Annotated in this window: 419 protein-coding genes, 2 tRNA genes and 2 riboswitches (1 of these 423 cut by a window edge); of the genes, 220 read left to right on the top strand and 201 right to left on the bottom strand. The window is 59.6% G+C overall.

The features are described from left to right. Window positions 1-218: 218 nt before the first annotated feature. Complete coding sequence (locus tag Q666_RS60950) at window positions 219-977, bottom strand: IclR family transcriptional regulator C-terminal domain-containing protein (protein ID WP_023002270.1); 759 nt, start codon at window positions 975-977, stop codon at window positions 219-221. A 205-nt stretch (window positions 978-1,182) separates the two neighbouring features. Here Q666_RS60950 and Q666_RS60960 point away from each other — a divergent pair, with 205 nt between their 5' ends. The 3 genes from Q666_RS60960 to pcaF are packed head-to-tail and all read left to right on the top strand — an operon-like array spanning window position 1,183 to window position 3,788. After that, window positions 1,183-1,914, top strand: coding sequence for a 3-oxoacid CoA-transferase subunit A (locus tag Q666_RS60960; RefSeq protein ID WP_031269848.1), 732 nt, complete (start codon window positions 1,183-1,185; stop codon window positions 1,912-1,914). 1 nt (window position 1,915) lies between these two features. Further along, the gene (locus Q666_RS60965; RefSeq protein ID WP_023002267.1) at window positions 1,916-2,584 is read left to right on the top strand and encodes a 3-oxoacid CoA-transferase subunit B; all 669 of its coding nucleotides are present in this window, start codon (window positions 1,916-1,918) and stop codon (window positions 2,582-2,584) included. 1 nt (window position 2,585) lies between these two features. Continuing rightward, the gene (pcaF, locus tag Q666_RS60970) at window positions 2,586-3,788 is read left to right on the top strand and encodes a 3-oxoadipyl-CoA thiolase (RefSeq protein ID WP_023002266.1); all 1,203 of its coding nucleotides are present in this window, start codon (window positions 2,586-2,588) and stop codon (window positions 3,786-3,788) included. A gap of 66 nt (window positions 3,789-3,854) precedes the next feature. Here pcaF and Q666_RS60975 read toward each other — a convergent pair whose 3' ends face one another. The 12 genes from Q666_RS60975 to rpmH all read right to left on the bottom strand — a co-directional run bounded on the left by Q666_RS60975 (window position 3,855) and on the right by rpmH (window position 14,523). Then, entirely contained in the window at window positions 3,855-4,235 is a 381-nt protein-coding gene (locus Q666_RS60975) for a hypothetical protein (RefSeq protein ID WP_023002265.1), read from the bottom strand. 130 nt (window positions 4,236-4,365) lie between these two features. After that, on the bottom strand, window positions 4,366-5,229 hold the full coding sequence (locus tag Q666_RS60980; RefSeq protein ID WP_023002264.1) for a LysR substrate-binding domain-containing protein: 864 nt from the start codon (window positions 5,227-5,229) through the stop codon (window positions 4,366-4,368). 63 nt (window positions 5,230-5,292) lie between these two features. Then, window positions 5,293-6,195, bottom strand: a complete 903-nt coding sequence (locus Q666_RS60985; protein ID WP_023002263.1) for a DUF817 domain-containing protein — start codon at window positions 6,193-6,195, stop codon at window positions 5,293-5,295. 133 nt (window positions 6,196-6,328) lie between these two features. Then, window positions 6,329-7,072 (bottom strand): pyrimidine 5'-nucleotidase, encoded by a 744-nt coding sequence (locus Q666_RS60990; protein ID WP_023002262.1) that lies wholly within the window; start codon window positions 7,070-7,072, stop codon window positions 6,329-6,331. Then, entirely contained in the window at window positions 7,069-7,956 is an 888-nt protein-coding gene (gene argB, locus Q666_RS60995) for an acetylglutamate kinase (protein ID WP_023002261.1), read from the bottom strand. The genes Q666_RS60990 and argB overlap by 4 nt, the downstream gene beginning before the upstream one ends. Before the next feature lie 98 nt (window positions 7,957-8,054). Next, a complete protein-coding gene (yihA, locus tag Q666_RS61000) occupies window positions 8,055-8,702 on the bottom strand; it encodes a ribosome biogenesis GTP-binding protein YihA/YsxC (protein WP_023002260.1) in 648 nt (215 codons plus the stop codon). 136 nt (window positions 8,703-8,838) lie between these two features. Beyond that, a complete protein-coding gene (locus Q666_RS61005) occupies window positions 8,839-9,519 on the bottom strand; it encodes a CatB-related O-acetyltransferase (RefSeq protein WP_023002259.1) in 681 nt (226 codons plus the stop codon). A 228-nt stretch (window positions 9,520-9,747) separates the two neighbouring features. Next, complete coding sequence (locus Q666_RS0134225; protein ID WP_228866689.1) at window positions 9,748-10,401, bottom strand: transglycosylase domain-containing protein; 654 nt, start codon at window positions 10,399-10,401, stop codon at window positions 9,748-9,750. A 233-nt stretch (window positions 10,402-10,634) separates the two neighbouring features. After that, entirely contained in the window at window positions 10,635-11,639 is a 1,005-nt protein-coding gene (locus tag Q666_RS61010) for a hypothetical protein (protein WP_023002257.1), read from the bottom strand. A gap of 462 nt (window positions 11,640-12,101) precedes the next feature. Continuing rightward, on the bottom strand, window positions 12,102-13,919 hold the full coding sequence (yidC, locus tag Q666_RS61015; protein WP_031269843.1) for a membrane protein insertase YidC: 1,818 nt from the start codon (window positions 13,917-13,919) through the stop codon (window positions 12,102-12,104). Next, the gene (gene rnpA, locus Q666_RS61020; protein ID WP_023002254.1) at window positions 13,919-14,329 is read right to left on the bottom strand and encodes a ribonuclease P protein component; all 411 of its coding nucleotides are present in this window, start codon (window positions 14,327-14,329) and stop codon (window positions 13,919-13,921) included. The genes yidC and rnpA overlap by 1 nt, the downstream gene beginning before the upstream one ends. Window positions 14,330-14,388: 59 nt before the next feature. Next, window positions 14,389-14,523, bottom strand: a complete 135-nt coding sequence (rpmH, locus tag Q666_RS65780) for a 50S ribosomal protein L34 (RefSeq protein ID WP_006934271.1) — start codon at window positions 14,521-14,523, stop codon at window positions 14,389-14,391. 325 nt (window positions 14,524-14,848) lie between these two features. Between rpmH and Q666_RS61025 the strand changes: the two genes are divergently transcribed. From Q666_RS61025 to Q666_RS65265, 6 genes are all read left to right on the top strand, one after another. Further along, window positions 14,849-15,670 (top strand): TVP38/TMEM64 family protein, encoded by an 822-nt coding sequence (locus Q666_RS61025; RefSeq protein ID WP_023002253.1) that lies wholly within the window; start codon window positions 14,849-14,851, stop codon window positions 15,668-15,670. A gap of 36 nt (window positions 15,671-15,706) precedes the next feature. Continuing rightward, window positions 15,707-17,137 (top strand): FAD-dependent oxidoreductase, encoded by a 1,431-nt coding sequence (locus tag Q666_RS61030; RefSeq protein WP_023002252.1) that lies wholly within the window; start codon window positions 15,707-15,709, stop codon window positions 17,135-17,137. An 82-nt stretch (window positions 17,138-17,219) separates the two neighbouring features. Then, window positions 17,220-18,692, top strand: coding sequence for a HAMP domain-containing sensor histidine kinase (locus Q666_RS61035; RefSeq protein WP_023002251.1), 1,473 nt, complete (start codon window positions 17,220-17,222; stop codon window positions 18,690-18,692). A gap of 215 nt (window positions 18,693-18,907) precedes the next feature. Beyond that, window positions 18,908-18,984: transfer RNA gene (locus Q666_RS61040), tRNA-Arg, on the top strand. Window positions 18,985-19,749: 765 nt separating this feature from the next. Then, window positions 19,750-20,058 (top strand): hypothetical protein, encoded by a 309-nt coding sequence (locus Q666_RS0134230; protein ID WP_023002250.1) that lies wholly within the window; start codon window positions 19,750-19,752, stop codon window positions 20,056-20,058. An 82-nt stretch (window positions 20,059-20,140) separates the two neighbouring features. Next, window positions 20,141-20,647 (top strand): GNAT family N-acetyltransferase, encoded by a 507-nt coding sequence (locus Q666_RS65265; protein ID WP_023002249.1) that lies wholly within the window; start codon window positions 20,141-20,143, stop codon window positions 20,645-20,647. Window positions 20,648-20,797: 150 nt separating this feature from the next. Here the strand turns inward: Q666_RS65265 and Q666_RS66480 are convergent, their stop codons facing one another. Beyond that, the gene (locus tag Q666_RS66480) at window positions 20,798-21,049 is read right to left on the bottom strand and encodes a hypothetical protein (RefSeq protein ID WP_023002247.1); all 252 of its coding nucleotides are present in this window, start codon (window positions 21,047-21,049) and stop codon (window positions 20,798-20,800) included. Between the two features lie 127 nt (window positions 21,050-21,176). Then, complete coding sequence (locus tag Q666_RS61050) at window positions 21,177-21,386, bottom strand: cold-shock protein (protein ID WP_023002246.1); 210 nt, start codon at window positions 21,384-21,386, stop codon at window positions 21,177-21,179. A 449-nt stretch (window positions 21,387-21,835) separates the two neighbouring features. Here Q666_RS61050 and Q666_RS61055 point away from each other — a divergent pair, with 449 nt between their 5' ends. Continuing rightward, window positions 21,836-23,407 carry an alpha/beta hydrolase gene (locus Q666_RS61055; protein ID WP_023002245.1) on the top strand — a complete coding sequence of 524 codons (1,572 nt, stop codon included), beginning with the start codon at window positions 21,836-21,838 and terminating at the stop codon, window positions 23,405-23,407. Window positions 23,408-23,508: 101 nt separating this feature from the next. Here the strand turns inward: Q666_RS61055 and Q666_RS66980 are convergent, their stop codons facing one another. After that, the gene (locus tag Q666_RS66980) at window positions 23,509-23,775 is read right to left on the bottom strand and encodes a BA14K family protein (protein WP_023002244.1); all 267 of its coding nucleotides are present in this window, start codon (window positions 23,773-23,775) and stop codon (window positions 23,509-23,511) included. Window positions 23,776-23,940: 165 nt separating this feature from the next. Beyond that, entirely contained in the window at window positions 23,941-24,642 is a 702-nt protein-coding gene (locus tag Q666_RS61065) for a Crp/Fnr family transcriptional regulator (protein WP_023002243.1), read from the bottom strand. 124 nt (window positions 24,643-24,766) lie between these two features. Between Q666_RS61065 and Q666_RS61070 the strand changes: the two genes are divergently transcribed. The 5 genes from Q666_RS61070 (at window position 24,767) to Q666_RS61090 (ending at window position 30,723) form a co-directional block, all read left to right on the top strand. Continuing rightward, window positions 24,767-25,285 (top strand): FecR family protein, encoded by a 519-nt coding sequence (locus tag Q666_RS61070; RefSeq protein WP_031269834.1) that lies wholly within the window; start codon window positions 24,767-24,769, stop codon window positions 25,283-25,285. Beyond that, a complete protein-coding gene (locus tag Q666_RS61075; RefSeq protein WP_023002241.1) occupies window positions 25,282-27,153 on the top strand; it encodes an adenylate/guanylate cyclase domain-containing protein in 1,872 nt (623 codons plus the stop codon). The genes Q666_RS61070 and Q666_RS61075 overlap by 4 nt, the downstream gene beginning before the upstream one ends. A gap of 381 nt (window positions 27,154-27,534) precedes the next feature. Then, the gene (locus tag Q666_RS61080) at window positions 27,535-28,887 is read left to right on the top strand and encodes an aspartate aminotransferase family protein (RefSeq protein WP_023002240.1); all 1,353 of its coding nucleotides are present in this window, start codon (window positions 27,535-27,537) and stop codon (window positions 28,885-28,887) included. Continuing rightward, window positions 28,884-29,972 (top strand): anhydro-N-acetylmuramic acid kinase, encoded by a 1,089-nt coding sequence (locus Q666_RS61085; RefSeq protein WP_023002239.1) that lies wholly within the window; start codon window positions 28,884-28,886, stop codon window positions 29,970-29,972. Before Q666_RS61080 ends, Q666_RS61085 begins: the two co-directional genes overlap by 4 nt. A 133-nt stretch (window positions 29,973-30,105) precedes the next feature. Beyond that, window positions 30,106-30,723, top strand: a complete 618-nt coding sequence (locus Q666_RS61090) for a GntR family transcriptional regulator (RefSeq protein WP_023002238.1) — start codon at window positions 30,106-30,108, stop codon at window positions 30,721-30,723. On the opposite strand, the gene Q666_RS61095 is transcribed toward Q666_RS61090, so the two are convergent. Then, window positions 30,724-31,128 carry an MAPEG family protein gene (locus tag Q666_RS61095; RefSeq protein WP_023002237.1) on the bottom strand — a complete coding sequence of 135 codons (405 nt, stop codon included), beginning with the start codon at window positions 31,126-31,128 and terminating at the stop codon, window positions 30,724-30,726. Between the two features lie 83 nt (window positions 31,129-31,211). Then, a complete protein-coding gene (locus tag Q666_RS61100) occupies window positions 31,212-32,606 on the bottom strand; it encodes an L-serine ammonia-lyase (protein WP_031269831.1) in 1,395 nt (464 codons plus the stop codon). A 249-nt stretch (window positions 32,607-32,855) separates the two neighbouring features. Between Q666_RS61100 and kynU the strand changes: the two genes are divergently transcribed. Beyond that, window positions 32,856-34,076 (top strand): kynureninase, encoded by a 1,221-nt coding sequence (kynU, locus tag Q666_RS61105; protein ID WP_023002235.1) that lies wholly within the window; start codon window positions 32,856-32,858, stop codon window positions 34,074-34,076. On the opposite strand, the gene Q666_RS61110 is transcribed toward kynU, so the two are convergent. After that, the gene (locus Q666_RS61110; protein WP_023002234.1) at window positions 34,069-36,147 is read right to left on the bottom strand and encodes a bifunctional diguanylate cyclase/phosphodiesterase; all 2,079 of its coding nucleotides are present in this window, start codon (window positions 36,145-36,147) and stop codon (window positions 34,069-34,071) included. The genes kynU and Q666_RS61110 overlap by 8 nt on opposite strands. 427 nt (window positions 36,148-36,574) lie before the next feature. Between Q666_RS61110 and kynB the strand changes: the two genes are divergently transcribed. The 10 genes from kynB (at window position 36,575) to Q666_RS61160 (ending at window position 45,901) form a co-directional block, all read left to right on the top strand. Next, window positions 36,575-37,204 carry an arylformamidase gene (gene kynB, locus Q666_RS61115; RefSeq protein WP_031269828.1) on the top strand — a complete coding sequence of 210 codons (630 nt, stop codon included), beginning with the start codon at window positions 36,575-36,577 and terminating at the stop codon, window positions 37,202-37,204. Between the two features lie 69 nt (window positions 37,205-37,273). Then, the gene (locus tag Q666_RS61120; protein ID WP_023002232.1) at window positions 37,274-38,044 is read left to right on the top strand and encodes an ABC transporter ATP-binding protein; all 771 of its coding nucleotides are present in this window, start codon (window positions 37,274-37,276) and stop codon (window positions 38,042-38,044) included. Beyond that, window positions 38,041-38,748 carry an ABC transporter ATP-binding protein gene (locus Q666_RS61125; RefSeq protein ID WP_023002231.1) on the top strand — a complete coding sequence of 236 codons (708 nt, stop codon included), beginning with the start codon at window positions 38,041-38,043 and terminating at the stop codon, window positions 38,746-38,748. Before Q666_RS61120 ends, Q666_RS61125 begins: the two co-directional genes overlap by 4 nt. Window positions 38,749-38,753: 5 nt before the next feature. Continuing rightward, a complete protein-coding gene (locus Q666_RS61130; RefSeq protein ID WP_023002230.1) occupies window positions 38,754-39,626 on the top strand; it encodes a branched-chain amino acid ABC transporter permease in 873 nt (290 codons plus the stop codon). 15 nt (window positions 39,627-39,641) lie between these two features. Continuing rightward, window positions 39,642-40,628, top strand: coding sequence for a branched-chain amino acid ABC transporter permease (locus Q666_RS61135; RefSeq protein WP_023002229.1), 987 nt, complete (start codon window positions 39,642-39,644; stop codon window positions 40,626-40,628). A gap of 93 nt (window positions 40,629-40,721) precedes the next feature. Continuing rightward, the gene (locus Q666_RS61140) at window positions 40,722-41,927 is read left to right on the top strand and encodes an ABC transporter substrate-binding protein (RefSeq protein ID WP_023002228.1); all 1,206 of its coding nucleotides are present in this window, start codon (window positions 40,722-40,724) and stop codon (window positions 41,925-41,927) included. 320 nt (window positions 41,928-42,247) lie between these two features. Further along, entirely contained in the window at window positions 42,248-43,426 is a 1,179-nt protein-coding gene (locus tag Q666_RS61145) for an NAD(P)/FAD-dependent oxidoreductase (RefSeq protein ID WP_023002227.1), read from the top strand. Window positions 43,427-43,626: 200 nt separating this feature from the next. Next, window positions 43,627-44,694: a LacI family DNA-binding transcriptional regulator gene (locus Q666_RS61150; RefSeq protein WP_023002226.1), complete on the top strand. Its 1,068-nt coding sequence runs from the start codon at window positions 43,627-43,629 to the stop codon at window positions 44,692-44,694. A gap of 101 nt (window positions 44,695-44,795) precedes the next feature. After that, on the top strand, window positions 44,796-45,260 hold the full coding sequence (locus tag Q666_RS61155) for an Rrf2 family transcriptional regulator (RefSeq protein WP_023002225.1): 465 nt from the start codon (window positions 44,796-44,798) through the stop codon (window positions 45,258-45,260). Window positions 45,261-45,685: 425 nt separating this feature from the next. Further along, window positions 45,686-45,901, top strand: a complete 216-nt coding sequence (locus Q666_RS61160) for a hemin uptake protein HemP (protein ID WP_031269825.1) — start codon at window positions 45,686-45,688, stop codon at window positions 45,899-45,901. A 117-nt stretch (window positions 45,902-46,018) separates the two neighbouring features. On the opposite strand, the gene Q666_RS61165 is transcribed toward Q666_RS61160, so the two are convergent. Beyond that, window positions 46,019-47,212, bottom strand: coding sequence for an HD domain-containing phosphohydrolase (locus Q666_RS61165; protein ID WP_023002223.1), 1,194 nt, complete (start codon window positions 47,210-47,212; stop codon window positions 46,019-46,021). 176 nt (window positions 47,213-47,388) lie between these two features. Between Q666_RS61165 and Q666_RS61170 the strand changes: the two genes are divergently transcribed. Together Q666_RS61170 and Q666_RS61175 are read left to right on the top strand one after the other, a co-directional pair. Continuing rightward, window positions 47,389-48,642, top strand: a complete 1,254-nt coding sequence (locus Q666_RS61170) for a TIGR03862 family flavoprotein (protein WP_023002222.1) — start codon at window positions 47,389-47,391, stop codon at window positions 48,640-48,642. Continuing rightward, complete coding sequence (locus Q666_RS61175; RefSeq protein WP_023002221.1) at window positions 48,639-49,094, top strand: YaiI/YqxD family protein; 456 nt, start codon at window positions 48,639-48,641, stop codon at window positions 49,092-49,094. The genes Q666_RS61170 and Q666_RS61175 overlap by 4 nt, the downstream gene beginning before the upstream one ends. Window positions 49,095-49,128: 34 nt before the next feature. Here the strand turns inward: Q666_RS61175 and Q666_RS66485 are convergent, their stop codons facing one another. Together Q666_RS66485 and Q666_RS61185 are read right to left on the bottom strand one after the other, a co-directional pair. Next, window positions 49,129-50,019 (bottom strand): hypothetical protein, encoded by an 891-nt coding sequence (locus Q666_RS66485; RefSeq protein WP_023002220.1) that lies wholly within the window; start codon window positions 50,017-50,019, stop codon window positions 49,129-49,131. A 309-nt stretch (window positions 50,020-50,328) separates the two neighbouring features. After that, window positions 50,329-50,694 carry a BA14K family protein gene (locus Q666_RS61185; RefSeq protein WP_023002219.1) on the bottom strand — a complete coding sequence of 122 codons (366 nt, stop codon included), beginning with the start codon at window positions 50,692-50,694 and terminating at the stop codon, window positions 50,329-50,331. Between the two features lie 383 nt (window positions 50,695-51,077). On the opposite strand from Q666_RS61185, the gene Q666_RS61190 reads away from it, so the two are divergent. Continuing rightward, window positions 51,078-51,290, top strand: coding sequence for a cold-shock protein (locus Q666_RS61190; RefSeq protein ID WP_006934329.1), 213 nt, complete (start codon window positions 51,078-51,080; stop codon window positions 51,288-51,290). Window positions 51,291-51,580: 290 nt separating this feature from the next. Here the strand turns inward: Q666_RS61190 and choV are convergent, their stop codons facing one another. From choV to Q666_RS61205, 3 genes are all read right to left on the bottom strand, one after another. After that, window positions 51,581-52,624: a choline ABC transporter ATP-binding protein gene (choV, locus tag Q666_RS61195; RefSeq protein WP_023002218.1), complete on the bottom strand. Its 1,044-nt coding sequence runs from the start codon at window positions 52,622-52,624 to the stop codon at window positions 51,581-51,583. Next, window positions 52,621-53,463, bottom strand: a complete 843-nt coding sequence (gene choW / locus Q666_RS61200; RefSeq protein ID WP_023002217.1) for a choline ABC transporter permease subunit — start codon at window positions 53,461-53,463, stop codon at window positions 52,621-52,623. The genes choV and choW overlap by 4 nt, the downstream gene beginning before the upstream one ends. Window positions 53,464-53,546: 83 nt before the next feature. Further along, entirely contained in the window at window positions 53,547-54,491 is a 945-nt protein-coding gene (locus Q666_RS61205) for a choline ABC transporter substrate-binding protein (RefSeq protein ID WP_023002216.1), read from the bottom strand. Between the two features lie 364 nt (window positions 54,492-54,855). On the opposite strand from Q666_RS61205, the gene betI reads away from it, so the two are divergent. The 4 genes from betI to Q666_RS61225 all read left to right on the top strand — a co-directional run bounded on the left by betI (window position 54,856) and on the right by Q666_RS61225 (window position 60,231). Further along, a complete protein-coding gene (gene betI, locus Q666_RS61210) occupies window positions 54,856-55,458 on the top strand; it encodes a transcriptional regulator BetI (RefSeq protein WP_023002215.1) in 603 nt (200 codons plus the stop codon). Between the two features lie 15 nt (window positions 55,459-55,473). Beyond that, the gene (betA, locus tag Q666_RS61215; RefSeq protein WP_023002214.1) at window positions 55,474-57,132 is read left to right on the top strand and encodes a choline dehydrogenase; all 1,659 of its coding nucleotides are present in this window, start codon (window positions 55,474-55,476) and stop codon (window positions 57,130-57,132) included. Between the two features lie 45 nt (window positions 57,133-57,177). Next, complete coding sequence (gene betB / locus Q666_RS61220; protein ID WP_023002213.1) at window positions 57,178-58,641, top strand: betaine-aldehyde dehydrogenase; 1,464 nt, start codon at window positions 57,178-57,180, stop codon at window positions 58,639-58,641. Between the two features lie 306 nt (window positions 58,642-58,947). Next, window positions 58,948-60,231, top strand: coding sequence for an adenylate/guanylate cyclase domain-containing protein (locus Q666_RS61225; protein ID WP_023002212.1), 1,284 nt, complete (start codon window positions 58,948-58,950; stop codon window positions 60,229-60,231). Window positions 60,232-60,304: 73 nt separating this feature from the next. Here the strand turns inward: Q666_RS61225 and Q666_RS61230 are convergent, their stop codons facing one another. Together Q666_RS61230 and Q666_RS61235 are read right to left on the bottom strand one after the other, a co-directional pair. Beyond that, window positions 60,305-61,093 carry a glycosyltransferase family 2 protein gene (locus tag Q666_RS61230; protein WP_023002211.1) on the bottom strand — a complete coding sequence of 263 codons (789 nt, stop codon included), beginning with the start codon at window positions 61,091-61,093 and terminating at the stop codon, window positions 60,305-60,307. Window positions 61,094-61,178: 85 nt separating this feature from the next. After that, window positions 61,179-62,849: an alpha-glucosidase family protein gene (locus Q666_RS61235; RefSeq protein ID WP_031269821.1), complete on the bottom strand. Its 1,671-nt coding sequence runs from the start codon at window positions 62,847-62,849 to the stop codon at window positions 61,179-61,181. A 584-nt stretch (window positions 62,850-63,433) separates the two neighbouring features. Between Q666_RS61235 and Q666_RS61240 the strand changes: the two genes are divergently transcribed. The 3 genes from Q666_RS61240 (at window position 63,434) to Q666_RS65270 (ending at window position 67,706) form a co-directional block, all read left to right on the top strand. Further along, window positions 63,434-64,600: an acetyl-CoA acetyltransferase gene (locus Q666_RS61240; RefSeq protein WP_023002209.1), complete on the top strand. Its 1,167-nt coding sequence runs from the start codon at window positions 63,434-63,436 to the stop codon at window positions 64,598-64,600. Window positions 64,601-64,693: 93 nt separating this feature from the next. Further along, window positions 64,694-65,146 carry a hypothetical protein gene (locus tag Q666_RS61245; RefSeq protein WP_023002208.1) on the top strand — a complete coding sequence of 151 codons (453 nt, stop codon included), beginning with the start codon at window positions 64,694-64,696 and terminating at the stop codon, window positions 65,144-65,146. An 832-nt stretch (window positions 65,147-65,978) separates the two neighbouring features. Continuing rightward, window positions 65,979-67,706 (top strand): HAMP domain-containing methyl-accepting chemotaxis protein, encoded by a 1,728-nt coding sequence (locus Q666_RS65270; RefSeq protein WP_081713387.1) that lies wholly within the window; start codon window positions 65,979-65,981, stop codon window positions 67,704-67,706. A 167-nt stretch (window positions 67,707-67,873) separates the two neighbouring features. Here Q666_RS65270 and Q666_RS61250 read toward each other — a convergent pair whose 3' ends face one another. After that, a complete protein-coding gene (locus tag Q666_RS61250; protein ID WP_023002206.1) occupies window positions 67,874-68,980 on the bottom strand; it encodes a hypothetical protein in 1,107 nt (368 codons plus the stop codon). A 362-nt stretch (window positions 68,981-69,342) separates the two neighbouring features. On the opposite strand from Q666_RS61250, the gene cysG reads away from it, so the two are divergent. From cysG to Q666_RS61280, 7 genes are all read left to right on the top strand, one after another. Then, window positions 69,343-70,806 (top strand): siroheme synthase CysG, encoded by a 1,464-nt coding sequence (cysG, locus tag Q666_RS61255; protein WP_023002205.1) that lies wholly within the window; start codon window positions 69,343-69,345, stop codon window positions 70,804-70,806. 21 nt (window positions 70,807-70,827) lie between these two features. Then, on the top strand, window positions 70,828-71,127 hold the full coding sequence (locus tag Q666_RS61260; RefSeq protein WP_023002204.1) for a DUF2849 domain-containing protein: 300 nt from the start codon (window positions 70,828-70,830) through the stop codon (window positions 71,125-71,127). A gap of 62 nt (window positions 71,128-71,189) precedes the next feature. Next, on the top strand, window positions 71,190-72,848 hold the full coding sequence (locus Q666_RS61265; RefSeq protein WP_023002203.1) for a nitrite/sulfite reductase: 1,659 nt from the start codon (window positions 71,190-71,192) through the stop codon (window positions 72,846-72,848). Beyond that, window positions 72,835-73,596, top strand: coding sequence for a phosphoadenylyl-sulfate reductase (locus Q666_RS61270; RefSeq protein WP_023002202.1), 762 nt, complete (start codon window positions 72,835-72,837; stop codon window positions 73,594-73,596). Before Q666_RS61265 ends, Q666_RS61270 begins: the two co-directional genes overlap by 14 nt. A gap of 34 nt (window positions 73,597-73,630) precedes the next feature. Further along, window positions 73,631-74,164, top strand: a complete 534-nt coding sequence (locus tag Q666_RS61275) for a DUF934 domain-containing protein (RefSeq protein WP_023002201.1) — start codon at window positions 73,631-73,633, stop codon at window positions 74,162-74,164. A gap of 472 nt (window positions 74,165-74,636) precedes the next feature. Then, window positions 74,637-75,410: an SDR family oxidoreductase gene (locus tag Q666_RS0134245; protein ID WP_023002200.1), complete on the top strand. Its 774-nt coding sequence runs from the start codon at window positions 74,637-74,639 to the stop codon at window positions 75,408-75,410. Between the two features lie 299 nt (window positions 75,411-75,709). Continuing rightward, on the top strand, window positions 75,710-77,137 hold the full coding sequence (locus Q666_RS61280) for a sensor domain-containing diguanylate cyclase (protein ID WP_161633270.1): 1,428 nt from the start codon (window positions 75,710-75,712) through the stop codon (window positions 77,135-77,137). 20 nt (window positions 77,138-77,157) lie between these two features. Here the strand turns inward: Q666_RS61280 and Q666_RS61285 are convergent, their stop codons facing one another. Beyond that, window positions 77,158-77,784 carry a TetR/AcrR family transcriptional regulator gene (locus tag Q666_RS61285; RefSeq protein ID WP_023002198.1) on the bottom strand — a complete coding sequence of 209 codons (627 nt, stop codon included), beginning with the start codon at window positions 77,782-77,784 and terminating at the stop codon, window positions 77,158-77,160. A 94-nt stretch (window positions 77,785-77,878) separates the two neighbouring features. Here Q666_RS61285 and Q666_RS61290 point away from each other — a divergent pair, with 94 nt between their 5' ends. Continuing rightward, complete coding sequence (locus tag Q666_RS61290; protein WP_161633269.1) at window positions 77,879-78,673, top strand: MipA/OmpV family protein; 795 nt, start codon at window positions 77,879-77,881, stop codon at window positions 78,671-78,673. Between the two features lie 213 nt (window positions 78,674-78,886). Here the strand turns inward: Q666_RS61290 and Q666_RS61295 are convergent, their stop codons facing one another. The 7 genes from Q666_RS61295 to Q666_RS61325 all read right to left on the bottom strand — a co-directional run bounded on the left by Q666_RS61295 (window position 78,887) and on the right by Q666_RS61325 (window position 86,014). Beyond that, window positions 78,887-79,270 (bottom strand): VOC family protein, encoded by a 384-nt coding sequence (locus tag Q666_RS61295; protein ID WP_031269808.1) that lies wholly within the window; start codon window positions 79,268-79,270, stop codon window positions 78,887-78,889. Between the two features lie 140 nt (window positions 79,271-79,410). Beyond that, complete coding sequence (locus Q666_RS61300; RefSeq protein WP_023002195.1) at window positions 79,411-80,655, bottom strand: RNA polymerase sigma factor; 1,245 nt, start codon at window positions 80,653-80,655, stop codon at window positions 79,411-79,413. After that, complete coding sequence (locus Q666_RS65275) at window positions 80,624-81,016, bottom strand: YciI family protein (protein ID WP_023002194.1); 393 nt, start codon at window positions 81,014-81,016, stop codon at window positions 80,624-80,626. The genes Q666_RS61300 and Q666_RS65275 overlap by 32 nt, the downstream gene beginning before the upstream one ends. Window positions 81,017-81,183: 167 nt before the next feature. Continuing rightward, window positions 81,184-82,167 carry an iron exporter MbfA gene (gene mbfA, locus Q666_RS61310; protein WP_023002193.1) on the bottom strand — a complete coding sequence of 328 codons (984 nt, stop codon included), beginning with the start codon at window positions 82,165-82,167 and terminating at the stop codon, window positions 81,184-81,186. A gap of 184 nt (window positions 82,168-82,351) precedes the next feature. Then, a complete protein-coding gene (locus Q666_RS61315; RefSeq protein ID WP_023002192.1) occupies window positions 82,352-83,746 on the bottom strand; it encodes an aspartate aminotransferase family protein in 1,395 nt (464 codons plus the stop codon). Between the two features lie 31 nt (window positions 83,747-83,777). Beyond that, complete coding sequence (locus Q666_RS61320; protein WP_031269805.1) at window positions 83,778-85,184, bottom strand: glutamine synthetase family protein; 1,407 nt, start codon at window positions 85,182-85,184, stop codon at window positions 83,778-83,780. A 152-nt stretch (window positions 85,185-85,336) separates the two neighbouring features. Beyond that, a complete protein-coding gene (locus Q666_RS61325) occupies window positions 85,337-86,014 on the bottom strand; it encodes a GntR family transcriptional regulator (RefSeq protein ID WP_023002190.1) in 678 nt (225 codons plus the stop codon). 200 nt (window positions 86,015-86,214) lie between these two features. Here Q666_RS61325 and Q666_RS61330 point away from each other — a divergent pair, with 200 nt between their 5' ends. From Q666_RS61330 to Q666_RS61360, 7 genes are all read left to right on the top strand, one after another. Continuing rightward, window positions 86,215-87,603, top strand: a complete 1,389-nt coding sequence (locus tag Q666_RS61330; RefSeq protein ID WP_023002189.1) for a glutamine synthetase family protein — start codon at window positions 86,215-86,217, stop codon at window positions 87,601-87,603. A gap of 150 nt (window positions 87,604-87,753) precedes the next feature. Beyond that, a complete protein-coding gene (locus tag Q666_RS61335) occupies window positions 87,754-88,848 on the top strand; it encodes a polyamine ABC transporter substrate-binding protein (protein ID WP_031269801.1) in 1,095 nt (364 codons plus the stop codon). 81 nt (window positions 88,849-88,929) lie between these two features. Further along, window positions 88,930-90,087, top strand: coding sequence for an ABC transporter ATP-binding protein (locus tag Q666_RS61340; RefSeq protein ID WP_023002187.1), 1,158 nt, complete (start codon window positions 88,930-88,932; stop codon window positions 90,085-90,087). A gap of 9 nt (window positions 90,088-90,096) precedes the next feature. Then, window positions 90,097-91,026 carry an ABC transporter permease subunit gene (locus Q666_RS61345; RefSeq protein ID WP_023002186.1) on the top strand — a complete coding sequence of 310 codons (930 nt, stop codon included), beginning with the start codon at window positions 90,097-90,099 and terminating at the stop codon, window positions 91,024-91,026. After that, on the top strand, window positions 91,023-91,847 hold the full coding sequence (locus Q666_RS61350) for an ABC transporter permease subunit (RefSeq protein ID WP_023002185.1): 825 nt from the start codon (window positions 91,023-91,025) through the stop codon (window positions 91,845-91,847). Before Q666_RS61345 ends, Q666_RS61350 begins: the two co-directional genes overlap by 4 nt. A 139-nt stretch (window positions 91,848-91,986) precedes the next feature. Continuing rightward, window positions 91,987-93,141 (top strand): GNAT family N-acetyltransferase, encoded by a 1,155-nt coding sequence (locus Q666_RS61355; RefSeq protein ID WP_023002184.1) that lies wholly within the window; start codon window positions 91,987-91,989, stop codon window positions 93,139-93,141. A 14-nt stretch (window positions 93,142-93,155) separates the two neighbouring features. Continuing rightward, on the top strand, window positions 93,156-94,301 hold the full coding sequence (locus Q666_RS61360; protein ID WP_161633268.1) for a GNAT family N-acetyltransferase: 1,146 nt from the start codon (window positions 93,156-93,158) through the stop codon (window positions 94,299-94,301). Window positions 94,302-94,311: 10 nt separating this feature from the next. On the opposite strand, the gene Q666_RS61365 is transcribed toward Q666_RS61360, so the two are convergent. Continuing rightward, window positions 94,312-94,557: a DUF6460 domain-containing protein gene (locus tag Q666_RS61365; RefSeq protein ID WP_006940008.1), complete on the bottom strand. Its 246-nt coding sequence runs from the start codon at window positions 94,555-94,557 to the stop codon at window positions 94,312-94,314. A gap of 298 nt (window positions 94,558-94,855) precedes the next feature. Here Q666_RS61365 and Q666_RS61370 point away from each other — a divergent pair, with 298 nt between their 5' ends. The 3 genes from Q666_RS61370 (at window position 94,856) to Q666_RS61385 (ending at window position 98,749) form a co-directional block, all read left to right on the top strand. Continuing rightward, the gene (locus Q666_RS61370; RefSeq protein WP_023002182.1) at window positions 94,856-95,551 is read left to right on the top strand and encodes a CoA transferase subunit A; all 696 of its coding nucleotides are present in this window, start codon (window positions 94,856-94,858) and stop codon (window positions 95,549-95,551) included. Window positions 95,552-95,564: 13 nt separating this feature from the next. Next, window positions 95,565-96,194 carry a CoA transferase subunit B gene (locus tag Q666_RS61375; protein WP_023002181.1) on the top strand — a complete coding sequence of 210 codons (630 nt, stop codon included), beginning with the start codon at window positions 95,565-95,567 and terminating at the stop codon, window positions 96,192-96,194. A 386-nt stretch (window positions 96,195-96,580) separates the two neighbouring features. Beyond that, a complete protein-coding gene (locus Q666_RS61385; RefSeq protein ID WP_031269795.1) occupies window positions 96,581-98,749 on the top strand; it encodes an EAL domain-containing protein in 2,169 nt (722 codons plus the stop codon). 28 nt (window positions 98,750-98,777) lie between these two features. Here the strand turns inward: Q666_RS61385 and ftsH are convergent, their stop codons facing one another. From ftsH to Q666_RS61410, 5 genes are all read right to left on the bottom strand, one after another. Next, a complete protein-coding gene (gene ftsH, locus Q666_RS61390; protein ID WP_023002178.1) occupies window positions 98,778-100,604 on the bottom strand; it encodes an ATP-dependent zinc metalloprotease FtsH in 1,827 nt (608 codons plus the stop codon). Between the two features lie 105 nt (window positions 100,605-100,709). After that, window positions 100,710-102,398 carry an iron ABC transporter permease gene (locus tag Q666_RS61395; RefSeq protein ID WP_023002177.1) on the bottom strand — a complete coding sequence of 563 codons (1,689 nt, stop codon included), beginning with the start codon at window positions 102,396-102,398 and terminating at the stop codon, window positions 100,710-100,712. Window positions 102,399-102,717: 319 nt separating this feature from the next. After that, window positions 102,718-103,761, bottom strand: coding sequence for a Fe(3+) ABC transporter substrate-binding protein (locus tag Q666_RS61400; protein WP_023002175.1), 1,044 nt, complete (start codon window positions 103,759-103,761; stop codon window positions 102,718-102,720). A 269-nt stretch (window positions 103,762-104,030) separates the two neighbouring features. After that, the gene (locus Q666_RS61405) at window positions 104,031-104,723 is read right to left on the bottom strand and encodes a DUF4336 domain-containing protein (protein ID WP_081713402.1); all 693 of its coding nucleotides are present in this window, start codon (window positions 104,721-104,723) and stop codon (window positions 104,031-104,033) included. 26 nt (window positions 104,724-104,749) lie between these two features. After that, entirely contained in the window at window positions 104,750-109,468 is a 4,719-nt protein-coding gene (locus tag Q666_RS61410) for an ATP-binding protein (protein ID WP_023002173.1), read from the bottom strand. Between the two features lie 261 nt (window positions 109,469-109,729). On the opposite strand from Q666_RS61410, the gene Q666_RS61415 reads away from it, so the two are divergent. From Q666_RS61415 to Q666_RS61440, 6 genes are all read left to right on the top strand, one after another. Continuing rightward, window positions 109,730-110,116 carry a phasin gene (locus Q666_RS61415; RefSeq protein WP_031269792.1) on the top strand — a complete coding sequence of 129 codons (387 nt, stop codon included), beginning with the start codon at window positions 109,730-109,732 and terminating at the stop codon, window positions 110,114-110,116. 366 nt (window positions 110,117-110,482) lie between these two features. Next, complete coding sequence (locus Q666_RS61420) at window positions 110,483-111,001, top strand: phasin (RefSeq protein ID WP_023002171.1); 519 nt, start codon at window positions 110,483-110,485, stop codon at window positions 110,999-111,001. Window positions 111,002-111,227: 226 nt separating this feature from the next. Next, window positions 111,228-111,304 (top strand) — tRNA-His (locus Q666_RS61425). Window positions 111,305-111,654: 350 nt separating this feature from the next. Further along, a complete protein-coding gene (locus Q666_RS61430; protein ID WP_023002170.1) occupies window positions 111,655-112,413 on the top strand; it encodes an SDR family oxidoreductase in 759 nt (252 codons plus the stop codon). A 254-nt stretch (window positions 112,414-112,667) separates the two neighbouring features. After that, window positions 112,668-113,744: a bifunctional DNA-binding transcriptional regulator/O6-methylguanine-DNA methyltransferase Ada gene (ada, locus tag Q666_RS61435; RefSeq protein ID WP_023002168.1), complete on the top strand. Its 1,077-nt coding sequence runs from the start codon at window positions 112,668-112,670 to the stop codon at window positions 113,742-113,744. After that, complete coding sequence (locus Q666_RS61440; protein WP_023002167.1) at window positions 113,741-114,493, top strand: 2OG-Fe(II) oxygenase; 753 nt, start codon at window positions 113,741-113,743, stop codon at window positions 114,491-114,493. Before ada ends, Q666_RS61440 begins: the two co-directional genes overlap by 4 nt. 77 nt (window positions 114,494-114,570) lie before the next feature. Here Q666_RS61440 and Q666_RS61445 read toward each other — a convergent pair whose 3' ends face one another. Continuing rightward, window positions 114,571-114,765, bottom strand: coding sequence for a hypothetical protein (locus Q666_RS61445; protein WP_023002166.1), 195 nt, complete (start codon window positions 114,763-114,765; stop codon window positions 114,571-114,573). A gap of 248 nt (window positions 114,766-115,013) precedes the next feature. Here Q666_RS61445 and Q666_RS61450 point away from each other — a divergent pair, with 248 nt between their 5' ends. Further along, on the top strand, window positions 115,014-115,502 hold the full coding sequence (locus Q666_RS61450) for a hypothetical protein (protein ID WP_023002165.1): 489 nt from the start codon (window positions 115,014-115,016) through the stop codon (window positions 115,500-115,502). Between the two features lie 16 nt (window positions 115,503-115,518). Here the strand turns inward: Q666_RS61450 and Q666_RS61455 are convergent, their stop codons facing one another. The 3 genes from Q666_RS61455 to Q666_RS61465 all read right to left on the bottom strand — a co-directional run bounded on the left by Q666_RS61455 (window position 115,519) and on the right by Q666_RS61465 (window position 117,338). Next, on the bottom strand, window positions 115,519-115,824 hold the full coding sequence (locus Q666_RS61455; RefSeq protein ID WP_023002164.1) for a GNAT family N-acetyltransferase: 306 nt from the start codon (window positions 115,822-115,824) through the stop codon (window positions 115,519-115,521). A gap of 114 nt (window positions 115,825-115,938) precedes the next feature. Continuing rightward, window positions 115,939-116,643, bottom strand: a complete 705-nt coding sequence (locus tag Q666_RS61460; protein ID WP_023002163.1) for a pirin family protein — start codon at window positions 116,641-116,643, stop codon at window positions 115,939-115,941. A 128-nt stretch (window positions 116,644-116,771) separates the two neighbouring features. Further along, the gene (locus Q666_RS61465) at window positions 116,772-117,338 is read right to left on the bottom strand and encodes a DUF3291 domain-containing protein (RefSeq protein ID WP_023002162.1); all 567 of its coding nucleotides are present in this window, start codon (window positions 117,336-117,338) and stop codon (window positions 116,772-116,774) included. Between the two features lie 187 nt (window positions 117,339-117,525). Here Q666_RS61465 and Q666_RS61470 point away from each other — a divergent pair, with 187 nt between their 5' ends. The 3 genes from Q666_RS61470 to Q666_RS61480 all read left to right on the top strand — a co-directional run bounded on the left by Q666_RS61470 (window position 117,526) and on the right by Q666_RS61480 (window position 119,500). Next, entirely contained in the window at window positions 117,526-118,353 is an 828-nt protein-coding gene (locus Q666_RS61470) for a sulfite exporter TauE/SafE family protein (protein ID WP_023002161.1), read from the top strand. A 132-nt stretch (window positions 118,354-118,485) separates the two neighbouring features. Continuing rightward, entirely contained in the window at window positions 118,486-119,187 is a 702-nt protein-coding gene (locus Q666_RS61475) for an AzlC family ABC transporter permease (protein WP_023002160.1), read from the top strand. Next, a complete protein-coding gene (locus tag Q666_RS61480) occupies window positions 119,180-119,500 on the top strand; it encodes an AzlD domain-containing protein (RefSeq protein ID WP_023002159.1) in 321 nt (106 codons plus the stop codon). Before Q666_RS61475 ends, Q666_RS61480 begins: the two co-directional genes overlap by 8 nt. Before the next feature lies 1 nt (window position 119,501). Here Q666_RS61480 and Q666_RS61485 read toward each other — a convergent pair whose 3' ends face one another. Then, window positions 119,502-121,052 (bottom strand): bifunctional aminoglycoside phosphotransferase/ATP-binding protein, encoded by a 1,551-nt coding sequence (locus Q666_RS61485; RefSeq protein WP_023002158.1) that lies wholly within the window; start codon window positions 121,050-121,052, stop codon window positions 119,502-119,504. A 128-nt stretch (window positions 121,053-121,180) separates the two neighbouring features. Here Q666_RS61485 and Q666_RS61490 point away from each other — a divergent pair, with 128 nt between their 5' ends. Further along, window positions 121,181-121,561 (top strand): hypothetical protein, encoded by a 381-nt coding sequence (locus Q666_RS61490; RefSeq protein ID WP_023002157.1) that lies wholly within the window; start codon window positions 121,181-121,183, stop codon window positions 121,559-121,561. A gap of 381 nt (window positions 121,562-121,942) precedes the next feature. Continuing rightward, the gene (locus Q666_RS61500; protein WP_023002156.1) at window positions 121,943-123,607 is read left to right on the top strand and encodes a thiamine pyrophosphate-binding protein; all 1,665 of its coding nucleotides are present in this window, start codon (window positions 121,943-121,945) and stop codon (window positions 123,605-123,607) included. A 73-nt stretch (window positions 123,608-123,680) separates the two neighbouring features. Here Q666_RS61500 and Q666_RS61505 read toward each other — a convergent pair whose 3' ends face one another. Genes Q666_RS61505 through Q666_RS61515 form a run of 3 tightly spaced genes read right to left on the bottom strand, consistent with a single transcriptional unit; the run spans window position 123,681 to window position 126,587 of the window. Continuing rightward, window positions 123,681-125,036, bottom strand: coding sequence for a TRAP transporter large permease subunit (locus Q666_RS61505; RefSeq protein ID WP_023002155.1), 1,356 nt, complete (start codon window positions 125,034-125,036; stop codon window positions 123,681-123,683). A 1-nt stretch (window position 125,037) separates the two neighbouring features. Continuing rightward, window positions 125,038-125,553 carry a TRAP transporter small permease subunit gene (locus Q666_RS61510; RefSeq protein WP_023002154.1) on the bottom strand — a complete coding sequence of 172 codons (516 nt, stop codon included), beginning with the start codon at window positions 125,551-125,553 and terminating at the stop codon, window positions 125,038-125,040. After that, window positions 125,553-126,587 (bottom strand): TRAP transporter substrate-binding protein, encoded by a 1,035-nt coding sequence (locus Q666_RS61515; RefSeq protein ID WP_031269788.1) that lies wholly within the window; start codon window positions 126,585-126,587, stop codon window positions 125,553-125,555. The genes Q666_RS61510 and Q666_RS61515 overlap by 1 nt, the downstream gene beginning before the upstream one ends. Before the next feature lie 384 nt (window positions 126,588-126,971). Here Q666_RS61515 and Q666_RS61520 point away from each other — a divergent pair, with 384 nt between their 5' ends. Further along, the gene (locus Q666_RS61520) at window positions 126,972-128,687 is read left to right on the top strand and encodes a thiamine pyrophosphate-requiring protein (protein ID WP_023014626.1); all 1,716 of its coding nucleotides are present in this window, start codon (window positions 126,972-126,974) and stop codon (window positions 128,685-128,687) included. 164 nt (window positions 128,688-128,851) lie between these two features. Beyond that, window positions 128,852-129,727: a bifunctional allantoicase/(S)-ureidoglycine aminohydrolase gene (locus Q666_RS61525; RefSeq protein WP_023002151.1), complete on the top strand. Its 876-nt coding sequence runs from the start codon at window positions 128,852-128,854 to the stop codon at window positions 129,725-129,727. A gap of 148 nt (window positions 129,728-129,875) precedes the next feature. On the opposite strand, the gene bhcR is transcribed toward Q666_RS61525, so the two are convergent. Next, entirely contained in the window at window positions 129,876-130,736 is an 861-nt protein-coding gene (gene bhcR / locus Q666_RS61530) for an HTH-type transcriptional regulator BhcR (protein WP_023002150.1), read from the bottom strand. 170 nt (window positions 130,737-130,906) lie between these two features. Between bhcR and bhcA the strand changes: the two genes are divergently transcribed. From bhcA to Q666_RS61555, 5 genes are all read left to right on the top strand, one after another. Next, window positions 130,907-132,097, top strand: coding sequence for an L-aspartate--glyoxylate aminotransferase BhcA (gene bhcA / locus Q666_RS61535; RefSeq protein WP_023002149.1), 1,191 nt, complete (start codon window positions 130,907-130,909; stop codon window positions 132,095-132,097). Continuing rightward, window positions 132,094-133,086, top strand: a complete 993-nt coding sequence (gene bhcB, locus Q666_RS61540) for a beta-hydroxyaspartate dehydratase BhcB (RefSeq protein WP_023002148.1) — start codon at window positions 132,094-132,096, stop codon at window positions 133,084-133,086. Before bhcA ends, bhcB begins: the two co-directional genes overlap by 4 nt. 97 nt (window positions 133,087-133,183) lie before the next feature. Beyond that, window positions 133,184-134,347 (top strand): 3-hydroxy-D-aspartate aldolase BhcC, encoded by a 1,164-nt coding sequence (bhcC, locus tag Q666_RS61545; RefSeq protein WP_023002147.1) that lies wholly within the window; start codon window positions 133,184-133,186, stop codon window positions 134,345-134,347. 307 nt (window positions 134,348-134,654) lie between these two features. After that, window positions 134,655-135,620: an iminosuccinate reductase BhcD gene (gene bhcD, locus Q666_RS61550; RefSeq protein ID WP_023002146.1), complete on the top strand. Its 966-nt coding sequence runs from the start codon at window positions 134,655-134,657 to the stop codon at window positions 135,618-135,620. Window positions 135,621-135,634: 14 nt separating this feature from the next. After that, window positions 135,635-136,630 carry a glyceraldehyde 3-phosphate dehydrogenase NAD-binding domain-containing protein gene (locus tag Q666_RS61555; RefSeq protein WP_023002145.1) on the top strand — a complete coding sequence of 332 codons (996 nt, stop codon included), beginning with the start codon at window positions 135,635-135,637 and terminating at the stop codon, window positions 136,628-136,630. A gap of 418 nt (window positions 136,631-137,048) precedes the next feature. On the opposite strand, the gene Q666_RS61560 is transcribed toward Q666_RS61555, so the two are convergent. The 3 genes from Q666_RS61560 to puuE all read right to left on the bottom strand — a co-directional run bounded on the left by Q666_RS61560 (window position 137,049) and on the right by puuE (window position 140,446). After that, a complete protein-coding gene (locus Q666_RS61560; protein WP_023002143.1) occupies window positions 137,049-138,485 on the bottom strand; it encodes a nucleobase:cation symporter-2 family protein in 1,437 nt (478 codons plus the stop codon). 72 nt (window positions 138,486-138,557) lie between these two features. Beyond that, window positions 138,558-139,055 carry an ureidoglycolate lyase gene (locus Q666_RS61565; RefSeq protein WP_023002142.1) on the bottom strand — a complete coding sequence of 166 codons (498 nt, stop codon included), beginning with the start codon at window positions 139,053-139,055 and terminating at the stop codon, window positions 138,558-138,560. Continuing rightward, entirely contained in the window at window positions 139,052-140,446 is a 1,395-nt protein-coding gene (gene puuE, locus Q666_RS61570) for an allantoinase PuuE (RefSeq protein WP_023002141.1), read from the bottom strand. Before puuE ends, Q666_RS61565 begins: the two co-directional genes overlap by 4 nt. 226 nt (window positions 140,447-140,672) lie before the next feature. On the opposite strand from puuE, the gene uraH reads away from it, so the two are divergent. After that, complete coding sequence (gene uraH / locus Q666_RS61575) at window positions 140,673-141,026, top strand: hydroxyisourate hydrolase (RefSeq protein WP_023002140.1); 354 nt, start codon at window positions 140,673-140,675, stop codon at window positions 141,024-141,026. A 62-nt stretch (window positions 141,027-141,088) separates the two neighbouring features. Here the strand turns inward: uraH and Q666_RS61580 are convergent, their stop codons facing one another. The 10 genes from Q666_RS61580 to Q666_RS61625 form a co-directional block, all read right to left on the bottom strand. Next, window positions 141,089-142,852 carry an AAA family ATPase gene (locus Q666_RS61580; RefSeq protein WP_023002139.1) on the bottom strand — a complete coding sequence of 588 codons (1,764 nt, stop codon included), beginning with the start codon at window positions 142,850-142,852 and terminating at the stop codon, window positions 141,089-141,091. 95 nt (window positions 142,853-142,947) lie between these two features. After that, window positions 142,948-144,255 (bottom strand): mechanosensitive ion channel domain-containing protein, encoded by a 1,308-nt coding sequence (locus tag Q666_RS61585; protein ID WP_023002138.1) that lies wholly within the window; start codon window positions 144,253-144,255, stop codon window positions 142,948-142,950. A 140-nt stretch (window positions 144,256-144,395) separates the two neighbouring features. After that, window positions 144,396-145,166 (bottom strand): Stf0 family sulfotransferase, encoded by a 771-nt coding sequence (locus Q666_RS61590; RefSeq protein ID WP_023002137.1) that lies wholly within the window; start codon window positions 145,164-145,166, stop codon window positions 144,396-144,398. A gap of 598 nt (window positions 145,167-145,764) precedes the next feature. Beyond that, window positions 145,765-146,106, bottom strand: coding sequence for a RidA family protein (locus Q666_RS61595; RefSeq protein ID WP_023002136.1), 342 nt, complete (start codon window positions 146,104-146,106; stop codon window positions 145,765-145,767). Next, the gene (locus Q666_RS61600) at window positions 146,103-147,506 is read right to left on the bottom strand and encodes an NAD(P)/FAD-dependent oxidoreductase (protein WP_081713404.1); all 1,404 of its coding nucleotides are present in this window, start codon (window positions 147,504-147,506) and stop codon (window positions 146,103-146,105) included. The genes Q666_RS61595 and Q666_RS61600 overlap by 4 nt, the downstream gene beginning before the upstream one ends. After that, on the bottom strand, window positions 147,499-147,804 hold the full coding sequence (locus Q666_RS61605) for a (2Fe-2S)-binding protein (protein WP_023002134.1): 306 nt from the start codon (window positions 147,802-147,804) through the stop codon (window positions 147,499-147,501). The genes Q666_RS61600 and Q666_RS61605 overlap by 8 nt, the downstream gene beginning before the upstream one ends. Beyond that, window positions 147,779-148,879, bottom strand: a complete 1,101-nt coding sequence (locus Q666_RS61610) for an FAD-dependent oxidoreductase (RefSeq protein ID WP_023002133.1) — start codon at window positions 148,877-148,879, stop codon at window positions 147,779-147,781. The genes Q666_RS61605 and Q666_RS61610 overlap by 26 nt, the downstream gene beginning before the upstream one ends. Before the next feature lie 60 nt (window positions 148,880-148,939). Continuing rightward, a complete protein-coding gene (dctP, locus tag Q666_RS61615) occupies window positions 148,940-149,953 on the bottom strand; it encodes a TRAP transporter substrate-binding protein DctP (RefSeq protein ID WP_023002132.1) in 1,014 nt (337 codons plus the stop codon). Between the two features lie 48 nt (window positions 149,954-150,001). Beyond that, the gene (locus Q666_RS61620) at window positions 150,002-151,300 is read right to left on the bottom strand and encodes a TRAP transporter large permease (protein ID WP_023002131.1); all 1,299 of its coding nucleotides are present in this window, start codon (window positions 151,298-151,300) and stop codon (window positions 150,002-150,004) included. Next, window positions 151,297-151,773 carry a TRAP transporter small permease subunit gene (locus Q666_RS61625; protein WP_031269776.1) on the bottom strand — a complete coding sequence of 159 codons (477 nt, stop codon included), beginning with the start codon at window positions 151,771-151,773 and terminating at the stop codon, window positions 151,297-151,299. The genes Q666_RS61620 and Q666_RS61625 overlap by 4 nt, the downstream gene beginning before the upstream one ends. Window positions 151,774-151,910: 137 nt before the next feature. Here Q666_RS61625 and Q666_RS61630 point away from each other — a divergent pair, with 137 nt between their 5' ends. Continuing rightward, the gene (locus Q666_RS61630; protein ID WP_023002129.1) at window positions 151,911-152,846 is read left to right on the top strand and encodes a LysR substrate-binding domain-containing protein; all 936 of its coding nucleotides are present in this window, start codon (window positions 151,911-151,913) and stop codon (window positions 152,844-152,846) included. 31 nt (window positions 152,847-152,877) lie between these two features. Here the strand turns inward: Q666_RS61630 and Q666_RS61635 are convergent, their stop codons facing one another. After that, window positions 152,878-153,798: a LysR family transcriptional regulator gene (locus Q666_RS61635; RefSeq protein ID WP_031269774.1), complete on the bottom strand. Its 921-nt coding sequence runs from the start codon at window positions 153,796-153,798 to the stop codon at window positions 152,878-152,880. Between the two features lie 122 nt (window positions 153,799-153,920). Here Q666_RS61635 and Q666_RS61640 point away from each other — a divergent pair, with 122 nt between their 5' ends. After that, window positions 153,921-155,183 carry a urate hydroxylase PuuD gene (locus Q666_RS61640; protein ID WP_023002127.1) on the top strand — a complete coding sequence of 421 codons (1,263 nt, stop codon included), beginning with the start codon at window positions 153,921-153,923 and terminating at the stop codon, window positions 155,181-155,183. Between the two features lie 125 nt (window positions 155,184-155,308). On the opposite strand, the gene Q666_RS61645 is transcribed toward Q666_RS61640, so the two are convergent. Next, the gene (locus Q666_RS61645; protein ID WP_023002126.1) at window positions 155,309-158,038 is read right to left on the bottom strand and encodes a GNAT family N-acetyltransferase; all 2,730 of its coding nucleotides are present in this window, start codon (window positions 158,036-158,038) and stop codon (window positions 155,309-155,311) included. 251 nt (window positions 158,039-158,289) lie between these two features. Then, complete coding sequence (locus Q666_RS61650; protein ID WP_023002125.1) at window positions 158,290-159,123, bottom strand: universal stress protein; 834 nt, start codon at window positions 159,121-159,123, stop codon at window positions 158,290-158,292. Window positions 159,124-159,278: 155 nt separating this feature from the next. On the opposite strand from Q666_RS61650, the gene Q666_RS61655 reads away from it, so the two are divergent. The 5 genes from Q666_RS61655 (at window position 159,279) to Q666_RS61675 (ending at window position 166,035) form a co-directional block, all read left to right on the top strand. Further along, a complete protein-coding gene (locus tag Q666_RS61655) occupies window positions 159,279-161,099 on the top strand; it encodes an ATP-binding protein (RefSeq protein ID WP_023002124.1) in 1,821 nt (606 codons plus the stop codon). Beyond that, window positions 161,096-162,490 carry a sigma-54 dependent transcriptional regulator gene (locus tag Q666_RS61660; protein WP_023002123.1) on the top strand — a complete coding sequence of 465 codons (1,395 nt, stop codon included), beginning with the start codon at window positions 161,096-161,098 and terminating at the stop codon, window positions 162,488-162,490. Before Q666_RS61655 ends, Q666_RS61660 begins: the two co-directional genes overlap by 4 nt. A 440-nt stretch (window positions 162,491-162,930) precedes the next feature. After that, entirely contained in the window at window positions 162,931-163,947 is a 1,017-nt protein-coding gene (locus Q666_RS61665) for a C4-dicarboxylate TRAP transporter substrate-binding protein (protein ID WP_023002122.1), read from the top strand. 76 nt (window positions 163,948-164,023) lie between these two features. Then, window positions 164,024-164,668 carry a TRAP transporter small permease gene (locus Q666_RS61670; RefSeq protein WP_023002121.1) on the top strand — a complete coding sequence of 215 codons (645 nt, stop codon included), beginning with the start codon at window positions 164,024-164,026 and terminating at the stop codon, window positions 164,666-164,668. Then, the gene (locus Q666_RS61675) at window positions 164,665-166,035 is read left to right on the top strand and encodes a TRAP transporter large permease (RefSeq protein WP_023002120.1); all 1,371 of its coding nucleotides are present in this window, start codon (window positions 164,665-164,667) and stop codon (window positions 166,033-166,035) included. Before Q666_RS61670 ends, Q666_RS61675 begins: the two co-directional genes overlap by 4 nt. A 93-nt stretch (window positions 166,036-166,128) precedes the next feature. Here Q666_RS61675 and Q666_RS65280 read toward each other — a convergent pair whose 3' ends face one another. After that, complete coding sequence (locus Q666_RS65280; RefSeq protein ID WP_023002119.1) at window positions 166,129-166,725, bottom strand: DUF805 domain-containing protein; 597 nt, start codon at window positions 166,723-166,725, stop codon at window positions 166,129-166,131. 121 nt (window positions 166,726-166,846) lie between these two features. Then, window positions 166,847-168,409: an exodeoxyribonuclease VII large subunit gene (xseA, locus tag Q666_RS61680; protein ID WP_023002118.1), complete on the bottom strand. Its 1,563-nt coding sequence runs from the start codon at window positions 168,407-168,409 to the stop codon at window positions 166,847-166,849. 198 nt (window positions 168,410-168,607) lie between these two features. Here xseA and Q666_RS61685 point away from each other — a divergent pair, with 198 nt between their 5' ends. The 3 genes from Q666_RS61685 (at window position 168,608) to Q666_RS61695 (ending at window position 172,010) form a co-directional block, all read left to right on the top strand. After that, window positions 168,608-169,366, top strand: a complete 759-nt coding sequence (locus Q666_RS61685; protein WP_023002116.1) for a 16S rRNA (uracil(1498)-N(3))-methyltransferase — start codon at window positions 168,608-168,610, stop codon at window positions 169,364-169,366. 350 nt (window positions 169,367-169,716) lie between these two features. After that, window positions 169,717-171,090, top strand: coding sequence for a glutamate--cysteine ligase (locus Q666_RS61690; protein ID WP_023002115.1), 1,374 nt, complete (start codon window positions 169,717-169,719; stop codon window positions 171,088-171,090). A gap of 146 nt (window positions 171,091-171,236) precedes the next feature. Continuing rightward, entirely contained in the window at window positions 171,237-172,010 is a 774-nt protein-coding gene (locus tag Q666_RS61695; protein WP_023002114.1) for a DUF937 domain-containing protein, read from the top strand. 126 nt (window positions 172,011-172,136) lie between these two features. Here Q666_RS61695 and Q666_RS65285 read toward each other — a convergent pair whose 3' ends face one another. Next, window positions 172,137-172,451: a DUF1127 domain-containing protein gene (locus Q666_RS65285; protein WP_023002113.1), complete on the bottom strand. Its 315-nt coding sequence runs from the start codon at window positions 172,449-172,451 to the stop codon at window positions 172,137-172,139. A 263-nt stretch (window positions 172,452-172,714) separates the two neighbouring features. Between Q666_RS65285 and Q666_RS61700 the strand changes: the two genes are divergently transcribed. Further along, window positions 172,715-173,590, top strand: a complete 876-nt coding sequence (locus Q666_RS61700) for a LysR substrate-binding domain-containing protein (protein ID WP_006935582.1) — start codon at window positions 172,715-172,717, stop codon at window positions 173,588-173,590. Window positions 173,591-173,761: 171 nt separating this feature from the next. Further along, window positions 173,762-174,652 carry a LysR substrate-binding domain-containing protein gene (locus Q666_RS61705; RefSeq protein WP_023002112.1) on the top strand — a complete coding sequence of 297 codons (891 nt, stop codon included), beginning with the start codon at window positions 173,762-173,764 and terminating at the stop codon, window positions 174,650-174,652. A gap of 39 nt (window positions 174,653-174,691) precedes the next feature. Here the strand turns inward: Q666_RS61705 and Q666_RS61710 are convergent, their stop codons facing one another. Then, complete coding sequence (locus Q666_RS61710) at window positions 174,692-175,609, bottom strand: DMT family transporter (protein ID WP_023002111.1); 918 nt, start codon at window positions 175,607-175,609, stop codon at window positions 174,692-174,694. 155 nt (window positions 175,610-175,764) lie between these two features. On the opposite strand from Q666_RS61710, the gene Q666_RS61715 reads away from it, so the two are divergent. Further along, the gene (locus tag Q666_RS61715; RefSeq protein WP_023002110.1) at window positions 175,765-176,463 is read left to right on the top strand and encodes a type 1 glutamine amidotransferase; all 699 of its coding nucleotides are present in this window, start codon (window positions 175,765-175,767) and stop codon (window positions 176,461-176,463) included. 56 nt (window positions 176,464-176,519) lie between these two features. Here the strand turns inward: Q666_RS61715 and Q666_RS61720 are convergent, their stop codons facing one another. Further along, the gene (locus tag Q666_RS61720) at window positions 176,520-177,497 is read right to left on the bottom strand and encodes a threonine dehydratase (RefSeq protein WP_023002109.1); all 978 of its coding nucleotides are present in this window, start codon (window positions 177,495-177,497) and stop codon (window positions 176,520-176,522) included. A 129-nt stretch (window positions 177,498-177,626) separates the two neighbouring features. Here Q666_RS61720 and Q666_RS61725 point away from each other — a divergent pair, with 129 nt between their 5' ends. Continuing rightward, a complete protein-coding gene (locus tag Q666_RS61725) occupies window positions 177,627-178,427 on the top strand; it encodes a helix-turn-helix transcriptional regulator (protein ID WP_023002108.1) in 801 nt (266 codons plus the stop codon). A gap of 4 nt (window positions 178,428-178,431) precedes the next feature. Here Q666_RS61725 and Q666_RS61730 read toward each other — a convergent pair whose 3' ends face one another. Together Q666_RS61730 and Q666_RS61735 are read right to left on the bottom strand one after the other, a co-directional pair. After that, window positions 178,432-179,568: an alpha-hydroxy acid oxidase gene (locus tag Q666_RS61730; protein ID WP_023002107.1), complete on the bottom strand. Its 1,137-nt coding sequence runs from the start codon at window positions 179,566-179,568 to the stop codon at window positions 178,432-178,434. A gap of 17 nt (window positions 179,569-179,585) precedes the next feature. Further along, entirely contained in the window at window positions 179,586-180,410 is an 825-nt protein-coding gene (locus tag Q666_RS61735; protein WP_023014628.1) for a FadR/GntR family transcriptional regulator, read from the bottom strand. Window positions 180,411-180,549: 139 nt separating this feature from the next. On the opposite strand from Q666_RS61735, the gene Q666_RS61740 reads away from it, so the two are divergent. Next, entirely contained in the window at window positions 180,550-181,848 is a 1,299-nt protein-coding gene (locus Q666_RS61740) for a DUF3422 domain-containing protein (RefSeq protein WP_023002105.1), read from the top strand. Between the two features lie 112 nt (window positions 181,849-181,960). On the opposite strand, the gene Q666_RS61745 is transcribed toward Q666_RS61740, so the two are convergent. Together Q666_RS61745 and Q666_RS61750 are read right to left on the bottom strand one after the other, a co-directional pair. Next, the gene (locus Q666_RS61745; RefSeq protein ID WP_023002104.1) at window positions 181,961-182,356 is read right to left on the bottom strand and encodes a cytochrome c family protein; all 396 of its coding nucleotides are present in this window, start codon (window positions 182,354-182,356) and stop codon (window positions 181,961-181,963) included. Window positions 182,357-182,496: 140 nt separating this feature from the next. Continuing rightward, complete coding sequence (locus tag Q666_RS61750; protein WP_023002103.1) at window positions 182,497-183,441, bottom strand: LysR family transcriptional regulator; 945 nt, start codon at window positions 183,439-183,441, stop codon at window positions 182,497-182,499. A gap of 155 nt (window positions 183,442-183,596) precedes the next feature. Between Q666_RS61750 and Q666_RS61755 the strand changes: the two genes are divergently transcribed. The 3 genes from Q666_RS61755 to Q666_RS61765 are packed head-to-tail and all read left to right on the top strand — an operon-like array spanning window position 183,597 to window position 186,698. Continuing rightward, the gene (locus Q666_RS61755) at window positions 183,597-185,093 is read left to right on the top strand and encodes an FAD-linked oxidase C-terminal domain-containing protein (protein WP_031269770.1); all 1,497 of its coding nucleotides are present in this window, start codon (window positions 183,597-183,599) and stop codon (window positions 185,091-185,093) included. A gap of 22 nt (window positions 185,094-185,115) precedes the next feature. Next, entirely contained in the window at window positions 185,116-186,294 is a 1,179-nt protein-coding gene (gene glcE / locus Q666_RS61760) for a glycolate oxidase subunit GlcE (protein WP_208993953.1), read from the top strand. A 44-nt stretch (window positions 186,295-186,338) separates the two neighbouring features. Continuing rightward, a complete protein-coding gene (locus Q666_RS61765; protein WP_023002100.1) occupies window positions 186,339-186,698 on the top strand; it encodes a DUF4870 domain-containing protein in 360 nt (119 codons plus the stop codon). A 73-nt stretch (window positions 186,699-186,771) separates the two neighbouring features. Here Q666_RS61765 and Q666_RS61770 read toward each other — a convergent pair whose 3' ends face one another. After that, on the bottom strand, window positions 186,772-187,401 hold the full coding sequence (locus Q666_RS61770; protein ID WP_023002099.1) for a hypothetical protein: 630 nt from the start codon (window positions 187,399-187,401) through the stop codon (window positions 186,772-186,774). 268 nt (window positions 187,402-187,669) lie between these two features. Between Q666_RS61770 and glcF the strand changes: the two genes are divergently transcribed. Further along, the gene (gene glcF, locus Q666_RS61775; RefSeq protein ID WP_023002098.1) at window positions 187,670-189,007 is read left to right on the top strand and encodes a glycolate oxidase subunit GlcF; all 1,338 of its coding nucleotides are present in this window, start codon (window positions 187,670-187,672) and stop codon (window positions 189,005-189,007) included. Between the two features lie 43 nt (window positions 189,008-189,050). Here the strand turns inward: glcF and clcA are convergent, their stop codons facing one another. The 3 genes from clcA to Q666_RS61790 form a co-directional block, all read right to left on the bottom strand. Beyond that, window positions 189,051-190,412, bottom strand: a complete 1,362-nt coding sequence (clcA, locus tag Q666_RS61780) for a H(+)/Cl(-) exchange transporter ClcA (protein WP_023002097.1) — start codon at window positions 190,410-190,412, stop codon at window positions 189,051-189,053. A 155-nt stretch (window positions 190,413-190,567) separates the two neighbouring features. After that, window positions 190,568-191,365, bottom strand: coding sequence for a L,D-transpeptidase (locus Q666_RS61785; protein ID WP_062491914.1), 798 nt, complete (start codon window positions 191,363-191,365; stop codon window positions 190,568-190,570). Between the two features lie 239 nt (window positions 191,366-191,604). Further along, window positions 191,605-192,330, bottom strand: coding sequence for a DUF2927 domain-containing protein (locus Q666_RS61790; RefSeq protein WP_023002095.1), 726 nt, complete (start codon window positions 192,328-192,330; stop codon window positions 191,605-191,607). Between the two features lie 253 nt (window positions 192,331-192,583). Between Q666_RS61790 and Q666_RS61795 the strand changes: the two genes are divergently transcribed. Further along, a complete protein-coding gene (locus Q666_RS61795) occupies window positions 192,584-193,333 on the top strand; it encodes a protein phosphatase CheZ (RefSeq protein ID WP_031269767.1) in 750 nt (249 codons plus the stop codon). 144 nt (window positions 193,334-193,477) lie between these two features. After that, the gene (locus Q666_RS61800) at window positions 193,478-194,158 is read left to right on the top strand and encodes a DNA-3-methyladenine glycosylase I (RefSeq protein WP_023002093.1); all 681 of its coding nucleotides are present in this window, start codon (window positions 193,478-193,480) and stop codon (window positions 194,156-194,158) included. 152 nt (window positions 194,159-194,310) lie between these two features. On the opposite strand, the gene hisG is transcribed toward Q666_RS61800, so the two are convergent. From hisG to hisS, 3 genes are read right to left on the bottom strand one after another with little or no spacing between them, the layout of a single operon-like run. Next, on the bottom strand, window positions 194,311-195,279 hold the full coding sequence (hisG, locus tag Q666_RS61805; protein WP_023002092.1) for an ATP phosphoribosyltransferase: 969 nt from the start codon (window positions 195,277-195,279) through the stop codon (window positions 194,311-194,313). Continuing rightward, window positions 195,276-196,430, bottom strand: a complete 1,155-nt coding sequence (locus tag Q666_RS61810; RefSeq protein WP_023002091.1) for an ATP phosphoribosyltransferase regulatory subunit — start codon at window positions 196,428-196,430, stop codon at window positions 195,276-195,278. The genes hisG and Q666_RS61810 overlap by 4 nt, the downstream gene beginning before the upstream one ends. A gap of 2 nt (window positions 196,431-196,432) precedes the next feature. Beyond that, on the bottom strand, window positions 196,433-197,899 hold the full coding sequence (hisS, locus tag Q666_RS61815; protein WP_023002090.1) for a histidine--tRNA ligase: 1,467 nt from the start codon (window positions 197,897-197,899) through the stop codon (window positions 196,433-196,435). A gap of 473 nt (window positions 197,900-198,372) precedes the next feature. Between hisS and Q666_RS61820 the strand changes: the two genes are divergently transcribed. The 4 genes from Q666_RS61820 (at window position 198,373) to Q666_RS61835 (ending at window position 202,898) form a co-directional block, all read left to right on the top strand. Then, window positions 198,373-199,509 carry a glycosyltransferase family 2 protein gene (locus Q666_RS61820; protein ID WP_051990217.1) on the top strand — a complete coding sequence of 379 codons (1,137 nt, stop codon included), beginning with the start codon at window positions 198,373-198,375 and terminating at the stop codon, window positions 199,507-199,509. A 9-nt stretch (window positions 199,510-199,518) separates the two neighbouring features. Beyond that, complete coding sequence (locus tag Q666_RS61825; RefSeq protein ID WP_023002088.1) at window positions 199,519-201,018, top strand: glycosyltransferase family 39 protein; 1,500 nt, start codon at window positions 199,519-199,521, stop codon at window positions 201,016-201,018. A gap of 108 nt (window positions 201,019-201,126) precedes the next feature. After that, the gene (locus Q666_RS61830; protein ID WP_031269764.1) at window positions 201,127-201,924 is read left to right on the top strand and encodes a ChbG/HpnK family deacetylase; all 798 of its coding nucleotides are present in this window, start codon (window positions 201,127-201,129) and stop codon (window positions 201,922-201,924) included. A gap of 284 nt (window positions 201,925-202,208) precedes the next feature. After that, a complete protein-coding gene (locus Q666_RS61835; RefSeq protein WP_023002086.1) occupies window positions 202,209-202,898 on the top strand; it encodes a Crp/Fnr family transcriptional regulator in 690 nt (229 codons plus the stop codon). A 54-nt stretch (window positions 202,899-202,952) separates the two neighbouring features. On the opposite strand, the gene Q666_RS61840 is transcribed toward Q666_RS61835, so the two are convergent. Beyond that, window positions 202,953-203,384 carry an Rrf2 family transcriptional regulator gene (locus tag Q666_RS61840; RefSeq protein WP_023002085.1) on the bottom strand — a complete coding sequence of 144 codons (432 nt, stop codon included), beginning with the start codon at window positions 203,382-203,384 and terminating at the stop codon, window positions 202,953-202,955. A gap of 97 nt (window positions 203,385-203,481) precedes the next feature. Here Q666_RS61840 and Q666_RS61845 point away from each other — a divergent pair, with 97 nt between their 5' ends. From Q666_RS61845 to Q666_RS61855, 3 genes are all read left to right on the top strand, one after another. Further along, window positions 203,482-203,985 carry a group III truncated hemoglobin gene (locus Q666_RS61845; protein WP_208993952.1) on the top strand — a complete coding sequence of 168 codons (504 nt, stop codon included), beginning with the start codon at window positions 203,482-203,484 and terminating at the stop codon, window positions 203,983-203,985. Further along, window positions 203,976-204,197, top strand: a complete 222-nt coding sequence (locus Q666_RS61850) for a hypothetical protein (RefSeq protein ID WP_031269763.1) — start codon at window positions 203,976-203,978, stop codon at window positions 204,195-204,197. Before Q666_RS61845 ends, Q666_RS61850 begins: the two co-directional genes overlap by 10 nt. Window positions 204,198-204,462: 265 nt before the next feature. Beyond that, window positions 204,463-204,807: an acyl-CoA thioesterase gene (locus tag Q666_RS61855; protein WP_051990218.1), complete on the top strand. Its 345-nt coding sequence runs from the start codon at window positions 204,463-204,465 to the stop codon at window positions 204,805-204,807. Between the two features lie 218 nt (window positions 204,808-205,025). On the opposite strand, the gene Q666_RS61860 is transcribed toward Q666_RS61855, so the two are convergent. Continuing rightward, window positions 205,026-205,325, bottom strand: a complete 300-nt coding sequence (locus tag Q666_RS61860; RefSeq protein ID WP_139314296.1) for a hypothetical protein — start codon at window positions 205,323-205,325, stop codon at window positions 205,026-205,028. 41 nt (window positions 205,326-205,366) lie between these two features. Further along, window positions 205,367-205,491, bottom strand: a riboswitch (SAM-I-IV-variant riboswitch). Between the two features lie 97 nt (window positions 205,492-205,588). Between Q666_RS61860 and Q666_RS61865 the strand changes: the two genes are divergently transcribed. Further along, window positions 205,589-206,278: a YoaK family protein gene (locus tag Q666_RS61865; protein WP_158514212.1), complete on the top strand. Its 690-nt coding sequence runs from the start codon at window positions 205,589-205,591 to the stop codon at window positions 206,276-206,278. A gap of 28 nt (window positions 206,279-206,306) precedes the next feature. Here Q666_RS61865 and Q666_RS61870 read toward each other — a convergent pair whose 3' ends face one another. From Q666_RS61870 to Q666_RS61885, 4 genes are all read right to left on the bottom strand, one after another. Next, window positions 206,307-207,056 carry an ABC transporter ATP-binding protein gene (locus Q666_RS61870; RefSeq protein ID WP_023002078.1) on the bottom strand — a complete coding sequence of 250 codons (750 nt, stop codon included), beginning with the start codon at window positions 207,054-207,056 and terminating at the stop codon, window positions 206,307-206,309. Then, window positions 207,053-208,291: an ABC transporter permease gene (locus tag Q666_RS61875; RefSeq protein WP_031269760.1), complete on the bottom strand. Its 1,239-nt coding sequence runs from the start codon at window positions 208,289-208,291 to the stop codon at window positions 207,053-207,055. Before Q666_RS61875 ends, Q666_RS61870 begins: the two co-directional genes overlap by 4 nt. Beyond that, window positions 208,288-209,301, bottom strand: coding sequence for an efflux RND transporter periplasmic adaptor subunit (locus Q666_RS61880; protein WP_023002076.1), 1,014 nt, complete (start codon window positions 209,299-209,301; stop codon window positions 208,288-208,290). The genes Q666_RS61875 and Q666_RS61880 overlap by 4 nt, the downstream gene beginning before the upstream one ends. Window positions 209,302-209,443: 142 nt before the next feature. Then, window positions 209,444-209,656, bottom strand: a complete 213-nt coding sequence (locus Q666_RS61885; RefSeq protein WP_023002075.1) for a SlyX family protein — start codon at window positions 209,654-209,656, stop codon at window positions 209,444-209,446. 199 nt (window positions 209,657-209,855) lie between these two features. On the opposite strand from Q666_RS61885, the gene Q666_RS61890 reads away from it, so the two are divergent. Beyond that, window positions 209,856-210,560: a glutathione S-transferase N-terminal domain-containing protein gene (locus tag Q666_RS61890; RefSeq protein WP_023002074.1), complete on the top strand. Its 705-nt coding sequence runs from the start codon at window positions 209,856-209,858 to the stop codon at window positions 210,558-210,560. Window positions 210,561-210,576: 16 nt separating this feature from the next. On the opposite strand, the gene Q666_RS61895 is transcribed toward Q666_RS61890, so the two are convergent. From Q666_RS61895 to Q666_RS65290, 8 genes are all read right to left on the bottom strand, one after another. Further along, the gene (locus Q666_RS61895; RefSeq protein ID WP_023002073.1) at window positions 210,577-210,780 is read right to left on the bottom strand and encodes a hypothetical protein; all 204 of its coding nucleotides are present in this window, start codon (window positions 210,778-210,780) and stop codon (window positions 210,577-210,579) included. Between the two features lie 103 nt (window positions 210,781-210,883). Continuing rightward, window positions 210,884-211,558, bottom strand: coding sequence for a YceI family protein (locus Q666_RS61900; protein ID WP_023002072.1), 675 nt, complete (start codon window positions 211,556-211,558; stop codon window positions 210,884-210,886). 205 nt (window positions 211,559-211,763) lie between these two features. After that, on the bottom strand, window positions 211,764-212,555 hold the full coding sequence (locus tag Q666_RS61905) for an isocitrate lyase/phosphoenolpyruvate mutase family protein (RefSeq protein ID WP_023002071.1): 792 nt from the start codon (window positions 212,553-212,555) through the stop codon (window positions 211,764-211,766). A gap of 340 nt (window positions 212,556-212,895) precedes the next feature. Then, window positions 212,896-214,536: a chaperonin GroEL gene (gene groL, locus Q666_RS61910; RefSeq protein ID WP_031269757.1), complete on the bottom strand. Its 1,641-nt coding sequence runs from the start codon at window positions 214,534-214,536 to the stop codon at window positions 212,896-212,898. Between the two features lie 54 nt (window positions 214,537-214,590). Further along, window positions 214,591-214,878, bottom strand: coding sequence for a co-chaperone GroES (gene groES, locus Q666_RS61915; protein ID WP_006935644.1), 288 nt, complete (start codon window positions 214,876-214,878; stop codon window positions 214,591-214,593). Between the two features lie 278 nt (window positions 214,879-215,156). Beyond that, complete coding sequence (locus tag Q666_RS0134265; protein ID WP_023002069.1) at window positions 215,157-215,723, bottom strand: hypothetical protein; 567 nt, start codon at window positions 215,721-215,723, stop codon at window positions 215,157-215,159. 181 nt (window positions 215,724-215,904) lie between these two features. Beyond that, window positions 215,905-217,395: a sigma-54 dependent transcriptional regulator gene (locus Q666_RS61920; protein ID WP_023002068.1), complete on the bottom strand. Its 1,491-nt coding sequence runs from the start codon at window positions 217,393-217,395 to the stop codon at window positions 215,905-215,907. A gap of 214 nt (window positions 217,396-217,609) precedes the next feature. Next, a complete protein-coding gene (locus tag Q666_RS65290) occupies window positions 217,610-218,416 on the bottom strand; it encodes a hypothetical protein (protein WP_023002067.1) in 807 nt (268 codons plus the stop codon). A gap of 376 nt (window positions 218,417-218,792) precedes the next feature. Between Q666_RS65290 and Q666_RS61930 the strand changes: the two genes are divergently transcribed. Further along, window positions 218,793-220,355, top strand: coding sequence for an EAL domain-containing protein (locus Q666_RS61930; RefSeq protein ID WP_023002066.1), 1,563 nt, complete (start codon window positions 218,793-218,795; stop codon window positions 220,353-220,355). Window positions 220,356-220,702: 347 nt separating this feature from the next. Here Q666_RS61930 and Q666_RS61935 read toward each other — a convergent pair whose 3' ends face one another. From Q666_RS61935 to ileS, 5 genes are all read right to left on the bottom strand, one after another. Next, window positions 220,703-222,031 (bottom strand): pitrilysin family protein, encoded by a 1,329-nt coding sequence (locus tag Q666_RS61935; RefSeq protein ID WP_023002065.1) that lies wholly within the window; start codon window positions 222,029-222,031, stop codon window positions 220,703-220,705. A gap of 2 nt (window positions 222,032-222,033) precedes the next feature. Further along, the gene (locus Q666_RS61940; protein ID WP_235814919.1) at window positions 222,034-223,509 is read right to left on the bottom strand and encodes a pitrilysin family protein; all 1,476 of its coding nucleotides are present in this window, start codon (window positions 223,507-223,509) and stop codon (window positions 222,034-222,036) included. A 196-nt stretch (window positions 223,510-223,705) separates the two neighbouring features. Continuing rightward, entirely contained in the window at window positions 223,706-224,377 is a 672-nt protein-coding gene (locus Q666_RS61945) for a hypothetical protein (RefSeq protein WP_023002063.1), read from the bottom strand. A gap of 114 nt (window positions 224,378-224,491) precedes the next feature. Beyond that, complete coding sequence (gene lspA, locus Q666_RS61950; RefSeq protein WP_023002062.1) at window positions 224,492-225,025, bottom strand: signal peptidase II; 534 nt, start codon at window positions 225,023-225,025, stop codon at window positions 224,492-224,494. Window positions 225,026-225,046: 21 nt separating this feature from the next. Beyond that, a complete protein-coding gene (ileS, locus tag Q666_RS61955) occupies window positions 225,047-228,007 on the bottom strand; it encodes an isoleucine--tRNA ligase (RefSeq protein ID WP_031269751.1) in 2,961 nt (986 codons plus the stop codon). A gap of 380 nt (window positions 228,008-228,387) precedes the next feature. On the opposite strand from ileS, the gene Q666_RS61960 reads away from it, so the two are divergent. Then, window positions 228,388-229,671: a glycosyltransferase family 87 protein gene (locus Q666_RS61960; RefSeq protein WP_023002060.1), complete on the top strand. Its 1,284-nt coding sequence runs from the start codon at window positions 228,388-228,390 to the stop codon at window positions 229,669-229,671. Here Q666_RS61960 and Q666_RS61965 read toward each other — a convergent pair. From Q666_RS61965 to Q666_RS61975, 3 genes are all read right to left on the bottom strand, one after another. Beyond that, window positions 229,663-230,598 (bottom strand): DMT family transporter, encoded by a 936-nt coding sequence (locus tag Q666_RS61965; RefSeq protein ID WP_023002059.1) that lies wholly within the window; start codon window positions 230,596-230,598, stop codon window positions 229,663-229,665. The genes Q666_RS61960 and Q666_RS61965 overlap by 9 nt on opposite strands. 248 nt (window positions 230,599-230,846) lie before the next feature. Next, on the bottom strand, window positions 230,847-231,845 hold the full coding sequence (locus Q666_RS61970) for a bifunctional riboflavin kinase/FAD synthetase (RefSeq protein ID WP_023002058.1): 999 nt from the start codon (window positions 231,843-231,845) through the stop codon (window positions 230,847-230,849). Between the two features lie 185 nt (window positions 231,846-232,030). Continuing rightward, window positions 232,031-232,477: a MaoC family dehydratase gene (locus Q666_RS61975; protein WP_023002057.1), complete on the bottom strand. Its 447-nt coding sequence runs from the start codon at window positions 232,475-232,477 to the stop codon at window positions 232,031-232,033. A 250-nt stretch (window positions 232,478-232,727) separates the two neighbouring features. Between Q666_RS61975 and Q666_RS61980 the strand changes: the two genes are divergently transcribed. Continuing rightward, on the top strand, window positions 232,728-233,111 hold the full coding sequence (locus tag Q666_RS61980) for a response regulator (protein WP_006935666.1): 384 nt from the start codon (window positions 232,728-232,730) through the stop codon (window positions 233,109-233,111). Window positions 233,112-233,284: 173 nt separating this feature from the next. Next, window positions 233,285-233,977 carry a protein phosphatase CheZ gene (locus Q666_RS61985; RefSeq protein WP_023002056.1) on the top strand — a complete coding sequence of 231 codons (693 nt, stop codon included), beginning with the start codon at window positions 233,285-233,287 and terminating at the stop codon, window positions 233,975-233,977. Between the two features lie 171 nt (window positions 233,978-234,148). Here the strand turns inward: Q666_RS61985 and Q666_RS61990 are convergent, their stop codons facing one another. Then, a complete protein-coding gene (locus Q666_RS61990) occupies window positions 234,149-237,274 on the bottom strand; it encodes an efflux RND transporter permease subunit (RefSeq protein ID WP_023002055.1) in 3,126 nt (1,041 codons plus the stop codon). Next, the gene (locus Q666_RS61995) at window positions 237,271-238,644 is read right to left on the bottom strand and encodes a hemolysin D (RefSeq protein WP_023002054.1); all 1,374 of its coding nucleotides are present in this window, start codon (window positions 238,642-238,644) and stop codon (window positions 237,271-237,273) included. Before Q666_RS61995 ends, Q666_RS61990 begins: the two co-directional genes overlap by 4 nt. A gap of 201 nt (window positions 238,645-238,845) precedes the next feature. Here Q666_RS61995 and Q666_RS0134270 point away from each other — a divergent pair, with 201 nt between their 5' ends. Continuing rightward, window positions 238,846-239,418, top strand: a complete 573-nt coding sequence (locus Q666_RS0134270) for a TetR/AcrR family transcriptional regulator (RefSeq protein WP_158514211.1) — start codon at window positions 238,846-238,848, stop codon at window positions 239,416-239,418. Window positions 239,419-239,446: 28 nt separating this feature from the next. On the opposite strand, the gene Q666_RS62000 is transcribed toward Q666_RS0134270, so the two are convergent. After that, window positions 239,447-240,322, bottom strand: a complete 876-nt coding sequence (locus Q666_RS62000; RefSeq protein WP_023002052.1) for a TIGR01459 family HAD-type hydrolase — start codon at window positions 240,320-240,322, stop codon at window positions 239,447-239,449. 114 nt (window positions 240,323-240,436) lie between these two features. Between Q666_RS62000 and mutL the strand changes: the two genes are divergently transcribed. Further along, on the top strand, window positions 240,437-242,329 hold the full coding sequence (gene mutL, locus Q666_RS62005) for a DNA mismatch repair endonuclease MutL (protein ID WP_023002051.1): 1,893 nt from the start codon (window positions 240,437-240,439) through the stop codon (window positions 242,327-242,329). A gap of 63 nt (window positions 242,330-242,392) precedes the next feature. Continuing rightward, a complete protein-coding gene (locus Q666_RS62010; RefSeq protein WP_208993951.1) occupies window positions 242,393-243,271 on the top strand; it encodes an alpha/beta hydrolase in 879 nt (292 codons plus the stop codon). Between the two features lie 77 nt (window positions 243,272-243,348). On the opposite strand, the gene Q666_RS62015 is transcribed toward Q666_RS62010, so the two are convergent. Beyond that, window positions 243,349-244,533 carry a porin gene (locus tag Q666_RS62015; RefSeq protein ID WP_023002049.1) on the bottom strand — a complete coding sequence of 395 codons (1,185 nt, stop codon included), beginning with the start codon at window positions 244,531-244,533 and terminating at the stop codon, window positions 243,349-243,351. Between the two features lie 162 nt (window positions 244,534-244,695). Then, window positions 244,696-245,157: a nucleoside deaminase gene (locus Q666_RS62020; RefSeq protein ID WP_031269746.1), complete on the bottom strand. Its 462-nt coding sequence runs from the start codon at window positions 245,155-245,157 to the stop codon at window positions 244,696-244,698. A gap of 218 nt (window positions 245,158-245,375) precedes the next feature. Between Q666_RS62020 and Q666_RS62025 the strand changes: the two genes are divergently transcribed. Continuing rightward, window positions 245,376-246,779: a pseudouridine synthase gene (locus tag Q666_RS62025; RefSeq protein ID WP_023002047.1), complete on the top strand. Its 1,404-nt coding sequence runs from the start codon at window positions 245,376-245,378 to the stop codon at window positions 246,777-246,779. Continuing rightward, complete coding sequence (rsmD, locus tag Q666_RS62030; RefSeq protein ID WP_023002046.1) at window positions 246,776-247,333, top strand: 16S rRNA (guanine(966)-N(2))-methyltransferase RsmD; 558 nt, start codon at window positions 246,776-246,778, stop codon at window positions 247,331-247,333. The genes Q666_RS62025 and rsmD overlap by 4 nt, the downstream gene beginning before the upstream one ends. Before the next feature lie 57 nt (window positions 247,334-247,390). On the opposite strand, the gene Q666_RS62035 is transcribed toward rsmD, so the two are convergent. The 6 genes from Q666_RS62035 to purD form a co-directional block, all read right to left on the bottom strand. Next, the gene (locus Q666_RS62035) at window positions 247,391-248,200 is read right to left on the bottom strand and encodes an MBL fold metallo-hydrolase (protein ID WP_208993950.1); all 810 of its coding nucleotides are present in this window, start codon (window positions 248,198-248,200) and stop codon (window positions 247,391-247,393) included. A gap of 268 nt (window positions 248,201-248,468) precedes the next feature. Further along, the gene (locus tag Q666_RS62040) at window positions 248,469-248,813 is read right to left on the bottom strand and encodes a hypothetical protein (protein WP_023002044.1); all 345 of its coding nucleotides are present in this window, start codon (window positions 248,811-248,813) and stop codon (window positions 248,469-248,471) included. A gap of 115 nt (window positions 248,814-248,928) precedes the next feature. Further along, window positions 248,929-249,777 carry a patatin-like phospholipase family protein gene (locus Q666_RS62045; RefSeq protein WP_023002043.1) on the bottom strand — a complete coding sequence of 283 codons (849 nt, stop codon included), beginning with the start codon at window positions 249,775-249,777 and terminating at the stop codon, window positions 248,929-248,931. A gap of 123 nt (window positions 249,778-249,900) precedes the next feature. Further along, a complete protein-coding gene (locus Q666_RS62050; protein ID WP_023002042.1) occupies window positions 249,901-253,050 on the bottom strand; it encodes an EAL domain-containing protein in 3,150 nt (1,049 codons plus the stop codon). Between the two features lie 427 nt (window positions 253,051-253,477). Then, entirely contained in the window at window positions 253,478-254,395 is a 918-nt protein-coding gene (locus tag Q666_RS62055; RefSeq protein ID WP_031269739.1) for an alpha/beta hydrolase, read from the bottom strand. Between the two features lie 110 nt (window positions 254,396-254,505). Next, window positions 254,506-255,777, bottom strand: a complete 1,272-nt coding sequence (gene purD, locus Q666_RS62060) for a phosphoribosylamine--glycine ligase (RefSeq protein WP_023002040.1) — start codon at window positions 255,775-255,777, stop codon at window positions 254,506-254,508. A 368-nt stretch (window positions 255,778-256,145) separates the two neighbouring features. On the opposite strand from purD, the gene ubiA reads away from it, so the two are divergent. Next, window positions 256,146-257,102: a 4-hydroxybenzoate octaprenyltransferase gene (gene ubiA, locus Q666_RS62065; RefSeq protein ID WP_023002039.1), complete on the top strand. Its 957-nt coding sequence runs from the start codon at window positions 256,146-256,148 to the stop codon at window positions 257,100-257,102. Window positions 257,103-257,154: 52 nt separating this feature from the next. Here the strand turns inward: ubiA and Q666_RS62070 are convergent, their stop codons facing one another. Next, complete coding sequence (locus Q666_RS62070; RefSeq protein WP_208984425.1) at window positions 257,155-257,745, bottom strand: DUF6101 family protein; 591 nt, start codon at window positions 257,743-257,745, stop codon at window positions 257,155-257,157. Between the two features lie 443 nt (window positions 257,746-258,188). On the opposite strand from Q666_RS62070, the gene Q666_RS62075 reads away from it, so the two are divergent. The 6 genes from Q666_RS62075 to lpxK are packed head-to-tail and all read left to right on the top strand — an operon-like array spanning window position 258,189 to window position 263,700. After that, window positions 258,189-259,532: a TldD/PmbA family protein gene (locus tag Q666_RS62075; RefSeq protein WP_023002037.1), complete on the top strand. Its 1,344-nt coding sequence runs from the start codon at window positions 258,189-258,191 to the stop codon at window positions 259,530-259,532. Then, window positions 259,519-260,367 carry a 3'(2'),5'-bisphosphate nucleotidase CysQ gene (locus Q666_RS62080; protein WP_197923128.1) on the top strand — a complete coding sequence of 283 codons (849 nt, stop codon included), beginning with the start codon at window positions 259,519-259,521 and terminating at the stop codon, window positions 260,365-260,367. The genes Q666_RS62075 and Q666_RS62080 overlap by 14 nt, the downstream gene beginning before the upstream one ends. Before the next feature lie 34 nt (window positions 260,368-260,401). Beyond that, window positions 260,402-260,641: a DUF4170 domain-containing protein gene (locus Q666_RS62085; RefSeq protein ID WP_023002035.1), complete on the top strand. Its 240-nt coding sequence runs from the start codon at window positions 260,402-260,404 to the stop codon at window positions 260,639-260,641. Window positions 260,642-260,673: 32 nt separating this feature from the next. After that, entirely contained in the window at window positions 260,674-261,372 is a 699-nt protein-coding gene (locus tag Q666_RS62090) for a lysophospholipid acyltransferase family protein (RefSeq protein WP_023002034.1), read from the top strand. Continuing rightward, the gene (locus Q666_RS62095; RefSeq protein WP_023002033.1) at window positions 261,365-262,681 is read left to right on the top strand and encodes a 3-deoxy-D-manno-octulosonic acid transferase; all 1,317 of its coding nucleotides are present in this window, start codon (window positions 261,365-261,367) and stop codon (window positions 262,679-262,681) included. The genes Q666_RS62090 and Q666_RS62095 overlap by 8 nt, the downstream gene beginning before the upstream one ends. Continuing rightward, the gene (lpxK, locus tag Q666_RS62100; RefSeq protein ID WP_023002032.1) at window positions 262,678-263,700 is read left to right on the top strand and encodes a tetraacyldisaccharide 4'-kinase; all 1,023 of its coding nucleotides are present in this window, start codon (window positions 262,678-262,680) and stop codon (window positions 263,698-263,700) included. The genes Q666_RS62095 and lpxK overlap by 4 nt, the downstream gene beginning before the upstream one ends. A gap of 26 nt (window positions 263,701-263,726) precedes the next feature. Here the strand turns inward: lpxK and Q666_RS62105 are convergent, their stop codons facing one another. Continuing rightward, window positions 263,727-263,939: a DUF2093 domain-containing protein gene (locus Q666_RS62105; protein WP_023002031.1), complete on the bottom strand. Its 213-nt coding sequence runs from the start codon at window positions 263,937-263,939 to the stop codon at window positions 263,727-263,729. Window positions 263,940-264,251: 312 nt separating this feature from the next. Here Q666_RS62105 and tldD point away from each other — a divergent pair, with 312 nt between their 5' ends. Then, entirely contained in the window at window positions 264,252-265,676 is a 1,425-nt protein-coding gene (tldD, locus tag Q666_RS62110; RefSeq protein WP_023002030.1) for a metalloprotease TldD, read from the top strand. Window positions 265,677-265,697: 21 nt separating this feature from the next. Continuing rightward, complete coding sequence (locus tag Q666_RS62115) at window positions 265,698-266,312, top strand: HAD-IA family hydrolase (RefSeq protein WP_023002029.1); 615 nt, start codon at window positions 265,698-265,700, stop codon at window positions 266,310-266,312. A 36-nt stretch (window positions 266,313-266,348) separates the two neighbouring features. Here Q666_RS62115 and Q666_RS62120 read toward each other — a convergent pair whose 3' ends face one another. After that, the gene (locus tag Q666_RS62120; RefSeq protein WP_031269736.1) at window positions 266,349-266,963 is read right to left on the bottom strand and encodes a hypothetical protein; all 615 of its coding nucleotides are present in this window, start codon (window positions 266,961-266,963) and stop codon (window positions 266,349-266,351) included. Window positions 266,964-267,263: 300 nt separating this feature from the next. Between Q666_RS62120 and Q666_RS62125 the strand changes: the two genes are divergently transcribed. Next, on the top strand, window positions 267,264-269,057 hold the full coding sequence (locus Q666_RS62125; RefSeq protein WP_023002027.1) for a monovalent cation:proton antiporter-2 (CPA2) family protein: 1,794 nt from the start codon (window positions 267,264-267,266) through the stop codon (window positions 269,055-269,057). 90 nt (window positions 269,058-269,147) lie between these two features. Here Q666_RS62125 and Q666_RS62130 read toward each other — a convergent pair whose 3' ends face one another. Then, the gene (locus Q666_RS62130; RefSeq protein WP_051990219.1) at window positions 269,148-269,621 is read right to left on the bottom strand and encodes an invasion associated locus B family protein; all 474 of its coding nucleotides are present in this window, start codon (window positions 269,619-269,621) and stop codon (window positions 269,148-269,150) included. Window positions 269,622-270,253: 632 nt separating this feature from the next. Here Q666_RS62130 and coxB point away from each other — a divergent pair. The 8 genes from coxB to Q666_RS62165 all read left to right on the top strand — a co-directional run bounded on the left by coxB (window position 270,254) and on the right by Q666_RS62165 (window position 276,883). Continuing rightward, complete coding sequence (coxB, locus tag Q666_RS62135) at window positions 270,254-271,156, top strand: cytochrome c oxidase subunit II (RefSeq protein WP_031285188.1); 903 nt, start codon at window positions 270,254-270,256, stop codon at window positions 271,154-271,156. Window positions 271,157-271,233: 77 nt separating this feature from the next. Further along, the gene (gene ctaD, locus Q666_RS62140; protein ID WP_023002023.1) at window positions 271,234-272,829 is read left to right on the top strand and encodes a cytochrome c oxidase subunit I; all 1,596 of its coding nucleotides are present in this window, start codon (window positions 271,234-271,236) and stop codon (window positions 272,827-272,829) included. Between the two features lie 150 nt (window positions 272,830-272,979). After that, entirely contained in the window at window positions 272,980-273,915 is a 936-nt protein-coding gene (locus Q666_RS62145) for a heme o synthase (protein WP_031269734.1), read from the top strand. A 4-nt stretch (window positions 273,916-273,919) separates the two neighbouring features. Continuing rightward, window positions 273,920-274,081, top strand: coding sequence for a hypothetical protein (locus tag Q666_RS66490; RefSeq protein ID WP_023002021.1), 162 nt, complete (start codon window positions 273,920-273,922; stop codon window positions 274,079-274,081). A gap of 10 nt (window positions 274,082-274,091) precedes the next feature. Continuing rightward, complete coding sequence (locus Q666_RS62150; protein WP_023002020.1) at window positions 274,092-274,700, top strand: cytochrome c oxidase assembly protein; 609 nt, start codon at window positions 274,092-274,094, stop codon at window positions 274,698-274,700. Between the two features lie 45 nt (window positions 274,701-274,745). Next, window positions 274,746-275,618 (top strand): cytochrome c oxidase subunit 3, encoded by an 873-nt coding sequence (locus tag Q666_RS62155; RefSeq protein WP_023002019.1) that lies wholly within the window; start codon window positions 274,746-274,748, stop codon window positions 275,616-275,618. An 80-nt stretch (window positions 275,619-275,698) separates the two neighbouring features. Beyond that, on the top strand, window positions 275,699-276,094 hold the full coding sequence (locus Q666_RS62160) for a DUF983 domain-containing protein (protein ID WP_031269732.1): 396 nt from the start codon (window positions 275,699-275,701) through the stop codon (window positions 276,092-276,094). A gap of 27 nt (window positions 276,095-276,121) precedes the next feature. Next, window positions 276,122-276,883, top strand: a complete 762-nt coding sequence (locus tag Q666_RS62165; protein ID WP_023002017.1) for an SURF1 family protein — start codon at window positions 276,122-276,124, stop codon at window positions 276,881-276,883. A 269-nt stretch (window positions 276,884-277,152) separates the two neighbouring features. On the opposite strand, the gene Q666_RS62170 is transcribed toward Q666_RS62165, so the two are convergent. Both Q666_RS62170 and Q666_RS62175 read right to left on the bottom strand, forming a co-directional pair. Then, window positions 277,153-277,641, bottom strand: a complete 489-nt coding sequence (locus Q666_RS62170; RefSeq protein WP_023002016.1) for a peroxiredoxin — start codon at window positions 277,639-277,641, stop codon at window positions 277,153-277,155. 131 nt (window positions 277,642-277,772) lie between these two features. Then, window positions 277,773-278,594, bottom strand: a complete 822-nt coding sequence (locus Q666_RS62175; protein WP_023002015.1) for a protein-disulfide reductase DsbD domain-containing protein — start codon at window positions 278,592-278,594, stop codon at window positions 277,773-277,775. 184 nt (window positions 278,595-278,778) lie between these two features. Between Q666_RS62175 and Q666_RS62180 the strand changes: the two genes are divergently transcribed. From Q666_RS62180 to Q666_RS62200, 5 genes are all read left to right on the top strand, one after another. Then, window positions 278,779-279,375, top strand: a complete 597-nt coding sequence (locus Q666_RS62180; protein WP_023002014.1) for a YqgE/AlgH family protein — start codon at window positions 278,779-278,781, stop codon at window positions 279,373-279,375. Between the two features lie 229 nt (window positions 279,376-279,604). Next, window positions 279,605-281,011 carry a threonine synthase gene (thrC, locus tag Q666_RS62185; protein WP_023002013.1) on the top strand — a complete coding sequence of 469 codons (1,407 nt, stop codon included), beginning with the start codon at window positions 279,605-279,607 and terminating at the stop codon, window positions 281,009-281,011. Window positions 281,012-281,015: 4 nt separating this feature from the next. Beyond that, complete coding sequence (locus tag Q666_RS62190; RefSeq protein WP_031269731.1) at window positions 281,016-282,305, top strand: pitrilysin family protein; 1,290 nt, start codon at window positions 281,016-281,018, stop codon at window positions 282,303-282,305. Between the two features lie 29 nt (window positions 282,306-282,334). Next, window positions 282,335-282,973, top strand: coding sequence for a GNAT family protein (locus tag Q666_RS62195; protein ID WP_023002011.1), 639 nt, complete (start codon window positions 282,335-282,337; stop codon window positions 282,971-282,973). A 31-nt stretch (window positions 282,974-283,004) separates the two neighbouring features. Beyond that, window positions 283,005-285,914 carry an EAL domain-containing protein gene (locus Q666_RS62200; RefSeq protein WP_023002010.1) on the top strand — a complete coding sequence of 970 codons (2,910 nt, stop codon included), beginning with the start codon at window positions 283,005-283,007 and terminating at the stop codon, window positions 285,912-285,914. A 239-nt stretch (window positions 285,915-286,153) separates the two neighbouring features. On the opposite strand, the gene Q666_RS62205 is transcribed toward Q666_RS62200, so the two are convergent. From Q666_RS62205 to ispH, 4 genes are read right to left on the bottom strand one after another with little or no spacing between them, the layout of a single operon-like run. Then, the gene (locus Q666_RS62205; protein ID WP_208993949.1) at window positions 286,154-287,077 is read right to left on the bottom strand and encodes a diacylglycerol kinase family protein; all 924 of its coding nucleotides are present in this window, start codon (window positions 287,075-287,077) and stop codon (window positions 286,154-286,156) included. A gap of 17 nt (window positions 287,078-287,094) precedes the next feature. Then, window positions 287,095-287,565 (bottom strand): ribonuclease HI, encoded by a 471-nt coding sequence (gene rnhA / locus Q666_RS62210; protein WP_023002008.1) that lies wholly within the window; start codon window positions 287,563-287,565, stop codon window positions 287,095-287,097. Further along, a complete protein-coding gene (gene thrB, locus Q666_RS62215) occupies window positions 287,562-288,527 on the bottom strand; it encodes a homoserine kinase (protein WP_023002007.1) in 966 nt (321 codons plus the stop codon). Before thrB ends, rnhA begins: the two co-directional genes overlap by 4 nt. A gap of 4 nt (window positions 288,528-288,531) precedes the next feature. Next, window positions 288,532-289,533 (bottom strand): 4-hydroxy-3-methylbut-2-enyl diphosphate reductase, encoded by a 1,002-nt coding sequence (gene ispH / locus Q666_RS62220; protein WP_023002006.1) that lies wholly within the window; start codon window positions 289,531-289,533, stop codon window positions 288,532-288,534. A gap of 189 nt (window positions 289,534-289,722) precedes the next feature. Between ispH and Q666_RS62225 the strand changes: the two genes are divergently transcribed. From Q666_RS62225 to gcvPB, 6 genes are all read left to right on the top strand, one after another. Further along, a complete protein-coding gene (locus tag Q666_RS62225) occupies window positions 289,723-290,307 on the top strand; it encodes a hypothetical protein (protein WP_031269728.1) in 585 nt (194 codons plus the stop codon). 224 nt (window positions 290,308-290,531) lie between these two features. Continuing rightward, a riboswitch (glycine riboswitch) is annotated at window positions 290,532-290,624 on the top strand. 182 nt (window positions 290,625-290,806) lie between these two features. Then, window positions 290,807-291,958, top strand: coding sequence for a glycine cleavage system aminomethyltransferase GcvT (gene gcvT, locus Q666_RS62230; RefSeq protein ID WP_023002004.1), 1,152 nt, complete (start codon window positions 290,807-290,809; stop codon window positions 291,956-291,958). A gap of 26 nt (window positions 291,959-291,984) precedes the next feature. After that, window positions 291,985-292,356 carry a glycine cleavage system protein GcvH gene (gene gcvH, locus Q666_RS62235; protein ID WP_023002003.1) on the top strand — a complete coding sequence of 124 codons (372 nt, stop codon included), beginning with the start codon at window positions 291,985-291,987 and terminating at the stop codon, window positions 292,354-292,356. Between the two features lie 3 nt (window positions 292,357-292,359). Continuing rightward, on the top strand, window positions 292,360-292,845 hold the full coding sequence (locus tag Q666_RS62240; RefSeq protein ID WP_023002002.1) for an OsmC family protein: 486 nt from the start codon (window positions 292,360-292,362) through the stop codon (window positions 292,843-292,845). 213 nt (window positions 292,846-293,058) lie between these two features. After that, window positions 293,059-294,405, top strand: coding sequence for an aminomethyl-transferring glycine dehydrogenase subunit GcvPA (gene gcvPA / locus Q666_RS62245; RefSeq protein ID WP_031269726.1), 1,347 nt, complete (start codon window positions 293,059-293,061; stop codon window positions 294,403-294,405). Next, on the top strand, window positions 294,402-295,994 hold the full coding sequence (gene gcvPB, locus Q666_RS62250; protein ID WP_023002000.1) for an aminomethyl-transferring glycine dehydrogenase subunit GcvPB: 1,593 nt from the start codon (window positions 294,402-294,404) through the stop codon (window positions 295,992-295,994). Before gcvPA ends, gcvPB begins: the two co-directional genes overlap by 4 nt. Window positions 295,995-296,058: 64 nt before the next feature. Here gcvPB and Q666_RS0134275 read toward each other — a convergent pair whose 3' ends face one another. After that, complete coding sequence (locus Q666_RS0134275) at window positions 296,059-296,874, bottom strand: methyltransferase domain-containing protein (protein WP_023001999.1); 816 nt, start codon at window positions 296,872-296,874, stop codon at window positions 296,059-296,061. 196 nt (window positions 296,875-297,070) lie between these two features. On the opposite strand from Q666_RS0134275, the gene Q666_RS62255 reads away from it, so the two are divergent. Together Q666_RS62255 and Q666_RS62260 are read left to right on the top strand one after the other, a co-directional pair. Next, entirely contained in the window at window positions 297,071-297,538 is a 468-nt protein-coding gene (locus tag Q666_RS62255) for a MarR family winged helix-turn-helix transcriptional regulator (protein WP_023001998.1), read from the top strand. 22 nt (window positions 297,539-297,560) lie between these two features. Then, the gene (locus tag Q666_RS62260; RefSeq protein WP_023001997.1) at window positions 297,561-298,205 is read left to right on the top strand and encodes a cysteine hydrolase; all 645 of its coding nucleotides are present in this window, start codon (window positions 297,561-297,563) and stop codon (window positions 298,203-298,205) included. 42 nt (window positions 298,206-298,247) lie between these two features. Here Q666_RS62260 and Q666_RS62265 read toward each other — a convergent pair whose 3' ends face one another. Further along, on the bottom strand, window positions 298,248-298,952 hold the full coding sequence (locus tag Q666_RS62265) for a glutathione S-transferase family protein (protein ID WP_023001996.1): 705 nt from the start codon (window positions 298,950-298,952) through the stop codon (window positions 298,248-298,250). A 95-nt stretch (window positions 298,953-299,047) separates the two neighbouring features. On the opposite strand from Q666_RS62265, the gene Q666_RS62270 reads away from it, so the two are divergent. The 3 genes from Q666_RS62270 (at window position 299,048) to tyrS (ending at window position 301,779) form a co-directional block, all read left to right on the top strand. After that, window positions 299,048-299,491, top strand: a complete 444-nt coding sequence (locus Q666_RS62270; protein WP_023001995.1) for a MarR family winged helix-turn-helix transcriptional regulator — start codon at window positions 299,048-299,050, stop codon at window positions 299,489-299,491. A 97-nt stretch (window positions 299,492-299,588) separates the two neighbouring features. After that, a complete protein-coding gene (locus Q666_RS62275; RefSeq protein WP_023001994.1) occupies window positions 299,589-300,173 on the top strand; it encodes a hemerythrin domain-containing protein in 585 nt (194 codons plus the stop codon). 328 nt (window positions 300,174-300,501) lie between these two features. Further along, the gene (tyrS, locus tag Q666_RS62280; protein WP_023001993.1) at window positions 300,502-301,779 is read left to right on the top strand and encodes a tyrosine--tRNA ligase; all 1,278 of its coding nucleotides are present in this window, start codon (window positions 300,502-300,504) and stop codon (window positions 301,777-301,779) included. 6 nt (window positions 301,780-301,785) lie between these two features. On the opposite strand, the gene Q666_RS62285 is transcribed toward tyrS, so the two are convergent. From Q666_RS62285 to Q666_RS62300, 4 genes are all read right to left on the bottom strand, one after another. After that, window positions 301,786-302,346, bottom strand: coding sequence for a DUF4166 domain-containing protein (locus Q666_RS62285; protein ID WP_023001992.1), 561 nt, complete (start codon window positions 302,344-302,346; stop codon window positions 301,786-301,788). Window positions 302,347-302,721: 375 nt separating this feature from the next. Next, a complete protein-coding gene (locus tag Q666_RS62290) occupies window positions 302,722-302,937 on the bottom strand; it encodes a 4-oxalocrotonate tautomerase family protein (protein WP_023001991.1) in 216 nt (71 codons plus the stop codon). Window position 302,938: 1 nt separating this feature from the next. Further along, window positions 302,939-303,325, bottom strand: coding sequence for a nuclear transport factor 2 family protein (locus tag Q666_RS62295; RefSeq protein ID WP_023001990.1), 387 nt, complete (start codon window positions 303,323-303,325; stop codon window positions 302,939-302,941). Beyond that, window positions 303,322-303,936, bottom strand: a complete 615-nt coding sequence (locus Q666_RS62300) for a glutathione binding-like protein (RefSeq protein ID WP_023001989.1) — start codon at window positions 303,934-303,936, stop codon at window positions 303,322-303,324. The genes Q666_RS62295 and Q666_RS62300 overlap by 4 nt, the downstream gene beginning before the upstream one ends. 222 nt (window positions 303,937-304,158) lie before the next feature. Between Q666_RS62300 and Q666_RS0134280 the strand changes: the two genes are divergently transcribed. Both Q666_RS0134280 and Q666_RS62305 read left to right on the top strand, forming a co-directional pair. Beyond that, window positions 304,159-304,467, top strand: coding sequence for a helix-turn-helix domain-containing protein (locus tag Q666_RS0134280; protein ID WP_023001988.1), 309 nt, complete (start codon window positions 304,159-304,161; stop codon window positions 304,465-304,467). A gap of 22 nt (window positions 304,468-304,489) precedes the next feature. Then, on the top strand, window positions 304,490-305,212 hold the full coding sequence (locus tag Q666_RS62305; protein WP_023014631.1) for an alpha/beta fold hydrolase: 723 nt from the start codon (window positions 304,490-304,492) through the stop codon (window positions 305,210-305,212). A gap of 108 nt (window positions 305,213-305,320) precedes the next feature. Here Q666_RS62305 and adh read toward each other — a convergent pair whose 3' ends face one another. Further along, a complete protein-coding gene (gene adh / locus Q666_RS62310) occupies window positions 305,321-306,841 on the bottom strand; it encodes an aldehyde dehydrogenase (protein WP_023001986.1) in 1,521 nt (506 codons plus the stop codon). 173 nt (window positions 306,842-307,014) lie between these two features. Beyond that, a complete protein-coding gene (locus tag Q666_RS62315; RefSeq protein ID WP_023001985.1) occupies window positions 307,015-307,959 on the bottom strand; it encodes a helix-turn-helix domain-containing protein in 945 nt (314 codons plus the stop codon). Window positions 307,960-308,066: 107 nt separating this feature from the next. Between Q666_RS62315 and Q666_RS66125 the strand changes: the two genes are divergently transcribed. From Q666_RS66125 to Q666_RS62325, 3 genes are read left to right on the top strand one after another with little or no spacing between them, the layout of a single operon-like run. Continuing rightward, on the top strand, window positions 308,067-308,330 hold the full coding sequence (locus tag Q666_RS66125; protein ID WP_152533461.1) for a hypothetical protein: 264 nt from the start codon (window positions 308,067-308,069) through the stop codon (window positions 308,328-308,330). Window positions 308,331-308,383: 53 nt separating this feature from the next. Then, window positions 308,384-308,989: a heme NO-binding domain-containing protein gene (locus tag Q666_RS62320; RefSeq protein WP_023001984.1), complete on the top strand. Its 606-nt coding sequence runs from the start codon at window positions 308,384-308,386 to the stop codon at window positions 308,987-308,989. Window positions 308,990-309,006: 17 nt separating this feature from the next. Further along, complete coding sequence (locus Q666_RS62325) at window positions 309,007-310,770, top strand: EAL domain-containing protein (protein WP_031269720.1); 1,764 nt, start codon at window positions 309,007-309,009, stop codon at window positions 310,768-310,770. Window positions 310,771-310,878: 108 nt separating this feature from the next. Here Q666_RS62325 and Q666_RS62330 read toward each other — a convergent pair whose 3' ends face one another. The 4 genes from Q666_RS62330 to Q666_RS62345 form a co-directional block, all read right to left on the bottom strand. Then, a complete protein-coding gene (locus Q666_RS62330) occupies window positions 310,879-312,018 on the bottom strand; it encodes a site-specific DNA-methyltransferase (RefSeq protein ID WP_023001982.1) in 1,140 nt (379 codons plus the stop codon). Window positions 312,019-312,149: 131 nt separating this feature from the next. Next, the gene (locus Q666_RS62335) at window positions 312,150-312,836 is read right to left on the bottom strand and encodes a DNA-3-methyladenine glycosylase I (RefSeq protein WP_023001981.1); all 687 of its coding nucleotides are present in this window, start codon (window positions 312,834-312,836) and stop codon (window positions 312,150-312,152) included. Window positions 312,837-312,924: 88 nt separating this feature from the next. Then, entirely contained in the window at window positions 312,925-313,731 is an 807-nt protein-coding gene (locus Q666_RS62340) for an amino acid ABC transporter permease (protein WP_023001980.1), read from the bottom strand. A gap of 123 nt (window positions 313,732-313,854) precedes the next feature. Continuing rightward, window positions 313,855-314,655: a transporter substrate-binding domain-containing protein gene (locus Q666_RS62345; protein ID WP_023001979.1), complete on the bottom strand. Its 801-nt coding sequence runs from the start codon at window positions 314,653-314,655 to the stop codon at window positions 313,855-313,857. A gap of 198 nt (window positions 314,656-314,853) precedes the next feature. Between Q666_RS62345 and Q666_RS62350 the strand changes: the two genes are divergently transcribed. Continuing rightward, window positions 314,854-316,362 (top strand): AMP nucleosidase, encoded by a 1,509-nt coding sequence (locus Q666_RS62350; RefSeq protein ID WP_023001978.1) that lies wholly within the window; start codon window positions 314,854-314,856, stop codon window positions 316,360-316,362. 225 nt (window positions 316,363-316,587) lie between these two features. Here the strand turns inward: Q666_RS62350 and Q666_RS62355 are convergent, their stop codons facing one another. From Q666_RS62355 to mutY, 4 genes are all read right to left on the bottom strand, one after another. Further along, window positions 316,588-317,694: a Gfo/Idh/MocA family oxidoreductase gene (locus Q666_RS62355; RefSeq protein ID WP_023001977.1), complete on the bottom strand. Its 1,107-nt coding sequence runs from the start codon at window positions 317,692-317,694 to the stop codon at window positions 316,588-316,590. 83 nt (window positions 317,695-317,777) lie between these two features. Beyond that, on the bottom strand, window positions 317,778-318,263 hold the full coding sequence (gene bfr, locus Q666_RS62360; RefSeq protein ID WP_023001976.1) for a bacterioferritin: 486 nt from the start codon (window positions 318,261-318,263) through the stop codon (window positions 317,778-317,780). A 208-nt stretch (window positions 318,264-318,471) separates the two neighbouring features. After that, window positions 318,472-319,020: a 2OG-Fe(II) oxygenase gene (locus tag Q666_RS62365; RefSeq protein WP_023001975.1), complete on the bottom strand. Its 549-nt coding sequence runs from the start codon at window positions 319,018-319,020 to the stop codon at window positions 318,472-318,474. Window positions 319,021-319,103: 83 nt separating this feature from the next. Then, complete coding sequence (gene mutY, locus Q666_RS62370) at window positions 319,104-320,183, bottom strand: A/G-specific adenine glycosylase (protein ID WP_023001974.1); 1,080 nt, start codon at window positions 320,181-320,183, stop codon at window positions 319,104-319,106. A gap of 224 nt (window positions 320,184-320,407) precedes the next feature. On the opposite strand from mutY, the gene Q666_RS62375 reads away from it, so the two are divergent. The 8 genes from Q666_RS62375 (at window position 320,408) to Q666_RS62410 (ending at window position 328,292) form a co-directional block, all read left to right on the top strand. Next, window positions 320,408-320,917, top strand: coding sequence for a DciA family protein (locus Q666_RS62375; protein WP_031269719.1), 510 nt, complete (start codon window positions 320,408-320,410; stop codon window positions 320,915-320,917). A gap of 364 nt (window positions 320,918-321,281) precedes the next feature. Further along, on the top strand, window positions 321,282-321,917 hold the full coding sequence (locus Q666_RS62380; RefSeq protein ID WP_023001972.1) for a thioredoxin domain-containing protein: 636 nt from the start codon (window positions 321,282-321,284) through the stop codon (window positions 321,915-321,917). 87 nt (window positions 321,918-322,004) lie between these two features. Beyond that, the gene (locus tag Q666_RS62385) at window positions 322,005-325,463 is read left to right on the top strand and encodes an AAA family ATPase (protein WP_023001971.1); all 3,459 of its coding nucleotides are present in this window, start codon (window positions 322,005-322,007) and stop codon (window positions 325,461-325,463) included. Between the two features lie 212 nt (window positions 325,464-325,675). Continuing rightward, a complete protein-coding gene (locus tag Q666_RS62390; protein ID WP_023001970.1) occupies window positions 325,676-326,062 on the top strand; it encodes an AtpZ/AtpI family protein in 387 nt (128 codons plus the stop codon). A 53-nt stretch (window positions 326,063-326,115) separates the two neighbouring features. Beyond that, the gene (locus Q666_RS62395; RefSeq protein ID WP_023001969.1) at window positions 326,116-326,865 is read left to right on the top strand and encodes a F0F1 ATP synthase subunit A; all 750 of its coding nucleotides are present in this window, start codon (window positions 326,116-326,118) and stop codon (window positions 326,863-326,865) included. A gap of 70 nt (window positions 326,866-326,935) precedes the next feature. Beyond that, complete coding sequence (locus Q666_RS62400; protein ID WP_006935776.1) at window positions 326,936-327,160, top strand: F0F1 ATP synthase subunit C; 225 nt, start codon at window positions 326,936-326,938, stop codon at window positions 327,158-327,160. Between the two features lie 81 nt (window positions 327,161-327,241). Further along, window positions 327,242-327,802, top strand: coding sequence for a F0F1 ATP synthase subunit B (locus tag Q666_RS62405; protein ID WP_023001968.1), 561 nt, complete (start codon window positions 327,242-327,244; stop codon window positions 327,800-327,802). Window positions 327,803-327,812: 10 nt separating this feature from the next. After that, window positions 327,813-328,292, top strand: coding sequence for a F0F1 ATP synthase subunit B (locus tag Q666_RS62410; RefSeq protein ID WP_023001967.1), 480 nt, complete (start codon window positions 327,813-327,815; stop codon window positions 328,290-328,292). A gap of 203 nt (window positions 328,293-328,495) precedes the next feature. Here Q666_RS62410 and Q666_RS62415 read toward each other — a convergent pair whose 3' ends face one another. From Q666_RS62415 to Q666_RS62425, 3 genes are all read right to left on the bottom strand, one after another. Beyond that, window positions 328,496-329,146 (bottom strand): ribonuclease HII, encoded by a 651-nt coding sequence (locus tag Q666_RS62415; RefSeq protein WP_031269716.1) that lies wholly within the window; start codon window positions 329,144-329,146, stop codon window positions 328,496-328,498. A gap of 45 nt (window positions 329,147-329,191) precedes the next feature. Beyond that, entirely contained in the window at window positions 329,192-330,304 is a 1,113-nt protein-coding gene (locus tag Q666_RS62420; RefSeq protein WP_051990221.1) for a PA0069 family radical SAM protein, read from the bottom strand. Between the two features lie 155 nt (window positions 330,305-330,459). Next, window positions 330,460-331,302 (bottom strand): transporter substrate-binding domain-containing protein, encoded by an 843-nt coding sequence (locus Q666_RS62425; protein WP_081713407.1) that lies wholly within the window; start codon window positions 331,300-331,302, stop codon window positions 330,460-330,462. 369 nt (window positions 331,303-331,671) lie between these two features. Between Q666_RS62425 and Q666_RS62430 the strand changes: the two genes are divergently transcribed. Beyond that, window positions 331,672-332,367 (top strand): glycosyltransferase, encoded by a 696-nt coding sequence (locus Q666_RS62430; protein ID WP_023001963.1) that lies wholly within the window; start codon window positions 331,672-331,674, stop codon window positions 332,365-332,367. Between the two features lie 53 nt (window positions 332,368-332,420). Here Q666_RS62430 and moaB read toward each other — a convergent pair whose 3' ends face one another. Next, window positions 332,421-332,978 carry a molybdenum cofactor biosynthesis protein B gene (gene moaB, locus Q666_RS62435; protein ID WP_031269714.1) on the bottom strand — a complete coding sequence of 186 codons (558 nt, stop codon included), beginning with the start codon at window positions 332,976-332,978 and terminating at the stop codon, window positions 332,421-332,423. Window positions 332,979-333,165: 187 nt separating this feature from the next. On the opposite strand from moaB, the gene Q666_RS62440 reads away from it, so the two are divergent. The 6 genes from Q666_RS62440 to Q666_RS62460 all read left to right on the top strand — a co-directional run bounded on the left by Q666_RS62440 (window position 333,166) and on the right by Q666_RS62460 (window position 340,739). Next, the gene (locus Q666_RS62440) at window positions 333,166-334,392 is read left to right on the top strand and encodes a PLP-dependent aminotransferase family protein (RefSeq protein ID WP_023001961.1); all 1,227 of its coding nucleotides are present in this window, start codon (window positions 333,166-333,168) and stop codon (window positions 334,390-334,392) included. Between the two features lie 27 nt (window positions 334,393-334,419). Continuing rightward, window positions 334,420-335,076 (top strand): ceramidase domain-containing protein, encoded by a 657-nt coding sequence (locus Q666_RS62445; RefSeq protein ID WP_353608727.1) that lies wholly within the window; start codon window positions 334,420-334,422, stop codon window positions 335,074-335,076. A gap of 107 nt (window positions 335,077-335,183) precedes the next feature. Continuing rightward, window positions 335,184-337,478 carry an NADP-dependent malic enzyme gene (locus tag Q666_RS62450; RefSeq protein ID WP_023001959.1) on the top strand — a complete coding sequence of 765 codons (2,295 nt, stop codon included), beginning with the start codon at window positions 335,184-335,186 and terminating at the stop codon, window positions 337,476-337,478. Between the two features lie 81 nt (window positions 337,479-337,559). Beyond that, window positions 337,560-337,907, top strand: coding sequence for a chorismate mutase (locus Q666_RS0134285; protein ID WP_031269713.1), 348 nt, complete (start codon window positions 337,560-337,562; stop codon window positions 337,905-337,907). Window positions 337,908-337,978: 71 nt separating this feature from the next. Then, complete coding sequence (locus Q666_RS62455; protein ID WP_023001957.1) at window positions 337,979-339,103, top strand: PQQ-dependent sugar dehydrogenase; 1,125 nt, start codon at window positions 337,979-337,981, stop codon at window positions 339,101-339,103. Window positions 339,104-339,434: 331 nt separating this feature from the next. Next, window positions 339,435-340,739, top strand: coding sequence for a DEAD/DEAH box helicase (locus Q666_RS62460; RefSeq protein ID WP_023001956.1), 1,305 nt, complete (start codon window positions 339,435-339,437; stop codon window positions 340,737-340,739). Between the two features lie 1,197 nt (window positions 340,740-341,936). Here the strand turns inward: Q666_RS62460 and Q666_RS62470 are convergent. Then, window positions 341,937-343,613, bottom strand: coding sequence for an electron transfer flavoprotein-ubiquinone oxidoreductase (locus tag Q666_RS62470; RefSeq protein ID WP_023001953.1), 1,677 nt, complete (start codon window positions 343,611-343,613; stop codon window positions 341,937-341,939). A 381-nt stretch (window positions 343,614-343,994) separates the two neighbouring features. Here Q666_RS62470 and Q666_RS62475 point away from each other — a divergent pair, with 381 nt between their 5' ends. The 4 genes from Q666_RS62475 (at window position 343,995) to Q666_RS62490 (ending at window position 346,959) form a co-directional block, all read left to right on the top strand. Then, window positions 343,995-344,954 carry a uracil-DNA glycosylase gene (locus Q666_RS62475; RefSeq protein WP_031269711.1) on the top strand — a complete coding sequence of 320 codons (960 nt, stop codon included), beginning with the start codon at window positions 343,995-343,997 and terminating at the stop codon, window positions 344,952-344,954. A gap of 199 nt (window positions 344,955-345,153) precedes the next feature. After that, window positions 345,154-345,750: a PilZ domain-containing protein gene (locus Q666_RS62480; RefSeq protein WP_161633266.1), complete on the top strand. Its 597-nt coding sequence runs from the start codon at window positions 345,154-345,156 to the stop codon at window positions 345,748-345,750. A 118-nt stretch (window positions 345,751-345,868) separates the two neighbouring features. Beyond that, the gene (locus Q666_RS62485; protein ID WP_031269710.1) at window positions 345,869-346,726 is read left to right on the top strand and encodes a S49 family peptidase; all 858 of its coding nucleotides are present in this window, start codon (window positions 345,869-345,871) and stop codon (window positions 346,724-346,726) included. 47 nt (window positions 346,727-346,773) lie between these two features. Further along, window positions 346,774-346,959 (top strand): hypothetical protein, encoded by a 186-nt coding sequence (locus Q666_RS62490; protein WP_023001949.1) that lies wholly within the window; start codon window positions 346,774-346,776, stop codon window positions 346,957-346,959. Window positions 346,960-347,012: 53 nt separating this feature from the next. On the opposite strand, the gene Q666_RS62495 is transcribed toward Q666_RS62490, so the two are convergent. After that, window positions 347,013-348,404: an MATE family efflux transporter gene (locus Q666_RS62495; RefSeq protein ID WP_031269709.1), complete on the bottom strand. Its 1,392-nt coding sequence runs from the start codon at window positions 348,402-348,404 to the stop codon at window positions 347,013-347,015. A gap of 289 nt (window positions 348,405-348,693) precedes the next feature. On the opposite strand from Q666_RS62495, the gene Q666_RS62500 reads away from it, so the two are divergent. After that, on the top strand, window positions 348,694-349,662 hold the full coding sequence (locus Q666_RS62500) for a glycine--tRNA ligase subunit alpha (RefSeq protein ID WP_023001947.1): 969 nt from the start codon (window positions 348,694-348,696) through the stop codon (window positions 349,660-349,662). Between the two features lie 118 nt (window positions 349,663-349,780). On the opposite strand, the gene Q666_RS62505 is transcribed toward Q666_RS62500, so the two are convergent. Further along, window positions 349,781-350,110: a hypothetical protein gene (locus tag Q666_RS62505; protein ID WP_023001946.1), complete on the bottom strand. Its 330-nt coding sequence runs from the start codon at window positions 350,108-350,110 to the stop codon at window positions 349,781-349,783. Between the two features lie 189 nt (window positions 350,111-350,299). On the opposite strand from Q666_RS62505, the gene Q666_RS62510 reads away from it, so the two are divergent. From Q666_RS62510 to gltS, 3 genes are all read left to right on the top strand, one after another. After that, complete coding sequence (locus Q666_RS62510) at window positions 350,300-350,860, top strand: LemA family protein (RefSeq protein WP_031269708.1); 561 nt, start codon at window positions 350,300-350,302, stop codon at window positions 350,858-350,860. Window positions 350,861-350,870: 10 nt separating this feature from the next. After that, entirely contained in the window at window positions 350,871-352,817 is a 1,947-nt protein-coding gene (locus Q666_RS62515) for a DUF2207 domain-containing protein (RefSeq protein ID WP_023001944.1), read from the top strand. An 82-nt stretch (window positions 352,818-352,899) separates the two neighbouring features. Then, window positions 352,900-354,120 carry a sodium/glutamate symporter gene (gene gltS / locus Q666_RS62520; RefSeq protein ID WP_023001943.1) on the top strand — a complete coding sequence of 407 codons (1,221 nt, stop codon included), beginning with the start codon at window positions 352,900-352,902 and terminating at the stop codon, window positions 354,118-354,120. Window positions 354,121-354,129: 9 nt separating this feature from the next. Here gltS and Q666_RS62525 read toward each other — a convergent pair whose 3' ends face one another. Continuing rightward, window positions 354,130-355,572: an EAL domain-containing protein gene (locus Q666_RS62525; RefSeq protein WP_023001942.1), complete on the bottom strand. Its 1,443-nt coding sequence runs from the start codon at window positions 355,570-355,572 to the stop codon at window positions 354,130-354,132. A gap of 355 nt (window positions 355,573-355,927) precedes the next feature. Here Q666_RS62525 and glyS point away from each other — a divergent pair, with 355 nt between their 5' ends. Beyond that, window positions 355,928-358,015 (top strand): glycine--tRNA ligase subunit beta, encoded by a 2,088-nt coding sequence (gene glyS / locus Q666_RS62530; RefSeq protein WP_023001941.1) that lies wholly within the window; start codon window positions 355,928-355,930, stop codon window positions 358,013-358,015. Between the two features lie 109 nt (window positions 358,016-358,124). Here glyS and Q666_RS62535 read toward each other — a convergent pair whose 3' ends face one another. Then, the gene (locus tag Q666_RS62535) at window positions 358,125-359,360 is read right to left on the bottom strand and encodes an MFS transporter (protein WP_023001940.1); all 1,236 of its coding nucleotides are present in this window, start codon (window positions 359,358-359,360) and stop codon (window positions 358,125-358,127) included. A 463-nt stretch (window positions 359,361-359,823) separates the two neighbouring features. On the opposite strand from Q666_RS62535, the gene nadA reads away from it, so the two are divergent. The 3 genes from nadA to nadC all read left to right on the top strand — a co-directional run bounded on the left by nadA (window position 359,824) and on the right by nadC (window position 363,483). Continuing rightward, window positions 359,824-360,906, top strand: a complete 1,083-nt coding sequence (nadA, locus tag Q666_RS62540; RefSeq protein ID WP_023001939.1) for a quinolinate synthase NadA — start codon at window positions 359,824-359,826, stop codon at window positions 360,904-360,906. A 99-nt stretch (window positions 360,907-361,005) separates the two neighbouring features. Continuing rightward, window positions 361,006-362,607 (top strand): L-aspartate oxidase, encoded by a 1,602-nt coding sequence (locus Q666_RS62545; protein WP_023001938.1) that lies wholly within the window; start codon window positions 361,006-361,008, stop codon window positions 362,605-362,607. A gap of 12 nt (window positions 362,608-362,619) precedes the next feature. After that, on the top strand, window positions 362,620-363,483 hold the full coding sequence (gene nadC / locus Q666_RS62550; protein WP_031269705.1) for a carboxylating nicotinate-nucleotide diphosphorylase: 864 nt from the start codon (window positions 362,620-362,622) through the stop codon (window positions 363,481-363,483). A gap of 128 nt (window positions 363,484-363,611) precedes the next feature. Here nadC and Q666_RS62555 read toward each other — a convergent pair whose 3' ends face one another. Further along, a complete protein-coding gene (locus tag Q666_RS62555) occupies window positions 363,612-364,205 on the bottom strand; it encodes a HupE/UreJ family protein (RefSeq protein WP_023001936.1) in 594 nt (197 codons plus the stop codon). 402 nt (window positions 364,206-364,607) lie between these two features. Here Q666_RS62555 and Q666_RS62560 point away from each other — a divergent pair, with 402 nt between their 5' ends. Beyond that, window positions 364,608-365,543: a GlxA family transcriptional regulator gene (locus Q666_RS62560; RefSeq protein ID WP_023001935.1), complete on the top strand. Its 936-nt coding sequence runs from the start codon at window positions 364,608-364,610 to the stop codon at window positions 365,541-365,543. Between the two features lie 6 nt (window positions 365,544-365,549). Here the strand turns inward: Q666_RS62560 and Q666_RS62565 are convergent, their stop codons facing one another. Continuing rightward, the gene (locus Q666_RS62565) at window positions 365,550-366,206 is read right to left on the bottom strand and encodes a GntR family transcriptional regulator (RefSeq protein WP_023001934.1); all 657 of its coding nucleotides are present in this window, start codon (window positions 366,204-366,206) and stop codon (window positions 365,550-365,552) included. Between the two features lie 133 nt (window positions 366,207-366,339). Here Q666_RS62565 and dctP (Q666_RS62570) point away from each other — a divergent pair, with 133 nt between their 5' ends. The 6 genes from dctP (Q666_RS62570) (at window position 366,340) to Q666_RS62595 (ending at window position 372,770) form a co-directional block, all read left to right on the top strand. Then, on the top strand, window positions 366,340-367,326 hold the full coding sequence (dctP, locus tag Q666_RS62570) for a TRAP transporter substrate-binding protein DctP (protein WP_023001933.1): 987 nt from the start codon (window positions 366,340-366,342) through the stop codon (window positions 367,324-367,326). Window positions 367,327-367,401: 75 nt separating this feature from the next. Next, window positions 367,402-367,950: a TRAP transporter small permease gene (locus Q666_RS62575; protein WP_023001932.1), complete on the top strand. Its 549-nt coding sequence runs from the start codon at window positions 367,402-367,404 to the stop codon at window positions 367,948-367,950. Then, window positions 367,950-369,266 (top strand): TRAP transporter large permease, encoded by a 1,317-nt coding sequence (locus Q666_RS62580; RefSeq protein WP_023001931.1) that lies wholly within the window; start codon window positions 367,950-367,952, stop codon window positions 369,264-369,266. The genes Q666_RS62575 and Q666_RS62580 overlap by 1 nt, the downstream gene beginning before the upstream one ends. Further along, window positions 369,266-370,531, top strand: coding sequence for a malonyl-CoA decarboxylase (locus Q666_RS62585; protein ID WP_023001930.1), 1,266 nt, complete (start codon window positions 369,266-369,268; stop codon window positions 370,529-370,531). Before Q666_RS62580 ends, Q666_RS62585 begins: the two co-directional genes overlap by 1 nt. A 92-nt stretch (window positions 370,532-370,623) precedes the next feature. Beyond that, window positions 370,624-372,141, top strand: coding sequence for a malonyl-CoA synthase (locus tag Q666_RS62590; protein WP_023001929.1), 1,518 nt, complete (start codon window positions 370,624-370,626; stop codon window positions 372,139-372,141). Window positions 372,142-372,266: 125 nt separating this feature from the next. Then, window positions 372,267-372,770, top strand: a complete 504-nt coding sequence (locus tag Q666_RS62595) for a YqhA family protein (protein ID WP_031269702.1) — start codon at window positions 372,267-372,269, stop codon at window positions 372,768-372,770. Window positions 372,771-372,857: 87 nt separating this feature from the next. Here the strand turns inward: Q666_RS62595 and Q666_RS62600 are convergent, their stop codons facing one another. The 5 genes from Q666_RS62600 to Q666_RS62620 all read right to left on the bottom strand — a co-directional run bounded on the left by Q666_RS62600 (window position 372,858) and on the right by Q666_RS62620 (window position 377,566). Beyond that, complete coding sequence (locus tag Q666_RS62600) at window positions 372,858-374,027, bottom strand: cell wall hydrolase (RefSeq protein ID WP_023001927.1); 1,170 nt, start codon at window positions 374,025-374,027, stop codon at window positions 372,858-372,860. A 313-nt stretch (window positions 374,028-374,340) separates the two neighbouring features. Continuing rightward, on the bottom strand, window positions 374,341-375,384 hold the full coding sequence (locus Q666_RS62605) for an NAD regulator (protein ID WP_023001926.1): 1,044 nt from the start codon (window positions 375,382-375,384) through the stop codon (window positions 374,341-374,343). 20 nt (window positions 375,385-375,404) lie between these two features. After that, window positions 375,405-375,911, bottom strand: coding sequence for a tyrosine phosphatase family protein (locus Q666_RS62610; protein ID WP_023001925.1), 507 nt, complete (start codon window positions 375,909-375,911; stop codon window positions 375,405-375,407). A 54-nt stretch (window positions 375,912-375,965) separates the two neighbouring features. Further along, entirely contained in the window at window positions 375,966-376,628 is a 663-nt protein-coding gene (locus Q666_RS62615; RefSeq protein WP_023001924.1) for an HD family hydrolase, read from the bottom strand. 23 nt (window positions 376,629-376,651) lie between these two features. Beyond that, window positions 376,652-377,566: a folate-binding protein YgfZ gene (locus tag Q666_RS62620; protein ID WP_035910098.1), complete on the bottom strand. Its 915-nt coding sequence runs from the start codon at window positions 377,564-377,566 to the stop codon at window positions 376,652-376,654. A 195-nt stretch (window positions 377,567-377,761) separates the two neighbouring features. Between Q666_RS62620 and Q666_RS62625 the strand changes: the two genes are divergently transcribed. The 4 genes from Q666_RS62625 (at window position 377,762) to Q666_RS62640 (ending at window position 382,761) form a co-directional block, all read left to right on the top strand. Continuing rightward, entirely contained in the window at window positions 377,762-379,093 is a 1,332-nt protein-coding gene (locus Q666_RS62625) for a dihydroorotase (RefSeq protein WP_023001922.1), read from the top strand. A gap of 249 nt (window positions 379,094-379,342) precedes the next feature. Then, window positions 379,343-380,566 carry a L,D-transpeptidase gene (locus Q666_RS62630; protein ID WP_031269699.1) on the top strand — a complete coding sequence of 408 codons (1,224 nt, stop codon included), beginning with the start codon at window positions 379,343-379,345 and terminating at the stop codon, window positions 380,564-380,566. A gap of 243 nt (window positions 380,567-380,809) precedes the next feature. Further along, window positions 380,810-382,072 (top strand): DUF3419 family protein, encoded by a 1,263-nt coding sequence (locus Q666_RS62635; RefSeq protein ID WP_023001920.1) that lies wholly within the window; start codon window positions 380,810-380,812, stop codon window positions 382,070-382,072. A 32-nt stretch (window positions 382,073-382,104) separates the two neighbouring features. Next, the gene (locus Q666_RS62640; RefSeq protein ID WP_023001919.1) at window positions 382,105-382,761 is read left to right on the top strand and encodes a class I SAM-dependent methyltransferase; all 657 of its coding nucleotides are present in this window, start codon (window positions 382,105-382,107) and stop codon (window positions 382,759-382,761) included. 48 nt (window positions 382,762-382,809) lie between these two features. On the opposite strand, the gene Q666_RS62645 is transcribed toward Q666_RS62640, so the two are convergent. The 3 genes from Q666_RS62645 to Q666_RS62655 form a co-directional block, all read right to left on the bottom strand. Further along, the gene (locus Q666_RS62645) at window positions 382,810-384,315 is read right to left on the bottom strand and encodes a caspase family protein (protein WP_023001918.1); all 1,506 of its coding nucleotides are present in this window, start codon (window positions 384,313-384,315) and stop codon (window positions 382,810-382,812) included. A 7-nt stretch (window positions 384,316-384,322) separates the two neighbouring features. Next, window positions 384,323-385,405, bottom strand: coding sequence for an OmpA family protein (locus tag Q666_RS62650; protein WP_023001917.1), 1,083 nt, complete (start codon window positions 385,403-385,405; stop codon window positions 384,323-384,325). A gap of 162 nt (window positions 385,406-385,567) precedes the next feature. Continuing rightward, complete coding sequence (locus Q666_RS62655) at window positions 385,568-386,536, bottom strand: LysR family transcriptional regulator (RefSeq protein ID WP_023001916.1); 969 nt, start codon at window positions 386,534-386,536, stop codon at window positions 385,568-385,570. Window positions 386,537-386,644: 108 nt separating this feature from the next. On the opposite strand from Q666_RS62655, the gene Q666_RS62660 reads away from it, so the two are divergent. From Q666_RS62660 to Q666_RS62705, 10 genes are all read left to right on the top strand, one after another. Then, entirely contained in the window at window positions 386,645-387,511 is an 867-nt protein-coding gene (locus Q666_RS62660) for an ABC transporter permease (RefSeq protein ID WP_031269698.1), read from the top strand. After that, window positions 387,511-388,296: an ABC transporter permease gene (locus tag Q666_RS62665; RefSeq protein ID WP_023001914.1), complete on the top strand. Its 786-nt coding sequence runs from the start codon at window positions 387,511-387,513 to the stop codon at window positions 388,294-388,296. Before Q666_RS62660 ends, Q666_RS62665 begins: the two co-directional genes overlap by 1 nt. 52 nt (window positions 388,297-388,348) lie before the next feature. Beyond that, window positions 388,349-389,488: an extracellular solute-binding protein gene (locus Q666_RS62670; protein ID WP_031269697.1), complete on the top strand. Its 1,140-nt coding sequence runs from the start codon at window positions 388,349-388,351 to the stop codon at window positions 389,486-389,488. 86 nt (window positions 389,489-389,574) lie between these two features. Then, window positions 389,575-390,660 (top strand): ABC transporter ATP-binding protein, encoded by a 1,086-nt coding sequence (locus tag Q666_RS62675; protein ID WP_023001912.1) that lies wholly within the window; start codon window positions 389,575-389,577, stop codon window positions 390,658-390,660. Further along, window positions 390,657-392,012: an aspartate aminotransferase family protein gene (locus tag Q666_RS62680; RefSeq protein ID WP_023001911.1), complete on the top strand. Its 1,356-nt coding sequence runs from the start codon at window positions 390,657-390,659 to the stop codon at window positions 392,010-392,012. The genes Q666_RS62675 and Q666_RS62680 overlap by 4 nt, the downstream gene beginning before the upstream one ends. A gap of 10 nt (window positions 392,013-392,022) precedes the next feature. Beyond that, window positions 392,023-392,952: a 3-keto-5-aminohexanoate cleavage protein gene (locus Q666_RS62685; protein WP_023001910.1), complete on the top strand. Its 930-nt coding sequence runs from the start codon at window positions 392,023-392,025 to the stop codon at window positions 392,950-392,952. Window positions 392,953-392,954: 2 nt separating this feature from the next. Next, complete coding sequence (locus Q666_RS62690) at window positions 392,955-393,443, top strand: N-acetyltransferase (RefSeq protein ID WP_023001909.1); 489 nt, start codon at window positions 392,955-392,957, stop codon at window positions 393,441-393,443. Then, window positions 393,440-394,462 carry a histone deacetylase family protein gene (locus Q666_RS62695; RefSeq protein ID WP_023001908.1) on the top strand — a complete coding sequence of 341 codons (1,023 nt, stop codon included), beginning with the start codon at window positions 393,440-393,442 and terminating at the stop codon, window positions 394,460-394,462. Before Q666_RS62690 ends, Q666_RS62695 begins: the two co-directional genes overlap by 4 nt. Continuing rightward, window positions 394,459-395,559 (top strand): FAD-binding oxidoreductase, encoded by a 1,101-nt coding sequence (locus tag Q666_RS62700; RefSeq protein ID WP_023001907.1) that lies wholly within the window; start codon window positions 394,459-394,461, stop codon window positions 395,557-395,559. Before Q666_RS62695 ends, Q666_RS62700 begins: the two co-directional genes overlap by 4 nt. A 36-nt stretch (window positions 395,560-395,595) precedes the next feature. Beyond that, entirely contained in the window at window positions 395,596-395,946 is a 351-nt protein-coding gene (locus Q666_RS62705) for a RidA family protein (protein WP_023001906.1), read from the top strand. Window positions 395,947-396,269: 323 nt separating this feature from the next. Here the strand turns inward: Q666_RS62705 and Q666_RS62710 are convergent, their stop codons facing one another. Both Q666_RS62710 and Q666_RS62715 read right to left on the bottom strand, forming a co-directional pair. Next, entirely contained in the window at window positions 396,270-396,449 is a 180-nt protein-coding gene (locus Q666_RS62710) for a hypothetical protein (RefSeq protein ID WP_023001905.1), read from the bottom strand. Next, on the bottom strand, window positions 396,446-398,053 hold the full coding sequence (locus tag Q666_RS62715; RefSeq protein WP_023001904.1) for an FAD-dependent monooxygenase: 1,608 nt from the start codon (window positions 398,051-398,053) through the stop codon (window positions 396,446-396,448). Before Q666_RS62715 ends, Q666_RS62710 begins: the two co-directional genes overlap by 4 nt. A gap of 91 nt (window positions 398,054-398,144) precedes the next feature. Here Q666_RS62715 and Q666_RS62720 point away from each other — a divergent pair, with 91 nt between their 5' ends. Continuing rightward, the gene (locus Q666_RS62720; protein WP_023001903.1) at window positions 398,145-398,855 is read left to right on the top strand and encodes a helix-turn-helix transcriptional regulator; all 711 of its coding nucleotides are present in this window, start codon (window positions 398,145-398,147) and stop codon (window positions 398,853-398,855) included. A gap of 257 nt (window positions 398,856-399,112) precedes the next feature. Beyond that, window positions 399,113-399,838 (top strand): class I SAM-dependent methyltransferase, encoded by a 726-nt coding sequence (locus Q666_RS62730; RefSeq protein ID WP_023001902.1) that lies wholly within the window; start codon window positions 399,113-399,115, stop codon window positions 399,836-399,838. Between the two features lie 18 nt (window positions 399,839-399,856). Here Q666_RS62730 and Q666_RS62735 read toward each other — a convergent pair whose 3' ends face one another. Next, the gene (locus Q666_RS62735) at window positions 399,857-400,675 is read right to left on the bottom strand and encodes a helix-turn-helix transcriptional regulator (RefSeq protein ID WP_031269694.1); all 819 of its coding nucleotides are present in this window, start codon (window positions 400,673-400,675) and stop codon (window positions 399,857-399,859) included. 133 nt (window positions 400,676-400,808) lie between these two features. Here Q666_RS62735 and Q666_RS62740 point away from each other — a divergent pair, with 133 nt between their 5' ends. Both Q666_RS62740 and Q666_RS62745 read left to right on the top strand, forming a co-directional pair. Next, window positions 400,809-401,219, top strand: a complete 411-nt coding sequence (locus tag Q666_RS62740) for a hypothetical protein (protein ID WP_035910102.1) — start codon at window positions 400,809-400,811, stop codon at window positions 401,217-401,219. Between the two features lie 12 nt (window positions 401,220-401,231). Next, the gene (locus Q666_RS62745; RefSeq protein WP_023001899.1) at window positions 401,232-401,552 is read left to right on the top strand and encodes a DUF1330 domain-containing protein; all 321 of its coding nucleotides are present in this window, start codon (window positions 401,232-401,234) and stop codon (window positions 401,550-401,552) included. Window positions 401,553-401,636: 84 nt separating this feature from the next. Here Q666_RS62745 and Q666_RS65295 read toward each other — a convergent pair whose 3' ends face one another. The 8 genes from Q666_RS65295 to Q666_RS62785 all read right to left on the bottom strand — a co-directional run bounded on the left by Q666_RS65295 (window position 401,637) and on the right by Q666_RS62785 (window position 409,351). Further along, entirely contained in the window at window positions 401,637-402,437 is an 801-nt protein-coding gene (locus Q666_RS65295) for a hypothetical protein (protein ID WP_023001898.1), read from the bottom strand. Window positions 402,438-402,460: 23 nt separating this feature from the next. Next, entirely contained in the window at window positions 402,461-403,252 is a 792-nt protein-coding gene (locus Q666_RS62755) for a hypothetical protein (RefSeq protein ID WP_023001897.1), read from the bottom strand. 134 nt (window positions 403,253-403,386) lie between these two features. Then, window positions 403,387-405,342, bottom strand: coding sequence for a multiheme c-type cytochrome (locus tag Q666_RS62760; RefSeq protein WP_023001896.1), 1,956 nt, complete (start codon window positions 405,340-405,342; stop codon window positions 403,387-403,389). Window positions 405,343-405,488: 146 nt separating this feature from the next. Continuing rightward, window positions 405,489-405,857 carry a hypothetical protein gene (locus Q666_RS66495; protein ID WP_023001895.1) on the bottom strand — a complete coding sequence of 123 codons (369 nt, stop codon included), beginning with the start codon at window positions 405,855-405,857 and terminating at the stop codon, window positions 405,489-405,491. Then, the gene (locus tag Q666_RS62770) at window positions 405,854-406,207 is read right to left on the bottom strand and encodes a hypothetical protein (protein WP_145915829.1); all 354 of its coding nucleotides are present in this window, start codon (window positions 406,205-406,207) and stop codon (window positions 405,854-405,856) included. Before Q666_RS62770 ends, Q666_RS66495 begins: the two co-directional genes overlap by 4 nt. 107 nt (window positions 406,208-406,314) lie before the next feature. Beyond that, a complete protein-coding gene (locus Q666_RS62775; protein ID WP_081713408.1) occupies window positions 406,315-407,283 on the bottom strand; it encodes an HAD family hydrolase in 969 nt (322 codons plus the stop codon). A gap of 110 nt (window positions 407,284-407,393) precedes the next feature. Next, window positions 407,394-409,001, bottom strand: coding sequence for an arylsulfatase (locus tag Q666_RS62780; protein ID WP_023001892.1), 1,608 nt, complete (start codon window positions 408,999-409,001; stop codon window positions 407,394-407,396). A 41-nt stretch (window positions 409,002-409,042) separates the two neighbouring features. Beyond that, the gene (locus Q666_RS62785) at window positions 409,043-409,351 is read right to left on the bottom strand and encodes a hypothetical protein (RefSeq protein ID WP_152533462.1); all 309 of its coding nucleotides are present in this window, start codon (window positions 409,349-409,351) and stop codon (window positions 409,043-409,045) included. A gap of 185 nt (window positions 409,352-409,536) precedes the next feature. Here Q666_RS62785 and Q666_RS62790 point away from each other — a divergent pair, with 185 nt between their 5' ends. Next, entirely contained in the window at window positions 409,537-411,342 is a 1,806-nt protein-coding gene (locus Q666_RS62790) for a tetratricopeptide repeat protein (RefSeq protein WP_031269691.1), read from the top strand. Between the two features lie 92 nt (window positions 411,343-411,434). Here Q666_RS62790 and Q666_RS62795 read toward each other — a convergent pair whose 3' ends face one another. Both Q666_RS62795 and Q666_RS62800 read right to left on the bottom strand, forming a co-directional pair. Beyond that, complete coding sequence (locus Q666_RS62795) at window positions 411,435-411,647, bottom strand: hypothetical protein (protein WP_077290667.1); 213 nt, start codon at window positions 411,645-411,647, stop codon at window positions 411,435-411,437. A gap of 182 nt (window positions 411,648-411,829) precedes the next feature. After that, window positions 411,830-412,519 (bottom strand): hypothetical protein, encoded by a 690-nt coding sequence (locus Q666_RS62800; RefSeq protein WP_023001888.1) that lies wholly within the window; start codon window positions 412,517-412,519, stop codon window positions 411,830-411,832. Window positions 412,520-412,730: 211 nt separating this feature from the next. Here Q666_RS62800 and Q666_RS62805 point away from each other — a divergent pair, with 211 nt between their 5' ends. After that, window positions 412,731-413,384: a LysE family transporter gene (locus Q666_RS62805; protein ID WP_023001887.1), complete on the top strand. Its 654-nt coding sequence runs from the start codon at window positions 412,731-412,733 to the stop codon at window positions 413,382-413,384. A gap of 80 nt (window positions 413,385-413,464) precedes the next feature. Here the strand turns inward: Q666_RS62805 and Q666_RS62810 are convergent, their stop codons facing one another. From Q666_RS62810 to Q666_RS62825, 4 genes are all read right to left on the bottom strand, one after another. Beyond that, a complete protein-coding gene (locus Q666_RS62810; RefSeq protein ID WP_006933467.1) occupies window positions 413,465-413,737 on the bottom strand; it encodes a hypothetical protein in 273 nt (90 codons plus the stop codon). Window positions 413,738-413,928: 191 nt separating this feature from the next. Continuing rightward, window positions 413,929-414,339 (bottom strand): TIGR02301 family protein, encoded by a 411-nt coding sequence (locus Q666_RS62815; protein ID WP_077290665.1) that lies wholly within the window; start codon window positions 414,337-414,339, stop codon window positions 413,929-413,931. Between the two features lie 60 nt (window positions 414,340-414,399). Further along, the gene (locus Q666_RS62820; protein ID WP_023001885.1) at window positions 414,400-414,846 is read right to left on the bottom strand and encodes an NUDIX hydrolase; all 447 of its coding nucleotides are present in this window, start codon (window positions 414,844-414,846) and stop codon (window positions 414,400-414,402) included. Between the two features lie 59 nt (window positions 414,847-414,905). After that, the gene (locus Q666_RS62825) at window positions 414,906-415,418 is read right to left on the bottom strand and encodes a hypothetical protein (protein ID WP_031269690.1); all 513 of its coding nucleotides are present in this window, start codon (window positions 415,416-415,418) and stop codon (window positions 414,906-414,908) included. Window positions 415,419-415,532: 114 nt separating this feature from the next. On the opposite strand from Q666_RS62825, the gene Q666_RS62830 reads away from it, so the two are divergent. Together Q666_RS62830 and Q666_RS62835 are read left to right on the top strand one after the other, a co-directional pair. Further along, window positions 415,533-416,291, top strand: coding sequence for an SOS response-associated peptidase (locus Q666_RS62830; protein ID WP_023001883.1), 759 nt, complete (start codon window positions 415,533-415,535; stop codon window positions 416,289-416,291). Window positions 416,292-416,369: 78 nt separating this feature from the next. After that, on the top strand, window positions 416,370-417,245 hold the full coding sequence (locus Q666_RS62835) for a methyltransferase (protein WP_023001882.1): 876 nt from the start codon (window positions 416,370-416,372) through the stop codon (window positions 417,243-417,245). A 107-nt stretch (window positions 417,246-417,352) separates the two neighbouring features. Here the strand turns inward: Q666_RS62835 and Q666_RS62840 are convergent, their stop codons facing one another. From Q666_RS62840 to Q666_RS62860, 4 genes are all read right to left on the bottom strand, one after another. Further along, a complete protein-coding gene (locus Q666_RS62840) occupies window positions 417,353-417,784 on the bottom strand; it encodes a glyoxalase superfamily protein (protein WP_023001881.1) in 432 nt (143 codons plus the stop codon). A 418-nt stretch (window positions 417,785-418,202) separates the two neighbouring features. Then, on the bottom strand, window positions 418,203-419,666 hold the full coding sequence (dnaA, locus tag Q666_RS62850) for a chromosomal replication initiator protein DnaA (RefSeq protein ID WP_031269688.1): 1,464 nt from the start codon (window positions 419,664-419,666) through the stop codon (window positions 418,203-418,205). Between the two features lie 947 nt (window positions 419,667-420,613). Further along, a complete protein-coding gene (locus Q666_RS62855; protein ID WP_023001878.1) occupies window positions 420,614-421,894 on the bottom strand; it encodes a hypothetical protein in 1,281 nt (426 codons plus the stop codon). Window positions 421,895-422,197: 303 nt separating this feature from the next. Further along, the gene (locus Q666_RS62860; protein ID WP_023001877.1) at window positions 422,198-423,610 is read right to left on the bottom strand and encodes an FAD-binding oxidoreductase; all 1,413 of its coding nucleotides are present in this window, start codon (window positions 423,608-423,610) and stop codon (window positions 422,198-422,200) included. A gap of 169 nt (window positions 423,611-423,779) precedes the next feature. On the opposite strand from Q666_RS62860, the gene fabI reads away from it, so the two are divergent. Further along, window positions 423,780-424,598, top strand: a complete 819-nt coding sequence (gene fabI, locus Q666_RS62865; protein ID WP_023001876.1) for an enoyl-ACP reductase FabI — start codon at window positions 423,780-423,782, stop codon at window positions 424,596-424,598. A gap of 87 nt (window positions 424,599-424,685) precedes the next feature. Next, entirely contained in the window at window positions 424,686-425,330 is a 645-nt protein-coding gene (locus tag Q666_RS62870) for a histidine phosphatase family protein (RefSeq protein ID WP_023001875.1), read from the top strand. Window positions 425,331-425,482: 152 nt separating this feature from the next. Here the strand turns inward: Q666_RS62870 and Q666_RS62875 are convergent, their stop codons facing one another. Further along, complete coding sequence (locus Q666_RS62875; protein ID WP_023001874.1) at window positions 425,483-426,136, bottom strand: hypothetical protein; 654 nt, start codon at window positions 426,134-426,136, stop codon at window positions 425,483-425,485. Window positions 426,137-426,349: 213 nt separating this feature from the next. On the opposite strand from Q666_RS62875, the gene Q666_RS62880 reads away from it, so the two are divergent. Next, a complete protein-coding gene (locus Q666_RS62880) occupies window positions 426,350-427,534 on the top strand; it encodes a DUF3095 domain-containing protein (protein WP_023001873.1) in 1,185 nt (394 codons plus the stop codon). On the opposite strand, the gene Q666_RS62885 is transcribed toward Q666_RS62880, so the two are convergent. After that, entirely contained in the window at window positions 427,525-429,798 is a 2,274-nt protein-coding gene (locus tag Q666_RS62885) for a bifunctional diguanylate cyclase/phosphodiesterase (RefSeq protein ID WP_023001872.1), read from the bottom strand. The two genes, Q666_RS62880 and Q666_RS62885, sit on opposite strands and share 10 nt — an antisense overlap. A gap of 312 nt (window positions 429,799-430,110) precedes the next feature. On the opposite strand from Q666_RS62885, the gene aroC reads away from it, so the two are divergent. After that, complete coding sequence (gene aroC / locus Q666_RS62890) at window positions 430,111-431,196, top strand: chorismate synthase (protein WP_023001871.1); 1,086 nt, start codon at window positions 430,111-430,113, stop codon at window positions 431,194-431,196. A gap of 140 nt (window positions 431,197-431,336) precedes the next feature. Continuing rightward, the gene (gene yghX, locus Q666_RS62895; RefSeq protein WP_031269684.1) at window positions 431,337-432,224 is read left to right on the top strand and encodes a YghX family hydrolase; all 888 of its coding nucleotides are present in this window, start codon (window positions 431,337-431,339) and stop codon (window positions 432,222-432,224) included. Between the two features lie 133 nt (window positions 432,225-432,357). Here yghX and Q666_RS62900 read toward each other — a convergent pair whose 3' ends face one another. The 15 genes from Q666_RS62900 to Q666_RS62965 all read right to left on the bottom strand — a co-directional run bounded on the left by Q666_RS62900 (window position 432,358) and on the right by Q666_RS62965 (window position 448,208). Continuing rightward, entirely contained in the window at window positions 432,358-432,912 is a 555-nt protein-coding gene (locus tag Q666_RS62900; RefSeq protein ID WP_023001869.1) for a hypothetical protein, read from the bottom strand. 23 nt (window positions 432,913-432,935) lie between these two features. Beyond that, the gene (gene ribB, locus Q666_RS62905) at window positions 432,936-434,255 is read right to left on the bottom strand and encodes a 3,4-dihydroxy-2-butanone-4-phosphate synthase (RefSeq protein ID WP_031269683.1); all 1,320 of its coding nucleotides are present in this window, start codon (window positions 434,253-434,255) and stop codon (window positions 432,936-432,938) included. Window positions 434,256-434,326: 71 nt separating this feature from the next. Further along, complete coding sequence (locus Q666_RS62910) at window positions 434,327-435,436, bottom strand: class I SAM-dependent methyltransferase (protein ID WP_023001867.1); 1,110 nt, start codon at window positions 435,434-435,436, stop codon at window positions 434,327-434,329. Between the two features lie 14 nt (window positions 435,437-435,450). Then, entirely contained in the window at window positions 435,451-436,683 is a 1,233-nt protein-coding gene (locus tag Q666_RS62915; protein ID WP_023001866.1) for a class I SAM-dependent RNA methyltransferase, read from the bottom strand. A gap of 127 nt (window positions 436,684-436,810) precedes the next feature. Next, entirely contained in the window at window positions 436,811-437,551 is a 741-nt protein-coding gene (locus tag Q666_RS62920) for a TlyA family RNA methyltransferase (RefSeq protein WP_023001865.1), read from the bottom strand. Window positions 437,552-437,558: 7 nt separating this feature from the next. Beyond that, entirely contained in the window at window positions 437,559-437,687 is a 129-nt protein-coding gene (locus tag Q666_RS66885) for a hypothetical protein (RefSeq protein WP_267479109.1), read from the bottom strand. Between the two features lie 33 nt (window positions 437,688-437,720). Then, the gene (locus tag Q666_RS62925; RefSeq protein WP_031269681.1) at window positions 437,721-438,347 is read right to left on the bottom strand and encodes an SCO family protein; all 627 of its coding nucleotides are present in this window, start codon (window positions 438,345-438,347) and stop codon (window positions 437,721-437,723) included. A gap of 124 nt (window positions 438,348-438,471) precedes the next feature. Then, window positions 438,472-438,990, bottom strand: a complete 519-nt coding sequence (locus Q666_RS62930; protein ID WP_023001863.1) for a copper chaperone PCu(A)C — start codon at window positions 438,988-438,990, stop codon at window positions 438,472-438,474. A 38-nt stretch (window positions 438,991-439,028) separates the two neighbouring features. Beyond that, window positions 439,029-439,367 carry a hypothetical protein gene (locus Q666_RS62935; protein ID WP_152533463.1) on the bottom strand — a complete coding sequence of 113 codons (339 nt, stop codon included), beginning with the start codon at window positions 439,365-439,367 and terminating at the stop codon, window positions 439,029-439,031. A gap of 146 nt (window positions 439,368-439,513) precedes the next feature. Continuing rightward, complete coding sequence (locus tag Q666_RS62940) at window positions 439,514-440,911, bottom strand: MFS transporter (protein ID WP_023001861.1); 1,398 nt, start codon at window positions 440,909-440,911, stop codon at window positions 439,514-439,516. 225 nt (window positions 440,912-441,136) lie between these two features. Then, the gene (dxs, locus tag Q666_RS62945; RefSeq protein WP_023001860.1) at window positions 441,137-443,056 is read right to left on the bottom strand and encodes a 1-deoxy-D-xylulose-5-phosphate synthase; all 1,920 of its coding nucleotides are present in this window, start codon (window positions 443,054-443,056) and stop codon (window positions 441,137-441,139) included. A gap of 387 nt (window positions 443,057-443,443) precedes the next feature. Beyond that, the gene (locus Q666_RS62950) at window positions 443,444-444,610 is read right to left on the bottom strand and encodes a hypothetical protein (protein ID WP_152533464.1); all 1,167 of its coding nucleotides are present in this window, start codon (window positions 444,608-444,610) and stop codon (window positions 443,444-443,446) included. Between the two features lie 452 nt (window positions 444,611-445,062). After that, complete coding sequence (locus tag Q666_RS62955; protein WP_006933521.1) at window positions 445,063-445,311, bottom strand: exodeoxyribonuclease VII small subunit; 249 nt, start codon at window positions 445,309-445,311, stop codon at window positions 445,063-445,065. Between the two features lie 139 nt (window positions 445,312-445,450). Further along, complete coding sequence (locus tag Q666_RS62960; protein ID WP_031269678.1) at window positions 445,451-446,380, bottom strand: histone deacetylase family protein; 930 nt, start codon at window positions 446,378-446,380, stop codon at window positions 445,451-445,453. An 832-nt stretch (window positions 446,381-447,212) separates the two neighbouring features. After that, on the bottom strand, window positions 447,213-448,208 hold the full coding sequence (locus tag Q666_RS62965) for an L-threonylcarbamoyladenylate synthase (RefSeq protein ID WP_023001857.1): 996 nt from the start codon (window positions 448,206-448,208) through the stop codon (window positions 447,213-447,215). 314 nt (window positions 448,209-448,522) lie between these two features. Here Q666_RS62965 and Q666_RS62970 point away from each other — a divergent pair, with 314 nt between their 5' ends. From Q666_RS62970 to Q666_RS62980, 3 genes are all read left to right on the top strand, one after another. After that, window positions 448,523-450,304, top strand: coding sequence for an acyl-CoA dehydrogenase (locus Q666_RS62970; RefSeq protein ID WP_023001856.1), 1,782 nt, complete (start codon window positions 448,523-448,525; stop codon window positions 450,302-450,304). Window positions 450,305-450,325: 21 nt separating this feature from the next. After that, entirely contained in the window at window positions 450,326-451,069 is a 744-nt protein-coding gene (locus Q666_RS62975; RefSeq protein WP_200863796.1) for a crotonase/enoyl-CoA hydratase family protein, read from the top strand. Window positions 451,070-451,142: 73 nt separating this feature from the next. Then, on the top strand, window positions 451,143-452,006 hold the full coding sequence (locus Q666_RS62980) for an NAD(P)-dependent oxidoreductase (RefSeq protein ID WP_023001854.1): 864 nt from the start codon (window positions 451,143-451,145) through the stop codon (window positions 452,004-452,006). 67 nt (window positions 452,007-452,073) lie between these two features. On the opposite strand, the gene Q666_RS62985 is transcribed toward Q666_RS62980, so the two are convergent. Then, the gene (locus Q666_RS62985) at window positions 452,074-452,640 is read right to left on the bottom strand and encodes an NADPH-dependent FMN reductase (RefSeq protein WP_023001853.1); all 567 of its coding nucleotides are present in this window, start codon (window positions 452,638-452,640) and stop codon (window positions 452,074-452,076) included. Between the two features lie 135 nt (window positions 452,641-452,775). Between Q666_RS62985 and Q666_RS62990 the strand changes: the two genes are divergently transcribed. From Q666_RS62990 to Q666_RS63000, 3 genes are all read left to right on the top strand, one after another. Continuing rightward, window positions 452,776-453,186, top strand: a complete 411-nt coding sequence (locus Q666_RS62990) for a helix-turn-helix domain-containing protein (protein ID WP_023001852.1) — start codon at window positions 452,776-452,778, stop codon at window positions 453,184-453,186. 170 nt (window positions 453,187-453,356) lie between these two features. Further along, window positions 453,357-454,904, top strand: a complete 1,548-nt coding sequence (locus tag Q666_RS62995) for an ankyrin repeat domain-containing protein (RefSeq protein ID WP_023001851.1) — start codon at window positions 453,357-453,359, stop codon at window positions 454,902-454,904. 96 nt (window positions 454,905-455,000) lie between these two features. Then, window positions 455,001-455,266: the 5' portion of a mechanosensitive ion channel domain-containing protein gene (locus tag Q666_RS63000; RefSeq protein ID WP_023001850.1), read on the top strand. It continues 541 nt past the right edge of the window; the window shows 266 of its 807 coding nt (coding positions 1-266); the start codon lies at window positions 455,001-455,003; its stop codon lies beyond the right edge, outside the window.

Raw genomic sequence — 455,266 nt, forward strand, 5'->3', positions numbered from 1 at the left:
CCCGGACGAAGCGCAGCGAAGATCCGGGATCGGGGCGCGGAGACCGTTCGTTTTGCGGACAAAGAAGTAATCGCAGGGGCTCCCCGATCCCGGCTCGCGCTTCACTTGGCCGGGATGACGACGGAGAGGGTGAGGGGTAAGTGCCAAGCTCGGGGACAGTCCGACAGGGAGGGGGAGGTTTCGCAGACACACTCCCATGTCCTGCACTCAAATACACCTCACGTCAGCAGCGGGCGCAGCTCCGTCTGGATGTTCAGCAGGGCAGGGAGGAACTTTGTTTTTGCCGTTTCCGGTGTGGCTGACGTGCTGGCGTAACCGACATTGAGCGCGGCAATCGTGTGGCCGTGGGAATTCAGGACCGGAACCGCGATGGAACACAGTCCTGGTTCGACCTCCTGATCGATCGTCGCGAAGCCCTGGCTGCGGATGTTGGCAAGTTCGGCCAGAATGGCGTCCACCCGGGTGAGGGTCTTTGGCGTCAGTGCTGTCAGGGTCATGGCTTCCAGCCTTGCCCGCGCCTCGCTCTCCGGCAGGGCGGCCAGCATGACGCGGCCCATGGAGGAGCAATGAGCCGGCAACCGCGAGCCCGGCATCAGCGCGATCGACATGACTTTCGTTCGGGCGGCCCGTGCCACATAGACAATCTCGTCACCGTCCAGGATCGACACCGACGAGCTTTCCCCGATCTGTTCCGACAGGCGGTCGAGCAGGGGTTGCACCACACGTGGCAAGGGCATGGTGGCAAGGCAGGCAGTCCCCAGCCGCAGCACCTGCGGCGTCAGGGTGAAATACTTGCCGTCCCAGTTTGCATACCCGAGATGGGCCAATGTCAGAAGGCACCGGCGGGAGGTTGCCCGGTCGAGGCCGGACGCGTTCGAGACCTCGGAGATCGATTGGCGAGGACGGTCTGCGGTGAAGGTTTCGATAACCTGCAAGCCCTTGGCCAGGCCCCCCATGATGTCCCGCTCTGCAATCATTCGCCGGTCTCTTGCTGATATTGATTTGTGCGATATGTAAACAAATGAAACATATCGCACAAATCAATTGGACGAAAGACACCCGCCGTCGCTATCTCCATGGACACGACAAGGGGCGAATTCCGGTCGGCCTTGAGGTGTTGGAACCTTCCGCACTCAAGGCGCAAGCAGGAAGCTCCGGGCATTGCCCGAAAAGGAGACAAAGATGGACAAGACGGTTTCCGACCTTGCCACCGCCGTGGCGGGGGTCGAGGACGGCATGACGGTGATGATCGGCGGCTTCGGCGGTTCCGGATCTCCCATCGAGCTGATCCATGCGCTGATCGACCGCTATCGCGAAACGGGGCATCCGAAGGACCTCGTCATCATCAACAACAATGCCGGCAACGGCCATGTCGGCCTGGCTGCGCTCATCGAGGCGGGCATGGTCCGCAAGCTGATCTGCTCCTTCCCGCGCTCTGCCGATCCGGTGGTCTTCACCGAGATGTACCTGGCAGGCGGCATCGAGCTGGAGCTGGTGCCCCAGGGCACGCTCGCGGAGCGGATCCGCGCGGGCGGTGCGGGTATTCCCGCCTTCTACACGCCGTCGTCCTACGGAACGGATCTGGCAAAGGACAAGCCGGTCGGCGAATTCGACGGCCGCATGTATGTGCAGGAACGCTGGCTGAAGGCGGATGTTGCGCTGGTGAAAGCCGACACAGCGGACACCTTTGGCAACCTGACCTATCGCATGGCAGCCCGTAACTTCAATCCGCTGATGTGCATGGCTGCCGCGGAGGCCATCGTGCAGGCAAGCCGGATCGTCGAAGCGGGCGGGATCGACCCCGAGGTCGTCGTCACGCCGGGTATCTTCGTACAAAAGATCGTTGAGGTGGCAAATCCGCTGCAGGAAGAAGACCTCAACCGCGCCAATGCCGCCTATCCGCTGGAGGCCTGAGATGGAAAAGCTTTCAAACAACCAGATTGCCTGGCGCGCGGCACAGGATATTGCCGACGGCGCCTATGTGAACCTCGGCATCGGCTTCCCGGAAAAGGTCGCCCAGTTTCAGCCAGAGGGACGCGAGGCGATCTTTCACACCGAGAACGGACTTCTCGGCTTCGGCCAGGCCCCGGAGCCGGGTTCGGAGGACTGGGACCTGATCAACGCCGGCAAGAAAGCCGTCACGCTGAAGCCAGGCGCGGCCTTTTTCCACCATGCCGACAGCTTCGCGATGGTGCGCGGCGGTCATCTGGATGTGGCCATTCTGGGCGCTTATGAAATTGCCGAAAACGGCGACCTCGCCAACTGGTCGACCGGCCCCAAGGGTGTGCCTGCAGTCGGCGGGGCGATGGATCTCGTGCATGGTGCCAAGCGGGTTGCCGTCATCACCGACCACGTCACCAAGAACGGCCAGCCGAAACTGGTCAAGCGCTGTTCGCTGCCGCTCACCGGTGTCGGCTGCGTGACTCGTGTCTATACCAGCCTTGCGGTGATCGATATCGAGAACGGCCGCTTCGTGTTGCGTGAAAAACTGCCCGGCTTGTCGCTTGAAGATCTTCAGGCGGTGACCGGTGCTGAGCTTCTTGTTCCCGGCGCTGTCGCCGATCTTGTTGTTCCCGAGGTGTGAAATGGCTGAAGCCTTTATCTGCGACTATATCCGTACGCCCATCGGCCGCTTCGGCGGGGCGCTGTCCTCCGTCCGCGCCGATGACCTTGGCGCCATTCCGCTGAAAGCGCTGATGGAGCGTAATCAGGGCATGGACTGGGCGGCGGTCGAGGAAGTCTTTTTCGGCTGCGCCAACCAGGCTGGTGAAGACAACCGCAACGTGGCGCGCATGAGCCTGCTGCTTGCCGGGCTGCCGGAAACCGTGCCCGGCACCACGTTGAACCGCCTGTGCGGTTCGGGCATGGATGCGGTCATCAGTGCGGCTCGGGCCATCAAGGCGGGTGAAATGGAGCTGGCGATTGCCGGCGGCGTGGAATCCATGTCCCGCGCTCCCTTCGTCATGCCCAAGGCGGAAACAGCGTTTTCACGCCAGAACGAGATTTTCGACACCACCATCGGCTGGCGTTTCGTCAACCCGCTGATGAAGAAGCAATACGGCATCGATTCCATGCCTGAAACCGGCGAGAATGTTGCCGAAGATTATGCCGTCTCCCGCGAAGACCAGGACGCCTTTGCCCTGCGCTCGCAAGAAAAGGCGGCGGCAGCACAGGAAAACGGACGTCTGGCACGGGAAATCACGCCGGTGACCATCCCCCAGCGCAAGGGCGATCCGATTGTCGTCGACAGGGACGAACATCCGCGCGCAACCTCGCTGGAAGCTCTGGCCAAACTGCGGGCACCCTTCCGCGAAGGCGGCAGCGTCACCGCTGGTAACGCGTCCGGCGTCAATGACGGTGCGGCAGCCCTGATCGTTGCGTCCGAGGCAGCGGTCCGCAAGTATGGTCTGACGCCGATCGCCCGCATTTCCGGCGGTGCGACGGCAGGTGTCGAACCGCGCATCATGGGTATCGGCCCGGCACCGGCAACCAAAAAGCTGTGCGAACGGCTTGGCATCAAGCCGACTGATTTCGATGTTGTCGAACTCAACGAAGCCTTCGCAAGCCAGGGCATTGCCGTCCTGCGCCAGCTCGGAATTGCCGAGGATGCACCCCACGTCAATCCGAACGGCGGCGCCATCGCACTCGGGCACCCGCTCGGCATGTCGGGCGCACGTATTGCCGGCACGGCCGCTCTGGAGCTGCAGCAGCGCGGCGAAAAGCGCGCTCTTGCAACCATGTGCATCGGTGTCGGCCAGGGTATCGCGATCGCGCTCGAAGGCGTCTGATCGTCGGTCGGCAATTGTCAGGTGGAACGGCCGGGCATCACGCCCGGCCGTTTCGCTTTCAGTTCCTCAGGGATTGAGGACGATCACCTTGGTCTGACCGCCATTGCAGGTGTAGCAGCAGTTGGAACAGCGATTGCGGTTCTTGTAGCCCACGCCCCAGTAGAGATTGTTGCGATTTCGCACCCAGGCGCCATAGCAGACCTTTTCGCCGCGCTGGCAGGATATGTTGATCGTCTTCGTCGAAAAGTCGTCGAGCACGTAGATCTTCTTGTTGCCCGGCCAGACGTGTCCGCGGCGGGTATCGGAATAGAGTTCCACATCGACAATGTTCGGGTGTTTGCTTTCGAACCGCCAGTGCAGTGTTTCCGCTGATGCCGGCAAGGCAGCGGCGGCAAAATAAACAAATGAGAACGCCAACAAGATGGCGCTCAAAAGCCCCTTACGCATAATACTTCCCCCAAAGTATCCCCATGAAAAGCTGCGCCGGACCATTGTGCTGAATGGATATCTGGCAGCTCGCGCAAATAATGGGGCCTTTTTGAAGAAGATGGCAAGCAGGCGTTGCCAATTGCAGTGTTCAGACAGTGGTTTGCAGCCAGTCCCGAAAGGCGGCCACGGGGCGGGTCAAGGTGCGGGCGGGCGAGCGCACAAACCAGTATCCGGTCTCCAGTTCAACCAGTTTCCAGTCCGGCATGATCAGGTGCCCCGCCTCCAGTTCCTGGGAGACGAAGCGTCTGTCGATCACGATCGCGCCCATGCCTGCTATGGCAGCCTGGATGGCAAGATCCCGGCTCTGCAGCACGGTTCCCGATTTCGTGTCCGAATGGCTGAGCCCGGCCTCCTCCAGCCAACGCACCCAGTCGCCACGCCGCGAGGCGCTGTGCAGAAGTCTGAGGCCGCTCAGAACGGATGTGTCGGTGGCATCCTTGCCACGCAGCAGACCGGGTGCCAGGGCCACCGCCAGGTGTTCCTTCCACAAGAGGTGGCTCTCGACACTCGGCCAGTTGCCGGTGCCCAGCCGTATGGCGCAATCGTAGTTTTCGCGATCGAGATCAACCATGCGAGTGGAGGCGGACAACAGCAGTTCCACATCCGGCTGGCTCGCCTGGAAATCCGGCAAGCGGGGGATCAGCCAGCGGGTGGCAAAGGTCGAGACGGTGCTGATCCTCAGCTCCGTCCGGCCGCGCCGGCGGAAGCTGTCGACAGCCTCTTCGATGCGGTCGAAGGCATCGCCCATGCTCAGGGCCAGGCGCTGTCCTTCTTCTGTCAGGGTGAGCCCGCGACCATCCCGGTTGACCAGCGTCGCACCAAGCTCGTTTTCCAGCTTGCGCATCAGGTGGGACAGCGCCGAAGGCGAAACCCCGAGCTTTTCGGCCGCAAGCGACGCACGCCCGTGGCGGGCCAGCAGGGAAAAGGCATGTAGCGCACGCAGGGACGCCATGGTCGATCTCCGGAAAGTTGAATATTCTTCAATAATGAACCCCGGAGACCCTGTCGAGATCGGTCAGGCTTTTTCGGCGGAACTTTCCCTTTTCGGCCTGTTCACAAGCGTGACCAGTACAAAGGAAATGATCATCAGAAGCACCCATGCATTCAACTTTGCGATTGAAACCAGTGTCCATGCATCGGCCTGGTCCGGATACTGCCAGGCACGGGCGAAAGTGCCGATATTCTCCGCAATCCAGATGAACAGGGCGACCAGAAAAAAGCCCAGCACCAGCGGCATCTTGTGCCTATAGCGGAACACCGAATAATGGACCCAGGTTCGTCCAAAGAGCAAAAACAAGAAGACGAAAAGGCCAAGCCGCAGGTCGATGATGAAATGGTGGCTGAAGAAATTCACGTAGATCGCGAGCGCGAACAGCCATGTGGTCCACAACGGCGGATAACCGCTATAGGCGAAGTGGAAGATCCGGGAAACGCGGGCGAGATAGCTGCCGACGGAGGCATACATGAACCCGGTGAACAGGGGCACGTCACCGATGCGGAACAGGCTTTCCTCCGGATAGACCCAGGACCCGGCGGAGGTCTTGAAAATCTCCATGACCGTGCCGACCACATGAAAGATCAGGATGATCCTGGCTTCGTCCAGCGTTTCCAGACGCGTGGCCAGCATTGCGATCTGAAGACCGAGGGCCGCGAGAAACAGGAAGTCGTAGCGACTGAGCGCGGCGTCTTCCGGATAGACGAACCGCGTCAGAAGGATGATTGCGAGCAACAGGCCGCCGAAGATGCAGGCATAGGCCTGCTTCAGGCCGAAGGCGAGAAACTCCGTCGCCGCCAGACCGAACAGGCCCTTGCCGAAGACCGGACGCAGCCTGTGCAGGAGGTGATTTATGAGCCTTTCTGTTCCGGAGCCTGGACGGGAGGGGGCTTGTAGCGGTTGGACGATCCCGGTGGGTAACATGTAACGCCTCAGCTGAAGATACCGGCCGGTCCGCAAGCGGCCGGCAGGTCTTCTATGCATCTGGCGATGTGCAGGAACTGTGCAGTGCCTTCACAGTTTTCTGCAATATTGCGGGCTGACCTGCGGTCGGGCGCTAGCTGATGGCGCCAAGAACCGCCTTCAGGAACCCGGTCAGTTCGTCGGTGACGAAATCCACATGCGGATAGGGTTCGCCTTCCATGTCCCAGGTTTCCTGGAACACATCCCGCGTGCCGGTCGGCAGGATCAACGTCGTGCACATGCCAAGCGCATGCGGCACGCTCAGGTTCTTGGCCAGGTCTTCAAACATGGCAGCACGTGCCGGCGCGACGCCGGTATGTGCCAGGAAACGTTCGTAGGTGACCTTGTTGGGCTTGGGCACAAGATCCGCCGAGACGATGTCGAAGATATCCTCGAAATGATCCGCGATGCCGAGCGCAGCCGCCGTGCGTTCCGCATGTGGGCGGTCGCCGTTGGTGAAGATGAACTTTCGGCCCGGCAAGGCCTCGATCGCGGCTGCAAGGTCCGGATCGGGTTTCAGGGTCGAGTAGTCGATATCATGGACGAAGCGCAGGTAATCGTCCGGGTCGATGGCGTGGTTGGTCATCAGCCCGCGCAGGGTCGTGCCGAACTCGTGGTAGAGCTCCTTCTGATGCGCCATTGCCTCATCGGGCGGCAGGTTCAGGATCTTCTGCACATAGCGCGAGATCTGTTCGTTGATCTGCGGGAACAGGTCGCTCTCGTGCGGGTAGAGCGTATTGTCCAGATCGAAGACCCAGGCTTCGACGCCTTTGAAGATCCTCAGGTCGCGGCGATGAGCCTGCGGGCCCTCGTGGGGCAGGGGGCGTTTTCCTGTCACGGGCGGATCAACGTCCCTGCGCCGCCGTCGGTGAACAGTTCCAGCAGCACCGCGTGCGGCACCTTGCCGTTCAGGATGACAACGCCTTCAACGCCGCGGTCCAAAGCTTCGATACAGGTTTCGACCTTGGGGATCATGCCGCCGGAAATGGTACCGTCGGCAATCAGCTCATGCGCCTTGGCAACGGTGAGCTGCTTGATCAGGTTGCCGTCCTTGTCCAGAACGCCGGGCACGTCCGTCAGGAACAGCAGCCGTTTGGCGTTGAGCGAGCCTGCAATGGCGCCGGCAGCGGTGTCGGCGTTGATGTTGTAGGTCTCGCCGTCTTCGCCCGGGGCGACCGGGGCGACAACCGGAATGATGTCTTCCTTGAGCACCAGCTTCAAAACGGTCGGGTCGACCTTGTCCGGTTCGCCGACGAAGCCGAGATCGAGAACGCTTTCGATGTTGCTGTCCGGATCAACCACGGTCCGGGTCAGCTTGCGGGCGGTCACCAGGTTGCCGTCCTTGCCGCACAGTCCGACCGCGCGGCCGCCTTCGGCATTGATCAGCTGGACGATTTCCTTGTTGATCGAACCGGCAAGAACCATCTCGACCACCTCGACGGTGGCCCTGTCGGTCACGCGCAGACCGCCCTTGAACTCGCTGACGATGTTCAGCCGCTGCAGCATCTTGCCGATCTGCGGCCCACCGCCATGAACCACCACCGGATTGACCCCGGACTGGCGCAGCAGCGTGATGTCGCGCGCGAAGGCCTGGCCGAGTTCCGGATCACCCATGGCATGGCCGCCGTATTTCACGACAACGGTCTTGTTGTCGTAGCGCTGCATGTAAGGCAGGGCATGGGCAATGATGTTGGCGCGTGTGGCGGTGTCAGGCGTGGTCATGGAACGGAAATACTCACCGTGGCTGGGAAAACGTCTCGCGAAAGTCCCCTGCTATAGCCGGTTTGAAGTGGCTTCACAATCGGCGCAGGAGTGACGGGTCACTGGGTGGCCAGAAGAAACAGCTCCGCCCGCAGTTCGTCGACACCGCGGTTCTTTTCCGAGGACGTGGCCAGAATCTCCGGATGGGCGGCGACCCGTTTGCGCAGGATTGCCTTGGTGTCCTCGATGAGGCGAACGAGTTGCGGCGGTTTGATCTTGTCGGCTTTGGTCAGCACGACCTGATAGACGACGGCTGCCTTGTCGAGCAGTTCCATCGCTTCGAGATCGTTCTTCTTGATGCCGTGACGGCTGTCGATCAGAAGGATCACGCGGCGCAGGTTCGGCCGACCGCGCAGATAGGAAAACACCAGCTGGGTCCAGGCTTCCACCAGTTCCTTGGGCGCCTGCGCATAGCCATATCCCGGCATGTCAACGATCGTCAGCGGCGTCTCGGGAGCAATGAAGAAGTTCAGCATCTGTGTCCGGCCCGGGGTTGCCGAAGTCCGGGCAAGGTCCTTGCGGCCGGTCAGCGCGTTGATCAGGCTGGACTTGCCGACGTTCGACCGCCCCGCAAAGGCGATCTCCGCTCCGGCCGCTTCCGGCAGGTTGGCCATGTCGGTGACGCTGGTGAGAAAATCCCACGGACGGCAGAACATCAGCCGGCCGGCTTCGAGGTCTTCATCGGAATATTTTTGTTCTTCGCTCATAAGCGCCTTCTACCCTGCCTGAAAGCAACCGTCACTAGTTTTGGCGTGCCGGTTCAAGCCTGCAACCCCGCAAGGCGCACCCTCTTGAAAGGGATGCCTTGCAGGTCTTTTGGTCCGCACGGCCGGTCCGTTCGGATCAGGCGCGGTTTCGTTTGGCATCACACTCACCGCCCAACCCTGTCGCGACGGCCTCAAGGGCCTCGATATCCGCGCCGCGGATCGCATCGAGGTTCCGGGAGATCGTCTCGGCCGGCCAATCCCACCAGGCGATTTCAAGCAGCCGTTCGATAGTGGCTTCATCAAACCGGAGTTTTACCACCCGGGCAGGATTGCCGACCACCACCGCATAGGGCGGGACGTCGGACGCGACCACCGCGTGCGCGCCGATGATTGCCCCGGAGCAGATGGTGACACCGGGCATCACCGTTGCATTGGTTCCGAACCAGACATCATGACCGACAACGGTATCTCCCTTCAGGTGGTCGAAAATGGTCGCAGGATCGAAGCCCTGTTCCCAACCGTTTTGGAAGATGTTGAAAGGGTAGGTCGAAAAACCCGTCATGGCATGGTTGGCACCACTCATGATGAACGTCGTTCCTTGCGCCAGCGCGCAGAACTTCCCGATCTTCAGCCGGTCGCCGACAAAGTCGAAGTGATAGCGCACATTGCGGCTTTCAAACTCCGCCGCGTGGTTTTCATCGTTGTAATAGGTGAAGTCGCCCACTTCGATGGTAGGGCGGGTGATCACGTTTTTCAGGTAAACCGTGTGCGGTTCGCCATTGAAGGGATAGAGCGTGTCGGGGGACGGGCCGTGCATGAGGCCTCCTTAAAAGCAAGAAAACAAGGGAAATTGGAAAACGCGTGTTGGACGCGGTTGACCTGCCGGTGAGCGGCTTCGCCTTGCGGATCAGGTCTTGCTTTATCGGATCATTGGGCCGGGCACTCCAAACGGGATCGGTTGAAAGACGCGAGAGCCTCGCGTCAAGGTGCCGGATAAAAACACGAGGTTCCGGCGCCGGTCAAGGTGGAACCTTTTAGGGCTTGTCTATTTGTCCCTGCAGCCTTCCAGCCAGACGTCGCCATTGTCCAGCGGTGTGCAACTGCCGGCAACCAGGCGTTCGATCCGCGCAACTCGGTCTTCAAGTTTCGGATCGTCTTTTCCAAGATGGTATGTGGACGGGGCTATAAGGACCGCGACAAGGGAGAGAAATTCCCTCTCGGAAAGCTCTGCCGGAGCTTTCCCGTAGATGGCATTGCTTGCCCTGAAGAACCCGGTCATCCAACCGTCGGGCCCATGGCCCATTTCCAGGGTGTCGAGCCAGAGAGCCAGAATTTCCTGCTTTGTAAGCTCATGTTCCAGCCCGATTGCGTAACCAGTCTGCCGGATCTTGGCGATACCGGGCTGGAATGTTTCGAAACCGACGCGTTTGGCAAGCGATTGGGTAATTGTGGTGAGACCGCCTCCGGCACTGGATAGATCAACACCGGAATGGTCCACAAAGCCGGGATCCTCGACCTGCAGCAATTTCGCAAGTTGCCTTGGCCCGAGATCGACACCGCCTCGGCCGCCGGCAATCAGCCTGTCGGCGCGCGCGGACAGGCGAAAGGCATCGGCTCGGGCATCGAGATAACCGGCAAATCCGTAAACAAAGGCGGCGGCAGTCAGAAGCAGGACGAGGGCGGAAAGGATTTTGAGCACGCGCAAGGGACACCTCCGGAAATATATCTCGAACCGTGTCGGGCAAAGCGGGCACTGTCATGATGGAAACGAGGCCTAAAGACGGCACTTGCCTGCGTTTTTCACATCGAGGGCTGCGGGGATGTGTGGTAGGCGACGACTTGAAAAGACCTGCTTGAGTGGGGTTCTTCGGGTCGGTCAAGAACCCCGTCGAAAGTGGACCGGACAGGTGGTGCCGGTTTCTGGAGTCGTGTTCAGGTGGGAATGCGAACCCGGGCGTCGACACGCCTTTCACCATAAGCCCTGTCCTGCGGCATTTGGACTGCCCTCGGGTCGTTGAACAGGAATTCGGAGATTCTCGACATCAACCTGATGCGTGTGTGTCTGTTGCCTTCGTGAAATCCGATATCATTAAGCCCTCTCACATAGGCTTGGAATGTCGGGTCCGGGGCGTTGTCCTGCGGTGGCTTGAAATAGAGCTCACCTTGTCCGAACGCAGGCTGATAGCCGAAAAACGCCAGGCCAAGCAGTTCGCGCGCCAGCACACGCGGGTTCTGGAATGATGCTTTCCTGTTGGTTTGTCTGTCCGTGTACTGTCCGAAGGTCCAGAACATGCCGGCGTTCCGGTTCATGAACTCCTTCCAGTGGTTCTTTTGATAGTCCACGGTTCCCTTCACAAGGTGCTCTGCATTTCTCCGGTTGGTCACATGCGGCAGAATCTTCTGCAGTTTCGGGACCTCTTCGTCCAGCAAATCCTCGCCGCATTGGCGAAAAAGGCCGGCCTCAGCGGTTTCCAGCGTCAGACTAAAGGTCTTGTGGGCAGTGATCGCACCGATGATGAGTGCATCGTTGAGAAGAGGCGTCCACTTCTTTTCACTCAGGATGGCGCCTCCTGTGACGGGCACGGGAGGGATGATATTGTTGTCCGCGTCCGTGTGCGTGCCTTTGCCATCGTTGCGGGCTCTTTGTTCCGTCCGGACATGCTTCCTGGTTACGTCTTCCTGGATGCCGCTGGCAGCCGTCACACCGAAGTTTGCGATCAGGTTTTTGCACATCCGGATACCGGTGCCGCCAAGCAAGGTATATGGCATTCGGTTATTTGCGGCAGCCCTGTACAGATTGTAAGCAGCCCGGCAAAACTGGTCCATTTTGTCCCGATCCTGCCAGTTGGACCAGTTTTGAACCCACGCGTTGTCGTCCCAGTAACGCTGCCAGTGAGGTTCAACCGCTGCTTTGAAGGCGTCATAGTCTGCGTACATGTTCACGGTCTCCACGATGTGGCAATGCTTGCGGCCGCACAAAAGGGATCGGGCGCACGCTTTGCTGTGTGCCGGTTTCTGTTTCAGGTGTTGGCTGGCTTGCTTGTGTCACCGGGTATTGAGCAGGCGCTTTCGGCTGCGAGCACCCGGCTGCACAAGCTGTTGCATCTCTGGCAGACAATTTGATGGAAGAAGGGCCAAATGGCCAGTGACGCCCGTCACTGCGCTCGCATGGGCCTTGAAGTGGTCAACGCTGGGTCTTGTCGAGAAATGGCGAACTCTTGCCGGTCATTTCCATACCGAACATTCACTCGACAGGCGGAGCGGGACAAAGTCGGCAATGTCCTGCCGACGGAAGCCAGGGGGCGTCATAAGAACATCAAAAGGTTCGATGACCGGCCTCTCAATGAATAAGCCCCGCCGGTTGGCGGGGCTTATCGTTTTCAGGCAACTGCCAGAGGACTAACTCTTGTCGTCGGGAGCTGGCTTCTTGCGTTTGAAGAGCGCCCCCAGATTGTCCCAGAGCTCCACCTTGGCTCCCTGACGGCGCATGATCACATACTGCTGCGTCACGGACAGGGTGTTGTTCCATGCCCAGTAGATCACCAGACCAGCCGGGAAAGAGGCCAGCATGAAGGTGAAGATCACGGGCATCCAGGTGAAGATCATCTGCTGGGTCGGATCGGGCGGAGCCGGGTTCATCTTCATCTGGATGAACATGGTGATCCCCATGATCAGCGGCCAGACGCCCAGCATCAGCATCTGCGGCGGATCCCAGGGGATCAGGCCGAACAGGTTGAAGATGGTGGTCGGGTCCGGTGCCGAAAGATCCTGGATCCAGCCGAAGAACGGTGCGTGGCGCATTTCGATGGTGACGTACAGCACCTTGTAGAGTGCGAAGAACACCGGGATCTGCACCAGGATCGGCAGACAGCCGGCCAGCGGGTTGATCTTCTCTTTCTTGTAGAGCTCCATCAACGCCTGTTGCTGCTTCTGCCGGTCGTCGGAATATTTCTCCCGAATTTCCGTCATTTGCGGCTGCACGAGCTTCATCTTGCTCATGGAGACGTAGGACTTGTTGGCCAGCGGGAAGAAGATCAGCTTGACGATAACGGTGACGACCAGGATGGCGACACCGAAGTTGCCGAACAGGTGGAAGAACCAGTCGATCGCGAAGAACATCGGTTTGGTGAGGAAGTAGAACCAGCCCCAGTCGATGAGGAGTTCGAACCGTTCGATGCCGAGCGCTTCCTCGTAACCGTCGAGAACCTTGGTTTCCTTGGCGCCGGCAAACAGATACGAGCTGCTTTCGCCGGTCGAACCGCCTGCAATGGTCACACCGTTGCCGAGATAGTCGGCCTGAAAGACGTCGGTGGTGGCGGAGTGGCTGAAGCCCGGCTGGAATTCCTGACCCGGGGTCGGGATAAGCGTCGCGGCCCAGTACTTGTCGGTGATGCCGAGCCAGCCCTGGTCGACCTTGGCCGGCCGGATGGAGCTTTCTTCCATCAGATCGTCGTAATCGACTTCCTTGAGGCCTTCCGCGCCGAAGACGCCGAGCAGACCTTCATGGAGAATGTAGATACCCTTGGTTTCCGGCATGCCCTTTCGAGCGATCAGGCCGTAGGGATAGAGCGTTACCGCGTCGGCGCCAGTGTTTTCGACCGCCTGATTGACGGTGAACATGTAGTTGTCGTCGACAGAGAAGGTGCGCTTGAAGGTGAGGCCCGCACCATTGTCCCAGGACAGTGTCACGGGGGTTGACGGGGTCAGTGTCGTCTCGCCGTCGATGGACCAGATGGTATCCGGGCCGGGCAGGGCGATGTTCGAACCCGGATCGCCGACCCAGCCGTAATCAGCGTAGTAGGGCTTGGGGCTGCCGGACGGTGAGAACAGCACGATGGTCGGGCTGCTCTTGTCGACGGTCTCGTGATAGTCCTTCAGCCGGATATCGTCGAGGCGGCCGCCTTTCAGATTGAGCGACCCTTCAAGGCTGGGCGTATCGATGATCACGCGCTGGGAAGCGGCAAGCGCAGTATCCCGGTTGGCAAAGGCGGCCTGTTGCCCGGCTGCCGGTGCCGCGGTGTTGGCGCCCTGCGAACCGGTTGGTTGCGGTGCATCCGGGTTTGTTGTGCCGGTCGCGGCCTTTTGAGCGGCCTCCTGCTGGGCCTGAAGTTCGGCCTGCTGGCGTTCCAACTGAGGCGCGGCAACGAAATATTGCCAGCCGAGCAGAACAATCAGGGACAGAACGATCGCGAGAATCGTGTTGCGGTTTTCAGAAATCAACTGGATTTACCCCTGTTTCCTGCGCTGTTTCGATTGGGCTGCGAGCCCTGCCGGCGCGGTTTTCCCCGTCCGCGCGGCGTTTGCGGATCCAGCACCTGGCTCAGGCCAGACTTAAGGTCTGCAACGATTTTTTCAAAGGGAAGAGTGAGTGCGCTGTCGCGAGCGACAAGCACGAAATCCGCCTTTTGCGGGATATCTTCGGGCGCAAGTTCGGCCACGGCGGCTCGAAGCCTCCGCTTTATGCGGCTGCGCATAACCGAATTGCCGGTTTTCTTGGTAACCGTGTAGCCAACCCGCGACGCGTCGTCGCTGTCGCGGTTCAAGCCCTGAACGACAAAAGCGCGCCGGCCCAGCCGGCCGCCTTTGGCGACCGCCAGGAATTCGGAGCGCTTTTTCAAAGTGTCCATAGCGGCGGATTGGTGTTGGCAGTCGCCGCCAACCCGGCGCACTGCGGGCTGGTCGCCGATTAGGCGCTGAGGCTCTTGCGACCCTTCGCGCGGCGACGAGCAAGCACCTGACGGCCATTCTTGGTGGCCATACGTGCGCGGAAGCCGTGGCGACGCTTGCGGACAAGACGGCTCGGTTGATACGTACGCTTCATTGTTCTTCCCCGCGCGGCTAAGAGCGCGGCCCTTGTTCATTTTTTAAATTCTTTGGAGGAAGCACCCGAAGCGCCATGAAGAGCGCGGCTTTTCCAGCCTTGGGTCCGAATGCATGTCCCGGTCGAGCGCGCTTATAAGGGCCATGCCGCCTCAAGTCAACTTTGCACGCCTAAGATTCTGCGTTTTCCTTTCGATCACGCACAGGTGAACCTGAAACGGGCAAGCGTCACTTATCAGTGAAGCACAGTTCTTTTTACGAGGTTTAAGGTACATCTGCCTATCAGAACAAAAAAGCAGGGCGCCCCTGCGACAAGAAGCGAGCTGATGGAAGAGTGGATGCTGGGTGACGAGGCCAACAGGATGACGCCGCCGAAGGACACGGGGCAGACCGGCGGAAAGACGCAGGAACGCACGGCAGCCGAAAGGCTCAGAAAGTGGCTGCCACTGGCGGTTCTCGCAGGCCTGATGGTGCTCGGATTCGCTCTTGGCCTGCACAAGCAGCTGACCTTGTCGAACCTCATCATGCAGCGGCAGGACCTTGCCGGATACGTCGAGCAGAACCTGGTGCTCGCCATTCTCGCCTATGTGGCCATTTATACGGTGGCGGTCGCTCTGTCGTTTCCCGGGGCATCCTTGCTGACCATCGCGGGCGGTTTTCTGTTTGGCTGGGTAATTGGCGGTGTCGCAACGGTTCTGGGCGCGACGATAGGCGCCTGCGCCGTCTTTCTTGTCGCAAGATCCTCCTTCGGTGAGGTGCTCACCAATCGGGCCGGCCCCTTCCTTGCCCGTCTGGCCGAAGGGTTTCGCAAGGATGCGTTTCACTACCTCCTGTTCCTGCGGCTGACGCCGGTATTCCCTTTCTGGCTGGTCAACATCGCCCCGGCAATCTTCAAGATGCCGTTGCCCTCCTACACGCTCGCCACGTTTGTCGGCATCATTCCGGGCACCTTTGCCTTCACCTTCATCGGTTCCGGCCTCGACAGTGTCATCGCGGCACAGGAAGCTGCCAACCCCGGCTGCGCGGCGTCCGGAACCTGCCAGATCGACGTTGCTGCCCTGGTAACACCACAGCTGCTGGCGGCGTTTTTTGCGCTCGGAATCGCCAGCCTTATTCCGGTGATCTTGAAAAAAGTCCGCAATCGTTAAACTTTCCGCCAGTTTCCTGCCGAATCGGAGCCCGTCATGGCCAATTTGCTGACCCCGGACATTTGCGTGATTGGCGCAGGCTCTGCCGGCCTGTCCGTTGCCGCGGCCGCGGCGGCTTTTGGCGTCGAGGTGGTGCTGATTGAAAAGGGGCTCATGGGCGGCGATTGCCTCAACTACGGCTGTGTGCCCTCCAAGGCGCTTCTGGCCGCCGCCAAGGCCGCGCATACGCAGGAAGCTGCGAGCCGGTTCGGAGTGCATGGTGACAAGCCGGAAGTCGATTTTGCCGAAGCGAACGATCATGTCCGCAAGGTCATCGCCGCCATCGAGCCGCATGATTCCCAGGAACGCTTCGAAGGCCTCGGCGTCACCGTCCTGCGCGAGCCGGCAAGGTTCACCGGATCCGATGAGGTGTTGGCCGGTGCAGTCCGTATCAAGGCCCGGCGTTTTGTCATCGCAACGGGTTCCTCCGCTTTCGTTCCGCCTATTCCAGGCCTCGAGGACGTTCCCTATCTCACCAACGAAACCCTGTTCCAGTTGCGCGATCGACCGGAGCATCTGGCAATTATCGGCGGCGGACCAATCGGTCTTGAAATGGCGCAGGCCCACCGGCGTCTCGGTTCGAAAGTCACCGTGTTCGAAGCCCAGAAGGCTCTTGGCAAGGACGATCCGGAACTGGCGGGGGTGGTGCTGGATACTCTGCGTGCCGAAGGTATCGACATTCTGGAAGAAACGGCGGTCGAAAAGGTTGGGCGATCCGGTGCGGGGCTTTTGATCAGTGCGAAGGGGGCGGATGGAAAGCCGGTCACGGTGGAGGCCTCTCATCTGCTGGTGGCGACCGGCCGTGCGCCCAACGTCGACGGGCTTGGTCTGAAAGAAGCCGGCATCGATCATGACCGCAAAGGCATTGCGGTCGACAAGGGTTTGCGAACGAGCAACCGGCGCGTCTATGCCATTGGCGACGTTGCCGGTGGTCTGCAGTTTACGCATGTCGCCGGCTATCAGGCAGGTCTTGCGATTCGCTCCATCCTGTTCCGGCTGCCGGTCTCCATGACCAGCGACATTGTGCCATGGGTTACCTACACATCGCCGGAACTTGGTCATGTCGGCCTGAGCGAAGCCGAGGCCCGCTCGCGCTATGGCCACAAGGTCAAGGTGCTGACGGCGGACTATGCCGGCAATGACAGGGCGCAGGCAGAAGGCCTCACGAAGGGCCGCCTGAAGCTGATTGCCGGGCCGCGCGGCAGGCTGCTTGGCGCGGATATCGCGGGTGCCCAGGCAGGAGAGGTCATCAATCTTCTGTCGCTCGCCCTGTCGAAGAAGATGACCATGAAGGACCTTGCCGGGTTCATCGCGCCCTATCCGACACTGGGTGAACTCGTGCGCCGTGCGGCAATTTCTTACTATGCGGAAGCGCCCAAAAATGCTTGGCTGCGCAAAGCGATCGGTTTCCTGCGTCTGTTCGGGTGACCGCTGGTGCCGTCTGTTTTAGAGAAGCTGTGGTACCATCGCTGATGCGGGGCCGGGGCCTTGGGATTTGGAAAGACGTGACATGAAACATGAGGGCGCGCCGCAAGGATCGGCTGTCCCGCAAGAACCCGCCGCCACGCCCGCTTCTCCCGGCGATGGCTTCGGGCATTATCGATTTGGCGGCCTGTCGGGCAAACTGCTGTTGATGACGGTGCTTTTCGTGATGCTCGCGGAAATCCTCATCTATGTGCCCTCGATCGCCAACTTTCGAAACACCTGGCTTACCGACCGGCTGACCACGGCAGGTGTCGCGGCTTCTGTGCTTGCGGAAACCAACACCATCGCCCCGCGTCTTCAGGAAGAATTGCTGCGCACGACTGGTGCGCTCGCGATTTCCCTCGACGAAGGCTCGCGGCGCAGCCTGATCGCCATGAGCAATGTGCCTGGCGAGATGGATTTCGTTGTCGACATGGCCGAAGTCACCCCCTGGTCGGCCATCCTGCACAGTTTCGAGATCCTCACCTATCGCGGCGACGGCGCCATGCGCATCATCGGTGTCGGCCAGATGGGCCATACCGAGCATGTCGATGTGGTCCTGCCCGTACGCCTTCTGCAACAGGATATGCTGGCCTTCTCCGGCCGCATTCTTGCACTGTCGCTGGTGATCTCGATCATCACCGCCAGCCTTGTCTACATCACCCTCAGGGCATTGTTCATCCGGCCGCTGCGCCGCCTGACGCGCTCCATGGAACGGTTTGCCGAAAGCCCGGAAGATACCTCGCGCATCATGTCGATTTCCGGCCGCCGCGACGAACTCGGCGACGCCGAAATCCGTCTGGCGGGCATGGAGGAGGCTCTTTCAAGGGCGCTCCATCAAAAGCAGAGGCTTGCTGACCTCGGTCTGGCCGTTTCCAAGATCAATCACGACCTCCGCAACCTGCTGGCCTCTGCACAGCTGTTTCTGGAGCGCCTGGAGCATGTGCCGGACCCGACGGTCAAGCGCCTTGCCCCCAAGATCCTGGCAACGCTCGACAGGGCGGTCGGTTACACGCAGGCGGTGATGTCCTACGGCAAGGCCCAGGAACGGGCACCGCAACGCCGTCTGTTGGCGCTGAAGCGTGTCGGTGACGACGTGGCGGACGTGCTGGGTCTCGTGGATCATGCCACGGTGCGTTTCGACAACAAGGTCCCGGTGGAAATCGAGATCGACGCCGATCCGGAACAGATCTTCCGTGTGATGCTCAATCTCGTCCGCAATGCCTTTCAGGCGCTGGAAGCGGAAAAGGACGAAACGCTGGTCCGGCGGATCACCATCGAGGCCGAGCGTGAGGGCACCTGCGTCCGCGTCCGGGTTTCCGACACGGGGCCGGGCATTCCGGAGAATATCCGCAAGGCACTGTTCAGGGCTTTTCACAGCGGTTCGAAAAACGGCGGCGTCGGTCTCGGGCTGGCGATTGTCGCCGAATTGCTCAAGGCGCATGGCGGATCGGTGCGGCTGGAAGACAACCGGACCGGCACGTGTTTCTGTTTCGAGGTTCCCGACCGCAAGCCGTGAGCGGGAAGGGCGATCTTATTCACTGCTAAGTCTCGAGGAGTTCTGCGGCTTTCCGAACTGTGTGACAGTTCTTTGAAAAAAAGTTCAAAAAGGTTCTTGCAATCCCCATCGGACCGCAGTAGGTAAGCGCCCTGTCCGGGGTACACGACACGCCCCGCAGCGCCAAGACCGGTCATCTCCAGGTTCAACCGAGATGACAAGATCTTCGCAAATACGCACCGGTAGCTCAGCTGGATAGAGCACCAGACTACGAATCTGGGGGTCGGGGGTTCGAATCCTCCCCGGTGCGCCACTTTTCCTGCACCATCAGTATTTGATCCGTTTGCACCTGTTTGCATTGCGCTGAAGCGTTGTCGGCCTGTCCGGACAGTTTCCAGGAAGCAACTTCAACATTTGCCGTCTTTGAAATGGCTACATTCGTGCATTGGGTTCCTGCTTTCCATGCGATGGACCGAACAGGTTCTCGGGGGCGTCAATCTCGTGTGAAGGCCAGCTTGTCAGCGGGTGATTTGCCGAATCCCAACGTGCCTGATCCGGAAAATCGGATCTTGTTTCCGATGACACATGCCGCATGTTCTTGGGCAGGTGATTACGGTCGCCCGGCTTGGATGGTCCCTATAAGAAGGGGCCGTTTCGGGTCGTTCCAAAAGAATTGTAAGAAATAAAATCTCAAAATATTTTGTTGTTTGATTATTATTGTAAAATGTGTATGCTGAAAATTAGAAAAATAAGCGCGGAACAAAATAAAAATCAATCTTACCGCCTATTTTTGAATGAAAATTCAAAGTACATGAGTGTATTTTTCCTTGTCAGGGTGCTGCTTAGGCCTGCGCCCTCCCTGGACAAGTGTGCCCGCGAAACCGGTCATGACACGTTTGGTGGCGCAGATGTTTACCGCTTGCCGTCACGCATTTGACCTCGTTGGATCAAGAACAGTTTACGGAAGCGGCCACCGTATGCCGGTTGAACAGGCCGATACGCGTATCTGTCGATAGCATAGCGTCACTTGGCGGATCTCAGCCGGCGAATTCTTCAAATCAAAGGATACCCAGTTATCATGACCAGGAAAACGGTCACAAATACCAGCCAGGGCAGAGTCTCGGGTGGCTCTTCGGACCACAGTTTCAGGATAGGGCAGGCCGTACGCCTGAAAAACGTATTCGGTGGCAAGGGCATGTCCGGCCTGACATATCGTGTGACAGGAAGGTTGCCTGCTCGCGATGGCATGCCGCAGTATCGCATACAGTCCGATGGGGAAGCGTACGAGCGCATGACCACGCAGGATCAACTTGAAGCGGTTGGCGAAGCTGCTTCTGGTTCCAACTCGACGCTGCTTGAACGAACATTCGGTTCAAGCCACCGATAGGCTGCTGGAGAACCTGTTCCGCCCATCAGCGAGAAGAGGTGTTCCTCATCTGTGATTGCCTGATGAACCAGGAACAGGAAACGTGGTGGAGCTGGTCGAACTTGCGTCTGATGGCGATCTATCAGACGGGCTGCCCAGATCCCGTCTCAGGGCTTTTCTTGTAACGTGCTGGCGCGAAACCTACCAGGAGCAATTGGGCAGCGTCACGGCCACTGCGATGGTCGAATCCCTTGCCGGAGACGATCTGGGTGGCATTCTGCCTGCGACGGATGAACGTGTGGTCCTCGCGTTTCATGACGATCGGATCGTCGGAAGCTGCGTCTACGCAGCTCGCGGGGAAACTGTCTATGTCTGGGGCTGTTACATCAGGCGAGCGTTCCAGAGATCGGGGACTGGACGCAGATTGATCCGGCATGTTCAACGTGAAAGTTTGAGCGCAAGTCGGCTTCAGGTCACGGTGCTATGCGCCAGCGTGGGCGCAGTCGCCTTTTACGGATCTTTGGGATTTGCAGTTGTGGAACGCGTAGAATACGAGCTCTTGCCCGGTTGCAGGGAGCCGGCGCTGGTCATGGAACTGGCGACCGCCTGACGGTGTGCCATGGTTCCGAGGTTTTGGGCGGAAAAGCAGAAGCGAACGCCGAACGGCAATCAAGGGCGGTCCATATTGAATGCCCGTTTCAATCGCCTTGCCGACAGTGCCCGCAAGAAGCCCTGGGAAAAAGAGAAATGAAACCCGGCGTCAGGCCTTGGGCACAATGGGTTTGCGGGGTTTTGCCGGGGCTGACTTGCCTTTGGCGGTATTCGTGGCGGCGGCTGCCTGCTTGTCCTGGCTCGCCAGTCTTGCAGCTTTCAGCCGGGCCGTCTTGGCGTCGCGGGCAGATGTCTCGGCCTCATTGATTTCACGCGCGACCCGACGCGTTGTTTCCGCTTTGCTTTCCGCAGTTTCCCGTCGTGTGCGAAGCGGGCTTTCATTATCCTTGGACGAAGTCATCTGCACGTCTCCAACCGTTCACTGGTGGTAGTTGCAAAAAAGGCCGGGAGTTACCCCGGCCTTTTCCATTCATCCTGCTGCCCGGTGCCAGTACATCCGTGGTCACCGAACAGAGTTGGATGCAGAATTAGACTTCCTGAAGGTTGTCAGCAGCGGACTTGCCGGAACGGCGGTCCTGGACAACTTCAAAGCTGACCTTCTGGCCTTCGACCAGGCTGCGCATGCCTGCGCGCTCTACAGCGGAGATGTGCACGAACACGTCGGCAGCGCCATCTTCCGGCTGAATGAAGCCAAAGCCTTTGGTGGTGTTGAAGAATTTTACGGTACCTACTGGCATAACGATTTCCTTTCAATCGGTCATGGTAGTTTGCGCGCCTCACGGTATGCGGGGCGGCGCGGTTAGGTCGACGTTGATGGGAAGATCGTTCAGAACACGGAAAACCGCGCAGTCACAAAGTTCGACAAACAATATCGATGCCCGTTACCTAAGTTGAAACCGTGTCCAAAACAAGGCGCATTTCCTGTTTCTTTGAAAAGAATTTTTGCGGCGATGAAACTTAGCAATAATAATTCGTTTTGATCCGATTTCAGGATCGTTTTGGCGGGGGATGGGGCATCTCGGCCGGATGCAGGCCCAGGGGTAATAACGGAATTCCGGTTAATGGACGTAGAACCTGGCAATCGGCGAAGGCGCAGGCGGTAGTTCTGACAGGTTTGTTTTACCAGCCTTCTTTTAGGTGCTACAAAGACGCGAAGTGTTTTTCCAAAGTGAGTTCAGAGACATACATGTCCCAGGCGCTGGAAATTTCGCTCCTTGGGGAACTGCGCGTCAGGGCCATGGGGCAGGAAATTGTTCTGCCGGCCTCCAAGAAGGCGCGGGCGCTTCTGGCGTTTCTGGTTGCGACGGGGCGGCCGCATCGACGTGAGCGATTGTGTGAGCTGTTCTGGGACCTTCCGGACGATCCGAAAGCGGCGCTGCGCTGGGCGCTCAGCAAGTTGCGGCGGGCGGTGGATACGCCGGACCGGTTGCGCATCATCGCCGACCGCGAGCGCGTCCAGTTCGATGCTGAGGGCATCGGTATCGACATTCTGGATATTCACGCAAGGCTTCGGAACCAGGCAGGGATGCTTGGTGTCATTGAGCTTGAGGACATGGCCACGCGGCTCGGGAACATGTTGCTGGACGGCCTGGACGGTGCCGGCGACGAGGCTTTCGATGCCTGGCTGACGGCTGAACGTGAAGACGTCCATCTGGCGCAGGTGGAAGTTTACAGGCGTCTGGCGACCCACGGGGATATTGGCCCGGCTGCCAGTCGGAAGTGGCAGCGACTGTGGCTGGAAGCCGACCCGGAAGGTGCAGAGGCGCACCAGCGGATGCGAAGTGATACGTCACCGGCAGGCCTTCAGCGGATCACATCACCCCCAGGTCTTTCGTCTGACCACGTCGTGCTTGCCGAGACGAGTTCGGCCGACCCGGCAGACAGGGTTCGCAAGGCCCGTGCCCATGCGCTCAGGGCGCAGAATATCGGATTTTGCGACGTGGCAGACGGCACCAGGATCGCCTATGCCAGCATCGGGTCCGGCCCACCTATTCTGAAGGCGGCCAATTGGCTGAACCACCTGGAGTTCGACTGGTCGAGCCCGATCTGGGGCAGAAGCTTTGCAGAGCTCTCCCGCGGCCGCACGTTGATCCGCTACGACGAGAGAGGCTGCGGTCTGTCAGATTGGGACGTGGACGATCTCGGGTTCGACGCCTTTGTCGAGGATCTTGAGGTCGTTGCCGATACCCTGGGGCTGGAACGGTTTCCGCTGGTGGGTATTTCTCAGGGCTGTGCCGTGTCGGTTGAATACGCCGTGCGTCATCCCGAGCGCGTTTCCGGACTGATCCTGATCAGTGGGTATGCTGCCGGCTGGCGATATCTCGCCTCACCGGAGGAACAGGCCCGCCGCGAAGCGGTGATCACGCTGACGGAACTTGGCTGGGGAACGGATAATCCGGCCTACCGGCATATTTTCACGCAAACCTTCATGCCGGATGCCAGCGCGGAAACCCTGGACTGGTTCGATGATTTTCAGCGTCAGACAACCTCGCCGAAAAACGCGGCGCGGTTTCAGGAAGCCTTCGGCCGTATCGATGTCCGCCACCGTCTTGGTCAGGTAAAGGCGCCGACAATCGTTTTGCACTCCAGATACGATCAGCGCATTCCGCTGGAACTCGGCCAGGCTGTTGCGGCAGGTATCCCGGGGGCGCAATTCGTGGCGCTGGAAAGCCGAAATCACATTCTGGTCGATCAGGAACCTGCCTGGCAGGTATGCCTTGGTGCCATCCATCGCTTTCTTGAAGAGAACGGCATCTGATTTTGGCTATTGCCGGAGGCGCATTCCGGCGGGGCAGAGCCGGGATATGATCTCCGTGCTCTGCCCGCTTTGCCGGCAAATGTCTCCTGTCAGGCGAATGGTCAGCGGCTAATGAACGGAGAGGAGCACTGCAGGCGCGAGCCTTGCCCGGACTGGAACGTGTTGTCGGAAACACGATAGGAGTTGTAGCGGCCAAAGCACCAGTCGATATGCCGCGTCACAACCGCATCACGAGCGCCAAAAGCCCATTGGTGCTGATAGCCCTTGTGGTTGCTTTTTCCATAGCCCCCGGCAAAGGCGGCAGGGGCGAAGGTCGTGGTTGCCAGGGCTGCGGCGGCAACGGCGGTGAAGATGGTTTTCCTGAACATCTGGATCTTCCTTTGGCTTGGTGAAGGCGAAGTGGTGTTCGCCTGTCCCTCTTACCTAGGAGAGATCATTCGCCGGGGCCTGTGACGCGCGACACTGCCCCGACATCGGCTATCTGATGACGGCCAGCGCGTCCTGAGTTGTGGCCAAAACGGCTCTCGTGTTCCTCACACGAAGTCCGCGACGTCCTCTAGGCCTTCCCGGTTTCGGATGATCAGCCAGCCTTCCTTGAGGTCGATCAGGTCTGCTTTCTGGAACTTGCGCAGGCACCGGTTCACTGTCTCTCGCGTATTGCCGATCATCTCTGCGATTTCCGACTGGGAGAGCGACAGTTTGGTCAGTGGCTTCTCTTCAGTGCCGGGAGCGGTCACGGTGATGCGGAGCAGCAGGCGGGCGAGACGTTCCGGCAGACCGAGAAAACCGATTTCCATCATCCGTTCGTCCGACCGGCGAACGCGCTGGCAAAGAAGCTCGATCAGCCGGATGGAAAGAGCCGGATCGCGATTGAGCACTTCAAGCAGAGACCTCCGTTCGACCACGACCAACTTGCAGTTGGTCAAGGCGCGCACGTTTGCTGACCTCTCGCCGCCATCGAGCAGGGCAATTTCGCCGAAGATGTCGCCGGGATGCAGTTCCGACAAGGTAACATCGCGGGCGCTGGGCGTCGGCATGCTGACGCGTACCGAGCCTTCCGCAATTGCCATCATGCTTTGCCCCGGCGTTCCCATGTCGAAAATGATATCGCCTGCGGTGTAGCGTTTGACATGTGCGAAAGCGGCCAGATCCTTGCGGCTCTCGTCATCCAGCGCTTCGAAAATAAAGCTCTGTCCCAGGAGCTTTTCCTTATTCAAACTCTCTTCGGTAGCCATATTCTCTCTTTCTCGTGTGATGCGAGCACCAGTACAACGGTGGTTACAACGGTTGTTGTGTCATACCATGGTGGTATCTCACGGCGATGCCTTACCTAAAATTGACAAGCCTATCGGGATTGCAATGTCAACAAGACGATTGAAATTGGCCGGAACCCTGATCGGGTTGATGCTCGCAGCTTCCTCCACGGCCATGGCGCAAAATGTGAACGGCTGCGAACGCACACAGATCCAGGATCCGCCCAGGACTGTGTTTCAGTGCGCGAACGGTCTCGTGATCGAAGCAGAAGCAGCCAGTGCTTTCAACATCGACACCGCCGCAGGCGCCACGCGCCCGGAAGATGTCGATCTCGAAACCGATGCGATGCTGATCGAGGTCGAGCCGGGCAGTGGCCCGTTCCAGGTGCGAACCCCTCACGCCATTGCCGCCGTTCGTGGCACGATCTACGCAGTGGATGTCGGGCCGGAGCGCACGTCAGTCTTCGTTTTGCGCGGTCACGTGTCGGTATCCCGGCCGGATGGCAGCGATACGGTGCTGCTCGCAGCCGGTGAAGGAGCGGACGTCGCCCCGGGCCTTCCCTTCGCACCGGCCACATGGTCAGCGGAAAGGGCCGCAGGGCTTATGTCCCGTTTCGGTCAATGAAACTGAAGCTCTACGTCTGTCTCGTGGTCCTGGCGATGATCGTCGGGGCCGTCTGGGCAGGCTCCCTGGCGTTGGGCCATGTTGCCGGACGGGCAAGCGTGCTTGACCGGCTGGAGACGGTGCTTCTCGATCTTCGTATCCACATCAAGGGACCGCGCGAAGCGCCGCAGGATGTGGTGATCGTGGCCATCGACGATCAGACGGTGGCCGCAGCCGGTCACTATCCGGTCGACAGGGTGTTTCTGACCGAGCTGGTTGACCGGATCCGGGACGCAGGCGCCAAGGCCCTGGCCATCGATATTCTGCTGATGGGAAAATCGAACGAGGCAGCAGACACCGGCCTTGCGACGGCGCTTGCTTCTCTGCCTACGGTGATTGCGGCCGGTGGCCAGTTCCCGCTTGAAAGGGCTGCGGCGGTACTGGTGCCGGCTCCCGAAACCGAGTTGCGCCCGTTTGAAGCCTTCGCGGAAGCAGCCAGCGTCGGCCTCGTCAATGTCTCGACCGATGCCGGCGGCACACCGCGCCATATCCCTCTCATTTTCAAGACCGACCAGGGACTGGCTCCCTCGTTTGGCATGCTGGCTGTTGCCGGGTTCCTGGGTGCACCCCCATCGGTGACCGCGGAAGGTATCCGGATTTCCGGGCGAGTGCAGTCGCTGGATCTGCAGTGGCAGCAACCGCTGAACTATTATGGCAAGGGCGGCACCATCAGAACCGTCAGCGCGCAATCGCTTCTTCAGGATGCCGCAGCCGCCAAGGCAGCTCTTGGTGGTCGTCTGGTGCTTCTTGGTGTCACCGCTTCGGCTGTCGGCGACCGGTTTTCGTCTCCGTTCGACCCTATCCTGCCTGGGGTGGAAGTCCTGTCGACGGGGATTGCCAACCTGCTGGACGGATCGGTTCTGCTACGCGACAGCCGGGTCCGCAGTTTCGATGCACTCGCTGCCGTCTCCATTACGCTACTGGGCATGGCCGTTGTCGTGTTCCTGCCGCTGGCCAGCGCAACCATCGTTTATCTGCTGCTATTGCTGGGCTGGCTGACCGTCGTCGTCATCTGTTTCAACCAGGGCATCTGGCTCAACGCGGCATTGCCGATTGCGGCAAGTGTGCCGCCGGTTGTCGCGCTTGCTGTGCTGAGGGAAGGTTTCGAGTGGTTCAGGGTACGCCGACTGGTGGCGGCCCGTGAGGCTCTCAGCCGGTTTCAGGCGCCGGATCTTGCCCGGCGCATTGCCGATGACCCCGGCTTTCTGCTGGTCCCGCGGGAGCAGCCGGTTGCGATCCTGTTCATTGATCTGGCCGGATACACCGCCCTTTCGGAAAAACTGGGTCCTGCGCGAACCCGGGATGTTCTGAAGGCCTTTCATACGCTGGTCGTCAATGAGGCCGCGCGCAACAAGGGGCTGGTACTGGATTTCATGGGAGACGGGGCGATGATCGGATTCGGCATTCCGGACGCCGGACCAAAGGATGCCGCTGACGCCTGTCGCTGTGCCTTTGATCTCGTCGTTGCCGTGCGTGGCTGGATCCTTGCCTCCGGGCTCGACGCCGAAATTCGCGACGTACGCCTTGGCGGCCATTTCGGTCCGGTGGTGCTGTCGCGTCTGGGGCATGAGAACCAGCAGCAGATCGCGGCAACCGGCGACTGCGTGAATGTGGCCAGCAGGCTGATGGAAGTCGGCAAGTCACGTGGCGCTTCGATCGTCCTTTCCACCGCCCTGACGAAAGCCGCCGAGGTTGGTGGTGAGATGTTGGGAATGCCGCCACGTAGGGAAGCCGTCGCAATCAGGGGGCGCGTGCAGGAGCTCGAAGTTGCGCTCTGGACAGCGGACGAAGCCATGCCGGAGCGGCGCGCACTTTCTGCGACAAATTGAATGTGTGCTAGGCGATCCCGGGTTGGCCGAAAAGCGGACGGGCGGAAGCTTTCTGCCTCCGCCCGTTTGCTCCACCGGCCATCTGCTTGAGGGTTGCTCCTGCCAGTGGTGTGTCCGTTTCTGCGGACAAGATGTAAGTAGCCCGACTGAGCCCCGGAGACATGTGACGGCCCTCACAGGCAAACGGTCTTCAGCCAAAGATCGCCACTTGCGATACTTCGCATGTGGCTCCGGCCTTTCGAGGTTCGTTTGCAGGAAAAATCGTCCCAAGCAATCTCTTCAATTTTGTAAGGCTATGGCCTACCGTGTGCTCCACCGCGCAGGAACCTTTGAGTCGCCTGCGGCCGGATCTTTCCAACCGCATTTGAGACGAGACCCTTCATGGCACAGCTGCCGAATTCCCTTGAAGCCCGCGACACGGCATTCCAGCTCCATTCCTACGCCGACGCCCGCCGTCAGGAAGAGACAGGCGCATTGGTGATCGAGAAGGGCGAGGGCATCTATGTGGAGGATATCAACGGCAAGCGTTACATCGAAGGTATGGCCGGTCTCTGGAGCGTTGCCGTCGGCTTCGGTGAAAAGCGCCTGGTCGATGCGGCCGCCCGGCAGATGGAGAAGCTGCCCTACTACCACACCTTCACCTACAAGAGCCATGGACCGTCGATCGAGCTGGCGGAAAAGCTGGTCGAGATGGCTCCCGTGCCGATGTCGAAGGCCTATTTCACCAACTCCGGGTCTGAGGCCAACGACACCGCAATCAAGCTGATCTGGTACCGGTCGAATGCGCTTGGCCAGCCGGAGCGCAAGAAGATCATTTCGCGCGTGCGCGGCTACCACGGTGTCACCATCGCCTCGGCCAGTCTCACGGGCCTGCCCAACAACCACCGCTCGTTCGACCTGCCGCTGCCGCAGATCCTGCACACCACCTGCCCGCACTACCGGACCATGAAAAAGGACGGTGAAAGCGAGGCGGATTTCGCAAAGCGCTGTGCGCAGGATCTGGAAGACCTGATCCTGGCCGAAGGCCCGGAAACGATCGCGGCCTTCTTTGCCGAGCCGGTGATGGGGGCCGGTGGCGTGGTCGTGCCGCCGGACGGATACTGGGAAGCAGTTCAGCCGGTTCTGAAGAAATATGACATTCTCTTCGTCGCCGATGAGGTGATCTGTGGATTTGGCCGGACCGGCAACATGTTCGGCACGGAAACCTACAATCTGCAGCCGGACATGATGACCCTCTCCAAGGCCTTGTCGTCGTCCTACCAGCCGATTTCCGCGCTGCTGATCAACGACACGGTCTATCAGCCGATCGCGGACGAAAGCCACAAGATCGGCGTGCTTGGTCATGGTTACACCGGCAGCGGGCACCCGGTTGCAGCAGCTGTTGCGCTTGAAAATCTGAAGATCATCGAGGAGCGCGATCTGGTTGGCCATGTCAGAGCCATTGCGCCGACTTTCCAGAAACGCCTTGCCGGTCTTGCGGAAAATCCGCTGGTAATCGAAACGCGCGGCATCGGGCTGATTGGTGCCGCGGAACTGTCGCATGAGGCGCTTGCGGCAACGCCCGGCGCGCTCGGCGCGAAAACCAATGCAATGTTCCACGACAAGGGCCTGATTTCGCGCAACATGCTGGACGCCATGGCCTTCTGTCCGCCGCTGATCATTACCGAAGCCCAGGTGAACGAGTTGTTCGACATCGCAGAAGCCGGTCTCAAGGCAGTTCAGGAAAGCCTGTGAGCGATCACTACTCCATCCTTGGAACAATCTCGGGCACTTCGGCCGACGGTATCGATCTGGCGTGGATCGAAACCGACGGCCGGACGGTTGCCCGGTTCGGCCCTGCGGAAACGGCAAGCTACCGGCCAGAGACAAAGCGCCGGGTGCTGGAAGCTGCTGCGCGCAAGGGAACCGGACGCGACGACTGGCCGGAAATCGCCGCTGCGGTAACGCGCGACCATGCCGAGGCGATCCTGGGGTTTCTGGCAACGCACGGTCTCGCGCCGGATGCCGTGGTTTTTCACGGCCAAACGGTCTGGCACGATCCGGCCAAGGGCGAAACAGTCCAACTCGGTGATCCGCAGTCTCTTGCAACGGATCTCAATGTTCCGGTGATCGGCGACGTTCGCCTTGCGGATATGGTGGCAGGCGGGCAGGGAGCTCCTTTGGTCCCTGTCTATCATCAGGCGCTCGCCAAGACACTGGTTGGCGAAGACAAGGAGCCCTTGTGTTTCCTCAATATCGGTGGGGTTTCCAATCTTACCTATATTGAAGGCGACAAGCTGCTGGCGTTCGATATCGGACCGGGCAATGCTTTCCTGGACGATTGGGTCCGCAAGCACGGTGCCGGCGACTATGACGCGGGCGGGGCGATCGCGGCAAAGGGCACGGTCGATGAAGGTCGTCTTCAGGCAGCGCTCACCCATCCGTTCCTGGCCGAGCCGGGTCCGAAGTCCCTCGACCGCTACAGTTTCTCCGGCGAATTTGCTGAAGGTCTTGGCCTGGAGGATGGCGCTGCTACCTTGCTCGCTTTCACGGCAGCCGCCATTGCCAGCGCGGAAAAGCTTTTGCCGCGGGTTCCTCGGCTTTGGCTGGTCTGTGGCGGCGGACGGCACAATCCGGTTCTGATGAAAGCCTTGGCGAAGCTTCTTGCGGGAGATGTCGTGTCGGCTGACGACTACCGGATCGACGGCGATGCCCTGGAAGCCCAGGCAATGGCTTTCCTGGGCGCGCGTTTGAATGCCGGTCTGCCAACCACCTTTCCCGGCACGACCGGTGTCAGCAAGCCGGTTGTCGGCGGCAAACTGTTTACGCCCGGCACCTGAGCGTGCGTAGCGAGGTGCTTCTCCCGGTAATCGCAAAAACGCTTCTCTTCCGGAAGACAGTGTTTCGGAAGGTCAAGCGACCCGAAAGCTGCAATTGCTTGCGCGAACCCCAGCTTGCCGCTAACCAGACATCATGAACGGATCTGAAATCTACCACCGGCTGATCGGCCTCATTGAAGAGCGGGTCTTGAAACCCGGAGACCGATTGCGCGAGGCAGACCTGGCGGAAGAATTCGGCGTCTCCAGAACGCCGATCCGCGAAGGCCTGAAACGGCTTGAGGCACAGGGTCTCGCCGTGCACGAGCCCAACCGTGGCATGGTGGTGCCGACACTTGATCATGGCCAGATCAACGAAGTCTACTTCATGCGGGAAGTTCTGGAAGGAACGGCCGCCGGACTTGCCGCCAAGCATGCGTCAAAGCCGGAAGTGGAGATCCTGCAGGATCTGGTCAGCGCCGATCGCAAGCGCATTGCGGACAAGGACAGCCTGGTGCGCTCAAACCGGGAGTTTCACCGCCGCCTGTGCCTGGCCTCGCACAATCGCTATCTGGTCGACCAGATCGACCACCTGCGCCTGTCGCTCATCCTGATGGCTGGCACGACGCTGGATACGCCGGAACGGCGGGAAACGGCGGTCGAGGAACATGCCGCAATCGTTGACGCGATTTCACGGGGCGACTGTGCCGCAGCAGAAGCTGCTGCCCGGCTTCACATTGCGCACGCACACAAAACTAGGCTGCAGCAGATCTGATCAGCCGGTCAGCAGACCGTTTGCCGAGCGCGTTAACAACATCAGTGCCGCGACAACCAGAACGGTGAATGTGAGAGCCATGCCTGCAATCCGGAACCTGAGCGGTTCCGGTTCCTGGCTGACGCTGTAGGCGTGCAGGGCCCTGCCGGTGAAAAGACCCACCCCAAGAGCCCAGAGCAGCCAGGGCGTGGCACCCGTCAGCTCCAGAAGCAGCATGAGTATCAGCCCCAGCGGGGTATATTCTGCAAAGTTGCCGTGGGCGCGCATGCGTCTTTGCAAACCGCCATGGCCGCCATCGCCGAGGCCGATGCGTTCGCTCTTGCGCACGCCGATCACCCGAACACTCAGGAAAATGTAAAGCAGCGTCAGCAGGCCCGCGAAAAGCGGGGTGATGTAAAGCGCCATGTCGGCCCCTTGAAAGAGAGAGCCGGCGGCGCAGGTTCTGGCCGCCGGGGATGATCAGCTTACGACGGGCGGGCAAAGGAGGATCAGCATTCCACGATATTGACGGCCAGCCCGCCCTTCGAGGTTTCCTTGTACTGCTCCATCATGTCCATGCCGGTCTGGCGCATGGTCTCGATGCAGCCGTCCAGCGGCACGAAATGCGAACCGTCGCCACGAAGCGCCAGAGAGGCAGCAGTAACAGCCTTGACCGCACCAAGGGCATTACGCTCGATGCAAGGGACCTGCACCAGGCCTGCAATCGGGTCGCAGGTCATGCCGAGATGGTGTTCCAGGGCGATTTCCGCCGCATTCTCGATCTGCTCGTTGGTGCCGCCAAGCGCTGCGCACAAACCGGCAGCCGCCATGGCAGAGGCCGAGCCGACTTCGCCCTGACAGCCAACTTCGGCACCTGAGATCGAGGCATTTGCCTTGATGATGCCGCCAACAGCTGCCGCCGTCAGCAGGAAGGTCCTGATGCCGGCCTGGTCCGCGCCGGGGCAGTGATCGAGGTAATAGCGGGTCACGGCCGGAATGACCCCGGCAGCACCATTGGTCGGGGCCGTCACGACACGGCCTCCGGCAGCGTTTTCCTCGTTGACGGCCATGGCGTAAACGCCGAGCCAGTCGACCACGTTGTGCTCGAAAGGCGGGTTCGTGCGGCCTTCACGAATGAGCTTTTGGTAGATATCTGCGGCGCGGCGTTTCACTTTCAGGCCGCCGGGCAGAATGCCGGTCTGGGAAATGCCGCGGTTGATACAGGAATCCATTGCCGACCAAAGGCGGTCGATGCCTTCTTCCACTTCAGCCTGAGGTTTGTCGCTGCATTCGTTGCGAAGCTTCATCTCGGCAATGGAAAGCTCGGCTTCCCGGCCCATCTCCAGCATCTGTTTGGCGTTTGCAAAGGGAAATGGCACATCCTGCTTGGCAAGCTCGTTGACCGGTTCGTTGCTGGTCTTGCGCAATTCGGATTCGCTGACCACGAAACCGCCGCCGATGGAATAATAGACAAAGGTGTCGATGACGGCGCCGGCAGCATCCAGCAGATGGAAGGTCATGCCATTGGCGTGGAGCGCCAGCGGAGGGCCATAGTCGAAGATGACATCCCGGGACGGTTCGAAATGCAGCTCCGGCAGGCCGTCTATTTTCAGCTTCCTGGTCTGCTCCAGCTCTTCCAGCATCGGGTCGACCTTGTCCGGATCGATGGAATCGGGCCTGGCTCCCAGCAGGCCGAGACACACGGCCTTGTCCGTGGCGTGGCCCTTGCCGGTGAAGGCAAGTGAGCCATGCAGGGTGACGGTCAGCCGAGTCGCGCGGTTTTCCGCGCCGGACAGGCCCCGCACCCGGTCAAGGTAACGGTGAACGGCTACCATCGGGCCAACCGTGTGAGAACTGGACGGCCCGATGCCGATTTTGAAAATGTCGAAGACGCTGATGAACATCTCTTGAACCGCATATGTCAGATGCACCGGCCCTGCCGGCGCTTTGAGGTCACGCTAACAGATAGCGCCCGGATGTCCTCCATTCAAACGGGCATTTTTGTGTTATTTGCGACATGCGGCTGAAACAGACGTTTTCCCGTGCGGGTTGGAACCGGATGAAACGGTTCGCGGAAACAGTTGTTTGCGAAATGCCCCTTTGATAGCGTGCCGCTTCCTTTCAAATGCAACTATCCGACACAAGAGCTACTCATGACCTCGCAGCACCCGGCCGACACGGCAGATGTTCTGGCTTCCAAAAAACAGGCGTTTCAAATCCCCGACGGGGTCATCTATCTGGATGGCAATTCGCTTGGTGTGCTGCCGAAACACGTGCCTGCCCGCATTGCGCAGGTAATCAACGAGGAATGGGGCAACAGCCTGATCCGGGCCTGGAACACCCACAGCTGGATCGACCTTCCCGCCCGCACAGGTGACCGCATCGGCAAGTTGATCGGCGCACCGGCCGGGACGGTCGTCGCCTGCGACAGCACCTCTGTCAATGTGTTCAAGGTCCTTTCCGCAGCCCTGGCGTTGCGGCCGGAGCGCAAGGTCATCCTTTCCGACAATGGCAACTTCCCGACCGATCTATATGTCGCCTCCGGCCTGAAGCAATTGCTCGACAAAGGCCACGTACTGAAGGTTGTCGATCCGGAAGCGGTGAAGGACGCCATTGGTAAAGACGTGGCGGTGGTGATGCTTACGCAGGTCGACTACCGCACCGGCCGGGTTCATGACATGGCGGATATCACCCGCGCGGCCCATGACGCAGGTGCCCTGGCGATGTGGGACCTCGCCCACTCTGCCGGCGCGATCCCGGTCGATCTTCACGGGGCTGGAGCGGATTTTGCCGTTGGTTGCGGATACAAGTATCTGAATGGAGGCCCGGGTGCTCCGGCATTTCTGTATGTCGCCCCCGAGCACCAGGACAAGGTCACCTCGCCTCTGACCGGCTGGATGGGGCATGAGGCCCCCTTCGCGTTCGATCTCGACTACAGGCCGGTTTCCGGCATCAGCCGGATGACGGTCGGCACGCCCGCCATTCTTGCGCTTTCGAGCCTTCATGCGGCCCTTGACGTCTTCGAGGACGTCGACATGGCGGACATCCGCCGCAAGTCCGTTTCACTCAGCGAGTTGTTCATCGCTGAAGTCGAGGCCAAGTGCCCGCAACTGGAACTGGCCAGCCCGCGGGATCCGAATGCCCGCGGCAGCCAGGTCTCGTTCCGCTTCAAGGAAGGTTACGCCGTCATGCAGGCGCTGATCGACCGCGGCGTGATCGGTGATTTCCGGGCACCTGACGTGATGCGCTTCGGCTTCACGCCGCTGTACCTGTCGCATCAGGACATTGTCGACGCGGTTGAGATCCTGAAGGATATTCTGGATACGGAAAGCTGGAACCGGCCGGAGTTCAAGACCCGCGCAAAGGTCACATAGCCGCGACGCGAACCTGGGCCTGCAGCATGTCGATAAACTGCTGTTCGGGCACCGGTTTGGAATAGAGGAAGCCCTGGAAACGGTTGCAACCGTTTTCAGACAGCCAGGCCCGCTGTTCAACGGTTTCCACCCCTTCGGCGACAACGCTGGCATCAAGCGCTGATGCCAGCGACAGGATCAGCTTCACGATGGCGCCGCCGGTGGCAATGTCGTTCATGAACATCCGGTCGATCTTGATACCGTCGATTGGATAGTTGTGCAGATAGGCCAGGTTGGAATAGCCGGTGCCGAAATCGTCGATAACGATCCGGTAGCCGGCGGCTTTCAGCTTCGTCAGGGATTCGTAGGCATGCGGAATATCGCCAAGCAGAACGCTTTCGGTGATTTCCAGCGAGATGTCGTTCGCATTGCAGCCGGTTTCCTTCGGCAGGCTCTGCATGCGTGCAACAAACGTGGGGTCCGAAAGCTGCTTGGGTGAGACATTCATCGACAGCGGTACGGAAACGTTCAGCAGCTTGAGCCCGGACTGCATGTAGGCAACATTCCGGCTGACCCAGGTGCCGATCTCGTTGATGAGGCCCGTTTCCTCGGCAACCGGCACGAAGTCGTCGGGACTGACCAGGCCTTTTTCGGGGTGCTGCCAACGCAACAGGGCCTCCGCGCCGACAACACGTTGGGTACGGGTGCAGGCAATCGGCTGGTAATACAGCAGGAATTCATTCTCGCGGATTGCCCGTTCGAGATCCTTCTTCAGGGACATGTGCTTGTCCCGGAGTTTGCGCATGAATTCCTTGTAGCGGACGCATTTGTTCTTCCGCTCCGACTTGGCCTGGTAAAGCGCAAGGTCCGCATGACGCATGAGCTGGTCGATGTCCGTACCGTCGGCCGGATAATGGGCATAGCCGATGCTCAGCCCGACATGACGAGGCTTGCCCTCAATCAGATGCGGACTGGTAAAGGCCTGCAGCAGCGCCTGTCCGAACCAGTCCGGTCGCGGGCTTTCGGGCGAGGACAGGTGGCAGATCAGAAATTCGTCGCCGCCAAGACGGGCGACAATGTCGTTGTTTCCGGCCAGATCCTTCAGTTTGGATGCAACAAGCTGCAGAAGATGGTCGCCTGCAGCATGGCCAAGCGTGTCGTTGACCATCTTGAAGTCGTCCAGATCCACGAGATAAAGCGTTGCGATCAGGTTGTTGTCCTTCGCAGTCTGCCTCACATGCGACAGGCGTTCCTTCAGATAGGTCCGGTTCGACAGTCCTGTCAGCGCATCATGGCTCGCAAGATACTGGGCGCGTTCCTTGGTCTGGTGAAGCTCCGTGACATCGATCTCGCTCAGCAGAAAGGCAGGCTTTCCTGTTACGGCGTCATGGCAGCGGCGGATGGTGATTTCGTGCCAGCGTAGGCCGTCGCTCGTCCGGACCTCCGCCACGAACTTGGTCGTGGCTTTTTCCGTGAGGACGCCCATCACGTTCTTGGCGAGCACCTGATCGATGAAATGATCCCACAAGGTGCACGCGAGATCGGTGCAAGCTGCCCTCGCGGCCGTGTTGCGGTAAAGAGGTTGTCCGTCTTCGGAAAACAGCGAGATCATCACCGTGGTGTGCATCAGCGCTTCGGCGCTTCGGAGCGTTTCCGGCTGTTGCTCGTGATGCGGACGGCCTTCGCACAGCAGCGCCATACGACCGTCATTCAGCCGGATGCCGCTCATGACAACCTGCAGGACCTGAGCCTTGCCATTCGGATAGAGTGTCCAGATCTCCGAAAAGCTCACGTCGTGCTTGGTGAAATCCTGCTGGTACTGCCGCAGGCGCTGTTCCACCGAATGGGACATGTCCGAGCCCATGTCGCGTGCCCGCAGCTCTTCCAGCGATTCGGCATCGGTAATCTCAAGCGCCTTGCGATTGGCCCACACAATGCATTTCTCGTCGAAATCGAAAATCCAGATACCGGTGTCGAGACGATCGTAAATCGAAAAGATCAGGTCCTGATCCACCCTGCCGTCATCGAGTGTAAAAGGCAGGGACGCTTTCCTTTTTTCGGTTGCCCGCTGCGTCTGGGAAAGATCGGACATGTGTGACAGGGTCGTTCTCCGGGATGAACGCATTCGAAATCAAAAATCATGACGGACGAAGCCGCCAGTTCGTGTCTGGCAACGCAAATTTGCAACTTTGCAGAAGTGTAAGGAACGTGAATATATCATTCAATTTAAAATCGGGAAAACCGCTGACAAACTTAACGAGATCTGGTGATACTTTCAGTTTCTGAATTTAGAATAGTGCCGATAGATAAAACTTGCATCAAACGCCAACAGATTGTTGTGCGACACCTTGGATGCCGGATTTGAGCTTTCCCCGATTGCAAAAGGCCGTATCGCGCTGGTTTTGCGCCAGCTGACTGCCTGTCGCCGGCGTGTCTGCTCAGCTTTACAACACTTGCCAGCCATGGTTGTTTCAAACTGTCTGAAACGCGGCAATTGCCCTTCAGCAGGATATTTCAAGATGACGGATCTGTTCGACATCACGCCGCCCGTGCGGCCGGGTATAGCGGTCTATCCCGGCGACGCGCCTTATCGCAGCTCCTGGACGGCGGCTATCTCAGAAGACTGCCCGGTGAATGTCGGCGAGTTTTCCATGTCGAGCCATTGCGGAGCCCATGCCGATGCACCCCTGCACTACGACCCGGACGGTCTGACGGTCGATCAGCTTGATCTGCATGATTTCGTCGGACCGGCCCGGCTGATCGATGCACGCGGTACCGGTCCGCTTTGCCAGCCCGAAGAGCTGGAAGCGTTCCTTGAAGGCTGCCCGCCTCGAGTGCTTGTGCGGCTTGCCGAAGAACGAGACGTTACGGTCTGGCCGGCAGGCTACAGGGCTCTGGCACCGGAAACGATGAGCCTGCTGGCGGACGCCGGTGTCAAATTGATCGGCGTGGATGTGCCCTCCGTCGACCCGGATCCTTCCGAAACCCTGCCCAGTCACGGGATCGCCCGTTCCCGTGACATGCTGATTCTGGAAAATCTTGCTCTTTCTGCGGTGGAACCCGGTGATTATGAGTTGATTGCGCTGCCAATGAAGTTAGAAGGGCTGGACGCCGCGCCGGTTCGGGCCATTTTGCGCCCGCTCCGCTAATTCCGGGAAACGGGAAAGCGCGGCCGGAATAAGAAAAAGACTGACCGTTGGGAGCGGCAAGGAGCGTGAATGCTGGAGCTTGATCAGCTCGTTATGGATTTCAGCGGATTCCGGGCGGTGAATGGCTGCTCGTTCCGCGTCGAGGAAGGCAGTATCACCGGATTGATCGGCCCGAACGGGGCTGGCAAGACGACGCTTTTCAACCTGATCGCAGGGGCACTGCAACCGACAAGCGGACGCATCCGGTTTCTGGGCGAGGACGTCACCAGCCTGGCCAGCCATGAGCTGTTTCACAAGGGACTGGTGCGGACATTCCAGATCCCGCATGAATTTCACAAGCTGACGGCGCTGGAAAACCTGATGATGGTGCCGCCGTCTCAGCCGGGCGAAAGCCTGTTTTCCAATTGGCTCGCCTGGGGGCGGGTGAAGGCTGCCGAGGCCGAGGTCGAGAAAAAGGCCTATGAGACCCTGGCATTCCTGGAGCTGACCCACGTGGCGCACGAGCCGGCCGGCAACCTTTCCGGTGGCCAGAAGAAGCTTCTGGAACTGGGCCGCACCATGATGACCGATGCCAGACTTGTGCTGCTCGACGAACCGGCGGCAGGCGTCAATCGCACCCTGCTGCGCAAGCTCGAGACCAAGATCGAGATCCTGAACAAGGAGCGCGGCTACACGTTCATCCTGATCGAGCATGACATGGAAATGATCGAGAAACTCTGCGATCCCGTTGTGTGCATGGCCGAGGGCAGGGTGTTGATCCAGGGCGATTTCCAGACCGTGCGGTCCAATCCTCAGGTGCTGGAAGCCTATTTGGGCGAAACCACGGGAGATGCCGCATGACAGCGCTTCTTTCCATGGACGGCATCACCGGAGGCTATGGTGACGCCGACATCCTTCAGGACGTCTCCATGCATGTGGATGCGGACGAGATCGTCGTCATCGTCGGCCCGAATGGTGCCGGCAAGTCCACAGCCATGAAATCCGTTTTCGGTCTCCTGACCATCCGCGGCGGTCGCATGCTGTTCGACGGCGACGACATCACCAGTTGGGCTCCCAACCGCATCGTCCAGCGCGGCATCTGCTATGTCCCGCAGGTCGACAACATTTTCCGCGAGATGTCGATCCACGAGAACCTGGAGATGGGCGGCTTCCTGAAGAAGGGTGACCTCAGCGCTGCCTATGACCGGGTCTACACCCTGTTTCCGGACCTGAAGGAACGTCGCAAGACGCTTGCAGGGTCCCTGTCGGGCGGGCAGCGGCAGATGGTGGCGATGGGCCGGGCGCTGATGCTCGATCCGAAGCTTCTGCTTCTCGACGAACCGACCGCCGGGCTTTCGCCCAAATACATGGAACAGATCTTCCAGATCTGCCGGGACGTGCGCGACACCGGTGTCGCCATTCTCCTGGTGGAGCAGCACGCCAAGCAGGCGCTTGCCTTTGCCGACCGGGGCTATGTCCTGGCCGCCGGCAAGAACCGCCACGAAGGCAGCGGTGCCGACCTCTTGGCCGACCGTGAAGTCGCTGAAATGTTCCTGGGGGGCTGAGCGGTATGGATTTTCTCGAGCTCATCAATTTCTACGTCATTCCGGGCATCGTGCTCGGCTCGATCTATGCACTTGGCGCCGTTGGCATCACGCTGATCTTCGCCATCCTGCGCTACGCGCATCTGGCGCATGGTGATCTGGCGACGCTTGGTGCCTTCATTGCGCTGGCGGTTGTCACCGGTCTTGGCGTCTCGCCACTGCTGGCCCTGCCGATCGCCATCATCGCGACCGCCGCCGTTGCCGTCGGCATCGACAAGGTGTTCTATGAACATCTGCGCGAGCGGCCGAAAATCGTCACCGTGATGGCCTCGCTCGGCATAGCGCTTATGATCCGCGCCGTGGTGCAGGTGGTCTGGGGTGTCGATACGGAAACCTATTCCCGCGGCATCGTCCGTCCGGAAAATTATTTCGGCCTGCGCATCCGTGACCGCGAAATCCTGACGGTCATCGCCATGCTCGCGCTTGTCGGCGGACTGCAGCTGTTCCTGACCCGCTCCAAGTGGGGCAAGGCCATGCGCGCCATGTCGGACAACCCCAATCTGGCTTTGCTCTCTGGCATCGACAACAAGAAGGTCGTGATGCTGACCTGGGTGATCGCAGGTGGTCTGTGTGCCGCCTCCGGTGTCTTCCTCGGCCTCAACACGGAACTGAAGTCGCTGATGGGCTGGCAGATGCTGCTGCCGATGTTCGCTGCCGCCATCCTGGGCGGGGTCGGCCGGATCGAGGGGGCCGTGCTTGGCGGGTTGATCGTCGGCATTGCCGAGGAGTTGTCGGTTCTGGTGATCCCGAGCGAATACAAGGCCGCAATGGCCTTCGCCATCCTGTTGTTCATGCTGCTTGTGCGCCCGACCGGGCTGCTCAAGGGCAAAGTGCTATAAGGGGAGGGAGAGAAAATGGAATATCTCGGTCTTCTCAACTACGCCCTCTTCATGGCGATCTTCATCGGCATCTACGCGCTGCTGGCGCTGGGGCTCAACATTCAGTGGGGCTTTGCCGGTCTGTTCAACGCCGGCATCGCCGGGTTCTTCGCAGTTGGCGCTTATACCTCCGCGATTCTGACGACAGAACATGCCGACGGCCGTATCGGCGGCTTTGACATGCCGTTCTTCGTCGGCTGGATCGGAGCGATGCTTGCCGCAGCTCTGGTGGCCTGGCCTATCGGCAAGATCTGTCTGCGGTTCCGGTCCGACTATCTGGCGATTGCCTCCATCGGGATTGCGGAAATCATTCGACTTGTGGTCAAGTCCGAACCCGTGCTGACCAATGGTGCCCGCGGCATTTCCGGTATTCCGCGCCCGGCGGCGGAGTTTCCGTCGCTGGCGCAGGAAAGCGCCTACATGGCGTCTCAGGCTGCCTATCTTGCCATTGTCATTGTCGTTCTGATTGCGGCTTACCTGCTGGTCGAGCGTCAGTTCAACGCGCCCTGGGGCCGCATGATGCGCGCCATCCGCGACAATGAAGGCGCCGCCAAGGCCATGGGCAAGGATGTCGAGTTCCGCCGCCTGCAAGCCTTCATTTTCGGCTCGGCCCTGATGGGGCTGGGCGGCGCGCTGTTCGCGCATTTCAATCGCTCGATCACCCCGGAAGCCATCGACCCGATGGTCGCGACCTTCCTGGTCTGGATCATGCTGATCCTTGGAGGCTCCGGCAACAACCGCGGCGCCATTCTGGGAGCTGCGGTGGTCTGGATCATCTGGTCGATGTCGGAAATCGCAACTGACCGCCTGCCGACGGAATATGCCATCCAGGCCAAATATATTCGCCTGTTCCTGATCGGCCTGATGCTGCAGCTGGTGCTGCGCTTCCGGCCGGAAGGCCTGCTGCCGGAACCGCTGAGAGGCGACCGGCGTGCAACAAGATCCGGTGCGGATCACACTTAGATCCGTTCCTCAGGCTAGCTTCCCGGTATCGGGAGGCGGAGCCTCGAAAATCCAAAGTCCCGGCGAAGACCGGAATAATGAGGAGGTACTTTGATGAAAACCAAGATTCTCGCGCTTGCAGCCGGTCTGATGACCGCAACCGCGCTGGCATCCGTGCCGGCAAAGGCCGATGTCAAGATCGGCTTGCTCGGTGGCATCTCCGGCCCGATCGCAGCCATGGCTCCGGCCATGATCGACGCCGCGCAGCTGGCCTTTCAGCAGGTCAACGAGCAGGGCGGCATCGGCGACGGCGAAAAGCTGGTCGGTGTTGTCGGCGACAGCGCCTGCAACCCGCAGAACGGCACTGACGCCGCAACCAAGGCCGTGAACATCGAAGGCGTCATCGGCGTCGTCGGTCCGCATTGCTCGGGCGCGGTTCTGGCTGCAGCCGGTTCCGTTACCATTCCGGCTGGTATCACCATGATCACGCCGTCCGGCACCTCGCCGGAAATCTCCACCCTCGACGACAAGGGCACCGTATTCCGCACCGTGCCGTCCGACGACTATCAGGGCCGTGCACTGGCACGTACTCTGAAGGAGCAGGGCTACGAGAAGGTCGCCGTCGCTTACCTCAACAACGACTACGGCACCGGTCTTGCCAACGCGTTCAAGGCGGAATTCGTCGATGAACTCAGCGGTGAAATCACCCAGTTCGCAGCGCATGAGGAAGGCAAGGCCTCCTACCGTTCCAACCTTGCCGAACTCGCCAAGGGCGGCGCGGACACGCTGGTGATCTTCGACTACGGCGACGGTACCGGCCTCACCATCCTGCGTCAGGCTCTCGAAAACGGCTTCTTCGACAAGTTCGTCGGCGGCGACGGCATGAAGTCCGAGGCAGTCATCAACGAGCTGGGTGCCGAAAACCTGGCCACCTTCGTTTCGTCCTCGCCGGTTGGCGAACAGTCCGAATCCCTCGACATCTTCAACCAAGCCTTCAAGGGCATCGGCGGCGATCCCGATGCGATCTTTGCCACCACGTCCTATGACGCGGCGTTCCTGCTGGCACTGGCGGTCGAAAAGGCCGGCGGCAAGAAGGAAGACGTTGCAGCGGCAATGGCCGAAGTCTCCAACGGCGAAGGTGAAGCGATCCGTCCGGGCGAGTGGAAGAAGGCCAAGGAACTGATCGCAGCCGGCACGGCCATCGACTACAAGGGCGCAGCCGGCGACCACAACTTCGATGAAAAGGGCGACGTCCCGGGCACCTACGCCCTTTGGGAAGTCGGTGCGAATGGCTTCGAAGTCCTGACCGAAATGAAATAAGCGACTTCGCAAGAAACGTTTTTAAGAGACCGGCGACCTGAAAGGGCCGCCGGTTTTTCTGTTTCCATCGCTTCGGTTCCCCGTCATTCCGGACAAGTAAGGCAAAGCCGAACGCAGATCCGGAAACCAGACTTATTTCGCGCGCACGGGGGGCGGCTTCCTTTTCTGTCAAATAAGTGTTCGCTCATGTTCACGCTTACGCACTGGGTTCCGGATCGGCGCGCAGCATTGGCTGCGCTTGTCCGGAAAGACGGAGGGGCAGAGAAAACAAGCTCACATCTCCCTTACCCCCTCCCGAAATTCCCGCTATACACCCCGCCATGCGTGATCTGGATGTTCTTGTGCTTGGTGGCGGTGCCGCGGGGCTGATGTGTGCGATTGAGGCGGCAAAGCGCGGGCGCAAGGTGCTCGTGATCGACCATGCCAGAAACCCGGCGGAGAAAATTCGCATTTCCGGCGGGGGGCGCTGTAACTTCACGAATATTCATTGTTCGCCGGCTAATTTCCTCTCCCGGAACCCGAGGTTCTGCGTCTCCGCGCTGAAGCGCTATACCCAGCAGGACTTCCTGAAACTGGTCGAAAAACACCGCATTTCCTGGCACGAGAAGACACTCGGCCAGCTCTTTTGCGACAACAGCGCCAAGGACATCATCCGGATGCTGCTGGCCGAGCTAGAAGCGGCCGGAGGCACGTTGCAGCTGGAAACGGACATCAAGGCGATTGAAAAACCCGACGACCGGTTTTCCGTGTCAACGTCCAAGGGGCCGTTGCGGGCGGCATCGCTTGTTGTGGCGACAGGCGGGCCTTCGATCCCCAAGATGGGCGCGACCGGCTTCGGCTATGATCTGGCCAAGCGCTTCGGCCACAACGTAATTGCCCCGCGCGCGGCGCTGGTGCCGCTGACCTTTTCCGATACCAACAAGGAACTGTGCGGCCGGCTTGCCGGTGTTTCGGTGGATGCGGTCGTTTCGTTCCAGAAGACGTCGTTTCGCGAAGGCCTGCTCTTCACGCATCGGGGTCTGTCCGGGCCGTCGGTGCTGCAGATTTCGTCCTACTGGCAGGAAGGCAAGCCCATCTCGGTGAACCTGTCTCCCGAGGCCGACGTCTTCGAAGCCCTGCGGCAAGCCCGCCAGGACAACCCGAAACAGGATTTGAAGACCGCACTGGGGGGACTGCTGCCCAACAGGCTGGCTGACGAACTTTCGCAGGCGTTTGCCCTGAAAGGCCGTCTGGCCGACCAGTCGGACAAGGTCCTGCGCCGGGCGGCAGAACAGTTGAACCGCTGGCAGCTGACGCCGGTCGGCACGGAAGGCTACCGCACGGCGGAAGTCACGCTTGGTGGCGTGGACACGAAGGAACTCTCCTCCAAGACCATGGAAAGCACGAAGGTGCCGGGCCTCTATTTCATCGGTGAGGTGGTCGATGTCACCGGCCATCTCGGCGGCTTCAATTTCCAGTGGGCCTGGTCGTCCGGTCATGCCGCCGGGCAGGTGGCCTGAGTTTCGTAATCATCAATTGGTAGAAGACTTTGCGCGGCGCAGCATTTTTTGATGATCGCCCCTCAAAGCTGGTTATAGTGGCTTGAAAGAAGGCTTGGAACCAAGCCGCTCTTTCACCGTTGCCTTGAGTGTCCTCTTCCCGCGGAAAAGGTCTGTGCCGGTGCGAAGTAACGGCAAATGGCTGACGTCCGGGGGGATGAATGAAGCGCGTAACGATCCACGATGTGGCCGAAACAGCGGGTGTCAGCCTGGCAACGGTTGATCGTGTCCTCAACGGGCGGCCGGGTGTCCGGAAGGTCACCATCGAAAAGGTCAAGCAGGCCGTCGAGGCGCTGAACTACAAACCGGATGTCTTTGCCGCCGGCCTTGCCAAGAAACGGGTCTACCGCCTGCACTTCCTCATTCCAAATGGCCCCAACGCCTTCATGGAAGACCTGACCCGCGAGGCGCTGTCTCACGCCGAAACCATGAGCGGTGACCGCATGCATGTGCATGTCGAGCCCATCGACGCCTTCGACGGGCACAGGGTGGCCGGTACACTTGCGATCCTCGACCGCTCGCAGTGCGACGGTGTCGCGGTCGTCGCGCCCGCGTTCCCGGAGGTTCAGGCAGCCATCGACCGGCTGCAGGACAGGGGGGTGCCCGTCGTAACGCTGGTCTCCGATCATCCTTCCTCCAGCCGCCAGCATTTTGTCGGCATCGACAACGTCGCCGCCGGGCGCACCGCCGGACGTTTGCTCGGTCGCTTCCTGCCCAGAACTCCGGCCAAAGTCGCCATTATTGCCGGATCGCTCGGCCTTCGCGACCATGCGGAGCGCTATCAGGGCTGCCGGGCAGTCATCGAGCAGGACTATCCCCATCTGGAATTGCTGAAGGTGCGTGAGGGGAGGGACGACAACGCCCGCAATGCGGACCTGATGCGAAAGCTTCTTGCGGAACATCCCGATCTTGCCGGGCTCTACAATATCGGCGCGGGCAACCGCGGCACGATTGCGGCCCTGAAGGAAAGCGGCCGCAGCCAGGGCATCGTCTTTGTCGGACACGAACTGACGCCCTATACGCGCGAAGCGCTTCAGGACGATGTGCTGGATGCGGTGATTGCGCAGGACCCGGGTCACGAGATCCGCAGCGCCATCCGCGTCCTGAAAGCGCTTTGTGATGGTGTGCCGATCATCGAAGGGCAGGAGCGTATCGGCATCGATGTGTTCCTGAAGGACAATCTGCCCGGGGATCTGGAGCCATCAGACACCGCCGGACGACCTGTCTGATCCCGGAAACTGGGCGTCTTTCCGGCATTCCTGCCAAAAAGTCGCCTCTCACACTCAAATTTTGAATTGACCTTTCAGATCGCGCACCTCATATCTATGGCATGCGTTTGACACAACAGACAAACTATGCCGTGCGCGCGCTGATGTACTGCGCCGTCAACCCGGACAAACCAAGCAAGGTCGCTGATATCGCGGCCAGCTTCGACATGTCCGAAACCCACCTGTTCAAGATCATGAAGGTTCTGGTCGATGCAAATCTGATCAAGACCATTCGTGGCCGGAACGGCGGGGTCATGCTGGCGCGTCCGGCAGAGAGTATTTCGGTTGGCGAAGTTGTCCGCGCCGCCGAGGAAAGCTTCCTTCTTGCCGAATGTTTCGACAGTGGCCGCAAGGATTGCCCGCTCATCATGTCCTGCGGCTTCAATGGCCTGCTGCATGAAGCGCTCGAGGCGTTCATGGAAGTTCTGGACGGCAAGTCGATTGCCGACCTTTCGGAAGACCGCTTCGGCATGCGCGATCTCCTGAAGATCGAAATGACCAAGGCTCCGATCGCGGCCAACGCGTAAGGTTTTGTCGACATAAAAAGTTTCGAAGGCGCCACCATCCGGTCGGCGCCTTTTTCGTTTCGTATGTCTCGAACATGTGACGATTGGTCGGGAAAAGGAAAGGCATGCCACGCGACTTGCGCGGGCGCTCTCAAAGAAAAGGCCGGGCTGGCTTGCCGCTGAGGGAGAGGAGAGGGCGGTTGGCTGGCCTGGCATTTGTCACTCCGGTTGCCCGGAGGTCCTGTCTAATCCGAAACCAGAGGACGCGATTTCCGGTTCCGTTTCGATCAGGCATTGCCTTGATAGGAAAACTTGAGTATGAGTGTCAAGTATAAAGTTGAGTTTGAAACTCATCTTTTGATTCCGATGTCCCACCGCTCCGCTAAGAAACTGATTTTTTGAACAGTTTCAGGAGCAACACAAAGGCCAAGGACCGATTGCGCGCAATGACACCGACCGCCAACAGCCAGAAGCACCGCCTCTCCCTGGGTTCCAGCAGCCGCGCTACGCGCGCCTTTGCGGCAACACCGCCGCGTGAGCATAAATCGGAGCTCGACACGCGCGACCTGTTCAGCGGCCAGCGCCAGATCCAGATCCGCCACAACGACGAAACCTACCGTCTGTCGATCACCAAACAGGGCAAGCTGATCCTGACGAAATGATATTGCCGGGCTGACATCCCTTCCCTTTTGCGGGGAAGGGGTGCGGCAAAGGGAACGCCCTCTCTATAGACTGCGATATGCCCGGGCGCTCTCACCACAGCCTTTCGTTCTCCACCTTCAAGCCGTATCGATCAGAGCTTCTTCGGGTGCCGAATGGCGTTCGACGCGGATGGGTTGGCGCACGCCTGCGGCCTGGTGGAAATGTTCCAGCCGGCGGATGGTGGTGGGTGTCAGCATATGGCCGCGGGACAGAACCAGTTCGTGACCGGTTTCGGTCAAGGCGTCGTCAATCAGCACATCACCCGGCCGCAGAGAACGGATGTAGCATTCGGCAACAAGTTTCTTGCGCTCCTCCGGCACGTCGTCCATCAGCGTTTCCTTGGCCAGCTCCAGCAGCATCGGATCATATTTGCGCTTGTTGATGGTAAGCGCCTCGAAGGCCGCTGCATCCGGTCCGCTTTCCGGGCTTGCGTACCACAGATCCGTCAAGAGTTTGAGGATCCGGGCAATCATCGGGATTTCCTTGCCCGTCGGCCCGTCCTTGGGGAAACCCGAGCCGTCGAAACCGCGGCCGGATAGAAACAGGTATTCGGAGACTTTCTCCAGTTGCGGTATGTTCTTCAAAAGATCCCGGGTCTGGTCCGGTGCCCGATCCAGGATATTCCGCTCCTGCTCGGTCAGGCCGCGTGCGGCCCGGTAGCGAGCCAGGATCTGTTTGGGCAGCAACGCCTCGCCAAGCGGTGACAACATCACCGACATTTCCAGTTCCCAGGTTTTCTTCATGCCCAGGCGTTTGGCCAGCCGCAGGGCCTGTTTGCGAACCGTACTCGTGCGCCGGAACGCTTCCGGGTGGAAGAGCGCCAGCATGTCGATCAACAACTTGACGGATCCGGCAAGTGTCCGCTCCAGCAGCGCGCGGTCCTTGGCGAGCTGAAAATGATGGGAAAGAGCTGTTTCCATGGCGCTGGCCAGATCTGTCGATTGACAGGGCTTTTCCAGATACATGAAGGCATGGGCCTCATTGAGCGTCTTCTTGATCGCATCTGCCGAGGTTTCCCGGGTCAGCATGACCCGCGCGGCTTGAGGCGCAATGGTCTCCGCTGCTCGCAGAAAGGCCGTTCCGCCACGGCCCGGCAGATTGAAACAGGAAAAAATGACGGCTGTGCCATGGTTCTGCTTCAGAAACTGCAATGCAGCTTCCGTTTCGGAAAAGCAGGCAACCCTCATGTGACTGCCGAACAGGCGTTCAAAGCCTGCCTGAACGTCCTTGTCCGGATCGGCAACGACTACCAGGTCCGTGCCTTTTTCCATTCACGGCTCCTTTCACAGGAAGCAGACCCGCCGGGAAAACTTCCGCAGGTACACCCCCTGGATGATATTCTCATGAGACTGATAACAAATACTTGCAATAATTCTCGACATACCAACACCGGCTCTGATGAAAATCGATGGTGGTCTTTGCAGCCCGCCTTGAACTATAAGGCCGCATGTTCGACGTCCTGATTGCCGGTGCCGGTCCGGCCGGTCTCTTTGCCGCGGAGCGCCTGTCCGAAAACGGGTATAGCGTTGTGGTTATCGACCGCATGCCTTCGCCCGCGCGCAAGTTCCTGATGGCTGGCCGCGGCGGCCTGAACCTGACCCACAGCGAAGACCTGACCGCGTTCCTCGCGCGCTACCGGCAGGCCGAACCCTTTTTGGCGCCCTTGATCCAGGAATTTCCGCCCGAAACGCTGCGGCGCTGGTGCGAAGACCTTGGCGAAGAAACCTTTGTCGGCAGTAGCGGACGTGTCTTCCCGAAATCCATGAAGGCCTCCCCCTTGCTGCGAGCTTGGCTGCGCCGGCTGGATGCCAATGGCGTCCGCCTCCTGACCCGGCACGCACTTTGTGCCATTGAAGGAGACGGACCGCTTCAACTCAGGACACGGGATGAAACTGCCGCCGAAGACACTGCAGGTGAAGGCGCCCTGCAATCCCTCACCGCACGTGCCTGCCTTCTGACCATGGGTGGTGCAAGCTGGCCGAAGCTCGGTTCCAACGCCGCGTGGGTGCCGATGCTGGAAGAACGCGGTGTTCGCATCAACCGGTTCCAGCCGGCAAATTGCGGCTTTCAGACCGGCTGGAGCGATTTCCTGAAAGAGCGGTTTGCCGGTACGCCGCTCAAACGTATAGCCCTGTCCCATGGCGGGAAAAGGGTGCAGGGGGAGGCGGTCTTGACGGCTCAGGGCCTTGAAGGTGGTGCCGTCTACGCCTTGTCCGCCGAACTGCGCGAAACAATCAACGAAACCGGTTCGGCGACACTGCACATCGATCTGCGGCCGCAGGCCGGAGTTGACGAGCTGGCAGCGAAACTCTCAAGACCCCGAGGCAAGCAGTCTGCAGCCACGTTTCTCAAGAAGGTCCTTCGGCTGAGCCCCGTTGAAATGGCGCTGCTGCGCGAAGCCGGCGATGTCCCTTCCGATCCGGAAAGCCTCGCGCGCTGCATCAAGGCCGTTCCCGTTGTTCTGGACGCGCCCTATTCCATCGACCGGGCGATCTCTTCCGCCGGAGGCATCGCGCTGGACGAACTGGACGAAGGCATGATGCTCAAGAAGATGCCGGGCATCTTTGCCGCGGGTGAAATGCTGGACTGGGAAGCGCCGACAGGCGGCTATTTGCTGCAGGCGTGTTTTGCGACAGGTGCCCGGGCAGCAACCGGCATCGCGGCCTTTCTCCAAAGCTCGAAAGGAGAGCAAACAACATGACCGTGCTCTACATCGACGCCGATGCCTGTCCGGTCAAGGACGAAGCCGTTCGCGTGGGCGAGCGCCACAATGTTGAGATCAAGTTCGTTTCCAACAGCTGGATGCGGCTTCCCGAAGGCGATCTGATCGAGCGGGTTGTCGTTCCTGAAGGGCCGGACGAAGCCGACAACTGGATCGCGGAACGTGCAGTGGCGGGTGATGTGGTGGTGACCGCCGATGTGCCGCTCGCGGCACGCTGTGTGAAGGCGGGCGCTCTTGTCATCGGTCCGACAGGCAAGCCGTTTCGCGAGGATGCCATCGGCATGCGCCTTGCCATGCGGGATCTTAACACGCATCTTCGTGAAATCGGGGAGATCCGCGAAAGCGGGCCTGGCTTCACGAAGGCCGACAGATCGCGCTTTCTGAACCAGCTTGAGACCACCATGCGCGCGGCAAAGCGAATGTTGACCTGATGCCGGCCGTGCCGGTTTTTGCTTGCCGGAGGCCCTATTGAGGTAAACTAAGTATTTGCAGAGACGGAGGCGTCCCGTTAGGTTGCTGTGTCGGATTGTCCTTGTGCTGTTTGAACTTCATGATCGCACCCAGGGAAAAACCGAGACCTCCCAGTGTCATCACATTAGCGATCGGGGGATCATCCTCCCGGTGGCGACGGATAAGGGACTTGGACTTGCCGCCGAAATAGATGCTGACGCCTGCAAGTGCGTAGGCTTCGCCGCCTTCGCGCAGGGCCGCGCGTGCAAACAGGCTGGGTTGAAGCTGCGTATCACGTAGAGGTGCCCATTCGACGCCGAGCCCCCCGGATGCATCACCACCCGACACCCTGCCAGACACAGACAGAGCCAGGTTCTCGTCAGGATACCAGGTGAGTTTCGAGCCGGCCACGAACGTGGCATCGAGATCATATCTGAATTGACTGCGTCCGTTGGTTTCGATCGCGCGGCTGCCATCGGTCACCCCGACGACGCCCCCGAGTGTGATTGGACCCCAGTATCGCTCGGCCTCGATGCCAGCGGAAAACACGTCGACACCCTGGTAAGCGTCGAGATGGGAATACGAACCTTCAAGGCCGATCATGCCGGTTGACGGATCTCGCCAGAACAGATGTGCCCCGGCGCCGTAATAGGCGGATTGTCCTGCAAAGGGTTCATCGTAGCCACCGACACCGGCATCAAGCTGCAGGCCGAATCTGTGTCCAAGCGGCATCGTGATTGCGCCTTCCACACCTCCAACCGCGCTTCCGTCGGAACTGCCGCCATTGACGGACATCTTGCCGCTGATCCCGTCTACGGCAGGTAGCGTTTGTTGTGAGTTTGCGGGCGTAATCGTCATGCACAGCGCAGTGAGCGGCAGCAGCACACCAAGGTATTTTGCAATCATGTGGTTCCCCCAGCCCGATCGGAAGAGATGTAGCGGAAGCGCCGAGGACATCTGGATGATCGGAAGGTATTTCTCCGTTCTAGGAAGATGGAGAAGACTTACAAAGCACAAGTAATTGCAATTTAAGGTGATGTAAAACGCTCAATTCTGACCAATTCTTTCAGAGGGTCGGCGTTCCAGCAAATAAGGATTCTAGTTATTGATCGTATTCAAACAAAAAACTCCCTGCAAGGAGGGGAGGAAACCCTTGCAGGGAGTGGCCGGTGGCCTTTTCAGGCCGGTTATGGCCCGGCGAAGTTGGAAACTGCCTTACTGGCAGAAGCGGTACTGTCCGGAATAGGACAGGAAGTAGCCGGTGTTCGGATTGAACGAACGATACTTGCGGCTGCAGTAGTTGTACCAGGCGGGGCTCCACGGAGCCGGACGGTAGATGACCGGGGCCGGAGCCGGTGCCGGATAGTAGGCTGGCGGAGCCGGATAGTAGGCCGGGGGCGGAGCGACATAACGCGGCTGGGAAAGTGCTGACCCGAGGATCGCGCCGGCGGCAAGGCCGCTGGCGACGCCGACACCGACCTGCCAGCCCTTGGCGGCATGTGCGGGTGTGGCCTGAGAGGTCAGTGTGACGCCGGCAACAAGAGCCAGCGCAGAGGCGGTAACTGCAAACTTCTTGAACATGACGGTGTCCCTTCCAGTGTCGTGAGGCCCTGCTGTCCGCCTCAACTCATGAGACGAAACTAACCCGCCCCCCGGTCGGGCTCTGTGACTGGTGTCACAAGCTGTCACTTTGTAACCGGAACAGGATTTATCGGCTTTGTGGCCTCGGTTTGACCACTGCAAAAATCTTTCGCTTGCCGTAAGCGCCACCTAGACCTACATTATTCTCCATCGGTACGCGTTGTGCCGTACGGGACTGACGAAAGACCCGGTGAGACTGACTTCGGCAGGGCTCCATCAAGCGCTGCTCTGAATTTCCAAGCTTTCCGTTTCTTGTTGACTTCTCGTTTATCCGCGCCTGCCGGAAACGGGATGGCGCATCCAACCAGCGGAAAGGTTTCTCCATGCGCGAGAACGGCACCATTAAATTCTTCAACCATGACCGTGGCTTTGGCTTCATCACTCCGGAAAACGGTTCCAAGGACGTTTTCGTCCACATCACCGCATTCGAGCAGGCCGGTATCGGAACGCCTGTCGAAGGCGCGAAGATCTCCTTCGTTGCTGAAGACGACCGTCGCGGTCGCGGCAAGCAGGCTGCTCAGCTCGAGCTGCTCTAAGGTTTCAGGCTGCAGCCTCCGTCCGGGGACGGCTGGCGCGGATTGAACAACGAAAAACGGGACCGAAAGGTCCCGTTTTTTGTTTGTTTTTGAGGATGAAACCAAGCCTCGTATCTTCACCCACTCAGCGCGGCCGATTTGTTCATCCTCATCCTGAGGAAGCGCAAGAGCGCTGTCTCGAGGGATGGGCGGCAACCTCTTGAACAAGTGGCCCATCCTTCGAGACGGACCTGGCGGTCCTCCTCAGGATGAGGCTCAATGTGCGGAAAAACTCCAGGTCGCCACACGCCTTACGCCATGCAGTCCAGCAGTTCCTTCTCGCCAATGACACCGACGATGGAGCCGCTTGCTTTCACGACGACCGGATCCTTGCTGGACTTTTTCAGCTGGGCGACTTCACGCACCGAAGCGTCGGCATCGCAGGTCAGGGCGCTGGCGAGCGAGCCCGGCAAGCTGCCCGGAGGCACCATGATGTCGCGCGCGCGCAGCACGTTCAGCGGGTTCATGTGGCTGACGAATTCAGCCACATAGTCGGTTGCCGGCGACTTGACGATTTCCTGCGACGTACCCAGCTGGATCACCCGTCCTCCTTCCATGATTGCGATGCGCGAGCCGATCTTGGCGGCTTCATCGAGATCGTGGCTGACGAAGATGATGGTCCGGTTGAGTTCCTTCTGCAGGTCGAGCAACTCGTCCTGCAGCTTGTCGCGGATGAGCGGGTCGAGAGCCGAGAACGGTTCGTCCATCAGCAGAAGCGGCGCGTCGGTCGCAAAGGCGCGAGCGAGGCCAACACGCTGCTGCATGCCGCCCGATAGCTCGTGTACGTGCTTTTCGCCCCAGCCGTTCAGGCCAACCAGCTTGAGCTGCGCCTCGACCTTTGCGGCTCGCTCCTTTGCGGGCATGCCGGCAAGCTCCAGGCCAAAGCCGACGTTTTCGGCCACCGTACGCCAGGGCAGAAGACCGAACTGCTGGAACACCATGCCGATCCGGTGCCGGCGCAATTCCCTCAGATCGTTTTCAGAGCAGGTTTCCGGATTGACGTAACGCTTGCCGTCATGAACCTGCACTTCACCCCGGATGACCGGGTTAAGACCGTTGACGGCCCGGAGCAGCGTCGACTTGCCGGAGCCGGAAAGCCCCATCAGCACGATGACTTCGCCTTCGTAGATGTCGAAGGTCGCACCGGCGACACCGAGGATCTGGCCGGTTTCTGCCTGGATTTCCTGCCGGGTCTTGCCGGCATCGATCATGGGCAGAGCCGTGTGAGGCTTTTCGCCGAAAACGATGTCGACGTCCTTGAAGGAAACGACGGCCGATTTGTTGGTCTCGCTCATCGTTTGCCTCCCTCTTCGGCGCGGAAGAAGCGGTCAAGCACGATGGCGATCAGGACGATACAGACACCAACTTCGAAACCTTGGGCGATATTCACCGTGTTCAGGGCGCGCAACGTCGGCACGCCGAGGCCGTCCGCACCGACAAGGGCGGCAATCACGACCATCGACAGCGACAGCATGATCGTCTGCGTCAGGCCAGCCATGATCTGTGGCAGGGCGTAGGGCAGCTCGATTTTCCAGAGCAGCTGCGATTTGGTTGCTCCAAAGGCCTTTCCGGCTTCGATCAGCGCGGTCGGCGTCGAGGAAACGCCGAGCTGCGTCAAACGGATCGGAGCGGGAATGGCAAAGATGACCGTCGCGATGAGACCGGGCACCATGCCGAGACCGAATAGGATCAGTGCCGGGATCAGGTAAACGAAGGTCGGGATGGTTTGCATCAGGTCCAGCACGGGACGAAGTGCGGCGTAGAACCGGGGGCGATGCGCGGCCAGCACACCGACAGGCACGCCGACCAACATACAGACCACGGACGCGGCAACCACCAGCGCCAGGGTTTCCGTCGTTTCTTCCCAGTAGCCCTGGTTGATAATCAGCAGCAGGGAAATTGCCACGAAAGCCGCAAAGGATATGGTCCTGTGGACCAGGTAGCCGATGGCGACGGCGACAACAACGATGACCAATGGATGCGGCGTCTGCAGCAACCAGAGGATTCCGTCTATCAGCGTTTCGAGAATTGCCGAGATTCCGTCAAACACCCAATAGGCGTTGTCGGTAAGCCAATCGACCAAGGTGCGCGCCCACGGCCCGATCGGCAGCTTGTGTTCTGTGAGCCAGTCCACGCCACTGCTCCGGTATTATTGTTCTTGGAAAACCAGTGGCGCCGGGCAGGAGACCCGCACCGGCGCCAGATTTTGGTCAGCGATCAGAGACCGAGAGCCCCTTTGACGGCCGCGAAACTGTCGCCGCCATCAAAAGTCTTCACGCCGACGAGCCAGTTTTCGAAGGTTGCCGGATGCTCCTTCAACCAAGCGGCTGCCGCCTTGTTGGGATCCTCACCCTCGATCAGGATGGCACCCATGATCTCGTTTTCCATGGGCAGCGAGAATTCCAGGTTTTCAAGCAGCTTGCCGACGTTCGGGCATTCCTTGACATAGCCGGCACGCACGTTGGTGTAGACGGTGGCTCCGCCATAGTTCGGGCCGAAAATGTCGTCGCCGCCTTCAAGATACTTCATCTTGAAATTGGCGTTCATCGGGTGCGGTTCCCAGCCGAGGAAGACGATGTCCGCCTCGCGGCGGTTTGCACGGGCGACCTGCGCAAGCATGCCCTGCTCGGAGGACTCCACCACTTCGAAGCCTTCCAGTTCGAAGAGGTTTTCATCGATCATGCCGATGATCAGGCGGTTGCCGTCATTGCCCGGCTCGATGCCGTAGATCTTGCCGTCGAGATCGTCCTTGAACTTGGCGATGTCCTGGAAGCTCTTCAGGCCTTTTTCGTAGGTGTATTCCGGAACGGCAAGCGTGTACTTCGCGCCTTCCAGGTTGGCCCGGACCGTTTCCACGGAGCCGTCTTCGCGATAGGCCTTGATGTCACCTTCCATGGTCGGCATCCAGTTGCCGAGGAAGATGTCGATGTCCTTGTTCTTCAGCGACGCATAGGTCACCGGAACGGACAGGATTTTGACTTCCGGCTTGTAGCCGAGCGCTTCCAGGACGACCGAGGTTGCGGCGGTGGTTGCCGTGATGTCAGTCCAGCCGACGTCGGAGAAGCGAACCGTCTGGCAGCTTTCCGGATCGTTTGCCAGGGCGGTTCCCGTGAGCATCAGCCCGAGCGCCAGGCCTCCAGCGAGTTTCGCTGCTACTTTCATATGTATACCTCCTATGGAAAGTCTGTTTTCTTGTTTTTCTGCAGGGCATGGGGTGTCAGTGTGGTTCTAACGCCCTCAGTTTCCTCTGCCCACAGCCTGCCTAACCTAGATCCAAACATCCACGGGAAAAAATTGCAAGTTTTCATTGATTGACTGATCAATTAAAAATAAAACTTGGATGTGAGACGAACGCGGCAAGGCGCATTCAGAGGCTCTTGGGATGGCTTTTCCTTCTCCTTGACGCTGCTGCACCATGATCGTGACGATCGGTAACCGGACTTGTTCTTGTCCGGATGTGCCGCCGTCTGATCATCGCCAGAAACGCTGAACCGAATTCTTCTCTCGCCCTGTGTCGGAGGTTGAAATGCCCAAGGTCGGAATGGAAGCGGAACGGCGGCGCAGTCTGATTGACGCGACGGTCGATGCCATACACGAACGCGGCTACAGCGACGTGACCATGGCGCAGATCGCAAAGCGCGCAGGCGTTTCCGGCGGTCTTGTGCATCACTATTTCGGCTCCAAGGACCAGTTGCTTGCCGCAACCATGCGCCATCTCCTGACCGAACTCGGCCGGGCGATCCGCGAGAGCCTGGAAAAGGCGGAGACCCCGCGCGAGCGTATTTCGGCAATCATTGCCGGCAACTTTGCAGTCGACCAGTTTCAGCCCGCCGTGATCGCGGCCTGGCTCGCCTTCTACGTTCAGTCGCGTACCACCGACAGCAACAATCGTCTTTTGAATATCTATTCGGCAAGGCTTGCCTCGAACCTGACCCACAACCTGAGGGCCTTCATGCCTCAGGACGAAGCACGCCGGATTGCCGAAGGCACGGCGTCGATGATTGACGGCGTCTGGATCCGGCAAGCCCTGCGCGACGGCAAGACCGACCGGCCGGCCGCGATCGAGCTGGTCGAGGACTATGTGGAAACCCAGATTGCCGTCCACCTGGCGCGCAATACCAAGAATTGAGCAGCTAGGATCAACATGAGCGACCAGTTCGACTTCATCATCGTCGGAGCCGGATCCGCCGGCTGTGCGATGGCCTACCGCCTGTCGGAAGACCCGAGCAACAGGGTGCTTGTGCTGGAATTCGGCGGCACCGATGTCGGTCCGCTGATCCAGATGCCGGCTGCCCTGTCCTACCCGATGAACATGCCGCTGTATGACTGGGGGTACACCAGCGAACCGGAACCGCATCTGGAGGGCCGGCGCCTGGCCACACCGCGTGGTAAGGTGATCGGTGGATCATCCTCCATCAACGGCATGGTTTATGTGCGTGGCCATGCCTGTGATTTCGACACCTGGGAAGAGATGGGTGCGAGCGGCTGGGGATATCGCCATGTGCTGCCGTACTACAAGCGCCAGGAGCATAGCCATGGCGGCCAGGACGGCTGGCGCGGCACCAACGGCCCGCTGCATGTCCAGCGCGGAACGAAGTGGAACCCGCTGTTCGACGCCTTCAAGACAGCCGGCGAGCAGGCGGGCTATGGCGTGACCGCCGACTACAATGGCGAGCGTCAGGAAGGCTTCGGCGACATGGAAATGACGGTCCATCGGGGCCGTCGCTGGTCTGCCGCAAACGCCTACCTGAAGCCGGCACTGAAGCGCGGTAACCTGACCCTGATCAAGGGGGCTCTCGTGCGCCGGATCCTGATCGAGGACAAGCGCGCGGTCGGTGTGGAATTCGAAACCGGCGGCGAGGTCCGCGAGGCAAAAGCTGCCCGCGAAGTGATCCTGTCGGCGTCTTCCATCAATTCGCCGAAGATCCTGATGCAGTCCGGCATCGGCCCGGCGGCGCATCTTGCCGAAATGGGAATTGACGTCGTGGCCGACCGGCCGGGCGTCGGTGCCAACCTGCAGGATCATCTGGAGCTATATCTTCAGCAGGCCTGCACCCAGCCCATCACGCTCTACAAGCACTGGAACCTGTTCTCCAAAGCGGTGATCGGGGCCCAGTGGCTGTTCCTGAAGCAGGGTCTCGGTGCATCGAACCAGTTCGAAAGCTGCGCTTTCATTCGCTCCAAGGCGGGCGTGAAATATCCTGATATCCAGTATCACTTCCTGCCTTTCGCCGTGCGTTACGACGGACAGGCAGCAGCCGAAGGTCATGGCTTCCAGGCCCATGTCGGACCAATGCGCTCCAAATCGCGCGGCCGTATCAAGCTGACCTCCAGCGATCCGAAGGCCAAGCCGTCGATCCTGTTCAACTACATGTCCCACGAAGACGACTGGGAAGACTTCCGCACCTGTATCCGCCTGACCCGCGAGATCTTCGGCCAGGAGGCGTTTGCCCCCTATCGCGGCAAGGAGATCCAGCCGGGAGACAGTGTGCAGAGCGACGAGGACCTGAACGGCTTCATCCGCGAACACGTGGAAAGCGCCTATCACCCATGCGGCACTTGCCGGATGGGGGCGAAGGATGATGCCATGGCCGTGGTCGACCCTGAATGCCGGGTGATCGGCGTTGACGGGCTTCGTGTTGCCGACAGTTCCATCTTTCCGCAAATCACCAATGGCAATCTGAATGCCCCCTCGATTATGGTCGGGGAGAAGGCGTCGGACCATATTCTCGGCAAGACCCCGCTGCCCGCGGCCAACCAGGAACCGTGGATCCACCCGGACTGGCAATCCAGCCAGCGATGATCCCCGGCAGTCCAACGGCAGACACACAGACCAAGGAGCCAACCCATGCGCGCCCAACCGCAAGCGTCCCACTATGTCGGCGGCTCATATGTCGAGAGCCAGAGCGGCACTCCCTTTGACTCGCTGTACCCCGCAACCGGTGAAGTCATCGCGCAGATCCGCGCGGCCGACGATGCCGTGATCGAGGCGGCAATCCGTTCTGCCCAGGAAGGTCAGAAGGTCTGGGCGGCAACACCAGCAGCCGAACGCGGCCGGGTGCTGCGCCGGGCGGCCGAGATCCTGCGTGAAAAGAACCGGGAACTCTCCATTCTGGAAACGCTCGACACCGGCAAGCCCTTGCAGGAAACCCTGATTGCCGATGCTGCGTCCGGCGCCGACTGCCTGGAATACTTCGGTGGTCTGGCCGCAACGCTTACCGGCGAACATATCGATTTGGGCGGCTCCTTCGCCTACACCAAGCGCGAACCGCTCGGCATCTGTTTCGGCATCGGCGCCTGGAACTATCCGATCCAGATCGCCTGCTGGAAGTCTGCTCCCGCACTCGTTTGCGGCAATGCCATGATCTTCAAACCCTCGGAAGTCACCCCGCTGAGCGCCTTGAAACTGGCGGAGGCCTTTACCGAGGCCGGTCTGCCCGCTGGTGTCTTCAACGTGCTTCAGGGCTTTGGTGATGTCGGTGCAAAGCTGGTCGCTCATCCGGCCATTGCCAAGGTTTCGCTAACCGGCTCTGTCCCGACCGGCGCCAAAGTGGCGGCCCTTGCGGGTGAGCATCTGAAAAAGACAACGCTGGAACTCGGCGGCAAATCCCCGCTGATCGTGTTCGAGGACGCTGACATTGAAAACGCGGTGTCCGCCGCGATCAATGCCAACTTCTATTCCACCGGGCAGATCTGCTCCAACGGGACGCGCGTGTTCGTTCATGAAGCGATCAAGGAAGCCTTTGTGGCACGGCTCGCCGAACGCACCGCCAAGGCCGTTCTCGGTGATCCGCTGGACGAGGCAACCAATATTGGTCCGCTGGTGTCCAAACAGCAGCTCGACAAGGTGCTCCACTACATGCAGATCGGTCAGGATGAGGGCGCCCGGCTGGTGTGCGGCGGTGGTTCAGCCTCTGTCGCCAGCTTCCCGGACGGCTATTTCGTGCAGCCGACCGTCTTTGCCGACGTGAAGGACGACATGCGCATTGCCCGCGAGGAAATCTTCGGCCCGGTGCTGAGCGTGCTCGACTTCACCGATGAGGACGACGTCATCGCCCGCGCCAACGACACCGACTTCGGCCTTGCCGCGGGCGTTTTCACAAGGGACATTCAGCGGGCGCACCGGGTGATCGATCAGTTGCAGGCCGGCACCTGCTGGATCAACACCTACAATCTGACCCCGATCGAAATGCCATTTGGCGGCTACAAGAAGTCGGGCATCGGCCGCGAGAACGGCCATGCCGCGATCGAGTACTATAGCCAGACCAAAAGCGTTTACGTGGAAATGGGCGGTGTAGAGGCGGCGTTTTAAGGCGCTGCTTCTCGTTCCACCTAGAACAGCTTGGCCCAACCTTCGAGGCGACGTTTCCTGCTTCTTCAGGACAGGGCTGGCGTGTGTGGTACGTTCAAGCTACCTGTCAACACATGCGTCTTTATCCTGAAAAGCCGCGCAAGCGGCGTCTCGAGGGTTGGGCCGGTTGTCCTCGATGCCCAGTTGCCCTTGGGTCGATGTTTCCCTTGGGCCAATTGAGGGCATTTCCTACCATTCGGTTTTTTGCCGATTGAAGTTTGATCTCCGGCGCCCGAGATATTAGCCAGAGCGTTTCACGGAGCCCCGATGAACAAAGCCTTTCTTGACCCAGCCCCGCGCACATACGCGCCTCATGTCTATCTGCTTGCCCGTTCCAGCAGAGGCCCTTCCTGTGCGCCGGAGACACTCAGCATCGACCAGCTGAATTCGTGGCTCTTGCATGAAGCGACGCGGATCGATGATGTCATGCTGATGTTCGAGGAGTTCATGTGGCGCTGCAAGGCTGCCGGCCTCGCCATCGACCGGGCAACGCTGCATATCGGTACCCTGCATCCGCGCGTCATCGGTTTTTCCTGGGTCTGGAACAGTCAGGACTATTTCTGCGACGAGGTTGCCGCAGATGCCAACGCCACCAAATCGGAAGCCTTTACCCGCAATCCGCTTTTCCACGTCATCAACGAAGGCCAGACCATCAAGGTCGATCTGGAAAGCGAGGAAGGCGCCAATTCCGCTCCGCTGATGCGCGAACTTGCCGATCAGGGATACACGACCTATGTCGCCCTGCCGCTCAGTTCCTCGCACGAAAAGCGGAATGCCATGACCTTGGCAACCCGCAAACCCGGTGGGTTCCCTCCGGCGGAAAAAGACCTGATCCGCAATCTGATCGACCTTTTGGCGCTGCACATCGAGCGCCACATCGTTCAGCGGATTGCCCGCAACGTTGCCGACACCTATCTCGGGCCGATCGCCGGACAGCGCGTGCTGGACGGCGAGATCAAGCGCGGTGATGGCGAGGCCATCAAGGCAGTGGTCTTCATGGCCGACATGCGCGGCTTCACTCAACTTGCCGACAGGCTGAGCGGACCGGAAGTGACGGCTATCCTCAACGCCTATTTCGACAGGATCTCCGATGCCGTGCTCAACCACGGCGGCGATATCCTGAAGTTCATGGGCGACGGCATTCTGGCCGTGTTCGATCAGAAGACATTTGGTGAAACAGCGGCGGCGAACGCCGCCGTGAAGGCCGCCAAGGCTGCACTGGAAGCCATTGACGAGCTGAACCGCAATCCACCCGAGGATCTTCCCGACCCGATCCACTGGCACCCCCTGAAGATCGGTATCGGGCTTCACCGGGGTGAAGTCTTCTTCGGCAATGTCGGTGGTGAGGAACGGCTCGACTTCACCGTGATCGGACGCGCCGTCAACGAGACCAGCCGGGTGGAATCCCTGTGCAAACCCCTCGGCCGCGCCTTGCTCCTGACAGAACCGGTACGCGCTGCTCTTTCCGGCGACCTCCAGACTGGCCTCAATGCCATGGGCGAACATGCCCTACGCGGCGTCGGCAAACCGGTTGCCATTTTTGCGGCCTAGTATGGAACGGCTCAGCAAGACCGATGCAGGTCCGGTGAGGGGGGCGCGACAACGGTAATGCGCAGCTCTTGCCTCAGTCCGTTTTGGTCCTGTCCAGCAACTCGGCCTCATAGGCCTTGGCGACGCGCAGGAAGCGGGCGTGGGCGTAATTCATGGCCAGGATAAAGCCCCACCAGCCGTATTTGCGGTACTTGCGCACGAAATAGGCCTTGAAGAAGCTCACCGGGAATTCGGTCAGGAGGCGGCTTTTCGGCAGCTTGCGGCCGCGGGCGCGCATGTCGTCCACTTGCATGCCGGAATAGCGATTGTATTTGCCGACCTGAAAATCCAGTGACCGGATGGACCGGTGCGCCATGATGCCGGAAAGGTTCGAGATGCGCGCACCTTCCTCGGGCCGGACCGTGTCATGAACCGTCGAGGCAGAGAACCGGCCCTTGCGCCGGTCATAGAGGCGGATCTGATGATACCCGTAGGCCCAGGGGGCAGGGGCGGTTTCATGGGCGTAAAGATCGCGGATCATGATGCGCCAGCCATCAGCATCCGCGTAACTGCCGTCTGCGAATTTGGTTTTGATTTCCGCGGCGAGGCCCGGCGTCACCTCTTCGTCGGCATCCAGATTGAGCAGCCAGTCGTTGCGGCACTGATCTTCGCCGAAACGCTTTTGCGGACCGTAGCCAGGCCAATCGTTGCGGATGACCCGCGCGCCAAGTTGTTCGGCCACGGAGACAGTCTCGTCCGTTGATCCGCTGTCGATGACGATGACCTCATCCACCCAGCCAATGACACTTTCGATCGGTCGGGCGATCCGGTCGGCCTCGTCACGGGCGATGATGAAAACGGAAAGAGGCAGGCGGTCGGTCATGAAAGGTCCGGCGTTGGGTTGCTCGGCCGGAAATGCTCCGGCGCGACTATTTAGCCGTGCCGGAGCCTGAATTGAAGGCGCGAAATCAGGATTTCACGCGAGCAAACAGCGCGTCGAGACCCTGGAGGACAATCGTGGCGCCCTCCAGCGTGCCGTTGAAGCCGGGCGCATTGAGGTTTTCCAGCTCAAGTCCGTTCAAGGTGACGGTGGCCGGTTCGGTGCCAAGGTTGAAGGCACACAGCACGGTCTCACCCTGATGGCTGCGGGTGAAGACCAGCGTGTTGGCCTGGCTGTCCAGAAACACCATGTCGCCCTTCTTCAGGGGCTCCTGAGCCTGCCGCCAGGCATAGAAGGCCCGGTTCCGGTTCAGGATGGAGCTTTCGTCCTTGTCCTGTTCGAAGGCGGCAAGCGCCAGATGATCCTGCGCGACCGGAAGCCAGGGCTCGGCTTCGGAGAAACCGGCGTTGCTGTTGTCTTTCACCCACGGCATTGGTGTCCGGCAGCCGTCGCGGCCCTTGTATTCCGGCCAGAAGCGAATGCCATAGGGATCCTGTAGCTTTTCAAAAGGAACTTCAGCCTGCGGCAGGCCGAGTTCTTCGCCCTGGTAAAGGCAGGGGGTGCCGCGCAGCGAGGCGCAGAGTGCAGTTTCAAGCGGTGCGAACCGGGCAATGTCCAGATCCTCGCCCCAGCGGCTGGCGACCCGCTTCACGTCGTGGTTCGACAACGCCCAGGAAGCCCAGCCGGAGCCGATGCCGGCGTTCATCTCTTCCACGATCTTTCGGATGTAGGGCGCCGAATGTTGGGGTGTCAGCAGGTCGAAGCTGTAGGCCATGTGAATGCGCTTGCCGGCTTCCGTATAGGACGCCGTCAGTTCCACGGCCTGTCCGTCCGCACCGATTTCACCGACGGACGTCGTGCCCGGATATTTGTCCAGGAGCGCGCGCAGCTTCTCAAGAAACAACAGGTTTTCCGGTTGGGTCTTGTCGTAAAGGTGATCCTGATAGCCGTAGGGGTTGGTTGGATCCACGGTGGACGGCATTTCAGTCGCGCTCAGGGGTGGGTTGTCCCGGAGTTGCTTGTCGTGGAAATAGAAGTTCACCGTGTCGAGACGGAACCCGTCGACACCGCGGTCGAGCCAGAACCTGGCGGCACCGAGAACCGCGTCCTGAACCTCCGGGTTATGGAAGTTCAGATCCGGCTGGCTGGTCAGGAAATTGTGCATGTAATACTGGCGCCGGCGGCTGTCCCATTCCCAGGCCGGGCCGCCGAAGATCGAAAGCCAGTTGGTCGGCACCGTGCCGTCCGGCTTGGCGTCGGCCCAAACGAACCAGTCGGCCTTGGCATTGTCGCGTGACGAACGGCTTTCGACAAACCATGGATGTTGGTCGGAGGTGTGCGAAATCACCAGGTCGATGATCACCTTCAGGCCGCGCGCATGAGCGGCAGCCAGCATGCGGTCGAAATCGGCAAGCGTGCCGAACATCGGGTCGACATCTTCATAGTCGGAGACATCGTAACCGAAATCATCCATCGGCGAGGTGAAGAAGGGCGACAGCCAGATGGCATCGACGCCCAGCGAGGCAATGTAGTCCATGCGTTCGCTGACGCCGTTGAGGTCGCCTATGCCATCACCATTGGTGTCGTTGAAGGAGCGCGGATAGATCTGGTAGATCACCGCTCCACGCCACCAATCCGGGTCATTCTTCATGTCTGACGGCACATCAGCCTCCAGGCCCGTTTCGGCTTCTTCGAACATTGCCGGTTGTCTCCGTTCCGCTTCTGAGGCGGTCTTCATGGGTTTCAAAGCGCTTTGAATGGCTATATCCAGCGCCTTGTCAGGTCAAGTGAACAGTGTTGAAAAAGTCGTTCGGCAATTGCTTTCGGTAAGCGATGTGTGAATTGCGTCGCACATATGGAACGGGGAGGATGAGCACATGCAAAAACCGGCCCTGCGAGGCAGGACCGGTGGAGCTACTGAAAAGGAACGAAACACGATTTTGTCCGGAACGCGCTTTTCCTACATGGCTTAAGTGACAGGGGTGTGACCATCTCAATCGGTTTGCCTGCCGCGGACCTCGCCGAAGACGGAAGCCTCCGACATGCTGCGCCTGCGTGGCCAACGCGTGTTATCTCTTTGGACTATATTATTTAAGTAACTGAAATAAAACATGGAAAAATATTGTTATGACGTTTAGGTCAGTTTCTTCTTGCAAAGCAACATGGAAGCTGGAACTGTCCCCGCACACAGAACTTACGTAAGATGGAGGGCCCCTCGCACGGACAAGAGATCCGGCGGAAATCGGGTTTCATCTTGCGGGCAAAAAACCTGGAGGAAGTGTCATGACGGCAGCCATGGTGGGTTGGGCACACATGCCCTTCGGCAAGCATTCGGAAGAGACGGTTGAAAGCATGATCGTCAAGGTGGCGGTCGATGCCATCAAGGACGCAGGTATCGAGCCGGGAGATGTCGACGAGATCCTGCTTGGTCATTTCAATGCCGGTTTCTCGGCACAGGATTTCACCGCTTCGCTGGTGCTGCAGGCCGATCCGGCGCTGCGGTTCAAACCGGCAACCCGTGTCGAAAACGCCTGCGCCACCGGCTCTGCCGCCGTGCATCAGGGTGTGCGCGCCATTGCTTCGGGCGACGCCCGCTTCGTGCTGGTCGTCGGTGTCGAGCAGATGACCACGACGCCCGGTCCGGAAATCGGCAAGAACCTGCTCAAGGCCTCCTACCTGAAGGAAGAAGGCGATATCCCGGCAGGCTTTGCCGGTGTCTTCGGCAAGATCGCCGACGCCTACTTCCAGAAGTACGGCGACCAGTCCGATGCCCTGGCCAAGATTGCGTCGAAGAACCACAAGAATGGTGTCGGCAACCCCTACGCCCAGATGCGCAAAGACCTCGGATTCGACTTCTGCCGCGCGGAATCGGAAAAGAATCCGTTTGTCGCCGGTCCGCTAAAGCGCACCGACTGTTCGCTGGTGTCCGACGGTGCCGCCGCACTCGTCCTGACCGATCCTGCAACGGCGCTCGGCATGAAGAAGGCGGTTGCCTTCCGCGCGCTTGCCCATGTGCAGGATTTCCTGCCGATGTCGAAGCGCGACATCCTGAAGTTTGAAGGCTGTTCCAAGGCCTGGGGTCAGGCACTCGGCGATGCCAATCTGGCGCTGGATGACCTGTCTTTCGTCGAGACCCACGACTGTTTCACCATTGCCGAGCTGATCGAATATGAAGCCATGGGCCTGACCAAGGAAGGCGAGGGTGCTCGCGCCGTGCTGGAAGGCTGGACGGAAATGGGCGGCAAGCTGCCGGTGAACCCGTCCGGTGGTCTGAAGGCCAAGGGCCATCCGATTGGCGCCACAGGTGTCTCCATGCACGTGCTCACTGCGATGCAGCTGACCGGCACTGCCGGCGAAATCCAGGTGAAGAACGCCGAGATCGGCGGCATCTTCAACATGGGTGGTGCCGCGGTGGCCAACTTCGTGTCCGTGATGCAGGCGATGAAGTAATCTTGTAACGGACAGGAAGTGCAATTAGCTTGCGGTGGACGGATCGGCTGTGGCCGATCCGTCCATTCTTGTTTCAGTCTCTAAAAAAATCTCATGACAAAAGACTTATTCATCAGTTTATTTTATGTGGCGGTGTTTTATTTCTTCGGCGGGTTCACAATACTGAATGGTTGTCCTCCATTTTACAAAGAATCCAAGCCGGTTTTCGCCTTCAACTCTCCGACGAAGGACGAAGTTCTGGAGGGAATGCATTTCATGTTGGGTGCCTCTGGAGTTGTTCTAGCCGCAGTTTTTCTCAGTTTGTTGACCGGCTTAAACCTTCATTTGGCCCTCTCCGCCGGCTGCCTATACGGCGGCTGGTCCATTCGCGCAAAATTGAAACGGACGTCTGACGGGCCTCTGCCCTGGGTCGCGGTCTACACGGCATCACCGCTGCTGTTTCGGTTGTTCGATCGCAGGCCAATGCTGCTGTTCGACATCTGGACACTGGCCGTCGCGGGCGTTTTCGGTTTGCCCCTAGTTGCGTTTGCCCTCATGAAAGGGTGAGGTGAGACCGGAGGTTTTTGTGTTTCCGGACTGCCACCCCAATCGAAACGCAGCAAATGGCCGGGATTCGGCATATTGGTTGTTTCACAGGACAGTGACCGATGCAGCTCCTGGGTACCCACTCGCTCGGGGATGGCAACAGTGGAAATACGTTTGCAGCGGCAAACTGTGAGGATTACTCCGCAGCGTTTGCGATTGCCGAGTAGAGATCCGGATCCGTCAGTTCAGGCGGAGAAACCGGTGCGCCACCGCCTTCGCCGACTTAAGTATCGGCCACGCCGTAAATGAAGACCCTGCCCGCCTTGCGTGGAACGATGGCGACACGCTCGATCAGCTGGAAATCGCCTGCTTCGCAAATGGCGTAGCTTGTGTAGATCGCTTTGCCGTTCTCGTTGATCCGCTCCGAACCTGAGGAAAACCGGCCTTCCGCGCACTTTTTTTGGGGCTGTCGGCGACAATCAGCGCCATCAGCTCTTCTTCCGATTGATAGCTGCCTGACGGGAAGATGTGCGCCTCGAGCGTCCGTGCGGAGTCGGCGGCAACCGCATAAAGGCCATTGAGATCTTCCTCGCGCTGCCGTGGCGAACTTCGTCTCTGTACTGCAGGCGATGAAGTAATCGTTATAGTTGTATTTAATGAGTTCTAGAAGAAGGCGAGAAATCGCCCTCTTTGCCTTTTTGTTGAAAATGAAAGTAGTTTTTGTCTAAATACATACTCGTGAAAAGTTCCTAAGTGTTCACCTAAATTAATTTTTTAAAAATCTTATAAAATCAGATTGTTGCCCAGAGTAACGCATCGGCAGGGGGCAGGTGCGACATAAGCTGGGTTAACCATGTCCGTCTTTCAAAGTCTGAAATCCAAAATGATCGCCATGCTGGCTGTACTGTTCGTTGTTGCGACAGCGCTGAGCCTTGGCACGATACGCAATCTTGGCGTGCTCGAAGAAAACGCGGGGCATCTCCGCGAAGGGGCGGAAACCTTTGCCACCGACGGCGTGAACCTGGCCATTTCACTGCAAAAAATGCAGTTCGACATCGTTCAGGTGCAGCAATGGCTGACAGACATTTCCGCAACAAGAGGTCTTGATGGCCTGAACGACGGTTTTGATCTTGCGGTTTCCTTCTCCGACAATTTCAAGAGCGAGAGCACCGCGGCAATCGATCTCGCCGAAAAGCTCGGTTATGCGGATCTTGTTGAAAAGATCAGGAACGTTCAGGCGAAATTCCCGTCATACTACGACACCGGAAAAGCCATGGCGGAGGCCTATGTTGCCGGTGGACCGGAGCAGGGCAACAAGCTCATGGGGGCATTCGACGGCGAAGCTGAAAGCCTGACGACGGCGCTGGAAGCAGCCCTTGATCTTCATCACCAGCATCTGGAAACGGAACGCGCCGAGTTGGCCGTTGAGGTGGCGAGCTATCAGAGTGCGGCCCGGAACGCTGACGTCATGACCTACGCTAACCTCGGGCTCGTCGTCCTTGCCCTGGCAATGGCCGGTTTCTTCATCATGCGTGCGGTCATTCTGCCGCTCGGGTCCTTTGCCGAGGCAGTCGCCCGGCTTTCGAAGGGCGACTATGGCATTCACCTTGCCGAATGCGAACGGGCTGACGAAATCGGACAGCTTGCAAATGCGATCAATGTCCTGCGCGACGGCGCTTCGGAGCGAGAGGAGTTGGTCAAGGCGCAAAAGGCGGAAGACGAAGCGCGCATTCGGCGCATGCGGCAGCGCGAGGAGCTGACTGCTTCCTTCCGCAGCAGCGTATCGTCCCTCATCGTGGATGTGACCGGCACCATGTCGCAGCTGGAAGACACAGCAACTGTGCTGATCGGTGTTGCAGATGACACCACGACACACGCTGAAGGAGCGGCCTATTCATCCAATTCGGCTCTGGGTAATGTCGAGGCTGTCGCTTCCGCCGCTGAAGAGCTTTCGGTTTCCATCGAGGAAATCAACCAGCGTGTGGCTTCCACCTCCGCAGTTGTCTCGGAAGCTGCCGAAACCACCAGCCTGACCAATGAAAAGGTCGCAACCCTTTCCTCTGCGGCCCAGGAAATCGGTGAAGTCGTCCAGCTGATCCAGACCATCGCCGAACAGACCAATCTTCTGGCTCTCAACGCAACTATCGAGGCTGCTCGTGCTGGTGAAGCTGGCAAGGGCTTTGCTGTCGTTGCTGCGGAAGTCAAGGAGTTGGCCAATCAGACAGCGAAAGCCACGGAAAGCATCACCCAGCAGATCATCGCCATTCAGGAAGCGACCACCGATGCAGCCCACTCGATCCAGCAGATAACCGACATCATGGGCAATGTAACGGCGGAAACAACGGCAATCGCATCGGCGGTTACTGAACAGAGCGCAGCGACTGGCGAAATTGCCCGTGGCGTCAACGAGGCCTCCACCAGCACCCAGACGGCAAGCGACAGCGTGTCCGGCATGAAGGAAAACGCGGTCCGCTCCAAGGATGCGGCAGGTGAAGTTCGCCAGGCGGTCAACCTGGTTGCAGAACGCACCCAGACGCTGACCCACCAGATCGAGGACTTCATCAAGTCCTTTGCGGCCTGATGTCAACCGAGACCAGTGACGAAAAGCCGGCGGTTTCCACCGGCTTTTTTGTTTCCCGGTTTTGACAATCCTCCAAGTGACAATGAGGCGGCGAACGGAAAAACGCCGACCTGCGCCTCAGGTGAACAGCCGACTTGTGGTCAGTGATCTGGGCTGCTCGTTTTGCCTTACTCCGCAGCGTTTGCGATTGCCGAGTAGAGATCCGGATCCGTTAGTTCAGGCGGAGAAACCGGTGCGCCACCGCCTTCGCCGACGTAAGTATCCGCCACGCCGTAAATGAAGACCCCGCCCGCCTTGCGCTTTGCGATGGCGACCCGCTCGATCAACTGGAAGTCGCCAGTTTCGCAGTTGGCGTAACTTGTATAGATCGGTTTGCCGTTCTCGTTGATCCGTTCGGAACCTGAGGTGAATTTGCCTTCCGCGCATTTCTTCTGGCTGTCGGCAACAATAAGCGACATCAGTTCTTCTTCCGACTGGTAGCTACCCGCCGGGAAAATGTGCGCCACAATCGTGCGTGCGTCGTTGGTGGCAACGGCATGAAGGCCGTTCAGATCTTCTTCGCGCTGTCCGTCGGGAACAAGCTTTAGCCCGGACAGGCCAGCGCTGCCCATCAGGTTGAACAGGGCCTGGGTCGCTTCGATGGCAAGTTGCGGGTCGGTCGCCGAACTGGACGCCGCCGCTTCGTCCTTGGTGGGGGCGGAATGTCCGAGGCCACCTTGAGAGCTGGCGCCTGCAGTGCCGGCAACGGGCGCCGCACCGTACCGAGCGATGTTCTGCTCCACGCATTTGGCAAGACGTGCCATCAGGCGAGAGGTGCCTGTGAGGCGGAATTCGTAATTGAAGGTGCCATCTCGAACGTAAAGTGTCCGTCCGCGGCGAAATCGGGTGATGATGTAGCCGCCTCTCGGCATTTGCATGCGCGCCAGATTCTTCGACGTCGCCTTGGCAACGCCGCTCTGCCAGGCGCTCCGGTCGATGCGATACTGAAGCGCAATATCTGCGCCGACCTTCATGTTCCACTGAAGCGCCGAAAAGCCGATGGCCCAGTTGTAGTTGGTGTCGAGCTGGACATATAGCGTGATGCCGCTGTGGTAGCTCACGGACGCGACACAGGTCGAAAATGCGCCGGTCTGATCATCAGTGAAGGCACTGCCGTTCCAGCCGCCGCTTTGGAAGTTTTCAACAACGGCTGCATGGCTAGTTCCGAAGCTACCGAAGAGCAAAAGACCTGCGGAAACCCCGGCGGCAACCAATGAATAAACAAGACGCATCATACCCCCTCAGATGCCACTGCGGCCGTGTCCCAGCCGTCTGGAAAGGCTAAGTGATTTCCTTTGCGGCATCAAGAATGACGCACGCTTGCCCGGAAGCTTGAATGCCGTCGCAAACGACGGCTGAACGGGGTGTTCACTGCCCGTTGGAACAGGAGAAAAACTCTTTCAATCGGACCGGGCCCGTTGGAAGTTTTTCCTCGCAAAAATCACTCTGACCGGCCGCCGGGAATTGAAATTGGCCAAATCAGAGGATTGCAAAAAACTATTCCGCTTCTGTTTCCAGCTTTGAAATCCGGTGCCCGGCGCAGGCATGGGCTGCCGATTACATTAGACCCATCAAACTGGGACTGGAGACCCTGACGATGACTAGCCGTGGTGGCGACACTCTGAAAACACTGAAAAAGCCGGAAGACCGGCTCGACGTGTTTCCGGCCTTCATGAAGGTTGCCGGCCGGCGTGTGCTCGTTGTCGGGCACGGCGGTGAAGCTGCTGCAAAGGTTCGTCTCTTGGGGGAAACCAACGCCCGGATCGTCGTCGTATCCAAAATTGTCGAACCGGATCTGCAGGAGGCTATTGACCTCTTCGAGACCGAGCATCTTGCCGAGGATTTCCAGCCTGGTCATCTGAAGGACGCCGCTCTGGTCTTTTCCGCGCGCGAAGACTGGGACCTCGACAAGGCTGTTGTCGATGCGGCACGGGCGCAGGGCGTTCCGGTCAATGCGGTCGACAAGCCGGAACTGTGCGACTTCTACACCGGAGCCCTGGTCAATCGCGCACCGATCGCCGTTGCGATAACCTCGACCGGTGTCGGTCCTGTCCTGTCGCGCCACATCCGCGCGCGCATTGAAGCCATGCTGCCGCGTTCGACCGGCGAGCTGGCGCGTCTTGCCGAAAGTTTCCGCGATGCCGCAACCAAGGTGATCCGCGACGGGGGGCTGCGCCGCAGTTTCTGGGCGCGCTTCTTCTCCGGTTCGGTCGCAACCAATCTCTATGCAGGCAAGGCTGATGTCGCCCGTTCAGAGGCACAGCGGTTGTTGAATTCGATGGCGGACGAGCCCGGTTTTGTCTGGCTTGTCGGTGCCGGGCCGGGCGCGGAAGACCTGTTGACCCTGCGCGCGCAGCGCCTGCTGCAGGAAGCCGACGTCATCGTTCACGATGCGCTGGTGCCGGCAAATGTCGTTGCCATGGGCCGCCGCGATGCGGAGCGCATTTCAGTGGGCAAGCGCAAGGGCGCTCATTCCGTGCCGCAGTCCGAAATTTCCGAGCTCCTGGTCGAGCTTGGCCGCAAGGGCTTGAAAGTCGTGCGTCTGAAAGCTGGAGATCCGATGATCTTTGGCCGTGCGGCAGAAGAAATGGAAGCGCTTCGCGAAGGTGGTATCGGCTTTGAAATTGTTCCAGGCGTCACGGCAGCCTTCGCCGCGGCAGCGTCAGCCCAGATCCCGCTCACGTTGCGCGGTGTCGCCTCCAACCTGGTTTTCGCTACCGGCCACAATGCCAAGTCCGAAACCCTGCCGGATTGGGCTGGGCTGGCACTCAAGGGCGCGACGGTGGCTGTCTACATGGGCCGAACCGTGGCGGCTGCGGTTGCCGAGAAGATGATCGGCGCGGGCCTGAAACCTGAAATACCGGTTGCCGTTATCGAGAATGCGGCACACCCGGACGAACGCCAATTTGCCGGAACCCTGTCCGAACTCGCGGTGCTGTCGAACCGCGCTGAGATCGACGGACCGGTTCTGATCGTGATCGGCGAGGCCGTGGGCCATGCCGCAATGGACAAGGCCGAACCCCTGGCGCCGCAGCTCGCCGCCCGGGTTGTAGCCGCCTGAACTTGAAGAGAGTGGACGCACATGAAAGTCATCACCGCCAACCGCCTTTTGAACGGCGATGTTGTCTGGCTCGCGGAAAACGGTTCCTGGGTCGAGCGCATTACGCTGGCTAAGGTTTATGACGGCAAGGAAGCGGTCGCGGCAGCCCTGGCCGAAGGTCTTGAGGCCGAGAAGAACCAGAAAGTCGTTGGTGTCTACGAGATGGACGTGACCGTGGAAGAGGGCGTCATCGTACCGGTGCGCCTGCGCGAAAAGATCCGGGCAACCGGCCCGACCACCCACCCGGAACTGGGCAAGCAGGCCCAGGCGGTTTCCGCCTGAAACAACAATGAAGGGCAGGGCAGCGCCTTCCATGGCAGCGCCCGCTGAGGAGAGATTGAGACATGTACCGTTACGACGAATTTGACGCGAGCTTCGTGAACCAGCGTACCGAGCAGTTCAAGGACCAAGTCCGCCGCCGTCTGGCTGGCGAACTTTCCGAGGACGAGTTCAAGCCGCTGCGCCTGATGAACGGTCTCTATCTGCAGCTCCATGCCTACATGCTGCGCGTTGCCATTCCCTATGGCACGCTCAACGGCCGGCAGATGCGCAAGCTTGCCCATATCGCCCGCACGTACGACCAGAGCTACGGCCACTTCACCACGCGCCAGAACATCCAGTTCAACTGGCCGAAACTGGAAGATACGCCGAAGATCCTGGAAGAGCTGGCAGAAGTCGAGATGCATGCCATCCAGACGTCGGGCAACTGCATTCGAAACGTGACCGCGGATCACTTCGCCGGTGCTGCCGCCGACGAGATCGCCGACCCGCGCCCCTATGCGGAAATCCTGCGCCAGTGGTCATCGCTGCATCCGGAATTCTCGTTCCTGCCGCGCAAGTTCAAGATCGCCATCACAGGCGCACCGAACGACCGTGCTGCCGTCCAGGTTCACGATATCGGGCTGCAGCTCGCACGCAACGATGCCGGTGAGATCGGGTTCGTGGTCTTCGTTGGTGGCGGACTTGGCCGTACGCCGATGATCGGCCGCAAAGTGCGCGACTTCCTTCCCGAGGAAGATCTGCTTGCCTACTCGGAAGCGATCCTGCGCGTCTATAACCGCTACGGCCGCCGCGACAACAAGTACAAGGCCCGCATCAAGATCCTGGTTCATGAAACCGGGCTGGACGAACTGAAGGCGGATATCGAGGCCGAATTCGAAAAGATCCGCTTCGGGGTCCTGCGTCTGCCGGACGAGGAAGTGCGCCGCATCGAAGCTTATTTTGCTCCGCCTCCGCTGGAAGTGGGCAATGCGACCTCGGCTGCCGTTGAAACACGCAAGGCGGCGGATGCAGCCTTTGCCCAGTTCACGGCGCATAACCTCAACCCGCACCGGGTCCCTGGTTATACCTCCGTCACATTGTCCATGAAGCCGATCGGCGGCATCCCGGGTGATGCGTCGGATGAGCAGATGGACGTGATCGCGAACCTTGCCGAGAAATACGGTCATGACGAGATCCGCATCAGTCACGAGCAGAACGTGATCCTGCCGCATGTAAAGCTGGACGACCTGCCGGCGCTGTTCGACGAGTTGGTGGCCGCGCGTATCGCGGAAGGAAATGCCGGTCTGATCACCGATATCATCGCCTGCCCGGGCATGGACTATTGCGCCCTGGCAACCGCCCGCTCCATTCCGGTTGCGCAGCGGATCTCTGAACGCTTCGGTGCTGCGGAACGGCAGGCCGAGATCGGTGAGCTGAAGATCAAGATCTCCGGCTGCATCAACGCCTGTGGTCACCACCATGTCGGCCACATCGGCATTCTCGGCCTGGAGAAGAAGGGCGAGGAATTCTATCAGGTGACGCTTGGCGGCTCCGCCAACGAAAACGCGTCCATTGGTGAAATCGTCGGCCGCGGCTTCTCGTCTGAAGAAGTGGTCGATGCCATCGAGAAGCTGGTCGATACCTATCTCGGCCTGCGGAACGGCAAAGAAGAGACCTTCCTGGAAGCCTATCGCCGGGTTGGGGAGGATCCCTTCAAGGAGGCCCTTTATGGCGCTGCATGAGACATTCAGCCTAGGTGTTGATCCGGAGCTGGGCTTGCAGGCGGAAGTCGCCGCACTCAACGCCCAGTTCGAGGATGCAACCGCGGACGACGTCCTGAGGGCGGCCATCCGCCACCAGTTCGCCGGTGGCATTGCCATGGTCTCCAGCTTCGGGGCCGATTCCGCAGTGCTCCTGCATATGGTTGCCCAGATCGACCCGTCGACGCCGGTCGTTTTCGTGGACACGGTCAAACTGTTTCCGGCCACGCTGCTCTATCGTGATGAGCTGATCGAGAAGCTCGGCCTGACCGATGTCCGCACCCAGAAGCCGAACAAGGACGATCTCTCCAGGGAAGATCCCGCGGGCATGCTCTGGATGAGCGATACCGACGCCTGCTGTCATATCCGCAAGGTGGTGCCGCTGGCCGAGGCCTTGAACGGTTTCGAAGCCTGGATTTCCGGCCGCAAGCGGTTCCAGAGCGCAAGTCGCTCCAGCCTGGAGTTCTTCGAAATCGACGAAGGCCGGGTGAAGGTCAATCCGCTGGCGGACTGGACGGCTGCCGAAATTCTGGATTATGCCAAGACCCATGATCTGCCGCCGCATCCGCTGGTGGCGCAAGGCTACCCCTCCATCGGCTGCCTGCCCTGCACCAGCAAGGTTGCCCCCGGCGAGGACCCCCGGGCTGGACGTTGGCGTGGCCAGGACAAGACGGAATGCGGCATTCACTGGCCGACCCATGGCAAGGAAGTTGACGGCAGCGGTATCTGACCGCTGTCGATAGAGGATTTTGAGGACGCAAAGAATGGCAACGATTTTCAAGGACGGCGATTTCGTCGAGGAAAGCTGGGCGCGGACAGATGCCGAAACCGGCACTGCTGTCGAAGGCGATGCGCTTGTACCGATGACCGTGTTTCTCATCGACCCGGATGCATATCTGGCACGAGACGGCAAAACCGCCGTCATCGTCGAGGCTGGTGACGATGTCGAGCTGATCGAAAATTATCTCGACCGACTGGCACTGGTTGCCGTCGACTTTCCGAGCTTTTCCGATGGCCGCGGCTTTTCCGCAGCCCGCATCCTGCGTGAGCAGATCGGCTACAAGGGTGATATCCGCGCGCTCGGGAAATACATTCTCGACCAGGTGCCGCTGGCACGCCGCTGCGGTGTGTCGACGTTCGAGATCTCCAAGCCGGAAGTGCTGAAAGCCCTGAAGGCCGGTGAATGGCCCGAAGTAACGAAATATCTGCAGCCGGTCGGCACGGTCGATGAAATCCCGGAAGGAACACGCCCGTGGGCGCGCCGCTCCCACCGGGATCTGGCGGTCGCCGCGGAGTAAGCCGAACAGGTCTGCCCGTCTTGCGACAATGGTCATAGGATGGCGGCACAAAATTCGAACGAGCGTTTCAGGGGACCTCGCAAGGCGGGGTCCCCATTTGTTTGCGGGCGGCGATCCTTGCAAGAGGCCGTCGGCATCGCCAAAGACTACAGGTGCTCGTCCAAGGTCATTTGCTGTCGAAGGAAAAGGTGAAACCGAACCACGGCAAGTGTTTTGCCCGTCCAGTTTGTGTCAGCAACCGGAATGCAGTTCGTCAGTGGATTGAAACATCCGGTTACAGGCTGTGAATCGCATTGTCACAAGACTGACTTATTATACGTCATATGGTCTGGCGGCAAAATGATTTGCCGGCGAACCGGCACTGGCGCACGAGGCAATGTGGCGTCGAAACGGGGATACCGGGGCATTGCCAATTGTTTCCCGAAATCCAATACCGCAGGCCGGTTCCGGTCCTCAGCAGGAATGTCGCTCAATGGCCGTCACTCGCACCCTCGAAACGCTCTTCGATCTGAGGAAGCCCGCAGTAAAGACCAACAAGGTGCTTGTGGTCGGGGTCAGTTCAAAGCGATCGCTCGGCCTGGCAATCGGCGAGCACATGTATCAGAACGGTTGGGAAACCGTGCTGACGTCGCGCCGGCCGGAAAAGCTGTCTGCCAAAACGCCACATCACGACATCCGCTTCCTGGATTATCCGCAGTCCATCGACGCGATTGACGATCTGACCGACCTGACCGGCATGGTGTTCTGCCTGGCCAAGACCGACATCGGCGAAGCCGGACAGAACGGTCTGCTGGGGACGAGCGAAGAGAACTTTCTGAAGACGATCAGCACCAGCTGTTATGCCTTCATCGCCCTGGTGCGGGAGGTGCAGCGGCGCAACCCGAACCTCAGATCCGTTGTCGCCCTGACCTTCCTGGGCGGTGAGCGCGTGGTGCCCGGCTACGAGGTCCTGGGTGTCGCAAAGGCTGCCCTGGAACACTCCGTGCGGGCACTTGCGGCGGAACTTGGCCATGAGAATGTCCGTGTGAACGGTGTTTCCGCCGGCGCGGTCCCGACCACGTCATCGCGCGTCCTGCCCGACTTCCGCAAGGTTCATGAAGTTCTCTCGCGGCAGTCGTTCCTGCGCCGCGGTGTCACCGCAGAGGAAGTTGCCGGAGCTGCTGCCTATTTGCTCAGTGATCTTTCCGGCGGAATGACGGGTGAGATCCTGCAAGTCAACGGCGGTCTGCGGCACACGGTGCTCTAAGCCGGTGGCTGGTACGGCGTCGTGGTCTTTTCGTGATGCCGCACGTCGTTCAGCCTAATCCAAGTCAACGCTCCACGTGAACTTAATGCAAAACATCCGTGCTCCGGAAGTTAATGCATACTTTGTGCTTGTGTTTTTATTGGTTCGTTAGATAAACACCCTCACCATGCCTCAGAGGGATCAACGGATTCGGTTGCCGAAACCTTCCGAAACCAAGGACGCACTTCGGGAAATTGCGGAACGTCCGACGGCGAATGCCTGAATTATCTTAATTCGAGCTGTCGCAGATGGAGAGAAAATTGGTCGCAAATTTATACGGAAAGGGTGGTGTCCTGGACCGGGTCGCAAGGCCTGAAATGCGCGTACCGTTCTTGCTGGGTCTGGTGGTGTTCCTGGCTTGCATCTTCGGCATTCTTACCCGGCCGACCGGGTTCCTGGCAGCAGTCTGGCCGGCCAACGCAATCCTCCTCGGACTGCTGGTCCGCGTGCCTAAGTCGGCTTGTTGGCAGAGCTGGGTTGCTGCTGCCGTAGGCTATCTGGCAGCGGATCTTCTGACAGGAGCGACACTCGAAAAGGCCGTGCTGCTGAATGCGGCCAACATGGTTGGGGTGGCTGCCGGGTATCAGGTCTATAGGTACTTGCCTGCTTCCTCCGTTCGGCTGCAACAACCCTTGGCCCTTCTCCATCTTGCGGTGGCTTCGGCTATCGCCGCTTCCCTGGCAGGGGTTGTCGGCGGCATCGCAAATCCGATCCTCTTCGGCGGGGGTGTCATTCCAGGCTGGATATTCTGGTCGACGACCGAGCTGGTCAACTACATCTCCTTTCTGCCGGTTATCCTGTCGGCACCGAAGCTGGAAGGAACGTTGCCGGACTTTTCCGGTCTGCTGGCCCGGTTGAGGCAGGAAAAACGCGCACCGCTGATCCTGCTGCTGATCTCCTGTATTGCTGGAGCAGTCGTCGGAGGACCTGGCGCCATTGCGTTTCCGGTTCCGGCGCTCTTGTGGTGTGGTGTCGTCTATCCGGTCTTTCCGACAGCGATACTGACGCTGTGCATTGGCGTGTGGGGTCTCGTCATCCTGTCAAACGGGCTTGGCGACAGCAGCTCCCTGCAACTCGACGTGATGACGCTCATTTCCATCCGGCTCGGCATTTCCCTTGTTGCTCTGGCGCCTATCATGTTGTCCTGCGTCACGCAGAGCCGGAATGCGTTGCTGGTCCGTCTGCAATATCTTGCCACGCACGACCAACTGACCGACGTGCTCAACCGCAACGCCTTCCGCGAGGAGGTCTCCCGCAGTCTCTCCCTTGGCATGAACGGCTTTGCCCTGCTGATGGTCGACCTCGATCATTTCAAGTCGGTCAACGACACTTACGGACACGCAGCCGGTGATACCGTGCTGGTCAGCTTCGTGCGGCGCGTGCAAGGCACGTTGCGGCCAGGCAGTCTTCTGGGTCGTATGGGCGGCGAGGAATTCGCCATCATGATTCCGAACAGCCAGATCATGGACGCAGTGGCGGAAGCCGAGAAAATTCGGCAAAGCGTCTGCAGTGAGCCGGTTGCCGCAGGAGACGGAAAACTGGTTCGCGTGACGGCAAGCCTCGGCGTCGTCGCTGTCGAACACGACAATGCAGCCTGTCTTGATACCCTGTTGGCCGAAGCCGACCGGCTTTGCTACCAGGCGAAGGAACGCGGCCGGAACCGCGTGGAGCATTGCGGAGCGGCATAGGGTTTTCGGACAGGCGGCCGTCAGACTTCCTTATTCCTGGTCAGGTAAAGCAGTTGCGGGAAGATTTCTTCCAGCGCCGGGTCTCGTCCGGTTTCCGCATTGGCCGTATAAAACTGCCGATTTGCCTTCAGATTGGCATAGCCGTGAATGAACGCCCACAGCATGGTTTCAACTGAAGTCCGGTGAACGGGGTTCTCGCAATTCTCCGGTGAAAGTCCTTCGGAGACCTCCCTTAGAACCGCATAGGCTTCGCGGCTGGCCGGCTGAAGCTCCGGATAGATGTCGATCTGTCGTTCCATGGAGAACATCAGCCGGAACAGATGCGGGTTCTCTTCAACGAAGGCGATGTAACCGCGGGCGCTTGCGAGTATCTGTTCACGGGCGTCGTTGGACGCATCCGCCATATGCCGGCGCATCGTGCCCGCAAACTGCCGGAAGCCTTCCGTCGCGATGGCTGCCTGCAGGACGGCAAGATTGGCAAAGTGGTTCTTCGGCGCTCCATGGGAAACGCCGGCACGGGCGGCGCACGCCCGCAGCGAAAGGGCCTCAAGTCCATCTTCGCGCAGAATGTCCAGCCCTGCCTGGATCAGGGCCTCTTTCAGATTGCCGTGGTGATATTTCAGGTCGCTCAGGCCTGTTTCCTCCATAAGTAGACACTGTCAACATTTTCGTTGACGGCTGAAAATTCCGCATATAGACAGTGACAACATTGCTGGGGTCGCAATGCAGAAGGGTTGTCTTATGTCGTCTAAGTGTTATGTGCGGGCTACCGTCCTTGCAAGTCTCGCGCTTGTCGCATGTCCTGCCATGGGGGAGGAACAGAAGGACTGGAGCGTACTGGTTGGCGCTGGTCCCTTCTTCGGTCCGGAATATCTGGGCTCCAAGGACTACGGTTTCGTTCCCGGCATCATCGCGTCTGTGCAAAAGGGGCCTTATTTCGTCAAGTTCAACGGATTGACGGCGACCGCCAACGTGCTGCCTTTCGACAGCTTTTACGCCGGGCCGCTTATTGGCTACGGCACGGGCCGCAAGGATGTGTCCGACAATGTTGTCGACAAGCTGCCCGATGTTGACGAGGAGCTCTGGGTTGGTGCCACAGCAGGCGGTGGCTACGCCGGTTTGCTGCTTGATCGCGATTCACTTGGTGCCAGTGTCGAGATTGCCCATGACGTCATCGGCGATAGCGGCACAACGGCCACATTCAGCCTGGGTTACGAAATCAACGCGACCCAGCGTCTGGCTATCGGCCTTGATGTCTCCACGACCTTTGTGGACGGCACCTATGCTGACGCCTACTATTCCGTGACCGCAAAAGGCGCGGCCGCAAGCGGTCTCAAGGAATACAAGGCCGACGCAGGCTTCAGGGACGTGAGCGTGGATGTTTCGTCAAGATTTGCCGTAACCGAAAACTGGGGCGTCGGTGGCCTCGTCGGCGGGTCGGTGCTTCTGGGCGGCATGGCCGATAGCCCGATCGTTGAAGACCGGGGAGAGGCGCTCAACGGCCATGGCGGTCTGTTTCTCTGGTACAAGTTCTGATCGGCGGTCTGCACGAAAAGCTGTTCTGACGCGGAAAAACTGTGCCGGAACCTTTCCCGGGAAAACCACGCAGCGCACCAGCGCCAGAACGGTCATCGGTTGCATCAGTGGCTCCGTCAGCCAGAATTCTTGAAAGATTATCGCGGGCCGCATTCCACCAGGCGTGCCCCGGCACAAGGCCGGGGCTGCTGAAGGTTCAAGCGGCAGGCGCAATCACGCGTCTGTCGGCTCTTCGTATGTGATCATCGCGATCACGCCTCCGAGCGGGTCGACAATCGTTGCCATGCGGCCGACGTTTGGAATGCTCATCGGTTCCATCGCAATCGTCGCGCCAAGCGCACGGGCCTTTTCGACACGCGCATCGACACTGTCGACAGTCACATAGGGCAGCCAACGGGGACTTTCAGTTTCCATGGATGGGAAGCCGCCGATCATGTTTTCATTGTTCATGATCATGGTGTAGGGGCCTACGCCCACATCCACGGTTTTTGTGCCCCAGCCGAGCAGATCGGAATAGAAGGCCTGCGCCTTGGCACCGTCAGCGCAATGAAGTTCCATCCAGCTGAACGCGCCATGTGTTTGCGACGGAGTGCTCATGTCTTTCATCCTCTGTGTTGAAAACAATTGCCTGGCAGTGCCAGGTGATCAGAGGACGGCGGGCGACAGGCAGACCCGACAGGGGGGTAAAAAATATTTTGGTCTGGCAGGATCTGAACAAAACGAGGCTCGAAACAGATCTATTGTCCACCAGAAACCTTCATTTTCCGACGGATATGGTCGCGATCAACATCGGTTCCCGCAAATTCCAGCGCTTTGCGGTAAGCGACCTGAGCCTCTTCAGCCAGGCCCAGTTCTTCCAGAAAGGTAGCGCGGACAACATGAAAGTTCGGGTAGCGCTCCAGAGAGCCAGCCAGTTGCTCCAGGCGGCACAAGCCGGCCTGTGCTCCGTTCAGCTTTGCCTGGACCACGGCGCGGTTGAGCGCCACAACCGGTGAAGGCCGGATATGTTCCAGGGCACGGTAGAGCCGGTCGATCTCTACCCAGTCGGTGGTTGCGTAGGTCGCAGCCTGGGTGTGGGTCGAGGCAATGGCTGCCTCGATCTGAAAGGGGCCGGGCCGCGCCTTGCGCAAGGCGGCCTCAAGCAGAATGTTGCCTTCGGCGATCAGTTTCCGATCCCAAAGCGAACGGTCCTGGTCTTCCAGCGTTACGGCAGCGCCGCTCCGGCTCAGCCGGGCCTTGCGGCGGGAATGCTGGATCAGGCAAAGGGCCAGCAAGCCGCGCAGTTCCGGTTCTTCGGGAAACAGCCGCACGATCAGGCGGGCCAGGCGGATCGCTTCCTCACACAGGGGCTCGCGGATCAGTTCTTCACCCTGTGACGCCGCATAGCCTTCGTTGAAGATCAGATAGATGGCATTGGCTACGGCGGAAAGTCGCTCGGCACGGGCGGTTCTGTCCGGCTCCTCATAGCTCAGTTTGGCCGCCTGCAGCCGTTTCTTCGCACGCGTGATGCGCTGTTCCATGGTCTTGGCCTGTACCAGAAATGCACGGGCAATCTCCTCCACAGCAAGACCAGCGACAATTTTCAGGGAAAGGGCAATCTGCTGGTCCCGGCGCAGCACCGGGTGGCAGCAGGTAAACAGAAGACGCAGGATGTCGTCCCGGTAGACGGCATGATCCAGCGATTGGGTCAGCTCGTCTTCCGGGTGCGGGCCTTCGGGAAGAGGCTCGAGATCATCCGGTGCGGTGAGGGTTTCCTTTTTGCGTTTCCGCAGCGTATCGATGCCGGCATTGCGTCCGGCTATGATCAGCCAGGCAACCGGATCCGCCGGCATCCGGTCGGGTGACCACGCCTTGAGCGCCTTCAACGAGGCGTCCTGAAACGCATCCTCGGCAAGGTCAATGTCGCCGAAGACGCGGTTGAGCGCTGCCAGGACGCGCGGGCGGGCAGCCCTAAGATGCGCTGATAACCAGGCGCTCGGCATTCTTGAAATCGGCTCCCTCGAAGAATTCCACCGGGCGAATTTCGATGCGGCCATGATCCAGCGGCAGGATCTTCACCGCCTCGATGGCGTCCTCCAGTGTCGGGCAGTCGATCACGTAAAAGCCCATGAACTGCTCTTTCGTTTCGGCAAAAGGCCCGTCGGTGACAATAAAGTCGTCCTTGTCCTTGTTGATCGTGACCGACGTTCCCGTCGACATCAACTTGGTTGCAACGGCGAAGGAGTTGTTTGTCTTTGTGTGTTCGTGAAAGGCGCCGTGTTTCTGATAAACGGTGGCAAGCTCTTCCGGTGGCAGAGCATCAATGAAATCTTCGCTGGCGTAAATCAAAACGGAAAAAAGCATGGGGGTCCCTCCGGTTGCTTGGATTGATACCCAAGGAACGTGCAGGCGCGAGCTTATCCGACAGCCGACCGAAAAAAAGTGAAAACTTGCCTGCGATCAGGGCATGGCCTGGCCGAAAGGGAGAGTTGCCGGCCGTTAAGCCGGGCAACTCCGATCCGTGTGATCTTCTAGGCGTTGCCGATGAGAACGCCTGCCGCAAAGACCAGAGAACCGCCGAGGACAACCTGGAAGGCTGCCCGCAGAAACGGTGTTTCCATGTAGCGGTTCTGGATCCATGCGATCGCCCACAATTCGATGAAAACGATGAATGCGGCGACAGTTGTCGCTGTCCAGAATTCGGGAATGAGATAGGGCAGGGCGTGACCAAGGCCGCCGAGGGCGGTCATGATGCCCGAGGCGAGGCCGCGCTTCAGCGGTGATCCGCGTCCCGAGAGCACGCCGTCGTCATGGGCCGCTTCCGTAAAGCCCATGGAAATGCCCGCCCCGACGGAGGCCGACAGGCCGACCAGGAAGGTCTGCCAGGTATCCTGCGTCGCGAAGGCGGCGGCAAAGATCGGGGCCAGCGTTGATACCGAGCCGTCCATCAAACCGGCGAGGCCCGGCTGGACGTAGGTCAGGATGAATTGCCGGCGTTCGGTCTGGCGCTCCTGTTCCTGCACGTCGTCGGGCGTGTGTTTGGCTCCAAGGCGCTGGGCGAGACTCTCGTGGCCTTTCTCGGCAATCGCAAGATCGCCCAGTAGCTTGCGGGTTCCTGCATCCGAGGTGCGCTTGGCAGCTTCGGTGTAGAAGCGATAGGCCTGCGCCTCCATTTCCTCGGCCATAGCACGGACCTTCTCCAGTCCGAGGGGGCGCACCAGCCAGTCGGGCTTGCGGTCGTAATAGCCGCGCACATGTTCCCGGCGTATGAGAGGGATCGTTTCGCCGAACCGCGCCCGGTGCTGTTCGATCAGTCTCCGCCGGTGCTGGTTTTCCTCTGCGGCCATGTCGTCGAAGACCTTGGCCGATTGCGGATACTGGTCACGCAGACCATCGGCATAAGCCTTGTAGATGCGGGCATCGTCCTCCTCGGAGGAAATCGCAAGCGCCAGGATTTCCTGTTCGGAAAGGGATGAGAAATCCCGCTTTCCCAGTCTGAAAACACGTCCGAACATCAATGCCTCTCACCCAGGATTACCATTTTGCAGGTGGACCGCCGTCAGGCAGGCAGCACGCCGGCCCCGAGCCGGTTCAATCACCGATCAGGTTATATTCGGATGTTAGCAAATTAAGAGAAGCCGAACCGATGCCAAGATGACGCATGTTTCATCGTCCCCGCAACCGGTTCGGCTGTCGGTGTCAGCCTATCCAGCCGTCACGCTTCAGGACCTGATAGGTCTCGTCGAGGGTTTTCTCGGCGGTCTTCACCAGAATATCCGCCTCCTCGTGGGTCAGGACCAGCGGCGGCGAAATGATCAGGCTGTCGCGCACCGCGCGCATGACCATGCCGTTGCCGAAGGAAATGTCGCGGCAGATGGTGCCGGCCGTGCCGACATCCTTGAACGGTCGATGCGGGTTTTTCTTGTCCGGCACCAGTTCCAGTGCACCGACAAGGCCGGTCATGCGGGCTTCGCCGATCAGAGGGTGATCGCCCAGCTTCAGCCAGCGTTCCTTGAGATAGGGACCGATATCGGTCTTGACGCGCTCGACCAGGCCTTCGCGCTCGATGATCTCCAGGTTGGCGAGTGCAGCCGCGGCGCAGGCCGGGTGACCGGAATAGGTGTAGCCGTGGTAGAACTCTTCACCCGAAAGCATCAGGCCTTCGGCCACGCGATCGGAAACCATGACACCGCCCATCGGCAGATAGCCGGACGTCAGGCCCTTGGCGATGGGCATCAGGTCCGGCTTCATGCCGTAGTGGGTCGAACCGAACCATTCGCCGAGACGGCCGAAGCCGCAGATGACCTCGTCGGAAACGAAGAGGATATCCCTTTCGTCGAGAATACGGCGGATTTCCGGCCAATAGGTCTCCGGCGGAATGATGACACCACCGGCGCCCTGGATCGGTTCGGCGATGAAGGCCGCAACCTTGTCCTCGCCGATCTCGTCAATGGCTTCTTCCAGTTTGCGCGCGGCAAAGACGCCGAACTCTTCCGGGCTCATTTCATGGCCTTCACCGAACCAGTAGGGCTGGTCGATGTGATGCACGCCCGGAACCGGAAGGCCGCCCTGCTGGTGCATGCCTTTCATGCCGCCGAGGCTGGTGCCGGCAAGCGTCGAGCCGTGATAGCCGTTCCAGCGGCCGATGATCACCTTCTTGTCCGGCTTGCCCATCTTGTCCCAATAGGTGCGGACCATGCGGAACACGGTGTCGTTGGCCTCGGACCCGGACGAGCAGTAGAACACCCTGTTGATGTGATCGGGTGCCAGTTTCGCCAGCTTTTCAGACAAGGCAATTGCGGGCGGATGGGTCGTCTTGAAGAACGTGTTGTAATAGGACAGCTCGTTCATCTGCTTGTAGACCGCATCCGCAATCTCCTTGCGGCCATGGCCAACCTGCACGCACCACAGACCGGCCATGCCGTCGAGGATCCGGTTGCCTTCCGAATCCGTCAGCCAGATACCGTCGGCATGGGTGATCACCCGGCTGCCTTCCTGGTTCAGCGACTTCATGTCGGAAAAAGGATGCCAGTGATGGGCGGCATCGAGCTCCTGAAGGGCCTTGGTCGGATAGATGTTGGAATGGGCCGTCATTGGCGAACGCTCCGGATAGTGACAGACGGGATCAGACGTTGAGCAGCAGGTATTCCCGCTCCCAGGGGCTGATCACGGACATGAAGGTTTCAAATTCCTCGTATTTGATCGCGCGGTAGGTGGCGACGAACTGTTCGCCGAACACCTCGATCATCTCGTCGGATTTTTCGAACTTTGCCAGCGCCTCTGGCAGACCTCGCGGCAGGGACTTGGACCGTTCCGAGCAGTCGTCGGATTTCGGCGAATCCGGCTTGAGCCCGTGGACCATTCCCAGGTACCCGCAGGCAAGGCTTGCGGCGATCGCGAGATACGGGTTGACGTCGGACCCCGGTACCCGGTTTTCCAGACGACGTGCCTGGGCGTTGGAATAAGGCACACGCAAACCCACCGTGCGGTTGTCGTAGCCCCAGTAGACATTCACCGGTGCGGTCGAGGTCTTGGAGAACCGGCGATAGGAATTTACGAAAGGCGCCATGATGCAGGTGACCCGCGGAAGAAACCGCTGGTGACCGGCGATGAACGACAGGAACGCCTGTGTTTCCTCGCCGTTTTCATCCGCGAAGATGTTGAGGCCGGTTTCCTTGTCGACCACCGACTGGTGAATATGCATCGCCGAACCGGGCTGGTTCGACATCGGCTTCGACATGAAGGTGGCATACATTTCGTGACGCAGCGCGGCCTCACGGATGGTGCGCTTGAACAGGAACACCTGGTCGGCCAGGGCCAGCGGTTGGCCATGGCGCAGGTTGATTTCCATCTGCGCTGCGCCTTCCTCGTGAATCATCGTGTCGATCTCGAGGCCCTGCTGTTCCGACAGGTCGTAGATGTCGTCGATCAGGTCGTCGAATTCGTTCAGCGCGGAAATCGAATAGGACTGTCGGCCGACTTCCGGACGGCCGGACCGGCCCCGCGGCGGCTCAAGCGGATAGTCAGGATCCGTGTTCGGACGGACGAGGTAAAACTCGATTTCCGGCGCCACGACAGGCTCCCAGCCCTTGTCCTCGTAGAGTTTGAGAACACGCTTCAAGACATTCCGCGGCGCGGTCTCGACCGGTGCACCCTGCCGGGTGACGGCATCGTGGATCAGCTGCGCGGTCGGGTCGCTTTCCCAGGGCACGGTGGTAAGGGTGCTGTAGTCGGGCTTGAAATAGAGATCGCCGTCGATGGGGTTGTGCTGAAACCAGTCGTCGTCGTCCGGATAATCGCCCGAGATCGTCTGCGCGAAGATCGAAGCAGGCATTGTCATCACCGGGCCGGAGAAAAACTTGCCAGTCGGCATCATCTTGCCGCGGGCAACACCGGCAAGGTCCGGAACGATGCATTCGATATCCTGGATGTTGCGCGCGTTGAGCCAGTCACGGGCCGCATCGACATCCGGAACGCCGCGCAGGCTGTCGATCGGATTTTCGCTTTCGCTGGCAGGCGTTTCAGCAGTCACAAGAAGCTCCAATGGTTTTGGCACTTTGGCCGGGGCAGGGAAGGCCATTTGGACGGCAAACAGGGGCGTTATCAAGTGCCTGTCTGCATGGGGCTGTCCCGGGTCGGAGAAATCATTTTGTGATCACAAAATGACATGGCTTTCAAAAAGGATCAACCGCCTGATGCATTTGACAGGATTTCCTTGCCGAGAAGCCCCATGCCGTCGGCAATATCGGCCGCGATCGCGGCCCGCAGTGCAGGGCCGTCCTGATCTTCGATCGCGCGGATGGCTTCCTTGTGACGGTCCTCAAGACTGGCAGTGCCGACCCGTCCGTAAACCGTACGCATGAATGGTGCGAACTGCAGCCAGAGACTGTCGATCAGCGGCAGCAGAACCTTGGATCCGGAGGCCCTGTAAATGCGGAAGTGAAAGGCGTGGTTGAGCCGCATGTAGGCTTCTGCATCGCCACTTGTGAGCCGCTCGTCGATGTCGTCATCGATCGATTGAAGGTCCTTTGCATCCTTGGATGTCAGGTGCGGCAGGGCCAATTCGGCCAATTCCGGTTCCAGAAGAAGTCTTGCTTTCAGCACCTCGTCGAAGCGGGCCGGGGTCATGTCGGGTATCTGTACCCGGCCGTTCGGTTTCACCTCGAGAGCGTTTTCAGCCGCAAGCCGTTGCAACACTTCGCGCACTGGCATCGGGCTGACGCCAAGTTCCGCGGCAAGCCCCCGGATTGTCACGGCTTTTCCAGGTATGAACCGGCCTGTAAGCAGCCCGGACCGGACGGCATTGTCGACCTGCCCACGGGTTGCACCACGGGACGTGGAAGGGCCGCTGGCCTCCTTCACGGGGCCGGATTGCAAAGCGGATTGCCGAAGGGCCAAAGACGTCCTCCCGAAAAAGTCAAACAGTCAATTTATGCGATCCCGCTTGACAGGGTTTTCCGAAAGTGATCACATTTTTGAAAAGGACGCAAACAAAAGCTGCCGGCTGCCGCAGGAGTGCGGACGGCTTAGTCCAGCAAGACGCAGGGGCGTAAAAACTCTAAATGAACGAGCTTCCCCACCAGATCCTCGAGCATCCGGCGCTGCCCGGCTGGAAGACGGACTTCGAGGCCTTCATGGCCGCCCATCCCGATCTTGATACGCTCGAGGTCATTCTGCCCGATACCAACGGCGTGCTGCGCGGCAAGTGGTTGCCGGGCAAGGCGCTCGAAAAGGTATTCGAGGGCGGCGTGGCCTTTCCCTATTCGCTTTACGGGCTCGATGTCTGGGGGCGTGAGGTCGAGGCCACCGGCATGCATCTGGAAACGGGTGACAAGGACGGTGTCTGCTGGCCGATCCCCGAAACGCTGAAGCTTGTTCCCTGGACCGACCGCAAGACCGCCCAGGTGCTTTTGTCCATGTACGATCGGGACGGCGATCCGTTCCTGGCAGACCCGCGTCACGTTCTGGAAAACATGGTCGACCGACTGAAGGACGAATTCGGCGTGACCGCCACCTGTGCCTTCGAGTTGGAATTCTATCTGTTCGAGGAAAGTGACGGTGACTGGACGGAGCAGCCCAAGCCGCTGTTCTCCACCCATCTCGGCCCTGCCCGCCAGAACATGTACGCGCTGTCCGACCTGGAGGCCTTGCTGCCGGTGGTCGACGATCTGCGGAAGGCCTGCGAGGTTCAGGGCATTCCGGCGGACGCTGCAGTTTCCGAAGCCGCGCCCGGCCAGTTCGAACTCAACCTGCACCATCGCCGCAACCCGCTCCTGGCGGCCGATGACGTTGTCATGCTGCGCCGCCTGGTGGCAGGTGTCGCCCGCAAGCACGAACTCAAGGCGTCCTTCATGGCCAAGCCTTTCGTGGAATGGCCCGGCAACGGCATGCATGTGCACGTGTCCATGGAAGACGATAACGGCAATTTGTTCGCGGATCCGGAAACCGGCGCAGACCGGCTCGGATATGCCATCAACGGTCTTTTGAAGACCATGCCGGAAGCTCTGTTGCTTTTCATTTCCACCTTCAACGGTTTCCGCCGGATGCAGCCGGGCTCCTATGCCCCGGCCTCCATCTGCTGGGGCTACGACAACCGCTCCGTGGCGTTGCGGGTTCCTGCCTCGACACCGGAAGCTGCCCGTGTCGAACACCGGATCGCAGGCGCCGACGCCAACCCCTATCTTGTGCTGACGGGCATTCTCGCCGGCATGATGGAAGGCCTCAGGCTGAAAAAGGATCCGCCTGCGCCAGTGACCGGCAATGCGTATGAGAAACGCAAGAAGCGACTGACCCCCTGGATGGACGAAGCCATTGATGCTTTTGAAGCCTCCAAGCTGATGAAACAGGCGGTCGGAAAGGAAATGCACAAGGTACTTACCGAGATCAAACGGGAGGAACTGAACGAATTTGGGCGGGAGATCTCATCGCTTGAGCGACAGACGTATTTGTGATCGGCTGCTGCCCAAAATCGACGCTGGACAAAAACCGGCGCCATAGCCAATCTGCGGGACAGACAAGACGCAAACAGCGCAAATGTCCATTTGCATTCAGGCACTAGGCCATCAAAGGGCCACTGACAAAACTCTGAGGGGAGTTCTCAAATGACGTTTAAATCCATGTTGACCGGGGTCGCCGTTCTCAGCCTGATGAGCGGTGCTGCATTCGCCCAGGACAAGGTCGTGAATGTCTACAACTGGTCCGACTACATCGACGAGACCATCCTGGAAGACTTCACCAAGGAAACCGGCATCAAGGTTGTCTACGACGTGTTCGACAGCAACGAAGTGCTGGAAACCAAGCTGCTGGCAGGCGGTACCGGCTACGATGTCGTCGTCCCGACCGGAACCTTCCTGGCCCGCCAGATTCAGGCCGGTGTTTTCTCTGAACTCGACAAGTCCAAGCTGACCAACCTGTCCAACATGTGGAAGGACATCGAGGCACGCGTCGACAAGTATGATCCGGGCAACAAGCACTCGATCAACTACATGTGGGGCACCACCGGCTTCGGCTACAATGTCGACAAGGTGAAGGCCGCGCTCGGCGACAACCCGCCGGTGGACAGCTGGGATCTCCTGTTCAAGAAGGAGAACATCGAGAAGCTGAAGGATTGCGGCGTGTTCATCCTGGACGCTCCGACCGAGCTGATCCCGGCTGCTCTCAACTACCTGGGTCTCGATCCGGACAGCAAGGACCCGGCGGAAATCGAAAAGGCCGGTGAGCTCCTGATGTCGGTTCGCCCGTACATCCAGAAGTTCCATTCTTCCGAATACATCAACGCTCTTGCCAATGGCGATATCTGCCTTGCGGTTGGCTGGTCCGGTGACGTTCTGCAGGCGCGCGACCGTGCGGCGGAAGCCGACAACGGAGTGACCGTCGAATATTCGATCCCGAAAGAGGGCGCGCTGATGTGGTTCGACCAGATGGCGATCCCGGCCGATGCTCCGCACAAGGAAGAGGCGCACGAGTTCCTGAACTACATCATGCGTCCTGAAGTGATGGCGAAGGCTTCCAACGTCGTCTACTACGCCAACGGCAACAAGGCGTCGCAGGAATTCCTCAACGAGGACGTGATCGGGGATCCGGCGATCTACCCGACCGAGGAAGCGGTGAAGAACCTCTACACCGTCACCCCCTATCCTCCGAAGGTGAACCGGGTCGTGACCCGCACCTGGACCTCGGTCAAGAGCGGCCAGTAAGCGAACACGAACACCGCCGGGCCCTTTCCAAGGGTCCGGCGATTTAGTCTTGGGAAGGTCTCTTAGGGGTGGGAGATTGTTTTGGCGAAGAAATCGATTGGACCGGTGCGTCGGGCCTACAGCCCGTGGGACGATCCGGACAAGACACCGTTTATCGAATTCCGGAATGTCACTAAGAAGTTCGGTGATTTCACCGCGGTCAAAGACCTGTCCCTGAAAATCTACGAGCGCGAGTTTTTCGCGCTGCTTGGTGGCTCAGGCTGTGGCAAGACCACCTTGATGCGCATGCTGGCGGGTTTCGAGACGCCGACTTCAGGGCAGATCTTTCTGGATGGCCAGGACCTGGCCGGAATTCCGCCCTTCAAGCGTCCCTCCAACATGATGTTCCAGTCCTACGCGCTGTTTCCGCACATGAGCGTCGAGAAGAACATTGCCTTCGGTCTGAAGCAGGACAAGTTGCCGGCCTCGGAAGTTGATGCGCGCGTGTCCGAAATGCTGCGACTGACCAAGCTGGAACAATTTGCCAAACGTCGTCCGCACCAGCTCTCCGGTGGCCAGCGCCAGCGCGTCGCGCTGGCTCGCTCGCTCGCCAAGCGCCCCAAGGTGCTGCTGCTGGATGAACCGCTCGGCGCGCTTGACCGCAAGCTGCGCGAGGAAACCCAGTTCGAGCTGATGAACATTCAGGAAGAACTGAAAATGACCTTCCTGATCGTGACCCACGACCAGGAAGAAGCCATGACAGTGGCCGATCGTATTGCCGTCATGGACAAGGGCGAACTTGTGCAGGTTGCGACCCCGGCCGAAATCTACGAAGCGCCCAATTCCAAGTTCGTTGCCGACTTCATCGGCGACATCAACCTGATCGAAGCCAACGTCATCGAGAAGTCGGACGCCGGTACGAAGCTGCGTTCGGTCGCGGACAACTTCTCCATCGAAAGTGATCAGGTGACCGATGCCGCCGTCGGCGATCGGGTCTGGTATGCCATTCGTCCGGAAAAGGTCCGCATTGCCCAGGGGCGCCGCGAAAAGGGCGTCCCCAACAGGATCGACGGCGTTGTCTGGGACATCGCCTACCTAGGGGACATGTCGATCATCCATTCGAAAGTCGGCGACGACGACGGCGATACGTTGCGCGCGACCTTCGCCAATGTCTCGCGCATGGTCGAAAACCCGATCACCTGGGATGACGAGGTCGTCATGTCCTTCGACCGGGACGCCGGCGTCATTCTAAAAGGGTAGGAGGAAACGATGTCCGACGTACACGTTCCCGCTCAACCCAAACGGACGCTCGGCGGCTGGCTGCTGATTTCAGTGCCATACATCTGGCTGCTGATCTTTTTTCTGGCGCCGTTCCTGATCGTCTTCAAGATTTCCCTTTCGCAGGTGGCCGTCGCCATTCCGCCCTATGTGCCGACCTTCGATCTGGCAGAAGGCTGGAACGGTATCTGGGAAAGCGTCTCGGAATTCTCCTTCGAGAATTATGTCTGGCTGACGGAAGACGATCTCTACTGGAAATCCTATCTGTCGTCGGTTGTCATCGCGGCTATTTCAACGCTTCTGACGCTCATCATTGGCTACCCGATTGCCTATGGCATGGCACGCAGTCCGCAATCCTTGCGTCCGACGCTGCTGATGCTGGTGATCCTGCCGTTCTGGACCAGCTTCCTGATCCGCGTCTACGCCTGGATCGGCATCCTGAAAAACGAAGGCCTGCTCAACCAGCTTCTCCTGATGCTCGGCATCATCGACGAACCGCTGGTGATCATGAATACCAACATCGCGGTCTTTATCGGCATCGTCTATTCCTACCTGCCGTTCCTGGTTCTGCCGCTCTATGCCAGCCTGGAGCGGCTGGACGGCAGCCTTTTGGAAGCCGCTGAAGACCTTGGATGCCCACCCTGGAAGGCCTTCTGGAAAATCACCGTGCCGTTGTCGCTGCCCGGTGTTATCGCGGGGTGTTTCCTGGTGTTCATTCCCGCCGTCGGTGAATTCGTCATCCCGGATCTTCTTGGCGGGTCCAACACCCTGATGATCGGCAAGACGCTCTGGGTCGAGTTCTTCAACAACCGCGACTGGCCGGTGTCTTCTGCGGTTGCCGTGATCCTTCTGATGATCCTGGTGGTTCCGATCGTGCTCTTCCAGAACCAGCAGCAGAAAATGTCGGAGAGAGACAGATGACGCGCGGCCCGACCTGGTTCAACATCACCTCGCTGGTGGTAGGCTTTTCGTTCCTTTACCTGCCCATCGTGCTGCTGGTGATCTACTCCTTCAACGAGAGCCGTCTAGTGACGGTCTGGGGCGGGTTCTCCACCAAGTGGTACGCGTCGCTGCTGCAGAATGATCAGTTGCTCGATGCGGCCTGGGTGACCCTGCGGGTTGCCTTTGCGTCGGCCACACTGGCAACGATCATCGGCACCATTGCTGCACTTGTGCTGGTGCGGTCTGGACGCTTCGTCGGCCGGTCTCTGTTTTCCGGCATGATTTTCGCGCCGCTTGTGATGCCGGAAGTGATCCTCGGCTTGTCGCTGCTGCTGCTGTTCGTGGCCATGGACTATACGCGCGGATTCTGGACCGTGATGCTGGCGCATACCACCTTTGCCAGCTGTTATGTGGCCGTTGTCGTCCAGTCGCGTCTGGTCGGCTTCGACAAGTCGATCGAGGAAGCCGCAGAAGACCTCGGCTGCCCGCCGGTGAAAACCTTCTTCCTGATCACCTTGCCGATCATCCTTCCAGGGGTCATCGCCGGCTGGATGCTGGCCTTCACCTTGTCTCTGGACGACCTGGTGATCGCCAGCTTCACCACGGGACCAGGCGCCACCACGCTGCCAATGAAGATCTACTCACAGGTGCGCCTTGGCGTGACACCGGAAATCAATGCGGTCTGTACCATTCTCGTTGCTCTGGTCACCATGGGCGTGATAGCCGCCTCCATTGCGACCAAGCGGCAACAGGCGCAAAAAGAACGAGACGAAAGGGCGGCCTTTGGCGCGGAAGGGTGATGATTTCCGAAGCTTCCAGAAGTCGGCGATATTCTGTAGACAATACTGAATTTTAACAAAACCATGCCTATTTTACGGCCGGGCGGTACACTTCATTGGTGTGTCCGGGCCGATGGTTTTTATTGGGGTATTGCGAGTGATGGCATTGCGGGAAACAGAGCATCTACTGGCTCTGGAAAGCAGCGCTATTTCCCGGATAAAGGTTCGTGAACTCGAAGCTCCAACGCTTTCGGATATGAGCGGTCTTTGGTCTTCGTTGAAGGGCGGCGTCGTATCGACGCCGTTTCAGACACCGGAGTTTCTTGCAGCTTTGCAGGAAACCAAACTGAAGACAGGTGATTACCGATTTTCAGTGGGCGTTTTCGCGGAGCAAGGCGAGGAAGCCTCTCCCTGTATGCTGTTGCCGCTGGTGCGGTTCCAGCGTGGCCCAATCCGGGTCGTTGGCATGCCGGATTTTGGTCTCGCCGATCAGAATGCACCGGTTCTAGGTGCAGGATGCCGGGCCTCCAGAGAGTGCCGGGTTGCAATGATCCGGGCATTTTTTGAGCGTCTCCACGATGCGGATATCGTCGACATACATAAACTGCATGGCCGGATCGACGCCCGGGAAAACCCATTGAACTTCATGCCGGAAACCATTTCCCAGAACAGTTCCCTTCTCCTCGATCTTCGCGACGGAGAGGGATCGGACAATTGGTGCGGCAAGTCCATCTACAAGAAGACCAGATCCAAATTTCGCAGGCTCGTGAAGGAAGGTGTCAGCCTGGTTGAGGCTGAAACGCCTGAAGAGCGAACTGAATTGTTCAAGACACTTGCGGCGCAGCGCAGCGACAGGTTCCGACAGCTCGGGCGGAAAGACAGTCTGGAACGTGAAGACCGTGCTGACTTCTACATCCGCCTTGCGCAGATGGAAGCTTCATCCTCGCCTTTCAGGGCCATCGCGCTGAAGTGCGGAGAAGAGACCGTTGCGGCCATGGTGTTGATGATGTCTGGTTCCCAGGCGACCGCCGTGCTGGTGTCCATCGGGGATCCGCGGTGGCACGCCTTTTCGCCGGGCATGGTGTTGTTTGCCAAGGCGATACAGCACGCTGCGCAAACCGGTGTTCGCTGGTTCAGCTTCGGCACAGGACAACAGGAATACAAGCAACGGTTCGGTGGGGTTGAGCAACCTTCCCGACGTCTTCTTATGCCACTCAGCACGCGTGGACGGCTCTTCGTCGGTGCCCGTGAAGCGCATCGTGCCGCTCAGGATATGCTTCAGATCGCGTTGCGCAGGAATGGGGTGGATACGTGACGGAGATGTCGGACGTGGCAGGAAAGGAGACCTTCCGCGGGCAGGTGGCTGGGCAGAAGCTTCATGTTGTCTGGCATGAGAAACCCGGCGCGGACCTTTTGCGCTCGCTTTGGGCTTCACTACCCGGCGGAGCCATATGTTCGGCGTTTCAGGCACCGCGGTTCGTCGAGTGCTTTTTTCAGGAAATGGCACCTGCTGCCTGCGACACTTTCGGAGTGCTTGCCGCTTATCGCGCCGGTTTGCAGGACCCACTTGCATTGCTGCCGTTGATCCGTTTCAGGAAAGGTCCGGTTCGCATCGCATCCACTCCCGACCTTGGCGTGGCAGACCAGAACGGCCCGGTATTGAGCGAAGCGCTCGCGAGCGAAGGCGCTGAAACGGTTCAGGCGGTCATGTCCGCAATGATCGAGGCCATCCCGGATGCCGATGTGGTGGACATCAAGAAACTGCACGTATCGATAGGCAGCGCTGATAATCCCTTCTTTGTGCATCCAAATGCGAGCCCGGAAAGCAGCAGCCTCTTTCTGGAAACTGACGCCCTGCTCGCCGCCGGGGCCAGGTCCGGGATAAGTATCTACAAGAAGGCAAGGGTCAACTTTCGCAAGCTTCAAAGCGAAGACGTTCAGTTGGTCGAAGCAACGACCCCTGAAGAGCGTGTGAAAATTCTCGAAGCTCTGATCGTCTCCAAGGAGGAGCGTTTCAAAGCACTCGGCCGCGCCAATTCCATGAAACAGGACAACCGGGAAAACTTCTATCGCGCCCTGGCGGCCCAAGCGGGGCTGGAAAACCCCCTGAAGGTTCTGGCGTTGAGGTCCGGTCACGACGCCATCGCCGTGGTTGCGATGTTGGTGGAAGATGGCTACGCCACCCTTATTCTGATTTCGATCGGGGCAGAGCAATGGCACCGGTTTTCACCTGGCATGGTGGCACTGGTTCAATCGATCTACTGGGCGCGGGACAATAACATTCGGGTCTATGGTTTCGGCACGGGTCACCAGGGTTACAAAAGCAGGTTCGGCGCCACGGAACAGCCGACACGACGCCTGCTTTTGCCGGTTACGGTGAAAGGTCACGCGGCGATCACTGCCCTGAAGGCAAAACGGAGTTTCCAGGAAACCGTTGATCGCTGGAAACATCGGAAAACCGCTCAGACAGCCTGATCGGGAAATGTCATCCCGCTCGCGGTGGCCGGATCAGGTAGATGACCAGCCAGATCGGCACGACGATGAAGGCGCCCAGGATCATGTTGGGAATGGCCCAGTCCCGAAACTCCAGCAGATAGATCCAGAGCTCCAGAGGGCTCATGCCGACCGAGCCCAGAATGTCCTGCGCGGTGATGTTCACGAAGGAAAGACCCGCGCCGACGAGCAGCGAGATGACCGCGATCTTGAAGAATGTCGACAGAAACGGGAACACGGTGCGTAGTGTCTCTCAGTAGGCTCAAGGTATCCGGTGCGCTGGAGAGTGGCGGTAACGCTCCGCGAACGGTGCCCAATTCTTGCCGTTAAGGATTTACAAACCATAAACAACTTGCCGGAAACCGCCCAAACCCGCGCTGCAACGGCAGTTTGGCGCCGGGCAAAGTGACGCAAATCGATTAAGTGACGGGCCATTCATGTTTTTCGCTGCAACGCGGGAAAGAGCTCTTGACCCGGTCGAACCAAGCGGCGAATGTGCGCCTCACGCATGTAGCGGTCTTAAACGGGAGTGAAACATGAACAAAATTTATCCGGACGCAAAGGCCGCCCTCGAGGGGCTGACCTTTGACGGCATGACGGTGATGGCCGGCGGGTTCGGCCTCTGCGGCATTCCGGAAAATCTGATCGTGGCGCTCCGGGATTCCGGAGCCAAGGACATTACGGCCATTTCCAACAATGCCGGTGTCGATGACTTTGGCCTCGGTCTTCTGCTGCAGACCCGCCAGATCAAGAAGATGGTGTCGTCCTACGTGGGTGAAAACGCGACCTTTGAAAAGCAGTACCTGAACGGCGAGCTTGAGCTTGAATTCAACCCTCAGGGCACGCTGGCCGAACGCATTCGCGCTGGTGGCGCGGGCATTCCGGGCTTCTACACCAAGACCGGCGTCGGTACGCTGATTGCCGAAGGCAAGGAGCACAAGGACTTCAACGGCGAGACCTACATCATGGAAACCGGCCTCGTGGCCGATGTGTCGCTGGTCAAGGCCTGGAAGGCCGACAAGGAAGGCAACCTGATCTACCGCAAGACCGCGCGTAACTTCAATCCGATGATGGCAACCGCCGGCAAGACCTGTGTCGTGGAAGTCGAGGAGATTGTCGAGATCGGTGAACTCGATCCGGACAACATCCACACCGCCGGCATCTTCGTCGACCGTATCATCGTCGGCAGCCACGAAAAACGTATCGAAAAGCGCACCACGCGCGCAGCCTGAGGGAGAAAACATCATGGCCTGGACTCGTGATGACATGGCAAAGCGTGCCGCGCAGGAACTGGAAGACGGCTTCTATGTGAACCTGGGCATCGGCATTCCGACGCTGGTATCCAACTACATTCCGGAAGGTGTCCATGTGACCCTCCAGTCGGAAAACGGCATGCTCGGCATGGGCCCGTTCCCGACTGACGACGAGGTTGATGCAGACCTCATCAACGCCGGCAAGCAGACCATCACCGAATTGCCGCAGACCAGCTACTTCTCGTCTGCCGACAGCTTCGGCATGATCCGCGGCGGTCATATCGACCTGTCGATCCTGGGTGCTATGGAAGTGTCCGAGGGCGGCGATCTCGCCAACTGGATGATCCCTGGCAAGATGGTCAAGGGCATGGGCGGCGCGATGGATCTCGTCGCCGGCGTCAAGCGCGTGGTGGTGATCATGGATCACACCTCCAAGGCTGGCGACCCCAAGCTTCTGAAAGAATGCTCGCTACCGCTTACCGGCGTGAAATGCGTTGATCGCGTGATCACCAATTTCGGTGTCTTCGATGTTGTCGAAGGCGGCCTGAAGGTGGTTGAACTCGCTGACGGCGTAACGCTGGATGAGGTCAAGGAAAAGACCCAGGCAACGCTTCAGTCATAAGGCAGGATGCGCGCTTCGGCGTCGTTTTAAATCAAGGTGCCTGCGGTCCCGCAGGCACCTTTTTTCATGGCTGCTTCAGCCAGCTCGTCGATTTTTTCAATAAAAAAAGACTGTTTGAACGTGTCGCAGGCGCAATTTGTCCCGAATTGGAACCAATTCGTAGAATTGCCGAGGAAATTTCCAAATTCGTTAATAGATCGATTTGCGATTAATCCGCATAAATCAAGCATAGATAACCCGTTATCCTTTAAAAGCCGGGAAAGACGATTTCCCGGCTAAAGAACAGATCAGTGTTTACGCGATCTGGTCGTCGGTATTTACCTTCTTCAATCCACCTTCAAGACTTGTTCTGTATGGTGTTCAGGTATTCGCAAGGGGTGTTTGGCGTGCCTGGAACGCATGGGGCTGTCTCAAAGCTGATAAAAGTCCTGTCGACCTGGCTGCCCAGCCTGCGCACCCGCTTTGTCTTGCTGGTGGCCGGCCTGTTTCTGGCGCTCTCGGTCGTGATGATCATGGTGGCGAGCTACCTGGACCTGCGGGACGAGGAGCAAAGGGTGGTCTCGGACGCGCGGGCCATCGGGGCGACCGTCAGCCGACTGGCCGTACCGCATCTGACCAACCACCACTATCTGATCCTTGAACAGGAACTGGAAAGCATTGCCGGCAGCGGCGTGGTCGACCTGGCGCAGGTTCACGATCCTGCGCGTGCGGTCACTATCGACAGCGATCCGGACACGAGCTACTTCGACGAAATGGACCTGCATCCGCTGATCACGTTGTCGCTGCAAACCGGGCTCGATCAGATCCGCCAGACCGGAGACAGGATCGAAATAGCCTTGCCGGTGCGCGAGACGGCAGACAGTCCGGTTCTCGGGGTCGCGCTGGTGTCGGTCAAACGGCTTCAGGCCAACGGCATGCTGTTCGCCATCTGGGGACGGAACATCGTCATCACCCTGGTGCTCCTGATATTCTGTATTCCGGTGACGTTTCATTTTGCGGAAAATTTCGTCCGGCCGATCAAGGCGCTGACCCAGACTGCCCACACGGTCAGTGCCGGCAATTTCGACGCGCCTTTCCCAGTCGAACGAACCGATGAGATCGGTGTTCTCGCCCGCGCCTATCGAGACATGGTCGGAACCATTCGGAACAACATGGCCCGCATTCACGAGCTTGCTTATGTGGATCCGGTCACGCGGCTGCCGAACCGGGAGAGCTTCCGTCAGCATTTCAATTCAAACATGCAGCTTACGGACGGCACGCCGGTCCGGATGGCCGTTCTGTTTATTGACCTTGATCGCTTCAAGCGGGTGAATGACAGCTACGGACACGATCATGGCGACGCACTGTTGAAGGAAGTGGCGGCGCGGCTGCAGCGCTTGCTGAACTCCTCGGACAAGGTTGCGGCAGGCAAGACGGCTTTTTCACCACTTGTCGCCAGGCTCGGCGGTGATGAGTTTGCCATCGTCCTGCCGGCTGAAAAGCCCATGTCCAACGTCTACACACTCGCGGATCAACTGGTGCAATGCGTCGAGCAACCGCTGGAAATCAACGGTCTGACAATGGCCGTTGGGGCCAGCATCGGCGTCTCGACCTATCCGGATGACGGCGAGGACTACACCGCCATCCTGAAGAACGCGGACATTGCCATGTATGCGGCCAAGCGAACCGGCGGCAACCGTGCATGCTTCTTCAACGAGATCGAGCGCGATTCGCGCTCTCACGAACGCATCCGTCTGGAAGCGGAACTGAAACGGGCCCTTCTGTCGGACGAGATCACCATCGCCTTTCAGCCCAAGATCGACTGCGCCACGTTGAGGGTGGTTGGTGCCGAAGTGCTGGCCAGGTGGGACCATCCCGAACGTGGCCTGTTGGCACCGGGATGTTTCATCGATGTTGCCGAAGAAAGCGATCTGATCACGCGCCTGGGTGACAGGGTGCTGGAACTGGCCTGCCGACAGGGTCGGGTCTGGCTCGATCATGGTCAACGTCTGCCACTGGCCGTGAATGTTTCCATTCGCCAACTTGAAAAGCCGGGCTTCACCGCCCGCGTCCTCGATATTCTGGAAATCACGGGCTTTCCGGCCGAGCTGCTGCAGCTCGAGGTGACGGAGACCGTTGCCATGGGGGATCCGGAGCGAATCTCGGAGGCGGCAAAGCCGCTTCTGGAAGCCGGCATTACCTTTGCGATAGACGATTTCGGCACCGGCTATTCAAGTCTGGCGCATCTTCAGCGTCTGCCGTTCAACACCTTCAAGATCGACCGAAGCTTCATCAGCGGTCTTGCCGATGACCATCACAGCCGCTCGATCGTTCAAACCATTCTGGCAATGGCGAAAAGCCTCAATTACGAGGTTGTCGCCGAAGGCGTCGAAACGGAAGAACAACACGTTTTCCTGGCTGAGAACGGCTGCACGACTGCGCAAGGCTTCCTGTTCGCGCGGCCGATGCCGGTAGAACATTTCGAAGCCTGGTCGAAGGCATTTCTGATGGATGGCAACCATCCGCGCCTGGCCGCCGGAGCACAGCCGAAAGATGGCAGCACGTTCGCCGCGTAAGGCAATTGGACGTTGACACGAACCGGCCTCACTCCGCCGCCTCGGTCTTCCGGCGTTCGGCAAGGGGGCGGATCGCGGGGAAGTCCTGATCGGTCAGCGTTTCCTTTGCGAGCAGCAATGAAGCCCCTTCGTCCAGTTCGCCGCGATGGCTGTTCAGGAGCGCCTTGGCGCGCTGGAAGGCAGCTTCCACCCTTTGCTTGATGGCAAGGTCGATCTCCCGCTGGGTCTGTTCGGAAACCTCGGCAACGTCTCCGGCAGGCTGGCCGAGAAAGTTCTGGCGCTGGGTGGCATAGGCGCGATTGCCAAGGTCAGGATCCATGCCGTATCGCATGACCATGTCGCGGGCGACTTCGGTCACTTTCTGCAGGTCGTCGGAAGCGCCGGTAGAGATCTCGTTGAAGACAATCTCTTCTGCCGCCCGGCCGCCCATCAGGACAGCCATGCGGTTTTCCAGGTCGAGAGAGGACAACAGGAAACGATCCTCGGTCGGCCGCTGCATCGTGTAGCCGAGCGCGCCGATGCCGCGCGGGATGATCGAGATCTTGTGCACCGGATCACAGCCTTCCAGGTTGGCGGCAACCAGGGCATGGCCCATTTCGTGGAAAGCGACGGTTTTTCGTTCCTTGTCCGACAGGATCCGGCTGCGCTTTTCCAGTCCCGCAATCACCCTCTCCACTGCCTCGTTGAAGTCCAGCAGGGTAACGGCATCCGCCTGCCGACGTGTTGCCAGAAGGGCCGCCTCGTTGACCAGCGTCGCAAGGTCGGCGCCGGAAAACCCTGCTGTTAGCTGGGCCACCTGATCGAGGTCGATATCTGCGGCCAGCTTGATCTTTTTCACGTGGACATCGAGGATCGCGCGCCGGCCGATCTTGTCCGGCCGGTCGACCAGCACCTGCCGGTCGAAGCGCCCGGCGCGCAGGAGGGCTGGATCGAGGATCTCCGGCCGGTTCGTCGCTGCCAGCAGGATGATGCCGCTGGACGGATCAAACCCGTCGAGCTCGGTCAAAAGCTGGTTGAGCGTCTGTTCTTTCTCGTCGTTGGTGCCCATCGGGCCGGCTGCACGCGCCCGGCCCAGTGCGTCCAGCTCGTCGATGAAGATGATGGCAGGAGCGGCCTTTCGGGCCTGCTCGAAGAGGTCTCGAACCCGCGCGGCGCCGACGCCGACGAACATCTCCACGAATTCGGAGCCGGAGATCGAGAAGAACGGCACACCGGCTTCACCGGCCACGGCGCGCGCCAGAAGCGTCTTGCCTGTGCCCGGAGGGCCAACCAGCAGGATGCCCTTGGGCACATGCGCCCCCAGACGGCCATAGGAAGCTGGTTCCTTCAGGAAATCGACAATCTCCTTCAGTTCCCGTTTGGCTTCATCCACTCCGGCGACATTCTGAAAAGTGACTTTCACGTCCTTTTCGACAAATACCTTCGCCTTTGACTTGCCGACCGTCATCATGCCGCCAAGACCCTGTTTTTCGGCAAACCGGCGGATGAAGAACATCCAGAGGCCGAACAGCAGCAGGACCGGCAGCACCCAGGAGAGGATGTCGCGAATGAAGGTGTTCTGGACGACGCCGGTGTATTTGACGTCGTACTTGCTGAGTTCGTCGGCGAGCGGAACCTCGACGCGCGTAGTGACGAAATACTGCTTGCCGTCCTTCAGTTCCGCCTTGAACTTGCCTTCGATGAAGTTCTCCTTGACGGCGATCTCCTCGATCTTTCCGTCCTTGAGGTACTGCTCGAACTGGCTGTAGGGAATCTGCTCGACGGTCTTGTAGGTGGTCCACCAGCTTTGGAACATCAGCACCAGCATCATGGCAATGAAGGCGTACCAAAGGTTTATCTGGTGTTTCTTTTCCATCGTGAAACTGTCCCGGCAATCGTCTGAACTATGCCGCCATTGACGCGGTTCGCCCGGAGGCTGTCAAGGCACGAGGTGGGCACGAGGTGGCATGGCTGCCCTGGTTCAGACGACCGGCTCCAGTTGCCGCTTGGACGTTTGCGTGCGGAAGGACGAGGCGCTGGAACGGGCGAGGTAGATGACCGGGATGAGGCCGACCAGAACGATGGCAAGCGAGGGCAGGGCCGCTTCGCCAAAGGCTTCGCGCGAGGCGGCCTCGAACACGGTCGTTGCCAGGGTTTCGAAATTGAACGGACGCAGGAGAACCGTTGCCGGCAGCTCTTTCATGCAATCGACGAAGCTGAGCAGGGCTGCGGACAACAGCACCGGCTTCAGGATCGGCAGGTGGATCTGCGTCAGGGTCTGACCGCTGTTGCGGCCAAGCGTGCGCGCCGCCATGTCGAGATGAGGTGTGATCCGGCCGAAGCCACCTTCGACCTGGCCGTAAGAAACTGCAAGGAAGCGAACCACATAGGCAAACACCAGGCCGGTGCCGCTCCCCAGCAGTAGCAGGCCGGTGTTGATACCGAACCAGGCTTCCATGCGGGCATCCAGGAAATTGTCGAAGCCGGCCAACGGCACCAGAATGCCGATGGCGAGAACGGTGCCCGGAATGGCGTAACCGATCGAGGCAAGCCGGACGGCAAACTTCAATGGACCCCTGGGGTTGAGACGCAGGGCATAGGCCAGGGCAACGGAAATGAGCACGGTGATCAGCGCTGCAATGGCAGCGAGGCTGAGGCTGTTCCAGACAGCATCCAGAAAACCGCTGTCCCAAAAACCGTCCAGGCGCCGGCTGGCCAGGTCTGCAAGCAGCAGGCCAGGAACCACAAAGCCGACAAAGACCGGCGTCAGGCATAACAGCAACGCAAGCGCAGCCTGCCAGCGTCCAAGTTCGAAGCGTGTCGGTGGCCGGTGCTTGGAGCCACCGCCGCTGTCGAAGCGCTGTTTGCGCCGCCCGAACCGTTCCAGCCACAATAGCAGGAACACCATCACCAGCATGGCCAGCGCGAGCTGGGCTGCGCCACCGAGGCTGGAACGGTGCAGCCAGGTGTCATAGACGGAAAAGGTCAGGGTCTTCACGCCGAAGAATGTCACCGCGCCGATATCGTTGAGGCACTCCATCAAGGCAAGCGAAATGCCGATGACGATGGCAGGGCGTGCCAATGGCAGGGCGACACGAAAGAACAACCCGTAAGGCGAAGCGCCAAGGGTACGCGAGACATCCAGCGTCGAGGCGGACTGGATCAGAAAGCTCGCCCGGGTCGTCAGATAGACATAAGGGTAAAGCACCGCCCCCATGACGAATATGGCGCCGCCAAGTGAGCGAATTTCGGGAAACCAGTAGTCTCTGGACGTCTTGAAACCGAAAAGCGTGCGGATCAGGCTCTGGACCGGCCCAGTATAATCGAGCACTTCGACATAGGCGAAGGCGACGATATAGGTCGGCACCGCAAGGGGCACCAGAAGAGCCCAGTCGAGGACCTTTCTTCCCGGGAAATTGCACATCGTCACCAGCCAGGCCGTGGCAACGCCGGTGATGCCTGTGGTCAGGCCGACCCCGAGCATCAGCAAAACCGTCGTCTGCAGGGAGCCAGGCAGAACCGTTGTCAGAAGGTGGCCCCAGACTTCGCCCGTCGGCGTCAGCGCGATCCACACGATCGCCGCCAATGGCAACAGCACCAGCGTGGCAATCGCCAGCGATGCAATTTGCCAGAAACGGTCAGCAAAAGTGAGGGTGGGCGTGCGCAGCAAGGCCTGTCATTTCTTTGAGAATGGTTCGCAGGAAGCTCTATAGGCAAAACCCGGAAAATGCAAAAGCCAAGAGATCCCGAGGCGTGACCTGAATTTTTGCGGTGGCTTTCTTTTCGTCATGCCATGGCTCGACCATGGCATCCATGCCGTTGAGGATCGGATCGACGTCACCTCTGAATTTTGTCGACAGGGAATGGCATGGATTGCCGGATCAAGTTCGGCAATGACGGGCCCCAGAATAGTTTGAAAGTCCGCCTTCCATGCTCTCAATAGAAAAGCGCCGCAAAATGCGGCGCCCGTCTTTTTTGTCGATATGGCCTCAGGAGGCCGGGCCGTCATCAAAGCCGACTTCGTCGATCAACTCGCTGGCGGTCTTGCGGTTCTTGGCAATGTCGGCGAGTGACAGGGTGTCTTTCTTGAACTCGCCCCAGCTTGCAACGCGCTCGGAAACCGCGACGCCCGGCTTGACCGGATATTCATGGTTGGTTTCGGCGTAGATCTGCTGCGCTTCATCGGAGGACAGGAACTCGATCAGCTTGACCGCATTGTCCTGGTTCGGTGCGTTCTTCGTCAGGATGACGCCGGCAACATTCACGTGGCTGCCACGGTCGTCGGTGTTCGGAAACAGGATGCGGACGCTGTCGGCCCAGGTCTGCTGTTCCGGTTCCTTCTCGTTGGTCTGCATCAGGCCCATGTAATAGGTGTTGCCGAGTGCGATGTCGCATTCGCCGGCGAAGATGGCCTTGACCTGGGCGCGGTCGTTGCCGGCAGGCTTGCGGGCAAGGTTGTCGCGAACGCCTTCAAGCCACTTTTCGGTTTCTTCCGCACCATGATGGGCGACCATCGAGGCGACCAGTCCGACGGTGTACACATGCTGACCGGAGCGGGTGCAAAGGCGGCCCTTCCACTTCGGATCGGCAAGTTCTTCATAGGTGATGCTGTCCTGGTCAACGCGTTCCTTGGAAGCGTAGATCACGCGGGCACGGTTGGTCAGGCCAATCCAGTGGCCTTCCGGATCGCGGAATTCTGCCGGTACGTTTGCATTGACGATTTCAGAAACAACCGGCTGTGAAATGCCGAGCTGCTTGGCACCGTCCAGGCGCCCGATGTCGACGGTCAAGAGAACGTCGGCCGGAGAGTTGGCGCCTTCTGCCGCAATACGCTCGCCCAGGCCTTCAGCCGCAAAGACCACGTTGGTCTTGATGCCGGTTTCCTTGGTGAATGCGTCGAGCAGTGGCTCGATGAGATAAGGCTGACGATAGGAGTAGATGTTCACTTCCCCGTCGGCAAATGCGGGTACAGCGGTAAGGGTTGCCGAAGACAGCAGGGCAGCGCCTGCCAGGATGCGGAAAGTGGAATTCATGTAACTCTCCCGTTGATATGGTTCTTGTTGCTCGGACGCGGGGTCCGAAGCTTGCCGGGAATATGTCGTTAGCAGGGCTTCAAGTCAATAAATCTAGCAAAATCAATACTTTAGAATGATTCAAAACTAACTGGAGGATTGCATTCCACTATTTTGCCGAAAACCGGTGAGAATACAGGAGTTTAAGACTCGACTTTAGGTCTGATGGTCATTGAAGCTCGCTTTGAAAGACTGATCACGAACGCGTTACCGACTGGCGTGAAAAACTGTCACACCCAGGCAAGCGCCTGCCGCAGGAAGGCTGTGCCATTGCCTGGCTGCCAGACGCCGTGCGCCATGATCACCCTTTCCGGTGACCAGGCAAGGATCCTGTCCCGGCAGGTTCGGGCCTTTCGGCGGTCGAAAAAGCTCAGCCGCCATTCCAGGGGCGCATAGCCCTTGCCTTCGACAATACCCCATAGACCGGCAATCCAGCGCTGCCAGGGTTTCCAGTGCCGGTGCAAAAAACCTTGCGAGAAATGCTCGCTGAGATCTGCCAGGATGACGGTTGCCGAGGGCCGGTGCAGAAACACCAACTCGTCCATCACCGGAGAACCGGAAAAGCGCACCATGTCGATGACGCCTTCGAATGCATCTGGCACCGCCTCGTCCAGCGCCGGTTCGAAGGCGAGGTCCGTACGCTTGGCAATGGTGCTCTGAGGTCCCCAGAGCCTGGCCTCCGGCCACGCCGCCTTCCAGTCCTGCAGAAAGAGATGGTGGATCTTGTTGGGACTGACGAGATGTGTCGGGGTTCCCAGGGCATCGATCTGCTGCCGGACCGCCGGCGTCAAGGCGATGGGTGACCAGACCCACAGCTTGCCGGACGGCAGGCGAATGATCACGCATCGGGTCGGGTAACAAAATCCGTAGAAGGAGACAGTGTCCCCTTCAAGGATCCAGATATTGCTGTCGACTTCAACCAAGGCGCTCTCCTGTCCGGAGCCCGGCATTACTCCGAAAGCACCCGCTGTGTCGGGAAGATGATTTCCACCAGGGTGCCCTGATCCGGCGTGGAATCGATATGGAAGCTGGCCCGGTTGGCTTCCACCAGTGCCTTGGTCAGCGGCAGGCCAAGCCCGGTTCCACCGCCGCGGCTGGAGGTATGCAGCTGCCGGAACGGTTCAAGCGCCGCTGCCAGCTGCTTGGCTGTCATGCCGGTGCCGGTATCGCGAACCCGCAGCGCGACTTCGCCGTTGCTTTCCAGTGCGGTCGACAGGATCACCTGCCCACCGGACTTGTTGTATTTGATCGCGTTGGACAGAAGGTTCAGCACGATCTGGCGCAGAGACCGCGGGTCAGCCACGACATCGGGCACGGATTCCGGCAGGCTGGCACGGATGATGACACGCTCCCGGTTGGCCTGCGGCTGCATCAGGGCAACGCATTCGTTGATGACGTCGTTGGTCGAGACGGCGGAGAACTTCAGATCCAGCTTGCCCGCCTCGATCTTGGACAGGTCCAGGAGATCGTTGATCAGGCTCATGATGTGCGAGCCGGATGTGCGGATATCCTTGAGATAGTCCTTGTAGCGGTCATTGCCGATCGGGCCGAAGCGCTCTTCCATCATGACTTCCGAAAAGCCGATGATCGCGTTCAGCGGGGTGCGGATTTCGTGACTGATCTTCGCCAGGAAATCGGACTTCTGAGAGCTGGCGTTTTCAGCCTGGCGCTTGGCCTGGGTCAGCTCTTCTTCTGCCGTCTTCCATTGGGTGATGTCGCGCAGCACCGCACAGTATTTGGCGTCGTCCTTGTTGCCGCTGATCCGGCCGATGGTCATGAACAGCGGGATGAGCCCGCCGGTCGGAACCTTGCCAAGCACTTCGCGGCCATCGTTCAGGATCGAGGCAACGCCGTTGCGGGACAATCCGTCCAGATAGTCGGCCGCCGCCCGGTGGCTTTCGGGTGCCAGGAAATCCGTGAAGGGCGCTCCGATCATGTCGGACCGGTTGGCGCTGAAAAGCGCCTCCGCGGAGCCGTTCACTTTCAGGATCGTGCCGTTCTGATCAAGCACGAGAACGCCGTCGGTCGCCGTTTCCAGAATGGTGTCCATCTCGGCGATCTGGTTTCGCGCGCTATCAAGTTCCGAGCGGACTTCCGCGAAGAAGTTCGGCGAAGACGGAGCAGCGGTTGCAGGTGCCGGCTTGGCCTTGCGTTCGGTGATGGAAATCATCAGACCGCGCGTGCCGTTCCACGGAACGGAATGCATATGAGCGTCGACGTTGAGGACACCGCCATCCGACAGGCGCATCTTCATGGTCTCGTCGACTTCACCATCCATGCCTTCGGCGTCCGGCAGCTCTTCCGCATCGTCGATGAAAAGTGCTTCCAACCCGCCGGCCTCGGAGAGCGCGGTGATCGACTTGTAGCCAAGCATGCTCAGCAGCGCCTTGTTGGCGTAGAGAACTTCCCGGTCATGGGCAATGGCGATGCCGATGGGCAGGCGGTCCAGGAGGCTCGGGTCGATAGGGCCGGCTTCCGGAACTTCGGGCGGCAGCTCTTCGACCGGTTCCACCGGATCGGGCGCATCGAAATCTTCAAGGTCGCCCTCCAGCCGTGCTCCAAGGGCTTCGGCGATCTTGCGGAAGGCCTGACGTTCGGGCCGGGAAAGACCGGAGGTATCCACCGGAACAACGCGCGGTTTCACCGTTGCGAGCGGGATGACCTGGCCTGTCGGTTTCGGTTCGGCCGGCTCATCGGCGTCGGCGGTTTCGGCAGCCTTGTCCTCGCTCTCGAAGGCAGCGGTTTCTTCGAAGAACTCGCGCTCTTCAGCCGCATCGTCCGTTTCCAATGACGCAGCCACGGCTTCGATCTCGCGGTCTTCCTCCTCAACAAGATCGAAATGGGTGTCTTCAAAGGCAGGCTCGGGCTCGAACAGATCTTCGTCGCCAGCCGAAGCCTCATCGGTTCCCGTTTGCTGGTCCTCGTCACTTTCGGCAGTTGCGACGGCTATGGACGACATGTCGTCGTCTTCCGGGGCCGTGGGGTCTTCTTCTTCCTCAAAGAGGTCGCGAGACTTCTTTTCCGCCTCTTTGTAAGCCTTGGCGAGCGACTTGACCGCGCTTTCGATTTCAGCCGGTTTCAGCGCCGCTGGCCCGGAGATACCGGTTGGTTCGGCACTCGCTGGAGTGGGCACTGCAACGGCTGTGGTGGTGTCCCCTGTCTCTTCACCGGTCAGCTCGTCGCTCGCAGCATCGGTTTCGCTGTCGGCGTCCGCTTCGTTTTCTTCTGCCAGCTCAGTGTCGTCATCATCGATGGCGGTGTCTTCGCTTCCTGTGTCGCTGACCTCGTCTTCAGGGTCTTCGTCATCAGCTACTGCATCGGCGTCATCGACGACTGTTTCCGGCGCATCGTCCGTTTCGTCGGTTGCAGTTCCGGTGTCCTCAGTGCTTGCGCCGTCTTCAGGAGCGGTTTCATCGCTGCCGGAGACGGGCTGGTCTTCGCCAGTCTCCGGAACGTCGCTTTCCTCGGGAAGAGCTTCGTCTTCCGGTGCATCTTGCAGACCGGATTCCAGGGCCTTGAACTTGCTGTCGAGAGCTGCGCCGGGCAGATCGTCGAAATCCTTGTCGGCATCCGGGGCAACGTCCTCTGGAGACGTGTCTGCTTCAAGGTGTCGGGTATCCGCCTTGGCGGGCGCGTCTGCCTTTGCCGGCGGGTCTGCCGGGCGCTGCGGGGCCTTGCCGGTGAACTTTGCCAGGGAACCGACGAGAGCAGCCGCACTTGCGCCAAGAAAGGTCTTGCCCGCGAAAGAATCCGGTTTTGCCGGCTTCAATTCCGCAAGCTTGGCTGCTGCCTCCGCGGTCGCCTGCTGCTCTGCTGCGTCTGGTGAACCAGCTTCATCGGTACCAGCCTCACCAGTCGATGTATCTGTCGTTTCATCACCTGTTTCAGAGCTGACGTTTTCATGTCCGTTGTCATCGCCCGCGGTGGCAATGTCACCTTCCACCTCTGGCGTCACGGGCACATCGGCAGCTTCGGCACCGGGCGCGTCTTCCTGCAGCGTTTCTGCGGCGTGGCTGGCTTCATCTTCCGCAAGTGTGTCGCGTCCGGTTTCGTCCCTGTCAGTGTCAATGTCAGTGTCGGATGCCCCGACAACGGCCAGCGTCGGGCCGGAGGGCTGGCTGCCATGCTCCGGCACGGCATCCGCGGTCCGGCAAACTCCAAAGCCGCGATAGCCTTCGAATTTCCGGTTCCGGTCGAAGGCGGGCAGGGCGGCCATGTCGACAGGTACGCGCAAGTCCGCACCGGAGACCGGCCAGTCGATTGTCTTTCCGCTCCAGGTATCGCGTCGGTCGAGTGCCCGCGCAATATGGCCACGGGGATCGAGATCGAAAGCGTCGGACACTTCCTTCCAGGTCAGACCGATAATGTCGGTTGAGGAAGGGCCAAGAACTTCGGCAAACTCGTCGGACAGAAAGGTGAAGCGCTGGTCGATGTCCATCTTCCAGGCAAAGCGCACAGGTCTGCGCCGTGGCTGAAAGACAAAGCCGTCCCCACCTTCCGTTGCAGCGTCATCAGAGGTGTCTTCGGCCACGACTTTGGCGGTCGTCTCCTCAAGGACACTTTCCTCGAGGTCGAGTTCTTCGAGGCCGTCGTCCTCTTCAGCATCGGCCGAGACGACTTCTGCCGTCTCGTCGTCGTCGTCTTCAATCTCTTCCAGGTCGGACAACGCGGCGTCAAGGTCCGCCTCTCCGGCATCCATCGGGGAGATGTCGTCTGAGGTGACAACACCAGCGGCAATGGATTGCTCACTGGCAGCCAGGTCGTCGAGGTCTTCCTCAACAGGTTCTTCAACGGGTGGGGCAGGGGCGGCCTGCGTTGCGGCCATATTGTCAGCGGTTTCAAACTCGTCTTCGTCGGCCCGTACCCAACCGGCGTCGTCCTCACCGGTCTGGGAAACTGTTTCCTCGTCCGCGGACGAAGTGTCAGCGGCAACTGCAGCTCCGGCGGCAACGCCTGCGGCCAACAGCCCGGCTTCAATTGCGGAGGCGTCCGCTTCTTGCGCGCTTTCAGAGCTGTCTTCCCCGGCTTCTGTGCCGGGATCCGCCAGAGGCAGGTTTTCCAGGACCACCAGCTTCTGGCGGTCCGTCACCTTCAGAACAACGCCCTCATGAAAGTCACCATCGAGTTCCAGAGGACCGAAAAGCGCCGTCTGTCCGTCCGGCAGGTCAAGGTCTTCCGGTGTTCCTTTCAGTTCGCCAAAGCAGCCTTCCACCGAACCGGCATCCGTTACGAACACGGTGGCATCATCGGCACGCAACATCTGTGCAAAAGCCGGCACCGGGTCTTTCGTCATGGACAGACCCTTGTCACCGCACACAATCAGGGCAGCGGCTTCACCGTTTTCCAGCTCGATACGCATGCACTGACAGGTCAGCAGCATGACCCTGAGACCCCGGTAAAACCGCAGCCGGTCGATGCTGAACTTGTCTGTAGGGCCGGATTCGGCAATGCGGGCGATATGCGGACGGGCGGGTGAGCGCTCGAGCGACGTCAGGTTAGCCAGGTCGGCTACGGACTGTGCGGAGAAAAAGGAAGCACCGGCAGCATTCGCCCATAGAATACGCGCCCCATCGGCCGACCAGAGCCAGGCTGCCCTTTTGTCGGCGACAAGCTGAACCAGATCATCCATGGCAGTCAGTTCCAGGAATGATAGGGTTTGTTCGTCCATGGCTCTGCTCCAAACTGGTCTGCAACACCGGTTGACGGGTGCGTGGCGGCCGGATTTGCCCAAAGTGGTAAACACTCCGTTAATACAAGCAATCTCCAACACAGTCCACGTAAAGCAAGGTTGCTAAAGGGGTTACATGAAGGCGTGGTTAATCCGACCGGACAAGTTTGCCGGAATGCCATCGTCGTGTTACGAATTTTTGGCATGGAAGGATTTCAGGATACCCGCCTGACATCTTTCGTCGACCTGAGGAGCGCCGACATGAGCACAGACAAGACCGGTTTTGAAATTCCCGACCAGATGCGCGATTTCGCGGAAAAGAGCGTCGACCAGGCCCGCAAGGCCTTTGACGACTTCATGGGCGCGACCCACAAGGCTGTCAGCAATGCGGAAGACAGCGCAAATGCGGTTCAGGCCGGTGCTGCGGATGTGAACAAGAAGGCGTTGAACTATGCCGAAGAGCATGTCGATGCGGCTTTCAAGTTTGCGCAGGAACTGGTCAAGGCGCAAAATGTCGAGGACATGATGAAGCTGCAGCAGGACTATCTGCGCCGGCAGATGGAGTCCCTCGGCGAACAGGCGCGCGAGTTTTCCAACTCGGCGACGAAGGCCGTTCAGGACGCGGCCAAGGCCACCCAGAAAAAATAATCCGGCCGGCATTTTTCCTTGCGCAGGGCACCAGAGCCCCGCGCAAGGTGTCACAAGTGTTTCATTGAATATTTCCTGCTTTGGTTGTAATGTTTTTCCGGTCCTGATTGCCTGTTTTCGTCTTCCCTTGTCCAGCCAATGGCTTACCGACAAAGGGCTGCAGTCCGCTCCGCTTTTTGCAGAACGGAACCGACGAAACACCAGAAATCCCCGACGGTAAGTTTGTTGTGCAGTGCAAAAAAATGTTGCAATGCAGCACGGCATGCACTATGTAGTGTTTGCGGATGACGACAGGGTCCGCCGGCACACGTATCGGCGGAATGAACTTGCACCAATGATCGCATCCGGACTCAAGGAGATGAGATCATGACTGACACCACAACCACTGCTCCGGCAAAGCCGGCGCCGAAAGCTCGCACCACCAAAGCCAAAACCGCTGCTGCTGGTGTAGCTTTCCCTGACTTCGAGGCTTTTGCTATGCCCAAAATGGAAGTTCCGGCCATGTTCCGTGAAGCAACCGAAAAAGGCATCGAGAACGCTCGCGAAGCCTATGCAAAAGTGAAAAACGCTGCTGAAGACGCAACCGACCTGATGGAAGACACTTTCGAGACTTCCCGCCAGGGCGTTGTCGAATTCAACCACAAGGCCGTTGATGCTGCCAAAGCCAACGCCGACGCAACTTTCACTTTCGTGAAGGACATCATGTCTGCGAAGAGCCTGGCTGAAGCTATCGAGCTGCAGTCCACGTTTGCTCGCCAGCAGTTTGACGCTCTGAGCGCCCAGTCCAAGGAAATGCACGAACTGGCTACCAAGCTCGGTACCGACGTTTCCGCACCGGTCAAGGAAGCGTTCGAGAAGTCCTTCAAGGACATCAAGGTCAACTAATCCGGCATCCTGCCGTCCGCAGTCACCTGATTGCGGTTCGGCAGGGCCATGCCGATGACATCGGCAAACGGTTGTTATGCCCGGGGCAACGCTCCGGGCATTTGCTTTTCAACAGCTCGAAAATTTCCGCAAATTCCCGCTTGCGGGTTGGAAAAAACGAGTTTAGAAGACGCCCTTGCAAATGGCGGCACGGGTCAGTATGGTCCGCGTCACCTCACGCCTTTAAGCAGACGTAGCTCAGTTGGTTAGAGCGTCGGATTGTGGCTCCGAAGGTCGGTGGTTCGAATCCACTCGTCTGTACCATTTCCCTCTTCATTCGTGTTGAAACAGAATTTGGTCCGACGCAGGGCTCCCTTGCGGCCGGCGACATGATTTTCTGTATTGGGTATGTCGCAGCCGGATTGTCCGAAGCTGTTGAGACCTAACCCTTCACCATCAAATTCAGAACCGCCGGCAGGTAGACTGTAACCGGGCAGCAATCTCTGTTGTCTGCAAGCCGATCTCCAATGGAGCACACAGGCTGTCCTTGACCTACAGGGACGGGTTCTCGGATTTGACAACAAGAAACGGATAGTTCGGCTCGGCCCGATCATGACACCTGTCGCTCGGACCCTGGCTTATGCCGGGTTCAATGACAGACAGGAGAAAACGTCATGGAACTCGAAAACAAATCGATCATCATCACCGGGGCAAGCAGCGGGATCGGGGCTGCTGCAGCGACCCTTTTTGCGGCCGAAGGAGCGAATGTCATCCTCGGTGCCAGGCGTTCCGTGGAACTTGAGGCTGTGGCGTCCAAAATCCGTGAAGCCGGCGGCACGGCCGTTTTCCTGGAGGGCGATGTCAAGGACGCAGGATATGCCGCGGCACTGGTCAACCTCGCCCTGAAGGAGTTCGGGCAACTGGACGGTGCCTTCAACAATGCAGGCATTGTCGGGGCCATGGAGCCGGTCCCGGACATGGGTATCGGCAACTGGAACGAGGTCCTGACTGTCAATTTGACAGCGGCGTTTCTGGCAGCAAAAGCGCAGATACCGGTCATGAAGGAAACCGGCGGTGGCTCGATCGTCTTCACATCGTCATTTGTTGGTTTCAGCAACGCGGGCATGCCTGGCATGGGCGCTTACGCGGCTTCCAAGGCCGGTCTCAACGGCTTGGTGCAATCACTTGCCTCCGACCACGCCGCGGAGGGTATTCGGGCTCATGCCTTGATGCCGGGTGGCACAATTACACCGGCCAGTGGCGAAGGAAATCCGGACGTCTTGGCTTTCATTGCAGGTTTGCACCCCATGAAACGCATGGCCGACGCAAGGGAGATCGCACAGGCAGCGCTTTTCCTGCTGTCCGACCGCGCAAGTTTCATGACGGGCAGCCCGACGATTGTCGATGGCGGCATGTCCATTCGGCTGACCTGACCGGACGATTTGCCATAAGGCGGAGCGCCGCCTTGTGGCAAATCCCGGACCGCCTGTTTCAGGCAATAGCGCCTTTTCAACAGACTTGAACGGAGCCTCCGCTCCGTCCCTTGCCTTGAAATTCAATTATGCCAGCAGCTCGGAAAACGGGTCGCTGAAGGTCCCGATTTGAAGGTAAGGACCGGAGTGCACGGTCGAGAAACCGGTGACAGGATTGGCGAAGTTGACGACAACAATTTCGGGAAGACGCACCAATGGAAGCCTTGAACGACAATCAGACCAAGCTGCCCCTGGCAGAGGACCCTCGATGGGCGCGCATAGCAGCCCGTGACAAGACCGCAGACGGCCAGTTCTGGTATTCGGTGTCGACGACCGGTGTCTATTGTCGCCCGTCGTGCCCTTCGCGCCTGGCCAATCCGAAAAACGTACAGCTTCACACCACGCTCGAAAGTGCCCGGGCGACCGGTTTCAGGGCGTGCAAGCGCTGCAAGCCGGAAGGCTTGCCTGCCGGTGCCGAGAATGCAGCAATTGTCGCAAAGGCCTGCCGCATCATTGAAGGCAGCGAAGAAGAGCCGTCACTGGATGATCTTGCTCGCTCTGTCGGTCGTAGCCCCAGCTACTTTCACCGGGTGTTCAAGGCGGCGACCGGGCTTACGCCAAAAGACTATGCGTCAGCGCATCGGGCCAACAAGGTCCGTGATGGACTTGGTTCCGGCATAACGGTGACCGAGGCAATCTATGACGCAGGCTTCAATTCCAGCGGACGGTTCTATGAAAAATCCACCGGGATGCTGGGTATGACACCCACGCAATATCGTGCCGGCGGAGCCGACGAGGAGATCAGGTTCGCGGTTGGCCAGACGACGCTTGGTGCCATTCTAGTCGCGTCCAGCAAGAAAGGCGTTGTGTCGATTCTTCTCGGAAGTGACCCAGGGGATTTGGTCCGGGATCTGCAGGACCGGTTTCCCAAGGCAACACTGCTCGGGGCGGATCGCGACTATGAAGGTCTGGTGGCCCGGGTGGTGGGCTTCGTCGAATGTCCAAAGATCGGTCTGGACCTGCCTTTGGATGTCCGCGGAACCGTCTTTCAACAACGGGTATGGCAAGCTCTTCAGGAAATCCCTGCCGGAGAAACGGTCTCCTATGCCGAGATTGCCCGGCGTATCAAGGCACCCAAGGCATCACGGGCTGTTGCCCGGGCTTGTGCTGCCAACAAGCTCGCAGTGGCAATCCCCTGCCACCGCGTGGTTCGAACCAGCGGTGCACTTTCCGGCTACGCATGGGGTGTGGAGCGCAAGCGCGATCTCATCGAGAGGGAGAAACGGGCATGAGAAAGATTACCGCCAACGAGGATCGTCCGGATGCCTTGGCGACCTCTTTAGAGGCTCGGGTTGCCGGTTATGATTGGGCTGCTATCCACCAAGAGCTGAACGGTTTCGGCTGTGCCACGCTGCTTCAGCTCTTGTCGCCCGGGGAATGTCGTGCCCTTTCGTCGCTTTATGCCGAGGAAGAGCATTTCCGAAGCCATGTCGTCATGGCGCGGCACGGCTTCGGCAAGGGGGAATACCGCTATTTCAAATATCCGCTGCCGGATATTCTGGCTGGATTGCGGACCGCCCTTTATCCCCGCTTCGCCGGTCTTGCCAACACGTGGAACGAGGCCATGGGCTTCGATCAACGATTTCCGGTCACCCATGACGCGTATCTGGAGCAATGCCACAAGGCGGGCCAGGTCCGGCCGACCCCTCTGCTGCTGCAGTATGGCACCGGCGACTTCAACTGCCTTCACCAGGATCTTTACGGCGATCTGGTGTTTCCGATTCAGGTCGCGATTCTGCTATCGGAACCGGGCAAGGATTTCTCGGGTGGCGAGTTCTGCATGACCGAACAACGCCCGCGCATGCAGAGCCGCGTTGAGGTTGTCAGCCTGCGCCAGGGGGATGCCGTGGCCTTTGCCGTTCACAACCGGCCTGTCCAGGGAACGAGAGGTAATTACCGCGTGAACCTGCGCCACGGCGTGAGCCGCGTGCGCTCCGGCACGAGACACACCGCAGGGATCATCTTTCACGACGCGAAATAGACACCTGCTCCGTGCTTGGCGAGCCGTCTTGAAGTTTGATGGTACCTCGCAGCAGGTTGATAGCTGCCGAAGTGCGATCATGTCTTCCTGAAAGACTTGATGAGCAGGACAATGGCGCTGCAGCCGAGAAGGACGCCGGCGATGAAACACATCAATGGAGCCAGCAGGCCAAAGTCCGCCTTGAGTGCCTCGTAGTTCTGGTTGCCGTACTTGAAGAGGGCGGACGTCATCCAGAGGAACAATATTGCTGTGATCAGGCGGCCGTAGTTCATCCGTGTCCTATCGGTGTTTTGAATGGGAACGGAGTAACCCTTTTTCCGTTAAAGGTAAGTGTCGTTTCCCGGATAAAGTGTAGGCTGGGCTACAGGCAGAAGATACCAGGGCGCTGATACGGTGAACGGATGGTCGGTTGGTTCTCCCAAGAAATCAGGTCTTTCTGACGGTTCACGGCCCGGGAGGCCGTTGTGTGTCATGCGGGACTCTGTCTGAATGAGAGCACCTGATCCTTAAGGAGCATGCAATGTCCTATCACGATGCCCCCGGCCTTGGCCGCCGTCTGGTCCGTTTGCCCGGTCAGCTGCTTCTGGCGCTCGTGAATGCGACGGCACTGCTCGTCATTGCAGCCTGCGTGCTGTCGCTCCTTGTGTTGAACAGGGTCGATACAGCGGGCGAACGTATCGCCGGCAATGTGACAGAAGCCGCGCTCGCCCGGTTGCAGGTCTCTCCGGGTGAATTCAAGGCCCGGATCGAAGCGCTTGACGGCAAGATCACCACGCTTGCTGCGCAACTCTCTGATCCCGACCTCAGGGATCATTGGGAAGTGGCGCAGCAACTGAAGGAACTCAATCGGAACCTTGCCGACATTAGGCTGGCGGCAGTTGGTTTGAGCGCAGCCGGTCCGGAAATCACCGACACCGCTTTCGAACAGGCCGGCGACATGCTGACCGGTGCGCTCTACACGTTGCGGGGGTGCGAGACGGCGCTAGAGGACAGCGAGCCTTCGAGCTGAGCATGTTTCTTTTCGCCTAGGCCTGAAACACATCCGCCCATTCAGGGTGCTTGCGCCGCTGCGCATTCACATAAGGACACAGCGGCACGATCTTCACCTGCTTGCGACGGGCGTCATCAACAAGCCTTTCCACCAGTGCCTTGCCAACCCCCATGCCACGCATGCTGTCCGGCACACCGGTGTGATCGGCAATGATCAGGTGTTCGTTGACAATGGAAAAGGTCAGTTCGGCTGGCTCGGTGATCCCGCCTACCTTCGCCACATAGCGGCCTTTGCTGCCATCCTGTTCCAGGGTGATGTCGGGGGAAGTTGTCTCTACCATTGTCGGTCTCCTGAAGTGGATGAAAGCAATTGCTTTGATCCTGTGTTCAATCTGGCTGTTCGTTTCCAGGGAAGTACATGGGATGGGGCGGAAACAATCCCGCCCCAATTCGGATCAGGCTGCCAGGTCGAACAGCAGGAATTCGGCATTCTCACTGGCTGTCAGCGAGATTGCGCCTGTCTGAAGCAGGCCGAGACCGTCGCCTGCGGAAAGCGGCTGGTCGTTGACGCTGATCTTGCCTTTCACCAGTTGCAGCCAGACCTTCCGGCCGGGACGGATGTCGAAGGCCAGGCTGCGATCCGCGGACAGAAGCGACGCGTAGAGATCGACATCCTGATGAATGGTAACGGATCCGTCCCGCCCGTCGCGCGATCCGATCAAGCGCAGCGCATCGCGGCGGCCGTCTTCCGGAAAGGCCTTCTGCTCGTAGCTTGGCGAGATTCCGTCAGCTTCCGGAACGATCCAGATCTGTAGGAAGTGGACCGGATCCGTGTCCGAGTGATTGTATTCGCTGTGACGGACACCGGTGCCGGCGCTCATGCGCTGCAGTTCTCCCGGCCGGATGACTGAGCCCGTACCGAGAGAATCCTTGTGTTCCAGACCACCGGAAACGACATAGGAGATGATCTCCATGTTCTGGTGCGGGTGGGTCGGGAAGCCGGCGCTGGGGGCAACACGGTCCTCGTTAATCACCCGCAGGGCACCGAAACCGATGTGGTTCGGGTCAAAATAGGACCCGAAGGAGAACGTGTGCTTGCTCTTCAACCAGCCGAAATCGGCATCGCCGCGAGCATCCGAAGGACGGAGTATCTGGTTCATGGTTCAATCCTTTCCCAATCTCTGGCACGGGAATGTCCGTGCGCTGTTGGACCTAAGATTGCCATTGGGGGATTGTTTTACAATTCTGCCAAATCTGGACAATTAGTCATCGATTTTTGAACAATTCCCTATTGAACAGCCTTGGGAGCTTCGGTCCGGGTCCGGTTTCGTTCCGCGATCTGTTTCGATACGCCGCCGTTCACTGTTGTGGGCTTTCCGGAAGGATCGAAAGCGGACTTGAATGTGAAGGCCGCGGGCGTGGAGCCCGCGTCGCCCAGGCGTTCGAAACGGTCGATCGCTTCCACCCAGTCCGGTTGGTGGCCTTCCGGCACCCACCACAGAGCATAGGCGGGGTAGGCGTGGTCTTCGCGCATGAAGTCCGGACCCTTTTTCAGGATCTCGGCGTGCGGCCCTCGGTAGACGGCGGCAAGCGCTGATTCCAGGTCTTGCCAAAGCGAGATGGTGGAGGGTGCCCAGCCGTCGCCATTGTCCTGCCAGTACCTGGGAAAAACCTGCTCGCCCCAGCTGTCCGGTCCCGGTTCGTCTTCATAGCCGGAGCGGGCGACGAAACCCTCGGCGCGTTCCATCGCAGCCCACACAAGCGGCTCGGCCTGGTGAAAGGGTTCCACAACCGGGTGGTCCGCCCGCGTACGGAATTGGCCGAAAGTATAGAGCGCAAGCCAGTGACCGTTCATGCTTCCTCCCCGCTGAATGACACCCGGCAGAGACTGGCTGCAATTCACCCGTGTCGCAAGTGGTTGCAAGCGTCGCAAAACAGATAGTCCACGCATGCGGCTGGAAAAATTCGCGCAGCTGGTCTAAGCGCTGGAAGAAGACTTTGGTGGCCGGCATGAGCCCGGCACCGGCAACGAGGATAATCGCGTGGAAGATCTCAGCCTTTTCTCCCTTGGCCTTCTGGCTGTTGCACTGCTGGCAACCGGGCTTGTGGCCGGGATCATTGCAGGCCTGCTCGGTGTCGGTGGCGGCATCGTCATCGTGCCGGTGCTCTATTACATGTTCACCGCCCTGAAGATCGACCCGTCGGTTCTCATGCATGTGGCCGTGGGAACGTCGCTCGCCACCATTCTGGCGACCGGCACGTCGTCGGCGCGCGCCCACTACAATCGTGGCAGCGTCGACATGGATCTCCTGAAACGCTGGTGGTGGGCGATCGCTCTTGGTGTCATCGCCGGGGGAACGCTCGCGGGGAACATTTCGGGTGGCGCACTGACGCTGGTCTTCGGGATTGTCGCTCTGGCCGTGTCGGCCAACATGATGTTCCGCAAGGATGGCTCCCATCTGGCCGACAAGCTTCCCGGGTCTCCGATCAAGGAAACACTGGGTTTCCTGATTGGCGGCATCTCGGTGATGATGGGCATTGGCGGTGGAACGCTCGGCGTTCCGACATTGACCCTTTTCAATTATCCGATCCGCAAGGCGGTTGGCACCGCGGCGGCCATCGGCCTCATCATTGCCGTTCCGGGCACCCTGCTGTCGATCTTCTTCGGCTGGGGCGAGGAGGGGCGCCCGCCGTTCTCGCTCGGGTATGTCAACCTGATCGGCTTCTTCCTGATCATTCCGGCCAGCACCCTTGCTGCACCCTGGGGCGCGAAGATCGCCCATGCCATCGATCCGTCGAAGCTGAAACTCGTGTTCGCGCTGTTCCTCGGTTTTACCGGCCTGCGCATGATCTACGGCGTCGTGTTCTGACCGGTGGCCTGGTCCCGGCTACAGGATCGCTGATGGGTAAATCAAAAGGTTTCATTGGTTCTGAGGCGATTTATCAGCAATACTGACCTTTCTTTGCGGGGGCTGCCCGCCGCCTGACACTCTTGGACAGACATGTTGAACAAAAATGTGACCCTCAGCCTGCAAGGCTGCGTGCGGGGCGCCACGATGTGCATTCCGGTTTCACCGGGCATCATCGCGCTTGGACTGGTCTTCGGAACGGTCGCCGCGCAAAAGGGGCTGACCTTCCTCGAAACGATCATGATCAACTCGCTGGTCTTCGCCGGCGCCAGCCAGTTTGTCGCGATGGAAGTCTACAGCGATCCGCTCAATTATGCTCTCGTCGTGGCGATGATCGGGGTTACCGCTGCCGTCAACATGCGCATGCTGCTGATCGGCGCGAGCCTGCGGCCCTGGCTTGGCCAGGTGCCGGCCTGGCAGACCTATCCTTCCCTGTTTCTGCTGACGGACCTCAACTGGTTGCTGGCCTTGTCGGAATACGACAAGGGCACGCGCGACTGGGGGATCTATCTCGGCAGCGGTCTTTTCACCTGGTCTGTCTGGTCGCTTTCCGTCGTTCCAGGCTATTTCGCAGGCAGTCTCGTGTCGGACCCGAAGGTCTATGGCCTCGATGTGGTTCTGCCGGCTTTCTTCGCTGCACTGCTCGTGCCGCTCTGGAAGGGCAAGCGCCAGACAGTCAGCTGGCTGTTCGCCGGCGGTATCGCCGCGCTGACCTGGTATCTGGTCGGTGGCTACTGGAGCATTTTCACCGGTGCCATCGCCGGAGCATTCGCGGGGGCCTATCTCGATGACTGAGGGAGCATTCACCGCCGACCCGATCTTTGTCCTGGCCGTGCTTGGCATGACGGCGGTCACCTATGCCCTGAGGGCGGGCGGATACTGGGTCATGGGCCGGCTGCCCATCACGCCGCGGGTGCGCCGGGGGCTGGAGGCCTTGCCGGGCGCGATCATTGTTTCCACCATCCTGCCTATCGTGTTGAAGGGCGGGCTGGCCGTGGCGCTGTGCCTTGTCGTTGCTGCAGCGGCGCAGGTGACCCTGCGCAAGGAATATGTCGCCGTCTTCTGTGCAGCCGGAGCCGCGGCAGCCCTCAGGGCTGCCGGACTGTAGGCTACTGGCGGTTCAGGATTTTCCGAACCTGTCCGGCGGTTTCGTCGACATTGCTGCCCGCGTCGATTTCCACCCAGTTCATCTGGCCGAGGTCGTAGCCAAGCTGGGTATCGACAACGTCAGCGTTTGCGTCCGAGGCATCGTCCCCGCGCGCGGAGACCCGGGCTTTCAGGATGTTTGCCGGCGCAGTCAGCCAGAGGCCGCAGAAACCGCATTCAACATTGTTGGCGATGGCCTCGATACGGTCCCGTTCGCTCTCGGCGGCAAAAACCGCATCGAAGATTGCGGAGTGACCCGCTGCGAGGACGGTCTGAATGGTGTCGTCCAGCGCGTGGTAGACCTTCTGGGAGGCCTCCAGCGTATAGGCTTCCGCCGGCGCCTTTTCCGTTTCTTCAATGCCCAGAAGGCGCTTTCGCATCACGTCCGTGCGCAGCACGCGCGCGCCGGGTGCCCGGCCGATGCCGGGCGCAATTTCGTAGGCAAGCGTGGTCTTGCCGGTGCCGGAAAGGCCGCCGATGGCAACCAGTTGTGGGCGTGAGGGATCCAGAAAGTCCACTGCGTGGCGGAAATAGGCCTGGGCCTGGTCGCGCTCACGTTGTTTCTGGTTCGGGTCCGATTGGTTGAGAGCGGAGCTGGCCGCGATCTTGGAGCGGATCGCCGCGCGCATCATCAGGTAGAAGGGCAGGGCTGCCAGGCCCTCCGAATGCGTGTCCAGACGGCTCTTGTCCATGTAGCGGTTGAACACCCGGTTGGCCGCACGCTGTTGACCCCGGTCCCACAGGTCCATCAGCAGGAAGGCGAGATCGTAAAGAACGTCGCCGGTAGCAATCGCATCTGAAAATTCAACCGCATCGAACAGGACCGGGGTGTCATCAACCATGACGATGTTGCGAAGGTGGGCGTCGCCGTGGCAACGACGGACAAGGCCCTGTTCGCCCCGGCGCAGGATCAGCTCGTGCAGAGAAGACAAGACAGTGCGGGAAGTCTCGGTCAGATGCCGGACCGCCTCGGCTTCGAACAGATCGGGGTGCTCGCGAAAGGCGGCGTCGTTCTGCTCCACATAGCTTGCAAGCTCCGCGTAGAAGCCATTGCCCTGCCGTAGTGGCGCGACGTCATGAGCAGTCACCATCATGTCCGCCAGCCTGTCCGTCAGAGTGTCCGGAAGAGGGCTGGTTCCAGCGACGGAGTCCAGTTCGTGCTGTCGCTCGAACCGGTTCATTTCAACTGCCCATTCGACGGGCTCTCCAGTGCCGCCAAGATCCAGCGTGCCATCTGCCTCCCGCGTCACAGGCAAGGCCTGCCGGTAGATCTGAGGTGCGTTCGGCTGGTTGTAGGTTATTTCCGCCTTGCAGGCTTCTTCCCGCAAGGGCAACGTCGAATAGTCGAGAAAGGGAAACTTGACCGACCGTTTGACCTTGTAGGCCTTGCTGCCCACCAGAAAGACGATATTGGCATGGGTGTCGATCCGCTTCACCTCGGGCCGCGCCGGATCGTCGGACGGAAGGCTGCCGAGGAACTCGAGCGCCTGGTTCTGGGTTTCGGCCTGATCCATCTTCCGTCCCTTTTGCTGACACGTGGCAATACATGCCTCACATGCAAACGACCCGGTTTGATCCTTCTCAATGTGAGGTGCCCCGGATGTGGCACAAATAAACCGGATTGTCAGTAAAGGAGGGCCCCATGAGCGACTATCCGACTTTGAAGAAGATCAGGTTGAACCTGGCCAGAACCAAGGATTTCCCGCAAGGTTCGGCGAACCACGGTTATGAATTCACCGCTCCGCTAGACGAAACCGGCCATATCGACGCCGGTCTTTGGAAGAAGCAGCGCGACCATTGCCGTGTGCGGCGATTCTGGGGCGCCGAGGAAGAGGAAGTCGGCCACCTCATCCACCGTCCGGGTGGCTCCTGGGCTTTCCATTACGATATCGACGGCGAGGACGACGACGAGGCGGGCTACCGTTTCGGCGCTCATGCCTTCAACCCGGGTGAATACGTCTCCATCAAGGACGAGGATGGCGAGATGCACACCTTCCAGGTGGTGACGGTTCAGTCGATCTGAGATCAGCTTCCCATAACAAGACATAACAACGAATGGGGGCAGGGGTGCCGGGAAACCGGTGCCCCTTTTTGTTTGCAGCGCCAATGCTTACCGGCAAGGCCTACCATGACATGAGGCCCATCCTTCGAGACAGCGCTTCGCGCTTCCCCAGGATGAGGACTGTGTGTGGCACAATCAGGCGGCCTTACAACACATTCAACCTCATCCTGAGGAGCGCGTTTGTGCGCGTCTCGAAGGACGGGCTGCAAGTCCGTTGTCGGAGATATATTATTCTAAATCGGAATGACCCCATTTCCAATTAATCTGATTTTCGCCTCTAACAGGCGGGATTTTCATACGCTATAGAATGAACAGATCATCTTTCTCGTAAGGACCCGGAACATGGACCAGAAGACCGGCGGTGAATTGTTGGTGGAGGCGCTGGAGCGTCACGGGGCAGAGCGCGTGTTCTGTGTGCCCGGCGAAAGTTACCTTGCCGTGCTTGATGCGCTTTACGATGCGTCGATCCCGGTCACGGTCTGCCGCCAGGAAGGTGGGGCTGCAATGATGGCCGATGCCTGGGGCAAGCTCACCGGCAAGCCGGGCATCTGCATGGTGACCCGTGGTCCCGGGGCTACCAACGCTTCTGCCGGCGTCCACGTGGCGGCGCAGGATTCCACGCCGATGATCCTGTTCATCGGACAGATCGAGCGCGGCATGCGCGAGCGTGAAGCCTTTCAGGAAATCGACTACCGCCAGATGTTCGGTGGCATCGCCAAATGGGTCGCGGAGATCGATCACGCGGATCGCGTACCGGAGTTCATTTCGCGCGCCTACCATGTCGCCACGGCCGGCCGTCCTGGACCGGTGGTTCTGGCGCTTCCGGAAGACATGCTGGTCGAAAAGGCGGATGCCCCGCAGCCGCCTGCGTGGACCCAGGTCGAAACGCATCCGGGCCTCACCCAGATGGCGGACCTGCAGAAGCGCCTTTGGGCGGCCGAGCGGCCGATCGCCATTCTGGGCGGCAGCCGCTGGTCGGAAGAGGCCGTCGCCGGCTTTACCCGCTTTGCCGAACGTTTCGACCTGCCGGTTGCCTGCTCGTTCCGCCGCCAGATGCTGTTCGACAACCTGCATCCGAACTATGCCGGCGATGTCGGTATCGGCATCAATCCGAAGCTGCTGGCACGGGTCAAGTCCTCCGACCTGATCCTGCTTGTCGGTGGCCGCTTGTCGGAAATGCCGAGCCAGTCCTATTCGCTGCTCGACATTCCCTCTCCCACACAGCAACTGGTGCATGTCCATCCGGATGCCGAGGAACTTGGCCGGGTCTACCGGCCGACGCAGGCAATTCATGCCAGCCCGACTGCCTTCTGCAAGGCGGCCGAAGGCCTCCAGCCGCCGTCCGAACTGAAGGGCGCAGGCGAAGCGGCCAAGGCCCATCAGGATTATCTGGACTGGTCCGGTGCCCGGCCACAGGTACCCGGCAACCTCCAGATGGCCGGCGTCATGGAATGGCTGGAAGCCAACCTGCCGGAAGATGCGGTCTGCACCAATGGGGCCGGCAACTACGCCACCTGGCTGCACCGCTTCCACCGGTTCCGTCGCTACGCCACCCAGGCAGCGCCGACGAGCGGTTCCATGGGATATGGCCTGCCGGCAGCCGTTTCCGCCAAGCTTGCCTTTCCGGAGCGCGAAGTCGTCTGTTTTGCAGGCGATGGCTGCCTGCAGATGACCATGCAGGAGTTTGGCACCGCCTGTCAGGACGGCGCCAACATCATCGTGCTTGTGATCGACAACGGCATGTACGGCACCATCCGCATGCATCAGGAACGCACCTATCCCGGCCGCCCGTCAGCAACCAAGCTGGTCAATCCGGATTTCGCAGCGCTTGCCCGCAGCTATGGTGCCTTCGGTGAGACGGTCGAGACGACAGACGCTTTCGGTCCTGCATACGAACGTGCCCGTGCCGCCGGCACACCCGCAATCCTGCATCTGAAGCTGGACCCGGAAGCCATCACCCCGGCCGCCAGCCTCAGCCAGATCCGCGCGGCGGCGCAGGGAAAGTAACAGCTCAGCCTTGAACGAAAAAAGCACGCCCGTTACCCGGGCGTGCTTTTTCATTTATAGGGGCTTTCGATGCCTACCTCAGCACCTGCGGCAGCCACAGGGTGATGATCGGAAAACAGACCAGCAGGATTACGCGCAGGATCTCTGCACAGAAGAACGGCGCAACGCCCTTGAAGGTCTCGATCATCGGCGTTTCCCGGTCGAGCGAGGAGATGACGAAGACATTCATGCCGACCGGTGGCGTGATCAGGCCGAGTTCGACCACGATCAGGGCGAGTACGCCGAACCAGATCTTCAGGTCCTCCGTGCTCATGCCGAAGCCTGCCCCTTCCGCTCCCTGGTAGATGCCACCGTTGATCTCGACCAGAACCGGCCAGAAGAACGGGATCACCAGCAGGATCATCGACAGGCTGTCCATCAGGCAGCCGAGCAGGATGAGCGCGATCAGCAGCAGGATCAGAACCGTCATCGGTTCGAGCCCGGAATTGGCGATCCAGGAAGCGGTTTCCTGAGGCAGGCCAACGCGGGACATGAAGATCTTGAGGAGTTCCGCCCCAAGGATGATGAGATAGATCATGCCTGAAGTGGACGCGGTTTCCTTGAGTGCCTGAATGAAGTCGTGGCCGGACAGCTTGCGCTGCAACAGCCCGAACAGCAGGACCAGAAAAACGCCGACGGCAGCTGCCGGTGTCGGGTTGAAGAACCCGAAGTAGATGCCGCCGATGACCAGCCCGAAGATGATCAGCACCGGGATCATGCCGGCAGTCGCCTCCAGGAATTCCTTGCGGTCGGCAACACCTCCCTTGGGCCCGGCTTCCGGCTTGATGGTGACATAGAGGGCGATGGTCAGAAGGAAGAGAACCACTGCCAGCAGGCCTGGCAGGAACGCCGCCATGAACATGGTGACGATGTTTGCTTCCACGATGATGGCATAGATGATCAGGACGACCGAGGGCGGGATCAGGATGCCGAGCACGCCGCCCGCGGCGAGCGTTCCCGTCGCCAGCGCACCGGAATAATTGTAGCGCTTGAGTTCCGGCAGGGCGACCTTGCCCATGGTGGAGGCGGTTGCAAGCGACGAGCCGCAGACCGCACCGAACCCGGCGCAGCCGGCGATGGCCGCCATGGCCGTGCCGCCGCGCAGCCAGCCGAGCCAGGCATTCGCCCCCCGGAACAAAGCCTGGCTCAGGCCGGTCTTCGAGGCGATCGCCCCCATCAGGACGAACATCGGCACGACGGAAAGGTCGTAGATGGAGAACTGGCCGTAGGCGAGGGTCTTCAACTGGCTGAGGACGAGGGCGGGGCCGTTCAGCATCATGGTGCCGACACCGCCGACAAGGATCATCGCATAGGCAATGGGCATGCGGATCGCGATCAGGGCGATCAGCACCACGAGAGCGCCAAGCCCGAGGACAAGTGCGTCCGTCATTCTAGTGGTGTCCTCTCGACAGCGCGGTCATGTCCTGCAGCAGCGTGACCAGCGCGGCCAGTGCCAGCAGCGCAAGCGATATCAGGATCGGCACGAAGGCCATCCAGTGCGGGATCTGCAGGATGGTGGTTGTGTAGTCGTAGTCCTTCTGGTCCAGCATGCCGTAATACATGCGCCAGATCAGCAGCAGCGCGAACACAAGGGCAACCAATGACCCGAGCAGGGTGAAGAAGGCAATCACCCGTCTGGACGCGCCGGCGGTGAAGATGTCTGCCGAGACGTTTGCACCGACAAGCTGGCAATAGGGCAGGAACGCGAAGACCGCGATGGCCACGCCCATTTCGGTCAGCTCGAAATCGCCCGGAAAAGGTGTGCCGAAAACCGAGCCGATGATCGACAGCATGTTGACAGCGACGACCAGTAACAGCACGCCGCCGCCAAGGAGGGCCCAGAGCGTTATCAGGCGGCTGGCAGCCCCGGTGAACCCGGAGCTGCTGGCTTTGAGAGTGTTCGACATCAGTTGGCCGAGTGGCTGGCCACCGCTGCGCGGGCCTTTTCAACCAGCGCGGCACCGTCGATACCCTTTGCGGAGACTTCCTCGACCCAGCGGTCGGCAACGGGGGCCAGCGCCTGACGGAAAGCTTCGGTCTCTTCCTCGGTCAAGGTGATGTGCGTGTTGCCCGCCTTGGTGGCCAGACCGATCCCGAAATCATCCGATGCAGCCCAGATTTCGCCAACCTTCACGATCCACTCGGGACCGGAAGCATCACGAAAGGCCTTCTGAATGTCTTCCGGCAGACCATTCCAGCGTTCCTGGTTCATGGAAACCTGGAAGGTGGTGGTGCCGAAACGCTCCTTGTCGACGCCTTCGATCTGGTATTCGGTCTGCTCCTGGATCTTCAGCGGCGGAATGATTTCCCACGGAATGAACGCGCCGTCGATAACACCCTTCTGCAGCGCAGGCGGCAGTTCCGGAACCGGCATGGCGACCGGCGAAGCGCCGAGCGCCTCGATCACCCAGGCACCTGTTCGGGTCGGGATGCGGATCTTCTTGCCGGCGAGGTCTGCCGGGGAGTGAACTTCCGTGTCGCGCATGTGAATGGCCTGGCCGGCGTGCACATGCAGGAACATTACTTCAACGCCCTTGTACTCGTCCTTCAGGTCCGTTTCGTACAGATCCATCAGCGCCTGGTTTGTGGCCGCCGGATCGTTGGTGTGAATGCCCGGAAGTTCGAACACCTCGGTGCGCGGGAAGAGGCCAGGCGTATAGCCGTTCACGGTCCAGACCAGATCGACCACGCCGTCACGCACCTGGTTGATCAGTTCGGGCGGACGGCCGCCAAGCGTCATGGCCGGATAGATTTCGATATGGACCTTGCCACCGGAATTTTCTTCCACCTGCTTGGCCCACGGCACCAGCATCTGCGTGTGCGCAGGGGCTTTCTCGCCCAGGAAGTGGTGCAGCTTGAATTCGTAATCGGCCGCGGCTGCGGACGATGCGCCGGCGGCGATCATGGCAGCGGCCAGAAACGCGTTCTTGAGAATGCTCATGTTGTCTCCTCCCATCGGAAGCTCTTGTCGACTCCCGGTCTGTAACTTGCTGGCCAACCTTCAATGTGTGCGATCGTGGAACGCCCTTCAACGAAGTCGGAAGACCTTTCGGGCGCACCTCTTGCAGATTTGCAGCCAGCAGGGAACGTAGCTCCGCGATCATCTTCACTAATTAATTTGGTAATGTAAAATGAGATAATAGCCATTATACTTTCCAATTTTGGAAAGAAAATTCCTTGTTCCCATTGCCGTTTTTTATCGTCTAGGGTGCGCGTCAAAGCAGATGCGAAGGCGGCGGTTCGCGGAGGGGCTCCTCTCCCGCAAGAGCCTGAATTGCCTCGCAATTTCTGCATTCTGCATCCAAAAGCAACATGGGAGGACGGCATGGCCGACAGGATGGACAGCACCACGATTACCGCGGGTGGAGCGGTGTTCGGCAAGTTGAAGGCGCTCGGTGTCGACTATGTCTTCGCAAATTCCGGCACAGATTTTCCACCGATCATCGAGGGACTGATCGAGGCAACGCAGAACGGGCTCGACCTTCCGGTGCCGATCACGGTGCCGCACGAACATGTTGCCGTCGGTATGGCGCACGGCTTTTACCAGATCTCCGGCAGGATCCAGTCCGTCATGCTGCACACCAACGTGGGGCTCTCCAACGGCATTACCGGCGCCATCAACGCCTGGTGCGATCAGGTCCCCGTGCTGATGATGTCCGGTCGCACGCCGGTGATGGAAGCCGGCCGCTTTGGCGCGCGCACGGTGCCGATCGGCTGGGGACAGGAAATGTTCGACCAGACCGCGCTGATCCGCGAAGTCACCAAATGGGACTACGAGTTGCGTTTTCCCGAGCAGATCGCGGATCTCTTCGACCGGGGCTGGGCGATTGCCAATTCCACGCCCAAGGGCCCCGTCTATCTCAGCCTGCCGCGTGAAGTTCTGTGCGAGCAAACTCCGCCGGACGGCCTTGATACCCCGTCGAAACAGGCCCCGGTCATCGCAGCGCCGGATCCCTCGTCCCTGAAACGGGCAGCAGACCTGCTGGCGCAGGCCAAAAGCCCGCTGATCATCAGCCAGCGAGGAGCCGGATCGGAAGAGGCCTTTGCGGCCCTCGGACGGTTTCTGACGGACTGGGCCCTGCCGCTGTCGCATTATTGGGCAAACCAGCTTTCCGTGCCCCTGTCGCATCCGATGCAGGTCGGTGCGTCGCCGGAAGCCCTGCTTGCCGAGGCGGACGTGGTGCTGGTGATGAACTCTCTGGCACCCTGGTGGCCGGACAAGGTCGCCCTTCGCGATGATGTCACCGTAATCCAGCTCGGGCCGGATCCCCTGTTCACCCGCACGCCTATCCGCAACTTCCAGGCGGATGTGACCCTGGCAGGAGAAACCGCGCAAACGCTGCTGGCGCTGATTGCCGAAATGCAGAGCCGTCCGCGTGACGAAGCCGTTTTGACCGCCCGCAGACATCGTATTGCCGAACTGTCGTCCGCCAATCGTGCGGAGGTTGTCGCCCGGGCCAAGCGCGGCAATGCCGGCCCGATGAGCAAGGACTGGGTCAGTCTTTGCCTTGGCCGCGCCATCAAAGGGCGGAAGGCCACCATCTTCCACGAGCTTGGTTGTCCGCTCGAGCCGCTCGACCTGGAGCAGCCGAACAGCTACTTCCAGGAACCGCATTCCGGGGGGCTTGGATGGGGTCTCGCGGCGGCGCTAGGCGCACAGCTTGCCGACCGCGACCGGCTGGTCTTCGCAACCATCGGCGACGGCAGCTACATGTTCGCCAACCCGACGGCCTGCCACATGGTTGCCGAGGCGCATGAGTTGCCGGTGATCACGCTTGTGCTGAACAACGAGGAGTGGGGCGCGGTGCGTCACTCGGTGGTGGGCACTTACAAGGATGGTCTTGCCAGCAAGGCCAACGATGTGCCGCTGACGTCCCTTCGGCCAAGCCCGGATTTCACCAGAACCGCGGAAGCCAGCCGCGCCTACACCGAAACGGTGACGGAAGGCGACGCGCTGCCGGCAGCGCTGGAACGTGCCATCAAGGTGGCGACGGAGGAAAAGCGGCAAGTTCTGCTCAACATCGCCATCGCGCGGGCTTGAAGCGCGGGTTCAATTGATCGGAAGAATAAGAAAATCAAGGGACGATTATCTTGTTTTTCCGAAAGGAGCTCTTCGGACATGCCCCGTGGTACGGCCTCGAAAGGCAGGTCATAGTTCCCGGTAACTGGTTTTGTTGAAGAAGAAGGTTGGCCGTGTCCCAGTCCATGCCCCCAAGATCCTATTACGCGCCGACCGGCGGTCATCCCGGTCAGGAAACACTCCTGACAGACCGGGCTGTCTTTACCGATGCCTATGCGGTCATCCCGAAAGGCACCATGCGTGACATCGTCACCAGCTATCTGCCGTTCTGGGACAAGACCCGCCTGTGGGTGCTGTCGCGCCCATTGTCAGGTTTTGCCGAAACCTTCTCGCAATACATCGTTGAAGTGTCGCCGGGTGGCGGCTCTGACCGGCCGGAGACAGACCCTTCCGCCGAAGGCGTGCTGTTCGTTGTCGAAGGTGAGGCTGTTCTGACAGCCGACGGACAGCGATACGACCTGAGGCCCGGAAGCTACGCCTTCCTGCCGCCGCAAACCGACTGGAGCCTGAAGAACACAGGCAGTGAACCGGTGCGGTTCCACTGGGTCCGCAAGGCGTTCGAGCCTGTTGAGGGCCTGGAGCGACCGACACTTTTCGTCACCCACGAAAACGACATCGAACCGCGGGCAATGCCCGGCACGGACGGCAAATGGGCGACGACACGCTTCGTCGATCCGGAAGACGTGCGCCACGACATGCATGTCAACATCGTCACCTTCCAGCCGGGTGCCGTCATCCCGTTTGCGGAAACCCATGTGATGGAGCACGGGCTTTATGTCCTGGAAGGCAAGGCGGTCTATCGCCTCAACCAGGACTGGGTCGAGGTGGAAGCCGGCGACTACATGTGGCTACGCGCCTTCTGCCCGCAGGCCTGCTATGCCGGTGGCCCGGGCCCGTTCCGCTACCTCCTCTACAAGGATGTCAACCGCCACATGAAGCTGCAGGCGGCAGGCCGTTTCGAGGCCGGTGCCCGGCAGAGCTTCCGCAGCGCCGCGGAGTAAAGAGAAAAGCCCCTTCCTCCTTGCACCCTCATCCTTCGAGACGGACCTGACGGTCCTCCTCAGGATGAGGGAGAGGGTGGGATTGGCCGCTTCAGGGTGTGGGTGTAACGAACTCCTCTGGATCGGGTCGGGAGTGAAGCAAGCGCCCTCATCCCACGGTCTTCGTTTGCGGCGGAGCGATTTCGCCGCCGAGGGCGGCGGTCAATGCAGCGGCCGCCGCCTTCACCGCTTCTGCGAAGGGCGCGATCCTGTCCGGGCTGACCCGGCTGGTCGGGCCCGAGACGGACAGACCGGCGACAGCTTCGCCATGGTGATTGAACACGGGTGCCGCGATGCAGCGCATTCCGAGGTTCTTTTCTTCCCCGTCGATCGAGAACCCGCGTGCACGGATCGCTTCCAGGTCCGCGGCCAGCAGGCCCGCGTCACACAATGTGTGCTCGGTGAAGCGTTCCCGGTCGGTCTGCTTCAGGATACGCTTGCATTGATCCTCGTCCATGAAAGCCAGAAGCGCCTTGCCGATGCCGGAGGCATGCAGCGGTGACAAGGTGCCGGGCGGGAAAAAGGCGCGAATGCTTTCGTGGGTTTCGACCTGGCTGACAAACAGCACCTGGTCCGCCTGTGCCACACCAAGATTGGCCGTTTCCCCTGTCTGCTCCATCAGGGAGCGCAGGACAGGACGCGCCCGTTCCACCAGACTGGTACGCCTTAAAAATCGTGCGCCGATGATGAAGGCGCCCGGACCAATGTGCCAGAGCTGCTGCGCCTGGTCGAATTCCACCAGGCCACGTGTCTCCAGCGTGAACAGGATGCGATAGAGCGTTGCCGTGGATTCTCCAAGCTGATCCGACAGGGCTGAAAGAGAGACGCCGGACTGGGTGCTCAGATGCTCGAACACCGCCATCGCCCGGTCGAGCGACTTGATGGTGTTCTGTTCGGTCTTGTCGTCCCAGGCACGTGGTCGCCCACGGGCGCGTCTGGTGGCGGAACTATCGGATTTGAGATCTGTCATCAGCTCATTTTCTCGGAATTTGAAAAATCAATTCACCATATGAAAAATATAACACACTGACAAGATTGGCAATTTCTACAAAATCTATTTTTGAAAAAATATTTTAAAAAAATTGCGGAGCTCCGCCCCTGCACGGTACCGTTTCTCAAAATTCATAAGAGGAAACGGCCATGAGCTTCCAAAATCCTGTTTTCATTCCCGGCCCCACCAACATGCCGGAAGCGCTCCGCAGAGCGTGCGACATGCCGACCCTGGACCATCGCTCGCCGCTGTTCGGACAGATCCTGCAGCCCGCGCTTGCAGGCGTCAAAAAGGTGCTGAAGACGGAAACCGCCGAGGTGTTCCTGTTTCCGTCGACCGGAACCGGCGGTTGGGAAACCGCGATCACCAACTGCTTGAGCCCCGGCGACAAGATCCTGGCTGCCCGCAACGGCATGTTCAGCCATCGCTGGATCGACATGTGCCAGCGCCACGGCCTGAAGGTTGAGGTTGTCGAGGCAGCCTGGGGCACCGGGCTGCCGGCAGACCGCTATGAGGAAATACTCGCCGCGGACACAAACCACGTGATCAAGGCGGTGCTGGCAACCCACAACGAAACCGCGACCGGCGTCAAATCCGACATTGCCGCGGTACGCCGCGCGCTGAATGCCGCGAAGCACCCGGCGCTGCTCTTTGTCGATGGCGTCAGCTCGATTGCCTCGATGGATTTCCGCATGGACGAATGGGGTGTCGATGCCGCGGTCACGGGCTCCCAGAAAGGCTTCATGTTGCCACCGGGGCTTGCCATCATCGCCCTGTCGCCAAAGGCACAGGCTGCCGTTGAAAGCGCCCGGTTGCCGCGTACCTTCTTCGATGTTCGCGACATGATGAAAGCCTACGCCAACAACGCCTATCCCTATACACCGGCCGTCGGCCTGATGAACGGGTTGAAGCAGAGCTGCGACATGCTGCTGGCAGAGGGCCTCGACAATGTCTTTGCCCGGCACCACCGCATTGCAGAAGGTGTGCGCGCCGCGGTCCGGGCCTGGGGCCTGGAGCTTTGCGCGCAGACACTGGACGTCTATTCGGATTCGGTCAGCGCGATCCGTACTCCTGAAGGTTTCAACGCCACCGGCATCGTTACCCACGCCGCGGCGAAATACGGCGTCGCCTTCGGTGTCGGCCTCGGAGAGGTCGCAGGCAAGGTGTTCCGTATCGGCCATCTGGGCAGCCTGACCGACGTCATGATGCTGTCGGGGCTGGCGACTGCCGAAATGGTCATGGCCGATCTCGGCCTCGACATCAAACTGGGCTCCGGTGTTGCGGCCGCCCAGGAAGTCTATCGCAGTGACAGCGCCATTGCCTCGAAGGAAGCCGCATGAAAACCGACGCCCTGACCCAGTACATCCCGACTCTCGAGGACATGCTCGTCGCGCATGAGCGCATCAAGCCGCATATCCACCGGACGCCGGTTCTGACCTCCTCGTTCCTGAACGAGCTGACCGGTGCGGAACTGTTCTTCAAATGCGAGAACTTCCAGAAGGCAGGTGCCTTCAAGGTGCGCGGTGCATCCAACGCCGTCTTCGGTCTGGACGAGGAAACCGCCAAGGCCGGTGTGGCGACCCATTCCTCCGGCAACCACGCGCTCAGCCTGTCCTATGCGGCGGGCCGGCGGTGCATTCCGTGCCACGTGGTCATGCCGAGAACGGCGCCACAGGCCAAGAAGGATGCCGTTCGTGGGTACGGCGGCATCATCACCGAGTGTGAACCGTCCACCTCCAGCCGCGAAGCGGTCTTTGCCGAGGTCGAGGCCCGGACCGGAGCGGAATTCGTTCATCCCTACAATGACCCGCGTGTCATCGCCGGTCAGGGCACCTGTTCCAAGGAATTGATGGAGCAGACAGATGGTCTTAATGCGGTTGTCGCACCGATCGGCGGTGGCGGCATGGTCTCAGGCACCTGCCTGACCCTGTCGAACCTGGCGCCCGAAGTGAAGATCTTTGCTGCCGAACCGGAGCAGGCGGATGATGCTGCCCGCAGTTTCAGGGCGGGTCACATCATTGCCGACGACGCACCGGAAACTGTTGCCGACGGGCTGAAGGTGCCGCTCAAGGAACTGACCTGGCACTTCGTCTCGAACCACGTCACCGACATCCTGACCGCGTCGGAACAGGAAATCGTCGACGCCATGCGCCTGATCTGGGCGCGGATGAAGATCGTCATGGAACCGTCTTCCGCCGTGCCGCTGGCAACGATCCTGAAGAACAGGGACGTCTTTGCCGGCAAACGCGTCGGCATCATCATCACCGGCGGCAATGTCGATCTCGGTAAATTACCCTGGAGCATCCTGCGTTCCGAGGACCGCAGCTAAGATGCTCCATCGCTCTAAAAACGATCAACTTTTCAGCTTTCGGATGAATTCCGAAAGCTGGTTGATCTGGAATGCCTGAGCCATTTGGAGAAGAAAAATGAACGCACAAACCGGATTTGAAAAGCTCGAAGTAGGCTTCGACATTCCCGCCCTTCCGGGCATGGACGAGGCCGATATCCAGACGCCTTGCCTGGTGCTCGATCTCGATGCACTGGAGCGCAACATCAGGAAGATGGGCGACTACGCCAAGGCCCACGGCATGCGTCACCGGGTGCATGGCAAGATGCACAAGTCGGTCGATGTCGCAAAGCTGCAGGAACGGCTCGGCGGTGCTGTCGGGGTCTGCTGCCAGAAGGTTTCGGAAGCCGAGGTCTTTGCCCGTGGCGGTATCAAGGACATCCTGGTGTCGAACCAGGTTCGCGACAAGGCCAAGATCGATCGTCTGGCCCGGCTGCCCAAATTTGGCTGCCGCACCATCGTCTGTGTCGATGATCTTGCCAATGTTGCCGATCTGTCTGAATCCGCTGCCAAGCACGGCACCACGCTGGAAGTGTTCATCGAGATCGATTGCGGTGCCGGTCGTTGTGGCGTTACCACGAGCGAGGCGGTTGTCGAAATCGCCAAGGCAGTGGACGCGGCAAGGAACCTGAAGTTCAGCGGCATCCAGGCCTACCAGGGAGCCATGCAGCACATCGACAGCTATGAAGCCCGCAAGGACAAGCTCGACATTGCCATTGCCATGGTCAAGGACGCCGTCGAGGCGTTGAAGAAGGTAGGCCTGGAGCCGGAACTCGTTTCAGGTGGCGGCACGGGCTCCTACTATTTTGAATCCAATTCGGGCGTCTACAACGAGCTGCAATGCGGTTCCTATGCCTTCATGGATGCAGACTACGGCCGCATTCTCGATAAGGACGGCAAGCGCATCGACCAGGGGGAATGGGAAAACGCCTTCTTCATCCTGACCCAGGTGATGAGCCACGCGAAAGCCGACAAGGCGATCTGTGATGCGGGCCTCAAGGCCCAGTCCGTCGACAGCGGCCTGCCGTTCATCTACGGCCGTAACGATGTCGAATATATCAAGTGCTCGGACGAGCACGGGGTCATTGCCGACCCGAAGGGTGTTCTGCAGGTGGGCGAGAAGCTGAAGCTGGTGCCCGGCCACTGCGACCCGACCGCCAACGTCCACGACTGGTATGTCGGCGTGCGGGGCGGCAAGGTCGAGACGGTCTGGCCGGTCTCGGCCCGCGGCAAGGCCTATTGAGGACCACGAGCTCCCAACTGTTCGTCATTGCCGGGCTCGTCCCGGCAATCCATGCCGTGACCTTTCCACACATCGAAGCTTTTCGAACGGATGGGGAGCGGCATGGATGCCATGGTCAAGCCATGGCATGACGACGGTGGGGTTTGCCACGTCAACAACCACCATCCCCCTCATCCTGAGGAAGACCATAGGTCTGTCTCGAAGGATGGGCCAAACACTCCGAGTGAGCCACCCATCCTTCGAGATGGTGCGTTGCGGCTCCTCAGGATGAGGTCGGGGGGAAGACGATGTTTTGCTGGAGACACACATGATCATCGTTCCTGAAAAGGAAATCGCTGGCCTGATCGGCCGCCAGGAATCCTTTGACGCTGTCGAAAGCGTCTTTGCCGCCATGGCGGGCGGGGCGGCCTATAATTTTCCGGTTATTCGCGAGGCAATCGGTCATGCCGATGCGCTATACGGGTTCAAGTCGGGCTTTGACCGGTCCTCGCTCGCGCTCGGCCTGAAATCCGGCGGATACTGGCCGGGCAACATGGCAAAGGGCCTGACCAACCACCAGTCGACCGTGTTTCTGTTCGATGCCGATACCGGCAAGGCGAAGGCCGTCGTCGGCGGCAACCTGCTGACCGCCCTCAGAACAGCGGCAGCTTCTGCGGTTTCCATCAAGCATCTGGCACGCAAGGACGCGAAGGTGCTTGGCATGATCGGAGCCGGCCACCAGTCCGCATTCCAGATGCGGGCCGCCGCCGAACAGCGCGATTTCGAGAAGGTCCTCGGCTGGAACCTTCATCCGGAGATGCTGGTGCGTCTGGAGGAAACGGCGAACGAACTCGGTCTGCCCTACGAATCTGTCGATCTGGCCAGGCTGGGTGCGGAAGCCGACGTGATCATCTCGATCACTTCCAGCTTCGATCCGATCCTGATGGAAGAGCATGTTTCGCCGGGCACGCATATCGCGTGCATGGGCACCGATACCAAGGGCAAACAGGAAGTAGATGTTGCGCTTGTTGCCAAGGCAAAGCTCTTCACGGATGAAGTCGCTCAGTCAGCGACGATCGGTGAATGCCAGCATGCAGTGGCCAGCGGAATTGTCTCTGAGGACAATATAATTGAGATCGGCGCCGTCATTAATGGTAATCATCCGGGCAGGACCTCGCAGAGCGATATTACGCTTTTCGACGGGACCGGCGTCGGCCTTCAGGACCTTGCCGTGGCATCCGCCGCGGTCGATCTGGCAATCCAGAAGGGCGTCGCGATCGAAGTGGATTTCTAGACGGACCGTGGAAAATGCGGATTGTGATCAACGGGTTCGGCCGGATCGGCCGGACCCTCTTGCGTCAAGTGCTGAAGCTTCCGGAAACGGAACGCATCGAGGTGGTGCGGATCAACGATATCGCACCGCTGGAGACCTGTGCCTATCTCTTCAAGTATGACAGCGTCTTCGGCCCGTGGCCGGGCGAAGTAACAGCGGGCGAAGGCACCTTGACGGTAGACGGACGCGAGATCGTCTTCTCCGCCGAACCCGATTTGTCTCTCCTTGATCTTTCCCAGGTGGATGTGGTGCTGGAATGCACCGGCAAGGCTGACACGCGCGAGATCGCGGAACGTGGCCTGAAAGCCGGCGCAACCAACGTGTTGATTTCAGGCCCCTCCCAGGCCGCCGACATCACCCTGGTGCTTGGTGCCAACGAAGACCAGCTCGGCGACCACCGCATCGTCTCCAACGGTTCCTGCACCACCAATGCCCTCGCTCCGCTGCTACGCGGTCTTGATGATGCTATCGGCATCAAGAGCGGGCACATGACCACCATCCACTGCTACACCGGTAGTCAGCCGATGGTGGACGCCCCGAGGGGGCCGCTTGAGCGCAGTCGTGCCGGCGGCGTCTCCATGGTGCCCACAACCACCAGCGCCACCAAGCTTGTCGGCAAGGTTCTGCCGCAGCTTGAGGGCAAAATCAGCGGCGCTGCGGTCCGGGTGCCAGCGATCAGCGTTTCCGCGGTCGACCTGACCGTGACGCTCGCGCAGCCCGTGAAGGCCCCCTTCAACACCAGGCTGCTCGAGGTCTTTTCCGGCAATCCGGTAATCGGCTTCGTGCAGGACCATGTGGTGTCCACGGACATGCGTGCGCGGCCTGAATCCCTGGTCATCCATCTGCCTGAAACGCTAGAGGCCAATGACTACCAGGTGCGCATCTTCGGCTGGTACGACAACGAATGGGGCTTTTCCGCCCGCATGATCGACATGGCACGGCTGATGGCACGGCTGATGGCGGGGCGGTAGGGACACAATTTCTCCTCCCCCGTCATTCCAGACAAGTGCAGCTTGGCTGCACGCAGATCCGGAACCCAGCGCATCAGTGTGAGCGAAGCGAACACCTCTCAAAAATAGAGACGCGTTTTCAGCGCGAAATATGCATAGAGTCCGGATCTGCGTCCGGCTGCGTCTCCCTTGTCCGGAATGACGGAAGGGGAAATTTCCAACTGCTGAAACGCCTGAAATTCTTCCCTGCAGACCCCCTCCATCGTCATCCCGGCCAAACGAAGTGCGAGCCGGGATCGGGGCCCCACAGGACCGGGGTCTTTTACGTTGCATATCGACAAACCCGGGATCTCCGCTGCGCTGCGTCCGGGATGACGTGCAAGAAGTCATAAAAAAGGGCCGCTCACGCGGCCCTTTCTCATACAGGTATGGCTTGTCCTTACGCGGTTTCTTCCTTCGGCAGGGAGCCGCGTCCGTGGCCCGAGAGACCGCCGGAGACCTCTTCGGTGGATTCGTCGGAGAGTTCTTCCGGCAGCACCAGGTTGAGGACGATGGCGATCAGGGCTGCCGGCAGCAGGCCGCTGGTCAGAAGGATACGTGCGGTGTCCGGCATGTGCTGCAGGGCGCCCGGTTCCAGCTGCAGGCCGAGACCGATGGAGAGCGAAATGGCGAAGATCACCATGTTGCGCCGGTTCCAGTTCACATCCGACAGCATCGAGATACCGGCGGCTACAACCATGCCGAACATCACGATGACACCCCCGCCGAGAACCTCGATCGGAACGGTGCGGATGACCGCGCCAACCTTCGGGATCAGGCCGCAGACGATCAGGAAGATCGCGCCGATGGTCACCACATGGCGGCTCATGACGCCGGTCATGGCGATGAGGCCGACGTTCTGGCTGAAAGAGGTGTTCGGGAAACCGCCGAAGAAACCGGCGACAGCCGTGCCGAGACCGTCGGCAAAGGTCGCACCGGCGATTTCCTTGTCGGTCGCTTCCCGGCCGGCGCCGCCCTTGGTGATGCCGGATACATCGCCCACGGTTTCCACCGCGGAAACGAAGGCCATCAGGCAGAAGCCGAGCACGGCCGCGAACGAGAATTCGAAGCCGTATTTGAACGGCTGCGGCAGGGCAAAGACAGCCGCACGGTCCCAGGACGTGGAGACGGCTTCAAAGGTCAGCATGCCGGTGGCAAGGGCGAAGATGTAACCGGCGATCAGACCGAGCAGAACCGCAGAGACCGACATCATGCCCCTGCCGAAGAACTTCAGCCCGAGTGTCACCACGATCACCACAAGAGCGGCCGCCCAGTTGAGCAGTGAGCCGTATTCCGGCGTGCCGATGGCGGGGACACCGCCGGCGGCATACTGGATGCCCACCTGAACCAGCGCGAGACCGATCATCGTCACCACAAGTCCTGTCACCAGGGGAGGCAGGGCGAAGCGGATCTTGCCGATGACGAGGCCAAGGCACGCATGGAAGAAACCGCCGATGATCACGCCCCCGAACAGAGCCGCGAGACCGTCGACCCCCTTGCCGGCAACAAGCGGGATCATGATCGGCAGGAAGGCAAAGGATGTGCCTTGAACGATCGGCAATGCCGCACCGACCGGGCCGAGGGTGATCGTCTGCAACAGGGTCGCGACCCCGGCAAAGACCATCGACATCTGGATGAGATAAAGCAGTTCCGGAAAGTCGGGAGAATTGGACCCGAAGCCGAACCCGGCTGCACCGGCCACGATGATGGCAGGTGTGACGTTGGAGACGAACATGGCCAGGACATGCTGGATGCCGAGCGGGATCGCCTTGTAAAGCGGTGGCGTGTAATTGGGATCCCGGAGCTGCTCCGGAGATCCGATCGATGAATTAGACATTTCTGCTCCTCTGAAGGTCGTGTGAACGTCTCCGCCTCGTTGAGCGGGCAGGGATCGTTCTGAAAGGGAGGCTTATTCCTTGTTGTCGGCCTCCACTGTCCAAGGGTCGGGAAACCAGTGTTCCTCCAGGTTGGTTCCTTCCCCGATGCGGTCCACGACCGCGTAGCGGCCCGCTTGCCAGAGCGGGGCCAAAACACCGTGCCAGGTGCCGCGATACAGGTTGATCGCCTGTCCGGGCTGGCTGATGAATGCCTTCAGGTTGACCGGCTGGCCATTCTCGTCGTCAGCGACGACAACCAGCATCGGCACACCGTCCAGCGGTATGAAGGCCTGACTGCCTTCCGGGTGTCGCTCGACCATGTCGACGACATAGGGAAACGACCGGGCCTTGGCATCGAACAGGCTGATGCCTGCCCGGCCTTCGCCGAAGTCGAGCTTCGCCCGGTCATGATGACGGCCGCACATGCCCTGATTTATGATTTTGTCGGGTGCGCCCGCCACCTCGAGAACATCGCCATAGGGGGCGAAGGCCTCTGCGGTCAGGATCGATGGGGCAATGAGACGGCTCACGGCAGCAGGTCCTTGAGCCGGAACTGGGCAATCCGTTCCACCTGGCGACAGGCTTCCTTGAATTCGGTCGCCCGGTCGTTGTCGATCCGGCGCTGGAAGGCAGCCATGATCGAGGCCTTGTCATGATCGCGCACTGCGATAATGAACGGGAAGCCGTGTTTTTCGACGTAGGTATTGTTCAGCCGGGTAAAGGTCTCGCGTTCCTCATCGGTCAGCATGTCGAGACCGGCGCTGGCCTGCTCGTTGGTGCTTTCCGCCGTCAGGCGGCCTGCCTGTGCCAGCTTTCCGGCCAGATCCGGGTGGGCAGTCAGAACGCCGAGGCGCTCTTCCTCGCTTGCGGAGCGGAACATGCGGCACAGCGCGTTGTGAACACCGGCGGCACAGTCATGAGCCGGGCCGAGTTCCAGCTCGAAGGCACGTTCGGCGATCCAGGGGGAGTGCTCGAAGATGCCGCCGAAGGTTTTGACGAACTCGGCTTTTTCCATGCGGCTGGGGCGAAGACCCTTCTGCGGCGGATGTGTCTTGGCCCAATGGTCCGCGATCTCGATGCGGCGCGGACACCAGACGCCTTCATGAGCCTGGATATGATCGATGAACTTCTTCAGCGCCATGATCTTGCCCGGACGGCCGACGAGGCGGCAATGCAGGCCGATGGACATCATCTTCGGCGTGTCCGTCGTGCCTTCTTCATAGAGCATGTCGAAGGCGTTCTTCAGATAGAGGAAGAAATCCTCTCCATCCGTCCATCCCGGTGCCGTCGCGAAGCGCATGTCGTTGGCTTCCAGCGTATAGGGAATGATCAGCTGATCACGGCCATCGGAATCCAGCCAATAGGGCAGATCATCATCATAGGTGTCTGAAATATAGGCAAAACCGCCCTCCTCGGCGACGAGGCGAACGGTGTTTTCCGAGCAACGGCCCGTGTACCAGCCGAGCGGGCGACTGCCGACCACTTCCGTGTGCAGGCGGATCGCCTCGGCAATGGCCGCACGTTCCTCTGCTTCGGGCATATCCTTGTGTTCGACCCACTTCAGGCCATGGCTGGCGATTTCCCAACCGGCGTCCTTCATGGCCTGCACCTGTTCCGGGCTGCGGGCCAAAGCGGAAGCGACACCATAGATGGTCAGCGGAATATCAGCCCGCGTGAACAGCCGGTGCAGGCGCCAGAAACCGGCGCGGGCGCCGTATTCATAGATGGATTCCATGTTCCAGTGGCGTTTGCCCTGCCACTGGGCCGCACCCGGAATATCGGACAGGAACGCCTCGGACGCCGCATCGCCATGCAGCACGCAATTCTCGCCGCCTTCCTCGTAATTCAACACGAACTGGACAGCGACCCTGGCCCCGCCTGGCCACTTTGGATCCGGCGGGTTCTGACCATAGCCACGCATGTTCCGGGAATAGCGATTCAAGACGGACCTCCTCGTGATACCAACGTGTTTTGAACCAAGCAAAGACTATGCCTCATTCAAGGGCTGGCATGTTGTCTTCTTATAAAACAGAATAATGGACATGACTTTCTCGTCTTTTTAGAAAGTGCTTCCTGTGAACCACGGGTGCCCTTCGATTGAGGCCCACAGCATCATGCGCGCAAACTGACATTTGGAGGAGGCCAAGATGGCCGGTTACCTGACGACTCACGTGCTCGACACCGCCCAGGGTTGCCCTGGAAAAGGCATCAAGATCGATCTTTATGCAATTGATGGTGACAACAGGACCTACGTCCGTAGCCTGGAAACCAACGACGACGGCCGCACTGACAGCCCGATACTGCCGAAAGACGAATTCAAGACCGGAACCTACGAGCTGGTGTTCCATGTCGGTGCCTATTTCGACGCCGCAGGAATCGCTTTGCCGGCCCCGAAGTTTCTCGACACGGTGCCGCTGCGGTTCGGCATGTCGGAAGAAGCCCACTACCACGTGCCGCTTCTGGTCTCGCCGTTCAGCTATTCGACCTATCGGGGCAGCTGAAGCAGACTACCGGTGAGAATACAACGCGTGAACCACCGCGAACTTTTCAAAAAAGCGATAAACTACTCCTGCCTGCTCAAACCATTGGCCTTGCGGATCATTTCGACCACTTCTCCAATCCGCTCCCGAAGATCTAAAATGTCCAGCTTTGCAGGACTTTTACATATCTCATTTGCAGCGCCGACCTTATCGGCATCTTTAAAGATGATATGCCTTCCGGTATCCGTTGGATCATTTCTAGCGAAGTAAAATGCGTGATCAAAACGCCCGGTTTCTCCTGCAATTTTATAAATTTTTGGATGTATCTTCCTAAGGGCATCTTGCAAAATTTTACCATCGACGTAATTTTCAACCTCACGGCCTGCAGTTACCCAGCAAATGCTTTGCCCTTCATTCATTTCGTCAGATAATCTTTGAGCGTGAGGCTTTAATGCATCACCATCTTGTTCGCGGTCGCTATCAATTAAAATTGCCATATTTCGGTTTAGATCGCGAATATTGATAAACTCAGAGATTGCTGCATCCGAAGCAGTCAAGTGCCTAATCAATGCACCGCCATAAAACATCACAGTATAGTGAACTCCCTCTATCAAATTGGCGTCGTATTCATGCACCCAATGATTGAGATATATTCTATCCGACGGCCCTTCCACCCAAATAACAGCATTCGATTGGAGAATATCTGAAGCTCTATAACCTAATTCATCCAAAATTATCCTTTGCTCATCTTTTGTTATCGCTTCTTTTATGTGAGTTTGAGAACCATCGTTAATTACGTGGAAAACTGACGACCCCGGCGTGTCAATAAACGCTGAAGAATGAGTCGCGATAAAATACTGATTGTTTGTTTTTTCCATCAAATAATGGACTAGTTTTTTCTGCAATAGCGGATGTAAGTGTATCTCCGGCTCCTCTATACACAATATTTTCTCCTCATATATTGTACAAAAAGCCGCGATTAGCACTACTTCATGAACACCAGTGCCGAGTGAAGATAAAGGAAGAACTTTGCCGTCCAGATGAACAAGTAGATGCTCCCTTTCACTAGGAATTTCTAATTGAGCATCTGGCTTGCCAGTTATTTCTTGTACGAAGGTGTTAATTCTTTTAAATTTTTCCCGATCTACTTGCTTGTCAAAGGAGGGGTTTTGAAGTGTTGCCAGATGGTCGATCAACCCTTTGCCGCTGAGATCATTAAAGCTTTCGCCCCTTTCTCCAAGTTGCCTTTTCGCTGGAATCATTAGTACTCGAGGTATCGTATGTCTGGAAAGATCTGCTATCTTTTGGACAGTTCTCGGTATCCAGTGCTCCTTCAATTGCCCCCCAGAACCATCCGATAGAACGTTCCAAATTTTTTGCCAGCCACCAACTAAACCCGCCAAACGATCAACATCAAATTTCGGAAATATTTCTAACTTATTTTCTGCATTGGCCCCAAGTGTCCAGATCAACTCTTTATGAGTTAATTCGTCAATTAAAGTTTTTATATCTTTTTCGATCTCACTGTATTGAATGCTTCTAACGTTAGGTATTTTAAGTTCGACTATTTCCATGCATTTTTTAAAAATGATTTCTTTTTCTGTACCAATAAAAACCTGAGTGTTGCCAGCTTTCAATCCAAGATGACGATCTGTCGGCAAAATATTCAGCTTTCCGCTCTGCAGATACTCAGGATATATATTGCAAATCAAGTTCAATACTATGGATTTTCCGGCGTTATTAGGACCGATAAAAAAATTCATTTTTGTAAAAGGCGATATTAATTGTTCTTTCTCACCGATTCCTCTGTAAAAACGAGCGCCTATCCCTGAAATATACTTAGACATGTTCGCAAATGGCCCTTCTTTGATATTCCGTCTGCATTAAGTATCGCAGTAAAATCGGTGCCTATATTTAATCTAGGTGTTAAAAAATACATATACTATATGTGGTGCGCATCGCGTTTCTCTCCCGCATCTTTCTTCATAATAATCTCCCGATGCGGATAGGGGATGCCGACATTGTTTTCCTTGAACGTATCCCAAAGCGCCAGCAGCACCTTGCCGCGGACGTTGGTGAGGCCCTGTTGCGGATCGCGGATCCAGAAACGCAGGACGAAGTCGAGCGAACTGTCGCCGAAGCCCGTAAGCCAGCAGACCGGACGGCGGGAGCCTTCCACTCGGCCGACCGTCATCGCCGCTTCGATGGCAAGCTTCGAAACTTCATGCGGGTCGGCGTCGTAGGAGACGCCGAAATTGACGTCAAGGCGGACAAGTTCGTCGCTGAAGGACCAGTTGATCACACGGTGGGTGATGAAGTCCTCGTTCGGGATCAGATATTCGCGTCCGTCCCGCGTTACCACGGAAACGAAGCGGGCGCGCAACTCGCGGATCCAGCCGAACGTGCCCTCCAGCGAGATGGTGTCGCCGGGTTTGATCGACTTGTCGAGCAGGATGATGATGCCGGAAATGAAGTTGGAAATGACCTTCTGCAGGCCGAACCCGAGACCGAGGCCGACCGCCCCGGTAAAGACGGTGAAGGCGGAGAGATCGATACCAACCGAGGAAAGCGCAATCGTTCCGGCCACCAGGATCAGCCCGAACTTGGCGACCTTGCCGATCAACACGCGGATCGACGGGGTCAGCTCATCCGACTTTTGTACCTGCTCATCGAAATAGCGCCCGAGGACCACCGCGACCCAGACGGTTGCAAACAGCAAGAGAACCGCCTTCAGGATCAGCAGCAAGGACAACCGCATCTCGCCGAGTGGCAATGCCAGACTGTCGAGGAAGGTGCCGGCCTCGTCGTCAAAGCCCAGAATGACCAGCGCAACATAGATCCAGGCGAGCCAGCTGAGCGTTCTTGCCACCAGCCGGTTGCGGATAACCCTCGACAGAACCGAGACAAACAGCCAGGCGAGCGACAGCGACAGGGCGATCGCGATGAAATGGCTCCGGCTCGGCCAGGTGACGCTGCGCATCACCGCAAGCGCAATGAACAGGAACAGGCTGAAGAAGATCCACTCGATCCGCCGGAGCAGGGCCACCACCACACGAAGCAGGCCCGGATGGCCCCTGATTTCACGTGCACGGGCTTCAAGCCTCGGCTCGACGCGAAGGCTCAGCAGCTTGGCCAGGCCGAACAGAACTACGATGATGGCGAGCTGATAGGCAAACCAGGGCGCAGTCAGATAGCTGAGAGCCAGCGTGGCCCAGGATTGAAGTTCGGCAACGAAACTTTCGAGGTTCATCAAACCACCCGTCCGTCTGTTTCCCGTCGAAGCATCAACAGCTTAACAGCATTCCTGGCCCGTGGCCAAGGCGGCAGCAAAACGCGTGCTTCTTCGAGAAGGATACGGCGCGGCCGCGTAGGTGGTTCACACAGGCGGCTTTAGCTGGCGCTGTCGATCTCCAGCTCAGCGCGGAAACGGGACACCCAGTCGGCATTGGTGGCATCTGCCAGTTTGGCAACGCCGGGCACGACACCCCCCGCTGCTGACACTTCCAGGCCGAGTCGTTGAAGAACCAGTCTCAGCGTGGCCTGCGGATCTGCCGAAAGCGCGTCATAGGTAATCCGAAGTGGGGAAATACCCTGGATTTCGAACCAGGCTTGCCAGTCGCGGTCAAACCGGGTGAAGCGATCGTGACAGGCGCGGATTTCAGCGGCGTCATATTGCAATTCGCGCGGTTCCGACAATCGCTCGAGCTCGGTGCCGTCCGGAGCCCTGTGCCAGAGGCCGGATTGCTCGGCGCGAACGAAGGAAACCGCCTGGTCGACCTTGTCAGCACGGGTCAGGTGAATGAACAGCGTCTTGCCGAAGGCTGCTTCAAGACGCGTTAGATCGCTTTCATGAACTGGTTGCAGGATGGCAAGTTGTTTCATGAAAAAATCGAAGCTGTGCCGCTGCAGCCGCAGACCAAAAAGACCTTTGCCCCGCGTGCCCTTTTCGATAGCTGCCGCAAAGATACGGCGCAGCGTTGCCTGCTCGTTTTCCCCCGGCACAACATCGACATTCAGGTCTTCAAGCCAATCCTCTTGGGACGGCTCGTGAAAATAGGAGCCCGGGTGCCCGGAAACACCCGTCGCCGCCAGAAGCTTGCAGAGCAGCGTGCTGCCGCTACGGGGGGAGGTGCACAGGATGTAGGACGAGTAGCCGATCATGGGGTGTTCATTTCAAGGATCGGTGACAGGTGCAAGACAGCTGAAGCAAAGCGAGGGGATTGCACCGGACACAGGCTTGAATTTGCGACGGATTTTGATCAAGGGGTGTCCGGCAGGCAACACTCTGTCCGTGAATTTGCCAGAGAGGATCGCTCATCCCGAGGTTGGCCGATGCCTCGAACTAGTGTCGGCAAATCCGGAGCAAGCGGCCCATCCTTCGAGACAGCGCTGCGCGCTTCCTCAGGATGAGGGGGCTGGGGGCTGGAAGATCGTCTCTGTTGCCGGACAGGTTTTGGGATACCTTGCCAACCGCGCAGACGTTTCGTTTGCCATAGCCGGCAGTGTCGTTTTCGTTCAATCCCCGCCCCCAAGGCCGTCACCTCGGACAAGCGCAGCGCAGTTCCGGGGCCCACTCGCAGAGGCAGCTCGCTGAAGCGGTTGCATTGAGAACCACGCCTGAATTCTGGAAATGAGCAGACCCGGGTCTCGCGTTGCTCGCCCGGAGGGACTTCAAGGGATTAGCACCGGCGTACATTTGCGTCTGAGGTCTTGCTGGCAAGCACTCTAGTTATGCCAAGCGACGACTGTCAGACCGCCATCAGTCGCAGGCGGCGGTGATAATGATTTCGACCTTCAACTCCATCCGGGCAAGTTTGGATTCGCCGCAGGCCCGTGCAGGGGCATGTCCTTCGGGCACCCAGGCGTCCCAGACGGAGTTCATTTCGGCGAAGTCGCTCATGTCCGACAGCCAGACGATGGCTTGCAGAATATTCTTGCGTGAGGACCCTGCCTTTTCCAGCAAAGCGTCGATGCGCGACAGGCAATCCCGAGTCTGGTCGGCGACGCTCGTGCCATCGCCCACCTGTCCGCACAAATAGGCAACGCCGTTGTGCTTGACGATTTTGCTCATGCGGGGGCCGGTTTCGATGCGTTCTATCATGTGACGGGTTCCTGTTCGTCGGTTTCTAGATCTGTCATGGCCGCCAGTTCACCGAGTGTGACCGGTTTCAGGGGTGGCCGGATGCGGTAATAGCCGGTGTCGTCCTGTGAACGTCCACTTTCGTCCGCAAGAAGGTTCGTGACCGTCAGGCCACAATAGCGGCCCTGGCACGGGCCCATGCCGGGCCGTCCGAAAGCTTTGGTCTGGTTGGGCCCAAGGCAGCCCAGACCGGCATAGCGGCGAATATCGCCTGCTGTGACTTCCTCGCAGCGGCAGACGATGGTGTCGTCGGCAGGCAGCAAGGCTTCGCGGAAGGGCGGATAGGCCCTGTCTATGAATGGCCGGGCGGCCAGTTCGGTTTCCAGTTGCCGATTCAGTGGGGCGGCGTTCCGGTCACGATCTGCCGGCGTGGTTTTGCCGAGATCGCAAGCGATTGCCAGAGCGGCCAGCCTGCCTTGAAGTTGCGCAGCTGTAGCACCGCCAATACCCGCGCCATCACCGGCAATGAATACGTCCGGAAGCTGCGTGCGGCCCCAGCCATCCTTTTCCGGCACGAAGCATTGCTGAACTTCGTTCCAGTGATGCGGCACATCGATGGAGCGTGCCGCCTGGGTGTTGGGAACCACACCATGATGCAGCAGCACCGTTGCACACTCCAGATTGTGGCCTCTGCCTCCCGACGTGAAGCTTATCGTTTCGGCCTGCGCCTTGCCTTCAATGGCAATTGCCGATGCGCCGGTGTAGCGGGGAACGCCCGCCTTGCGGATTTCGGCAAGCAGACCCAAACCCTTGGCAAGCAGCCGCCAGCCGCGCAGCGCTCCGATCAAATTCCGCAGCGCTGCCTGCCTGTCGGCGAATGTCTGTGTTTCCACCAGAGCCAGGGGCGGTGTGCCTGCCCGGCACATCTGGGCGGCGACCAGATAAAGCAGTGGGCCGCTTCCAGCCAGAACCGCCCTTTCGCACATGAGGCCGGATTGCTTCAACAGGATCTGCGCGGCACCCGCGGTCATTACGCCCGGCAGGGTCCAGCCCGGGATTGGCATCGGCCGCTCCAGCGCACCGGTGGTTATCAGCAGGCGTTTGGATTTCGCGGCGGAGGCAGCACCGTCTCGTGTGAAGGAGACGCGTGGCCCTTTTTCGATTTGCCACGCGGTTGCGCCGCTCAGATGCCGGATCATCGGATGATCCAGCTCCTCGGTGAGAGCCTTTCCCTTGGTGTAATCGCTGCCAAGGATCTGCGCCCGGCCTTCCGGCGCGTTTCCGACGCTGCGATAGATCTGTCCACCGGGCCGGGCCTGCTCGTCCAGAAGCAGAACGGAAAGCCCGGCATCCGCCGCCGTTCTGGCAGCCGCCATTCCCGCCGGACCGGCGCCGAGGACAAGGAGGTCAGCTTCAAGCATCGCCATCTCCTCCGGTGCCCGGCATGCCAATATTCATGCCGGCGCTGACCTCGCACATGCAGGCCTGCCGGGTAACGCGGTCTATTTCAACCAGGCAGTCGAAACAGGCGCCCATCATGCAGAACGGCCCACGCTCTGCGCCTGAAACGGGCGTCTGCCGGAAGGAACGGACACCGGCAGCCAGAAGTTCGGCTGCCAGATTACCACCGTCGCGCAGCATCAGGTCCTTGCCGGCGAAGCGAACGCGGACCCGCCCGGTACCTTGTTCCAGCTCACGAAAGGGCGAAGCGGTCTTCACTGAACACCTCCAGGTCTGGCGCCGTGTTTGTCTTTTCCAGCCAGTCGGGCAGGAAAGAGGCATGGGCGGCGGCTAGCGTGATGCCGCTATGACAGGTCACGAGGAACGCGCCCGGCATCTCCGGACTTTCCTGATAAATCGGCAGGCCGTCAGGCGAGAGAACGCGCAAGGCACCCCAGCTGCGCACCAGTTGAGCCTTGGCCAGAATGGGATAGGCGGCGATCGCTTCGGCCGCGAGACCGGCAAGCCCCTTGGCGGTGACCTTGTCGTTGAAGCCGACTTCTTCGTTGGTCGCGCCGATCTGTATGCCACCTTCATCGACCTGGCGTGCAATCAGGGACGGCCGGTTGAGGATTCTGGGCAGTTTTTCGGTAATCAGAACCTGGCCGCGCTGCGGCCGGATAGGCGCCTTGAATCCGAGTTTCGGGCCGAGTGCAGCCGAACCGAGACCGGCAGCCAGCACCAGCTTGTTTGCTTCGACCACGGTGCCATCGCTGCAGTTGATCCTGAAAGAGCTGTCACGCGTGACCGTGTCGACCGTCTTGCCGTTCAGCACGGTTCCGCCGTTGCCGCGTACACCGGCAGCAAGGCCTCGCAGCAACTTCAACGGATTGGCGTGGCCGTCCTGATGATGAAGAATGGCCCCGGCGACCTTCGGGCCGACTTCCGGCTCTTCCCGGCGCAGTTCGTTGTGGCCCAGGATTTCATAAGGATAATCACCGCCAAGCTTTGCCTTTAGAATTTCATACTGGGCAACTGTCTCGGCTAGTGTCTCGTCCGAGAAATGGAGATCGTAGCCGCCCTTCTGCTCCAGCGCAGCGTCAAAGCCGGTGGCTTCGCGCAAGCTGGCTGCGAAATCTGCCCACGCGGCGGCGGAGCGCTGCGACCAGCGGGCATAGGCAGGCTGTTTCATGCCCTTGGATTGCACCCAGACGAGGCCAAAGTTGCCCCGACTGGCGCGGAAACTGCCGTCGTCACCGTCAAGAACGGTGACCGACCTGCCGCGCTGGAGCAGACCCCAGGCAACGGAAAGCCCCACGACGCCTCCACCAATGATGGCGTAGTCCGATTCCATGATGTTTCCCGAATAAGATCAATGTCCGGGCGGCGGTTGCCGCCCGGCGGTTCACGGCTGTCAGTTAAGGGCCTTGTCGAGGATCGACTGGCCCCACTCCTGACCGACATCGTTGAGAAGCTCCGGCCAGACCGTTTCCCGAACCTTGGCAGCCATGCCTGCAAGCTGTTCGTCGGTGAGTTCAACCACATTCGCGTCGAGTTCGTCGGCAAGACGCTGTTCCCATTTGCCCTGGTCTTCCTCGGCAACAACCCAGCGTGCCGCCTCGAAGTCTTCAGCAGCCTTCCTCATGGCCGCTTGGTCGTCTTCATCGAGACCGGAAAGCGCCTCGTTGGAGATGATCATAAACCAGACCTCAAAATGGGTGTTCGCTGGAATGTAGGACTTGGTCACGTCCCGGAACGACGCGTAGTAGCCTTCCGCGCCGGAGCCGATGACACCGTCGACCACGCCGACCTGAATGGCCGTGAAGGCTTCGGAGAAGGGGATCGGTGCCGGAATATAGCCGAGCGCCTCACCGGTGAGCTGGAAGCTCTTGATGCCTGGGACACGAACCTTGATGCCCTTCGGCTCGGTGGTGCCCGGCGTGACAGCGTCGCGGTTAAGCGAAATACCGCCGAAATAGACCGGGTAGGCTGCGAGCATGGTGATGTCCTGCTTTGAGAACAGTTCGGCCATGGTCTCGTGCAGTACACCGCCGGGACCATAAATCTTGCGGGCGTCTTCCCAGTTGGAGGCAAGGAACGGCACGGACGCGATCTGCATGCGCCGGTCCGTGCCGGTTGCCGCCGGCTGGGTTGCCATTTCGATGGCACCAACGGACACACGTTCCTGGACGGTAGTGTAGTCGCCCAAGGCCGAAGCGGCGTAGATCTCGATGTTGACGTCACCGCCGGTGGATTCCTTCACGGCTTCGGCATAGGCCTTCAGTTCAACGTCGATGGTCGCGCCCTGCGGGCGGACATGGCTCATCTTGAAATCGGCCGCCTGGGCAGCGCCGGAAAGCCCGATCAGTGTTGCGACGGCAGTCGCGGTCAGAAATTTCTTCATGATGGTGTTCCCCGTGGTTTTCATGTTTGTCCTCCCAAGAAAGTCGGTTCGATTCTGTGTTTATGAGCCGGCTCAGTAGCCAAAGAGACGCGGCAGGTAGAGTGAAAGGTCCGGCCAGAAAGAGGTCAGGAAGACCACCGGCACATATCCTGTCAGCACCAGGAACATCGCCGGCGGAATGACCTTGGTGACCTTCACCTTGCCGATGCGTGCGCCGAGATAGAGGATCGACGCATAGGGTGGCGTGACCCCGCCCATGGCGGTGTTGACGCCCATGATCGCGGCGAACTGGACCGGGCTGATATCGAGTGCCTGCATCAGCGGCAGCAGAAGCGGCGCCACCAGAATGATGGCGGTGGCATCGTTGACGACCATGCCGATCAGGAACAGCAGGATGTTGATCAGGATCAGCAGAACGATCTTGTTCTCGGTGATGCCGAAGATGACGCTGACCAGTTTCTGCGGCACGCCCTCATAGACGAACATCTGCCCCAGGATCATGGAAAACAGGATCATCAGCATGATCGCGCCAACAGCCGTTGCCGCTTCCTTGCCGGCAAAGAGGAAGTTGTCGAGACGCAGGCCCTTGTAAATCAGGAAGCCGACCGGGATTGCGTAGATGACCGCAAGAGCGGCGGATTCGGTCGGTGTCATGATGCCGCCGTAGATGCCGCCAAGGATCATCACAGGCATCAGGAGGGCCGGAAAGGCATAGATGCCGCGTTTCGTGATATCGGCGGTGAACTCCCGCGCAGTCGGCTTTTCGTCCAGAACCAGGTTGAACTTGCGCGCCATCCAGAGGTTCACGGCCGAGAAGTTGAACATGATCAAGAGGCCTGGGCCGAGCGTTGCCAGGAAACAGGCTGCAATCGACGTGTCCGTTACCCAGCCGAACAGGATCATGCTCAGGGACGGCGGGATCAACAGGCCGAGGATCGACGAGTTTGCGATCAGCGCGGTGGCGTATTCCCTTGGATAACCGCGCTTTTCCATTTCGGGAATGAGCAGAGGCCCAATGGCGGAAATACCGGTGAGGCCCGAACCGGAAATCGCACCGATTATGGCGCAGCTGACCGCCGCAACGACGCCCAGACCGCCACGGACATGACCGACGAAGGAATTGACGAACCGCAGCAAGGCCGCTGCTATTCCGCTTTCCGACATGATGGTGCCGGCCAGAACGAACAGAGGAATGGCAAGCAGCGCGGGGTTGCCGAGCTGCTGGAAGCCCCAGAGCACCATGCCTTTCATGGTAACGTCGCCGATGAAATACATGACCATCAGTGCGGCGCCGAAGCACCAGGGTAGCGGCACCCCCAGGGTCAGCGTGATGACCAGAACCAGAATGGCCAGAAGCGCGATCTCGATCATTGCGCGCCTCCTTCCGCCGTCCGCAGGCTGCGGACATGCACCAGCAGATAGGTGACGGTGTAGGCCATCATCAGCACCAGCCCGACGACCAGCGCGACGTCTGCATAGAAGGTCGGGATGTAAAGGGTCGGGCTCTCGCGCCAGACCCGCCAGGCATAGCGGGTGTAGTCCCACGCCCAGGTCAGCAGCCAGATGCCGACAACGAGGCTGATCAACTCGCCGACGATGGCCAGTATGGTGTGCTGGCGCTCTGTCTTGAGAAAGATTTCAAGGACGTTGGCGCGGATGTGGCTGTTTTCCCGCGAGGCGTTGACTGCGCCGAAAATATAGAGCCACAGCGTCGGATACATGATCGTTTCTTCCAGCCCCATCACCGGGACTTGAAGCACGTAGCGCGTGACGACCTGAACAAACTGGCCAAGCGCAACGATCAGGATCAGAGCCGTCAAAAGGCACTGCGTGAACCGTTCCAAAACCACCCCCGTATTGTTGGCGCCCTTTTTTTGGCGCTCGAACACCCTCTGTCTGGAAGGGGAGTATGGAGTTGGCTAATCCATAAAGGCAAATTCGAAATATTGCTACTTTGATAGAGTGACTTTATAGTTTGGTTATGAACCTCTCCTTCCGCCAATTGCAGACTTTCGTGCAGGTAATGCGCACTGGATCCGTCTCCGAAGCAGGGCGTGCGCTGGGGCGAACGCAGCCTGCCGTCAGCGCCATGATCGCAGGGCTGGAACGGGAGGTCGGCTTCCAGCTGTTCGAGCGCGAACGCGGCCGCCTCGTGCCCAAGCCCGAAGCGCATTATTTTCTGGAGGAAGCGGAGTTTCTACTGGAACGGCTAACACGTTCCACCCGCACGCTGCAGGACATCGGCAACCTGGAAAAGGGCAAGCTGCGTATTGCCTGCAATCCGGCTGCCTCCAGTTTCTTCATGCCCCGGGTTCTGGCCAACTTCTTGCGGGACAAACCGGACATCGAAGCCTCGCTGATGATGCGCTCATCGCCCGTCGTCACCGATTGGATCGCCTCCCAGCAATACGATATCGGCTTTGCCGAAACACCGGAGCCGCGGCGGACCATTATCTCGGAAGTCTTTGCCTTGCCGGGGGTCTGCGCTGTGCCGAAGGACGATCCGCTTGCCCGCAAGAAAGTCATCACACCCGCTGATCTTGACGGCAAGCCGATGGCGATGCTGTTTGACGATCACTCGATCAGCGAACAGACCCGCAAGGCCTTCAATGAGGCGGGAGCAAGGCTCAACAAGCGCTTCGAGCTCAGGACGTTCCTGCCCGCGTTGCAGCTGGTTTCCGAAGGTCTGTGCTACACGATCTGCGAGGGACTGTCGGCGATCAGCCACCAGGAAAGTTTCGGCGACCAGAACAGCCTGGTCTTTCGGCCTTTCAAGCCGGAGTGCTTTCTCAACATGTCGCTGCTTACTCCGGCCAACCGGCCGCTTTCCCTGCTGGTGGAAAGCTTTGCTGAGGTTTTGCGTGCCGAGATCAAGGCACTCGTGGAGAGAGCCACCGGTCTCCGTGATCTTTCTTGAGGTCTTGGTGAAGAGGTGAGACGGCTAACCCTCAGTGGGCGTTCGCCAGCTCCGCCAGTGACTTCTGGATATGCGCCACCATGAAATCCAGGAACAGGCGTACTTTCGGGTCCTGGCGGCGGCGGTGCGTGTAAAGGCAGGCCATCTGCACCGGGATTGGCGGTTCGTTTTCGAGCACCGGCACCAGTTTGCCCGAAGCCAGATAGTCGGCAACTTCAAACGCCGGTTTCAGCACGATGCCGTGGCCTTCCAGCGCCCAGCCGGTCAGGACATCGCCATGGTCGGATTCGAACGGGCCGGACACTGCGACGCGCTTGACGCCATTTTCCGTCTGCAGCGGCCACTGGAATTCCGGTGCACCGGGATAACGCATGTTGAGGCAGTCATGGCGGCCGGCGGCAAGCTCGTCGCTTGTTTTCGGGTTGCCCTTGCGGGCGAGATACTCCGGAGAGGCGCAAAGCAGCCGGTCGCAATCGGCGATCTTGCGGATCTTGAGATTGGAATCTTCCGGCAGGCCAAGGAAGAACGCGGCATCGAGACCTTCGCCCGTCAGGTCGACCTTGCGGTCGGACAGGCGCAGGCGAATGTCGATCAGCGGATTGGCTTCCTTGAATTTCGGGATCGCCGGGGCGATCAGCCGCTGGCCCATGCCGATGGGGGCGGCAACAAACAGCGTGCCGCGCGGTGAACGGGTGACATTGCTGATCTCCGCTTCTGCTTCTTCCACCGCCTCGATTATTTTTGTTGCACCGCGATAGAACAAGTTGCCATGCTCTGTCGGGCTGAGGGCTCGGGTGGTTCGCTGGAACAGGCGGACGTTCAGGTGCTCTTCCAGTTGGGACACCCGCGACGACGCGACGGCGGAGGAAATCCGCAGATCGCGTGCGGCGGCGGACATGTTGCCCAGCTCGTAAACGCGCAGAAAGGTTCGGATGTTTTCCAGATACGCCATGAGGATGTCCAACCGGGCCGGTTTATTGTTCCGATTTTTTTGAAACTGCTCGGAATTATCCCGAGATACCAGAAAATTCTTGCATGAGCTAGCTTGGGTCAAACGAATTTGGAGGGGAAGCAATGCTGGACATTGCCATCATTTGGGACTGGATCGCCTTTGCGGTTCGCTGGCTGCACGTGATTACGGCGATGGCCTGGATCGGCTCGTCGTTCTATTTCGTCGCGCTGGACCTTGGCCTGAAGAAAGCCCCGGACCTGCCCAAGGGGGCCCATGGCGAGGAGTGGCAAGTCCACGGCGGCGGCTTCTATCATATCCGCAAGTTCCTTGTGGCCCCGGAAAACATGCCGGAACATCTGGTCTGGTTCAAATGGGAAAGCTATTCCACATGGCTGTCCGGCGCGGCTCTCCTGATGGTCGTCTACTGGGTCGGCGGCGAGCTTTACCTGATCGATCCGGCAAAGGCCGATCTTGCCCTGTGGCAGGGTATCCTGATTTCCGCCGGGTCTCTGACCATCGGCTGGCTGGTCTATGACCGGTTGTGCAAGTCGAAGCTCGGCGAAAGCCCGACGCTGCTGATGCTGCTGCTGTTCGCGCTGCTGGTGGCCATGGGATACGGGTACAACGAGATCTTCACCGGCCGTGCCACCATGCTGCATCTCGGTGCCTTCACCGCGACGATCATGACCGCGAACGTGTTCTTCATCATCATTCCGAACCAGAAGATCGTGGTGGCGGACCTGAAGGCAGGGCGGACCCCGGACGCAAAATACGGCAAGATCGCCAAGCTGCGCTCCACCCACAACAACTACCTGACCCTGCCGGTCGTGTTCCTGATGCTGAGCAACCACTATCCGCTCGCGTTCGCCTCGGAATACAACTGGCTGATTGCTGCCCTTGTCTTCCTGATGGGGGTCACCATCCGGCATTACTTCAACACCAAGCACACGGGTGCTCCGGCACCGACCTGGACCTGGCTGGCAACGGCGATCCTGTTCGTCGCCATTATCCAGCTGTCCATGGCACCGCTCCAGCAGGATACCTGGGAAGCGTCGGAGGCCCGTCCGCTGACGCAGACCGAACAGGTATTCGCCAATGCGGAAGGCATCGATGATGTCATGAACATCATTCCCGGCCGCTGCGGCATGTGCCACGCTCGCGAACCCTTCTATGAAGGCATCCACTGGGCTCCCAAGGGCCTGCATCTGGAAACCAAGGCAGACGTCGTGCGCGCTGCAAAGCAGATCTACCTCCAGGCCGGCGTCACCAACGCCATGCCGCCCGCCAACGTCTCCTTCATGGAAGAAGACGAGCGCAAGAAGATCATCGAATGGTACAAGAACGCTCGTGGACAGCTGTCTTTCGGTATGGCCGCAACGCACTGAGCATCTACAGATGATCCACCCGGGACGCTCCTCCTCGCGGGGAGCGTTTTTGTTTGGGGCGACGTCTATGAAGGCGTGCTGACGGGCAAACGGAAATCAGATGCGTTGCGGACTGCGCAACGCGTTCAGATCTGTTCCGGAACTTCCGCCACAGGCAGCGTCACGAGGGCTATGCCGGGATCGTCCGGAGAAGTGCCGACGGAAAAGCCGAGCGACTGGCACATGGAGATCATCGAGGTGTTTTCCTTCAGAACCTCGCCCTTGATGACCTCGATGCCGTCTTCCCTGGCGTAGCGAATGAGCAGTTTCATCAAGGTCCAGCCGAGGCCCTGTCCCTTCAGGTCGGAGCGAACCATGATCGCGTATTCGCCTGTTTGATGGTCGGGATCCGCGTGCAGGCGGACGACGCCGAGCAAGCTGCCGTCTTTGGGTTCGATGGCAGCAAAGGCGATTGCGCGGGCATAGTCGAGCTGCGTCAGCCGGGACAGGAACCTGTGGCTGAAATCGCGCACAGGTGCAAAGAACCTTAGGCGCAGGTCTTCGGGCGTTACCTGCTCGAAAAACGTCTTGAACAGGTCCTCGTCCTCCGGGCGCACGGGCCGGATGAAGATCTCGTGCCCATCCTTCAACACAAGTGTCTGTTCCCATTCCTGGGGATAGGGGGCGATGGCCAGGCGGGAACTGCCGGCGCGGCCCGGTCGCTTTTCCGGATGGCACAACGTCATGCGGGCATCGAGCCCGATAAGCCCGCTCGGCAGGGCAACCAGCGGATTGATGTCGAGTTCCTGTATTTCGGGAATATCGATGGTGATCTGGGAGAGTTTCACCAGCGCCTGGGCAAGGGCTGCCTTGTCGAGGGCCGGGCGCGCCGGTCCGCCATCCAGAAGCCTGGCAATTCGTGTGCGGGAAATCAGTGCTTCTGCCAGATTGAGATCCAGCGGCGGCAATTCCAGCGCGACGTCTTCGCTTTCCTCGATTGCGGTACCTCCATGACCGAACACCAGGACCGGGCCGAAGTCCTGTGTTTCGGCAACACCCATATAAAGTTCCAGCCCGTGCCGGTCTTCCAGCATCGGATGAATGGAGAGCCCGGCGATCCGGGCGTCCGGGTAGTCCCGTCTGGTCTTTTCGATCAGTTCTTCTGCCGCGTGACGGACGGCTTCAGGGCTTTCCAGCCCCAGCCGCACACCATCGATGCGCGACTTGAACGGCAGATCCGGCGAAATCAGCTTGGCAACGCAATGAGCGGCGGTCTTGAAGAAAGGCTCCGACAGTTTGCCGGCTTCCTCTGGCGTTGTCGCCATGGCGGTTGCCATGATCGGCAGATCATATGCTTCAAGAACGGAGACCACTTCCGGCGGGCTGAGCCAGGTGCGGTCTTCCTGAAGCGCCGCTGTGACAATGCCGCGTGCCCGCGCAACATCGGGTGAAAACGTGCTGGGCAGGCTGGCCGGGGCCGCCATAAGGAATTCGCGCGCCTGCGCATCATGCGCCAGATGCATCAGGCTGCGGGCGGCCTCTGCCGGGCTGGCATAGTTCGGGATGCGCGCTTCGGAAAGGGCTGCCCGCGTTGCCCCATCACCACCGATAAGACCGGCAACAAGGGCCTTGCGCCGCCCGGTGCGCCGCCTGTCCAGCGCCGCCGCATCGGCAATTGCCTTGGCGATGGCCGACAAGGGCTGGAAGGCACTGGCAGCCTGAAGCACGACAGCACCATCCACATTCGGGTCTTTCAACACCGTGACGATTGCCTCGGTAATCTGTTCCGGTGTCACGTTCTCCTTCAGGATTACCGAACCATCGGCAGCGGGTGTCACCGACAGGCCGGCGTGGCTCCGGCTGGTGTCTTCAAGAGCTGTTCGAGTTTCGGTGCCAAGCTCGGCGAAGGAGCCGCCCAGATCCATCAGCCTGTCGACGGCAAGACTGGCAAGACTGCGACCGTTCGCAATGACGGCAAGCTTGTCGCAGCGGGGAACGCGAATGTGGGAGAGGGTTTCCAGTGCCTCGAACATCTCGTCAAGATCATGCACCCGCAAAAGGCCGGTGCGGCGAAACACGGTCTCATAGACCCTGTCAGTCCGTGCGAGTCGCCCGGCGTGGGTTCTGCCCGAGCCGCCTGTATCCCGGCTCTTGCCGGAGCGGATCACGATCACCGGCTTGCTGCGGGCAGCTGCCCTGGCGGCGGAAATGAATTTTCGCGGGACCGCGATGCCTTCCAGGTGAAGCACGATCGCACGGGTATGATAGTCCTGCGCGAAATAGTCGATCAGGTCGCTGATATCGACGTCCATCCGCGCGCCGAGAGAAACGACAGCGGAAAATCCGGTATTGTGGGTCTTCGCCCAGGAAAGCGTTGCATTGAGCACGGCACCGGAACGAGCGAAAAACGCGACTTCCCCCTTTTCGGGGCGCTCCGCGCTGAGGAGTGCGTTAAGTCCCCTGGCGGGAACGGCAAGGCCAAGCGTGCCTGGTCCGATAAGTCGCAAGTTCGTCGCCTGCGCGGCTTCGCGGCACTCCTGAAGCAACTCTTCAGGCCAGGTTTCAAAGCCGGGCGAAGGGATAAGCACGGCCTTCGTCCCACCAGCAGCAAGGATCCGGATCTTTTCCGGCAGCGCTTCCGCTTTGGCGAGATAAATTGCCAGATCCGGCATTTTCTCCAGATCGGCCAGCCGAGCGACCTTTCGGCCCTTGAAAGGGACATCCTCGTCGATCCCGACGAGCGTTACCGGATGGCCGGCCTCAATATCCTGCAGGCAGGAAATCAACTTGCTGGTCAGGACGCCCGGATGCCTGCAAGGGCCGATAATGGCTATCGATCCTGGCGCAAAGAAACCGTCGAGGTTGCGAATGGTCATGAGATCGATCCTTTGAAAAGCTCCGCAAGGAACGAGGCGTCTGAAACGAACCTAGGTCGCGCGTCGCAAAATTCACGAACAAGAAGCGAAAAACAACAGGGTGGTTGCAGACGAGCGTCCGGCCTTGCCGGTGTTTAGAGCCTGCAGTTTCATCATGTTTTCCGGTCAAAAAAAGCCCGCGGACCGGAGTGTGTCAGGTTCGCGGGCTTCATGCATCGCAAAATCTCGGCGATCGAGTGTGCGCCGGTGGCTTAATGGGCCATCAGAACCGGTACGGTCATGGCTTCCAGGATTTCCCGGGTTGCCCCGCCGAACAGGAATTCACGCATGCGGCTGTGGCCGTAACCGCCCATCACGACCAGATCGTTGCTGTTGTCGGAGACATGGTTGAGCACCGTGTCGGCAATGCCGGCTTGCGGGTTGGTGACAACCTCGACAGTGACATCCATGTTGTGGCGCGCCAGATAGTTGGCGACGTCGGCACCCGGTTGGCCGGTTGCTTTCGTGGCTTTCTTCTCGACAACCAGGACGGTGATCTTCTCCGCCTTTTCCAGAACGGGCAGAGCCGCATGGATGGCCCGTGTCGCGGTGGAGCTGCCGTCCCAGCCAACCAGCACATTCTTCGGCTGGAAGGATTTGCTGCCGATATAGGGCACAAGCAGAACCGGTACGCCGCTTTCAAACAGGACGGTCTCGATCAAGAGTTCACGCATCGGCTCCGGCTTGTCCGGATTGGCCTGACCGATGACCACCAGGTCTGTCGGGCGGCAATGAACCAGCACGTTTTCCAGGGGGCCGCCGGTGAGGATTTCCGCGAGCCTGCTTTCGCTCTTCACACCTGCCAGACGGGCCAGCTCGTCGAATTCCTTCTTGGCCTCGGTGGCCGCGGCAATCGCCTGTTCGTGTGCTGCTTGCAAATAGTCGACCGGCATCGGCGCGGCCGCGAATGCGGGAACGACCGGCTCGAACGACACCGCCAGTCCGGTGACATGGGCATCGTAGTTTCGGCCGAATTCCAGGGCGTATTTGGCGGCCGGCTGGTCACCTGCGAGATCCAGAACGGTCAAAATATCTTTGATAGGCATATATCCCTCCTGCGGCCGGTATCATGTCATCGAACCAGCCTCGTTAAAAATCTATAGGTCTGAATGTGGTGAGTCCTTGACGCGCATCAATGTCACCAACTTGTTCTGATAGCCGGCCGGGTGGCGGGAATGAAAAAAATGCGCAATATGGAGCCATGTCAAACCGCTGGCTCTATCTGGCCCTGCCACCGTTCCTGCTCGTGGCTGTCGCCTTCATGCTGGTTCAGCTCTTCATGGAGCTGGATGAGGACAGCGTTGACAGGAAGGCCGCCGAGCGGCTGACGCTTTATCGCCAGACGATTTTGGGCGAATATCAGAAGTACCGCTATCTGCCTTACATGATTGCGCGGGATCCCCGCGCAACGTCAGCGCTGGGCCTTGGCCAGCCATCGGAAAGCGCCAATCGGTTCCTGCAGGAAATGGCCGAAAATTCAGGCGTGGATCTGCTCTATGTCATGAATGCCGAAGGCACGACCCTGGCGTCCAGCAACTGGCAGGAAGACTTGTCGCTGGTCGGCCGCAACTACGGTTTCCGGCCTTATTTCTCAGCCGCCATTGAAGGCGAGGAAGGTCGCTTCTTTGCAATCGGCGCGACCTCGGACGAGCCGGGCCTGTTCCTGGCACGGCCGACGCCGGTCAGCGGCAAGCCGGTTGGTGTGGCTGTGGTCAAGGTGGACATGGGCCCTCTGGAAGAAGCCTGGGCCGAAGGTGGTGAGACCGTTTTTGCCTCTGATGCAAATGGCGTGATTTTTCTGTCGAGCCAGCCCGATTGGCGCTACCGGACGCTGACGGCGCTGCCGCAGGAGGTGCGCCAGATGATCGAGGCAACGCGCCAGTATGCCGGCCGGGAATTGTCCCCGGTCAGCGATAGTCTGGATCAGGAAAGACAGCAGCTTGTCATCGACGGCAAGAACTACCGGCACAATTCGGCGGATGTCGGCCTGCTTGGCTGGACCTTGCATTTCCTGGTCCCGGTGGAGGAGACCCGCAAGAGCGTGCTGCCGATCTGGGCGGCAACCATTTCGCTCTGCCTTGTCTATGCGGTCATCGTCCTTGTGCTGCGCGGTCGGCGTCTGCGCAAGGCCTCCGCGTTGCTGCGTCAGGAATCGGCCGGACTGAAAGAGCTGAACACCCGTCTGGTGGAGGAGATTCAGGAGCGGCGACGTGTCGAGAAAGAGCTTCTGGAAGCACAGCGCGGCCTTGCCCGCTCCAGCCGCCTTGCAGCCGTCGGCGAGATGTCCGCGGCAGTCGTGCACGAACTCAGCCAGCCGCTTGCGGCCTTGCGCATGTTCGTGGCTGGAACACGCAAGTTCCTGGAAAAGGGCGACACGGAAACCGCCTCGGAAAACCTTGACGAAATCGATTCCCTGCAGATGCGTATGGCCAGCCTCACGCAGGAACTGAAGCGCTTTGCGCGGCCTGGTGAAAGCCGTATCGAGAAGATTGACCTGACAGAAAGTGTCCGGACCGCTGAAAAGATCGTGCGGCCCCGGTTCGAAGAGACCGGCTGCCTTTTGAAACTGGACCTTCCGCCCGATCCGCTGGAGGCGGAAACCGCACCGCTCAGGATCGAGCAGATCTTGGTCAATCTCTTGCGCAACGGTGCCGATGCAACGGCGGGCGAAGAGGCCGGTGAAGTCAAACTGCACGCGGATCGGCAAGGGACAGAGCTGGTGCTGGCAATTTCCGATAACGGCCCCGGCATCCCGGAGGACCTGAAGGAACGGATCTTCGACCCGTTCTTTTCCACCAAGACCAGCAGCGGGGGCATGGGGCTCGGCCTTGCCATATCGATGCGGCTGGCGGAGGACCTTGGCGGCAGCTTGTCAGTGCGCGCAAACACCCCCAAAGGTGCGATATTCGAATTGCGTCTGCCTGCCTTGTCCGGCGAGAAAGCCAGTGAAAGAGCCAGTGACAGCGCCGGTGACAGGGCCTCCGGCACCAGGTCCGAACGGGAACCAGAAGCCGCAGAATGACCGACCTTTCCCAGAAGATTCCAGTTCTCATCGTCGACGACGATCCGTCCATGCGCGCGGCCCTGCGGCAATGGATAAGACTTGCAGGTTTTGAAACCCATGAAGTTGCAACGGCAGGTCAGGCGCTTGCCAGATTGTCCGCCGAATTCCGGGGTTGCGTCGTTTCGGATGTGATGCTGGACGGGGAAGACGGCGTCTCGCTTCTGCGCAAGATCGGGGCGCTCGACGCGGATCTTCCAGTGGTGCTGATTACCGGTCACGGCGATGTGCCGATGGCGGTCGAGGCGATGCGGGCCGGGGCCTATGACTTTGTCGAAAAGCCGTTCGATCCAGATTTGATTGCCGACGTGGTTCGCCGGGCGTGCGACAGGCGTGCACTTGTTCTGGAGAACCGTTCGCTGCGCACGCAATTGCTCGATAGTGCGGGTCTGGAAAGCCGCCTGATCGGCAATAGCCCCGCCATGCAGGCCCTGCGCCAGCAGATCCTGCATTTCGCTGCAACGGATGCTGCGGTTCTCATTACCGGTGAAACCGGCACAGGCAAGGAAGTGATTGCCCAGGCATTGCATGATTTCAGCCCGCGCAAGGACGGGCCTTTCATGGCGATCAACGCGGCAGCCCTGCCGGAGGCCATGGTGGAAGCGGAGCTGTTCGGCCATGAGGCCGGCGCTTTCACCGGTGCAGACAAGCAAAGGACAGGAAGGATCGAGGCGGCAAGTGGCGGCGTCCTGTTTCTGGACGAGATCGTCTCCATGCCGCTGGCGTTGCAGCCGAAGCTGTTGCGCGTGCTGCAGGAGAAAAAGGTAGACCGTATCGGCGGCACAAGACCCGTCGATGTCGATATCCGTCTGGTCAGCGCCGCCAATGTCGACCCCAGGGAAGCAGTGCGCAGCGGGCGGCTGCGCGAGGACCTGCTCTTCCGGCTGAATACGATTGAGCTGCGAGTACCGCCACTGCGCGAGCGAGGCCGTGATGCGCTCCTGCTGTTCGACACGTTCCTGAACCGCTTCGCCGTCCAGTATGGTCTGGATGCCCCGGCCACAAGCGCCCGCGACGAGGCTTTCCTTCAAACCTATGGCTGGCCGGGAAACGTCCGGGAGTTGCGCAATGCCGCCGAGCGCTTCGTGCTCAACGCACCGGTTACGCCGCAGCCGCTGGAAGAACTGGTGACCGGCAAGCGGGAAACGGGACCGGTTCCCGTTGGAGGTGGCCTGAAGGAGCTGATGGACGCCTATGAGCGCAACCTGATCGAAGGTGCCTTGCGTCGTCATGGTGGGCGGATGGCCGACGTGATGCAGGAACTCAACCTGCCGCGGCGAACGCTCAACGAAAAAATGACCCGCCTCGGCCTCAGCCGCGATCAGGCGAATGCCGAGACTGTCGAGGGATAGGCATTCCTGAGAGCATTCACCCGAGCGATGCCCCAACATCAAGCCAAATCCTGAGGAAGCGCGTGAGCGCTGTTTCGAAGGACGGGCCGCTGGCTCCCGAGTGTGCTGCGCATCCTTCGATACGGACCTGATGGTCCGCCTCAGGATGGAGGTAATCGGGAAATGAGACGGCGGTTCGAAGCTGGCAGACAAGCTCCCCACATCAACCCGAACCGGCGGAAATCCGCCGAGGGTATCGGGCTATCGGCAAGATCTTGCCGAGGTGCACTGCAGCAAATGGAGGGTGGGGCGGAAAGAAGCATCGATTTCCTGCCGGAAAGTGTTGCCAGCAAGAACTGGCACGGGTCATGCTACAGGCTCATCGACTTGGCACGGGCTTGTGCGCGGAGGTGTTCAGGCCGAGCTGTCAAGGAAATGAGCAAACATCTTGGGAGGATTGCATGCTCTTTTCACTGAAATCCGCAACCGCTGTATCCGCGGCTGCGCTGTCTCTGGTATTCGCAACCGAAACCTTCGCCGCCGACGTAACCTGGAACGTGTCGCTCTGGGGCAAGCGCCGTGCGTTTACCGAGCATGTCGAAAAGCTGGCCGAAGAAGTGGCCGCAAAGACCGACGGCAAGTTCGAAATCAAACTGCAGTACGGTGAAGCCCTGTCGAAGTCTCGCGAGAATCTCGACGGCATTTCCTTCGGTGCGTTCGAAATGGCGCAGATCTGCGCCTCCTATCACCCGGACAAGAACCCGAGCTTGACGGTTCTGGAACTGCCGTTCCTGGGCGTGAAGGACCTTGACCAGGAAATCAAGGTGTCGATGAAGCTCTATGAGCATCCCGCCGTGAAGGAAGACCTTGGCCGCTGGAACGCTCAGGCTCTGATGCCTTCGCCAATGCCGCAGTACAACTTTGCTGGCAAGGGCGATGTGCCGAGCTCGATTTCCGACTTTGACGGCATGCGCGTGCGTGCCCTTGGCGGCATCGGCCAGTTGATGGAATCTGTCGGCGCGGTGCCGACCTCCGTGACCGCTTCGGAAACCTATCAGGCGATTGATTCCGGCACGGTGGCGGCTGCCAGCTTCGCACCGCATGCGCATCTGTCGTTCAAGGTGGTTGAAGTCGCCAACTGGTGGACCAAGAACCTGAACCCGGGAACCGTGCAGTGCCCGGTGATCGTGAACATCGACGCTTACAATGCCCTTCCGGACGACTTCAAGGCAGCTCTCGACAGCTCGGTTGAGCCGGCCCTGGCGCATTACCTGGAGACCTATGACAAGGTCTACGAAAAGTGGTGGCCGGAACTGGAAAGCCGCGGTGTGACGCAGGTCGAGTTCTCCGATGCCGAACTGGCTGCCTTTGCCGAAAAGGCCGGTCCGATCCAGGCCGCCTGGGTGGAAGAGCAGTCCGCCAACGGTCTGCCGGCGCAGGACATCCTGGACATGGTCAAGTCGACCCTCGCGGAATAAGCCCGGCAAGCCTGGACTGTTTCACACTCTTCCCGGCGCAACCTGCGCCGGGAAGCCAATGCTCGGGGCTTAACTCATGAACACAATCGATCCCGGAGGACGTTCCGTTTCGGAGCGCCCGGTCACCTATATCCGCTTCGACGGCTGGCTCGCTCACGTCGAGAATGCCTTCAACCTGTTTGCCGCAGGAGCCATCCTGGCCTTGATGCTGCTGGCCGTCCTTCAGGTCGTCGGTCGCCTGGGCTTCAACACCCCGGTACCCGGCTTCATTGACATCACCGAACAGGCAATGGCCATCTTCGCCTTCGCCGGTATTGCCTATTGCCAACGCGTCGGGGGCCATATCCGCATGGAGATCGTGCTCGGCCGGCTCAGCGGCCGGACGCTTTACATCTGCGAAATGCTGGGTGTCATCCTGATCGCCTTCACGGTCGCGCTCCTGATCTGGGGCTCCTGGTACCATTTCGACCGGTCCTGGACGATCGGCGACAGCACCATGGATATTCGCCTGCCGACCTGGCCGTCCAAGCTGATGGTTCCGGTCGCGCTCAGTCTCCTGTTCCTGCGCCTGTGCATGCAGATCTACGGGTACGCCCGTCTGGTCGTGAACCCGTCTCGTGAAGCCTATTGCGTGCCGATGATCGAGGGTGTCGAGGAACACGCCAAACACGAGATCGAAGAAGCCTTTGGCGATGACGTGGAAGAAGGAGGCGCGCGATGACGCCGTTTGAAGTTGGCCTCCTGATGACCGGCGTCCTGCTGGTCCTCGTCGTCCTGGGTGTGCGTGTGGCTTTTGCCGCGGCCTTTACGGGACTGGTCGGCCTTATCGTGCTGTTCTCCCTGAAAATGGGGTTCTCGAAAGGCTTCTTCGTGGCCTTGCAGATGGCCGGCACGATCCCGCATTCCAAGTCGGTCACCTATGCCCTGTCGGTGCTGCCGACATTCATTCTGATCGGCTTCCTGGCTTTCTACGCCGGGTTTACCAAGCAGCTTTTCGAAGCGGCAAAGCGCTGGCTGGGCTGGCTGCCGGGCGGCATGGCCGTGGGCACGGTGTTCTCCACTGCCGGTTTCGCAGCCGTATCAGGTGCATCGGTAGCAACAGCCGCGGTCTTTGCGCGTGTCGCCATTCCCGAAATGCTGGCCGCCGGATATTCCAAACGACTGTCGGCTGCCGTCGTTGCCGCCGGTGGCACGCTGGCCTCGCTCATCCCGCCGTCCGCAATTCTGGTGATCTACGCCATTCTGGTGGAACAGTCGGTCGGCAAGCTCTTGATCGCCGGTTTCCTGCCGGGCGTGTTCTCGGCATTGATCTACGTCGGCATCATCGTGGCCGTTGCCGCCTGGCGTGGCGATGCACCACCGGTCGGCGGCTTTACCTGGAAAGAGCGCTTTGAAAGCGTGCCCGGAACCCTGCCGATCATCGCCGTCGTCGCGATCATCTTCTGTTCGTTCTTCTTCGGTCTGGCCACCCCGACCGAAGCCGGTTCGCTCGGAGCCTTCGTGGTGCTGGTCGTTGCGTTCATGAAAGGAATGCGCACCAAGCAATTGGGTCAGGCCTTGCACGAGACCGCGAAACTGACGGTGATGATCTTCACCCTGATCTGGGGCGTGCTTGTCTACGTGCGGTTTCTGGGTTTTGCCGGCCTGCCGGACGCCTTCAAGGACTTCATCGTCGCCCTGGATTATTCGCCCTGGGTGGTGATGGTCTGCATCCTCCTGGCTTACGCCGTTCTCGGCATGTTCATGGATGCGATCGGCATGCTCATCCTCACGCTGCCAGTGGTCTATCCTGCGGTGATGGCGCTGAACGGCGGTGAAGGCGTGTCGGCTGCCGACAGTGCGTTCGGCATGTCGGGTGAGGCCTGCTCGATCTGGTTCGGCATTCTGGTGGTGAAGATGGCGGAACTCTGTCTGATCACACCACCGATCGGGTTGAACTGTTTCGTTGTCTCGGGAGTGCGGCCGGATATTCCGGTGCAGGAAGTCTTCCGCGGCTGCGTACCGTTCTTCGTCGCGGACGTCCTGACCATCGCAGGCCTTTTGGCATTCCCCTCGATCATCACCATCCTGCCCGAGCTGATGGCCTGACGGGAAAGCCGAATTCAAGAAAACAAAACGCCGCCGGAAGGTCTTTCCGGCGGCGTTTTTTGTTGCAGGCCGGGGAATTGCCCCGGGTTCGGGTTAATCGAAGATGTGAGCCTGGCTCTGCGGCGTATCGAACCGGTTGGGTCCCTGTGTGCCGGAGAAGAACATGTTGGCGAACCCCTGACAGAGGGCGAAGAGACTGCCGACAATCGGGATGAACCAGACGAGCAGCCAATAGCCGGACACATCCCTGTCGTGAAACCGGCGAACCTGAACGGAGAGGTTCGAAATGGAGAACGGCAGGATCAGCAACCACATGGTCAGTCCACTTCCGCTTGCCAGCAGTTCGTCCGCGTTTGCGTAGTATTGAATCTCGTTTTCGATCGCGGTGAAATAGGCAAAGATGACCGCGACCATCATGATCAGGTTGAATGTGCCGATACCCCAGTAACCGAGCCTGCCGATGCGGCCGTTGAAGCTGAAAAAGAAACCGAGGAACTGCATCACCGCATCGATGATGGAAAGACTGCTGTCGCCGGCAACCTGAACGGCGGCGCCTCCGGCGCGCGCATACCCGCCGGCGCTCGAAGCATAGGCATTGTTGCCCGAATAGCCGTTCTGGCTCGGGCCCCACTGGCCCTGACCTTGCGGGTCCAGTCCACGTTTTCCAAATTGCTTGCGCTGCACAGGCATGAGTATCCCCCGTCCGAAAATTACTTGTCAGAACGAAGGTGACCTTACGCGAGCCAAGCTTAAGATTGACGTAAGGGACGTGGTTAAATCTTGGTGAAATTGCGGAGGGTTTTCTACCCGTTCAGAACAGGCTGCCCTGGCTGGTTGCCGGTCCCTTGCCGGTCGCCGGTTTTTTCACTTTGGCAGGCTTCGGGCCGGCGCTGTCGCTGAGCGCGACGGCGTCAACCGTACCGTCCGCCAGTTCGATGGCAAGGGCTGCACCAGACGCGATCGCTGCCGCCGAGCGCACCGGCTGGCCGCTGTCGTCGCGCACCACGGCATACCCGCGTGCAAGCACATCCTTGTAGGAAAGCGACTTCAGAAGTTTCTGCAAACCGTCAAGGCGCGCTTTTTCCTGCGAAAGACGGGCAAGATAGGCCCGGTCAAGCCGGTTACCCAGACCGGACAGGCGCTCGGTCCCGAGCGTCGTCTGCTGGGCGAGCCGGGCCGGTGTCAGCCGCACGGCCAGGGCTTCGAAGGCATGCCGCTTTTGCGAGACCGCGACTTGCAGCGCGCGTTGCTTCCGCTCGCTCGCTTGGACAAGGTCCTGCCGGGCTTTCGTGCTCAGGCGGGACAGGAGCAACGGTGACAGGCGTCCGGCAAAATTCTGGTAATGGGTCCGGTGCGTTCTGGTGCTCACGATCAGTGCGCGTTCCAGGCTGCTGGCCAGTGTGTCGAATTTCTGGCGCGGCAGGGCGAGAAGGTCTTGCGGCGCGGGCAGGGCGGCGCTGGCGGCACGCAGTTCTGTTCGCCGAGTGGTCACGAACCGCACCAGGCCCGAATTGAGCCTGCGGGAACGGTCGTCGACCATGGCCATAAGCTCGGCCTTTACCGGCACGGCAAATTCGGCTGCGCCTGTCGGCGTCGGGGCACGCAGGTCGGCGGCAAGGTCGATCAGCGTCCAGTCGGTTTCATGGCCGACGGCCGAGATCAGCGGGATCTGGCTGTCTGCGGCTGCACGGACGACGGCTTCCTCGTTGAAGCCCCACAGGTCCTCGATGCTGCCGCCTCCGCGGGCTACGATCAGGACGTCCGGTCGCGGGATCGGTCCGCCGGGTTGCAGGGCGTTGAAGCCGCGAATGCCGTTGGCGACTTCCGCACCCGAGGTCTCGCCCTGGACGCGGACCGGCCAGACCAGCACATGCAGCGGAAAGCGGTCGGCGATCCGGTGCAGGATATCGCGGATGACGGCACCGGTCGGCGAAGTGACCACGCCGATGACACTCGGCAAGGGCGGCAGCGGGCGCTTGCGCTCCTCGGCGAAGAGGCCTTCCGCGGCAAGTTTCTTCTTGCGCTCTTCCAGCAGCGCCATCAGGGCGCCAGCTCCTGCCGGTTCCAGGGAGTCGATCACCATCTGGTATTTCGACTGGCCCGGGAACGTGGTGATCTTGCCGGTGGCAATCACCTCCAACCCCTGTTCAGGCTGGATCTTCAGCTTGGAGGCTGCCCCGCGCCAGATAACGCCTGACAGGACCGAGCGATCGTCTTTCAGGTCCAGATAGATGTGACCGGATCCCGGCCGCGAGATCCGGCCCAGCTCGCCGCGCACACGCACGTAACCGAAAGCATCCTCCATCGTACGCTTGATGGAGAAGGAAATTTCGGAGACTGAGAATTCGGCGACGTTGGACTGGGTTTCGCTCACGCAGGTGATTCCTCTTCTGCCCCGAAAGTGGCCGTTCGGGGAGGCAGGGTCAAGGACCGTGCGGACCGCCTTTGCCCAAGGCTTGGGAAAAGAAGATACGGCTTAAGCAGGCGCGTAAGAATCGAATAGGCTGTGGAAGCTTCCACAGCCATCCGAACCGCCTTGAAACCCTCACAATCGAGCGCATACCTAAGCACCATGGCCAAATACGAGTTCAATATGCAACGACTGTTCCTGCGACATATCCTTGCCGATGGCGCACGCATAGATGCGGACCGCAGCCAGGCGAACTATCTGCTGAACGTTCTGCGCCTCAAGGATGGCGACTACGTGCTTGTCTTCAACGGCAATGATGGTGAATGGCTGGCGAAGATCGTCAGCAATGGCCGGCGCGACTGCACTTTGCAGCTGATGGAACGCACTCGCGAGCAAACCTCGGCAAATGACCTCATGTATATGTTCGCGCCGCTCAAGCATGCACGGCTTGATTATATGGTGCAAAAGGCCGTGGAGATGGGAGCTGGCAGTCTGAAGCCGGTGCTGACCCAGCATACCCAGGCCAGCCGAATCAATCTCGAGCGGATGGAAGCAAACGTGATCGAAGCGGCCGAGCAATGCGGTGTTCTGGCCGTGCCGGAAGTGCTTGCGCCCCAGCCGCTGGCGGATGTGCTTGCGGTCTGGAACGAAGCCCAGCCCGGCCGCAGGTTGCTGTTCTGCGATGAAGCGGAAGGGACAAACAATCCGCTTTTGACCCTGGCCCAGATGAAGGAAAGCGGCCCGAAGCCGCTCGCCATACTGATCGGGCCGGAAGGCGGTTTTTCCGATGAGGAGCGGTCTCTTCTGCGCAGTCTCGATTTTGTCACGCCAATTCCCCTGGGCCCCCGTATCCTGCGTGCCGACACGGCCGCTGTCGCGGCCCTGGCGGTTCTGCAGGCAACGGTGGGCGACTGGAGGTAGGGCTGTCCGGTTGTCCGGCTGCACGGAACCGTTATTCATGTTCAGGATCGCGTGACAGCGTTGGGGGAGGAGGCCTTGCTTGATCTGGTATCGCTCCTCTCCAAGGTCAGGGCAAAGCTGGGATCGGCGCCGTCGCAGAAGCCGGTTGCACATTCCCCGACGAACGGCTTGCGTTCCTGAAACGGACCGGCATGATCACCACGCACACTTCGGTGTCGTTTCCTTGCTTGCATTCTTGTTTCAAGAAACCTAAATCACCGAGGCTCAAAAGCGTTCCTCCCGGAACGCGCCGGATCACTGCGGTTTGTAGGGGGCAGCCTGACGGGCCGCGCAGTTTTTAGGACGCTTTCATGGCCCGCGATACGGTCGACTCCACCCCGATTGAAACGGTTGCGGATCTTGCCGCGACGCTCGAGGAGGGCTGTAAGCCGGAAGAGAAGTTTCTCATCGGCACCGAGCACGAAAAATTCGGCTTCTGCCTGAACGAACTGACGCCAATTCCCTATGGCGGTGAAAAGGGCGTCGAGGCCATCCTGACCGGCATGGAAAAGCTGATCAACTGGGAGCGGATCGAGGACGCCGGCAAGATCATCGGTCTGGCCGACGACCGCGGCGGCGGCGCGATTTCCATCGAGCCGGGCGGTCAGTTCGAACTTTCTGGCGCGCCGCTCGATAACCTGCACCTGACCTGCCGCGAAGCCAACCAGCACCTTGCCGATGTGCGCCGCGTGGCCGAACCGCTCGGCATCGGCTTCCTTGGCATCGGCATGACCCCGACATGGTCGCGTGCCGACATGCCGCGTATGCCCAAATCCCGCTATGACATCATGACCAACTACATGCCGAAGGTCGGCTCGCTTGGTCTCGACATGATGTACCGGACCTCCACCATCCAGGTGAACCTCGATTTCTCGTCCGAAGCGGATATGGCCCTCAAGATGCGCGTCGGCCTGGCCCTGCAGCCGATCGCGACCGCCATTTTCGCCAATTCACCCTTCACCGAAGGCAAGCCGAACGGCTTCAAATCCTTCCGCGCCCAGATCTGGACCGACACCGACCACGACCGCACCGGCGACATGCCCTTCGCTTTCGAGGAAGGCTTTGGCTTCGAGCGTTATGTGGAATGGGCAATTGATGTGCCGATGTATTTCGTCAAGCGCGGTTCGACCTACTACGACGTTACGGGCACCACTTTCCGCCAGTTCATGAACGGCGCGCTGGAAGGCAAGGTTCCGGATGCAACGCCAAATATCGGTGACTGGAACAACCACCTGTCCACGCTTTTCCCCGATGTCCGTCTGAAGAAATACATCGAGATGCGCGGCGCAGACGGTGGCCCGTGGCGGCGCATCTGCGCTCTGCCGGCACTCTGGGTCGGCCTGCTTTACGACAAGGGCGTGCTCGATCAGGCCTGGGAACTGGTCAAGGACTGGACCCAGGAAGAACGCGCGGCTCTTCGTGCAGGCGTTCCCAAAACCGCCCTGCAGACACCTTTCCGCTCAGGCACCGTTCTGGATGTCGCCAAACAGGTGCTTGCCCTGTCCCAGGAAGGTCTCAAGCGTCGCAATCGCCTGAGCGATGGCGATCTGGACGAGCGCGTGCATCTGGCTCCGATCGAGGAAGGCCTCGCCTCCGGCATGTGCCCGGCAGACGTTCTGCTGCAGCGCTATAACGGTTCCTGGAAGGGCGATATCAGCCAGGTCTTCCGCGACTACGCCTACTGAATAAACTTCGCCCGCAGCATCAAGTTGTGGGCGACCGGCGCTGTCCGCAAAAGGCCTGAATTGACCTGAGGCCCGCGAAGCGTCACTCTGTCTGTGATCGGTCTTTTTTCTCAAGGCCTTGCAACAGCGTGAGCGGAGCGACGCAAATGACTGGCAGCGAGACGGGAGCTCCTCCCTTCGACATCTTTTCCTTGTCGGAAGATGTGCGCAACCGCTTCGGCTGGTCGAATGAAGACCTTAGCCGGGTGATGGAGCAGCTCCTGCCTGCCGCGCTCAACGGTTTCCGCTACTTCGGCAGCACGGTACCGGGCTTTTCGGAGTTCCTCGGGCAGACGTCGCCGCTTGGCGCAGTCGCGCAAAACCCCTTTGCCGGCTACGCAGGTCTGTTCCAGAGTCCGTCCGATGCGGCCCTGACACCCTTTTTCGGGCCTGAAGCTGTTCAAAAGGCGCTTGCCAGCCAGATTTCCGGCCTCACAGGCCTTCAGCGCGATGCCATCCAGGAAATGATGCCCGTGGCGGCGACGCTTGCCATGGGGCAGATTGCCAGGCCCTTTGTCCACGGTGAAGCTCGTAACCTGCTTGACGCCTATCTGCGCGGCTTTGCCAGAGGCCGGCCGAAACCGCAGCCGACCCCGGTCGACTACCTGCAAGGCTATGCCGAGGCGATGCAATCCTTCTGGGGCGCGTTCCTGCAACCGGCCAGCATCGTTACGAAATCCGCCTCGCCAGAGCCTGAGCCCGAGCCGCAGGAAGAAGACTTGCCCCCGGACGACGAGCCGGATGCCCCTGAAGGCAATGCGTCCGAGTTTGAGGAAATGGTGTCGAGCTGGATGTCCGCCGGCCGTGATTTCCAGTCCAACCAGTTCAAGGCTTTCGACAGTTTCTTCGAAAAGGCCGCCAAGGATTTCCGCGACGTTTGAGCCGTCTTCAGGCTTGGGCCGCCCTTAACGCTTTTTGCAAAAAAAAGACCCGCCGGGGAGGCGGGTCAGGTTCGTCAGCAAGGCTTGCCGACAGGGGCTGCAAATGAGGGGAGGTCAGCCGAAAGGTCAGGCCGCCAGCTGGCGGGTCTTGCTTTCGGTCACGAGTGTCATCATCGGCTTGTCCTGCGCCGAATTGGCGGCGCTATAGCCGATGGTCTCGCGGAGCGCTGAAGATCCGTTCACCAGGGATGTCGGATCGGTATAGAACGGTTGGGCCAATGCGCGTCGAACGTCGCTCCGCGTCAGGCCGATGTCCTTCAACTGCTCGTCGGACCAGTCATTCAGTTCCGCGAACTGACGACGGTTTTTGGACACACGCCATACACGGGCAACCATCTGCCCGAAGAGAGCGAAGAACGGGGTGCTTGCTGTATGTGTCATGGCAAAATTCTCCTGTTGGCGGACGGAGGGATTCCGACTGCCTGTTCCGAGCCTGATTTGGCGTCGCTTGTTGTGGAACATCCCCTATGTGGACTGTTTGCTGCTATTAATCCAACGAATGTTTGTGATTGAAATTATCACTTTCTGTGAAGTCAAAATCCCCAAAGCGCTTCGATTCAAGCAAGGCGGCCGCTTCGCGAAATCATTTCCCCTTTAAATGGATGCCATGTTAAATATGAGCATCCTTTATCAGTGAGGCGCTCATGCTCGACCTGGATCAGCTCCGGACCTTTGTGGCCATTGCCGAAAGCGGCAGCTTCACCAAGGCGGCGGACAATGTGCACAAGACACAGTCGGCGGTGTCGATGCAGATGCGCCGTCTGGAGGAGCGGATCGGCAAACCGCTCTTTGTCCGGGTTGGCCGGCAGTCCCGCCTGACCGAACATGGCGAGCGTCTGCTTCACTACGCGCGCCGGCTCGTGCAATTGAACGACGAGACGCTTGCCGCTTTCGATGACACGGAACTTGCCGGGCTCGTGCGTCTGGGCACACCGGACGACTACGCAGATCGGTTCCTGCCGGAAATTCTGGCGCGCTTTTCCAGGTCCAACCCCAAGGCGGAGGTCAGCGTCGTCTGCGCGCCGACACCCAATCTGGCCGACATGATCGCCGAGGGTGAGCTGGATGTCGCGATCATCACCCACGTACAGAAGCGCGGTCGCAAGAACGTTGATCTGGTACGGCGTGAACCTTTGCTCTGGGTTGTCTCGGCCCGCCACGCGGTGGAAAACGAGTCGCCCCTGCCTCTGGCGCTGGGGCGCGCTACCTGCGACTGGCGCCGGGCTGCGATCAATGCGCTCAGCGATCAGATGCGCGAACATCGCCTGCTTTATTCAAGCTGGAACTCTACGGCAGTCGGCGCTGCGGTCCTGGCCGGGCTTGCCATTTCCGTTCTGCCGGAATCTGCGCTTCGGTCCGGCATGCGGGTCCTGACGGAAGCCGAGGGTTTCCCGAAATTGCCCGATTGCGAAATAGGTATCATGCGGTCCTGGCATAACAATTCCAGGGTCACGGATGCCCTGGTCGAGCACATTGTTTCATCGCTCGACAACCTTTCGGTTCCACTCGCGGCCGAATAGTTGCAGGCGAACGGAATTCCCGGAACGATTTCAAAATCTTACCTAGAGTATTGTTTTGTCCTGCTGGCCAAATATCGATTGAAGTGTAAGAAGTTGTGATGTATCTTTAGTAAATCAATTCGAATCTCAAATTTCACCACCGGTTTGTGGCTCATTTCATAGGGTCCTTGCATGCATCACGCACTGGACATCGACCAACTTCGAACGTTTTTGGCGATCGCGGAGTTGGGAAGCTTCACCAAGGCTGGTGAGGCTGTGCACAAGACGCAGTCGGCAGTCTCCATGCAGATGCGGCGGCTGGAAGAGCGTGTTGGTCAGCCGATCTTCATCAAGGACGGGCGCCAGTCCCGGCTCACGGAAAACGGCCTGCGGCTAGTCGAGTTCGCCCGCCGGATGATCATGTTGAACGACGAGACCCTGTCTGCCTTCAATGGCCAGAAGGAAGTCGGCCATGTGAAGCTGGGCGTGCCGGACGATTATGCCGACCGGCTGCTGCCGCAGGTGCTGGCGGCCTTCAACCGGCTCAATCCTTCCATTGAAGTGCAGGTGGAATGTCTGTCCAGTGCCCGGCTGACGGATGCGATCCGGGAAGGAACGCTCGACGTCGCCATCACGACCTCCCAGGATACGATGGACCTGCGCGGTGAAATCATTCGCCGTGAGCCGCTCTACTGGGTTACGTCTAACCAACATTGCGCCCACACACAGGACGTTGTCCGGTTGGCACTCGGACCGGTCACCTGTGGCTGGCGCCGGATTTCGATGGATGCGCTCGACCGGTCGGGACGCCCCTACCGGGTCTCCTACACAAGCTCCAGCGCGGCGGCTCTCGTCGGTGCGGTTCAGGCCGGACTCGCCGTGACGGTGTTTCCTGAAAGCGCAATTCGAGACGGCATGCGTATTCTGGACGAGAAGGACGGCTTTCCGACGCTGCCCTATTGCGACATCGCCCTGCTGCGCTCGGATACGGCACGCGAAACCATGCACGATACGTTGTGCAACCACCTGGTGGCAGCCATCGGCAACGTTGGCAGCGGCACAACGCAGCTGGCGGCGGAATAAACCTCCGCCGTCCGGTTTCTTCTCATGTCAGGGATGGACCTACCGGGCGCGCAGCATCATCAGGTTGCCACCGATGACACAGGCCAGACCGGCGGCGGCCACTGGCGTCCACTGATAGCCTTCGAAAATGGTCGACAGAGTGAGAGCGACCACCGGGAACATCACGGTGGCATAACCTGCCCGCGCCGAGCCGATGCGGCCGAGCAGGGTCAGGTAGGAAGCAAAGGCGATGACCGAGGCGACAACAGCCAGATAGATCAGGCTTCCGAAATAGTTCACGGACCATTCGACGGAAAAGCTCTGGCCGCGCAGGGCCGAGAACACCCCCAGGAAAAGCATGCCGTAGACCATGCCCCAGGCAGTGGCCGGTGTAACGCCGATGCCGCGCCGCTGGGTGTCAGCCGATAGCATGTTGCCAAGGCAGAAGGACAGCGTGCCACCAACACACATGGCGAGGCCAATGGCAGCTTCGTCGTTGAACTCTGCCCCGGCCAGCTTCGGCCAGAACATCAGGCCGATACCCAGAAAGCCGAGCAGCCCGGCACCGAGAGCGATCGGGCTTGGCCGTTGACCGAACAGGATCAGTCCCAGAAACAGGTTGAAGATCGAGGCGGTCGAGAAGATCACCGCCAGCAAACCGGACGGCAAGATGGCCGCGCCGTAGTAGAACAGCGTGAAGTTGGTGGAAAACAGAAACACGCCAAGTCCGGCAAACCGCAGGTGATCCTGAAGGCCGAAGGCAAGATGGTGTCCACGAAAGCGTGCCCACGCCATCATGATCGACGCTGCCAGCACAAAGCGCCAGAAGACAGACACTTCAGGCGCGACCGTTGCGACCTGGCCCTTCATTGCAATCCAGCTGAAGCCCCAGGCAAGAACCGTCGCCGCGTAAAGACCGTAGTCGGTTGCACTGAAGCCGGCAGAGCCGGGCCGGAGGCTGGGGGATGCAACGCTCATGAATGAACCGATCTGTATGGGATGTTGTGCCTAAGATTGGCGGTCAGGACACTTCAATGCAAATGATTGTTTTTGATGTTTTCATCAAGGTTGCGCATGGATAAAGTCCTGCCGGAATTGAAGCGGTAAGGCTCGTGAGCAGGTTAGAGGACAACATGCATTTTCTCGTCGTAGAGAACTATCAGCATACGGAACTTGGCATTCTCGGTCGTGTCGCTACGCAGAAAGGTCACAGCTGGCACACCGTCAAGGCATATGAAGGCGATCCGCTTCCCCACACCACCGATGCGTTTGCCGGATTGGTCGTGCTGGGCGGAGCCCAGGATGCGCTGGCGGACGAAGCCTATCCGCATCTGCCGAAGGTCTGCGACCTGATCCGTGCCTTTGACGATGCCGGCAAGCCCGTGCTCGGCATTTGTCTGGGCTCGCAGCTGATTGCCCGCGCCTTTGGTGGAGAGAACCTTCTGGGCTTGCCCGTTGAATTCGGCTGGCACGACGTGACACCGACCGACGCAGGGCTGGAAGACCCCGTGGTCGGCAAGCTCGGGGCCGGTGCTCCTCAGTTCCACTGGCATTCCGACACCGTAACGCTGCCGGATGGGGCAGTGCTTCTGGCGAGCAGCGACATGACACCGGTCCAGGCCTTCCGCATGGGTGATTTGACCTACGCAATCCAGTTCCATTTCGAAGCCGGCCTGCCGGAAGTACGTAACTGGAGCGAAGCCTTCAGTGACGACATTCGTGCGCATACGCCGGACTGGCACAGCCGTTTCGACACCGAAGCGTCCCGCCATGCAGCAAAGGCCGACGAGACCGGAGCCACAATTGCAAAGGCCTGGCTGTCGTTGCTTTGAGAACTTTCGCGCTTCTGGTTCCGGGGTTGTGTCCCGGGATATTATCATCCCGGTATTCAGACCACCGGCGTTCCGCCGGTCAGAACTGTCTGCATTGCCGTTTCGTCCAGATTGCCTCCTGACAGAATGATACCGGCCTTCCTGCCTTGAAGCTTTGGCGCATCTTGCATCAATGCGGCGCGGGCGGCAGCACCGGCACCTTCGGCAAGATTATGCGTATCTGCAAACAGGACGCGGATGGCGGCAGCGATTTCGTCATCCGTAACCGTTGCGATCCGGTTGGAGCCGGTCTGCAGGATATCAAGCGCCGCCTGTACCGGCTCCCGGCAGGCCATGCCGTCGGCGAAAGTGGCTGCGGTTTCCGTGGTCACGATTTTTCCCGCTTCGACGGACAGGCGGTAGGCGGGGGCGTTTTCCGTAACGACAGGCACGATCTCGGTTTTAAGCCCCAGAAGGTCGCGCACCGTGATCAGTCCGCAGGCGCCGGAACCCATGCCAACGGGGACATAAACCACGTCGAGATCGTCATGCGCCCTGAAAAACTCCAGCGCGTAGGTCGCAACGCCAAGGACAATGTTCCTGTGAAAGCTCGGCACCATCAGGAAACCGCTTTCACGGGCCAGCCGCTCGGCAGTGCGCCGGGAAATGTCGAAGTCGCGACCGTCGATCACGAGATCAGCACCAAAGGCCTTCATCGCCCGGTTCTTGCCCTCCGCATTTCCTTCCGGCACCACGATGGTGGCGGGCAGGCCAAGCGTTCGGGCGGCCAGCGCCATGGACTGGCCGTGGTTTCCGCGGGTGGCCGTAACGACGCCGCTGGGGCGGCCGTGTTCTTCGATATGTTTCTGGATGTAGACGATGGAGCTGCGCGCCTTGAAGGCGCCGATCGGGGTGTGGTTCTCGTGTTTGACCGCGATTTCCAGGCCGAATCGCTCCTTCAGGAGTGGCCAGGCATAGCTTGGCGTTTCCGGCACAAGCTGGCGCACGATCGGAAAAGCGGCTTCAAGGTCGTCCAGGGTGAAGAGAGCGGTCATGGGCGTGGTCAGGTCCGGTTTCTGATGTTGGTCGGCCGCGAGTATATCCGCGTGGTCCGCACTGTCTTTCAGGATCCTGAACCTATTCGGACTTGCGCGGCCCCTGTTCCTGCGTCAGGTTTGCGCGCCATGCAAACGGACACTGTTCATACCCAGCCTGGATCTGTGCCCATCCACCGGGAGGTCGCCGGATATGGGCTCCGCCTTTTGCCGGCCGCCGGTTACGATGTCGGTTTCGTGGCAGATACGGGCTCCATCGGCTTTGCGTTTGACTGTCAATCGGGCATCCATGCCATCGCTTCGGACAGGCGAGAAGATTTCGTTCGCTTGCCCAACACGCTGGCTTTGACACCCAGCGGCTGCGACATCCGCTCCCGGTCAGAAATGGGCGGTGAATATCTTCTGGTCAGCGGTCGCGAAATCCGTCTGACTGAGGGGTGTTACCGCACCAACATCCTGTCGAAATCTGCTTCCATGGCCGCAGGCAGACTGCGCAAGTGGCTGTTGTCGGATACGCCTCCGGATAACCTGGAAACCGAAGCATGCATCAACGCACTTGCAGAGGCGGGGCTGAAGCCGCAGCGCCCTGGCAAGGCTGCCAGATGGATGACAGGCAATCGGTTTCGGAAAGTGGCGGACAGGATCGAGGCCGATCTCGGGTCAAATCTGTCCGTTGCCGTTCTGGCGCAGGAAATCGGCGTTTCGGCCAGTTTTCTGAGCCGTGCCTTCTCGGCTTACTGTGGGCAGTCGCCCTACGACTATATCGTCAGCCGGCGGCTGCAGCGCGCCCGGGCGCTCATCGTTTCCACCGGCAAGCCGCTTTCGGAAATCGCTCTCAGGTCGGGCTTTTCCTCGCAAAGCCACATGACGGCGAGTTTCCGGACGCGCCTCGGGGTCAGTCCCTCCAAGTTCGCGCGCCCGGATCGGTGACCCGTCAGAGCACCAGGTTGTGGCGGCCGACCTTTTTGATGTCGGTTTCACCGCAAAGGCCCATGGTGACGTCCAGTTCCTTGTGCATCATTTGCAGCACCTTCGAGACTCCTTCCTTGCCCATGGCGCCGAGACCATAGATGAAGGCGCGGCCGATGTAGGTGCTCTTGGCTCCCATTGCGACCGCCTTGAAGACATCCTGGCCGGACCGGATGCCGCTGTCGAAATGCACTTCGATCTTGTCGCCGACCGCATCGACGATGTCCTGAAGCACCTCATAGGACGCAAGAGCTCCGTCAAGCTGACGGCCGCCATGGTTGGAGACGACAATTGCGTCGGCCCCGACGTCCGCCGCGATCTTCGCATCCTCCACATCGTTGATGCCCTTGAGAATGAGTTTGCGCTTCCAGTGGGACTTGACCCACTCCACCGAGGACCAGTCGAGGGTCGGGTCGAACTGGCTGTTGGTCCATTCGGCAAGCGAGGTCATGTCGCCAACACCGGACACGTGGCCATGGATGTTGCCGAACTGGCGGCGCTTGGTCTGCAGCATGTGCCAGCACCAGCGCGGCTTGAAGGCAAGATCCAGCAGAACGTGCGGTTTGGGTTTCGGCGGCGTGGACAGGCCGTTTTTCAGATCCTTGTGCCGCTGGCCCAGAACCTGAAGATCAAGCGTCAGAACGAGTGCCGAACAGCCGGCAGCCGTTGCACGCTGCATCAGGTTTTCCGAAAAGCCCCTGTCGCGCATGACGTAGAGCTGGAACCAGAACGGATTCTTGGTGTTCTCGGCGACATCCTCGATCGAGCAGACACTCATGGTGGACAGGGTGAAAGGGACACCGAATTCTTCTGCGGCCTGGGCCGCGAGAATTTCACCGTCGGCGCGCTGCATCCCGGTCAGGCCGACAGGGGCAAGGGCAACCGGCATCGTTACGTCCTGGCCGATCATGGTGGTCTTGACCGAGCGGTTGTCTATGTTGCAGGCCACGCGCTGGCGCAGTTTCTGGCGCTGCAGCGCCGCTTCGTTCTCGCGGTAGGTGCTCTGCGTCCAGGAACCGGTATCCGCATAGTCGTAAAACATCTTCGGTACCCGGCGCCGGGCCAGGGCCTGCATGTCGGCAACATCGGTCACAACAGTCATCGAATTCCTCCTGAGGCTCACGCGCGAGCCGGTTTTCGGGTCCGTCTCAGGCCGGCCAGCTGCTCGCGCCGGTCCAGATCCTTCGTTTCGGCAAGGGTGCCGCGCACATAGTCGATATGGTTTTCCGAGGCCTGCCTCGCGCGGTCGGCATCCCCGGTCTGAATGGCGTCGGCAATGGCCTTGTGCTGCTGCAGCAGCTCGATCCGTGCCGACGGGTGGTGGTACAGGCGCCCGCGATTGTAGAAGACGCCGTTTTCCAGAAGCCGGTAACAGGACCTGAGAGTGTGCAGCATCACCACATTGTGGGCCGCTTCACCGACCGCGTGATGAAAGGCAACGTCCAGCCGGCTTTCGGCAGGCAGGTCCTCGCTGTCATGCGCTTCCTGCATCTGGCGAACAATGTCCTGCAGCCGGGCAAGGTCGGATGGGGCGGCCCGTGCGGCTGCAAGGGCTGCTGCCTGGCTCTCGATGCCCCGCCGGAATTCGAAATAGTCGTTTACCGCGCCCGGGTGCCGGGCAATCAGCTGGACCACTGCTTCGGAAAAGATCGGGCCGATCAGCTCGGCAACATAGGTGCCGCCACCCCGGCGCGACGAAATCAGCTCGCGGTCCTCAAGCGTCTTCAAGGCATCGCGAAGCACGGGACGGGAGACGTTCATCTGGTCGGCAAGGTCGCGTTCGGCAGGCAGCCTGTCGCCGGACTGCAGCACGCCCTTCAGGATCAGATCTTCGATCTGCTCCACCACGGCATTTGCCGTTTTCTGATGATCGACCGGCTGAAACATGCCGCTCCCGCTCCAATTGTTGGCGCGGAAAATAGCGCCGCTTTCAAAATTGGTCAATTTTTTTGTCCAATTATTTGTTGCTGAAATGTCGCTCCGGAAACCCAATTGTCTGCTGCGGCAAAAATGCGGATTGGTTTCGGCAATGCCTTAGCGGAATGTAGAATTGACAGAACATTTCCAAAGTCGGGGTTGCTCCTTGGATCAGGGATCAGAAAACGGGTCCACCTTTCCTGCCTTTCGCACATCTCCCTTGCGGGAAAAGGTGCTGGGGGAGGTTCATGCGCGGCCGTTTCGTCCGCTGCCCTGTCCGCGGACGGTGCTCCACTACGCTTTCCTGACAGATGCTGAGGAAGCCGCCAGAGATCATGCCTGGCTGTCAGAGTTCTGCATTTCCCGCGGCGGCCACGGCCCTGCGCCCGGAGCCCGTCATCACACCGTCAATTTCGGCGGCGGCACCTTGAGCTGGGAACAGCACGCGGAATTCACCACCTACACCTGGGATGGTCGCGCCCACGAACAAACGATTTTCGGGCAGGTGCCGATCAAGCACCCCTTTGGCGCTGCGTTTCGGGCGCCCGGCGATCTGCTGGTAGCCGTCCGGCTGGAATTGCGCGGCGGTGATGAAGGCAAGGAATGGCGAAGCCAGTTCGATGAAGCCAGCCTGACGGTATCGAATCTTGAAGACGGCGCTGCCATGGTGGCGACCGACTTCCGGCAGGATGGCGATGGGCTCACACGGCTCCTGGTCTGCAACCGGACCTTGAGCGACGTTCAGTCCGGCGCCGTTGTCCAGCGGCTTCTCGAGGTCGAGACCTATCGAACGCTGGCCATGCTGGGCCTGTTCGAGGCAACCAGACTTCAGCCGGATATCAGGCGTTTCGAGATCGAGCTTGCAGAACTGACCGGCCAGATGCAGGAGACCTCCGCGCTCGGCGCCAACCAGGAGCTTCTGGACAAACTGAGCGGCCTTGCCGCTGCTCTGGAAGCAGGGGCAACCGCCAGCACGTTTCGGTTCGGCGCGAGCCGCGCATATGACCAGATCGTCCGGGCACGGCTGGAAACCTTGCGTGAAGAGGCTGCCCCCGGCGAACTTTCAATGGCGTCCTTCCTCGTCCGCAGGCTTGCCCCGGCCATGCGCACCTGCCAGGCGATCGAAGACCGTCAGGCGATGCTCTCGCGCAAACTGGCGCGGGCAACCACGCTCTTGCGCACGCGGGTCGACGTCGAACTGGAAGAGCAGAACCGTTCGCTGCTGGAATCCATGAACCGGCGTGCCCATCTGCAACTCCGCCTGCAGCAGACCGTCGAAGGCCTGTCCGTTGCCGCGGTGAGCTACTACGTCGTCGGCCTGATTTCCTATCTGGCGAAAGCCGCCAAGGAAACCGGCTTGCCTCTGCCTGACTCCAACCTGATGACCGGCATATCCGTGCCGCTGGTCGTGCTGGTGATCTGGTGGACCGTCAAGCGCATCCGTCAGCAACACGGTGAGCACTGAAGACGTAAATGGCAGCGCGCTTCGCTGCGTCCGGGATGACTGACGAGAGGCTTCACCAGAGAAAAAAAGGCCGGGTAAACCCGGCCTTTTGTCGTCAGTCGGCAAGCAGTGCTTACTTGCTCGAACCGTCTTCGTTGTACTGGTTCAAATAGGCGATCACGTTGGCGCGGTCGTCTTCCTTCTTGAGACCTGCGAAGGCCATCTTGCCTTTCGGGATCAGATCCTTCGGCTTGGTCAGGTAAACGTCAAGCGTCTCGGCGTCCCACACTTTGCCATCGGCCAATTCAAGCAGGTTGGCGGAATACTTGTAGCCGTCAACCGCGCCCCATGCCCGGCCGACAATGCCGTTCAGTTCCGGACCGACCTTGTTTTTGGCTTCGGGTCCAACCGCATGGCAAGCGGCGCATTTCTTGAATACTTTCTCACCCTTGGCAGGGTCGCCTTCGGCGCTTGCCTGAACGGTCAGGGCCAGAAGCGCGGTTCCGGCGATCATCAGCAGTCGCTGCATGTATATCTCCCTCGGTTTGGGTGTTTAAAACCCCCGTCAACAGAACAGGATGTCAGGCCTTGATGCAAGTGACGGACCGTCGCATCCCGCATGCCAAGCTGCGATCGCCGACTGGGATCGTTTGGCGTCCGGGTGAAAGGTCAGCCCGCGCGGGCGTTGCTCGGCAGGCGTAACCAGTCCTCAAGCCCATGGTCCCAATAGGGCGACGAGCCATAGAGCCCGGCAAGGAAGTCGATAAAGACACGCACCTTGGCCGGCAGAAACTGGCGGCTGGGGTAAACGGCATAAAGCCCGACATCCTTCGAGGCCCGGTACTCGGGCAGAAGAATTTGCAGTTTGCCTTCACGCAACTCCGGACCGACGTCCCAGGTCGAACGAAGCGCAACGCCGACGCCGGCCAACAGGCATTCGCGCACGACCTCGTTTGAGTTGGTCTTGACCGGCGCCTGTGTGCGGACGGTCTCGATCCCGTCCGGACCGGCGAGCCGCCAAGGGTCCTGGTTGGTTGCGGCAATGGTCACATGGTTTGCGACAAGATCCTCGATGCTTTCCGGAGTGCCGTACTTTTCGAGATAGATCGGGCTTGCGCACAGGACGCGGTGGACCGGTGCCAGGCGCCGGGCGACGAGACTGGAATCGGAGAGCTCCGCAATGCGGATGGCAAGGTCATAGCCGTCGCCGACAATGTCGACAAAATCGTCGGAAAGATCGAGATTGACCGAAAGATCGGTGTTTTCAGCCAGGAACTTGCCAAGGTGCGGAGCAATATGAAGCCGGCCGAAGGACGTCGGAACGGCCACCTTCAGGTTGCCGCGTGCCTTGGCCGAGCCGCGCGAGACAAATGATTCGGCTTCTTCAACGGAGGCAAGAATGGCCACAACGCGCTCGTAAAAGCCCTGTCCGGCCTCGGTCATGGCGATCTGGCGAGTGGTCCGTTGCAGCAGTCTGGTACCGAGTTTTTCTTCCAGACGCCGGATGCGTTTGGAGACGACTGCGGGCGACAGGCTCATTTCGCGGCCGGCTGCCGACATGCTGCCGGCGCTCACCACCCTTGCGAAAATCTCCATGTCGGTCAGATTGCTCATTTTCAATCTCTCAGAAAGACAATTAGTATTTGCCGGTCGTTTTCCTCGGGCGCGAACCTTGCCACACTTAAGTAAGGGTAATTCACTGCCATCTCATGTTACGTAGGACCAATTCAACTGGATCAACGTATTAAAAAGTAGAAGGAGTTCATTTCGTGACCGCCATTGCGATGCCCGCGCCAGATCAGGCCGTATTGGCCCGCCGCCAGGAAATCCTGAGCGCGCTTCAGGCGATTGTGCCCGGAGAAGGGGTAATCCATGACGAACGCGAGATGCGCGCCTATGAGACCGATGCGCTGACGGCTTATCGCCAGTTGCCACTGATCGTCGTCCTGCCGGAGACGGTCGAGCAGGTATCGAAGGTACTGAAATACTGTCATGACAATGACGTGAAGGTCGTGCCACGCGGGGCGGGCACCTCGCTTTCCGGCGGCGCGCTGCCTCTGGAAGACGGCGTTCTGCTGTCGATGATGAAGTTCAATCGCGTGCTCGATATCGACTATGACAACCGGGCCGTGGTCGTTCAGCCGGGTGTCACCAATCTGGGCATTACACGTGCGGTCGAGCACGAGGGCTTCTACTACGCGCCGGATCCCTCGTCGCAAATCGCCTGTTCCATCGGTGGCAACATCGCGGAGAACTCCGGTGGTGTGCACTGCCTGAAATACGGCCTGACCACCAACAACGTTCTCGGCCTTGAAATGGTGCTTGTCACCGGCGAGGTCATTCGCCTCGGCGGCAAGCATCTGGACAGCGAGGGATATGACCTGCTGGCGCTGATGACCGGTTCGGAAGGCCTGCTCGGCGTCGTCACCGAAGTCACCGTGCGGATCCTGCAAAAGCCTGAAACGGCGCGGGCGCTCCTGATCGGCTTTCCGACCAGCGAGGACGGGGGGCGCTGTGTGGCCGATATTATCGCCGCCGGCATCATTCCAGGCGGAATGGAGATGATGGACAAGCCCGCTATCCACGCGGCGGAGGATTTCGTCAACGCAGGTTATCCGCGTGATGTCGAGGCCTTGCTGATCGTGGAACTGGATGGGCCGGAGCGCGAGGTCGATTACCTGATCGGCCGTGTCGAGGAAATCGCCAGGGCCAACCAGGCCAGCCACGTGCGCATTTCCGAAAGCGAGGAAGAGCGCATGACCTTCTGGGCCGGCCGCAAGGCCGCGTTCCCGGCGGTGGGCCGCATTTCCCCGGATTACCTGTGCATGGACGGCACCATCCCGCGCCGCGAACTGCCGAAGGTGCTGGCCCGCATGCGGGAGCTGGCCGAAAAACACGGGTTGGGCGTTGCCAATGTCTTTCACGCCGGTGATGGCAACCTGCACCCGCTCATCCTTTACGACGCCAACAAGCCGGGTGAACTCGATGCGGCGGAAGCCTTTGGAGCCGATATTCTTCGGCTTTGCGTTGAGGTTGGCGGCGTTCTGACTGGCGAGCACGGTGTCGGCATCGAAAAACGCGATCTGATGACAGACATGTTCTCCGAAGCGGACCTGAAGCAGCAGCAACGGGTCAAATGCGCTTTCGACCAGAAGCATCTTCTCAATCCGGGCAAGGTTTTTCCGGTGCTGCACCGCTGCGCCGAGCTTGGCAAGATGCATGTACACAAGGGCCAGTTGCCCTTTCCAGATATTCCGCGGTTCTGAGGGTAGGGGCATGGACGCGACAATGAAACCGCGAAACACCGGCGACGTGGAAAAGGTGGTGGCCTGGGCTGCTGCCGAAGACCAGCCGCTGGAAATCATCGGTCAGGGCTCAAAACGAACGCTCGGACGCCCTGTGCAGGCCGCTCATGTGCTGGACCTGTCGGGTTTGACCGGGGTCGAGAGCTATGAACCTGCGGAACTGGTGCTGACGGTCAAGGCGGGTACGCCAATTGCCGAAGTGGAAAAGCTGGTCGACGACAACGGTCAGGAGCTTTCGTTCGAGCCGATGGACTTCGGCCCGCTCCTGGGCGTCACGCCGGCACAGGGGACAATCGGGGGCGTGCTTGCAGCCAACCTTTCCGGCCCCCGCCGGATCAAGGCCGGGGCTGCTCGCGATCATGTGCTTGGCATGGAGGCGGTGTCCGGGCGCGGCGAGATCTTCAATTCCGGCGGCAAGGTGGTCAAGAACGTCACCGGATATGACCTGCCGCGGGCTCTGTGCGGCGCATATGGCACGCTTGCCGTTGCAACGACCGTGACGCTGAAGGTCAATCCCAAGCCGGAGACCTCTGCAACATTCGTGCTTTCCGGGCTCGATGACGACGATGGCATCAAGGCATTGTGCCAGGCCATGGGATCGTCGGCGGAAGTGTCCGGCGCGGCCCATTTGCCTGCGGGGGTGAACGGCGGCAGCAGCTCAACCGTATTGCGCCTGGAAGGCTTCTCGACCTCGGTGGATTACCGCTTCAAGACCCTGCAGGCACTGCTTGGCACCTATGGCACGCCGTCGCGACTGGAGGCATCGGAAACAGGCGCTCTCTGGCAGACGATCCGGGATGTCAAACCCTACGCGGGTGGTGAAACCCCGGTCTGGCGGCTTTCCGTCGCCCCGACTGCAGGGCCGCAACTGGTTGCCAGCCTGAGGGAGACGTTTGAGCTTCAGGCCTATTATGACTGGAGCGGCGGCCTTGTCTGGCTGTCGTGTCTGGATGGCAGCCTGCATGAGGCGGAAATCAGGGCTGCGGTCGATGCCGTCGGCGGCGGTCACGCAACACTTGTGCGGGCCGATGCGTCCCAGCGGTCCAATGTGCCGGTGTTTCACCCGCAGCCTGCTCCGCTCGCGGCACTGTCTCGCCGCCTGAAGGAACAGTTCGACCCGAAAGGCATTCTAAATCCTGGAAAAATGGTCAGTGGTGTGTAGTGTGAGGCCATAATTGTCACACGCATTTCCAACGGAGTGCCTTCATGGATCAACAGTCCGACGTTTCAGGCTACATGGAGCCAGGCGGCAAGAACGCCACGCTCATCTATATTCTTTATCTGGCAAATATCATCGTGCCGTTCACCGCCATTGTCGGTGTCATCTTTGCCTATCTCAATCGGGGCAAGGGCTCGGCCTGGGTTGATAGTCACTACACCTATCAGATCCGCACTTTCTGGATCGGGCTGCTGTTCGGCATCGTCAGTGGTCTTTTGACCCTGATCCTGATCGGCTTCCTGATGCTGATTGCCGTACTGATCTGGATGATCGTCCGCTGCATCAAGGGGCTTCAGCTTGCAGGCCGTAACGAGCCTGTGCCCAACCCGGAAACCTGGATGTTCTGACAAGAGGGCAAGGCCCGTCCGCAAGGCGCGGCACGGGCCATGAACCTTTACCAGGCTGCCGGTGCGGCGAACGTCATTGCGCCGGCAGGCACTTCACCGTCACGTCGTAACCATAACCATCGCGCTGATGCGTGGTGTTCTTGAACGACCACTTGTTCTTTTCGGCCTTGTTCTTCTTCGCGGCCACAGCGTCCAGCTCGAAATAGGCCTTGGCGGACACCGTCCAGGTCTTGCTGAGCGCGACCGACTTCTTCATGCCGCTTTTAAGAACCTTGTCCAGGTTGAGCGAGCAGGCCTGGACCGGATCCCAGCCCTGCCACTTGACCTTGGCCATCGGGATAACCGGCGTGTAGGAAATGGAAACCGAGCGCTTCGTGCCCGCGCCGACGTCGCGGTTCTGGAAGCTCTTGCTCCAAAGGTTGCCGTCCCCTTCGAAGTAAAGCACGTTCTTGAAGGAACCCACCTTCATGGCAACAATCCGCTCGCCATTCGTCGCCTTTGCCGACAGGCGCAGCAGGAACCGGTGATTGCCGGACTTGATCTTGGTGTAATTGTAGGCGTTGGCCTTCACCTCGACGGGAATGACGTCGATGCCGTCGCGCTTGACTTCCACTTTCTCGATCCAGTCCTTGGCCATGGCACCGGTTGCGACACTGGCGAGAACAGCGGTCAGAACGGCAGTTTTTGAAATCGTCTTAATCATCAAATCAATTCCTTGGTTGGCATTTCTTTCGCCCACGCTTCGGAACTTAGGCAGACCCGGTTGAACCGGTTCTGAGTGCACTGTTTATCCCGGGTTCATGTTCCATCTGTCCGTTCAGGGAAGGGGGAGGTGGTGAGGCAGAAAGTCCGTGTCGGCAAAACCGTTGTGCCACAAAGGTGCCTTGTGCCGCTTTCCTTCTGACCGTACGATCCGCCTCGCTCGGAAGGAGAAACCCGCAACGACGGGTCATTGAGGGATACGGGGAGCAATGCAGACAAATTTCACCGCAGAGCAGCTCAAGGACAGTCACGTTGCAGCGTCGGAGAAGATCCTGCGCAAATGCGTGCACTGCGGTTTCTGTACGGCCACGTGTCCGACCTTCACACTGCTTGGAGATGAGCTCGACAGCCCTCGAGGCCGGATTTACCTGATCAAGGACATGCTGGAAAACGACCGTCCAGCAGACAAAACCATCGTCAAGCATATCGACAGATGCCTGTCCTGCCTTGCCTGCATGACCACCTGTCCGTCCGGCGTGCACTACATGCATCTGGTCGATCACGCACGCATACACATCGAGAAGACCTACAAGCGACCGTTTGCCGACCGCCTGATGCGCTCGGTCCTTGCGTTTGTCTTGCCCTATCCGAAACGGTTCCGGCTGGCGCTGATCGGCGCCTATTTCGGCCGACCCTTCGCCGGGCTGCTGAAGATGATGGGCGGCCCGCTTGCCCGAATGGGCGCCATGCTGGAACTGGCCCCGGCAAAGGCGCCGGGCCGCGGCCAGCTGGAAGGACCGGGGGTCTTTGCGGCCGAAAGCCCCAAACGCAAGGGGCGTGTTGCACTCCTCAGCGGCTGCGCCCAGCCTGTGCTCAACCCCGGCATCAACGATGCGACCATCCGGCTCTTGCGCAGGGCCGGGTACGAGATCGTGATGCCGAAGGGGGAAGTCTGCTGCGGCGCGCTTGTTCATCACATGGGCAAGGAAGAAGCGTCGCTGGAAAACGCCCGTCGCAACGTCGATGTGTGGATGAAGGAAGCCGAGGGCGAAGGGCTGGATGCCGTCCTGATCACGGCATCCGGTTGCGGCACCACAATCAAGGACTACGGCTTCATGCTGAAGGACGATCCGGCCTATGCCGAAAAGGCGGCCCGGGTGTCAGCCCTTGCAAAGGACGTGACCGAGTTCCTGACAGGTGTCGATCTCGGTGAGCCGCCGATGAAGCCTGGCCTGACGGTTGCCTATCACTCCGCCTGTTCCATGCAGCACGGCCAGAAGATCACCCGGCAGCCGAAGGATCTCCTGAAGGCTGCCGGTTTTGCCGTCAAGGACGTTCCCGAAGGCCACCTTTGTTGCGGCTCTGCCGGCACCTACAACATTCTCCAGCCGGAGATCGCGCGCCGCCTGCGAGACCGCAAGGTTGCCAATATCGAAAAGACCCGGCCGGACGTGATCGCGACCGGCAACATCGGTTGCATGACGCAAATCGGTCTTGGCACGGAAATTCCGATCCTGCACACGGCGGAACTGCTCGACTGGGTCTATGGCGGCCCTCAGCCCGACAGCTTGACGCCGGTACTTCAGCAGCGTCAGGCAGCGGAATAGCCGAACGGCAGGACGAGTGGCTCGCGGGCTTGTTTTCAGCCCGTCAGCTCTCCCGTGTGCCCAGCTGAACCGGTGTCTTGTCTCCGTCCGGAGGGCCGTCCACAGGCTGTCCGGCCAGCCGCAACGTGCGTTCCAGCAATTCCTCGTAGATGGGGCGACCACCCATGTGGTGTGCCGTCAGTGATGCCGTCGTACAGGTGATCAATACCGGCATGATCAGCGAATAGGCGCCGGTCAGTTCCATGACCAGCACAACACCGACAAGTGGTGCGCGCACAGACGCTGCGAAGAAGCCGCCCATGGCGGCAACGGCACAGGCGCTGCGGAAATCGTCTTCCACCGGCAGGAATTCGGCCGACGCGACACCGAAGGCGAGGCCGGCACAAGTCGCGATGGACAGCATCGGCGCAAAGATGCCGCCGGGAACACCGGACGCGTAGGAAAACAGCACCCCGCCGAAGCGCAGGAGCGTCAGCACCAGCAACGTGATCACGCCATAGTTCGACAGAATGAGGTTGTGGACCAGTTCTTCGCCGCCGCCGGTCGCCGCGGGAAGGGCGTTGAGCAGCAGGCCTGTTACCGCACCGATGACAAGCGCCGGGACCCAGCGCAAGCCGGAGGGGATCTTCAGGAAGAGATCCATGACCGTGATCAGCGCCCGGTTGAAGAACACGCCAAGCGCGCCGAGGAAAACCCCCAGAACCGCCAGCAGCGCGAAGCTCCAGACCGGAACATAGCCGACATCCACCTGCAGGGGCGGGCCGATATGGGTCAGCTGTTCGGTGATGGCCGCACTCAGGATCGATGCGATGATGACGGCCATGTAGGTGCGATAGCCGAAGGGAAACTGTCGGCGGGTTTCCTCGACAATGAACAGGATCGCGGCCAAGGGGGCATTGAACGCGGCGGCCAGTCCAGCGGCTGCGCCCGCCGCCAGCAGGCCCTTGTGATCATCGGGCGAAAGGTCCTGCGACCGCGACAGGGCCTCGGCGGTCATCGCACCCATGTGGATGGTGGGGCCTTCCCGGCCGAGCACAAGCCCTGACCCAAGCGCCAGCAGACCACCGAAAAACTTGGCGAACAGGACGCGCGGCCAATGCAGCGGCCGCTTGTCTTCCATGGCCCCTTCGATTTCCTGGATCCCGCTGCCTGCCGCTTCCGGGGCAACCCGCCTGATGAGCAGAAAGGCTCCCGTGACGCAGGCTGCCGAAATGGCCATGGATACGACATAAGGCATGTATCCCGGGCCAAGAGCCAGCCGCAGTGCCGCATAACGGGAGAATAGGAAATCGAGTCCGGTGTGAAATCCGGTTGCCAGACCGCCAACCAGAATACCGACCAGCGTCGCCTTGAGAAAATAGGCGGCATCCGATCGAACCGAAAAGGAGATGTGGGGGGCTTTCATGCCGCGGTCCTGAAAGAGGATTTAAGGAGACTGCTCTAGGCCGGCGATTCGACCTGTCGTGACGTCAGACTGCAAAGAAAAGCAGGTGCCGGCAACAAAAACGCGCGGCAGAGCCGCGCGTCTGTGTTCCGTTTGCCGGAAAGCGGAAAACTTCGTCAGATCACGTGCACCGTGGTGCCGACCTTGACCCGTTCGTAGAGATCCATGACGTCTTCGTTGCGCATGCGGATGCAGCCGGAGGAGACCGCGTGGCCGATGGTCCAGGGCTGGTTGGAGCCGTGGATGCGGTAAAGCGTGGACCCGAGATACATGGCGCGTGCGCCAAGCGGGTTGTCCGGTCCGCCGGCCATGAAGGTCGGCAGGTCGGGACGACGCTTGCGCATTTCCGCCGGCGGGCGCCAGTCCGGCCACTCCGCCTTGCGGGTGACCTTGTGGGTGCCGGCCCATTCGAAACCGGGCTTGCCGACGCCGACACCATAGCGCCGCGCGGTACCATCGCTCTGAACCAGGTAGAGGAAGCGTTCGTTGGTATCGATCACGATCGTACCGGCCTTGTGCGGGCCATCATAGTTCACGATGGTCGGCAGGAACTGCGGTGCAATCTGCCGCGACTGCGGGGCTCGTGCCTGGCGTTGCGGCTGCTGACGGACCGGCTGCTGGCGGGGAGACCACCAGTTGGCGCGGCGCACCTGCGGCTGTTGCTGCTGGACACGTGGCCGTTGCACACGTTGCTGCTTGAACTGGTAGCGCTGCGCCGTCGAACGCCGCTGGACCTGGGGCTGCAGTTGCAGCATCCAGGGTTCTGTCAGGTTCGGGCTGAGCACGAGCGGCGGTGGCGAGACCTGGCCCGCGGTTGCCGGAGTGCCGGAAAGGCCGGTGGAAAGAACCAGGACACCGGCAAACGCGAGAGCCTTGGGAAACATATTTCGCAGCAGCAACATGGCAGTACTCATCAACTTGTCATCGACCACGTTCAGCGGCCTTTTACAGCCGCCGGTTAACGGATTGGCAAGGATGATAAGCAGCTCAGGCTGTTGCAAAGATGAATCCGGCGCACGGAAATCTGGTAATCTTTTCTTATGGTTAGTTGTTGGTTGAGGAACAGGCTTAATGAAATCCTAGGCGCTTCGGTTGTCGCCGGATTAACCTTTGAAGGTGGTTTGAAAAGACAAAGCTTTCCGCGATTCCTTGGTTAACGCACGCGCCTTCTGGCATCGCGCGCCACCAGCGGCAGGATCGGCCGGGTCTGCTGCATCGACATGCCCGGTTTGATACGCGGATCGTAAAGCATGTTCAAAATGATCTGGTCGAACACCGTAAAGCGGCTGTGGCGCGAGGAATCGTTAAACACCGAATGGGTGAGCTGCTCGTCGTCGTTCATCGGCCCCAGCCCCTGCAGAAGTTCCTCGACAAGACAACGCTTGAAAAGAAATTCGCCTTCGTCGGAAACGATGACTGCCGCCGAGCGCTTGATGCCCTTGCGGCCGGAAACGACACGAACAAGGCACCTGCCTGGAACCCGGGCATGTTCGTTCTTGTAGATGTCCTTCTTCACCACCGGTTCGTACTGAGCCCGGTCGACCACATAGATCTCGAAATTCGCCTTGGCCGGATCGTTCGTGACGCCGGTCGTCAATCCGCCAATGCGGTTGTCGATTTCCTTTATGAAGCGATGGACCGTCTGTGTCCTGTCGCGCGCGGACAGGTTATGGACGTAGAACAGGACCGGGGTGGTGAACTTCTTGACCAGATAGGGACGCCAGCTCCAGCTGCGGTACTCGAGTCCGAATACGGTCTTCTCGAACCCTTCCAGCAGCTCTTCCGTTGAAAAGGAATCGTTTGCCGCCGAAGGGGAACTCAGCGTGACGGGGGCCGTAAGAAAGAGCAGGCAGGTCAAAAGGATGCGCAGGAAATTCATCTAGGTCAAAGCACCGTTTGCAGCCACATTGGCCTGAGGGTCATGCCTGATCATGCGCGCAGCAGTTCGTTGTCAATCTGCGCGAGGATAACCAAAGCGCCGCCGCGAGGAAAGCCAAGAAACCGTTACCAAACACCAAATTATGCCGTAAGGCGCGCCAAGCATTGAAAAAACAATTCTTTAAACTTCCCGCGCTATAAGGGTCGATATTGCGATTTAAGAAAGCCTGCAGGGGCGGGGAACGGGAGTAGGCATGGCCGCGGTGAAAAGATCCTTTCGAGCGGAAAGCTTGATACGCATGAATTCCGGGGCGAACGAGAACCCCGCCTATGCCGAAGAACGTCGTCACCAGGAAGTCTTGGCAGAGATCGCCAGCCTCAAATCCATGCTGAAAAGCGGACCGGACCAACAGGCACCGCTTGATCCGGAAGCCATGAGCGCAAAGTTCATGGCCGAATTCCGCAAGGAACTGTCCGAGGCCGCCAAGCTGAAGGTTGAACTCGACGCCATCTACGAGGCAATCGCCCAGACAAAGCGCGAGATCGCGACGCTGCATCACACCACTGGTTCCAAGGGCGAGGAGATGACCCGGGTCACCAACGAGCTTGACGCCGTGGTGATCGGAACGGAAGGGGCGACCGAAACGATCCTGGCATCTGCCGAGTTCATCGACGAGACCGCCAACACGCTGTCCGCGCGACTTGGCAAGGAAGACGCCGAACTGGCGAACGATATCCAGGACAAGGTCATCCAGATCTTCGAAGCCTGTAACTTCCAGGATCTGACCGGCCAGCGCATCACCAAGGTGGTATCGACGCTGCGGTTTGTCGAAGACCGCATCATGCAGATGATGGATATCTGGGGTGGCATCGAAACCTTCAAAGATATCGAAGTCGAACAGCGCGACCTGAAGGAGGGCGACGCTGCCCTTCTCAATGGTCCCGCGCTGGAAAGCGACATCGATGTGGCGACCCAGGACGATATCGACGCTCTGTTTGCCTGAGAAAGGTCTCTAGCCTTTAAAATTCGAAACCCGGCCGGCCTGGCCGGGTTTTTTGTTTTTGAAACCGGGCTCGCATTTCGGGTTGCTTCCAGGTATCGGGGAGGGTACCAAGATGGGAACAAACAGTGAATATCAAGGTGGCGTATGGCAGAGCAGAAACCGGCGGAAACGGCAAAAGCGGAACGCGATCCGGTAACAGGTCTGCTGCTGGGCGAGGACGACAGGAACCGCTGCTGGTGGCATGGTGGTCTGGAGGACTACCAGCGCTATCACGATACGGAGTGGGGCTGGCCGGTTGACGAGGACAGGCGTCTTTTTGAGAAAATCTGCCTGGAAGGATTTCAGTCGGGTCTGTCCTGGCTGACCATCCTGCGCAAGCGCGACGCCTTCCGGGCAGCTTTCGCCAATTTCGAATTTGAACGGGTGGCAGAGTTTACCGAGGCGGATGTCGAACGCTGTCTGCAGGACAGCGGCATTGTCCGTCACCGCCGCAAGATCGAATCCACCATCAACAACGCCCGGCGGGCACTGGAGCTGAGGCAGGAGTTCGGCACGCTTGCCGCATACTTCTGGTCATTCGAGCCGAAACCGGAAAACCGGCCTGAGAAGCTGGACTTCGCCACGGCAAAGACCCTGGGCAAGACGGCCGAAAGCACCGAGCTCTCCAAGGATCTCAAGAAACGCGGCTGGAGCTTTGTCGGCCCGACCACCGTCTATGCCTTCATGCAATCCATGGGCATGGTCAACGACCACCTGGAAGGCTGCTGCTGCCGGGAAAGCGTTGAAGCCGCACGCACGGCATTCAAGCGTCCTGTGAGGCGCTGAAGGTGACTGGGTCCTGACGAGTTACTCGGCTGGATTCCCTTCCCCCTTGTGGGGAAGGGTTAGGGAAGGGGGTATTCGGCGAAGCCGAAAAAACAACGTCCGCAAGCAACCTCCGCAATCATGTCACGCGGCTTGGAAACGCTGCTATGTGCTTACCCGTTCACCTTCGCCTTCAGCGGCGAAAACAGGCGGTTTTCCTTGGAGAACACATAGTCGAGCGTTTCGACGGTAACCGTTTCCGCGCCTTCTTCGATAAGGAGCTGAGCGCAGTCGGCAACGGCGTCCCTGGGGCACAAGACGCTGACGTGGTGCAGGTCATCGACTTCGGAAAAGCGCTGAAGAGCGCCAACCTTGCTGACAGATCGAAGGGCCTGTGTGCGGTCGGCAACCACGGCCTTGACCAGCTTGACGTTGCGCGCTGCTTCTTCCGCGGCCACGCGGTCGAGGATCGCCCGGGCAGCGCCAAGGGCGGTGACGGACCAGTCGGCGTTGAGGGAGGCTACCAGATTGGCCTGGCTTTTCAGCATCACACCATCTGAAAGGATTTTCAGGTTGTTGGCCTGCAGCGTCGAGCCGGTCGTGGTGATGTCCACGATAAGTTCCGCGGATCCGGCTGCCGGCGCGCCCTCAGTCGCCCCCGCGCTTTCCACAATGCGGTAGTCGGCAATGCCGTGACCGGCGAAGAACGAGCGCGTGAGATTGACGTATTTGGTCGCAACGCGCAGACGGCGGCCATGGCGATTGCGGAAATCGGAAGCGACATCGGAAAGATCCGCCATCGTTTCAACGTCGATCCAGGCTTTCGGCACGGCAACCACCACATCCGCCGGGCCAAAGCCAAGCGGCGTGACGATGTGAACGGTGCTTTCCGGGTTGGCGATGTTTTCATGCACCAGATCCAGACCCGTAATCCCGAAATGGACCGTGCCGTCGGAAAGTTCCCGCGCGATTTCGGAAGCCGACAGGAACGCGATCTCGACGTTCGGCAGACCCTTGATGGCGCCGCGATAGTTCCGCGCGCCGCCGGGCTGCACCACCTTCAGGCCTGCGCGGCCGAAGAACTCGTGCGTGTTTTCCTGCAGACGGCCCTTGGAGGGAATGGCGATAATCAGTTTGCTCATGACCTAACACTCGCTGCAATCCGGTCGAGCCACATGGAAAAGCCGATGGCCGGTACGTCGTCTTCGGCCCCAAGAAGGGTGACCAGCTTGTCGTAGCGCCCGCCGCCGACCAGCGGTCCTTCCACGGGTGGATTGACTGCATGGATCTCGAAGACAAAGCCGGAATAATAATCAAGACGCCGGCCGAACTCGGCTGCGAATGTCAGCCGGGCGGGATCGATGCCCTTGGCTTCAAGGGCCGCAAGGCGCTGTTCGAAGGCGGCGATGGGCGTATCCAGGCCAAGGCTGAAATCGCGGGAGAAATCGCGCAGCATTCCGGCGGCGCTGGCGCCATCCGCCTTCAGGGCCAGATAGGCGGAAAGTGTTTCCGCCGCCTTGTCATGGCCGCGGGCACCGCTGGCAAGGGCGGCCTGTTCCAGGAACCTGTCTGCGATTTCGCTGGGCGTGCGTCCGCCCACGGCGGAAATTCCGGCAATCGACAGAAGATCCTCGACGACCGCATGGGCAGCCTCCGGATCAGCCCCTTCCAGCGCAGACAGGAAACCGAGGCGGACGTCGCGGCTGTCATCGTCGGAGGAAGAGGCTCCGGCCATGCGGGTGATCGCAGCGGTCAGACGGTCGGTCTCGCCAAAGAGATCACGTAGCCGGCGGCGCCAGACGGTCGGCAGGTCAAGCCCTTCCAGCACGGCGGCAAACAGGGTCTCGTCGCCAATTCGGATGACGATGTCCGACAGGCCGAATTCCTCCAGGGCCTTGACGGAAAGCGCAAGCAGGTCCGCATCCGCTTCGGCCGTGTCCGTACGGCCGAGGCTTTCCGCGCCGAGCTGCGGGATTTCGCCCAGGCCGTCCGGGCGCTGGCGGAACACCGGGCCGTTGTAGCAATAGGCGGCCGGAAGCTTGACGGCTTCTTGCGCCAGATGATGACGGCAAACCGGAATGGTGAAGTCGGGGCGCAGGCACAGATCAAGCCCGTCGGTACCGCTGGTCAGATAGAGCCGGCGCCGGATGTCCTCGCCGGTGAGATCCAGAAAGACGTCCGCCGGTTGCAGGATCGGCGGGCTGACCTCGTCATGGCCCGCGGCCTTGAAGAGGCCAAGAACCGTCTCGATCTTCTCCGGAGCCAGTCCGGTCACCTGTGCCGCCCCACTCATGATCAACCCTCGTTCTGGCGCTGGCGGTCTTCCGCCTGCCCGTCCAGGATGCCGCGCACGGTCGCAAGGAGTTCCGTCTCCTTGACGGTGACCTGCGCCGGACGGCTTTCACGCCAGGTAATGTTGTCGGTTATCTCTTCGGAAAGCCGTTTGCCCTCGATCAGGTCCTTGACCTGGATTTCACCGGCTTCCCGCTCGTCAGAACCCTGGATGATGGCGATCGGGCAGTTACGCCGGTCGGCATATTTCAGCTGGTTGCCGAACTTCTTCCAGTTCCCCTGGTACATTTCTGCGCGGATACCAGCCTCGCGCAGGTCCTGTACCATCTTCTGGTAGCGTCCGAGCGCGGCAACGTCGCCGTCCATCACGGTGACCAGCACCGGCGCGACAACGTCGGACATGCCGAGCTTGCCGAGGTTCTTCAGCGCTGTCATCAGGCGGGAAACGCCGATGGAAAAGCCCGTCGCGGGCACGTCACGTCCGGTGAAGCGCTTGACCAGCCCGTCATAACGGCCACCACCGCCGACAGACCCGAACTGGATGACTTCGCCCTTCTCGTTGGTCACGTCGAACAGGAGTTCGGCTTCGAAAACCGTACCGGTGTAATATTCCAGACCGCGCACGACGGACGGGTCGATCTTGATCCGGTCTTCGCCATAACCACAGGCCGAGAAGATTTCCGCCATGGTGTTGAGCTCGGTGATGCCATCATTCTCAAGCGTGCCCGTCCCGGAGACGAAGGCAACGATGCTGTCGATGGCATTCGGGTCGAGCTCCGCACCCTTGGTGAAGTCGCCGCTCTCGTCCTTGCGTCCGTCGCCCAGCAGCAGACGAACGCCTTCAATCCCGAACTTGTCGAGCTTGTCGATCGCTCGCAGAACCGTCAGCCGGCGTTCTTCGTGCTCTTCACCGCCAAGGCCGATGCTTTCCAGCACGCCGTCCAGGACCTTTCGGTTGTTGACGCGGATCACATACTGCCCGCGCGCGATGCCGAGCGCTTCCATCGTGTCGGACATCATCATGCACATTTCGGCATCCGCCTGGACACCGGGTGCGCCGACGGTGTCGGCGTCAAACTGCATGAACTGGCGGAAGCGGCCCGGCCCGGGCTTTTCGTTCCGGAACACCCAGCCGGCACGGTAGGTGCGATAGGGCAGCTGGATCTCGTTGATGTTTTCCGAAACATGGCGGGCCAGCGGTGCGGTCAGGTCGTAGCGCAGGCTCATCCACTGCTCGTCTTCGTCCTGTACGGAAAAGACGCCGGCATTGGGCCGGTCGGTGTCTGGCAGGAACTTGCCGAGGCAATCGGTATATTCAAAGGCAGGGGTTTCGACGGGATCGAAACCGTAACGCTCATAGACAGCGCGGATCTTCGCCAGCATCTCGTCGGTGGCGCGGATGTCCTCGGCAGAGCGGTCAACGAAGCCGCGCGGCAGGCGGGCTTTCAGCTTGTTCGGTTTTTTGGCCATAAAGGTCTTGAATCCTGGCGAGTTCCCGGCCGGACGCGCCCAAGGAAACCTCTCGCATCCGGCTGTCTGATGTTGCGGCTGTCGTAGACGAAACAAGGCGCAAGGGCAAGGCGGTGCAGCATCCTGCCGGTTCGTTCGATCGCAGCTGGAGGAAAGCCGGTGGTTCAGGCCGCGAACCAATGAATGTCGTGCGGGACCAGCGACAGGGAAGCAATTCTGCAGTCCGTGCCTTGTTTGCATCACAGTTCGCGGTAAAAGGGCGCTTCAGGAACAGTGGAAGTGCAGCTGCGAAAGACAGGTGAAGCACATTGGGCCGGTAAATCGGCCGGGCAGTGCGGGCATCCATTGTCTTTTCTTGTATTTAATCTCTGCCGGGCTATGGTCCGCGCGGATCGGGTGAAAAGGGCCGTCCCGGTGCTGCAAGGAAGGCACGGGACCGGCGGACAGGGCTCAGTATGGACAGTGCGGTGCGCATGGCGGACGGGAATGCCGGCGAAGTTGGGGCCGAGGCTCTGAAAGGGCCGAAGGCCGCTGAACTCAGTGTCATCCTGCCGAGTTTCAACGAAGCTGCGAACATTCCAATCCTGATCGGCCTCCTGGACGAGGCGCTCGCCGGGATCGCCTGGGAAGCGATCGTCGTTGATGACAATTCGCCCGATGGAACCACCGAGGTTGCCCGCGAGATTGCCCGAACCGATGCGCGAGTCCGGGTTATCCGGCGTATTGGTCGCCGGGGCCTGTCGGGGGCCTGTATAGAGGGCATCCTGGCGTCCTCCGCCCCCTTTGTCGCCGTCATGGATGCGGACCTGCAGCACGACGAGACCATGCTGCCGAAGATGCTGGCCGCCCTGAAGGCAGACGAGACGGACCTGGTCGTCGCAAGCCGCAAGGTCGATGGCGGCACCATTGGCGAAGGCCTGTCGTCCTTTCGCGCCTGGGGCTCCAACCTCGCTAACGGCCTCGCTCAGAAGCTGCTGAACGTCACCCTCAAGGATCCGATGAGCGGGTTTTTCATGATCCGCCGGGACAAGGCTGAAGCTCTCGCACCGAAGCTCTCGCCCCAGGGCTTCAAGATCCTGCTCGACCTGGTCTCCAGTGCGGGTGGTACCTTGAAGATCAAGGAACTGCCGTTCACCTTCCGCGAGCGCCAGCACGGCGAAAGCAAGCTGGATACACTGGTCACGCTCGACTATTTCGGTCTGCTGCTCGCGAAATACTTCGGCAATATCGTTTCGGTCCGTTTCCTGATGTTCGGCCTCGTGGGAGCAAGCGGCCTCTTCGTCCATCTGGCGGCGCTGCGCGTGTTCCTGCTGAGCGACATGGAATTCAACCTCGCCCAGACGGCGGCGTCCTTCGTCGCAATGACTTCGAACTTCTTTCTCAACAACCAGCTGACCTATCGCGACCGCCGCTTGAACGGCATGAGGGCGCTGGTCGGCCTCCTGACCTTCTACGCGGTCTGTTCGGTCGGGGTGCTGGCCAACGTCGGTGTCGCCAACCTGATCTACGCCGATCCATCCTACTGGTGGTTCGCCGGTACGGCGGGGGCGATCATGGGGGCTGTCTGGAACTACGCGGCCAGCTCCGCCTTGACCTGGCGCAAGTCGTAAAGGCCCGTTGTGACCGCTGAAGCTCAGACCGGATCCTTGCCTTTCTACCTGCGGCCCGCAGGCCTGATCCTGATTGTCGGCCTGTTGACGGCGTTGAAAATCTTTGCCGCCAGCCACTCGCATTTTGTCGAGGACGAAGCCTATTACCGCCTCTGGGGGCTTTCGCCGACGCTCAGCTATTACGACCATCCGCCGATGATCGGCTGGTGGATCGGTATCGGTCAGGCACTGTTCGGTGACACGGTCTTCGCGGTTCGCGCCCTTGTCATCGCCTCAGGCGTGATCGGTTCCCTGGCCCTGTGGCGCACAGCCTCCCTTTTGTTCGGACGCACTGCCGCGGCCTGGTCCGTTCTGTTCCTCAACGCCAGCCTGCTGGTGGGCATCGGCGGCATTCTGGCAACGCCCGACGCACCGTCAGTGCTGTTCTGGGGTCTCAGCCTGTGGGCGCTGACAGAACTGTCAACGTCCAGAAACGCCAACTGGTGGTTCGTGGTCGGGCTGATGGCCGGTTGCGGCCTGGTTGCCAAATATTCGGTCCTGTTTCTGGGCGCGGGCATCGTCCTGTGGCTGATCTGGGTGCCGGATGCCCGCCGCTGGTGGCGCTGCTGGCAACTCTGGACCGGTGGACTGATCGCGCTGCTCTGCTTTTCGCCGGTGCTTTACTGGAACCACGTCCACGAATGGGTCAGCTTCTACAAGCAGTTCGGCCGGGCTGGCACCGGCGGTTACACGGCAAGATACATTCCAGAGTTCCTCGGCGCACTGGTCGGGCTGATGAACCCGCTGATCGCTGTTTTGGCGTTTGCTGGTGCCGCCAGGCTTTTCAAAGGGCTTCGGGCGCGGGAAAACGCGGCGTCTCTCCTTCTCCTGACCGTTTTGCCGTTCCTGCTCTATCTCGGGTATCACTCCTTGCATTCGCGCGTGCAGGCCAATTGGCCGGCACCGCTTTTTCCCGTTTTTGCCATGATGGCTGCGGTCTTTGTCACCAGCCGGCCTGCCAGCCCAGCCCTGTGGCAGCGTCTGGCGCAAGCCGGTGTCGTCCTTGGTCTTGCAGTTGCCGTCGTGGTGCAATTGCACGCAGTCTGGCCGCTGACGGGTGCCTTTGCCCGCAAGGACCCGACCTTCCAGTTACGCGGTTGGCCGGAGATCGGACAGGAAGTGAAGGAACTGGCAGAAAGGGAGGGGGCCGGCTTCGTGGCAACGACCAGCTACGGCCTCAACGGCCAGCTCGATTTCCTGATGAAAGACGACTTGCCGGTGTTCCAGCTGACCGAGCGTATCCGCTATGTCATGCAGCCTGCGCCTGACATGTCGCTGTTCGACGGGCCGGGGCTCTATGTTGCTGAAAAGCGCCGGAACCGGGAAGGCGACCTGCGGCAGTCCTTTGCCAACGTCGAGGAAGTTGCCGAGCTGACGCGCAAGGTTAAAGATGTGCCGCTGGAAAAGCTTGTCGTCTACAAGGTTGAGGGGCGTATCGGCCCGGTGTTCGAGCCGGTCGACCCAAATTGAACCGGCAGTAGATGTCGGCTCCACCCAACATCCGACTTGATTTGCTTGGCTGAATGACGCAGGGATGTGGCTTAATATTCACATTGTCCGGTCCGCCTGCGGAATTTCATGAAGCGAATTACACTTGGAGCGTTGGACTACGGCCTTGCCTTCGGGGTCGATCGCGCATTGCGTGAACTTGTGGAACGGGGGCGCCTGAGCGCCCTTGGAGCCATGGTTGCCACCGAGCTGTGGCCACGCGAATTCCGTCCGTTGCAGGAAACCGCGGAGAAGGTCGGTAAACGGGCACTCTTCGGGGTGACCTTGGCCTTCAGCGGTGATCGTGTTTCGCCTGTCAGCGCCCGCATGCAGGAAATCTATGGCGACCGGATGTTCACGCGCGAACAACTGCAGCGCCGTGCCTTGCTGCGGCTTCTGCCGGACCAGCTTCTGCAGGAGGAAGCCCAGGCTCAGCTTGCCCGCTACAGCGTGTTGATGAAACGTCAGCCGGATTTCGTGGCGGTGCGTGAAGGTCTGTTGGAGCGCACGTCCCTTGCGCGGATCGTTCTGAAGGCGATCGAGCATGCCGATTATCCCGATCCGCCACTGCTGATTTCGCCGGTGCAATCAGGTCTCAAGGCTGTCCGCCTGGCACGGCTTGCCAAGGCGCACGGCCTGAAGCTGCTTCCCAAGGCGGATCCCTTGCCGGAGACCGAGGATCAGGAAGCGCTGCACGCTCTTTTGCATAACCATTTTGACGGCATGAGCGATCTCAGTTTCGTGGCTGCTATTCCCGGCCGTTCGGACGATCGCCTGCGGCGGGACGAACCGCGCCGGAAGATTGCGATACGCGAATGCCAGTTTGAGGTTCTTTCCAGCCAGAGGTTCTTTCAGACGCTGGAGAAGAAAGACGTTTTTCTGAACTGACGCCGAACTTTCGCTTAAGGTGCTGGCAGTCAGGCTTTTGTGAGGTTTGTTTCGGACTTGCGAATTCGGATCGACCAGTGGGTATGACGAAACGGTGAAACGAAAAAACGGCCCTGCGGGGTACAGGGCCGTTTTTCGTGGAGGTCCGGAAGAGGGGAGGGGCGGCCCCGCTTCCATGTCCTTAGATATAGGGTTATTTTGCTGGAATGCACGTGATGGGCATCACAAGATGGCGTTTGATCTTGTAATTTCGCGGGCAGCAGCGCTTTTGGCAGGGGTAAGGTGTGGCTGAAATCAAGGATTTTTTAAAAAATAGCTTTTCGCTTGAAGGGCTTGACCCGGAACTGGCTGTCGGCCTGTCGCGCCTTGCAAGGCCGATGAAAATATCGGCTGGCACCATTCTCTTCGAAAATGGCGATCCCGGAAACGGCTGTTACGCGGTTCTGGAGGGCTCGCTCAAGGTATCGCTTTTGTCCGTTGAAGGCGACGAGCAGCTGCTTGCAGTGCTCGGCCCTGGCGATCTTGTCGGCGAACTGGCCCTGCTTGATGGCCGTCCGCGGTCGGCAACGGTCATCTCCCTGAAGGAAGCCCAGCTTGCCTTCATTGACAAGGCCGCCTTCCAGCGGTTTGCGGACGAGAACCCGGCAGTCTACCGGCATATGTTGTCGATCGTCGGCAAGCGGCTGCGCCATGCCAATGATGTGCTGGCGGCACGCTCGTTCCTGCCCTTGCCGGGAAGGGTCGCCCAAACCCTGCTGCAGTTGGCGGAAACCTTCGGCAAGCCGCTCGACGATGGCCGGTTGCTGATCCACTACAAGCTCAGCCAAGCGGATATCGCCAACATGGCAGGTGCCGCGCGCGAGAACGTCAGCCGCGTCCTCAACGACTGGAAGAGGGCAGGCACCATCAGCCGGATTTCCGGCTACTACTGCCTGGAGCAGATGGACTTCCTGGAAAAGGCTTCGACGCTCTAGGAGAACCAGGATCGAAACGGATGGGCCCCGCTGCCTCGTTGCAGCCGGGGGGCCTCAGGCGCTGGTATCGACCGGCAATGCCATCTGTGTTCCGGCCAGAATGGATGCCAGCGTTTCGGTATTGAGGCTTTCCAGAAAGGCTTCCGAGGCTCGCGCCATTGCGCCTTTCAGGGCACACCGGGGCAGGAAGGCGCAGACTGTGGGCTCGGGCTTCAGGCAGGCAACGACGCCAAGGTCCGGCTCGATCAGCCGCACGACATCCCCCAGGCGGATCATGTCCGGTGTTTTCGCCAGCCGTATCCCGCCGCCACGCCCGCGCGTCGTCTCCAGATAGCCACCCTTGGCGAGATGAGCGACGATTTTCATGACATGTGATTTGGCAAGGCCAAGCTGCCGCGAAAGCTTGTCGACTGTCTGCGGGTCGTCGGATTGGCCGGTCGCCATCAGAATTCTCAAGGCAAAATCGCTGGCCTGACTGAGGCGCATGGCGGGGTCTCTTTAAACATTCATCTTATATGTTGATTTTAGCGGGTTGTTGTGCCATTTAAAAGATGCATCTTAAATGAATGTTATGGAGGCGGCTATGGAAGCCCCTAACTCCAGTACCAACAGATACAAGCTGAAGAGACGCGAAACGCCGGACCAGGGCGACCGGCTCCGCCGTTACGAGAAGGTCGATGAACAGGCGATCCATGTGATGGTGCATACCTTCTATGGCTGCATCCGCCAGCATCCACGGCTCGGAGGTATCTTCGAGCGCCGTCTGGCTGGCCGGTGGGAAGAGCACCTGCCGAAAATAGAAGCCTTCTGGCAATCCGTCCTGATGAAGAACGGCGCCTACAAGGGCAAGCCCGTGCCGGCTCACCTGAAGCAGAAGGAGCTGGTAAGCACGGATTATGGCGAATGGCTCAGTGTCTTCCGGCCCGTGATCCGTGAATTGTTCGTGCCGGACCTTGCAGACGAGATTGTGGCCATTGCCGAACGCATCGCACAGAGCCTGTGGCTGGCCACCTTCGGAACCCCCGGAGCCAATCCGCCTGCCGAACTGACATCGCAACCCTCTGAATGGAGCGGATCATGCTGGTAACGATTGTCCTGATAGCGGAAGTGCTGGTGTTCGTCTGGTTCACCGTCTTTTCGCTGATGCTTCTGTCCATGTATCTGGATTCGCGCGGCATGCCGCTGCCGAAACTGGATGTCGCCGGCCGCACACTCATCGGCAGCGCGAAACTGGCCTTCATCACCGGCATCGTCGCCCTTTCGGCGATGACAGTCCTTGAAATCCAGGCCTTCAGCTAGAAAGCAACCGAAATGAATACCTCCAACCTTCTGCATCGCGGCTTGCCGATCCTGCTGATCTGGGTCGCTGCCCCCATGCCGTTGTGGATCATGGCAATCCTGATGTTTGTGCTTTGACGGTGGACTTGATCCGCAGTTCCTTCTGAGGCCCTCCGATCAACCACTTCTATTCTTGCAGGTGATGACCTAGTCTTCTTGCGAGAATCAGCGGAGGGGCTCAGGCGTGTACGACGAAAAGCCGACAGGCGATCTGACATTGCGCACCATGGCAATGCCTGCCGACACCAATGCCTCGGGAGATATTTTCGGGGGCTGGGTGTTGTCGCAGATGGACCTGGCAGGCGGTATCGCAGCCGGTCAACGGGCCGAGGGACGTGTCGTGACCATCGCGGTCGACAAGATGAAATTCATCCGGCCTGTCCATGTGGGCGACGTGCTGTGCGTTTATGCCGAAGTCCTTCGTGTCGGCAACTCGTCGATGGAAATCAAGCTTGAATCCTGGGCCCTGCGCCATCGCTACGGCCACCGTGAAAAGGTGACCGAAGCGGTCTTCACCATGGTGGCCGTCGATGACGGCGGCAAGCCGCGCCCGGTCCCCAAGCGAGACTGAGCGTCGCGATCTCATCCGGCTTGGTTCCCCAAAAAAACTCATCCTGAGGAAGCGCTTCAGCGCTGTCTCGAATGATGGGCGGCATACTGATGAGCAAGCGGCCCATCCTTCCAGACAGGCCTTCGACCTTCCTCAGGATGAGGCGAGTTGTTGCAGCACGCCTGTATCAAACAAATTGGCAGAGTGCAGGCGTTGTGCACCACACGGGGGCACCCCCGTCAGTGCCTGACGGGTCCGTGCCGGTTGAGAATATCGGCAAAGAGGTCTTCATCGACAGCGCAGGTGCAGCCGTTCGCCCACAGTTGAAGCAGTGTTTTCAAACGCTCGGTGCGGGCGGTCTGGCTCAGCGGCGCCTTGTGCCGCGGTAGGCCACCCAGGATGCGCAGGGATTTGATCCGCGCCAGCACGCAGTCTTCAGCGGCCTGGCACCAGATATCCGTTCCGGCAAGCTTGGAGCTCGCCGCCACATGGTTCTCGATCAGATCTGCCGCACGTCCGGCAAAAGGGTCCTGAGACAAAAAATCCTCCATCGGTTGCCCGAGGAGGACTGGCGCATGCAAATTAACCGCTTAGTTGCCGGAAAGCCTCGGTTGAGGGTCTGACCAGCCGCATCCCTGTTGCGGAAACCACCTTGCCCGGAACGGCAGGTTGGCGAGGGCGCCAGCCCTTCTCTTGATGATGGCGCGCTTATGCCATGTCCAATCCGGCTTGGCAAGTCCGCCAGTGCATGGCACATCTTCCTGAAAGGACTAGCTCGGGAGCACCACAATTGGACCGATCCATGTTGCATCACAGTCGGCCGTTGGTGCCGATCCTGCTCGCCTTTTGTGCCTGCTTCATCGATGTGGTCTGCATTCTCGGCCTGTTTCACACCTTCACGGCATTCATTACCGGAACGCTTGTCGTCTTGTGCACGGAGGTGTTTCACCAGGGGCAAAACGCGGCCCTGAAGGTCTTCGTGCTCGCGGTTTTCTTCGGTTCGACTCTCTTCTGGTTCGTTTCGGTCACTGCGCTGGTGCGCAAAAACAGGATTGCCGTCCGGCATCTGTTCGCGCTCGAAGCTTTGCTGGTGGCGGGCTTCATGTTCGTCGCCGGTCTTGGAGATCCGTCCGCCGGAGGACCGTTGTCTGCCGTCACGCTGACGGCTGTCGGGTTTTCGACCGTGGCGATGTCGTTGCAGAACGTCATCATGCTGACCCTGCTCAACAGGCATGTTCCCACGACCATCATGACCGGCAATACGCTGAAGCTTGTGCTCGGTATCGCCGACTATTTCACGCATCCCGAAACGCGGCCCGACAGCCGCTCCCGGATCCGTCACCAGGCCTTCGTCCTGATGGCCTTCGCGGCCGGAGGCCTCCTGGCGAGTTTCCTGATGACCGTCATGGGGTTCTGGGCGCTTGCGATACCTGTTGCACTCCTGATGCTGCTGGCGATAGTCCAGCCGGTGCATGAGCCTCAAGTCGCCTGAAACCGGTGCCAGCTACTCAGGCCGAAAATTAAGCGCCCAAGCCGGGTGCTTCTTCCCTTTGGTGGTGCCGGTCGTAATCGATGCGGCCGTCGACCAGATGAATACGCCGGTCCATCCTGTCGGCGAGATCGATATCATGGGTAACGGCGACGACGGTGGTCCTTTCGGTCTTCACAATGGCCTGAAGACTTTCGAACACCTGTTCCGTCGATACACTGTCGAGACTGCCGGTCGGTTCATCAGCAAGGATCAACTGCGGTGAATTGGCAAGTGCTCGGGCGACAGCGACGCGCTGTCGCTGGCCGCCGGACAATTGCTCCGGGCGGCGGTGAAGAAACTCTTCCAGACCCAGCGCCGCCAGAAGCTCCGTCGCATGGTCGAGTTGGGCCTTGGGGCTGCGTTTGCCGAGCCGCTGCATCGGTATCATCACGTTTTCCAGCGCGGTAAATTCCGGCAGCAGGAAGTGAAATTGAAAGACGAAGCCGAGTTTTTCCAGGCGAAGATGCGCCATTTCGGCAGATGTCAGCGCATGGGTGGGAAGGCCGTCTATCCGGACCTCGCCGGAGGTCGGCCTGTCCAGAAGGCCAAGCAGATACAGAAGCGACGATTTCCCGGAACCGGACGGACCGGTAATGGCAACGAACTCCGCCTCGCCAACCTGAAAGCTGACATCCTGTACCAGTGTCACCGGCACGATAGCCGGCAAGATGCGGGTGAGGTTGCTCGCTTCCAGCAGAACGTGGCCGGGAGCCGTCTGTTTTTCCGCGGAAGGGGTCATGTCGCCCCTCGGATAATGTCGACAGGATTGAGCCGAGCGGCTTTCCTGGCGGGAATGTAGCCGGCGATCCCGGATGAAAACAGCGCCAACAGGCAGGCAATGATGTAGTGCAGGGCGGAAAAATAGATCGGCAGGTGGGTCATCTCCACGTCCTGGGTAAATTCGAATTTGACCGACGCGAGATAGCTCGACAGTCCGAAACCGAGCGCTGAACCTGCAAGAGCGCCCAGGATACCGATTACCAGCCCTTCAAGCACGAAGATCTGCTGAATATCGACTTCCGGAAATCCGAGCGACTTCAGGATCGCGATATCACGCGCCTTTTCGTGCACGATCGTCGAGACGATGTTGAAGATGCCGAAGCCGGCTACCACCAGAATGGCCCCGACAACCGTGTACATGATCACGTTGCGCACGAAGAAGGCTTCCATCAGCCCCTCGTTGGCCTCTTCCCAGGAAACCGCCTTGTAGCCGAGCTGCCGCTCGGCCCGTGCGGCAACCGCGTTGGCTTCGGCGATGGAATTGAGGTGGATCGCGATCGAATTGATGACGTCCGGTTTTTCCAGAAGGATCTGCACGGCCTTCAGCGGCGCATAGGCAAGCCCTTCGTCGCTGGTGGTGATGCCGCTGTGGAACAGGCCGACGATCTTGAAGCGCTTGGCGACACCGTTTGCAGACGTCAGGGTCACGGTATCGCCAAGGTCCGCCCCCAGCCGTTCCGCGGCCTTGTCGCCGATAACGAGGCCATTTGACGTCGTATCCAGGTCCTCGAAGGAGCCCTGGCGCATATCCTCGCCGATCTTGGAGACGGTCAGTTCGCGCTTGGGTTCCACACCGACCAAGGTCATGCCGATGTCCTGTCCGGCATAGCGCAGCACCGCCTGGCCGCTCAGACGCTGCGCCATCGATCCGTTCACCCAGTCGCGCAGCGAGGCAAGCGCTTCGGTCGGGTTGCGGATACCGCGAAGGTCTTCCTTTGGTCTGAGACCATGATAGGTGACAGCGTCATAGACTGCACTGGCCGGTTGTTCCGCCGGTGCGCGTTGCTCGTCCAGGATCTCCACATGGGGAATGGCGTCGATCAGTGTTGCGGTAAAATCCCGCTGAGACCCTTCCATGAGGCTCGCCATCGCCACCGAAAATCCGACACCAAGTGCGACGCCAAGTGTTGAGACAATGGTCTGGCGCAAGCGGTTGCGAATGTGGGTGGAGGCGATGCGCAGGAGAAGCATTATTTGCCGTCTCCGGGAACCGGCCTGACCTTCTGTCCTTCTGCCAGATCCGGGTTATAGGGAAAGACGACCCGGTTATCTCCGGTGATCCCCTTAAGCACTTCCGTGGCGCGGGTGCCCTTGATCCCGGTTTCGACCTCCAGCGGAACGATTTTGTTATCCCCATCCAGCGTCAGCAATTTCGAGCCGTCGAAGGCAGCGGTCGGCAGAAGCAGCGCGTCGTCCTTCTCCGAGGTGACGATATTGATCTCGGCTGTCATGCCGATGCGCAGCGGGGTGTCTTCCGGGAGATCGAGATAGACCCGGTAGTTCTTCAGCACCGGATCGCCTTTCGGAGTGATGCTGGCAACTTCCGCTGTCAGTTCCTTGCCTGGAAAGGCATCTGCACGGATCAGGGCCTTGTGACCCTTGGCGACCTTGGGAATATCCTCCTCGTTGACTTCCGCCACCAGTTGAAGGGGAGAAGGCTGACCGATCCAGAAGAGAATTTCACCGGGTTCGGCAACTTCCCCCACCGACCCGTCCGCCCTCAGAACCATGCCGTCCATGGGGGCCACGATGACATAGTCGCGCAGCCGTTCCTTCTGGGCCGCGGTGATGGCGTTGATGCGGATCAGTTCGTTCTGGGCCTTGTCGTAAACCTGCTGGCTGACGACGCGGCGTTCCAGCAGTTGCAGCGCACGTTCCTTGTCGGATTGCGCCAGCTCCTGGCGGGCTTCCAGTTCGGCAAGCGTCGCACGGGCATCGCCGCTGTCCAGTTCCGCCAGCTGGTCGCCTTTCTGGACCTGGTCACCCTCGCAGCCGCACAGCGAGACGATCCGCTCGCGGATGATGCTGGTAACCTTCGCCCATCGGACGGGTTCAACGACTGCGGTGGCATAGACCACTTCGGCCGCCCGCCCGGTCGTCGGCATCACGGTCTGCACTTCCGGCGGTTTCTTGAACCACCAAAGTGAGCCCGCGATGGCTCCCGCGATCAGCAGAATAAATATCAAAAGTTTTAAAAAGCGCATGGCACACCCTTGCCGGATCTGCCGCCACAATAACGTTTCGAGCGAGGAACGCCATGGCCTGGATCAAATGAGGATGCCTGCGCGCAAAGGCTGGCCGGACGTGTGCCCCAAGAGCGCGATCAGGTGACGCCCTCGTCGAAGATCAGTAATGCGGCGGCTTTTCGATCTGGTGGCCGGGCAGAACGTTCTCCATCAGTTCCGTGACCTGGTCCGTCATGTTGGTGACGAGCCGGTTGAGCCTGTCCAGCTGGCGTCCCTGATCGAAGACGACCGTATTCAGTTCATCAATGGTGTTGAGCGCATGAGCGAGATCGATCTCGAGCTTCTCGATTCGGGCTTCTTTGTCGTCCGCCATGGGTGTCTCCTGCGTCGTCCTGGGGCAATGTGGCTTCTTTCGGCACTCGCCCGATGTCTGTCGAGGCAGGTATATTGCGGCGGCGGCGAAACACCAACTCTCATTGTCGGCGACTGTGAGTTTGCGCCGGGCGGTGCTGCGCTATATCTATGCGTAATCCTGACAGGGGTCGGGACCTGCAATCCCTAAAGAGGGCTCCATGACCGATCTGTCTGACTTCGAGATCTCCCGCAAATGGCCTGCCAAACACGCCGACCGTATTCAGCTCTATTCGCTGCCGACGCCCAACGGCATCAAGGTTTCGGCGATGCTGGAAGAAACGGGCCTGCCATATGAGCCGCATGTGGTCGATTTCGGCAGCAATGACCAGTTAAGCCCGGAATTCCTGTCGCTCAATCCGAACAACAAGATCCCGGCAATCATCGATCCGCACGGTCCAGGCGGCGAGCCGCTGCCCTTGTGGGAATCCGGCGCGATCCTGATTTATCTGGCGGAAAAGTCGGGCAAGTTCCTGCCGCAGGAGCCGGCAAGGCGCGCCGAAACGCTGCAGTGGCTGATGTGGCAGATGGGTGGCTTTGGCCCGATGGCGGGTCAGTTGGGCTTCTTCCACAAGTTCGCGGGCCGGGACTATGAAGACCGTCGGCCTTTCGAGCGATACCGGGACGAGACGAAACGCCTGCTTGGCGTTCTGGACCGGCAGCTGGATGGGCGCGATTTCATCATGGGGAGCGACTATACCGTTGCAGACATGGCCTGCTGGCCCTGGGCGCGAAATCTCAACGGCTTCTACGAGGCCGGCGAGGTGACCGACTTCGCGTCCCACACCAATGTGGTTCGCTGGGTCGACACCTGCATGAGCCGTCCGGCAAGCCAGAAGGCGGTCAACATTCCCTCGCGCGACTAAGGTGAAACGGTGTCGATCAGGCCAGGAAGACGACCGAAGTCAGCAATGCCAGTAGCAGGATGATCACCGCTGCGACCCGCCAGATGGTGCCATATCTGGAAACCGGGGGAACCTGGGATTCCAGTTCCTGATCGGTCTGGGCATCCTGGGCGATCGTCCTGTTGAGTTGATCGGCATTCTCATACTGGTCTGACGCAGTCTGTCGCATACTCTGTGCCATCGGTCTCTCCATGGTTCAATTCTAGGAAGAAAACCGTCAGAGGCGGCTAAGGTTCCGAAAACCGTGTAAGACGGTCACGCATGAGGAACGGACGCTGACCGGATTATTGCGCTTCAGCCTCTTTCAGTGGTGGGCCGCTGAACTCCGTTTCGATCACGAACTCAACATCATCCCCCACCCCGAGGTTGGAGCCTTCTGGCGGAAGTCCGTAAGACATGCCGAAATCGGACCTTCTCAGCGTACCTGTTGCGGAAAATCCGATCCGAGCCTGTGGGTCGTAAACCGCCAGGCCCGGATAACCGCCGTTGAAACGCACGTCGAGCTCAACTGGCCGCGTTTCTCCCCTGAATGACAGGTCGCCTGTCACGACGGCAGTTTCAGCGCCGGTCAGTTCAATGCTGGTCGAGCGATAGGTGATCTTCGGGTGATCTCCTGCATTCAGCCAGTCCGGGCCAAGCAGCATGTCGCGAAAGCCATCGGGTGGCGTTGCGGTCAGATGCAGGGATGCGACGTTTATGTCGACGCTCAGGCTGGCGTTGGCCGGATCAGCGGGATCGAGTTCCAGTGCGGCGTCAAAGTCAGCAAAGGACGCGTTGTAGTATGAAAAGCCGAGATGATTTGCCCGGAAGATGAGCGTCGAATGGAATTTGTCGATCTTGTAACTGCCTGCCGGTAGAGCCGTCGCGGCGTCACCTGCATTTGCAGCAAGTGATGGCAACAGCACCGCTGCGACACCGCAAAGTACAGACAGAAAACGAAGTCCCGGGGACAGTGGCATAGTGGTTCCTCTATTGACCGGTAGTTGGAAACAGCGGTGTGTTCAGGCCGATTTCAGGTGCAGCCTTGGCTGAATTACCTGTGGCCATAGCCAGTGGTCTTGCCGATCGGCCACCAGGCAATCAAAAAATACCGACCAGTTGGTATGTTGTCAATCTTGCGGCCCTGATCTGTCGCCGGACGAGGAAGGTGTTGGGCTTTGGCATCTAACAAAGCCTTGACCATGCGGGAGCAGCATCAAGGCTGGTAAAATCTCCCGCGGCGATGGTTTGACCCAGTGTATTGATCGCATTGAGAGCCGCGCGGGTAAATGATCCGCCAAGACTGATCCGCCGCACGCCAGCGTCTGCGAGCTGGTCGAAGGACAGGCCCGATGCACCTTGCCCGATGACATGGTTGACCGGAACAGGTACCGATGCGCAGACCGTCCGTATAGCTTCAAGATCAGGTAGGCCCGGTGCGTAGACGACGTCTGCCCCTGCTTCGGCAAAAGCGGACAGACGGCGAAGAACCTCATCGAGGTCATAGGATCCCTTGCCGAGACCATCGGCGCGAGCCGTCAGGACGATCCCGGATTTCCGGGCCTCCAAGACAGCGGCCTGAACGCGCTCGAGAGCTTCGGAATATGGTCTTATACGACCGGGATTGGACGTGTCCCGATCTTCTATCGAGATGCCGGCAAGCCCGGCTTTCGCGGCAAGTGCGACCGTCTCCGCGACACCTTCCGGTGTGTCTGCAAAACAGTCTTCTCCGTCCAGGGTGACGGGAAGGCCAGTCGTACGGGACAATGCCGATGCGTGGTCGATCGCTTCCTGCCTGGAAATTTGCCGGGAACTATCGCGCCGGCCCGTGGTGAAGGCATATCCCGACGACGTGGTGGCCAGTGCCTTGAAGCCGCAGTGCACCAACAGCCTGGCGGATACGACATCCCAGGGGTTGGGCACAATAAAGCACCCGGTCTCGTGCAGTTCTCGAAAGACATTGGCTGGGCTGGACATTTGAAGGATGCGCGAAGAGCAGGGCTATCTTGGACCGATATGAAAACACAGAGGTAGCAAGAAAGGCAAGTGCTTCCGTTGGTTGAGTTGCTGTTCAGTTTTCTGGAAACCCATGCCAGCCCTGGGCTGCCTTGCAGTACAAGCATGATATGACGGGCGGCCAAGAAAAAGGGCGGTCCGAAGACCGCCCTTTCTGCAAAGCTTGTGAGCTTTGGGCTTCTTGGAAGCCCATGCCGCCTCCCGTGCCGCGAGGCGGCACAAGCATGAGATGATGGGCGGCCAAGAAAAAAGGGCGGTCCGAAGACCGCCCTTTCTGTAAAGCTTGTGAGCTTTGGGCTTCTTAGAAGCCCATGCCGCCCATGCCGCCCATGTCGCCGCCCGGCATTGCCGGAGCGTCTTTCTTCGGCAGTTCAGCAACCATGGCTTCGGTGGTGATCAGCAGACCCGCGACGGAAGCTGCGTCCTGCAGAGCAGTACGGACAACCTTGGTCGGGTCGATGATGCCAGCTTCGATCATGTTGACGAACTGTTCGGTCTGAGCGTTGAAGCCGAAGGACGGATCGTCGTTTTCCTGGATCTTGCCAACAACGATGGAGCCTTCGACACCAGCGTTTTCAGCGATCTGACGGATCGGAGCTTCCAGAGCGCGCAGGACGATCTTGATACCAGCTGCGATGTCGGCGTTGTCGGAGGCCAGGCCTTCGACTGCCTTCTTGGCGCGCAGCAGAGCGGTACCGCCACCCGGGACGATGCCTTCTTCAACGGCAGCGCGGGTTGCGTTCAGAGCGTCGTCGACGCGGTCTTTTTTCTCTTTCACTTCGATTTCGGTCGCACCGCCAACGCGGATAACGGCAACGCCGCCTGCGAGCTTTGCAAGACGCTCCTGGAGCTTCTCACGGTCGTAATCGGAAGTGGTTTCTTCGATCTGAGCCTTGATCTGGGAAACGCGGCCGTTGATGTCGTCCTTGGAGCCAGCACCGTCAACGATGGTGGTGTTTTCCTTGGTGATGGACACCTTCTCGGCGGTGCCGAGCATGTCGAGGGTCACGTTTTCCAGCTTGATGCCGAGATCTTCGGAGATCACGGTGCCGCCGGTCAGGATCGCGATGTCTTCCAGCATGGCCTTGCGGCGGTCGCCGAAGCCCGGAGCCTTGACAGCAGCAATCTTCAGGCCGCCACGCAGCTTGTTGACGACGAGGGTGGCAAGTGCTTCGCCTTCAACGTCTTCAGCAATGATCAGCAGCGGACGGGAAGACTGAACAACAGCTTCCAGGATCGGCAGCATGGCCTGCAGGTTGGAAAGCTTCTTCTCGTGCAGCAGGATGTACGGCTTTTCCAGGTCAGCCATCATCTTGTCAGCGTTGGTGACGAAGTAAGGAGACAGGTAGCCGCGGTCGAACTGCATGCCTTCAACGACTTCGAGTTCGGTTTCGAGGGACTTTGCTTCCTCGACGGTGATCACGCCTTCGTTGCCGACTTTCTGCATGGCTTCGGCAATGTCCTTGCCGACCTGCTCGTCGCCGTTAGCGGAGATCGTGCCGACCTGTGCAACTTCACCAGAGGTGGTGATGGTCTTGGAAGCAGCGGTCAGAGCCTTGACGGCTTCAGCAGCAGCAAGATCAACGCCGCGCTTCAGGTCCATCGGGTTCATGCCGGCTGCAACAGCCTTGGCACCTTCCTTGACGATGGCCTGAGCCAGAACGGTCGCGGTGGTGGTGCCGTCGCCAGCGATGTCGTTGGTCTTGGAAGCCACTTCGCGCACCATCTGGGCGCCCATGTTTTCGAACTTGTCTTCCAGTTCGATTTCCTTGGCAACAGACACACCGTCCTTGGTGATGCGCGGTGCGCCGAAAGCCTTGTCGAGAACGACGTTACGGCCTTTCGGGCCGAGGGTCACCTTGACGGCGTTTGCGAGGGTGTCGACACCACGCAGCATGCGCTCACGTGCGTCGGAGGAGAATTTTACTTCTTTAGCAGACATGTGATCGTCTCACTCTTTTGGAACAGTTTGAAATCAGAAGCGGTTCGCGGCTGGTTACGCGATCACGCCCATGATGTCGGATTCCTTCATGATCAGGAGGTCTTCACCGTCGATCTTGACTTCGGTGCCGGACCACTTGCCGAACAGAACGCGGTCACCAGCCTTGACGTCGAGCGGAACGATCTCGCCGTTGTCCTTGCGGGCGCCGGTGCCGATGGCGATGATTTCGCCTTCCTGCGGCTTTTCCTTAGCGGTGTCCGGAATGATGATGCCGCCAGCAGTCTTTGCTTCAGAATCTACGCGGCGAACGACGACACGGTCGTGCAGTGGACGAAATGCCATAACACTGTTTCCTCTCATGAGCGCGCCCCACGCAATAGGCAGCGCGCGAGACATGAACATTGGGTTGCGTTGCACGGAAGGAAATTGCCTCCCGTCACCAATTAGCACTCCTTAACAGCGAGTGCTAACAGCGCCATGGATTTATGTAGCTGTGCTCAGCTTGTCAATGCTTTGTGACGAGAATTTAATCGCAATCGGTCGCGTTGCGCCTATGGGGTAGTCAACAGACCGGGGAGGCGGAATTATGGCGCCGCTGCTGCTGCGTCAGCGAGCCCGGCTCAATTCGCGCCGGAAACGCTGAAAGGCAGTGTAAAGGCGTTCGTTTTGCCGCCGATTTCGTCGGTGAAGCTCGTTTCCAGCTGGTAGTCGCCGGCCGGCAGGCCGCTGAACTGAAACGTGAGGGCCGCGGAAAGTTCACGCTGCTTGGACCGGCCGCTGCCGGAAAAGGTCGCGAAGTTCTCCTGTTCGGCCAGAACCTGGCCGGATTTGGTCAGCAGTCTGTAGTCCGCGGTCAGCTCATAGGCATAACCGCCTTCGGTTTCCTGAAAGCCGTAACCGACCGGTTCCGCGTAGACAGACAGCGCTTCACCATCGGCAAACGTTGCATCAGCGCGCGGCGTATACTGGCCATATCCGGTGCTCGGGCTGGAAGCGAAGGTTGCGGCCGTGAACGAAAGACCGGCAGCCGCCCATGCCTGATCATAGGCGGCAAGTGCGTTCTGGAAAGCTTCTGGAGGACTGGCGGGGGATTGGGCCTGCGCGGACAGCTGTCCAGCAGACAGTCCGGTTGCAATCAGAACAGCAGACAGCGTCTGCCGAAAAGCACATTTTCCCACCAGCATCATCTATATCCCCGCACGCCTTTAAATCTTGTCGTTTTCAGCGATTTTGCCGATATAAACCGACTTGTCCGATTAAACAAGGCAATGTGTGCGGCGCGGTAAACGCCGGATTTAGCTGTACTCTACTCGTTATCCGCGAAAGTAGAAAACCCGATTGTGGTTAACGTGTCGCCGGTCCGGGCATTTACATGCTGCGGGCTGTCCAGGACTGGCGCTTTCGGTAGATAGTGGAAGGGCTGATCTCAAGGGCTGCTGCCGCCATGGCGATGTTGCCGTCAAAGGCATCAAGAGCGTCTTCGATGATGCGCCGCTCCTGGGCCCAAAGCGGCTCGATGGTTCCGAACGGTCGGCTTGGCGGTGCCACGCGCGATCGCTCGCGGGACAGGTCGATCAAGGTGCCCGGCCGGCTGCTCTGGTCACGAATGATCAGCGGCAGCATGTCGTATGTGACAGCGGCACCGTCATTCATGACAACGATCTGCCGGATCGTGTTCTCAAGCTGGCGGACGTTGCCCGGCCAGGGATAGGAAATGATCCGCGCTTCCGCGTCCGCATCAAATCCTCTGAAACTGCGCCGTTCTTCCGCGGAATAGCGTTCAAGGAAGGTTTCGGCGAGCGGCAGGATATCGTCGCGGCGCTCTCTGAGAGGCGGCATGTGGATCGGCAGCACGTGCAGCCGGTAGTAAAGGTCTTCGCGGAAGCGGCCGGCGGATATTTCCTGAACCGGGTTCCGGTTTGTGGCGCAGATGATGCGCGCGTCCACCTTGCGGGTATGTGTGTCACCGAGGCGCTGGAACGTCCCCGTCTGCAGGAAGCGCAACAGCTTGCTCTGCAGGAGAAGGTCCATCTCGCCGATCTCGTCCAGGAACAGCGTGCCGCCATCGGCCTGTTCGGCCGCGCCCGCACGGTTGTCTGCAGCTCCGGTAAAGGCGCCGCGCACATATCCGAAGATCTCGCTTTCAATGAGGTCTCGCGGAATCGCCGCGCAGTTCAAGGTGACGAAACGGTTGGACCGGCGCTCGGATAATTCGTGAACTGCAGCAGCGCACAGTTCCTTGCCCGTTCCGGACTCTCCGGTAATGAAGACCGGAGCCTGCGACGGCGCCATGCGACCGATCTGGTCGTGGATGTCGCGCATCTGGGCGGAGGTGCCCACCAGGCGGTTCGTTCCGGAGCTTTCGGTCCTGATCTGTGCGGCGCGAAGCGGAGGTGCTGAAAGCTCCGGCATTGAAACGACAGGCTGGACATTCTGCGCTGCCGCGGGAGCAGCCGGTTGAACGGGCCTTCTTTGTTTCAGCTGGAAGGAAATCTTGGACGCAAGCGCATCGAGCGAGAAGGGCTTGGTCAGGAAATCATGGGCTCCGGCGCGCATTGCGCTGACGGCCCGCGAGACAGACCCCTTGGCCGATACCGCGATGATGACCGCCTTGGGACAGCGAACCGCATAGGCTTCCAGGGCTTCGTCGCCACCGATGGTTTCCAGATCGATGATCAGAATGTCGGTGGTCTTGTCTGCAAGGTCCTGCAGGCAGGACGAGGATTCCGTGTACAGGATGGGGTCCGTACAGGCATGAGACAGCTTGGCGCAGACCGCAGAGGTGCGGGCAGCCTCGGAGGCCGTTGCGTCAAGTACGCGTACTATAACAGGCAGCTCTTTGCCCTCATTACTCCCCATTGCTGGGTAACTCCCATCGCTGGATACGGGTCATTCGAATATCGAAAGATTCGTCAATTTGATAATTCTCCGAACAGGGTAAACAAAGCGTTGTCAGATGACGCAAATTGCAGGCGATCTTCGCTTTCGGCACAGAAAAGGGCCGAAGTGAGCAAAATATTCCAGCTCAGGCGGTGTGTGGTGGATATGTCGAAGACCGGTCAGACCTGAGAAATCAAAGGCCGGCCGACAGGTATCCTGCCAGGAAACTGGCAAGGCAGAGGGCGAACACCAGCCAAAGGTCAACGGGATGTGCCAATGCGCGTTGCAGCTTTCGGAAGACTTCCGGAAGGCCGGTTTTACCCGGTGCGTTGGTTCCGGTGCGCAAGGCGCGTGCAGGCGACCGGAAGGCATCATGCTCGTCCACGGTTCCCGACACCCCACCTGTTTCAAGGTGCGGATGAGCCATCGTTTCCGGCGTGAAGTGTCTTTCGGCCAGGTCCCCGTCTGGCGCATCTTTGGCGGCAAGGTCTGCTGCACAATCCGGCAACGACCCGGCGTGCGCCGGTTGAAACTCCGGCGCGTAGCTGCCTTTGGGAATGGTGATGCGCACGGGGTCGTTGGCACCGGACCCGGCATAGTATTTCTCTAGCCTGCGCCGCAGCCGGGCGGCCTCGACACGTACGATAGGGTCCGTCACCGGATTGAAGTCTTCCGGCCGCCCGAGCGCTTCAACCGCGATCGTATAGCCTTTGATCTTTTCCTGTTGTCTGTTCAGCGTGGCATGCACGACAAACCCCAGGAAGGCGCGCAGCTGGGGCGCGGACTGGAATTCGGAGCTTTTCAGGGTGTTGATGAGCGCGGCCTTGATCTGCTCCTCGCAGGGAAACTGCTCCTGCACTGTGTTCGGGGCCGCTGCTTCACCTGACTTGAGAGAAGTTGAGGCCTCGGGTGCGGGGCGGTCCTTGGCAGGCTGGTCTATCTTCGCATCCGGCGCATTGTCGCGCGGTGCCCGATATGTCGTTTGTTCGGCTGCATGCATATCAGCCCCCTGCTAGACCTGTTGACTGATCCGCCGCGAAATAGCTTCCCTTACGTAAATTTAGACGAAGTACTACCGAATGCAACGGTCAAAAAGTCATGGGGACGTCATTGCCCGGTGCGGCCAGCGGGTGAGTGGGAGACTTGTGGTTGTGAGCTGTTTGAGACACTGTGAACGCTGCGTGAGGAGCGAAAAACGCCGAAATACCGTGACGCATCAACCATAGTCGGGGACAAGTCACGGATTCCATACCGCAAGGCGGTTGTAGATTCGGCCACGCATGGTTCTTAAGGCATGATTAACCAGTAACTTTTGATTCGCGTTGGAACTTTCGAATACCATGGGGCGGACAGGGACCATATTCGTAGCAATTTGCATGGCCGTGATCGCGCTGTCGTCTGCGACAGTTCTGGTCTTCCAGTTCGGACGGCCGTTCGGCGAAGCTGTTTCCCTGTCGCTTGCGCTCATGTGCACCATGATCCTGATCCACCTGCTGATCGGTCGTGCGCGCGACCGCGGCGCGGTGAGTGAAGCGGTCGACCGTCTTGAAGAGCGCATGGCGGATCTGGACGAGGATGTCGGCAATCTGGAAGGCAGGCTCACGGGCATGGAACACACCATGCCGCGCCGTACCCGCGCTGAAATCGACCCTCTGTTTGCTGAAGTTGAAGTTCTGGGCACCTTGGTCAAGCAGATGGCCGAGGCCATGTCCGACCTTGAAGCGAGGGTCGAGGACCAGCAGGCCATCGCGCCGCCGCCGCAGATGCCAAGCCTGCCACGTTATCAGCAGCCGCAGGAGACCTACCAGGAAGAACGCCGGTCCACCTATCAGGCGCCGCAGAACTGGCCTCCGGTTCAGCAGCCTGCGCAGGCCCCGCAGCGCCAGCAGCACGCCCCGGCGTCCTTTTCTCATGAAGCGGACAACGCCATGCAGGAGCCCTATGCACCAGCGGCTGAACCGCGCCGGGACATGAACGATTTCGATCGACGCTATGGTGTGCACGCGCCGCGTCTCGAGGATAAGCTGGGTCATGTTCCGGTCAAGGCACAGCCGAACCACCAGCAGCAGGATTACGCATTCGAACTGCCGGATGAACCCGACCAGCGCCTTGCCGCACGTACCGCGATGCCGGCCGAAAAGCCGAAGCCGAACATGGCCATGCGCGAACTGATCACGTCGGCACTCAATGCCAACCGGGTGGAGCTCCACCTGCAGCCGATCGTGACACTGCCGCAGCGCCAGGTGAAGTACTATGAAGCCTTCACCCGCCTGCGTGACAACGGTGGCAACCTGATCGAAGCATCGGCTTTTATTCCCGAAGCGGTTCTCTCGGGCCAGATAGCCCGGATCGACAATCTGCTGCTGTTCCGATCCATCCAGGTCGTGCGCCGCCTGACCTCGCGCAATCGCAATGCCATCCTGTTCTGCAATATCTCGTCGCAGTCGCTGGTTGACGAAACCTTCTTCCCGGGCTTCCTGGAATTCGTGAAGGCGAACCAGGATCTGGCCGATGTGCTTGTGTTCGAATTCTCCCAGGACGATGTCGCCCACATGGGCGGGATGGAGCTGGAAAGCCTGAGTTCGCTGTTCGAAGCCGGGTTCCGCTTCTCCGTCGACCAGATCGCGGACATGAAGATGGACTTCAACTCCCTGGCGGGCCGGGGTTTCAAATACGGCAAGCTGCACGCCGACTATCTCATCGGGCGCCGCGAAGCCAAACACGGCCACATCCATCCGTCCGATTTCGGCGACCTGCTTCATCGCTATGGCATGCAGCTGATCACTGATCATGTGGAAACGGAATCCCAGGTGCTGGAGTTGCTCGACTACGACGTCAAGCTTGCTCAGGGCAACCTGTTCTCGCCGCCGCGCCCGGTGCGTGCGGAAGTGCTGCAGGGCGCACCGGCACCCGGCCCGAGACGGTCCGCCGCCGGTTGATCCGCACAAGGCGCTTCCGCGTTTCCGAAACGATAACCTGCTTCGACATTTCAGCCGCCGTGAGCCGGCGGAGCAGCTCATGACATTGGTCTGCCGCCATATGGCAAAAGCAGGCGGCTTGAGGGCTTTTCCACTCGGCCTTTTTCAAGTGCCGACCTGGATCCTCCTGTGTCACCTCGGACAGGCGGATCGCAATGCCTGTCTCGAATGCACGTTTTCTGCCTTGAAGGCTGGTCCCAGGCTCGAGCAGTGATAGGTCGCACTTCAGTCTGGCAGGCAAAATCAAAAACGCCCCGGTTTGAGCCGGGGCGTTTGTCATTGAGGCAGCGTTGTTGGTGGTTTGGGGTTTACCCCTGCTTCGGGCCGACGGTCACCACTGTCGGAGCCTTGTCGGCCAGCAGGCGCTTGGCCACCCGTTTGACGTCGTCCAGTGAAATAGCCTCGATCTCGCTGTTGCGGCGGTCGAAATAATCGATCCCCAGTTCCGCATTCTGCAGAGCGACCAACTGCCGGGCAATCTTGCCGGAACTGTCGAAGCGCAGAGGGTAAGAGCCGGTCAGATACTGTTTGGCAGACTGCAATTCGTCTTCGCTCGGTCCGGTCTCGGCCATGCGACTGATCTGTTCCAACATGATCTTCACCGTCTCGTCCGCCCGGTCCGCCTTGGTCGCGGCATTGGCGATCAGAAGACCCGTGTGTGCGTAAGGAGAAAGAGATGTGCCGGCGCCATAGGAAAGTCCGCGCTTTTCCCGCACTTCTTCATACATCCAGGAGGTGAAGGTTCCGCCACCTAGAATGTGGTTCATCACAAACGCGGCCTGATAGTCGGGATCGTCACGTGTCAGCCCGGGAAGGCCGAGCAGGATCGTGGTTTGCGGTACCGCCAGCTGCTGGTTTACCCCGGTTCCGAACTCCGGTTCGAAATCGGCAATCTGCACCAGCTGTCCTTCCTCCTGCAGAGGAGCAAAGACCTTGTCGAGAATTCCGGCGAGGGTTTCAGCATCGATCGCACCGACGACACCGATGATCAGCCCCTTGCGGGCGAGAAGCTTGCCCTTCTGGTTTGCAAGGTCATCCGCGTTCAGGCCGGCCAGTGTTTCGGCGGTGCCAAGCGTTGGCCGGGCGTAGGGGTGATCACCGAACATTGCTTCGGCAAGGGCTCTTCCGGCAATCGCATCCGGATCGCTTTCGTTGCGTCTCGCCCTTTGCGACAGCTGGGCCTTCATCCGCTCCACCGGGGCTTCGTCGAAGCGCGGCTTGTTCACGGCGAGGGCCAGAAGGTCACTGGCCTCGTCAAGGGTTGGCGTCAGGGTCCGCAAGCTGCCGTAGAACCGGTCCTTGCCGGTGCTGAAGTTGATGCTGATGGCAAGTTCTTCCAGCTTGGCCTGGAAGGTCTCGGAATCCATTTCACCTGCGCCTTCGTCCAGCGTCGCGGCAAGCAGGCGCGTCAGGCCTTCCTTTCCGACAGGGTCCTGCGCGGAGCCGCCGTCGAAGGAAAAATCGAGCGCAATGATAGGCACGGTATGGTCTTCTACCAGCCAGGCAGTGATGCCTTTGGGGCTGGTGACTTCCTGGATCTCGACGGCCTGCGCCAGCCTCATCAGGCCAAGCAGGGCGACAAGCGACAAAGCGAGGGCGGAGACCGGACCGCGCAGGGAGAAGAGGGTGTGTGCCATGATCAGGACTTGTCCTTCGTCTGGGGCGCATCGGATTGGGCGGCATCGGGCACGACGGGCGGTTCCATGCGCAACTCTCCGACCACGGGGAGGCCGGCGAGATAGGTGCGGGCCGCATCCAGGACATCTTCAGGGGTGACAGCCTGTACCTGCGAAGGCCAGGTCTGGACGTTTTCGATCGTTTGCCCAGTGGTCAGGGCACCGCCGAAAAGGCGTGCCAGGCCGGATTGGCTGTCCTGGGCGTAGATCGCGCTGGCGACCATGCTGTTTCGGGCGCGTTCGACTTCTTCTTCCGTGACGCCGGTCTCGAGCAGTTTCTGAAGTTCGGTCGTTATCAGCCGTTCCATGTCTTCCAGCGTGTAACCGGGGCGCGGCACGGCGTAGAGACCGAAGCGGCCGTTATCAAGGGCGCTGCCCTGATAATAGGCGCCGGCGCTGAGGGCGGCTTCCTGGTCGAGAACCAGTGCCTTGTGCAGGCGGCTGGAGGGCCCTTCGCCCAGAATATACGACAGTATGTCCAGCGCCTCGGGCGTGCGGCCTTCGCCGGTGGTCTGGCTCGGCACAATCCATATTTGCGACAGGGACTCCTGGCGCACCCGCGGATCGGAAACGGCAATGCGTCTTTCACCCGCAAGCGGCGGCTCGGCCGGCCGGAGGCGTTCTCCAGGCTCTGCGCGCCGGGCAACCTTGCCGTAGGTTTCCTGCGCAAGCTTGCGAACCGCATCAACGTCCACATCACCGGCAATTACCACCACCGCGTTGTTGGGCGTGTAGAACCGGTCGTAGAAAGCGATCGCAGCTTCCTTGTTGAGCGCTTCGATTTCGCTCTGCCAGCCGATGACGGGTGAGCCGTAGGGGTGGTTGACGAAGGTGATGGAATTCAGCGCCTCCTGCAGCCGGGAACCGGGTTCACTGTCGACCCGCATGCGCCGCTCTTCCAGAACCACGTCCCGTTCCGGCGTCACGACTTCGTCGCTCAGAACCAGGTTCTCCATCCGGTCGGCTTCCAGCTTCATCATGAGCGGCAGATGCTGCTTGGCGACTTTCTGGAAATAGGCAGTGTAGTCGGTGCTGGTGAAGGCGTTCTCCTGGCCACCGCGATCGGCAACCATCTTGGAGAATTCTCCGTTGGGATGGTCGTGAGTACCCTTGAACATCAAATGTTCGAGAAAATGCGCAACACCAGACTGACCTTCCGGTTCATCGGCGGAACCGACCTTGTACCAGATCATGTGGGTGACAACCGGTGCCCGGCGGTCCGGGATGACGACTACCTGCAAACCGTTATCCAGCGTGAAGCTTTCAAGGTTCGGCGCAATCATGAGGTTTCCTGCCGTTGCCGGCGCGGAAAAGGCGCTGCCCGGCACAAGGGCCATGCCGCCGCCCAGCAGGAGCGCAGGCATCAGCACAAGGCCGATGGAGCGCTTCAACCGCCGCACGGGGGATGTCTTGTCGTGCTTCGAGGACGATGGGTTCACGTGCAACTCCCGTTCTTTGTCGTTCGAACAGCATGCGCTTCAACCAGTTGCGGGAAAAGCGCAAAGCCGGGCAATTTCATGGTGGCCAACAAAAAAGACCTCCGAACCTATCCTCCATATAGGAGGTGCGGTCCGGAGGTCCCGTTACAATTTTGTCATCTGCCTTTCGGACCCTGAAGTCCGGTCACTGAAGAGATCAGTTACAGAAGTTCTGGTCGCCTTCCAGGCAGCGCGGATCGAGCGGCTTGGAGTCGTACTCGTCGTAATTCGTCGGCTTGCGCTTTTTCTTCACCACTTCCGGCATCGGTGCATCCGGAGAAGGCGTGCTGTAGCCGGTGGGCGGATCGGTCAGGTAGCGGCGTGCGGACAGGCCATTCTGCTCGATACCTGCCTGCTGGGACCGCAACTGCTGCAGGCGCTCCCATTCGGCCCGCTGCTCTTCACGGGTCAGCTTGCCGCCTTCGGTAATCTCGTTGAAGCGGCGCTCCGCGTCGAGATCGCGATTCTGACCGGTGACACCGGTAATCTTGAAGCCGCGCATCTGTTCCGGGGTCAGCGCTTCGCTGTTCATGCTGCCGGTCTTGCCGGAGCTGGCATAAAGCTGCTTCAGCTCGGTCAGCTGTTCGTTTTCACGCTGCTTCGGCCAGTTCTGATCGTTCACACCGGCAACATTCGTTTCCGGTTCGGGAAGGTTCGTCGGCTCTGCGGGCATGGCCAGCGGTCCGCGTGGTTTGTACTCGATCTGCTTTTCGTTCGGATCGACGGCGCCAAGGCCTTTCATCACGGTGTCGACAAGGGCGACATCCGGTGCCTGGCTCGTGCCATCCGCTGCCTGGCATGCGGCCAAACCGGCCAGAAGCACCAGCACTGCAGAATTCTTTACAAACCCAACTAACGTCCGCACTGCGCAGACCCCTCGATTTCTCATAAAAAACAGCCGGCAGCACTCCGCCCGCGATCAGTCGTTGTCCAGCCTAAACCATTATTTTGCGGCTGAATTAGGACCATCTCGGAAACTGTCATACAGGAGACCGACGACGCCCGCAACGATCCACACATCTGCCAGGTTGAACACGTACCAGGAGAACGTGCCGACGTGGAAATGGACGAAGTCGACAACGGCGCCATAGGTCAGTCTATCGATCCCGTTTCCGATCGCCCCGCCAATGACCAGTGCCAGGGCGAGGGCCACCAGGCGTGACTGGCAACGCGCCGACCAGACCCACAGGCCAATCGTGACTGCAATCGTCACACCGGCAAGAAGCCAGCGGCCCAGGTCGCTGTTCTGCTGGAACAGGCCATAGGAAATACCCCGGTTCCAGACCAGAACGATCTCGAGAACCGGCAAAAGGTCGACCGGCCCGTTGCGTGCAAGATCAAAGCCGTAAACCAGCCAGAGCTTGCTGCCCTGGTCGATGACAACGCCGACAAGCGCGATCAGAAGCACAAATGTGCTGAAACGGCCCCAGAGAAGGGGCCGTTTCGTATTGTTGGAAGATGTATCCTGTTGCGTCATCGTGACCGGGAACCCTGCCGCTCAGGCTGCGGCATGGGCAGCGTCCCATTCACGCAGGGCGGCAGCATCGCGCAAGGTCACATCCGGATAATCCGGATCGGAGCCTACTTCCGGCAGGATCTTCCAGGAGCGGGCGCATTTGGTACCCTCGGCAAGGCCGGGCACGACAGCCACACCCTTGGTGTCGCCGAGCGTGAACGCGCCTTCCGGTGCAGGTTCGCTGCTGAGCGTCAACTGGCTGGTGATGGCGATGTCCGCCATGTCCTTGCCCTTGAGCGCGTCCATCAGTTCCGCATCGGTGACATGCACGACCGGGTGAGCTTCCAGCGAGGAACCGATCCGCTTTTCACGACGCTCGATTTCCAGCGCGCCGGTGATCACGCGGCGAACCGTCTTGATCTTCGCCCACTTGGCGGCCAGTGCATCGTCACGCCATTCGGCCGGAACGGTCGGGAACTGCTCCAGGTGAACGCAGGCATCCTCGCCGTAACGGGAGGTCCAGGTTTCGTCCATGGTGAACGGCATCATCGGTGCGAGCCAGGTCACCAGGCAATCGAACAGCTTGTCGATCACGAAAAGCGACGCCTTGCGGCGCACGGACGAAGCCGCATCGCAATAAAGCGCGTCCTTGCGGATGTCGAAATAGAAGGCCGACAGTTCCACCGTCATGAAAGTGAACAGCTGGTGGAAGACCTTCTTGTAGTCGAACTCCCAGTAGGCTTCACGGATCATCTTGTCGAGTTCGACCAGCCTGTGCAGCATCAGCCGCTCCAGCTCAGGCATGTCGGCCAGCGCTACTTCTTCGCCGGTGGCATGGCCAAGTGAGCCCAGCATCCAGCGCAGCGTGTTGCGCAGCTTGCGGTAGCTGTCGACGCTGGTCTTGATGATCTCCGGCCCGAGGCGCTGGTCTTCCCAATAGTCGGTGGAGGCCACCCACAGGCGCAGGATGTCTGCGCCATACTGCTTGATGACGTCCTGCGGGAACACCTGGTTGCCGAGAGACTTTGACATCTTGCGGCCGTCTTCTGCCATGGTGAAGCCATGTGTCAGAACGGCGTCGTAAGGTGCATGACCGCGTGTGCCGCAGCTTTCCAGCAGCGAGGAATGGAACCAGCCGCGATGCTGGTCGGAGCCTTCAAGGTAAAGGACATAGTCCTTGCCGCCGTCGGTCTTGCGCTTGGGGGCGAGATCTTCGCGCTGTTCCAGAACGAAGGCATGTGTGGACCCACTGTCGAACCAGACATCCAGGATGTCACGGACCATGTCCCACTCGTCTGCCTTGTAGTCGTTGCCCAGGAAACGTTCCTTGGCGCCGTCCGCAAACCAGGCGTCGGCACCCTCCGCCACGAAGGCATCGAAGATGCGCTTGTTGACGTTTTCGTCCTTCAGGACTTCAGAAGTTTCCTTGTGGATGAACACGGTGATCGGCACACCCCAGGCGCGCTGGCGCGACAGGACCCAGTCCGGCCGGTTCTCGATCATGGAGCGCAGACGGTTCTGGCCGGCACCCGGCACGAAGCGTGTCTCATCAATGGCGTTCAGTGCCCGCGTGCGCAGCGTGTCGCCTTCGCCGGACAGCTGCTTGTCCATGTAGACGAACCACTGCGGCGTGTTGCGGAAGATCACCGGCTTCTTGGAACGCCAGGAATGCGGATAGGAATGCTTCAACCGGCCGAGGCCGATCAGGTTGCCGCTTTCCTTCAGCTTTTCGATCACGGCCTTGTTGGCCTTGCCCTTCTCGCCCTTGTGCGTGATGACTTCGCAACCTTCGAAGCCAGGGGCATCCTTGGTATAGAAGCCGTCATCGGCAACAGTGAAGGGGATCGCGGTGTTGATACCGCGTGCTTCCAGATCGGCCCGTTTGGTCATCCAGATTTCAAAGTCGTCCGTGCCGTGGCCGGGTGCCGTGTGCACGAAGCCGGTACCGGCATCGTCGGTGACATGGTCACCGTCCAGCAGCGGCACGTCGAATTCGTAACCGCCGAGATCGAGCCCTGCCAGCGGATGAGCACAGGTCAGGGTTTCCAGCTCGTCGTTGCTGACGGACCGGACACGCGCAAAATCGGTGATACGGGCGTTCTTGAACACTTCGTCGGCAAGGGCATCCGCCAGGATCAGCTTGTCGCCCTTCTGGACCCAGTTGTCGTCCGGCAGTCCGTCCTGCGTAACCTCGTAGAGGCTGTAGTTGATGCGCGAGGAATAGCTGATGGCGCGGTTGCCCGGGATGGTCCAGGGCGTGGTCGTCCAGATCACGACCGAAGCGTCCAGCAATTCCTCGACAGCCGCTTCATCACGTCCGCCGGCACTTTCGACCGGGAACTTCACCCAGATCATGTCGGACTGGTAGTCCTGATACTCGATCTCGGCTTCGGCAAGCGCGGTCTTTTCGACCACCGACCACATCACCGGCTTGGATCCGCGGTAAAGCTGGCCGGAGGTTGCGAACTTCATCAGTTCCCGGGCAATCACGGCTTCGCTCTCGAAGCGCATCGTCAGGTAAGGGTTGTCCCAGTCGCCCTCGATGCCGAGGCGCTTGAACTCCTTGCGCTGGACGTCGATCCAGTGCTCGGCGAATTCGCGGCACTCGCGGCGGAATTCGTTGATCGGCACCTCGTCCTTGTTCTTGCCCTTGGCGCGGTACTGCTCCTCGATCTTCCATTCGATCGGCAGGCCGTGGCAGTCCCAGCCCGGAACGTAGTTGCTCTCGAAGCCCGTCATCTGCATGGAGCGCGTGACGATGTCTTTCAGCGTCTTGTTCAGCGCATGGCCGATATGGATGTTGCCGTTGGCATAGGGAGGTCCGTCATGCAGCACGAACTTGTTGCGGCCCTTGCCCTGTTCGCGCAGCTTTTTGTAGACGTTCATCTGCTCCCAGCGAGCGAGGATTTCCGGCTCTTTCTTGGGAAGGCCGGCGCGCATCGGGAATTCGGTCTGCGGCAGGTTCAGCGTTTCGGAATAGTCGCGTTTATCTGTCTCGGTCATCGTCACGTCGATCCGGTCGTTCGGGCCCTGGGCCCGCGTCATATGTCAGGATGATTGCCGGCCCGTTTCGGGCAGCAACATGAAATCAGGAAGTCCCGGTCCCTGGCGCCGCATTGCCGCGTCAGCCGAAGGCCGGGCAAGTAATTCGCGTAATCGCGATCGTCGGTCTGGCGACGACTATGAGAGCCTTGTGTTGCATGGCAAGGGACATAGCAGCACTTCGGCGATGAATAAAGATGTTCCGGCAATTCCTGTGTTGTTTGTCTGTCCGGCAAACGTACAACTTCCGAAAATCGGCTTCGGGTAACCGAATATGAATGTCTTTCGGTCATGGATAGGCCCGGATTGAGACGGGTGAGCGACGGACAGACCGGCAGAAAATGGCCAATCAGGTGAAACAGGCGGCAAATGGGTCGCAGGCGGGCGTAGACAAGGCAAGTCTCTGGTCTCGCGGTGTCGTGACGGGCGACTGGCTGAGCTGGGACCGGATCGGCTTTGCATGTCTGTGCTCGGCGATCGGTTTCACGCTGGGCCTGTTGTGGATGCTGGTGGTGCCCAACACTTATGGCGCGCCCAACGGCACGTTGCTGATGGATTACCTCAGCTTCTGGATGGCAGGGGGCCAGGCTCTCAACGGAACGCCGGAAGTGGCATACAGTCCCGCTGCGTTTTCCGCCCTCCAGCAGCAGTACACCGGATCAGACACCGTCTTCGGTTTCTTCTATCCGCCCACGTTCCAGATGTTGCAGATGCCGTTTGCGCTTCTACCCTACAAGATTGCGTTTGCCGTCTTTATCGGGATCACCACGGGTCTGTTGTGTCTGGCCTGCCGCCTGATTGCGGACAATTGGCTGCTGGCCGCCTGTCTGATACTCGTTCCGGCCTGCGCGAACAACGCTTTCCATGGCCAGAATGCAGCGTTGACCGCAGCGCTCTACGGTTTCTTTCTCGTCGGGATCGAACGGCGGCAGATGGTGTGGGCGGGCATCGCGCTGGGTCTTCTGACCATCAAGCCGCAGTTGGGCATCCTGGTTCCGCTGGCCCTTGTTGCCAGCTTCAATTGGCGGACCTTCCTGAGTGCATCCGTCTCGACGCTGGTGTTCGCTGCGCTCGGCGTTGCGGTACTCGGCTTTGGCACCTGGCAGGCCTTCTGGATTCAGGCGCCGGTTGCCTCCGCCATGATGGAGCTGGGCGGCGTTGAATGGGTCAAGATGATTTCGGTTTACGGTGCAGGCAGGGTGCTGGGGCTAGGTCATCTGCCGGCGATGTTGGTGCAGGCGGTCTTTGCCCTTGCCGCTGCCGTTTGCGTGTGGCGTGTCTGGCGGCGGACGGACGCCATGTCGGTGCGGGCTCCGGTCCTCGTCGGCGGCACCTTGCTGGTCACACCCTTTGCCCTTTCCTACGACCTGACGCTGATCATCATCCCTTGCGCCTTCCTGATCCGCGAGGGCCTTAGAAACGGCTTCTTGCCTTACGAGAAAATAGCGCTCTTCATCATCATCGGCCTGTCTGCATCCACCAGCCCGTTTGCGATCTGGCTCGGCATGCCGATCGCACCCGTCCTGCCGGTGATACTCGTCTGGCTGGGGCTGCGCAGACTGCAGTTGCACGCCGCAAATCCGGGACGAGAGCGCTTCGACGGCGCGGTTGCCGGATCAGTTTGAGGCCGCCTGCCGCAGCTTGCGCTCGCGGTGGGTGATGTAGAGCCCGCTCGAGATGATCAGGGCAATCCCCAGCCAGGTCGGGCCGTCCGGAAAATTGGAAAAGACCAGATACCCGAACAGAGTGGCGCTGACGATTTCGATATATTGCAGCGGTGCCAGCATACTGGCGCTGCCGCGTTGAAACGCGGAAACGACAAGGCCGTGGCCGGCGAAGGAAATGAGCCCGATCAAGGCCAGCAAGCCGGACTGGGGGGCGTCCGGCATGACGAATTCCATGCCTTCGATCCCGGTCAGATATCCGATTACGAGACCTGTCCCGAGCAGCAGTGAACCGGACAGGCCCGCGCTGAACTGGATGGTCAGAAGATCGTCGCGAACGGGGTAGAGCCTGTTGAGCAGCAGGTAGAAGGAAAACAGAACGGCGGTTGCGACCGGCAGCAAGCTGACGAGGCCAATTTCCGCCAGCGTCGGTCGCAACACGATTATGGCCCCCAGCAGGCCAACGAGAATGGCGCCGATCCGCCGCGGGCCGACCTGTTCCTTCAAAAGCACCGCCGCCAGGATGGTAAGGACCATGGGTTCAACAAAGAAGATCGAGATCGCGGTCGCCACCGACATGTACTTCACCGCAGTGAAGAAACAGAGCGATGCCGTGCCCAGAAGAATGCCGCGCAGGTAGTTCACGACCGGTTGCTTGCCCCTCAGGTGCATGAGGCGGCCGGTGACCAATGCAATGGCAAGGCTGATCAGAAGCTGAAAGAAAAAACGGCCGAATGTGACTTCAAGCGTCGGCAGCTCCGCGGAGAGATATTTTGCGGTGATATCCATCACCGGCAGCAGCAGCATGGCCGACGTCATCAGGAAAATCGCCATGAGTGGGTTCTGCTCGACATCCCCGGAACGCGAGGAAATGGATGGACGCTTCATCGTGCTGCAACCTCCGGAGCGTCTTCATCACTGAAAACCACACGCGAACAGGGATTTCGCCGGCTTTCCGGCGATGGGCAATCGCTTGGGAGAAGGACCGGCAACAAGGAAAGGGCCGGGCAAAAATCTCTGCGGTCGCTGACCGCAGCAGGATTGCCGATCCATATTCCTTTTGAAGTTGAACGTCTCCCGGAGCAAGCCGGCAAACGCCTAGTTCGTCAGAAAAGAGAAAATATTTTGAAGGCTGCTCAGGCGGAAAGATCGAGCAGTTTCATGTCGAGTTCGGAAAGCGGCTGTAGCGAGCCGAGCGCGGCGCGGGCTTCTTCGCTGTCCCGGTCCATCTGGGCAATCAGTGCCTCGACCGAGTCGAACTTTTCTTCGCCGCGCAGATAGGACACCAGGTGCACGCGCAGCGTCTTGCCGTAGAGATCTCCGGCAAAGTCGAACAGGAACACTTCAAACAGTGCGGCGCCGTTGTCGAAGGTCGGGCGGCGACCATAGCTGGCGACGCCGTCATGCCAGGCCCCGTCGACACGGACCTTGACCGCATAGATGCCCTGCTTCAGCGGGCAGTCCTCGGTAAGGCTCATGTTGGCGGTCGGATAGCCGAGGTCGCGGCCGCGCTTGTCTCCGTGGCGCACGTCCGCCTCGAAGAACCAGCGGTAGCCAAGGAGACCGTTTGCCTGGGCGATATCCCCCCGTGAGAGGCTGTCGCGGATGCGAGTGGAAGAAATGACTTCGGCGCCTTCGTCTTCCTCGCGCTGGACGATGGTCACGCCGAAGCCGTGGTCGGCGCCGGCGGAACGCAAATAGTCTGGCGTCCCCTGTCTGGCCCGGCCGAAGTGGAAGTCATAACCGGTGACCGCGTGGGAGATGCCGAGCGTATCGATGAGAATGTCCTGAACGAAGGCATTCGCTTCGATGCCGGCAAACTCCCGGGTGAAGGGAAGGATGAGCGCGCCATCGAGACCGCACAGGCGCAGCAGGTCGAGTTTCTGCTGTGGCGGGGTCAGACGGAAAACGGGTGTGGACGGGTTGAAGACCGTGCGCGGATGCGGCTCGAAGCTCATGGCATAGACCGGATGATGCGTGCCGTGGCCAAGACCGAGCGCGGCGTCGAGCACGGCACGGTGGCCCCTGTGAACGCCGTCGAAGTTGCCGATGGCAACGACGCCGCCTTTCAGGTCCGCCGGAAAGGCATCCAGGCTTTCGATGATCGGAAAGCTGGAGGGATCAGTGGAGCTCATGCGGCAAACCTTCGCGCAACGATACGTCACAACGGTCCGGTGTGCCGGCCCGTCCTGCAGGAACACGTCAAACAAGGCGCTCCGGGTGGAGCAGCCCTGCCGACTTTGGCGTGGAACCTGCCGTCAAGCAAAGCAAAGGTCAAGATGGGGATGTGCCGAAGACTTGCCTTTGCGGTCGCTGCCCGTCAAAGACCTGATTGATCTTCGTCCCGGCCTGGAACCTTCACAAGTGCCTCGCCTTCCAGAACCACGGTGTCGTCGACACTGCAGATACAGGAAAGGCGGGCACGGTTGCCGCGCTCCATCAGTTCCTCGACGGTGACAGTCACCTTGACGTCATCGCCGATCCTGACCGGTGCCTTGAAATTGAGCGTCTGCGACAGATAGATCGCGCCGGGGCCGGGAAGGCGGGTGCCGAGCACGGCCGAGATCAGGCTGGCCGTATAGAGGCCATGGGCGATTCTCGTCTTGAAGGGCGTGCGGGCGGCAAAATGTTCGGACAGATGAATCGGGTTCCGGTCGCCGGATACTTCCGCAAAGCCGACCACGTCGGAAGAACTTACATGCTTCACGAGTACTTCGCTCATACCCACGGAAAGATCTTCGAAGCAGAGTTTTTGCAGTTCCAACATTACGGTTTCCGCCCTGATTTGTCTTGATTTGAAGTAGGCGGACGCTAGGCGGTGCAAGGTTTTCTGGCAATTGTGCTTTGGGCGAAGAAAAAAGCGCCTGTTATTAACGGTCTTTTCAGGGGCGGCGGGTAGATTGCGTTGAGTGTGGGGAGGTGAGGACACAATAATGTGTCGCTCTCCTTCGAAGTCATAACGCGTTTCCACCGGCCCACGGCCAGGGGCCGCGCAAATTGACAGTATGGAGTAGACAATGGCCCTTGATCTTCAGATGCCGGTCCTCGTGGTCGATGACTACAAAACGATGATTCGCATCATTCGGAACCTGCTCAAGCAACTCGGTTTCGAAGACATCGACGATGCTGCGGACGGCACCGAAGCTTTGGAAAAAATGAAACAGCGCCGTTATGGCCTGGTGATTTCCGACTGGAACATGGAGCCGATGACCGGATACGAGCTGCTGAAGCAGGTTCGTGCCGACGGCAGCCTCAGCAAGACGCCTTTCATCATGGTGACTGCTGAATCCAAGACGGAAAACGTCATCGCCGCCAAGAAGGCCGGCGTGAACAACTACATCGTGAAGCCTTTCAATGCTCAGACGCTGAAAGGCAAGATCGAGGCGGTCTTCTCCGATTGATTTCTTGCACTTGGCGGGGAGCTGCGTTGGGGCGCACCTCCGCCAGTGCCAGACGGATGTACAGGATCGGCGCGGTCTTGCTGGGCAGGCAGGCCGGGTCAGCTTTGCTGCATCCGAAAAGTTATAGCGGTTCCTGAGAATTCCGGATCCGCGCTTCGGAGGATGCTTTCAAAATGGAAAGGCTCGACCTGGTGGCCAGTATGAAACAGGAAAACATTGCCCGAGTCATAGACTTCCTGCAGGAAAACAAGAACAGGCAAGGTGAAGTTTCCCTGACCGACGTGATGCATCTTGCAGAAGTCATGTCGGGTTCGATGCACGACTTTCTGTCGACCGTACAACCGGCCGTAACGGAAGAGCTGACCGTCATCGCCAAGGAAATCAGGCGCATGAAGGAGGAAATCTCCCAACTGCGCGCCAATGACATGACTGGCAGCAAGATCCCGGACGCCGGACGGGAACTGGACGCCATCGTTGAGGCGACGGAAGAAGCCACCAACACCATCATGGAAGCGGCCGAAGAGATCATGGGCGCTGATGCCAGCGACCAGGAAGCCTATCAGGAACTGGTCAGCAACAAGATGATCAGCATCTTCGAGGCTTGCACCTTCCAGGACATTACCGGCCAGAGAATTTCCAAGGTGGTCGCAACACTGCGTTACATCGACGAGCGTGTGACTTCCTTCATCGAACAACTGCGTATTCCGGAAGATCTCGATGCGACGCTCGTTGAGACAGAGTCGGAGCGCCGCAAGCGCGAGCTGATCCTCCATGGTCCGCAGCATTCAGGCGAAGGTGTTTCGCAGGACGATATCGATGCCCTTCTGGGCGGCGCACAGGCGGATATCGACAAGCTGTTCGACTGATCCGGACTGAAAAAACGATTTCGAAGGGCTCTCCATTGGAGGGCCCTTTTTGGTTCTGAACTTTCTCTCCATCGTCATCCCATGGCTTGACCATGGGATCCATGCCGTTTGGTCTCAAGTCGGATTGGCCTGCAGGGCAAGCCCTGCAGCGACTAAGTCGGAGAGGTGCATCTATTCGGCGGCCACCAGCTTCTCCCGATGCGCCTTGCGTTCCCGGGCGAGCGAGGTCAGGTCGAAATCGTCGAGGATGGTATAGAACGCCGGAACCACGAAGACGATCATGAGTGTCGTGCCGATCAGTCCGAAGGAGATCGAAGTCACCAGCGGGATCAATACCTGTGCCTGAGGGCTTGTTTCGAACAGCAGCGGCAGCAGGCCGACGATTGTGGTCACCGACGTCAGCAGGATCGCACGGAACCTGGCCTTGGCACCCAGTGGAGCGATCTCTGCAACGCTTTCCAGCGATGGGTCATGCTCGTCCTTGATGAACTGGACCAGCAGGATTGAATCGTTGACCACGATCCCGGCTAGCGAAATGAAGCCCAGCATGCTTGGCATCGCAAAGTCGATGCCCATCAGGAAGTGCCCCCAGACCGCGCCAATCAACGCCATGGGGATGAGCGTCATCACCACCACCGGTTCGCTGTAGCTGCGGAACTGGAAACTCAGCAGAATGAATACGAAGATCAGGCCGGTGCCGAGCGCCTTGACCATGGACGCCTGCGTCTTGGCGCCTTCCGCATTCTGCCCCTCGGTCGAAGTGCTCAATCCGGGGTATTTTTCCAGGAGTTGCGGCAGGTATCTCGTTTCCGTGTCCTTGACGACTTCGTTGGCATTGGCAACACCGAGAAGAACGTCGCCGGTGACCGTCACGGTCGGCACCCGGTCAATACGATTGATCCGCGTGAAGCTGCGGTCGGACCGGATGTCGGCGACGGAGCCAAGCGGGACCCGGTGACCTGAAGGGGTCTCCACGGTGAAGAGTTCGAAATCGCCAAGGCTGTTGCGGTCGCTGCCGGCAAGGCGGACATCGACCTCGAAGCTTTCCGAACCGACTTGCACCTCATCGGCGGTAATACCGTTGTAGGCCCCTCTCAGCTGGTCGGCGATCGCCTTGGCATCAAGGCCGACCGCCCCGGCTCCGTCCTTGAGAGACAGGGCCAGTTCCGGTTTTCCGAGGCTGAGATCGTCGGAAATGTTGTAGACGCCGTCATAGCCCTTGAGCCAGGCCTGAAGCTCTTCAGAAGCCTGGTCGAGCATTTGCAGGTCATTGTGGGCCAGGCGCAATTCGATGGCGCGTCCCGCCGGACCGATGCTGGATTCGGTGAGAATGATGCGCCGGACGTCGAGCGTTTCGGGCAGTTCCTGGCGCCAGACTTTCAGGATCTCCTGGTTGCCTGCGTCACGAAGGGGCCCGTCCAGCAAATCAATGTCGATGGTCGCCAGATGTGCTCCGCTGGTGCCGGCATCGCTGTTTTCGTTGAACCGCACCAGTATGTTCTTGAGGAGGGATGTTCCATCCGGATTGCGCGGCGATAGCGCCGCATCCGTGCGCTCCAGCGCATTGATTGCCTCTGTCACGACCTTGCGTGTGTCGGCGAGCGTCGCACTTGCCGGCAGTTCGATCCGCGCTTCGATCTGGTCGCCTTCCACGTTCGGAAAGGCCTGGAATTTAACGACGCCGCCGGCCAGCAGCGAGACCGAAGCGAGGAAAAGCATAAAGCAGGCACCGATGACGAAATAGCGGTTCCGCACAGACCATGTGGCACAAGGACCGATCACATGCTCCCGCGCCCACCCGACACCGCTTTCCGCCTTGCGGGTTACCCAGTTCGGGGTGTCGCGCGTAGCGCCATGGGACAGGTGGTTGGGCAGGATCAGAAAGGCTTCGACCAGCGACACGGCCAGAACCAGCAACATGACCATCGGGATCACGCGCAACAGGTCGCCAAGGTCGCCCTCGATAAAGGCAAGTGCACCGAAAATGGCGGTGGTCGTGACAAACGAAGACAGCACACCCGGGGCGACCTGCCGCGTTCCCTGCACGGCGGCCTCCAGCGGACCGAGCCCTTTCTGGCGCCGTGTCGCGATGTTTTCTGAAATCACGATGGCGTCGTCCATCATGATGCCGACCACGATCAGCATGGCCACCATCGACAGCATGTTGATCGTCAGCCCCAGAATGGACATTGCGGCGAGCGCGCCCAGAAAGGACACTGGCAGGCCCATGCCGATCCAGAATGCCTGTCGCCCGCCGAAGAAGATCCACATGGCCGCAACGACAAGCGCCAGCCCCTGGAGAGAATTGTTGACCAGCATCCACAGGCGGTCCTTCAGGATGATCGAGCCGTCGTTGATGATGGTCAGGGCGATGCCTGGGGCAGTACGGGCCTGTTCCTCGTCGACGAATTCCTGCACCCGCTCCACCACCTTGATCAGGTCGTCACTGCGGGTCATGGAAATGTCGAGAACAGCGGCCAACCTGCCGTTCAGCCGGGTTTCGACCTCTTCGTCCTCGAAGAGATCACTGATCGTGGCAATGTCGCCCAGCTGGATCTGGCCGCCTTGCGGGGAAGAGGCGACAATCACCGACGCATAGGCATCCGCCGCAAGGCGCTCGTCGGCGAAACGCAGCAGGATCGAGCCGCCTACAGTCGTGATCTCTCCGGAGGGAGCGCTGACATTCTGCCTGGTGAGGGTATTTGCGATTTCCGAGAGGGTTAGCCCAACTTCACGCGCGGCGGCGTCGCGCACCTCGATGCGGAACTGCCGGTCAGAGAAGCCGGAAATCTCGACCTGGGGTATGCCGCCGAACTTCAGCATGCGGTCCTTCACCGCTTCGGCGTAGTTCTTCAGCTGCGGCTTGTCGTCAATTCCGGTGATGACGACGGAGGTCGCTTCGCTCAGGCGGCCCGCCTCTTCGATGATCGGGTCTTCAACGCCCTCGGGAAAATCATCGATCGCGTTGATCTCGCGGTCGATATCCAGCATCAGCTGGTCGATGTCCTTGCCTTCCATGATCTTGACGGTCGCAAGTGCGAGGTTTTCCCGGGAATCGCATTTGAGTTCGTCGATGTTCTCGATCCCGTCGAGCGCGTCCTCGATGCGCCGGCAAACGGTGCGTTCGACATCAGCTGAGGTCGCTCCGGGATAGGCGACTGTCACGGTAATCCGTTTTATCGGGATCTGCGGGAAAGTCTCCAGCAGAAGACCCGGAAGGTTGAGCAGTCCGAGAATGATGAAACCGGCCATCAACAGATTGGCGGCGGTTGGGTGCTGGGCGAAGTAGCGGATCATGGCTTGTCCTCACCGTTGAGAGCATCCGTGCTCGCCATTCGCTTCAAACCTGCCTTTACGGCTTCGTCTTCGACCGGCTTCAGCAACATGCCTTCGATCACCGGGGACACATCGCTGACGATGACCTTGCTTCCAGCTGGCAGATCCGTTCCCAGAACGACGATATCATCGAAGCGGAAGGCGATTTCGACCGGCACCGTAACCAGTCGGCTGTCGGGCGAGACAGTCATGATCCTGCCACTGTGGACCGCGTTGCGCGGCAACACGATCTGATCGGCCACCGGCGGTGCGGACAGCTCAACCTCGGTAAACATGCCTTTGACCAATGGCGGCTTTATACCCGGCCGGATAGTGTCATAGGGCTTGTCCACGCTTACGATCAGTCCGATGGAGCGGGTGTCCGGATCCACCGTGTCGCTGACCCGCTTGACGTGCGCATCCCAGACGGCGGTCTCTCCGACGGATCCGACCCTTACCTTGGCCTTCAGCCGGTCAAGCGAATGCCGTGCCCGGATGACACCTTCTTCCGTTTCCAATTGTCCGGGAAAGGCCAGATTGGCAAATCCGGCCATGTTGCCAGGACTGATCTGAACGTCGATGTCGGCTGCGTCGATGCCGTCAAGTTCACCGATGGAGCTGCCGGCACCGACATACTGGTCGATCTCTACATTGACCTTCGAAACCCTGGCATCGAAGGGAACACGGATCGTGGTGCGGGTAAGGTTCAGCTTCGCGGTTTCCAGACGAACCTCGTTCTTGGCCTTTACCTGCTCCAGTGCCTTGCGCTTCACCGGGTTGAGCGCAATCTCGTTCTCAAGGTCCTGAACCCGCGACTTTTGCTGAAGCACCGTGCCTTCCTGGTTTTCGACCAGCTGATCGGAGGCGACCTTGCGCTCCTGAAGCGTTTTCAGCCGGGCCAGCTCACGCTGTTCCAGGTCGAGGACCGATTTGGCAATCGCCAGGGATTGTTTCTGTGTATCCAGGGTAACGGCCAGCTCTTCGATATCCACCTCGGCACTGGCGATGTCGCTCTGCGCCTCGGCAATCTCCAGCTCGTAGTCTTCCGGTGCCAGTGTCACCAGAATCTTGCCTTCCGGGATGAATTCACCGCGTTTGAAATCCGGATTGATGTAGGTGACCCGGCCGGACACCTGCGCGATGGCATCAAGTGTATGGGCCGGATCGACCGTGCCGTACCCGGTTACGCGCGGCACGAAGTCCTGAGGCTCGACTGTGACGACACGCACGAGCGTCGACGTTTCCCCGATGTCGGTGCGCTTGGGTGCTTCGCGCCCGCTCACAGCATAAACCAGCACTGCCGCACCGGCGATCACGGGGGGAAGGATCAGGGCTTTTCGCAACAGCGACACGGCGGCTCTCCTGGCAATGTTCGCTCGGCAGGCTGCAGACCTCCGCCGACCACAATTCTTTTAATGCAAGTCCAAACTTGCAAATAGTGATGATCCAATTTTATTGCAAGCGATTGCTTGCATTTGCACCCTGTTTGGCATTAGGTGCGACGCAATGTCTTCCGGAAAATTGAGGGCGCGCTCGGCGCGTTTGGCGGCCAAGTGCCTAGAAATGTAGATGTTTCAGAAATCTATTCCGCAACAGTTGCACTGTTTTGCGAGCGCGGGTTCAGCGGAACCACCACCAAGGAAATAGCGGACAGGGCAGGGGTGAACGAAGTCACGCTGTTTCGCCGTTTCGGGTCGAAGGCAGGTTTGATCGAAGCCGCCATCGGCGACACGCTATCCGACGTCTCGTTCGGCAAGATGTTGCCGGGGGAAGACGTTAAGGCCGATCTTCTGGAAATCGTGCGCAATTATCTGGAGACCTACCGCAAGCACAGCGGGCTTGCCCTGACGCTGTTTGCGCAGGTGCCCCAGCATCCCGAACTGCGAGCGGTGACACCCTTCCTGCTGAAAAACCTGCAGGGCGTAGCCCGCACATTGGCAAAGCATCAGAGCAGCGGGCGGCTCAAGCCGGGCGATCCGGTCAGCTTCGCCGTTGCGCTCATCGCGCCGCTGGCCGTCATGGGCTTCATGAAGGAGATGGGTCTGGGGACAGGTCACGAAGGTCTGGACGTGGAAAATTACGTCCAGACCTATTTGCAGGGGCATGGCCCCGATACGGGACGTTAAATGAGCCCGCTGGCAATATTGCGTGCGCTTACCACCAAAGACGCGGCAGGGCAGCACGTGCGCGCAGGCCTTCTTCGGCCAGACGGCGGCGGATCAGATGTTCGTCCGGCGCGTCGCTCGGACCGAAGTCGGAGGCATGGATGCCAGCGGTGATGAACAGAACGTCGAGATCCTGAGACACCGCACCGCGGATATCGGTCGGCAGACCGTCGCCGATGGCCAGGACGTCTTCCTTGGCGACGTCTTCGCCCGCCAGCGTCGCGAGGCGCTTCATCGCCGCGTCGTAGATGGGGGCATGCGGTTTGCCGAGAATGGCCACTTCGCCGCCGAGATCTTCATAGAGACGGGCAAGGGCACCGGCGCACCAGATCAGGCGCTCGCCGCGCTCCACCACGATGTCGGGGTTGGCGCAGATCATCGGCAGGCCGCGTTCGGCCAGCTTCTGCAGCCGGTCGCGGTAATCGTCGGGCGTTTCGACCTCGTCGTCTTCCAGCCCGGTGCAGCTGATGCCTTCCGCTTCCTCGTCATTGGTGGTGAAGGTGGCTTCAAGGCCGTGATACAGCGGCTGGTCCCGGTGCGGACCGATGTGCAGGAGCGTCTTTTTGCCCTGAGCCACAAGGACCTCGCGGGTCACGTCGCCGGAGGTGACGATGTCGTCGTAGGTTCCGTCCGGCACACCAAGAGCGGCCAGCATTTCGCCAACCTGCTTTGCAGGGCGCGGGGCATTGGTGATGAGGACCACCTTGCCACCGGCTTCCTCGCGAAAGGCCTTGAGGGCTTTGTGCGCGCCTTCAAAAGCCGATACACCGTTGTGCAGCACGCCCCACACGTCACACAGGATGCCCTTGTAGGACGGGGCGAGGGTGCGGAGCCCCTCAACAAGAAGCGGTGCAGAAACTGTCATGGCGGGTCACTCGGATCTGGGTAGGTCTGATAAGCTTTGCTGAAGAATCGACGCAAACTCGGCGCGGACCATATAGGAACATGGCGCGGTGCGAAACCGAGTAGAGGGAGTTTCATGAAGGTCAGGCAACTTGGCGAACAGGTGATCAACCAGATTGCGGCCGGCGAGGTCATCGAAAGACCCGCCAGCGTGATCAAGGAGTTGGTGGAAAACGCCGTCGACGCCGGGGCAAAACAGGTCGAGATCGTTACCGCCGCCGGTGGCAAGACGCTCATGCGCGTTGCCGACGACGGCGAGGGCATGCGCCAGGAGGATCTGCAACTGGCAATCCGCCGGCACTGCACCTCCAAGATTTCCGACGACGACCTGTTCGACATCCGCACGCTCGGGTTTCGCGGTGAAGCGCTGCCGTCCATCGGCTCCGTTGCCCGGCTGGCGATCCAGACCCGTCACAAGGACGAGGACCACGCCTGGGCCATCGCCGTCGAGGGCGGCAGGGAGCAGCCGCTTGTGCCCGCAGCCCGCACAAAAGGCACCCAGGTTGAAGTGCGTGACCTTTTCTTCGCGACACCTGCACGGCTGAAATTCCTGAAATCGGATCGTGCGGAAGCGGCCGCCATCACCGAAATCGTCAAGCGGATCGCGCTCGCCTATCCGGAGATCGGCTTTTCCCTCGGCGGCGCCGACCGGCAGTCGCAGAGCTGGCCAGCAGCACGCGGCAGTGAACCGCATCTTGCTCGGATCGCGCAGATTCTAGGTCAGGATTTTGTCGACAACGCCATGGAGATCGACGCTGCCCGGGAAGGCGTGCGTCTCACCGGTTTTGCAGGCTTGCCGACACACCACCGTGGCAATGCGCAGAACCAGTTCTTCTTCGTCAACGGCCGCCCGGTGAAGGACAAGCTCCTGCTATCCGGATTGCGCGGAGCCTATGCCGATGTGCTGGCCCGTGACCGGCATCCGGTTGTGGTTCTGTTCATCGATCTCGACCCGGCATTGGTCGATGTCAATGTGCACCCGGCCAAGGCCGATGTGCGCTTCCGGGACAGCCAGCTTGTGCGTGGGCTTCTGGTGGGTGCCATCAAGCATGCACTGGTCCAGTCCGGGCACCGGTCATCGACCTCGAACGCGGCCGTTGCACTGGACGCCATCAGGGCACAGTCGGCGGGGTTCTCTCAACCAGGTCACACACCGTCTTCTCCAACAGGTTCCGGGGGATATGGCGGTGGTTCCTACACCCGCACGTCTGCTGCGCCCCATTGGGCGCCGGAAGCGTTTCGCCCGCTCCAGATGGAGGAAGCGCACGCAACAGGCTTTGCCGAAGCAGCACAGCCGGCCTTCGAACGGCAGAACGGTTTTGCCGACTTTGCCAGACCGTCGGCGGATGCCCGCGCGAATGACGTCCCGGTTGAAACCGAAAAGACCCGCCTTCCGCTGGGGGCCGCCCGTGCGCAGGTGCACGAAACCTATATCATCGCCCAGACCGAGGACGGTGTCGTCATCGTTGACCAGCACGCTGCCCACGAGCGCCTTGTCTACGAACGTCTGAAGGAAGCGCTGGCCAAGAAGGATGTCGCCCGCCAGATGCTGCTCATCCCCGAGATCGTCGAGTTGCCGGAAGAAGATGCAATCCGGCTGGCTGATCGCGCGGAGGATCTCGAAAAAGTCGGCCTGTCCCTGGAAGCCTTCGGCCCGGGTGCCATCGCCGTCAGGGAGACCCCCGCTATCCTCGGCGACATGGATATCCAGGGCATGGTCCGGAACCTGGCCGACGAGCTTGCCGAATGGGACACTGCCGAAGGTCTCAAGGAAAAGCTGGACCATGTTGCCGCCACGATGGCCTGCCACGGTTCGGTGCGTGCAGGCAGGCGCATGCGTCCCGAGGAAATGGATGCGCTCTTGCGCGACATGGAAGCCACGCCGCTTTCCGGACAGTGCAATCACGGCCGGCCAACCTGGGTGGAGCTGAAACTCGGCGATATCGAGAAGCTGTTCGGCCGCAAATAACCCGGCAATCTGATCGACCTCCCGATGCGGATCGTAGACGTCGGAGCAATGGGAGACAGTCAGATGACACAAACCGGCTCCGGCAGCGCGGAACAGGCATTGAACAAGACCGGCAGACCTGGGCGCACGCTTTGGAAGGCCGTCTCGCGTGTGGCTGTCATTGCCGGCATCGCCTACGCCATGGCGGCCGGTTACATGTATTTCAACCAGCGCAGCTTCATCTTCGTTCCAACCGGAGAGTTGAGTACGCCGGATGAAAAGGGGCTCTCAGGTGTCACCGTTGAAACAGCGGCGATGGCTGACGGTACAAAGGTGACCGTCTGGCACGCGCCACCTGCTGCTGAAGGTGCTCCCACGGTACTCTATTTTCACGGCAATTCAGCCAATGTCTCTTCCCGCTGGAAGCGGTTCAAGCAGATCCTGGACAGCGGTTTCGGTCTCTATGCGCCCAGCTACCGGGGATATGCCGGAAGTGAGGGGAGGCCGTCGGAAGAGGCGTTGATTTCGGACGGCCTTGAACATTTCGACCGGATGGCAGCTTCGGGCACGCCGGTCATCGTCCATGGAGAAAGTCTTGGCTCGGGTGTTGCCGCCGCAGTGGCGGCAGAGCGTCCGCAAACGGACCTTGTGGTGCTGGAAGCGCCCTATACGGCGCTGGTTGACATGGCCTGGGACAGGTATCCCTGGTTGCCGGTGGGCTTCATGATGCGAGACCCGATGGCGACACGGGATCGCGTCGGCAAGATCGCCGCGCCGGTCCTGATCGTGCACGGGACGGAAGACCGGGTCATCCCGGTCGAACACGGCAGGCGTCTTTATGAATTTGCGAAAGACCCCAGGCAGCTTGTGATCGTCGAAGGTGGCGGTCACAGCAATCTGTGGTCAAACGGGATGTGGGACTTCGTTCTCGCCGCCTGGGTGAAATGGCACGAAGGCTCTTGAACCATCTGCCGTGTTGCGCCTGAAACAGAAAACCCCGGGCGAAGCGCCCGGGGTTTTCCTTTGCCGGGGTTACGGCATCAGAATGTGCGCTGCAGGCGGAAGGTCCCGTAGAGCTCGTAGGTGTCGTTGAGGCCGGAGGAGCGGCTGTAGTCGACATCACGATACTGGAATTCCGGACCCATCAGGAAGCCGGAGACCGGTTCCCAGACCACGTTTGCGGTCGCGTCCCACTGGGTGAAGTCATAGGCGCTGGTGCCGCCATCGACATCATGGTAGCCGCCTTCGACATTCACCTGAACGGTGTCGGTTACGCCGAGCGTCACGCCGCCGAAGATGTTCAGCGTCTTGGTGGTCTCGGTGCTGCTGCCATTCCAGACCGCATCGGTGATGCGGCTGTTCCAGCCCGTGGACCCGTATCCGCTGGCGCCATCGGTATAGACGGCCTGCAGGGAGACCGCACCGCCCTTGGCGAAGCCACCGAAGTTGACGGTCACGCCGGCACCAGCTGCCCAGCCGAGTTCGTCTTCCGTCCGGCCTGCAAGACCGTTGTAGGCAGCGCTCGGATAGACCTGGTGAAGAGCACCCATGATCTGGGCCTGGCCCCAGCCCTGGTTGACGCCCAGTGCCGCGACGAAGTCCGGTGCGCGGGTGCCGCCATAGCCCTGGTTGGTGCCGTTGAACGCGATATTCTCTTCGCGGCCCGAACGGTCTTCCAGCGCGACAGTCGCATTGAAGCCGTTGCCGAAGGCCATCGTATAGGCGACCTGATTCAGCTTGCGATCGGAATAGCTTTCGATCTGCGCGTTGAAGGCATATCCGGTGAAGAAGTCGAAATTCGAGCCGTTGTGACCGGCCAGCAGGCCGCCCCACTGGATATAGGCCTTGTCCAGCGTGGTCGAAGTCGAGGCGTTTGTCAGCGTGATGTAGGATTCGATAAAGGCACGCAGCGTGCCGAATTCGGTCGCGGTACGTGCATCGAGGTAGAGATACCCGCGCGAACGCCACTGGTAACCGTCGGTGTCCCGGTCGCCCCAGGCGTTTTCGGCCTCGCCGAAGTTGCGGACGCGGAATTCGGTCCGGACACGGCCGCCTACGCGCAGGCAGGTTTCGGTGCCGGGAATGTAATAGAAGCGCGCGCCGTAGGCGTCACAGATCCGGACATAGTCGACAGGTTCCGGAGCCGCTGGCAGGTCGGCCGAAAGCGCCGGACTTGCGGCCGCGAAGAAACCGGCAATTGCCCCGAGAACAACATTACGAGTCATTTGATACTCCGATGAAGTGCGGAAATACCCCCACGCACATTATGCCGTTCGTAGATGTCAGTTTCAGCCTCTCGGAGAGGTGAAATCAGCAGATATGAGCGATTGGTTGATGTTGTTGCTTTTGAGCAACGGGCAATCCGGTCAATTTAACTTGAAAACCGTTTAGCGCTTTGCCTGAAAGAACGATCTGAGCAACTCCGCCGCGCGTGTCGCGCCTATGCCGGAATAGACATCCGGTGAGTGATGACAGGTCGGCTGGCAGAAAAAGCGGGTGCCATGATCGACCGCGCCGCCCTTTTCATCTCCCGCGCCATAGTAAAGCCGGCGGACCCGCGCGAAGGAGATCGCTCCCGCACACATGGGACACGGTTCGAGCGTCACGTAGAGATCGCAGTCCGGAAGGCGTTGCGAAGCTGCCCGTTCGCATGCGGAGCGGATCACGAGAACTTCTGCGTGAGCTGTCGGATCGTTGAGCTCCAGCGTCCGGTTCCCGTCTCGAGCGATCACTTCACCATCGCGAACGAGCACCGCACCGACCGGCACTTCGCCGCGTGCCGCCGCTTTCTCGGCCTCTTCGAGCGCGAGATCCATGAACGATGTCTGATTGGCGGAAGTGGTAAGCATCGAGCAGGGTGAGTCGGAGCGTAAGTGTAGGGTTCAGCCTCGATTTGAGAGGCTGTCGGCTTTGTTCTGTTTACCCGTTATTATGCCGGGCGTCAGCCCCGGACAGGGCCTTCGCCGAGGCGTCAGGCCGCTGCCATGCATCCGGAGCACGGCGCCTCTGCGGTTTATGCAGAAAACAAGCGATTCCCGAAAGGCTCAAGCTCTGCTATGACGCGCGCATGACGACAAGAAAATTCTCTTCCGAGCGCCCGGGTCCCGCAAAAGGCCGGGGACGCGATAAACGTGCACCGGAAAAGCGCCGGTCCGCACCGAACGACAAATCGAAAGCCGGCCCCAAAAAGGGCGACTTCGAAAAACGGGCGCCGAGACCGGCGACTGCACCGCTGGCAGACGAAGCCAATGATCGTGGCGAACGCATTGCCAAGGTCATGGCGCGCGTCGGCCTGTGTTCTCGCCGAGAGGCGGAAGTGTGGATCGAAAACGGCAGGGTTGAGCTCAATGGCAAGCTGTTGACCACGCCTGCGGTAACAGTGACAGCTGACGACAAGGTGCTGGTGGACGGGGAACCGTTGCCGATGCGCGAGCGCACCCGGCTCTGGCTCTACCACAAGCCACGGGGTCTGGTGACGACCAACAAGGATCCGGAAGGCCGTCCGACGGTGTTCCAGCGCTTGCCCGATGATCTCCCGCGCGTCCTGACCGTGGGCCGGCTCGACATCAATACTGAAGGCTTGCTGCTCCTGACCAATGATGGCGGCCTGGCGCGCGTTCTGGAATTGCCGGCCACCGGCTGGTTGCGCCGCTACCGCGTGCGCGCCTTCGGCAAGGTGACCCAGGCGGATCTCGACACATTGAAGGACGGTATCGCGATCGATGGCGTGCTCTACGGCGCGATCGAGGCGACGCTCGACAAGGAGCAGGGCAACAACGTCTGGATGACGGTCGGCCTGCGCGAAGGCAAGAACCGTGAGGTCAAGAGGGTTCTGGAACATCTCGGCCTTGCCGTGAACCGCCTGATCCGCCTGTCCTATGGCCCGTTCCAGCTGATGGATCTGCCGGAAGGCGACGTCCGTGAAATCCGGGGCCGCGTTTTGCGTGACCAGTTGGGCGATACGCTGGCCGAGGAAGCCGGTGCGGATTTTGACGCTCCGATCTTTCATGCCCCCAAGCCGGAAGCGGAAAAGAAGTCAGCAGGCGCCAAGCGTGGCGGTGGCCGGGAAAGTAGCGGCAGGGATGGCGGCAAGCGTGAAGCCAGCCAGGGCCGATGGATGACCGCGCGAGAAGGCCGTAGTGAGACCGATCGCAAGCGCGCAGCCAAGACTGAACGCAACGAAAAGCGTGAAGATCGCAAGAAGGCATCCGGCCAGGGGCCGCGCAAGAATGCCGGGCCGCGCCAGGAAAAAGTAAAAGTCTCGCCGCGCTCCCGTTTCCGCCTGACGTCCGAACCGAAACCACGCAAGGATTTCGGTGAAGAGCGTTTCACACCGCCGCCGCGCCGCATCTGGGGCGAGGAAGGTGTGGTCGAAGACAAGCAGCAGGAACGCCGTTCCAGCCGTGACAAGGACGACCGGCGCGGGCCTCCGAAAGGTGGACGTCCGCCGCGTCGCGGGGATCGTTCGTGAGAATAGTCGCCGGGCGTTTCAAGGGCGCGGCTCTGGCCGCGCCGAAATCGCACGACACACGGCCGACCAGCGACCGATTGCGAGAAACCATTTTCAACATCCTGGCTCATGGCCTGGATGTTGATCTTGAAGATGCAAGGGTCCTGGATCTTTTTGCCGGCACGGGCGCGCTGGGCTTCGAGGCGATCAGCCGGGGCGCCCGCCATTGCACTTTCATCGAAGAAGGGACGGAAGCGCGCGGCATCATTCGCCGGAACATGGAGGCCCTGGGCCTCAATGGCGCTGCCAAGATCTTCCGGCGCGATGCGACCCGCCTTGGCAGTGCAGGCACCATCGAGCCTTTCGATCTGGTGTTTGCCGACCCTCCCTATGACAAGAAGCTGGGTGAAAAGGCCCTTGCTTCGGCAGCGGGCGGAGACTGGCTGAAACAGGGTGCCTTGTGCGTGCTTGAAGAGAGATCTTCAGCTCACATCGATGTTCCTGAAGGCTTCGAGGAACTCGACCGCCGCCAGGCAGGCGATAGCCAGGTCGTGTTCCTGCGATATGGCGGCTGAAGTCTCTTTCGGCCCGCCATCAACCCTCTCGTCTCGCTATGGGATTTCCTTCGTCCGTCAGGCGCCGCCCGGCATCATGATGTAGGCGGTTTTCCGCGTTGGCAGGCTGGAACGGCTGACGATCAGGGCCGGCGTTTGCGCCCGCACGATGTCATACCCTGCCTCCTGTGCTCGCCCGACAAAGGCCTGAAGTGCTCCGGAAAAATGGAAGTGCATCGGCACGACCATCGCAGGGCCGATGCTTTCCAGAACGTCCATCAGGCTGTCCAGCCGAAGCGTCGAGGAATTGTCTATGGCCGCAAATACGACGTCGATCTGACCTAGGCGGACGAGATCTTCCTGCGTAAGCCGGTGATGCAGGTGGCCGAGATGCGCAATGCACATGTCGGCCACCTCGAAGATGAAGATCGAATTGCCGAGCCGGCGTTCTTCCCCGTCCCAGCCACGGATGTTGGTCTGGATATTGCGGATGCGGACATCCTCAACAGTGACGTCATGGTCCAGCGGCCCGCCCTTCGGATTCCAGCCGTACAGAAGATGTTCGATGTTCGGATCCGGGCTGATGGAGTAATGCGTGCTGTGAGCCCCGTTCATCGTGGCTACATCCGGCGGCAGAAGCGGGCGGACACTGTCGTTGTAGTCGGTTGCGATCCGGACACCCTTGGGCGTTTCAAGTTCAAAGGTGGAATGGCCGATGTAGCGGATCTGGACTTCGTTTGCCTGAAGTGACGCGCGCCAGATGCGCATTTCGTCCGGCCCGGGTGCTCGGTAGGGGGCGTCTGCAACCAGTTGACAGACCGCGAATGCGGGTCCTGCAACAACAGCTGTAACCAGAAGGCCGAGCATCACCGGAACCAGCCGGTACAATCCGCCGGCCTTCTGTCGCCGTCCGTGAATTGGGAAAAAGCACATCGCCATGTCAGTCCATCCCGAAAACCACACCTGAGCAAAATACTAGGGGGCAGACCGCCAACGGCAAGGCATGTCGAGGTGTGCGCTGCCCGTTTGCCTGAAACTTGAGACGTTTTGGAAGGGGATGCCAAAAGAAAAGGCAACCGGCCTGCGCTTGTAGCTGCAAAGGCGGTTGCCTGAGGTGGGGGCGGGTGGGAGGAAGAACCAGCCCCGGAATTGACTTTCAGACCACGTAAAGACTGACCGGCGGTTTCCCGGACTTTGCCGTCCGGTTGGCCGCGTCGCCTTCGCTCATGAACCCGGCGCTGCTTGCCTGGCGGTAGATAAGATCGCCCGCGTGTCCGGCCTCCATGACCAGCGCCTGCTGGCTGCAAAGCGAGGCCAGCGAAAGACCCAGACGGCGGAAATGCGCACGGCGATAGCAGTAGACGGCAAGCGCCGCGCGCTGCTGTTCCGGCAGCTGGCATCCGACATCAGTAACCGCGTTCAACGTTGCATCCAGCAACCGTTTCAGCAAATCGTCCGATACCGGACAGGCTTCCAAATCTGTTGATCCCGATGGCCGCATTGACCTTCTCCTAATAGATTGAGAAAAGTATTTAGGAGTAAGATTAATGATTTGTTAAACGCAAAGTCGGGTCCAATAAAAAGGAATTATACGGATAAATCTGCTGATGTTGCCATCAAGTAACTTCCATTGTTTCTTTTATCAGTTCCTCCAGTTTTGCCCTGGTAACTGTACGCAAGGATTCCGCCTTATCCAGTATGCTCTCGGCTTTCATGAAGTCCAGAACCCGGATGGAGTCATGGGGCGGGCTGACCAGGATATCCGGTTGATCTGATTTCAGTTTTTGCTTTGTGATGGTCTGCATCAGGATCTGGGAAGAGCCGAACAGGGAATCCAGCATGCTGATGTCATCCTTGTTGTCTCGCGGCACCGGCGCGCCAACGACATCAACGGCAATGACGATATCGCAACTCGCCCTGAGCCCGTCGAAAGGCAGTGGATTGACGACGCCGCCGTCGATGAGAAACCGGTCGCCATAGCGCACGGGTCTGAAAACCGCGGGAATCGCTATCGAGGCGGCCAGGGCGGGCAGCAAGGGGCCACTTTCAAAATCCACTTCCTCGCAGCGATAGAAGTCCGTCGCCAGCATACGCAGCGGGATGTCCAGGTCTTCGAACGTTTCGGACAGATAGTCCGAAACAAACACTTCCAGCACGCGAAGCGGGTCGAACTGCACCGGGCCGCCACGGAACACATCTGCGAACTTGCGTGGTCTCAACTGCCACAGGCGCGACAACACACTGTTGCGATCAGCAAAAATCTCCAGCGCAATGTCGCGGATTTCCTGGCCACTGCGACCACTGGCATAGGCCGCCCCCATCAGGGCACCGATGGACGTGCCGTTGATCCGGACAGGTTTTATGCCCAGGTCATCCAGCGCTTCCAGAACGGGGATGTGGGCGAGGCCGCGCGCACCGCCGCCGCCAAGGGCAAGACCGATTCTGGGGGAGGAGGTAGAGGGCATGGCGCGGGTCCGGCATTGAGAGCGTTACTCCCTGCACATGGGGGCTGGCGCGCGCCTTGCCAACCTCGCAACTGCCTGCAACGGCAGTTGCGAACAGGAAAACCCTCTCAGTGCCGGAAAAACTCAGATCACGAAGTATAGATCGTCCGCGGCTTCCGACATCCAGTCCGTTGCATGATCAAACGGCATCGGCCGGGCAATCAGGTAACCCTGGATCGAGAAATCGCCCATCATCCGAAGCCGGTCGTATTGCTCTTCGGTTTCAACGCCTTCGCAGACGATGCCGATGTTGAGCGATCGGGCCAGGTGGATGAGCTGGTTGACGATCACTTCCTTTTTCGGGTCCTGAAGCATCTGGCGCGTGAAGGAGCGGTCGATCTTCAGCCCGTTTATCGGCAAGTCCGAGACATGGGAGAGGGACGCATAGCCGGTGCCGAAATCATCCAGCTCGATATGAACGCCGAGCTCGAAGAGTTGCCGCAGCGCAGCCAGGTGACCCGACCGGTTGTCGTTCAGGAACACCGATTCCAGAACCTCGGCAGTGATCCGCTCCGGTCCGACATTGTGCTTTTCCATCGCGGCCTTAAAGTGCTCGAGCAGCAGCCCGGACGACAGGTGCGATGGCGAGATGTTCACGGAGATGCGGCCAAAATCGAGGCCCTGGTCGATCCAGTGCCGGGCAGCGGCAAAAGCCTTGTCGATGACAATCTCACCCAGGATCGGCGCCAGACCGGATTTTTCCACGACCGGCAGAAAGTCTCCGGGCGAAACCGTGCCGCGTTCGGGGTGTCGCCAGCGTACCAGTGCTTCGATGCCGGTGACGGCCTGAGTGCGCAGGTTGACCTGCGGCTGGAACACGAGGAAGAACTGGTCGTTCTTGACCGCGTCCTTCAGTTCCAGCTCGATCTGTGCTTCCGTTTCACTGTCTGTGCGCATATCCGGACGGAAGAAAGTATAGCGGTCCTTGCCGTTTTCCTTGGACTGGTAAAGCGCGAGATCGGCATTGACCAGAAGCGTGTCGAAGTTGTCACTGTCCTCCGGGCACAGTGCCAGTCCCATGCTGACGGTCGGCCAGAACCTGTTGCCGTTGAACTCCATCGGCATCCGCATGATCCGGCGCGCCCGTTCGCACAACTCGTTGGGATCCGACGTTCCGCTCTCCGCCAGAATGACGAACTCGTCGCCTCCCCAGCGATAGGCCGTGCCCAGCCCACGGCAGACTTCGCGCAGCCGGCGGCCCGTCTCTTCCAGGCAATGATCGCCGGCAAGATGGCCGAGCGTATCGTTGACCCGCTTGAAACCGTCCATATCGACGTGAACCAGGAACGCCGGCTTCTCGCTCCGGGCGAAACGCTCCTTGGCATCGCGCTGGCAGCCGGCGCGGTTGGACAGTTTGGTCAGGGGGTCGAAATAGGCCAGGCGCTCTGCCCGGACCTTGGCTTCGCGGGTTTCGTTTTCCCGCTGCACCCGTTCGGAAACATCATTGGCAATGGCCACGAACAGGTCGCGGTCCTGATCGCGGAGAAGCTGTACCCTGAGATCGACCGGATATTCCGTGCCATCCTTGCGCCGGTGAACGCTTTCGACCGACAGGTTGTCCCGATGTCCTTTCAGGAGGGGCGCGACGTGGCGCCGGACCGTGTTCGGGTCGTAAACGGGATCGATATCGCCGATTTTCTGGGATTTCAGCTCTTCGATCGTGTAGCCGAGATTGGCCAGGGCACAGCGGTTGGCATATTCGATCTGGAAGGTTTCCGCGTCGAGGATGTAGATCTCGTTGAGCGAGGATTCCAGAATGTTGGCCAGCAGATGGTTCCTGCGTTCTGCCAGGCATCGGTCGGTGATGTCGTGAACGGTCCCGATCACCTTGGATGCCTTACCGTCCCGACCGGCAAGCACATACCCGCGAACGTGCAGGTACTGGATGGTGCCGTCGTCATGTACCAGCGGGTGTTCGGTGTCGAATTCACCGCAGGATTTCACTGCTGCGTTGACCGCGTCCAGGGTTTTCTTCCGGTCGTCACCGGGAATACGATCAAAGAGATAGGCCTGGATCTCGTTTGCCGGAAGGTTCGGCGGGATCTTCATGACCCGGTAGTATTCTTCCGAGCCCAGGATTTCGTTTGAAGCGATATCGCGTTCCCAGCTGCCCACATGCGCAATCCGCTGGGCTTCGATAAGCTGAAGCGTGCTGCTTTCCAGCTTCAGGGTATTGTCCAGAACTTCTGCCTCGAGGCGCGAACGCGTCAGCTGCACGGAGGACTGAAGGCGGGACAGGAGACGAAAGACCACCGTCCAGGCGAGCAGCGCCAGACCGATGCCTGCCATCAGAGAAAGCAATGTCCCCTTGGCAAAGTCCCAGATGTTGTCCGTGATGTCCTTTACCAGCAGAAGCTTCACGTCGTTGTTCGGGGTTACGACCATAATTGGCAGATCGCGAACCATGAACACCTTGCTGTTCTGGAGGAAGAAGCTGTTGAAGCCGGCGAAGTGGCCGTTGGAGGCGATCTTGCTGAAGTCGAAGCCGGTCGGCGTCAGATTGCCTAGAACCTTGTAGTGAACCGTGCTGGAATCACCTGCTTCGGCGACTTCGCAGGCCTTGACGATCTGGGCATTGACCGCGGAACTGGCCAGCGCGAGCGATTGTTCGATATTGATCGCGAGTTTCAGATACCCGATCCGGGATCCCTCAACGAGCCAGGGTTTCAGCACGCTGACGATGAACTCGTTGTTGCGGCCGAGTTCTATAGCATCGACTTCGCGAAAACGGTTGGAATTCAGTTCGGTCTCGAAGCTGGCGGAATCCTGCGCCGGAGTGGTATTGCTTTGCGCGCGATAGACGATCTGCTGGTCGGCGGAATAGATGGTCAATTCCGCAATATTGAGATCGGCAGCTTTTCCGGCAAAGACTCTGTCGGCAACGGCCTTGATGTTGGCGGTGTCTTTCTTGCGGATGGCTGTCTGCAGATCGGTGTCGGCGCTGACGACACTGACTGCCTGATCGAGCGTTTGTTCCCCCAACGCTCTTTGATGCATCAGAAGACGTTCAGTCGTCCGGACGATCAGGTCCTGCGGCTCGCTCAGCGTACGATATTCCGTCACCACGTTCTGGAGCGTCAGGACGGCAACTGTCAGGCAGAGAAACGACAGAAAAACGACGCGAAGGGGTTTTTCGAAACGGGTTTCGTCCTTGCACCACCGCGCCAGGATCTGGTCAAGAATGGCGCTCGGACTTCGCCCGCGCGCCTGCGTGCGCGATTTCTCGTCGCGCAAGTCCTTGTCTTGCCAAAATTCTTGCTTGCCCACGCGTTGCACCCGTTCCCCCGAGCAGCCGTAGCTCCTCTTTGATCGGCAAGGACAGTCCACTTTTTGTTATGGTCACCGGGCACGGCGAAGTTATGCAAACCATCACTGCCAATTTTCTCAATAGGCTGTATTGGTTAAATTGTATTGAATGTGTTCCTTAAGGCTTATTAAGAATAGAGTTCATCCGAGAGGAACTCTTCCAGTCTCAAGATCAAATGTATTTGCGCTTAGCCTGATGATTGGCGGTGCAGCACAATAGTTTGATCTAAATCATACGATCACCTTTGAGCGTCACCAGTTGAGGTGAAATCGCCGCCCAAGCGTCTGTGTTTGACCCAGCCGATTGACGCGAGCCAGCCTCAGCTTGGCAAGCAAATCGTATGGGGCGGTGCCGTCAACTGCCTGATGCGCTTGCGAAGAACTCGAGGAGGGCAGCGACCGTCTCTTCCGGGGCTTCTTCGGGCAGGAAGTGCCCACCGGGAAGCGCGGCGCCGACAGCGGTCCTTGACCAGCCCCGCCAGACTTCAAGCGGATCGTCCACGCTGGTGGCGATACCTTTGCTTCCCCAAAGTGCAAGAAGGGGAACAAGGATCTTTCTTCCCGCATCCAGATCCGCCCGGTCGTGGTCGTAGTCGATCGTTGCACCTGCGCGGTAGTCCTCGCAGGTTGCCGATACCCGGTCTGGTTCGCAAAACCAGTCACGGTTATGCGCCATGGCTTCCTTGGAAAAGCACGACAGGGTCTTGGCTGCAGTCCAACTGGCCAGCGTGTGATCGAGAAATCGTATCGGTGCGGCAGAAATAGTTTTTTCCGGGAAAGGCGCAGCCTGGGCCAGAAACATCCAGTGATAGATCTTGAGGCCGAACAGCCTGTCCATCCGGTCCCAATAGTCACATGTCGGAAGGATGTCGAGAACGGCGACCTTCAGAAGGGCTTGCGGGTGATCGAGGGCAAGGCGGTAAGCCACCCGGCCGCCACGGTCATGGCCAGCCAGAAAGAACGTCGAGTGGCCGAGCACCTTCATGAGCTCGACCATGGCCGAGGCCATGCTTCGTTTGGAATAGGCCGCGTGATCGTGTGATAGCGGCGGCACGGACGAACGGCCATACCCCGGCAGGTCGGGCAGGACGAGCGTGAAGTGTTCCGCAAGCTGCGGGGCCACCTTGTGCCAGCAGACATGAGATTGCGGGTAGCCGTGCAGCAAAAGCAACGGTGGGCCGGACCCGCCGGTCCGGCAGAACAGCCGAACATCGTTGGCTTCCACAGTGATGCTGTCAAACCCCGGAAACAGATCCGGCAGGTCGTTTTTCACGTCTGTCTCCCCAGCCCGCACCGGGGAGAAGATTACCTTTGCTTTCAAGCGCCTGCCAAGTCCCGGAAACCGGAAATGCCACGATTGCCGGTTTTTCGCTTGGCTCGGCCTCAGCTTTCCCGGGCGATGGCCCGCCAGCCGATGTCGGTTCGGCAGAAGCCTTCCGGCCAGTCGATGTCGCGGATCCTCTCGTAGGCCCGTTGCTGTGCCTCGCGAACGGTGGTGCCGACCGCCGTCACGTTCAAAACGCGTCCGCCATTTGCCAGGATCTGCGTGCCATCGCGTTTGGTGCCTGCGTGAAAGACGGCAACGTCATCCGTTGCTGGTGTATCGAGACCACGGATTACCGTGCCCTTGTCGTAGTTGCCCGGGTAACCCTTGGCGGCCATGACCACCGTCAGTGCGGCTTCGTCACGCCAGTCCGCCGTTGTCTGGTCCAGCCGGCCCTCGACGCTTGCAAGCAGCAACTCCAGCAGGTCGCTCTTGAGACGCATCATCAGGACCTGACATTCCGGATCACCGAAGCGGGTATTGTATTCGATCAGCTTCGGACCGTTCTTGCCGATCATCAGACCCGCATAGAGAACGCCCTTGAAAGGGGTGCCACGTTTGGCCAGTGTCGCGATGGTCGGCTCGATGATGGTACGCATCACCTCGGCAATCAGTGCATCTGTCAGGACGGGAGCTGGCGAGTAAGCGCCCATGCCGCCGGTATTCGGGCCCTCGTCACCATCATAGGCGCGTTTGTGGTCCTGGGCGGTGGCAAGCGGCAGTGCGTTGGTGCCGTCGGACAACACGAAGAAGCTCGCTTCCTCGCCTTCCAGGAATTCCTCGATGACGACTTCCGCACCTGCAGCCCCAAACGAGCCTTCGAAACAGGCCGTTACCGCCTCTTTGGCGTCTTTCAGGGTCATCGCGACGACGACGCCCTTGCCGGCTGCAAGCCCGTCCGCCTTCACGACAATCGGTGCACCTTTTTCCCGGACATAGGCGAGCGCGGCATCTGCCGTATCAAAGCGGCCGTATCCGGCGGTCGGAATATCTGCTTCGTCGCACACGCCTTTGGTGAAGGCCTTGGAGCCCTCCAGTTGGGCCGCTGCCCTGGACGGACCGAAAGCCTTGATCCCGGCCGCTTCCAGATCATCGACAAGGCCGGCCACAAGCGGTGCCTCGGGGCCGACGACCACAAGATCGATGGCATGTTCGCGACAGAAACCGATGACTGCCTGATGATCCGCGGTGTCCAGATTGCAAAGCTCGGCCACCTCGGCAATCCCGGCATTGCCGGGCGCCGCATAGAGCTTGGTCAGCTTGGGAGATTTTGCCAGCGCCCAGGCGAGCGCGTGTTCGCGGCCGCCGGATCCGATCAGGAGAAGTTTCATAAACGGGCAGTCTCTTCGTGAAGGTTGAAGCAAGAGGGCCGTCCCCTAACACGGAGGGCGGCATACCGCAATTGGCGGCGCATACAACGGCGCATTTCTGCCGGTCACCGCCCAACTTGTGAGGCGGTGGGAGAGGTGGTTTCCGCGCCCAGGAAAAGGCCGGAACGCTTGTCAGCCAGGTGTGGCAAGCGCGAAGAGGAAACCGAGGGCTCACCGGGGTTGGGTCGTCAGACCATGGCACCTTGCCCAACTCTGAGTTTCACGATAGCGCCCCTGTGACCTCTTGCGGGATGAATTTCCTGCCGAAAATCGCTAAAAGAACCTGAGAAGGGCGGAAAGCAGGAGCGTTTCCGCCGGATAATCGAGAAATGGACGGATCGAAAGTGTTTTCCACGAACGACACGGGGCCGGTTGCAGATGCGGTCAAGCAGCACTGGGTGGACACGCGGCTGCCGGCTGGCCTGCGCCCCTATGCGCGCCTTGCCCGCTGGGAACGTCCGATCGGTTGGTGGCTGTTGCTGTGGCCCTGTTTCTGGTCGGCGGCATTGGCGGCGGTCGCCGGTGGCAAGGCCTGGCCGGACCCCTGGCACATGGTTCTGTTTTTCATCGGTGCGGTTGCCATGCGCGGTGCAGGCTGCACCTACAACGACCTTGTCGACGTCGACATCGATTCCAAGGTCGAGCGGACCCGCTCCCGACCCATCCCGGCGGGGCAGGTGTCCAGACTTCAGGCAAAGATCTTTCTGGTGGTCCAGGCCCTCATCGGCCTTGCGGTGCTGCTGCAGTTCAACACCTACACGATCTGGCTGGGCATCGCCTCGCTGCTGCCGGTTGCGGTCTATCCGTTCATGAAACGCATTACCAACTGGCCGCAGCTGTTTCTGGGGTTCGCCTTTTCCTGGGGGGCGCTCATGGGCTGGGCGGCCGCCTTTGGGTCTCTGTCCTGGTCACCGGTGTTTCTCTATATCGGCGGCATCTGCTGGACGATCGGCTACGACACGATCTATGCCCATCAGGACAAGGAGGACGATGCGCTTGTCGGTGTGAAGTCGACGGCCCGCCTCTTCGATGAGCACACCAAGCCGGCTCTCATCCTGCTCTACAGCTGCGCAACCACACTGTTCTTTCTGGCTGCGATCTTTGCCGATGCCGGTCCGGCCGCTTTTATCGGCATCCTGGCTGGCGTCATTCATCTGGGGTGGCAGATCGTCGTTCTGGATATCGATGACGGCGATCAGTGCCTGCAACTGTTCCGATCCAACGGGACCTATGGCTGGATCCTGTTCTTCGGTTTCTTCGCCGATGCCCTTATCGGTGCGCTCTAACGAAAAAAGCCCCGCTCAGCGGGGCTTTTTTTGAAGACTTTCGTGCGCACCCTCAGGTGCGGGCAATGATCTCACGCTCATTGGCGTGGACGGTTGCCGAAGGTTCCTGCCGGCCGGGAAGACGGCGGTTCAGGAAGCGCGGACGGCGGCCGGTCAATAGGCGTAGCTTGCGCCGGGGCGCAGGTTTTGAAGCCGGAACGGCGCTGTAGGCTTCGATCGGCTTTACCTTGCCGCCGAGGTCACACACCAGCATAGGCAGGTTGAACACCTGAGCCCACCGGCTCCACAGGACTGCAAGGTCATCGGATTTCTCGGTTTCGGCCAGGGTGATCGACAGCGCGCTATCGGGATGTTTCAGGATCAGTGCCGCCACGATTTCGCCCGGCACTGCGCCCGGAACGATCCGGACCATGACACCATCGAAACCTTGAGCGGGCACCACCACCGTCACCGGAACACCGGCAACCCGCCGCTTGATGACCGCCCTGTCGCGATCCAGGAAAATTTCGGCTGGCAGGGAAGGGGTACCCGGCCGGTTTTCAAGGCGTTGCTCGAAGTGGGCCGGCAGGCAACCGGGATGCGGCATCGTTTGGGCGCCGACCCCGGTTGCTACCATTTCCTGTATTTCTGTTTGACGTCTCAAATGACTCTCCACCGGACCTTTAGGTCGGACCATTTTTGGTCTCTCGATGCATTCAATCTACTGAAGAAAAGTCGTGAACCACTTAAGATACAGAGTTAAAAAAGTCTGATTTATAAGAGGGTTACTGGAATGTAATCAGACAGGTAACACCTTGTTCAGTCATGTGGCAGATTCGACTTGATACAACCCTTGAATGAATTTTCCGCCCTGTCCCGATCCCGCCTATCTTGCGGTCATCATTACGAAAATCGGATGAGGCGCTGCGGCATTGCAACCTCTTGCCGGAACCGGCTCAAAATCCCATTTCCCACCTATCAGGGGAAAACCATGGCTCTGGAAGGCGCCCGGCACGACCGGATTGCCCGCAAAAGGCCCCGACAGTTGCAGCGCAGCCGTGCGGGGCGTAAACAACTGCCGAACCAGAAGACGAAAGAGCGGACACGATGTCGGAACTGATTGATCAAAGCGAATTGCAATCTCGGGCAGCCCGTCTGGTGGAAGCAGCCCGCAAGGCCGGAGCTGACGCCTGCGACGCGATTGCGGTTACCGGTGTCTCGCTTTCGGTCGATGTTCGCGAAGGCAAGGTGGAAGAAACCGAGCGCGCCGAAGGCGACGACGTCACCTTGAGGGTGTTTGTCGGCAAGCGCACTGCTGCTGTCTCAGCCAACCGTCTCGATGATCCAGCAAGCCTGGCTGAACGTGCCGTCGCCATGGCCAAGGTCGCGCCGGAAGATCCCTATGCCGGTCTTGCCGATCAGGATCTTCTCGTGAAGGAGTTTCCGGAACTCGAGCTTCTGGACACAAAGGAAATGACCGCCGAGGACCTGACGCAGATTGCGCTGGAAGCGGAAGCTGCCGGTCTGGAAGTCGAAGGCGTCACCAAATCCGGCGGTGCGGGGGCCTCCTGGCGTCTTGCCGGTGTCGTTCTGGCGACCAGCCATGGGTTCCAGGGGTCCTACATGTCGTCCCGCTATGGCATGTCCATGACAGCCGTCGCAGGGGAAGGGACCGGCATGGAGCGGGATTACGATTTCGACAGCCGCACCTATTATGAAGACCTGGAAGCACCGGCGGAAATCGGACGCAGGGCCGGGGAAAGAGCTGTGCGCCGTCTCAACCCGAACAAGCTTTCGACCCGCACCGCGAACGTCATTTATGAATCGCGCGCTGCCCGCAGCATTCTCGGGCACCTTGTCGGGGCGATCAACGGGGCCGCAATTGCGCGCAAGACCAGCTTCCTGAAAGACCGGATGGGCGAGGCCGTGTTCGCACCTGGCATCCAGGTGGTTGACGACCCGTTCAAACGCCGGGGTGCCGCAACACGCCCCTTCGACGGGGAAGGGACCCGGGCGGAACGTCTCGATGTCATTGAAGACGGTGTCCTGCGACACTGGTTTCTGGACGGTGCCTCCGCACGCGAACTGGGCCTGACGCCCAATGGCCGGGCGCACCGCAGTGGCAGCGGCACGTCGCCTGGCGCAACGAACGTCACATTGATGCCTGGCGAAAAATCGCTGGAAGAATTGATGGCGGAAGCCGGGCAGGGCCTGCTGGTGACCGACCTGATCGGTCACGGCGTAAACGGCCTTACCGGTGACTATTCGCGCGGGGCAGCCGGGTTCTGGTTCGAAAACGGCCAGATCGTAGAAGCCGTCAGTGAAATCACCATTGCAGGCAATCTGAAGGACATGTTTGCACGGCTCGTGCCTGGCAGCGACCTCGACAATCGTTATTCGGCAGCCACTCCCTCGGTCATGATTGAAGGAATGGCCCTTGCCGGAAGCTGACAAGGGCCTGAACGACACCGGACGAAGCGAAATCGGGCTGGATGAAGCCGGAAGGGACGCGGACCTGCGCCTGCTCGAGTTGGCTGCGCGCCAGGCGGGCGATATTGCGCTGGGTTTCTTCGGTCAGGATCCGGAGACCTGGTACAAGGGCAAGGCGGGCATGTCGCCGGTTTCCGAGGCAGATCTCGCGGTAGACCGTTTTCTCGCGGACTACCTGCGGTCCGCGCGGCCGGACTACGGCTGGCTTTCGGAGGAAACCGCCGACGACCGCAGCCGTCTCAACCACGAGCGCGTCTTCATTGTCGATCCGATTGACGGCACGCGGGCTTTTCTGGCGGGTGGGGACGAATGGACGGTGGCGATTGCCGTGGTCGAGGCCGGTCGGCCCGTTGCAGCTTCGGTCTTTTGCCCGCGCCGGGACGAGATGTTTCTGGCCCGTACAGGCGGCGGAGCCTGGCTCAATGGGGCGCGACTGGCGGTGTCAGATCGCACCGGCCTTTCCGGTGCAACCTTGACCGGACCTCATTCCATTGTCGCCAATCAGGACGTTGTCGCTGCAGGATTTGTCGGCACGGAAATCCTGCGCTCCCTGGCCTATCGGCTGGCGATCGTGGCGGCGGGACGGGTCGATGTCGGGGCCGCACGAGGCGGGCCGAGTGATTGGGATCTTGCGGCGGCGGATCTTTTGGTGCAGGAAGCGGGCGGTGTATTGACCGACCTGTCGGGTCGGAACCTGATCTACAACCGCGCCAAGACCGGCCACCCGGCCCTGATCGCAGCTCCTGTTGCGCTGATCGGGCCTGTGCGCGATGCGCTCGACGACCTGATCAGGTAACAGACCGGTTGCAGCGACGAAAGCGAGGATATTGATGAGTAATACCGATACTCCGAAGCAGCTCCTTCATCTTGTGTTCGGCGGCGAGCTGGAATCACCGGAAGGGCTGACGTTCCGCGATCTGGACGAACTGGATATCGTCGGAATCTACCCGAATTATGCCGAAGCCTACAAAGCCTGGAAATCCAAGGCACAGGCGACGGTCGACAACGCTCATATGCGTTACTTCATCGTCCACATGCATCGCTTGCTCGATCCGGAAACGGCTTCTTAAGGCAGCACAGCTCTCTCAGGCGACAACACCAAATGATAAAACGCCTCGGCCGTCAGCCCTGGGTTCTGGCCAGCATCGGCACTTTGATGGCCGTTTACCTGAAACTGGTCTACCGTACCAACCGGTTCGTGATCGATCCGGAGGGCGTGCACGAACGTTCCGAACAGGATCTCCCGGTTATCGTGGCCATGTGGCACGGCCAGCACTTCATGGTGCCCTTCGCCAAGCCAGCTCACTGGCCCGCAAAGGTGATGATTTCCCGGTCTGCCGATGGCGAGGTCAACGCGATCGCGGCCCGCAAGCTCGGCCTCGGCCTGATCCGTGCCTCCGGCGGCAAGAACGCACGCCAGATAAAGAAGCGCGGCGGCATGCGTGGTTTCATCGAGGCGCTTCGTGCGCTCAAGGAAGGCTATTCCATCGCCATGACGGCGGATGTGCCAAAAGGTCCGGCCCGCAAGTCCGGCGTTGGCATCGTTCAGCTTGCCAAGCATTCGGGCCGTCCCGTCCTGCCTGTGGCCGTGGCAACCAGCCGCAGCATCGAGCTGAACAGTTGGGACAAGGCCAGCGTCAACCTGCCGTTCGGTCGGGGCAGCATCGCGGTGGGTGATCTCATCTGGGTTCCCGCCGATGCGGACGACGACACGCTTGAGGAATACCGCCTCAAGGTGGAAGAGGGGCTCAACGCCGCAACGAAACGTGCTTACGAGCTGGTCGGAAGGGCGGATGGCTGACCGGCGACCCCTTGTCTTCAGTCTCTACAGGGGCCTTGCACGGGCCCTGACGCCTCTGTTCAATCTGCTTTTCTGGCTGCGCAGCCGCTCCGGCAAGGAATTGCCGGCCCGCAAGGGGGAGCGTTTCGGACGGAGCGCAACAAGCCGGCCTGCCGGCAAACTTGTCTGGATCCATGCGGCCAGTGTCGGTGAAACCGTATCCGTGCTGCCGCTGGTTGACGAACTGACGGCGTTCGGCAACAAGGTGCTCCTGACCACTGTCACCGTGACGGCGGCGCAGCTGGCACAGGGCCGCTTGCCGGAAGGGGCAATCCACCAGTTCATGCCATTCGATGCCCCCGGGCCGATCAGCCGATTTCTCGACCACTGGTCCCCGGATCTGGCGATGGTGGTCGAATCCGAAATCTGGCCCTGTCTTTTTGATGAAATGCGTTCACGGCAAACGCCCTTCGTGCTTCTCAACGGCCGCCTGTCGGACCGGTCGTATCGAAGCTGGGCGCGCTTTCCGCGTATTTCCCGATATCTGTTTCGGTGTCTGGACATGGTTCTGGCGCAAAGCGCCGCCGATGGCGAAAGGTTCCGCCTGTTGGGCTGCCGCAATGTTTCAACGCCCGGCAATCTGAAATTCGATGCACCGGACCCGGCCGTGGACGAAGGCCAGGCAACCGCCCTGTTGGCGCAGACAGGAGCGCGTCCGGTCTGGCTGGCCGCCCTGACGCATCCGGGCGAGGACGAGATCGTGCTCGAGGCCTTCGGCCGTCTCACCGAGGAGTTTCCCGGTCTCCTGCTGGTCCTGGTGCCGCGACATCCCGTCCGGACAGATGATATTGCGGCCATGATCGATAGCCGTGGCCTGCGTGCGGCGCGTCGAAGTTTGGGTCAGGCAATTGAAACGGACACAGATGTCTATCTCGGTGATACACTGGGCGAGATGGGACTTTTTTACAGATTGGCACCGGTGACGTTTTTGGGTGGTTCATTCAACGATGCAGGCGGTCATAACCCGGTGGAAGCTGCATTGTCGGGCTCCGCGCTGGTCACTGGCCCGCGTGTTGCGAACGCCCGAGCCGTCTACAAGGACTTCTGGAGCCGGCGGGCTTCGCTGAAAGCGGAATTGCCGGAGAACCTGGCAGATTGTGTCGGCAGTCTTTTGCGCGATGCTGACGCTGCCCGGGCGCAGGCGGAAAGAGCAAGAGCCCTGGTCGAAGCCGGGCGCGGTGCCTTGGCCGAAACCCTGAAAGTGTTGCAACCCATGTTGGGAAAAGCAGGGCCGGCGACTGACGATCCGCTGCCGCGGGGCCGCGCATGAAGTCGGCGCCCGACTTCTGGTGGAAGCCGGGACAGACACTGGCAAGTTGGCTGCTGTCGCCGGCAGGCTGGATTTACGGACTGGTCTCTGGCCGCCGCATGTTGAAGAAGCCGAAGGCGAAAAGCCGGTTGCCTGTAATCTGCGTCGGCAATTTCGTCGTCGGCGGAACCGGAAAGACACCCTTTGCCATCGAACTGTCCTACAGATTGCAGGAAGAAGGCTTGCGGCCCGGTTTCCTGCTGCGCGGTTACGGCGGCAAGGCCAAAGGGCCGCTCCTCGTCGATGCCAGCATGCACGACGCCGATGTTGTCGGTGACGAGGCATTGTTGCTGGCCCGGTACGGTCCAACCGTGATTGCGGCCGACAGGCCGTCGGGGGCACGGCTTGCCGAACAGCAACCCATTGATGTCCTTTTGATGGATGACGGGTTTCAGAACCCGGCGCTGGCCAAGGATCTCAGCCTGGTGCTGGTTGATTGCAGCGTGGGGTTCGGCAATGGCAAGTGTCTGCCTGCCGGTCCCTTGCGGGCACCTGCGGCCAAGCAGATCGTGAAGGCCGATTGCCTGGTCCTGGTGGGCGAGGGGGATGCGGCAGAGGAAGCTGTGCATCTGGCCGGGCGCAAGGGGCTGCCGATCCTTCACGCACATGTGCGGCCACAGCCGAACGATGAACTGGCGGGAAGCAGGCTCTTTGCATTTGCGGGCATCGGCAGACCGCAGAAATTCTTCGATACGCTGAAAACGCTTGGCTACGACGTGAAGAAAACGCGGGAATTCCCCGATCACCATCAATACACGCAAGCCGACGTGCGTGCGCTACTGACCGAAGCCGAGGAAGCCGGGTTCAAGCTGGTGACAACGTCCAAGGACATGGCCAGGCTGGAAACGTCGACGGGAGAACTGTTCCACTGGATCGCATCCAGTGCGGCCGTTCTGGAAGTGCGAATGGAGATTGACGACGAAGACAGGCTGGCGTCACTCATCAAGGAGCGGCTACGTCGGCGTCAGTTCGGAAAATGAGGCTGCTTGAGTTCGCCTGATGCGGCTCAGCGCGTTTCCAGATACCGCTTCATGGACGCATTGGCATCGACATAGGCTTCCTGCCGTTCAACAGACCAGTATTTCAGCTCGTCCAGCGGGATCGCCGTTCCGGTCACCGCACAGCGCACGAATGTCCCCGGTGTTTCCACCTGATAGTCGCCATCCAGGTAGCGAACGCGGGCTTCATTGGGGATGCGCGGATTTTCGTAGCGGTTCATGATCTGCAGTTTGGCTGTCGGTCTATCGGGTAGTCTTGGTAGCATTTATGGCAGACTGGCAGGAGAGGGCAAGTCAAAGCTTTGCCAGCGGGCCTTTTCCCCGTTGCGGGACAGTCGGCTTCAAAACCGCGCAGGGTAACCCGGCCCCGACTGCATTCCGGCGCGCGGTACTGTATGACTGGCAAGTGGAATTCTCCGCTTATGGGATGATTTGCGCGCCAAAACGCCTATGTTGAGAGAAACAACCAAATTGCCCGGTCTGGCAATGCAACCTGCATCGGCAGACACTCCGGGCGAAATCAGGACAGACAGATGACCCTTTCCACCACCGATCTTATCGAATCTTCAGGCCTGGGCCTCGAAACGGCAAGGCGGATCACTCAAGACGCACTTGATGGAGCGGATGATGGCGAGCTTTTTGTCGAGTACCGGCAAAGCGAAGGCCTTGTCTTCGACAACGGGCGCCTGAAAGGGGCCAACTACGACACCGCACAAGGTTTCGGCCTGAGAGCCGTTGCCGGTGAAGCTGCCGGTTACGCTCATGCCGGAGATATCTCCGAAGGTGCATTGAAACGGGCGGCCGATGCGGTCAGCGCCGTCAAGAAGGGGTATTCGGGTAGCTACGCGGCAGCACCTGCGCGCACCAACCAGACGCTTTACACCGATGCAAACCCGCTTGGCGGGCCGAGCTTCGAGGACAAGGTCAAGCTGCTGCAGGAAATAGATGCCTACGCGCGGGCAAAGGATCCACGCGTGCGGCAGGTGTCCGCGTCTCTGGCGGGGTCCTGGCAGGTGGTCGAGATCCTGCGTGCGGACGGTCATCTGGTGCGCGATGTGCGTCCGATGGTGCGGCTCAGCATTTCCGTCGTCGCCGGCAATGACGAACGCCAGGAAAGCGGCTCATTCGGTTGCGGTGGCCGGGAAGGCTTCGAGCGATTCATCACCACGGAAAACTGGCAGGGCGGTGTCGACGAGGCGCTGCGTCAGGCTCTGGTCAATCTGGAAGCGGTTCCGGCACCTGCCGGCACCTTCGATGTCGTGCTGGGGCCGGGCTGGCCGGGCATTCTTCTGCATGAAGCCGTCGGCCATGGACTGGAAGGCGACTTCAACCGCAAGAAAACGTCCGCGTTCGCCGGTCTCATGGGCCAGCGCGTCGCTTCGCCTGGCGTGACCATTGTAGACGACGGAACGATTGCCGATCGTCGGGGCTCGCTGACTGTGGACGACGAAGGCACGCCTTCCAGCCGAACGGTACTGATTGAGGACGGTATCCTGAAAGGCTACATGCAGGACCGCCAGAACGCGCGCCTGATGGGCATGGAGCCGACAGGTAATGGCCGCCGGCAGTCCTACGCCCACATCCCGATGCCGCGCATGACCAATACGGTAATGATGGCCGGTGACAAGGATCCGGACGAGATCCTGGCATCGGTCAAGGACGGCATTTACGCCGTGTCTTTCGGCGGTGGCCAGGTCGACATCACCTCCGGCAAATTCGTGTTCTCCTGCACCGAAGCCTACCGCGTGGAGAACGGCAAGGTTGGCGCGCCGCTGAAAGGGGCAATGCTGATCGGTAACGGACCGGACGCGTTGACCCGCGTTTCCATGATCGGGAACGACATGAAGCTCGATCCCGGCATGGGGACCTGCGGCAAGCAGGGGCAGGGCGTGCCTGTTGGTGTCGGCCAACCGTCCATGCGCATCAATGCCATGACCATAGGCGGGACGGCGGTCTGACAAAGCCGCCTGGAAGGACCTATGCCGGACATAAAATTCGTCATCTTCGATATGGATCTGGTGCTCTACGACTATGACCACCAGATCCGCTTGAAGCTGCTTGAAGAGCTGACAGGAAGGCCTGCGGCCGATATTGATCGCTCGGTCTGGGGCGGTCCTCACGAGAATGCAGCCGAGGCGGGAGATCCTGCAACGGCGGATGCCTATCTGGAGCAATTTGCAAGGCTGCTCGAGTTTCCGATCGATTTCGAAACCTGGGCGGATGTGCGCCGGCAGATGATGCGCCCGCGCCGGAATGTCTTGTCGCTTGTCCGCCGCCTGAAGACGACCGCAGACATTGCGCTGCTGACCAACAACGGCATGCTCTTGAAGGATGCCTTGCCCGTCTGCGCGCCGGAAACGGTCGAAATTTTCGGTGAGAAAGCCCATGTCTCGGCTGAGTTTGGAGCCCGCAAGCCTGATCCGCTGGTCTTTGAGCGCATCTGCGGCCGCTACGGCTACGGTCCCGAGGAAAGTGCGTTTGTCGATGATCGCGCGGAAAACATAGAAGGGGCACAGAGCGTCGGGCTTAAGGGCCATCACTACGTGACTGTGGATGGCCTGGAAACGTTCCTGAGGGCTTGTCGGCTGATCTGATCCGGAACGCAGGTTTGCGCGATCAGGGTGTTGCAGTCAGGGCTTTGGGTGAAAGTGCCTTTGAGGCAGCAGGTCTTCCGAACTGAAACTCCCGTTTCCGGCTATCACCATGCCGCGTGCCACGCTCAGGTTCCTGGCAACGCCGCTTCCTTTCAGCAGACCGCCTCTCATGTCCGGATCATCTTCCTGAAAGGAGCCTCCGTCCGACAGTTTGCAGCTGTCGACCGTGATATTGCCGAGGATCTGACTGCCGTCTCCCAGCATGCATTTGCCGAACAGGGCCGGGTTGTTGAGGAACCGGCCATGGCTTCCGATCCGGATTTCCGCGCCGGGCCTGTTGGCCTTGGCGGTAAATCCGCCTTCGCCGAACTGGTTCTTGTTACCGATCAGAATATTGCCGTTCGACGCTTCGAAATGGCTGCCGGAGTGCACAATGTTGTCGTCGCCCAGCTGGATCTTTGCTCCGGATGAGGCCTTCAGCGTGACGCCCGGATAAAAGATGTTGTTCCTGCCCGCCGATACGCCTGCGGAAACCAGCGTGGAAAAGGGATCCAGAACATGATTTCCGTCCAGGATTTCCATCATCTGAGACAGCGGCAGAAACCCGCTGGCAAGGCGTGCGGCATCGATTGAGGCAAACAGATCGGACATGCGGTGCAAGAGCTCCGTCTTGGAGTACAGGGATAGATAGCCAGCCTTTGGACTGGACGTTGCCTGCCAGACTTTTTCACCGGACATCTGCAACGCTACGCAGCAAATATCCAACGTGCAATCAGCTTGTGCGGTTCTCGGCGCGTGGGGCTGTCCTTTGATTGAAAATAAAGCACTTTTTTGCTGCAGTCGCTGGATTTGATTAAAGGATAGGGCGTATTCTCTGATATCGTTGAAGTGAGCCGAAGTCGCCTGAAACAAGAAGGCGACGTGTCGGGACCATGCGGTTAAGGAGAAGGAATGGCAGCAGAAGGAGCCCCTCCGTTTTTTGCCGAATCGATCGTGTTTCTGGCCGCGACGGTCGTCGCCGTACCGATCGCCAAAAGGCTGGGGCTTGGATCGGTGGTCGGATATCTCGCTGCCGGAGCCGTTATAGGCCCGCACGGCCTAAAGCTTCTCGGCTCGGGCGAGGACGTGCTTCATGTCGCCGAACTTGGCGTCGTCCTGCTGCTGTTTGTCATCGGTCTGGAGCTGGACCCGCGAAAACTCTGGCGGATGAAGCGTGACATCTTCGGCCTCGGAACGGCCCAGGTGCTTCTGACCGGTGTGACCTTCTACGCCATAGGGCGGCTGTTCGGTTATTCCTTCACCACCTCTCTGGTTGCTGGCTTCGGCCTGGCACTTTCTTCCACCGCGTTCGCGCTGCAGATCCTGCAGGAACGCGGACAACTTTCCTCAGCCTACGGCCAGCGGGCGTTCGGCATCCTGTTGCTTCAGGATATCGCCATCGTGCCACTGCTTGCGATGGTCGCCATCCTGGCGCCGGGGGAAGGCCCGTCCACCTACACCCAGATCGCGAGCGAGATCCTGATCGTTCTGGCGGCGGTGGCTGCCGTTATCCTGACTGGTCGATATCTGGTGTCGCCGATTTTCCTGCTGCTGGCGGCAAGCCGCGCGCGCGAGGTCATGCTGACAGCCGCTCTCCTCGTCGCTCTTGGCAGTGCCGGCATCATGCATGCGGTCGGCCTGTCGATGGCGCTCGGGGCGTTCCTGGCAGGTGTTCTGCTGGCCGAATCGAGTTTCCGCCATACGCTTGAAGCCGACATCGAGCCCTTCCGGTCTTTGCTCATGGGCCTGTTCTTTGTCGCCGTCGGCATGTCGCTGGATGTCTACCTGGTGATGACCCACTGGGAAATCCTCGCAATCGGCGTCATCTGTGTGATGGGCGTGAAGGGCATATTCCTTTGGGCTCTGTCACGGGGCACCGGCTCGCCGAATTCCGATGCATTGCGCATTGCCGTCACGCTGCCTCAAGGTGGTGAATTCGCCTTTGTCCTGTTCACCGCCGCTGTCGGCGAACGCCTGTTGAGCTATCAGGCCGTCAACCAGCTGAACGCGATTGTGGTCTTGACCATGTTGCTGACGCCGGTTGCCTGCCTCGGGCTGGACCGGCTGGCGGCCAGGGTCAAGGCACGGGGTGTTGAAAACCCGTCGATCGAAACATTCGAGGAGGCAACTCCGACCGTGCTGGTGATCGGCTTCGGCCGCTTCGGCATGGTGGTGGCCCAGTTCCTGACATCCGAAGGTCTTGAGATCACCGCCATCGACAACCGGCCGGACCGTATCGCCTACGCCCGCAAGCAGGGCTACAAGGTCTATTACGGCGATGCGACGCGGGCAGACGTTTTGGCGGCGGCTGGGGCGGGCAAGGCAACATTGGTTGCCATGTGTATCGAGAACGACAAGGTGATGGGCAAGGCCATCGACCTCGTTCGAGAAGGCTTCCCCGAGGCGCTGATCTTCTGCCGGGCGACGGACCGCGCGCATATGCTGGATCTCACCAAACGGGGCGTCGATTTCCAGATTCGTGAAACCTTCGAATCAAGCGTCGTCTTCGGCCGGGCGGCACTCGAGGCACTGGGAACTCCCCTCGACCGGATAGACCAGATCGAGGAAGACGTTCGCGACCGGGACGAGGAGCGGCTTGCCCAGCAACTGCGTGAGGGCATGTTTGCCGGCGCCGACAAGCTGCACAAGGTAACGCCGCGCCGGTCGATGGAGGCGAACGCTCCTGACGCACCAGCCGCGGAATAGGCGGCAAGGCTCATCACCAGGATTTCGGAAACAAAAAAAAGGCGCCGAATGGGCGCCTTTCGTTTGGTTGCTTGCGTGTCCGTGTCCGTGTCAGGGCAGGGCGTCGAAGCCTGCGGAGAACCCGTTCAGCGAAATCGGGATGCCGATCCCTTCTTCCGGGGTCTGGAAGATGATGAAGGTCGCCTGAGAGCCGGCCTGCAATTTGCTCAGCAGATCTTCTTCGAGAATGACCTCGGCAATGCAGCCGTTCGGAAGACAGCGGACGAAACCGGCCCGGCCGATATCGGCGTTGTCGACCCTGAGGCCAAGACCAGACGGCAGCAACACGCCGAGCGGTGCGAGAACCCTGAGAATGCGGGCCTGCTTGTCGGCGGTTTTCAGAATGATCACGGAAAGCCCGACGTTTTCCCGGTCGGCCGCAGTGACGTTCTGGATCAGAGCGCACTGGTCACCGGTGGAACCGGGAGGCGTGTCGCAGCGCATTTGCCAGTCGCCGTGAGTCGAGCGGACCTCGCCTTGTGCCGCGGCGGGCAGATTTCCGTAAGTCAACGAACTGAAGACGATCCCGGCAACGGCCGCGAGTTTGGAAAAAGACAGTCTGGAACGTCCGTTAGGGCGGGCAGCCAGTGACTGCGGCAATTGGGTTGACAAGAAATCCTCCAGTCAATCGTTGTCCGGTTCGCTTTTGGTCGGCCCGGCATAAAAAGATGCGGCCTGCTTGGCGAATCAAGGTGTAATTCTAGGCCAGACATTGCCGCATGACGGCGCACGTTTCCAGTCCGGCGGTTCAGGAACCGAAGGATTAGCCGCAATTCTTGTCGAAAATTCGCATGTCCTTGACCCGTGTCAAATGGCAGAGAGCTTCAGGTGGCTGTGAAAAGTTGGAAATTCCGTTGCAGCCCGGCGTTTCTTGTGGTTTTTGTGCGGCTCAAAGGTGTCGGTGGAATGATGCGGCACATCGCCGCTATGCCCGATGGTAGCCATCGCCCTTTATATGAGTTTGTGGTTATAGTCCGGTCAAACTCATGACCTTGTCCAACTCCAGGACGCAGCAGATTTGGCTTGCGCAGCGCCGCCAAGCCCGCTACTGCCGCACCGGATTGGACCGGATCTGAGTCCGGAAATTTAGCATTTTCCGCCATTTCAGGCGGATGAGGGAAGGGAGCGCGGACGTGAAGGCAGTCTTCAAGCGTCTCATGACTATGGCCGGTGCGGCGGCAACTTTTGCTGGAGTGTCGACAGCGGCCCTGGCAGCGGAATCCGGCATCAAGGAATGGCAGTTGGGCTTTCAGGCCTCTGTCACCGATGTGATGGACGACATTACCTGGTTCAACGGGTTCACCCTGGTGATCATTACCGTGATCACCCTGTTCGTGCTGGCGCTGCTGATCGTCTGCATGACCCGCTTCAGCGCGAAGTCGAACCCGGTTCCGTCCAGAACCTCGCACAACACCATGATCGAAGTGGTCTGGACGGTTGCTCCGATCCTGATTCTGGTCGTGATCGCGATCCCGTCTTTCCGCCTGCTCTACAAGCAGCTGGACATTCCCGAATACGAGATGACCGTCAAGGCGACCGGGTACCAGTGGTACTGGGGCTATGAGTACACCGATGAGAACATGGGTGAGCTCTCCTTCGACTCCATCATGGTCAAGGACGACGAGCGCCAGGCTGTTGCAGACGCTCGCGGCGTGACGCTGAACGAAGTTCCGCGCCTTCTGTCCGTTGACTACGACCTCGTCATTCCGGTCGACACGACGGTTCGCGTCCAGGTGACTTCCGAAGACGTGATTCACTCCTTCGCGATGCCGTCCTTCGGCGTCAAGGTCGATGCCATTCCGGGCCGCCTGAACGAGACCTGGTTCCACGCTCGCGAGGAAGGCGTCTACTACGGTCAGTGTTCCGAACTGTGCGGCAAGGATCACGCTTTCATGCCGATCGCTATCCGTGTGGTTTCCAAGGATCAGTTCCAGACCTGGTCGACTGCCGCTCAGGACGATCTGGACACTGCAAACCAGCAGCTCCTGGCTTCGATCGCCGATACCAAGAAGCTGGCTGCCGCAGGCAAGCTTGAAGAGATCTCTGTCGCCGCGAAATAATGCGGCGGCGATCCTGTTTGGCGATGCGCGCGATGTCATGCAGCGCCGCTGAGAAAGTCTGAAAGAGGGAGCCCAAAATGGCTGCGACCGAAGCACATGCGGCACATGGCCATCCGACCGGATGGCGCCGCTGGGTCTATTCGACCAACCACAAGGACATCGGTATCATGTACCTGATGTTCGCTATCATGGCAGGTATCGTTGGCGGCGCGCTCAGCGTCGGCATGCGGATGGAACTTCAGGAACCGGGGATGCAGTTCTTCGGCGATCCGCACCTGTTCAACGTGTTCACCACCGCTCACGGCCTGATCATGATCTTCTTCATGGTGATGCCGGCCATGATCGGCGGCTACGCCAACTACTTCGTGCCGATCATGATCGGTGCGCCGGACATGGCGTTCCCGCGGATGAACAACATTTCCTTTTGGCTGCTTCCGCCGGCCTTCCTGCTGCTGCTTCTCTCCCTCTTCGTTGAAGGTCCTCCGGGCTCCAACGGTGTCGGTGGTGGCTGGACCATCTATCCGCCGCTGTCCACTTCCGGTCAGCCCGGACCGGCGATGGATCTGGCGATCCTGGCCCTGCACATCGCAGGTGCATCCTCGATCCTCGGTGCCATCAACTTCATCACGACCATCTTCAACATGCGCGCGCCGGGCATGACCCTGCACAAGATGCCGCTGTTTGCCTGGTCCGTGCTGATCACCGCGTTCCTGCTGCTGCTGTCCCTGCCGGTTCTGGCTGGTGCCATCACCATGCTGCTGACCGACCGTAACTTCGGCACCACGTTCTTTGCGCCTGCCGGTGGCGGTGACCCGATCCTGTTCCAGCACCTGTTCTGGTTCTTCGGTCATCCGGAAGTGTACATCCTGATCCTGCCGGGCTTCGGCATCATCAGCCACATCATTTCCACTTTCTCGCGCAAGCCGATCTTCGGTTACCTGGGCATGGCCTACGCCATGGTCGCCATCGGCGTCGTCGGCTTCATCGTGTGGGCGCACCACATGTACACTGTCGGCATGTCTTCCGAGACGCAGGCCTACTTCGTGGCTGCCACCATGGTGATCGCGGTTCCCACTGGCGTGAAGATCTTCTCCTGGATCGCCACCATGTGGGGCGGCTCCATCGAGTTCCGCACGCCAATGGTCTGGGCAATCGGCTTCATCTTCCTGTTCACCGTTGGTGGTGTGACGGGTGTGCAGCTCGCCAACGCCGGTCTTGACCGTTCGTTCCACGACACCTACTACGTGGTTGCTCACTTCCACTACGTGCTGTCGCTGGGTGCCGTGTTCGCAATCTTCGCGGCCTGGTACTACTGGTTCCCGAAAATGTTCGGCTACATGTACAACGAGACGATCGGCAAGGCCCATTTCTGGATCACCTTCGTGGGCGTGAACCTGGTGTTCTTCCCGCAGCACTTCCTGGGTCTGAACGGCATGCCGCGCCGCTATGTCGACTATCCGGATGCGTTTGCCGGCTGGAACTTCGTTTCCTCCATCGGCTCCTACATCTCGGCCTTTGCGGTTCTGGTGTTCCTCTTCGGCATCGTCGAAGCGTTCTCCAAGAAGCGCGTCGTCGGCAACAACCCGTGGGGCGAAGGCGCAACGACCCTGGAGTGGACCCTGTCTTCTCCTCCGCCGTTCCACCAGTTCGAGACCCTGCCGCGCATCAAGTAATTCGCGGAGGGAGGTTCGCCTCCCGGTCAAGATCAGCACCGCGCCGGTTGCCGGCGCGGTGCTCCCTTTCAAGAAAACTGCCGGGCCATGTGCACCCGGATGCGCGATCCCTGGATCGCGGAAGAAAACAAGAATTCAAAGGACGCGCCTATGTCGCTCGTTGAGCGCCAGGATATGATGAGCCAGGAAACCGCTGTCTGGGACGGTGGCATGGGATCGGTGAGCGACTATGTGGCGCTCCTGAAGCCGCGTGTGATGTCTCTGGTCATCTTCACCGCTTTTGTCGGCCTGATGCTGGCACCAGGCTCCGTGCATCCAGTGCTGGGCGTTGTCGCGATCCTGTGCATTGCCATCGGAGCGGGCGCTTCCGGCGCGCTCAACATGTGGTACGACGCCGACATCGACGAAGTCATGACGCGCACCCGCAAGCGGCCGATCCCGGCCGGCAAGGTCACGCGTGAGGAAGCGCTTGCCTTCGGTGTGACGCTGTCCATCGGTTCGGTTGTGCTACTCGGCCTTCTGGTCAACTGGTTTGCCGGTGCGTTCCTGGCCTTCACCATCTTCTTTTACGTGATCGTCTATACAATGTGGCTGAAGCGCTCGACGCCGCAGAACATCGTTATCGGCGGCGCAGCCGGGGCGTTTCCTCCGATGATTGGCTGGGCAGCCGTTACCGGAAGTGTAAGCCTGGAAAGCTTCGTGCTCTTCCTGATCATCTTCATGTGGACACCGCCGCACTTCTGGGCGCTGGCACTGGTCAAGAACGGCGACTATCAGGCCGCCAAGATACCGATGCTGCCAGTTGTCGCCGGCGAGACCGTGACACGGCATCATATTCTTGCCTACGCCATCCTGCTCGCACCTATCGGTGTCGCGCCTTATCTGCTTGGCTTTGCAAGCCCCGTCTACGGCATTGCATCCGCTCTTCTGAGTGCCATCTTCGTCGGCCTTTCCTTTGACGTCTGGCGCAAGCGCGAGGGCGATCCGGCGAAGGCCGCGTGCTGGCGTCTGTTCAAGTTTTCAATCTTTTACCTGTTCATGCTGTTTGCCCTGCTTCTGGGCGAGAGCCTGATTGCAGGAGTGTGACGTGATGGCCAAGGAAGAGCAGGGCATTGCGCTCACCGAAGAGCAGAAGAAGAAGCGCCGGTCGCGGTCGATTGCAATCGCCTGCGTGCTCGGCGGCCTCGTCGTGCTGTTCTATGTCGTGACCATCGTCAAACTGGGCCCCGGTATCCTGGACCGGGCGCTTTGAGGGAGATCGTGTGAGCAACGGACAAGACACTTCAAACCTGTCACGCAGCAACCGCAAGGTCGCGGTGGTTTGCGCTGGCGTGTTCATGTTCATGGTCGGGGCGGCCTATGCCGCCGTGCCGCTCTACAATCTTTTCTGCCGTGTCACCGGGTTTGGTGGCACCACGCAGGTTGCCACGGCTGAAAGCGACGTGATCATCGACCGCAAGATCACCGTGCGCTTCGACGGCAACGTTAATCACGAGCTGCCCTGGAAATTCAAACCGGTGCAGCGTTCGGTCACGCTCCAGATGGGCGAAACCGCCCAACTGGAATATGTGGCAACCAACACAGGTTCCGGCAGGACCGTCGGCACGTCGACTTTCAACGTGTCGCCGCCGACGGCCGGCGCCTATTTCAACAAGCTGCAATGCTTCTGCTTTACCGAGCAGGCGCTGGAAAGCGGCGAGACTGTTCAGATGCCGGTCGTTTTCTTCGTCGACCCGGAAATGGACAAGGATCCTGAGCTGAAACACGTGAAGGAAATCACTTTGTCCTACACCTTCTTCCCGGTAGAAGAACCGGAACGTCCTGTTGCAGCAAAGGCCGAGAAGGCCGCAGCTGAAACAAAATTCGAGTGATTGGCGCATCCGCGCTTGAAATGACTGTCTTTGGGGAGCTTGCCGATGGCTGAGGCACATACCAAAAACCACGATTACCACTTGGTCGATCCGAGTCCGTGGCCGTTCATCGCATCCGTCGGTGCATTCGTCATGGCACTGGGTGCCATCGGCTTCATGAAATATGCACAGGGCACGGAGTTCGTGCTGCTTGGCCTGGATCTCACCGGCTGGGGCCTGTTCGCTATCGGGCTGCTGATCGTCCTTTACGTGATGTTCGGCTGGTGGCGCGACACCGTTCGCGAATCTGCTCAGGGTCACCACACCCGGGTGGTCTCGCTGCATCTTCGCTACGGCATGCTGCTGTTCATCGCTTCTGAAGTGATGTTCTTCGTTGCATGGTTCTGGGCCTACTTCGATGCATCGCTGTTCACCAGCGAAGCCATTCAGTTTGCCCGTGTCGAGGCAACTGGCGGTCACTGGCCGCCTGCCGGCATCGAAACATTCGATCCCTGGCACCTGCCGCTGCTCAACACCCTGATCCTGCTGTGCTCCGGCACCACGGTCACCTGGGCACACCATGCGCTGCTGCATAATGACCGCGATGGCCTGAAGTGGGGCCTGACCCTTACGGTTCTGCTGGGTGTTCTCTTCACCGTCTGCCAAGTCTACGAATACATGCACGCTGCGTTCGATTTCGGCGGCAACATCTACGGCGCGACCTTCTTCATGGCGACCGGTTTCCACGGTTTCCACGTTATCGTCGGCACCATCTTCCTGGCCGTCTGTCTGTTCCGGGCACTGGCTGGTCAGTTCACCGTCGAGAAGCACTTCGGTTTCGAAGCCGCCGCATGGTACTGGCACTTCGTTGACGTCGTCTGGCTGTTCCTGTTCGTCTCCATCTACATTTGGGGCGCAGGCACACCGGCAGCTCACTAGGATCGCGCCAAACCGGCACGAGCAACGCCCGATCCGGCCACCGGATCGGGCGTTTTCATTTCAGCTGAGGCTTGAGGCACATCATGGAAGACAAGGCGCATTTTCCACCGGTCAATCCGGTTTCCGCAGGCCTGTCGGGCAAGTGTCCGCGCTGCGGCCAGGGGAAGCTCTTCGACGGGTTCCTGAGCGTCAAGAAATCCTGCATGGCCTGCGGGCTCGACTACTCTTTCGCCGACAGTGGTGACGGCCCGGCGGTTTTCGTCATCATGATCGTCGGGTTTATCGTGGTCGGTCTGGTGCTCTTCGTCGAACTCTCCTACCAGCCGCCGATCTGGGTACACCTGGTCCTCTGGCTACCGCTGACGATCCTGCTGGCCGGCGGAGTGCTTCGACCGCTGAAAGGCCTCATGATTGCGCTTCAGTTCCGGCACAAGGCTGCCGAAGGTCAACTGGACACCGGCAAGGACGACAATTGACCGGGCTGGTCCCGGGAAGACAATCTCATGCGTAAACTCGTTATCCCGACACTCGCCGCCATCGCGGCTCTGGTGGTTCTGCTCAATCTCGGTTTCTGGCAGCTCGACCGCCTGGCCTGGAAAGAAAACCTCATCGAACAGGTGGAATCCGGTGTTTCGACCCCGCCGGAAACAGCACCCGAACCGGGGGCCTGGGGCGACCTTGCCCCCTCTGACGACTATAGCCATGTCAGGCTCACCGGACGTTTCCTGGAAGGTGCGGTCTTCTATTACACCGCGCTGACTGATCCGGTCGGGCCAGTAAGCGGGCCCGGGGTGATGGTTTATGCACCTTTCGAAACGGATCAGCAGTGGATCGTTCTGGTCAACCGCGGCTTCCTGCCACAAGGGCTCGACAAGGCTTCGCGCGAAAAGGCAATCACGCCGCCTGATGGTGCCTGGGAGCTGACTGGACTTTTGCGGCTGAGTGAAAAACCGAACTGGACAACGCCGGAACCCGGTCGGGAAGATCGTATCTGGTTCGCACGTGATACGGATGCCATGGCAGCAGAACTGGGCCTCGATCCCGCCAGGCTGGCTCCCTTCAGCATTGATCTCGACGCTTCCTTCACGCCGCCGTCCGGTCTGCCGCAGGCGGGGGAGACCATCGTTCATTTCAAGAACGACCACCTCGGCTATGCGCTGACCTGGTTCGGTCTGGCGGCAACGCTGATCGGTGTCTACCTCACTTACGCGGCAAGTATCCTTTGGCCTCGCAAACGGCAGGCGGGCGAAACGTCGAGCAAGTAGGTGGTGCAGGTGGCCTCGTGACACGAAAGAACGTGGCTCCGGAGGGGCAGGAGAACCCAGGCTCTCGGTCGTCGTCGCGGCCAAGCGAAGCGCGAGCCGGGATCGGGAAGCCCCAGCTTCACTTTTGTCGGCAGGCAGGTTGAAAAGCCTTCGGCTCTCCAGTCACCGATCTCCGCATTGCTGCGTCCGGGATGATCTGCTGAGAGGGGGCGATCAAAAAAGGGCCCCGCAGGGCCCTTCATCATTTCTCCTGCAAGCTTGCAAACAGCTTAGCCGAGTGCTTCCAGGATTGCGGCGGCACCGGACTTTACGGCTTCGCCCGGAGCGTCTTCAATAGCCAGGAAGGTGATCACGCCATCCTTGGCAATCAGCGCGAAACGCTGTGAGCGCAGGTGACCGAAGATCGGTGCCGGCCCGAGGCCGAGGCCTGCGGCTTCGACAAAGCCGGCAGCCGTGTCTGACAGGAACGTGATGCTGTCGCCGGCGCTGGAGGCTTTCTTCCAGGCGTCCATGACGAAGACATCGTTCACGGACAGGACAGCAATGGTGTCGACACCCTTGTTCTTCAGCGTTTCCGCATGCTCGATGAAGCCCGGCAGGTGGTTCATGTGGCAGGTCGGGGTGAAGGCACCCGGCACGCCGAACAGCACAACGGTTTTGCCGGATGTCAGCTCGCTGGTCGATATTTCGCCGGGGCCGTCCGCGGTCATGGTGTTGAATGTTGCCTCAGGAAGACGATCCCCAACAGAAAGTGTCATAGTGAATATCCCTTGATTGACCGGCTGCGGCGAAACGGCAGCCCCGCGACACAGATAGGGCTTTGTTGGCCATCCGTCGAGGGAAGTTGAGGCAAAAGCGGTTCGATAGACAGACCGGCAGGAGGCAGTTTCTATTTCACCCAGGCCGGATCAATGGGAAACAGCTGCTCGACCGCCCGACCGCCCGCAGTCAGCACAAGACGCAGATCGTCGTCGGTCTCAGTTGTTTTCATGCCTTTGAGTGGCAAGCGCCAGAGTGTCTTTTCACCACCTTGGCCGGCAGGTTTAGGCAGGCCGATATAGGAGCCTTCGGGAGCTGCTGCAAAAAGATCCGGCGTGGTGTCTTCAGGCGCCTGGACCTCGATCTCCACTGAATCGCCCGATGCCGACAGGGCTATCGCACTTATCTTCAGATCCGCGGACGGCTGCTTGGCAGGCACGGCCTCGAGGTCTCGTAGGATCAGTGTCTGGGCAAGGCTGTCGGTCTGGTCATCCGGGGTCAGATCAAGCGTCAGGGAGGCCTCTCCGGGAACGCAGATCTCGTTGCAGATACCAAAGAAAACGTCCAGGGAAAGCGTCACGGCTTGACCGGGATTTTCAGGTTCGACCCGCAGCGGCAGAACAATGCCATTGTGATAGACGATTGATTCAGAAAAGCCGTCGTCATAGCGCTCCGGCGCAGGATAGAGCACCTCGGTGGTCTTGATGTTTGCGCTTCCGGTCGTATCGATCTGGGGCGGAATTCCGGCTTCGCCAGGATAGCGCCAATAGGTGTGCCAGCCCGGTTCCAGAAGGAACTCCAGACCGGCTTCATAATGGCCGTCCTTCATGGGGCCCGAGGCGATCAGCCTGACGGCGCCTCCCTGAACTTCCGTCCAACCGGTCATGGCGGCATGGGCGGGTGAAGCAAAAACAAAAAAGGTGAGCGCAAGGGCAAGGACAGAGCGTTTCATGCCTTCTTTGCTACACGAGTTTCAGGCAAGCGTCATCGGCCAGACTGGGCAATCCAGGTCATATCCTTGTGACGCTGAAGTGAGCCGGTTGCCATTCGGCGAGCACAAACAGACATTAACAAAGCCTGGCAAAGGGGCTATGCTTTCCCTTGGGCAGAGAGCGTCAACAGAAAACGAGGTACGCATGGCCGGATCCGCAGCAACAGATTCCCTTGAAGGTCAGTTTCTGATTGCGATGCCGGGCATGTCAGACAGCCGGTTCGAACATTCCGTGATTTATCTGTGCTCTCATTCGGACCAGGGCGCAATGGGCCTCGTGGTGAACCAGGTGGCCCGCCATTTGTCACTGGAAGAGCTTCTGATTCAACTCGATATCGTCAACGACGATGGTGCCATTCGCCTGCCGTCGAAAGTCCGCGACATGAGCGTCCACAAGGGTGGCCCGGTGGAGGTCGAACGCGGCTTCGTGTTGCATAGCGACGATTTCATGCTGAACCAGTCGACCCTTGCCATTGATAACGGCATCTGCCTGACGGCAACACTGGAGATTCTGCGGGCGCTTGCGCAAGGGACCGGCCCCACCCAGGCCATGCTGGCCCTCGGTTATGCAGGTTGGGCTCCGGGGCAGCTTGAAAACGAAATCCAGGCCAATGGGTGGCTGACGGCTCCGGCCGATCCGGACATCCTGTTCGATCAGGCCTCCGACAAGAAATGGCATCGCGCGCTCGCCAGCATGGGTATCGACCCCGCCATGCTCTATGCCGATGCAGGGCACGCCTGACGGCGCTGACGTCACGGCCGGTTTCGCAAAACTTGTCTCTTCACGGTCATCATTTTAGCCAAAAGCGACTTGCGCTTGAATGTTATGGCGCGTAAGTCGCATCAATGGCATGGTTTGTTTCAAATCTGCCGGAATTCAAGTAGGCTGATCCTTCTCGCATCAGAGGTCTGGCAAACAGGCAGGGGACGCGGGCGTCCCGCGACAAACAAAGCAAGAGGAACGTTGCGCGGTGAAATACATCAGTACGCGTGGTGAAGCACCAGTTCTGGAATTTTCCGATGTCCTGCTACAGGGGCTCGCACGCGACGGCGGACTTTATTTACCCGAAACCTGGCCGCAATTTGATGCCGACACCATCGCGTCTTTCGCCGGTAAACCCTATCAGGATGTTGCCTTCGAGGTTATTTCGCCCTTCGTGGCCGGCGCCATTCCCGAAGACGATCTGAAGTCCATGATTGCAGAAGCCTATGATGGCTTCCGCCACCCGGCCGTGACGCCGCTTGTCCAGACCGGACCGAACACTTTCATCCTTGAACTCTTCCACGGCCCGACGCTGGCGTTCAAGGACGTCGCGATGCAGCTGCTTGGCCGGATGATGGACTATGTCCTGACCGAGCGCGGCCTGCGCGCGACCATTGTCGGCGCAACTTCCGGAGACACCGGCGGCGCCGCCATTGAGGCCTTCCGCGGGCGCGAGCGCACCGATATCTTCATCCTGTTTCCCGACGGACGCGTTTCCAGCGTGCAGCGCCGCCAGATGACGACCCCGGCGGAAAAGAACGTTCATGCCCTGGCACTAAACGGCGACTTTGATGATTGCCAGGCCATCGTCAAAGGCATGTTCAACCATTTCTCCTTCCGCGACAGGGTTGCCCTTTCCGGCGTCAATTCGATCAACTGGGCGCGGATCCTGGCGCAGATCGTCTATTATTTCGTCGCAGGCGCTGCCCTTGGCGCGCCGTATCGCAAGATCTCCTTCACGGTGCCGACCGGCAACTTCGGTGATATTTTTGCCGGCTATGCCGCCATGCAGATGGGGCTTCCCGTCGAGAAGCTGGTGGTGGCGACCAATGTCAACGACATCCTGGCGCGGACACTCAAGACCGGGCGTTATGAAAAGCGCGGCGTGACGCCGACCATTTCTCCGTCCATGGACATCCAGGTGTCCTCCAATTTCGAGCGGCTTCTGGCGGAGGTTTGCGGACGCGATGGCGCGGCAGTCCGGCGCATGATGAACCAGTTGAGCCAGTCCGGCAGTTTCGAGATCGAGGAAGGTCCGCTCCGCGCCATGCGCGCGGTCTTCGGCGCAGGCCGTTGCAACGAGGACGAAACGGCATCGACCATTGCCGAACTGTGGAACGAGGCAGGCTATTTGCTGGACCCGCACACGGCAATCGGTGTCCATGTGGCGAAAGACCATGATAACGGCGAGACACCGATGGTGGTGTTGGGCACGGCGCATCCGGCCAAATTCCCGGATGCGGTGGAAAGGGCTTCAGGAAACCGGCCGGAGCTGCCGGAAAACCTGAAGGATATGATGACTGCGGAGGAGCGCCAGCAGGTTCTGGCGGCGGATCAGGGCGTGGTGGAGCGATACATCGAAGATCACGCCCGGGCCGTTACTGCTGGGGTGTGAGCATATGAAAGTACAAACAACAATCCTCGATAACGGGATGACGGTCGTCACCGACCAGATGCCTCATCTGAAAACGGCGGCTCTTGGCGTGTGGGTGCGAACCGGATCCCGCGCGGAGAATGTGCATCAGAACGGGATAACCCATCTTCTGGAGCATATGGCCTTCAAGGGCACCAAGACCCGCACGGCGCGTGGCATCGCAGAAGAGATCGAGGCCGTCGGTGGTGAGCTGAACGCTTCCACAAGCATCGAACACACCAATTACTACGCGCGTATCCTGGCTGAGGACACGCCGCTTGCGGTCGATATTCTCGCTGACATCCTGCAGAATTCCACATTCGATGCTCAGGAACTGACGCGCGAACAACATGTGATCCTTCAGGAAATCGGCGCGGCAAACGACTCCCCCGACGATCAGGCTTTCGACCTGTTCCAGGAAACCGCCTGGCCGGACCAGGCCATCGGACGGCCGATCCTCGGAACGCCGGAAACGGTGCAGGGGTTCAACCGCGACGCACTCAACGCCTATCTCGCTGATCGCTACCGGGCACCCGACATGGTGCTGGCCGCTGCCGGCGCGGTTGATCATGAAGAGCTTGTCGCTCTTGCCCGCGAGAAGTTCGGTGGTTTCAACTCCGAGCCTGCAGCTCCGGAATCCGAAGCACGCTACCGCGGCGGCGAAACCCTTCGGCCGAAGGAACTTATGGAAGCACAGGTTCTGATCGGTTTCGAAGGCCGGCCCTACAAGTCCAAGGACTATTACGCCATCCAGATCCTGGCATCGGTCCTGGGCGGTGGCATGTCCTCGCGCCTGTTCCAGGAAATCCGCGAGAAGCACGGCCTTTGCTACGCCATCTACAGCTTCCACTGGGCGTTTTCCGATACCGGACTGTTCGGCCTGCATGCGGCCACCAGCCAGGAAGACCTGGCTGCGCTGATGCCGATGATCGTGGACGAACTGATCGCCGCCACCCAGACGATCACCGACGAGGAAGTCGCCCGCTCCAGGGCGCAGATCCGCGCGGGACTGATGATGGCGCTGGAAAGCCCGGCAGCCCGCGCCGGACAGATTGCCCGTCAGATCCTCGTGCACAACCGCGTGCTCGATCCGGACGAGATTTCCTCGAAGATCGAAGCGGTGACGGCTGCCGATATCCGCAGGGTCGCGCACGAGACTTTCGTGGGCACGGTGCCGACCCTGACTGCGATCGGGCCGGTTGACGGTATCATGACTGCGGACGAACTCGCAGGACGGCTTCAGCAAAGCCCGGTCCTGCGGGCCGCATCCATGTAAGTCGGACAGAACAAGGCGGAGAGTGGGGCATGGCGCTGTTACGGCCGGGAGCAACACCTGACGCCGAACTCCTGATCGAGGCCGGCGGTTATTATCTTCGCCCGCCGATCATGTACGACTTCAAGCCCTGGGCGGAACTTCGCGGCGAAAGCCGGGCCTTCCTGAAACCCTGGGAACCGCTCTGGCCGTCCGATGACCTCACCCGAACCGGCTTTCGCCGCCGCTTGCGCCGCTATTCGAAGGACCGCAAGGAAGGGCGCAGCCTGTCGTTCCTTCTGTTTCGCGCGCGCAGCAACGAGATCCTCGGCGGACTGACACTCAGTAATATCCGCAGGGGTGTCAGCCAGACTGCGACACTTGGCTACTGGATGGGCGAGCGGCACGCCGGAAAAGGACATATGTCCTCGGCTGTCGCCATGATCTTGCCGTTTTGTTTCGACGTGTTGAACCTTCATCGTATTGAAGCGGCATGTCTGCCAACGAACATGCCGTCCATCCGTCTGCTCGAAAATGCCGGGTTCCACCGGGAAGGCTACGCACGCAACTATCTGTTAATTAACGGGACCTGGCAGGATCATCTTCTGTTTGCCTGTTTGGCGGAAGACCATGCGTCGCGACCTGAAAAGGTGGCACCGAGCGTCGAGGGAATCTTGAAAGAATTCTTGTGACATGCGCCACAACCCGGTACTTCTTCGCCCCATGTCGATTGTGATACCGGATCCGAAAACAAGCGTGATCAGAAACCTTGTCATTGCTCTGACGTTGTTTGCAACGTTGCTTGCCACCCTGCCTGCGCGGGCGCTGGAGCCGATCCCTGTTCCGATCGACGTCGAAGCACTGGACATCACCAATTCCGTCGACTTGCATCGCGAAGCCGGCACCCGGCTGCAGGTGTCGACCGCACCGGGTGCGGACGGCATCGTGCGCCGTATCGAGGTTCCCTCCCGCGATGGTACCAACACCAACTGGGCGGTGTTTGCGCTGGCCAACACCAGCGATGAACAGATCGACCGGCTGATCGTTGCGCCAAATTACAAGCTGGTCGGCTCCGACCTCTTCTGGCCGGATCTCGGTTCCTCGCGCATTCTGGCGATCACACCAAGCCAGGGCATCGCTCCCGAACGTCAGAAAAGCCTTGAGGCAGACGTCTTCCTGGTCACGCTCGATCCGGGGTCGATCGTCACCTTCGTCGCGGAAATGACGACGCCGAACCTGCCGGAAATCCGGATCTGGGAACCGGACGTCTACGAGGAAACCGTCAACGCCTACACGCTCTACCGTGGCATCATTCTGGGCATCTCCGGCCTGCTAGCCCTGTTCCTCACCATCTTGTTCGTGGTCAAGGGCACGGTCATGTTCCCGGCCACCGCGGCACTTGCCTGGTCGGTGCTGGCCTATCTGTGCATCGATTTCGGCTTCTGGGGCATGGTGTTCAATCTGGAGGGTGGCGGCAGCCAGCTTGCGCGCGCCTGCGCCGAGGTCATGCTCGCGGCCAGCTTGATCATCTTCCTGTACGCCTACCTGAACCTCAACCGCTGGAACATTCATTATTCCCATCTGGCGCTCACGACGCTGATCCTGATCCTGGGTCTGCTTGGCGTTGCCGTTTGGGATCCCTCGATTGCAGCCGGCATCGCCCGTCTTGCGCTGGCCATCATCGGCTTGCTCGGGTTCGTCACCATCGCGGTGCTGGCCTTCCAGCACTATGACCGCGCCATCCTGCTGATCCCGACCTGGTGCCTGCTGATGGCCTGGCTGGTCGGGGCGGCGATGACCGTAACTGGATATCTGTCCAACGACATCGTCCAGCCCGCGCTCGGCGGTGGTCTTGTTCTCATCGTGCTGCTGATAGGCTTCACGGTGATGCAGCACGCCTTTGCGGGCGGTGCGATTGCACAGGGGCTTATCTCCGATGTCGAACGCAAGGCACTGGCCCTGACCGGTGCCGGTGACATCATCTGGGACTGGGACATCGACCGCGACCGCATCTACACGGGCAACGAGGTTGAAGACCTGCTCAACCTGAAGCGTGGCACCCTGGAAGGGCCTGCGCGTGACTGGCTGGACATCCTGCATCCCCAGGACCGTGACCGGTTCCGGGCGACGCTCGACGCGGTCATCGATCAGCGTCGCGGCAAGGTAACCCAAACCTTCCGTCTGCGCTCAGAAGACGGTCACTTCCGCTGGTTCCGCCTGCGGGCCCGGCCAATCATCGGATCGGACGGCGAGGTGATCCGATGCGTGGGCACGCTCCTGGACGTGACCGAGGAGCGCACGGCGGAAGAACGCCTTCTGCACGATGCCGTCCACGACAATCTGACCGGCCTGCCGAACCGCGAACTCTTCGTCGACCGCTTGCGCACCAGCGTCATCCGGTCGCGTGCGGAAGAAACCTCCAAGCCGACCTTGCTCGTGCTCAATCTTGATCGCTTCAAGCAGGTCAACGACAGCATTGGTCTGTCTGCCGGCGACAGCATTCTCTTGACGGTGGCGCGTCGTCTCGGCCGACTGATCGGCCAGCAGGATACGCTGGGACGTCTTTCCGGCGACCAGTACGGCCTTGTTCTCCTGTCCGAGCAGGAGCCGGACCGGATTGTTGCGCTGGCGGATTCGCTGCGCAAGGCGGTCCGCGCACCGATCACCTTCGGCGACCGGGAGATCTTTCTGACCTGCTCCGTCGGCATTGCCTTCTTCGAAGGTGGCAAACAGGCGGTCGAGGACATGGTCACCAATGCGGAGATCGCCCTCAATCACGCCAAGCGCCTGGGTGGCGATCGCCAGGAAGTGTTCCGTCCGATCTTGCGCCCGCTCGACAAGAACATCGTCGATCTGGAAGCCGACCTGCGCGAAGCGATCAAGAAGGAAACGCTGGGTGTCTACTTCCAGCCGATCATCCGGTTGGAAGACCAGGCGGTAGCCGGCTTCGAAGTGCTGGCACGCTGGAACCATGCCAAGCGCGGCAAGATTTCACCTTCGGAATTCATTCCCGTCGCAGAGCAGTCCGGTCTCATCAACGAACTGGGCATCTACATGCTCGACAAGGGCGCACAGCAGCTGGCGTTCTGGCAACGCGAGTTCCCGATGCAGCAGCCTTTGTTCGCTTCGGTGAATCTCTCGTCGCGTCAGCTGTTGAAACAGGACCTGATCAACGATGTGAAGGCCGTTCTGTCGAGAACATCGCTGGCACCGGGAACCTTGAAGCTGGAACTGACGGAATCACTCGTCATGTCCAACCCGGAATATTCCGCAAAGGTACTCGAGCGACTTCGCGGGCTGGGGGCAGGCCTGTCCCTCGACGACTTCGGCACCGGTCATTCCTCGTTGTCCTATCTTCAGCGGTTTCCGTTCGACACGATCAAGATCGACCAGTCCTTCGTCAAACCCAACGGGTCTTCCGCCCGGCCGGTCCTGCTCAGGACAATCGTCGCCATGGGGCATGACCTTGGCATGTCGGTCGTTGCCGAAGGAGCGGAGAGCGAGAACGATGCGCTGGAGCTCTACCAGCTCGGCTGCGAATACGCTCAAGGCTTCTACTTCGGCGAGGCTGTCACAGCGGCGGAAGCCACCAAGATCCTGCGCAAGATGCCGGCGGAAGCCGAAACGGCCTGATTTTGGCCGGCACCTATCGTGCCGGCTGATCTTGCGTCAGGGGCTCTGACAGCAGTTTCCCACACACTCCGTCATGCCATGGCTCGTCCATGGCATCCATGCCGTGCGCTATCCAGCCGCAAGGGCTTCGGGGTCGCCGAGGTCACGAATTGGATTGCAGGGGCAAGTCCTGCAATGACAGAGGGAGTTGATGTCGTTGGGGTTGGAAGGCGAGGAGGCGATGCCGCGCCGTTTCCGCGTCAAGGTGCCAGGATGGGAACGGTCTTGTCCGTTTGCCGGATTTCCAGCGGCGTTGCACCGAAGGGATCGCCGTCCACCTGTGCAGCCACGGCACCTGTTGCCAGAATGGAAGCCGTTTTGAACGGGCGCACCAAAGCGCCCTTGGCTTTGTGGATGCGGCCCATCAAGAGCGCGACACCGTAGCAGAAGGACGACCAGGGGTCGTCCCTTTCCAGAACCAGCATATGCAGGCCGGGATCGGTCGCCCCGCCGGGACAGATGACAAAGGGGCCGCCATAGTGGCGGGCGTTGCTGGCTACCGCGAGTTTGCCGGTCAGCTCTTCACCGTCCAGGATAACTTTCAGCGAGGCGCTCTTGCGTTTGAAACCGGTCCGAAGCGCTGTGATGACATAGGCGAGCTTGCCAAGGCGCCGTTTCAGGGAAAGCGGCACGGCGTGAACGACTTCGGCATCGAACCCGGCAGAGGCCATCAGTACAAAAGGCCTGCCGTTGGCAAGGCCATAGTGCAACTGCCTGGTCTTGCCGCGTCGGATCAGCTCGGCAATTGCCTTCGTATTGCGCGGGAGGCCAAGTTCAAGGGCAAGCACATTGGCGGTGCCGAAGGGAATGATGCCCAGTTGCGGCGGGGCGGGGTGGTTCTGAAATCCGGTCAGGGCCTCGTTGACGGAGCCGTCTCCGCCGGCGACCACCAGCGTCTGCACAGGTAGCGAGGGATCCGCGCAGATGTCGCCGATCTCGCCTGCGCGTCTCGTCAACCGGATCTCGGTCTTGCATCCGAGATCTTCCAGGCGATTGCGCACGTCATCCAGAAATTCGGCGCTATAGCCACCCGAGGTCGGGTTGGCCACGATCAGAACCTTTCCGGCCATATCCGGAACCATTGTGCGCACTGCTGCTGCGCCGGACCACCAGAAAAGTCTCACTCAAAATCCTCTGCTCATCAGACAGGATTCGTTTTTTCGCCGCTCTTATACGGGGCCATTCCGCCGCGCGCCAGTTCATCTGCGCGTTCATTGTCCGGATGGCCGGCATGTCCCTTGACCCAGTGCCAGGTAACGTCATGACGTTCCCTTGCGGCGTCAAGAGCTTGCCAGAGATCCGCATTCTTTACCGGCTTGTTGGCAGCCGTGCGCCAATTCTTGCGCTTCCAGCCGTACATCCATTCCTTGATGCCGCTGCGCACGTATGTGCTGTCGGTATAAAGGTCGACCGCACAAGGGCGCTTGAGGGCATTCAGCGCCTCAATGGCGGCCATCAGCTCCATACGGTTGTTGGTGGTTTCCGACTCGCCCCCGGAAAGCTCTTTCTCGTGCTCCCCGAACCGCAGGATGACACCCCAGCCGCCCGGGCCAGGATTGCCGGAACAAGCGCCGTCCGTATAGATCGTGACCCGGTTGTTGCTCTCCGTCATCGCTCCAACCCGTAGGCCTGCGTGGAGGAAATGCTCTGGTGGAAGCGGAGCTTCTTCAGATATTCCAGCGGATCCTTCGGCGTAACCAGCGCACCTTCCGGCACGCTCAGCCAGTCATAGAGCCGTGTCAGCAGGAAACGCAGGGCCGCACCCCGGCAAAGGGTCGGCAAGGCATCGTATTCAGCCTCGCTCAACGGTCGCACGGCGGCATAGCCCTTGAGCAGGGCCTTTGCCTTGGTCACGTTGAACGACATGTCCTGCTCGAAGCACCATGCGTTGAGACAGATGGCAATGTCATAGGCAAAGGCATCGTTGCAGGCGAAATAGAAATCGATCAGCCCGGAAAGTTCGTTGCCCAGAAAGAACACGTTGTCGGGAAACAGATCCGCATGGATCACCCCGCCCGGAAGGTCCCTGGGCCAGACCTTTTCCACATGGTCCAGCTCGCTGGCGATCTCTGCACCGAGACCGGGATGAACCGTATCGCTGCGCTCCCCGCATTGATCGAACAGGGGCCGCCAGCCGCTGACGTCGAGTGCGTTCTTGCGGAACCCGTCGTAATCGGCGCCGTCCAGGTGCAACTCTGCCATGGCCCGGCCCAGCTCGGCGCAATGATCCACTTTGGGCCGCTTGACCCACATGCCGTCCAGAAAGGTGACCAGCGCGGCCGGTCGGCCGGCGAGTGTGCCCAGAAGTTTGCCGTCCCTCGAAGGGACCGGCGTCGGACAGGACAGGCCCTTTGCGGCCAGATGCTGCAGTAGGTTCAAAAAATAAGGCAGATCGTCCGGGTTCACGCGCTTTTCGTACAGCGTCAGGATGTAGGACGCCTTGTCCGTGTGGACCAGGAAGTTGCTGTTCTCCACGCCTTCGGCAATGCCCTTGAATGACAACAGACGTCCGACATCGTAGCTGCCGATGAAGTCGTTCAGTTCCTCATCGGTTACTTCGGTATAAACAGCCATGGGGTTATCCGGCAGCGGCCTGGGAGGAGGCGATCATCTCGCGCAGCTCCCGCGGCAGGTTGAAGGAAATCGTTTCTTCGGCAGTACGCACCGTCTCGACGTTGACGTCGAACCGGTCGGCAAATGCCGCGATGATTTCCTCTACCAGGGTCTCGGGGGCCGATGCGCCTGCTGTCAGACCCAACGACGTGATACCTTCGAAATCGTGCCAGTCGATGTCGCTTGCGCGCTGGATCAGCACTGCAGTCCTGCACCCGGCCCGTTCCGCAACTTCACGCAGGCGTTGCGAGTTGGAGGAGTTCGGGGCGCCGACAACGATCATTGCGTCGACCTTTGGCGCCACATGCTTGACCGCTTCCTGACGGTTGGTGGTTGCGTAGCAGATGTCCTCCTTGTGCGGAGCGACAATCTGCGGGAACCGGTCCTGCAGCACAGCCACGATCCCGGCCGTGTCGTCCACGGACAAGGTGGTCTGGGTAATATAGGCGAGGGGGCGGTCGGTCTTCGGCGTGAAGGCACGCGCGTCGTCTTCAGTCTCGATCAGGCTGACGGTGCCCTCGGGCAATTGGCCCATGGTGCCGATCACTTCAGGATGCCCCGCATGGCCGATCAGCAGAATCTCGCGGTCCCGGCGAAAATGGATTTCCGCTTCCTTGTGGACCTTCGAGACCAGAGGACAGGTGGCGTCGAGATAGAACATCTTGCGGCTCTGGGCGTCTTCCGGGACGGATTTCGGGACGCCGTGCGCAGAGAAGATCACCGGTCTGTCGGTGTGCCCGGCCGGTATTTCTTCCAGCTCTTCCACGAACACAGCGCCCTTGGCCTTCAGCCCGTCCACCACGAACTTGTTGTGCACGATCTCGTGACGGACGTAGACCGGACTGCCGTATTTTTCCAGGGCGAGTTCCACGATCTGGATCGCGCGATCGACACCGGCGCAGAACCCTCGGGGCGCGCAAAGGTGAATGGCAAGCGGTGTTTTTTCCTGTTTGCTCTCGGTCATCATGCTCTTTCGAGGATCGTTTCTGCGCGCAATAAGGGCTCGCAGCCACGCTGTGTCAAGGGATGTGCGGCAAGCTGAACCAATTCAGCCACAATGAGCTGCTTGAAGGTTTGCGTTTGACAAGCCTCGCCAAGCAATTCTTCACCTGCTATGAAGCTCCGCCGACAATTGTTGCATTTTTATGGAATGAAGATGATCAGTGCGATTCCCGCCGTCTCCGGCAAGACCCTGAAGACAATTATGGCCGTGGGCCTTTCCGCCGCGGCTCTTGCGGGGTGTATGAGTGCCGCTGACGGTGTTGCGGGCAAGGTTATTTCCGGTGGCCAGCAGCCGATCGAGATTTCTCCTGAGACCTTCGCCCCGCCGGTTCCCTGTCCTGCGCTGCAGCTTCAGTCCAACACCTTCCTGATCCGCAAGTACGTTCGCGGCAAGGACGATGACCCGCAGGGTCTGCTTTACCAGGCCACCGTCAAGGATTGGGCCAACACCTGCACGCAGCAGCCGGACGGTAGCCGCCGCATGAAGCTGGGCCTGTCCGGCGATGTCACCTCCGGTCCTGCCTGGAAGGGCGGCGAAGTGGTTCTGCCGATGCGCGTCGCCATTGTGCCCGGCGGCAGCGGAGCCAAGCCGCTCAGCTCCGAGATCGTGAAAATTCCGGTCACGCTTGGAGCGAACTCGCCAAGCGAAACCTGGACGCTGATCGAAGAGAAATTCACGATCCCGGCAGGTGCGGACGCCAAGGTTGTCTTCGGCTTTGACGAAGGCCGTCGCCGCTAAGGCCCGGCCACGCACGCAGCACATCAGGTTCGACTGAATTTGAGGCCTGGCCGGGAAGATGGAAGCCGGCCGGCCATTGATCGTGCACACCTTGCAAGTCGATGCCTAAAATTGTGCACCGGCAAAATTGCGGGGGCTGCATGTCGCATATTGACAAGACTATGTCTGCCTCGCACAATCCGGCCCCAATCGGGGTCGTCCCCCGGTTGGCGTGGAAACACGTCAATGTTTATGCGGGAGAGGCCGGGTGAAAGGATCCTGGCGCCGAAGGAGCAACCGCCCCGGAAACTCTCAGGCAGAAGGACCGCATGAACTGCAACGCTCTGGAAAGCAGTGCTCCGCAAGTGGGTTTGCGGACTGCTCACCGAAGGAGTAACCGAAAGGCGTCATCGGCGCCGGTCGGGAAATCTCTCAGGTACTCGGACAGAGGGGGTGCAGACGGATCAGGACCCATGCGGGCCGGTTCGGGACTGCGCAACCCCGAATACGAGGACCGTTCATGGCGGAAACCGTTGCAGACGAAGATCTGAAACAAACGCCTCTTCACGACCTTCATGTGGAACTGGGTGCACGCATGGTGCCGTTTGCCGGCTATTCCATGCCCGTGCAGTACAAGGCCGGCATCATGGCCGAGCACCAGCAGACCCGCACGAAGGCCGGCCTTTTTGACGTCTCCCACATGGGCCAGGCCCTGTTGATCGGTCCCGATCACGAAACGACGGCCCGGGCTCTGGAAGCGCTGACCCCGTCCAATTTCGTCGAACTTGGCCACGGCCGTCAGCGCTACACGGTGCTGCTCAACGACGAAGGCGGCATTATCGACGATCTGATGGTCACCCGGCCGCTGTCCGAAGCAGAAGACGGCAAGCTGATGCTGGTGGTCAATGCCTCCCGCAAGGATGTCGACTACGCCCATTTCCGCGACAGACTGCCTGAAAACGTGACCCTTGAAGTGATCGACGATCGTGCATTGATCGCGGTTCAGGGACCGGAAGCCGTGGCTGCGGTCGCAGCACATGCGCCCAAGGCGGCCGAACTTGGCTTCATGGCCGCCGCACCGATGGAGTTTGACGGAATCGACTGCCACGTTGCCCGTGCCGGCTATACCGGCGAGGACGGCGTGGAGATGTCCGTGCCTGCCGGTGCTGCTGAAGCGATTGCCCGTGCACTGCTCGCCGACGACAGGGTCGAACCGATTGGGCTCGGGGCTCGCGACAGCCTGCGTCTTGAGGCAGGGCTGTGCCTCTACGGACACGACATTGACGAGATGACGTCTCCCGTTGAGGGCGCCATCACCTTCTGCATGCAGAAGCGCCGCCGAGAAGAAGGGGGCTTTCCGGGCGCCGAACGCATTCAGGGTGAACTCGAAAAGGGACCGGGCCGTGTCCGCGTCGGCCTGCGCCTCGATGGCAAGGCACCTGCGCGGGAAGGAGCCGAGATCGCACTGCCCGACGGGCCGGTGATCGGCACCGTGACATCCGGCGGTTTCGCACCGACCGTGGGTGCCCCGATCGCAATGGGCTATGTCCCGGTGGAGCACTCCGAAACTGGCACGCCACTTGAATTGATCGTCAGAGGCAAGCGCTTGCCCGCTACCGTCGCGGACATGCCGTTTGTTCCGAACCGGTATTACCGCAAACCCAAAGCATAAATCTTTCCAGATAACGGACGCACAATATGACCACCTATTACTCCAAGGACCACGAGTGGATCGCCGTAGATGGCGACAAAGCCACCATCGGCATCACGACTTACGCGCAGGAGCAGCTCGGCGACGTCGTTTACGTCGAACTGCCGGAAGCCGGCAAGGCGCTGTCACAGGGCGATGAAGCCGCTGTCGTTGAATCCGTCAAGGCTGCCAGTGAAGTCTACGCTCCGATCGACGGTGAAGTCGTTGAAGCCAACGATGCGCTGGTGGACGAGCCGGCCAAGGTGAACGAAGATCCCGAAGGCGCTGCATGGTTCATCAAGATGACCGTCGGCAATGCGGATCAGCTGTCCGACCTGATGGACGCGGCAGCCTACAAGGCGTACGTGGAGACGTTGTAATTCATGGCAGGGCACTACTACACGGCACAGGTGGAATGGGCATGCGACGGCGACTATGCCGCAAACGCCTATTCCAGAGGGCACATCTGGCGTTTTGACGGTGGTCTGGAGATCCCGGCAAGCGCTTCGCCCACGGTGGTACCCCTGCCATATTCCATTGAGGCCGCCGTCGATCCGGAAGAGGCTTTCGTCGCCGCTATCTCGTCCTGCCACATGATGTCCTTCCTGGATCTTGCCCGGCGGGCGAATTTCGTTGTCGCCAGTTACAGCGACCGTGCCCAGGGCGAAATGAGCCGGGTGGCGCGGGGCAAGATGGCAATCACGAAAGTGGTGCTGCGGCCGGTTATCACGCTGGTTGCAGCCGAGGACCCGGATCCGACCTGGCTGACCGATCTGCATGAAAAGGCGCATGACGTCTGTTTCATAGCCAACTCCGTGAAGTGCGAGATCGTTGTGGAGCCCGAACCGCTCCGCCTTGTCGCACCGTGACTTTCCGGAACCGGCCGCACGAAGTCGCAGCCGGTTCCCTGTTCTGGATGGTGACCAGTTCTCTTCTCTGTGCGTCTGCACGGCGCCACCGCGCCGAGCAGGAAACGGGGAGCCCGTATCCGGAAGCTTGTCAGTTCTCCGGTTCCGGGCTGATGAAGCGAGAGCGTGGTTTTCGCCGGTCCGATTTTTGATCAAACCCTTGGGAGCTGCCTGATGCGCTACCTGCCTTTGAACGATACCGACCGCAGCGATATGCTCGCGCGGGTCGGCGTCAAATCCGTCGATGAACTCTTTGCGGACATCCCTGAAGACGTTCGCATGAAGGGTCTGCTCGACCTTCCCAAACGAGCCAGCGAAATGGAAGTGGAGCGCAAGCTCTCGGCCATGGCATCGAAGAACACTGCGGCCGGCTCCGTTCCGTTCTTCGTCGGCGCAGGTGCCTACAAGCACCATGTGCCGGCAACGGTCGACCACCTGATCCAGCGGTCGGAGTTCCTGACCTCCTATACGCCCTATCAGCCGGAAATCACGCAAGGTACGCTTCAGTACCTGTTCGAGTTCCAGACCCAGGTAGCGCGCCTTACCGCAATGGATGTCGCCAACGCGTCCATGTATGACGGCTCCACCGGCACGGGTGAAGCCGTGCTGATGGCGCACCGGGTGACCAAGCGCAACAAGGCCGTGCTTTCCGGCGGGCTGCATCCGCAGTACCGGGAAGTCGTCGAAGGCCTGTCCAACATGGCTGGCGATCGGGTCGTCAGCCTGCCGGCAGACCCGACGGGCACCGAAGACATCCTGTCACAGATCGATGACGAGACGTCTTGCGTTGTCGTCCAGTCGCCGTCGTTCTACGGCCAGCTGATCGACCTGAAGCCGATTGCCGAAAAGGCGCACCAGCACAAGGCGCTGCTGATCGCGGTCTTCACCGAAGTGGTGTCGCTCGGCCTGATCGAACCGCCGGGAACACAAGGCGCCGACATCGTGGTCGGTGAAGGCCAGTCCATCGGCAACGGCCTCAATTTCGGTGGTCCTTATGTCGGCCTCTTCGCCACCCGCCAGCAATATGTCCGCCAGATGCCGGGCCGGCTCTGCGGTGAGACGGTGGATGCGGAAGGCAAGCGCGGTTTCGTGCTGACGCTGTCCACCCGCGAGCAGCATATCCGCCGCGACAAGGCAACGTCGAACATCTGCACCAACTCCGGTCTCTGCTGCCTTGCCTTCACCATTCACATGTCGCTGCTGGGGCAGGCCGGGTTGACCAAACTCGCCCGCATCAACCACGGCAATGCGGTCAAGCTGAAGAAGCTTCTTGCCGGCGTGTCCGGTGTCGAGGTTCTGAACTCGGCCTATTTCAACGAGTTCACGATTGCGCTGCCGAAGGTGGCCGAGGACGTGGTCGAGCAACTGGCCGAACGGGGCGTTCTCGCTGGCCTGCCGGTTTCTCGACTGGAGCCGGGCAACAAGGATCTCGCGAACCTGTTGGTCGTCGCGTCGACCGAAGTCAATACGGATGAAGACCGCGCGGCCTTTGCGGACGCGCTGAAGGAGGTGCTGGCATGAGCATGAACACGCAAGGCCGCCCGACCGCAGCAGGTGATGCCGGGGATGCTTTCCGCCCGAAGACTTTCACCGGCAACCGTGGTCTCGATATGGAAGAGCCGCTGATTTTCGAATTCGGCTCGCTGGAAACAACCGGTGTCGATCTCGACGAGGACGAAAGCGCCGAGTTCGAGCTTGGCAGCTTCAAGCGCAAGGCCGAGATCGGTCTGCCTGGCCTCGCCGAACCGGAAGCCATGCGCCACTATGTGCGCCTGTCGCGGAACAACTATGCCATCGACAGCGGTCTCTATCCGCTCGGCTCGTGCACGATGAAGCACAATCCGCGCCTCAACGAGAAGATGGCCCGCCTGCCGGGCTTCGCGGACATCCATCCGCTTCAGCCGGTCTCCTCGGTGCCCGGCGCACTGGAACTGATCGATGCGCTTGCCCACTGGCTGATGGTGTCCACCAACACCTCCGCCGTTGCGATGAGCCCGAAAGCCGGTGCTCATGGCGAATTGTGCGGCATGATGGCGATCAAGGCAGCCCACACCGCTGCCGGCCGTGATCCGAAGATCGTTCTGGTGCCGGAAAGCGCTCATGGCACCAACCCGGCAACGGCAGCGCTCTTGGGTTACAAGGTCGTCAACATCGATGCCAAGGACGACGGGACCGTCGATCTGGAGGCACTGAAGAAGACCATTGCCGAACACGAAGGCAACATCGCCGGCATCATGCTGACCAACCCGAACACCTGTGGGCTGTTCGAACGGGAAGTGAAGCAGATCGCCGATCTGATTCACAAGGCAGATGCCTATTTCTACTGCGATGGCGCCAACTTCAACGCCATCGTCGGCAAGGCTCGCCCGGGGGATCTTGGCGTCGACGCCATGCATATCAACCTGCACAAGACCTTCTCGACGCCTCACGGCGGCGGTGGCCCGGGTTCCGGTCCGGTCGTCCTGTCCCAGAGACTGGCGCCTTTCGCGCCGCTGCCGTTCATCCGCAAGACGGAAAAAGGTGTAGAACTGGTCGAAACCGAAGCTGCCACCAAGGACGGCGAGCAGCCGTTCGGCCGCATGACCGCGTTCCACGGCCAGATGGGCATGTACGTGCGGGCTCTGTCCTACATGATGAGCCACGGCTCCGACGGTCTGCGGCAGGCGTCTGAAGATGCGGTGCTCAATGCGAATTATATTCGCATCGGCCTGCAGGACCTGATGAGCCTGCCCTTTGGCGAGCGTCCGTGCATGCACGAAGTGCTGTTCGACGACAGCTTCCTGAAGGACACCGGCGTGACCACGCTCGACTTCGCCAAGGCGATGATCGACGAAGGCTATCATCCGATGACCATGTACTTCCCGTTGGTTGTCCATGGCGCGATGCTGATCGAGCCGACGGAATCGGAAAGCCGGGCTGCGCTCGATCTTTTTGTCGCCACCATGCGCGATCTCGTGATGAGCGCAAAGCGCGGCGAAACGGAACGCTTCTCCGGTGCACCGTACCTTGCCCCGCGACGCCGTCTGGACGAAACGGGTGCAGCTCGCAAGCCGGTCCTGAAATGGACCGAGCCGGCTCCGGCCGAAGTGACCCCGGCTGCTGCCGAGTAGCACGTGGACGAATTTTCAAGGATGAAAACCCCGGCTTCGGCCGGGGTTTTTTGTTTCCTGTCGCTCAGGTGTGCGCTGTCACCACGTTGGAGACGTGAGGAAACCGGATTGCCTTGCCGTCAAAACAGGGGCCCAGTTCTTTCAGGAAATCATTGAAGCAGGCGTTCCTGTCGTCTTCGGATAGCCTGGAGAGCTTGTCTCCGGTATGCATGCCGCCCATGGCTCCGGCGGCATACGCACGGCCATCCGGGTGATGAAGCGTCAGTGAAACTGTCTCCAGTTGGATATCCAGAAACCCGGCTTCTTCAAAGTTCGATCGTATTTCTTCAGGGTCGGAGAGTTGGCAGATCGCACGAACGGCTGCCCCCGCCTCTGCGCCGACGTGTTTTTCCAATGCGGTTGCCTGCGCCATCAGCAGAGGATTTTCTGACAGACCGCGGGAAACGCAGAAGGCGACGCGGCCCCTGGGTGCCAGAACGCGGTGAAGTTCGCGCAGGGCTCCGACACGATCGGGGAAGAACTGCAAAGCCTGCTGACAGTACGCCAGGTCAAAGCCGCCATCAGGGAACGGCAGATCGCCTGCGGTCGCCTCGAACCATTCTGCGTCTATCCCGTTTACGCTGGCCTTTTCGGCTGCAACGGCCAGCATTCCCGCACTCATGTCCACGCCGGCCAGTTTTGCGAACCCGTTCCCAAGGCTCGCGACTTCACGGATTACCGCACCGGTGCCGCACGCAAGGTCCAGGATCCGGTCTTCGGTTTGGGGTGGTTGCCGTTGGAGCAGCTCTTGTGCCCAAGGCTGAAAGATCACCGGCACCATGACACTGTCGTATCGCTCGGCAAATGTTCCGTTTCGGGGGACGCCTTCCTGATTGCTCATGGTTCGCTCCAGACTACGAACGGGACCGGCAGTATAGCTCCAAACCCTCGCCAAGGCACGGAACCTGGTTTTCACCGGGATCGAAACGGCCGGCTTAGGGCCTTCGGTTCCAGCGTGATGACACACAGGGGCGTTCAAAAATCTTATTGACAATATAGATGTCAAAATGACATATAAATTGTCAAATGAGGTGCCTATGAAGAAGTCCGTCGAGCTTTATGAAATCATCCGCCTGATACGCCCCGTGCACCGCCGGCTTGCGCGGGCGGTGGAGGCCAAGCTGGAGGGAACCGGCGTGACCGTCGGTATGCGAGCGGTCATGGAAGTGCTGGAGGAGGCTGGGCCGATGGCGGTACCCGAGATCGGCCGGGCGCTGTTTCTTGCCCGTCAGCAGATCCAGCTCGTGATGAACGCTCTGGAAGAGCAGGGATTGGTCGAGCGCCGGGCCAATCCGGCGCACAAGCGATCACCACTGTTTGCCTTGAACGAAGCGGGGCACGACCGGTTCGGCGAAATCCGGGCACGGGAGACTGACGAAATCGAGACAGTCTGCGAGCTCTTCTCGGACGACGATCTGCGTTCCACGCAACGGGTGCTCTGCACCATGCTTGATCATTTTGCCGCGTTCGAGGATGACCCGGATCGGCCCAAGGCACTGGAATAATTTCACGAACAGGAGAGGTCACATGACCGGTATCTGGATTGCGGCCGGGCTCTGTGCCGCAGGTGTTGTCGCCTATATCGTTTATTGCCTGCGGCGGCTGGGAATGCCGACAAAGGGCGCAAGTATCGACAGGTCAATGCGGCCGGGCACAGCTCTGGTGGTCATCGACGTGCAGGAGGACTTCACCAGGAACACCGGCAAACACGCTTTTGACCCAGGCCAGAGAGACGCCGTGCTTGCCGAAATAGGGCGCCAGGTGGAAGTGCATCGGATGGCAGGCCACCAGGTCGCTTTCGTCAAGAATGTCTTCCGCGACTGGCCGGTGATCGTGGCCATGAAGATGTCGGCGGGCGGTATCGGCACACCGGGGCGAGACGGTTTGAAGCTCGACCGAACACTTGCTGTCGGCAATGCTCCGGTCTTTGAGAAGTCGATCGGTGACAGTTTCTCCAGTCCGCAATTTGAAGCCTGGCTTGAGGAAAAGCGGATCGGGCGGCTGGTCCTGGTTGGGCTTGATGCCTGTCACTGCGTTCAGCTGACCGCAAAAGGTGCGTTGAACCGGGGCTATGACGTCGAAATCAGGGATCCTGCGACACTAACCACGACGCCGGACAGATGGACGGACCTCAAAGGTGAGTTGGGCAAACTCGGCGCAGCCTTCGCCTGAAGCGGGCGCAGTCGGAGCCATGTCCGGCTGCGCTTGAAGGCCTCAGTGTGCGACCAGGAGTGATCGATCCCGGCTGCGCAAGTCGAGAAGTTGGGAGATCCAGCTATTTCGGTTTTGCAGAAAGGCGGTCAAAAGAGCTGGATAGTCCGCAGTGACTGCTTCTTGAACCGATGTACGGGCCGCAAGCTTGCTACGCCACGCAAGAACCCGGTCGAGGTCGTCAAACATTTCAAGCGTCAAGAACGTCTCAAAGACATCGAAATATCGGAACACCGGGGCGAAAGCCGCATCGACGAGCGAAAAGGCTCTGCCGGCGAAGAAGGGACCGTCCGGATCAAGTTCGCCTTCCAGATGACGGAACTTTGCACGAAGTGCTTCACCCGCAGCATAAAACCCGGTGTCGTCCCTGGCGTTGTAGAGCGCGCCGATACCGTTCAGGATCTGCGAGGCGAATTCGATATAGGCCCGGTGCCGCGCGCGTTCGGCAGGGTCCTCCGGGTGCAGTCGGCTCCCTTCTGTCTCGTCCAGGAATTCGACGATCGGGGCGGATTCGAAGAGATAGCGATCACCACCCAGTTTCAGCAGCGGCACCTTGCCGAGTGGTGAGGCCGCGCGGAACCAGTCAGGTTTGTCGGCAAGGTCGATGGTAACCCGGTCAAACGGAACATTCTTTTCATGAAGGACGATCGCCGCGCGCTGCACGTAAGGGCAAAGCGCATGGCTGATCAGGGTAAGTGTGTCGGGCATCTGGAAACTCCTTTTCATGCATCTGCATCAAGATGGATGCATATGCATGAAAAATCAAGATTGATGCAATTGCATAAATTTTCTATTGCTTGGCCATGAGCAATTCCGCCGAAACCGTCCCTCAGGCCATCGACGCCTGGGCCCGTCTGCAGCGTGCAAGCGGCAACGTGCTGGCACGGGTCGAGGCACGCCTGAAGGCGGCCGGTTTCCCACCTCTTGGTTGGTACGATGTGCTGCTGGAATTAAGCCGGGCAGAGGACAAAACTCTGCGACCGGTCGAAATCGAAAAGCGGATGCTGCTGGCCCAGTACAATGTTTCGCGCCTGCTCGATCGGCTGGTGGCTGCCGGCTACATCGAAAAGCTGAAGAGCCCGGAAGACGGCAGAGGTGTCTCGGTGCGTCTGACCCAGGAAGGGGAGACGCTCTTGAAGGCCATGTGGCCGTGTTACCGGGCAGCGGTGGAAACCGAATTCACAAGGCATCTGGAGCCGGGGGACACCGAAGCGCTCTGGAAGGTGCTGGGCAAACTGGTGCAGTGACGTCTGTTCCCGGGGAGTGAACACACTGTTTCCGCATGACAGGCCAAAACATGCGTATAAGGTCGGCAAACCTTCTCTCTGACCGGACCTGAAACCCATGACCAACACCACCAATCTGGATGAACGGACCGGACTTCCGCAAGAGTGGCTGTTCCTTCTGAAAGAACATCCGCGCCAAGACTGGCCGGGTCACCGGAACCTCGGCCCACTGACCGAATTCTGGCTCGCACGGCATAACGGCTTCCGTCAGCTCGGTGCTGACCTGGATACGATCTTGACCGACTTCCGCGAACAACGGCTCCCGGTAAACCGTTTCGGCAACCTCTTTGCCCCGCGTCTGCAACAGTTTCTCAGTGAGCTGCATCACCACCACATGATCGAGGATGAGCACTATTTCCCTGTATTCATGGAAGCCGAAAAGCGCCTGGTGGATGGCTTCGAGCTGCTGGAGGGCGACCACGAACTGATCCATCATCGCATTGAGGCGGTGATCAAGAGCGCCAACAAGCTGTTCGGGCAATTGCAGACGAAAGACCGCGATGCCATTCGCCGCGCGGCCGACAGTTTCGCCGGTGTCAGCGACACCCTGATCTCCGGCCTGATGCGCCATCTGGATGACGAGGAAGACCTGATCGTTCCGGTTATCCTGGATCGCGGCGAACGGAAACTCGGGTTGTCGTAACGCGGCCAGATGTGCGCAAGCGCACGCCTTTCGCACAGGGTCAGGTGGGATTTCTTGACCGCGCGCAGCCTTGAGGCATTCCGGTTACACTTGCCGGGGTCTGGAACGTCACGAACACAACAGGCTTGACTCTTTTCCCGCCCTAACGCATTTAAGCTGGCATGACCAAGATGAGCGCATCCTTCGTGTATTTTTATTACGTCACCGACATACCGGCGGCTGCGTAGGATCTTGTTCACCCCATAGACACCTCAAAAGCCGCCGCGTCAGGCGGCTTTTTGGTTTCTAGAGACCCGAGCTTCCTGGCGGGGGAACCAGGAAGCGAAAAATGACCAGACATATGATCGAAGCCGGCAAACCGGCGACAAAACTCAAATCAGAAGCACTTGCCGTGCTTCTGGAACGTGGTCTTGTGCACCAATGCACGGATATCGAGGCGCTCGACCAGACGCTGTCACAAGGGCCGATCACCGCATACGCCGGGTTCGATGCCACGGCGGCAAGTCTTCATGTCGGCCACCTGATGCCGTTGATGACCATGCGTTGGCTGCAGAAGCTCGGCCATCGTCCCATCGTCGTGCTTGGCGGTGGCACAAGTCAGATCGGCGATCCGAGTTTCCGCAAGGATGCCCGGCCGATGCTGGAAGAACGCCAGATCGCAGCCAACATCGCGAGCATACGACGATCCGTTGAGCGTCTCGTGGATATGAACGGCGAAGATGGGGCTTTGCTGGTCGACAATGCGGAATGGCTCAATGAATTCCGCTTCCTGGAATTCCTCCGCGACTATGGTTCCCAGTTCACCGTCAACCGCATGATGACCTTCGACAGCGTCAAGTCGCGCCTCGATGCTCAGATGCCGCTGACGGTTCTGGAGTTCTGCTACATGATGCTGCAGGCCGTTGATTTTCTGGAGTTGGCAAAGCGTCATGACTGTGCGCTTCAGGTCGGTGGATCCGATCAATGGGGCAACATCGTCAATGGTGTGGAACTCGGCCGCCGTGATGGCCGCAAGTTGCACGGCCTCACTGTTCCCCTGCTGACCACCGCCAGCGGTGCGAAGATGGGCAAGACGGCTGCGGGTGCCGTGTGGCTGCACCCCGAACACCTGTCGCCCTTCGGCTTCTGGCAGTTCTGGCGCAACACCGCCGATGCCGACGTCGCCAAGTGCCTGCGCCTTTTTACCGAGCTGCCGATGAGCGAAATCGAACGACTGGCGGCGCTGGAAGGGGCGGAGCTGAACGAAGCCAAGAAGATCCTGGCAACCCAGGTGACGGCAATCGTTCATGGCCCGGAAGAAGCGCGCGGCGCCTTGCAGCAAGGCGATGCCCTGTTTTCGGGCGAAGGCGAGATCCTGGAACCGACCCACAGTCTGCCGCTGAAAATTCTGGCAGACGGTCTCGGCCTTCTGGAGCTTGTGGTCGCGGTTGGCTTCGCAGCATCCAACGGCGAAGCACGGCGGCTCGTGGAAGGTGGAGGCGTTCGCCTCAACAACCAGATCGTCGACGACGCGCGCCGCCGCATTGCCACCGGCGATCTTCAGGCCAACGACCGTTTGTCGATTTCTGTCGGCAAACGCCGTAAGGCCCTGGTCGGCTTCGAGTGAGGCCGGTCAGACGGCTTTTGCATCATCGATCAGAACGGCCGGCTCCAGCCGGCCGTTGTAGCCGAAGAGCTTCCCGATCAGCGGGAAGGTCACCTCTACGGTGAAACTGTACCTTCCATCGACAACACGCTCGCGCCCGACCGCTCTCGGAGCAAGGCGCAGCGGCAGCGGAAGCGGTCCAAGCGAAACCTCTGCCGGGGTGATGTCGATGCCCTTCTCACTTGCCGTTACCCGCATCTTGAACAGGAACGGTCCAAGGCGCTCGAGCATGCAGGGATACGCGTCGCCTTTACCGGCCATCATGTCGGTCTGGAACGGCTGCCCGTCAAACCGCCGGGTCCAGCGCTCTCCACCCACGATAGGTTCAAAGCTGGTCTCGACCGGAACACCCATCCGTGCTTCCGGCAACTTCGCCAGCCGGCAGATCAGTCTTGCGCCCCACGAGCTTCCCCGGCTTACATCCGCGGTGCCCCGCGCCACCCGCGCAAAGCTGTGCATCCGCCGGATTTCTGCCGGAACCTTGTCGAACTCGGGGCCGAGGATGGTTTGATAAAGCGTGCGGGGCATGTGAGAGATCTGCTTTGATGTCGATGTGTCTTCTCAGACAGACCATTCTCGCGTTGATTGGACAACAGCAAAAACTCTTTGCACTTGTTTGGTGACGTCCAGATGAGCACCATTCAGCCTTCCCATCATCCCTCTCCACTTCCTCCGTCATGCCATGGCCCGACCATGGCATCCATGCCGTTCCCCATCCGCCAATTGAGGCTTCTGGCTGAGGCACGGTCACGGCATGGATTGCAGGGTCGCGCCCTGCAATGACGAATGTTTGGAACGAACGAAATAGCCCAGAGTTTTCCGGACAGTGGCGAGGAACTGAAAGAGGGAAGCGCAACGCGACAAAGAAAGAAGCCGGGATTATCCCGGCTTCCATTTGACCGTTCAGCCCTGTTTTTCCTGCTGCCTTGCCCGGTATTCTTCCACCGGCAGGCCGCCGACGCCCCAGTTCTCAAGGTCCACTTCCTCGATCACTACGAAGGTGGTTGCCGGGTTCTTGTCGAGAACGTCAACCAGTAGGTCCGTCGCGCCTTTGATAAGCCTGGCTTTCTGCTCCGCTGTCACCCCTTCACGGGTCACCTGGATATTCACGTAAGGCATGTCAGGCCACTCCTTCGTTGCGTGGTCGGATTTCGAAGATCTTCGCCATGATTTGCCAGCGGCCTTCGTCCCGCACGAAGGTCAGGAAATCGGTGAAATCGTTGTTGCCGATCGAACAGCGAACTCTGGCAAAGGCCGTGTTCTCACCGGCGAACTGGATCTCGTCGATGACATCGTGGCGCTCCTCGCCCCGGGACGCCGGCGACTGGCGGGCGGCGACGACCGGTACATATTCGGCCATCGTGCGATAGAGCAGGGGAGTCTCGTCCGCCGTGGCGTAGATTGCCTTCTCGTGAAACACCTGCTGCAGCAGGCCGGTATCGCAGTGATAAAGCGCGTCGAAATAGTCGGATATGACCTTTTCCAGCGCGGTCAGGGCACTGCTCATGCCGCCAGACCTTCTTCCTGAAGGGTCTTCAGGGTGGCCGGGCGAGCGCGGATGCGCTCAACATAGGCTGCCGTCTTCGGCCAGTCGCCAAGAGACACGCCGATGAAGTTTGTCCAGTTCAAGATGACAAAGGCATAGGCGTCGGCAACGGAGAAGGTATCTCCCAAAAGATAGTCGCCGCCCTTGGCCAGCAAGGCGTCGAACTGGCCGAGCTTGGTATTCAGCTTTGCCTTGTTTTCAGCTGCTTCTGCTTCAGAAAATTCCTTGCCGGAAAAGAACGGACTGAACCCCTTGTGAAGCTCTGAGGACAGGAAGCTGAGCAATTCCAGCACGCGGAACCGGTCGAGCGGCTTGCCTGCTGTATCCGTCGCAAAGTTCGGGTACTGCTCGCCAAGCCAATGCAGGATGGCAACGTTTTCCGTCAGAACGTCACCGTTCTCAAACCGAAGTGCCGGCACGTAGCCGCGCGGATTGGTCTGCGCGTATGCTGCGCCGGTCTCCGTCAGACCCGCGGTCGTATCGACTTTTTCGAGACTGTAGGTGGCTCCGGCTTCGTTGAGCAGGAGATGAGCAGCCATGGAACAGGCACCGGGTTTGTAGAACAGTTTCATCGATTGGCTCCTTGGTTTGTATCGATGCCCGGAAGGTGTCTTTTGAAGTCACCATTGACAAGTAGGTTTCTATTGGTAACTTGCATTATCGAGTTACCGGGCAGAAACCTGATGGTTCCCGCGTGACCTTGGACCCTTGAAGATCGTGTGGTGCCCATGGCCTTGAAAATGCGGAAGAATCTGAGCCCGAAACCACCGACTCCTTGCAGTCTGACCCAGTGCATGCAGGTGATTTCCGGAGCCTGGGCACCCAACGTCATCTGGAGCCTGCGGGCAGGTCCCCGCCGCTTCAACGAGCTGAAGGCGGATATTCCCCCTGTGTCCGGCAAGGTACTGTCACAGCGCCTTTCAGAGTTGGAAGGCCGCGGCGTGCTGTTGCGCCATGTCCGCCCGACATCGCCACCTTCCGTTGAATATGAGCTGACGGATCTGGGTCAGGATCTGATTCCGGCACTGGAAGCCATTGTCGAAGTCGGGCACAAACTGAAGGTACGGCGCGATTTCCAGATGGCGGCCGAAGCCGCCGAATAGGCGGTGAAGCGGGGAGGGGCTCTTGAAACAGCAGACTTTCGTTTGCGTCCATGGTGTCTGGCATGGCGGCTGGTGCTGGTCGCGTCTGGCAAACATCCTGCGGGCACGTGGGCATAGCGTGACCGCACCAACGCAGACGGGCCTTGGTGAGCGCTCGCATCTGCTTTCGCCGGACATCACGATCCGGACCTTCGTGGAAGATATCGTGCGCCATCTTCAGTTCGAGGACCTGGCGGACGTCATTCTAGTCGGCCACAGCTTTGGCGGCATTCCGATCACCGGAGTTGTGGACCTCGTGCCGGAGCGCATCGCGAAGCTGGTCTATCTCGACGCGATTATGCTGGAGAGTGGGGAAACCTGGTTCGATCTTCTGCCGCAAGATCTTGCCGAAGACCGCAGGAAGCTGGCGGAAACCAGCAGCGGTGGCCTGTCGCTGCCGCCAGCCCCGCCGGAAAGTTTTGGCATCACGAAGCCAGACGACGTTGCCTTTTTGAAACCGCGCCTGACACCGCACCCGTTCCGGACCTTCACCACGGCACTGGACCTGAAGCACCCGGTCGGAAACGGTCTTCCAGCCCATTACATCGAATGCACTGACCCGCCGTATCCGCCGGCAAAAGTCGCGCTGGCCCGGGCACAGGCCAAGGGATGGCCGGTCTCTCGGATCGCGACAGGCCACGATGCCATGGTGAGCGAGCCTGAGGCGCTTGCAGATCTGCTGGAAGAGATTGCAGAAGAACTTTGACGATGAACAGGCTGCCGTTCCCGGAGCTTCAACGGAAAACGGGGCAGCCTTCTTTCGAAGACTGCCCCGCATCACTGCCAGGACAAGATCGGGTAACGCCGGCAGTCTTTAGAAGAACCCGAGTTTGTTCGGGTTGTAGCTGACCAGCATGTTCTTGGTCTGCTGATAGTGATCCAGCATCATCTTGTGGGTCTCACGGCCGATGCCGGACTGCTTGTAGCCACCAAAGGCCGCATGGGCCGGGTAGGCGTGATAGTTGTTCACCCACACGCGGCCTGCCTCGATGGCGCGGCCGAACCGGTAGCAGCGGTTGGCATCACGCGACCACACGCCCGCGCCGAGGCCGTACATGGTGTCGTTTGCAATCGCCAGGGCTTCTTCTTCGGTCTTGAATGTGGTGACGGACACCACCGGGCCGAAGATTTCCTCCTGGAAGACCCGCATCTTGTTGTGGCCTTTCAGGATGGTCGGCTGAACGTAGAAGCCGCCGGAAAGGTCGCCGTCGAACTTCGCTTCCGCGCCGCCGCACAGCACTTGTGCACCTTCCTCGACCCCGATGGTCAGATAGGACAGGATCTTGTCCTGCTGCTCGCGGCTGGCCTGGGCACCGACCATGGTCTCGATGGCGCGCGGGTCACCCTGCTTGATGGCTTTCACACGGGCGATCGCCCGTTCAATGAAGGCTTCGTAGATGTCTTCCTGGATCAGAGCGCGGCTCGGACAGGTGCAGACTTCACCCTGGTTGAAGGCGAACAGAACAAAGCCCTCGATGGCCTTGTCGAGGAACGCATCGTCTTCGCTCATGACGTCGGAAAAGAAGATGTTCGGCGACTTGCCGCCCAGTTCCAGCGTTACCGGAATGAGGTTCTCGGTTGCGTATTGCATGATCATCCGGCCGGTTTCGGTCGACCCGGTAAAGGCGATCTTGGCGATGCGATTTGACTTGGCGAGCGGGGCGCCAACCTCTGCACCAAAGCCATTGACGATGTTGAGAACGCCATCCGGCAGCAGGCCGCCGATGAGCTCCGCCAGCACCATGATTGCCGCCGGGGTCTGCTCGGCCGGTTTCAGAACGACGCAGTTGCCGGCGGCGAGCGCCGGAGCCAGTTTCCAGGCAGCCATCAGGATGGAGAAGTTCCAGGGAATGATCTGCCCGACAACGCCGAGCGGCTCATGGAAGTGGTAGGCAATGGTGTCGGCATCGATCTCCGACATGGAGCCTTCCTGGCCGCGCAGAACGCCTGCGAAATAACGGAAGTGGTCGACGGAAAGCGGAATATCGGCTGCCGTGGTTTCGCGGATCGGCTTGCCGTTGTCCCAGGTTTCGGCCTTGGCCAGAATGTCGAGATTCTGCTCCATGACATCGGCGATTTTCAGCAGAATATTGGCACGCTCTGCTGCCGGGGTCCGGCCCCAGGCTTCCTTGGCCGCATGGGCCGCATCAAGCGCCAGGTCAACGTCAGCGGCATCGGAACGGGCGACTTCGCAAACGGTGGCGCCGGAAATCGGCGTGATGTTGTTGAAATACCGTCCGTTTACAGGCGCAACGAATTTGCCGCCGATATAGTTGTCATAGCGGGACTTGAACGGAGACGTCGTGTCGACGGAAAAACTGGGCATCTGATTCATCTGGGTTCCTCCACAAGATCGGCGGTCAGGCAACCGAAGCTGCGACGGGCCGAAGGTCCCGGTCCTCCACCGGGAATGGGCGGACTGTGCCGGAGGAACTTGCGCAGTGGTAGAAGGGGGCAGATGCCTGTGTCCGGCATGTGTCTCAGTTCTGAGACAGGTTAGCAGGGATATCAGTCTATGTTCAGCCGTTTCATTCGCCGGTAAAGGGTTGCCCGGCCGATGCCGAGCGCGCGCGCGGCTTCGGAAACGTTGCCGCCGGCCCGCGCCAGTGCACGAATGACGGCAGCCCTTTCGGCCTTCTCAAAGCCGCTCGGGCCATCCTCGCGGCCAAGCAGATCGGAAGCGGGCAGGGGCTTCAGAGGGCCGCTTGCACCAAGCCCAAAGGCCTTCCTGGCAGCGCGCGTTGCCCCGAGAACGATGTCGTCGGCGTCGACGGCAAGCAGCATTGCGGTATCGGTGGTTTCCCCGTCGGCGACGATGATACGGGCGGCAGGAAAGGCGGCGCGGAAGGTTTCGATCTCGATCTGTCTTGCAGTCTGCGAGACCATCGCTGCGATCAGCCGGTTGAAGGTTTCCGTCTGGTCGGAACGGGCAGAAGACACATCGAGTGCTCCGGCGAGCCTGCCGTCCGGACCATAGATCGGCGCGTCCATGCAGCTCATGCCGACATTGCGAGCCAGGAAATGTTCTTGCCGGTGGACGATCAGATTGCGTTCCTCGGCAAGGCAGGTGCCTATGCCGTTTGTGCCGACGGCGGCTTCGCTCCAGTCGGTGCCCTGGCTGAGACCCCAGTCCTGAAAGATGTCCGCATCGGCGCTCATGCAGCGCTGGTCGAGCACAACCCCCTCCGCGTCGGTCAGCAGAACCGTGCAGCCGGACTGACCGACCAGGCCGAATAACTGGTCCAGTTTCGGCGTGGCGATTTTCAGGAAGGCACCTGTCTCTTCCCGCCGCCGGTAAAGCTGGTCGTCCCCCATGCGCTGAGGCGCCTTGTGGGCGGCAGGGTCTAGGCCGTGCTTGTCGATCGATCTGCGCCACGAGGCTGCAATCCGGGACAGCGCAGGCGCCGATCCCGATTGCACGGTTCGCAGAACTGTCTCGACATGGTCCTTCATAAATGCGACCGCCGACCTCGGGTCTTCCGGCCGTTTGCGCCGGTTTCAAACCGTCGGGTCGTTCCTCCCATGAACGCTCGATTGATCGCGGAGGATGGAGGGATTGCATGGCGATTGCAAGCCGTCTGTCCGGCAAGGGGCCGAACCGAAGACGCGGCCGAGCCGGACACGAAGGTTTGCATTGCCTTTCCGGTACCTCAAACGATGCACCTTCTTTCGGCAAGAGTTTCAGGTATTCATTGTTGTTTTTCTCAATGGGTTATTTGGAGAAAAAGAAACGTTGGGTAATTAAATCGGAAAACTCGCGCGGAAGTAGTGATTGTTTGTCAGTAATGGCAGTTAAAAACAGACATATGTCTGGAACTGATTAATGCTGCCGTAAGCAAATTCGTATACTCACAATGCTAACTCTGGAGGAGTCTGCATGTATGGAATGGTGAACGAAGGCATTCGCACCTTCATTCTGGACAACCACGGACCCGAGGCCTGGCAAAGCATTTGCGAAACCGCGGGCCTGGAGGAACTCGAATTTGAAAGAATGTCGAGTTATGACGATGCCATCACCTACAAGCTCGTCGGTGCCATCTGCAGCTTTACCGGCCTGCCTGCATCGGACGTCCTGAGCATCTTTGGAAAATACTGGGTCGAATACGCAGGCGCCTCGCATTTCGGCAATCTGATGCGCCTCGCCGGCAATTCCTTCATCGAGCAGTTGAAAGGGCTCGATGACATGCACGACCGGATCCTGCTGTCGATGCCACATCTGAAGCCGCCGTCCTTCGAGGTCGACCAGAAGGAAGATGGATCCTGCATTCTGCACTACTATTCCGATCGTGACGGACTGGCGCCGATGGTCGTCGGACTTCTGCATGGTCTCGCCAAGGAGACCGGTGAGAGCATCGAGGTCAACCAGGTCGCGGTGAAATCGGAACAGGCGGATCACGACATCTTTGAAATCCGGATCCTCGACACTGCACTCAAGCCCATGAGAACCGAGGCCGGAATTCGACAGCATCCAAACTCGATCTGACCTGCAAGGCCATCGACATGCTTTTTCCCATGCATGTTGTTCTGGACAATTGCGGCCGGATCAGTGGACTGGGCCCGACCCTTGAACGGATCCTCGGGCCGGAAGCGTCGGGAGCAAGCTTGTTCGATGTCTTCACGGTTGAGCGGCCGCGTAACGTCAGATCCATGGCCTGTGTTCGCGAAAGGCTCGGCACGAAATTGGTCCTTTCCGCATGTCCGCAGGATGGCGAGCCTATACAGTTTCGTGGTTTCGCCCTTGCTGCTGCGGACGAGGACACGGTGTTTCTGGACCTGTCCTTCGGTCTTCACCTGTCACAGGTCGTGGAACGTTTCGGGTTGACGGAAACCGACTTCAAACCGAACGACTTCTCCATCGATCTCTTCTACTCCTTCGAAGCGCAGCGCACGCTTCTGGAGGACAGCCAGAAGATGGCAACCGCATTGAAGGCGGCGAAGATCGAAGCGGAAAAGAAGGCCTCACAGGATCCGCTGACGGAGATTGCCAACAGAGGGGCACTGCACCGGCGTCTGGAAGAGGCGTTGCAGCTGGCCGACACCGGGCACGTGTTTGCGCTCCTTCACATCGACCTCGACGAATTCAAGTCGGTCAACGACAACTTCGGCCATACCGCGGGCGACATGATCCTGATGCAGACGGCCGAGGCGTTGTCGGCGATATGCGGTCCGAACGACCTTCCTGCACGGCTTGGCGGTGATGAGTTTGCCCTGTTTCTGGCAGAGCCTCCGGACAAGGAAAGCCTCTATGCCACGGCGCTGCGCCTCTTGAATGCGATCGCCATGCCGATCCGCTACAACGGGCACAGCTGCCAGGTCAGCGCGAGTATAGGCGTGGTTCTGTTTCATCCCGGCGAAGTGCAGAACGCCGACAGGCTGATCGCGAATTCCGATATCGCGCTTTACGATGCAAAGGTCACCCGGTCGTCCGTCAAATTGCTGTCAAAGGAGATGATCCGGCGGCACGAGGAGACGAGCAGGTTGGTCTCACAGATCGAAGAAGGTCTGAAACGCAGCCAGTTCGTTCCCTATTTTCAGCCGCAGATCGATATCGTCACGGGTCGGGTGTGCGGCCTGGAGGTGGTCGCGCGCTGGGAGACGGCAGAACAAGGGGTGTTGCCACCGGCCCGTTTCCTGGAAACGGCGACCAGGGCAAACATCATGTCCGAAATCGACCGGCAGGTGCGGTGCAAGGCGTTCACCCATTTTGCTGCCTGGAAATCCGCCGGCAGGGACATAGGCAAGCTCTCGTTGAACGTGACGGCATCGAACCTCAGGTCGGTGGAGTTTGTTGCGATCTTGCATGCCGAACTTGCCGCCGCGGGTTTGAAGCCCGGGGACATTCAGCTGGAACTGCTGGAATCGATCCTCTTCGACCAGTCGGATCAGGAGCTGATTGCCCAGTGCCGTAACCTGGAACAGGCAGGTTTCGCCCTGGCCCTCGATGACTTCGGCACCGGACATTCCTCCATCGCAACCTTGATCGAAACACCGGTCGCGACGCTTAAGATCGACCGCTCGTTCGTTTCCGGGCTCGACAGGAACCCGAAGATGCAGAGAATTGCCGGCGCCATGCTGGCAATGGCCAAGAACATGGGGCTGGACGTTCTGGCGGAAGGCGTTGAAACCCGCGAGGAGCTGGAGTTCCTGAAAAACTGTGGCTGCCGTCTATTCCAGGGTTTCTATTTTTCGCCGCCCATCGGTGCCGACGAGATCCTGCAATGGCTGGATGTCTGGGCGCCGGACGTGAAATACAAAAGCGCCTGATCGAGGTACCGTTCCCGTATTCCATAAAGAAAACCCCGTCTCCTTTTCTGGGAAACGGGGCTAAGTCGATCTCGCGGGGAACGCGAAGTCTCTCTTTGGAGTGCCTGCTTATGCCTGCAGGCGGGATCTGATTTCCTTGCGGAGATCGTCGATGGGTGACGTCTTGCCGCCCTCGTTGATGTGCCAGAAGGTCCAGCCATTGCAGGCCTCCTGACCCTGTACCAGAGCACCGACCTTGTGGATCGAGCCGGTATGATCGCCGGACTTGAGCGAGCCGTCGGCACGCACGATGGCAAGATGCTTGCCTTTCGGGCAGCTGAGTTCCGTCCCCGGCTGCAGCAGACCGCTTTCCAGAAGCGTGCCGAACGGGATGCGTTTCAGCGCCCGCTTGCCCTGCTGCATTTCCAGCGATGCGGCATCGCCAGGCTCGATGGCCTCGATACGAGCCGTGGCCGCGTCGATATAGTCCTGCTCACGCTCCACGCCGACATAGTGGCGGCCAAGTTTCTTGGCGACAGCCCCGGTGGTGCCCGTCCCGAAGAACGGGTCGAGCACGACATCTCCCGGTTTGGAGGAGGCCGTCAGTACGCGGTAGAGCAGAGCCTCCGGTTTCTGGGTCGGATGCACCTTCTGCCCGTCCTTGCCCTTCAGCCTCTCGGTACCGGTACACAGCGGCAGGTGCCAGTCGGAGCGCATCTGAAGATCCTCGTTAAAGGTCTTCAGCGCATCGTAATTGAAGGTCGGCTTCGCATCTTTCGATTTGACCGCCCAGATCATGGTCTCGTGGGCATTGGTGAACCGTTTGCCGCGAAAGTTCGGCATCGGGTTGGACTTCAGCCAGACGATGTCATTCATGATCCAGAAGCCGAGATCCTGCAGGATCGCGCCAACCCGGAAGATGTTGTGATACGAACCGATCACATACAGCGAGCCATCCGCCTTCATCACCCGCCGGACGGCCAGAAGCCAGGCCCGGGTGAAAGCGTCATAGGCTTCGAAACTTTCGAACTGGTCCCAATGGTCGTCACAGGCATCCACCTTTGACTGATCCGGCCTGTGCAGATCGCCACCCAACTGAAGGTTGTAGGGCGGATCCGCGAAGACCAGGTCAACAGACCGGGACGGCAGTTTCTCAAGGGCGGCAACGCAGTCGCCCTTCAGGATCGTGTTCAGCCAGGAAGCACCAGCTTCCGGTTCATTTGATAGGCGGGGTGCCGCGAAGGACACCCCGGTACGCAGTACACTCATTGCGACGCAATACCTCACGCAATTTCGAGTGTCATGGTTACCGGGTTTGGTAAATCAGCGGTTAAGCTGATGGTACAAAAATTCCCTTTGAATCAAGGCTTTGTTTACAATCGTAAAAGCTGAATGAGAAGTTAATGACTTGTCCCGACCGAAAAGGCCAGAATTCTGCTGATTTCGTTCAGAGGACGACCGGAAGTTGCTTTCCATTCGTTAAAGGCGGCTTGAATCGCGGTGAGATTTTTTTTCGACATCGCGTCCTTCTCGATGACATTTTCGCGGATCAGGGCGTTAACCACATCGCCGGAGAGGACGAAACTTTCCTTGCCCATGAAGCGCAAGGCAATTTGCCCTGTGTTGCCACCAAGCCGGCTGCCGCGCTTCTTGAGCAGCTCCATCAGGCCGATCTGGTCGTTGACGGGATAATGCGCGAAAAAACCGGCTGCGCTGCCGTGTTCGGTCGCTAGGTCCTTGAGGAAAATCGCGTTTTCCTGAACAGATCGGATCTTGGCACCGTTGCGGACGATGCGTTTGTCGCCGAGCAGCGCTTCAAAGGCCTCATCAGGGAGAAAGGCGAGGCGGGGAACGTCGAACCCCTCGAAGGCTTCCTCGAAACCCGGCCACTTCTGGTCGATCACCTTCCAGCTGAAACCGGCCTGGAACACGCACTTGGTGAACATGGCCAGCCAGCGATCGTCACCGACCTTCTCCAGTTCTTCCGCAGACCTGGGCGCATTATGCTCTGCCAAAAGAGCATTGAGTGCTGCCGGTCCGCCTTTCTTCTCCGCGGCCAGTGCTTCTATTTCTTCAAAGGAACGCATGCGGGTCTCCGTCTCGCTGCAGACGCCGTTCCCCCTGCACCCCCTCCTCAGGATGAGGGAGGAGGAAAGGCGTGGTCAGGCGAAAACCTTAGCGCTCCTGGATCTGCTTTGCCCGTTCAAATTTGCGCAGGGCCAGCGAAAGCGTGATCGTCATCATCAGGTAGATCAGCGCGACGACATTGTAGGTTTCGAAGTACCGGAAGGAGCCGGCAGCGTAGACCTTGCCCAGCTGAGTGATATCCGCGACACCCAGAACCGAGACCAGCGAGCTGTCCTTGATCAGGGCGACGAAATCATTGCCGAGGGGCGGCAGGATGGTCTTCAGGGCCTGCGGGAAGATGATCAGGCGGAAGCGAAGCCAACCGTTCATGCCGAGTGCTTCGGCGGCCTCGATCTGTCCCTTGTCGACCGCCTGGATGCCTGCCCGAAACACCTCGGCGATGAAGGCTGAATAGCCGATGGTCAGCGCGAGAACGGCGCGCCAGAGCAGAGGGAAATCCCGCGTGCGCAACGGATCCAGACCCAGAGGTTCCACAACGGCGTTGACCCCGGCAATGAACAGCGGCGTCGCGACGAAGGCGATATAGAGCAGAAGCACGATGATCGGCATGCCGCGCACGATCTCGACGTAGAACCGGGCCATCTGCCGCAAGACGATTGATCCGGACAGGGAGGCAAGCGCCAGCAGGAGCCCGATCAGGGAGGCGCAGAAGAAGGCGACAAGCGTGACGAAGACCGTCAGTCCGATACCACGCGAGACCGTCGACATGACCTGCGAATAGATGTCGTCGGTGGCGATCTGGAACAACAGGAAAACCGCAATGCCGGCGGCAGCGACAAGCCAATAGGGAAAGTCTTCCTTGGGGGCGCCGGACGGTGTCTTGTTGCGGAACATGGGTTGGTCTCGGCTCCAGCTTTGTTAACGGCAGTTCAAACGAAAATGGCCGGCATCGGGGCCAAAAGCCCGGATACCGGCCATGGAGTGGAAAGTCCAGCCGCGCAGGGGCGGAGGATGGCCTTACTGGGCGACTTTATAGTCGAAGAACCACTTCTTGTTCAGTGCATCCAGCGTGCCGTCTGTGCGCATGCTGGCGACAGCCGCATTGATCGGTTCGATCAGGTCGGAGCCTTTCGGGAAAATGAAGCCGAAGTCTTCCGAGCCCATCGGATCGCCGATCAGCTTGAAGGTGTCCGGATTGGTCGCGACATAGCCCTGGCCGCCGGTGCTGTCTGTCAGGACCAGATCGACGTCGCCCGCCTTGAGCGCCTGGACAGCGGCACCAAAGGTTTCGAACAGCTTGATGCGCGGGTTGGCTTCATCGCCATCCAGCACTTCATAAACAGTGACGTAGAAGGGGGTGGTGCCCGGTTGAGCACCGGCCAGGAAGTCCGTGTTGGAAGCAAAGCCCTTTGCATCGGTAAACCGGTCTTCATCGGCGCGCACCAGCATGAACATTTCGGACCGCATGTAGGGCTCCGAAAAGTCGACCTGCTCGGCCCTGTCGGCGCGAATGGTGATGCCGTTCATCGCCATGTCGTATTCGCCGGCGGAGATGGCAGGGATCATCGCATCCCAGCTGGTGTTCTGAAAGGTGACGTTCAGGTTCAGCCGCTTGGCGATTTCTGCAACCGCATCATATTCCCAGCCGATTGCCTCGCCTGACTTGGGGTCGACGAACTGCAGCGGTGGGTAGGTGTTTTCCGAAGCAATGACAATGTCCCGGCCACCGAGATCCGGCAGATTGTCGGCAAGGGCTGAGACGCCTGCGCCAATCAGGGAGGAAACGGCGACCGCGAGGGTCAGAACGGTTTTTTTCATGGGAAACTCCTGGTCAAAAGTTAGCCGGACTTTAGCCGCTTGCCACGGTTTGGGAAAGCCTGCTCAAATGCATCGTTGAGGGGCATGTGCAGAAATTTTCTCTCTGCGAAAAAAAATTCAAAATCCGATGTTAGATCTATTGACCAAGGCAAGCGTTAGCGGGACTGTGAGCCCATAACAACAATAAGGAGACGGTTTATGTCCAACTCAACCAAAAACGTTTTTCATCAAGCCGCCCGCAGGGTTCGGCATGCGCCATCGCATCCGCTTGAGGTCTTTACCGACGCCAACAAGGCAGTCGACCGTTTGATCGAAATTTTTGAATCCAACACCGCCTTTCTGCGCCAGCATTTTCAGGACCTTCTGGAGGGCAAGGAAATCGACGGCCGCGTGCGCGCGTTCTATCCGCAGGTCCGTATCGTGACCGACAGCCACGTCCGCCTCGACAGCCGCCTGTCTTATGGGTTCGTCTCCCGCCCTGGCACCCACGCCTCCACGATTACCCGCCCGGATCTGTTCCGTAACTATCTGGTGTCGCAGCTTTCGCTGCTGATGAAGAACCATGACGTGCCGATCCAGGTCGGTGACAGCGACATGCCGATCCCGCTGCACTTCGCTTTCTATGACGGAACGCATGTGGAAGGCGGCGCAGCAGCTGCAAATCTCGACCGTCCGCTCGCTGACATGTTCGATCTTCCCGACCTGACGGTGATGGACGATTCCATTGCCAACGGCACCTACGATCCGGCCGACGGTGTGATGCCGCTGGCATCCTTCACGGCGCCGCGCGTCGACTATTCCCTGCACCGCCTGCAGCACTACACCGCGACAAAAGCCGAGCATTTCCAGAACTACGTGCTTTTCACGAACTACCAGTTCTACATCGACGAGTTCTGCCGCATGTCCAAGGCGTTGCTGTTGCAGCCGGACAGTGGTTACGAGGCGTTTGTTTCCCCCGGCAACGTGGTGCTGGAGGCAGGACAGACCCAGCCGGACGGGGAAGAGCTGACAAAACTGCCCCAGATGCCGGCGTATCACCTGAAGCGGGCTGACGGCAGCGGTATTACCATGGTCAACATCGGCGTCGGGCCGTCCAACGCCAAAACCATCACCGACCATATCGCGGTGCTGCGCCCGCATGTCTGGCTGATGCTCGGTCACTGCGCGGGCCTCAGGAACAGCCAGACGCTCGGTGACTATGTTTTGGCCCATGGGTATGTGCGAGAGGACAATGTGCTCGACCAGGACCTGCCGATCTGGGTGCCGATCCCGCCGCTTGCCGAAGTGCAGGTGGCACTGGAAGACGCGGTTGCCGAAATCACCGGCATCGATGGGTATGAACTGAAACGTGTCATGCGCACCGGAACCGTCGTATCGCTCGACAACCGAAACTGGGAACTCTGGGACCAGCCGGAACTGGTCAAGCGGTTCTCCCAGTCCCGTGCCATCGCGCTCGATATGGAATCGGCAACCATCGCGGCCAACGGCTTCCGCTTCCGGGTGCCTTACGGCACGCTGCTGTGCATCTCGGACAAGCCGCTCCATGGCGAATTGAAACTGCCGGGCATGGCGACCGACTTCTACAAGCGCCAGGTCGCCCAGCATCTCCAGATCGGCATCAGGGCAATGGAGAAGATGCGAGACATGACGGCAGAACGCCTGCATTCCCGCAAGCTCCGCAGCTTTGCCGAGACAGCGTTCCAGTAAAGTTTCCTGTGCAGGCAGGAAGTTTCCCGATTTATCAGTGTCGCCCCGGGCGAGCAAAGCGAGACCCGGGGCCAGGTCATTTCCAGAGAAATGACCTGGCGCGGCAAGGGGTTGGCAGAACCTTCTGCGTTGGCAAGCTGACTTGCGAATAGGCCCCGGATCTGGGCTGCGCATGTCCGGGGAAACACCCTGGAGAACAACGCTCGCCCCCAGCCGCCCCGTCCGTCAAACCGTTGCCCACGTACCGGTCTTCGACGATTTCCAGGCAGCTTCCGTGACCAGTTGCACCTCCAGCCCGTCCCGGAAGGTTGGCCAGACAGGTGTTCCGGTTTCGATGGCCTTCAGGAAGTCCCGCATCTCGATGATGATCTGGTCCTGATAACCGGTTCCGTGACCGGGGCCCTGACAGAAGGGCAGGTAATCGGGATGTGCCGGTCCGGTCAGGATCTTGCGGAAGCCGCGTTCCGCCTCCGGCCCTTCGGCAAGGTAAAGCCAGAGCGCGTTCTGGTCTTCCTGGTCGAAGCGGATCGAACCCTTGTCACCGTATATCTCGTAGGCGTAACCCATCTTCCGGCCGGTGGCGACACGGCTGATGAAGAGATGACCCATCGCACCGTTTTGAAAGCGGCACATGAGATGGGCCTGGTCGTCATTGGTGACCGCCTCCAGCCCGTTTGCGCCGGGGCGTTCGGAATGGACGGTCTGAATATCCGCACTAACGCTGGAGATAGGCCCGGCAAGGCGCAGGGCGGCGTTGATGATGTGAGGGGCGAGATCGCCCATGCATCCATTGCTTATGTCCTTGGTACGCCAGTGCGACGGCGTTTGCGGATCTGACAGAAAATCCTCGGTGTGTTCAGCGCGAATATAGTGGATCTGACCAATCCGGCCTGACTGGACAAGGTCATGGGCAAATTGGCTTGCAGGAGTGCGAATGTAATTGAAGCCGGTCATGTTCGGCAGGCCGGAGGCTTCTGCCGCCGCCATCATCCTGCGGCAGTCTTCGGCGTGGCTGGCAAGCGGCTTTTCGCAAAAGACAGCCTTGCCGTTTTCAAAGGCGGCAATGGCGATATCCATGTGGGTCGACTGGGGCGAGGCAATTACTACCGCATCGATCGCCGGATCGGCAACGACAGTGCGCCAGTCGTCCGTCGCCCGGTTGAACCCGAAAGCACGGGCCTTTTCCCGGGCGCCTTCCAGCGTCGTTGCGCAGATCGTCTCGCAAACCGGGCGCAGGCCTGTGTCGAAAACCGACGCCACTGATTTCAGGGCAACAGCATGGGCCTTGCCCATGTAGCCTGTTCCTATCAGCCCGATCCGGATTTCCGTCATGGTTTCGCACCTCCAATTGCAATGAAAAAGCCGGTGCAGACCTGCACCGGCTTCAACATAACCAATGAAATGGCCGCTTGCGACTACTCGGCTTCGTCGGCTGGTGCGGCATTCAACATGCCGTAGCGCTCGACACCGATCTTTTCCAGAAGGTCGATCTGGGTTTCCAGGAAGTCGATATGGCCTTCCTCGTCGGACAGCAGCTCTTCGAAAAGCTGCATGGAAACATAGTCGCCTTCTTCACGGCAGACATCGCGGGACTTGGCATAGGCCGTGCGGGCGTCATATTCGCCGGCAAGGTCTGATTCCAGCACTTCCTTGATGTTCTGGCCGATGCGCAGCGGTGCGACCTTCTGCATGTTCGGATGGCCTTCCAGGAAGATGATGCGGTCGACCAGCTTGTCGGCGTGCTGCATTTCCTCGATGGATTCTTCACGTTCCTTCTTGGCAAGGCGCGCAAAGCCCCAGTCGCTCAGGAGGCGGTAGTGAAGCCAGTACTGGTTGATGGCGCCGAGCTCCAGAAACAGAGCTTCGTTCAGGCACTCAATGACTTTTTCATTCCCTTTCACGGCAGAGCCTCCTTATTGCAACCGATCTTTGTTTAGAATTATTCTAGAGTAATTCACGGCAGGCGCAAGGGTCCATTGCGCACGGAAGTGTAACTTCCACTGGTTACACCCCGAAACAGCGAATTGAAACCGATCACGTGCGCTTTGACGTTTTTCCGGGAGTAGAGAGCAAGGTTCGGAGCCGTGGACGCCTGTCCCCGCTCAGACCTCACCGAAAGCGGGGGCCGTGGCTCCAGCAGGTCAGGGAGTAGCGGGTGCCCTTGGTCACGGGTACGACCCTGTGCAGCATGAAACTGGCAAACAGAGTTGCGCAGCCCTGTTCACGCGATGCGGCCATCACCTTGTGCCCAAGGCTGATTTCCAGCGCACCACCTTCATAGTCCTGCGAAGGGGAAAGCTGGGTGACGATGGTTGCCTTGCGGAACTGCGCGATCGGGCCTTCGCCGACATCGGAATGCCAGTCGTAATGGCCTTCTTCACTTTCGTCGTAGATGGCGACCTGCAGTTTCTCCCGAAACTCGGTGATGTCGAAATCGAAAGCCTCGCGGTTGGCCTTTGCAACGGCGGTCATCACGCGGTTCAAAACCCATCCCGCATCGCCTTCGTCATCAAGCCAGCTGATTCTGGCCCGGCGGATGTCACCCTGCTGCTTGCCCCCGACGAGGCCGCCCGTATCCTGAGCTTCGGCCCGGCTCAGGCGGATGATTTCATCGCAGTCCTTTTGAGAGAAGAGTGCGTCATAGGAATAGGTGAACATCGAGGCTCAGATCCAAGGATTGGGTGCGCTGTTCAACATCCAAACCGGACAAACTGCAACTGTTTTCTTGAGCCGGGAAAGAACTATTTCCGGGGGCTTTCGAACGCAGCGGCAAGAGCCTTCTTCATAACCGTGGGAAGTGCTTCGGTTTCAATGACTTCCGGGGCCGACCACCAGCCACCGTCAAGCAGTGGAGTGGTGTCTGCCGTGAGGTCGGCCCGATAGACGGTGAGCCGCAAATGGAAATGGGTGAAGGTGTGTTTCACTTCCACCGGGCGCTGCCGCCAATCCGCTGGAAACGGTGCGAAGTCTGGAGCTGCTTCTGGGGAGAAATCCTCTGCCCATTCGGTCCCCGGCACTTCGCTCATCCCGCCAAGAAGGCCTCTTGGTGGGCGGCGGCGCAACAGCACGGCCCCCGTCGCCGTATCGACAGCCACGAATGCAGCTCCAAAACGGGTGGGTTTTTCCTTCTTGGGTGCTTTGCGCGGCAGTGTTTCGGCAAGGCTTGAGGATTGCACCTTGCAGATAGAGCGCCACGGGCAGAGCGCGCAGGCCGGACGTCTGGGCGTACAGATGGTTGCGCCAAGGTCCATGACCGCCTGCGCGAAGTCACCGGGCCGTTGGTCCGGTGTCAGGCCAGCCATTTTCGCCTTTATTTCTGGTTTGGCGTCCGGAAGCGGTGTTTCGATCTGGAAAAGTCGTGTCAGCACCCGCTCCACGTTGCCGTCGACCACTGCTGCGTGCCGGTCAAACGCGATGGTTGCGATGGCGGCAGCCGTATAGGGGCCGATGCCCGGAAGCTTCAGCAATGCGTCTTCGTCTTCCGGAAAGCGGCCGTCGTGATCACGGGCAACGGTTTCTGCGCATTTTTTCAAATTGCGCGCCCGCGAGTAATAGCCAAGTCCCGCCCAGGCTTTCATGACGTCTTCTTCAGCCGCGGCGGCAAGATCGGTTACGGTTGGCCAGCTTCGCGTAAACTTCGTGAAATAGTCTTTGACGGCGGCAACGGTCGTTTGCTGAAGCATGACTTCGGATAGCCAGATCCGGTAGGGATCGGGGACTTCGCCCAGTAGGCGGTCTTCCGGGGAAACCCGCCAGGGCAGGCGCCGGGCATGACGGTCGTACCAGTCGAGAAGCAGTCGGGAAGGGGAAGCAGACGCCATGAGATCAGCAGAACAAGTGGTGTTGATATGAAGCAGCAAGCCTTGGATAGCCTGGGGACAACTTGGCTGATAAAGGCAGTGCGGTGAGGTTGGGGAAAGTATTCGTCGTCATTTTGTCGTATTCTATTGAGACACAACACCCCAATCCGGAAAACGGCCGGCAAATCGCCGCACCTTACATCTGGATGAGGAGGTAGGCTATTAGCGCTACAAAGGCAAATCCCGTGCACGCCTCGAAGGGGGTGAAATCGCTGGCCGATCTTGTCGGCAAGGCGATGACGCCTGTTTGCCGGAAGCGTGGATTTGCGTCCGTCGATATCATTGCCTCCTGGGCCGATATTGTCGGCGAGCGTTACGGCACGCGCGTGCAGCCGGACAGGCTGATCTGGCCGCGGCAGCCTGAACGCGGCGATCCGGAAAACCCACCGGAACCGGCGACGCTGGTGGTGCACACGGACGGGGCAACGGCCTTGATCCTGTCTCATGACAGTGCCCAGGTGATCGAGCGTATCAATACTTTCTATGGCTGGCGGGCCATCGGCCGCATCAAGATCCTGCAGAAGCCGGTTCTGGTGAAGCAGCCCGTGCGCAAGAAGCCCTTGCGCGACTTGACGCAAACCGAGGAACAGCAGCTCGAAGCACGGCTGGAGGGGGTGGAGAACGACCGCCTGCGGCAGGCGCTCAGGAAGCTTGGCGCCCAGGTTATTGCCCGCAGCGCAGAAGATGCGGCCTGACGGTCCACATTGCTTCTTCCAATAACAACTCTGTGAAACCGGCATTGGCAAACGTGCCGCCGGCTTTGGCATGATATCGAAGAACTCAGGATTTCCCTTGTGTTGGTGTCGGCGGGTCAAGGGTGGATGCCAGTATTTAATAGCCTTTGACCGTCCTCGCTCCTGCCACATTTGATAAGCTTTGTTGACGCCGCCTGCCCGAGAGGGCACAGAAAGCGGCAAGCTGGTTCATCCTGCATTCAGCTGAACGCAAATAGGGTGGCCCGGTATCAATTAACCCGATCGGCCAGGATATCCGACAGGATGTGCTTCGATCCACGCACCGGCCGGTGCAGCGCTTGATTAATGTGACAGGACGATCTTCGTGACCCAGACCCGTAGACAGTTTCTCAAAACCACTGCCCTGGCGACGGCTGCATTCTGCCTTGCCGGTTCGAGCTTGGCTCTTGCGCAGGCCGTCGACCAGGACGAGCTGGTCAAACCCGGCCCGCTGGGCGACAAGATCCTTGGCGACGAAAACGCGCCGGTCACGATTGTGGAATACGCATCCATGACCTGCGGACATTGCGCCAATTTCCATGAGCGTACCTATCCGGCCCTGAAGGCCGACTACATCGATACCGGCAAGGTTCGCTTCATTTTCCGCGAATTCCCGCTGGATCCGGTTGCGGCCGGCGCGTTCATGCTCGCCCGCTGCGCTCCTGCGGACAAATATTTCGAGATTGTGGACATCATGTTCGAACAGCAGCGGACCTGGGCGTTTACCGACAATCCGTACCAATCCATGCTCGACTTTTCCAAGCAGATAGGTTTTACAAAAGAGTCCTTTGAGGAATGCTTGGGGAACCAGGGTCTGCTCGACGCCATCGATGCGGTGAAAAACCGCGGTGCAAACGAGTTTGGCGTGAACTCCACCCCGACGTTCTTCATCAATGGCGAAAAGCACTCGGGGGCGCTTTCGATTGAAGAGATGGGCAAACTTATTGACGCAAACCTCTAGACTGGCGGTCTGTCCGCCGGTCTGTTCGGTATGCGCCGATCAAGCCCGTGATTTTCGGGTGTCCGTGTCCAGGAGGCACGGGCGCCAATGAAATTTTCCAAGCTCCGCATTGTCGGTTTCAAATCCTTCGTCGAACCGATGGAGTTCATCATCGGCAACGGCCTGACCGGTGTGGTCGGGCCGAATGGCTGCGGCAAGTCCAATCTTGTCGAGGCCCTTCGCTGGGTGATGGGCGAAAACTCCTACAAGAACATGCGTGCGTCCGGCATGGACGACGTCATCTTTTCCGGCAGCCTGAACCGCCCGGCGCGCAACACTGCGGAAGTGACGCTCTACCTGGAAAACCAGGACCGTACGGCGCCTGCCGCTTTCAATGATGCCGATGCGCTTGAAGTCAGCCGCCGTATCGAGCGCGAGCAGGGCTCCAACTACAAGATCAACGCCAAGGATGTGCGTGCGCGTGACGTGCAGCTTCTTTTTGCCGACGCATCCACAGGCGCCAGGTCACCTGCCATGGTGCGCCAGGGGCAGATTGGCGAGCTGATTGCCGCCAAACCGACCTCCCGCAGGCAGATCCTGGAAGAAGCCGCCGGTATCTCCGGTCTGCATTCGCGCCGGCATGAGGCGGAAATTCGCCTTCGCGCCGCAGAGCAGAACCTGGAGCGGCTGGAGGATGTCCTCGTTCAGATCGACAGCCAGCTCGACAATCTGCGCCGCCAGTCGCGCCAGGCTTCGCGTTATCGTAACCTGTCGTCTGAAATCCGCGGGGCTGAAGCCTCGATCCTTTACATTCGCTGGACCGAGGCGCGCGATGCGCTGGGAACAGCCGAAAGCCATTTTGCCGAAGCCCAGAAGCAGGTGAACGAAGCCACGGGTTTGCAGGCGGAAAGCGCCCGCATCCAGGCTATCGCCGCCCACAAGCTGCCGGAACTGCGCGAGGATGCGGCCAGGGCGGGCGCCGCCTTGCAGCGGCTGGTGATCGCCCGCAACGAACTGGACGCGGAAGAACGGCGGGTAAAGGAAAAGCTTCAGGATCTGGAGCGCCGCCTGGTGCAACTGGCGGAAGATATCCGGCGCGAACAGTCCATGGTGTCCGAGAACGACGAGGTTCTGGAGCGCTTGTCGGAAGAACGCGCAGAGCTTCTGGAAGAAAACGAGATGGTGCAGGAGCGCACCGAAAGCGCTCGTGAAAAGGTGGCCGAGGCCGAAGAGGCCGTGGGAACGCTGGAGAACCAGTTGTCCGACCTGACCGCGGCCGAAGCGCGTGCAACCGCCGAACGCCGCCAGTTGGAGCGGGCAGTCGCGGAAAGCCGCCAGCGCTCGGACCGGTTGTTAGCTCAGGCTCAGGACGCTCAGAAGGCTCTTCAGGAAATCAACGAACGCATGGCCGAACAGGACGGCGTTTCCGAGAACCGGGAAGCGCTGGAGATGGCCGAGGAAACTCTTCTGGAGGCGGAAGCTGCCGCGGAAGAAGCCGAAACCGCGACCCGCGAAGCGCGCGAACAGGAACAGTCCGCACGTGGACCCGTTGGTGATGCCCGCCAGATGTTGCAGGGCCTCGAGACAGAGGCAAGGACGCTGGAGCAGGTGCTGAATGTTCACTCCGAACAGGATCACACGCCGGTTGTCGAGCAGATCCAGGTGGAGCAGGGCTTCGAAACGGCTCTGGGAGCGGCACTTGGTGAAGACCTTGATGCCTCACTTGAAGAAGCTGCTGCTGTTCGCTGGGGGGGGGGCCTCTCTCATGATGGCGATCCAGCCTTGCCGGCAGGAGCCCGCAGTCTGGCCGAGGTGGTTGAAGCCCCTGTCGAGCTGAGCCGCCGCCTGCGCCAGATCGGCCTTGTCGACCAGACCGACGGGCCAGGCCTGCGCACGACCCTGAAACCGGGGCAATGTCTGGTTTCCGTGGAAGGCGACCTGTGGCGCTGGGATGGATTCGTAATCGCGGCCAATGCGCCGACACCGGCGGCACAGCGCCTGGCGCAGAAGAACCGCCTTGCTGAACTCGGAGATGAAATCGAGCAGGCCCGGCGCGAGCTTGAGGATCGTCAGCAGGCACTGGAAGGTGCCGCAACGAGGGTTCGGCAGGCCGTCGAACTTGAACAGATGGCCAGGGGCAAGGTTCGTGACGGCCAGCGTCAGGCAGCCGCGGCGCGCGAAGCCCTGGCTGCGGCGGAAAGGGCCGTTTCCCAGTTCGCCGCCAAGCTGGAAGCTGCGCAGGACCGGGCACAGCGTCTTGGTGAAGAGGCCGAGCTGGCACGTGAACAGCTGGCAGAGGCCGAAGAACGCCTGGAAGAAGCGCCAGACGGAACCAGCTATCGCGAAAGCATCGAAGAATTGCAGGGGCAGGTCGCGGCCGCACGCGGCGCCCTGGCCGAAGCAAGGGCCGTGGCAGAGGGTCTTGCCCGCGAACAGCAGATGCGCGACCGGCGGCTTGAAGCCATCGCCCGGGAATATGACGGCTGGAAGACCCGTGCTGCCAATGCCGCCCAGCAGATTTCCATTTTGCAGGAACGGCGTGAAGAAGAGGAAGAAGAGCGGGCCGAGCTGATCGAGGCGCCCGAAGACATCGAAATCAAGCGCCGCGACGTGTTTTCCGCCATTGCCAAGGCAGAAGAGGAAAAGAAGGCGCGCGACGATCAGCTTCAGCAGGCGGAACTGGATCTTGCCGACGTCGACCGTGCAGCCAAGGCCGCGATGGAAGCGATGGCGGGCGCACGAGAAGAGAAGATTCGCGCCGAGGAACGACTGGAAGCCGCCCGCGACCGCAAGCAGAACCTGGAACGGCGGATCGACGAGGACCTGGAGGTTCCGGTAACGGCATTGCCGGAAATCGCGGGTCTGAAGGAAGGCGCACCGCTGCCGGATCCCGATTCCATGGAGCGCAAGCTGGAACGGCTGAAGGCGGAGCGCGAACGGCTTGGCGGCGTCAACCTGCGCGCGGAAGAAGAGCTGCGCGAAATCGACGATCAGAAGACCACGCTGACCTCGGAGCGTGATGACCTGATCGAGGCGATTCGCCGTCTGCGAACAGGGATTTCGAATCTCAACCGCGAGGCGCGCGAACGTCTGCTCGCCTCCTTCGAGATCGTAAACGGTCATTTCCAGCGCTTGTTCACTCATCTTTTCGGCGGGGGCACGGCCGAACTCCAGCTGGTCGATTCCGATGATCCGCTGGATGCGGGGCTGGAAATCATCGCGCGCCCTCCCGGCAAGAAGCCACAGACCATGACGCTGCTGTCGGGTGGTGAGCAGGCGCTCACGGCCATGTCCCTGATTTTCGCGGTCTTCCTGACCAACCCTGCGCCGATCTGCGTGCTCGACGAGGTCGATGCGCCGCTGGATGACGCGAACGTGGAGCGTTACTGCGATCTCCTGGACGAGATGGCCAAGAGCACGGAAACCAGATTTGTGGTGATCACGCACAATCCGATCACCATGGCGCGCATGAACCGTCTCTTCGGCGTGACGATGGCCGAGCGCGGGGTTTCCCAGCTTGTTTCGGTCGATCTGGAGACGGCAGAGCGATTCCGCGAAACTGGCTAAGATTGCGTCTGGTGCGGCACTGCCGCGAAAACCTTATGCAACTTAGGTCTGGCTGATTCTGTGAAAACAGAAAAGATCTTTATTTTTCAAATGGATAGAGTTTAGTGCAGGCTTCTTGACACGGCATGAGGTGCCGACTATGGTGCGCGCGGCTTAGGGGGCTCCCCAGTTGTCGGATCAAGCATGTCGGCGCAAGCTGAGGACTTAAGAACATGTCTTCGCAAAACGGCGATAACAAGGATCGGGCGGTTGGTTCCCCGGAAGCAGGTCTGTCGGAACGGCGGGCTCAATTGAACCGGAAGCTTGATGACATAAGGGTGGTTGAAGAAAAGACCGCTCGGAAGTCTCAAAGCAGCTCATCCGGATACGCGCAGGCAATGAAACTCTCTTCGGAGTTTATCGCCGGCGTGCTGGTGGGGGCCGGGATTGGTTGGGTTGCCGACCAGTGGCTTGGGACGTCGCCTTTCGGGCTGATTGTCTTTCTGTTGCTGGGTTTCGTGGCCGGGGTCTTGAACGTTCTGCGCGCGGCCGGTGTCGTCGAGCAGCCGGATGCCAAGGTCCAGCGCGAAAAAGACGTTCAGAACGACAGATCGAAATAGAATTTGTCGCGCCTTCTGGCGCATTGATATGAACGAACGAAGAAGGCTGGCCGGTGGCGAACGATCCGATCCATCAGTTCCATATCCAGACGCTATTCCCGATTGAAGTCGGGGGCATGGATTTCTCTTTTACCAACTCTTCGTTGTTCATGGTTTTGACCGTGGCGGCGACGTCTGCATTCCTGATTTTCTCGACCAGCGGCCGCGGACTCGTTCCGACCCGCCTGCAGTCGATTTCGGAAATGGCGTATGAGTTTGTTGCCGGAACATTGCGAAGTTCAGCAGGAACGGAAGGGATGCGCTTCTTCCCTCTCGTGTTCTCGCTCTTCATGTTCGTTCTGGTTGCCAATCTGTTCGGGATGTTCCCGTACTTCTTTACCATCACCAGCCACATCATCGTGACCTTCGCCCTGGCGATGCTGGTGATCCTCACCGTGATCATTTACGGCTTCATGAAAAACGGCATGAAGTTCCTCAAGCTCTTCGTCCCCAGCGGCGTGCCCGGTGCACTGATCCCGCTCGTGACGCTGATCGAGGTGATCTCGTTCCTTTCGCGCCCGATCAGCCTGTCCGTTCGTCTTTTCGCGAACATGCTCGCCGGTCACATCACGCTGAAAGTGTTCTCCGGATTCATCGTCAGCCTTAGCGCGATGGGTGCGGTCGGTATCTTCGGATCCATTCTCCCTCTCGGAATGACGGTTGCCCTGACGGCTCTGGAATTCCTGGTCGCGTTCCTGCAGGCATACGTCTTCACCGTTCTGACCTGCATGTACCTGAACGACGCCATTCATCCTTCACACTGAGGGTAACCCAATCACACGGCCATTGCGCCGCGAGTGAGCAATCTGCAAACACCATTTAGGAGCACGTGTCATGGAAGCAGAAGCAGCAAAATACATCGGTGCCGGTATCGCATGCCTGGGCATGGGCGGCGCAGGCATCGGCCTTGGCAACATTTTCGGTAACTACCTCGCAGGCGCTCTGCGCAACCCGTCCGCTGCTGATGGCCAGTTCGGCCGTCTGATCTTCGGCTTCGCCGTGACGGAAGCTCTGGGCATCTTCTCCCTGCTGGTGGCTCTGATCCTCCTGTTCGCTTAATCGCTAAACCTTAGCGACTATCGATGCGACTCCGGTGGCGGCGCTCTCTAGCGCCGCCCAGCCGGATTTAGGAGACTGGAAATGGCAGGCCAAACTCACTCGACCACAGAAGGCATGCACGAAGCCATAGAAGTGCCGGCCGCAGAGCATGGCGCGGGTTTCCCGCCTTTTGACAGCACCACATTCGCCTCCCAGCTCTTGTGGCTCGCGATCACGTTCGGCGTGTTCTACTGGATCATGAAGAATGTGGCCGTTCCGCGGATCGCAGGCATTCTGGAAGACCGCAGGGACCGTATCGCCGGTGACATTTCCGAAGCCAACCGGCTGCAGGAAGAAACCGACGCTGCGATCGCAGCTTACGAGCAGGCGCTGGCCGAGGCCCGCAACAAGGCTCATGGCATTGCCCACGAGACGCGGACCAAGCTCAAGGCTGATCATGAAGCTCGCCGCGAAAAGGCGGAAGCCGAGCTGAACGGGAAGCTGAAAGCGGCTGAAGCACAGATCGCTGCAACCAAGACCGATGCCCTTTCTCAGATCGGGGATATTGCCGGAGAAACCGCTTCAGCGCTCGTTGAGCAGCTGATGGGCAAAGCTCCGACCAAGACCGACCTGACCAAGGCGCTCAAGTCGGCGATGAACTGAGGAGACCGTCATGGATGCTACATTTTGGGCCCTGATCGGTCTTATCCTGTTCTTCGTCGTGATTTTCTACGTCAAGGTTCCGGCCAAGATCAACGGTTCACTGGACGAACGCGCAGAAACCATCCGCAAGGAACTGGAAGACGCACGCAAGATGCGTGAAGAAGCCCAGGCTCTCTTGTCTGAGTATCAGCGCAAGCGTCATGAAGCCGAAAGCGAAGCGGAAGCCATCATCGCAGAAGCCAACTCGGAAGCCGAGCGCCTGACGCTCGAAACCAGCCAGGCTCTGGAAGAAATGATTGCTCGCCGTACCAAGGCTGCGGAAGACAAGATTGCACAGGCTGAAAGCCAGGCAGTCGCGGAAGTCCGTGCCAAGGCCGCTGACATTGCCGTTGCCGCTGCCGAGGAAATCCTTGCAGCGAAGGTGAAGGATAAAGTCGCCGACGACATCCTCGCCAAGAGCATTGAGCAGGTGAAGGAGCGGCTGAACTAAGTTCGGTCCACTCTGCTGACGAATTGAAGAAGCGGCCTTTCGGGGCCGCTTTTTTGTTGCGGCAGGCAATTCGCACGCTACTTGGCACTAATCGGCAGCGATCTCCATTGCCGGTTGGTCTTGAGAGGCCCGAAAGCAGAGGAGTGTCGCTGGCTTGCAGCGTGTTTCCTGCCGTCTAAACCCAACCCGTTATGTCCGGAACCTCAAGACCCTGCAGCCAGCCTGACCGGCTTGAAGCTGAGGCGATGATGAACGGTTGGCCCATGGCGTTCCAGCGCTGCCTGGTGCTGCGGCACGCCATACCCCTTGTGCTGGGCAAACCCGTAGTCCGGAAAACTGGCGTCGAGGTGAACCATCATCCGGTCTCTTGTCACCTTCGCAACGATAGAGGCAGCCGCAACGCACAGGCAGCGGCCATCTCCCTTGATCAATGCCTGTCCGGCCTGATTCAGCCCATGCGGTACATCTCGGCCGTCGACAAGAACGTAGTCGGGAACCAGAGGTAGGTGATTGACGGCCCGCACCATGGCCGACAGGGTTGCGGTGCGAATATTGACAGCATCGATCGTTGCCGGTGAAGCGCTGGCGAGCGAGACATGGGCTGTAGCAACAATCTGCTCGAAAAGCTCTTCGCGCCGGGCTTCGGTCAGTTTCTTGGAATCATTGAGGCCAAGCGGTACCCGGTCGTAATCCAGGATAACCGCGGCCGTGACCACGGGCCCGGCCCAGGGGCCGCGACCGGCTTCGTCTACGCCGCAGAGCCGACCGTCAAAGGATTTCGCGTGCTTACGCTCGATCACAAGGTCCGGGCTATCGGGAAAGGCAAGGTCAAAGAGGAAAGGGCTGAACGTCATGAACTGCACCCTGCCGTCCGGCAGCAAGTTTCTCAAGATCTTGCGTCAAAACAGGTCCAATTGCACACCGCCTTTTTGCGGCTGGACGAAGGCCTCGGTGTTGAGCTTTCGGCGACGCAGATTGAGGCCAAGGCGTTTCGCTCCCAGCGAGAACCGTTTGGCAATCTGGTCGGCATAAGGACCTCTCCCGCGCATGCGCTCGCCCCATTTGGCGTCATAGTCCTTGCCGCCGCGCATGGCGCGGATCAGGTTCATCACATGGCGGTAACGGTCCGGACGCTCTCGCAGCAGCCAGTCCCGAAAGAGTTCCGACACTTCCAGGGGAAGCCGTAAAAGGATGTAGGCAACCTCCGTCGCGCCATGCTCGGCTGCCGCTTCCAGAACGTTTTCAATTTCGCTGTCTGTCAGGGCTGGGATCACAGGCGCCATCATTACAGACGTGGGAATGCCCGCGTCGGAGAGAGCCCGGACGGCCTCAAGCCTTTTGTGGGGTGCAGACGCACGCGGCTCCATGGCCCGGCAGAGTTTCTTGTCGAGCGTCGTGACCGACAAGGCAACCTTCACCAGATTTCGTTCTGCCAGCCTCGACAGAATGTCGATATCTCGCGTGACCAGGGCTGACTTGGTGACGATCGCAACCGGGTGGGAGCAATTGTCCAGCACTTCCAGGATCTCACGCATCAGCTTGTAGCCGCGTTCCATCGGCTGGTAGGGATCAGTATTGGTGCCGATGGCGATCACGCGCGGCTGATAACCGGGGCGGGAAAGTTCACGCTCCAGAAGTTGGGCGGCATTGGGTTTGGCAAACAGCCTGGTTTCGAAATCCAGGCCCGGAGACAGCCCCATGAACGCGTGGCTCGGTCTGGCGAAACAGTAGATGCATCCATGTTCGCAGCCCCGGTACGGATTGATCGAGCGGTCGAAGGAAATATCCGGCGACTCGTTTCGGGTGATGATTGTGCGCGCACGCTCTTCCTGAACCTGGGTTTTCAGCGGCGGCAGGTCTTCAAGCGTTTCCCAGCCATCGTCGAAACATTCACGAGTTAATTTCTCGAAGCGGCCGGAGGCATTGAGCGCAGCCGCGCGTCCACGCCGCCTGTGCTCGGCAACGGAGCGGACATCGGGTACAAGGCCGGCTGCGTCGGCTGGTAGTGAAATCTCATCGGGGGGACTGAAGGGCACGCGAGAACGTCCAGGTTACGAAATGGAACATAACAAGAACATTATCACGACGCCAACGCGACGCAAGATGCTGATTACACCTTGTGGGTTTTGATCTTCAAAAGATGGTGGACTGCAGACCAGGCCGGAATTCAGGAACCGCCACGGTCATCGTGACCTGGCCGGCGACCAAGGTATTTGATCAGGATCGCATCCAGCGTCCCGTCGGACTGCATCTCGCGAATGGTTTCGTCGTAGCGTCCGGGAAGGCTTTCGATATCCGGGTAGGTCGAGGCTTTGGCAAAGACGTTGTAGTAGGGCTTCGTTATCAGCGGTAGCGGTAACGTCGCCAACTGGTCCAGCCTCCCGGCCTTCTTTTCCTCGTAGAGCGTGCTGATGGTGTTCATGGGAACGGCATCCACACGCTTTGCCAGCAGCATGCCGATCTGGAGATTGTTGCTGGCGACCGTCTGAAAATCGAGGCCGGCGTTGAGGAACTCCGGGGTATAGGCGAAATCCTGCGTGATACCGATCTGCAGCCCCTTCAGGTCGTCGTAGCCTTCGAAACGGATTGTTCCGGCATCTTCGGCGCGGATGAAGAAGCTCCAGCTGATGTCGATGTAGCTTTCGTCCGGATAGTTCAGGTACTCCATCCGGTCCGGCTTCTTGGAAAACAATAGCAGCATGTCCGCCCGTCCGGCGCGCGCTTCCTGTTGGATGCGAGTTCCGGAATCGATCAGTTCCAGCGAATAGGAAAGGCCGAGACGGCGCATGACTTCATCGAGAACTTCGACGTCGATACCCTTGTAGACCCCGTCTTCGACAAACTTGTATGGCTCTTCCGGGGTTGCCAGCACCACGAGGTCTCGGGCCGATGCTGTCCCGGCCAGCAAAACCATGGACAGAACAAACCCGGCGAGCCCCATGAAAATCCGACTGAGCGTCTGCGTCAGGTATCCTGCGCCTGAAGTTGGCTGTTGATCGGGTGTCGTCATGGCGCGATCGCTTGGTTTCTGGTCGAAGTAAGAGCTTTCAGCTTTGGTATGCACTCTTAAGATAACATGAAACCCGGCACTTCCATTTGCCGAAAAGGGGCTATTTTCCTGAAAACCGTCAAATGGATACCGATCGGTTTCACACTGGAGCAACTTTTCACGGCCCTATGACAAATGTGAAAGAGGTACTGCTACAGCTTTCGCCCGGTCTTTTCTTTTCATACAACCAAAGTAGACATTACCTGGCGATATATATCGCGAAGGTTGGTGGCCGATTATTGGAGTTTGTTAAGAATCCCAACAAAAAAACAGCTCCCGGATCGTCGGCGACACTCGCACTTTGAAAAAAATCATGTAAAACTTGAGATCATGATCAGCGTCATCATTGCGACAAGAAATTCCGAAACCGAACTCGTTCACGCGCTTTCGGCCCTGGTGCCGGCAGCTGCAGAGGGCGTTATCCGCGAAGTTATCGTGGTCGATGGTGGTTCGTCGGACAATACCGAGAAGGTTGCCGACGCGGCCGGGTGTGTCTGGACCAGCCGGGGCAATGCTTCCCGCAGCGAACGCCTTGCCTATGGCGCCTCCATGGCGAGCCGGGGCGACTGGCTATTGTTCCTGCGGCCGGAAACGCTTCTGGAAAGCGGCTGGCATCATGAGGCCCAGGCCTTCATCGAGCGGGCAGCCCGTGCCTCCAACGGTCCACGGACCGCCGCAAGCTTCCGCCTTCGCTATGAGGCTTTCGGGCTCAGTGCGCGGGTAAGCGAGTCTTTTGCAGCCTTGCGGTCCCAACTGCTTGGCATGCCTTACGGCAACCAGGGCCTGCTGATCTCCAGACAGTTTTATCAGAAGCTCGGCGGCCATCGGCCGTTGCCGGAGCTGGAAGATCTCGATATCGCCAAGCGTATCGGACGTGGGCGGATGGTGTTCTTGCGGGCTGCCGCCGTCTCTTCGGGTGAACCCGAGCGGGAAGGGCTGTTTTCCAGGTTCCGCCAGGCCTTCGCACGCTTTTGCGTCGGTACCCTGCGCATTCCAGCGAGTGTTGCCGTCAAGCTGCACGGCTGAACAAGGCACTGCACGGTTCTGAGCGGATACGCTCTTCTTCGGTATGGTGGCGATCACGCCTCCCGCAGCTTGCCGCGCTTCAGGTGCTCGTCCAGCCTGGGCATGATCTCCACGAAATTGCAGGGCATGTGACGATAGTCCAGCTGCCATTTCAGGATACCGTCCCAGGCGTCCTTGCAGGCGCCCGGGGAACCGGGCAGCACGAAAATATAAGTTGCCCCGGCGACGCCGCCGGTCGCACGGGACTGGATCGTGGAGGTGCCGATCTTGTCGTAGGAGATCCGGTGAAAGACCTCTGAAAAGCCGTCCATGCGTTTTTCGAACAGAGGCTCCATAGCCTCCGGCGTCACGTCACGGCCGGTAAAGCCGGTGCCGCCGGTCGAGACGATCACATCCACGCCCTTGTCATTGATCCAGCTTTTGACGACCGCCTGAATGGCTGGAACGTCGTCGGTGACGATCTGCCTGTCCGCAAGCGTATGTCCTGCCTTTTCGATCCGGTCCACCAGCGTATTGCCGGAGCGGTCTTCTTCCAGCTTGCGCGTGTCCGATACCGTCAGCACAGCAATGTTGAGCGGAATGAACGGACGGGTTTCATCAAGACGGGACATGGCGAACTCCTTTGCTCTCCAGACATAGGCAATAGCCGCAATGGCTTCCAGAGGCAGCAAGCAAACTGTCGCGGCATTTTGATATTGAAATAAAATTACAAAAAATAACAAGATTGAGACACTTGCAAAAAAGTTAGGTCAGTATTATTGACTTAAATAACCAATCCAAAAATGCAACGAGCCAACAATGACAACCTGGGAAAGCCTATACGCCCGACGCGCCAGCCGCATGCGCGCCTCGGAAATCCGTGAACTCCTGAAACTGCTGGACCAGCCGGATGTGATCAACTTCGCCGGCGGTATTCCCGACCAGGCTCTGTTCCCCGCCGAAGCGTTCAAGGCAGCCTATCAGGAAATTCTGGCAGGTCCGGACGCGGGCCGCGCACTGCAATACGGCATGAGCGAAGGCAGCGCCCGCCTGCGCAACTGGATCGTCAGCCACATGCGCCGCCTTGGCGTCGAGTGCGGGCCAGAAAATATTCTCGTCACCTCCGGGTCTCAGCAGGGGCTCGATTACATCGGCAAACTGTTCCTGACGGAAGGCGACACCGCGCTGGTGCAGTGGCCGACCTATCTGGGCGCGTTGCAGGCTTTCAATGCCTATGAGCCCGGTTACGACCGGCTTGACCCTGGAGCCAACCGCCCTGCGGAAGATTATGCGGCAACCGCGCGCGAAAAGGGCGGACGGATCAAGTTCGCTTACCTTTCTCCCGATTTCGCCAACCCCACGGGCCTGACGGTGGATCTGGCCGAGCGACAACGTCTTCTGGCACTGGCCGGAGAACTCTCCTGTGCAGTCATCGAGGATTCGCCCTACGAGGCGCTGCGCTATGACGGCGAACCGTTGCCACCCATGCTGGCGCTTGATTGCGAAGCCTCGGGGGGGATCAATAACGCCCGCACACTTTACTGCGGCAGCTTTTCCAAGTCGCTCTCACCGGGATTGCGCCTCGGCTGGATCTGTGCGTCGGCTGAAGTCATCTCCAGGCTGGTTCTGATCAAGCAGGCGAGTGACCTGAACTCACCGGTGCTCAACCAGGAAGCCATGGCTCGGGTTGCCGAAAATGTCTTTGAAGCGCATACGGCAAAGACGAATGCGGTCTACAAGTCCCGGCGCGATGCAATGCTGGCCGCGCTTGAGCGGCACATGCCGGCTGGTGTCAGCTGGACCCGCCCGGAAGGGGGCATGTTCATTTGGATGACCCTGCCCGAAGGTATGGACGCGGCAACTCTGCTGGAAACCTCCATCGAAACGGCGCGTGTCGCCTTCGTTCCCGGCCGTGCGTTCCATCCGGATGGCACCGGGGCGAACACCCTCCGGCTCAGCTTCTCCTGTAACGACTATCAGAAAATCGAAGAAGGTATTTCAAGGCTTGGCCGCTTGATTACCGAAACTGTCACGTCCAAGTTGTAAGTCCTTCGAGGGAAGAAGCAGGGGCGGGTGTTGGAGCCGATGGCGCTGACCGACAAGCTGGACAATTATTGTGAGCGGATCGGACCGGAGTTCTGGTCCGAGCCGCTCAATGCGCTCACCAATGCGGCTTTCCTGATTGCGGCCCTTGCCGGATACATGCTCTGGCGCCGCAAGACGCCGGACGATCTCTTTGCCCTTGTCCTGATCGGCATCGTCTTCGTGACCGGCCTGGGGTCGTTCCTGTTTCACACCTTCGCGACACGTTGGGCGAGCCTTGCCGATGTCATCCCGATCGCGCTGTTTATCCATGTCTATCTCTTTGCGGCGCTGAACCGGTTTCTGGGCCTGTCCTGGTGGGCGGCGCTAGGCATCGTTATCGTGTTTTTCGCAGTCACGCCCTTTGCCGGGCGCGCGGTCGCGCCGCTGGTTGGCTCATCAGCAGGCTATGTGCCTGCGCTGCTGGCGATCTTCGTGGTGGGGGCACTGTTTCTTCGCAAGAATGTGCGGTTCGGGCGTGAGGTGTTGCTGACAGGCGTCGTCTTTGCCGTATCACTGACATTCCGGACTCTGGACGGCCCGGTTTGCGATCAACTTGCCATTGGCACGCATTTCCTGTGGCATATCCTGAACGGGGTCGTGCTGTTTTTGCTATTACGGGTTCTCATCAGGCAGCGCGCCGGTTAAATCACACAGAGTATTCACAAAATTGCAGATCATCCTTGCGGACATGCCGCAGAGCTTTGCAGAAAAACAATATGACCTTAGGGAAGAGGCAGGAGACAGGGACCGTCATGAGCGACAGCAGCAAGACCGGAAGTGATCTGACCGAAGCGGCCCTGTTCTATCACGAGCATCCGCGCCCGGGAAAACTGGAGATCCAGGCAATCAAGCCGCTGGGCAACCAGCGCGATCTGGCACTGGCCTATTCACCCGGCGTGGCCGCGCCATGCCTTGCGATTGCCGACAATCCGGCACTGGCAGCCAATTACACCTCGCGCGGCAATCTGGTCGCCGTCATCTCAAACGGCACGGCAGTGCTCGGCCTCGGCAACATCGGTCCGCTGGCATCCAAGCCGGTGATGGAAGGCAAGGCGGTTCTCTTCAAGAAGTTCGCCGGCATCGACGTTTTCGATATCGAGGTGGCCCAGACCGACGTTGAAAAATTCGTCGATGCGGTTTCGGTTCTGGAGCCGACCTTTGGCGGTATCAACCTGGAAGACATCAAGGCGCCCGAATGCTTCATGATTGAATCGAAGCTCCGGGAACGTATGAAGATCCCGGTCTTTCACGACGATCAGCATGGCACGGCGATCATCGTCGGTGCCGCGGTTCGCAACGGTCTGGACCTTGCCGGCAAGAAGATCGAGGAAGCCAAGATTGTGGCGTCCGGTGCGGGCGCGGCTGCGCTTGCCTGCCTCAACATGCTCGTCTCGCTGGGGGCGAAGCGGGAGAACATCTGGGTTACCGACATTGAAGGCGTCGTCTATGAAGGCCGCGAGGCGCTGATGGACGAATGGAAGGCGGTCTTTGCCCAGAAGACGGATTTGAGGTCGCTCGATCAGGTAATCGACGGCGCCGATGTCTTCCTAGGGCTGTCCGCTGCCGGCGTGCTGAAGCCGGGCATGGTGGAAAAGATGGGCAAGGGCCCGCTGATCCTGGCGCTCGCCAACCCCAACCCGGAAATCATGCCGGAGGACGCCAAGGCTGTCCGTGACGACGTGGTCATGTGTACCGGACGGTCCGACTACCCGAACCAGGTCAACAACGTCCTGTGCTTCCCCTACATCTTCCGGGGCGCGCTCGACGTCGGGGCGACCACCATCAACGAGGAAATGAAGCGGGCCGCCGTGGAGGCAATTGCCGGCCTTGCGCGCGAGGAACCGTCCGACGTTGCAGCCCGTGCCTATGGCGGCAAGACCGAAACCTTCGGGCCGAACTACCTGATCCCTTCGCCGTTCGATCAGCGCCTGATCCTGCGCATTGCACCGGCTGTTGCCAAGGCGGCCATGGCAACAGGTGTCGCCACGCGCCCGATCGAAGATTTCACGGCCTATCTGGACCGGCTGAACCGTTTTGTCTTCCGGTCCGGCCTCATCATGAAGCCGATCATCCAGAACGCCAGCAAGGACCCGCAGCGGATCATTTATGCCGAAGGCGAGGACGAACGTGTTCTTCGTGCCGCTCAGGTGCTGATCGAAGACAATATCGCCAAGCCGATCCTGGTTGGCCGTCCGGACGTTCTGCAGCAACGCTGCGAACGCTTTGGCCTGCGCATTCGTCCTGATGTCGATTTCGAGTTCGTCAACCCGCAGGACGATCCGCGCTACCGTGAGTATGTCGACGAATATTTCGAGTGTGTCGGCCGCAAGGGCATGCCGCCCAACGCTGCGCGGACGGTCGTGCGCACCAACACCACGGTGATTTCGGCCCTTGCGGTGCGCCGCGGCGATGCCGATGCGGTCATTTGCGGTCTGGAAGGCCGGTTCATCCGCCATCTGCGGGATATCAAGCAGGTGATCGGCGTTTGCGAGACGGCCAGGGACCTTTCGGCCATGTCGCTGCTGATCAACTCGCAAGGGGCCATATTCCTGTCGGATACCTTCGTGACGGAAGACCCGACCGCCGAAGAGATCTCCGAAATGGCAAACCTCGCGGCTGAGGAAATCCGGCGCTTCGGTATTGAACCGAAGATCGCCCTGCTGTCGCTTTCCAACTTCGGTTCTCGCGACACGGCGTCCTCGCGCAAGATGCGCGAAGCGCTGGAGATGATCTGGAAGCGTTACCCGGAACTGGAAGTCGATGGCGAAATGCACGGCGACAGCGCGCTCAGCGTGGAGCTGCGCGAGCGGGTGATGCCGGGCAGCAAGTTGAAGGGAGAGGCCAACCTGCTTCTGTTCCCGAACCTGGATGCGGCCAACATTGCCCATAACCTTCTGAAAGTATCGACCCAGGCGCTTCATGTCGGACCGATCCTTCTGGGCACGGCCAAGCCCGCGCATATCCTGACACCGTCTGTCACCTCGCGCGGCGTGGTGAACATGTCGGCACTTGCCAGCGTCGAGGCACAGACCCGGTCCGCCGGCTAGTCCTGCTTCAAATCGCGCCTTCTGTTGAACAAGGCGGACCGGTACAACCGGTCCGCTTTTCCATTTTTCAAACGGCCTGCCATGACCCTTGTGAAACAGCCAGCCGACTGCGTCAGCAAAACGGATATCCGCACCGCAATTGATGCGCTTGACGAAGAACTCCTGCAGCTCTTCGCCCGTCGCCAGGGCTATGTCCGGCGGATGGCGGACCTGAAACAGCATCCTGATGAGGCCTTTGATCATCAGAGGATTGAAACAATGGTGGCTGCACTGAAAGACCGGGCGGAAGAATTGGGGCTGGAAGGCGCGCAGGCGGAAGCGGTCTGGCGGACGCTGATCGACTGGAACGTGGCCTTCGAGAAGCGAACGATCGCCGCAAGGCTCGAGGGGCTGCAGGACGGGCCGACGAAACCGGGCTCCGATTTTTAGCACCGTGCCGGGTTTTCCAGACCGTTCGGGCTCCTACCTATCAGGGAGTATGGATCGTCCGTGGAGCCCCAATGACCCTGAATTCGCATCTTCTTCCAGGCGTGGCCGCAATGGCCGCAGCGCTCGTCCTGCCGATTGTCCCTGCCGCTATGGCCCAGTCCGCGGTTCAGCTGGAAACCGTTGCCGCGGGATTGTCCTACCCATGGAGCGTCGCTTTCCTTCCGGAGGAGGGCTACCTGGTGACGGAACGCGACGGGACTGTGAAGCACATTGATGTATCCGGCAGGCAGAGCGAAGTTACCGGCGTTCCGGAAGTCTTTGCCCAAGGACAGGGTGGTCTGCTGGACGTGGCGCTCAGCCCGGACTTTGCCACCGACCGGACGGTCTTTCTGTCCTATTCCCAAGGATCGGCGGAGGGCGCCGGCACATCCCTGTTCCGGGCGAAGCTTACCGGTGCCTTTGAGGGAGGCTTCGCGCTGGAAGATGGCGAGACGATCTTTTCCGGCAACAACAAGGCCTACGGAGGCCGCCACTTCGGATCACGCCTCGTTTTTGCGCCCGATGGCACCTTGTTCATGACCGTCGGTGAGCGGGGAGACGGCGAGCGAGCTCAGGATACCTCGGACCACGCCGGGTCGGTGTTGCGTCTGACGAGGGACGGTCAACCTGCTCCGGACAATCCCTTTATCGGACAGGAAGGCTACAAGCCGGAAATCTGGTCCTATGGTCATCGCAATCCGCAGTCGGCTGCGATCCATCCTGAAACCGGCGTATTATGGACAGTTGAACACGGGGCACGTGGCGGCGACGAAATCAATATTCCCGAAGCCGGAAAGAACTATGGCTGGCCGGTGATTTCCTACGGACGTCATTACTCAGGGGCAACCATCGGTCAAGGCACGTCGAAGGAAGGCATGGAACAGCCGGTTCACTATTGGGATCCCTCCATCGCTCCGTCCGGCATGGCATTTGTAACCAGCGACCGATATCCAGACTGGAAGGGCGACATGCTGGTCGGTGCGCTGGCCGGACAACACCTTGCCCGTGTTGACCTCGACGGCGGAACGGTTGTCAGCGAGGAAAAGCTGCTGACGGATCTTGGCGAGCGGATACGCGATGTCCGGCAGGGCCCCGATGGCTACGTCTATGTTCTGACAGACAGCGACGATGGCCGGTTGCTGCGGCTGCAACCCTAAGGCAGGCCGAACTTTTTGAGCTGTAAGCGCTTTTGCGGCTTCTCTGCTTGACATTAGGGCCGTTCCCGACGATATACCGCACTGCAACCGCTGCCGCGTGAGCAGAGAGTGCGCCCCGGACAAGAGAAGTTTCTTGGCGGGCAGTCGCAAGAGGGTTGCCACTTCAAGAACCCAATGAGGGGTTCAACCAGTTCCCATTTCACGCGAGGGTCTGGCGGCAGAGAGACCGGTAGCGATGGCTGCCGGCTGTGCCGCATTCCAACTTCAAGTCGCACCGTCAATGACGTGCGGCTTAACAAGCGTTTGTTTCGCTTGAACCAAGGATTTTATATTGACCGACTTTCAAAGCCTGGGACTCTCCAATGGCCTTGTGACTGCCGTTACCGAAAACGGCTATGACGCTCCGACACCGATCCAGCAAAAAGCCATCCCGTTGATCCTGGAAGGCCGGGACCTCATGGGTCTGGCACAGACGGGTACGGGCAAGACGGCTGCTTTCGGCCTGCCGCTGATCGACCGGCTTCTCCTGGAGAAGAAAAGAGCCGTTCCCAAGGGCACACGGGCGCTGATTCTGGCCCCGACCCGCGAACTGGTGAACCAGATCGCTAAGAACCTGATTTCCTTCCTGAAGCATACGCCGCTGCGGGTTTCCTCCGTTGTCGGTGGTGTGTCCATCAACGGCCAGATCAAGCGGCTCTCAAAGGGCACCGACATTCTGGTGGCAACACCGGGCCGGCTGCTGGACCTGGTAGATCGTGAAGCGATCGACCTGCGCACCGCTTCCTACCTGGTGCTCGACGAAGCCGACCAGATGCTCGATCTGGGCTTCATTCATGCCCTGCGCCGGATCGCGGGCCTGGTGGCCGACAAGCGCCAGACCTTGCTGTTCTCCGCGACCATGCCGAAGCAGATCAACGAGCTGGCACAGTCCTATCTGCGCAACCCGGAGAGGGTCGAAGTTGCTCCGGCCGGCAAGACCGCTGACAAGGTTACCCAGTCGGTTCATTTCATGGACAAGAACGACAAGGGCGACTTCCTGGTTGATCAGCTTCGTGACAAGCCGGACGGGCTGTCGCTGGTGTTCTGCCGCACCAAGCACGGTGCGGAACGGCTGATGCGCAAGCTGGCGCATTCCGGAATTTCCGCTGGCTCGATCCATGGCAACAAGAGCCAGAACCAGCGTGACCGCGCGATCAAGGATCTGCGGGAAGGCACCATCAACGTGCTTGTGGCAACCGATGTTGCCGCTCGCGGCATTGATATTCCGGGTGTCAGCCACGTTTATAACTTCGAGCTGCCGGAAGTTGCGGAAGCCTACGTTCACCGAATCGGCCGTACGGCCCGCGCCGGTGCGGAAGGTGAGGCGATTGCCCTGTGTGCTCCGGAGGAAATCGGTCTCTTCCGCCAGATCGAGAAGCTGATCGGTATCGATATCACGGTTGCCGGTGGTGAAATTCCGCCGATGTCCGCGGCTGCCGGCCGCGCAAAGCGCGGCGGAAACCGGAATGGCAACAGCAAGCCGGGCGGCAAGAAGCCGTTCCGCAAGCAGTCGTCCTCCGGCGCCAACGACAACGCGTCCGAAAACCGTCGTCCTCCGCGTCGCCGTCGTCAGAACACACGCAGAGATGCAGCCTGACGACTGACGGGTTACGTCACAGTTCATTTTGATGTGAAAAAAATTGCACCGGGAAGTGGCCTTCCCGGTGCCGAACCTTGTGGTCGATGGGTTTCAGAACTGTTGAAACAGTGCTGAATGAATTTGGTGGATGAACCGCCTGATCCGAACCAGAACCGCCGCCGGCTGGTTATGACCCTGCTGTCTTCCTGTCCACAAGGTATCCAACCGCTTGCGCGGCTCGATCTCGTTAAGCTTTCGGGAAAACCGCGGGAACTCCGCGAAGAACTTGTAGAAAGTCACCAAGATCTTGGTGATTTGCTACAAATTTGCCCCGTGAAAGTAAAGGTAAATTAACCAACGAGAGACTGCAATCACAACCAGCTGATCGCTATTTGGTATGTGGATAAATAGATTTATCAGTAATTTCAGCTAGTTAGTTTGTTTTTGGCGAAATAGCGATGAATTTGACGAACAACTTCAGATGGAGTTGATGGTTGAGTTGTTGAAATAAACGCTTAGATTTCAAAGAATTGGCTAATTCATTTTCTTAATTTATTGTTATATAGAAAAAATTTATAGACCCTCTGAAGGTCGATAAGTTCCTTATCGCCTTGTTTGTAAACGGAAAAAACCGGCAATAGTTATACTGTCAAATATCGCGATGTATTGATCGGTATTTTCGGACAACCCTTATTTTCCAGGCTCCGTGTTTTCAGTTGAGGCGTATTCCTGGCATTTTTTGACCAGTTGGTATAATTTTGTCTTTTGGAGTCATAACAAGTTTTTATTCGTCTCATTATTTATTTGACCTTGCCGTAGGGGGAGTTTATTCCGGCGCCATCACGGTTTTGGTTAACAGAATTAAACAAATCGAAACCCGAAAAAAATCCAGATCATCTCTGGGATAAATGTGCACGCTGGCTCCATCGGGACCAACGACCTCATAAGAATTGCCCGTTGTTAATACGGGTACGAACTTGTGGCGCGGGCAACCACGCGGCAGCAAGCGGAGTGGCATGTCCACTCGGCCTTGTCCGTGTGTTTGACAACCGCAACAGGCTGGACCCCCACATACGCCAGCCTGATTACGACCCATCGGCCGCAAGACTGCAGCACCGGGAAGGTTTCCTTTCCGGTGCTGTTCGTTTTTTCAAGGCACAAAAAAACCACGGGTTTCCCCGTGGCCTTCAATGTTTTCCAGTTTGGCAGCGAACCTTACATGTTCGGATAGTTCGGGCCACCGGAGCCTTCCGGAACGGTCCAGTTGATGTTGCCGTTCGGGTCCTTGATGTCGCAGGTCTTGCAGTGGACGCAGTTCTGCGCATTGATCTGGAACCGCGGCGCATCTTCGCCTTCCTCGATCCACTCGTATACGCCAGCCGGGCAATAGCGGTTGGACGGACCGGCGAAGACATCGTGTTCCGAGCGCTTCTGCAGTGCCTCGTCCTTCACCTTCAGATGGATCGGCTGATCCTCTTCGTGGTTGGTGTTGGAGAGGAACACCGAAGACAGCTTGTCGAAGGAAACGACGCCATCAGGCTTCGGATAGTCGATCTTCTTGCAGTCCTTGGCCGGTTTCAGGGTGTCGGCGTCCTTCTTGCCGTGTTTCATGGTGCCGAAGAAGGAGAAGCCGAACAGCTCGTTGGTCCACATGTCGAGACCGCCGAGGGCAACACCGATAGCGGTGCCGAATTTGGACCACAGCGGCTTTGCGTTGCGCACGCGCCAGAGATCCTTGCCGATCGGGCTTTCGCGCCAGGCTGTGTCGTAATTGGCCAGCTCGTTGTGTGCTTCGCCGCGGCCGATTGCGGCCATGACTTCTTCTGCCGCCAGCATGCCGGACAGCATGGCATTGTGGGAGCCCTTGATCCGCGGCACGTTGACGAAGCCTGCGGAACAACCCATCAGCAGACCGCCGGGGAACGAGAGTTTCGGCACGGACTGGAAACCGCCTTCGGTAATGGCACGGGCACCATAGGAAATGCGCTTGCCGCCTTCGAAGGTGTCACGGATCGCCGGGTGCGTCTTGAAACGCTGGAACTCGTCAAAGGGCGACAGCCAGGGATTCTCGTAGTTGAGGTGAACCACGAAGCCGACAGCGACCTGATTGTCTTCCAGGTGATAGAGGAACGAGCCGCCACCGGTCTTGCCGTCAAGCGGCCAGCCGAAGGAATGCTGCACCAGGCCAAGCCGGTGCTTCTCCGGGTCGATCTGCCACAGCTCCTTGATGCCGATGCCGAATTTCGGCACGTCGCTGTCCTTGTCGAGGTCGAATTTCTCGATCAGCTGCTTGGCCAGAGAGCCGCGTGCGCCCTCACCGATCAGGGTGTATTTGCCGCGCAGCTCCATGCCGCGTGTAAACATGGCATTGGGTTTGCCATCCCGGCCGATGCCCATGTCGCCCGTCGCAACACCAACCACGTTGCCATTGTCGTCATAGAGGATTTCGGCAGCTGCAAAGCCCGGGTAGATTTCAACGCCGAGCGCTTCAGCCTTTTCGGCCAGCCAGCGGCAGACATTGCCAAGCGAGACGATGTAATTGCCGTGGTTGTTCATGAGTTTCGGCATGAACATGTTCGGCAAACGCATGGAACCTGCCGGCCCCAGCACGAGGAAGTGGTCGTCGGTTACTGCCGTCTTAATCGGCGTGTCTTCTTCGCGCCATTCCGGAAGCAGCTTGTCGAGAGCGATCGGATCAATCACGGCGCCGGAGAGAATATGCGCGCCGACCTCGGATCCCTTTTCCAGTACGACAACGCTCAGCTCTTCGCCCTTGTCGTTGGCGATCTGTTTCAGCCGGATCGCAGCTGCAAGACCGGCGGGCCCTGCGCCTACGATCACAACATCCACATCCATGCTTTCGCGTTCGCCAAGCGCTTCTTGTTCGCTCATCTTTTTCTCCCTCCGCCCAAAGGGCAACTTCTGCGCCGCCAGGTGCTCAAATCAAGTGAACCAGCGTATCGGTAACGGCTGATGCCCAATTGTTAGAGCAACTTACCTGCGTCCGTTCGGAAGCAGCGCCTATTAGCCCTTACCGCCTATTTGCCCCATTTTGCAGCGCAAAACACGACATTTTTCATCGGCAATTGCGAAATTTCGCCGCTATTCCTTCAGTTGGGCATCAGATAGACCAAAGCAGGCGCAGGGCGTCAAGTGCTTAGTTAACGTTTACGTAAACGTAATTCGAGTGTATTCCCGGCAGTTTCGAAAATGTGCACAGGCTTTGGAAAACCGGCCGGATTGAAGGTGGTCTGGCGCTGCATGCTTGTAGAAATGATCGGGGCGGTTAAACTCCGCGCCGGAGGCAGCCTCTTGCAACAGATCCCGAACGACCCGAGACACCTTGAAGCCCTGCTGGATTTTTATGCCGGTGCGGGTGTCGATTGTTTTCTTCAGGACGAACCCGTCGATTGGGTAGCGCTGACGCGTGCGCAGGCAGCGCAGCGTGCGCTGGCCGGTCAGCATGCAGCAGCCCCCACGCATGCTCAGCAGCCCCGGCAACAGGCCCCGGCAGGCAATTTCCAGGGGCAGACAGGCTCTCCGGTTCCGGCAGCTCCCGTCGCTCCCCAGGCGATTTCCGTGCCGCCCGCAGTTGCGGGGCAAGCGCCGGTCTTGCCGGACAGGGAGATAATCGCCGCAGCCCGGGATCTGGCGGCAACTGCCCCGACTCTCGAGGAACTGCGCAATTGCCTGGGCGGTTTCGACGGCTGCAACCTCAAGCTGACCGCCAAGAAGCTTGTGTTTGCCGACGGCAATCCACAGGCGAAGCTGATGTTTGTCGGCGAGGCGCCGGGCCGCGACGAGGATCTTCAAGGCCTGCCTTTTGTTGGCCGGTCCGGCCAATTGCTGGACAGAATGCTGGGTGCGATCGGTCTGGATCGCTCGTCGGCCTATATCGCCAACGTGGTTCCCTGGCGGCCACCTGGCAACCGGACACCGACACCGCAGGAAACCGAGATCTGCAAGCCGTTCATTCTGCGCCAGATCGAACTGGTCAATCCGGACGTGCTCGTCTTTCTCGGCGCAGCATCCGCCAAGACCCTGCTCGGGGTACAGGACGGCATCCGCAAGATGCGCGGGCGCTGGATGACCTATCCCTGCAAGGGCAGGGAAATCTCGGCTATCGCCACTTATCATCCGGCGTATCTTTTGCGCAGTCCGCTTGAGAAGCGATTGTCCTGGCGTGACTTTCTGGCGATCAAGCAGAAGCTGGAAGAAAAAGCAGAGCAATAGCCTTCGGACTGCATGGTTTCCTGCAATCATCCAGACGTTTCTTCGTTTTCTCGACCTCGCCGGGTGGGTTGTTCGAAACGTTCAGGGAAATCCTTCTTTTTCAGATCAAAAGTGACCTTGCGTTAACTTGGATTTCAGACTACAGGTTGTAACATTGAGTGTGTATCGCTCTGGGTGATTTTAACAACCGGTCATGACGATGGATGCAGACAAATGCATTTCGGCGCTCGTCGTCGACTTGGCGGACATGTCGTGTTTCGAAGCAACGGCCTATGATCTGACAGAGAACGGCTGTTGGATTGCGTCCGACAGGGTTGACCTCCTGAAGGAGGAGGTGGGCTTGCGCCTTGCCGGGTTCGACAAACTGGTCCGCGGGACCGTGATTGCCTTTGGCGATCAGCAAGCGCAAATTTCTTTTCAGACCAAACGAGAGGCGTCAGGCGAAAAACGCCGCGAGATCCGGCGGCAAGTCTGGATCACGGCAATCGTTTGCGGCAAGACCAATCCGGCGACAATGAGATGTCGGATCGTTGATGCCAGCAGGTCAGGATGCCGGCTGGAAGGCGACAAGCTGGATCGACTTCCCGATGACATCGAGGTCTCCATTCCCGGTCTCGATCTGCCAATCAGTGCAGAGATTGTCTGGCGCAAGAACAACCAGGCCGGTGTCAGGCTCACCTGGCCGTTCGAAGCGTCGCCCAAGCCCAAACCGGAAGACGTTCTGGAGCGCATGAAAGAAGAAGACGAAAAGCCGAAACGCAAGCGCAAAAAGAAGATCAGCGCTTTCGGTGGCTGAGCAGCGCTTGGGCGCGTTAAACCGTGCGACAAGGTTTTGACGGCCTGGAGTCTTTGCAAGCGGGCTTTGCGTACATATATCGGATGGAGTTTGTGAACTCTTTCAGGGCCTATTGCGCGTGATTTCATCCCTTCGCCGGTTTCTTCCCAAACCCTTTCGAAACGATAAGCCTGTCATTCCGGTCGTGCGCCTGCATGGGGCAATCGGTGGCGGTGGGCCGCTGAAGTCCGGATTGTCCCTGGCGACCGCATCCATCCCCCTGGAAAAAGCCTTCTCGATGAAGAAAGCACCGGCGGTGGCCCTGGTGGTCAATTCGCCGGGTGGCTCGCCCGTTCAGTCGAGGCTCATCTTCAAGCGGATCCGGGATCTGGCCAAGGAAAACGAGAAGGACGTTCTGGTTTTCGTTGAGGATGTGGCTGCCAGCGGCGGTTACATGATTGCGCTCGCAGGGGACGAGATCTTTGTCGATCCGTCGTCCATCGTCGGCTCCATCGGTGTGGTTGCAGCCGGGTTCGGCTTCACGGAGATGATCAAGAAAATCGGCGTTGACCGGCGCGTTTATACCGCAGGTGAAAAGAAGGTGACCCTCGATCCCTTCCAGCCGGAAGTGCCGGAAGACATCGAATACATCAAGAGCCTGCAGCTCGAGATCCACGAGACCTTCATCGACATGGTGAAATCGCGTCGTGGTGACGTGCTCGCAGATGATCCGGATCTTTTCACGGGCAAGTTCTGGACCGGGCGCACAGGTGTTCAGCTTGGGTTGGTCGACGCGATCGGCGACCTGCGCGAAGTGATCAAGGACCGGTACGGCGACAAGGCCGAGCCGAAATTGATTTCCGCACCGCGTGGCCTTTTTGGCCGCAAGGCCGGGCTTGGTGTCGGCCTTGCAAAGGGCCGGCTGCTGGACGGGGTCGGCGAGGAGTTGATCTCCTCTGTCGAGGAACGGGCAATGTGGATGCGCTACGGCCTTTAAAAAGGCACAATGCCTGTGTGAAAATCGGGTGAGCAAGGGGAAAAGACATGACCGAATTGATAGGCGTCGCCGCATTGGCCGTGGGAGGTTACTGGATCGTGCAGCGCGTGAAGCGCAAGATGGCCGAGGTTGAAAACCAGATTTCCAGGGCAGCTGCAAAAGCCGATCCCAATGGCCGCGGCGCCAAGCTTGTGCTTGACCCGGTGAGCGGCAAGTACCGTCCGCAAGCCTGACGCAACGGCGGGCAGTTTGCCCGCCCGCCGTCAGGTGCTTTGTTTCAGCGGCTTCAATTTGCCGGTACCGCCCGGAAAAGCCCCCAGCGCGCTGTCCCGGTGCGCGCGGTAATCCCGAGCAGGACCAGCGTCACCACCAGCAGCATCAGTTCCGCCAGCGGACTGGACAGCCAGATGCCGCCCTCTCCGAAATAGACCGGCATCAGGAACACCAGCGGCAGAAAGAACGCATAGGGTTTGGCGAGGCTCAGCAGAGCTGCCCGAGCCGCATCTCCGAGCGCCTGAAAGTAGGTCGCAACCATGAACAGCGGCCCCGCGACAAAGTAGAGCGCCATTATCACCGGAAGGATCCTGCCGACTTCCGCCGCCACGCCTGGATCGTTCACAAATGCGAAGCCAACCTGGTGTGAGAACAGCGTGAGCACGAGTTCCGCAAGGCCGCAGTAGACAAGGGCCACAACCAGGCCAGCCCGCAAGGTGCTGTCCGAGCGATGCCACAGACCTGCCCCGAAATTGTTTCCGATCATGGACTGTAGCGCCTGGGCAAGGCCCAGGAGAGGCAGATAGCAGAAGGTCATGACCCGGGTAACGATCCCGAATGCGGCGACCGTTGCCTCATATCCGCTGGCACCGGCCGTCTGCAGTGCGGCAATGGTTGCAGCGGACCCCAGGGCGATGCCGATGAAGCTCAGGCTCTGAGGTGCACCAAGCATCAGGATATCGCGCCAGAAAGATGTCAGCGGATATCGCAGGAGCGCGGACGGTGACAATTCCGTTTTCCCGCTCAGTCTCAGGCCCAGCATGATTGCAAGCGCCAGAGCCTGTGCCAGCACGGTTCCGGCCGCACTTCCGGCAACACCGTAATCGTAGACCGCGATCAGCAGATAATCGAAGGCGATGTTGGCCAGCGAAACAAGCAGGCTGAAGCCCGCCATCACCACCGCGAGGCCTTCGTTGCGCAGCGCGTCCGCATTTACCGACAGCACGAACATCAGTGGTGTGAAGGCAACCGTGATGGCCATGTAGGTATGGCTCATACCGGCAATCTCCGCCGAACCGTCAGCGGCGGCCCGAGTGAGGCTGTCGCCAAAACCCAGGAAGAGGGCGATCACGATGCCAGCGATGGCAAGTGCCAGGCCGTGGGCGCCGGCAAAAACCGCTTCGGCATCGGCATGAAGGCCGGCTCCGAGTTTGCGGGCAAGCACGCTGGACATACCGCTGGCAACAAGTGTCGCCAACGCCGCAAGCAGCATATAGGCAGGAAACATCAGCGTGACCGCGCTGAGGGCATCCGGCCCGACGTAAAGGCCGAGGAATATGGCATCGACCACGGTCAGCAACCCGTTCATGCTCATCACCAGGATGATGGGCAAGGCGGTTCTGGCCAGGGTCGGAAGGATTGGCCCATGCGTATAGGCGTTGGGCCGGGATATGTCGGAAGACATTCCGTTCTCCATCAATGGGCATTTCGATCGGGAAGGAGGGGCTCGCATTGCCACCAGCGCGAAATGCGTGGGGAACAGAAAGTCTTGAAGACCAGAATTTCACCGTGACTGTCGTCCGCGAGCGGCAGGCATTCTGAAGCCGGTGCGAGGGATACCTTGGTGCCGGCGCTCCGTCAATCTGAAACAGCCACGCCCGCTTCGCCTTGACCTTGCCCCGACATCGTGGCACCTGTCGCCCAAACCGGCGATACGTGCACGCCGGGCACAGCCATATTCGCGGAACATCTTCATGTCGACTGAAACCCTGCCGGCGCACATGCGGCCGGAAAACTCCTTTCAAGGCCTGATCCTGACCCTGCAGCGCTACTGGGCCGACCAGGGCTGTGTTGTGCTTCAGCCTTACGACATGGAAGTCGGCGCCGGTACGTTCCACCCGGCGACCACGCTGCGCTCACTCGGCCCGCGTCCGTGGCGGGCCGCCTATGTGCAGCCGTCGCGCCGCCCGACCGACGGCCGTTATGGTGAGAACCCGAACCGTCTGCAGCACTACTACCAGTTTCAGGTGATCCTGAAGCCGTCACCGGCGAACCTTCAGGAGCTCTATCTGAATTCGCTCTACGCGATCGGCCTTGACCCGAAGCTGCACGATATCCGCTTTGTGGAAGACGACTGGGAAAGCCCGACCCTTGGGGCCTGGGGCCTCGGCTGGGAATGCTGGTGCGATGGCATGGAAGTCTCGCAGTTCACCTATTTCCAGCAGGTGGCAGGCTTTGAATGCTCGCCCGTCTCCGGCGAACTGACCTACGGCCTTGAGCGCCTGGCGATGTATATTCAGGGCGTCGATAACGTCTATGACCTCAACTACAACGGCATGGAAGGCGATTCCAAGGTCACCTATGGCGATGTTTTCCTGCAGGCCGAGCAGGAATACTCGCGGCACAATTTCGAGCACGCGGACACCGAAATGCTGTTCCGCCATTTCAAGGATGCCGAAGCCGAATGCCGTTCACTGCTGGAAGCCGGTGCGAAAGCGCGTGAAGCTGCCGGTGCCAATGTCCATCAGGTGGTGCTGCCGGCCTATGACCAGTGCATCAAAGCCAGCCATGCCTTCAACCTGCTCGACGCGCGCGGCGTCATCTCCGTGACCGAGCGCCAGAGCTATATCCTGCGTGTCCGCGAACTGGCCAAGGCCTGCGGCGCTGCCTTCCTTGAAACGGAAGCCGGCGGTGTCGGCTATCACAACCAGGCTGCGGAATAACGCATTCCGGCTTGAGGCGGATCTTTTTGATCAATCGAATGCGGGGCCAGGTTGGCCCAGTTTTCGTCAGGCAATATCCAGGTTGTTCATTTTACCGCTACCAGCAACCTGTGAAGGCTCACTCGGGTTCCGAGCCCGGCTCGGGCTCCAGTTCACAGGCGAAGCGCATGTCGCCGATGTCCAGGTGGCTTGCCTGTCGATTGCCGGAAAACCGGGTGTTTCCCCGCTCGAAACTTTCTCCCGAAGCGCCCGGAACCGGGTCAAGCAGGACTTGCGTATGTGCCTTTCCGCCAACAGGTCCGGAAAGCGTCGCGGGCCCTGGTTCCTGTGGGGAGAAGATGACGTGAAAGACCAGATCGCCATTCGAACAGCGATATTGGTCAGCAAGCGAAGCATGGGCCTCTTGCGTTGCCAGCACCAACGGCAGCACCGCAAGCGCTGGGATCATTCTGCAAAGTTGCAAGACGCACATTGGTGGCCGACCTTTCGTTCAGGCGTTTCGGGCAAGCTCGCCCAAGCTTATCTGCAATCCTGTGTCGAAGATTACAGAATGACTCAATTCAGGCGTCGGTCGCTTGAAGAAGATGACAAGTCAGCACCTCCCGGTTAGCTTCCAGAACACATTTTTCTGGAGGTGATTGTCTTGTCCTGGTTCTTTCTTGCAGCGCTGATTGCGCTATCTGTTTTTGCGATCGTTCTTTACAACGGACTTGTCAAGAAACGGCAGATGGTCGAGGAGGGCTGGAGCGGCATCGATGTCCAGCTCAAGCGGCGGGCAAATCTCATTCCCAACCTTGTCGAGACCGTGAAAGGCTACGCCGCGCACGAAAAGGAAGCGCTCGAGGCCGTAACCAGCATGCGCGCGCAAGTTTCGGCAGTGCCGAAGGATGACGTTGCTGGCCGTGCGAAGGCAGAAGGAGAACTCAGTCATGCTCTCGGCCGCCTGTTTGCAGTTGCGGAAGCCTATCCAGACCTGAAGGCAAGTCAGAATTTTTCCGACCTTCACAATTCGCTGGACGAGATCGAAAACGCCATCCAGATGGCGCGCCGTTATTACAATGGCGCGGTCCGGAACCTGAATGTTGCGGTCGAGAGCTTCCCATCCAATCTGATTGCCAACCAGTTCAAGTTCGAAAAGGCCGAGTACTTCGAAATCGAAGACGAGGCTGACCGCGCGGTTCCCAAGGTCCAGTTCTGAGGTGCGCGCAATGCTGAACCGGATCTACGCGGGCATCCTGGCCGTCTTCGTCCTGCTGACTGCCGGACTTTGCGCGCAAGCTGACGAACGCATCTTGAAGTTCGTTTCCGACATTGACGTTGCGAGCAATGGCACGCTGACGGTCACCGAAACGATTACCGTTCGTGCGGAAGGCGATCAGATCAAGCGGGGCATTTTCCGCGATATTCCGCTTGCGGTGGAGGGGGCAAACGGGCGCATCTACAAGGCCGGCTTCAAGCTGCTCTCGGTGCTGCAGGACGGCGCCCCGGCCTCCTACCACACCAACGAGAACAGTCGGGGTGTGCGGATCTATGTTGGGGATGAATACACCTTCCTGTCTCCGGGCAATTACACCTACAGCTTCACCTATGAAACCAATCGGCAAATCCGTTTCTTTGAAGACCATGACGAGGTCTACTGGAACGTGACTGGCAATGAATGGATCTTCCCCGTCGATGAGGCCATCGCGCGGGTCGTTTTGCCGGAAGGGGTGAAAGCCAGTGCATGGACGGCCTATACGGGCGGCTATGGCGAAACCGGCAATGCCTTTGAGGCACAAAGCGCCCAGGGTGGTTCTGAGATTATTTTCCGGACAACCGAGGTTCTGGGGGCCTACGAAGGCTTGTCGATCAACGTCAGCCTTCCGAAAGGCGCAATTGCAGCGCCTACGGAAGCCGAACAGCTGGAGTATTTCGTCGAGGACTACAGATCGGAGCTGATCGGCGGAGCCGGGGTGCTGCTGGTGCTGCTTTATTATTTCGCAGCCTGGTGGATGGTTGGCCGGGATCCTTCTGAAGGTGTTGTTTTCCCGAGGTTTTCACCGCCTTCCGGCATCTCGCCTGCTCTTGCCAAATACATTGTCAACCGAGGGTTCGGGGATGGTGGCTGGGTGGCCCTGTCTGCAGCCTGCCTCAACCTCGCGGTCAAGAAGCGCTTGCGACTTGAAGAGACGGATGGCGATACAACTCTGCTTCTGAACCGGAAGGGACGGGAAGGTCAGATCCCGGGCTTCGGGCTGCCCAAGGGCGAAGCTGCGCTTGAGGACTGGCTAAGCGGACGGGGGAGTCCATTGACCCTCAACAAGGACAACGGCACTTCTATCCAGGCGCTGGGGAAAAAATTCCGGACGGCTATCGAGCGGGAGAGCCGAAACGTCTTTTTCAGGGCGAACAGGGGCTATCTCATTCCCGGGTTCATACTGAGCCTGGTTACCATTGTCGCGCTGCTGGCTTTCGGTGGACTGCAGCCGGGTCAGGAAGGGTTCGTCATTGTCTTTCTGGTCTTTTCCGTTTTTGCGACCGTCATTTCGGTCAATCTGGGGAGAGCCATCTTCCGCTTCGCCAGCATGAAACTGCGTATGGCGCTGATCTTCATACTCTTTGGTCTCGCAATATCAGGGGCAGCCTTCGGTGCCTTCCATGTGAATGGCGGTGTGGATTCCTTGCCTGTTCTGCCGTTCATCGCGGTGGCGCTGGTTGCCCTCAACATCCTGTTCTTCTTCCTGATCGGCGCGCCGACGGCAATTGGCCGCCAGGCCCTCGATGAAATCGAGGGTCTTCGGATGTATCTGAGCGTGGCGGAAAAGGAGCGGCTCAACATGGAAAAGCTTCCGGATATGAGCACGGATCATTTCGAGGAACTTTTGCCTTACGCCGTTGCGCTTGGCGTCGAAAAGCCCTGGGCCAAGGCCTTTGAGGCCTGGCTGACAACCGCTGCCGGGGCGGCCGCGGCCGCCAGCTACCATCCGGGCTGGTACTCCGGCAATCACTTCGATGCCCGGCACGTGTCCGACAGCCTCGGCCGGACGGCAAGTTCCATGGCCGGGTCGTTCCAGTCGTCTCTGCCAGCTCCCAAATCGTCCAGCTCCGGATCGTCGGGTTCCTCCGGCGGCTTTTCCGGCGGCGGTGGCGGCGGTGGCGGTGGCGGCGGCTGGTAACGAGCTGAGGATCGTCAGCTCCGTCTTGCGCAAGCTGCTTCGAACGGCATAGTGGAAGCATCAAGCAGGAGCGGGGGTGCGGATGGCCGGCGAAACGATCACGCTAACGGAATTTGTCAGCTTCAATCTGGCAATCCTCGTCTACTTCCTGGGCGTGCGGCTGAACAAGAAGATACTGGTTCTGGATAGGTTCAACATTCCGGAACCGGTATCAGGCGGCCTGCTTGTCGCGTTCCTGTCCCTCGTGGTCTACCTGAGCCTTGGAACGGAAATCGGGTTCTCCCTGCAGTCGCGTGATTACCTGCTGTATTGCTTCTTTACGGCAATCGGCTTGAACGCCCGCTTCACGGACTTGGCCAAGGGCGGCAAGCCGCTCCTGATCCTGCTGATGCTCACCGTCTGTTACATGCTGCTGCAGAATGCGGTCGGTTCGGGCATTGCGGCGGCGCTGGGTCTGCCCACAGGGTTCGGCCTTCTTGGAGGCACCATTTCGCTGGTTGGCGGCCACGGCACGGCAATTGCCTGGGGGCCGAAGCTGGCCACCGACTATGGCGTTCCAGGGGCGGTCGAGATCGGTGCTGCAACGGCAACGCTCGGCTTGATCGCCGCTAGCCTTCTTGGCGGTCCGGTGGGCAAGTTCCTGATCGAAAAACGGGGTGGCAAACCGGATCCGAACCGCCCGGAAGAAGCCCCCATGATCGGCCTTGAGATGGAACGAGAGGCAGACACGAGCGTGACCCACACCGGGCTGATGCGCTCTCTGCTGGTTCTCAACATCGCCATTGGCCTCGGCGTCGCGCTTCAGGAAGCCTTGAGCGCGGGAATAGGCCTCGATCTGCCGGTCTTCGTCTGCTGTCTTTTCTGTGGCATCGTGCTGTCGAACACCGTGCCGCTGGTCTTTCCGAAAATGACCTGGCCGGCCCGGTCCAAGTCCCTGGCGGTCTTGTCGGACCTTGCACTTGGCATTTTTCTGACGATGTCACTCATGAGCCTGCAGCTCTGGACCATCGCGGGACTGGCGGGGCCGATGCTGCTCATTCTTTTCACGCAGGTCGTCGTTGCGGCCGCCTTCATCATCCTGGCGCTTTATCCGCTGATGGGCCGGAACTACAACGCGGCGGTGCTGGGGGCGGGCTTTGCAGGGTTTGCACTGGGCGCGACACCGACGGCGATTGCCAACATGACCGCAATCACCAAACACTTCGGCCCGGCAACCCAGGCATTCCTGATCCTGCCGCTCGTGTCCGCATTCTTTGTAGATCTGGCCAATGCGGTCATCATCCTTCTGTTTCTCGGAGGATGAGGGGCGCGGTCAGGCGGCGTCTGTCTTCTCGCTGAAAGGAAACCGTCCGTCGACCTGGGATTCCAGCAGGCTGCAGGCTTCGTCTGAAGTAACGGCCGCGGCGTAAAGGAAGCCTTGGCCGTAGTGACAGCCGTTGGAATTCAACGCGTCATGGACCGCGCTTTCCTCGATCCCTTCCGCGACGGCGTCGATGTCGAGACCCTTGGACAGGACCAGTATGGCCTCGACGATGGCGGCACACTGCTTGTCTTCCAGCATGCGTTCGGTGAAGGACTTGTCGATCTTGACCTTCTTGATCGGGAAATCGCGCAGATAGCTCAGACTGGAATGGCCTGCGCCGAAATCGTCGAGCGCAATGGAAATGCCGGCTTCCGTCAGCTCGGTCAGGATGCGTTTGGCCGATTCCGGGTTCTTCACCAGCGACGTTTCGGTGATCTCCAGCACCAGCCGTCTGGGCGGAAATTCGAATTTCTTCAAGATGGCATTGATCTGGGTCGGCAAGGCCGGATCCTGCAACTGCACCGGCGACAGATTGAAGGACAGGTAGAGATCGTCCGGCCAGGTGGCGGCGACCTTGCAGGCATCCTCCAGCAGATGCTGGGTCAGCTCGGAGATGATGCCGCAGTCTTCGGCAATCGGGATGAACTGCAACGGCGGTACTTTGCCGAAATCGGCATCGGTCCAGCGCGCAAGGGCTTCGAAGCCTGCGATGCGGCCGGAATCCATATCCAGGATCGGCTGGTAATAGGCCTTCACCTCATGTTCCGAAATAGCGCGGCGCAGACGCTGTTCCAGTAGCGTGCGATGCAGGATCGAGGCATCCATGTCGACCTCGAAGAACCGGTAGGTCGAGCGCCCAGAGGATTTGGCCCGGTAAAGGGCAATATCGGCCCGGCGCAATAGCTCGGTGACCGCGTGGCCGTCATGGGGATAAAGCGCGATGCCGATACCTGTGCCGATGGAAATCTGGCGGTCGCCGAACTCGAAACGATCGTTGATCCGCGTCAACAGTCGCCTGGCGAAGCCGGCTGCCTCGGATTTGTCCTTGAACACCGGGGAGACGATGGCAAATTCGTCCCCTCCGAGACGGGCGACGATGCCTTCCTTGCCGAGAGTTTCGGCCAGTCGGTCGGCAAAGCTTCGCAGCAGATTATCGCCAAAGGCATGACCATAGACGTCGTTGATCGGTTTGAACCCGTCAAGGTCGAGCATCATTACGGCACGAAAGCAGTCGGGCTTCACCTCACGGGTCAGATCGGCAAAGGCCTCCAGTAGCCGGCGGCGATTTGGCAGCCCGGTCAGCGGGTCGTGCTGGGCAAGGGCCAGGGCTTCGGAATGAGCCGAGGATCTTGCCTTCAGCTCCTTGCGCAAACGGCGCGTTGCCCACGTGCCATATCCCAGACTGAAGATGGCGATGCCCAGAAGGAGGCTGGTGACCACGTCGAACGTCATTTGCGAATTATGGATTTGGTAGGTCGGGAAAAGTACTGGAAGGACCTTAACCCCAGTAAAAATGACAAGAACTATCGCAAGTAACGCAACTATAGATCGTGTCATATATCTGTTGTCTGCAACTTCCCGGTTCGCCACAAGGTCGGTCCCAATACATACAACTGCTAACAAGTCGCGCAGTTTCACATGCAATCCTTGAAGAAGAGTGAAACAAAGCAGACGGACTGGCGTCAAAATGGGCAGGTCGCCCGTTGTCCGGTTCCGCGAAAGGGGGTGACAAGTCTCCGTTGTCTTGGTAACGGACGGCGCAAACCGTTTCCGGTGTTATTCCACCAGACCAAAGGTCCAGATATCCATGCCCGATCTTCTGCTTGAACTTTTCAGCGAAGAGATTCCGGCCCGCATGCAGCGCAAGGCGGCCGAAGACCTGAAATCTCTCGTGACCAATGCCCTGGTGGATGCCGGTTTGCCATATGAGGGTGCCAAGGCCTTCGCGACCCCGCGGCGTCTGGCCCTGCATGTTGCCGGCGTTCCCGCCGGCTCTGCCGCCACGCGTGAAGAACGCAAGGGACCGCGCGTCGGGTCTCCTGAAAAGGCACTGGAAGGCTTCCTGAGAGGCGCCGGGCTGGCGTCGATCGATCAGGCAACCATCCAGACGGATCCGAAGAAGGGCGATTTCTACGTTGCGGTGATCGAAAAGCCGGGCCGTTCGGCGATCGACGTCATTGCCGAGTTCATGCCGGGCATCCTGCGCAACTTCCCCTGGCCGAAAGCCATGCGCTGGAGCACTGGATCCACACGCTGGGTGCGGCCGCTGCACTCAATCGTCGCGACCTTCGGTCCGGAAACGGAAGAACCGGACGTGGTTCCGTTCGAATTCGATGGCATAAAGGCCGGCAAGACCACACGCGGCCACCGCTTCCTGGCGGACGAGGCCTTCGACGTGCGCCGTTTCGACGACTATGCGCCTTCGCTTGAGAAGCACAAGGTCGTGCTGGATGCCGACCGCCGCAAGGACATCATCCAGAATGACGCCAAGGATTGTGCGCTGGCGCTAGGCCTCGATCTGGTGGAGGATCCGGGTCTTCTGGAAGAGGTTGCCGGGCTGGTAGAATGGCCTGTGGTGCTGACGGGCAGCTTCGACGAGGATTTCCTGACGATCCCGGACGAGTGCATTCAGCTGACCATCAAGGTCAACCAGAAGTGCTTCGTGCTGAAGAACCCGGCTACCGGGCGCCTTGCCAACAAGTTCGTGCTGATTTCCAACATCATTGCCGACGATGGCGGCAAGCTGATCGTGGCCGGAAACGAGAAGGTTATCCGTGCACGCCTGTCCGATGCCCGCTTCTTCTGGGAAACCGACCTGAAGTCGAAACTTTCGGACAACCTGCCCAAGCTGGATGAAGTGAAGTTTCACGAAAAACTCGGCAGCGTTGGCGAACGGGTGAAGCGCCTGATCGCGCTTTCGGCCGAACTGGCCACGGTCGCCGGGGCGGACGAGACCAAGGCCAAACGCGCGGCGGAACTCGCCAAGGCGGACCTTGTCTCCAACATGGTGTTCGAATTCCCGGAACTGCAGGGCCTGATGGGCCGCTACTACGCAACAGCCCAGGGCGAGGATGCCTCGGTGGCAACGGCTATCGAAGAGCATTACAAGCCGCAGGGACCAAGTGACAGCGTGCCGACCGACCCGGTCGCCGTTGCCGTGGCCCTTGCCGAAAAGCTGGACCTTCTCGCAGGTTTCTGGGCCATCGATGAAAAGCCGACCGGCTCCAAGGACCCTTACGCGCTTCGCCGCGCGGCTCTGGGCGTGATCCGGATCATTCTGGAAAACAACCTCAGGATCAGGCTGGGCGATGCCATTCGTTCCGCTCTGGATCTTCAAGGTGTTGAAGCGAGCGATCCCGCAGCTCTTGTTGCCGATCTGCTGTCCTTCTTCGGTGATCGCCTGAAAGTCCACCTGAAGGATGAAGGCGCGCGCCACGATCTGATCGACGCGGTCTTTGCATTGGAAGGCCAGGACGATCTCCTGATGGTGGTTCGCCGTGTCGAGGCGCTTGGCAAGTTCGTATCGTCCGACGACGGCACCAACCTGCTGGCTGGTTACAAGCGTGCGGTCAATATTCTGAAGGCTGAGGAAAAGAAGGACGGCAGCCCTGTTTCCGGCAAGCCGCACGCCGACCACTTCCAGGAGCAGGCCGAAATCGATCTGGCCGCTGCCATCGATGTGGCCCGGGCTGAAGCGGCCGACGCCGTGGCAAGCGAGAACTTCGAAGGGGCAATGGAAGCGCTTTCGAAATTGCGTGCTCCGGTCGACCGTTTCTTCGACGATATCCTGGTCAATGCCGAGGACGCCACGCTGCGCATGAACCGCCTGCAGCTCCTTGCTGAAATCCGCGATGCGACCCACGTGGTGGCGGACTTCTCGAAAGTGGCTGGGTAAACGGAATTGGCCGGTTAAGCAAAACGGAACTGACAAACAAAAAGGCGGGCCTTGAGCCCGCCTTTTTCGTTCTTTGCCTCAACGTTCAAGTTTGAAGGTCCGGCGTCTCTTACTCGGCAGGTGCAGCAGCGAGCCGGTCAACGGGTCTTTCCTGGATCGGCCAGTGCACGATGGCGGCGAAAATGCCGAGGGCGATGCCCAGCCACCAGATGGCGTCATAGGAGCCTGTTTCGTCGTAGATCTTGCCGCCGAGCCACACGCCCAGGAACGAGCCGACCTGGTGCGACAGGAAGACGAAGCCGAACAGGGTTGCCATGTAGCGCGGCCCGAACATGACGGCGACGAGGCCCGATGTCGGCGGCACGGTCGACAGCCACAGGAGACCCATCACGCCGGAGAACACGAGCACCGAAGCAGGCGTGACCGGCAGCATGATGAAGGCGAAAATCGCGACGGCGCGGCCAAGGTAGATCAGCGACAGGAAGATCGGCTTGGAATAGCGGCCGGAAATATATCCTGACAGCAGCGAACCCGCGATGTTGCAAAGACCGATGAGGGCGATGGCCGTAGCGCCCCAGGCGGGGTCAAGGCCAAGGTCGGCGATATAGGGCGGCAGGTGCACCGTGATGAAGGCGACGTGAAAGCCGCAGACGAAAAAGCCGAAGGTGAGCAGGATAAATCCGCGTGTTCCGAAGGCTTCGGAAATGGCGGAGGTCAGCTTCTGGTCGTTCGCCGGATTGCTATCTTTCGGCATCTCCGACTTGCCCCTGAGCGCGATCGCCAGAAGCGGAACAATTGCCACAAGGCCGGCGAAGACGATGAGGGTCTGCTGCCAGCCGATGCTGGCAATCAGCGTGCCACCAAGTGGGGCAAACAGGAACTGGCCGAGAGATCCGGAGGCTGTGCCGATACCGAAGGCCAGCGTTCTCTGTGAAGGCGAGACGGCACGGCCGAAAGCCGCCAGAACCAGCGAGAAGGACGAACACGCAATGCCGAGCCCGATGAGCACACCTGCGGAAATGTGCAGGGCGACGGTGCTTTCCGCGTCGATCATCAGCAAAAGGCCGGCACAGTAGAGGACTGCGCCAAGTGTCATGGTCTTCCAGGTTCCGAACCGGTCGGCCATCATGCCGGCGATCGGCTGTCCGATGCCCCACATAAGGTTCTGGATCGCCAGTGCCAGTGCGAAGATCTCGCGGCTCCAGTCCCTGGCCTCGGTCATGGGCTGAAAGAACAGGCCCATGGCAGAACGCGGCCCGAACGAAATGAGGGCGATCAAACAGCCGCAGGAAATCACCAGCGGTATATTCGGGCCGACCCGGCCGGTGGAAGAAGCTGTTGTCATGGATGAGTCTCTGATCGTGAAATTACGATAGGTATAGTCTGAAGCCATCCAATCGCAAAACGCGTAATTTTGATGGATTGATCAACGTTGCAAATGGAACGGCAAAACTTGGATCACGCCAGTGCGTCGCGCGTTCGCGGTGGAAACGAAGCAACAGATGCTGTGAGAGCCCGGTTGGTTTTGCCGTTTGCATCTCGTGTGTGAAGGCGATAATTGTTAGCCGGCTTTCCGGAAACGGAAAAGTTGCGCCTTAAGCTCAGGAAAACAAAGGCGAATCGGATTTCCCGCGAGAATTTTTCGGATTTTTGTAGATTTTCGATTTGCTGATGACTATATAAACTCCGAAAGAGCAAAAGTATGGGCATCACCGCCCGTTTTCTTTTGCCTCTGATATGCTCAAGTTGAGTATAATTAAATAGCGGCACAAAATACCCCTCGCGCCGCGCAAAAAAGGGAGGTCGCCATGACCATTGCCCAGACCAAAGCACCGGTTGGAGCACCGATTGCCGCCGGACTGACGGCACTGGAGCGTTTCGGCAAGCTGGAGCGCCCGGACCTGCGTTATACGCCGGAGGTCGCAGAGGCGACTGCGCCGATCTACGAGAAGGTCAAGCACATCATCCCGGCCATCGAATGGCCTGCTCTGGCGCCGACCATCCATGCGATCAACAAGCTGAAGAAGCAGCGCAACGCGGTTATCCTGGCGCACAACTACATGACGCCGGATATCTACCATGGTGTTGCCGATATTGTTGGCGACAGCCTGCAGCTGGCCATCGAGGCGACCCGCACCGATGCGGAAGTCATCGTCCAGTGCGGCGTGCACTTCATGGCAGAAACCTCGAAAATCCTGAGCCCGGAAAAGACCGTGCTGATCCCGGACATGCGTGCAGGCTGTTCGCTGGCTGAATCCATTACCGGTGCCGATGTGCGGGCCCTGCGCGAGCGGAACCCCGGCATCCCGATCATCACCTACGTGAACACGTCTGCCGACGTGAAGGCGGAATGCGACATCTGCTGCACGTCTTCAAACGCGCTGCAGGTCGTGGAAAGCTTCGGCGTCGACAAGGTGTTCCTGATCCCGGACAAGTATCTGGCCGCAAATGTCGGCAACAAGACCGACGTCGAGGTTCTGGTCTGGGACGGTGCCTGCGAAGTGCATGAGCGCTTCACCGCGGAAGAGCTGCGCGACTATCGCAAGATCGAACCGAATGTGAAGATCATTGCCCATCCGGAGTGCCCGCCCGAAGTGGTCGCGGAAGCCGACTTCGCCGGTTCCACCGCGCACATGATCGACTGGGTCAAGACAAAGCGTCCGGAAAAGGTGATGATGATCACCGAGTGCTCCATGGCGGACAATGTTGCCAGCGAAACGCCGGGTGTCGACTACATCCGCCCCTGCAACCTTTGCCCGCACATGAAGCGGATCACGCTGAACAAGATCCTCGACACTCTTCTGGAGATGAAAGAGGAAGTGGTCGTCGACCCGGCGGTGGCCGACAGGGCCCGCATCGCGGTCGAGCGGATGATCAACTTGAAAATCTGACCGGCTTCGGTCTAAACCGCATCTATGCGATTGCTTCCGGGCCTGCCGGCCCGGGAGTTTCTTTGGGGCTCATGCCCCGTCTGTTCCAGGAAGTTTCCCATGGCCGTGTCGGTTGAGGATTTTGCACCTGCCTATATAGGCAAGGATGTGGATGATGTCGTCATTCTGGGGGGAGGTCTGGCAGGCCTTTTCTGCGCGCTGAAGCTCAGCCCGCGTCCGGTCACCGTCATCACCAACGCACCGATCGGGCAGGGGGCGTCGTCTGCCTGGGCGCAGGGTGGTATTGCCGCTGCGATCTCCGAGCAGGACTCGGTGGAAAAACACCGCGACGATACGCTGGCTGCCGGCTGCGGCATCTGCGAGGAAAAGATCGTCGAAGAGATGACCCGTGAAGGCAGTGCCCGGGTTCATGACCTCTTGTCCTATGGTGTTCCGTTCGATCAGGATCTTGAAGGCCGGCTGAAGTTTTCGCGCGAAGCCGCTCATTCCCAGAGCCGGGTCGTGCGTGTGCGCGGCGACATGGCAGGCCGGGCGATCATGGATGCCCTGATCGCGGCTGTTCGCAAGACGCCGTCGATCCGCATTCTGGAAGGCTACATCGGCGAAAGCTTCATTGGCGAGGGACGGTATGTAACCGGGGTCCTGGCGCGCCGGCGCGGCGGCCTGGAACGGCTGATTTTCCCGGCAAAGGCTGTGGTGCTTGCTTCCGGCGGCATCGGCCACCTCTACGAACTGACGACCAACCCGCACGAAGCCAACGGTCATGGTCTTGCCATGGCGGCCCGCGCCGGTGCGGTGATTGCCGATGCCGAATTCGTGCAGTTTCACCCGACCGCGCTTGATCTCGGCAAGGATCCGGCACCGCTGGCAACCGAAGCCCTGCGCGGCGAGGGAGCTACCCTCGTCAACAAGGCCGGCGAACGCTTCATGGAAGGTGTTCACCCGGAATTGGAACTGGCGCCGCGTGACATCGTTGCCCGGGCCATTCACCGGGAAGTGTCCGAAGGCCGGGGGGCCTTCCTCGACTGCCGGACAGCGATCGGCGAAAGGTTCAAGGACGATTTTCCGACCGTCTTCGCCGCAGCCTCCGCAGCAGGCATCGATCCGGCAAAGGATCTGCTGCCCGTGGCACCCGCGGAGCATTACCACATGGGTGGGGTCCTGACCGATGCCAACGGCCGGACGTCGCTTGACGGTCTGTGGGCCGCGGGTGAGGTGGCTTCAACCGGTGCCCACGGCGCCAACCGCCTGGCATCCAATTCGCTGCTGGAGGCGGTCGTTTTTGCCGCGCGCATCGCGGAAGATATCCAGGGCCTGATGCCGACCCCGCGCAGTGCCTACTGGAACGAGATGGACGATGCCCCAGGCTTGCCGAGCCAGCGCAACGTCGAGGAGCGGGAAGCGATCACCGTTCTGCGCAAGACATTGGCGCGCAATGTCGGCGTGCTGCGCGACGCGGCCGGCCTCAAGACGGCCCTGGCCGATATTGCGCAGGTTGAACAGAATTGCGTGCGCCAGTCGATCCTCAACATGATGGTCGCCGGGCGTATCATCACTGCGGCGGCGCTGAAGCGCGAGGAAAGCCGTGGCGGGCATTTCCGCAAGGATTTCCCGCAGGAAAACCCTGACATGGCAAGCCGCTCCTACACCACCTTGAAGGAAGTCGAAGCCATCACCGCCGAGGCCCTGGAAACTGCCTGACCGGAGAGGCGCATGACCCGTAGATTTTTGCCCGAGCTGCCACGCCTGATGGTGGATGAAGCCGTCAAGGCCGCTCTTCTGGAAGACTGGGGCCGGGCGGGTGACGTCACCAGCCAGGCAACGCTGCCACCCGACGCAAAAGCCTCCGCCGTGATTGCTGCGCGCAAACCGGGGGTTCTCGCCGGATTAGCCTTCGCCGAAAGCGCCTTTCGTCAGACGGATGCCGGTTTGCATTTCGAGGCCGTTCTGGCAGATGGTGACCGGTTGTCGCCCAAGGCAGTCGTCGCCCGGATCGAGGGGCCAGCCCGCGCGCTTCTGGCCGCTGAACGGGTGGCGCTGAACTTCCTGGGTCACTTGTCAGGCATTGCGACGGCTACGTCGAAATTCGCCGATCTGATCGCACACACCAAGGCGGACATCGTCTGCACCCGCAAGACGACACCGGGTCTGCGTGCGTTCGAGAAATATGCGGTTAAATGTGGCGGCGGTTCCAACCATCGCTTCGGTCTCGACGATGCGATCCTGATCAAGGACAACCACATCGCGGTCGCCGGCGGTGTGACGCAAGCCATCGAAGCCGCCAAGGCTTTCGCCGGTCATCTGGTGAAGATCGAGGTGGAAGTCGACACGCTGGAACAGCTGGACGAGGCACTTGCTGCCGGTCCTGACGTGGTCATGCTCGACAACATGCCACCTGAAGTCCTGAAGCAGGCCGTTGCAAAGGCCGGAGGCAAGGTTCTGCTGGAAGCATCCGGTGGAATAGAGCTCGATACGGTCAAGGCCGTCGCCGAAGCCGGGGTTGACCTGATCTCCTCAGGCTGGATCACCCATTCGGCTCCGGTTCTGGATCTGGGTCTGGATATCGAGATCGGCTGAGATCCCTTTACCGGCTACCCGTTCGGTGTTCTGCCCTGTCTGACATCCTTCGAAACAGCGCTGCGCGCATGCTCAGATGTGGGTGAGCAGGGGACGACAGTCGCGGCTGTTTTCGTCAGTCGCCGAACTCACGCAGCTGCAAGATACAGCCCGCCGAGTGCGGTCAGCACACCCAGGCTGCGAATGATGCGTGGTGCCCAGGCGGGATCGTTCCGGGTGGCCACATTGGCGCCGTAGCCAATCAGGAGCCCGGCTGCATGCAGAAGCGCTGTCGCCAAAACAAAGCCACCGGCATAGGAAAGTTCGCCAGCCGAGCCGATTTCACCGCCGTGGGCATGGCCGTGACAAATGCCGAACACCCCCACCAGTGCCGCACACACGCCAAGTGGCAGGCGCAGTGCAAGGGCGACAACGACACCCAGAACCACGACCGATGTCAGAATGAACGGTTCGACGTAGGGCAGCGGAACGCCGGCAAGCGAGAGCAGGAAACCGACGATCATCGCACCGACGAAGGCGGTCGGCAGAGCCCAGACGGCGCGCCCGCCAAGAAGGGCGGCCCAAAGGCCAACGGCAATCATCGCCAGCACGTGATCGGTACCGAACAGTGGATGCGTGAAGCCGGCGGCAAAGGAGCCGTGCTCGGACGGATCCAGATGGGCAAGGGCGGGAGAGGCGGTCAACAGGCCGAATGCGGTGGCAAGGCCGAGGCGGTAGAGCATGAAATGTTCCTTCGGTTGGTCACTCCGGTGCCCCGGGATGGGTCGCACCGTTCATGAAGAGCTCAAGACCCGTGTACTATCGATGATTCTGGGAGCCTGTAAACCACAATGACGGTCTCGTTCGTGAGGCGTGTGCCGGGTAGCGCAACGGAAGAACTGCGACAATGTAGTCCGGTTTCCCGATAGGGAGCAGCTTTTCAGGCTGCTAAATTTCCGGCTGAAGGTTCTTCAAGATCGGTTCGAGCCGATGAAGATGGTGAAGGCAGGATACCTGTGAGCGCTAGATTGGACGAAGCACAAGTTTCCCCAGGGCGGAAATCCTCTCCGGCCCCCAGCCGAAGCGAAGGGGATGACGGCGGAGAGGCGCTTGCCTCGCGAACCGTCGAGATCTGCTTTCTGCTCATGAGAAATTTTTCCCTGCTCTCCTTTGCCTCTGCAATCGAGCCTCTGCGGATCGCGAACAAGGTGTTGAAACGCAAGGCCTTCACATATCGCTGCTGCAGTCTGGACGGCAGCGATGCCGTTGCCAGCAACGGCAGCACCATACGAGCCGACTGCGCCATCGGCGATGTCGAGCGGCCGGATCTTCTTGCGGTCTGCAGCAGTGATGATGTGGAACGCATTGGGCTGACACTGGCTCAGAAGGTTGCGATCCGGAAACTGGCCAACCGCTCCAGCCGGATCGCAGGCATCTGCACTGGTGCCTATGTGTTGGCCGACTTCGGCCTGCTGGACAACAGGAACTGCACGATCCACTGGGAATATGCCGATTTCTTCAAGGAGCGGTTTCCTGATGCGCGGCTGGTGGACAGCCTCATTCAGACGGACGGCAAGTACATGACCTGCGCCGGGGGAACCTCCGCGCTCGATCTGATGATCGGCTTCGTGGCCCAGGTCCACGGCGGCGCGGTTGCTGCGGACGTCGCCGAAATTGCCCTTCATCACGACTGGCGCAGTGGCAACGAGCGGCAGCACAAGCACATGCGTGATGATCTGGAATCCGTTTCGCAGCGGGTGCGCAGCAGCATAGCGCTGATGACGGAGAACGTCGTTGAGCCGCTCTCCTTGCAGGAAATCGCGCAGAAACTGGACGTCAGTCCCCGCCAGTTGCAGCGAGAGTTCCAGAAATATCTGAAGTGCAGCCCGCAGGAATATTACGCAAAGGTTCGTCTGGACATTGCTCGCCAGCTCGTCTGCCGCACTTCAATGCGCATGATCGACATCGCGATGGCCTGCGGCTTTGCCAGCGCATCCCATTTTTCGAAACGCTACCGGTCAGCCCTCGGCACAAGCCCTGCCGCGGACCGTCAGCAGCATGGCCGGGTTTTCGAATTCTAGAAGGGCTTACTCGGCTGCGGGCTTCAGGCTTGCCATCAGGTGATGGAATTTCTCGCCCTGTACGGAAACGTGCCGACGGATGGCAGCCGCCGCCCGTTCACCGTCGGCAGCCTCGATGGCGGCAACGACGTCTTCATGTTCGGCCATGGATTGTTTCATGCGCCCGCGCACGCGCAGCTGCACCCTTCGGAAGGGCTGCAGACGCCGTTGAAGGCGAAGGCATTCCTGCTCCAGAAAACGGTTGCCTGACTGACGGTAGATGATGGCGTGGAATTGTTCGTTTTCCAGATAGTAGCCATCCGTGTCCTGCGCCTCGACGGCGTGTTTGCAACGCTCGTTCGCAGCGTGAAGATCGGCAAGGGCAGATTCGGAAATACGCGCGGCAGCCAGGCGCGCACTCACGGCTTCCAGCTCTGCCATCACTTCGAACATTTCGATCAGTTCCACCGGGCCGGGTTGCCGGACGAAGACACCGCGGCGGGGTATCTGCACGACCAGACCGGACTGGGAAAGCCTGTGAAGGGCTTCTCGGACCGGTGTTCTGGAAACCGAAAACCGGCCGGCAAGCTGAACCTCGTCCAGCCTGTCGCCATCGGCGAAAGTGCCGTCGAAAATCAGCCCTTCAAGCGCATCCGCGATGCGGTCGGATCGTTTTCTTTCCATGTTTCGCATTTAGCATAGGAGTTTTTCGCGCGCAATATTGTCGATCTTGTATACAAAATCACTTGACAGAAAAACATCACATGAGGGTAAGATCAAATTCCGGTTCCCGTCCGGAACTATCAGGGAGGAAAAAATGAACTTCAAATTCTCAGCGTCGGTTGCTGCCGTGACGCTTTTCGCCAGCGCGCTCACCGCCAACGCGACCGAGCTGCGCCTGTCTCACCAGTGGTCCACCGGCGACGTTCGCCACAAGGTGGCCCAGATGGTTGCCGACGACGTGGCGGCGGCCGGTGTCGATCTCGACATCAAGATTTTCCCGTCCCAGTCGCTTTTGAAGGCGCGCGAACAGTATAAGCCGCTGTCTCGCGGCCTGCTGGATATGACCGTTCTGCCGCTCAGCTATGCCGGTGGCCAGCAACCTGCCTATAACCTCACCCTGATGCCGGGTCTGGTGAAAAACCATGACCATGCGGCCCGCATGAACGAAAGCCCGTTCATGGAGGCCATTGAGGGAATCATGGCCGAGGACGATGTGATCGTGCTGGTGCACGGTTACCTGGCCGGCGGCTTTGCAGCCAAGGACAAGTGTATTACCAAGCCGGAAGACATGCCGGGCCTTCAGACCCGCGCTGCGGGCAAGGCCTTTGAGCAGATGCTTGCAGGCGCAGGCGCTTCGATTGCCTCGATGGCGTCTTCGGAAGTCTACAATGCCATGCAGTCCGGTGTTCTGGACGCGGTCAACACCTCGTCCTCGTCCTTCGTCAGCTATCGCATTTACGAGCAGGTATCCTGCTACACCCCGGCTGGCGAATATGCGCTCTGGTTCATGTACCAGCCACTCCTGATGAACAAGGCCAAGTTCGAAAGCCTCACCGAAGACCAGCAAAAAGCGCTGCTGGCGGCTTCTGAAAAGGCGCAGGCTTTCTATCTCGAAGAAGCCAAGAAGGAAGATGCGGCCTCTGCAGAAGTCTTCCGTGAGAACGGTGTCGAAATCGCCGAAATGACCGCAGCGGACTTCGATGCCTGGCGGGCTCTTGCCAAGGAAACCTCCTACAAGGCGTTCGTGGAAGAAACCCCGAACGGTCAGCAGCTTCTCGATCTGGCATTCGCCGTCGAATAAGCGACTGAACTTGCGGGGCGGCCTGAAAGCCGCCCCGAAACCTGTTCCAAAGGACCTCATTTCAAGGAGTGACCCATGGCGGGCCACAGTACGGCTGCGGTAGCGCATGCCGGCAGCAACCCCTTCTTGCGCGTTGTCGCAGCGATTTCGACCGTGGCCGGCTGGTGTGCGGCAGCGATGATCGTTGTCGCCGTCGTCGTCACTTGCCAGATGATCTTCGTGCGCCTCGTGCTCAACGCTTCCACCGTCTGGCAGACCGAAACGGTCATTTATCTGGTCATCGCCGCAACCCTTGTGGGGCTGCCTTACGTTCAGCGGCTTCGGGGGCACGTCAATGTCGACCTGTTTCCCCTGTCGCTGGCACCATGTGCCCGCTTCGTGCTGGCCTGCATCACGCTGTCAATCTCGATCCTGGTGATGGCGATGATGCTCTTCTACGGCACTGAATTCTGGTACCTCGCCTGGTCGAAGGGCTGGACCTCAGACACAGTCTGGGGCGTCAGGCTCTGGATCCCGTATCTGTCGATCCCCGTTGGGTTCGGACTGCTGTTGCTGCAGCTCGCCGCAGATCTTTACGCGGTTCTCATCGGTATCGACAAACCCTTCGGTCTGGAGGACAAATAATGGATCCCTTGCTGCTCGGCGCCCTGGTGGCGGTTGCCACCATCCTGGTCCTCTTCTCCGGCATTTCCGTCGCGATCGGTCTGTTGATCGTTTCCGCCGGCTTCCTGCTGGCATTCGACGGCTTCCGGTCGCTCGAACTGATGCCCGAAATCCTGTTCGGCAAACTTGATAACTTCGCCCTTCTGTCGATCCCCATGTTCATCATCATGGGCGCCTCCATCGCCTCCACTCGGGCGGGGGCCGATCTCTACGAAGCTTTGGAACGCTGGCTCACCCGGGTACCCGGTGGACTGGTCGTCTCGAACCTCGGTGCATGCGCCCTGTTCGCTGCCATGTCCGGGTCTTCACCCGCCACCTGTGCGGCCATCGGCAAGATGGGTATTCCGGAAATGCGCAAGCGCGGTTATCCGGATGGTGTCGCTGCCGGTTCCATCGCCGCGGGGGGTACGCTCGGCATCCTGATCCCGCCGTCCGTCACGATGATCGTCTACGGCATTTCAACCGAAACTTCGATCGGTCGTCTGTTCCTGGCAGGTGTCATTCCCGGCCTGATGCTGATGGGCCTTTTCATGGCCTGGTCGCTCTATTCGACCTGGCGCAGCGGCAATGCCAGTGTGCTCAGCGCGGGCAACTATTCCTGGGCGGAAAAGTTCGAGATCCTGCCGCGCGTCCTGCCGTTCATGCTCATTATTCTGGGTGTGCTCTATGCCATGTATGGCGGCATCGCGACACCGTCTGAAACCGCTGCCGTCGGCGCTCTGCTCTGTCTGCTGATCGCGGTCATCATCTACCGGCTCTGGAGCCCGAAACTGCTCTGGACGGTGCTGCGCGACAGTACGCGGGAAAGCGTGATGATCCTCTTCATCATCGCGGCAGCCGGTGTCTTCTCCTACATGCTGTCGTCGCTTTTCATCACGCAGGCGATTGCAGAATGGATCGGTACGCTGTCCGTCAACCGCTGGATCCTGATGGCGGCAATCAACGTCTTCCTGCTGATTGCCGGTTTCTTCCTGCCGCCCGTCGCGGTGATCCTGATGGCCGCACCGATCCTGCTGCCGATCATCACCACAGCCGGCTTCGATCCGATCTGGTTCGCGGTTGTCCTGACCATCAACATGGAGATCGGTCTGATCTCTCCTCCGGTCGGGTTGAACCTCTACGTGATCAACGGCATCGCTCCGGACATTTCCTTGAAGACGATCCTCACCGGGTCCCTGCCATTCGTGGCGTGCATGTTCGTGGCGATCGTCATCCTCTGTCTGTTTCCGGAACTGGCCACCTGGCTGCCGGACGTGGTGATGGGAGAAGCGCGGTGATGTTTCTGGCGGATCTGCTGACGACCGTTTTCGAACGAAGATACCTGTCGAAGGGGGCGGACAAGGCGGATGACCGTCCGCTCGAGGCGCTCGTCGCCGATCTGATCGGTGCAACCGGGGAGGTCTCCGGGCAAAATCTTGCCCGGCAGATCCTCAGCCGGTATGGCGCCCTCAATGACGAGGAAAAACGTGCCTTCTTCCGTCATCTCGCGGACGGTCTGGCCGTATCGGCTCCGGCTGTCAGATCGGCGTTGGAGCATTATGAGAAGGGGCAGTCGAAGGCCAGTTACCGCGAATTCATGGAGGCTGTCGAACCTCCGCGGCAGGAACTGATCCGGCGGCTCAACCAGGTTCCGGATGCAACCCGGCTTCTGGTCGGCATGCGCGAGGACCTGTTGCGCCTCAGCAAGGGCGATGATGCCCTTCAGGCGCTTGATCTGGACTTCCGGCATCTGTTTGCCAGCTGGTTCAATCGCGGCTTCCTGGTGCTTAGGCCGATCAATTGGGAAAGCCCGGCCCAGCTTCTGGAAAAGATCATCGCCTATGAAGCCGTTCACGCGATCGACAGCTGGAGCGATCTTCGCCGGCGTCTGGAACCTGTCGACAGGCGGTGCTTCGCGTTTCTGCATCCGGCGATGCCGGACGAGCCGCTGATCTTCGTTGAAGTTGCCCTGACAAAGGGAATTCCAGGCTCCATCCAGGGTCTTCTTGCCGAAAACAGAACCCAGATCGAAGCAGATACGGCGGATACCGCGGTGTTTTATTCGATCTCCAACTGCCAGGCCGGCCTAGCCGGCATTTCCTTCGGCAACTCGCTTATCAAACAGGTGGCCGCGGATTTGTCGCTTGAGCTGCCCAAGCTCAAGACATTCGTCACCTTGTCGCCGATCCCGGGGCTGGTCCGCTGGCTGGAAGGCGAGGGGATCGACCACGGCTCTGCCGACGAGGATACCTTGCGCAAGCTTGCAGCCCGGTACCTGATGACCGCAAAGCGCAAGGACGGTCTGCCGCTGGACCCTGTCGCCCGCTTCCACCTTGGAAACGGTGCATTGGTCCACCAGGTGCACGCAGGTGCGGATCTTTCCGACAAGGGAATGAAGCAGTCTGCCGGCGTCATGGTCAATTATCTCTACGATCTGGAGAAGGTAACCCAGAACCATGAGAGGTTCGCTTCGACCCGGACAATTGCCGCTTCTTCTGAAATCAAATCACTCAGCACTGCTGGAGAAAATGCGTTCACTTTAGAGCTATCCGCACTGAACTGAATGCGGCTAATAAGCTCTAACAATATAGAATCGATCAGCTTTTTGGCCTTGCATGGTTAGATCGAAAGCCTGCTGATCCAGGAGCCCCATAGATGACAAACCCACTCTACGACCAACTGTTCGGAAAGCATGCCGGCAAGAACACTCCCTTTCTGATCTTTCAGGACGGCTCCATCCTGACCCATGCTGCGTTTCTGGAAAGCGCGGCGCAGATTGCCCATGTTCTGACCGACAACGGCATGGTGGCTGGCGACCGTCTCGCCGCCCAGGTCGAAAAGTCAGCCACGTCTCTGGCTCTTTACGCGGCCTGTGCTCAGGCGGGGATCGTGTTCCTGCCGCTCAATACGGCCTACACCGTCGATGAGCTCAGCTACTTTATCGAAAACAGCGGTGCCAGAACCGTGGTCTGCGACGGTGGCAGCAAGACCTTGCTGGACCCTGTCGTCTCTAAACTCGGCGCCCGCCTCGAGACGCTCAACGCTGACGGAAGCGGGTCGCTGACGGATCAGGCCAAAGCCAAACCCTCCGAATTTGCAACAGTGGAACGGGCGCCGGACGATCTGGCCGCTTTCCTTTACACCTCCGGCACGACAGGGCGGTCGAAGGGGGCAATGCTGACGCAGGCGAACCTGTTGTCGAATGCCGCCACCCTGGCGGAACTCTGGCGCTTCACCGACAAGGATGTGCTGCTGCATGCCTTGCCGATCTTCCACACTCACGGGCTTTTCGTTGCGACCAACGTGTCGCTGGCCGCTGGTGGCGCCATCCTGTTCCTGCCGAAATTCGATCTCGACGCCATGATCGATCTGATGCCCAAGGCAACGACGATGATGGGCGTGCCGACCTTCTACACCCGACTGCTTCAGGACGAGCGTTTTACGGCGGACCTCACAAAGGGCATGCGGCTGTTCATTTCCGGAAGCGCGCCGCTGCTTGCCGAAACGCACCGGCAGTTCGAGGAAAGGACCGGTCACCGGATCCTGGAGCGATACGGCATGACCGAAACCAACATGAATACCTCCAACCCGTATGAAGGCGAGCGCCGCGCCGGGACGGTCGGTTTCCCGCTCCCGGGCGTGGAACTGAAGATCACGGACCCCGCGACGGGCGACACGTTGCCGGCCGAAACGGTTGGCCAGATCGAGGTGCGCGGCCCGAACGTCTTCAAGGGGTATTGGCAGATGCCGGAGAAGACCGCTGCGGAATTGCGGGAGGACGGCTTCTTCATCACCGGTGATCTCGGGATGATCGACGCAGACGGCTATGTCCATATCGTCGGGCGCAACAAGGACCTGATCATTTCCGGCGGCTACAACATCTACCCGAAGGAGATAGAGTTGATCCTGGATGCCCAGCCCGGGGTTCGGGAAAGCGCCGTCATTGGTGTGCCGCATTCGGATTTCGGTGAAACAGTCTTGGGACTGGTGGTGCCGGATAGCCCGGAAACGCCCGATCTGGACGCGATCCTTGCTGTTGCCGGAACATCGCTCGCCCGTTTCAAGCATCCGCGGAAGCTTGTTCTGGTCGACAGCCTGCCGCGCAACACCATGGGCAAGGTCCAGAAGAACGTTCTTCGCGAGCAGTTCAAGGACACTTTCGCAACCGCTTGATCTCAACCGTTTGATCCGGCCGGCGTTAGATGCCGGCCGTGAATGCGGTCTGCAGGCCGACCTTCCGGGTTGGTCTGCAATCCTTACTCGTGCTAGCTCTGAAGAAGGACAGTCGGGGCAGGCACATGAGCGAACGTGAGAAAGAAGACCGCAAGATCCCGGCAAGCGATCCGGTAATCAGGCTGACCCGCTACGCGCAGGTTCCGATCCTGGCCGGTCTGTCTGTTGCCATGGTGCTGTTTCTCGTCACCTTCTTCGTCGATATCTACGACGCGATCCAGAGCTTCGAGTTTTTGGATCGAAAGAAGACGATTCTGCTGATTCTCAATCTGCTCGACATGGTGTTCATCGCCAATCTGGTGATCATGGTGGCGACCAACACCTACAACACCTTCCGGCTGAAGGCGCTTGTGCAGGGCGATGACTACATCCAGCAGGGCGAGAAGGCCTACAGGCGGATGAAGCACCGGATCGTCTCGACGATCATCATCATCTCATCGATCCACGTATTGAGTGAACTTCTGGAATTTTCCCAGACCACACCGCTTCAGGTTGCCGCCCTTCTGGGGTTTCATCTCGTCCTTCTGGCAACCTATGTGGTCACCAACGTCTTCAAGTCGAGCGACTGACGGGAAAGGACGGGCCACAGGCATCTGAGGATGCCTATGGCACGAGCAGGCCGAAGAAGGACGTGGAGAAGGCCCCGGGCGGCAGGATCAGTTCCAGCCGCCGGCGTAGGTCTTGTAAAAGATGTGCAGGCCGACTTTGCCGCGTTTTGCCATGGACTTCGCCCACCGCGGGTTGACGTAGGTTGCATGATAGTGGGTCGAAGCGTCGACCATCTTCGAATAACGCTTGCCGTCAGCGACATCCCTTGCCAGCTTCTGGGCCGTTGCCCAGGCGGTCGGGCTGGAAATACGATCCTTGATACCATCGCAGGCAAAGGAGAACTGGCAGCGGTTGCGTTTGTGGCGGTTCTGGTAAACGACGCCGCAGATGCTGTCCGGGTAGGCCGGGTTCTTGACCCGGTTCAACACGACCTGCGCGACGGCCACCTGGCCATCTTCGCTTTCACCGCGAGCTTCGAAGTAGATGGCCTCGGCAAGGCAGCGCTGCTCTTTCTTGTCTCCAACGGACAGCGGCAGCGGCTTTTGCGCCCACCAATGCGGGTTGTCGGGATCTTCCGGCGGCGGCAGCTCCTGCTCGTACATGGCAGCGCCGAACAGCGCGTCGAAGGGTTCCTTGGTTTCCTTCACGCTTTCAGGAGCGTAGGCGGAAACGAGGGAGAAGCTGGCGGCAGCGGCATTGCGCGCCATCATGACCTTTTGCAGGTCCAGCGGCCCACCTTCCGGGAAACCATCCTTGCCGTTGCTGGCGAGCATGCTGGTTTCCTGGGAGTTGAGCGGCTGCGCCTTGACGAAGGCGACGCGCGGCAGATCCTCGTGTTTCTTCTCCGTCGAGATCAGGCTCGACATGGCGTAGAGATTGCCGGCTGCCCTGTCTACCATCTGGCGGTCCGGCGCCATCGTGATCAAGCGGTCGCTTTTGGCGGTGCTGTTGGTGAGGATCGTGTCGGGCACTTCGGTCGGCCTGGCGTTCATGGCGACCTCTTCAAAACCGACGAGTGGCCTGGCTTCGAAATCCTCATCTGCCGACGTCAGTGTCAGGATCGGTGCAGAGATATGGTCGGGTACCGGCGTCGTGCCGAGCGCCAGTTTCGGTGCAACCTTGGTCGTGAAATTCGCTGGCTCAAGATACATCATCCAGCGCGGCGATTCCGCCTTGCGCGAGTTGACGAGCGAAAAGATGTCCTGGTTTCCAACCGATCCGCCGATACCGAGCCAGACCAGTGGGCAGGCAACAAGAACATATTTGAGCCGTCGCATACGCGCACGGACCGGGCCGAAATCTTGTGTCACTTTAGAAGAAAACCGCTTTCCGTTGCGGGACTTAAGGCCAGACATACGCAGCCAACTCCAACTCGTTACACATCGTCCCGAAAACGCCGGACGAACAGCGTGAACGCTGTGTAAACAACGACGCTGAAATTGAAGATGTCTGCTTAACCTTGAAAGAGCGTTAATAAGACTGGAATTCGTGGAAAATCGTGGAAGTTTTCGCGCCGATAGGAGGAGTTATGGTTAATATTACTAAGGACTTAACTTTATTGATCGTGTCGAAAAAAATCGCAGAAAGCCGTCAGCGCCCGCCTACACGAAGCCCGGGGGCAGGCCGTTCGCTCAACAATTGATGGCGGAACCGGAACAGGGCGGCCGGGCGGCCCCCGGTCGCGGTCGACGTTGCACCGGTCGGTTCGACAAGGTCGGCGTTTTCTACCAGGCGGCGGAAATTCTGCTTGTGCAGATGACGTCCCGAAATGGCCTCGACAGAGGTTTGAAGCTCGGTGAGCGTGAAGGTCTCCGGCATCAGTTCGAAGATCACCGGTCGGTATTTCAACTTGCCGCGCAACCGGGAAATGGCTGTCGCCAGCACCCGGCGATGGTCGAAGCGCATCGACGCGCCGAGAAAAGGCAGGTTTGACCGCCGCAGGGCCGCGGGCCGTCCATCGGTCCGGGCTTCTTCGACGAGGCCAGCCTCATAAAGAAGTTCGAACCGCTCCAGCGCCCTTTCTTCATCCCAGGAAGTCCCGCCGGTGCCAAAGGCAAGCCGCACCCGTTCCTGACGCCCAAGTGGTTTGGGCGGCTCACCCGAAGGCGGCGGTTCGCTGGACCAGGCGTCGAGAGCCGGCAGAATGTCCCGATCCAGGACATCGGGACGCCCGGTGCGCCAGTCTTCCCAGGGGAAATAGTCGTACCAGGAACGCCATGCCGAATCGTGCCGCAGAAGCATGCTTTCCGAATCCGGGGTCTGACGTGTCAAAGCCAGATACCCGACCGAAACCACATGCGGTCCTTCATCACCGAAAACCCGGTGCCGGCCACGGTCGCCGAAAGTGTAAAGCTGTTCGACATATCCCAATCTCAGCGCGGTCTGGTTTTCCACCCAGGAACGCAGGCCGATTTCGAAGGTGCGGTGACGGATCGGGTCGAATGGACCAAACGGAAGGCTGTCGAGTGTTGCCTCACCCGGCGCATTCGTGCCGCTCTCTGCTCCGGTTTTCTGGCCTGTCTGTGTACTGGCCTCCTTCGCATCGTTCACGTGAACGATCTGGGGCAGGCCTCCGGCAACCGATACGATGACGGCATTCAATCCGATTTCAATATTGGCTTGCCGGTGGGGCATTGCGTCTCCGTGGTTGGTCGTCAGTCGATCGGCATGACAAAGGGGTTGCCTTCAAAGGCATTTGCACCGCGGCCGATGCCCCGGATGGCGTCGATCATGCGGCCATCACGGCCGAGGATCTTGTCGCCCATCGCAACAATCCGGGCGTTCGGTGTGGCCGACGGCGACCGCGTCCGAAGGATCTTCGCAAGATCGTATTCATCCGCATTCGGGTTGAGCGCACAAGCTGCCACATAGGCACCGGCCGTCGAGCGGCTGATGCCTGCCCAGCAGTGTATCACCAGCGGTTCCTGCCGGTCCCAGGATCTCACGAAGGACAGAAAAGCCTCCACTTGCCTTTCACTGGCCGGAACCAGCCCCTTCACCGGCGTTACAATGTCGTTGAAGGCAAGAAACAGATGGCGTTCCGGCAAGATACCGACAGGGGTCGGCACGCTCATTTCGGCGTTGATCAGGGTGATCACGGATTTGGCGCCGGTGGACACCACCGTTTCGGGCAATTTCGACAGGGAACAAACGTGCAGCATGACAGAACCGGTTCTTCGTATCCGTCAATAAACTAGGGTCATTCGTGGGCAAGGTCACCCGTTAGCTTGTCTGCTTTTCGGGTTGTTCCCAGCTTCGCGCAGGGCTTCGATCGCTTCAAAGCGCTGCATGAACATTTCCTGGGCAGATTTCACTGGCAGAGGCTCAAGGCCGTAACGCAACTTGCCGTTCGCATCGAGCGGAAAACCGCGTGGCTTGCCGAAAATCTTGGCAGCTTCGTCTTCGTCGAAACCGGCCAGTTCCACAGCCTCGAAATAGGCACAGATGATGTCGGCGCGCTTTGCAAGCTTCTTCACGGCCACGGGAATTGCCGCGGGCAGACCGAACCGCAGGTGGATTGCCCCCTGCAGGCGGGATTCCACCCCCTTGTAAGCTTCACCAATGACGGACTTGAAGGGGGATATCATGTCACCGATGACATATTCCGGCGCATCATGCAGCAGAACAGCCAGGCGCCAGTGCGGCGGCAGGTCCGGTTTCAGCATCATGGCGATGTCTTCAACGATCAGCGAATGTTCCGCGACCGAGAAGGCATGGTTGCCATAGGTCTGTCCGTTCCAGCGGGCGACACGGGCAAGGCCATGGGCGATGTCGGAGATCTCGACGTCGAGCGGTGAGGGGTCCAGAAGATTGAGCCGTCTGCCGGACAACATGCGCTGCCAGGCGCGCGGGGGCTGGTCGGTTCGGGCAGAGGCCATCGGTCCTCAAAGATCTCGCGGTTTCAGTCCGCGGTGCTGGGCTCCGGCAAGGAAAACGATGCCCAATCGGGCACCTTGACCAGAATCTCCGCGTCACCGCATTGCAGAGGGATGCCGTTGTCCTTGGCTTGGGCTACCTTGTCAAGACGGAGCAGGGCAAGGCCCACAGCGCTGTCGCCGGTACCGGCACTGGACCCGAGCGCCCCGACGGATTTGCCGCCGGCCATGATATCGGCGCCCTTTTCGGGGAGCATCGCGGCGCTTTCGATCTGAACGAACCGCTTGCGGGCGCTGCCCCGGTGCTGCATGCGCGAAACCACTTCCTGACCGACGTAACATCCCTTGGAAAAGGAGACACCGCCAAGCTGATCTAGATCGGCATCGTGAGGGAAAATATCCGAGTAGTCGTAGTCTTTCAGACCTTCCGGCACGCCTTTTGAAATGCGGTGAAGATCATAGGCTGCAACGTCCGCGGGTGAACCGTCGAGCATTGCGGAAACATCAGCCACTGAACCGGAAACGCGCATCCCGAGCGCTGGCAGCCGTGGATCCGTGACGCAGGCCAGGGCTGCCGCCAGACCAAGGTTCAAACCGTTGCCCGCTTCCGAAGCGTCATCCCAAACGGCAATCACACCAATGTCTTCCGGCAGCAGTTCCAGTTCCACCTTTGCCCGCAGCCGATAGAATGTCAGCCGTTTCAGAAGGTCAGCTGCCGTTTCTGATGGGGCATCCAGCAGATACCCGGTTTCGACGCGGTAAATCAGGAAATCGAACAGGATCTTGCCCTGGGGCGTCAGCAGGGCACCTGCACGTGCGCCGCCTTCCGTCATGCCGTCGATATCCGCCGTCACCAGGTTTTGCAGGAAATGCTGTGCCTCGGCACCGCCAACGCGGATCAACGAGCGGTCGGACAGGTGGGCATAGGACAGGGTCGACACGGCAGGCTCCATGGAACGGATGACTGATTCAGACAGGTTGACTGGCCAGTTTCACTTGAGTGCCACATAGGCGCTTTCCCCACCGTGGGCAAGGTTCTGAATCTGTCGACCCCTGTCTGGTCCTTTGCCGCCGGGCCGCGTATAAGCCCGTTGAATAGACCTGCCGACAGACCCGAATTAACGCGGAGGAGCCACATGAGCGCGACCTATGACCTGATCCTGAAGGGCGGAACCGTAGTCAATCAGGACGGCGAGGGGCAGCGTGATGTCGCTGTTCGCGGCGGCCGGATTGTCGGGATAGGCTCCTTCGACGCTTCACAGGCAGGCGAAACGGTCGATTGCACGGGGCTGCATGTCCTGCCGGGCGTCATGGACACCCAGGTGCATTTCCGCGAGCCCGGTCTCGACCACAAGGAAGACCTGGAATCCGGTTCCCGTGCTGCCGTCATGGGCGGCGTCACCGCGGTTTTCGAGATGCCGAACACCAATCCGCTGACGACTTCCGAGGCAGCCCTTGCCGACAAGGTGCGGCGCGGACACCATCGCATGCACTGCGACTTTGCCTTCTGGGTTGGCGGTACGCGGGATAACGTCAAGGACATTCCTGACCTGGAACGACTGCCGGCGGCAGCGGGCATCAAGGTGTTCATGGGGTCTTCCACCGGCGACCTTCTGGTGGAAGACGACCAGGGCGTGAAGGAAATCCTGTCCGTAACCCGCCGCCGGGCGGCCTTCCACTCCGAGGACGAATTCCGCCTGCGCGAACGTCAGGGAGAACGTGTTGAAGGCGACCCAAGCTCCCATCCGATCTGGCGTGACGAGATCGCAGCGCTTCAGTGCACCCAGCGTCTTGTGGGCATTGCGCGCGAAACCGGCGCCAAGATCCACATTCTGCATCTGTCTACGGCAGAGGAGGTCGATTTCCTGATCGACCACAAGGATGTCGCCTCCATCGAGGTGACACCGCACCACCTGACATTGACGGACGAAGCCTACCACCGGCTGGGTACGCTGGTTCAGATGAACCCACCGGTGCGTGCACCGCGCCACTCGGAACGTCTCTGGTGGGCCTTGCAGCAGGGCATTCTCGACATCTTCGGTTCCGATCATGCCCCGCATCTTCTGGAAGAAAAGCAGAAGCCCTATCCGGCGTCCCCGTCCGGAATGACCGGTGTGCAGACGCTGGTTCCGATCATGCTGGATCACGTCAACGCAGGCCGCCTCAGCCTCGCGCGTTTTGTCGACATGACCAGTGCAGGCCCGGCCCGTCTTTTCCAGACGGCGCTCAAGGGCCGGATCGCAGTCGGCTACGATGCCGACTTCACCGTGGTGGACATGAAGCGCAAGGAAACGATCCGCAACGAGTGGATTGCCTCCAAGTGCGGCTGGACACCTTATGACGGCAAGGACGTCACCGGCTGGCCGGTTGGGACTGTTGTCCGCGGGCAGCGCGTCATGTGGGACGGCGAACTGACGACACCCTCGCGCGGCGAACCCGTCCGTTTCCTGGACGGACTGAAAGCCTGAGAAAAGCCACTCCTGCGGGAACCGTTGGCGTGAATGGGCCGTTTTCCCCATTCAGGCCCCGTTCACGTTGCGGCTGCTAGCTGTACAAAATGTGATGTGAATAACAGCCGCGAGCTGGGTAATGTGCGACTTTGCGGCTGAAAGGTCGAAGGAAACCAATAAGTAACCGTGTTTCCTAACCCGATCTACACAGATGTTGGTTACAGTTTTAATCGAGCTTTATGGGTATTTGCGTTGGGGAGCTCAGGGATGTTGTCATTGGAAATGAATAGCCGGAGCAGGCACAAGCGCTCGCTGCTCAACTTGACCGGTGCCGCAGTTATTTCGTTCGCCGCCATGTCGGCCGCATTCGCGCGTGACGCCGCTCCGGAAACGGATGTGGCAAGCGAACCGCCATTGCATATGCTGGTGTCGCTGGACGAGCAGAAGATCAAGGTCTATCGCGGCCTTGATCTGATCGAAGTGTCGTCGATTTCCTCCGGGAAGCGCGGCCACAGCACACCGACCGGTGTGTTTTCCATTCTGGAAAAGAGGCGCAAGCACTTTTCCAACCTCTACGACAATGCGCCGATGCCATTCATGCAGCGTCTGACATGGTCGGGTATTGCCCTGCATGTCGGAAGGTTGCCCGGCTATCCGGCTTCGCACGGTTGCATTCGTCTTCCGAAAGCCTTTGCACAGTCGCTTTACAGCATGACCGAGCGCGGCATGCATGTTGTCGTGACACGGGGCGAGGCGAACCCGCTTGGTGTGCATCACGCTGTATTGCCGCAGCCCTATGTGCCTGAAACCGAGGTCGCAAGCCTGACGGACGAGACCATTGCAGCCGATCCGGCACTGCGTGGTGCCATTCAGGAAGCGCCTCTGCAGGCTAACCTGCCGGCAGTACAGCCGGAAAATCCTTATTTCGATCAGCCTCTTCGGATGATCATCACGCCGCAGAAAGCACCAAGCCGCATTCAGGTGCTGCAACAGCTGCTCAACCAGATGGGCTTCAATGCCGGTCCGGAAGACGGTGTCATGGGCCGCAAGACCCGTGCAGCAATCAGCCTGTACCAGGAAGGTGCCGAACTGCCGGTAACCGGTCAGCTGACCAATGCGCTTGAGTTCCGCATCCATGCCGATGCCGGATACGAAGAGCCGAAGAATGCAACGCTGCGGATCCGTCGCAAGTTCCGCGATGTCTATTCCGCCCCTGTCTCGATCAAGGATATCGACCAGGAAATCGGAACGCACGTTTTCACCGCCATGGATTTCAAGCCCGGAGACTCGTCGGTCGAGTGGATGGCGGTATCTGCCGAAGGTGAACGCGGTGGCGCGTCGATGGACGTTCTCGACCGGATCGAGATGTCCAAGAAGGTCGCGCTTGAAGTTTCCAGGATGCTGACCCCGGGTTCGTCCCTGACGGTCACGGACCGAAACTTCACCCGCAACACGGGTCTTGGCACCGACTTCGTGGTTATCACGCGCTAGGTTCGGATCTCCCAACGGTCCGGACGGAAACACAGCCCCCGCTTCGGCGGGGGCTTTTTTGTTTCGTTTCCGCTGGGGAGGAAGGCTTCCCATCGATGAAGACACTCCTGACTGCCGAGGCAGGTCTTCACTGGCGGTTTATTATCCGGATAACGGCTCGATTCTCCGCAAACGTCACCAAACTGTCGCGTCCGTCACGTATCGGAAGGCAGTTTATTGGCGCAGGTGACTCGGGAGAAAGACATGGCGCAGAGCACGCTTACCGCATCGAAGAAACGTCTCAAGAATGCGGTTCACCGTTCCGAAGCCACCTCCAAGGACGGTTTTCTCGAGCGCTTGTTCACATTCGCTTTCAAGGGCCTTGTCTATCCGCAGATCTGGGAAGATCCGGATGTCGACATGAGGGCTCTTCGCCTGACGCCGGACTCCCGAATGATCACGATCGCGTCGGGCGGCTGCAACGTCATGTCCTACCTGACGGCAAATCCGGCCGAGATCACTGCGGTGGACCTCAACCGTGCACATGTGGCGCTGGGCCGGCTGAAACTGGCGGCAGCCAAGCATCTGCCGAATTACGAGGTCTTCTACAGGTTCTTCGGTGAAGCAGACGAAAAGGCCAATGTTGCCGCCTATCAGCGTTTCCTGAAAGACAAGCTCGATCCTGAAACGGTCGCCTACTGGGAAGGCCGTGACATGGCCAATTGGGGCCGCAAGAGGATCACGCTGTTCTCGCGCGACCTCTATCATCACGGTCTGCTGGGCTATTGCATCGGCGCGGGACACCTGGTCGCAAGGCTCTATGGCATCGACCCGAAGCACATGGTCAAGACAAGGTCGCTGGAAGAACAGCGCACTTTCTTCGATACCGCACTGGCGCCGCTGTTCGACAAGCGTCTGGTGCGCTGGGCTACGTCCAAGAAGATGTCGCTCTACGGCCTCGGCATTCCGCCGGCGCAGTATGACGCCCTGGTATCGGCCAGTGCCGAACGCGACATGTCTGCGGTTCTGCGTCAGCGGCTTGAGAAACTCGCTTGCGACTTCTCCATGCAGGACAACTATTTCGCCTGGCAGGCCTTCGGCCGTGGTTATGCTCCAAGCGATCAGGACAGCACTGGGCCGGCCGGGCCTTTGCCGCCATACCTAAAGCGCGAGCATTTCGAGGAAATCCGTCAGCGTGCGGGCCGGGTCCGTGTGCTCAATCGCAATTTTACCGAACACCTTCAGTCGGTTCAGGACAATACGCTTGACGCCTATGTGCTGCTGGACGCCCAGGACTGGATGACAGACCATCAGCTCAATGCACTCTGGACCGAGATAACGCGGACCGCGCTTCCAGGTGCCCGGGTCATCTTTCGCACCGCTGCCGAACCGACGCTTCTGCCGGGCCGCGTATCCGACCAGATCCTGAACCGCTGGACCTACGAGGAAGAGGAAAGCCTGGAGCTTGGCCGTCAGGACCGCTCCTCCATTTATGGTGGCTTCCATCTTTATGTGTTCAACGGCTAAGCTGGCCGTCCTGCGTACGGAAACATAGCGTCATGACCCAAGCCGTCGAAACAGCCCGGCTGATGGATGCCGTCTATCGCCATCAGCGCCATTTTTACGACCTGACCCGCAAGTTCTACCTGCTCGGGCGCGACAAGCTGATCCGAGAGCTTCAGCCGCCGCGAGACGGCGTCGTGCTGGAACTTGGCTGCGGCACCGGCCGGAACCTGATTGCGGCTGCGAAAGCCTATCCGGACGTTCGTTTCTACGGTCTCGACATTTCCAGGAACATGCTGGAAACCGCCCAGAAGAACATCGACAAGGCAGGCCTGACAGACCGGATCACGCTTGTGGAAGGCGATGCCGCAAACCCGGCGGCAACGGAAGGTTTTGGTGTTCCGGCTTTCGACCGCGTCTTTTATTCCTATACGCTGTCCATGATCCCGATCTGGCGCGAAGCATTGGCGGCAGGTGCCGCGCGGCTGGCGCCGGACGGGCGGATCCACGTGGTCGATTTCGGTCAGCAGGAACACTTGCCTGGCTGGTTCAAGCGCGTGCTTTTTGCCTGGCTCAAATCCTTCCACGTGTCTCCACGAGCCGACCTGGAAGGCGAGTTGAAAGCCCTGGCTGCCAGCATCGGCGCAGTTGCCTCTTTCCATCGCCTTTACGCCGGCTACTCCGACTATGCGGTGATCTCGAAATCGCAGTAACCGAGGCACGCAAAAACACGTCGGATCGCTACAGAACCGGCGTCGAAGTTACGGACATCCCTGTTCGGCCCAAAGCCGCAGCGCATTCTTGAAAGTGCCGCCGTAGGGGTGCTGTTTCTCGATGGTTCTGGACTTGTCTGCGACATAGGTCTTGGCCTGGTCGCACAGGTTCGCCTGCTCCCATTGATGACAGGCGGCACAAGTCTTGTCCTTCCAGACCGCTTCCGGCAGGCCCTCGATCGGCGGAAATTTCGGCGATCCGGTGATCAGCTCCGAAATGCTTCGGGTGGCGATATCCGGCTCTCCCATGGCAAGGGGGGCGTTGAATGCTATGACGGCTGACGGTTCCCCCGGCTCGGCGGCAGGTGAGCCTTGCTCGGCGATGGCCGGCGCGTCTTCCTGCTGCGGCTGACTGGCGACCGGGTCCGTGCTCTGCTCCTTGTTGACGATCGTTTGCAGCTCCAGGCGTGCGAGTTCGGCAAAGGCACCGTTCGGATATGCATCCAGATAGGTTTGATAGGCGCTTGCGGTTCCCTCTCGGCGCGCTGTTTCGATCATGTCACGCTCGCTTGTCTGGGGCGTGGCAGGTTCGGATTCCTGTTTTGGGGCAGGTGTCGCTTGCGCGGTGGGCTGCGTTTCCTTCTCCATCAGAGCCGTCAGGAGTTCCCTGGCTTCTGCGGAGTATCGGCTGTCCGGGTGCGCGCGCAGGAACAGGAGGACCTGCAAGGGGTCCTTGCTGAGTTTCACCGTGTCCCAGATCTGGCGCAGCTCGACTTCCTCGGCAGAGGGAGCCTTGGCCGGGACAAACTGGAAATCAACGGTGAGGGAGGACGTGTCCCACGGGGTCTGCTGGTTGCCGGTCTCCTTCAGAACATCGACCCGCACCGCCTTGAAAAGGGTTTCGACGGGCATGCCGGGTGTCGGCATGTGCCGGGCCAGCGCTTCGGTGAAGGGGCTGTTGCCGCCGATACCATCGAGCGCGATGTCGCCCGGTGCGGTGGAATAGGAGAGGAAAGTGCCTCTTGGGGCCTTCATTTCTGCCAGACCGTTGTCGCTGAGGTCCGGGATGGAAACGAACGGATTGTTTCGGCAGGCATCCAGAATGACGATGTTGGTCCGGTTCCGTGCTGAAAACATCTGCCGCAGAACGGCCTGCGCAGGGACACCGACCAGGCTGAGGTCGGCAGCGTCCTGAAGTTCGATATCGACCGGAAGGAGAAAGTTTGCACCGAACGATTGCACGCCGTGGCCGGCATAATAGAACAGCCCGGTTGCGTCCTCGCCCGCGGCCCGCAACTTGCTGCCGAACTGCGAAATCGCCGTGATCATCTCGTTCTGGCTGGAGTCGGTGACGAGGGTTACCTCGAAGCCGACCTTGCGCAGCGCGTCGGCCATCAGGCTTGCGTCGTTTACCGGATTGTCCAGTGGCGTCACGGTCGTGTAAGCGCCATTGCCGACCACCAGAGCCAGGCGCGGTTCCGCGTGAGCCCTCTCAGACAGCGCGCCAATGGTCACTGTCAGTGCCAAAAGGATTGCGATTGCAAAGCGGTTCATGTTGGACCTATTCGACAACGACAAACTCTATCCGCCGGTTGCGTTGCTTTCCTTCCGCGGAGGTGTTCGGAGCGACGGGACGGCTTTCGCCATACCCGACACTCCTGATCCTGCTGTCGGGAACGTTCTTGGAGACAAGATACTGCTTGACCGCACCCGCCCGGCGTTCGGACAGGGCCAGGTTCGATGTATCGCTGCCATCACTGTCGGTATGTCCTCCGACTTCAATGGTCAGCTCCGGGCATCTCATGATGATGTCAACGAGGCTGTTCAGGAGTGGCTGGCTCCGCGGATCAAGCTGCGAACTGCCGCTTGGAAAGTAAATGTTGTCCGTGCGGGACAGGATCTCGAACCGGCCGGTGCAAGCCTCGTTGTCCAGGTTGCCTTCCGGTTCAAGCGCGGTGCTTGCAGCTGGCTGAGAAGCGGCCGCCTGCTGGGTCTGGTCGTCGGCATCGTCCTCGTCCGTTTCGCCCGATTTGCGGGCGAAGACGAAATCGAAGGAGACCGTTGCCGATGGCACGATGACGACGCCGGCGGCTTCCTCGAGCTTCTTGATACCGCCACCGAGGGCGAAGTCGGAAGCTGCAACAGACACCGGCGCGGTGCTCGAAACGGCAACCAGGTCTTCGCTCAGATAGGTCACCGTAACATTGGCCTCGAACGGTTTTGAGACGCCGTGAAGGTCGAGATTGAAGGCAAGCGGGATCGTCTTGCGTTTGACGGTCGGAAGATCAGTCAGGGCTGACGCATCAATTTTCGTCGAGATGACGGCTTCAGGGAACTCGAACGTTTCGAAGAAGAGAAACCGCATGCGCACGTTTCTAAGGTCGATTTTCGTATCGATCGAGTCAAGAAAGACGCGGACGCTGGCGTTGCCGGCATCGTCAATGCCGCCTTCAAATTCCGCGAAGGAACTGGATTCCACAATGGTCAGGTTCTTGACCGACTGGAAGCGCAGGGAAGATGCATCCCGTTGCAGGGTCCAGCCGCCTTCAAAGAATTCTTCCGATGCATTGGCAGGCGACTGAATAAGGACCACTGTCACCAGCGCAAGGAAGAGCATTTTCCAGGCGAACCGCACACCATTCATCTTCCTACCCCTTCGACCCGGACGGCGTTGATCGCCAATTTTCGTAGCGTCCTGAAAGTTTTACAACGTCAGCGGGGGAATGCAACGGGCCGCTGCCGGGTTTCCCGTATTGGTCGCTCGGGTTGGTAAAGAAGCCGGCAGGCCAATGCTCCGCGATATGTGTCAGCGATAGGTCCGCTCCTCTATCGGCGTCAGCCTTATCTTTTCCAGCAGCATGTCCAGAAGAGCCTGTTCGGCGCGGTTGAGTTTCGCCTTCGGGTTCCAGACCACATGAACGTCGATCTCCGGCAGCGCGTCATAGGGTGGGAGTTGCCACAAAAGACCCTCTCGAATATCCCGCTTGGCAACGTGGACAGGCAAGGGGCCGATGCCCAGTCCGGCAATGATCATGCGCCGGACTTCTTCCAGGTTGGCCGATGTGCCGACGATCCGGTCTTCAAGATCCGCTTCCGCCCGCATCAGCGTTACCGGACGAAGGGCGTCTTCCAGCCGGTCGGTCACGAAGCTGACGGCGGACTGGCCGGCAAGATCGGCCTTTGTCAGGTTGGTCTTGCCGTAAAGCGGGTGAGGCGGACCGCAGAAGAGGCCGAAAAACTCCCGGAAAAGGCGCAGGTACTCAAGCTTTGGATTGCGTTCGCGCACCAGGCAGACGGCGAGCGAAGCCCGGCGGGACGTGACGGCTTCCAGTGCGTCCTTGCTGGCCGAAACGTTGATGGTGAGTGTTGCGGCCGGGTGTCGTTCGTGAAACTCGCGCAGGGTGTCGTCATAGAGAGGCGAAACCACGTGACTGGCCATGGCGATTTCGACGTGGCCGCGGATTTCGTCGGTGACGTCACGCATCAGGGTTCCGAGCCTCAGGATGGAACCCTGGATCTCGATGGCTTCCTTCAACAGCAATTCGCCGGCTTCCGTCAGCTCGAACTGACCCGGCTTGCGATTGATGAGCTTGCGTCCCAACCGGTCCTCCAGCCGCTTCAGTGCGCTGGAAACGGTGGGCTGCTTGAGGCGCAGTCTGTCAGCCGCCCGCGTCACACTTCCGGACTGGGCCAGGACGATGAAGGTTCTCAGCAGGTTCCAGTCCAGTTCGCGGGCAAGCCGTTCCGCCTGGATCGGGCGTAATCCATCAGCCATTGATCAGATCTATAGTTATAATTTTCATTATCTATTTGATCAATGAACACCTCCCTGCGACGCTGAAGTCAAGCAATTTTGACAAGGCATCTGGCAGGGTTTGAGCGCATGAGCGTCGAGGCGCGGGAAAAACGACAGCCATGGATACTCCTTTCCCCTGCGCTCACAGCAGTGGGGCTGCTGCTTTTCGTGCCGCTTGTTTTTATTGTCGTCTATTCGTTCTGGCTGCGCACGGCCACGGGCGCTGACCAGGCGGGCTTTTACCTGGACAACTGGAACGAGGCGCTGACCGATCCCTTCTATCGGGACATCCTGCTCGGTACGTTGCGGATTGCCGCCATCACCACATTTGCCTGTGCCGTCATGGGCTATCCGGCGGCTTATTTCATTGCCCGTTCGCGTGGCAACAAGGCCTTGCTGCTGCTGTTGCTGATGCTGCCGTTCTGGATCAGCTACATCATCCGGACCATGTCCTGGATCAACATCCTGGGTGTATCGGGTGCGGTCAACTGGGCCCTGCTCAACCTCGGCATCGTCTCCGAACCGGTCCAGATGCTCTACAACGAGCCGACCGTGATCCTAGGCCTCGTGCATTTCCTGCTGCCCTTCATGGTGTTGAACGTCTATGTGGCGCTGGAAGGGATCGATGTTTCGCTGGAGGACGCGGCCTGTTCCCTCGGCTCCACCCGCTGGCAGGCATTCCGGGAAGTCACCTTGCCGCTGTCCCTGCCGGGGCTCGCCGCGGGCGGCCTGCTCTGTTTCGTGCTGAGCGCCGGCACCTACATCACACCGCTGGTTCTGGGTGGTCCGACGGACGCCATGTTCGCCAATCTCGTTTTCGAGGCGATCATCACACAGCTCAACTGGCCGCTCGGCTCTGCGCTCTCGCTCATGCTGCTCGCCGTCCTCGGCGCCCTGGTGCTGATCTACAACCACTATCTCGGCATGGGCCAACTGATGAAGGGGCTTGGCTGATGGGGTGGCAACTGATCCGGGCCTATACGCTGCTGGTCTATCTGTTCATGTTCCTGCCGGTCGCGGTGGTGGTTCTGCTCAGCTTCAACGCCAGCCAGTTCGGCAGCTTTCCGATGACCGGCTTCTCGTTCCGCTGGTTCGTCGAACTGGCCGGAAACGACGCTATCCTGCGGGCATTCCAGACCTCGATTGTCCTTGGTGCGCTGACGGCGCTGATCTCCACGACACTTGGCGTTTTGGCAAGTCTTGCCCTGGTGCGCTACGACGTGCCCGGCCGCAACCTGATCTCCACCCTCCTGATTGCGCCGATCCTGGTGCCGGAGGTGGTGCTGGCGGTCGCCTTGTTGCTGTTCCTGAATTTCCTGTCGATCAACAAGAGCTTCTTCCTGCTCCTGATGGGGCACGTCATCTTCACGCTGCCCTTTGTCATCCTTGTGGTGCAGGCCCGCCTTGTCGGCATCCGCCGCGACTACGAGGAAGCCGCACTCAGCCTTGGCGCCAGTCCCGTGCAGGCCTTTTTCCAGATCACGCTGCCGCTGCTGGCCCCGGCGGTCTTCGCGGGTATGCTCTTCGCCTTCACCATCAGCTTCGACGATATCACCGGCACCTTGTTCTGGAAGCCGGGCGGTGTCGAAACCGTGCCCACCCAGATCTTTGCCATGCTGCGCAATTCCATCTCCCCGGAGATCAACGCGCTCGGCACCGTGATGATTTTCCTGACCGTCGGCCTGCCGCTTCTCGGGCTGGCAATCGTCCGGCGGATGGCCATGCAGCGCGGCGGTTAGAACCGCGCGATCAAAGCAAGAAACCGACACAAGAACCAGAGTGGAAAACAAGATGGACAATACCAAACGCTATGAGCGTCTGCGCGAACGCTATCTCAACGGTGATCTCGATCGCCGCAAGTTTCTCGGTCTGATCGGGGCAGCCGGTCTCGCCTACGGTGTGCAGACACCCTTTACCCGCCATGCCATGGCTGCGACGGAGGAAGTCCGCTTCGATGGTTGGGGTGGGGTCGTCTCGGAAGCCTTCCGCAAATATGCCTTCGATCCCTACACCGAAAAGACCGGCATCAAGGTTGTCGACGGAACGTTCGGCGGCGGTGATGAATATCTGTCGCGCGTCAAGGCCAGCCAGGAAGGCGAATACAATATCGCTCACCTGTCAGGCGTCTTCGACTACGCACGCTATGTCAATCTCGGGCTGAACTCGACGCTCAACGAGGACAACATCCCGAACCTGAAATACGTGATCCCGAAACTCACCGACGTCTTCCGCGGTGTCACAGACGGCAAGTTGTCCTGTGTACCTTATGACTACGGCACCACAGGCATTGCCTATAACCGGAAATACATCTCCGACGACGAAGCCAAGGAAAAGGGTGCAAAGCTCCTGATCGACGAAGCCTACAAGGGCAAGATCGGCGGCTGGTCCGACTGGCGCACCCGTATCTGGTACGCATCGCTGCAGACCGACCAGGATCCGAACAACGCAACGGATATGGATGCGGTCTGGCAGGCTGTGCGCACCAACCGCGATCTGCTGTTGAAATACTGGCAGTCCGGTGCGGAACTGATGAGCCTTCTGGCCGAAGAGGAAATCTACGTTACCGAGGGCTGGTCCGGCCGGATCTACGCCCTTCAGGAGCAGGGCCATGACATCGGCTATATCGATCCGCCCAACGGTTTCGGCTGGCAGGAATGCCTGTTCGTGATCAAGGGTTCGCCGATGGAAGCCTGCGAGGAACTCCTGAACTTCATGCTGGCGCCCGAAACCTCGATCGCGGTCGCCGAAGGCCAGAACTACCCGCCGGCGCTTGACCCGACAAAGGTTGATCTCGGCAAGAAGATCCCGACCCTTCCGGCGTTCGATCCGACCGGCACGCTTGACGGTCTGACCTTCGCCAATCCGGAATACTGGAACAGCCACGAACAGGACTGGTCCAAGATGTTCGGGCGGATCCAGAAGGGGTACTGAGCCCGGTACGGCCCCATCACTGACCCGGCACCTTCCGGCAGTTGCTGCCGGAAGGTCGTCTTCTCCCCAGGACCTGGAGAATTTGCGTGAGCGCGGTTTCCCTCAACAATATCGTCAAGAAGTTCGGTGGCTTTACCGCCGTTCACCGGATGAGCATGGACATCCCGGACGGAAGCTTCGTAACGCTGCTCGGCCCTTCCGGATGTGGCAAGACGACCACCCTCAGGATGATCGCCGGTCTCATCGACCCTTCCGAAGGCGACATCACCATCAAGGGTCAACGCATCAACCACGTGCCGATCCACAGGCGAAACCTTGGTCTCGTCTTCCAGAACTACGCGCTCTTTCCCCACAAGACGATTGCCGAAAATGTGGCTTTCGGCCTGAAATACCGCGACATCCCGAAGGCGGATGCCGAAAAGAAAGTGCGCGATGCGCTGGAACTGGTTCAGCTGCCCCATGTCAGCGACCGTTATCCCAAGCAGCTTTCCGGTGGTCAGCAGCAACGTATCGCGCTGGCGCGGGCCATCGTCATAGAGCCGGACGTGCTGCTTCTGGACGAACCGCTGTCCGCGCTCGACGCCAACCTGCGCGAGGACATGCGTGTTGAGCTGAAGCGCATCCAGCACCAGATCGGCATCACCACCGTCTTCGTTACCCATGACCAGTCCGAAGCGCTCGCCATGTCCGACCGGATCGTGGTGATGTCCAACGGACGGGTGGAGCAGATCGGCACGCCGCAGGAGGTCTACAACACGCCTGCAAGCGAGTTCGTTTCGCGCTTCCTGGGCATCTCCAACATTCTGCCAGCGACGTGCCAGGCCGTGAACGGGCAGGAGCTGTCCCTTGAACTGCCTTACTTCGGCAAGATCAATGTGCCGAGGGAAAAGGCTCCCAATCTTTCGCAGGCCGGTCCTGCACAGCTTGTTATCCGGGCTGAAAAACTTCTGCTGGCGGAAAAATCCGCTCCGGCGGATGATCGCATCGCGCTCGACGGCAAGGTCGAGGCGGTGGACTACCAGGGTCAGGCGGCACGGTATTTCGTGCGTGTCGGCGACCAGCAACTTCAGGTGATCAACATGATCGATCAGCACCCTTTCGAGGAAGGCTCGGACGTCTTCGTTCGCTTCCGTCCGCGCGACTGCGCAGCCCTGCCTGGAGCTGCTTCATGAGCCGTCCGCAAACTTCTCATCTGTTCTATCAGTCTCGTCAGCGCCGGCCTGTTCTGGACCAGGCGCGCGGCGTCTACATGTGGGACGTCGACGGCAAGCGCTATCTCGACGGTTCGTCCGGGGCGATGGTCTGCAACATCGGCCATTCCAACCCGCGCGTGCTGGAGGCAATGCGCAAGCAGATGGACAAGTCCACCTTCGGTTACCGCCTCCATTTCGAGACAGAGCCTGCGGAGCTGCTTGCCGCCAGGACCGCCGCACTGGCACCCGAGGGACTGGAAAAGGTCTTCTTCGTTTCCGGTGGGTCGGAAGCGGTGGAGAGCGCCATCAAGCTGGCCCGCCAGAACGCCATCGCGATCGGCCAGGCGCAGCGTTACAAGATCATCTCGCGCGAACCGAGCTATCACGGCTGCACGCTTGGCGCTCTGGCCCTGACAGGCTATGCACCCCTTACCGCGCCGTTCGACCCCATGATGCGGCCGATGCCGAAGATCCCGGCACCGCGCGCCTATCTCGACGGGTTGGATCCGGACGACGAGGCAACGGGTAGACACTACGCCGACATGCTGGAGGCGAAGATCCTGTCCGAAGGCCCGGAAACAATCCTGGCCTTTATTGTCGAGCCGATCGGTGGCGCCTCCACCGGCGCGCTCGTGCCGCCGAAGGGGTACATGCAACGCATTCGCGAGATCTGCACGCGTTACGGCGTCCTGCTGATCCATGACGAGGTCATGACCGGTGGCGGGAGGACCGGAAAGTTCTTCGCCGGTGAACACTGGAATGTCGATCCGGATATTCTGGTGATCTCCAAAGGCTTTGCTGCTGGTTATGCGCCTCTGGGCGCCATGATTGCGCATAAGGACATCGTCACCAACGTGCTCGACAATGGCGGTTTCCTGCATGGTTTCACATATGCCGGCAATCCGCTTGCCTGCTCTGCCGGTCTGGCGGTGCTGGAGGAGATCGAGCGGGAAAACCTGTGCCAGAACGCGGCCGAGACCGGGGCGCTCCTGAAGAGCGAACTGAAGAAGCTGATGGACCGCTATTCGATCATCGGCGACGTACGCGGCGAAGGGCTGTTGCTGGCCTTCGAACTGGTCGAGGACCGTGCAAGCCTGAGACCGCTCGCAAAGGAACTGAACGCCTTCAACGAACTGGTCGATATTGCTTATGAGAACGGCCTTATCATCTATTCCCGCCGGACACGGGGCGGCTACAGCGGCGACCACTTCCTGATTGCGCCCCCCATGATCTCGACACCGGATCATGTTGCCGAGATCATCGAAGGTCTCGACCTTTCTCTCCGCCAGTTTCTCGACAGGATTTCGCAGCAACAGGCCAGAGCCAGCTGACATTCAAGACATGACAGACAAGATCATCATCACCTGTGCCGTCACGGGCTCCATACATACACCCACCATGTCGCCTCACTTGCCGGTGACGCCTGCCGAGATTGCAGGCCAGGCGATAGGCGCTGCCGAGGCGGGCGCCGCAATCCTGCATCTTCATGCCCGAAATCCGGAAACCGGTCAGCCGTCGGCGCGGGAGGCCGACTTCATGGCCTTCCTTCCGGAGATCAAGGCGGGCTGCGGCGCGGTGCTCAACCTGTCCACCGGTGGCAGCGCCATCATGAGCCTGGAGGACAGGCTTGCCGGTCCGCTGAAGGCAGAGCCGGAAATGTGCTCACTCAACATGGGCACAATGAACTTTGCGCTCTATCCGCTGGCCGACCGTTACGACGCGTGGGTGCATGACTGGGAGCAGCCTTTCCTGCGCGGAACGGATGATCTCGTCTTCAAGAACACACCGCGGGATATCGAATTCGTGCTGACACAGATGGGCCAGCAGCGCGGTGCGCGTTTCGAGTTCGAATGCTACGACGTCGGGCATCTTTACATGCTGCGCCACTTCGCCGACCGGGGTCTCGTCAAGCCGCCGTACTTTATCCAGTTCGTCTTCGGCGTTCTGGGCGGTATCGGTGCGGACCCGGAAAACCTGCAGCACATGAAGCGGATGGCGGACAAGCTTTTCGGCGACGACTATGTCTTCTCCGTTCTTGCGGCGGGCCGACAGCAGATCCCTTTCGCCACCATTGCTGCCAGCATGGGCGGGCACGTCCGTGTCGGGCTGGAGGACAATCTCTACATCGCCAAGGGTAAGCTGGCCCGTTCCAACGCGGAGCAGGTCACCAAGATCCGCAAGATTGTCGAGGAACTCGGGCGAACGGTCGCAACACCGGAAGAAGCCCGGCAGATGCTGGGCCTCAAAGGGGCCGGCGAGACGGCCTTCTGATCATGAGCAACATAACGATCAGGCGGGCTGAACGAGCTGATGCCGAAAGGCTTCACGCAGCGCTGCTCCAGCTTTCGGCCGATATGGGTGACACTCACGTCGCCAGTCTTGATGATGTGATCCGTCACGGTTTCTCGGAAACTCCCGCCTTCTTCGCGCTGCTAGCGATCCGGCCGTCTGACGACCGAACGCTCGGCGTGTTGCAGGCCTCGCCTGTCTTTTCGACGACGCGTGGCGGCACCGGTCTCTATGTTTCCGATCTTTGGGTCGATGGAGAAGCGCGCGGAGAAGGGCTAGGCCAGCGCCTGCTTGCCGCCAGTCTGGATCTTGCGCCTGATAGCTGGACGCCGATCTTTCTGAAGCTCGCCGTTTATCACGACAATCCGGATGCACGCCGTTTCTATGAACGGCTCGGTTTTGCGCCTCGGGAAGGCGAAACCGTCTTCGATCTGCGCGCACCGGCACTCGACAAATTGAGGGACCGCTCATGAAAGCCATTTTTGACGACCGCCAATGGGTGCACGATCCCAAGCATTTCATGGCGAACGGCACCAGGCTGGCCAATCCGGAACAGCCAAAGCGCATCGAGGTCCTGACCGAAGGTGCCAAGGCGGCAGGGTGTCGTTTCGAGGTGCCGGACGATCATGGACTCGGCCCGATTGCGGCTCTCCACTCTGCGGAATACCTCGTTTTTCTTCAGACCATCCATGAACGCTGGAGCCGGATCGAGGGCGCATCCGACGAGGTCATCCCGAACATTCATCCGGACCGGCGCACGGCAAGTTATCCGCGCTCCGCAGTCGGTCAGGCCGGGTTCCACCAGGCCGATACCAGTTGTCCCATCGCAGCCGGTACCTGGGAAGCGGCCTATTGGTCTGCCCAAAGTGCGGTCCACGGTGCGGACTTGATGGCGGCCGGGGAACAGGCCGCCTATGTGCTGTCGCGCCCTCCCGGTCACCATGCATTCGCGGATCTGGCGGGCGGCTTCTGTTTTCTCAACAACTCCGGCATTGCGGCCGAAAGGCTTCTGAAGGCAGGCAAGCGTCCTGCGATCCTCGACATCGACGTCCACCACGGCAATGGTACGCAAGGCATCTTCTATGAGCGCGGTGACGTTCTCACCGTTTCGCTGCATGCCGATCCGGTGCGGTTCTATCCGTTCTTCTGGGGCCACGGACATGAGCGCGGCGAGGGCGCGGGACGGGGCTGTAATCTCAACCTGCCCCTGGCACGCGGCACCGGGGATGACGAGTACCTGAAAACCCTGGAAACGGCCTTCGACCACATTCGGGCCTTCGGCACCGATATTCTGGTTGTTGCCCTGGGTCTCGATGCTTATGAAAAAGATCCTCTCAAGGGACTCGCCATCACCACACCCGGGTTCGGACGGATTGGTGCCGTCATCGCGAAGCTCGGCCTGCCGGTGCTGTTCGTGCAGGAAGGCGGTTACCTGTCGGAAGAACTCGGCCAGAACCTCACCAGTTTCCTGAAAGGGTTCCAGGACGCATGATCGAGACATCGGATTTTCTGATCATCGGCGGCGGCATTGCCGGCACCGGGGCCGCGGCACGGCTTGCGCCGGACGCAAAGGTCACCGTGCTGGAAATGGAAGATGCGCTTGGCCGGCACGCGACCGGTCGCTCCGCCGCCATCTTCATCCGCAACTACGGCAATGCCACCTTGCGGGCCTTGAATGCAGCTTCGGAGCCAGTTCTGAAGAACCCGGAAGGGATATCGGAGGAAAGCCTGCTGTCACCCCGTGGTGAAATGCTCATTGCGACCGAGGACGAACTGGACGCGTTCAAGGCCTATCTGGACGGTGCCGACGGTATGGAAGTCCTGACGGCGGAAGAAGCTGTCGCCCTGTTTCCACTGCTTCGCAAGGAAACGATTGCCGCTGCTGCCATCGAGCGGGACGCGCAAGATATCGACGTCGACAGATTGTTGCAGGGCTTTGCCCGGCTTGCACGAAAGGCCGGGGCGCGGTTCGTCACGGAAGCGCCCGCGCAGCGCATTCTCAGAAGCGGCGGGCAGTGGCGTGTCGAGACGCCCAAGGGGGCCTTCGAAGCGCCGGTCCTCATCAATGCAGCCGGGGCCTGGGCGGATCAGATCGCGGGTCTCGCAGGCGTTCGCAAGGTCGGCCTGGTGCCCATGCGCCGCTCGGCGGCCATCGTGCCGCCGCCGGATGGTATAGATGTCACGAAATGGCCGCTCGTCGCCAGCGCGTCGGAGCAATGGTATGCCAAGCCGGATGCCGGCAAGTTCATGGTTTCGCCTGCCGATGAAGACCCGGTGGAGCCGCACGATGCCTGGGCAGATGACATGGTTCTGGCTGAAGGTCTGCACCGGTTCGAGCAGGCCGTGACGATGCCCGTCACGCGCGTCGAGCGGAATTGGGCAGGCCTGCGCAGCTTCGTTGCGGACCGCACGCCTGTGGTTGGATTTGCACCGGATGCGGAAGGGTTTTTCTGGCTTGCCGGTCAGGGCGGCTACGGCGTACAAACGGCTCCAGCGCTCTCCCGGCTCGTTGCGGATCTTTGTCTCAAGCGTCCGAGCGAACTGCCCGAGAAGGTAGTGGCTGCTCTCGATCCCGCCCGCTTGTTCTGAGCGGGCGTCTCTTTCAAGACAAGAAGGAATTCAATCATGTCCGACATCAAACGGTTGGAAGTTGGCCCGCGCATGAGCCAGGCTGTTATCCATGGCGGTCTCGTCTATCTTGCTGGCCAGGTCGGCAACCCGGGCGACACCGTTACCAACCAGACCCAGACGATTCTGGAGCGCATCGATGCTCTTCTGGAGCAGGCTGGCAGCAACAAGAGCCGCATTCTTCAGACCACTATCTGGATGGACGACATGAAGGACTTTGCCGAGATGAACAAGGTCTGGGACGCCTGGGTCGATCCGGCAAACCCGCCGGCACGCGCTACCGGCGAAGCCAAACTGGCAGCCCCGGAATACAAGGTCGAGATCATCGTCATCGCGGCACTCGCTTAAAGCGAGGTTGGCCGGTTCGAAGTCAGGGACTCCGGTTTCACCCACCGGCGTCATCCCGGCCAAGCGCAGCGCGAGCCGGGACCGGGGAGCCAAGGAGCTATCTTTTGAGGCCGCTCAAACGAGAGGCCCCGGCTCCCCGGTCCCGGATCTCCGCTTCGCTGCGTCCGGGAAGACGTACCGAGGGCTGTCTTCAAAAGAATCCGCCGCTCAAAAGTGTCGGGCGGGTCAATCTGAATGACTCAAAAGGCTGTGCGTTAAAAAGAGAAAAAGCGTGTCGCCTGAATTCGAAAGATCGCGACACGCTTTATTTGTTGACGCTGACGTCATACTTCGAGATTGCTGGCAGCTTCGGCAACAAGCGAGCGCGCACGATTTGCGTCTGCGATCTCATGCGCCAGCAGCAAGGCGAGCTTGGCGAGGTAAAGCTCCCGTTGAGCGGATCCGATGGCATCGAGCTGTTCGGCCAAGGCCTCGTAAACGGTTTCCAGATCGGCGGGCGTCATGCTTTTCCTCCAGCTACTGCAAGCTCGAGAGCTTGGCGGATTGCCTCTGTTGAAGCGGTTTGCCAGCGCGCTGCAATGTGCATGTCGGGCCGGACAAGATAGGCACTGCCGGCCGAAGCCGCGAGCACTTCAGCTGCTTCCGAGCCCGGCTGCAGCACGACCCGGGTAAAATCCAGGTCGGCGAGACGATCCGCCACCTCTTTACTGAAGGCGATCAGCGAGAATCCGTCACCGAGCAAGTCGGACAGGAACCCGTCACCAACGCGCGCGTTCGGCAAGACAGCGCCGGGTTTTGGCCCACCATCGAAGTTTTCGTCGTCCGGGGTAACAACCGGACTGTCGGCATAAGTATAGGGTGTCATCTGGCGCGGGTTGGCGAGCTCTCCCGCAAAGGAGTGGCTGAGCGAAAGATTGAGAGCTGCGTCGCGCATCAATTGCCAGCCTGCCGTCGGAGGTGTCATGAAACGGGCGGACTTGGAGGCGTTCCGAAACACATCCAGCGTCGCCCCACGCCGCTCGGGCGTGTAGCTGTCGAGGAGATCCGGACCGGCCTTGCCGTTCAGCACCCAGGCGAGTTTCCAAGCAATGTTTTGGGCGTCGGCGAGACCGTTGTTGAGGCCACGTACGCCAAAGATCGGCACGATGTGCGCGCTGTCGCCGATGAAAAACACCCGGCCGTCGCGGTAGTCATCCAGCGCCAGGGTGTTGGCCGAATAGATGCTCCACCATTCCAGATCCCAGTCTCCGTCATAACCGATTTCCGTCAGAACGGCGGCCACTGAGGCACGCACGGTGTCTTCGCGGATGGCTTCGGCTTCGTCCTCGCCATCGCGAAGCTGATAGTCGATGCGCCAGATGTTGTCAGGCTGCTTGTGAACAAGGATCGTTCCGCCCCGGCGACAATCCGGATCGAACAGGGCGCGTCGGATCGTCGGGTAATCATGCTCCATCTGGACGTCGGCAATCACGTAGCGGCCTTCAAAATTCTCGCCCTTGAGCCGCAGACCGCGCAAGCTCCGGACGGTGCTGCGAGCACCATCCGCCGCCAGCAACCAGTCGCAGGTCATCTGGTAGGTGCCATGCGGATCCTCGATTGCCAGTCGCACACCCTGCTCAAGATCTTCCAGACCGCAGACCCGGCTTTGCGATCTCGTTTCGATCAGCGGCTCCCGCTGGATCGCATCCCACAGGTACTGCTCGATATATTGCTGTTCGAGGTTGTACATCGGCCGGTATTTCTCGCGCGGACTGTCCGGCATTTCAAATTCGAGGATCTGCCTGCCGCGATAGAAGCTGCGGCCTGTGGTCCAGCCGAGTGATTTTTCCAGAAAGGGCTCGACTGCGCCAAGCCGGTCGAGAATGTGGTAGCTCTGCCGGGCGATACAGATCGCGCGGCTGCCGTCGTTGAAGGTGGACTTCGCATCCAACAGGACGCAAGCAATTCCTTCGCGGGCAAGTGCCAGCGCTGCGGTCATTCCTACCGGCCCCGCTCCGGCAATGGCAACACGTGCAGGCCGGGTCAGATGCGCACGGTCCGTCGGCGCTTCGAAATGCGGATAGGTGAAATAGAGCGAGTCCGTTTCGGCACGTCCGGCTGGCCTCATTTGAGGATCCTCCCTGATTGTTGGCAGAAGATTAGGAGCCTTGCCGTCTCGCGTCTGTCCCCTTTCGGGGAGGACATGCTATCAGCATTTCATGAGCACTCCGGACGGACACACCACTGCCTGTCACATTGAAGCCTGCCTCGCGGATCTGGGCACGGATCGGTTTGCCCAGACCTTTGTCTCGTTTGTCGAAACGCTCGGTGTCGACCAGATCATGGTTTTTGCAATCGAGAACACGCAGGCTCGCTGCCTGCTGTCGTGGCACTTCAGCCGCTCCGTCATGGCCGGAAAACTTGCCGAGACCTATCTCGACGGCTGGTTTCTCAAGGATCCTCTGTTGCCCGATCTGGTGGCGTCACCGCCTCAGTCCGTGACCTTGAGCCGGCTCGCCGAGATCGAGGGCCGGATGAGCGCAGACTACCGGAAGCTCTTTTTCGAAAATCCCGGCATGCTGGCAAAGACGACATTGCTTGCGGTCGGAGAAAAACTGCGCCTTTTCGTCAGCCTCTATCAAAGCGATCCTGCCGCTCCCCTGTGTGATCCGGATCTTGCACGCCTTGCAGGCCGTCTGGCTCTGCTCCATTTCGAAAAGGCATCGGACACGGACCTGCCACCGCCTTTGGCGGCGCTCAGCGAGCGGGAGCGTTCGGTGTGTCTGGGCATCCTGTCAGGTCGCAAGGCGGAGGCGATTGCAGCAGATCTCGACGTCGCTCCCTCGACAGTCATCACATACCGCAAACGCGCCTACGCAAAGCTTGGCATTGCCTCCAGAGCCGGCCTCTTCGCAATCTGCGGGAAGTAGCTGCATCCCGCCAGGGCGAGCTGCGTCAGACACCTGCAACTCGTTGACAGGCACCAAGGGCGCTCCTAATGATGCTCTCATGTGCGAAGAAGATACTCATATCGTTTCCCGGTTCGCTTGCATCCCAAAAGGCGGGATGCAGGCTGATTGTGTACGCTGAGTTTCAAGCGTTTCGCGCACCTGCACCCCCGCCGGATCGGGCGGGGCTTTACCTGTTGCGGTGCGCGCCGTCCATCGGCACTCTGATGGAGAAATAAATGGCACAAAACATCTATGACGAACCGGCCTTTTTTGAAGGCTACAGCCAGCTGCCCAGGTCGCAGTTCGGCCTTGACGGGGCTCCCGAATGGCCTGCTATCCGGGCACTGTTGCCGGAAGCAAATGGGCTGCACGTTGCCGATCTCGGCTGCGGGTTCGGCTGGTTTGCCCGCTGGGTCCGGAGCGCTGGTGCTGCGCATGTACTCGGTTTCGACCTGTCTGAAAAAATGCTTGCCCGTGCGCGGGACGAAACCGAAGACGATGCGATCGTTTTCCGGACTGCTGACCTGGAAACCCTGAAGCTGCCTCAGGCAGCCTTCGACCTGGTCTACAGCTCGCTCGCCTTTCACTATATCGAGGACTTCAACCGGCTGGCCGGAGAGATCTTCAGATCACTCAAGGCAGGAGGCAGTTTCGTCTTCAGCATCGAACACCCGATCTTCATGGCACCAGTAGAACCTGGATGGATCGAACTGAACGGCCGGAAGTCTTGGCCGGTCAACCAGTATCTTCGCGAAGGAGCACGGGAAACCAGTTGGTTGGCCGATGGCGTCGTCAAATACCACCGTACCATCGGCACCACGCTCAACACGCTGATCGCGGCAGGTTTCACGGTTGATCATGTACTGGAATGGTTCCCCGGCGAAGAGCAGATCGAAGCCATGCCATCGTTGGCGGAAGAGATGGAGCGCCCGATGATCCTGATCGTCAAGGCACGCGTTTGAGTCCGGAGCGCGGGCGGTTCAAGAACGGCCGCCCGCGCTTCCAGCGCTCAAGGCACTCATCTGCCTTGCCGTTTCCTCGTCTGCGGGAAAGAAGGCCTCGATGGCGATTTCGGACAAGGTAACATCCACGGCCGTGCCGAACACCGTCGTGGTGCTCAGGAAGCTCAAGGTTCCGTTGGGGCCTTGCAGATAAAGCGGAACGGCGATGCGTCCCTTCTGTGACGGTACCTCGGTCCGTGATTTGCGCGACCGCTCCGGAGCCATTTCGGCGAGTTCCTCCCTGAGCGCGGCAAGCTTCGGGTCGGCGGACTGATCTACCTCATGTGCGAGGCGTGCAAGAATATGGGCGTGCCATTCACCGAGGTTGAGGATGCGTGGTGCCAGGCCTTCTGGGTGCAGGCTGAGACGAAGCACATTTACCGGTGCTTCCAGCAGATGTGGCGCGACGCCGTCCAGCAGGGCAAAGATCGCCTGATTGGCGGCCTGCAGCTCCCAATGCCGGTTCACGGCAAGGGCAGGGTGGGGCAGATGTCCGTCGAGGATCTGCCGGACAACAGCGGTTGCCGCGGCAAGTTCAGGCTCATCCAGCCCGTGCTGCGGATATTGCGGGGCATGGCCTGCCGCAACAAGAATGGCATTGCGTTCACGCAAGGGGACATCCAACTGTTCGGCAAGATGCATCACCATGTCCCGGCTTGGACGAGACCGTCCTGATTCCAGAAAACTCAGGTGGCGCTGAGAGATATCCGCTTCACTGGCCAGTGCAAGCTGGCTCATTCGCCGGTGTTGTCGCCACTGGCGCAGCAGGTCACCCGCCGTTTCCGCTGTTCGTTTCATGAGCATTACCCTGCCGGCGCGGTTTCGAAGATTCAATTACCTGCGAAGTAATCGACTTCAGAACATCGATTGGCAATCCTCTTGTCATCGCCACTCGCAGTGTGCGGGTGGATTTCACGAGTGGAGACAGATGATGACCAAATCGAATTCAGGTGTTTCGTTACAGGTGGTTCTACGGTTTGACGCGCTGACCTGTGCGGTGATGGGTGTCCTGCTGGTCGGCGCATCCGGATGGATTGCCGGATTGACGGCACTTCCGAGCGAGCTCCTTTTGTGGGCAGGTCTGGCTTTGTTTCCGGTAGCGGTTTTCATGGGAGTATTCGCGTTTGCCGGTCAGGTGCCTGTCTGGGCGTCAAGCCTGGTAGTTGCCGGCAATCTTCTTTGGGTGCTGGCCAGTTTGCTGCTGCCGTTGACGGGCCTGTTTGCGCCCAACGTGCTGGGCTGGGCGTTCCTCTTGGCGCAGGCCGTCGTCGTGCTCTGCTTCACCTGGCTGGAGTGGAAAGCCGCAAGGCCGCAGTCCGTCATTGCGCAACCGCTAGCTTGAAGAGGCCGGACCATGACCTGTTACGCCATCGGCCATCTGCGCGAAATCGAAATGGGGCCCGACATCGTGGCCTATCTGGAAGGGATCGACGCAACGCTGGCCCCCTTTGACGGCCGCTTCATCATCCATGGTGGCCAGAAACATCAGCTGGAAGGCGCGTTCCAGGGGGACCTCATCGTGATTGCCTTTCCTGACCGGGTACGGGCCGAGGCCTGGTATGCATCGCCGGCCTACCGGACGATCCTGCCGCTGCGCCTGAACAAGGCGGTGGGCGAGGTGTTCCTGATCGAAGGTGTCGACGCGGATCACAAGGCAACGGACGTGCTTTCGTGATCTTCCGGCGAAGTCGCAGCACGAAAAGGAAAGGCCGGTCCCGATGAGGAACCGGCCTTTTGACTTGTTGTCCTTGCCTGCGTCCTAGAAGCTGATGGCAACTCCCATCAATGGGCCGTGTGTGATCGTGTCATAGCTGAAGGCGGATCGGCCGGACTTGCCGTTGTCATAGTCGACGCCGGTTGCCTTGTATTGCAGATGCAGCGCGACACGATCGTTGAAGTGATAGCCGACACCGCCTTGCAGACCCCAGGTGAAGTCCGATACCAGGCCAAAACCACCGACGTTACCGCTGCCGAACAGCGACCATTTGGGTGCCACGAATACCTGCCCGCGAACGCCGATCACCGGATCGATCCATTGTTCGGTGATTGTTTGAGTAAAGGTGTTGGCTGGCGTGTTGGCACTGACCTTCAGCTGATTGTACCACCAGCGCCCCCCGGCATAGGCTTCGGCCCAGTTCCGGTCCTGATGCCAGAAGCGGTAGCCGAAGAAGGCTTCGGTCACCAATTGCTTGACGCCAGCATCGATACTGCCGCCGACACGTGGGAAACTCCGGCCCTTGCCAAGGTCCATGTAGGCCACGTCCAATGTTGCTCCGAAACGATTGTCGTAAAGCGCCTCGAAATGACCCATCGCCCCGAATTGTAGGTTCTCGAAAATGGTTCCGGGGGAAACGTCGAGCGACGTGTTGGGCAATCGGCCGATACGGCTGTTTCCCTGAATGGTCGGGGCAAGCAGGTAAGGCGCGACGACGAATTTCCACGCTCGGTCGACACGCACATCCGGTGTGTCAACCGGAGCAGGCGCTTGGGCCAGATCGGCAGCCTGAGCACCCCCGGTCAGCAGGCTGGCCAATATCAGAAGAAATGCAGCTCTTTTCATATTACCCCGCCCCTGTTGGGTCCCTATTTCGGGAAAAGAAAGGTCACTGCAGCCCGTGCGCCGAAGCCCTCCGGGCCGTTGTCGGAACTTGCTGCATAATACCGAACACCTGCCTGAAAGCTGATGGGTTGCTTGTCGATGGTCACAAGTTTGGCAACCATGGCGTTGATCGGCACGGACCATTCGTCCGACGTCCAGTCATAGGTGCTTTCCGAGTTCAGCGTGAAGGTCCAGGCGTCGTCGGTCGTGTAGGACAGAAACGGCTGCAGGAAGGTCGAATTGACGTCGCTACGATTATCGTCACCTGCGTATGACCAGACGTGGTTGACTAGCCCGCCATAGGTCCACGGGCCGGATTGACGCAGCACAACGCCCGTCGGACCGGCGCCCCATTTGCGGGTGCTCAACAGGTCGTCGGTACCTGTGGGCAGCAGCAACACCGGACCAAGGCCCCAGATGATCCCGCCGGACGTTGGCTCCTTTGGCGAAAAGAAGAAGCTCTGCGTCGTGTCGCTGAGACCGAACTGCGTGCCTGAATTTCCGGCAATGTCATCCTGCCAGACAACGGGCAGGATCGTTCGAGAGATCAGGTTCCAGTCCTCGTTGAGCGAGAACGGCACCACGGGCTGTATGTTGAGCGTGACCTTGTTGCCGTCGGCAGGGCCAAATCCGTGATCGTAGTTCCATTGAAACGGAACGCTGATGAGAGACGCCACGGGATTGGAGAGCTTCTTGGCAAGTTCGGAATCCTGAGCACCTGCCGGTGTCATCTGGAAGAAAAGCGCCAGAGCGCCCAAGGTAACCAATTGCTTCATGGTCTCATGCCTTCCATGCTCAAGAGAACTGCCCTTGCAGGGGGTTGATCATCTATGTGACCCAGAAGCTCCTTCCGGGTTTTGTGGATGTACTTCTGGAAATGGCAATCAGGAGTATAGCATGCCTTTTCGTCTTATTGCTGTGAAAGCTGTTGCCTGTAGGATTGCAACGTCGGGTCCGAAGGATTGGCAACCAGGGCCTTTTGCAGACTGAGCTGCGCTCCCGCCATGTCACCGACTGCCATCTTGATGCGTACCTGCATCACCCAGGCATTGATCATTTGCGGATCCAGCAGCGTGACTTCCTCAAAGGCTGCTATGGCTGCCGGGATATTGCGAAGAACGAGCGCAGTTCCACCAAGCACGAGCTGGGTCTCCGGAAAATCCGCCTTGTTCGCGAGTGACTGCTGCCATTCGGTTGTGGCACTGGACGCAGCCTCGGCCATTTGGTCCGGCATATGGGCAATGGGAGCGCCGATCATGAGACGGGCCGCGGCAATCCGGACGGCTTTGACCGGATCACTCAAGGCAGGAATGATCCGCGGAAGCCGCTGGGTTGGCGGAACCGGCTGCTGTAACGCCAGCACTCCGGCGCGGACGATTGGCTCCGGATCTGCCAAAAGGTCGGTGACGGCCTCGGCAATCTCCGGTGTCGCAACAGGCAGCAGCAGGTCCAGCGCGCTCGCCCGAACGATGCCCGGGTAGCTTGCCTGATGGGCGACTGCCAGAAGGTCCGTGGCGTTCACGCCCGGGTTCTGCCGTGCCGCCGAAAAGATCTCTGCAAAATGCGGCCCACGGTGACGACTGTCCGGAAACCGCTTTTCAAGTTCTCCGGCCGCCCAGGCGGCAGACTTGTCGGTGTGGCAGTCGTTGCAGGCATTCGGCGTGCCGAGCTTTTCAGAAAGATCCGGCCGTGGAACGCGGAAGGAATGATCTCTTCGCCCGTCGATGCCCATATAGACGCGCTCGATCATGTGGCAGGATTTGCACTCGGCGCCCGGCGTCTCCGGTTGATGGAAATGATGGGAAGGGTCGTCATAAAGCTTGCCCGTCAGCGACGGAAACGCCTCGTTGCCCGCGGAACTGTGGCATTGTGTGCAAACGGCGTTGCCTTCCGCGCGCAATTCTCCGCTGTGTGGCTCGTGGCAATTGCTGCAGCTTACGCCCTTGGCATACATCTTTGACTGCAGAAATGAGCCGTAGACATAGACCTCGTCAAGGATCTGCCCGTCGGCGTGATAAAGGCCTTCGCGTAGTGGCGATAAACGGTAGGCATCATGGAACGGTGTACCAGGCACCGGATTGCCGTCCTCAAAGGCTTCGCGGCGCGAATGACAACCTGCGCATTGCTGGATTTCCGCTTCCGGCTGGCCTTTTGCAAACACCGGTAGAAGACCGGTCGGCCCGGTTCCGGGGAAGGGGCTTTTGCCGTAGGTCTCCGGGTCTTTCGCCCAGGCAAGATGGGCGGCCCCCGGTCCGTGGCAGGCTTCGCATCCGACGCCGATTTCCGCCTGCCGGCTGGAGTAGGTCCTGGTGGCGGGGTCATAATTCTTTTCAAAGCCGGTGGCGTGGCACTCGGCGCAGCGGGCGTTCCAGTTCTTGTAAGGTCCGGTCCAGTGCAGCCCGTCTTCAGGCGGTGGAGCATCGTCTCCGTAAAGGTGGTACCAGCGCTTGTTCTGCTGGTCCCAGACCACGTCGAAAGACTGAACCCGTCCCGGTTCCGTTTCGACAAGATACTGTTGCAGCGGAGCAATTCCGTCGACGCCGATCACCTTGAATGTTTGCGTCTTACCCGGAACGTCGCTCGTCTCGATGAAATAGTCGCCGTCGCGTGTGAAGAAGCGGCTGGTGCGTCCCTTGTGCGTGAACTGCGAATTGTCGAAGTCCGCGTCGACCGTATCCGGTCCGGGCTCCATCCATGCCTTGGAATGGTGTGAAGCGCGCCAGGCGCCGGTTTCCGCCTCGTGGCAACCGGTACATGTTGCGGTGCCGGCATAGTCCGGAACAGCGGCAGAAAGGTTTTCGGCTGCATTGGCGCTCTGGAACCAGAGCACGGCAAGGAGCGCGACGAGCAATCGGGTGAACAACATTCTGTGCGCTCAAACCTCTCCGTCAAAGCCGCTGGGTAAAACGAGACGTCTGTTTCTGCCGGTACTTCCTGGTGCTTGTGCAAGCTCAATGCGGAGAAGCTGCTGTCTACCGGCTGCTTCTCCGCACAGCTTCGTCTCGCCGATGCCTAGTCGAGGTCTGAACAGGGAACGACGTGTTTCTGGCCGGCAGCATCCGTTACCTGGCAACCATTGTCGCTGTTCGAACTGGCGATTGCAGATCCGACCAGCGCACCGGTTGCTGCGCCAACGGCCGCACCGGCCAGGTAGCCGCCAGTCGGGCCATAATAGGGGCGGCCGTAGTAGCCATGGCTGCTGTTGTTTTCCACGACCACGTTGTGACCACCATGATACCCGCCGTGATATCCCCCGTGGTAACCACCGTGATAACCGCCATGGTATCCGCCGCGGACAACGTCATGGGACATTGCTATCCCGCTGCTGCCGAGGAGCAGGGCAGCGCCAACACCAAGAAGTCTGATCGTGCGAAGCCTCATTCCTTTTCCTCCAGTTCCAGCGTTTCCTTGACGTCTTCCCAATAGGCGAGCCGCTCTTCACAGTTGATGCTTTCGAGATCGCGAGCAGAGCCAAAACCGACGGAGGCCGCATAGTCGTAGGCGGCATCTTCACCGTGGTCGTAAAGGACGTGCACAAACAGGTGGCGGGCCTGGTCACGGAAAGCTTTTTTCTGGTCGTCAGGCGTGCAGGCATAGGCATTGCCGACATCCAGTCCGAGTGTCCGCATGCGCTCTTCCATGCGTTTTTGTATCTTTTGGGGATCGTGCGCCAGCGCCGGGCCGGCAAATGCCAGTCCTGTCATGAGGGCGAGGCAAAAAATTCTTTTCATGATCTATCCTTGCAGCTTGCATCGCCCTCGGTCTGTCCCTTCAGGTCTCCGAGCCGGGCGCGGTGCACTCCAGTTGCTGTTCAATTCATGTGTCTTTTCCGGCTAATCTATTCCGGAAAGATCTGCTTCCAATCGTCTTTCATGCTGATGATATGCCAACCTTCCTTCGGGGCGTCGTCCAGCCCCTTGTTCAGCGACCCGAAATGGGTATCACGATCATAAGCATATTCTCTATCTGCATCATCATGATGGACAAACATGCCGAGGCGCTTGCCGGAACCGGCAGTCGTGTATTGCAGCATCTGATAATCGCCGTCGGAATTGCCGAAGGCTGCCAACGGACGCTTGCCGATGTGGGTCAGGATGCCGACGGGCTTGCCGGCCTTGTCGTCGACAAAGGCAATCTTGGGTGTCCGCATTAAGGTGGGAACGCCGTCGACGACCTCGTATTCAGTGACAATCGATGAGCCGACCACCTGCTCAGGCGGTATGCCGTAGATCTCTTCGGTCCAAGGACGCATGAATTCGATGCCGCCACCGGAGATGATGAAGGTCTTGAAGTCGTTGGCACGCAGATAGGCGAGAAGTTCCAGCATCGGCTGATAGACAAGCTCGGTATAGGGCTTGTCGAATTTCGGGTGCTTGGCAGTTGCGATCCAGTCGGTGACCGTCTTTTCGAACTCATCCGTGCTCATCCCGGCATGAGTCGCTGCGACGATCTCCATCAATCCCTTTTCACCGGCCTTGCCGAGGGCTTCCATGTCGTTTTCCAGAACGGCCTGGAAAGGCTGGGTCGTCTTCCATTCCGGGTGGTCCGGTGCCATTGCCTTCACCCGGTCGAGCGCAAAAGCAAGCTGGGTGTACATGGGGTGCTCGACCCACAAGGTGCCATCATTGTCGAAGGTTGCGATCCGCTCTCCCGGTGCCACGAAATCCGCGCCACCTTCGCTCGTTACGGCTTCGACGAATTCGACGATCGCCTGCTTGTTCGCGCCATCGTTCCACGATGGCAGCGGGTCGGTTTGTGCAAGGGCACCCGATATCCAGACGCTTGCTCCCAACAGGCCGGAGACCATTGCGCCGAAGAGGAATTTGACCTTCATAGCTGCAACCTTCCAAATTCGTGTTGTTCAAGGCGATGTCCGCCCCGGACTTTGCCGGGGCGGACACTCAGTTACTTCGTAGATCAGTTGCCGGTTGGCAGGCCGATCGAGAAGCCGTCCTTGGCGAGAGCCTCCTGAACATATTTGAACCGCTGATACTGGCTGAGCGTGATCGGACCGGTATAGGTTTCCGACTGCAACTTGCGCGGCGGATATTTGATGTAGGACTTCATGAGTTCCGTCACCTCGTTGTTGATCACCGGCAGATACCAGGTGCGTTCAGTGAAGTTGTTCATGAACATGTCGTAGCGCTCCTGCGGATCGTCCAGCAGGTTGAACACTTGCGGAACAGTAGCAACATAGCTGTCGGGGCCCTTCCAGCCAAGGTTGCTGTCGACTGCCAAGCCTCCGGTGGTTGCGCCATCGTCACCGCGCAGGTTGAAAACGGCCTTGTAGTTGCCGACGCGCGCTGCACCGGGAGAAAGTTCGTTCTCGGTGAAATAGAACCAGGCCTTTCGGCCGGAGTCACCGGAACCTTCCCACACAGGTGTCATGTCGTAGCTGTCGAAGATGATCGGCTGGCCTTCGCGGTCTTCGGTCGGCAGCGTAATGCCGGCAGCAGAAGCGAAAGTGGCCATCAAATCGAGACCGCCGACGACTGCGGCACTTTTCGTGTCCGGTTTGACGTGCCCGGGCCAGCGGACGATTGCCGGAACGCGGTTGCCGCCTTCACGCACGGTGCCCTTGGTGCCTCGGAACGGCGTGTAACCGGCGTCCGGATAAACGTCCTGCCAGGCGCCGTTGTCCGTGGTCCAGAAGACGATCGTATTGTCGGACAGACCGAGCTCATCGAGTTTATTGACCAGATTGCCGATGCGGCTGTCCAGTTCGACGACGGAGTCTGCATATTTGGTTTTGGAGATCGATTTTCCTTCAAACTCCGGCGCCGGCATGTTCGGCTGGTGCACCTTCATGAAGTTGACGTTGATGAAGAACGGCGTGTCCGGCTTCTTCGCAGCTTCTTCCAGGAACTCGAGCCCCGCCTTTTCGACGTAGCCATCGAAATAGGGAATACCAACCACGCCCTTGTCCGGCGTGTCGACGTATTGGCCGTTGATCTTGAAGTCCTCTGTCGGCTTTTCACCGGCCTTGCCGGACAGCGACCCCTTTGTAACCTTCTCGAACATCTCGCGCAGGTCCTTCGGCATGTCCGGGAACCAGGTCGGATCGGCATAGGTGTAGGCGTTGAGATGGTAAAGACCGACGTATTTCATCACGTCATAGCCCTGGGCATTTGGCAGCGCGTAGTCCGCTTCACCAAGGTGCCATTTGCCGGTGAAATAGGTGTCGTAGCCACCGGTTTTAAGAACCGACGCCAATGTCCACTCGGCCGCGGGAAGGCCGCCACCCTGGCCCTGGAAGGCCACCGTTGTCATGCCGGAGCGGTTGGGAATACGGCCTGTCTGCATGGCTGCGCGGCCCGGCGTACAGCTGGGCTGGGCGTAGAAATGCGTGAACATCATGCCGTCGTCAGCCAGCTTGTCGATGTTCGGAGTCGGCATGCCGCGGGCTTCACCGCCCAGATACGGGCCAGTGTCACCGTAGCCGGTGTCGTCCGAAACAATGAAGAGGATGTTGGGTTTTTTCGCGTCTTGCGCGAAGGCCACACCTGACAGCGCTGTGCAGGCCATGCCTGCGACCGCCAGTCCGGTTACTATTCTGGTCAACATACCTAATGGCTCCTTTTTGGACCATTCGTGGAGTAGGCCGATGACGACCCGTCGATAGGTGCGCCTCCTGTCAGGAAGCTTGAAATTTCCCGTTCAAGTTCTTCAATCACGGAGCGATAGTCGGCAGCCTTTGCTTCATCGTTCTGCCAACGTTCAAGGGCACAACATGCGGTTGCGTAGTCCTCGCAAAGTGACAAGAAGGAAGGATGAGCGTTGCACAGGCGGCGAAGGGCAAGTTCGTCCACTTTGAAACGACGCATGATGAGAGCTGTTGTCGGCATGACGACACTGCCCCGTTGTCGAATAATCACGGAAATTCCAACAGGATTACGTACGGGACTCAGGGGCGTTACAAGGTATGAACAGGTACGAACAGGAGTCTGAGGTGGTGTGTTCACCAAGATTGTCGGCTATAGTGCTTCTTACGGATGACAAAACTTATGGCGATGGACTATCGTTCAACTAAATTTATTGTCCGGCCCTTTCAGGGGGAATTATGCGGTCTGGCAGACAACAAATAGTTGCGTCGGGTGATGTCGAGGAGTTCGATTGCCCGGAACGAGTTCGGGAAGAACTTTCCCGTGTCCTGCACAGCGATCATTTTCACGCAACGCCCAAGCGCCGCGCCATGTTGACTTTCCTGATAGAGGAAGCGTTGGCCGGGCGCGCGGACACGCTGAAGGGCTACGTTATCGGGTTGGCCGTCTTCGGTCGTGACGAGAACTTTGACCCGCAATCAGACCCGATCGTTCGTCTGGAGGCCCGCCGACTGCGGCATGATCTGGACAGTTACTACATCGCCGAAGGCGCGCGGAATCCGATCCGCATTTCCATTCCCAAAGGCCAGTATGCGCCGAAGTTTCATGACAATCTGGCCAGTGTGACTGCACGGGACGGCTCGACCACCGGCAACGATGAGACGGCAGATTCTCATGTGCCGGAAGAGGTCAATGCGTCGCCAAGACCTGCACGAACCTCACCCAGGCTGCCATGGCTGGTTGCTTTGGGCGCGGTGCTGTTCGCACTCCTGGTGCTCGGAGCCGCTTTCGTGATGTACTTCGTGCCCCCACAGCAGGAGCGTCTCGAGACTTCGAAACCTTCCGTGATGGTTCTTCCATTCAGCGTTACCTCGGCTAATCCGGAACAACAGATATTGGCGGCGGGTATTGCCGAGCAGATCATGACTGCCCTGAGCCGGTTTCCGGACTTCCGTATTTTCTGGCCCCCCGTCGGAACCAAGACAGCCGAAACCTTTGATCCGGTTGAAATCGGCCGGCAGGAAAACGTCTCTTTCCTGATTACCGGATCTGTCGGGTCGGAAGACGGGATTGTCCGTGTCAGTGCGAAGCTGGTGCACAGCCCCAGCAAGCGGGTGCTCTGGTCGGGCAGCTATGATCGTATGCGCAGCCGGACGACTCTGCTGGAAATCGAAAAAAGCATCGCCTCGGAAATCGCTACCGTCGCTGGTCAGCCCTACGGTGTTATCAAGTCGGAACTCGCCGGTAACCTGTCCGTTGGAAGTGAACCGAGCAACGACAGTTTCGAATGCGTACTGCGCGGCTACGTGTACCGGAGGAACTTTTCAAGGCAACTGCATGCAACAGTCGAGGCGTGCCTGAATAGTGCGGTCAAACGGGACCCGGGTTATGTTGAAGCCTGGGCTATGCTCGGTTGGATCTATCTGGATGCTGGTCGCTTTGGTCTGGCAGCAGACGGAAACAAGGAACTTGCCTTCGACCGTGCCTTGGACGCCGCGTCACATGCCCTGAGCCTTGATGGCAACAACATTCTGGCGCTCAAGGCGCTGTCATCGATCAATCACTACATGGGAAACATCGAGGAAGGGGAAAGGCTTGCCAAGAAAGCACTCGAACTAGATCCCAACGATCCGGACACACTGGCTCAACTTGGTTGGCGGCTGTCCGTTGTGGGCAAGTTCGAGGAAGGCATTCCCTATCTGGAAAAGGCGATCGAACGTACGCGGAACGCGCCCGGCTGGTATTTCCACCTGATTGCCATAAACCACCTGCTGAACGGCCACTACGCCGAGATGCTGACAGCGGCGAAGAAGGGCGTTCTGGACGGATCCGGAGTGAGCTGGTGTCTTGTCGCTGTTGCCCAATCGAAACTTGGCAACAAGGAAGCGGCTCGTGCTGCGTTGGAAAAGATGGCCGACGTTTCTCCCGGCCTGAGCCGTGACCCAGGTGCCTTCCTCCGCTCCCATCGGGCTAGCGAGCAGATTGTTACTTCCCTCATGGCAGGACTGAGAGAAGCAGGATGGACCGCCCCTGCCGGACAGTGAGGTCCGGCGAAGCAGCCCGGAAGCTTTCCGGGACGGTTGTGCTATTTGCGGCAGCCGTTCCGGAAAGCGTGTTCTGAACGAGTTGCGTGCGGTTAGCAGCCCGGTGTCATCGAAGTGCCTTCGGACATTTCGCCTGCGCAAGCGTCCGGGTCGCCATCCGGGCCCTGGTCTACTGAACTCAGGCCGCCGATCGGAGGTGCCGCGCTACCGTTCTCCAGGCCGTCGCCGGACTGGTTGCTGGATTGGCAGCCGCCCAGGGCCAGAAGCGAAATCAGAAAGGCAGCGGAGAAAAATCTTACAATCATTTTGGTCACTCGCATGCGCCGCATATGGCGGGAGTTGGAAGGCGGGGCGCAAGTGCGTGCTTTTCGGATAGTGAACTTCTTGCGCTCGTATTGATTGTCACGATTTTTTGTTTTGCTGCAATAGCCCCATCGGTACAGGCGCCCGATTTATCTTGCGGTTTGCGTTCTGAGGGGGGCTTTTGTCAGTCACCGGCCACGAAGTAATGAAGCGTGCCATCAGGACCGATGCCGACGCGATAAAATGTCCAGGCACCGAAATCCTGCATTTCAGCAAAGTCGCCTGCGGTAACGATCCGGAACAACTCCACTTTCTGATCGGGTGTCAGATCGTGAAGGGGGTAACGGGCAAAATACGGCCAGAGATACATTTCCTGGGGTGTGCCTGCATCCACATGCAAGAACCCTGCATCCATGATGTCGGCGAGAATGGCCAGGATCTCGAAGCCTTCGCCGTCACCGGAGATTTCCTTCAGAAAGTCTATCGGGTCGTCGATTTGCCCGAACGAGACCGTAGGAGGCAGTTCGTTGCTCTCGAACACCATGCGCAGCCGTTCCATGTTGCCCGAAAGCGCTGCTTCCTTCAGCTGGGCCTGCATGCGCTGCACAGGCTTCGGCAGATAGGACGTGCTGTAGAGCACCTGAGGCAACTCGGCGCTGGCCGGTGCAGGTGCTTTGGAACCTTCTGCGGCTGCCGGCTCCCCGGTTTCGGGCGTGGCGAGGTCTTCTGCCGGAATTGCGGGTGCATTTTCAGGCTCGGACGGCGCAACCGGAATTGTTTCCACCTGGACAGTCTTGGCGAAACCCGGGGCTGCGAGCGCTGTGCCCGCCAGAAGAGCGGCGGCAATAACCGCAGCCTGATAAATCCGACTCATGAAAGTTCCTCGTTTATCCGCACCTGCCGGTCCCCGTCGTATAACACTGGCACAAGCAGGCATCGCCCCGCGCCTTTCCTTAAACAATTCATGCGAGACTGAAAACATCGGGACTGGAATTTCCTCTTGTCTTGTCACGACGCCGCGGGGCCGCTATCGAGAGGTCCGTTCGCTTTAAAAGTAATATCAAGGGTCTAGAAAAGGACCGGCCGTGTCGTTTTTCGAATATGCACTGATCGGGTTTTTTGTTGGCATTATCACAACAGCCCCGGTTGGTCCTGTAAACATCATGGCCATTCAACACGCCGTGCATGGCGGGTTTCGACAGGGTGTCTTCGTGGGGCTGGGGGCTGTCGTTGCCGACACCATCTTTGCGGCTGCTGCGATTTTCGGCATCTCCGCGGTCACCAATTTCATCGAAGGCCAGTTCGACCTCATCGAGATCGTCGGCGGAGCTCTGCTGATCATTTTCGGCATCAAGATCTGGAACACCCATCCGCATCTGACCCGGAACGGCAATCCGAGAGAACATGGATTTTTGGCCGATGCCACCGCAGCCTTTTTCATGGCGATCACCAATCCGGGTGCAGTGCTTGCCTTCGTGGCGATATTTGGTGGTCTCGGAGATTATCGCCCCCAGACGGGGGATCATTTCGGCGCATTGGTGATGGTTGCCGGTGTCACGGCAGGGGCGACCACCTGGTGGGTGCTCGTCTCGGCATCCGTTTCACACTTCAAGTCGCGTATCGACGATCTCTGGCTGGATCGTGCCAACCATATTGCCGGATTTCTGCTGGTCGTGTTCGGCGCGCTGATCTATCTCAAGCTGGCGCTCGAAGCGGCAGGCGTTGGGCTGATCACGTAGCACGGGCCAAGCGTAAATACACCTGAATCAAAAAGGCCGGGCAACCGGCCTCTTCAGAATGCGTGTCGTGAGCGTGCGTTTTACTGAAGTACGCGGTTCACGGTGTAGTCGCCCTGCAGGATACGATCCGGCAGGCCTTCAGCCAATTTGGCCACGGCATCTTCACCATAGGCAGCAACCAGATCCGCAAGTGCAGTGAACATCGCCGCGTGAGCGACGGCGTCCGCATCTACACCATTGGCGATGGCTTCGGCCCAGGCGTCGGAAATGAAGCCGAGTGCAGCACGTCTGATGTCTTCGTCTTCAGCAAATTCGGCTTCCATTGCCGCGTCGGCGTAATCGTCGTTTATCATTCGCTTCCTTACCGGTCCTTCCCGAACGCAAGAGGGACAACTCCCGCGTGTTCCTGCCCCGAATCTTGAGTAATGATCCTAGCACGGCGAACCGCGCTGATAAGTAACCGTGAACGCAAACTTAACGGCCACCCACAAATTTGATTCAAAAGGTTAACCAACTCGTAACGATTTGAAGATTTCTGCGAAAATTACCGACCATAGCGACTGGTGACGTCGCTGATGATGACCTCGCCTTCGCTCAAGTACTGTCCCATTGCGAGACGGGCAGCCTCTGTGCACTCTCGGTAAGCAACTGAGAAACCACGATAACCCTGGTTAAATCGCTCAATGAACCTTCGGCGGCGATTCTCGTCCAGCGTTTCAGCGTCCAGGAAATCTTCCATGCGGTCACGCCAGCTCGGGTTATCGCTTTCCTTGCACAGCGGTCGCAGGAAATGCAGAGCTCCGAATATCTCCGACAGACGCATGAGTTGCTGTTCGTAAGGGGGCGCGTCGATCGCGGTTTCCTGCGCCGATACAACCTGCACCGGGCACATGGCCGCAAGGGCCAGAACAACAGCAGTCCGGGACAGGAAAACGTGCATTCGGCGTTTGATCATGGGCGGATCATGCTGAACCCGGCGCCGCACCGCAAGCACTATGGCAAGTTGATCCAAAGATTAGAGGTCTGGTTGCTTGGCTGAAGGGATAGTCAGGTGCCGCCGAATGCGGTCCGGCGTACCAGGTGTGGTCAACAGCCCGTCGAGATCTTCCAGGCCGACCCAGTCGAGCGCCGCGGCATCATCGGCGGCAACTGCAGTTCCCGATACATAAGGCCCACAAAAGACAGTCAGGATGAAGTGAGTGACGACACGGCCGTCATCATCTCTCTGGATGGAATCGAAGGTCTCGACAGGCTCGCTGATCGCCGCAGTGACACCGGTTTCCTCCAGCAGTTCACGCGCGGCCGCTTCCTGAAGGGTCTCCCCAAGCTCGATCACTCCACCAGGCAAACTCCAGTGATCCTTGAAAGGAGGCCTGCCGCGCTTCACCAGCAGGGCACGGCCATCACGATGGCACAGGACACTGACACTGGCGCGTGGCGCTTCCGGATAAAACCTGGACATGGAACCTCTGCGGACGGAAAGACGGCTGATTCTGCCCGGGCACAATAAGCCGTCAGGCCTTATGCGAACAGAGCGTCGATTTCCGCCTGTGCGCCTTCGCCTTCGTGCTGCGTCGCTTCGGGTTCCACATGGCCGTGGATGACGGCACCGGCAACGGCTATCAGCGGCTTGATTTCGTTCGTGGCCCGGTCGGCAATGTCAGTCGCAATCATTGCGGGATCCGGTGTCTCGCGCAGCTGGTCCTGAATCTTGCCCACGAGCCTGTTTATGCCCGCAACCTGTTTTTCCAGGTGTTCGCGCAAGAAGTTCGGGGCGGCATGATAGGCCATGATGGCCAGGTTCTTGTCCTTGAAACTCGAGTTCTCGAAATGGCCCTCATAGTCGAGCGGCTCCCACTCCAGAACATCTTCGGCGCAATCCGGCATATCCGGCAGCATTTCCAGAAGCATCATGACTTCATTGAAATGATTGAGATAATCGGTCGCCAAACCGGTTTGGGGATTAATGTTTGCCTGTTCCAGCCTTTCGGCTGCCAGCTCCCCGGCGCCCAAAACTGGATGCAAACATTCCATACCGGTCCCCCTGTTATTGACTTGGGGCCTACGGTACTTCTTTTTTATTTCCAATTGCCTAACTTGGCGGAACCCTGTTTGCCCCGCTTCAGGGGCCCCAACCGGAGAAAAACGATGTGCGGCCGCCTGGCTCTGACGACACCACCGGACGCTGTGCGCAGCTTCTTCGACTACGTCGATCAGCCCAATTTTCCGCCGCGATACAACATTGCGCCAACCCAGCCGCTGGCCATTGTGCGGCAGACGCTCGACGGCACACGCCGCTTTCATCTTGTGCGTTGGGGCTTGATGCCGCCCTGGGTCAAGGACCCGGCAAGCTTCACACTTCTGATCAATGCCCGGGCGGAAACAGCGTCGCAAAAACCGTCGTTCCGCAATGCCATGCGTCATCACAGGTGCCTCGTGCCGGCGTCCGGCTTTTACGAGTGGCGTCGCACGCCGGAAGGCAAGCAGCCTTTCTGGATCCGTCCGGCGGAGGGCGACGTCATGGGCTTTGCCGGCCTTTGGGAAACCTGGTCGGATCCCGATGGTGGTGACATCGACACGGGTGCAATCCTGACGATCCAGTCCAACCGGATGATGTCTGCGATCCATCACCGGATGCCGGTGATCCTGAAACGGGAAGATTTCGGAACGTGGCTGGATGTTGCCAACGTCGACAGGCGTGAAGCCGAAAAGCTGCTGCAGCCGGTAGAAGACGATTTTCTGGTCGCGACGCCGGTTTCCAACCGGGTGAACAAGGTCGTCAATGACGATGCTGATGTGCAGCGCGAGATTTCGCCGGAAGAAATGTCGGTGCCCTTGAAAAAGGTTGCCAAGCCGTCAGCTGCGGAGAAATCGCAGGAGGACAAGAACCAGCTCGATCTGTTCTGAACCGTCGCAGGCATCAGAATTGCCGTGCAAAAGTCGGCTCATGGCTGTAGGGCAGGGGCTCAGCCGCAAGGATGGATCATGAGCAACGACGACACGCCTGAATTTGAGCTAGACGAGGCCTTGGAAGAGGACGCATCGGAGAACGAAGCGTTGGCCGAAGCCTATAATCGAGGTCTCGCCCTGCAGAAATCGGGCGATCTGGCAGGTGCCGCGCAGGCCTATCGCGAAGCCCTTGCGCTGGATCCGGACGACCCGGGCGGTGTCAGCATTCGTCTGGCGGCAATCGGCGCGGAAGCCGCCCCTCAGAAAATGCCGGATGCCTATGTCGCGACCCTATTCGATCAGCACGCTGATGTGTTCGACGACATTCTGGTCGATGAGCTTGGTTACTGCGTGCCTCTGCTGGTTCGCGATCTCGTCCAGAAGCTTGAGATTGGCCCATTCGATCGATTGCTCGACCTCGGCTGCGGCACGGGTCTTACAGGTATGGCTCTTGCCGATTGCACGGGCCACCGGACCGGCGTAGATCTCTCCGAGCGGATCGTTGAACTTGCCTATGACCGGGAAGTCTATGACGACCTTTATGTGGGCGAGGCCGTCGCATTCCTTGAGGAGTTCGAGGAAGACGATGGCTCTCGTCCCGGCTGGGACATGATCGCGGCAACCGACGTGTTTCCCTATCTGGGGGCGGTTGAACCATTTCTTGCCGGTGCAGTTGACCGTCTGAAACCGGGCGGTTACCTGGCTTTCTCCACCGAAACCCTGTCTGACGAAGCACTTGAAGGGCGTCCCTACATGGTCGGGCCGAAAAGCCGGTTTGCGCAGGGGGAAGGCTATATTCGCTCATCTCTGGATGCGGCGGGCTTCGACATTCTCGCGATGGACCCCATCACCGTTCGTCTCGAGGACGGAGACCCAGTCCCCGGGCACCTTGTGATTGCGCGGCTGCGCTAGAGCCCATGCGCTGAAGAGCATCTCTTCGGCTCGACATTCAACGGGAAGGCCAAGGATCATCTGCCGTTCCATCATGGCCGATGGCACGGCAGACTATCGCCTTTCCGTCAGTCAGCCCTTTGCATGCGCAGATAGGGTTCACCGTCGGACGTTCGCTTGACGGCGACACCGTCACCGTTGATCAGAACGACGACCCGGCTGCGAAAAGCAGAAAAACTGTCGAAGGTGACCACATCCACGGGCGTGTCGAACTTGATGGTCACCCGGTACTGGCCTGCCGGACCAACCCGTGTCAGCGACAGCACCTCTCCTTCGAAAGGCTGCTTCATGTAGGTGCCCGAGACACGGTTGCCGACGGCAAACTGCATCTGGTTTGGTCTGGCGGCTGTCGCGGATACGGTGTTCCAGTCCTTGAAGCCGTATTGGGCGGACAGGAGTTCGAGCGCCTGGCTGTGGGAGATATCCTGCCCCTTGGCAGCTAGCGCGGCGCGCAGGCGCTTGGCCTGTGCTTTGAGATTGGCAACGCTGGGCAGCGTCATGGGATTACCTTTCCAAGAAAGGCAGGCGGTAAGGTGTTCGCCAATTGGCGGCGACCCGTTATGGGGCCCGCGTTGCCATCAGCCTGCACTGTCTCGTGAAGGTCGATCAAAGCTGCAAGATGTCTTGCGCAAGGGAATTCACCATGGCCGAAGCCTGCGGGCGGCCGGTTCCCTCAAACCGGCGCAAGGCATACGCCCCGGTTCCAGCTCTGTCAACGCGGCAAAAAGAAAGCCGCTGGCGCGGCTTCAAGGAGAGGGAGGTTAAGATGAAACACCCGGCGGTTCTTACCGCCTGAGTTCGACCGCGCCCCGTCGGACGCAGAAGGGTGATTGCCCTGAATTGGGGGCAGGGCAATCGCGGAGACGGGCAAGCCCGCCGCCGCAGGTTTTCCGAGGGAGGGGTGTCCCCGGAAACAGATCAGGCGTGGACCAGCCGCTTCAGGAGTTCGACTTCCTGTGCAAGGGTCTTGTCCTTGGACACCATGTCCTCGATCTTGCGGACCGCATGCAGCACGGTGGTGTGATCACGGTTGCCGAACCGCCGGCCGATTTCCGGCAGTGAGCGTCCGGTCATCACCTTGGCGATATACATCGCGATCTGGCGCGGACGGACCAATGTGCGCGCCCGGCACGACGACAGGAGGTCTGCCTTGGTAACGCTGAAATGCTTGCACACCACCTGCTGGATCTCTTCCACCTTGATGGAGCGCGGCTCGCCGATCCGCACCAGGTCGTGCAGGGTCTTTTCCGCCAGGTCCATCGTCACCGGCTGTTTCGTCAGCTGGTTGTGAGCGAACAGGCGATTGAGAGCGCCTTCCAGGTCGCGGGCCGAAGCGATCACGTAGCGGGCAATGTAGTCGGCGACATCTTCGGGAACGGAGAAGCCCGGATGTGTGCGACGCGCCGCGGTGATCCGCTTCTTCAGGATGTCGTGGCGCAGCGCATAATCGGTTGACTGGATGCCGACGACTTCACCTTTCTGGATCCGGTAGCGCAATGCATCGCCAAGCGTATCGAGGTCTTCAGGCGAGCGGTCGGCTGCCATGATGATCTGGGTCGGCGACTCCATGAGCAGTTCCAGCGTCTTGCTGAACTCGTCCGCAGCCTGCTTGCCATGCAGGAACTGGAGATCGTCAACCAGGAGCAGGTCGATGGAGCGCATTGCCTGCCGCAGCACCGGGAAGGCCGGCGTTCTGAGAGCTGGCACCAGATGGTACATGAAGAATTCGGCCGACAGATAGGCAACCTGCCGTCCCGTCTTGCGAGCTTCGGCCGCCGCTGCCTGCAGCAGGTGGGTCTTGCCGATGCCGGTGGACGAATGGATATAGAGCAGGTCCAGTGTGCCCTGGTGGCCGGCAGCCATCTGGCGCACGGCGGCACAGGCAAGGCTGTTCGAGGCGCCTTCGGCAAAGGTGTCGAAGGTCAGCTTCGGATTGAGAGACGCACCGTTCAGGAAATCCGCCGCCGCATCCTCGTTGCTGTCCGCAAGGCACGGAATGACCGACATGCCATGGGACGCGCCGAATTGAGGCGTGCTGCTGAAGGGGCCGGGACGGCCGCTTATCCGCCGGGCGGAGATCGCTTTGGGGGCAAGACCGACATTGAGTTGACGAGGACGCAGAGCACCGCGAACGGTCAGCTCGATACGGTTGATATCGTCCTGCTCGCGTTTCCAGAGGCCGACGAGCTGCTTCTCGTAGTTGTTCTGGATCCAGTTTTTAAGGAAGCGGGTGGGCACCGACAGGCGGACTGCATCGCCCGTGGTTTCTTCGTGTTTTACTCTGCCGAACCAGTTGGAAAATACATCGTCACCGAGCTCGTTTCTCAGTTCCTTTTTCACACGATCCCATTGATCCGAACCAGCTAAGTTCTGAACCTGCATTGTGGCCTCCATTGGAGGGACCGTTTGGAACCGCTCCCCCCCTGTGCACTGTCTATGAGCAACGACGTTCCGCCTCGCTGCCCGTTTCTTTCGTTAGGTCTTTTGCCCATTTTGGGTCTCCAGACCGGATGGCTTATTAGCGCCTATGAAACACCATTAACCTTTTGCTTACCATATTTACAAATAGCTTATTTTTATGAGGTCATAGACGTTTCATATTGTAATTTTTGTAGATGACGGGCACTGCGCATGTAAATTTTACATAGCGAATCTTGCGTTTCGTCATCGTCAGGACATGCCGCAAGTCCCGACCCAGTTGTTCTCCTGTTGCTGTTTCCGCTCTGCCTGTGAGCTTGAAGACGATTTTAGGAAAAATTTAACTTTTCAGGATTTTTTCTGCGAGTTTTCAAAAGGACGCTGTCAAATTAAGAAGTTTAGCCAAGGAAAAAACCGGCTTAAATAGAAAGATCATGTCGTTTATGACAGGGGTGCATATGCGCCGGTTCTCCCGTCACATGGTCACTGAATCGGCTACCGTTCCACCTAACCGGTCTGGCAGGTCCGTATGGTGGTGGAAGCTGGGGAAAATGGGACGCCTGAAAACAGGCTTTATGACCGGCAAAACCAGAACCCGGGCCTGGTTGCTGTTCCCGTAAACTGCTGACAGATCAGGATCCTGGCCGTATCAATGCATACGTTGATGGGGCATTCGTATTTGGCAGATCGAACGAACCTTATCCCCAGCACCGAGGAAACTTCGGCAACCTGCCAGTTTTGACAATTGATCCCTTGAGGCTGTTGCGGGCGGAGCATGCCTTCCCGGCACTAGGTGCTTTTACATAGCTGAGACCTGGCGCTTTCCAAGTAGAGATCAGTAAATCACGAAGTTCGGCTACGCCGACGTGGCGAAACCGGCTTGGGGTGCGCCGGCTCCGCAGCTTGTCAGCTCAAGTTGTCGTCTTGAAAACATTCGCAACAGTCGAGAACAGATTGTTTCTGTTCGTGTGCACATCTATCGGAAACTTTGGGCCGGTGTTCGCCCAGATGGGCGCGTCGTTGGGCAGGCCGGGACCCCGTTGCACCGAAACGAGGCCAAAGCCGTCGTTGTCCCAGTATCCGTTCGGGAAACCGGGCGCAGGCGGACCGCCCCACCAGGTGTAAATGTTGGGGGCTTCAGGCTGGTTCCACAGTTCATCGCAATATTCGAAGTAGTAAAGCCCGATACAAAGCGGATGAGCAAAGGCCTGAGGCAGCATTTTCTGCGCAACTTGCGCCGCCTTGCTGCAGGTCTGATCGTCGGCATAAATGGTTCCTGGGTTGTTCGGGTCCCGGTGACTGGTTGCCGGCATGCCCCACTCGGTGAAGAGAACGGGTTTCAGCGCCTTTGGCGGCAGGTTGCCGTAGTCCTTGAAGATGCTTTCAAAGGTCTCGGTCTGGTAGGTGTTGACGCCCCAGAAGTCGATGCTCGGGCAGTTCTCCATGTAGGAGGACGCCTTCAGGGGAATGTTCGGGTCGTCGTGGGTGGCCATGCCGGCCAGCTTGCCAGGAGCTTCTTCCTTGACGATGGCAGCCATTTTCTCCACCTGGCCCCACCAGAAAGTGGCCCATTCCGGATTGTTGTAGCAAACGTCGGCGCCGTCCTGTTCGTTCTGAATGGTGAACCCCATCACCGCCGGATGATCTGCTACGGATCTGACGGTTTCCCGCAGGACATTCGTCCAGTAGTCGATCTCTACCTGTGAGGCCTGGTCGTATTGGGTCTTCCAGAACATCGTGGCAGGCAAGGGGATGCCGACCAGGACAGACCGGCGCATCTTTGCTTCTGGCGGAGCGGACTTGTCCCAGGCCAGGTCCAGAAAATTCTTATGCGTGAAATAGTGACCATTGTCCCAGGGGGAAGGGAAGGTTCCGTTGCCTTCCAGCTGCCGTGACAGCATGCAGTAGACCCGCAGTGCATTGTTGTGGAGGTTCCTGAAATTGGGGAAGTCGCGGGACAGCAAGGGTGACCAGCTGGAAATGAAAGTGGAGCCTGCTTCGAAGTCGTCCCAATACCAGTCCCCCAAGGCAGGGGCATAGGAGTTGGAACCGTTGATCGGGGCCGGGGAATAGCAGACCCCTTTCAATTTGACCTTCTCGGTCGTGGGCTGCTGTCCGTCTTCGGTGAGTTCGCAGTAAAGATTTGCGGTTCCATTGCTGTCGACGGAACATGTCCATTTGGTTGTCGTCATGGTGGGTCGCCTGAAATAAAGGGTTTTTGCGGAAGTCTTGCGCTCAGAAATGAGATACTTTTTCGTGCAATCTCACAATAATGCAACCAAAGAGTGCTGAATAAAGCTTTAAGAATACATCCCTCATTGAAGCGGATTTGGAATGCAGGCCACGCTGGCAAAGCCGCTTTGACTTGAGAGGTTCGGACAGCAAAAAAATGCCGGCGCTTTTGGCACCGGCACTTCTTGTTTGTCGAAATCTGCCGATGACCGGCTTTCAAACGTGCGGACGTAATGTCTGCCTTCAAGAGCAGGCGAAGCGCCCTAGAGGACGCGGCCCGGGTTCAACAGTCCCTTGGGGTCGAATGCGTCCTTGATCCGCTTCATGAGATCCAGCTCAATCCCCTGCTTGACGTCCTTCAGGAGATCGCGCTTGAGGCGGCCGATGCCATGCTCTGCGGAGATGCTGCCGCCGAACTCGCCGACGATGCCATGAACAATGGTGTTCATCTCATCCCATTTCGCCAGGTAGTCTTCCTTGTCGGCGCCCACCGGCTGGCTGACATTGAAGTGGATGTTGCCGTCGCCGATATGACCGAACGGAACAGGCCGGCATCCGGGCACGAAGTCCTCTACCGCGGCCATGGCCTTGTCCAGGAAGTCCGGGATCGAGGCAACCGGCACGGAAACGTCATGCTTGATCGAGCCACCCTCGGGCTTCTGCACTTCCGACATGCCGTGGCGGATGTGCCAGAAATCCTGAACCTGGGTCAGGTTCTGGGCAAAGGCGGCGTCTTCCACCAGGCCTTCTTCAAATGCTTCGCCGAGAATGCTCTCCATCAGGTCCCGCACCGGAAAGGCTTCAGAACCACTGGACAGCTCCATCAGCACGTACCAAGCATGTTCGCCCTCGAGCGGGTCTCGTGCGCCTTCCAGGTGGCGCAGGCAGAATTCGACGCCAACGCGCGGCATGATTTCAAAGCCGGTCAGAACCGGCCCGGCCTGTGCCTTGGCAAGGGTGAACAGCTTGAGGGCGGCGTGCGGGTCCGGCAGGCCGACAAAAGCGGCCTCCAGCTTCTTGGGCCTGGGGAAAAGTTTCAGCGCTGCGGCTGTAATGATGCCCAGAGTGCCTTCACCACCGATAAATAATTGTTTCAAATCATAACCGGTATTGTCCTTGCGCAGGGTTCTGAGACCGTTCCAGATCTCCCCTGTCGGCAGCACCACCTCGAGGCCCAGAACCAGATCGCGCGTGTTGCCATAGGCCAGAACGGCGGTGCCGCCCGCGTTCGTGGAAATGTTACCGCCGATCTGGCAGGAGCCCTGAGCCCCGAGCGCAAGCGGGAACAGCCGGTCGACGTTTTCAGCTTCATTCTGAAGCGTCTCCAGCACCACACCGGCCTCGGCCGTAATGGTGAAGCCGGCCGGATCTACCGCACGAACCTTGTTGAGGCGTGACAGCGAAAGGACGATTTCATCCCCGGTTTCCTGCGGAATCTGGCCGCCGACAAGGCCGGTGTTGCCGCCTTGCGGCACGACCTTGAGATCGTTCTGATACGCATAGGTCATGACGGCGCTCACCTCTTTGGTGCTGCCCGGGCGCAGCACCATGGGAGTGACGCCCTGATACAGGTCGCGCCATTCGGTGAGGTAGGGAGCCTGGTCGTCCGGACTTGTCAGAACGTTGGCTGCGCCGATCATCTCGGCGAAGCGGTCGGCATGGGCAGTACGCTCCATGAGCGGGGTCCTCGTGAAGTTTGACAGTAAAATTCGGGCGCCAACATAGTGTCTGAAAGCGCTGGCGTCGACGGTTCATTCCGTCACCGTGTCTCTTGAAGGAACAAACCCCTTGTGCCATAGGAAGCCAGCCCGCTGGGGTGGTATTGGAATTCTTTCGGAGACGACGATGGCGGAAACGCGCGGACTGATGAATGGCAAACGCGGCCTGATCATGGGTGTGGCGAACAACAAGTCAATTGCCTGGGGCATTGCCAAAGCACTGGCCGACGCGGGAGCTGAACTGGCTCTGACCTACCAGGGTGATGCGTTGAAGAAGCGCGTGGAGCCACTGGCAGACCAGTTGAACGCCATTGTTGTCGGCCATTGCGACGTGACCGATGGCGCCTCCATCGATGCGGTCTTCAAGACGCTGGAAGACAAATGGGGCAAGATCGATTTTCTCGTCCATGCCGTTGCCTTCTCCGACAAATCCGAATTGACCGGTCGTTTCGTCGATACGTCTTCCGATAACTTCGCCCGCACCATGGACATTTCCTGCTACTCGCTGACGGCTGTCACCCAGCGCGCCGAGAAGCTGATGCCCGACGGCGGCTCCATTCTGACGCTGACCTATTACGGCGCCGAGAAGGTTATGCCGCATTATAATGTCATGGGCGTTGCCAAGGCCGCGCTGGAAACCAGCGTGAAGTATCTGGCGATGGACCTTGGCCCGCAGAACATTCGCGTCAACGCGATTTCCGCCGGACCGATCAAGACGCTGGCTGCCTCCGGTATCGGCGACTTCCGCTACATTCTGAAGTGGAACGAATACAACTCGCCTCTGCGCCGCACGGTGACGATCGAGGAAGTCGGCGACAGCGCGTTGTTCCTGGTGTCAGACCTCGGCCGTGGTGTTACCGGCGAGATCCAGCACGTCGACTGCGGCTACAACATTGTCGGCATGAAGGCGGTGGACGCCCCGGACATTTCCGTCGTCAAGGATTGACCGTTTCGAATGGCCGGTTTCACACCGGCCATTTTCATATTGTCCGGCCCCGCCCGCCAGGGGTGATCCCGCATTCCGGAAACTGAAATGACATCTGTGCTGAGTGCCCCGAAATCCGACCTGCTGCCCAGGCTGCACGATCCGGAGTTCCTGATCTTTGTCCGCCATGGCCAGACGGACTGGAACTTCGAAGGGCGCATGCAGGGGCAAAGGGACATTCCGCTGAACGACACGGGGCGCGGCCAGGCCAGCGGCAATGGCAAGCGTCTCAAAGCGTTTCTGGAGCAGGAGATGATCGATCCCGCCGGTCTGGATTTCGTATCCTCACCGCTCCACCGCACGCGGTCGACAATGGAGTTGCTACGCCAGTCCATGGACCTTCCGGTGGAGGCCTACCGCCTTGAGGACCAGCTCAAGGAGATCACCTTCGGCGACTGGGAAGGCTTCACGCTGGAAGAACTGGCAGAGGAAGAGCAGGATCTGATCCTGCAGCGCCGCGCCGACAAGTGGGGCTTCGTTCCCCCCAAGGGCGAAAGCTACAAGATGTTGGCCGAGCGCATCGGGCGCTGGCTGGTGACCGTTGATCGGCCTTCGGTCGTCGTGTCGCATGGCGGTGTCTTCCGCGTTCTGCGCGGCTTGCTGGAAGGGCTGGACACGGTTTCCGTTCCCAAGCTGGATGTGCCGCAGGACAAGGTCTTTGTCTGGCGTAAGGGCGCTTTCGAGATCGTTTGACAGCCCCTTCGTCGGCGTTCGGTCGTAGTTTGCGACAAGCTGTTGCAGGTCCGCATGCGGGAAAGTTCTGTCTGCGGAAATCGCCAATCAATCCATAGAATAAGCCGGAACCAATCCGCCATATCAAAGATCTGCGGCAATCCTCCATTGGCTCAGTAGATACCCTGGGCATACAGAGAAATCTTCGCTTTTGCGACAACGCTATTGGCAGCTTGTCCCATGAGGGTGGCGTAATTCGTGAGCGTCGCACGGTCGGCCTTCTGCTTGTTGGTGCAGACAAAGGTCATCACGCTTCCCCATTCCCGTTCCGGCTCGTAGCCGAACTTGCTCAGGCCATAAAGCTCACGCCCTGTCACGATGAAGAAGCCGCGTCCGTAATCGTAAATTTCACCCGGATTGCGGATCTTGGTAACGAGGCAGAATTTCTTGTGGGTGTGGATCGCCCCCAGGATCCAGCAGTCGTTGATGCACACCGACCAGCGGGCAAGCTTCTGGACATTGATCGGAAGACCGGGGGTCAGGTTGAAATGCGTCGGGTCTTCCAGGTTGAAGCGCCGGTAAAGCTGTTGGGTCTGCGCCAGTCTCCCGACATACATCTCGCCACCGGAACGGGCGACCTTGTCGTAGACGGCCCACGCGGTGTGTCTTGATATGTGTGACAGGCTGATCTTGCTGTTTGCATCGCCAGGTGATTCAAATTGGGTCCGGTTGGTGTCCCAGGGGTTCTGCCTCAGTTCGTTCAGCTCATAGTGATTGTAGGAAAGTGTCAGTAGATCCTGATCGAAAGCGGTTCTTGAATACGTCATTTCGGTTTCCTCTGGTACAACGGGCCATGAGCGTTTGCTGTTCGAAATGTACGCATGTGAAGGCCGCTTTACGTGTGACCTTGGGCACTGCAAAGGAGCCCCCGACCATCCGTGCCTCGGGCTTGTCCAGTGACGGTGATCGGGCGAAGCAGCTGCGGCGTAGATGTTTACAGCGATTGCGAGGGAACCTGGAGACAATCCGGGTCAGGTGCCGTGTCCGCCAATGAATTTTATAGCGAACTGCCAAGCTTTTCAGATTTCAGCACGGTCGGGGATCTGGCCGATTACCGGCCGGTGCCGGACGACTGGTACGTTCTTGCTGCCGACATAGTCCGCTCCAGCGATGCGGTCGCACAGGGCCGGTACAAGGAAGTCAACATGGTTGGCGCCGCGGTGATCGCCGCGGTGTTGAACCGGATCGGCAGCGACCGTGTACCGTTTGTCTTCGGGGGAGACGGCGCAATGCTGGTCGTGTCCGAACACGATGTCGAGGCAGCCAGCGACGCGCTGGCCGGTGTTGTCGGTCTGGCGCGCCAGGTCATGGAACTGGAGCTGCGCGCCGCTGCGATTCCGGTCGCTCATCTGCGGGATCTTGGAGGCGACGTCCGTGTGCGCAAGTACCAGCTCAGCCCGGGCAATCACCTGGCCATGATCCTGGGGGATGGCCTGGCCGTCGCGGACAATATTCTGAAAGATCCGGAAAAAGCGCGGCCGTTTGAGATCTCTCTCCCCGATGCCGCGTTACCGCCGCTCGACGGGCTTTCCTGCAGATGGGAACCGCTTCCTTCACGAAACGGACACATCGTGTCCCTGATCGTCAAGCCGACCGGACGTATTCCAATGCAGGATGTCCTGCGGGGGCTGGCCGATAAACTCGGCTATGATCCCTCGAGGGATGACAGCCGGATGAGACTGGCGGACAAGACGCGTCTTCGTTTTCGCTTTCCACCAACCGGTACGCGTCATGAGGTGCGCCTGGGCTCACCGGGAAAAGACTTCCGCGGATGGGCAAAGGCGTTGCTGGAGGCGATGGTCTTCGTCATCAGCTATCACACGGGCTGGCGCATCGGCCCTTTTGACCCGAAACGGTACTTTCCCGAACTTGGCCTCAACACTGACCATCGCAAGGTGGGCGACAGCCTGCAGCTCGTGCTGGATCTGACACCGGAGCAGTTTGCAGGGGTCGAAGACTATCTGAAAGCTGGCTATGCCGCCGGGGATCTGGTGTTCGGGCTGCATGTGTCCACGTCCGCCCTGATGACCTGCTTTGTCGAGGATATCGGCAAAAGCCGGCATATCCATTTCGTCGACGGGGCTGACGGCGGATTTTCTCTGGCAGCTGCCGAATTCAAGAAACGGCAGGCGAACATGGTGCCGAAGGCGGTCGGTCAGGCCTGACTGCGCAGCGGGCCGTGTCGTTCCAGGGCGGGCATCGGGTGTGCAAAATTCTGTTTCAGGATCATCATCGCAAGGTCGCTGTCGGGAACGGCCTTTGATATGAGGAACCCCTGGATGACGTCGCATCCGTGGCGTTTCAGCCAGTCACGCTCGGCTTCGGTTTCCACACCTTCGGCAAGGACACTGATGTCGAGGCTCTTGGCAAGATTGATCAGCGCACTGGTGAATTTCTGCAGGGCGGGATCGGCATCGACGCCGGAAATGAAGCTCCTGTCGATCTTGACCCGGTCAACCTTCAGATCGCGCAGGCTCGAGATGCTTGAATGGCCGGTTCCAAAATCGTCCAGTTCGATGAAGAACCCCAGTTCCGACAGGCGGGCGATATTCTGCTTGATGGGAGTGGCCGTGATTTCGTCGATCATCACCGCTTCCAGGATTTCCAGGCTGACATCTGCAGGCTGAAGTCCCAGGTCAAGCACCTGCCGGTGGAGCGCATCCACCGCCTTGGCGCTTGTCAGCAGACTGGCGGTCACGTTCAGGCCCAGATGTATGGCTGGCCTCGTCTTGCCGCTCAGGCTGGCGGCAAACTTCAGCGCCCGGCTGCGCACGGCCTCTTCGATCTCCTCCAGATACCCGACTTCCATTGCAGCGGGCAGGAAAGAGCCTGGATACCGGATCTCGTCGTCATCAATCCACCGGGCGAGGGCTTCTGCGCCGACAACTTCGCCCGTGTGAATATTCACCTGCGGTTGGAACCAGGCAACGATATTGCCGTTCTTGAGCGCATTCTGCAGCTCTTTGGCAATCTCGTCACTTTCCTCGAAGGCAGCGCGCATTGCCGGGGTGAAGCGATCGAACTTGCGCGGCCCCTTTTGCTTGGCCGCTCTCAGGGCCAGAGCCGCATCGGTCAGCAAATGATCGAAGACCTGCTCGCCCGGACTGCTGATGAAAATGCCCGCATTTGCCTCGATCGCCGATCTGTTGTTGCCGATGATCCGGTCGGTCGCAATTTCCTGGAGAAGTGTGAAAGCCAGTTGCTCGAACTGCGCCGCCTTCTTGAGGCGCGGACGCAGAAACAGGAACTCCGTTCCGCCTGTCCGGCACAGGAAGTCTTCCGGTTCCGCGTGCTGGGTCAGCTGTTCGGCCACCTGACGCAGAAGTGAATCGCCGTTGTGGTCCCCGAACCGGTCGTTCACCTTCTTGAACTGGCGCAGGTCGATCAGGATCGCACCCGTGCGCGTTCCCGGCTCTGCCGGTGGCAGGTTGCGTATCGTATTCAGAAGGGCGCGGCGGTTCGGCAGTCCGGTCAGGGGATCGTGAAATCCGAGATTTTCAAATTCCTGCTGCGTCCGGTCGGCAAGTGCACGCGACAGGGCGATGGCGATTGCAAAGGCCGCAACAATGACCAGTCCGCCGACAAGACCGGCAAGTGTTACGGCAAACAGTGTCTCGGATCGCTGCCTCTGCAGGTCCATCAGGAGATAGTCGACGGTGGACTGCCAAAGGTCGAAAGCGGCACTGACCAGGGCCGGCTGCATCTCCACCACAGGCTGGGCGATGACATCCGCCCCCTTTGAGGCGGTGATAGTAGAAGAGAGCAGTTTCGAGCCTGCGGTCTGAAAGGCGACGTTCGTTGTCCGGAAGGCTCTCGCCTGTTTTTGCAAGAGATCGGCTTGCGCACCGGTCAGGTCGTTAAAGTAATCAACCGTGTCCCGCGACGCCCCGTCGGCGGCAATCTTGTACTGGCCTCCCTGCACGGGGATCAGCATCTTGTCCCAGACATTGATCTCGCCCCGGCTGGAAATGCTTTTCGCATTGCTTGCCATGATCGCGGATTCGATCACGACGGTCGGCATGGTGTCGGTGATCAGATGCGGAAGTTTTGCTGTCTCGAAAGATGAAGTCGAACTCAGCCTGGTGACCTGGGAGATCATTGAGGCGAGGATACGGGCCTGCCGAAGTGCGAGCGGAATGTTGCCTTCGTTCAGGAAGGTGTCGAGCGGCTGAACGAGGTCGGCGGAAAGCTCATCTCCCCCGAGTGTTTCCAGGCGTTCGCGCAGTTGGACCGGCGTCTCCCTGATCTTGCCGGTGAGCGCTTTCTCCTGCATCAGCGGCCCGAGTGCCTCGATCAGGTGCAGCCCGGCCAGGCTGTGGTCGATCGAGTTGACCTTCTCGAATTTATTATGAAACCAGAGTGAGGCAAAGAGCAGGCTGGGTGCCAGCAGAAATACGATCAGTCCAGTCAGCCAGCCCCTGATCCGCAACGTTTTGCCTCTTGGTGTTTATTAGATCCCAACGTGTAATAACGGTAGAGGTTTAAGGATTAGCAAATCAAGGGTCGAATTTTTGCGAACGGTTCGCGCGATTTCCTAGGTCGTTAATTCAAGACATCGTGAAACGCGTACCAAGGACGCCAGCTTCCATTCGAAATCTACTTGTCTTTAATTTTGACAGGGGTGGTGGACGAATGGACTTGCCAAAAATACCTGTATTCCCGGCTGCGGGCTTGAGCTTGCGGGCGCGATGGCGTATCGCTCGGCGCCTGACAGTTCAATTGCAAGCCTCGGTCACCGTTCATGTCGCATAACAGTTTTGGTCATCTTTTCCGGGTCACCACCTGGGGCGAAAGCCACGGTCCCGCTATCGGTTGCGTGGTGGACGGCTGCCCGCCGCTCATTCCCCTGACGGAGACCGATATTCAGGGCTTCATGAACAAGCGCAAGCCGGGCCAGTCCCGCTTCACCACGCAGCGGCGCGAGCCGGATGAAGTGAAGATCCTGTCCGGCGTCATGGTTGACGAGGACGGTATCCAGAAAACGACCGGGACGCCGATTTCACTGTTTGTCGAAAACACCGACCAGCGCTCCAAGGACTATTCGGAGATCAAGGACCGGTTCCGTCCCGGCCATGCCGATTTCACCTATGACGCCAAATACGGCATCCGCGACTATCGTGGCGGTGGACGGTCCTCGGCGCGCGAAACCGCCATGCGCGTTGCCGCCGGGGCCGTCGCACGCAAGGTATTGCAGGGCGTAACCGTTCGCGGCGCTTTGGTGCAGGTTGGACCGCACAAGATCGACCGGGCCAACTGGGACTGGGCGGAAGTCGATAACAACGCCTTCTTTTCTCCGGACGCAAAGGCAGCCGCATTCTGGGCGGACTACCTGGACGGCATCCGCAAGGCCGGGTCTTCCGTCGGTGCCGTCATTGAAGTCGTTGCCGAAGGTGTCCCCGCCGGTTGGGGTGCGCCGATCTACGGCAAGCTGGACACGGACCTTGCTGCTGCGATGATGTCGATCAATGCGGTCAAGGGGGTCGAGGTCGGCAACGGGTTCGATGCCGCAAGCCTGACAGGTGAAGACAATGCAGACGAGATCCGCCTTGATGATGTCGGCCGGCCCGTCTTCCTGAGCAACAATTCCGGCGGCATTCTGGGCGGGATCTCCAACGGCGATCCCTTGGTTGTCCGGTTCGCGGTCAAGCCGACGTCTTCGATCCTCACCGAGCGCAAGTCGATCACCAGCAAGGGCGAAGAGGTCAACGTCATGACGAAGGGCCGGCATGACCCTTGCGTCGGCATTCGCGCGGTGCCGGTCGGCGAAGCGATGATGGCTTGCGTTCTGGCGGACCATTTCCTGCGTCATCGCGGCCAGATCGGCTGACGGGCAACTTCGCAGCGTTACAACTCGTTACAATTCCGGAAGGCAAGGGCCATGGACCTTGCCCGTCATCTCTCTAGTTTTATCTCCAGCATGACGTCTCATGCATTTCAGGGAGTAATGACATGAATGAAATGACGCCTGTGCGCCGTATGACGGCAAAGGATTTTCCTCAGGAGCTTCTGGATCTTTATGATTTCTACGCGCATGGAAAGATTACCAAGCGCGAGTTCATGAACGGGGCAGCAAAATTCGCGGTTGGTGGACTGACGGCGGCCATGCTGCTGGATCAGCTTTCTCCCAATTATGCGCTGGCACAACAGGTTGCTCCCGATGATGCGGGGATCGTCACCGAACGCATCACTTACCCGTCACCAAACGGCCATGGCGAGGTCAACGGTTATCTGGTGAAGCCCGCAGGTGCGACCGGCAAGCTGCCGGCGGTGCTGGTCGTGCATGAGAACCGCGGTCTCAATCCATATATCGAGGATGTCGCGCGCCGCCTCGGCAAGGCCGGGTTCATGGCGCTGGCGCCGGACGGACTGACCTCGGTCGGCGGTTATCCGGGCAGTGACGATCAGGGCCGCGAATTGCAGCGTACGGTCGATGGCACCAAGCTGATGAACGATTTCTTCGCCGGCTTCGAGTATCTCCTCAACAGTGACGACAGCACCGGCAAGGTTGGGGCGGTTGGTTTCTGCTACGGCGGCGGTGTGGTCAATGCAATTGCGGTCGCCTATCCGGAGCTTGCCGCGGGCGTGCCGTTCTATGGACGTCAGCCGGATCCTGCGGATGTCTCCAAGATCGAAGCGCCCCTGATGCTGCAATATGCCGAGCTGGACGAGCGTATCAATGCGGGCTGGCCGGCCTATGAGGAAGCTCTGAAGGCCAACGGCAAGACCTACGTGGCGCATATGTATCCGGGCGTGAACCACGGCTTCCATAACGATACGACACCGCGCTACGACGAAGAGGCTGCAAAGCTCGCAGAGCAGAGAACCGTCGACTTCTTCAAGGAAAACCTGATGTAGGGTTGCCTGGGTCTGCTCGTCTCACCTCATCCCGGTTCCGGCTTTACCCAGCCGGGATGATCACGATGAGCAGGCTTGGTTTGGTCGTCTTCCAATAAATTGCGGCCCGGCTTGGCGCCAGGGCCGCGATATCTCAGACAAACTTGAAGGCGCGGATGCGGCTCAGGATTTCTTCCGGGTCGGCTGCAAGCGTGTGCAGGTTGATCGCAATCAGCTCCCGGCCATGCTCGCGCGGCGTGCGCTTCCAGTTGCGCATCATGAACTTTTTCCAGACCGGAAAGGTCTGTGCCTTGGTGACGGCGTCATCCAGTGAACGGGTCAGGAGGACGTCCAGCCGGACCAGCTCGATGTTGCGGACGGACGTCCGTTTGACGTCCGTCATCCGGATTGCCGCCCAGTCGATGAAACCGATGCGTTCCACATAAAGCCCGTCTTCGTTGGCGCCGAGCTGTGGCTTGCCTTTTTCGATCATCGGATAGTGCCAGAAGGCAATTGCGAGCGGGGCGAGGGCGGCGAGGGCCAGCAAGGGAAGATTGCCGACAATCCCGATCACGGCGAACAGAATGCCGAGGATGAGGCTGCCGTAGACAATGCTTTCGCTTTGACTGCGGTTAAAGCCGACGGTGAAGGGCACCGGTGTCGGCTTCACGTTTTCCTCTTGTTTGACTGCCTCTTTCTTCGCCGCCATGAAAGGCCCCTTCCGAAGGATCCTCAGGTGTCGAGGATCTCTGTTTCGTCAATCTTGATGTCGAAGCCTTCCAGCCCAACGTAATGACGCTCACGGGAGGCCAGCAGGCGAATTGAACTGACGCCCAGGTCCTTCAGGATCTGTGCACCAAGCCCGACTTCACGCCATTGTTCCTGTCTAGCTTGTGCGGAGCTGTGTTCCTCGGAATCAGCGGCTTCAAAGTCGGATCTCGGCCGCTTGGACTGACGGGCAACGCCCACCGACCCTTCGCGAAGATAGACGATGACACCCCGGCCTCGATCCGCAAAGTGTTTCATGATCTGGTCGAGTGGCTGGACGTCTCCGAAGACATCATCGAGCACGGATTCCAGTTGCAGGCGCACCGGGACGCTGCGGCCGTCCAGAATGTCGCCGTAGACGATGGCCAGATGGTGCATCGGGTCATACGGGGTGGAATAGGTGGTGGCATAGGCCGGGCCGAAAACCGTGTCGACGGGCTGTTCGTTGACCCGTTCCACCAGTTTCTCGGTACGCTGGCGCCAGGCGATCAGGTCAGAAACAGAAACCATCTTCAGGTCGTGCTCTGCTGCAAACTCGGCAACCTGCTGGCCGCGTTTCACGGTGCCATCGTCGTTGACCAGCTCACTGATGACGCCAACCTGCTCCAGTCCGGCGAGACGGCACAGGTCGACGGCAGCTTCCGTATGGCCGGAGCGGATCATGACACCGCCTTCCTTGGCCACCAGCGGGAAGATGTGCCCGGGGCGGACGAAGTCGTCAGCGCCGACATTGGGGTTTGCAAGTGCGCGTACGGTAGAGCAGCGCTCTTCGGCCGAAATGCCGGTGGTCAGTCCCTGGCGGTAGTCCACGGAAATGGTGAAAGCGGTCGCAAGCGGAGCATCATTTTCGGCAACCATAGGGTCAAGACGCAGGCGCCGTGCATGGGCAACCGTCATCGGCGCACAGATGATGCCTGAGGTGTGACGCACCATGAAGGCCATCTGTTCCGGCGTGACCTTGGCGGCGGCAACAATCAGATCGCCTTCGTTCTCGCGGTCGTCATCGTCAGTCACGACCACCATTTCTCCACGTTCGAATGCGCGGATTGCTTCTGCGACACGGGCCTGGGACACGGGATGCTCCTTGGTTGTAGACAGTCCGAGAAAGTCGTTGGGGGTTACGGCGCCATTGGTGGCAATGGCGATCTTGCGGGCCATATCCCGCGAGACCCAGACATTGGGGTCATTGCATAGGGCGGTTACGGAGGCAGGCGACAGGTTGGCGCGGCGCGCAAAGGCGCTGCGGCTTTCCCCTGTCTGCAAGAGCCATAGATCCAATCTCATGGCGTTCGATATACGCCTGATTGTTTTCAGTCTCAAGAGAAGGAATGAGATTTTTCAGTAATACTGAAAGATCAGTCGCTTTTGATAAACTCTGCGACGCGGGAGACAAAGGCAGGCACCATCCAGCTCTCTTCGAGCCCTGCGGCCTTGGCGATACCCGTCAGGTCTTCGCTGAGATAAGAGGTAAAATAGGGCTCGTGGAAAAGCTGCGGAAAGACCGACAGAAGGCCGTCATATTCCGGCACGTCTCCGGTTTGCAGGCTGTCGACGAAAAGAAAGGAGCCGCCGGGTTTCAGAACGCGTGCGACCTCCGAGATGACCTGACGCCGGATTTTCGGCGGCAGTTCATGGAACAGGAAGACGCAGGATACGACGTCGAGAGAATTGTCCGCAAACGGCAGGGTTTCAGCCAGGCCGCAGATATAGCCGGCACGGCGCGTCGGCAGGCGCTCACGGGCAACGTTCAGATAGGGTTCCGACAGATCGAGCCCCGTGCCCTTGAGGCGCGGAAATGCGGCCAGGGCAGGCCGCAAGAGACCTCCGGTGCCGCAGGCGATATCAAGATACGAAACGTGGCGTTGGTCCTTGCGGCGCAAGATCCTGGCGAAAGGTACCAGGGCCCGTCGACGCATGGCGGCAGTGGCACCTGAAAAAAGCACATCCACCTGGAAGTCATAGAGCCTGGCACTTTCCTCCGACAGCCAGCCATCGGTCTGAAAGTGAAAATTCTGCCGGTAATAGCGCGGCAGTGCAGCGGCAAATCCTTCGGTGGCATTGACCTCCTGATGTGCACCGGTTGCGCGACGGCGTGCCACCTCCGGCACGTCCTTGAAGAAGGCACGGCTGGTCGCGATCAGCTCGCCCGGCGTCATGGTGCCATCGGAAGGCAGCGGATAAATCCCGTCCTCGACGGACTTCAGATCATCCGCAAAAAGCTTGACGATGTCCGACAGCATGCGCCTTTGGCTCGGCACCGGGCCGGTCGGCACCACCTTCGGCGTTTCCGGAAGCTGTTTCTGGAGATCCCGGTTCATCCGCCGCATGGCTTCGGAATGAAGGGTGTAGAGCGCGACCCGGCTGCCCTGGTAAAGCGCATAGCGCGTTCGCCGGGCAAGGCTCAAGAGCGGCGGCAGGCTGCGGGTTCCTTTGACAGGTCCGAATTCCTCATCCGCCGCGCTCATGGCTCACTCCCTGATCAAGGTCTGGTCAACACCGCCACTGCTTCAATATGGGGCGAATAGTGGAACTGGTCCACCGGTGTGACGCTTTGCAGCACGTAGCCGCCGTCGAGCAGGATGCGCAGATCCCGGGCAAGCGTCGCCGGATTGCAGGAGACGGCAACAATCGTCTTGACCTTGGATAGCGCCAGTTGCTCTGCCTGGGCTTGAGCGCCTGCGCGCGGCGGGTCGAAAACCACGGCGTCGTAAGGCTCCAGCTCTTCCTTCACCAGCGGCCTGCGTGACAGGTCTCGCCGTTCAAACGTCACCTTCTTCAGGCCTTGGGGTCTGCGCAGGGCCTTGTCAAAGGCGGCCAGTGCCGCAGCATCGCCTTCGACCGCATGCACATTTGCCTGTCGGCCGAGCCTGAGCGCGAATGTGCCGGCACCGGAAAAGAGATCTGCAATTGTCTTGGCCTTGCCGACACCGTCAATTACCAGCTTGGAAAGTGCATGTTCCGCCGCCAGTGTCGCCTGGGCAAACCCGCCGGGCGCGGCAACAATGCCGATGCCGCCCATGTCGAGCAGCGGCGGGCGCAACTCCAGAATGACTTCACCGTTGACCGAAAGCCGCGCAAGGTTCTGATCGACGACCTTTTGCGACAGGGCAGGGATCTTGCGCTCGTACCCCTTGTCGGCCTTGTCGAGAGCCACATCCAGACCGGTGGTCGTTACCAGGACGGTCATCCGCAGTTCACCCTTTTTCGGCAGCACTTCCGAGGCAAGGGACTTGAGGCCGGGCAGCGCTTCAACGATGACCGGGTCGAGCACCGGGCATTCGGCGATATCGACCAGCCTGTGGCTGGCCTTTTCATGGTAACCGAGCAAGGTGTGGCGTCCGGCGCGGGTGGCCGTCAATACAGCCCGGCGGCGACCTCCCATGGTCGCAGCTATCGTTCCGGAAACTTCGGTCTCGATGCCACGGTCGCGCAAGGCCTTTTCGACCAGCCCGCTTTTCCAGACAAGGTATGGCTCTTCCGCAAGGTGCTGTACGGAACAGCCGCCGCAGGCGGAGTAATGACGGCACACGGGTTCGACCCGGTCCGGTGACGGCTTTTCGATCACAGGCTTTTGGGCGCGCCCGTCCACGACTTTCGCCCGGACGATTTCCCCGGGCAGGGCCCCGGCCACGTAGATCGGCCCGGTCTCCGTCTCGGCAACGCCGTCGCCGCGGTGACCGAGCGTGGTGATTTCAATCTCTCTCTCGCTCATGGGCGAGCGATAACGCCAAGTAGGGGTTTGGGCAAGTCTTGATCATGGGACGTGCTTTCCGCTCCCTTGATGGAAACAGGCTTTTGCGCTTTCACCAGACGTCGAAGGAGATGAAAGGCGACAGCCCTCAGTCGGCTTTCTTTCCGTAGAGCAGCCATTCCGCATTGCCGTCACCACCCTTGACCGGCGAGGGGACGAGGTCGCCTGCCTGCCAGCCGGGAACGGTGCCCAGCCATGCTTGCAGGGATTTTGCGGTCTCTTCGGCAATTGCCGGATCGACCAGACCGCCTTTGCCGATATTGTCCTTGCCCGCCTCGAATTGCGGCTTCACCAGAAAGACGCCTTCAGCACCCGGTGCAGCCAGCGCAAGAGCGGGAGGAAGGGCAAGCTTTAGCGAGATGAAGCTGACATCCGAGACAAGCAGCGCCGGGGCGTCTCCTCCAAGGTCCTGTAAGGTCAGGTCCCGGGCGTTGAGGCCGTCGCGCGCGGTCACCTTCGGGTCTGATCGCAGACTGTCGTGCAACTGACCATGCCCGACATCGATGGCGTGAACCTTGTTGGCCCCACGTTCCAGCAGAACCTGGGTAAATCCGCCTGTGGACGCGCCGATATCGAGGCAGATCCGGCCTGCGGGGTCGACCGTGAACCGGTCGAGGCCTTCGATCAGCTTCAGCGCGGCCCGGCTGACATAACCGGAAGCGGGATCTTCAACCGTGATGCTGGCGTCCGCCGAAGTCTTCTGCGCCGGTTTGGTGCATAGATGACCATCGACGCTCACCGTTCCGCGCAGGATTGCGTCACGCGCCCGTGCGCGGCTCGGAAAGACACCCGTATCGACAAGATGCTGGTCGAGGCGTTGTTTGGACATGCAGCCTTCAGAAGCAGCCGGCGATTGCCGAGATCAGGCGGTCGGCATAAACCCGCTCACCGGCGTACAGCCACAGAAACGCCGAAAGCGCGACGAGGCCCGTCGCGCCGGCGGTCAGTCCCATGAACAGCGGCATGCGCATCGTGTCCGGCTTGCTCCAGCTATCGCCTCAGGAAGAGGCAGGCGCGTTGTCGATCAGCCTGCGCAGCTTCTTCAGGGCATTTTCCTCCGCCTCACCATAGGCAATGGTTCCGACGAACTTGTTGTCGGCGCTCATCAGGTAGACGGCAGCGGAATGGTCCATCGTATAGTCGCCATCGTCAAGTGGCACCTTCTTGGAATAGACCCGATAGGCCTTCAGCATCGCATCGATCTGGTCCCGCGAACCGGTCAGTGGAACGATACGCTTGTCGAATGCCCAGACATAGTCACGCATGACTTCGGGCGTATCGCGTTCCGGATCCACGGTGACGAAAGCATAGTTGAGCTTGTCCGCATCCGGTCCGAGTTCGGCCATCCAGCCCTGAAGTTCGGAAAGCGTGGTCGGGCAGACGTCCGGACAGAAGGTGAAGCCGAAGAACATCACTGTCGGCTTGGTGGAGAAGGTCTCGTCGGTCACCGTTTCGCCGGTGCCGCTGACAAGTTCGAACGGGCCGCCAATGGCCGCAAGCGGCTCGATCAAGGCACCGGTACCCTTGTTGCCGGCAGTCTGCTGATAGACCAGAACACCGGACACGACAGCGAGCACGGCAACGGCAGCCCAGGCCACGTACCGGAAGAGTTTCAAACCAGACATCGGTTTCGTCCTGCTTTGGCCAGAGCCTTCAGTGCCGGCTTCGAGACGGGCTGGCGGCTCTGACGCTTGGAAAAGAAATTGCCGGGCGTTGCCTCTTCACCGAGACAGCGCCCGCTGACGGGGCTTAGTTCTTGCCGTGATCCATCTTGCTATGGTCCATCGCACCATGCGCAGCTTCACCATCAGGTGCCTTGGCGCCCATCTTGGCAACAGGAAGTTCAATGGCAACGTCTCCGGCCTTTTCGAAGGTCAGGACAACCGGAATGCTGGTGCCTTCTTCGAAGGATTGGTTCAGGCCCATGAACATGATGTGGAAGCCGCCCGGTTGAAGTGCAACCGTTTCGCCGGCCGGGATGTCGATGCCATTTTCCATCTTGCGCATTTTCATCACGCCGTCAGTGACTGCCATCTCGTGGATTTCCACCTTGGCGGCAACATCAGAACTGACCGCGACAAGGCGGTCTGTGTCGGTGCCGTTATTGACGATCTCGACGAAACCGCCACCGGCCTTTGCTTTGGGCGGTGTCGCGCGGGTCCACGGTTGGGTCAGCGTAAGTTCACCAACCTTGTAGTCACTAGCAAGGGCGGACAGGGAGACAAGCGAAAGGGCGGCTGCAGCCGCAACGGATTTCCAGAGTTTCATAATGCTATTCCTTGAGGTCTGAGAAGTTGAAAATTCTTTCAGATCAAGGAAGGAGGAGCCCTGATGGCGGTGGCTCGATGAGGAGGCGCCAGCACAGCCTGTTGCCCTGCCGGAACACGTTCAGTGGCGGAAATCTCGGGTGACAGGTTCAGAGGGGCGAAAGCACTCGCAAGGCAGGGCGCGATAGCGCAGCCATGAGCGCAGACCGGGCCGCATTGGCAGGTCAGCGGGTTGTGCGGACCAGGAAGGCTTTGTTCCTGCCCGGAGGGCTGGCAGAGACTGGTAAGGCCCGCGGCAACAGCTGCGTCCGGCGTCAGTGCGCTGGCGAGAACCAGCAGAACAAGCCGCATTGCAAAGGCAAGGGTTGCCAGCGCCACCAAAGGGTGGCGCTCCTGCCTCAGCTGTTGCAGCTTTGTGACGCGCGCATTCATGCTAGCGGCTATAAGCTGGTTGCAATGCCGTGTCGAGGGGCGAAACCGCGCAGGTGCATGGGCTGACGCCTGTCACCCGCGGCGTGGCGGTGTCAGCTCTTTGGAGTTGTCTTGTCTGCAGTCGCATCCGGCGCTTCTTCTGTTTCGGTGCCTTCAGCAGACGCGTTGTTTTCCTCTGCCTCTGCTTCGGTTGACGATTCGAAATTATAGATGTCGTCTTCGTAGGCGGGAAAATCTTCAGGCGCGATGACGTATTCTTCTGCTGCTGCATCCAGCGGTTCAGCCGAGATAACCGAACCGACCTGTGCCGTGGAGGCGTATTCGAAGTCGGTCTTTTCTTCCGCTGTCGGTGCCTGACGGGTCAGGACGCGGGCAAGGATGAAGATCACCATCAGGATATTCGAACCGATGATCATGATGTAGAGCCCGGACGGGCCGGTGTTGCTCATGATCATCGAGGCGGCCAGCGGCCCGATGATCGATCCGATACCGAACGACAGCAGCATGCCGGACGACGTGGCGACAAAGTCTTCCGCTGCCGCGTGGTCGAAGGCGTGCGCAACCGCGATTGCATAAAGCGGTTGGACGACCATGCCCATGGCCACGGCGCTCAGTATGGCAACCGTGAAGTCCTTCGGCGAGAAGAACACGATAGCAGCCGAGACGGCAGCGGTTGCGATCCCCAGCCCTGCGATCACAAGACGCCGGTCAATGCGGTCGGACAAACGCCCAACCGGCCACTGTGCGATAAGCCCGCCGCCGACGATGGCTGCCGCATAAAAGGCGGCTTCCTTGGTCGAGAGGCCGATCTGGGACCCATAGAGCGAAGACAGCGTCAGCAGGGCGCCTTGCGAACTGCCGATAAACAGCACGCCGATGAAGGCGGCAGGGGAGTTCTTGTAGAGCTTGACGGGCTGGAACCGCACCAGCGTGATCGGCGCAGGTTGGGTCGAGGTGGTCAGCGATACGGGCATCACCGCAAGGGACACCATCACCGAGGCAATCGCGAAGGGGATGAAATCGGCAATATTCATCGACGCGATCGATATCTGGCCCAGCATCAGGGCGCCGAACAGGATCACGATGTAGAACGACATCACCGTGCCGCGGTTCTCGTTGGACGCGCTTTCGTTGAGCCAGCTTTCGACGATCATGTAGAAGCCGGCAAGGCTGAAACCGGAGATCATGCGGATGATCATCCAGGCGTAGGGATCGATGAGCACGGGATGCAGGATTGCGGCGGCCGACATCAGCGAAACAAGTGCGGCAAAGGCGCGAATGTGCCCGGCCCGCATGATCACCAGAGGCGCGCCGAGACAGCCAAGCACCATGCCGAAGAAATAGGCCGAAGAGACCAGACCGATTTCGAAGTCGGTAAAGTAAAACCGTTCGGCGGCCAGCGGCAGCAGTGTCGTCTGCAGACCGTGCCCGAATATGAGCAGGGCAACGGACAACAAGAGAGCGGACACGGAAAGAAGGGTCTGAGCCATGGCTGCATCCTGACGATGGATCGCCGCAGCTCCAACAGAAGCGTCGCGGCTGGTATCGTGCTCCAGAAATAAAACAAAAGCGCCGGATTGATCCGACGCGTCTGTTTCTTTCGACCAGCCTTTTCAGGTATGGCGGCCTGTGTCAATCAGGTTTGAAACCCGCTCCCCAATCGACTTTGTCCATTGCAGCATGTCGCATGCTGGAGCCGGTAGCCTGAAGACCGGTCAGGCGCGTTGCGGCGCGCTGACGGAGGCCGTTCCGAGTGCGGTGAAGACGGTCTTCAGGATGCCGTCGCAGGTGAGGCCAGCCCGGGCATACATCAGGTCCGGCTTGTCGTGGTCGAGATAGGCATCCGGCAAGGCAAGGGCCCGCACTTTCAGTCCGTTGTCCAGCAAGCCTTCCTCGGCAAGCCGGGTCAGCACATGGCTGCCGAAACCACCAGCGGAACCTTCTTCGATCATCACGAGAACTTCATGCTCGCGGGCAAGACGGCGGATCATGTCCATGTCGAGCGGCTTTGCGAAGCGGGCATCTGCGACTGTGGTCGAAAGACCGGCCGCATCCAGTTCGTCCGCAGCCTTGAGGCATTCGCTCATGCGGCCACCGAAGTTGAGAAGGGCAACCTTGGTGCCCTCCCTGCGGATGACCCCCTTGCCGATTTCAAGCACGCTGCCGCGTTCCGGCATCTCCAGGCCGACACCTTCGCCGCGAGGATAGCGGAAGGAGATCGGGCCTTCGTCATAGGCAACGGCAGTTGCCACCATGTGGCGCAGCTCCACTTCGTCCGAAGCCGCCATGACGACAAAGCCGGGAAGGCAGGTCAGGAAAGCGGTGTCGAAAGCGCCGGCATGGGTCGGGCCATCCGCACCAACGAGGCCTGCACGGTCAATCGGGAAACGCACCGGCAGACCCTGAATCGCCACATCGTGGACAACCTGATCATAGGCGCGCTGCAGGAACGTGGAGTAAATCGCGCAGAAGGGCTTGAAGCCTTCGGTCGCAAGACCCGCAGCAAAAGTGACCGCGTGCTGTTCGGCGATACCAACGTCGAAGGTGCGTTTCGGATAGGCTTCGCCGAACAGATCAAGGCCTGTGCCGTCCGGCATGGCAGCTGTAATCGCGACCACCTTTTCGTCCGTTTCCGCTTCCTTGATCAAGGACGTCGCAAAGACGTTGGTGTAGCTGGGCGCATTGGCCTTCGGCTTGGACTGCTTGCCGGTGACGACATCAAACTTTGCAACGCCGTGATACTTGTCCTTCGCCCCTTCGGCAGGAGCATAACCCTTGCCTTTCTGCGTGACCGCATGGATCAGGATCGGGCCATGGTGGGTGTCGCGGACATTCTTCAGAACAGGCAGCAGGTGTTCCAGGTTATGACCGTCCACCGGACCGACATAATAGAAGCCGAGTTCCTCGAACAGCGTACCGCCCGTCCAGAACCCGCGGGCATATTCTTCAGCCCGAGCCGCCTTTTCGAACATGGGTTTGGGCAGGTTCTTCACCAGGTTCTTGGCCGCATCGCGCAGGGTCTGGTAGGTCGGGCCTGAAACGAGCCTGGCCAGATAGGCGGACATGGCGCCGACCGGCGGCGCAATGGACATGTCGTTGTCGTTCAGGATGACGATGAGGCGAGAGCCGAGATGGCCGGCGTTGTTCATTGCCTCGTAGGCCATGCCGGCGGACATGGCGCCGTCACCGATCACCGCTATGACGTTATTGTTTCCGCCCTTCAGATCCCGTCCGGCGGCCATGCCGAGGCCTGCCGAGATCGACGTCGAGGAATGAGCTGCACCAAACGGGTCAAAGTCGCTTTCGGCGCGTTTCGTGAAGCCGGACAGGCCATCGCCTTGGCGAAGCGTGCGAATGCGGTCGCGGCGTTCCGTCAGGATCTTGTGCGGATAGCACTGATGGCCGACGTCCCAGATGAGCTTGTCTTCCGGCGTGTTGAACACGTAGTGCAGCGCGACAGTAAGTTCCACGACGCCAAGCCCGGCGCCCAGGTGTCCGCCAGTAATCGACACAGCGTCAATCGTTTCCGCACGCAACTCTTCGGCGAGCTGCTTGAGTTCGCTTTCATCGAGCAGGCGCAGATCGGCCGGGGACTTGACCTTGTCAAGAAGCGGGGTATCGAGCTTGGAAGTCACTCTGGAGATAGCTCCACGATTTGAAACATGGCGGGCAGGCATACACCAACCGGATATAGGGCGCAAATCGGGCAGGGGTATGCGCCAAATTGGCCTCATGATTTCGGTCGAAAATTTACCACGCCTTTGCCTCAAAAGAACTAAGACGGTGTTTGGCAGAAACCGTGCAATTTTTAGTGAAAATACGCGCAATCACCCCATTGGGTGATGCAAAGCATTTGGAACTGGCCTAGGGAATGGGTGTGGTCGATGGGGCCACGTGCACAGTGATCAACTGGGAGTCGTAATCCACGGCTCCATTTTTTTGTGCGTTGGCCGCTTTCCGGTTGCTGAAACAATAGTGGTAGCAACTGGCTTCAACACAAAATTCTGCGTTCCTGAGTACTTTCAAAACAGGCGGGCGATCCGGTGGACGAGCCGTGCGAGTTGAAGTTGTGTGTGCGCTCCGGTCTTTTCGTATATCCGTCGCAGATGTGTTTTTGCAGTGTTCTGCGTGATGCCGAGATCCTGGATCGTGGTGCTCAGTGCACCGGTCATGGTCAGATGCCAGGCCAGACGTGCTTCGGAATGTGAAAGTTCGTAGTGATCCTGAAGGCAAATTTCGACCTCTTCCGGAGGGTCTTTTGATGTTGTCGTGCGGATTAAAAACAAAGGTTGTGCGCAGGCGTCCGGCGGCAGGCCCGGGCACGAAACGGTCTCCAGTGACACCCGGCAGACAAGCCCGCTCTCCGGTGCGGGACAAAAAAGGACGCTTGTCGGGTCTGCGATGCCGCCGTCTTCGAAAGTCGCCAGTTGTGCCTGCAGGGCAATCTCAAGGCGTCTGCTGTTGATCGCCAGGTGCCGCTGCCGACGGACGGCGATATCCAGTTCGTTCAACCTTTCCAACCCTTCTGACGTTTCGGCAAGTATCACCCGGTTAGCGTCGACAAGAACCGCAGCGCTCTCCTGTTCCAAAAGCATCAATTCCTGGAGCTGGTTTTCGAGCCGTTGTTTTTCCAGTTGGAAGTGCAGATCGAGTGCGGGCAGCAGCGCACTGACGAGGGTGTGAAAGGTCGCGCTGGCCCGGTCCGCGTCAATCCTTTCGGTGCTGTATCCTCTGAAAAGACAGCCAAACAGGACGGAAGAGTGTGCAGTGCGCCTGACTGGGGTAATCAGCCCGGGAGCATTTTTCAGCCAGTTGTCTGCCATATTCGCATCTGAGTGCGAAGTTTCCTGCGATCCGGTGGCGGGGGCGGATGTCGTCTGTCGATGGTTCGCCAGGGATGTCTTTGAATAGGGGTAGAGCGGGGAGGCTTCGGTGAGCAGGAACTCAAATGCGGAGTTGCCGCTCACCGTTTCAATGCGGCTAAAAAGGGTCGCGAGCTCTCTGGCCTGGTCTTCGCCGCCAAGGGACCTTAACGGTGTCCCGTCTCCATCGTATTCGGCAAGAAAGGTTCTGCAGTTCAGTTTGCCGTCGATGAAGTTCAGTACTGGGGGCCAACCTTCAGGTTGTAGCGGACGCTTGAGCATCCGCATAAGTAGTTCTATGTGGTCGCGTTGGCTGAGTGCCGGCATGCTCTGCTGTGTCTATTAATGATTACATTGTCGAGGCTCTATTTTGACAATATTTTTATCAACTTATCGAATAAATTGCAATAAATCTGCCAATGGTAACCTAGGGTACGCGTGGTCGAATGATCGTTGAATAGTATGAAATTTATTATGTCAGAATATGGGTGGAACTTGGGCTTACTTCAAAATGAATACAGTGGATGCTGGCTTGTGCTGGTGGATTGGCCGCAGTTGACGCCGTCTTCTCGATAAAGGCGGCCGACACATCAACGAGGCGACGCGCTCGCAATGCCGGCGACATTCCGGTTGGCGATTGAGCAGTCGCAAGCCGGTCAAGACGATGAGGTTTGACGTAAGCTAAGCGCCTCTGTCGGCCGAACAGGCCACGTATAAGGGGAGCTGATCGCGATCTGACGGTATGGCGTCTGGTCGAACTGGAAAATGCCCTAGTCGGATTACTGCGGGTCGAGTGCTTCGGTGCCGCTGGCTTCGCCATTTTGACCCAGTTGGATCTTCTCGACCTTGGCTTCCGCCGATTTCAGGAGTGTGTCGCAATGTTTGCGCAGCGCATCACCGCGCTCGTACATGTCGATGCTTCGCTCCAGCGGTACGTTCCCCTGCTCGAGTTCCCGCACAATGGTTTCCAACTGCTTCAGCGCTTCTTCAAAGGAAAGGCCGGCAATATCGTTGGCAGCATCGGTCATCGGTCGGATCCCGTTTGTCTGGATGGCATCTGGTCTTGAGGGAAACTTGCGGTCTGAGGGCCGAAGGTCAAGGTTTCATTTGGGCCTTCAGACGGTCATCCCCGTGCTTTTCGGACTTGCTGCGCCGAAGCGGGATCGTTTAACCCGTCATCAACGTCATGACATGGGCTGCGACCGATCGCGCCAGGCCCTCGAGATCGTATCCGCCTTCAAGGACGGAGATCAGGTGACCGTTGCTATGGGCATCGGCAACGTCCATCAGCGCCCGCGTTGCCCAGGCAAAGTCGGCTTCGACAAGATTAAGGCCCCCAAGCGGGTCGCGCATGTGCGCATCGAAACCTGCGGAAATGATGACCAGCTCCGGCGCGAAGTGATTGAGGCGAGGAAGCAACAGGACTTCGAACGCTTCCTTGAAGCCGGTTCCATCCTCCCCCGGGGCCAGAGGTGCATTCACGATCGTGTTGGCTTCTCCGGTCTCCGAGGCGGCCCCCGAGCCCGGATAGAGCGGCATCTGGTGGGTGGAGCAATACATTACCGTGGGATCGTCCCAGAAAATGTCCTGCGTGCCGTTGCCGTGGTGAACGTCGAAATCGACGATGGCCACCCGCTCCAGTCCGAACTTTGCCTGCGCATAACGCGCGGCGACCGCTGCATTGTTGAAAAAGCAGAAGCCCATGGCGCGGTCTTTTTCCGCGTGGTGGCCAGGTGGGCGCGAGGCGGAAAAGGCGTTGTTGACCTTTTTCGTCAAGACCTCGTCGACCGCACGGCATGCACCGCCAACGCCGCGAAGCGCTGCTTCCCAGGTGCCGGGCGACATGGTGGTGTCCGCATCAACCCGGGCTGTTCCTTCCGCCGGCGCGAGCCGGTGGATCTGGTCGACGTAGCTCATCGGGTGGGCGCGGGCGATGTCCTCAACGGTTCCCATGGGAGCGAGGTCGCGTTCCACGGACTGGAATTTTTCGTGCTCCAGAATCCTGTCGATCGCCCGGATTCGGTCCGGTCGCTCCGGATGCCCCACGGGTGTCAGGTGGTCGAGATAGGACGAATGATGCAGAAGCAAGGTAGACAAGGGGGCGTTTCCGGAAGGTCGATTGTTATCTTTTGTCGGCTCTGCATCAGAACGGTTGCCGGACAGGCTGTCAATTCCCGCATTGGAATAACGACTGCGGCAAAATTGGTGAGCCGCGGAAAGGGAAGCCGGGAGTTCGGGCGGGCATTTGAGAAAGTCAGGTCAGACTGAACTTGGACCCCGATACCGGTTCCACATGGGGCTTGTCCCGCATCGCGGGAGAGGTGGCTTAAGTCTGAACTGGGAATTCTCTTGAACTTCGCTTGAAAACTTTCGCCACCGCGTTGAGTGCGTTTGAGGCAGGTGTCGTACGTGAGGCAGCTGACTGGGCGAGTGTCGCACGCGTCCCGGTGTGCCGGCTTCAACTTCGGCTGATCGGACTTGGGTCATGGAAAAGGAGGGTCAAAAAAAGGGGGCCGGCTCTTTGCCGGCCCTTACCGAGGTGCGAGCACCGCAATGCCCGAGGGGAGGTCCGCTGCATCTCAAATCTGATTCTTAAACTACGTGATTCCAGTAAGGGAATGCGAGCTTTTTACCGTAATCCATTTGGGGCATGGTGTTGATAAGTTTGCAGTAGAGGGTCGTATCTCGATAGATATTGTATGATTTGCTTAACCAAAATCGAGTTGCGAAGGCGACGGTTGCTTGTCCGTTAAAGCGGAAACTTGCGTCTCTTTTCGGTTAACTTAAGGCGATCCGGATTCAGCTTGAATTTTAGCGCCTGCTTCCGAGTTGCTGTTTTTTAAGGCCTTTTGTTTTGGTGCCGAAGAATGCGCCAAAACATTGCCGGATGAATTTAGCCGGCTCATTCCATCGCAAGTGTTGATCGGGGTCAGTCGCGCGGTGCTGCCGCACGGCGCAGCCGATCGTTGATCGCTTCGCCCAATCCAAAGCTGGGGATAAACTGCACCTTGATGACGCGGACACCCTTGGCGTCCAGAAATCGCATGGCGCGAAACAGATTTGCGGCAGCTTCGGCAAGGTCACTTGCCGGGCTCAGGTTGAATTCAGCCTGTGCACGATCAGCTCCTGGCAAACGATCAGCCCCGAAGGAGAGCAGTCCGTCTGCGGCGTTCACCTCGCTGGCGTTCAGTATCATCGCAGCGTCGGGGGCATAGTGAGACGTCAACATGCCGGGGGCCGCGGGAGCGTCCGGCCGCATGTCGGGGCTCGCGCCTTGCAGCGATTGGCCAAGTACTCGTTCGATGTCCTCGCGAGCAAGGCCTCCTGGCCGCAACAGGCGCGGTGTGCCGTCAACCAGGCCGACAATGGTGGATTCTATACCGACGGCACAAGCGCCCGCATCAATGACGAAGCTGAGCGAAAGGCCGAGATCGGCAACGACGTCCTCTGCGCGCGTCGGACTGATCTTGCCCGAGCGGTTTGCGCTTGGCGCGGCGAGAGGCCTGCCGGTCTTTTCTGCCAGAAATCGCATCACCGGACCGACCGGCACCCGAAGCGCAACAGTCTGAAGTCCGGCAGTGGCCAGATCGGAAATCGGGGAGGCCGGGCGTTTGGGCACGACCAGCGTCAAGGGGCCGGGCCAGAAGGCTTCAGCCAGTGCAAGTGCGCGTTCGTCGAAAACACCATGTTCCAGTGCTGCATCCAGCGTCTGGACGTGGGAGATGAGCGGATTGAACTGGGGCCTGCCCTTGGCGGCAAATATCTTCGCACAAGCCGTGCCGTTGGTGGCATCGGCGGCAAGGCCGTAAACGGTTTCGGTCGGCACCGCCACAAGGTCACCCGCCATCAGCGCAGCGCACACCGCATCTGCTTCAGGTGCTTCCTTCCAGTCAGGTGCCGCGATGTCGAGCGTCCAAGTCCGCATGTGCCTCACTCGCTTGCGTACCCGGCAGTCGATAGCTGCCCGGATGTGCGAAGATTTCGGTTCCGACAGTGACGGTACAATGAGTTCCGGAAGGGCTCGAGCCGACCGGACATGTCATTTCCGCAATTGACCAAAAAGACGATGACCTGCCGCTGCGATACGGGTTGACGTTAACGTCAACGGGTCTATTGTCCTTTCAAACCGCTGTCGATAGCGCCTTTTGCGGAGTAGCCTTGCCGCCGTCAAGCTCGGAACAGCGAAAACCGCCACTCGGCGGCAAGAATCGAAAGCCAATTGGTTTTGGGAGGACCTGAATGTATCGCGCACCCGTCGATGAGATTGCCTTCACTCTGAAACATGTCTGCGGTCTGTCCGACCTGCAAAAGAGTGCCCGTCATGCCGAACTCGGCGACGATCTTGTCGATGCCATCCTGACCGAGGCGGGCCGGTTCGCCGCCGAGGAAATCGCGCCTCTCAATGCAGTTGCCGACAAGCACGGCACACCGCTTGCCGATGGCAAGGTGTCTACTCCTCCGGGGTGGCGCGAAGCGTATCACGCATGGATCGAGGGAGGCTGGAACAGCCTGACCGCCGATCCGGAGTCCGGCGGCCAGGGCCTGCCGGTCATGATGTCGGCGGCGGCTCTGGAAATGTGGAACTCCGGCTCAATGGCGTTCGCCATCGGACCGACCCTGACCATCGGCGCTATCGAGGCGATGGAAAAACACGCTTCGGAAGAGCTCAAGGCCAAATACCTGGAGAAGCTGGTTTCCGGCGAGTGGATGGGCACCATGAACCTGACCGAACCGCAGGCCGGTTCGGATCTGAACGCGCTCAAGGCAAAGGCCGAGCGTCGGGACGACGGCACCTACCGCATCTTCGGCCAGAAGATTTTCATTACCTACGGCGACCACGATCTTACCGACAACATCGTTCACATGGTGCTGGCGCGCCTGCCGGATGCGCCCGCAGGCACCAAGGGCATTTCGCTGTTCCTTGTGCCGAAGTTCCTGGTCAACGACGACGGTTCCTTGGGCGAGCGCAACGACGTAAAGGTGGCCGGTGTCGAACACAAGATGGGTATTCACGGTTCGCCCACCTGCACCATGGTCTATGGCGACGAGGGCGGTGCCATCGGCTGGCTGGTCGGTGAGGAAAATCGCGGTCTGGCCTGCATGTTCACGATGATGAACAACGCTCGCCTTGCAGTCGGTATTCAGGGGCTTGGCGTGGCCGAGCGCGCCTATCAGCATGCGCTTGCCTACGCGCTGGAGCGCAAGCAGGGCAGGGCTCCCGGCGAGACCGGCGAAGGCATGAGCCCGATTGCCCGCCACCCGGATATCAAACGCATGCTGCTGGGCATGAAGGCGCGCACGCAGGTTGCCCGCGCCATCTGTTACGCCTGCGCCCACGCCATCGACATGTCGAAGATTGCTGAAGACGAAGCCGGCAAGACCTTCTGGAACGAGCGTGCAAGCCTGCTGACGCCGATCGCCAAGGCGCTGCCGACCGACTTCGGCGTCGAGGTTGCTTCGCTGGGTATTCAGATACATGGCGGCATGGGCTTCATCGAGGAAACCGGCGCCGCACAACATCTGCGCGACGCCCGCATCGCCCCGATTTATGAAGGCACCAACGGTATCCAGTCCATCGACCTGGTCATGCGCAAGTTGCCGCTGTCCGGCGGTGAACACATCAAGGGCTTTATCGCGGAACTGCAAACGGTGGCCGACGAGGTTGCTGCCTCCAACCGCCCGGAATTCGGTGCCACCGCGGATCGGCTCTCGGCCAGTATCCGGGATCTTGAGGACGCAACAAGCTTCATGCTGAGCGCGCAGGCGGACGGCAGGGTCGGCGATGCCCTGGCCGGGGCGACGCCCTATCTGCGACTGGCCGGGCTGACCCTGGGCGGCGCCTTGCTTGCCAAGGGGGCGCTTGCCTCGACAGGTGAACCGGCACAGCGGCTGTCAGAACGTACTCTGCTTGCCCGCAGTTTCTGTGAAACTACAATGGGGGAAACCGCCGGTTTGAAGTCGGATATTCTTCTGTCCGCCGAAGCCATTCAGGCGTTCGACGCCGAAGCCCTGGCGTCCTGAACCGCCTGATCGGAGTAGATGATGATCCGCAAGTCCCTTGAAGACGGTGTCCAGACCCTGCGTCTGGACCGGCCGGAAAAGAAGAACGCCCTGACCGGGCAGATGTACAGTGATCTCGCCGAAGCTCTGGAAACAGGCAACACGGATGCGGATATTCGCTGTCATCTGATTTGCGGCCTGCCGGAAGTTTTTACCGCCGGCAACGATATTGGCGACTTCCTGCAATACGCCGGCAGGACCGGACTTGGTGAAACACCGGTCGTCCGGTTCCTGAGGGCTCTGGTTCGCAACGAAAAGCCTTTGGTTGCCTCGATAGACGGTATCGCCATCGGTGTCGGCACGACCTTGCTGATGCATTGCGACATGGTGTTTGCCAGCCCGCGCGCCCTCATCCGTTCCCCCTTCGTCGATCTTGGGCTTGTTCCGGAGGCGGGGTCCAGTCTTCTCGGACCACAGATCATGGGGCCGGCCCGGGCCTTTGAGCTGCTCTGCCTCGGCAACGCCTTTTCGGCCGAAAAGGCGGCACAGGCCGGACTGGTAAACGAGGTTGTCGAAGGTGACGTCGACGCGGCAGCACTTGTCTGTGCGAAGGAAATCGCCGCAAAGCCGCCCGAAGCAATGGCGCTTTCCAGAAAGCTTCTGCGCGGCGACACAGCTCGGCTGTCCGAGCGCGTAGAGGAAGAAATCAGGATTTTCGCCAGCCGGCTGAGTGCGCCGGAAACGATAGCTGCCTTCCAGGCTTTCATGATGAAAAAGAAGGCCTGAGCCACGTTTGCTCGGATGAGAAAATTTCAGACCGCAAGGTTGTCGCCGGAGAGCGGCATACGGAGGAACCACCATGTCCCTGAAGGGCAAGACACTTTTCATCACTGGCGCATCGCGCGGGATCGGCAAGGCTATTGCGCTGCGGGCCGCGCGTGACGGAGCCAACGTTGCCGTTGCCGCCAAAACCGCCGAGCCACATCCTAAACTGGAAGGCACGATCTACTCCGCTGCCGAGGAGATCGAGGCGGCAGGTGGCAAGGCACTGCCGGTGCTGCTCGACGTGCGCGACGACGAAGCGGTCAAGGAAGCAATGGACAAGACCGCGGCGCATTTCGGCGGGATCGACATTCTGGTCAACAACGCCAGTGCCATTCAACTGACCCCGCTGCAGCAGACCGACATGAAGCGGTTCGATCTGATGCACCAGATCAACACCCGTGGAACGCTTGCCTGTTCCAAGCATGCCATCGAACATCTGAAACAGTCCGACAACCCGCATATCCTGATGCTGTCGCCCCCTCTGGACATGCAGGAGAAATGGTTCGCGCCCTTCACACCCTATTCGATCGCCAAATACGGAATGAGCCTGGTGGTGCTGGGGCTGGCAGGCGAGCTGCGTTCCAAGGGAATTGCGGTCAACGCGCTATGGCCACGCACGACCATCGCGACGGCGGCGATCAAGAACATCATCGGTGGTGACAAGATGATGCAGCAGAGCCGGACGCCGGACATTCTGGCCGATGCAGCCTATGAGATCTTCACCACACCGTCGAAGGATTTTACCGGACAGTTCGTCATTGACGATACGTTCCTGGCCAGTCGCGGTGTCACCGATTTCGACAAGTATCGGGTGGACCCGAGCCTGGCACTGGCACCTGATTTCTTCGTACCTGACGAGAGCAAGGCGCCGTGCGATCTGGGGCCGGTCAAGAAGTAGAGCCTGGTCTTCCAGACTGTTCAGAAGATCTAGGGGCCACCGGATGTCGATCCGGCGGCCTTGTCATTTAACCGCGCATGGTTTTCAGGGCGGTCGCCCACTTGGTCAGCTCGCCCAGAAGCTGGGTGGCGCCTTCGCTCATCTTGTCGTTCGGCGTGAAGACGCTTTCGTCGTTGATGAATTCCGGGAAGAAAGGAACCGGAACCACCTGCGGCAGAGCCATCACGTTGACGTTGCCGAGCAGCTCGCGCAGCGTCTGCGACGCGCGCAGGCCACCGGAAATCCCGCCGTAGCTGATGATGCCGGCCGGTTTGTAGTTCCATTCGCGGTAAAGCACCTGAACGGCATTCACCAACGATGCCGGCGTGAAATAGTCGTATTCCGGGGTCAGGAACAGGAACGCGTCTGCGTCGGCGACAATGCTGCTCCAGCGCTTGGTGTGGTCGTGGGTGTATTGCTGGGCAGCCGGATGCGCCGGCTCGTCCAGAAGCGGCAGGTTGATGTCGGCGAGATCGATGCTTTCCACCTCGAAGCCGCCATGCGCTTCGGCGGCACTGGCTGCCCATTTCGCGATCGTCGGCCCGACCCGGCCAGGCCGGGTCGACCCGGAGATGATCTTCAGTTTCAGCGACATGATGAATTCCTTAAGAAACAAAAGCTTGGGAGGAGTATCCAGACGATACCTCGGTATACGTTGGATACTGGTATGAAATGATGTAAGACTAAGCCGGCCGCAAGACGGCACTTTTTGGAAACCGAGGTATCCTTGATGAAACCGCTGGCGAAACCCGTCGAAGAGCTGCCGCGCGAACAGCTGCCGCACCACGAGGATCCGCGCTGCGTGCCGGTACGAAGACTGCTGCAAACTGTCGGCAGCAAATGGTGCAGCCTGGTGGTTGCCCATCTTGAGTATGAACCGCGCCGGTTTTCCGATCTCAAGCGGTCGATTGGTGGCGTGACCCAGAAATCCCTGACAGCGACCTTGCGTGAACTTGAAAAGGACGGCCTGGTCAACCGCGTCGTGACCCCCAGCATTCCCCCGCGTGTCGACTATTCGCTGACGCCGCTCGGCCGGACGCTTCTGGTGCCGCTGAAAGCGCTCACCAACTGGGCGATCGAGAACGAAGCGGCTGTCTCCTCGGCTCGCGAACGGTTCGAGCGGGAGAACGGTCCGGACTGACCTCCGGGGTTGCAATCCGTTGTGTCCTCATGCAATTTGGCGTCGCCGACGAGGGCGGCTGCCGGATCCGCGGAAAGCGAAAGCACCCTGACTTCTGACGACATATGCCGGTTTTTCACCTGCGCCCGATACCAGCGGATCGCCCGGGCTTTCGACACAGGAGAAAAGCCATGTCCGCAGGACCTGCAACTTCCCTCGACGACTTCAAGAAATCCGCACGCCGTCTCAGAAAAGCCTTTCTGAAAGGCGAGGCGGGAGCCACTGACCGTGTATCCGCCCACGTAGACCCGGCAAAGCCCCTTCGCCACGCGGATTTTCTTCATGTCATTGCCCGTGAAGCCGGTCATGACAGCTGGCCGAAGCTGAAATTCACTTTCGAAGCAGCATCCCTGAGCAGGGAAGAGCGGGCAGAGCGTTTGAAACAGGCGCTCTATTTCGGCCAGCATTGGGTTACGGAAAAACTGCTTGCCGATGACCCGACGCTGAAAGACGACAATTTCGGTCTTCAGGTTGCCCTGTACGACCTCGACGCCGTTCGCGTGGTGGTGGCAGCGGACGCTGCAGCCGCCACGCGCCTGGTCGGTGTGCGCTCGCCGATCCTGCATCTGGCATTTTCGAAGGAAATACATCGGCGTCCGGAACGGGCGGCAGACATGATCGCCATTGCCGAACTGCTGGTCGCCAACGGCGCGGACGTGAATGACGGTTACCCGGAAAGGCCGGGCTACAAACACATGCTGTCCGCACTCTACGGCGCGTTGTGTCACGCGGATAATTTCGAACTTGGCCGTTGGTTGCTGGAACAGGGAGCCAGTCCCAACGACAACGAAAGCCTCTACCACGCCACCGAGCTTGAGCATCCGCGTGCACTCGAACTGCTCCTGAAGCGTGGCGCGCAGCCGGATGGGACCAATGCCTTGCCGCGCGCACTCGACTTTGACGATGAAATCAAGGTCCGTCTGCTTCTGGAAGCCGGAGCCGATCCGAACATCACCGTACCGGACCATCCGAGCGGCCAGCCCATGAACACGATTCCTTCCCTGCATCAGGCAGCCCGGCGCGGTTGCTCGGTGAAGATTGTCGAGCTGTTGCTTGCCCATGGCGCTGATCCGGACACGGTTTGGGACGGCCATACCGGATACGCCATGGCGTTGATTTACGGCAATCTGCCGGTCGCCAAATACCTGGCGGAGAAAGGTCATGCGCACAAGCTGGACCGGAACGAACAGGTTCTGGCCGCCTGCGCCGAGGGAAAGACAAATCCCGGTAATCTCGATGCCGCGCGTCTGAGCAAGGAAGACAAAAGCCTGCTGACGCGGCTCGCCTTCGTTCCAGGCAAGCTGGAACACATGAAGGCGCTGATTGCGGCCGGACTGGACCCGAATGAGCCCGACGACATGGGGCTGCCACCATTGCAGGTGGCAGGCTGGAACGGCCTTGCGGATGAAATGGCCTATTTCCTCTCGCTTGGACCGGATCTTACCCACAAGAACCGCTTTGGCGGCGATGCTCTCGACACTGTCGTCCACGGTTCGGAATTTGCCCCGAAACGCCGTGAAGCCGATCATATTGCCTGTGCACGTCTGCTGCTTGAAGCCGGCAGCTTGCTTGATCCGCGCTACATCAGCGGATGCGGCAACGAGGAAATGGCACAGTTTCTCGAGGATTGGCTTGCCGGTTCAGCCGATGAAGCCGGCTCCCCGGCAATATTCCGGTAAGTTACAGCAATCTCAGGGTGCATTGCTGGCCAGTGCCCAAATCTGCTGTTAGTACTTCCACGTATTCAAGTGATTGTACGGGAACGGAGGGACTTCATGGAAAGCGCAATCGACCAGGTGAGTGTCTATACGCCACTGATCATCAACGCAGTGAAAGCCATCATCGTTCTGGTGATCGGCTGGTTTCTGGCCGGTTTCCTGTCGAGCATCGTCAAGAGCAGGATCGTGGCTCACCCGCGCATCGACGACACGATCGGCAGCTTTGCCGCATCCATCGTTCGCTGGCTCATCCTGCTCATCACGGTTATCGCGGTTCTGCAGCTCTTCGGTATTCAGGCCACCAGTCTCGTTGCCGTGCTGGG

It is taken from the genome of Labrenzia sp. C1B70 (genome assembly GCF_000475395.1).
Lineage (GTDB): Bacteria > Pseudomonadota > Alphaproteobacteria > Rhizobiales > Stappiaceae > Roseibium > Roseibium algicola.

What these genes read in the sequence shown, in the direction of transcription:
- Q666_RS61120 (WP_023002232.1), top strand. Translation starts at nt 37,274, where the DNA reads ATGCTGGAGCTTGATCAGCTCGTTATGGATTTCAGCGGATTCCGGGCG.
- Q666_RS61785 (WP_062491914.1), bottom strand. Translation starts at nt 191,365, where the DNA reads ATGAGTACTGCCATGTTGCTGCTGCGAAATATGTTTCCCAAGGCTCTC.
- yihA (WP_023002260.1), bottom strand. Translation starts at nt 8,702, where the DNA reads ATGAGCGAAGAACAAAAATATTCCGATGAAGACCTCGAAGCCGGCCGG.
- Q666_RS62665 (WP_023001914.1), top strand. Translation starts at nt 387,511, where the DNA reads ATGGGGTGGCAACTGATCCGGGCCTATACGCTGCTGGTCTATCTGTTC.
- Q666_RS62515 (WP_023001944.1), top strand. Translation starts at nt 350,871, where the DNA reads ATGCTGAACCGGATCTACGCGGGCATCCTGGCCGTCTTCGTCCTGCTG.
- aroC (WP_023001871.1), top strand. Translation starts at nt 430,111, where the DNA reads ATGTCGCATAACAGTTTTGGTCATCTTTTCCGGGTCACCACCTGGGGC.
- groES (WP_006935644.1), bottom strand. Translation starts at nt 214,878, where the DNA reads ATGGCATTTCGTCCACTGCACGACCGTGTCGTCGTTCGCCGCGTAGAT.
- uraH (WP_023002140.1), top strand. Translation starts at nt 140,673, where the DNA reads ATGGCCGGTTACCTGACGACTCACGTGCTCGACACCGCCCAGGGTTGC.
- Q666_RS62940 (WP_023001861.1), bottom strand. Translation starts at nt 440,911, where the DNA reads ATGGCTCAGACCCTTCTTTCCGTGTCCGCTCTCTTGTTGTCCGTTGCC.
- Q666_RS62450 (WP_023001959.1), top strand. Translation starts at nt 335,184, where the DNA reads ATGAGCGACAGCAGCAAGACCGGAAGTGATCTGACCGAAGCGGCCCTG.
- Q666_RS61420 (WP_023002171.1), top strand. Translation starts at nt 110,483, where the DNA reads ATGACTGACACCACAACCACTGCTCCGGCAAAGCCGGCGCCGAAAGCT.
- bhcA (WP_023002149.1), top strand. Translation starts at nt 130,907, where the DNA reads ATGAGCTTCCAAAATCCTGTTTTCATTCCCGGCCCCACCAACATGCCG.
- Q666_RS62605 (WP_023001926.1), bottom strand. Translation starts at nt 375,384, where the DNA reads ATGCCCCACCGGCAAGCCAATATTGAAATCGGATTGAATGCCGTCATC.
- Q666_RS62195 (WP_023002011.1), top strand. Translation starts at nt 282,335, where the DNA reads ATGGCGCTGTTACGGCCGGGAGCAACACCTGACGCCGAACTCCTGATC.
- Q666_RS62680 (WP_023001911.1), top strand. Translation starts at nt 390,657, where the DNA reads ATGAGCCGTCCGCAAACTTCTCATCTGTTCTATCAGTCTCGTCAGCGC.
- Q666_RS62225 (WP_031269728.1), top strand. Translation starts at nt 289,723, where the DNA reads ATGATCAGTGCGATTCCCGCCGTCTCCGGCAAGACCCTGAAGACAATT.
- Q666_RS62400 (WP_006935776.1), top strand. Translation starts at nt 326,936, where the DNA reads ATGGAAGCAGAAGCAGCAAAATACATCGGTGCCGGTATCGCATGCCTG.
- groL (WP_031269757.1), bottom strand. Translation starts at nt 214,536, where the DNA reads ATGTCTGCTAAAGAAGTAAAATTCTCCTCCGACGCACGTGAGCGCATG.
- ileS (WP_031269751.1), bottom strand. Translation starts at nt 228,007, where the DNA reads ATGACCGAGACAGATAAACGCGACTATTCCGAAACGCTGAACCTGCCG.
- Q666_RS62425 (WP_081713407.1), bottom strand. Translation starts at nt 331,302, where the DNA reads ATGACGACACCCGATCAACAGCCAACTTCAGGCGCAGGATACCTGACG.
- Q666_RS62590 (WP_023001929.1), top strand. Translation starts at nt 370,624, where the DNA reads ATGACAAACCCACTCTACGACCAACTGTTCGGAAAGCATGCCGGCAAG.
- Q666_RS61335 (WP_031269801.1), top strand. Translation starts at nt 87,754, where the DNA reads ATGACGTTTAAATCCATGTTGACCGGGGTCGCCGTTCTCAGCCTGATG.
- Q666_RS61975 (WP_023002057.1), bottom strand. Translation starts at nt 232,477, where the DNA reads ATGTTGGAACTGCAAAAACTCTGCTTCGAAGATCTTTCCGTGGGTATG.
- Q666_RS62300 (WP_023001989.1), bottom strand. Translation starts at nt 303,936, where the DNA reads ATGAAACTGTTCTACAAACCCGGTGCCTGTTCCATGGCTGCTCATCTC.
- Q666_RS62075 (WP_023002037.1), top strand. Translation starts at nt 258,189, where the DNA reads ATGTCGGAACTGATTGATCAAAGCGAATTGCAATCTCGGGCAGCCCGT.
- Q666_RS62480 (WP_161633266.1), top strand. Translation starts at nt 345,154, where the DNA reads ATGGATGCAGACAAATGCATTTCGGCGCTCGTCGTCGACTTGGCGGAC.
- Q666_RS60980 (WP_023002264.1), bottom strand. Translation starts at nt 5,229, where the DNA reads ATGGCGTCCCTGCGTGCGCTACATGCCTTTTCCCTGCTGGCCCGCCAC.
- Q666_RS61905 (WP_023002071.1), bottom strand. Translation starts at nt 212,555, where the DNA reads ATGTCCAGCCCAGCCAATGTCTTTCGAGAACTGCACGAGACCGGGTGC.
- Q666_RS61485 (WP_023002158.1), bottom strand. Translation starts at nt 121,052, where the DNA reads ATGGATCAGGCCGAAACCCAGAACCAGGCGCTCGAGTTCCTCGGCAGC.
- Q666_RS61920 (WP_023002068.1), bottom strand. Translation starts at nt 217,395, where the DNA reads ATGGGGAGTAATGAGGGCAAAGAGCTGCCTGTTATAGTACGCGTACTT.
- Q666_RS66980 (WP_023002244.1), bottom strand. Translation starts at nt 23,775, where the DNA reads ATGTTCAGGAAAACCATCTTCACCGCCGTTGCCGCCGCAGCCCTGGCA.
- Q666_RS62085 (WP_023002035.1), top strand. Translation starts at nt 260,402, where the DNA reads ATGAGTAATACCGATACTCCGAAGCAGCTCCTTCATCTTGTGTTCGGC.
- bhcR (WP_023002150.1), bottom strand. Translation starts at nt 130,736, where the DNA reads ATGACAGATCTCAAATCCGATAGTTCCGCCACCAGACGCGCCCGTGGG.
- Q666_RS62260 (WP_023001997.1), top strand. Translation starts at nt 297,561, where the DNA reads ATGACCGGTATCTGGATTGCGGCCGGGCTCTGTGCCGCAGGTGTTGTC.
- Q666_RS61510 (WP_023002154.1), bottom strand. Translation starts at nt 125,553, where the DNA reads ATGTCGAACACTCTCAAAGCCAGCAGCTCCGGGTTCACCGGGGCTGCC.
- Q666_RS62175 (WP_023002015.1), bottom strand. Translation starts at nt 278,594, where the DNA reads ATGAAACGCTCTGTCCTTGCCCTTGCGCTCACCTTTTTTGTTTTTGCT.
- Q666_RS61890 (WP_023002074.1), top strand. Translation starts at nt 209,856, where the DNA reads ATGACCGATCTGTCTGACTTCGAGATCTCCCGCAAATGGCCTGCCAAA.
- Q666_RS62440 (WP_023001961.1), top strand. Translation starts at nt 333,166, where the DNA reads ATGACAACCTGGGAAAGCCTATACGCCCGACGCGCCAGCCGCATGCGC.
- hisG (WP_023002092.1), bottom strand. Translation starts at nt 195,279, where the DNA reads ATGAGCAAACTGATTATCGCCATTCCCTCCAAGGGCCGTCTGCAGGAA.
- Q666_RS62345 (WP_023001979.1), bottom strand. Translation starts at nt 314,655, where the DNA reads ATGAAAAAAACCGTTCTGACCCTCGCGGTCGCCGTTTCCTCCCTGATT.
- Q666_RS62870 (WP_023001875.1), top strand. Translation starts at nt 424,686, where the DNA reads ATGACATCTGTGCTGAGTGCCCCGAAATCCGACCTGCTGCCCAGGCTG.
- Q666_RS61455 (WP_023002164.1), bottom strand. Translation starts at nt 115,824, where the DNA reads ATGGTAGAGACAACTTCCCCCGACATCACCCTGGAACAGGATGGCAGC.
- Q666_RS61415 (WP_031269792.1), top strand. Translation starts at nt 109,730, where the DNA reads ATGAGCACAGACAAGACCGGTTTTGAAATTCCCGACCAGATGCGCGAT.
- Q666_RS66485 (WP_023002220.1), bottom strand. Translation starts at nt 50,019, where the DNA reads ATGATTGCAAAATACCTTGGTGTGCTGCTGCCGCTCACTGCGCTGTGC.
- Q666_RS61150 (WP_023002226.1), top strand. Translation starts at nt 43,627, where the DNA reads ATGAAGCGCGTAACGATCCACGATGTGGCCGAAACAGCGGGTGTCAGC.
- Q666_RS62090 (WP_023002034.1), top strand. Translation starts at nt 260,674, where the DNA reads ATGATAAAACGCCTCGGCCGTCAGCCCTGGGTTCTGGCCAGCATCGGC.
- mutL (WP_023002051.1), top strand. Translation starts at nt 240,437, where the DNA reads ATGAAGGTCAGGCAACTTGGCGAACAGGTGATCAACCAGATTGCGGCC.
- Q666_RS62980 (WP_023001854.1), top strand. Translation starts at nt 451,143, where the DNA reads ATGTCCCTGAAGGGCAAGACACTTTTCATCACTGGCGCATCGCGCGGG.
- Q666_RS62690 (WP_023001909.1), top strand. Translation starts at nt 392,955, where the DNA reads ATGAGCAACATAACGATCAGGCGGGCTGAACGAGCTGATGCCGAAAGG.
- Q666_RS61900 (WP_023002072.1), bottom strand. Translation starts at nt 211,558, where the DNA reads ATGCCACTGTCCCCGGGACTTCGTTTTCTGTCTGTACTTTGCGGTGTC.
- Q666_RS62730 (WP_023001902.1), top strand. Translation starts at nt 399,113, where the DNA reads ATGGCACAAAACATCTATGACGAACCGGCCTTTTTTGAAGGCTACAGC.
- Q666_RS62000 (WP_023002052.1), bottom strand. Translation starts at nt 240,322, where the DNA reads ATGACAGTTTCTGCACCGCTTCTTGTTGAGGGGCTCCGCACCCTCGCC.
- nadA (WP_023001939.1), top strand. Translation starts at nt 359,824, where the DNA reads ATGACCATTGCCCAGACCAAAGCACCGGTTGGAGCACCGATTGCCGCC.
- Q666_RS61790 (WP_023002095.1), bottom strand. Translation starts at nt 192,330, where the DNA reads ATGAATTTCCTGCGCATCCTTTTGACCTGCCTGCTCTTTCTTACGGCC.
- Q666_RS62910 (WP_023001867.1), bottom strand. Translation starts at nt 435,436, where the DNA reads ATGAGCGCGGCGGATGAGGAATTCGGACCTGTCAAAGGAACCCGCAGC.
- Q666_RS62500 (WP_023001947.1), top strand. Translation starts at nt 348,694, where the DNA reads ATGTCGACTGAAACCCTGCCGGCGCACATGCGGCCGGAAAACTCCTTT.
- Q666_RS62685 (WP_023001910.1), top strand. Translation starts at nt 392,023, where the DNA reads ATGACAGACAAGATCATCATCACCTGTGCCGTCACGGGCTCCATACAT.
- Q666_RS62145 (WP_031269734.1), top strand. Translation starts at nt 272,980, where the DNA reads ATGTCGCTCGTTGAGCGCCAGGATATGATGAGCCAGGAAACCGCTGTC.
- Q666_RS62820 (WP_023001885.1), bottom strand. Translation starts at nt 414,846, where the DNA reads ATGTCCAGGTTTTATCCGGAAGCGCCACGCGCCAGTGTCAGTGTCCTG.
- gcvPA (WP_031269726.1), top strand. Translation starts at nt 293,059, where the DNA reads ATGCGCTACCTGCCTTTGAACGATACCGACCGCAGCGATATGCTCGCG.
- Q666_RS61930 (WP_023002066.1), top strand. Translation starts at nt 218,793, where the DNA reads ATGGCCGTGATCGCGCTGTCGTCTGCGACAGTTCTGGTCTTCCAGTTC.
- Q666_RS62165 (WP_023002017.1), top strand. Translation starts at nt 276,122, where the DNA reads ATGCGTAAACTCGTTATCCCGACACTCGCCGCCATCGCGGCTCTGGTG.
- clcA (WP_023002097.1), bottom strand. Translation starts at nt 190,412, where the DNA reads ATGAAAGCCCCCCACATCTCCTTTTCGGTTCGATCGGATGCCGCCTAT.
- Q666_RS61895 (WP_023002073.1), bottom strand. Translation starts at nt 210,780, where the DNA reads ATGGCACAGAGTATGCGACAGACTGCGTCAGACCAGTATGAGAATGCC.
- gcvH (WP_023002003.1), top strand. Translation starts at nt 291,985, where the DNA reads ATGACCACCTATTACTCCAAGGACCACGAGTGGATCGCCGTAGATGGC.
- Q666_RS61465 (WP_023002162.1), bottom strand. Translation starts at nt 117,338, where the DNA reads ATGAACGGTCACTGGCTTGCGCTCTATACTTTCGGCCAATTCCGTACG.
- Q666_RS61990 (WP_023002055.1), bottom strand. Translation starts at nt 237,274, where the DNA reads ATGATCCGCTACTTCGCCCAGCACCCAACCGCCGCCAATCTGTTGATG.
- Q666_RS62265 (WP_023001996.1), bottom strand. Translation starts at nt 298,952, where the DNA reads ATGCCCGACACACTTACCCTGATCAGCCATGCGCTTTGCCCTTACGTG.
- Q666_RS61800 (WP_023002093.1), top strand. Translation starts at nt 193,478, where the DNA reads ATGGCAGAGCAGAAACCGGCGGAAACGGCAAAAGCGGAACGCGATCCG.
- Q666_RS62815 (WP_077290665.1), bottom strand. Translation starts at nt 414,339, where the DNA reads ATGATCAAACGCCGAATGCACGTTTTCCTGTCCCGGACTGCTGTTGTT.
- ada (WP_023002168.1), top strand. Translation starts at nt 112,668, where the DNA reads ATGGAAGCCTTGAACGACAATCAGACCAAGCTGCCCCTGGCAGAGGAC.
- Q666_RS61725 (WP_023002108.1), top strand. Translation starts at nt 177,627, where the DNA reads ATGCAAACGGACACTGTTCATACCCAGCCTGGATCTGTGCCCATCCAC.
- Q666_RS61445 (WP_023002166.1), bottom strand. Translation starts at nt 114,765, where the DNA reads ATGAACTACGGCCGCCTGATCACAGCAATATTGTTCCTCTGGATGACG.
- Q666_RS62920 (WP_023001865.1), bottom strand. Translation starts at nt 437,551, where the DNA reads ATGTCCAAACAACGCCTCGACCAGCATCTTGTCGATACGGGTGTCTTT.
- Q666_RS62855 (WP_023001878.1), bottom strand. Translation starts at nt 421,894, where the DNA reads ATGACGACAACCAAATGGACATGTTCCGTCGACAGCAATGGAACCGCA.
- Q666_RS61290 (WP_161633269.1), top strand. Translation starts at nt 77,879, where the DNA reads ATGTCGTCTAAGTGTTATGTGCGGGCTACCGTCCTTGCAAGTCTCGCG.
- Q666_RS61010 (WP_023002257.1), bottom strand. Translation starts at nt 11,639, where the DNA reads ATGTACGCAGACTATGACGCCTTCAAAGCAGCGGTTGAACCTCACTGG.
- Q666_RS61845 (WP_208993952.1), top strand. Translation starts at nt 203,482, where the DNA reads ATGGAAGCCCCTAACTCCAGTACCAACAGATACAAGCTGAAGAGACGC.
- Q666_RS62770 (WP_145915829.1), bottom strand. Translation starts at nt 406,207, where the DNA reads ATGAAAAGAATTTTTTGCCTCGCCCTCATGACAGGACTGGCATTTGCC.
- Q666_RS61260 (WP_023002204.1), top strand. Translation starts at nt 70,828, where the DNA reads ATGAAAGTCATCACCGCCAACCGCCTTTTGAACGGCGATGTTGTCTGG.
- puuE (WP_023002141.1), bottom strand. Translation starts at nt 140,446, where the DNA reads ATGCGTGGCTATGGTCAGAACCCGCCGGATCCAAAGTGGCCAGGCGGG.
- dnaA (WP_031269688.1), bottom strand. Translation starts at nt 419,666, where the DNA reads ATGCAGGTTCAGAACTTAGCTGGTTCGGATCAATGGGATCGTGTGAAA.
- fabI (WP_023001876.1), top strand. Translation starts at nt 423,780, where the DNA reads ATGGCGGAAACGCGCGGACTGATGAATGGCAAACGCGGCCTGATCATG.
- Q666_RS61190 (WP_006934329.1), top strand. Translation starts at nt 51,078, where the DNA reads ATGCGCGAGAACGGCACCATTAAATTCTTCAACCATGACCGTGGCTTT.
- Q666_RS62490 (WP_023001949.1), top strand. Translation starts at nt 346,774, where the DNA reads ATGACCGAATTGATAGGCGTCGCCGCATTGGCCGTGGGAGGTTACTGG.
- Q666_RS62790 (WP_031269691.1), top strand. Translation starts at nt 409,537, where the DNA reads ATGCGGTCTGGCAGACAACAAATAGTTGCGTCGGGTGATGTCGAGGAG.
- nadC (WP_031269705.1), top strand. Translation starts at nt 362,620, where the DNA reads ATGACCCGTAGATTTTTGCCCGAGCTGCCACGCCTGATGGTGGATGAA.
- Q666_RS62950 (WP_152533464.1), bottom strand. Translation starts at nt 444,610, where the DNA reads ATGCCGGCACTCAGCCAACGCGACCACATAGAACTACTTATGCGGATG.
- Q666_RS62670 (WP_031269697.1), top strand. Translation starts at nt 388,349, where the DNA reads ATGGACAATACCAAACGCTATGAGCGTCTGCGCGAACGCTATCTCAAC.
- Q666_RS61460 (WP_023002163.1), bottom strand. Translation starts at nt 116,643, where the DNA reads ATGAACCAGATACTCCGTCCTTCGGATGCTCGCGGCGATGCCGATTTC.
- Q666_RS62295 (WP_023001990.1), bottom strand. Translation starts at nt 303,325, where the DNA reads ATGAGCAGTGCCCTGACCGCGCTGGAAAAGGTCATATCCGACTATTTC.
- Q666_RS66490 (WP_023002021.1), top strand. Translation starts at nt 273,920, where the DNA reads ATGGCCAAGGAAGAGCAGGGCATTGCGCTCACCGAAGAGCAGAAGAAG.
- Q666_RS61155 (WP_023002225.1), top strand. Translation starts at nt 44,796, where the DNA reads ATGCGTTTGACACAACAGACAAACTATGCCGTGCGCGCGCTGATGTAC.
- Q666_RS61670 (WP_023002121.1), top strand. Translation starts at nt 164,024, where the DNA reads ATGAACACAATCGATCCCGGAGGACGTTCCGTTTCGGAGCGCCCGGTC.
- dctP (WP_023001933.1), top strand. Translation starts at nt 366,340, where the DNA reads ATGAACTTCAAATTCTCAGCGTCGGTTGCTGCCGTGACGCTTTTCGCC.
- Q666_RS60985 (WP_023002263.1), bottom strand. Translation starts at nt 6,195, where the DNA reads ATGTTACCCACCGGGATCGTCCAACCGCTACAAGCCCCCTCCCGTCCA.
- Q666_RS62180 (WP_023002014.1), top strand. Translation starts at nt 278,779, where the DNA reads ATGGCCGGATCCGCAGCAACAGATTCCCTTGAAGGTCAGTTTCTGATT.
- Q666_RS62610 (WP_023001925.1), bottom strand. Translation starts at nt 375,911, where the DNA reads ATGCTGCACGTTTGTTCCCTGTCGAAATTGCCCGAAACGGTGGTGTCC.
- Q666_RS61985 (WP_023002056.1), top strand. Translation starts at nt 233,285, where the DNA reads ATGGAAAGGCTCGACCTGGTGGCCAGTATGAAACAGGAAAACATTGCC.
- Q666_RS61885 (WP_023002075.1), bottom strand. Translation starts at nt 209,656, where the DNA reads ATGGCGGACGACAAAGAAGCCCGAATCGAGAAGCTCGAGATCGATCTC.
- lpxK (WP_023002032.1), top strand. Translation starts at nt 262,678, where the DNA reads ATGAAGTCGGCGCCCGACTTCTGGTGGAAGCCGGGACAGACACTGGCA.
- Q666_RS61165 (WP_023002223.1), bottom strand. Translation starts at nt 47,212, where the DNA reads ATGGAAAAAGGCACGGACCTGGTAGTCGTTGCCGATCCGGACAAGGAC.
- cysG (WP_023002205.1), top strand. Translation starts at nt 69,343, where the DNA reads ATGACTAGCCGTGGTGGCGACACTCTGAAAACACTGAAAAAGCCGGAA.
- betB (WP_023002213.1), top strand. Translation starts at nt 57,178, where the DNA reads ATGCGCGCCCAACCGCAAGCGTCCCACTATGTCGGCGGCTCATATGTC.
- thrB (WP_023002007.1), bottom strand. Translation starts at nt 288,527, where the DNA reads ATGGCTGTTTATACCGAAGTAACCGATGAGGAACTGAACGACTTCATC.
- Q666_RS62535 (WP_023001940.1), bottom strand. Translation starts at nt 359,360, where the DNA reads ATGACAACAGCTTCTTCCACCGGCCGGGTCGGCCCGAATATACCGCTG.
- Q666_RS62320 (WP_023001984.1), top strand. Translation starts at nt 308,384, where the DNA reads ATGTATGGAATGGTGAACGAAGGCATTCGCACCTTCATTCTGGACAAC.
- Q666_RS62525 (WP_023001942.1), bottom strand. Translation starts at nt 355,572, where the DNA reads ATGACGTTCGACGTGGTCACCAGCCTCCTTCTGGGCATCGCCATCTTC.
- glcE (WP_208993953.1), top strand. Translation starts at nt 185,116, where the DNA reads ATGAAACCGCGAAACACCGGCGACGTGGAAAAGGTGGTGGCCTGGGCT.
- Q666_RS62365 (WP_023001975.1), bottom strand. Translation starts at nt 319,020, where the DNA reads ATGTTCACCTATTCCTATGACGCACTCTTCTCTCAAAAGGACTGCGAT.
- Q666_RS61355 (WP_023002184.1), top strand. Translation starts at nt 91,987, where the DNA reads ATGGCATTGCGGGAAACAGAGCATCTACTGGCTCTGGAAAGCAGCGCT.
- Q666_RS61620 (WP_023002131.1), bottom strand. Translation starts at nt 151,300, where the DNA reads ATGATCGAGATCGCGCTTCTGGCCATTCTGGTTCTGGTCATCACGCTG.
- Q666_RS61370 (WP_023002182.1), top strand. Translation starts at nt 94,856, where the DNA reads ATGAACAAAATTTATCCGGACGCAAAGGCCGCCCTCGAGGGGCTGACC.
- Q666_RS61700 (WP_006935582.1), top strand. Translation starts at nt 172,715, where the DNA reads ATGCTCGACCTGGATCAGCTCCGGACCTTTGTGGCCATTGCCGAAAGC.
- Q666_RS62780 (WP_023001892.1), bottom strand. Translation starts at nt 409,001, where the DNA reads ATGGCCTGCACAGCGCTGTCAGGTGTGGCCTTCGCGCAAGACGCGAAA.
- dctP (WP_023002132.1), bottom strand. Translation starts at nt 149,953, where the DNA reads ATGAAAACCACGGGGAACACCATCATGAAGAAATTTCTGACCGCGACT.
- Q666_RS60975 (WP_023002265.1), bottom strand. Translation starts at nt 4,235, where the DNA reads ATGCGTAAGGGGCTTTTGAGCGCCATCTTGTTGGCGTTCTCATTTGTT.
- Q666_RS62350 (WP_023001978.1), top strand. Translation starts at nt 314,854, where the DNA reads ATGTCCAACTCAACCAAAAACGTTTTTCATCAAGCCGCCCGCAGGGTT.
- Q666_RS61490 (WP_023002157.1), top strand. Translation starts at nt 121,181, where the DNA reads ATGAGCGACTATCCGACTTTGAAGAAGATCAGGTTGAACCTGGCCAGA.
- Q666_RS62700 (WP_023001907.1), top strand. Translation starts at nt 394,459, where the DNA reads ATGATCGAGACATCGGATTTTCTGATCATCGGCGGCGGCATTGCCGGC.
- ftsH (WP_023002178.1), bottom strand. Translation starts at nt 100,604, where the DNA reads ATGGAAAAGAAACACCAGATAAACCTTTGGTACGCCTTCATTGCCATG.
- Q666_RS61585 (WP_023002138.1), bottom strand. Translation starts at nt 144,255, where the DNA reads ATGAACCTCGAAAGTTTCGTTGCCGAACTTCAATCCTGGGCCACGCTG.
- Q666_RS61980 (WP_006935666.1), top strand. Translation starts at nt 232,728, where the DNA reads ATGGCCCTTGATCTTCAGATGCCGGTCCTCGTGGTCGATGACTACAAA.
- Q666_RS66480 (WP_023002247.1), bottom strand. Translation starts at nt 21,049, where the DNA reads ATGACTTCGTCCAAGGATAATGAAAGCCCGCTTCGCACACGACGGGAA.
- Q666_RS0134285 (WP_031269713.1), top strand. Translation starts at nt 337,560, where the DNA reads ATGACCCTTGTGAAACAGCCAGCCGACTGCGTCAGCAAAACGGATATC.
- Q666_RS62495 (WP_031269709.1), bottom strand. Translation starts at nt 348,404, where the DNA reads ATGTCTTCCGACATATCCCGGCCCAACGCCTATACGCATGGGCCAATC.
- tyrS (WP_023001993.1), top strand. Translation starts at nt 300,502, where the DNA reads ATGACCAGACATATGATCGAAGCCGGCAAACCGGCGACAAAACTCAAA.
- Q666_RS0134275 (WP_023001999.1), bottom strand. Translation starts at nt 296,874, where the DNA reads ATGAGCAATCAGGAAGGCGTCCCCCGAAACGGAACATTTGCCGAGCGA.
- choV (WP_023002218.1), bottom strand. Translation starts at nt 52,624, where the DNA reads ATGAGCGAGACCAACAAATCGGCCGTCGTTTCCTTCAAGGACGTCGAC.
- Q666_RS62115 (WP_023002029.1), top strand. Translation starts at nt 265,698, where the DNA reads ATGCCGGACATAAAATTCGTCATCTTCGATATGGATCTGGTGCTCTAC.
- Q666_RS62045 (WP_023002043.1), bottom strand. Translation starts at nt 249,777, where the DNA reads ATGCCCTCTACCTCCTCCCCCAGAATCGGTCTTGCCCTTGGCGGCGGC.
- Q666_RS62660 (WP_031269698.1), top strand. Translation starts at nt 386,645, where the DNA reads ATGAGCGTCGAGGCGCGGGAAAAACGACAGCCATGGATACTCCTTTCC.
- Q666_RS61295 (WP_031269808.1), bottom strand. Translation starts at nt 79,270, where the DNA reads ATGAGCACTCCGTCGCAAACACATGGCGCGTTCAGCTGGATGGAACTT.
- Q666_RS62650 (WP_023001917.1), bottom strand. Translation starts at nt 385,405, where the DNA reads ATGAATGGTGTGCGGTTCGCCTGGAAAATGCTCTTCCTTGCGCTGGTG.
- Q666_RS61595 (WP_023002136.1), bottom strand. Translation starts at nt 146,106, where the DNA reads ATGATAGAACGCATCGAAACCGGCCCCCGCATGAGCAAAATCGTCAAG.
- Q666_RS65285 (WP_023002113.1), bottom strand. Translation starts at nt 172,451, where the DNA reads ATGACACATACAGCAAGCACCCCGTTCTTCGCTCTCTTCGGGCAGATG.
- Q666_RS61225 (WP_023002212.1), top strand. Translation starts at nt 58,948, where the DNA reads ATGAACAAAGCCTTTCTTGACCCAGCCCCGCGCACATACGCGCCTCAT.
- Q666_RS61745 (WP_023002104.1), bottom strand. Translation starts at nt 182,356, where the DNA reads ATGCAGCGACTGCTGATGATCGCCGGAACCGCGCTTCTGGCCCTGACC.
- Q666_RS62615 (WP_023001924.1), bottom strand. Translation starts at nt 376,628, where the DNA reads ATGGCCTCTGCCCGAACCGACCAGCCCCCGCGCGCCTGGCAGCGCATG.
- Q666_RS62600 (WP_023001927.1), bottom strand. Translation starts at nt 374,027, where the DNA reads ATGCGACGGCTCAAATATGTTCTTGTTGCCTGCCCACTGGTCTGGCTC.
- Q666_RS61125 (WP_023002231.1), top strand. Translation starts at nt 38,041, where the DNA reads ATGACAGCGCTTCTTTCCATGGACGGCATCACCGGAGGCTATGGTGAC.
- Q666_RS62840 (WP_023001881.1), bottom strand. Translation starts at nt 417,784, where the DNA reads ATGACGCTGCCCAGCGTTGCCAATCTCAAAGCACAGGCCAAGCGCCTG.
- Q666_RS61250 (WP_023002206.1), bottom strand. Translation starts at nt 68,980, where the DNA reads ATGATGCGTCTTGTTTATTCATTGGTTGCCGCCGGGGTTTCCGCAGGT.
- rpmH (WP_006934271.1), bottom strand. Translation starts at nt 14,523, where the DNA reads ATGAAGCGTACGTATCAACCGAGCCGTCTTGTCCGCAAGCGTCGCCAC.
- Q666_RS62955 (WP_006933521.1), bottom strand. Translation starts at nt 445,311, where the DNA reads ATGACCGATGCTGCCAACGATATTGCCGGCCTTTCCTTTGAAGAAGCG.
- Q666_RS61555 (WP_023002145.1), top strand. Translation starts at nt 135,635, where the DNA reads ATGCGGATTGTGATCAACGGGTTCGGCCGGATCGGCCGGACCCTCTTG.
- Q666_RS62710 (WP_023001905.1), bottom strand. Translation starts at nt 396,449, where the DNA reads ATGACGCCCGCCGATCTGGAAACCGTTTACGAGGCCTTGGCCGAACAG.
- Q666_RS0134280 (WP_023001988.1), top strand. Translation starts at nt 304,159, where the DNA reads ATGCAGGTGATTTCCGGAGCCTGGGCACCCAACGTCATCTGGAGCCTG.
- Q666_RS62825 (WP_031269690.1), bottom strand. Translation starts at nt 415,418, where the DNA reads ATGGAATGTTTGCATCCAGTTTTGGGCGCCGGGGAGCTGGCAGCCGAA.
- Q666_RS61655 (WP_023002124.1), top strand. Translation starts at nt 159,279, where the DNA reads ATGTCAAACCGCTGGCTCTATCTGGCCCTGCCACCGTTCCTGCTCGTG.
- Q666_RS61160 (WP_031269825.1), top strand. Translation starts at nt 45,686, where the DNA reads ATGACACCGACCGCCAACAGCCAGAAGCACCGCCTCTCCCTGGGTTCC.
- Q666_RS61690 (WP_023002115.1), top strand. Translation starts at nt 169,717, where the DNA reads ATGGCCCGCGATACGGTCGACTCCACCCCGATTGAAACGGTTGCGGAT.
- Q666_RS61830 (WP_031269764.1), top strand. Translation starts at nt 201,127, where the DNA reads ATGAAGCGAATTACACTTGGAGCGTTGGACTACGGCCTTGCCTTCGGG.
- Q666_RS61410 (WP_023002173.1), bottom strand. Translation starts at nt 109,468, where the DNA reads ATGGACGAACAAACCCTATCATTCCTGGAACTGACTGCCATGGATGAT.
- glcF (WP_023002098.1), top strand. Translation starts at nt 187,670, where the DNA reads ATGCAGACAAATTTCACCGCAGAGCAGCTCAAGGACAGTCACGTTGCA.
- Q666_RS62430 (WP_023001963.1), top strand. Translation starts at nt 331,672, where the DNA reads ATGATCAGCGTCATCATTGCGACAAGAAATTCCGAAACCGAACTCGTT.
- ubiA (WP_023002039.1), top strand. Translation starts at nt 256,146, where the DNA reads ATGGACGGATCGAAAGTGTTTTCCACGAACGACACGGGGCCGGTTGCA.
- Q666_RS61230 (WP_023002211.1), bottom strand. Translation starts at nt 61,093, where the DNA reads ATGACCGACCGCCTGCCTCTTTCCGTTTTCATCATCGCCCGTGACGAG.
- Q666_RS62975 (WP_200863796.1), top strand. Translation starts at nt 450,326, where the DNA reads ATGATCCGCAAGTCCCTTGAAGACGGTGTCCAGACCCTGCGTCTGGAC.
- Q666_RS62835 (WP_023001882.1), top strand. Translation starts at nt 416,370, where the DNA reads ATGAGCAACGACGACACGCCTGAATTTGAGCTAGACGAGGCCTTGGAA.
- Q666_RS61610 (WP_023002133.1), bottom strand. Translation starts at nt 148,879, where the DNA reads ATGGAATCGGACTACGCCATCATTGGTGGAGGCGTCGTGGGGCTTTCC.
- Q666_RS62020 (WP_031269746.1), bottom strand. Translation starts at nt 245,157, where the DNA reads ATGCTTACCACTTCCGCCAATCAGACATCGTTCATGGATCTCGCGCTC.
- Q666_RS60960 (WP_031269848.1), top strand. Translation starts at nt 1,183, where the DNA reads ATGGACAAGACGGTTTCCGACCTTGCCACCGCCGTGGCGGGGGTCGAG.
- ribB (WP_031269683.1), bottom strand. Translation starts at nt 434,255, where the DNA reads ATGAGATTGGATCTATGGCTCTTGCAGACAGGGGAAAGCCGCAGCGCC.
- Q666_RS62915 (WP_023001866.1), bottom strand. Translation starts at nt 436,683, where the DNA reads ATGAGCGAGAGAGAGATTGAAATCACCACGCTCGGTCACCGCGGCGAC.
- ctaD (WP_023002023.1), top strand. Translation starts at nt 271,234, where the DNA reads ATGGCTGCGACCGAAGCACATGCGGCACATGGCCATCCGACCGGATGG.
- betI (WP_023002215.1), top strand. Translation starts at nt 54,856, where the DNA reads ATGCCCAAGGTCGGAATGGAAGCGGAACGGCGGCGCAGTCTGATTGAC.
- Q666_RS62745 (WP_023001899.1), top strand. Translation starts at nt 401,232, where the DNA reads ATGACCTGTTACGCCATCGGCCATCTGCGCGAAATCGAAATGGGGCCC.
- Q666_RS61580 (WP_023002139.1), bottom strand. Translation starts at nt 142,852, where the DNA reads ATGTCTAAGTATATTTCAGGGATAGGCGCTCGTTTTTACAGAGGAATC.
- Q666_RS61025 (WP_023002253.1), top strand. Translation starts at nt 14,849, where the DNA reads ATGGAAGAGTGGATGCTGGGTGACGAGGCCAACAGGATGACGCCGCCG.
- Q666_RS61810 (WP_023002091.1), bottom strand. Translation starts at nt 196,430, where the DNA reads ATGAGTGGGGCGGCACAGGTGACCGGACTGGCTCCGGAGAAGATCGAG.
- Q666_RS60965 (WP_023002267.1), top strand. Translation starts at nt 1,916, where the DNA reads ATGGAAAAGCTTTCAAACAACCAGATTGCCTGGCGCGCGGCACAGGAT.
- Q666_RS61235 (WP_031269821.1), bottom strand. Translation starts at nt 62,849, where the DNA reads ATGTTCGAAGAAGCCGAAACGGGCCTGGAGGCTGATGTGCCGTCAGAC.
- Q666_RS65280 (WP_023002119.1), bottom strand. Translation starts at nt 166,725, where the DNA reads ATGCCTGTGCAGCGCAAGCAATTTGGAAAACGTGGACTGGACCCGCAA.
- gcvPB (WP_023002000.1), top strand. Translation starts at nt 294,402, where the DNA reads ATGAGCATGAACACGCAAGGCCGCCCGACCGCAGCAGGTGATGCCGGG.
- Q666_RS61030 (WP_023002252.1), top strand. Translation starts at nt 15,707, where the DNA reads ATGGCCAATTTGCTGACCCCGGACATTTGCGTGATTGGCGCAGGCTCT.
- Q666_RS62985 (WP_023001853.1), bottom strand. Translation starts at nt 452,640, where the DNA reads ATGTCGCTGAAACTGAAGATCATCTCCGGGTCGACCCGGCCTGGCCGG.
- Q666_RS62415 (WP_031269716.1), bottom strand. Translation starts at nt 329,146, where the DNA reads ATGACGTTCAGCCCTTTCCTCTTTGACCTTGCCTTTCCCGATAGCCCG.
- Q666_RS0134245 (WP_023002200.1), top strand. Translation starts at nt 74,637, where the DNA reads ATGGCCGTCACTCGCACCCTCGAAACGCTCTTCGATCTGAGGAAGCCC.
- Q666_RS62275 (WP_023001994.1), top strand. Translation starts at nt 299,589, where the DNA reads ATGACCAACACCACCAATCTGGATGAACGGACCGGACTTCCGCAAGAG.
- Q666_RS61240 (WP_023002209.1), top strand. Translation starts at nt 63,434, where the DNA reads ATGACGGCAGCCATGGTGGGTTGGGCACACATGCCCTTCGGCAAGCAT.
- Q666_RS62155 (WP_023002019.1), top strand. Translation starts at nt 274,746, where the DNA reads ATGGCTGAGGCACATACCAAAAACCACGATTACCACTTGGTCGATCCG.
- Q666_RS61075 (WP_023002241.1), top strand. Translation starts at nt 25,282, where the DNA reads ATGAAACTGAAGCTCTACGTCTGTCTCGTGGTCCTGGCGATGATCGTC.
- Q666_RS61500 (WP_023002156.1), top strand. Translation starts at nt 121,943, where the DNA reads ATGGACCAGAAGACCGGCGGTGAATTGTTGGTGGAGGCGCTGGAGCGT.
- Q666_RS62830 (WP_023001883.1), top strand. Translation starts at nt 415,533, where the DNA reads ATGTGCGGCCGCCTGGCTCTGACGACACCACCGGACGCTGTGCGCAGC.
- Q666_RS62290 (WP_023001991.1), bottom strand. Translation starts at nt 302,937, where the DNA reads ATGCCTTACGTGAATATCCAGGTGACCCGTGAAGGGGTGACAGCGGAG.
- Q666_RS61650 (WP_023002125.1), bottom strand. Translation starts at nt 159,123, where the DNA reads ATGCCTATCAAAGATATTTTGACCGTTCTGGATCTCGCAGGTGACCAG.
- purD (WP_023002040.1), bottom strand. Translation starts at nt 255,777, where the DNA reads ATGAAACTTCTCCTGATCGGATCCGGCGGCCGCGAACACGCGCTCGCC.
- Q666_RS62040 (WP_023002044.1), bottom strand. Translation starts at nt 248,813, where the DNA reads ATGCGGCCATCGGGATCAACAGATTTGGAAGCCTGTCCGGTATCGGAC.
- Q666_RS65275 (WP_023002194.1), bottom strand. Translation starts at nt 81,016, where the DNA reads ATGCTTTTTTCCGTTTTGATTTACGCCAGCGAAGATTTCATTGATGCT.
- Q666_RS61515 (WP_031269788.1), bottom strand. Translation starts at nt 126,587, where the DNA reads ATGAGCATTCTCAAGAACGCGTTTCTGGCCGCTGCCATGATCGCCGCC.
- Q666_RS61270 (WP_023002202.1), top strand. Translation starts at nt 72,835, where the DNA reads ATGGCGCTGCATGAGACATTCAGCCTAGGTGTTGATCCGGAGCTGGGC.
- kynU (WP_023002235.1), top strand. Translation starts at nt 32,856, where the DNA reads ATGACCTCGCAGCACCCGGCCGACACGGCAGATGTTCTGGCTTCCAAA.
- Q666_RS62475 (WP_031269711.1), top strand. Translation starts at nt 343,995, where the DNA reads ATGATCGGGGCGGTTAAACTCCGCGCCGGAGGCAGCCTCTTGCAACAG.
- moaB (WP_031269714.1), bottom strand. Translation starts at nt 332,978, where the DNA reads ATGTCCCGTCTTGATGAAACCCGTCCGTTCATTCCGCTCAACATTGCT.
- Q666_RS62715 (WP_023001904.1), bottom strand. Translation starts at nt 398,053, where the DNA reads ATGAGGCCAGCCGGACGTGCCGAAACGGACTCGCTCTATTTCACCTAT.
- Q666_RS62705 (WP_023001906.1), top strand. Translation starts at nt 395,596, where the DNA reads ATGTCCGACATCAAACGGTTGGAAGTTGGCCCGCGCATGAGCCAGGCT.
- Q666_RS62410 (WP_023001967.1), top strand. Translation starts at nt 327,813, where the DNA reads ATGGATGCTACATTTTGGGCCCTGATCGGTCTTATCCTGTTCTTCGTC.
- Q666_RS62190 (WP_031269731.1), top strand. Translation starts at nt 281,016, where the DNA reads ATGAAAGTACAAACAACAATCCTCGATAACGGGATGACGGTCGTCACC.
- Q666_RS61130 (WP_023002230.1), top strand. Translation starts at nt 38,754, where the DNA reads ATGGATTTTCTCGAGCTCATCAATTTCTACGTCATTCCGGGCATCGTG.
- rnhA (WP_023002008.1), bottom strand. Translation starts at nt 287,565, where the DNA reads ATGACGGAGAGCAACAACCGGGTCACGATCTATACGGACGGCGCTTGT.
- Q666_RS62925 (WP_031269681.1), bottom strand. Translation starts at nt 438,347, where the DNA reads ATGTCTGGTTTGAAACTCTTCCGGTACGTGGCCTGGGCTGCCGTTGCC.
- Q666_RS61730 (WP_023002107.1), bottom strand. Translation starts at nt 179,568, where the DNA reads ATGACTGTTGTGACCGATGTTGCCGACATGCAGGCCCTGGCCCGGCGC.
- Q666_RS62335 (WP_023001981.1), bottom strand. Translation starts at nt 312,836, where the DNA reads ATGCGTTCCTTTGAAGAAATAGAAGCACTGGCCGCGGAGAAGAAAGGC.
- Q666_RS61315 (WP_023002192.1), bottom strand. Translation starts at nt 83,746, where the DNA reads ATGACGGCCCATTCCAACATCTATCCGACCAAGGCCCTTCAGGAGCTC.
- Q666_RS61375 (WP_023002181.1), top strand. Translation starts at nt 95,565, where the DNA reads ATGGCCTGGACTCGTGATGACATGGCAAAGCGTGCCGCGCAGGAACTG.
- kynB (WP_031269828.1), top strand. Translation starts at nt 36,575, where the DNA reads ATGACGGATCTGTTCGACATCACGCCGCCCGTGCGGCCGGGTATAGCG.
- Q666_RS61095 (WP_023002237.1), bottom strand. Translation starts at nt 31,128, where the DNA reads ATGGCGCTTTACATCACCCCGCTTTTCGCGGGCCTGCTGACGCTGCTT.
- Q666_RS62560 (WP_023001935.1), top strand. Translation starts at nt 364,608, where the DNA reads ATGAGAAATTTTTCCCTGCTCTCCTTTGCCTCTGCAATCGAGCCTCTG.
- Q666_RS62125 (WP_023002027.1), top strand. Translation starts at nt 267,264, where the DNA reads ATGGCAGCAGAAGGAGCCCCTCCGTTTTTTGCCGAATCGATCGTGTTT.
- Q666_RS65290 (WP_023002067.1), bottom strand. Translation starts at nt 218,416, where the DNA reads ATGCATGCAGCCGAACAAACGACATATCGGGCACCGCGCGACAATGCG.
- gcvT (WP_023002004.1), top strand. Translation starts at nt 290,807, where the DNA reads ATGGCGGAAACCGTTGCAGACGAAGATCTGAAACAAACGCCTCTTCAC.
- Q666_RS66495 (WP_023001895.1), bottom strand. Translation starts at nt 405,857, where the DNA reads ATGAGGCTTCGCACGATCAGACTTCTTGGTGTTGGCGCTGCCCTGCTC.
- Q666_RS61520 (WP_023014626.1), top strand. Translation starts at nt 126,972, where the DNA reads ATGGCCGACAGGATGGACAGCACCACGATTACCGCGGGTGGAGCGGTG.
- coxB (WP_031285188.1), top strand. Translation starts at nt 270,254, where the DNA reads ATGACTATGGCCGGTGCGGCGGCAACTTTTGCTGGAGTGTCGACAGCG.
- bhcD (WP_023002146.1), top strand. Translation starts at nt 134,655, where the DNA reads ATGATCATCGTTCCTGAAAAGGAAATCGCTGGCCTGATCGGCCGCCAG.
- Q666_RS61600 (WP_081713404.1), bottom strand. Translation starts at nt 147,506, where the DNA reads ATGCTTGAAGCTGACCTCCTTGTCCTCGGCGCCGGTCCGGCGGGAATG.
- Q666_RS61935 (WP_023002065.1), bottom strand. Translation starts at nt 222,031, where the DNA reads ATGGCACACACCCTCTTCTCCCTGCGCGGTCCGGTCTCCGCCCTCGCT.
- Q666_RS61090 (WP_023002238.1), top strand. Translation starts at nt 30,106, where the DNA reads ATGAACGGATCTGAAATCTACCACCGGCTGATCGGCCTCATTGAAGAG.
- Q666_RS66885 (WP_267479109.1), bottom strand. Translation starts at nt 437,687, where the DNA reads ATGCCGCTGTTCATGGGACTGACCGCCGGCGCGACGGGCCTCGTCGCG.
- Q666_RS62390 (WP_023001970.1), top strand. Translation starts at nt 325,676, where the DNA reads ATGTCTTCGCAAAACGGCGATAACAAGGATCGGGCGGTTGGTTCCCCG.
- Q666_RS62575 (WP_023001932.1), top strand. Translation starts at nt 367,402, where the DNA reads ATGGCGGGCCACAGTACGGCTGCGGTAGCGCATGCCGGCAGCAACCCC.
- Q666_RS62455 (WP_023001957.1), top strand. Translation starts at nt 337,979, where the DNA reads ATGACCCTGAATTCGCATCTTCTTCCAGGCGTGGCCGCAATGGCCGCA.
- Q666_RS62775 (WP_081713408.1), bottom strand. Translation starts at nt 407,283, where the DNA reads ATGGTCTCCGGCCTGTTGGGAGCAAGCGTCTGGATATCGGGTGCCCTT.
- mutY (WP_023001974.1), bottom strand. Translation starts at nt 320,183, where the DNA reads ATGGCGTCTGCTTCCCCTTCCCGACTGCTTCTCGACTGGTACGACCGT.
- Q666_RS62170 (WP_023002016.1), bottom strand. Translation starts at nt 277,641, where the DNA reads ATGACACTTTCTGTTGGGGATCGTCTTCCTGAGGCAACATTCAACACC.
- Q666_RS61350 (WP_023002185.1), top strand. Translation starts at nt 91,023, where the DNA reads ATGACGCGCGGCCCGACCTGGTTCAACATCACCTCGCTGGTGGTAGGC.
- Q666_RS62105 (WP_023002031.1), bottom strand. Translation starts at nt 263,939, where the DNA reads ATGAACCGCTACGAAAATCCGCGCATCCCCAATGAAGCCCGCGTTCGC.
- Q666_RS61065 (WP_023002243.1), bottom strand. Translation starts at nt 24,642, where the DNA reads ATGGCTACCGAAGAGAGTTTGAATAAGGAAAAGCTCCTGGGACAGAGC.
- betA (WP_023002214.1), top strand. Translation starts at nt 55,474, where the DNA reads ATGAGCGACCAGTTCGACTTCATCATCGTCGGAGCCGGATCCGCCGGC.
- rnpA (WP_023002254.1), bottom strand. Translation starts at nt 14,329, where the DNA reads ATGGACACTTTGAAAAAGCGCTCCGAATTCCTGGCGGTCGCCAAAGGC.
- Q666_RS62565 (WP_023001934.1), bottom strand. Translation starts at nt 366,206, where the DNA reads ATGGAAAGAAAACGATCCGACCGCATCGCGGATGCGCTTGAAGGGCTG.
- Q666_RS61590 (WP_023002137.1), bottom strand. Translation starts at nt 145,166, where the DNA reads ATGATCGGCTACTCGTCCTACATCCTGTGCACCTCCCCCCGTAGCGGC.
- Q666_RS61005 (WP_023002259.1), bottom strand. Translation starts at nt 9,519, where the DNA reads ATGCACGGCCCGTCCCCCGACACGCTCTATCCCTTCAATGGCGAACCG.
- Q666_RS61080 (WP_023002240.1), top strand. Translation starts at nt 27,535, where the DNA reads ATGGCACAGCTGCCGAATTCCCTTGAAGCCCGCGACACGGCATTCCAG.
- Q666_RS61635 (WP_031269774.1), bottom strand. Translation starts at nt 153,798, where the DNA reads ATGGCGTATCTGGAAAACATCCGAACCTTTCTGCGCGTTTACGAGCTG.
- Q666_RS62800 (WP_023001888.1), bottom strand. Translation starts at nt 412,519, where the DNA reads ATGAGTCGGATTTATCAGGCTGCGGTTATTGCCGCCGCTCTTCTGGCG.
- Q666_RS61720 (WP_023002109.1), bottom strand. Translation starts at nt 177,497, where the DNA reads ATGACCGCTCTCTTCACCCTGGACGACCTTGAAGCCGCTTTTCCGATC.
- Q666_RS61965 (WP_023002059.1), bottom strand. Translation starts at nt 230,598, where the DNA reads ATGAAGCGTCCATCCATTTCCTCGCGTTCCGGGGATGTCGAGCAGAAC.
- Q666_RS62010 (WP_208993951.1), top strand. Translation starts at nt 242,393, where the DNA reads ATGACACAAACCGGCTCCGGCAGCGCGGAACAGGCATTGAACAAGACC.
- Q666_RS62470 (WP_023001953.1), bottom strand. Translation starts at nt 343,613, where the DNA reads ATGAGCGAACAAGAAGCGCTTGGCGAACGCGAAAGCATGGATGTGGAT.
- tldD (WP_023002030.1), top strand. Translation starts at nt 264,252, where the DNA reads ATGACCCTTTCCACCACCGATCTTATCGAATCTTCAGGCCTGGGCCTC.
- Q666_RS62635 (WP_023001920.1), top strand. Translation starts at nt 380,810, where the DNA reads ATGGCGCAGAGCACGCTTACCGCATCGAAGAAACGTCTCAAGAATGCG.
- Q666_RS61475 (WP_023002160.1), top strand. Translation starts at nt 118,486, where the DNA reads ATGTTGAACAAAAATGTGACCCTCAGCCTGCAAGGCTGCGTGCGGGGC.
- pcaF (WP_023002266.1), top strand. Translation starts at nt 2,586, where the DNA reads ATGGCTGAAGCCTTTATCTGCGACTATATCCGTACGCCCATCGGCCGC.
- Q666_RS61440 (WP_023002167.1), top strand. Translation starts at nt 113,741, where the DNA reads ATGAGAAAGATTACCGCCAACGAGGATCGTCCGGATGCCTTGGCGACC.
- Q666_RS62200 (WP_023002010.1), top strand. Translation starts at nt 283,005, where the DNA reads ATGTCGATTGTGATACCGGATCCGAAAACAAGCGTGATCAGAAACCTT.
- Q666_RS0134230 (WP_023002250.1), top strand. Translation starts at nt 19,750, where the DNA reads ATGACCAGGAAAACGGTCACAAATACCAGCCAGGGCAGAGTCTCGGGT.
- Q666_RS61175 (WP_023002221.1), top strand. Translation starts at nt 48,639, where the DNA reads ATGACCGTGCTCTACATCGACGCCGATGCCTGTCCGGTCAAGGACGAA.
- Q666_RS62970 (WP_023001856.1), top strand. Translation starts at nt 448,523, where the DNA reads ATGTATCGCGCACCCGTCGATGAGATTGCCTTCACTCTGAAACATGTC.
- Q666_RS62255 (WP_023001998.1), top strand. Translation starts at nt 297,071, where the DNA reads ATGAAGAAGTCCGTCGAGCTTTATGAAATCATCCGCCTGATACGCCCC.
- argB (WP_023002261.1), bottom strand. Translation starts at nt 7,956, where the DNA reads ATGACCACGCCTGACACCGCCACACGCGCCAACATCATTGCCCATGCC.
- gltS (WP_023001943.1), top strand. Translation starts at nt 352,900, where the DNA reads ATGGCCGGCGAAACGATCACGCTAACGGAATTTGTCAGCTTCAATCTG.
- Q666_RS61140 (WP_023002228.1), top strand. Translation starts at nt 40,722, where the DNA reads ATGAAAACCAAGATTCTCGCGCTTGCAGCCGGTCTGATGACCGCAACC.
- Q666_RS62595 (WP_031269702.1), top strand. Translation starts at nt 372,267, where the DNA reads ATGAGCGAACGTGAGAAAGAAGACCGCAAGATCCCGGCAAGCGATCCG.
- Q666_RS62900 (WP_023001869.1), bottom strand. Translation starts at nt 432,912, where the DNA reads ATGGCGGCGAAGAAAGAGGCAGTCAAACAAGAGGAAAACGTGAAGCCG.
- Q666_RS61675 (WP_023002120.1), top strand. Translation starts at nt 164,665, where the DNA reads ATGACGCCGTTTGAAGTTGGCCTCCTGATGACCGGCGTCCTGCTGGTC.
- Q666_RS61855 (WP_051990218.1), top strand. Translation starts at nt 204,463, where the DNA reads ATGGCAATGCCTGCCGACACCAATGCCTCGGGAGATATTTTCGGGGGC.
- mbfA (WP_023002193.1), bottom strand. Translation starts at nt 82,167, where the DNA reads ATGTTCGGACGTGTTTTCAGACTGGGAAAGCGGGATTTCTCATCCCTT.
- Q666_RS61285 (WP_023002198.1), bottom strand. Translation starts at nt 77,784, where the DNA reads ATGGAGGAAACAGGCCTGAGCGACCTGAAATATCACCACGGCAATCTG.
- ispH (WP_023002006.1), bottom strand. Translation starts at nt 289,533, where the DNA reads ATGATGACCGAGAGCAAACAGGAAAAAACACCGCTTGCCATTCACCTT.
- Q666_RS62385 (WP_023001971.1), top strand. Translation starts at nt 322,005, where the DNA reads ATGAAATTTTCCAAGCTCCGCATTGTCGGTTTCAAATCCTTCGTCGAA.
- Q666_RS62740 (WP_035910102.1), top strand. Translation starts at nt 400,809, where the DNA reads ATGACCAAATCGAATTCAGGTGTTTCGTTACAGGTGGTTCTACGGTTT.
- Q666_RS62095 (WP_023002033.1), top strand. Translation starts at nt 261,365, where the DNA reads ATGGCTGACCGGCGACCCCTTGTCTTCAGTCTCTACAGGGGCCTTGCA.
- Q666_RS61185 (WP_023002219.1), bottom strand. Translation starts at nt 50,694, where the DNA reads ATGTTCAAGAAGTTTGCAGTTACCGCCTCTGCGCTGGCTCTTGTTGCC.
- Q666_RS61880 (WP_023002076.1), bottom strand. Translation starts at nt 209,301, where the DNA reads ATGCGCTTTTTAAAACTTTTGATATTTATTCTGCTGATCGCGGGAGCC.
- Q666_RS61070 (WP_031269834.1), top strand. Translation starts at nt 24,767, where the DNA reads ATGTCAACAAGACGATTGAAATTGGCCGGAACCCTGATCGGGTTGATG.
- Q666_RS61660 (WP_023002123.1), top strand. Translation starts at nt 161,096, where the DNA reads ATGACCGACCTTTCCCAGAAGATTCCAGTTCTCATCGTCGACGACGAT.
- Q666_RS62270 (WP_023001995.1), top strand. Translation starts at nt 299,048, where the DNA reads ATGAGCAATTCCGCCGAAACCGTCCCTCAGGCCATCGACGCCTGGGCC.
- Q666_RS61050 (WP_023002246.1), bottom strand. Translation starts at nt 21,386, where the DNA reads ATGCCAGTAGGTACCGTAAAATTCTTCAACACCACCAAAGGCTTTGGC.
- Q666_RS62355 (WP_023001977.1), bottom strand. Translation starts at nt 317,694, where the DNA reads ATGACGGAAATCCGGATCGGGCTGATAGGAACAGGCTACATGGGCAAG.
- Q666_RS61035 (WP_023002251.1), top strand. Translation starts at nt 17,220, where the DNA reads ATGAAACATGAGGGCGCGCCGCAAGGATCGGCTGTCCCGCAAGAACCC.
- Q666_RS61480 (WP_023002159.1), top strand. Translation starts at nt 119,180, where the DNA reads ATGACTGAGGGAGCATTCACCGCCGACCCGATCTTTGTCCTGGCCGTG.
- Q666_RS61750 (WP_023002103.1), bottom strand. Translation starts at nt 183,441, where the DNA reads ATGAGCAATCTGACCGACATGGAGATTTTCGCAAGGGTGGTGAGCGCC.
- Q666_RS62630 (WP_031269699.1), top strand. Translation starts at nt 379,343, where the DNA reads ATGTTGTCATTGGAAATGAATAGCCGGAGCAGGCACAAGCGCTCGCTG.
- Q666_RS62795 (WP_077290667.1), bottom strand. Translation starts at nt 411,647, where the DNA reads ATGATTGTAAGATTTTTCTCCGCTGCCTTTCTGATTTCGCTTCTGGCC.
- Q666_RS62555 (WP_023001936.1), bottom strand. Translation starts at nt 364,205, where the DNA reads ATGCTCTACCGCCTCGGCCTTGCCACCGCATTCGGCCTGTTGACCGCC.
- Q666_RS65295 (WP_023001898.1), bottom strand. Translation starts at nt 402,437, where the DNA reads ATGAAAAGAGCTGCATTTCTTCTGATATTGGCCAGCCTGCTGACCGGG.
- Q666_RS61145 (WP_023002227.1), top strand. Translation starts at nt 42,248, where the DNA reads ATGCGTGATCTGGATGTTCTTGTGCTTGGTGGCGGTGCCGCGGGGCTG.
- Q666_RS61665 (WP_023002122.1), top strand. Translation starts at nt 162,931, where the DNA reads ATGCTCTTTTCACTGAAATCCGCAACCGCTGTATCCGCGGCTGCGCTG.
- Q666_RS62330 (WP_023001982.1), bottom strand. Translation starts at nt 312,018, where the DNA reads ATGAGTGTACTGCGTACCGGGGTGTCCTTCGCGGCACCCCGCCTATCA.
- Q666_RS61100 (WP_031269831.1), bottom strand. Translation starts at nt 32,606, where the DNA reads ATGTTCATCAGCGTCTTCGACATTTTCAAAATCGGCATCGGGCCGTCC.
- Q666_RS62755 (WP_023001897.1), bottom strand. Translation starts at nt 403,252, where the DNA reads ATGAAGCAATTGGTTACCTTGGGCGCTCTGGCGCTTTTCTTCCAGATG.
- Q666_RS62860 (WP_023001877.1), bottom strand. Translation starts at nt 423,610, where the DNA reads ATGGAGCGTACTGCCCATGCCGACCGCTTCGCCGAGATGATCGGCGCA.
- Q666_RS61640 (WP_023002127.1), top strand. Translation starts at nt 153,921, where the DNA reads ATGCTGGACATTGCCATCATTTGGGACTGGATCGCCTTTGCGGTTCGC.
- Q666_RS62720 (WP_023001903.1), top strand. Translation starts at nt 398,145, where the DNA reads ATGAGCACTCCGGACGGACACACCACTGCCTGTCACATTGAAGCCTGC.
- Q666_RS62640 (WP_023001919.1), top strand. Translation starts at nt 382,105, where the DNA reads ATGACCCAAGCCGTCGAAACAGCCCGGCTGATGGATGCCGTCTATCGC.
- Q666_RS62120 (WP_031269736.1), bottom strand. Translation starts at nt 266,963, where the DNA reads ATGTCCGATCTGTTTGCCTCAATCGATGCCGCACGCCTTGCCAGCGGG.
- Q666_RS61850 (WP_031269763.1), top strand. Translation starts at nt 203,976, where the DNA reads ATGCTGGTAACGATTGTCCTGATAGCGGAAGTGCTGGTGTTCGTCTGG.
- Q666_RS61770 (WP_023002099.1), bottom strand. Translation starts at nt 187,401, where the DNA reads ATGATTAAGACGATTTCAAAAACTGCCGTTCTGACCGCTGTTCTCGCC.
- Q666_RS62875 (WP_023001874.1), bottom strand. Translation starts at nt 426,136, where the DNA reads ATGACGTATTCAAGAACCGCTTTCGATCAGGATCTACTGACACTTTCC.
- Q666_RS61630 (WP_023002129.1), top strand. Translation starts at nt 151,911, where the DNA reads ATGAACCTCTCCTTCCGCCAATTGCAGACTTTCGTGCAGGTAATGCGC.
- Q666_RS62240 (WP_023002002.1), top strand. Translation starts at nt 292,360, where the DNA reads ATGGCAGGGCACTACTACACGGCACAGGTGGAATGGGCATGCGACGGC.
- Q666_RS62810 (WP_006933467.1), bottom strand. Translation starts at nt 413,737, where the DNA reads ATGATAAACGACGATTACGCCGACGCGGCAATGGAAGCCGAATTTGCT.
- bhcC (WP_023002147.1), top strand. Translation starts at nt 133,184, where the DNA reads ATGAACGCACAAACCGGATTTGAAAAGCTCGAAGTAGGCTTCGACATT.
- Q666_RS61560 (WP_023002143.1), bottom strand. Translation starts at nt 138,485, where the DNA reads ATGTCTAATTCATCGATCGGATCTCCGGAGCAGCTCCGGGATCCCAAT.
- Q666_RS62645 (WP_023001918.1), bottom strand. Translation starts at nt 384,315, where the DNA reads ATGAACCGCTTTGCAATCGCAATCCTTTTGGCACTGACAGTGACCATT.
- Q666_RS61135 (WP_023002229.1), top strand. Translation starts at nt 39,642, where the DNA reads ATGGAATATCTCGGTCTTCTCAACTACGCCCTCTTCATGGCGATCTTC.
- Q666_RS61645 (WP_023002126.1), bottom strand. Translation starts at nt 158,038, where the DNA reads ATGACCATTCGCAACCTCGACGGTTTCTTTGCGCCAGGATCGATAGCC.
- Q666_RS65270 (WP_081713387.1), top strand. Translation starts at nt 65,979, where the DNA reads ATGTCCGTCTTTCAAAGTCTGAAATCCAAAATGATCGCCATGCTGGCT.
- Q666_RS62990 (WP_023001852.1), top strand. Translation starts at nt 452,776, where the DNA reads ATGAAACCGCTGGCGAAACCCGTCGAAGAGCTGCCGCGCGAACAGCTG.
- Q666_RS61330 (WP_023002189.1), top strand. Translation starts at nt 86,215, where the DNA reads ATGAACGAGCTTCCCCACCAGATCCTCGAGCATCCGGCGCTGCCCGGC.
- Q666_RS61715 (WP_023002110.1), top strand. Translation starts at nt 175,765, where the DNA reads ATGCATTTTCTCGTCGTAGAGAACTATCAGCATACGGAACTTGGCATT.
- Q666_RS62405 (WP_023001968.1), top strand. Translation starts at nt 327,242, where the DNA reads ATGGCAGGCCAAACTCACTCGACCACAGAAGGCATGCACGAAGCCATA.
- Q666_RS62315 (WP_023001985.1), bottom strand. Translation starts at nt 307,959, where the DNA reads ATGAAGGACCATGTCGAGACAGTTCTGCGAACCGTGCAATCGGGATCG.
- Q666_RS62735 (WP_031269694.1), bottom strand. Translation starts at nt 400,675, where the DNA reads ATGAAACGAACAGCGGAAACGGCGGGTGACCTGCTGCGCCAGTGGCGA.
- Q666_RS61840 (WP_023002085.1), bottom strand. Translation starts at nt 203,384, where the DNA reads ATGCGCCTCAGTCAGGCCAGCGATTTTGCCTTGAGAATTCTGATGGCG.
- Q666_RS62325 (WP_031269720.1), top strand. Translation starts at nt 309,007, where the DNA reads ATGCTTTTTCCCATGCATGTTGTTCTGGACAATTGCGGCCGGATCAGT.
- Q666_RS0134265 (WP_023002069.1), bottom strand. Translation starts at nt 215,723, where the DNA reads ATGATGCTGGTGGGAAAATGTGCTTTTCGGCAGACGCTGTCTGCTGTT.
- Q666_RS61870 (WP_023002078.1), bottom strand. Translation starts at nt 207,056, where the DNA reads ATGACCCCTTCCGCGGAAAAACAGACGGCTCCCGGCCACGTTCTGCTG.
- Q666_RS61765 (WP_023002100.1), top strand. Translation starts at nt 186,339, where the DNA reads ATGGATCAACAGTCCGACGTTTCAGGCTACATGGAGCCAGGCGGCAAG.
- glyS (WP_023001941.1), top strand. Translation starts at nt 355,928, where the DNA reads ATGCCCGATCTTCTGCTTGAACTTTTCAGCGAAGAGATTCCGGCCCGC.
- Q666_RS62995 (WP_023001851.1), top strand. Translation starts at nt 453,357, where the DNA reads ATGTCCGCAGGACCTGCAACTTCCCTCGACGACTTCAAGAAATCCGCA.
- Q666_RS61300 (WP_023002195.1), bottom strand. Translation starts at nt 80,655, where the DNA reads ATGCCGAGCGCCTGGTTATCAGCGCATCTTAGGGCTGCCCGCCCGCGC.
- Q666_RS62760 (WP_023001896.1), bottom strand. Translation starts at nt 405,342, where the DNA reads ATGTTGTTCACCCGATTGCTCGTCGCGCTCCTTGCCGTGCTCTGGTTC.
- hisS (WP_023002090.1), bottom strand. Translation starts at nt 197,899, where the DNA reads ATGGCCAAAAAACCGAACAAGCTGAAAGCCCGCCTGCCGCGCGGCTTC.
- Q666_RS62695 (WP_023001908.1), top strand. Translation starts at nt 393,440, where the DNA reads ATGAAAGCCATTTTTGACGACCGCCAATGGGTGCACGATCCCAAGCAT.
- Q666_RS61450 (WP_023002165.1), top strand. Translation starts at nt 115,014, where the DNA reads ATGTCCTATCACGATGCCCCCGGCCTTGGCCGCCGTCTGGTCCGTTTG.
- Q666_RS61275 (WP_023002201.1), top strand. Translation starts at nt 73,631, where the DNA reads ATGGCAACGATTTTCAAGGACGGCGATTTCGTCGAGGAAAGCTGGGCG.
- Q666_RS62625 (WP_023001922.1), top strand. Translation starts at nt 377,762, where the DNA reads ATGAGCGCGACCTATGACCTGATCCTGAAGGGCGGAACCGTAGTCAAT.
- Q666_RS62015 (WP_023002049.1), bottom strand. Translation starts at nt 244,533, where the DNA reads ATGACTCGTAATGTTGTTCTCGGGGCAATTGCCGGTTTCTTCGCGGCC.
- Q666_RS62505 (WP_023001946.1), bottom strand. Translation starts at nt 350,110, where the DNA reads ATGATCCCAGCGCTTGCGGTGCTGCCGTTGGTGCTGGCAACGCAAGAG.
- Q666_RS61345 (WP_023002186.1), top strand. Translation starts at nt 90,097, where the DNA reads ATGTCCGACGTACACGTTCCCGCTCAACCCAAACGGACGCTCGGCGGC.
- Q666_RS61970 (WP_023002058.1), bottom strand. Translation starts at nt 231,845, where the DNA reads ATGAGCTCCACTGATCCCTCCAGCTTTCCGATCATCGAAAGCCTGGAT.
- Q666_RS60950 (WP_023002270.1), bottom strand. Translation starts at nt 977, where the DNA reads ATGATTGCAGAGCGGGACATCATGGGGGGCCTGGCCAAGGGCTTGCAG.
- Q666_RS61960 (WP_023002060.1), top strand. Translation starts at nt 228,388, where the DNA reads ATGGCCAATCAGGTGAAACAGGCGGCAAATGGGTCGCAGGCGGGCGTA.
- Q666_RS62580 (WP_023001931.1), top strand. Translation starts at nt 367,950, where the DNA reads ATGGATCCCTTGCTGCTCGGCGCCCTGGTGGCGGTTGCCACCATCCTG.
- Q666_RS62930 (WP_023001863.1), bottom strand. Translation starts at nt 438,990, where the DNA reads ATGAAACTCTGGAAATCCGTTGCGGCTGCAGCCGCCCTTTCGCTTGTC.
- Q666_RS62545 (WP_023001938.1), top strand. Translation starts at nt 361,006, where the DNA reads ATGGCCGTGTCGGTTGAGGATTTTGCACCTGCCTATATAGGCAAGGAT.
- lspA (WP_023002062.1), bottom strand. Translation starts at nt 225,025, where the DNA reads ATGACGCAACAGGATACATCTTCCAACAATACGAAACGGCCCCTTCTC.
- Q666_RS61505 (WP_023002155.1), bottom strand. Translation starts at nt 125,036, where the DNA reads ATGACGGACGCACTTGTCCTCGGGCTTGGCGCTCTCGTGGTGCTGATC.
- Q666_RS61820 (WP_051990217.1), top strand. Translation starts at nt 198,373, where the DNA reads ATGGCGGACGGGAATGCCGGCGAAGTTGGGGCCGAGGCTCTGAAAGGG.
- Q666_RS62025 (WP_023002047.1), top strand. Translation starts at nt 245,376, where the DNA reads ATGACGACAAGAAAATTCTCTTCCGAGCGCCCGGGTCCCGCAAAAGGC.
- Q666_RS61795 (WP_031269767.1), top strand. Translation starts at nt 192,584, where the DNA reads ATGGCCGCGGTGAAAAGATCCTTTCGAGCGGAAAGCTTGATACGCATG.
- Q666_RS61110 (WP_023002234.1), bottom strand. Translation starts at nt 36,147, where the DNA reads ATGTCCGATCTTTCCCAGACGCAGCGGGCAACCGAAAAAAGGAAAGCG.
- bhcB (WP_023002148.1), top strand. Translation starts at nt 132,094, where the DNA reads ATGAAAACCGACGCCCTGACCCAGTACATCCCGACTCTCGAGGACATG.
- Q666_RS61865 (WP_158514212.1), top strand. Translation starts at nt 205,589, where the DNA reads ATGTTGCATCACAGTCGGCCGTTGGTGCCGATCCTGCTCGCCTTTTGT.
- Q666_RS62285 (WP_023001992.1), bottom strand. Translation starts at nt 302,346, where the DNA reads ATGCCCCGCACGCTTTATCAAACCATCCTCGGCCCCGAGTTCGACAAG.
- Q666_RS61170 (WP_023002222.1), top strand. Translation starts at nt 47,389, where the DNA reads ATGTTCGACGTCCTGATTGCCGGTGCCGGTCCGGCCGGTCTCTTTGCC.
- Q666_RS61055 (WP_023002245.1), top strand. Translation starts at nt 21,836, where the DNA reads ATGTCCCAGGCGCTGGAAATTTCGCTCCTTGGGGAACTGCGCGTCAGG.
- Q666_RS61525 (WP_023002151.1), top strand. Translation starts at nt 128,852, where the DNA reads ATGCCCCCAAGATCCTATTACGCGCCGACCGGCGGTCATCCCGGTCAG.
- Q666_RS62655 (WP_023001916.1), bottom strand. Translation starts at nt 386,536, where the DNA reads ATGGCTGATGGATTACGCCCGATCCAGGCGGAACGGCTTGCCCGCGAA.
- Q666_RS62965 (WP_023001857.1), bottom strand. Translation starts at nt 448,208, where the DNA reads ATGCGGACTTGGACGCTCGACATCGCGGCACCTGACTGGAAGGAAGCA.
- Q666_RS61245 (WP_023002208.1), top strand. Translation starts at nt 64,694, where the DNA reads ATGACAAAAGACTTATTCATCAGTTTATTTTATGTGGCGGTGTTTTAT.
- Q666_RS61705 (WP_023002112.1), top strand. Translation starts at nt 173,762, where the DNA reads ATGCATCACGCACTGGACATCGACCAACTTCGAACGTTTTTGGCGATC.
- Q666_RS62340 (WP_023001980.1), bottom strand. Translation starts at nt 313,731, where the DNA reads ATGTTCCGCAACAAGACACCGTCCGGCGCCCCCAAGGAAGACTTTCCC.
- Q666_RS61710 (WP_023002111.1), bottom strand. Translation starts at nt 175,609, where the DNA reads ATGAGCGTTGCATCCCCCAGCCTCCGGCCCGGCTCTGCCGGCTTCAGT.
- Q666_RS62585 (WP_023001930.1), top strand. Translation starts at nt 369,266, where the DNA reads ATGTTTCTGGCGGATCTGCTGACGACCGTTTTCGAACGAAGATACCTG.
- Q666_RS61695 (WP_023002114.1), top strand. Translation starts at nt 171,237, where the DNA reads ATGACTGGCAGCGAGACGGGAGCTCCTCCCTTCGACATCTTTTCCTTG.
- Q666_RS61400 (WP_023002175.1), bottom strand. Translation starts at nt 103,761, where the DNA reads ATGAATTCCACTTTCCGCATCCTGGCAGGCGCTGCCCTGCTGTCTTCG.
- Q666_RS61265 (WP_023002203.1), top strand. Translation starts at nt 71,190, where the DNA reads ATGTACCGTTACGACGAATTTGACGCGAGCTTCGTGAACCAGCGTACC.
- Q666_RS61685 (WP_023002116.1), top strand. Translation starts at nt 168,608, where the DNA reads ATGGCCAAATACGAGTTCAATATGCAACGACTGTTCCTGCGACATATC.
- Q666_RS61430 (WP_023002170.1), top strand. Translation starts at nt 111,655, where the DNA reads ATGGAACTCGAAAACAAATCGATCATCATCACCGGGGCAAGCAGCGGG.
- Q666_RS66125 (WP_152533461.1), top strand. Translation starts at nt 308,067, where the DNA reads ATGGCGATTGCAAGCCGTCTGTCCGGCAAGGGGCCGAACCGAAGACGC.
- Q666_RS61205 (WP_023002216.1), bottom strand. Translation starts at nt 54,491, where the DNA reads ATGAAAGTAGCAGCGAAACTCGCTGGAGGCCTGGCGCTCGGGCTGATG.
- adh (WP_023001986.1), bottom strand. Translation starts at nt 306,841, where the DNA reads ATGAATCAGATGCCCAGTTTTTCCGTCGACACGACGTCTCCGTTCAAG.